Below are 459,341 nucleotides of genomic sequence, written 5' to 3'. Positions count from 1 at the left end.
AGTGCAACCGGGCGCCTCCTCAGGAGACCACGTCCTTGCGGGCGAAGCCCCGGAAGGCCAGGGCCGTCAGAATCACCGCATAGCTGAAGGACAGCGTCACGCCCTGCAGCATCCCGCCCCACTCCAGCGAGGGCTGCAGGGCGTCCGCCCAGGCGTACTGCCAGTGTGCGGGCAGCCACTCCCGCAGACCGCCGAGCGCCGTCACCGCGTCCAGCACACCGGTGATGATGGACAGGAAGACCGCCCCACCGACCGCTCCCAGCGGTGCGTCGGTGACCGTGGAGAGCCAGAACGCCAGGGCGGCGATGACCAGTTCGGCCAGGAAGACGTACGCCACCGCGATCCCCAGCCGGGGCAGCGCTTCGGCTGCCGGGAGGGTCACCCCGGTCGGCAGCCGCAGGTCGCCCCACCCGTACGCGGCCGTGCCGACCGCCAGGCCGACCAGCGGCAGCAGCAGGACCGCGCCCGCCGAGAAGGCCAGCCCGACCGTCAACTTCCGGGCCAGCAGCCGGGACCGGGGCACCGGCGCGGCCAGCAGGTAGCGCAGTGAGGACCAGCCCGCCTCCGAGGCCACCGTGTCACCGCAGAACACCGCGACCGGGATCACCAGCAGGAAGCCGGTGCCCATGAACAGCAGGGTGACCGAGAAGTTGAGCCCCGAAGAGGTGGCCAGCTCGATGAAGCTGGTCCGGCCCTCCCGGCCCGGGGTGTTGCCGCCGAGCTGGAACGCCGCCAGCACGATGAACGGCAGCGCCGCCAGCACGCCGCCCATCACCAGCGTGCGGCGGCGCCGCAGTTGGCGCATCGCCTCGACCCACAACGGCAGCGTCCGCCGGGCCCGGTACCCCGGAGCCTGTTCCACCACGGTGCTCATGCCGCACCCCCGATCAGCGACAGGAACGCGTCCTCCAGGCGGCGGTGCGGCCCGACACCCGCCACCGGTACGCCCAACTTCACGAGTTCCACCACCAGTTCACTTGCCGTCATCCCGTCCAGTCGTACCAGCAGACCCTGCTCGACCGCCTCCGCCGCGCCCACGCCCGGCAGTTCGGCCACCTTCTCCGCGATCCCGGTGGCCGGGGTGACCACCAGGAGCAGTTCGCCACCGCCGACGATCTCGGCCACCGGCCCGGCGCTGACCAGCCGGCCCCGGTCCATCACCACCAGGTGGGTGCAGCTCTGCTCGACCTCGGAGAGCAGGTGGCTGGAGACGATCACGGTGCGCCCGGCGGCGGCGTAGCGGATCATCACCTCACGCATCTCGCGGATCTGCGGCGGGTCGAGACCGTTGGTCGGCTCGTCCAGGATCAGCAGCTCCGGCATGCCCAGCATCGCCTGGGCGATCGCCAGCCGCTGCCGCATGCCCTGCGAGTAGGTGCGCACCGCCCGGTCCAGCGCCTCGCCCAGGTCGGCGATGGCCAGCGCCTCCTCGAAGTGCGCGTCCTCGACCGGGCGGCCGGTGGCCTGCCAGTACAGCCGCAGGTTGGCCCGGCCGGTCAGGTGCGGCAGGAAGCCCGCGCCCTCCACGAAGGCCCCGACCCTGGACAGCACCGGCGCCCCCGGGCGTACGGCGTGGCCGAACAGCCGGATCTCCCCCTCGTCCGGCTGGATCAGCCCCATCAGCATCCGCAGCGTGGTGGTCTTGCCCGCACCGTTCGGCCCGAGCAGACCGAGCACCTGCCCGCGCTCCACCCGGAAGCCCAGCTCGCGGACCGCGTACCGGTCGGCGGAACCGTGGTAACGCTTGCTCAACCCGCTGATCCGGAGCGGCACTTCGGCCAGCGCCGGATCGTACTTGGCCACCTTCGTGCGCCGGAACCTGACCAGCAGCAGAGCGGCCACCGCCAGCGCCAGCAGCGGCAGCACCCACACCCGGGCGGGCAGCGGCGCCGCCTCGGTGCGCAGCCCGTCCACCGTCGGCACGGTCAGCGGTCCGGCGAGCGCGACCCGGTACGTGGCCGGCTCGACCGGCGAGGCGTACCCGAGGTCGCTGCTGGCCAGCACCAGCCGCAGCCGGTGGCCGGCGGCGAACTCATGGTCCACAGCTGGCAGTTGGACGGTGACCGTCCTCCCCTCCGCCGCACCCGTCACCCGCAGCGGGGCGGCCAACTGCTGCGGCAGGGTCTGCTTGCCGTCCGGCCCGAGGTCGTACAGCTTGGCGAACAGCACCGCGTCCGGCCGGTCCGCCTGCACCCGAACGACGACGGTGGGCGCACCGGTGAGGTGCAGCGTCGAGTCGAGCGGCGCGGAGTCGAAGCTCGCGAACTGCCCGGGGAAGTCGACCGCCAGGCCCGCGCCCACCGAGGAGAGCTGGCTCAGCGCACCGATGCCGGGCACGGCGGAGATGTTCGGCGGGGCGCCGCCGGGCGGGTTGGCGATGCTCTGCTCACTGCTCCCGCCGCCGGTCTGCCCATGGCCCGGCCCGTGGCCCTGCCCCCGGCCCGTCAGCTCGACCGTCCGGGTCGCCGTGCCGCCCAGGCCCGGGTAGCGGTCGGCGCTCGCGCCGCGCAGCACCGCTTCGAAGCCGGTCGAGTCCAGGCCGCCGGTCCGGGTGACCCGGAAGGCCGGGCCGGTGTCGTTGCCCTGCTTCTTCAGATAGTGGTCGAACCAGGCGGAGACCCGGCCCTCCACCCGCTCGCTGCCCTCGGTGCCGCCGTCGTGCCCCCCGGCGAACCAGTCCACCGCGACCGGCGCCCCGTTGGCGGCCACCGCCTTGGCGATCCGGTCCCCCTGGTCGAGCGGGAAGAGCGAGTCCTGCTGACCCTGCACCACCAGCGTCGGCACCTTGATCCGGCCCGCCACCGAGGACGGGCTGGACCGGTCCAGCAACGCGACCGAATCGGCGTCCGCCCGGCCGGTGGTGGCCACCCGGTCGTACATCGCGCACAGCTCGTCCGAGAACCGGCCGCATCCGACCGGTCCGTCCTGCTGCTTGGGCTGACCGCCGGTCAGGTCGCCCGCCGAGCCGGTGGTGAAAAAGATCCCGGCCCACAGCTTCTTGAACACACCGTCGGTGCGCGCCGCCTGCGGGCTCTGTCCAATACTCCCCTGCGGGCCCTGCTCGACGCTTCCCTGCGGGCCCTGCTCGACGCTTCCCTGCGGGAACAGTGCCTCGTTCAGGTTCCACCACGTGATCTGGCTCGACACGGCATCGATCCGGGAGTCGTACGCGGCCCCCAGCAGCGCCGCCCCGCCGCCGTACGAGGCGCCGGTGATGCCCACGCGCGGGTCGCCGGGTGCGTCGAGTTGCACCTCGGGGCGCTGCGCCAGCCAGTCCACCAACCGCTGCACGTCGGCGATCTCACGGTCCGGCGCGTCCAGCCCGATCTTGCCGGTCGAGGCGCCGAACCCTCGGGCCGACCAGGTCAGCACCGCGTACCCCTGCCGGGCCAGCCGCTCCGCCTGGTCCCGTACGCCGTCCTTGCTCCCGCCGAAGCCGTGCGCGAGCAGGACCGCCGGACGCGGGGTGCCGCCCGTGGTGAAGAACGAGGTGTCGACGCTGACCTGCTCGGCCGAACCGGGCGTCTCCGGCATCGAAAGCCGCTGCTCCTGCTGCCGGACCGCCGCCTGTTCCTGGCCACCGGCTGCCACCGCAACCCCGCCGACCAGCAGCACCGCACCGGCCGCCGCCCCCGCCAGCGCGCGCCTGCGCCCGGGCCGCCAGCGACGCCACACCCCACCGAATCCCATGGTCACCGACCCTAGCCGCCCGCGCGGTAGGAAAGCTGTAAGCCTCCTCCGGGCCCACCCTGCCACCAGGGGTGGCCTATCTCCCTGGACGATCATCTGACCAACCGTCATAGTGGCCGCCATGGCTTCCCTGATCCACCACGTGACCATCGACTGCGCCGACACCTACCGGCTGGGCTCCTTCTGGGCCGAGGTCCTCGGCAGCAAGCTCGCCGACGACGACAAGCCCGGTGACCCCGAGGCCCTCATCGTGGGTGACCGCGTCGACCTGCTCTTCGTCGCCGTCCCCGAGGGCAAGGCGGCCAAGAACCGCCTTCACTTCGACATCCAGCCCACCGACCGCACCCGCGACGAGGAGGTCGAGCGCCTGCTCTCGATCGGCGCCACCCTGGTCGCCGACCGCCGCCGCCCCGACGGCTCCGGCTGGGTCACCCTCGCCGACATCGAGGGCAACGAGTTCTGCGTCGAGCGCAGCGCCGCCGAGCGGGCCGCCGCCACCGCTTCCTGACCTTCCGGGTCGGTCGGAGCGGCATCCCCGCTCCGACCGGCCCGCCGCCTACGCTCTCCCACATGCCCACCATGCACCTCGGCCGGGTCTACGACCCGCACCGCCCCGAGGACGGCGCCCGCATCCTGGTCGACCGCCTCTGGCCCCGTGGCCTGAGCAAGGAGCACGCCGCCCTGGACGGCTGGCCGAAGGAGCTCACCCCCTCCACCGAGCTGCGCCGCTGGTACCACGACGGCGGCGACTTCCCCACCTTCCGCTCGCGCTACCTCGCCGAGCTGGCAGCGCCCGATGCCCAGGCCGAACTGGCCTCCCTGCGCGAGCAGTCGGCCTCCGGCCCGGTCATCCTGCTGACCGCCTCCAAGGACCTCGACCACAGCCACGCGGCCGTCCTGCGCGAGCTGCTGACCGAGCCCCACCAGCCGTAGCCACCGGCCCCGCGCCCACTGGACGGGACCGGCGGCGGCGTACAGCTCAGCTCAGCGGATCGAGCGTCATGTACGCCTGCTGCGGGCTGCCGTCGTGGACGAGCGACTCGTGGTGGCCGACGTCGTCGAAGGCGAAGGCGTACGCGTTGCCGTCGGCCATCTGCGCGTGGATCTTCCGCGCGTAGTGGTTGGTGACGGTGTCCTGGTAGAAGCCGGCCGCGCTGGTGTCGGGCTGGTTCGGGTTGGTGAGCAGCGTGGAGCGGTTGTACCCGGCGCACAGGGTGCGCGAGATCGGGCCCCGGACCGCGTCGTTGGGAGCGTCCAGCAGCTTGTAGCAGCCGAAGATGCTGTCGGAGTCCGGCTTCTGGAAGCTGGTGACGACCGCTCCCGCGCTGTTGGTGAAGTTCATCGTGGTGCCGGAGACCCGCCCGTAGTACTTGGTCCCCGGCTGGTCGGCGAACGGTGTCACGGTCAGGGTGGAGGTGGCGTACTTGCTCCACACCCGGTTCACGTAGTCGCTCATCGCGGTGGCCGGCAGCGCCCCGGACTCGATGCCGTGCCCCGGCGCGAGCGCCCGCAGGACGGTCCCGTCGGAGCGGGTCTGGATCAGGTTGGCCCAGCCGCCGGGCTGGCCCTTGAGCGCGTTGTAGAAGCCCTGGTAGCCGCCGGGCTTGAGGTGGCCGGTGTTGGTCACCGTCCCGTTCGCGGCCTTGACCCCGACCGCGTACGGCACGGAGAACATGTCCACCTGGGTGCTGTTGATCCACAGCCCGGAGTCGTTGAGCGTGTACTCCGACCAGTTGAAGAGAGTGTTCCGGTTGGGATCGCTCGGGTTCTGCACTGCCGGCTGGACCAGACCGCCGGTGGTGAGCTTGAAGACCAGCTTCTGCCCGTACGAGAAGTAGATCCGCCCGGAGAACTTGGGCATCCGGATGGTCGTCGTCCCCCCGTTGGCGGGACCGGCGATCGACGCGTCCGGCGCGGGCACCGGCGGGTTGGCCCCGCCCGGCCAGGCGTGGAAGGTCCCGGAGGCGTCGGCCCAGCCCTGCTGACCGGTGGTCAGGAGGGTACCGAGGTTGTAGATGTAGACCGGCTCGGGCCGCCCCGAGTTGTTGGTGAACGTGAGCGGGATGGTGCTCGGGACCGCCGCGCCGGCCTGCTCGGCGGGCAGCACCAGGGTGATCCCGGCAGCGGCCGTCACGGCGGCGGCCACGGCGACCGCGCCGATCGTGCGGCGTGCGGGTGCTCGTCTCATGCCCATGGGAGTCGTTCCTCCAGGTCGTGGGGGTACCACCGGACTGCCGGGACGACCGGCGTGGGGACCGGAGGGAGGGGGCGACAGGCCGGCGGCGGGTGGTGACGCCGCATTCTGAGAGCGCTCTCAGAATGCTTCTGCCGTCCGGACATGTCAATGGTCCAGACATCGTCCACCCATCCGACACGCCGTCGGTCGGGCGGTGATCCACGCCGGCCCTGTTCGAACGCCCCTTCAGTCGATCACGAGAGCAGCGCGGAGATCTTGGGCGCTGCGGTAGTGGAGGGCCGTCATCCCCAGCGCGCGGGCTGCGGTGACGTTGGCCGGGGTGTCGTCGACCAAGAGGCACCGATGGGCCGGGACCCCGATCCGTTCGGCGGCGAGGAGATAGGCCCGGGGATCGGGCTTCGCGACCCCGATCCGGGCGGTGTTCACCACCGCGTCCGCGACGACGTCCAGCCCCTGCCGGGCGAGATCCCGCTCCAGCCGGGTGGTCGCATTCGAGAGGAGCGCAACCGTCACCACCCTGCGGGCCCTGGCCAGCAGGGCCACCACCTCCCGATCAACGCGCGGCACGACCTCCGACCAGGCGGTGACCACGGCGCGGGCACGCTCCGGCGATCCGCACACCTCGGCCAGGTCGGCGGCCACCGCCGAGCGCCACTGCTCATCGGTGATCTCACCCGTGATCGCCGGGTGCATGCGGGCCGGCGCGAAGGCCGCCGCCGCGAGCGTGCCCGCCGGCAAGCCGTGACGGATGTCGAGATCAGCGTGCCCGGGCACCGGCCAGTGCCGAAGCACACCGTCGATGTCACAGAGCACGGCGTCGTACGGGAGGGCGGTCATGGGACGCTCCAAGGGTGACGGTCCGACAGTCGCGGCGGTGTTTCAGGCACTCCGGTTCTGCCCGAGAGCCTCCCCCAGGGCTGCGTAGGCGTCGCGGTTGAGAGTCGCAGCGAGGTGGCGCAGTTCGGCACGTCGCTCCGGGTCGCCCCGCTCGACCAGGGCCGTGGCCCACCCGGTCTTCTGCTCGTCGGTGATACCGGCCGTCTCGTTGAACAGTGCGTACAAGGCGTACCAGCGCACGGCCTCGCTCTCGTCCTCGGCCAGCCGCAGCAGGGCCTCGACCACCCACTCCTGCGTCCGCTCCGGATCCGCGAGACCCGGCAGCGCGGCGGCGACCGAAAACCGTACGGGCTGCGCCGGGTCAGCCCGATGCCCGAGCACCAGGTCGAGCCTCTCCCGGGCGTGGTGGTAGCCGAAGACCGAGATCATCCACCCGCGCACCCAGGGGTCCGGCTCGCTGGGCAGCTCCGCCACGACGACCTCGATCGTCTCCGCACTGAACGGCCGCCGCCCCTCGGCGTCATAGGGGCCGAGCTCTCGCAGAACCATTGCCCCCAGTTCCCGCTCCGCCGGCTCGTCGTGCGCCAGCAGGGAGGCCGCCCGCTCGAACACGTCCCGCGTCGGCCGCCCGTGCAGCGCCAGCAGACATGGGGTGGGGCCATCCTCCACACCGATCTCGGCCAGAGCACCGATGAACAACTCGTCCGTGCCTGCACCGACCTCATCGATCTTCACGCTGCTCCTGCTCCGGCTTCAAGACGGCTGCACCACGGTTGACGACGCAGCAGGAATTCCAGTAGTACTCCGGCTGTAGACCGTGATCACGCGGCGAGGTCACATCGTAGGGAGGCCGCCACGTGGTCGGCTGGGTCACCGGACCACGTCCGAAAGGTCCAGTTGCTCCATGCGGTCCAGGCATCGGCCGATCTCGATGACCAGGTGGTCGGTGCTTCGGGGGAACTCCTCGGGTCCTGTGGACAGCAGTTCCGCGACGCTCCCCACATCGTCCTCGACAGAGACTCCGGCCAGCATGTCCGTGCCGCTGGTCCTGAAGCTGACGGACAGCTCGAAGACCACTGTGCGGTTGCCCGCCAGCCCGAGCAGGTGGCCATCGGTGTAGGTGGCCCCGTCCGGGTCGTCCGAGTACTGCCAGAGCGGCCCCAACGACTCCCGGCCGCGTGCGGTGCCGACCGGTGTACGTTCCTCCCAGGCCCGGGCCAGTTGTTTCAGCCTGAAATGGGCATCGCGAAGGGCCACAGCCAGCACAACGGCACCCTGCCCCGTGTCATCCATCATGTTCCGCTCCCCGCCCGGCGCCGTTGGCCGCGTCCTCAACCGCCCGCCTCGCGCCCGCGCCGTCCTACCCGCTTGGCGCTTCCGCAGGCGGAGACGACCACCGTTGGCCATCGTCAGCTGTGAGGCTCCCGAGAATGTTGTCGTCGCCTGGACCAACTGGATCATCATGACGATTCATCATCAAATTGCCTTTGCCCACCTGGACGACAGCTGGTCCCACGTCCAGGGAGGCTGCACCTCTTCGACGTCATCCGTAAGAAATCGAAACTTCTCGTAGATCTTCCGCGCCTTCTCCGGCGCTTCTTCCGCATATGGGAGTCCGTCTTCCCCGATAAAGGGCTGCGGCCGATCCGTCTCCTTCCCACCCTCGGAGTTTTGGTTCGATTATCCCGCTCCTGCCCGGCCACCTCTTCGGGTATGCGGCGGTCGTTGTCGGAGTCGACGTGGCGGGTTGCGGTCGGAGTCGAGCGGGATTCGGAAGTGACGGCGGCAGCCAGTCCCATCCCGTCGGCCGACGAGGGTAGCCACTCCGGCCCGGTCTCCCCGCAGGCATCCGCAAACCCGTCGAACGCTCCTGTCGGAGGCAACGGTCCGTCGGCGGGGTCCATCAGGTCGCCGGCCTCCTGGTCGGCGTCGAACGCCGCCCAGGCGAGCAGCAGCTCTTGCCTGAACCGGGGCTGCCGGTGACCGGACGAGTCACGCCACCGATGTCCCGCCGCCGCTGCCACGCGGTCAGTTCGTGGACAGTGGCCTGTCATGCTGCCAGTCGAAAACGCGTGGGTCGGTCCGCTCCTCGTTCCTGTCGGCCCGAGGCGGCATTCGCGGTCGACGATGGCCCGCTGCGACCCTACATATCTGCGACAGCAGTAGACGTGGTCGAGGCCGTACGGTCCGCCACGCCTGTTCCGACACGGGGGCGAGCCGCTGCTCAGCTCCCGGCGGTCCAGTTGCGGGTCTGCCGGCCGTGCTCGTCCCAGGCGTAGCCAGCCACCTCCCGGCTCTCCTCGGTAAACAGCCTCCGGGACTCCAGTCGCCCGTTGAGGTGCCAGGTCAGCGCCTCACCGACGAGACCACCCTGAACGAACTCGCCCTGGGCCTTGGGGCTTCCGTCCAGATACCACAGCCGCCAGGGGCCGTTGAGCCACCCGTCCCGGTAGGTCTCCAGCGAGGTCGGGGCGTCCAGCGCTCCCTCCACCACCTCACCCGTGAACGGCTGACCGTTGTAGGTCAGACGCTGGCCCTCGTCCATGCTGACTGCCGGGTCATTGATGTCAACTCGCTGCATCGCTCTGTTCCTCACTTCTCGCCACGAACCCCGTCGGCTTGTTGTTCTCGTAGTCGTAGCCCTCGAACCGGCCGGCCGTGCTCGGTACACCCTTAAGAATATGGTTGCAGTTGCCGCAGAACGGGGCCGGGTGGCCCATTTCGGAGTCGTCCGGCTGACCGTTCTCGGGCTTGGGCGCCTCCAGGTCCTTCGGCAGGAACGGCGACTCGACGGCCATGTCCATCTCGTCGAAGGCGCTTTCGTCGTCGGGCAGGCCGTCCCGCGTGCGGGCCCAGAGCAACTGGTTCGTGATCTTGATCTCGGCGTGGGCCATCGGGAAGCGGTTCGGGTGCGGAGCCGGGTCCTTGGGCAGGCTGTCGAGCCGCCGCTGCAGCGTCGGGTGGATGTCCTCCGGCAGGATCGACTCGTCCTTGCGGCCGTTGATCCCTTCGACGACCATGCCAGTCCGCCGGTCGATACCGACACCGGTGCAGGCACCGATGTCGGCCTTGGCCATACCCGGAAGGGCGTCCTTCTTCTTCTGGTTGTTCCGCTGGTTGGGCTTGAGCTTGTCGTAGCCCTCCTGGTAGTCCGCCTGCGCCTGGCGATACGCCGCGCCGCGCCGCTCCCTCATCTCGTCGATGTACTCCATGACCGGCTTGCCGTCGACCGCGACGATGACCTCGTGCCCGTCGAGCGTCGTCTCGGTCTCCACCCGGTCCGCGTCCAGGTCGAGCTGCTCCAGGAGCTTCTCACCCTTGGCGGGTGGCGTGTCCTCGCCCTGGAGTTCCAGCCGCTTCGGCCCCGGTTCGTCCTCCGGCTCGGGTTTGCCGTCCGAGGAGTCCTGGTCCGTCCCGGCGACCTCCTCCGGCGCGCGCCGGCCGTCGGCGGGGTTGTGGTCGGGGTCGGCGTGGTGGGTGGGAGTGGCGGGATTGCGGTCGGGGTCGAGGGGGATCGCGAAGACGCCGTTGTCGCCGTTGTGGAGAGGTTGGTGGCTTCGCTGGCCGGTCTGCGAGTCGATGTAGGTGATCTTGCCGTTGTGGTTGACGGCGTTCCAGGCGTGGGAGCGGCCGTCGGCGTCGGTGGTGATGATGACGGCCTGGGAGCCGTGGCCGTTCTGCCGGAGGGTGTCCTCCAGGCGGCGGTACGCGGCCGGGCCGTCGCCCATGTCGTTGAACTTGGCGCCGAGGGCGTTCTCGATGCGGTCGCGGCCGTTGCGCTCGCCGCGGTCGGAGGGGTTGCCGTTGGCGTCGTGGTCGGGAGTGCGGGCGCCGGCCGGGGTGGGGTTGCCGTCGAAGGTGTCGACGGTGGCCAGGGCGGTGTCGACGCAGTTGTTGTTACGGCCGGGGGCGTTGGGGTCGTCGCCGTTGATGGCGCCGGGCCAGTTGCCCTCGTTGGGGTCGGGGTGGCGGACGGGTGTGCCGTCCGGGTTGTGCGGGATCGCGTCGTTGACCCGCTGGTGGTCATGCTCGGTGGGGTCGAGGATTCCGCCCGGGCTGCCCGCAGGGCGGTCGGCGGTGGCCGGGCGGTGCGGTTCCTTGGTGGTGGCGTCGTCGTGGTGCGCGGAGTCCTGGCCGGTGGGGTCCAGTCGCGAGCCGATGTCGGGACTGGTGCTGTCCGGACGGGCGGGGTCGGGGCGCGTGGAGTTCGAGTCGCTCGGATCCAGGCGTGACGGGATGTCAGGGCGGCTGGTGTCCGGCCGAGCTGGGTCGGGGCGCGTGGAGCTCCTGCCGGTCGGGTCCAGGCGCGAACCGAGGTCCGGGCGGGGGCCGTCCGGTCGAGAGGTCTCGGGGCGGGTGGCATTCGAACCCGTGGGGTCCAGACGCGAACCGAGGCCAGGACGAGTCGTGTCAGGTCGCGTCGTGTCGGGACGGGTGGCGTTCGCGCCGGTCGGGTCGAGGCGTGACCCGAGGTCGGGGCGGGTGCTGTCGGGACGAGACGGGGTGGGGCGGGTGGTGCTCGGACCCGTCGGGTCCAGACGCGAGCCGATGTCGGGCCGGGTGGTGGGGTTGTTGGCGTAGGCGGTGCGCGGGTCCGGGCGCGTTGTTGTGGGGCCTCGGTCGGCGGCGGGGCGGGGTGTGAGGGTGGGGCCGTCGTGGTCGGGGCGGCGTTGGGGCTGGACGGTGGGTGCGGGTGGTGGGGTGGAGGGGGCGGTCGGTCGGGTGGCGGTCGGGGTGGGGGTGGCGGTCGGGGTGGGGGTGGCGGTCGGGGTGGGGGTGGCGGTCGGGTTGCCCGTGTGGGGGACACCGCCGGGTACGCCGCCGGGTGTTGGGGCGGGGTTCGTGGTCGGGTTGGTGGTGTCGGGTGTGGGTTGTGGGGTGGGGCGGTGGTCCGAGCCCGTGGGTGCCGGGGCGGTGGCGGTGGCGCCCAGTCCGGCGGTGTTCAGGTGCGGTGGGGTCCCGGCGGGGTTGTCCGGCCTGGGGGTGGTGCCGGCCGGGTCCGCGAAGGCGGTGCGCGGGTCGACCCGGTGCGGGGTGGGCTCCGGCGAGCCGTGGCCAGGCGCGGGGGCCGTCGGCTGCGGCGCAGCGTCGGGGCGGCCGGGGGTGGGGGTGCTCTCGGGCCGGGGCGCGGGGATGTCGGCGTGCGCCGGGGCCGGCGTGTGGCTGGGCGCGGGGATGTCCGCGTGCGCCGGGGCCGGTGTGTGGCTGGGCGCGGGGATGTCCGCGTGCGCCGGGGCCGGTGTGTGGCTGGGCGCGGGGATGTCGGCGTGCGCCGGGGCCGGTGTGTGGCTGGGCGCGGGGATGTCGGCGTGCGCCGGGGCCGGTGTGTGGCTGGGCGCGGGGATGTCGGCGTGCGCCGGGGTCGGCGCGGGGTCGTTGGTGCGGACGGGGCCGTAGGTGGGCCGGCTGTCGTCACCACGTGGGGCCGGGGCGTGCTCGGCTGCTGTCTGCCGCGTGCCCGGGTCGTGGTCGGGAGTATGGGACGGGGCGGCCGTCTCCGACGGGCCGGAGTGCGGGCGCGTGTCACCGGAGTCCGGCGTGTGCGACGGACCGTCAGAACCAGCCGGGCGGCTACCGGAGTCGTGGTCCGGCGTCCGCGAAGGCCCGTCCGGGGAAGCCGAGTTGGGGCGCGTGCCCGTGTCGCCGTCCGGTGCGTGGGCCGGGCCGGTGTGGTCGGGGGCGATGTGGCTCGGGCGCGTGCCCGTGTCGCCGCCGGGTGTGCGGGAGGACTGCTGCGAATCCGGACCCGAACGGCCTTCCGGGGACGGGGTGTTGGTGTGGCCGGTGTTGTCGGGGCGGCTCGGCGCGCTGCTGCTGTCGCCTGCGGGGGTGTGCGTGGAACCCGTGTCCCCCGACGGAGCACCGCTGTCGGTACCCACCCGGGTCCCGAACGGGTCCAGCGGCGCGGAACCGCGCGGCTCACCGGACGCCGGCGTGTGCTGCGGCGCCGACCGCGCAGCCTCGTGCGAGGCGGACGTGTCACGACCCGGCGCACCATCCGGCGACGCACCCGACGACGGCGCGTTGGAGGAGGGACTGTGCCCCCAAGGACCGCCGCCGGACGGGCTGTTGCCCGAAGGCGTGTGCGACGACGGGCTGCTGCCGCTCGACGGTGAACTGCCGTGACCGTCACCGCTGCTACCGCTGCCCGAAGCATCACTGCCGTTGCCGCCGAGGCCCGAGGAGTCCGCGTCGCCCCCGTGCCCCGCCGCGCTGTCCAACCCACCCCGCACGTGATGACCCGCCCGCGACCCCACCCCGTCCCGCAACGCCTCCGTGAACGTCTGACCCGAGTTCTTCACCGCGTCCTTGCCCGCGTCGAACCCCGCCTTCCCCGTCCGCCCCAGATCGAAGCCGTCCTGCGCACCGAAACCCTGGTTCACCGTCTGCGCGATCAAATCACTGATCATCGCCTGAACCGCCGAAACCACCGGCTCCTTCAACGTCTCCAGAATCGCCTCGACCAGCGCCTCCCGAAGCTCCTTCAACAACCGCCGCACGATCATCTTCGTCGCCTGCACCACACCCGCGGCACCCAGCTCCGACAACCCCAACGTGAACGGCGCAGCCGCCTGCGCGGCGATGATCTCCACCGCCAGCACCACCAACTGCGCGATCACCGCGATCTTGCACGCGATCACGATCATCGCCGCCGCGTCGAACGCCGCAGCGATCAACCGCGACGCCGTCGCCGCATCCGCCAGATAACCCCCGCTGCCGCCGGCGGAGAACTTCTCCCACGCCTTCCCGAACGCCTCGATCGAATCACCCGAGTTCGCCGACCGCACATTGTTCGCCGCACCCGCAGCCCGGTAATGCAACTCATCGACCGTGTCCGCGAAGTCCCGCCACACCTGCGCCGACTCCATGAGCTTGTCCTCGTCAGCCTTCGGCCAATCGAAGCCGAGCATCTCCAGGACCCACTCAACACTGTCCGGCAACATCAGCGACACTTCGCCAAACCCCCGATAACGACCAGCACTTCACGACAACACGACACAACCCACCGAACACACCACAACCACCGGCCCAACCCCCCGGGCCCAGACCACACCGGTCAGACCACCTGCGGCCGCTGCAACGCCCCGATCCGGCCCCCCACCGCCCCCTGCGAACCCTCCAGCGTCCGGAACGACCCATCCGTCGCCGACTCGTTCGCCTCATGGCCCGCCGCCATACCCTGCAACTTCTGCCCGATCTCCCCGATCCGCGTCCCCAAAGAAGCCATCGACTCCTTCATCCCGTCCCGCAGACCCTCATACACCACACCGAACTTCTCACCCAGATCGTCATCACCCCACGGCGGAGTACCACCCTGCTCCAACGCCCCCAACCGCGCCGACAAATCCCTCACCGCAGCAGAGAAATCCTCACCCACCGCACCCAAAACCCGACCCTCAGCCCGAAGACTGACCGGATCCACCACAATCTGCCGCGACATCAACGCCCCCGTTTTCCCAACACGCGAACTCCGCTCGAAACCAGCCCCGGAAGGACCGTCAGAAGCGGCGCCGGTCCAGTTCCCAGTCCTCCGGCTCGTCCGGTCCGTACTCGGCCTCGGTCTCCTCGCGCAGCTTCTCGGCGCGGGACTCGGAGGCCTTCTGCTCGGCGGGCGACAGGTTCTCGGCGGCCGTACGGATCTGGCCCAGCCGGTCACCGATCGCGCTGAGGTAAGTGTCGGACTGGACCACCTCGCGCATCCCGACCCGGCCGGCCAGCACGTCGCGTGCCATCCGCTGGAGGGTGGCACCGACGGCGTCCGAGTCGGCCAGGGTCCGCAGCGCGCGCCGCAACTCCCGGGCCTGGGCCGGGTTGTCGGCCACGTCGAGCAGTTCGTCGTCCGAGATTTCCGGAATCTCGCGGTCTGCAGCCATCTCTCCCCCTGGATCCCCGGCTCCCCAACGCCCGTCGGGCCAACTGAGCCCCCGGCGAACAGCATTGCTCATGAGATCATAATGTTTAACCTTGGGGCTGTCCTCGTTCGGTCTCGGCCTTGCAACAGGTAACCTCACCAGGTCCGGCCGCTGCGCGCCAGAAGGCAGCATGACAGCGGCCCAGCACCCGAACGGCAGAACCGTACGGGCGGAACAGTACCCACACAGCACAGCGAGGAGTCTTCGTGATCACCCAGGAGCACGCGCTCAGCACGGCCGACGCCTGGCTGAACGGCAGCAGCGACACGCAGCGCGAGGTCCGCTTCCGGGAGTTCGACCTGGGCTGGGTGGTGTGGGCGGCCCCGGCGCCGCTGGAGCGTGACCCGGTCACCGGGCAGCGGCGCCCCCCGGCCGACCTCGGTGACGCGTGCGGCGTGATCGACCGTCAGAGCGGCAAGCTCAGCGTGTGGTCCTCCATCCCCGTGGACGAGGTGATCGAGGAGTACCGCGAGCGCGCCCGCCCCGCCACCGGCCCGGGCAACACGCTGACCGCGACCTACCCGCACCCCACCACCGGCGAGACCACGACCGTCGAGCTCACCTCCGCCCCCGGCCGCCCCCCGGTCGAGACCCAGCTGCTCGCCGAGCTGACCCGCCGCGGCGTACCCGCCGACACCGTCCGCACCATCCACACCGCGCTGCGGCCGGCCACCCTCCCCGGCGGCTACGGCGCCGCCCTCCTCGACACCCACTTCCCCATCGCCGCCGTCACCTTCGACCACCCGTACGGCATCACCGCCGCCGAACGCGCCGAGGGAGCCGCCGCACTCGCCGGCCGCACCCCCGTCAACCGCGTGCCCGCGCCCCAGCCGTCCGAGGTCACCCCCGCCGAACCGGTCCGCGACGTCGCCCTGGGCCGCCAACTCCCCGCCGCCTTCGGCGAGGTGCTCCGCTACGACGCCGACGACCTCGCCGCCAGCGCCCTGCCCGAAGCCGCCCGCTCCACCCTCACCTGGGCCGGACTGCCCGCCGAACTGCCGCTCTTCTTCACCGCCGACCGCCCCGCCGCCCCGCCCGCCGGCGGCCTCTTCCCCGACCTGCACACCCACCTCACCGCAGCCGGATCCCCCGCCGAGGCGCAGACCCTGGACGTCCTCGCGGGCTGGACCCGGATCGGCACCGACGGCCTCTGCGCCATCGCCGTCCAGACCACCGGCGACGAGACCGGCTCCGTCTGGGCCGTCCACCCCCGCACCGGCAGCGGACGCTACGTCAACAGCTCCGTCTCCACCTTCGTCCGCAGCCTCGCCCTCCTCACCACCACCCGCCCCACCCTCACCGGCCTCGACCCCACCGCAGCCGGCACCGCCCTGGCCACCCTGCAGAGCGGCCTCGCCGAGATCGACCCCCAGGCCTTCCGCAAGGACACCACCTGGTGGACCGTCATCACCGAGCAGATGTGGCACGGCCTCCTCTGAACCCAGCTGTGAGCCGGACGTCACCCCACGGCGTCCGGCCCAGCCGAGAAGGTCATCCCAGCACGAAGGCAAGCAGAGCAGGCACAACTGCGGTCGCGTACCCCTGTCCTCGGCTCCCGCAGCAAACCTGGATTTGCGCGCCGCCGCCGGGCCTCCACGCCGCGATCCACTCGCCGACATACCGTCACAGCAGGGTGCAAATCGCCCCCATCCTGGTGGAGGTGCGCCGTACTCTGGCCGCTCGTCTCGCTGTTCGCCGTCGTGCTGGCCACCCTGGCGGTCGGCTGGGTGGCGGACCAGGTGCTCCAGCGGGTGGCCGTCCGGCACCCGGAGGCGCCGGTCTGGGCGCTGCTGCGCCGCTGCCGCGTGCCGCTCCAACTGGTGGTCTGCACATGCCTGCTGATTGGTATCCGCCCGATCGAGCGGCTCTTCGAACTGGAAGGCGACGACGCCCACCGCGTGTTCCTGCTGGCGCTGCTCGCGAGCAGCGGCTGGCTGGCCATCCGGATCGTGGCCGCCCTGTTGGAGGCCTTCTTCGCCCGGTACGAGGCGGCTTCCGGCGACCCGTCCCGGATGCAGCGGGTCCGGACCCAACTCGGATTGACCCGACGGGTCGTCAGCGCTCTGATCGCCGTCGTCACGATCGCCGTGATGCTGCTGACCTTCCAGGCCATGCGTAGCCTCGGCGCCAGCCTGCTCGCCTCGGCCGGCATCATCGGCATCGTGGCGGGCATCGCCGCCCAGAGCGCGCTGGGCAACTTCTTCGCCGGTCTCCAGATCGCCTTCGGCGACACCGTCATCGTCGAGGGCCATCAGGGCACGGTGGAGGAGATCACCCTCCCCTACCTGGTGATCAGGCTCTGGGACTACCGCCGCCTGATCGTCCCGACCTCCTACTTCGTCAGCAAGCCCTTCGAGAACTGGACCCGCACGGACCCCGGCCTGCTCGGCGTCGTCCTGCTCCACCTCGACCACACCACCCAGGTAGGCCAACTCCGCACCGCCCTGGGCGACTTCCTCACCAACGCCTCGCTCTGGGACGGCCTCGAATGGTCTCTCCAGGTCACCGACACCGCTCCCAGTACCATCGTGGTCCGGGCCACCATGACCGCCCGCACCCCGGACGACGTCGCCGCCCTCCGCTTCGAGGTACGCGAGCACCTGCTCGCGTACCTCCGCGACGAACACCCGACGGCGCTGCCCCGGCTCCGCCCGGGCGAGGCCCACTGAACCGACCAGTTCACGGAAGTACCCGGCCCTGCAAGCCGACACCTCGAGCCATCGGATGGTGAGGGATCAGGGAAGCCGGATCAGATCGTCAATTTCTGCACGATAGACCCTGATGATCTCTCCTCGCATGTCATGCAGGTTTCCGCCGGTGAGCTTCGCCGGGTCAGCATTCCGCGCCCTCAGGTCCCGCAGGCTGTCTGCTGAGAGTTCGATCGTGTTGGTCCGGTAATCAGGACGCCTCACCAACTCGGTCAATGCTGACGGTAGGGGCAGGTCAGGTCGGGCAAGGATGGTCAACTGCACGGCCATGGCCGCGACCTCCTGATCGTCACTCTTCACGCGGAGCTGCTCTGCGGCAGGAGTGTTGCCGGCGGGGAGATCACAGTGCCCCGCCAGGTTCTGAGCGGGCCTGGTGAGGATGTAGTCACAGGTCTCCTGGTCCAGCCCGAGTCGCTGAAACGAGTTGCTGGTGAACGCCGTGAACTCACTCAGGGAGATGGTGTCCGGGTCATTGCTCACAAAGAAATGAAGATTGTCAATCTCTCCGAACCCGAACTGCTGCAGATTGTTGTCATTGAATTCGGGCTTGGTCCACTCCCCCTCCGTGCGCTTGGCCAAGAAGTCCTCGACCTTCCCTGTGGGAGTCTCACCGTCATGGAGCACGCACGCCAGTGGCGCAAGCGCATTGTCGATCGTGACGTGGTGGTTCGGGACGTCGCCCGGATTCCTGGTGTGATGGGCGAAGGCATAGCTGTTGACCGCATCGAAGGTCATCCGGAAAGTAGTGGCCGGATTGACCCCCGGGTCGTACTGCTGTACCTGAACGTTCGACGTCTTGGGCACCAGCACGGTCGCCGCACGGTCGGGCCGGGCTGCGGCAGCGAATGCATCCTGGGCAAGCTTCCCCTGCAATTTGGCCGCCTGGAGGCGGCTTTCTGCCCGCTCGACGTCCACCGGGCGGGCGTTGGACGGAAGGGCCTTTTTCTGCGCCAGCGCCTCGGTGTACTCCTGGGTGGCCTCCGTCAGCTTGGTGTCCACCTCGCGCTCGACGCCGTGTTCATCCTTTATTTCGATGGAATGGATACTGCCGGACTGCACCAGGGCACTCAGACCCTGCGGCGAGTAGCTCTTTTTGTAGAAATTCCAGGGCTTGCCGTCAGGCTGAACTCCGCCGTTTTCTCCGGTGAGCTTGTACTTACTCGATTCCGCGTCGTACCGGATGGCCGCGTCGTGCGTCACGCCACCATGGACGAACTTCACCTGGGCCACCAGCTTCTCGGGTATCGACGGCCCTCCCGCGACTGCACCGGGGGACTGCCCCGGCGACTGGAGCCGCTCGAAGATCCGAGCCTCCCGACGCTGATCAGCAGTCAACACACCGAAGCGAGGCGCGTCGGGGCTGAACATGCTGGAGTCGTGGGTCCCGCCGGGAACGGGCTGCTCGTCGGCATCGCTCGTGGCGGCCCAGACGTGGTCGCTGTTGCCGAAGCGTGGGGGGATCGGCTGTTCGGTCACGGTCTTGATCGAGCCGGTGGAGGGGTCGGCCCAGCGCAGGACGCCGTCCTGACCGTGGATCAGCGCGAGAGCGTGGCCCTCCTTGCCCTGCTTGCCGAGCAGGACGGTGGAGAAGGTACCGGGGCCCCCGTCCTGGACCTGCTTGATCACGGCATCGATGCCCTGCTTGCCGTCGCCGAAGGAACGCGGCGGCTCCGACCGCTTCAGCAGTGTCCAGGCGGCATCGGCCTCCGGACGTCCCGTCAGGGGAACGTCGGACGGACGCGGATTCCCGTAGTGGGTGTCGCGCAGGGCCTCCGTGGCCTCCAGGCAGCTGTGCAGACTGCTTCCGTCGGCGGCCCGCTCGTGCGGGTTGACGGCCTTGAGCAGGTTCTCGGTCAGCTCCGGGTAGGGCTTCCTGCCGGTGAGCTGCTCGATCGCCTGCTTCTGCCTGTCCGTGGGCGGCTCGAGGCCCCGGCCCTCACGGACCGTCACCGTGTCCTCATACGCCCTGATGCGCGGGATTTTGGCGTCCGACCGACTGTCCGGGATGCCCCAGCGGCCGCCTGCCTCCTCGGGCGTCCTTCGGTTGTCCGTCGGCCTGTCGTCGCCTGCCTTGCGCTTGAGGCCCTGCTGCTCGGAGGCGGAACGCGGCGGCCCGGCCTCGGTGGTGCCGGGGCGCACCGGACCGAACTGCACTGCCCCACCCGGCGGTGGAGGCGAGGGCTGGTCCTCCGCCCGGGGGTGGTTCTGCACCGGGCCGCGCGGCGGCACGGGCAGGGACGGGGCGTCTCCGCCCCGGGGCGTGGAGTCGAGGCGGATCTCCTCGGGAGAGGCCGGCGGCGCGGGCGAAGGATCGTTCTCCGCATCAGCCCTGGCGAGAGCCTCGTCGAGAACCGTCTTGATGGCAGCCGGGTCGGGGCGCTCGTTGCCACCGTCCCGGAACCAGTCGGCCAGTCGCTCCGAGACCGGGCCGGTGTGCCGGTCACCGGGCTCCCGGTAGGCGAGCGCGTACTCGGCGACCGACGTCACGATGTCCTCATGGAAGTCGGCCACGCTCATTCCCTCGACGACCTGATGTCCCCTCAGGACGGAATCCGCGATCTCGAAGGTCGTCAGGACGCTCTCGTCCGGCCCCTGCTCCTGCTGCGGCCCGGTCTCGTCCTGCCGCTGCCGGACGTGCAGCTGCTCCTGGCCGCCCCAGGGGGTGTTCGCGTGGGTGGTGAGCTCGCCCGTCCGGTCGCGGAAGAGCTGGTCCGTACCCGCGCTCACCCCGGGCTCGAAGCCGCCGATCCAGTGACCGCCGTCGTTCAGCGAGTCGCCGATCCGGTGGACGATGTCGGCGTGGCCCAGCGAGTTGCCCGCCTGGTCCGTCCAGTCACCGAACCAGGAGTCCTTCTCCATCACGAAGTCGAACTTCTCGCCGACGCCCGGCCCTTCACCCTTCAGGAACTCGTCGTACGTCATGGCGTGGTAGCGCACGTCCATGACGCTCTTGCCCTCGGTGTCCGTGACGGAGAAGTGCGTCCCGCTCGCCCCGATGGCAACAGCGGTCACCTTGTGGCCGGGCCCGAACTTCGTCAGCTTCTCCGCGATGACACCGCCCGTGCTCTCCAGGAACTGCGTGCGGTCCGCCACGCTGGGGTCGGTCGAGACGATGGTCAGGTCCTTGGTACCCGTGGTGAAGAGCGCGTGCTCGATGTCGGCGTCGCCACCGAGGTAGAGCAGGGAACCGCCGCTGTGGCCGCTCGCCGCGAAGCCCTCGTTCAGCCCGACCAGCGGCTCGTTGCGGCCCTGCATGCTGCTGCCCATGAGCCAGCGGCCCATCTGGTGCGGATCCACCCACGTCGGGTGCGTGCCGAGCTGGCTGTCCACGTCGGGCGTGCGCTCACCGCTGCCGAACAGGTACTTGACCGTGTCGGCCGAGGCGCCGTTCTGCATCGCGTACACCAGGTCGCCGGAGCCGCCCGAGTCCAGCGCGTGCCCGAGGTGCGCACCGAGCACCTCGTCGAAGCTGCCACCGTTCTCGAGCACCTCGCGCACCCGGTCGGCGGCACCGGCGTCGGGCGTGCCGAACTTCGCCTCCAACCGGTCGAGCACCTCCTTGGGGTCACGGTGCAGGTCGAGGCCGGCCTCCTGCAGCGCGCCTTGCTCGCCTCTCCGCGAGGTGCCACCCTCGTTCGCGGCGCGCGGGGACGGAAGATCCGCATCGCCGGGCGGAGCCGGGGACGGCAGATCCGCATCGCCGGGCGGAGCCGGGGACGGCAGATCCGCATCGCCGGGCGGAGCCGGGGACGGCAGATCCGCATCGCCGGGCGGAGCCGGGGAGGACGAGGAGCTCTGCTCGGGCGTCACGTTCAGCGGCTCGCGGACCCACTCCTTGATGGTGTTCCAGTAGTGGTCGGCGATGGCCTCGTGAATGGCGCCCGCGCCACCGTTGCCTGCCGACGACCGGTACTCGTTGGCGTCGGCCTGGGCCCGGGCCAGCTTCTCCTTCGCCGGCCCCAGCTCCGCGACGGCCTGCTTGAGGTCGGCCTTGTTCTTCGTCTCCTGAGCCTTCTTGCCCCGCTCCTTGACGTCGTCGAGCTCCGCCTGAGCGGTCCTCAGTCGCTCGTCGGCCGCCGGGAAGTGCGCGTCGATTCTGTTCACGAGCTCCGCGGACAGCTTGTCCGAGTTCCTGAGCTGGTCGATTTCCGCGCGGGTGAGGCCGATGGTGTCGTTGTGGTCCCGCATCAGCTTGTCCAGCAGCGGCGGCACCTCCCGCACGCCGTTCCGGTCGGTCACCAGGGTGACGAACCTCGCGAAGTCGGGCTTCGCGCCCTCGTCCATGACCATCGAGGTCAGCTCGCGCTTCACGTGGGACGGCCGGTGCGGGTTCATGCCATCAGGTCCGGAGACCGATTTGCCCTCGGCCAGCCGCTCGGTCGACCCGGTGATGACCTCCCGCAGGTCCTTGCTCGCGCCCAGGTGCTCCAGGGAACTGTCGACGAAGTCGGTGAACTCCTTGAGATTCACGGGCGGGTTGGGGTCGACCTTCTTGCCCTTGGGGTCGGCCAGGTTGAAGTGCAGGTTGTCGACTTCCGCCAGCTGGTGCTCGTTCGTCAGTATCTGGTTGTACTGCAGCTTCGTCATCGGATTGGTCGTGTTCTGCGAAGTGGCCCGCGCGTCGAGGAACTGCGACGCGTTGTCGTGGGAGCGCCCCGGCGCCCCGTCCGGCGGCGCCATCTTCGCGAACAAGGTGGCCATGGCGTTGTCCACCGTCAGGTGGGGGTCGATCTCCTCACCCGGCTTCGTCCCCTTGGTGAAGGAGTAGTGGGCGAAGGAGTGCTCGTTTCGGTCGAAGTGCATGTCGAGCTTCTTAACCGGCACACCGTTCTGGCCACCGTGCTCGATCTGACTGACCAACTTGTTGTCGGGGCGCTGCAGCTTCACATCGGTCGGATTCGCGGTCTCCGGCCGCTGCTTGCCTTCGAACAGCTCGTTGAGGGTCTTGGCCTCCAACGTTCGCTCCACGAACACCGGTTTGCCGTTCTCGAAGACCGGTTCGGGATCCCCGAACTTCTGCTTCTTCTGCCTGTCGAGCAGCGGCGTACCGTCGCTCTTGGTCAGCGGCTTCGGTTCGAGCTTGGGCGTGTGCTCCGTCACCGGGTAGCGCCCGTCACTGTCACGTGGCCCGACGGTCAGGTGGCCGCCGCCCTCCAGCGGAATCTTCACCGTGGGCGAATCCAGCTCCTCGGTGTTCCCCCAAGCGTCCTTCCTGGCCTGCTCCTTGAAGGCCCACTCGAGCATCTGGGCGCGCTTGTCGGCCGGGACCTCACTGAGCGGCGGCCGGGAGTTACGCACCGGCGGCGCAGGCGAAGGCTCCTCGACGGTGTCCGTGTCCTCGTGCGGCCGGTTCTCGTGCGACTCGTTCTCGCGCTGCGGGGGCGTGACGTCCTCGTCGCGGGAAGGCGTCTCGTGCTGCGAGACCTCCGGCGTGTCGGGCCGGCCCTCGGCCATCCGGAAGAAGTCCCCGACGCCGGACATCGCCTCGGTGTGGGCCACCGGGTTGGCGCGGCCGCCCGAATGGGTGGCCAGCGGGGACTTGCCGTACAGCTGCTCCAGCAGCGGGTGCAGTGTCTGCTCGTGCTTCCCGGACCAATGCGAGCCGTTGTTGCGGTCCTGCCCGGTCAGCGGGTCCTTGCCGTGATTGGTCGACAGGAAGGCGTTGGTGGCCTGGGCGAAGTACTCCCGCTCGTCGACGGAGCTGTAGTTCTCCTTGTCGTCCTGCGTCCGGGCGTCCTTGCGCGGGCCGTCGGGCCACTGGGCGGTGCGGTCGGAGTCGGCGGCCAGCTTCTCCTGGAACGCCTTGCTGATCAGCTTCTTGTCGGCGGGCGAGAGCCCGTTCCTGTGGACGGCGTGGGCCAGTTCGTGCGTCGTGCTCGAGTACCCGTCGGTGTAGTTGCCGGTCCTGCCGACGGTGGTCTTCTCCCCGAGCAGATTCTCCTCGGTGATGGCCACCTTCTTCCGGTCGCTCACCCCGCGGATATCGTCCCAGCCACGGCCCTGGCCGGAGTCGCCCTGCGGGCTCTGACCACCGAGGTGCCCGAAGGCAGGCACGTCGGTCAGCCGGACGTCCTTCGGGACGACCACCACCTCGACACCGTTGGTGAGCACCCGCTCGGCGACCTCTGGGTCGCGCAGCAGGCGGGCCAGTTGCTGCTGGGCCTCGTGCCGCGCCGCACCGCCCTGCACCGTACGGGGGTCGACCTCGACCAACAGGTGTGCGGCCGACTCGGCGAACTCGTCCGGCGTCGAATTCTTGCGCAGCTCGGCGACGAACTCCTTGTCCTGCGCCAACTTCCTTCGTTCCTCGGGCTTGAGGTTGCCGAGAGTGTGCAGCCGCTCCTGCTGACCCTGCGTCGGCACATCACGCTTCGGGTCGAGCGGGGCGTCGGAAGTGGTCTGCTCCCGGGTGTTGAACTCGTGCTGGCGCTGCACGCGCTCCTGCTCGCGCCGACGCTGCTCCTGGGTGCGGAGGCGGCCGCCGTCGCCAGGCTCGGTCCGGGTCTCGGTCCGGGTCTCGGCCCGTGGCTTCGGCGCCGCAGCACTCGCCGTCGGCGCCGTCGATCCGGAGCCGGGCGTCACCGGGCCACGGGACACCGGGCCGAACGCCGCCGGAGCGGCCGGCGGCGGCGTCACCGGATCCGCGGTGGCCGGCGACGGCATCGGGCCGGAGTCCGGGCCGGCGGAGGTCTGGGTCGCCGTCGGCGTACGGAAGTTGCTCGGACCGGAGGCGAGCCGGGTGCCCTCGTGCGGGACCTGCTGGGCCTCCGGGGTCGGGCCCGAGTTGTGCGGGGTGGGAGCCGGGGCGTCGGTACGCGGAGCGGACGCCTCGACGTGTGACGTGGTGTCACGTCCGTGCTCGGGCGCCGGAGTCGGCTCAGGGGTACGGGTGTTGGAGTTGTCGCCCCAGATCGGGGAGGCGACGGCGTCCGGCGTCCGAGCGGTGGGCGCCTCGTACGGGGCGATGGTGCTGCGGGGAGTGGAGGTGTCGGAGTGGTTGGCGGTCGGGCCCTGGTACGGGGCGGAGTCGACGGTCGGCGTGACGTCGTGACCGGCGCTGCGACTGGTGGAGAAGGTCCGCGGGGAGTCTTCGGGGTTGGCGCCCTCGGAGTAGTTCTGACGGATGTGGTGCCCGTCGCTCCCGACGTCGGACAGATTGCTCTGCTTGCCCGAGGTGCTGTCCCCGTCCGGGTTGGCGCCCTCGGAGTAGTTCTGACGGATGTGGTGCCCGTCGCTCCCGACGTCGGACAGATTGTCCTGCTTGCCCGAGGTGCTGTCCCCGTCCGGGTTGGCGCCCTCGGAGTAGTTCTGACGGATGTGGTGCCCGTCGCTCCCGACGTCGGACAGATTGTCCTGCTTGCCCGAGGTGCTGTCCCCGTCCGGGTTGGCGCCCTCGGAGTAGTTCTGACGGATGTGGTGCCCGTCGCTCCCGACGTCGGACAGATTGTCCTGCTTGCCCGAGGTGCTGTCCCCGCCGGAGTCGGGTTTGGTCGAGCCGCCCGCGCTTTCCGAGCCAGAACTGTTGTTCCCCGTGGACGGGTTGGAACCGTTTGAGCCGGAGGAACCGGAGCCGCTGGAGCCGCCGGAGCTAGACGAGCCCGAGCCGCCCGAAGCCGGGGCGTCGGAACCGTGTGAACCCGGGGTGTCCGAACCGCCCGTGTAGTCGGAGGCGTGCGGGATGTTCCCGGCGTTGAACTTGCCCTTGAAGGCGGAGGCGCCGTGCATGATGGCGGGGTTGGCGCCACCGCTGAGGGCGGAGCCGCCGAGGCTGCCGGCGTCGACCCCGCCGGTGGTGGCGAGCTGACCGGCCACGTCACCGGCCACGCCGACGATCGAACCGTGCACCATCTGGGCCGGGAGGCTCTGCATGCGCTCGCCAATGAGCTTGGTACCGGCCTTGCCGAGGCCCTTGCCGACCAGGTGGCCGCCGACACCGCCGGCCGCACCGCCGGCGGCGCTCATTCCGAGCTCCTTGCCGTCCAGCGTCTTGCGGTTGCCGGCGGCGACCTGGATGGTCTGCGCCAGCAGGTTGATGGCGACCTCCTGGAAGGCCTCCTTCAACGCGACCATGACGATTTCCTTCGCCAGGCGCTTGAGGATCTGCTTGACGGTCTCCTTGCTCACCTCGATCGCGACCGGGATCGCCGCCAGCGAGCCCCCGGCCGTCGCCGGGGCGGCTGCCTCGGCGGTGGCGATCTCGTAGGCCAGGATGCCGAGTTGGGCGACGATGGAGATCTTCGCGGTCTCGGTGGAGTTGGCCATCGCCTCCAGCGCGTCGGCCATCGCGTTGCAGGACTTGGTCATGCCGGGGAAGAAGCCGGGCTTCTCGCCGTCGACCGGCAGCACCAGCTTTCCCCAGTCCTTCTCCAACGCCTCAGCCGCCGAGCCCTGTTGGCCGTCCAGCGCGCGCTTGACCGCAGCGTCGGCCGCTCGGCCCGCCTCGTCGATGGTCTCCGCACTGGAACGCCAGTGGCGGGCCATGTCGCGCATCAGGTCCTCGTCGCCCTCCGGCCAACGGGAACCGGCCAGCAGCATCAGGACCCACTGGAGGGGCTCGGGCAGCTCAACAGCCATGGTGGATCAGTGCCTTCCGGGGCGAACGGTGCTGGGGGCGGTGACGGTGCTGCGCTCGGGCGGGGGAAGCGCCGGGTCGTACTGCCCGATGCCCGAGTGGCTGACTTCTTCGGCGTTGTCGTAGCCGTCGCCCATGCCCTTGAGGACCTTGCCGATCCTCTCGACGACCTCGGGCAGTGACTTGAGGGCCTCGAGCACGTCCTTCGCGTTGCCGAGGTAACCCGGTTCGCCGTCCTCGCCGTTGGCGAAGGATTTGCCGTCGTCGTCGTTGCCCCAGGGCGAGTTGCCGTGCATGCCGACCATGTAGCCGCTCAGGCTGGTGTACATCTCCTTGAGCTGGTCGGCCACGCCGAGCACCGGCCCGGCGGCGGCCCGGTACTGCTCCGGGATGGCGACGAACCCGGCACCCGTACCGCCGCTCGGCGAGCTCCCCGCCTGCTTGGCCATGACCTTGTCGCCGCCGACCTTCAGCGCAGCCGTCAGCCCGTCACCCGCAGGGGCACCGGCCTGCATCGCGGGGGATGTCCCGTCAGGCGAGTGGCCACCCATCTTCAACGCAGGGGACGTTCCGTCGGGCGACTCGCCACCCACCTTCAACGCGGGAGACGTCCCGTCAGGCGACTCGCCACCCACCTTCAACGCAGGGGTCACCCCCTCGCCCGCAAGGGGCTCCGCCCGCATCGCCGGAACGGTCCCGTCAGGTGACTGCCCGCCGACCTTCAGCGCAGCGGTCGCCCCCTCCCCCGCAGGCACCCCGGCCTGCATCACCGGAAACGTCCCCGCAGGTGCCCCGGCCGCAGCCGACCGGGCCTCTGTGACGGTCCCGAACGGGTCCTCCCCCGCCATCGTGTGCATCTGCCGGGGCATGAGGCGCTCGGAGGACTGCTCGGCCGGCATCAGCAACGGCTCACCCGCCTGCTTCGGCATCACCCGCTCCCCAACGCGCTCCACCGGCGTCACGAACGGCTCACCCATCTGCGAGGGCATCACCCGCTCCCCAACGCGCTCCACCGGCGTCACGAACGGCTCACCCATCTGCGAGGGCATCACCCGCTCCCCAACGCGCTCCACCGGGATCACGTCCTCGTCACCGCCCCAGAGCGGTGCAGCCTGGGGCTCCATGACGGCTCGTCGAAGCGGTGTCCCCACCTGTTCGGCCGGGCGGAACATCGGCTGTTCGTCCATGACGGTCCCTCATCGAGTCTGCAGCGAGCGGGTACGGGAAAAGAGAGAAGGGCGGCGGAGGGCTGGGGGGCCTCCGCCGCCCGGTCTGAAGGGGCCGGTCACGGCCTCGGCGTGCCGCCACCCTCGCCGGCACCGGCGCCGGCGGCGATCCGGGTGAGGGCAGCGCGCAGGAACGGACTGGGCACGTCGTACCCGCCCTCCTGCCGGATCGGGGTGGGCTCGACGACGGCCGGAGGGGCCTCGGTCACCGCGCCCTCCTCGTCGGGACGGCCCCGCCGTTCGGCCACCGAGCGCGCCCGGTCGAGGTACTCCTCCTCGGGTGCGGGGGCCGCCGGTGCGACGGCGGTCCCGTCCTGGGCCACCACCGAACCGGTCGGCGCCTCCGGCGAGTCGGCCGAGGTCGCAGCCTCGACCGCAGCCGGCTCGGTGCCCAGCAGCGCACCCGCCAGCTGCGCCATCAGGTCACCGCCCCCGCCCACCGCAGGCTGCGCCGCGGCCGCCGCCGCAGCCGCATCGGCGGCCTCACTGGTCGAGCCCCCACGGGCCTCGTCCAGCCACTGACGCCGCATCCGTTCGAAGTGCGGGTCACCCGCCTCGTGGTCGATCTGCTCGCCGCCGACGATGCCCCGGTCGCGCCGTCGCTTCTTCTCCTCGGCGCCCAGCCGGGTCGGCCGCAGGAAGCGGTTGCCGCCGCCCGCGCCGCCGCCCTTGCCGCCACCGGCACCGCCCATCGCACCGGCGCCCGGTGCACCGGCCGTGCCCCGGCCCGCCCCGGCTCCGGCCGCACCGCCCGCCATGCCGCCACGGCCGCCACCGGCCGCCCCGGCCCGGGCCCCGGCACCGCCCGCACCGGCCAGTCCGCCGGTGCGCCCGTACGCCCCGGCACCGGGCACGCCGCCACCGAAGGCGCTGCCGCCGCCCATGCCACCACCGGCGCCGCCGCCCGCACCGCCACCCCCGGCGCCCGAGTACGGCGTCAACGCCGCCCCGTCACCCAGACCCAGATAGCCGGAGTGACCCGCCAGGTTCAGACCGGGCGGCTGCACCGCCGACTTGAACAGCGGCTTCCCGTCCGGACCGAGACCGGCACCGCCACCACCGAGGTACGGATTCTTTGTGGCCGGCGGCTTGTACGGCTGCACCTTGGGCGGCGTGTACGGCTTGGGACCACCATGACCACCAGCGCCGCCCCCGCCCCCACCGGAGCCGGAACCCGCACCGCCGCCACCCTCGCCACCACCACCGGCCCCGCCCCCGCCCGCACCGGGCGGCGGCGCCGAGTCGATCTTCGTCCCCGGAGGCGTGGGACCGGCCGGCGGCGGCACCTTCCCACCCGCCAGGTTGGCGATCTGCGTCGCCGCGTCCGTCGCCGCACCGTGGTCGGCACCCGCCTTCAGCATCGTGTCGACGCTGCCGGTGACGTCCTTCACGTACGTGTGGTAAGCCTCCACCGCTGACTTGACGCCCTCGGACTTGGCGATGTCGTCCTTCTTGCCCGCCGGGTTCTGCTCGATGTACTTCTTCGCGTACTCGAGCTGGTTGATCATCGTGGTCTTGGTGTCGGTGATCGCCGCGGCCGCCCCCCGCAGGTGCGCCTCCACCATCTTCCCGGCCGTCAGGATCGTCCCCGCGTGCGAACCCTCACCGACCCCGTACTTCTCCAGGTAACGCTCGTAACTGTCCGCCGCCTCACCGGACATGTGCTCACACGCCCGCTTGGCATGCGCCCAGATGGTCCGGATCCGCACGTCCGCGACGTCGTTGAACGTCTTCCAGGCCGCCGCGAGGTCGTTGATCCGCTCCTCGTTGCCGTCGGGGAACTGGACGTCCCCGCCCTCCTCGCTGCTGTGCAAGGTCTTGAGCACGTCCTCGAGCTCAGGAGGCAGCTCTTGCTTCACCGTTGGTCACTCGTTTCCTGGTCGACGCTGATTCTGGGCGGGGTCGCGGAGGGCCGCGTGGGCCTCATGTCAGCAGCGGGCCACGAGGCCCACGCGGCGGCGGAGTGGCCGACGGATCAGGTGTCTTGTGGTGGTTGTAGTCGAGGTCCGGCCCCTTGGTCGGCGAGACGTACCCCGGACCCGTGCCGGCCGAAGGCGGCGGCGGCAGCGGGATGTCCATCCCGTCACCGATCTTGTTCAGCTTGTCGGCGTGCTCCGAGTCGGTGTCCCGGTGACCGCCGATCATCGTCTTCAGATTCGTCGCGACCTGCGCCGTGTTCTTCAGGAAGGCGTCGAACCCCGCCAACGTCTTCTCCTGCTGCTCGGCCAGCCCGATCACGGCAGCGGTCTTCCCACCCAGCGACTGACCGACCAGGTCGGTACCGTAGATCTCCTTGTTGACGGTCTTCACGAACGTGGAGAGCTTGATGTACGCCTCCTCCAGATCGTCGTGCATCCGCTGGATCATCGTCGCGGCAGCCTCGACCTCTTCCAGGTCGATGCTGAACGAATCCGCTGCCATATATCCCAACCCCCAAGCGATTTCAGAGAGAAAGTGCAGAAACGAACGGCGACGCTCAGAGCGTCAGCGCACCACCCGGGCCAACCACGTACAGGCCCGCCGCACCGAAGGCGAGCGCCAGTGGCGTACGGTCCAGCGGCGCCTCGTTGACCAGTTGGCCGCTGGCCAGGTGCCACAGGCGCAGCGTCGAGCCGGCGTCACCGGCAGCCACCAGCACCTCGCCGTCCAGTTCCTGGCAGATCAGCGAGCGGACCTCGGCCGTGCCGCCCGGCAGGTCGGCGATGGTGCGGCCGGCCATCACGTCCCAGCCCAGCACGGAGCCGTCGGCGCAGCCGGCCAGCACCACCGCCCGGCCGTCCAGCGTGCCGATGGCCAACTGCCCGGCGGCCTCCCGGAGTCCGGTCAGTACCGGGCCCGCCTGCCCGCCGTCGACGTCCCAGAGCCGGACGGTGCGGTCCGGGCCCGCCGTGGCGAGCACCCGGCGGCCGCTCACCTCGCCGAGGGCCAGCGCGCTCACGCCGTCCTGATGGGCCGTCAACTGCCGAACCGGCGTGCCGTCCTGGGCGCTCCGGATCCGGACGGTGCCGTCGGTGCCGCCCGAAACCAGGACAGCGGTGGTACCGGGCACCGGCTCGCCGAAGACCAGCGCGGTGACCGGTCCGGTGTGCGGTGTCGGCACCGAGAGCGGGACGCCGTCGCTCAGCCGGTGGCAGCGCACCGCGCCGGTCACCGTCCCGCAGACCAGGACCGGTTCGCTCTCGGCGGCCAGCACGGCCACCGAGCCGATCGGGCCGCCGTCGGGCTCCAGGACGTACAGCTCGGCGCCGGCCGCCGCGTCCCAGAGCCGGACCCGGCCGTCGCCGTACCCGGCCAGCAGCACCGAGCGCCCGTACAGGTCGCCGACCGCCAGCGCGTTGACCGGCACCGGCCCGGTGCCCTCGGCCCGCTCGGGCTCGTAACTTCCGACCGGCTTACCACCCTTGGTCTCCCAGAGGCGGATCCGGCCGTGCTCGTCCCCGCTGGCCAGCAGCTGCCGGCCTCCGACCGTGACGGTGACCAGCGCGGTCAGCCAGCTGCCGCCGGCCGGTCGGCCGCCGAGCGCGGTGTCCGCGTACACGTCCCAGGTGCGCAGCGTGTTGTCCAGCGCGCAGGAGGCCAGCACCGGGCGGCCGTCCAGCTCGGTGAAGGTGAGGCCGGTGACGGTGGCCGAGTGGCCGGTGAAGAACGCGACCTCACGGCCGGTTGCCAGGTCCCAGAGCCGGATGTCCTGGTCCTGGCCGCCGGTGGCGAGCAGGGCCTGCTCGCCGAGCGGGAGCACCGCGAGGGCGGTGACCGGCGCGGAGTGGCCGACCAGCAGGTGGAGTTGGGCGCCGACCGCGGCATCCCAGACCCGGACGGTGCCGTCGGGCGCGGCCGCCACCACCAGGTCGACCCCGGCGCAGCGGGCGTACAGCAGAGCGCGGGCGCCCTCGCCGCCGATCTCCAGCAGGCCCAGGCCCTTACCGTCCTCGGCCCGCCAGGCCCGGATCTCGCCCTGGCGGCCGCCGGAGAAGACCAGCGGGACGCCCTGGACCAGTCCGGCCGCCACCACCTGGGAGCCCTCGCCACCCGAAGTGCCGTGCACCAGAACGCCGTCGGCCGCGTCCCAGACCTGGACCGCGCCGTCGGCGGCGCCGACCGCGAACAGCTCCCGGCCGTCCACGGTGCCGAGCGCCACGGCGCTGGGGAGCAGTCCGGCCTCACCGTCGGAACCGCCCAGCGAGCCGCCTTCGGGCAGTCGACCGAGGTCGAAGCCCTGGGCACCCTCGGCCAGCGCGTAGGCGGGCAGGCCGTCCACCGTGCCGATCGCGGCTGCGGGCAGCACCGCCTCGGCGGCCGTCTCGACGGCCGCCGACTCCACGACGGCCAGCGGGAGTTGGCCGCCCGCCAGGGGCTGGAGCAGCTGGACGGCGAGTGCCTCCAGCAGTCGGGCCACCGGGGGCACCGGGGTCCCGGTGCCGTCGGTCCAGGCGGTGTCACCGACGCTCAGCCGCCGGGCGGACTCGTCCGCGACCGGCTCCCCGGCGGGCGCCCCGGGGGTGGCCCGGAGTCCGGTCAGCAGCCGCTGCCGGACGGCCGGGTCCAGTCGGCCGTACCTGACCGTCTCGCCCTCGGGCAGCTGCCGCTCGACCAGCAGTGAGCCGTCCTCGTCGATCGTCAACTCCATTCGACCGACGGTCAGTTGACGCGATCCAGCGGTGAAACGAACCTTGCCCGACACAATGCCCCCAAGAACGTCCGGGTCGGAAAATCAGCAGTCAGCAGCAGAGCCCGCCAGCCGGGCCCCTGGGTGGTCAGCAGAGCTCGCCGGGCACCACAGTGGCGTACACGGCGTCGTGCAGCGTCTGGGTGCTGGAGCTGCGGAAGAGCTGCGGGCGAAAGCCGGCCCGGCGGAAGCCGATGAAGGCCCCGACCACCTGGACGGGCATGTTGTCCGCCGCCGCGTAGGCGTCGATCCGCTCCAACCCCAGCTGCTCGAAGCCGAATCGGCAGATCAGCCGGAGCGCCGAGGCGGCCACCCGCAGGCTGCGGGCGGCGGGCAGCAGCCAGACCGCGACCTCGGCCGCACCCTCGTCCGGCCGCAGGTCAACGAGTTCGGCCCAGCCGACCGCAGGGCCCTCGCCGTCCAGTACGGCGAAGTGCGCGGCCCGGTCGGCGTCCCAGAGTCCGGGCGCGACCTCGGTGATCCAGCGCACCGCCGACGCCCGGTCCCGGTGCGCGAGGACGCCCTGCATGAACTCCCGGACCAGCGGGTCACGCGACCCGGCCAGCAGCGTGTCAGCGTCCTCCTCGATCGGGCGGCGCAGCCGCACCCGACCGTCCTGAAGTGCCGGAACGGTGCCCGACGAACTCAACCGGCGCACCGAAACCCCCAGCCTGTCGCGCGAGTGAGCCGTCATCGAAGCACTTCAAACCTGCGACTCTCAAGCCACGACGGGCGTCCGTGGGGGTTCTGCGGAAACACTGCCCCTGCGTACACCGGGCAGGGAGCAGGAAGGGCAGAAAAAGGGATCCGGGCAGCCGGCAGGCCGCCCGGATCCCGGGTGTCACAGCTTTCGGTACGTCAGGAGGTCGGGGCCTCCGGCGGCCAGATCGTCCGCGTCATCGTCCGGTGCGGGATGCCGGCGTCGTCGTAGACCGGGCCCTCGGCGACGTAGCCGAGGCGCTCGTAGAAGCCCAGCGCCTGGACCTGCGCGTGCAGCTCCAGCTCGGTGCCGCCGTGGTCGCGTCCGGCCTGTTCCAGGGCCCGGACCAGCTCGGCACCGAGGCCGGTGCCCCGGGCGGCCTTCCGGACCGCGAGCCGGCCGAGCAGTACCCGGCCGGCGATGCCGGTCTTGGCCATCGCCTGCGCGCCGTGGATCAGCCGGCCGGTGCCCAGCGCCATGCCGTCGGCGAGGGCCAGCACGTGCACCGAGGTGGCGTCGTACTCGTCGTACTCCAGCTCCGCCGGGACGCCCTGCTCGACCACGAAGACCTCGTGCCGGATCAACCGGACCAGGGCCAGGTCGATCTCCCCGGCGGCCACCCGCAGCTCGGCCGCCATCAGCTCTCCGAGGAGATGATGTCGAGCGCCCGGCGCAGGTCCTCGGGGTACTCGCTGTCGAACTGCACCCACTCGCCGTCGCCGGGGTGCTCGAAGCCGAGCGAGACCGCGTGCAGCCACTGCCGGGTCAGGCCGAGCCGCTTGGCCAGCGTCGGGTCGGCGCCGTAGGTGATGTCGCCGACGCAGGGGTGCCGCAGCGCCGACATGTGCACCCGGATCTGGTGGGTGCGGCCGGTCTCCAGCTTGATGTCGAGCAGCGAGGCGGCCCGGTAGGCCTCGATCAGGTCGTAGTGGGTGATCGAGTGCTTGCCGTCCTTGGTGACGGCCCACTTCCAGTCCGAGCTGGGGTGGCGGCCGATCGGCGCGTCCACGGTGCCGCTCATCGGGTCCGGGTGGCCCTGCACCAGGGTGTTGTACTTCTTCTCCACGATCCGGTCGTGGAACTGGCGCTTGAGGTCGGTGTACGCACGCTCGGACTTGGCGACCACCATCAGGCCGGAGGTGCCGACGTCCAGGCGGTGCACGACGCCCTGGCGCTCGGCCGCGCCGGAGGTGGAGATCCGGTAGCCGGCCGCCGCGAGGCCGCCGATCACGGTGGGTCCGGTCCAGCCGGGGCTGGGGTGGGCGGCGACGCCGACGGGCTTGTCGACCAGCACGATGTGCTCGTCGTCGTGGACGATCCGCATGCCCTCGACGTGCTCGGCGACGATCTGGACGGGGGCGGCGGGGGCCGGGATCTCGACCTCCAGCCAGGCACCGGCCATCACCCGGTCCGACTTGCCGGCCGTCACGCCGTCGATGGTGACCTTCCCGTCGGCGGCCAGTTCGGCGGCCTTGGTCCGGGAGAAGCCGAACATCCGGGCCAGGGCGGCGTCGAGGCGCTCACCCTCCAGGCCGTCGGGAACGGGGAGGCTGCGGGTCTGCGCTGCGGTACTCACCCGTACGAGTATGCCGGACCCGGCGCCACCGCCGGACCGCCCGGCCCGTGCGCCGGGCCCGGGTGCACCGCTACGCGCTCCTGCTCTCCTTGGTCACCTGGTGCAGGGTGCCGTCCGGGTTGCTGCCCCGGAAGGAGAGCAGCACGACCAGGATGCCGCCGCACACGATGGCCGAGTCGGCCAGGTTGAAGACCGCGAAGTGCTGCACCGAGATGAAGTCGACCACGTGCCCGCGGAACACCTCGGGCGAGCGGAACAGCCGGTCGGTCAGGTTCCCCAGCGCGCCGCCGAGCAGCAGGCCGAGCGCGATCGCCCACGGGAGGCTGTAGAGCTTCCGGGCGATCCGCCAGATCACCACGATCACCGAGGCGGCGATCGCGGTGAAGACCACCGTCATCGCCTGGCCCATCCCGAAGGCGGCCCCCGCGTTCCTGATCACCTGGAAGGTCATGACGTCGCCGACCACCTGGATCGGCTGGTGCCCCTCCAGCCGCGCCACCACCAGCAGCTTGCTGCCCAGGTCGATCAGGTAGGCGAGCAGGGCGACGCTCAGCAGCAGCACGATCCGGCGGCGGCGAAGCACCTCCCTGGCGGCCAGCTCCTCGGGCGTGCGGCCCGGCTCGGCCGCGCTCTCCGCCGACTCCTCGGGAGTGCTCACCGCGTCCTCCGCGAGCTCGACGGTTGCGGGCTGGACGGAGTCGTCCTGGGTCTGGGGAGAGCCTGGAGTGCTGATGATCCGCTCCGCTGCCGAGAGTGAACGAGTACTGGGGTCGAGCGTACGGTACCGCCCGACCCCTGTGGCCGACTCGTTACCTGCGCTCCTGCTTGGCCTTGCAGGTGACGCACAGGGTCGCCCGGGGGAAGGCCTGCAGCCTGGCCTTGCCGACCGCCTGCCCGCAGGACTCGCAGACCCCGAAGCCCACGCCCTCGAGCCGGGCCAGCGCCCGCTCGGTCTGGGCCAGGCTGTCCCGGGCGTTGTTGGCGAGCGAGAGCTCGCTCTCCCGGTTGATGTTCTTGGTGCCGGCGTCGACCTGGTCGTCGCCCGCACCGTCGTTCGAGTCCCGCATCAGGCCGTTGAGGGCCAGCTCGGCGGCGGCGATCTCGCTGCGCAGCCGGTCGGCGTCGTCGTTCAGCTCCTGGTGCAGCTCGGCCACCTCGGCCGTGGTCCACGCGTCCTCACCGGGGCGGACCGGCAGCTCCGCCGGGTCCACCGACTCGGCCCCGCGTGCCCCGCTCCCCGCCGAAGCGTGCTTGCGGCTGGTCGCGGCCACCCGCCCGGTGCTGGTGCTGCTCTTCCGCCGTGTAGTGCTCACGGTCCCCTCCCCTGAGTCGCCTGCCACGGCCTTGCGCGTCCGCGTGGTGGCGGTAGCGCCACTTGCCTTCTCAGCCATGGCTTCGACCTCATCTACGAACGAAACGAACCGCCGGTTCCCGGCGGCTTCCGGTGCCGGAACGATAATCCCCATCGAATCCACCCACAACGGGACATACCGATAAGACCCGACTTGCCACCCGGGCAGCCGCCTGCCCGAGTGCTGACCCTGTTGTGCCCAGATCGTCATCCGCTAACCACGCGCGTGGGCGCGCATAACGGGTTGCCGGGGCCGATACACTGAGCCTGCAAGGCGCTGATGGGACGAGTACCGACGTACGCAGCCAGGAGCGACCCGGGGATGGTGCGAGCCCGGGGGTGTGCGCGGCGGGAAGATCACCCCGGAGCCGCCGGAAGAACGGCCTGACGGCCCATTAGACCCGGCAGCAAGCCCAAACAAGAGGGCCGCAGTCACCATCGCGGTCAAGGAGGGTGGTACCGCGGGACGGCCTGCCGTCTCGTCCCTCCGTCGGAAGGCTGTCCACGCATCCGTCGGAGGTAGACCCCGCGATGACCACGTACAACTCCGTACCCGCCCAGGTGGACCTGCCGGTCCTGGAGCACCAGATCCTGTCGTTCTGGCAGGACAACAAGATCTTCCAGCGCAGCCTGGAGCAGTCCGAGGGCCGCCCCGAGTGGGTGTTCTACGAGGGCCCGCCGACCGCCAACGGCATGCCGGGCGCCCACCACATCGAGGCCCGGGTCTTCAAGGACGTCTTCCCGCGCTATCGGACCATGAAGGGCTACCACGTCGCCCGCAAGGCCGGCTGGGACTGCCACGGCCTCCCGGTCGAGCTGGCCGTCGAGAAGGAGCTCGGCTTCTCCGGCAAGCAGGACATCGAGCGGTACGGCATCGCCGAGTTCAACGCGAAATGCCGCGACTCGGTGACCCGGCACACCGACGAGTTCGCCAAGCTGACCGAGCGGATGGGCTACTGGGTCGACCTCGACCAGGCCTACCGCACGATGGACCCGTCCTACATCGAGTCGGTCTGGTGGTCGCTCCAGCAGATCTTCGACAAGGGCCTGCTGGTCCAGGACCACCGGGTCGCCCCCTGGTGCCCGCGCTGCGGCACCGGCCTCTCCGACCACGAGCTGGCCCAGGGCTACGAGACCGTGGTCGACCCCTCGGTCTTCGTCCGCTTCCCGCTCACCTCGGGACCGCTCGCCGGCCGGGCCGCGCTGCTGGTGTGGACCACCACCCCGTGGACGCTGGTCTCCAACACCGCCGCGGCCGTGCACCCGGACGTCACCTACGTGGTGGCCACCGACGGCACCGAGCAGCTGGTGGTCGCCGAGCCCCTGCTGGCCAAGGCGCTCGGCGAGGGCTGGGAGGCCACCGGCGAGTCCTTCACCGGCGCCGAGATGGAGCGCTGGGCGTACCGGCGTCCCTTCGACCTGGTCGAGATCGAGGACGCGCACTACGTCCTGAACGCCGACTACGTCACCACCGAGGACGGCACCGGCATCGTCCACCAGTCCCCCGCCTTCGGCGCGGACGACCTCGCCACCTGCCGCAAGTACGGCCTGCCGGTGGTCAACCCGGTCGAGGCGGACGGCACCTTCGCGACGGACGTCCCGCTGGTCGGCGGTGTCTTCTTCAAGAAGGCCGACGAGGCGCTGGTCGCCGACCTCCAGGCCCGTGGCCTGCTGTTCCGCCACCTCCCGTACGAGCACAGCTACCCGCACTGCTGGCGCTGCCACACCGCGCTGCTCTACTACGCGCAGCCGTCCTGGTACATCCGCACCACCGCCGTCAAGGACGCGCTGATCCGGGAGAACGAGGCCACCAACTGGTTCCCCGAGAACGTCAAGCACGGCCGCTTCGGCGACTGGCTGAACAACAACATCGACTGGGCGCTCAGCCGCAACCGCTACTGGGGCACCCCGCTGCCGATCTGGCGCTGCGAGGACGACCACCTCACCTGCGTCGGCTCGCTGGCCCAGCTCTCCGAGCTGACCGGCACCGACCAGAGCGCCCTCGACCCGCACCGCCCGTTCATCGACGACGTCACCTTCGCCTGCCCGACCTGCTCGGCCACCGCGACCCGGGTGCCCGAGGTGATCGACGCCTGGTACGACTCGGGCTCGATGCCGTTCGCCCAGTACGGCTACCCGTACCAGAACAAGGAGCTGTTCGAGAGCCGGTACCCGGCCCAGTTCATTTCCGAGGCGATCGACCAGACCCGCGGGTGGTTCTACACGCTGATGGCGGTCGGCACCTTGGTGTTCGACAAGAACTCGTACGAGAACGTGGTCTGCCTGGGCCACATCCTGGCCGAGGACGGCCGGAAGATGTCCAAGCACCTGGGCAACATCCTCCAGCCCATCCCGCTGATGGACCAGCACGGCGCCGACGCGGTGCGCTGGTTCATGGCGGCCGGCGGTTCGCCGTGGTCGGCCCGCCGGGTCGGGCACGGGACGATCCAGGAGGTCGTCCGCAAGACCCTGCTGACGTACTGGAACACCGTCGCCTTCCAGGCCCTGTACGCCCGCACCGCCGACTGGGCCCCGTCCGCCTCGGACCCGGCCCCGGCCGACCGGCCGCAGCTCGACAAGTGGGTGCTCTCCGAGCTGAACACCCTGGTCCGCGAGGTGGACGCGGCGCTGGAGTCCTACGACACCCAGCGGGCCGGCAAGCTGCTCTCCGGCTTCGTCGACGACCTCTCCAACTGGTACGTCCGGCGCGGGCGTCGGCGGTTCTGGCAGGGTGACGCGGCCGCGCTGGCCACCCTGCACGAGGCACTGGAGACCGTGACCCGGCTGATGGCACCGCTGACCCCGTTCATCAGCGAGCGGGTCTGGCAGGACCTGGTGGTGCCGGTGGTCGCGGACGCCCCCGTCTCGGTGCACCTGGCCACCTGGCCGGTCGCCGACGAGGCGCTGATCGACCCCGAGCTGTCCCGGAACATGGCGCTGGTACGACGGCTGGTCGAGCTCGGCCGGGCCACCCGCGCCGAGTCGGGCGTGAAGACCCGTCAGCCGCTGTCCCGGGCGCTGATCGCGGCCCAGGGCTGGGACGAGCTGCCCGGTGACCTGCGGGCGCAGATCGCCGAGGAGCTGAACGTCTCGGTGCTCGAGTCGCTGGCGGAGGTCGGCGGTTCGTTGGTCGACACCTCGGCCAAGGCGAACTTCCGGGCGCTGGGCAAGCGGTTCGGCAAGGGCGTGCAGGACGTCGCCAAGGTGGTGGCCGCGGCCGACGCGGCGGCGCTCGCCGCTTCGCTCCGCGCCACCGGCACGGCTTCGGTCGAGCTGAACGGCGAGACCGTGGAGCTGACCCCGGACGAGGTGATCATCACCGAGACCCCGCGCGAGGGCTGGGCGGTCGCCAACGAAGCCGGCGCCACGGTGGCGCTGGACCTCCACATCACTCCGGAGCTCAAGCGGCTCGGCATTGCCCGGGACGCCATCCGGCAGATCCAGGAGGCCCGGAAGAACTCCGGCCTCGACGTCGCCGACCGGATCGTGCTGCGCTGGCGGGCCGCCTCCGAGGAGACCGCCGAGGCGATCGCCGAACACGGCCAGCTGGTCGCCGACGAGGTGCTCGCCACCGACTTCCTCGCGGGCGCGGCGGAGTGGACCTCGGAGACCTTCACCGACGAGGGCCTGGGCCTGAGCTTCCAGCTCCGCAAGGCGTAGAGCCCCGTCAGGGGCTCGGGGCTCTGCTCATGGGCGGCTCCGCCGCCGGGGGCGACCCCAGCCTCAGTCGGGGTTGTACACAGGAAAATGGGTCATGTTCGCGCGTGTCTGAAGCTGAGGACACGCGCGAACGTGACCCGTCTCTTCACAGGTAGCCGTAGCCGGCTGGCCGAGCACCTGCACAGACGAGGGCGCCCCCGCCGTGACGGTTCGTCACAGTGGGGGCGCCCTCGTGGTGGTGCTTAGTTGTCGCCGTCCTCGTCGATCAGGAAGCCACGCATCGGAGCGGGCGCCTGCTGCATCGGCTGCGGAGGCTGCGGCCGGACGGCCGCCATCGGCTGGGTCATCCCGGCGGGGGCCATCTGTGCGGCGCCGCTCGGGGCACCGTTCTGCTGACCACCGAAGGAGGGCTGACCGTTGCCGCCACCGAAGGAGGACTGGCCGCCGAAGGACGGCTGGCTCCCACCGGTGAAGGAGGACTGGCCACCGAACGACGGCTGACCGCTCATCGCAGAGGCACCGGCCGGCGGCAGCGAGGCGGTGGCCGGGATCCGCGGCGGGGCGAGCGAGTCGTCCGCCTGCGACTCCAGCTGGCGCAGCTGGGTCTCCAGGTAGGACTTCAGGCGGGTGCGGTACTCGCGCTCGAAGGCGCGCAGGTCCTCGACCTTGCGCTCCAGCGTGGCGCGGGCGGACTCCAGGGAGCCCATCGCGACCCGGTGCTTCTCCTGCGCGTCCCGCTCCAGCGCGTCGGCCTTGGCGCGGGCGTCCCGCTCCAGGCCCTCGGCCCGGCTGCGCGCCTCGCCGACGATCTTGTTGGCCTCGGAACGGGCCTCGGAGATCGCCTGGTCGGCGGTCTGCTGGGCGAGCGCGAGCACGCGGGCCGCGCTGTCGCCACCGGGGTTCTGCTGCTGCATCGGGGCGCCCATCGGGCCGCCGAGCTGCTGGCCCATCGGGCCGCCCATCGGCTGCAGCTGCTGGCCGCCCATGGTCTGGCCCATCTGCTGCTGGCCCATCGGCTGCAGCATCTGACCACCCATCGGCTGCACCAGCTGCTGCTGGCCGCCCATGGTGTGACCCATCTGCTGCTGGCCCATCGGCTGCTGCATCTGCTGCTGCTGGCCCATCGGCTGCAGCTGCTGCTGCTGGTTGGGCTGGCCCATCGGGCCGCCCTGACCGGACGGGAGCTGCGGCGCACCGGAGGGCAGGCCGAGGGGCTGGTTGCCCATCTGCTGCTGCATCTGCTGCTGGCCCGGGACACCGGGGCCCTGCTGCATCTGACCCTGGCCGGGCACCGGCGGGCCGGATATGGCGGCGGGGACGGGAGCGCCCTGGCGGCCGTCCTGCGGCTGCTGCTCCTTGCGCATGTTGGCCTGGTTCTGCGCGGCGGCACGAGTGGCCGCGGCGAGCTTGGCCCGCAGGTCCTCGTTCTCGCGCAGGAGTCGGGTCAACTCTGCTTCGACCTCGTCGAGGAAGGCATCGACCTCGTCCTCGTCATAGCCTTCACGCAGCCGGACGGTCGTGAACTGCTTGTTCCGAACGTCCTCTGGGGACAGTGACATCTCTTCACCTCAACGTGATCGTCGGCACACCGGCATCCTGTCGCAGCGCTCAAGACGGCAGAGTCAGCACGAGCGATCTCAGGACAAACACAATGATCATCAGTACGAAGAAGGACAGGTCGAGCGCCACGCCCCCGAAACGCAACGGCGGGATGAATCGCCGAAGAAGCTTGAGTGGCGGATCGGTGACAGTGTACGTGGCCTCCAGCACCACGACCATGGCCTTCCCGGGACGCCACGAGCGGGCGAACTGGAAGACCCAGTCCATGACCAGACGGAAGAGCAGGACCAACAGGAAAGCGCTCAGCGCGTAGAAGAGCACTCCCCGCACGATCCCCATCGTGTCTCCCTGTTCAAATCCGACATTCCGGACGATCCGTCAGTCACGTACCACTGCCACGAGATCCACCGAGAAGTCGTGGTCGGGTCAGCTCTGGTTGAAGAACCCACCCTCGGCGATCCGAGCCTTGTCCTCCGCCGTTACATCGACGTTAGCAGGCGACAGCAGGAACACCTTCTGTGTCACTCGCTCGATACTGCCGTGCAGACCGAAGACGAGTCCAGCGGCGAAGTCTACGAGCCGCTTCGCGTCCGTGTCGTCCATCTCGGTCAAATTCATGATCACCGGGGTGCCGCCACGGAACTGTTCCCCGATGGTACGGGCCTCGTTGTAGGTCCTCGGGTGCAGCGTGGTGATGCGGTACGGCTCTCGTTCGTTGACGACCTTGGGCATGATCACCGGGGCGCTCTTCTCCAGGTTTTGGCGGCGGTCGGGTGTGATGGACGACACTGGGGCCATCCGCGGCTGCTCCTGCCGGATCGGCACGGCAGCCGGGACGGGCTGGGGCGCGATGTGGGCGACGGGCGCCGGCGCGGCAGGTGCCGCGGCGGGGCGGTCCAGACCCTCGGTCCGTCCGGTGCGGATCGGCTCGGGGTCCGTGTCGTAGTCGTCGTCGGGGTCGTAACCCTGGCCGTCGTACGTCTCGTCCTCCACGAGGCCGAGGTAGACCGCCATCTTGCGCATTGCGCCGGCCATGCTCCTGTCTCCTCCGCTCTGTGGTGGATCGTCCCCGGCGGCCTTCGCCTGCGGATTCCGCACGCCACCCGACGCCTCGTCATAGAGTGGGAGTGGCTGCGGATTTGCGATCGATCCACGGTTCGCTAGCGCTGTAGCCAGCTGCTAGGTTCTGTCCTGTTTTGTCCTGCAGTGTGATCTACTACCCGGTGACGTTACCGGAGCGTCGACCGCACTCCGAGCACCGCCGTACCGACGCGCACATGTGTCGCTCCGGCGGCCACCGCCTGCTCCAGGTCGCCGCTCATGCCTGCCGAGACCATCGTGGCAGCCGGATGGCTCGATCGTAGGGCAGTTGAGATTTCCGCCAGCCGCTCGAACGCCTTCGCCGGGTCCCCCGCCAGGGGGCCGGCCAACGGAGCGACGGTCATCACACCGGACAGTCGCAGCCCGGGCGTGTCGGCGATCGCGTCGGCCAACGCGGCGACCTCCTCGGGGGCCACTCCGGCCCGACCCTCGCCCTCGCCGGCCTCCTTGTCCAGGGCGACCTGGACCAGGCAACCCAGCGGCGCGCGCCCGGCGTTGGCCACCGCCGCACCCAGCGAGCGCACCAGCCGGAGCCGGTCCACCGAGTGCACGTAGTTCGCGTAGCGGACCACCGAGCGGACCTTGTTGGTCTGCAGCTGACCCACGAAGTGCCAGTCCAGCGGCAGTTCGCGGCAGAGCTCGGCCTTGGGGGCGGCGTCCTGGTCGCGGTTCTCCGCGACGTCGGTGACACCCAGGGCCGCCAGCAGGGCGGTGTCCTCGGCCGGGTAGGTCTTGGTGACCACCACGAGCCTGACCTCGTCCCTGGACCGTCCGGCCGCCGCACAGGCGTCCGCGATCCGGCGCTCCACCACGTCGAGGTTGGTTCCCAGCTCCTCGTACCTGGCGCGCTGACCCTCGGTCAGTCCGGCCAGGAACTCCGGGCCACCCGGCTCCGGTCCGTACAAGTCAGTCACAGTCGCCCCCATTCACAGCTCGCCACGAGAAACACAGCAGATGATCGCACCCCCGGACCGCACGATGCCCACCGTGTTCCCCGTCCGGGACGGGGGCACGGTGGGCATCGGTGCCGTGGGTTACTTCAGGAAGTCCGGTACGTCGAGCTCCTCGGCCGGGCTCTCCGCCAGCGGCTGGCGGACCGGCTGCACCTGCGGGGGGACCGGCGGGGCCGTCGTGGTGGTGCCCTGCTCGGCGTCCTTCGGGCGGTCCGTCACCGAACCGATGCTGCCGTAGGACGGGCGGCCGGCCGGACGCTCCGGGGTCGAACCGGTGGCGGCCGGGGTGGACTTGACCACCGGGTCGCGCACGATGGCGGGCGGCTGGCCGCCGTCGAACCCGGCGGCGATCACGGTGACCCTGACCTCGTCGCCGAGGGCGTCGTCGATAACCGCACCGAAGATGATGTTGGCCTCGGGGTGCGCCGCCTCGCTGACCAGCTGGGCCGACTCGTTGATCTCGAACAGGCCGAGGTCCGAGCCGCCGGAGATGGAGAGCAGCACGCCGCGGGCACCGTCGATGGACGCCTCGAGCAGCGGGGAGGAGATCGCCATGATGGCCGCCGCCTTGGCGCGGTCCTCACCACGGGCCGAGCCGATCCCCATCAGGGCCGAACCGGCGTCCGACATGACCGACTTGACGTCGGCGAAGTCGAGGTTGATCAGACCGGGGGTGGTGATCAGGTCGGTGATGCCCTGCACACCGGAGAGCAGCACCTGGTCGGCGGAGCGGAACGCGTCCAGCACGCTGACCTGGCGGTCGGAGATGGAGAGCAGCCGGTCGTTCGGGATCACGATGAGGGTGTCGACCTCCTCGCGCAGGCCGGCGATGCCGTCCTCGGCCTGGTTCGCCCGGCGGCGGCCCTCGAAGGTGAAGGGGCGGGTGACCACGCCGATGGTGAGCGCGCCGAGCGAGCGGGCGATGTTCGCCACCACGGGGGCGCCGCCGGTGCCGGTGCCGCCGCCCTCGCCGGCCGTCACGAAGACCATGTCGGCCCCCTTGAGGACCTCCTCGATCTCCTCGCGGTGGTCCTCGGCGGCCTTCCGGCCGACCTCGGGGTTCGCCCCGGCGCCGAGGCCCCGGGTGAGTTCACGGCCCACGTCGAGCTTGACGTCGGCGTCGCTCATCAGGAGGGCCTGCGCATCGGTGTTGATCGCGATGAACTCGACGCCCTTGAGACCGACCTCGATCATCCGGTTGATGGCGTTGACACCACCGCCGCCGATACCGACGACCTTGATGACTGCGAGGTAGTTCTGCGGTGCTGCCACGTCGAAGGCCTCTCGCCTCGAGATTCCGGGTCGGCTTCCCCCCGTTTGTGAGGGCCGACGGATGTCGATGGGTGGGGAGCCCGGGTATTTCCTGACTGTATGTCCGAAATTCCGACCACCGACCCGAACCCTAAACTTGACCTTTAGGGTTGTGGCTGTGCCTGCGTCACATCACCGTGGGACACAGCCTGGTGACACAGGACACTAGGTGGCAACTCATCTGTGTTCAACGAACACGCCGAGCTTCCCGTTTTTCTTTTGAGCCTATGTGATCATCCATCACCCGGCGAAACCGGGGTGACCACCAAGGATTGGGGCGGAGCCGATACTCCGTCAACACCGCCCTTGGAAGAAGAACTTACCGGATCTTCCCGACACACCGGGCCATCATCCGCCGATACCGGGGGCGTCGGGCGCACTGACGTCGTAGATCTTCGCCTTCCGGGGCAGCAGCGCGGCCAGCACCTGGGCCTTGCGCGCGGTCCGCTCCGCACTCCCCCACCGCACCACCGCACCGTCGGCGAGCTGCAGTTGGATGTCGTCGTAGCTGTGCACCCGGACCGCCCCGGCCAGCTTGGTCACCTCCGGCGGGAGCCCCGCCGCCACCGTCACGGCGGCCCGCACCAGCTCCGGCTTACCGAACACCGCCAGGGCGTCGTTCGCCTGCTGACTGAGTGCCAGCTCCACCACCGGGACCCCGGCCGGCGGGACGTCCTCGGTGGCGAAACCGAATCCGGTCGAGTCCACCTGGGTGAACTTGCCGTCCTCGGTCCGCACCGTCGCCACCGGACGCCGCTCGACCACCTTGATCCGCAGCGTGTGCGGCCAGCCCCGCCAGACCTCGGCCTTGGCCACCCGGGGCAGCGCGGCCACCCGTCGTTCGGCCTCGGCCAGGTCGACCCGGGCCAGCGGGCCGTGCTGCCCGCCGCCCAGCGCCTCGCGCACCTGGTGCGCCGTCAACTTGTCGCCGGCCAGTCCCTGGACGGCGACCACCCGGACGTCCAGTACCGAGGAGAAGAACACCAGCCAGCCGAGTGCGCCCAGGAGCAGAGCCCCGAGCGCACTCAGCACCACGATCCCGCGCCGGGAGAGCCGGAGCCGGGGAGCGTACTCCTCCTCGGCCTCGTCCTCGCTCTCCAGGGGATCGTCGAGGACCGGCGTCTCAGCCACGGCGTCGACCACCTCTGGCCGCCTCGATCGCCTCGTACACCATCCCGACCAGCAGGTCGTCGGCGTCCCGGCGGCCGAACTCGGCGGCGGCCCGGCTCATGTCCCACAGCTTCTGCGGGTTGGTGAGCACCGGCAGCACGTTCTGCAGCACCCAGTCCGCGGTCAGCTCGGCGTCGTCCACCAGCAGACCGCCGCCCGCCTTGACCATCGGCTGGGCGTTCAGCCGCTGCTCGCCGTTGCCGATCGGCAGCGGTACGAAGGCGGCGGGCAGACCTACCGCGGCCAGCTCGGCCACCGTCATCGCACCGGCCCGGCAGAGCATCAGGTCGGCCGCCGCGTACGCGAGGTCCATCCGGTCCACGTAGGGCACCGCGCGGTACGGCGGCATCCCGGGGATGTCGTCGATCAGCGGCAGCTCGTTCTTCGGCCCGACCGCGTGCAGGATCTGCACGCCGTACTGCTGGAGCCGGGGCGCGATGGCCTGCACGACCTCGTTCAGCCGCCGCGCGCCCTGCGAGCCGCCGGAGACCAGCAGGGTGGGCAGCCGCTGGTCGAGCCCGAAGTAGTGGCGGGCCTCCGGGCGGACGGCGTTCCGGTCCAGGGTGGCGATGGTCCGGCGCAGCGGGATGCCGATGTACCGGGAGTCGCGCAGCTTGGAGTCGGGCGTGGAGACCGCGACGAAGTCGCTGTACCGGGCACCGATCTTGTTGGCCAACCCGGGGCGGGCGTTCGCCTCGTGCACCACGATCGGCACCCCGGCGCGCTTGGCGGCCAGGTAGGCGGGCATCGCGACGTAGCCGCCGAAGCCGACCACGGCGTCCGCCTTGACCCGCTCGATGATCTCCTGGGCGGCCCGGACGGTGCCGCGCAGCCGGCCGGGCACCGTGATCAGTTCCGGGGTGGGCTTACGCGGCAGCGGCACCGCCGGGATCAGCTCCAGCTGGTAGCCGCGCTCGGGCACCAGCCGGGTCTCCAGACCCCGCTCGGTGCCGAGGGCGGTGATCCCGATGGACGGGTCGTGCCTGCGGAGGGCGTCCGCGAGCGCCATGGCCGGCTCGATGTGCCCGGCGGTTCCGCCGCCTGCGAGTACGACATGCACCGAAATTCACCGCTCCCTGCGCTTCGGCTTCGCAGCCTGGCGCGCTGTGGTTCGTCGTGGCCGCACCCGGGTCAGGACTGACCTGAACCGGCTGTTGGCCAACCTTCTTAGTCGTAGGGGCCGGGCGGCAAGTGCCGCCTTCGCCCCCGGCGAGCTGCGTGCGAAGCACAGCAGCACCCCGACGGCGGACATGGCCGAGAGCATCGCCGACCCCCCGTAGGAGAACAGCGGGAGCGGGACTCCCGCGATAGGCAGAAGTCCCAGCGCCGACCCCAGGTTGACCATGGCCTGCGCCATGATCCAGGTGGTGGCTGCTCCCGCGGCGTACCTGACGAAGGGGTCCTTCGTACTGCCGGCCACACGGATACCCGCGTAGCCTAGTGCCGCGAAGAGCCCGAGCACCGACAGCGTCCCCACCAGACCCAGTTCCTCGCCCAGTGCGGCGAAGATGAAGTCGGTGTGGGCCTCCGGAAGTTGGCCCCACTTCTCGACGCCCGCGCCGAAGCCGGAGCCGAACGGACCGCCGGCCGCGAAGGCGTAGAGGCCGTGCAGGGCCTGGAAGCAGTTGACGTTCGGGTCCGGTCTGGTGACGCCGATGCAGGCCAGCCGGTCCAGCCGGTGCGGCACCGTGATGATCAGCGCGGTGCAGGCCACCACCGCGATGCCCAGCGTCGCGGCGAACAGCCGGAGCGGGGCGCCGACCAGCCAGAGCAGGCCGAACAGCATCGCGATCAGGATCATCGTGGTGCCCATGTCGCCACCGACCATGATCAGCAGCATCAGGAGCAGGGTGCCGGGCACCAACGGCACCAGCAGGTGCTTCCACTGGTCCAGCGTCCGGGTCTTCTGCTTCCTGGCCAGCAGGTCGGCCGCCCAGAGCACCAGCGCCAGCTTGGCGAACTCGGAGGGCTGGACCTGGAAGAAGCCGAGGTCCAGCCAGTTCTGGTTGCCGCCGACGGTCTTGCCGATGCCGGGTACGGCGACCAGCACCAGCGCGCCCAGCACGCCGAACAGCACCGGGTAGACCATCGCCCGCATCAGCTTGAGCGGCGTCCGGGCGAACACCACCAGCAGGCCGAGCCCGAGCAGCACGGCGATCAGCTGCTTGCGGAAGAAGAAGGTCATCGGCAGGTCCCAGCGCTTGGCCAGGATCTGCGAGGAGGAGAAGACCATCCCGAGGCCGAGCACCAGCAGCAGCAGCGCGGAGCCGAGGATCAGGTAGTAGGGCGTCAGCGGACGGTCCAGCAGGTACCGGACCCGGCCCCGGAACGCCCGCAGCCTGGTGACCGGGTCGGCCGCCTTGAAGGTGGCGGTACTCGCCGAGATCACCTGGAACCTGGGGGAGCCGCGCTCCGGTCCAGCCGTTCCCTGACCGGCCATCAGACAGCTCCCCCGTGAATCGACTTCAGCCCTGCAGCGCCCGGACGGCCTCGGCGAAGAGGTCGCCGCGCTGGCCGTAGTTGGTGAACATGTCCATCGAGGCACAGGCCGGCGCCAGCAGGACCGTGTCACCAGGTCGGGCGAGTCCGGCGGCCGCGCGGACCACCTCGGTCATCGCCACCGCGCCAGTCTCACCCTGGGCGGCCTCGATCACCGGAACATCCGGTGCGTGTCGCGCCAGCGCCTCCCGGATCAGCGCCCGGTCGGCACCGATCAGCACGGCGGCCCGCAGCCGCTCCGCCGCACCCTGGACGAGCTCGTCGAAGGTCGCGCCCTTGGCCAGGCCGCCGGCGATCCAGACCACCGGCTCGTACGCGGCCAACGAGGCCGCCGCGGCATGGGTGTTGGTGGCCTTGGAGTCGTCGATGTACGTGACCCCGTCGACCACCGCGACCTCGGCGATCCGGTGCGCGTCCGGCCGGAACGCCCTCAGGCCCTCCCGGACGGCCTTGGTGTCCACCCCGTACGCCCGCGCCAGCGCCGCCGCCGCGAGGGCGTTGGCGATGTTGTGCGGGGCGGGCGGGGTGACGTCCTCGACCGCGCCGATCTCGGCGGCGTTCTTCTGCCGGTCCGGGACGAACGCGCGGTCCACCAACAGGCCGTCCACCACGCCGAGCTGGGAGAGACCGGGGGCGCCGAGGCCGAAGCCGATCGCCCGGCAGCCCTCCTCGACGTCGGCCTCCTCGACCAGCTCCCGGGTCACCGGGTCGGCCAGGTTGTACACGCAGGCCACCTGGTTGCCCTGGTAGATCCGGCCCTTGTCGGCGGCGTACGCCTCCATCGAGCCGTGCCAGTCCAGGTGGTCCGGCGCCAGGTTCAGCACGGCGGCCGAGTGCGGGCGCAGCGAGGGCGCCCAGTGCAGCTGGTAGCTCGAGAGCTCGACCGCGAGCACGTCGTACGGCTGCTCGGCGAGCACCGCGTCCAGCACCGAGACGCCGACGTTGCCGACGGCGGCGGTGCGCCGGCCCGCGGCGGTCAGGATCGAGGCGAGCATCTGGACCGTGGTGGTCTTGCCGTTGGTGCCGGTGACGGCCAGCCAGGGGGCAGGCTCGCCGGTCTCCGGCAGCGGCCTGCGGAGCCGCCAGGCGAGTTCGACGTCGCCCCAGACCGGTACTCCGGCCTGCTCGGCGGCCAGGAACAGCGGGCTGTTCGGCGGCCAGCCGGGCGAGGTGACGATGAGTCGGGTGCCCTCGGGCAGCATGTCGCCGTCGCCGAGGCGGACGGTGATGCCCTCGCCGAGCGAGGCGGCCCTGGCCCGCAGGCCCTCGCCGTCGCCGCCGTCAACCACGGTCACCAGGGCGCCCAGGTCACGGAGCGCCCGGGCGGCGGAGATGCCCGAGACGCCCAGGCCCGCGACGGCGACCGGCAGGCCCTTGAAGTCGAGGTTGGCGGTCACCCCGTCACCCAGCCCGCGTAGAACAGGCCGAGGCCGACCGCGACACACAGGCCCTGGATGATCCAGAACCGGACCACGATCAGTACTTCGCTCCAGCCCTTGAGTTCGAAGTGGTGCTGCAGTGGCGCCATCTTGAAGACCCGCTTGCCGGTCATCCGGAACGAGCCGACCTGGATGACCACCGACAGGGTGATGATCACGAACAGGCCGCCGAGCAGCGCGAGCAGCAGCTCGGTGCGCGAGCAGATCGCCAGACCGGCGAGCGCTCCGCCGAGGGCGAGCGATCCGGTGTCACCCATGAAGATCTTGGCGGGCGAGGTGTTCCACCACAGGAAGCCGAAGCAGGAGCCCATCAGCGCCGAGGCGATCACCGCCAGGTCCAGCGGATCGCGCACGTCGTAGCAGCTGGCGGTGGCGGTTGCCATCGAGGCGCAGGTCTGGCCGTACTGCCAGACGCCGATGAAGACGTAGGCGCCGAAGACCATCACCGAGGCGCCGGTGGCCAGGCCGTCCAGACCGTCGGTGAGGTTCACGCCGTTCGACATCGCGGCGATCATGAAGTACGCCCAGATCACGAACAGCACCGGCCCGACCGACCAGCTGAAGTCCTGGACGAAGGAGAGGCTGGTGGAGGCCGGGGTCAGTCCCCGGTCGTCCTTGAACTGGAGCGACAGGATCGCGAAGGTCAGGCCGACCAGCGACTGGCCGAGCAGCTTCGCCTTGGCCCGCAGGCCCAGCGACCGCTGCTTGACCACCTTGATGTAGTCGTCCAGGAAGCCGACCAGGCCCAGACCGGTGGTCAGGAAGAGCACCAACAGTCCTGAGACGGTGGGCTTCTCGCCCGTTATCACCTTGGTCGCGGCGTAGGCGATCAGCGTGGCCAGGATGAAGGCGATGCCACCCATGGTGGGCGTACCGCGCTTGCTGGCGTGCGCCTTCGGGCCGTCGTCGCGGATCATCTGGCCGTAGCCGTGCTTGGCCAGCAGCCGGATCAGCGCCGGGGTGCCGAGCAGCGAGAGCACCAGCCCGATCATCCCGGAGAAGAGAATCTGCTTCACTTCGCGGCTCCATCAGCCAGCAGGGCCTCGGCCACCCGCTCCAGGCCCACCGAACGGGACGCCTTCACCAACACCACGTCCCCTGGCCGCAGCTGACCCCGCAGCAGCTCGATCGCCGCGTCCGCGTCGGACACCAGCACCGACTCCTCACCCCACGAACCTTCGTTCCTCGCGCCCAGTTCCATGCAGGCCGCGTCGCGTCCACCGACCGCCACCAGCCTGGTGACGTCCAGTCGGACCGCGAGCCGCCCGATGGCGTCGTGCTCGGTGAGGCTGTCCTCGCCGAGCTCCCGCATCTCACCGAGCACCGCGAACGTGCGGCGGCGCTCCGGGCCGCGGCCACCCATCGACACCAGCGCCCGCAGCGCGGCCCGCATGGACTCCGGGTTCGCGTTGTAGGCGTCGTTGACCACGGTGACGCCGTCGGCCCGTTCGACGACCTCCATGCGCCAGCGGGACAGCGCTTCCGCCTCGCCGAGCGCGGCGGCGGTGTCATCGACGGACATACCGAGCGCCACCGCCACCGCAGCGGCGGCGAGGGCGTTCGAAACGTGGTGCTCACCGTACAGGCGCAGCCGGACGGGTGCGGAACCGGCCGGGGTGGTGAGCGTGAACTGTGGCCGTCCGGCGTCGTCCAGGCGAACTCCGGTGGCCCGGACATCGGCGTTCGGGCTCTCGCCGAAGTAGAGCACCCGGGCCTTGGTGCGCGAGGCCATCGCCTTCACCAACGGGTCGTCGGCGTTCAGGATCGCGATCCCGTCGCTGGTCAGCGCCTCGACCAACTCGCCCTTGGCCTCGGCGATGGCGGCCTTGGAGCCGAACTCGCCGACGTGCGCGGTGCCGATGTTGAGCACCAGGCCGACGGTGGGCGGGGTGATCGTGGTCAGGTAGGCGATGTCGCCCTTGTGCCGGGCGCCCATCTCCATCACCAGGTGCTTCGTGGTCGGTTCGACCCGCAGCGCGGTCATCGGGTGGCCGATCTCGTTGTTCATCGAGCCGGGCGGGAAGACCGTCTCGCCGCGCCGGGACAGCAGTTGGGCGATCAGGTCCTTGGTGCTGGTCTTGCCGGCCGATCCGGTGAGCGCCACGACATCGGCGTCCGCGCGCCGGACCACGGCGGCGGCCAGCCGGCCGAGCGCCTGCTGCACGTCGTCCACCAGCACGGTGGGCCCGTCCAGCTGACGGGTCGCCAGGACCGCGACCGCCCCGGCGGCGAGGGCCTGCCCGGCGAAGTCGTGGCCGTCCACCCGCTCGCCGACGATGGCCACGTACAGGCCGCCCGCCGCGACCTTCCGCGAGTCGTGCTCGACCGGTCCGGTGACGCGGGTCGCCGGGTCGGCGTGGTGCAGGGTGCCGCCGACGGCCGCGGCCACCTCGGCAAGGGTCAGTGCGATCACGGCTGCTCCACTCCTCGACTGCCGTCAGTTGCCCGCTCGCTCCGGGGCGCTCCCGTGCCGGTGCCGGCACTCCTCGCTCCAGCGCTCGCCGACGCCCGCTTGTCACTCGTGACGTTCGGCACCGGCACGCCCTTCAGCTCGGGGCGGTGGTGCTCGATGGCCTCGCGCAGTACCTGCCGGTCGTCGAAGGGGCGGACCTCGCCCCGGACGTACTGGCCCAATTCGTGGCCCTTGCCCGCGACCAGCACGGTGTCCCCGGCGTGCGCGTGCCGCACGGCGTCGGCGATCGCCTCGGCCCGGTCCGGCACCACCAGCACCTCGCCGCGCTCGTCCTCCGGCACCTCGGCGGCGCCGGTCAGCATGGTGGCGAGGATCGCCAGGGCGTCCTCGGAGCGCGGGTTGTCGCTGGTCAGCACGGCGGTGTCGGCCAGCCGGGCGGCGATCGCGCCCATCGGCCCGCGCTTGTACGGGTCGCGGTCGCCGCCGCAGCCGACCACCACGTGCAGCCGGCCCTTGGTGACCTCGCGCAGCGACTCCAGCACGGCCTGCAGCGCGTCCGGCTTGTGGGCGTAGTCCACCACGGCCACGTACGGCTGCCCGGCGTCCACCCGCTCCAGCCGGCCCGGGACACCGGGGACGACGGCCAGCCCGGCCACCGCCTCCTCCAGCGGCACCCCGGCGGTGACCAGGGCGGTCAGCGCACCGAGCGCGTTGGCCACGTTGAACGGGCCGGGCAGCGGCACGCTCGCCTCCGCCGACTGCCCGTCGGGTCCGACCACCGTGAAGGTGGAGCCGAGCGGGCCGAGCTGGACGTCCAGCGCCCGCCACTGCGCGGCCGGGTCGCCCTTCGCGGAGAAGCCGGTCATCGGGATCGGCGCCTCGGCGGCCAGTCGGCGGCCGTACGCGTCGTCCAGGTTGACCACCCCGAGCCGGGCCTTGTCGGGCTGGAACAGCTTGGCCTTGGCCCGGAAGTAGTCCTCCATGTCCGGATGGAAGTCCAGGTGCTCCGGCGTCAGGTTGTTGAACAGCGCGACGTCGTAGACCACGCCGTCCACCCGGCCGTAGCTGAGCGCGTGGCTGGAGACCTCCATCACCACCGCCTCGGCGCCGCGCTCGCGCATCACCGCGAGGATCGCGTGCAGGTCGGTGGACTCCGGCGTGGTCCGCTCGCTCTTGATCCGGTCGGTGCCGACCCGCATCTCCACGGTGCCGATCACGCCGGGCGTCAGACCCGCGCCCTTGAGGCCGCCCTCGACCAGGTACGCGGTGGTGGTCTTCCCGTTGGTGCCGGTCAGACCGATCATCCGCAGGCCCGCGCTCGGGCGGCCGTAGACCTCGGCGGCCAGCTCGCCCATCCGGGCCCGCGGGCTGGCCACCACCAGCAGCGGCGCACCACAGTCGGCGGCCTGGGCAGCGCCCTCCGGGTCGGTCAGCACCGCGACCGCGCCCTGCCGCACCGCCTGCGCGGCGAACTGGGCGCCGTGGTGGTTGGCCCCCGGGAAGGCGACGTACACATCGCCGGGCCGGACCGCCCTGGAGTCGTGGGTGACGCCGCTGACCGGCGCCCCCTCGACCGGCGGCAGGCCGAGCAGACGGGCCACCTCGGCCAGCGGGGTGGGCCGCACGCCGGTGGGGCGGGGCGGGCTCGCGGAGATTTGATCGGGTTTCGGCACGGCCGGAAGGCTATCCGCCGCACCCCCCGATGAGCCAAACGCGGGCCCCGAAGAGCCAGACGCGGCCCCCGACCCGGCATCTGCACCGGACCCGTCCGGAATCTCCCCCGGTCCGCCACGTGAGCTGGCACCGGGCACGGGCTGGGAGGGCGTCTGGCTGTTCATCAGGGCTTCCAGTCGACGGGGAGGTTGGGCGCCTCGCTGCCGCTGGGGGCGACGCGCAGGGTCTTCAGGGTGAACTCCATCACCTGCTTGAACACCGGACCGCAGAGCTGGCCGCCGAAGTGACCGTTCTTCGGGTCCTGGATCACGCAGGAGACGGTGACCCGGGGCTGCTCGGCGGGGGCGAAGCCGATGAAGGAGGCGGTGTAGCCGTTGTACTTGCCGGTCTTCGGGTCCACCCGGTTGGCCGTGCCGGTCTTCCCGGCCACCCGGTAGCCCTCGATCTGGGCCTTGGCGCCGGTGCCCTGTTCGTCCGAGACCACCGACTCCAGCATCTCGGTCAGGGTCTTCGCCGTCTCGGGCTTCACCACCCGGGTCTGCTCCCCCGGCGCGGCCGGCACGTACCGGCCGTCCGGTCCGGTGGTCCCCGCCAGCAGGCTCGGTGTCACCCGGACCCCGCCGTTGGCGATGGTGGAGAAGACCGAGGCGGCCTGCAGCGCGTTCACCGACAGGCCCTGGCCGAACGGGATGGTGTACTGCTGCGAGCCGTTCCAGTCCTCCGGCTTGGCCAGGATGCCCTTGGTCTCGCCGGGGAAGCCGAGACCGGTGGGCTTCCCGATGCCGAACCGGCCCAGGTAGTCGGCCAGCACCTTGTTGGCCTCCGGCTGGCTCTTGGCGAGCTGCTCGGCGGCCAGGATGGTGCCGATGTTGGAGGACTTGGCCAGCACGCCCGCCAGGGTCAGGTACCAGGTCGGGTGGTCGATGTCGTCGTGGAACACCCGGTCCGACCGCTGCAGCGTGTTGGGCACCGTGACATGGGTGTCCCAGGCGGCCGTACCGGTGTCCAGCACCGCCGCCATGGTCATCAGCTTCGCGGTCGAGCCGGGCTCGAAGGCGTCCCCGACCGCCGCGTTGCCGAGCTGCTCCGGCCTGGCCTTGCTCAGGTCGTTCGGGTTGAAGCCCGGGGAGGAGGCCATCGCCAGGATCTGACCGGTCTTCACGTCCTGGACGATCACGTATCCCTTCTCCGCCCCGGCGTTGGCGACCTGGTCGGTGATCGCCCGCTGAGCCGCCCACTGGATGTCCCGGTCGATGGTCAGCCGCAGGTCGGTGCCCTCCACCGGCGACTGCTGGCTGCCGCCCGCGGTGGGCACCATCCGGCCGTTCACCTGGGCGTACGTGCTCTTGCCCGGCTTGCCCGCGAGCTCCTGCTGGAACTGCTTCTCCAGCCCGCCGGTGCCGATCCCGTCCACGTTCACGTAGCCGAGCAGGTTGGACGCCAGACCGCCCGCCGGGTAGACCCGGCGCTTGCTCTCCTGGTTGATCACCCCGACCAGCGGGTTGGCGCAGACGTTGTCCACCGAGGTACGGCCGCCCTGGTCGGCGGGCTTGCCGACCAGCTTGCGCTGGGCCCGGCAGGCGGCGGTGTCGGCCTGCTTGGCCAGCGTCGCCTTCAGGTCGGTGATCTGCTTCTTGGTCTCCGGGCTCTGCCGGGGTGCCAGCATCACCCACTTGGTCTTCGGGGTGCGCAGTGCGGCGGTGAGCTGCTCCTTGGTCCGGTTCAGGATCGGGGCCAGCAGCGCGGCCGCCTGCTCCGGCGCGTCCGGCACGAGGGACTTCTCGGCCGGGTACAGCGAGGGGTCGGCGGTGATGTCGTACGCGTCCACGGTGGTGGCCAGCGCGACGCCGTCGGAGGACGTTATGGAGCCGCGGTCCGCGGAGAGGGTGGCCTCCACGTAGTTGTTGGCCCCGGCGGAGGCGGCCAGCGCGTCCGAGTCGAGCAGCTGGAGCTGGATCAGCCGGCCCGCGAAGACCGAGAACACCAGCGCCAGCGTGACGGTGACCAGCCGCAGCCTGCGGCGTTGGTCACCGAGCTTGATGGTGCGCACCGGCGGCGGGCCGGGGCGGGGGCGGCGCTGGACGGGTCGGCGGGGCGGCTCGCCGGTGCGCGGGCGCGGGGCGCGGGGCCGCTCGGCCGGGCGGGCGGGCCGCCCCGACCGGGCGCGTCCCGGCTGCGGACGGGCGGGCCGACGCGGCCCTGCACCACCGCGCGGGGGCTGACGGGGCGTACTCATCGCGGCGTACCTCCGGCGGGCGGAGCGGGAGTTGACGGAGCGGCGGGCGGCGCCGGGTCGATCTGCACGGGGTCACCGCTCGGCGCGACGGGGGGCACGGCGGGCGGCGCGGGCTGGGCGCTCGGACTGGGCTGCGGCCAGAGCTCCTCGACCGAGCGCTTGACCGGCGGACTGTCCTTCGCCTCCGAGGGCGTGCCCTTGACCGAGCCGTCCGCAGTCTCCAGGAAGGCCAGGTCGCCGCCGGGTACCATGCCCAGCTCGCGGACCCTGCGCTCCAGCGCGTCGGGCCCGGACTGCTGGTCGATCTGGGCCTGCAGGGTCTGCCGGAGGTCGGTCAGCTCGGTGGACTGCCGCTCCAGCCGGTCGAGCTCGAAGGACCCCTCGTTGAGCGCGGTGTTCAGCATCAGCAGTCCGAACAGCCCGCCCGAGAGCAGCGCCACCACCAGGACCGCGAACGGCGTCCGGCCCCGGGAGGACCCCCGGCCCGGCCGTACCGTGATCCTCGCTCTCCCGCCCTGGCCGGGGAGCGCCGCGCGCCCCCGCTGTGTCCGACCCGTCAGGCCACCACCGGCCACCGGCACCGCGTCTCTCCCTCTGGTCTTCCCCACCGGTGCGAACTACCCGCGGGTCTCCCTGATCCTCTCCGCCACGCGCAGCCGTACGGGCGCGGCGCGCCGGTTCTCCTCGATCTCCTGCTCCGTGGCCAGCTCGGCACCCCGGGTGAGCAGCTTCAGCCAGGGCTGGTGCTCCTCGGGGATGATCGGCAGACCGGGCGGTGCGGTGTTGGTGGCCGCCGCGGCGAAGTACTGCTTCACCAGGCGGTCCTCCAGCGACTGGTACGACATCACCGCGATCCGGCCGCCCAGGGCGAGCGAGTCGAGCGCGCCAGGGATGGCCCGGTCCAGCACCTCCAGCTCGCCGTTGACCTCGATCCGCAGCGCCTGGAAGGTCCGCTTGGCCGGGTTGCCGCCGGTGCGCCGGGTGGCGGCCGGAATGGCGTTGCGCACCAACTCGACCAGACGCGCGCTGTTGCTGAACGGTTCCTTCTCGCGCTCCCGCAGGATCACCGAGGCGATCTTCCCGGCGAACCGCTCCTCGCCGTAGACCTTGAGGATCCGGGCCAGCTGGCCGTGCGTGTACGTGTTCAGCACCTCGGCCGCGCTCAGGCCCCGGGTCTGGTCCATCCGCATGTCCAGCGGCGCGTCCTGCGCGTACGCGAAGCCCCGCTCCGCCTCGTCCAGCTGCATCGAGGAGACCCCGAGGTCGAACAGGATGCCCTGCACCTCCGGGATCCCCAGGTCCTCCAGCACCTGCGGGATCTCGTCGTACACCGCGTGCACCAGGGTGGCCCGCTCCCCGAACCTCGCCAGCCGCTCAGCCGAAAGCTTCAACGCGGCCGGGTCGCGGTCCACCGCGACCAGCCTGACCTCGGGGAACTGGGTGAGCAGCGCCTCGCTGTGCCCCCCGAGCCCCAGGGTGGCGTCCACCACCACGGAACCGGGTGCGGTGATCGCCGGGGCCAGCGCGTCCACACAGCGCTGGAGCATCACCGGGACGTGCTTGGGGGCGGGACTGTCGGTGCTCATGCCGACCATTCTCGTCCATGCCCGGCCGTCTCCGACCCAGGGGCTCGGGGCGCCGCGGAAAGCCGTGCCGCCGCGGAGAAGGACACAGCCCGTGGTCCCCGCCCGCTCGCCTGGGGAAGGAGTGACCGCCCGGCACCGGGGAAGGTGCGCCAGGTGGCACGGAGCGGGAGGAGGCCACGGGCTGCGTACGACCGTGCCGGGCAGGGGAGTTGACGGACCATACGGTGCGTGCTCCACTGCGCCGAACTCTACCGCCCGGACCTGCGCAGTCAATCGTCCGCGACGGCGCACCACCCACCTGGAGGCACGAATCACCGCAGGTCGGGACGGTTCGGGCGCTCCGGTCGCCCAGTCGGCGGTACCGCGCACGGGACCCCCCGTGCGCCGGGACAGACCGGGACGAACCAGGCGGCCCGACCGATCGGCGGCTATGCACTCCGTCACACCGGCCACAACCATCGGCCCGCACCCCACCACGACGGCCGAAATCCCATTAACGTCTTCCGCATGACAGTGACTCCCGACCGGCCCACGCCGACCGCCGCTGCCGAACCCGCCATCATCGACCGTTTCCTCGAGGCCAACCGCGCCTACGCCGTCACCTTCCGTGACGGTGGGATGGACGCCCGTCCGGTCCAGAAGGTCACCGTGGTGGCCTGCATGGACGCCCGGCTCGACCTCTTCGCCGCGCTCGGCCTGGAGCTCGGCGACGCCCACCTGATCCGGAACGCCGGCGGCGTCGTCACCGACGACACCATCCGCTCGCTCACCATCAGCCAGCGCGCCCTGGGCACCCGCTCGATCGCGCTGATCCACCACACCGGCTGCGGTCTGCTCGGCCTGACCGAGGACTTCCGCCGGGAGCTGGAGCTGGAGGTCGGCCAGCGGCCGACCTGGTCGGTGGAGTCCTTCGTGGACCTGGACGGCGACGTCCGGCAGTCGATGCAGCGGGTCCGCACCTCCCCGTTCATCCCGTACCGCGACGACGTGCGCGGATTCGTCTTCGACGTGCACACCGGTCTGCTCCGCGAGATCCACTGACAGCACCGCTCCGCCCCAGGGCCCGGCCAGCGCCGTCCGGGCCCGTTCTGCCGTCCGGACGGCGAGCCGGAACCGGAAGCGCCCGGCACGACGTCCCCCGGACGAACCGGGACAGTGTGCCGCGTGTCGCCCGGGCGGGTGACGACAGGACGCCTGGCAGGGAAGAATGCGCCTGCGGGCCGACCCGGCAGTGTGGCGGCCAGGTGTTTTTCGGGGCATGGGAGCAAATCGGGTGACGACCTACAACGGACAGACCGGCGCGGGCAGTACGAGCCTGCATGAGCTCGGCGCGGTGGCCGAGCGGATCCGGGCCTCGGTGGAGAGCGTCATCGAGGGCAAGCCCGAGGCCGTCCGGATCGCGCTGACCGTGCTGCTGGCCGAGGGCCACCTGCTGCTGGAGGACGTCCCCGGCGTCGGCAAGACCATGCTGGCCAAGACCCTCGCCAGGTCGGTGGACTGCACGGTCCGCCGGATCCAGTTCACCCCCGACCTGCTGCCCTCCGACGTGACCGGCACCAACGTCTTCGACCAGAACCGCCGGGACTTCGAGTTCCGGCCGGGCGCGATCTTCGCCCAGATCGTGGTCGGCGACGAGATCAACCGGGCCTCGCCGAAGACCCAGTCGGCGCTGCTGGAGTCGATGGAGGAGCGCCAGGTCACCATCGACGGCACCAGCTACGAGCTGCCCTCGCCGTTCATGGTGATCGCGACCCAGAACCCGGTCGAGATGGAGGGCACCTACCCGCTCCCCGAGGCCCAGCGCGACCGCTTCATGGCCCGGATCTCGATCGGCTACCCGAGCGCCGAGGCCGAGCTCGCGATGCTGGACGTGCACGGCGGGGCCAACCCGCTGGACGACATCACGCCGGTCGCGCACGCCCACGACATCCTCAAGCTGGTCGACGTGGTCCGTACCGTGCACGTCGCGGACACCGTCCGCCGCTACGCGGTCGAGCTGGTCGGCGCCACCCGCCACCATCAGGAGCTGCGCCTCGGCGCCTCGCCGCGCGCCACCCTGCACCTGGTCCGGGCCGCCCGCGCCGCCGCCGCGCTGGACGGCCGCGAGTACGTGCTCCCGGACGACATCCAGGCGCTCGCCGTCCCGGTGCTGGCCCACCGTCTGATCCCGACCGCCGAGACCCAGTTGAGCCGCCGCTCCACCGAGCAGATCGTCGCCGACCTGGTGGCCCGGCTGCCGATCCCGCGTCCGCAGGGACGGGTCTGAGGTGCCCCAGCCCGACGGTCCGTCCGGGCTGCGCGCCGGCCTGCGCGGGCTGACCACCCGGGGCCGCTCGTTCCTCGCCGCCGGCTTCACCGCCGTGCTCTGCGCCTACGTCTTCGGGCAGGACGCCCTGCTCCAGATCGGCGTCCTGCTGGCCGCCCTCCCGCTGGCCGCCGCCGTCCTGCTGGTCCGCACCCGCTACCGGGTCGCCGGCGGCCGCCGGCTCAGCCCGTACCGGGTGGCGGCCGGCCAGGAGGCCCGGGTCCACCTGCGGCTCGACAACGTCTCCCGGGTTCCCACCGGCCTGCTGCTGCTGGAGGACAAGGTCCCGTACGTGCTCGGCCCGCGGCCGCGCTTCGTGCTGGACCGGGTCGAGCCGCGCGGCTTCCGCGAGGTCTCCTACCGGGTCCGCTCCGACCTGCGCGGGCGCTACCCGCTCGGCCCGCTCCGGCTCCGGGTCGCCGACCCGTTCGGGATGTGCGAGCTGACCAGGTCGTTCGCCGCCTCCGACGTGCTGACCGTGGTGCCGCAGGTGCAGAGCCTGCCCTCGGTCCGGTTGGCCGGCGAGTCGGCCGGGCACGGCGACTCCAACACCCGCACCCTGGCGCTGGCCGGGGACGACGACGTGATCCCGCGCGAGTACCGGCACGGGGACGACCTGCGCCGGGTGCACTGGAAGTCCACGGCCAGGTACGGCGAGCTGATGGTCCGCCGGGAGGAGCAGCCGCTCAAGGCCCGCGCCACCGTCCTGCTGGACACCCGGGAGATCGGGCACCGGGGCAGCGGCCCCGCCTCCTCCTTCGAATGGGCCGTCAGCTGTGCGGCCTCGGTCGGCGTGCACCTGATGGAGCGCGGCTACCGGACCAGGCTGCTGACCGACACCGGCCTGGCCGTGCCCGGCCCGGAGGGCGGCGTGATCGCCTCGGTCGGCGAGGCCGCCGGGCTGCTGCTGGACGCGCTGGCCGTGGTCGAGCAGTCCGACGGCGGCGGCCTGGCCCGCGCCGAGGAGGTGCTCCGGCTCGGCGGCGAGGGCGTCATCGTGGCGGTCCTGGGCTCGCTGGACGACGAGCAGGTGGCCCGGCTCGGCCGGCTGCGCCGCCGCGCGGGCGGCGCCGTCGCCATCCTGCTGGACACCGCCACCTGGGCCGGCCTGCGGCACGTCCTGCCGGACACGCCCGACCAGGTCGCGACCGACCAGGTCCACCGGCTGCGCGAGGCCGGCTGGACCGTCCTGCCCGCCAAGGCCGGCGACTCCGTCCCCACCCTCTGGCGGCTGGCCGAACGTGCCGCGGGCCCCGCCCCGTACCAGAGCGGGGCCGGCTCATGACCGGCCTCCGCACCATCCGCCCCGAGGAGCCCCGTACGTGACCACCCGGGCGAAGTTGACGCTCTACTCGGCGCTGGCCACCACGCTGGTGACGCTCTGTCTGATCCCGCTGGTGCGGCCGAGCGGCTGGATCGGCGAGGCCTTCGTCATGATCGCCGCGGTCGGTGCGGCCGGAGCCGGCCTGCGCAGGCTCTCGGTCGCCCGCGCCCTCCAGGCCTCGCTCCAGCTGCTGGTCAGCCTCTACGTGCTGCTCATGCTGACCGTGCAGTCCGCGATGGACTACGCGGTGCTGCCCGGGCCGCACGCACTGGACGCCCTCGGCTCCCTGCTCAGGGCCGGGACCGACGACATCCAGCAGTACACGATCCCGGCGCCCGACTCGGACGGCATCACGCTGATCCTGGTCGGCGCGGTCACCCTGATCGCCGTCCTGGTGGACACCCTGGCGGTGACCTTCCGCAGGGCCGCGCTGGCCGGCCTGCCACTGCTCACGCTGTACTCGGTCGGCACCGGCATCGGCGCCCCGGACGCCGCGTGGCTCTGGTTCCTGCTGGCCGCCCTGGGCTACCTGCTGCTGCTCAACGCCGACGGCCAGGACCGCCTGTCCCGCTGGGGGCGGGTCTTCCACGGCACCTCGCAGGACGGCTCCGGCGGTCTCTCCCAGAGCGGCCACCGGATCGGCCTGCTGGCCCTGGCCGTGGCGGTGGCGGTGCCCCTGCTGGTGCCCTACGCCGACCTCGGCCTGATCGACCGGGGCGACGGCGACGGGCTCGGCACCGGCCCGGGCCGCCAGCTCACCTCGCTCAACCCGGTGGTCGCCCTGACGGCCAACCTGAACCGCCAGGACAACGTGGAGATGCTGCGCTACTCCACCGACTCCCCGAACGGCAGTCAGCTGTACCTGCGGATCGGCGCCCTGGACAGCTTCGACGGCGTCCAGTGGAAGTTCTCCCAGCAGCACCTACAGCCGATCCCGAACCCGATGCCGGCCCTCCCGGACCTCAACCGGGACGTCCCGGTCTCCAGCTTCCAGACCACGATCAAGATCTCCGACAAACTCAGCACCGAGTGGCTGCCGATGCCCTACCCGGCCGAGTCGGTCAGCCTGAAGGGCGACTGGCGGTACGAGCCGACCACCCGCTCGGTGGTCGGCGACCGGGGCCAGAAGAGCGACGGCCTCGCCTACGACGTGACCAGCCTGGAGATCGAGCCCGGCGCGGCCCAGCTACGGGCCGCCGGGCCCGTCCAGCCCGAGCTGGCGAAGCTCTACACCGCCCTGCCCGACACCCTGCCCCCGGTGGTCGCCGAGACCGCCCGCAAGGTGGTCGCGGGCAAGAACAACCCGTACGACCAGGCGGTGGCCCTGCAGAACTGGTTCACCTCCAAGGAGTTCACCTACAGCCTCAAGGTGGACGCGGGCACCGGGAGCGAGGCGATCACCAAGTTCCTCCAGAACAAGACCGGCTTCTGCGTGCACTTCGCCGCCACCATGGCCGCGATGGCCCGCAGCCTCGGCATCCCCGCCCGGGTGGCGATCGGCTTCGCACCCGGCTCCGACCAGGGCCGCGGCAACTTCATCGTGCGCAGCCAGGACTACCACGCCTGGCCCGAGCTGTACTTCCCCGGCTCCGGCTGGCTGCGCTTCGAACCGACACCGAACCGGGGCAGCACCCCCGGCTACACCTCGGAGAAGATCACCGAGCCGAGCACCGCCCCGAGCGCCCAGCCCAGCACCCAGGCCACCCCCGGCGCCTCCGCCGCCCCCAGCGCCGGCAGCAGCTGCGCCGGGCAGCAGGGCCAGCAGCGCCCGGACGCCTGCGCGGACGAGACCGCGGTCGCCTACCAGCCGGCCGAGCCGCTGCCCTGGTGGCTCTCCTGGCCCGCGCTGACCGGGCTGCTCGTCGTGCTGCTGGTACTGGCCCTGCTCGCCACCCCGATGCTCTGGCGGATCCGCCAACGCGGCCGCCGGCTGGGGACCGGACGCCGGCCGGCCGGCTCCCCCGAGCTGACGGAGCACCAGGTGCTGGCGGCCTGGGAGGAGCTGGTCGACACCGCCTGGGACCTCGGCATCCCCCCGGACGACTCCCGCACCCCGCGCGGCACCGCCCACCGGATCGCCGAGGCCGGCCGGCTGGACGCCCCGGCCACCGCGGCGGCTGGCCGGGTGGCACTGGCGACCGAACGGGTGCTGTACGCCCGGACGGCTGCCCCGGAGCTGCCGCTCGGTCCGGACGTCAGGACCGCCATCGACGGCCTGCGGGCCACCGCCGGGCGGCGCGGCCGGGCCAGGGCGGTCCTGCTGCCCGCCTCCGCCGCACGGCTGCGGCGGCGGATCGCCGACCGGCTGCTCTCCGTCCAGGGCACCGTCCGGGACCGGACCGGCCGGGCCCTCGCACCCGTCCGCCGGCTGGCCGGACGGCTACGGCGCCGCAACGGGTCCTGACACGGCTGAGGGCGGGCAGTCGGTTCGACTGCCCGCCCTCATCAGCTCCGTACTTCCGGCCGGCTCACATTCCGTCGTGTTCGTCCCGACGGCGTTGCCAGCGCTGCTCCATCCGGTCCATCACACCGGCCTTCCGGCGCGGAGCAGGGGACGCCTTCGGTCCCGCTCCCTGCCCGGCCGGACCACGCTTCCAGCCGGTTACGGCGAGGACCGCGCAGCCCAGCATCACCAGGAACCCGACGACGCTCACCCAGATTTGCTGGGCGACCATGCCGCCCATCAGGAGAGCGATACCCACCACGAACCCTGCGGCGGCCTGGTAGACCCTCCGACGGGTGTAGGTGCGCAGCCCGGTTCCCTCAAGCGCTGACGCGAACTTGGGATCTTCGGCGTACAGCGCTCGCTCCATCTGCTCGAGCAGTCGCTGCTCGTGCTCCGAGAGCGGCACGGAGTCCTCCTACTACTCGTCGGTCGCGCGGGGCGACCGGTCCGCCACCCCTGGCTGGGCCTGTGTCGTCCATATGCCCCATGCGCCTGGCTGTCATGCTTTCCGGCTTTACCCAGATCATACGGTCCGAGCGGCCGGTTCGGGATGGTCACGCGTGCGTGGCTCCGCCCACGTTGGTTCACCCCACTCGCAGCTGACCAACGCGGGAGCGCTCCGACAAGTGCCCGGAACGTCGGAACGAACTGGACCGGGCGGGTGAGGGGCTCCGTCCGGTCAGGCCAGCGCGGCGAGAACGTGCAGCTGGGTGGCTACGGCGTGGAACGCGGGCTGCTCGGCGGCGGCCTGCTCCAGCCGGAGCAGCGCCTCCATCGCGCCCGGCTCGGTGTCCACCAGGACGCCGGGGACGAGGTCCGCGAAGACCCGGACGCCGTGCACCGAGGTGACGGTGAGACCGGCCGCGGCGGCCAGCTCGCCGAGCTCCTCGACGCTGAACCGACGGGGCATCGGGTCCTGGGTGCCCCAGCGGCCGTCGGGGGCGTCGAGCACCGCCCTGGCGTCGTTGAAGTGGCCCGCCAGCGCGCGGGCCAGGACGGCGCCGTTCCGGTTCGCCGCCAGCAGGCTGACCAGGCCGCCCTTGGCCAGCGTCCCGGTCAGGCTGCCCAGCGCCTCGGCCGGGTCGTCCACCATCTCCAGCACGCCGTGGCAGAGCACCGCGTCCACCGTGCCGGGCTCGACCAGCTCCGGCAGGGTCTGGGTGTCGCCCTGGACGGCCCTGACCAGGTCGGTGACCCCGGCCTCGGCGGCCCGGCGCTCCAGCGCGAAGAGCGCGTCCGGGCTGGGGTCGACCACCGTCACCCGGTGGCCGAGACGGGCGACCGGCACGGCGAAGTTGCCCGTGCCGCCGCCGGTGTCGAGCACCTCGAGCACGGGCCTGCCGAGATCTCCCGCCCGCTGCTCCAGAGCGGCTCGTACCACCTCCCACACCACGGCGGTACGCAGGGCACTGCGAGGACGGGTCGGGTACACGGTGGAGGCTCCTCACCACAGCGATGTCACTGAACGCCACCACCTTAGACCGCCCGGCACATGGTGGGAGGCCCGCCCGGCGGGCGGCGCGGCTCAGGTCGCGTCGAGTGGTAAGGGCTGCTCCGGGTGGAGGTCGAGCAGGCGCTGCACCAGGCGGAGGTAGAGGGCCGTGTTCCGGATCAGGTCGTCCGCGTCGCGGGCGGAGGCGGCGTGCCTGATGCCCGCCTCCGCGGCGGCCCGGCGGCGGGCGCCGGCCGCGAAGTAGGCGGCCCATTCGGCCAGCTCGGGCGCCACCTCGGGCAGCACCTCCCAGGCGCTGCGGATGGCCTGCCGCCGCCGGGTGCGCTTCTCCGGGCGCCCCCGGACGGCCAGCACGGCCGCGGTGGTGCGCAGCGCGGCGAGGTGCGCGGTGGCGTAGCGCTGGAGCGGGTCCTCGTACTGGCGGGACTGGATCAGGGTGAGCTCGGCGTGCCGGAGCAGGTCCAGCGCGGCGGGCGGTGCGGCGGCCCGGCGCGGGACGGGGTGGATGTCGGCGCCCCGCACCGGCCGGGCGGGCGCGGGCACCAGGGGGGCGGGCAGGGATGGGACGGGCAGCAGTGGGGCGGTCTCGGGCTGACTGATGGTCATGCGATCCCCCGGTCCACGGCGGGTGACCCGGGCCGGCTGACCCGAGCCCCTCCATCGTGTACGACGGCACTGACAATCCGGTCGGAAGGGACGCGAAGGCGCCCCCGCCCGACCGGGCGGAAGCGCCCCGCTGTTCCCCCGTTGATCCCCCCCAGGTCCCCCGGGTCCCCCGTCGCCGGACGTTCCCCCCGTGCCCCCCGGTCCGCCGCCCCGTGTCGGCGGTCCGTGGGCCGGTGTCCGGCTTCGGTGTCGCGGCCCGAGGTGCCCGTCGGTCCCCCACAGTCCGTGGGCGGGTCGGGCCGCTGCCGGGAGCGGAGCTGACGGCCCGTCGTCCCGGTGGCCCCAACTCTGCCGTTCCCGCAGGTCGGAGGCCATCCGCTGAAGTACTCAAGTGATGATCTGAGTATCCGTACTCAACTTCCCGCACCCCGGAACCGCACCCGCCCCGGCGGCGTCCTGACCCGCCGGGGGAGGCACCGGATACGGTGAGCCCCGAACGTCGACAGGCTTCACTGAGGGGGAACGGATGAGCGTCGTCCCGTTGGTCTTCACCAGCGGCTGGGCGAGTGGGATCAACGCCTACGCGGTGGTGCTGCTGCTCGGGCTGCTGGGCCGGTTCGGCGGCGCCGACTCGGTGCCGCCGACGCTGGAGCGCACCGACGTGCTGGTCGCCGCCGCCGTGCTCTTCCTCTGCGAGGCGGTGGCCGACAAGATCCCGTACGTGGACTCGGTCTGGGACGTGATCCACACCGTGATCCGCCCGATCGCCGGTGCCACCATCGGCGCCCTGCTGGCCAGTCAAGACCCGGGCTCGCTCGGCGAGGTGGCGGCCGGGGCGATGGGCGGCACCACCGCCCTGATCAGCCACGGCATCAAGGCCTCGCTCCGGATGGCGATCAACACCTCACCCGAACCCGCCAGCAACATCGTGGCCAGCATCGCCGAGGACCTGTCGGTGGCGGGCCTGGTCACCCTGGCGATCTTCCACCCGTGGCTGGCCGCCTCGGCTGCCGCCGTCCTGATACTGGCCGGCGCCCTGCTGGTCTGGTTCGCGGTCTCCCGGATCCGCCGCTTCGTCGTCCGCCGCCGCGAGCGGAAGGCCAACCGCTCCGCCCCCCGCCAACCGGTTCCGGCGGCGGGTGACGGAGCGAGCCGGGTCCCGTACTGACGCGGCGTCAGCCGGCCAGGAAGGACACGTCGATCCCGGCCAGCCGGTCGGGATCGGCCAGCAGGTTGATCTCGGTGATCCGCCCGTCCCTGATGGTCATCCCCATCACCGAGTGCGCCCTGCCGTCGGGCACGCCGACCAGGCCGACCCCGCCGTTGACCAGCGCGGGCCGGGAGTACGGGGCCATCGCGGAGAACATCAGCGCCTGGCTCGCCACCGCGTGGGCCCCGCGGATCAGCCTGGACGCGCCCGCCAGGCCGCCCGGGCCAGTGTCGGCGCGGAGCAGCACGTCCGGGTCCAGCACCGAGAGCAGCGCCTCGAAGTCTCCGGCCCTGGCGGCGGCCATGAACGCCTCGACCACCACCCGCTGCCGCCCGATGTCCCGCTCCGGCACGGTCGCGCCCTGGACCTTGCGCCGGGCCCGGCTGGCCAGCTGCCGGGTGGCGGCGGGCTCCCGGTCGACGATCGGGGCTATCGACTCGAACGGCACGGCGAACATGTCGTGCAGCACGAAGGCCACCCGCTCGGCGGGCGGCAGGGTGTCGAGCACTACCAGCATCGCCAGGCCGACCGAGTCGGCGAGCAGCGCCTGCTGCTCCGGGTCCACCACGTCCAACTCGCCGACCACCGGGTCGGGTACGTGGTGATCGAGGGTGTCCTCGCGGCGCGACTTACGGCTCCGCAGCTGGTCCAGACAGACCCGGCCCACCACGGTGGTCAGCCAGGCCGGGAGGTTCCTGACCTCCGTCACGTCGGCCCGCTCCAGCCGGAACCAGGCTTCCTGGACGGCGTCCTCGGCCTCGTTCACCGAGCCCAGCATCCGGTAGGCCACGGCTCGGAGTCGGGTCCGCTCCGCCTCGAACCGCTCGGCCAGTCGGTCCAGCTCGCTCATCTGTCACATCCGCTCGTCGGGATCCGTCGATACTCGGGAGGAATCAGCCTGACGATATGACAACAAAAGCCGCACCAGGGTGGTTTTCGCCGGTCCCGCCCACCCCTCGACCGGCCTCCGTCACGAACGCATAGGATCGGGCCCCATGGCACGGATCGTCATCATCGGCGCTGGAATGAGCGGTCTGGCCGCCGCCGCACGACTGGCCACCCTGGGCCACCGGGTGACGGTCTGTGAGGCGGGGCCGACGTACGGCGGGGAGATCGGCCGGTACGAGCGCGACGGGTTCGCCTTCGACACCGGTCCCACCCTGCTGGCGCTGCCCGCCGTCTACCGCGACCTCGCGCTGAAGACCGGCAAGGAGCCGCTGGAACAGCTGGTCGAGCTCTCCCCGGTCGAGCCGGAGAGCCGCCACCTGTTCCCGGACGGCACCGACCTGTTGCTGCCGAACGCCTCCCGGGGCGGCGTCGTCCAGGCCCTGGACACCGCCTTCGGCCCCGGCTCGGGCGAGCGCTGGAGCGAAGTGATGAACCGGGCCCGCACGGTCTGGGAGGCCACCCGCCGCCCGTTGCTGGAGGAACCCCTCCCGGCGGATCCGGCCCCGCTGCACACCGACCCCTACCCCACCGCCCCCCGTCGCGGCCTGGCCCGGCTGCGCCGGACACCCTCCCCCACCGTGGCCGGGGTGGCGGCCGCCGAGCTCGGCGGCGCGGGCCCTACCGCGCTGCTGTACGAGTACGCGCTGCGCTACGGGCTCGATCCCCGCACCGCCCCGGCCGGGGCGACCTTGCTGGCGTACATGGAGCAGTCCTTCGGCGTCTGGTCCGTCGGCGGCGGGATGCGCGCGCTGGCCGACGCGGTGTTCCGCCGCTGCGAGCAGCGCGGGGTGGAGTTCCACTTCGACACCGCCGTCACCGAGGTGCTGGAGGCCGATGGCCGGGTCACCGGGGTGGCCGCTGGGGAGCGCCGGTTCGAGGCCGACACCGTGCTGTCCGCCCGCGCCGAGGACACGCCCGCGACCCGGCCGGGCCAGGCCAGGCTGACCGTCCTGCTGGCGCTCCGCGGCGAGCGGCCGCCGGGCGCCGCCGTCCGCACCGTGGTGCACGCCCGGGACACCGCCGCCGAGCTCACCGAGCTCTTCGACGCCGCCGAGTTCCCCCGCCACCCGACCGTCCAGGTGCACCGGCCGGCCGACCCGACGCTCGCCCCCGCCGGCCACGAGGCGGTCACCCTGACTGTCACCGTCCCTCCGGTGGCGGTGCCCGAGGACTACCCCGCCCACCTGCTCGACCACCTCGCGGCGGCCGGTCTCGACCTCCGCGACCGGATCCGCTGGATCGAGCCGCTCGCCCCCGGCCGGACCCAGCCGCTGCCCTCGCTTGCCGGGGCGGGCGGCAGCTTCCTCAGCCCGCCGAACGAGACCGGCCTCGCCGGCCTGTACCGGATCGGCGCGGCCGCCCACCCCGGCGGCGGACTGGCCCGCGCCGGGATGTCGGCCTCGATCGTGGCGGGCCTGGTCGGCCCCGCCTGACGGCCCCTCAGTCGACCAGGTTGGCCGCCTGTACCGCGTACACCGCGCCCTCCGCCGAGGGCTCGCCCATCGCCCGGGCGAGCTTGCGGTAGCGGGCGGCCTCGTCGGCCTGCCCCCGGCGCTCCAGGGTGCGCCCGAGCACCTCGTAGGCCCAGCCGTTGCCCGGGTCCAGCTCGATCAGCCGCCGGAACGCCTGCTCCGCCCGGCTCAGCTGGGCGCTGTGGAAGTAGGACCGCGCGAGCAGCTCGACGGCGGCCCGGTTCTCCGGCTCGGCCTCGACGATCGGGGCGAGGATCCCGGCCGCTCCGCTGTAGTCCTTCGACTCGAAGAACAGGCCGGCCCGCTGGTACTCCTGGTAGCTCATGGTGGTGGTTCTCCTTCCGCTTCCGGCGGCGTCAACCGAAGCGGCCGTCCGGGTGTTCCCGGCATGCGCGGGGCCGGGCGCGGGCCGAGGATGAGCGGTGTCCGCAGAGCCCACGCCCAGCGGGCCGCACCGCAGCGGTCCGCCCCCCAGGAGGCCCCTCATGACCGGCCAGGAGAACGCCGACATCCTCGGCTCGATCGGCAAGCTGGTGGACGCCGAGAAGCAGCTGCGCGCCCGCCTCGCGGACGGCACCGCCGACGAGGGGCCCGCCCGGGAGGAGCTGGCCGCGCTGGAGGTCCAGCTCGACCAGTGCTGGGACCTGCTGCGGCAGCGCCGCGCCCGCACCGAGTTCGGCGAGGACCCGGACACCGCACGGGTCCGCCCGGCCGCCGAGGTCGAGGGCTACGAGTCCTGACGGTGCGTCAGATCTGCTGCTGGTAGTTCCAGTTCTGCTGCTCGGGCTGCTCGGGCTGGTACTGCTGCGGGACGACGGGCTGCTGCCACTCGACCTGCTGGTGGTAACCCTGGTCGTAGTACTGCTGCTGTTGCTGCTGCGGCTGGGCGTACGGGTCCTGGTACTGGTACTGCTGCTGCTCGTAGCCGTACTGCGGCTGCTGGTAGCCCTGGTCGTAGTAGGGCTGCTGGTAGTAGTCGGCAGCGTAGACGCCCTCCTCCACCACCGCGACCGGCTCGGCGGCCAGCTCCTGCATCTGCTCGAACTCGTACGCCACCGGCGCCTGTTCGGGCTCGATCGGGCCGACCTCGCCGACCTGCTGGACCACCTCGGCGGCCTCCTCCGGCTCGCCACCGGTGGCGGCGCTGAGCAGCGGCACCTTGGCCAGCGGCCCCGGCAGCGCACCGTCCGGACGGCGCAGCGACCAGCCGTCGACGTAGCCGCGCTTGACCGAGAGGGTGACCAGCACCTGGCCGGCCGCGAACAGGGCGGCCCCGGCGCCGATCACCAGCACCGAGGAGAGCGTCATCCCGGCGACCACGGCGAGGAATCCGCCGAGGGCCACCGCACGCCAGTGCAGCGGGGCCCGGTTCTGCAGCAGCAGCTCGGCGGCCAACCAGAGCGCCACCACCGCGAGCGCGGCGTACAGCAACAGGAACCCGATGCCCATACCGCGACCTCCGACGTCACCGATCCCCGCGCGTTGCGGTGACTGTACAGGCTCGGCGCTCCCGGGCCCACATCCCGGGACCGACCTCAGCGCTGGTGCAGACCGAGGTTCTGGTAGATCTCCAGGGTCGCCGTCGAGTGGTTGAGCGTGATGAAGTGCAGTCCGGGCGCGCCCTCGGCGAGCAGCCGCTCGGCCATCGCGGTGGCGTGCTCGATACCGATCGCGCGGACCGCCGCCGGGTCCTCGGCGACCGCCTCGAACCGGCTCTGCAGCTCAGGGGGGAACGCCGATCCCGAGAGCTGCGGGAAGCGGGTGAGCTGGCGGATGTTGGTGACCGGCATGATCTCCGGGATGATCGGCGTCGAGCAGCCCGCCGCGGCGACCCGGTCGCGCAGCCGCAGGTAGTCCTCCACCTCGAAGAACATCTGGGTGATCGCGTAGTCGGCACCGGCCCGGCACTTGGCGACGAAGTTCCGGATGTCGTCGTCCCAGTTCTCCGAACGGGGGTGCATCGACGGGAAGGCCGCCACCCCGACGCAGAAGTCGCCGATGCCCTTGATCAGCTCGACCAGCTCGTACGCGTACTCCACACCCTGCGGGTGCCTGACCCACTCGCCCTCGGGGTCGCCGGGCGGGTCACCGCGGACCGCCAGCACGTTGCGGACGCCCTGGTCCGCGTACTGGCCGATGATGTTGCGCAGCTCGGCCACCGAGTGGTCGACGGCGGTCAGGTGCGCGACCGGGGTCAGGGTGGTCTCGGTGGCGATCCGGCCGACCAGGTCGACGGTCCGTCCGCGCGAGGAGCCACCGGCGCCGTACGTCATGCAGACGAAGTTGGGGTCCAGCGACTCGACCCGGCGGATCGCGTCCCAGAGCTTGGACTCGCCGGCCTCGGTCCGCGGCGGCATGAACTCGAAGGAGAAGGAGCGGTCGCCTGCCGCCAGCAGGTCGCGGACGGTCTCCGCCCGGTCTGTTCTGGTGGAGGGGATACCGAGTGCCATGTTGGCAGACTAGCCGGGCTCGCGAAGGGCCTGACAAACCTGGTCCACGTGCTGAGACACCACTGCCCCGTTCGGCGGACGGGCACGCGTCGGGGGTTGACCAGGCCCGGTTACGCTGATCTCCTCCCCCTCCTCGACTCCGGAGTCCATCGTGCCCTCGCCCACCGCCCGGCCGGTCAGCCCCATCGACGTGGAGGACGTCCGCGAGCGCGTCAACGCGGCGCTGGCGGTCTTCATGGCCGAGCAGACCGAGCTGCTCGCCACGGTCTCCGACCAGCTGACGCCCGCCGCCGACGCACTGCGCGAGTTCCTGCTGGACGGCGGCAAGCGGCTGCGGCCCGCGTTCTGCTACTGGGGCTGGCGCGGGGCGGGCGGCGCCGCCGACTCGGCGGGCATCCCCCGGGCCGCCGCCGCCCTGGAACTCCTCCAGGCCAGCGCCCTGGTCCACGACGACCTGATGGACCGCAGCGACACCCGGCGCGGCCTGCCCTCGATCCACCGCAGGTTCGAGGCCCTGCACCGGGACCGCGGCTGGCGCGGCGACCGCGAGCAGTACGGCGCCTCGGCGGCGGTGCTGCTCGGTGACCTGCTGCTGATCTGGTGCGACGAGCTCTTCCTGCGGTCCGGCCTGCCCGCCGAGCGGGTGCTCGCCGCCAAGCCCGCCTTCGACCTGATGCGCACCGAGGTGATGGTCGGTCAGTACCTGGACGTCCTGGAGCCGGTCGCCGGGGACTCCGCCGACGACGGCGCGCTGGAGCGGGCGCAGACCGTGCTGCACTACAAGTCGGCGAAGTACACCATCGAGCGCCCGCTCCAGGTCGGCGCCCTGCTGGCCGGGGCGAGCCCGGAACTGGTCGCCGCCTACTCGGCCTTCGGCCTCCCGCTGGGCGAGGCGTTCCAGCTGCGGGACGATCTGCTCGGCGTCTTCGGCGACCCGGCCGTCACCGGAAAGCCGGCCGGCGACGACCTCCGCGAGGGCAAGCGCACCCTGCTGATCGCCCACGCCATGCGGGGCCTCTCCAAGGCGGACGCCACCCAGCTGGACGAGCGGCTCGGCGCACCGGACCTGACGGCGGAGGAGGTGCCGGAGCTGCGGCGGCTGGTGGAACGCAGCGGCGCCGCCGAAACCGTCGAACGCCGGATCGACGAACTGATGACCCAGTCCCTCGCCGCCCTCGACGCAGCCCCCCTGGCGGCGGGCCCCACCCGGGCCACCCTGCTGGCCCTCGCCGAGGCCGCAACGGTCCGGAAGTACTGAGGCAAGCCTTTTGCAGGGCGCCCAGTTGCACTGTCCAGAGGCCCGGAGCTCTGCTGATGTGCGGCTCCGCCGCCGGGGCGAGGCGACGTGGCACTCGGGCCAAAATGCAAAGTGCCCGACCAGGTACGTACGTGGAACGCTCCTGAGGTCGGCTCCGCAGTTCCCCGGGCCCCTGGACAGTGCAACCTTGGGCTGTAGAGAAAGCTCAGGCGCCGCGTACCCTGCGCGCCAGCTCCGCCGCCGCCGCACCCGGGTCCTCCGCCGCCGTGATGGCGCGGACCACGACCACGCGGGTGGCACCCGCGGCGAGCACCTCGTCCAGGTTGCCCAGGTCGATGCCGCCGATCGCGAACCAGGGGCGATCCGTGACGGCCTTCGCCGCGTACGAGACCAGGCCAAGGCCGGGGGCGTGGCGGCCGGGCTTGGTGGGGGTGGGCCAGACCGGGCCGGTGCAGAAGTAGTCGATGCCCGGTTCGGCGATCGCCCCGTCCACCTCCGCCTCGGCGTGGCAGGACCGGCCGAAGATCACGTCGTCGCCGAGGATCGCCCGGGCGGCGGGCACCGGCAGGTCGTCCTGGCCGAGGTGCAGGACGTCGGGGCGGGCCGCGTGCGCGACGTCGGCCCGGTCGTTGACCGAGAAGAGCCTGCCGTGCCTGCGGGCGGCGTCGGCGAAGACCTCCAGGTACTCCAGCTCCTGCTTCGCCTCCAGGCCCTTGTCCCGGAGCTGGACGATGTCCACCCCGTTGGCCAGCACGGCGTCGAGGAACTCCGGCAGGTCGCCCTGCACGCGGCGGGCGTCGGTGCACAGGTACAGCCGGGCGTCGGCCAGCCGCGTGCGGGCGTCCGTCATCAGATCAGCTCCGCCTGGGCCCGGCGCTTGACCTCGGTGCCGCGGTTCTCGACCAGGGCCTCGATCGGGCTGCCGGGCAGCGAGGGCTGCTCGGTGAACAGCCACTCCAGGATCTCCTCGTCGGTGAACTTGGCGTCCCGCAGCAGCGTCAGCGTGCCGGAGAGGTGCTTCACCAGGCCGGGGCCGTCGATGAAGGCCGCGGGCACCTGGAGGGACTTGTTCGGACCGCGGCGGACCGCGATCAGCTTTCCGGACTTCACCAGGTCGCGGACCTCGGTGACGGGGACACCCCACTGCTCACTGATGTCGGGCAGGTACATCCATGCGGGGACCAGGGATTCGATCTTCGACGTCGTCATCTCGCTCACGGCACCAGAATCTCACAGCGCGTCCGGGCCGACCGCCGCCTTCAGCTGCACCGACGGGTCGGCGGCCGCCACCGGGTCCAGGCCGAGGCCGCGCTCGATCAGCTTCTTCGCCTGGTTGACGTCGCGCGGCCGGTCCACCGAGAGCAGCCCGGTCAGCCGCCCGTCGCGGAGCCAGAGCACCGTCCAGGCCGGGTCCTCGGCCGAGCCGCGCCAGAGCATCAGGTCGGTCTCGGCATGCCGTCCGGCGTACTGGACCATCCGTCCGAACTGCTCCGACCAGAAGTACGGCACCGGGTCGTACGGCGTGCCCGCCCCGAGCACCGAGGCGGCTACCGCCCGGCCGGACTGCAGCGCGTGGTCCCAGTGTTGGACGTTCAGCCGGGCGCCCAGCCGGGCCGACGGGTACGAGACGCAGTCCCCGGCCGCCCAGACGCCGGGTAGCGAGGTGCGCAGCTGATCGTCCGTCAGGACCGCCCCGGCCCGGTCCAGCTCCACCGGCGAACCCGCCAGCCAGCCGGTCGCCGGGCGGGCGCCGATGCCGACCACCACCTCGTCGGCGGCCAGCTCGGTGCCGTCCGCGAGCAGCACCGCACCCGGCTCGACCGCCGCCACCCCGACCCCGCAGCGCAGCTCGACCCCGGCGTCGGCGTACCACCGCGTCATCAGGCCACCGAGCTCGGCGGGCAGCGCCCCGGCCAGCGGCGTCGCGCCGGCCTCCACCACCGTCACCCGGCAGCCGAGCTGCCGAGCCACCGTGGCGGTCTCGGCACCGATCCAGCCGGCCCCGACCAGCACCAGGTGCCGACCGGGCCGCAGGCTCGCGCGCAGCGCCAGCGCGTCGTCGAGGGTGCGCAGCGTCCGGGCGCCGGGCAGGGTGACCGGCTTGGCGCCGGTGGCGATCACCAGGGCGTCGTACGGCAGCGCACCCTGGTCGGTGTGCAGCAGGCCCGGTTCCAGGCCGATGGCCCGCCGTCCCGACAGCAGCTCGACACCGGTCCAGTCGACGTCCAGCGTGGTGCTGTCGCGCTGCCCGAGCAGCACGTCCTTGGAGAGCGGCGGCCGGTCGTACGGCAGCTCGCGTTCTGCCCCGACCAGGGTGACCGGACCGGCCCAGCCCCCCTGCCGCAGGGCCAGCGCGGCCTGCGCACCCGCCATGCCGCTGCCGACCACGATCATCTGTTCCCCCGTCAGCTCCGCCACACCGGCCACCCTACCCACCCGACCCACCCGGGTCGTCCGGCCCTCGAACAGTGCCTTCGGGCTGCCCGGGGGCCGGGGATATGGTGGGTTCCGTTACACGGGAGCCCGGTGCACCGGGCTGAGAGGCGGGCTGAGGCGGCCTGCGACCGTCCGAACCTGATCCGGGTCATACCGGCGAAGGGAGAGCGAAATATTTTGACACGCACCGAGAGCGATGTCCTGGTCATCGGCGGCGGAATCATCGGCCTCGCGGTCGCCTGGCGGACCGCCCAGCGCGGCCTCCGGGTCACCGTGGTCGATCCGGCGCCCGGGCGGGGCGCGGCCCAGGTCGCGGCCGGCATGCTGGCCCCGGTCACCGAGCTGCAGTACGGCGAGGAGCCGCTGCTCCGGCTGGGCATGGCCTCCAACGACCGCTACCGCGACTTCGTCGCCGAGCTCGCCGACCTGACCGAGCTGGACACCGGCTACCGCGAGACCGGCACTCTGGCCGTCGCCCTGGACTCCGACGACCGGGCCGAGCTGCGCGAGCTGCACGGGTTCCAGCAGCGGCTGGGCCTGGAGTCGCACTGGCTGACCGGCCGCGAGTGCCGCAGGCTCGAACCGATGCTGGCCCCGGGCGTCCGGGGCGGCCTGCACGTGACGGGCGACCACCAGGTGGACGGCCGACGGCTGGCCGCCGCCCTGGTGCTGGCCTGTGAACGCTCCGGCGTCACCCTGCACCGGTCATCGGTCGCCGAACTGCTGCTGACCGGCGACCGGGCCACCGGCGTCCTGCTGAGCAGCGGCGAACGGCTGACGGCCGCTCAGCTGGTACTGGCGGCGGGCCCGCACAGCCACCTGCTGCCCGGCCTGCCCGCCGGGGTGCTGCCGCCGGTCCGCCCGGTGAAGGGGCAGGTGCTGCGGCTGCGGGTGCCGGAGCCGTACCGGCCGTTCCTGTCCCGCAACGTCCGGGCCGTGGTGCGCGGGCAGCACATCTACCTGGTGCCCAGGGCCGACGGGGAGCTGGTGATCGGCGCGACCAGCGAGGAGCAGGGCTACGACACCACCGTCACGGCGGGCGGCGTCTACGAACTGCTCAGGGACGCGCACGAGCTGGTCCCCGGCCTGACCGAACTGCCGCTGGTGGAGACCGGCGCGGGCCTGCGGCCGGGATCGCCGGACAACGCCCCGCTGCTCGGCCCGACCGCCCTGCCCGGCCTGGTGGCGGCCACCGGCCACTACCGCAACGGCGTGCTGCTCACCCCGGTGACCGCCGACCTGATCGCCGAGCACCTGGCCACCGGCACCGTACCGGCGCTGGCCGCCCCCTTCTCCCCCAGCCGCTTCACCCCGAAGGCCGCCGCATGAACGCCATGAACGAGCTGTCGCTGACCGTCAACGGCACTCCCCGCCAGGTACCGCCGCGCACCACGCTGGCCGAGCTGGTCGCCACCCTCAGCACCGCCCCGACCGGCGTGGCGGCCGCGCTGAACGAGGCCGTCGTGCCGCGCTCCGCCTGGGGAACCACCGCACTCGACGCGGGCGACCGGGTCGAGATCCTCACCGCAGTCCAGGGAGGCTGACCGCCATGGCCGACGACACCCTCACCATCGCCGGGGTCACCTTCGACTCCCGGCTGATCATGGGCACCGGCGGTGCCCCGAGCCTGGAGGTCCTGGAGCAGGCGCTCCGGGTCTCCGGCACCGAGCTGACCACCGTCGCGATGCGCCGGGTCGACCCCGGCACCCAGGGCTCGGTACTGGACGTGCTGACCCGCAACAACATCCGGGTGCTGCCGAACACGGCCGGCTGCTACACCGCCGGCGAGGCCGTGCTGACCGCCCGGCTGGCCCGCGAGGCGCTCGGCACCGACTGGGTGAAGCTGGAGGTGATCGCCGACGAACGGACCCTGCTGCCCGACCCGATCGAGCTGCTGGACGCCGCCGAAACGCTGGTCGACGACGGCTTCACGGTGCTCCCGTACACCAACGACGACCCGGTGCTGGCCCGCAAGCTGGAGGACGTGGGCTGCGCGGCGATCATGCCGCTCGGCTCGCCGATCGGCTCCGGGCTCGGCATCCGCAACCCGCACAACTTCCAGCTGATCGTGGCGAGCGCGGGCGTCCCGGTGATCCTGGACGCGGGCGCGGGCACCGCCTCCGACGTGGCACTGGCGATGGAGCTGGGCTGCTCGGCGGTGATGCTCGCCTCCGCCGTGACCCGGGCCCAGGATCCGGTCCTGATGGCCGACGCGATGCGCCGCGCCACCGAGGCGGGCCGACTGGCGTACCGAGCCGGCCGCATCCCCCGCCGCTTCCACGCCGAAGCCTCCTCCGCCATGGCCGGACTCGCCGACCTGGACACCCGCGAACGGCCCGCCTTCTGACGGTGGGTCACCTAGCATCTAGCTCGTGGTCCTGAGGAGGTAACCCATGCCGAGCACCGGCGACCGACGTGAAGCGGGCGGGGCAGGTACCCGGACGCCGCTCCCACCCCAGCCGATCGTCGGAGGGGCCCGACTTCCCGAGTCCGGTACCGAGCCCGACGGGGCGCAGGTGGTCCGGCTGCTCAGTTACAACGTCCGTTCGCTGCGCGACGACCGCGAGGCGCTGGTGCGGGTGGTCCGGGCCTGCCGGCCGGATCTGGTCTGTGTCCAGGAGTCGCCCCGGTACTGGCGGCCCGAGGGGCAGGCGGCCTGGCTGGCCAGGAGCACCGGCACGGTGATCCTCTCCGGTGGCGGCCGGATCGCCGCCGGGCCGCTGCTGCTCGGGCGGCTGGCGGTCGACGTGCTGGAGGTCAGGGACCGGCTGCTGCCGAAGACCCGGGGCCTGCACGCCCGCGGCTTCGCCACCGCGAAGCTACGGATCGGCCGGTCCGCGCCGTTCGTGCTGACCAGCTGCCATTTGAGCCTGGACCCGGACGAGCGGCTGAAGCAGTTCGCACTGCTCCCCGCCCAGGCCGAGGAGGGCGAACCCGCCGTGATCGCGGGCGACTTCAACGAGCACCCGGACGGCCCCGGCTGGCAGCGCCTCGCAGCGACGTACCAGGACGGCCACGTGGTGGCCCCCTGGGGCGGCACCAACACGTCGGTGCCCGCCAACCCCTACCAGCGGATCGACGCCGTCTTCGCCTCCCCCGGCGTCACCGTGCTCGCCTGCGGCGTCCCGCACGGACTCCCGGACGTCGACCCCGCCGACCTGCTCGCGGCCACCGACCACCTGCCCCTGCTGGCCGTCCTGCGGCTGCCACCGGGCTAGGCCCTGTCCGGGCGATCTTGCCGGGCGTGCGACGTCGGACCCGCCGCGCCGGCGGCTGATGTCACAGCCCGGCTGGGCGCACGGCCGGAGCGCCCAAGTACGAACCAGTACGAGGCCGTTCCGGCCGCACGCCCAGCCGGGCGCCCGACGCCGCACGCTGACCCGACAAGATCGCCCGGACAGGGCCTGGGACCGGAGCGGGGCCCAGACGGGTCAATCCCGCCGACCCCGCCCGTGCGCCTGCGGCGGTGGCCGGAAGGGCGGTCCGCAGAGTGGGCGGATGAGCGAAGCGGAGGAGGACGACCACCGGGCCGGCTGGTTCGAGCTCTTCTTCGACCTGGTCTTCGTGGTGACGGTCAGCCTGCTGGCGCAGGGTCTGCACGGCGACCCAGCGGCCAAGGACTTCCTGACCTTCCTGGTGCTGTTCTTCCCGGCCTGGTGGGCCTGGGCGAACCTGACGGTGACCGTGAACGTCTTCGGCTCGGGCAGCAGCCGGATCAGGACCGTCCTGCTGGCCGCGATGCCCGGCCTCGGCCTGATGGCGGCGGCCGCACCCGAGGGCCTGGGCGACCGGGCCTGGGCGTACGCGCTCGGCGCCGCCTGGATCCGGCTGCTGTTCTTCGCGCTCTGGTTCGGCCGGTCGAGGGAGCCGGGCAGCCCGCTGCCGCTCTGGCGGCCGATGCTCTACTGCCTGGTGCCCGCGCTGCTCTGGGCGGTGTCGGCGGCGGTCCCCGACCCAGGACGGTTCGTGCTCTGGGGCGTGGCGACGGCGCTGGAGGTGGTGCTGCTGGTGGTGCAGGCCGGGATGACCCAGGGCTTCTACGACCGGCTGACGGTCGAGCACCTGGTGGAGCGGATCGGCCTGTTCGTGGTCATCGTGCTCGGGGAGAGCGTCTTCACCACGGTCTCCGCGCTGGCCGACCACTTCACCGGGCCGTCCGCGACGGCCGCCCTGTTCGGCTTCCTGGTAGCCGCCGAGCTCGCCCTGATCTTCTTCACCTGGGGCACCGGCAGCGCCGCCCGGGGCCTCACCCGGGCGCAGAGCGGTCACGCCGTCCGGGCGATCCGGGACACCGTGATGTACCTGCCGTTCGTCCTGGTCTCCGGCATCACGGTGATCGCCGCCGCGCTCGGCACCGCCGTCGCCGAACCGGACCACCCGCTGCCGGCCGGCGCCCGCTGGGCGCTCTGCGGCGGGGTACTGGCCTTCTACACCGCCAACGCGGCGATCTCGCTGCGCTACGGCGACGCGCCCGGCACCGTGGTGCGCTGGTACGTGCCCTGCCTGGTGCTGACGCCCGGAGTGCTGCTGCCCGCCGCCCTGCACCTGCCGGCCTGGGGCGCGGTGGGCTGTGCGGCGGGCCTGGTCCTGCTGCTGGCGAAGCTCTCCGCGCTCAGCCGCGGCCGGACGGTCTCCTGACCGCCCGTCAGACCACCGCTCCGCCGTTCGGGTCCTCGGGCTCGTCCTCGTCGCGGTCCTTCATCCGGGCCATCAGCGTGACGAAGCCGCCGAGGAAGGCGCTGACGCCGACCCAGGCCGGCCAGCCGGCCACCTCGCGCCAGACCAGTGCGTCGAACAGCAGCAGCGCCGGGCCGCCGAGCACCGCGAGCCAGGCGAACCTGGCCGTGGTGTCCATCGGCGGCAGCGGCGGCGGCTCGGGCGGGATGTAGTGGCCCTCGTCCGGGTCCTCGGCCGCCACGTAGTTCCGCGGGTCGCCGGTGTCCGGGCGGGACCGGGGCTGCGGGGCGAAGTCGTCCAGCTCGCCCTTGGGCGCGCGCCGGACCTCCTTGGCCCGGAGGTTCTCGACCTCCGGCCACTCCGGGTTGTTGAGGTCGACCGGGTCGTCGAACTGCGCCACCAACGCGGCGAAGATCGCGTCCTGCTCGGCCTGGCTGCCCCCCACCGGGCGGCGTGCGGGCGGGTCGGACTCCCCCGTCGGCTCGGGCTTCGCCCGGCCGTCCAGGGGTAGTTCCTCGTCGTCGCCCGCGGTGTTGTTCATCTGCACTGCCGGCCCTTCAGCCCAGGTGGTCCTCGGCGCTCGCGTCCGCGGCGCTCGCGTCCACGTGGACCGCCGGGGTCAGCCGCCGGACGAAGTCGAGGCTTGCCTCGACGATCAGTCCGGCGTCGTGGTCCAGCGTGGCCACGTGGTAGCTGCGCTCGCAGAGCAGCTCGGTCACATCGGTCGAGGATATCCGGGCCAGCACCAACTCGGAGTTGGCCGGGGAGACCACGTGGTCCTGCGGGCTGTGCAGCAGCAGCACCGGCTGCCGTACGTCGGGCAGCTCCGCCTGCACCGTCCGCCACAGTCGGGCCAGTGACCAGGCGGCGTGCAGCGGCGTCCGGTCGTAGCCGATCTCGTACGAGCCGGGCTTGGCGATGTCGTTCGCCACCCCGGCCAGGCTCGGGACCACGTGCCGGAGCACCGGCAACAGCACACTTGCGGGGTTGTCGGAACGCACGGACGGGTTGACGAGCACCAGTCCGGCCACCGCCGCGCCCTGCCGGGCGGTCAGCCGCAGGGCGAGCGCGCCGCCCATCGAGAGGGCGCAGACGAAGACCTGGTCGCACTCGGCGGCCAGCTCCTTGAAGGCCCGCTCGACCTCGGCGTACCAGTCCTCCCAGCGGGTCAGCTGCATGTCCTGCCAGCGGGTGCCGTGGCCGGGGAGCAGCGGCAGCGAGACCGTGTACCCGGCGGCGGCGAACTCCTCCGCCCACGGGCGCAGCGACTGCGGCGAGCCGGTGAAGCCGTGCACGAACAGCACGCCCGTCCGGCCCCCCTGGTGGCGGAACGGCTCGGCTCCGGGCAGCAACGGCATCGGCGGGCTCCTTCGCGGGTGCGCGGCCGTCCGGGCCTTGACGGAACGTCGGTGGCGGGCCCTGGCGGCGACTTCTGGCACTGGCAGGCGAATCGTCCCACGGTCGGCTGCGACTCGTACAGACCCACCGGTGCGTACGGGACCGGAAGGAAGCATTAGGATCGACCGGTCCGCACAACAGGAGGCCCCGGTTGTTCTACCGACTGATGAAGATGATCGTCGCACCGCTGCTGCGGATCTTCTTCCGGCCTTGGATCGAGGGTGCCGACAACATCCCCGATGACGGCCCCGCGATCATCGCGAGCAACCACCTGTCGTTCTCGGACTCGTTCTTCCTGCCTGCCCTGATGAAGCGCCGGGTGACCTTCATCGCCAAGGCGGAGTACTTCAACACCCCTGGCATCAAGGGCAAGTTGACGGCCGCCTTCTTCAAGGGCGTCGGTCAGCTCCCGGTGGACCGCTCGGGCGTCCGGGGCGCCGGTGAGGCCGCGATCCGCAGCGCCGTCGCGGTGATCGAGCGCGGCGAGCTGTTCGGGGTCTACCCGGAGGGCACCCGCTCTCCCGACGGCAAGCTCTACCGGGGCAAGGTCGGCGGCCTGGCCCGGGTCGCGCTGGCCACCGGTGCGCCGGTGATCCCGGTCGCGATGATCGACACCGAGAAGGTCCAGCCACCCGGCCAGGTGATGCCGAACTTCGGCGTCCGCCCCGGCATCCGGATCGGCCGCCCGCTCGACTTCTCCCGCTACCACGGCATGGAGAACGACCGCTTCATCCTCCGTTCCGTGACGGACGAGGTGATGTACGAGATCATGCGGCTGTCCGGCCAGGAGTACGTCGACATCTACGCGACCGCCGCCAAGCGGCAGATGGCCGAGGACAAGAAGCGCTCCGACGCCGAGCGCAGGGCCGAGCAGAAGGCGGTCAAGGCGCAGCAGGAGGCCGAGAAGAAGGCCGCCGAGGCCGAGGCCGCCGCCGAAGCCGCCGCGCAGGCCGAGAAGACCGAGAAGGACGCCTCGGCCGAGTAGACCGTCCGACCGAGGGGGAACGATGGCCGACCACCGGCCGGGGTACGGCGGCACGCTGGCCGTCGGCGGCATGTCGGTCGAGATGCCGCTCTGGCGGGCCATCTCGTTCTTCCGGGTGATGGCCCTGACGTACGCGGTGCTCCGCTACTTCAGCTCCTACCGGGACTTCCTGCACCCGGTCTCCGGCTGGATCTTCCTCGGTGCGCTGACCCTCTGGACGCTGGCCAGCACCCGGTCCTTCGCCGGTCCGCAGCGCTGCACCTGGTACGTCCTGGCCACCGACCTGGCCTTCGCGGTGACCGGCATCGTGATGAGTGGCGTGATCGACACCGCCGCCCGGATCCATGCCGGCGCCCCCACCCTGCCGACCATCTGGGCGGCGGGCAGCGTCCTGGGCTTCGCCGGCAAGGGCGGCTGGCGCTGGGCCGCCTTCGCCGGGGCGGTGGTCGGGGTCGCCAACATCGCCGGGCACGGCGGGATCACCCCGGACAACCTGCACAACATCGTGCTGCTGATGGTCGCGGGCTGCGCCATCGGCTACGTGATCGAACTGGCCCGGGCCGGCGAGACCGCCCTCACCCGCGCGCTCCAGGTCGAGGCCGCCACCCGGGAACGCGAGCGCCTCTCCCGGGACATCCACGACGGAGTGCTCCAGGTGCTCGCGCTGGTCCAGCGCCGGGAGGGCGACCTCGGCGAGCTCGGTCGGCTGGCGGGCGAACAGGAGCGGGCGTTGCGCGCCCTGATGACGGGCGGTCAGTCCGCTCCGGACGCGGCCGAGCAGGATCTCCGGGCTCTGCTCGGCCGGTACGCCGACGATCGGATCACCCTCTCCGCCCCCGCCACCCCGGTCCCGCTGCCCGGCCGGGTCGCCGCCGAGCTGTCCGCCGCCGTCGGCGCCGCCGTGGACAACGTCCGCCGGCACGCGGGCGCGTCGGCCCGGGCCTGGATCCTGGTCGAGGACGAACCGGACACGGTCACCGTGAGCATCCGCGACGACGGCCCCGGCTACCCGGCCGGGCGGCTGGCCGAGGCGGAGCAGGCCGGCCGGCTCGGCGTCTCCCAGTCCATCCGGGGCCGCCTGCTGGACCTCGGCGGCACCGCCGAGCTGTACTCCGCCCCGGGCGAGGGCGTCGAGATCGAACTCCGGGTCCCGCGTCAGGGGCGTTCCTGACCCTCCCACGGCTTCCGCTAGCCTCACCGCAGCTGCCCGTACCGTCCCACCCACTGCCGAGGAGGTCCTGATGGACGCTCAGGTCCGGATCATGGTGGTCGACGACCACCCGATGTGGCGCGAGGCGGTCTCCCGGGACCTGGCCGACGCCGGGTTCGACGTAGTGGCCACCGCCGGGGACGGTGAGGAGGCGGTCCGCCGGGCTCGGGCCAGCAGCCCCCAGGTGATCGTGCTCGACCTCAACCTGCCCACCCTCCCGGGTGTCGAGGTCTGCCGCCAGGCCGTCGCCCAGGACCCGGGCGTCCGGGTGCTGGTGCTCTCCGCCAGCGGCGAGCACGCCGACGTCCTGGAGGCGGTGAAGTCCGGCGCCACCGGCTACCTGGTGAAGTCCGCCCACCGGGACGAGCTGATCGACGCCGTCCGCCGCACCGCCCTCGGCGACCCGGTCTTCACCCCCGGCCTGGCCGGCCTGGTCCTCGGCGAGTTCCGCCGCCTGGCCACCGGGCCGTCCGCCCCCTCCGCGCCCCAGCTGACCACCCGGGAGACCGAGGTGCTCCGGCTGGTCGCCAAGGGCCTGTCGTACCGTCAGATCGCCGACCGCCTGGTGCTCTCCCACCGCACCGTGCAGAACCACGTGCAGAACACCCTCGGCAAACTCCAGCTCCACAACCGCGTCGAACTGGTCCGCTACGCGATCGAACAGGGCCTGGACGACGCGCTCTAGGGCCGGACAGGCCCAGGCGAGCGCGCCGCCGACCCACCGTCAGACCATCACAGCGCCCATGCCCGCGAGCAGTTCGGCGACCAGGACGACCCCCTCCCGGGTGAGCACCGATTCGGGGTGGAACTGCAGGGTGACGAAGCCGGGGCCGCGCAGGGCGTGCACGTCGGTGGAGTCGTCGGCCCGGGCCACCTCGATGCCCTCCAGAGCCAGCCGGGCCGCGTCGGCGTCGGTGCAGCGGGAGGTGAAGGTGTTGTAGAAGCCGACCGTCCTGCGGGTGCCGAACAGGTCGATGCTCTCCTGGGCACCCTGGTAGGGGACGGCCTTGCGGGCCAGCGGCAGTCCGAGTTCGGCGGAGACCAGCTGGTGGCTGAGGCAGACCGCGAGCAGCGGAGCGGTCCGGGTACCGCTGCGGGCGGCGGACAGCGCCTCCGCGACGATCGGCCGCAGGATCGCCATCTTGGCGTCCGCCCGGTCGGCCGGGTCGCCGGGGCCGGGGCCGAGCACCAGTGGTCCGTCGTGCGCCGCCACCAGTGCGCGCAGGCCAGGGGTGTCGAAGCGCAGCACCCGGACCCGGTGGCCGAGCGAGGTGAGCAGGTGGGACAGCATCGAGGTGAAGGTGTCCTCGCCGTCCACCACCAGGGTCTCCCGTTCGGCGGTGGCGGTGGCGGGCTGCTGCATCCGCAGCCAGAACGGCGCGAGCCTGGTGCGGCGGGAGTCCAGCGCGGCCTGCACCCGGTGGTCGTCGGCCAGCACCGGACCACCGCGCCGGACGCTGCGGTGGGCGGGCGCCGGGCGGGCGCCGATCGCGGTGAGCACCCCGGCGGCCTTGGCGTGCGTCTCGGCCACCTCGGAGTCGGGGTCGGAGTGCCGCACCAGGGTCGCCCCGGCCCGGACCACCAGGCCGCCGGTGGGGTCGATGTCGACGGTGCGGATGCAGATCGGCGAGTCGAGCTGCTGGGCGCCGCTGGCGGTGCGGCCGATCAGGGCCAGCGCGCCGGAGTAGTAGCCGCGTCCGGTGCGCTCGTAGCGCTTGATCACCCGGGTGGCGTTCTGCACCGGGCTGCCGGTCACGGTGGCGGCGAACATGGTCTCCTTGAGCACCTCCCTGACGTCCAGTGAGGTCCGGCCGCGCAGCTCGTACTCGGTGTGCGCGAGGTGGGCCATCTCCTTGAGCCGGGGGCCGAGCACCTGGCCGCCGAGGTCGCCGACGGTGCACATCATCTTGAGCTCCTCGTCGACCACCATGGTGAGCTCCTCCAGCTCCTTGGGGTCGTTCAGGAAGTCCAGCAGCGAGTCGATGCCCGGGCCCTCGGCCGGATAGCGGTACGTCCCGGAGATCGGGTTCATCACCACGGTGCCGCCGCTCTGCCGGACGTGGACCTCCGGCGAGGCGCCGACCAGGTACCTCTCCCCGGTGTGCACCAGGAAGGTCCAGTACGCCCCGCGCTCCTGGTCCAGCAGACGGCGGAACAGACCGAGCGGGGTGGCCGGGCCGAAGTCGTCCAGCCGCGCGGTGAAGTCACGCCGGATCACGAAGTTGGCGCCCTCGCCCCGGCCGATCTCGTCCGCGATCACGGTCCGGACGGTCTCGGCGTACGCGCTGTCGTCGATGTCGAACGAGCCGCCGGTGAGCGAGATCGACGGCTGCGGCAGCGCGGCCAGCACCTCGGCCAGTGGGAAGACGTACTGCTCCTCGACCCGGATCGCCTGCAGCGGGGTGCCGTCGTCGTGCGCCTCGAAGCCGCGCTCGCGGATCTGCCGGTACGGGACCAGGGCGAGCAGGTCGTGCCGCCCGCCGTCGGCCGGCGCCCCGAGCGGCACCGGCAGGTCGGCCAGCTCCTCGTGGACGCCGACGGTGCCGATCAGGACCTCGATGGTGTCGGGCGTGTGCCGGGGGGCGCGGCGGTGCAGCAGCGCGTACGCGGGGGCGTCGGCGGCGGAGAGGCGGTGCAGCAGCGAGGTGAGGCTGGTCACGGTTCGACTGGTCCTTCCGGGAGGCGTGCGGGATGGGGTTCCGCTTCCGGGGAGGGCCGACCGACTCTGGATACGCCGACGGCCGCCCCGAGGGGCGGCCGTCGTGTGCGTCTAGGAACGCTCGACTTGTGGACCACCCACGGGGTTGGTCCACCACCAGGAGAAGGTGTGCGGCGCGTTCACGGGGCTGAGCCTAACCCAGATCGGGGACAGCTGAGGGTGTTCGGCTGATTGTCCATCAGGTGTCTCACCCATCGGGCGGTGTGCCGGAGTTTCCGGCGCAAACCCGTAGCCTTGTGCCTGTGACCGTGACAAATCAGCACTCCTGGCAGTCTTTGCCCGCGGCGCAGCAGCCTGAATGGCCGGATCAAGAGGCGCTGCGCAAGGCTCTTGCGGACCTCGCCTCGTATCCGCCACTCGTCTTCGCCGGCGAGTGCGACCAGCTGCGTGCCCGGCTCGGTGCCGTGGCACGTGGTGAGGCGTTCCTGCTGCAGGGCGGCGACTGCGCCGAGGCTTTCGACGGCGTCTCCGCCGACCACATCCGCAACAAGCTGAAGACCCTGCTCCAGATGGCCGCCGTACTCACGTACGCGGCGTCGGTGCCGGTCGTGAAGGTCGGCCGGATCGCGGGCCAGTACTCCAAGCCGCGTTCCAAGTCGACCGAGACCCGGGACGGCGTGACGCTGCCGGTCTACCGGGGCGACTCGGTCAACGGCTTCGACTTCACCCCCGAGTCCCGGATCCCGGACCCGGAGCGCCTCAAGCGGATGTACAACGCCTCCGCGGCGACGCTCAACCTGGTCCGGGCCTTCACCACCGGTGGTTACGCCGACCTGCGCCAGGTGCACGCCTGGAACCAGGACTTCGTGCGCAACTCCCCGGCCGGGCAGCGCTACGAGCAGCTGGCGCGCGAGATCGACAACGCGCTCGCCTTCATGAACGCCTGCGGGGTGGCCCCGGAGGAGTTCAGGACGGTCGAGTTCTACTCCTCGCACGAGGCCCTGGTGCTGGACTACGAGACGGCGCTGACCCGCGTCGACTCGCGCACCGGTGACCTGTACGACGTCTCCGGCCACATGGTCTGGATCGGTGAGCGCACCCGTCAGCTCGACCACGCGCACATCGAGTTCGCCTCGAAGATCCGCAACCCGATCGGCGTGAAGCTCGGCCCGACCACCTCGGTCGACGAGGCGCTCACCCTGATCGAGAAACTGGACCCGGACCGCGAGCCCGGCCGCCTCACCTTCATCACCCGGATGGGCGCGGGCAAGATCCGCGAGCACCTGCCCACCCTGGTGGAGAAGGTCACCGCCTCCGGCGCCCAGCCGGTGTGGATCTGCGACCCGATGCACGGCAACACCTTCGAGGCCTCCAGCGGTCACAAGACCCGCAGCTTCGACGACGTGCTCGACGAGGTCCAGGGCTTCTTCGAGGTGCACCGCGGCCTCGGCACCCACCCGGGCGGCATCCACGTCGAGCTCACCGGTGACGACGTCACCGAGTGCGTCGGCGGCGGCGACGAGGTGCTGGTCGACGACCTGCACCAGCGCTACGAGACGGCCTGCGACCCGCGCCTGAACCGCAGCCAGTCGCTGGACCTGGCCTTCCAGGTGTCCGAGCTGTACCGGGGTCACTGACCCCCGATGTGACGAAGGCCCCTCCGCTTTCCGGAAGACGGACCGCGGAGGGGCTTTTTCACACCCGCATTCATGGGTAAGGTAAGGCTTAGCTGAATGCGCCGCCTAGCCCCCCGGGAGTCACCGCGATGTACGTGTGCATGTGCCATGCGGTCACCGAGGCCCAGGTCAAGCAGCAGATCGACGAGGGCGCCCAGACCCCGCGCGAGATAGCCAAGGGCTGCAAGGCCGGTACGGACTGCGGCTCCTGCGTCCGCCGGATCCAGGCCCTGCTCGGGGAGCACGGGGCCCGCCCCTGCCCGACAGCCAGGCTGGCCGCCAAGCTCGGTCTGGCCGAGCCCGAGCAGCCGGCCGCCCGGGCCGCCTGACCGACGCCGGGGTCAGCTCTCGGGCTGCTCGATGAGCTGTGCCAGGTAGAGCGCCTCGCCGAGCCGCTCCAGCAGTTCGAGCTGGGTGTCCAGGTAGTCGATGTGGTGTTCCTCGTCCGCCAGGATCGACTCGAAGATGTTGGCCGAGGTGACGTCGTTCTTGGCCCGCATCACCACGATGCCGCGCTTGAGCCGGTCGATCGCCTCGACCTCGACCTGGCGGTCCGCCTCGAACATCTCCTTGACGGTCTGGCCGACCCGGACGTGGAACAGCCGCTGGTAGTTGGGCAGCCCGTCCAGGAAGAGGATGCGGTCGGTCAGCGTCTCCGCGTGCTTCATCTCGTCGAACGACTCGTGCCGGGTGTACTTGGCGAGCTTGGTCCAGCCGAAGTTCTCCTGCATCTTGGCGTGCAGGAAGTACTGGTTGATGGCGGTCAGCTCGGCGGTGAGCTGCTCGTTGAGGAATTCGATGACCTCGGCGTCGCCCTTCATGGCGGTGCCCTCCTGCTCTTCGTCTACAACACACGCGGAACCACGGCTGACCGCATCGTGGCACTGTCCCGGGCGTAATTTCCAGTAAGTTCACACTTACCGGCAGATGTATCAGAACATCCGATTTATACCGTTCGAGTGAGAGTGCGCCGAGGGGCGCGCGCGGCGGGGCGCCCGCCGTCTGTCACCATGGAGCCATGGGTCAGTCAGAACGCGAAGAGCTCCAGCCGCCTGACCCGAGACTCCCTCCCGGCCAGCGGCTGCAGCGCGGCTGGCCGGTGCTGCACTACGGTCCGGTGCCCCGGTTCAAGCCGCTGACCTGGGACTTCCAGGTGTTCGGGGCCACCGCCTCGGCGGAGAAGCACAGGTGGGACTTCGAGGGCTTCCACGCCCTGCCCCGGGTCACCGTGCGCGGCGACTTCCACTGCGTGACCCGGTTCTCGATGCTCGACAACGAGTGGAGCGGGATCGCCGCCGCCACCGTGCTCGAACGGGTGCCGCCCGCCGACCACGTCACCCATGTGATGGTCTGGGCCGAGTACGGCTACAGCGCCAACCTCACCCTCGCCGAGTTCGCCGCCCCCTCGACCGTCTTCGCCACCCACCACGACGGCCGGCCGCTCACCGTGGAGCACGGCTTCCCGGTCCGGCTGGTGGTCCCCGACCGGTACGCCTGGAAGGGCCCCAAGTGGGTCCGCGCGGTCGAGTACATGCGGGCCGACCGCCGGGGCTTCTGGGAGGAGCGCGGCTACCACAACCTGGCCGACCCCTGGGCCGAGCAGCGCTACTCCTACCAGGAGGAGCCGGGCGACGGCCCGCTGCGCTGAGAGCCGGGCGTACCGGGCCGGACCTACCCGATCAGATGAACGGGAAGGTGACGGTCACCGTCGAGCCCTGCTTGGCCGGCTGACCGGCTGCCGGGTTCTGACCGGTCACCTTGCCGGTGCCGAACAGGTTGAGACCGGACGTCTGCGACTTGAACCCGGCGTCCTTGAGCGCCTTCTCGGCGTCGTCCTTGGTCATCCCGACCACGTTCGGCACCGGCCGCATCCCCTTGCTGACGGTCAGCGCCACCGGCGCGTCGACGGCCAGCCGGGTGTCGGCCACCGGGTCGCTGCCGACCACCGCACCCTGCGCCACCGTGTCGCTGTACTCCTCGGCCACCGTGCCGGGCGTCAGCCGGGCGGAGGTCAGTGCCTTCCGGGCGTCCTCCAGTGACTTGCCGGCCAGCGTGGGGACCGCCACCCGCTCGGGCCCCTTGGAGAGCGTCACCCGCACCGGGTCACTCTTCCGGGTCCGCCGGCCCACCCCCGGGTCGGTGGCCATCACCTGCCCGGCCGGGACGGTCTCGCTGAACTGCTGCGTGAAGCTGCCCTGCAGCCCGGCCCCGTCCAGGGTCCGCACCGCCTCGGCCTGGGTCTGCGCGACGATCGCGGGCACCTCCGCGTACAGCGCGCCGGACAGCGTGTACGTCGTCCCGCCGACCAGCAGCAGCACGGCGGCGACCACCCCGGCCCAGATCAGCGGCTTGCGCGAACGGCGCGCCCGGACCCGCCTGGCCGGAGCCGGTTCGTCGTACGGGCGCGGCCGGGCGAGCAGCATGGTGGGCACGTCCAGCACGCTGGTGCGCTCCACCGGAGCGAGCACCGAGGTGGCCTCGGTGGTCGGGTGCAGCGGGCTGCGCCGGGCGGAGGCGGGCGGTTCGGCGTCCAGCCGCTCCGGCGTCAGGTGGCGCCTGGCCCGCTGCAACGCGGCCAGCAGCTCCACCGCGTCGTACGGCCTGGCGCCGGGGTCGCGGGAGGTCGCGGCGGCGACTATCGCGTCCAGCTCGGCGCCGGCGCCGGGGGCGACCAGCGAGGGCGGCGGGACGTCCTCGTGCAGGTGACGGTAGATCACCTGCATCGGGTTCTCGCCCTGGTAGGGCTTGGCGCCGGTGAGCATCTCGTACAGCAGGATGCCGGCCGCGTAGACGTCCACCCGCTGGTCGGTGGGCAGGCCCGGCTGGATCTGCTCCGGGGCGAGGTAGGAGACGGTGCCGAGCACGGTGCCGGCCGAGGTGGTCTCGGTGACCCCGTCCGCGCCGCTGAGCAGCCGGACCAGGCCGAAGTCGGCGACCTTGACCAGGCCGCCGTCGGTGATCAGGACGTTCTCCGGCTTCACGTCCCGGTGCACCAGGCCCGCGCGGTGCGCGGCGCCGAGCGCGGCGAGCACCGGTTCGAGCACGTCGAGCGCGCCCCTGACGCTCAGCGCGCCCCGGTCCCTGAGCAGGTCCCGCAGGGTCCGCCCGGGCACGTACTCCATCGCCAGGAAGACCGAGCGCCCGTCCGCGCCCTGGTCGAACACGTTCACCACGTTGGGATGGGCGAGCCGGGCCACCGCCTTGGCCTCCCGGATGAACCGGCCGGTGAACTCGGCGTCCTGGGCGAGCGAAGGGTGCATCACCTTCACCGCCACCACCCGGTCCAGCCGGGTGTCGGTGGCCCGGTAGACGGTGGCCATCCCACCGACCGCGATCCGCTGCTCCACCCGGTACCGGGCGTCCAGCAGGGTACCGATCAGCGGGTCGGGCGTGGTGTCCATCCGAGGAGTCTATGGGCCGCCCGGAGCGGAACGGCCGGACGGGCGCCCACTCGGATTCCGAGTGGCCGCCCGTCCGGGTGATGCGACGTCAGGTGCGGGCCAGGTCGGCCGCGCCCGCGATGCCGGCGGCGGAGCCCATGGTGGCGAGCACCACCTCGGCGCGCGGGCGGTGCACACCACCGGTGACGTACTTGCGGAAGGCGGCCGCGACCGGGTCGAGCAGCAGGTCGCCGGAGTCGGAGACGCCACCGCCGAGCACGAAGACGGCCGGGTCGAAGAGCGCGGCCAGGTCGGCCATCCCGCGGCCGAGCCAGTCGGCCAGCTCCAGGTAGCACTCCAGCGCCAGCGGGTCGCCCTCGGCGGCGGCCTCGGTGATGTGGATGCCGCGGATGGTGTCGGCCAGGCCGTCGTTCAGCTCCAGCATCCGCTTGCCTGCGATCGGGTCGGCGGCGGCCTTCTCCCGGCCGTAGCGGCGCAGCGCGCGGCCGGAGCCGTACTGCTCCCAGCAGCCCTTGCCGCCGCAGCCGCAGAGCAGGCCGTCCGGCACCATGTTGAGGTGGCCGATCTCGCCCGCGACGCCGAACCGGCCGCGGTGCAGCCGCCCGTCCAGCACGATGCCGCCGCCGATGCCGGTGCCGACGGTGATCAGCACGGCGTCCTCGTGCGCGGCCGCCGCGCCGAACCTGAACTCGGCCCAGGCCGCGCAGTTGGCGTCGTTCTCGACCACCGTGGTGAGGCCTGTGAGCTCCTCGACCCGGCTCTTGAGCGGCTCGTTCTCCCACGCGATGTTCGGCGCGAAGATCACCGTGGAACGGTCCCGGTCAACGAAGCCGGGGGCCCCGACACCGACGGCCGTGACCTCCGGGTGCTGCTCCTTGAGCTCGCGTACGGCCTGCGCGATGGCATCGACCGCCCACTGGGGGTCGGCCGGGGTGGGTACCCGGGTCCGGGCGAGGATCTCGCCGTTCTCGTCGACCACGCCGGCCGCGATCTTCGTACCGCCGACATCGACGCCGATGGTCAGAGCCATGTGTCCCTCAGCTATTCATCTCGTTCCCGCTGAGCCGAAACGGTACCCGCACCTGGGTGGTTCCGTACACACCGCTGCATACATTATTCGAAGACAATTACCCGGAAGCTTGGGAGCAAGCATTCAGAAGTCGTACGATTTGCCTCCTGCGATGACTCCGTGCATGCACCCGGTCACCAGCCCTGACCTGCGACTTCACTACTTGTCGGACGCTCCGTCGAGGTCGATGTGCTCCGCCTCGGCGTGTCCGGGTGCGGACCAACTGCGTTCGTGGCCACTCACGGCCGCGCGGTAGGCGGCCAGCAGTTCGCCCCCGGCAGCGGCCAGATGGCCGTACACCTCCGGGTTCTGCTCGCGCAGGCGGCCGCCGATCTCCTGGGCCTTCTCCCCCACCGCCGCGGCGAACCGGCGCACCTCCTCCACCAGGTCGGCTCCGGCTGCGCGGTCTGACTGCTCGTCGGCCATCGGGCCCTCCTTCAGTGGACGGCTGCCGACGCTACCCGATACCCCTCGGCCAGAGGTCCTGGTCGGGGGTGAACCGGACGGTCAGCACGCCGTCCGTGAGCGCGGCGCCACTGACCGTGCAGCGGCGCAGCGCGGCGGGCAGCGCGAGCAACCGGCGGTACCCGCCCAGGCCGACCACCAGTTCGTCGCCGCGCCGGACCAGCTCCAGCTCGGTGCGGTCGGCGCCCGGCAGGGCCAGGTGCCAGAGGAGCAGTCCGTCCTCGGCCAGGCGGTCCTCCACCCACCAGGGGTGCTCGGTTGCCTGCGGGGCGGCGGTGCCGCCGTACAGCTGCTCGGCCACCGCCTCCAGGGCCGGCCCGGGCTGACGGCTGGTCAGCAGCGGGACGTCGAGCTCGGCGGCCAGCCCGGCCAGGGTGTCCCGCTCGCGGGCGGCGTGCGCGGCCAGCCAGGGGTCGGCGGAGTCGGCCGCGGCGGCGGGCAGCGCCCGGTGGGCGACCACCGCGTCCAGCCGGAGCCGGTGCAGGGCCAGTCCGGCCCGGATCCGGCGCAGTTCGGCCGGGCGGGGGGCGGCCGCCTCCACCACCAGGCGGACGGTGGTGCCGGGTGCCTCGATCACCGCCCTGGCCTCGGCCAGTGCGGCGGCGGCCCTGGTCCTGGCCTCGAACAGCCACTCGGCGGGCATCGGCACCCCGGCGACGGCGGCCAGCAGCGGGCGCAGCGCCCGGGCCGCCTGCCGCTGCTCGGGGAGCAGCCGGGCCAGGTAGCGGTCGAGCTGCTCGGGCAGCGCGAGCGCGGCGATCAGCTCGGCGGGACGCGGGGCGGCCACCACCAGGACCTGGGCCCGGACGGTCCGCAGCGAGCGGAGCAGGGCGAGCTGGCCGGTACCGGGCAGCGGGGTCAGCTCCTCCGGGTCCAGCGGCGTCGCGCCGAGCAGGTCGAAGGCGGGTCTCAGCACGCCGGAGAGTCCGTCCACCGCGGCCCGGAAGGCCGACGGTCCGTCGGTCCTGGCCACCGTCAGGGCGTCGGCGTACCGGACCGCCTGCTCGGTCAGCCGGGTACCGAGCACCTCGTCCAGGATCCGGTGCGGGTCGTCGGCGGCGAGCAGGTGGGTGGTCAGCCCCTGCCGCGCGTGGTGCAGCGCGGTGGCGGCGGCGACCTCCTCGGCCCCGTCGCCGCTGACCAGGATCGTCCGCATCCCGGCGTCAGCTCTCGACGCGCTTCTTCAGCCCGGCCAGCGCACGGTCGATGATGACCTTCTCCGCCTTGCGCTTGATCATGCCGAGCATCGGGATCTTGACGTCCACGGCGAGCTGGTAGGTGACCTCGGTGCCGGTCTTGGCCGGGGCCAGCACGTACGAACCGTCCAGCGAGCGCAGCATCTGACTCCGCACCAGGGTCCAGCTGACCTCGCGGTCGCCGTCCCAGGTGTAGGCGAGCACGTGCTCGTCGCGGATCGCCCCGGCGTCCAGCAGCAGGCGCACCTGCGCGGCCCGGCCGTCCTCGGCCGTCTCCAGGACCTCGATCTCCTTGACCTCGCCGGTCCAGGCCGGGTACGCGGCGAAGTCCGCGATCACCGCCATGACCTCGGCCGGGGTCGCGTCGATGGTGATGCTCGACCTGGTGTGTTCCGGCATGACACGGCCTCCGCTGTCCTGTTACAGGTGTTGCGCCCAGGGAAGGCTATCGCGCTGCCGCCGCTCCCCCGGCCGGTGCGGCACCGGAGGAGCCATCGGTCCAGGTCACGGCCGTCCGGGCTACCTGCGGGTCACCGGGGCGCTGTCGTAGGGTGCCAGTCGGGAGCACCGGGCCAGGTCGCCGGTGTGACTCTTCGAACACCGGGCCGGACAACTCTGGTCAATCCACCTACCGGGCAGTAACGTCCTGCCGTCCCGCAGCGTCGCAGACGAGGAGCAGTCTTGCTCGAGTTCAGCCTTCCGGCCCGCTACCAGGTACCGAGCGGCGGTAACCTCTCCGACCTGGTCCACCAGAACGCCGAGCAGCACTCGGACGTGGCGGTTCTCAGCCGCAAGCTGGACGGACAGTGGGTGGATCTGACGGCGTCCCAGTTCCTCGCCGAGGTGCGCACCACCGCCAAGGGCCTGATCGCGGCGGGCGTGGCCCCCGGCGACCGGGTCGGCGTGATGTCCCGCACCCGGTATGAGTGGACCGTGCTGGACTTCGCCATCTGGTGCGCGGGTGCGATCACCGTGCCGGTGTACGAGACCTCCTCCGCCGAACAGGTCGCCTGGATCCTCGGCGACTCAGGCGCCGTCGCGGTGGTCACCGAGACCGACGCCCACGCCGCCGCGGTGGCCGGCCTGCGCGACCGGCTGCCGGAGCTTGCCCACACCTGGCAGATCGAGCGCGGCGCCCTCGCCGAGCTGGCCGAGGCCGGCGCCAACGTCACCGACGGCACCGTCACCGAGCGCCGCTCGGTCCCGACCGCCGACTCGATCGCCACCATCGTCTACACCTCGGGTACCACCGGTCGCCCGAAGGGCTGTCAGCTCACCCACGGCAACTTCCTGGCCGAGCTGGGCAACGTGACGGCCCGTCTGGAGCCGCTGTTCCGCACCGGGCACAGCTCCGTGCTGCTCTTCCTGCCACTGGCCCACGTGCTCGGCCGGATCGCCGAGATCGCCGCCGTGATCGCCCCGATCAAGCTCGGCCACGTCTCCGAGATCAAGGACGTCACCGCCGAGCTGGCCGCGTTCCGGCCCACCCTGATCCTCGGCGTGCCCCGGGTCTTCGAGAAGGTCTACAACACCGCCCGGGCCAAGGCGCAGGCCGACGGCAAGGGCAAGATCTTCGACCGGGCGGCCGACACCGCCATCGCGTACAGCCGCGCCCTCGACCAGGGCGGCGCCGGGCTCGGCCTGCGGATCAGGCACGCGGTCTTCGACAAGCTGGTCTACAGCAAGCTGCGCGCCGCCCTCGGCGGCCGGGCCACCCACGCGATCTCCGGCGGCGCCCCGCTCGGCGAGCGGCTGGGCCACTTCTACCGGGGCATCGGCTTCACCGTGCTGGAGGGCTACGGTCTGACCGAGACCTGCGCGGCCACCGCCTTCAACCCGCACGACCGGCCCAAGATCGGCACCGTCGGCCAGCCGCTGCCCGGCTCCGCCGTCCGGATCGCCGAGGACGGCGAGGTGCTGCTTCAGGGCCCGCAGGTCTTCACCGGTTACTGGAACAACCCGGCCGCCACGGCGGAGGCCCTGCGCGACGGCTGGTTCGCCACCGGCGACCTGGGCAGCCTGGACGCCGACGGCTACCTGACCATCACCGGCCGGAAGAAGGAGATCCTGGTCACCGCGGGCGGCAAGAACGTCGCCCCCGCCGTGATCGAGGACCGGATCCGGGCCCACGCCCTGATCGGTGAGGTGATGGTGGTCGGCGACCGCAAGCCGTTCATCGCCTGCCTGATCACCATCGACGAGGAGTTCTTCCCCAGGTGGAAGGAGCTCACCGGCAAGCCCGCCGACGCCACGCTCGCCGACCTCCGCGAGGACCCCGACCTCCTGACGGCCGTTCAGGCCGCCGTGGACGAGGGCAACCAGGCGGTCTCGCACGCCGAGGCGGTGAAGAAGTTCCGCATCCTCGACACCGTCTTCTCCGAGGAGAGCGGCCACCTCACGCCGTCGCTCAAGCTCAAGCGCAACGTCGTCATGAAGGACTTCGCCGCCGAGATCGAGGGGCTCTACCGCCGCTAGCCACGGCGCAGCCGGGGGCTCGGGGCTCTGCTGATGGGCGACTCCGCCGCCGGGGCGAGGCTACGTGGCGTGCGGGTCACATGCGAAAGCGCCTGACCGTGCACGCACGTTGACGCTCCTGAGGTCGGCGTCGCCCACGCGGCGGAGCCGCACAGCAGCAGAGCCCCGGGCCACCACCTTCCGAGCCACCGGCCTAATCTGCGGCGAGCAGTGCCGTCAGCCGCCCCGCCAGGAGGTCCCAGCGCCAGGAGCGTTCGACCCACCGGCGGCCGGCCTCGCCCATGGTGCGGCGGAGCTCGGGGTCCTGCAGCAGCGTGACGGTCCGTTCGGCGACAGCTGCGGGGGAGCCGCCGGGGACGACGTAGCCGGTCTCGCCCTCCAGGACGGCGTCAGGCGCACCCCCGGAGTCCCCGGCGATCACCGGGAGTCCGGTGGCGCTGGCCTCCAGGTAGACGATGCCGAGACCCTCGACGTCCAGGCCGCCCCGGCGGGTGCGGCAGGGCATCGCGAAGACGTCGCCCGCGCCGTAGTGGGCCGGCAGCTCCGACCAGGGCACCGCCCCGGTGAAGCGGACCGAGGCGCTGACGCCCTTGGCCTCGGCGAGCTTCTCCAGCTCGCCCTGGTACGGGCCGCCGCCGACGATCAGCAGCACCGCGTCCGGCACCTGCCGAAGGATCTGCGGCAGCGCGGCGATCAGGGTGTCCTGGCCCTTGCGCGGCACCAGCCGTGAGACGCAGACCACCACCGGACGGTCCGTCAGGCCGAGCCGGGCCCGGATCACGGCACCGCCGGAGTCCGGCCTGAAGGTCTGCTCGTCCACGCCGGGCGGCAGCTGGACCATCCGGGCGGCCGCCTCGGGGCCGACCGCGGCGGCGATCCGCGAGCGGGTGTACTCGCCGAGGTAGGTCAGGGTGTCGGTGCCCGCGCCGATCCGGCGGAGCAGCTGCCGGGAGCCCGGGAGCTGAGCCCAGGCGGCCTCGTGACCGTGCGTCATGCCGAGCAGCCGGCCCGCGCCGGCCCGGCGCAGGGCGGGGGCCATCAGGCCGAGCGGTGCGGCGGCGCCGAACCAGACCGAGTCGCAGCCCTCGGCGCGGAGGATCTCGGCGGCCCGCCGGGTGACCCGGGGGGTCGGCACCATCATCCTGGTCCGGTCCCGGATCACCGGGAACGGCTGCTCGGCGTCGAACTTCGCCACCTCGCTGCCGTCCCGCCAGGTCGAGGCGTACACCACGATGCTGCCGGTTGGCTGGCGCACCGCCATGTTGTGGACGAAGGCCTGGATACCCCCGGGCCGGGGCGGGAAGTCGTTGGTGACGATCAGGGTCTTGTGCATGCCACGGCTCGCTCGGTCGGGGGGTGCTCGGTGTACCGGTCGCTGATCCGTACCATAGGTCAACGCCCCGGTGTGCCGGGAACGCGGTCGGCGGGTGCGACCACGCCTTTGGCTAGAGTGGGCTGCCCGTGCCGGTCGATGCGTGCGGAGACGGCACGGTGAGAACGGACGGGGGCTCGGGGGTGGATCTGCGCGGCGCGCACGTCGAACGAGGGAGTGCGGTGGAGTTGGCCCCGGCCGGGAGTCCCGGCATGAGTGCGGGCGGTGCCGACCGTACCCCGGCGTCCTCGCCGGCCGGCGGAGCGCTCTGGGGCCTGGCGGGAGGCTGGCTGGCCACCCGGGTGCTGATCATGCTGATGGTGCTCGGCCTGGTCAGCGTCTCCGGTGCCGACGTGACCGCCGACGTCTCGGTGATCTACCACGGCTGGTACCAGGTGCTGCAGACCGGCACCTTCCCGCTGGACGACGTGACCTGGCAGTACCCGCCCGGCGCCGCCCTGGTGATCCTGCTGCCCGGGCTGCTGCCCTGGTCGTACCTGGTCTCGTTCTGGGTGATCTGCGGCCTGGTGGACGCGTTCACCATGGGCCTGCTGATGCGGGCGGGTACGCGGCGCGGCCGGAGCTTCACCGGTGCCTGGGTCTGGGTGGCGGGCGTGCCGCTGCTCGGGCCGACGGTCTACTGCCGGTACGACATCGTGGTGACCGCGGTGGCGGTCGGCGGGCTGCTGGTGGTGCTGCGGCGGCCCGCACTCGGTGGTGCGCTGCTCGGTCTCGGCGGGCTGGTCAAGGTCTGGCCGGTGCTGGCCCTGATCGGCACCCCGAAGGGCCGGCGGACCAAGCGCTCCTGGACGGCGGCGGTGGCCTCGCTCAGCGCGCTGGGCTTCCTGCTCGCGGCCGGGATGAACGGCGCCTTCGAGTTCCTCAAGTTCCAGCGGGACCGGGGCATCGAGGTGGAGTCGCTCGGCGCGCTGCCACTGCACTTCGCCCGGCTGGCCGGCGGCTGGCACGGCGAGGTGAAGATGAACTACGGCTCGGTGGAGATGCTCGGGCCGTGGGTCACGGTGATCTCCAAGGTCTCGGTCGGCGCCAGCGTGGCCGGCTTCGCCTGGCTGCTGTTCTGGCGGCTGCGGGCCAAACGCTGGCAGACCGCGACCACCTTCGACGCGGCGCTGGCCGCACTGCTGATCTTCACCGTGACCAGCCGGGTGATCAGCCCGCAATACCTGGTCTGGGTGGTCGGCCTGACGGCGGTCTGCCTGACGGTGCGCGGCACCAGCCAGCGGCCGGTGGCGCTGCTGGTGCTGGCCGCGACGCTGTTCACCACGCTGGAGTTCCCGGTGCTGTTCAGCCAGGTGGTGAACAGCCAGGTCTGGGGCGTGGTGGTGCTGACGGTCCGCAACCTGCTGCTGCTGGCCGCCGCGATCCTCTCCTGCGTCCGGCTCTGGCGCTCCACCCGGGTGGTGGAGCCGGTCCGGACGCTGGTGCTGTCCCCCGCGCTGGAGGCGCCGGTGCCTGCCGGGTACCCGGTCCGGCCGGGGATCGCCTACGAGCACGACCTGCTGGACGGCATCGACAGCGCGGGCGTCCGCCAGTGACCAGGCCCCCGGTCAGTGCGCGTAGCGCTGGTGCAGGTCCTCGCCCCACTGCCGGATGAAGTCGGCCAGCCCGAGGCCCAGCCGGGCCCGGCAGAGCCCGTCCAGCCACTCCTCCCGGCCGCCGGTGGGCTCGGTGGCCCCGGCGGCCCGGTAGAAGCCGACCAGCCGCTGCTCGCCGTACCGGCGGGCGATCAGGTCGCAGGCCGACCAGGCCAGCTCGTACGCCAGGCCGATGCCCGCCGAACCGGCCGCGAAGTCGGTGTCGGCGGGCAGCACCGCCGTGAAGCCCTTGGCGGCGGCCGCCCTGGCGAGTTCCGGAGCGATCTGCCCGGGGCTGCGGCCGGTGCCCCGGTAGCCGGTGTAGTCGGCGACGCCCTCGGAGAGCCAGAGCGGGGTCCACGGCCGGGTGTCGGCCCGGGTCGCCACATGGGTCGCCTCGTGCACGGTGACCACCCGCCGGCCCAGCTCGCTCAGCCCGGCGTACGCCTGCGGGTTGACCAGCACCCGGTCGGCCGGGCTGTTCAGCGGTGCCCCGGCGGCGGCGGTGGTGACGGCGGCTATGCCCTGGTACCCGGCGGCGGAGACCCCGAGCAGCTGGGCGAACTCCTCGCCGGTGGCCGGCAGGACGAGCAGCAGCCGACCCGGCCAGTCCCCGCCCCAGACCTCGGTCACCAGCGGTACGGCCCGGTCGGCGGTGGCCACCGCCGCGGCCAGCGCGGCCGGTTCGGCCCGGCCCAGCGCGATGCTGTGCCCGCCCCGGGCCGCCCGGACCTCGCCGAGGTCCCAGAGCGCCGCGCCGCCGACCGGCTGTTCGGTGCTCAGCAGCCACTCGCCGTCCACCAGCTCACAGCCGATCCGCCGGGTCAGCACGGCCGGGTGGTCGTCGAAGCCGGCCACCCGCCAGCCCAGTTCGACGGCCAGGGTCAGGGTGGCGCCGACCGGCTCGGTGAAGTCGGTGATCCGGTACGAGAGTTCGGCCAACGGAAGCTGGGCCAGCCGGGTCAGACCGGCCTGCTCCGCGGGCCGCCGGGCCGGGGCGACCCCGGCCGCCAGCGCGGTGCGGTCCAGCCGGAGCAGCGCCCTGGCCCGATCGGCGAGCAGCGCCTCGATCCGGGGGCGGACCAGGGCGGCATCGGCTCCGGCCGGGGCGGCGGGCGTCGGCACCGGCCCACCGGCGGGCCGAGCCGCCGGGGGCGAGAGCTGCACCAGCCCGGCCGCCGCGAGCAGCAGCGCGGCCCGACGGGACAGCACGGCGCCGCCGACCCGCGCCCCGGCGTCCGGGGCGGGGTCGGCGGACGGCCGGGCGCCGCTCAGACCCGCACCACCCCGGAGACGGGCATCGCGCTGACGCTCTCGTAGCGGACCCGGGCGCCGGGGTAGGGCGCGTGCACGACCACACCGCCGCCGGCGTACATCCCGACGTGGTGCATGTCCCTGTAGAAGATCACCAGGTCTCCCGGCCGGGCCTCGGCGAGGCTGATCCGCTGCCCCGCGCCGGCCTGCTGCTGCGAGGTGCGCGGCAGGGTCACTCCAGCCTGCCGCCAGGCCCAGTACATCAGACCGGAGCAGTCGAACGTCGTGGGGCCGGTCGACCCGTACACGTACGGGGAGCCGATCTTGCTGCTGGCGGCGGCCAGCGCGGCGGCGGCCCGGCCGGAGGCGGCGGGCAGGTTGCCGAGGTCGAGCCGCTCGGCGCCCCGGGCGGCCCGGCGGGCGGCGTCCCTGGCGTCGTCGTCGGCCATCCTGGCCCGCTCCCCCGCACCCAGCGTGTTCAGCAGCCGCTGGGCCTTGGTGAGCCGCTGCCGGATCTCCTGCTTGCTCTCCTCCAGGGTGCGCCGGACGGACTCCAGCTCGGCCAGCTTGGCGGTGGTCTCGGCCCGTCGCTGGTCGAGCCGGCGCTGACTGTCGATCACCTCGCGGAGGGTGTCGTTCTGCCGCTCCGCCGACTGGTCCAGGGCGCGGGCGCGGTAGAGGTAGGCGGCCGGGTCGGAGTCCAGCATCAGCTGGACCGCCGGGTCGATGCCGCCCGCCCGGTACTGGGCGGCGGCCACCGAGCCGAGGCCGGAGCGCAGCCGGTTCAGCTCATCCTGGCCGACCGCCACCTGGGCCTGCAGCGACCCCGTGTCGGACTGGAGCCGCCGCTGCTGCTCCAGCGCCGCGTTGAACTTCTCCGAGGCCTGCTCGGCCTCCTCGTAGAGCTGGTCCACCTGCGCCTTGACGTCCTTGCGGGTGGGCGGCTCGGCCGGGGCGCCGGGCGCGGCCCCGGCGGCGCCGGTGGCGGCCGCGCCGAGCACCGTGGTGGCCGCTGCGGTGAACACCAGCGCCCGGGTGAACCGGCGGGCGCCTGGCAGGGGAGAACGACTGTGCGACGACATACCGGCGGCGGCTCCGTTCCTGCGCCGGGCCACCGCCGCCGCCCGGGTCGGGCGGCTCCTCGCGAAGGTCCGGGGGCAGACGTTAGCGAGTCGCGGCGATCTAGTCCAAACCCCTACAGTGCCGAATATTTGACCACTAATCGGACATCAGCTCGGGTCCCCGGGAACGCCGCAGGCCCGGCACGGGGCCGGGCCTGCGGGTGGAGATCCTGACCGGTGGTCAGACCCGGACGATGCGGGTGATCGGCATCACCGTGGCGGACTCGTGCCGGACCAGGGTGCCGGTGCGCGGCGCGTGCACGATCTGACCGTTCCCCACGTAGAGGCCGACGTGGCCGCCCCCGCGGTAGATGATCAGGTCGCCGGGCTTGGCGTCGGCGATGTTGGTGCCGATGTTCTGACCGGCGCCCATCTGTGCCTCCGAGGTGCGCGGCAGCGAGATCCCGGCCTTGTTGAACGACCAGACCATCAGGCCGGAGCAGTCGAAGCTGCCCGGGCCGACCGAGCCGTAGCCGTACGGCGTGCCGATCTGCGCCTCGGCGGCGGCGATCACGGTGGCGGCGTAGGAGCCGGCCGGCAGGGCGCTCAGGTCGGTCCGGGCCTCCGAGCGGGAGGCCCGGTCGTCGGTCTTCGACGCCGTGGCGGCCTTCGCGGCCGACTCGGCGGCGGCCCGGGCGTCGGCGGCCCGCAGCTCGTCCTGCTCCTTCTTGCTGAGCGTGTCGAGCAGGGTCTGCGCGGCGGCCAGCTTCGCCTGGATCTGGTCCTTGCCCGCGCGGAGCTCCTGGGTGGTGCGCTCCAGGTCGGCGAGCTTGTTCTGCGCCTCGGACTTCTGCTGGTCGAGCTTGGCCTGCTCGCCCTTCAGCGTCTTCAGGGTGTCCGCCTGGGAGGCGCCGAGTTGGCTCAGCGAGTCGGCCTGACCCAGGAAGGCGTCCGGGCTGCTGGAGAGCATCAACTGGACCGTGGGCGAAATCCCGCCGGTCCGGTACTGCTCGGCGGCGATCTCCCCGAGGGTGCCCTGAAGGGTGGTCACCTGGGCCTGCTGCCGTGCCACCTCGTCCTGGAGACTGCTGACCTGCTTCTGCAGGGTCTGCTGCTTCTCCGTGGCCGCGTTGAACTTCTCGGTCGCGTCCTCGGCCTGCTCGTTGAGCTGGTCGACCTGGGACTTGACCTCGTCCTTGGTGGGAGTCGGGTCGGCGTGTGCACCGGTCTGGGTGGACAGCGCCACCGCAGCGGCGGCGGCAGCCGTGATGATCGAGACCCGGGTGCGACCGGCAGGCTTGGGACGACGATGGGACGCCACGAAGGCGGACTCCTTCTTCCTACGGCCGCCTACCGGGTGAGCTGACGGGTTCGGGCTGGAAGAGACGCCCTACGACGCCTCACCGCCGAGCCGTCTCACGACGGTCCGCCGACCTGGCGCCGATTCACCCCGAGGAACATGGTTCCCCGGCTCCGATCGGCAGTGCCCTCACAAGGGCTTCCCCGTGGGGCAGTTGGACTGCCCCGCTGCGTCTCGGACTCGGCGGTAACCCCCGCCGCCACCCAGGTTGGGTGATCGACAGTGCGGTGGTTCGAGAAGGACCCTAGTAACCCAACCGTGATCGGTTCAAATCCTTGTAAGAAAAAAGTCGGAATGAAGTCGTGATTCTTTGGTGATTACGACCGAGCGTGATCGAAAACGCACGCTCCGCCGATGAAATCCCGGGATGCGGACGCGGCGGGGCCCGCCGGAGGTGTCCCAGATCACAGGGAGGTTCCGGCGGGCCCGCGCGTGTCACGAGGCGTCAGTTGTACGCCTTAGGAAGGAGATGTCCGTTATGCCGCATCAGGCTGACGGGCGATCAGAACGGAGGATCAGACCCGGCGAATGGTCTTGATCGGCATCGCGTCGGCCTTCATCACCTTCACCACGTCACCGGTGTGCGGCGCGTGCACCACCAGACCGTTGCCGATGTAGATCCCGACGTGGTGCGCGTCGTTGTGGTAGATCACCAGGTCGCCCGGCAGCGCGTTGGCGTAGTTGTTGCCGACGCCCGTGCCGGCCGTCGCCTGCTCCTGCGAGGTGCGCGGCAGCGAGACACCGGCCTGCGCGTAGGCCCAGACCACCAGGCCGGAGCAGTCGAAGGAGTTCGGCCCGGTGGCGCCCCAGACGTACGGCTTGCCCTGCTTGCCCATCGCGGCGGCGACCGCGGCACCGGCGTAACCGGAGGCCGGCGGCAGGTTCTTGACGTCGTACCGCTCGGAGCCACGGGAGGAGCGCTCGTTCTCCAGGGCGCTGCGGTCGGCCGCGCTCAGCTGGTTGAGCAGCTTCTGGGCCTCGGCCAGCTTCTGCTGGACCTCGGCCTTGGCGTCGTTCAGCACCTTGGTGTTGCGGTCCAGTTCGGCCAGCGTCTCCGCGGCCTCGACCTTCTGCTGGTCCAGTCGGCGCTGCTGGTCCTGCAGCGTCTTCAGGCTCTGCACCTGGGTCTCGTTCACCTGGTCGACGCTGGAGGCCTTGGTCAGGTAGTTCTCCGGGTCGGAGGAGAGCATCAGCGCGACCGAGGGGTCCACCCCACCGTCGCGGTACTCCTGCGCCGCCACGGCCGCCAGGCCGCCCTGAAGGGCCGTCATCTGCTCCTGGCCACGGGCCACCTGGTCCTGGAGCTGCTCGGCCTGCTTGCGCAGCTGGTCGGTCCGCTCCTTGGCGCCGTTGAATCGCTCGGCGGCCTGCTCCTGCTCGTTGAAGAGCTGGTCGACCTGGACCTTGACCTCGTCCTTGCTCGGCTTGGCCGGCGCCGCGTGGGCACCCGTCTGGGCCGAGAGGGCGACCGCGGTCGCTGCGGCAGCGGTCAGCACGGAGACCCGCGCACGGCTCGGCTGCTTGGGGCGGCGGTGGGAAGCCAAAGGACTAGCTCCTTCATCACTCCTGGACGCGGCCTCACCCATTCGGGTGCATGTCCAGAATATAGGTTTGACGCCCGACCCTAGTGAAGTTGTCACGGGTACGCCACTCCCCTACCGCTACGAACTTCCGCCCCGGGAGCGGAATTCACCGGACCGACACAATCGGGCCACCGGCTCTGACCAGCGGTCAGACGGATTCACGGCCTGGCCAGCCGCTTGAGCAGGAGCAGCGACGCGACCGGGCGCGCACCGGCCTTCTTCACGCCGTCGGCGACCTCCTTGTCGGTGGAGACCACCACCACCGGACGCCCCTGCGGCTCGGCCCTGACGAGCCGCCGAATCAACTCGTCCGCGGTCTCGCCGGTCCGACTGAACCGGACCCTGACCCCGCGCGGTGGCGCCAGGATCACCGGCACGTCCAGGTCCTGCCCGTCGAAGACGCAGGTCACCTCGGCTTGGGTGCGCTGGGCCAGCATCGCGAGCCCGCCCAGCAGCCGGATCCGCTGCTGCTCCAGCGGCAGCGTCGGGTACCCGGTCTTGGTGACGTTGTAGCCGTCCACCACCAGGTGGACCTGAGGGATCGCCAGCAGCTGGTCCAGCAGCGCCGGGTCGTCCTCGGCCAGCGCCCGCCGGGCCACGTCGTGTGGGGAGGCGGAGGCCGGTGCCACCGCGTCCACCAGGTCGGCCGGGTGGAGCTGCGCCACCGGCAGTGCCAGCTCCCGCTGGAGGCCCTGGGCGGACTGCAGCACGGTGTCCAGAAGCAGCCGCAGCCGCATGTCCTCGACGCTGCGGCCCTCCCTGGCGGAGCGACGGCCCGTCTCCAGGGCGGTCTCCAGCTCGGCGATCCGGTGCCGCAGCCGCCGGGCCTCGGCCTCGGCCGCGCTCTGCTCGGTGGCCGCCGCGGCCCGCGCCTCGGCCAGCTCCGCCTGCACCTTGCGGGCCTCGGCCTGGGCCCGCCGGGTGTCGCTCTCCAGCGTGCGGACCTTCTTCCGGAGCGACTCGGCCTCGCGCCGGACGCCCTCGGAGTCGGCCCGGTGCCGGTCCAGGTCGGCCCTGGACTGGACCCGCAGCTCGGCCAGCTCCTCCTGAAGCTTCTCCACCAGCCGGGTCGCCTCGGCCGCGGCCCCCTCGGCGCCGGCCCGCTCGACCTGCTCGCCCGCCTCGGTGACCAGCCGGGCCCAGCCGGCCGGCCTGAGCAGGTAGGCGGCCGCCGCCACGTCCATCGGGTCGGCGGCGCCCGGCACACTGCCCGCCTCCAGCGCCCGCACCAGATCCGGCTGCCCGAGCCGGAGCCGATCGGCTATCCGCAGCCGGAAGGCCGGGTCCGCCTCCAGTGCCGCGGCCAGCGCGGTGGCCGCGTACTTGGCCCGCCTGGCCGGGGTGAACTTCGCGTACTGGCGCAGCGAGACCGGCAGTTCGGCCGCCGGCAGGCCGCCGAGCGCGTCGGCGGCGATCCCCACGACCCGGTGGCGTACGCCCTCGGGGAGCGGCCTGGTGAGCTGTTCCTGGCCGTCGGCCGGGGTGTCCACGGCGTCGGGAGCGGGTGGCGGGGCATCGGCCGGCTCCGGGGCGGCCGGGGTCGTGGCCGCGGGAGGCTGCTCCTGCGACTCGGCCGCCCCCCTTGCTGCGTCCACCACGTCCTCGGCTCCGATCCTGCTGCGCGGGGTCCTTACGGCCGGTTGCCGCTGACCTCAAACACACCGCTCTCTGCAATTGTCGCGGTAACCGTGCCCCGAGCCGACCCGCGCCACACTCCGCGCGGGGCCGGGCCGGTGCACAGGGCCGTGCCCGGCAGGGTCTGCCGGGCACGGCACCGGTCAGGACTCCTGCTGCTCCGCAGCCGCCTGCTCGGCGTCCGGGCGGGCCACCAGTTCGACCTGGTCGACCGCGTTGCACCAGCGGCAGCGGACCGACTCCAGCGTCTCGGTCAGCACCTCGGTCTCCTCCACCTTGGAGTCACCGGCGAGGTCGAAGTGCAGGAACTCCACCACCCGGGAGGACCGCGTCACGTCGAAGCGGGTCAGGTTGCCACAGAGCGTGCAGCGCCAGCGGGTCTCAGCGGTCGGGGCGGCGATCGTCATTCTGCCAAGTCCTCTCGTTGGTGCTGCCTCGCGGCGGTCACCCAGGGTCCGGAGGGCCAAGCCTATTGCCTGCCGGTTCACCCGGGTCCACCTGGTCCGTGATGCGGGCAGTAGGCCACCCGCAGTACCCGACGGTGTCGGAGGGGCCTCCCGGAGGAATGCTCTCCGCCATGGCCATCCCCGTCCTGGACCACCTCGACGCACCGGGCGGCAGGACACCGGAGCGCCCGCCCGTCGTCACGTACGCGCTGATCGCGCTGAGCGTGCTCACCCTGCTGATCGGCCCCAGCTTCGGCCTCAACCCCCGCTACGGCACCGGTCAGGACCGGGTCTGCGCCGAGCAGCGGTACGAGCAGCACTGGGGCGCGGTGCCCGCCGAACTGCTCTCGAACCGACCGCTGACGGCGGATCAGCTGGCCCGGCTGCCCCCGGCCACCGCCGACTGCCCGCCGCCGGTGACGCCCCGGAAGATCCCGGTGCTCTCGGTGCTCACCTCACTGTTCGTGCACGCGGGGTGGCTGCACCTGCTCGGGAACATGCTCTTCCTGTTCGTCTTCGGCCCCGGGGTGGAGCAGCGGTTCGGCCGGCTGCGGTTCCTGCTCGGCTACCTGACCACCGGTTACCTCGCCACGTACGGCTGGGCGGTGACGGAGGCGCACGGGGTGGACTCGGTCCGGGCGCTGGTCGGGGCCTCCGGTGCGATCGCCGGAGTGCTCGGCTGCTACCTGCGGCTGTACCCGCGCGCGCGGGTGACCACCTTGGTGCCGCTGCTGCTCTTCCTCCCGCTGCGGTTCCCGGCCTGGCTGGTGCTCGGGCTCTGGTTCCTGCTGCAGTGGCTCTCGGTCCGGCAGGACGGCCCCGGGGTGGCGTACCCGGTGCACGTCATCGGCTTCGCCGCCGGGTACCTGGCCACCTCCCTCGCGGTTACGCTGACCCGGAACCCACGGACAGGAGCGACAGAGTGATCACCGCGATCGTGCTCATCAGGACCAGCGTCGACCGGATTCCCGAGATCGCCGAGGCGATCGCCTCGATCGAGGGCGTCAGCGAGGTCTACTCGGTGACGGGTGGCTACGACCTGGTCGCGATGGTCCGGGTCCGGCACCACGACGACCTCGCCACCGTGATCCCCGGCCGCCTCAACAAGATCCCGGGCGTCGAGCACACCGAGACCCAGATCGCCTTCCGCACCTACTCCAAGCACGACCTCGAAGCCGCCTTCGCCCTCGGCCTCGACGAGTAGCCTTTCGGCAAGGCGTCCGGTTGCACTATCCAGGGGCTCGGGGAACTGCGAGGAGATCTGGCGTGTGGGTCACTGCGAAAGTTCCTGACCACACAACGTACGTTGAACGCTCCTGAGGTCGGCTCCGCAGTTCCCCGGACCCCTGACCATAGATGCCTGGGCGGCCTGCGAAAGGTTCAGCGCCGAGTGTCCGCCACGCACCGCCCGCCCTCGTTCCGGTACGTCCACGCCGCCCCGTCGGAGACGAGCTCGCGGACGGCCGCCAGGAACCGCTCCAGGTGCTCGTCCGGCGTCCCCGCTCCGAAGCTGACCCGGATCGCGTTCAGGCTGCGCTCCCCCGGCAGCGACGGCTCCGGTGCGCCGCACTCGGACGGTGCGGCCTCCTCGCCGCCGAGAAGCGTCCGCACCAGCGGGTGCGCGCAGAACAGCCCGTCCCGCACGCCGATCCCGTACTCGGCCGAGAGCGCCGCCGAGAAGTGCGAGCTGTTCCACCCCTGCACCACGAACGAGAGCACGCCCACCCGCGCCGCGTCCTCGCCGAACAGGCTGAGCACCCGGACCTCGGGCACCTCGGCCAGGCCGGCCTTCAGACGCTCGATCAGGTGCTGCTCGCGCGCCTCCAGGACGTCGAACCCGGCCTCGGTCAACGCCCGGCAGGCGGAGGCCACCGCGTAGGCGCCGATCACGTTCGGCGAGCCGGCCTCGTGCCGGGCCGGGCCGGTCTGCCACTCGACGGCGACCGAGCCGTCCAGCTCACGGGCGACGGTCCGGCTGGCGCCGCCGCCGGCCAGGTAGGGCTCGGCCGCGTCCAGCCAGTCGCTGCGCCCGGCCAGCACCCCGGCGCCGAACGGGGCGTACAGCTTGTGGCCGGAGAAGGCGATCCAGTCCACGTCCAACTCCCTGACCGAGACGCGGTGGTGCGGCGCCAGCTGGGCGGCGTCCAGCACCACCCGGGCCCCGTGCCGGTGCGCGACCTCGGTGAGTTCGGCGACCGGCCAGAGCTCGCCGGTGACGTTGGAGGCGCCGGTAACGCAGAACAGCCGGTGCTCGGCGGGCTGCTCGGCCAGCGCGGCGTCCAGGGCCGCGACCGCCTCGGCGTGCGAGCGCGGGGCGCGCAGGTAACTGACGGTCAGGCCGTCCCGACGCCAGGGCAGCAACGAGGCGTGGTGCTCGGTCTCGAAGGCGAACACCCGGGTGCCGGCGGGCAGCGCACCGGCCAGCAGGTTGAGCGAGTCGGTGGTGGCCCGGGTGAAGACCACCTGGTCGCCCTCGCGCAGGTCGAGGAACTCCTCGACGGTGCGGCGGCTCTGCTCGAACAGGTCGGTGGAGAGCTGCGAGAGGTACCCGGCGCCGCGGTGCACGCTGCCGTAGTAGGGGGCGTACGCGGCGACGTCGTCCCAGACCCGCTGGAGCGCCGGGGAGCTGGCGGCGTAGTCCAGAGCGGCGTAGGTGACCTTCTCGCCGGAGACCAGCGGGACCTGGACGTCGTGGCCGAGAACGGCGAGCGGGGCGCAGGTCGGGAGGTGCCGCGCGGAGCGCGACGAAACAAGGGCGGCGGCGGGCGACGGGTGGGCAGACATGGGGGTGCACTCCTCGGAAGGTCCGGGACCTCGGGGTGCAGCTGTGCCGCCGACGTCCGCGCTTGCCACGCGGACGATTCGCCGCGGGCCCGGTCCTCACCCAGGGCACCCCGCCACGGAAGGAGGGTTGCCGGACAGCAAGCTGGGGCTTGTCGCTGTCACTCATGACCTGCCGAGGACTCTAGGCGAGCCGCCGAGAAGTGGTCAAACAGCAGTCCGCCATCCGGACACAGCGAAGGCCCGGCAGGCAGCCGCCGGGCCTCAACGCGTCGATCAGGAACGGGTGGTGGCCGCCGCCCAGTCCTTGAGCAGGCCCTCCGCCGCGCCCGAGTCGATGGCCGCGGCGGCCCGGACCATCCCGGCCGCGAGCTGCTCGGCCAGCGGGGCGTCGGTCAGCTCCAGCGCGGTCAGTGCGGCGGCGCTGTTCAGCAGGACGGCGTCCCGGACCGGGCCGCGCTCCCCCGCCAGCAGCCGGCGGGCCACCGCGGCGTTGAACTGCGGGTCGCCGCCGCGCAGCGCCTCGATGCCGACCGGTTCGATGCCGACCTCGCGCGGGTCGAAGGTGGTCTCGGTGACCTGACCGTCCTTCACCAGCCAGACGTGCGAAGTGGTGGAGATGGTGAGCTCGTCCAGTCCGTCGTCGCCCCGGAAGACCAGTGCGGTGGCGCCGCGCCGGGCCAGCACGCCCGCGATCAGACCGGCGAGGCGGGTGTCGAAGCAGCCGATCGCGTGCGCGGTGACCCGGGCCGGGTTGGTGAGCGGGCCGAGGATGTTGAACGCGGTCGGCACCCCGAGGTCACGGCGGGCCGGGGCGGCGTGCCGCATCGCCGGGTGGAACATCGGCGCCGGGCAGAAGGTCAGCCCGACCTCCCCGGCGATCTCGGCCACCCGGGCGGGCGTCACGTCCGGGCTGATGCCGAGCTTCTCCAGCACGTCGGTGGCGCCGCTGGCGGAGGAGGCGGCGCGGTTTCCGTGCTTGACCACCTTGGCTCCGGCGGCGGCCGCGACGATCGCCGACATGGTGGAGATGTTCACCGTCTTCGCCCGGTCCCCACCGGTGCCCACGATGTCCACCGCAGGTCCGGGGATGTGCAGGGGGTGGGCGTGCGCGTACATCGACTCGACCAGACCGGCGATCTCATCCACCGTCTCGCCCTTGGCCCGGAGCGCGACCACGAAGCCGGCCACCTGGACCGGGGTGGCCTCGCCGCCCATGATCCGGTCCATCGCCCAGGCGGTGTCGGCCTGGCCGAGGTCCTGCCCGGCCAGCAGCGTGCTCAGCAGGTCCGGCCAGGTACGGACCACCTGCGCGGGGTCGCTACCGCCGTTCGCAGGTTGTGCGTTCACCATGGCTGACTCCAGCTCTCGATCAGGGATGCTGGAGTCAGCCTAGCGATCCGGGGTGCCCGGATGCGGGGTGCTTCTCTACAGGTGAGACGCGGGGCTGACGGCCCCTCAGCGGTGCGCGGGCGTCCGCTTGGCCACCCGGGCCCGGAGCAGGGTGGCGGCGGCCTCCGCCAGGGCCACCGGGTCCACCGGGTGGGAGATGGCGGCCTCGGCCCGGCTCCAGGCGGCGAGCCAGGAGTCCTGCGGCCGGCCGATCAGCACCAGCACCGGCGGGCAGCCGTAGATCTCGTCCTTGATCTGCCGGGCCACCCCGAGCCCGCCGGCCGGGACGGCCTCGCCGTCCAGGACGCAGAGGTCGATCCCGCCCTTCTCCAGGGCGCGGAGCACGGCGGGCACCGTGGCGCACTCCAGTACGTCGACCTCCGGGAGGTCGGCGGCGGGGCGGCGGCCCAGCGCGAGGGTGACCTGCTCACGGGTGTTCCGGTCGTCGCTGTAGACGAGAACGGTGAGCGTCTCGTCGGTCGTGTGCGCCATGGGCCCTGCTCCCGGGTACTCGTCCTCTTATACGGCTGTGTCTTCGTCGTACCGTGCGTCGGCTCAACCCGGCCCGGTGTGACCCGGACCACGTTCACCTCCGGATGCTACTCCCGCACACCCGCCACGGTGACCCCCTGGCGCGATCTCCCTCGGACGAGCCGCCACGCCCGTCGCGCACACGGGCGACGGATCGTCACCCCGGAAGCTCGGTTCCACTCGTACGGCGGACCCGCTAGCCGACCCGCGGCGTGGCGGCCACCCGGACGCGCGGGGCGAACGGGTACACCTGCCGTCAATGAACCGTCAGAAATGGGACACCGCCTCCTCGAAGCCCCCGTCCGACGCCCCGTCGGCTGCCAACGGGGCATACCGCACGCACCGGACACTCCGAGGTACACCCCCCGGCGTGAAGACGGAATAAGGGACCGACATAATGTCCGTCGTGGCGACAGCAACAGCAACAGAAACCGGACACGCGCACGGAGCGGTCAACAGGCCGAACCTGGTCAGCGTCGGAACCATCGTCTGGCTGAGCTCGGAGCTGATGTTCTTCGCGGCCCTGTTCGCGATGTACTTCACGCTCCGCTCGGTCAAGGGCGCGGAGTTCTGGACCGAGAAGGCGCACGCACTCAACGTGCCCTTCTCCTCGGTGAACACCACGATCCTGGTGCTCTCCTCCCTCACCTGCCAGCTCGGCGTCTTCGCCGCCGAGCGCGGTGACGTGAAGAAGCTCCGCTCGTGGTTCATGATCACCTTCGTGATGGGGTCGATCTTCATCGGCGGCCAGATCTTCGAGTACACCGAGCTGGTGAAGAAGGACGGCCTCTCGCTGTCCTCGGACCCGTACGGCACGGTGTTCTACCTGACCACCGGCTTCCACGGCCTGCACGTGACGGGTGGTCTGATCGCGTTCCTGCTGGTCCTGGCACGGACGTACGCAGCCAAGCGGTTCACGCACGAGCAGGCCACCGCCGCGATCGTGGTGTCGTACTACTGGCACTTCGTCGACGTCGTGTGGATCGGCCTGTTCGCGACCATCTACCTGATCAAGTAACCAGCTGATCAGGTCGCTGGCCGACGGCCGGAGCCGTACCCGCACCGACCGACCGCGCGCGTCCCCGCAGCCGACCCGGGCAGACCGGGCCGCGACGGACGCCCACCAGCCGACCAGATCCTGACCCCGGGGTTAATCCGTGAAAAAGCTCTCCGCACGACGGCGCCATCCACTGGCGGCGCTGGTCGTCCTACTCTTCGCCCTGGCGGCCACCGGGGGGCTGTACGCCGCGTTCGCGCCCGCCGAGAACGCGCAGGCCGACAGCTCGGTGCAGTCGCTCGCGATCGACGAGGGCAAGAAGCTCTTCGCCGTGGGCTGCTCCTCCTGCCACGGTCTGAACGGCGAGGGCAGCTCGGACGGTCCGAGTCTGGTCGGCGTCGGCTCCGCGGCGGTGGACTTCCAGGTTGCCACCGGCCGGATGCCGGCCCAGCAGCCCGGCGCCCAGGTGCCGAAGAAGAAGAACATCTACTCCCAGGCCGAGATCGACCAGCTGGCCGCCTTCGTGGCCTCGCTCGGCCCCGGCCCGGTCGCTCCGACCAAGGAGCAGTACACCTCCACCAACCCGGACGACGTCGCCAAGGGCGGCGAGCTGTTCCGCACCAACTGCTCGCAGTGCCACAACTTCGCCGGCGCGGGTGGTGCCCTGACCCAGGGCAAGTACGCCCCGTCGCTCGAGGGCGTGGACGCCAAGCACATCTACGAGGCCATGCAGACCGGCCCGCAGAACATGCCCTCCTTCCCCGAGGGCGTGATGCCCGAGGAGCAGAAGCGGCAGATCGTGGCCTTCGTCCGCCACACCACCAACGATGAGCCGAGCCCCGGCGGTCTGACCCTGGGCAGCCTCGGCCCGGTGACCGAGGGCCTGTTCGGCTGGATCTTCGGTCTCGGCAGCCTCATCGCGGTCGCGATCTGGGTCGCCGCCCACACCACCAAGGCCAAGAAGTCATGAGCCACGACATGTCCAAGGACACCCTGCCGGAGTCGCACGACTCCCACGGCACCGATGTCGCCGTCCACGGTGACCCGTTCGCCGACCCGGGCCTGCCGGCCCACGAGCCGCGTCGCACCGACATCGACGAGCGGGCCGCCAAGCGGGCCGAGCGTCAGGTCTCGCTGCTCTTCATCCTGTCGATGCTGTCGACCGTCGGGTTCATCGCGTCCTTCGTGATCTTCCCGATCGACAAGATCGTCTACATCTTCCCGATCGGTCACGTCAGCGCGCTGAACTTCTCGCTCGGCCTGACCCTCGGGGTGGCGCTCTTCTGCATCGGCGCGGGCGCGGTCCACTGGGCCCGCACCCTGATGTCGGACCACGAGCTGCCGGCCGAGCGCCACGCGATCGAGGCCGACGACGAGGTCCGCGCGGACGTCATCGAGCAGTTCAAGACCGGTGCCGCCGAGTCCGGCTTCGGCCGCCGCAAGATGATCCGCAACACCCTCATCGGGTCGATGGCCCTGGTGCCGCTCTCAGGTGTGGTGCTGCTCCGCGACCTCGGGCCGCTGCCCGAGGACAAGCTGGAGCACACCGGCTGGAAGGAGGCCAGCAAGGCCAAGCCGCTCCAGCTGATCAACATGAACACCAACGAGCCGATGAAGCCCGAGGACATCGTGGTCGGCTCGCTGAGCTTCGCGAAGCCCGAGGGCCTCGAAGAGGACGCGCACGACTTCCAGGTCCAGATCGCCAAGGACGCCCTGATGCTCATCCGGATCGCTCCGGAGGACATCAAGGACAAGGAGTCCCGGGACAAGGGCTTCGAGGGCATCCTCGCCTACTCGAAGATCTGCACCCACGTCGGCTGCCCGATCAGCCTCTACGAGCAGCAGACCCACCACGCGCTCTGCCCCTGCCACCAGTCGACCTTCGACCTGGCGGACGGCGCCCGCGTCATCTTCGGCCCGGCCGGCCACCCGCTGCCGCAGCTGAAGATCACTGTTGACGAGAAGGGCTACCTGGTCGCCACCGGCGACTTCGACGAGCCCGTCGGTCCGAGTTACTGGGAGCGCAGCCGATGACCGCGAGCAGCACCAGCGGTGCCGCCAAGCCGGCCAGCACCCGTGCCAAGCCCGCCAACAAGGCGGAGTCGGCCGCGGACTGGGTGGACGGCCGCCTCGGCCTCTACACCCTGGCCAAGTCCAACCTGCGGAAGATCTTCCCGGACCACTGGTCCTTCATGCTCGGCGAGATCTGCCTCTACACCTTCATCATCATCATCCTGACCGGCGTCTACCTGACGCTGTTCTTCACCCCGAGCATGGGCGAGACCGTCTACCACGGCTCCTACGCCCCGCTCCAGGGCATCCGGATGTCCGAGGCGTACGCCAGTACTCTCCACATCTCGTTCGAGGTCCGCGGTGGTCTGCTGATCCGTCAGATCCACCACTGGGCCGCGATCGTGTTCGTCGCCGCGATGCTCGTGCACATGATGCGCGTCTTCTTCACCGGCGCGTTCCGCAAGCCCCGCGAGATCAACTGGCTGTTCGGCTTCCTGCTGCTGTTCCTGGGCATGTTCGACGGCTTCATGGGCTACTCGCTCCCCGACGACCTGCTGTCGGGCACCGGCATCCGGTTCATGGAGGGCGCGGTCCTGGCCGTGCCGCTGGTCGGCACGTACATCCAGATGTTCCTGTTCGGCGGCGAGTTCCCCGGCACCGACATCGTGCCGCGGTTCTTCACCATCCACGTGCTGCTGATCCCGGGCGTCATGCTCGGCCTGCTGGTGGCGCACCTGATCCTGGTCTTCTACCACAAGCACACCCAGTGGGCGGGCCCGGGCAAGACCGAGAAGAACGTCGTCGGCATGCCGCTGATGCCGGTCTACATGGCCAAGGCCGGTGGCTTCTTCTTCCTGGTCTTCGGCATCATCGCGGCCGTCTCGGCGATCGCCACCGTCAACCCGATCTGGGCGTACGGTCCGTACCGCCCAGACCAGGTCTCCACCGACGCGCAGCCCGACTGGTACATGGGCTTCTCCGAGGGTCTGATCCGCATCATGCCGGGCTGGGAGATCGGCCTCTGGGGCCACACCCTCAACCTGGGCGTGTTCGTCCCGCTGATGGTCTTCCCGCTGGTGCTGGCCGCCATCGCGGTCTACCCGTTCATCGAGAGCTGGGTCACCGGCGACAAGCGCGAGCACCACATCCTGGACCGCCCGCGCAACGCCCCGGTCCGTACCGCCCTCGGTGCGGCCTGGATCAGCCTGTACCTGATCCTGCTGATCGGTGGTGGCAACGACCTGATCGCCACCCACCTGCACCTCTCGATCAACGACATCACGTACTTCGTGCGGGTCGGCTTCTTCGTGGTGCCGGTGATCACCTTCTTCGTCACCAAGCGCTGGTGCCTCGGCCTCCAGCGCCGTGACAAGGACAAGGTGCTGCACGGTCGCGAGACCGGCGTCATCAAGCGCCTGCCGCACGGCGAGTTCGTCGAGGTGCACGCGCAGCTGCCCGCGGGCAAGCTGCACACCTACACCGCGCACGACCAGCCCAAGCCGATCGAGCTGCCCGCCGAGGTCGACGAGAACGGCGTCAAGCGCAAGGTCGGCATCCTCGCCAAGACCCGCGCCAAGCTCTCCCAGGGCCTCTACGGCGAGGGGACCCAGATCCCCAAGCCCACCGCCGAGGAGCACCACGAGATCACCAGCGGCCACGGCCACCACTGATCCTCGTACCGCCACAGCCGATGGCCCCCCACCGTTCACGGTGGGGGGCCATCGGCCTTCCTGCGGCAGAATGTCGGGTAACGAACCGTCAGGAGATCCCGTGCAGCTGTCCGTCGACCACGATTCCGCCACTCCCCCGTACGAGCAGGTACGGGCCCAGATCGCCGACCAGGCGCGCAGCGGGTCACTGCCGGCCGGGCTCAGACTCCCCACCGTCCGGGCCCTGGCCGAGGAGCTCGGTCTGGCAGCCAACACCGTGGCCCGTGCCTACCGGGAACTCGAGGCCGACGGCGTGGTGGAGACCCACGGCCGCCGCGGCACCCTGATCGCCACCACCGGCGACACCGCCCACCGCCTCGCCGCCGAGGCCGCCACCGAGTACGCCGGCCGCGCCGCCCGCCTCGGTCTCACCGAGGCCGAAGCCCTGGCGACGGTCACCACCGCCCTGACCGTCGCCTACCGCTGACCGCAGCGGGCCGCACCGGCCCGTCAGCCGAGGAGCGGAGCGCTGCCCGCGACCTGCGTCCCCGAGCTCCCCGCCGTGGAGACGGCCCGGCCCAGGGCGGAGTGCTTGAGCCACTCGTCCCACGGGATGTTCCAGTCGCCGAAGCCGTTGCCGAACGGCTCCATCGCCGCGCCCTTGCTGTTGACCACCTGCACCAGGTCGCCGATCCGGGTCTGGTCGTAGAACCACTGGGCGTTCTCGGTGCTCATCCCGGTGCAGCCGTGGCTGACGTTGTCGACGCCCTGGGAGCCGACCGACCACGGTGCGGCGTGCACGTACTCGCCGCTCCAGGTCACCCGGGTGGCCCACTTGACCTCCAGGTCGTACGCCTCGGTGCTGCCCTGCTTGATCCCGATCGTCTCGCCGTTCATCCGGACGGACGCCTCCTTGCCCAGCACCACCTTGATGCCGTTGCGGGTGGAGAAGCCGGGCTTGCCGGTGGTCACCGGGATGGACCTGACCTCCGCGCCGTTGCGACGGAACGTCAGGTAGTGCGAGGCGGCGTCCACCGTCACCTCGACCCGGTCGCCGGTCCGCAGCGAGAGGCCGACCGGCTCGCCGCCGTTCAGACCGGCGGTGACCGGGACGCCCTGCAGGTCGTAGCCCAGCCGGATCTTCGCGTTGGCCGGCCAGTACTCCTTCGGCCGGAAGTGCAGGTTCTTGTCGTCCACCCAGTACCAGGCGCCGGTCACGGCGGGCTCGGAGACCACCGTCAGGCCCCGTTCGACCTCCTGACGCCCGGCAGGGTCCTTGACCGCCTCGGAGAGCTGCACGGTGAGCGGCTGGCCCACGCCGTACAGGCCGGTACCCGAAGAGTCGGGGCCGAGCACCGCGGTGAGCAGGTGCTGGGCGGCCGCCGTGCCGAACTCGCTGGTGGTCTCCCCCCGCCGGCCATGGTCGTCCTCCGCGGCGACCCGCACCGCGTACCTGGTGCCCGCCTTGAGCCGGGCCGTGCTCTGCCAGCTGGTCCGGTCCGCCGCCAGCTGCCCGGCCACCACCCGGCCGTCGGCACCCGTCACGGTGACGTCGGTGAGGTGGCCGCCCTGGTCGGCCGTGACGGTGAGGGGTTTGGCCGGGTCCGCGTCGCCACCGGCCGAGGTGTGCACCAGTCCGCTCACATCCACGGCTTCCACCGGCCGTACCGCGGTCGGGGCAGCACCGGAGGAGCAGCCGACCACCGGGGTCAGCAGCAGCAGTGCGGCCGTCAGTGCGACTCCGTGCATGCTCTTCACGGCTGCCTCCTGAGTCCGACGACCTATCAGATCGTAAGAACAGTCAGCCCCAGGCGGCCCGCCCCCGCAGTTCCGGTTGGCCCGACCGGGTGAGCGGACCAACCGGCGGCCCCCAACGCCGGACGGCCGGACACCCCGTCAGGGATGCCCGGCCGTCCGGTGCGGAGGAGGGGGAACCTACTGGTTCTGGTCCTCGCCGCGGTAGAACTCGAAGACCCAGCCGAACAGGCCGATCAGGATGATCGGGATCGACCAGAACAGCAGCCACCAGCCGAAGATCACGCCCAGGAAGGCGAGCGCTCCGCCGATGCCCAGGGAGAGCGGCTGCCAGCTGTGCGGGGCGAAGAAGCCCAGCTCACCGGCGTCGTCCGCGACCTCGGCGTCGGGGTTGTCGCCCGGACCGGTGTCGACCCGCTTGGCGGTGTAGGCGAGGTAGTAGCCGACCATCGCGCAGAGCGCGAAGGCGAGGAAGAGCGCCGTGGTACCAGCGGCCTCCACACCGTGGTCGGACTGGTTCGTCCACACGCCGTACGTGATGGCCATCGCCAGGATGAAGACGGCGAAGCCGATGAAGATCTTGCCCTGTTCCTTCATCAGGCGTCCCCGTCCTTCTTCAGGCCCTTGCCCAGCTGCGGGGCGTCGTACTTCGCCGGGGTGACGCCCTCGAAGTGCTTGCCCGGCTCACCGTGGTACTCGAGGTAGTCGAGCGCGGCGATGTCCGGGTGGTGCAGGTCGAACGCCGGGGATTCCGAACGGATCCGGGGCAGCGTGAGGAAGTTGTGCCGCGGCGGCGGGCAGGCGGTGGCCCACTCCAGCGAACGGCCGTAACCCCACGGGTCGTCGACCTCGATCTTCTCGCCGTACTTCGCGGTCTTCCAGACGTTGTAGAGGAACGGCAGGATCGACAGACCGAGCAGGAACGACGCGATGGTCGAGATGGTGTTCAGCGTGGTGAAGCCGTCCGAGGCCAGGTAGTCGGCGTAGCGGCGGGGCATGCCCTCCGCGCCGAGCCAGTGCTGGACCAGGAAGGTGCCGTGGAAGCCGATGAACAGCGTCCAGAAGGTGATCTTGCCAAGGCGCTCGTCGAGCATCTTGCCGGTCATCTTCGGCCACCAGAAGTGGAAGCCGGCGAACATCGCGAACACCACGGTGCCGAACACCACGTAGTGGAAGTGCGCCACCACGAAGTAGGAGTCCGAGACGTGGAAGTCGATCGGCGGGGAGGCGAGCAGAACACCCGTCAGACCACCGAACAGGAAGGTCACCAGGAAGCCGACCGTCCAGAGCATCGGGGTCTCGAAGCTCAGCGAGCCCTTCCACATGGTGCCGACCCAGTTGAAGAACTTCACGCCGGTCGGGACCGCGATCAGGAAGGTCATGAACGAGAAGAACGGCAGCAGGACCTGGCCCGTGACGTACATGTGGTGCGCCCACACCGTGACCGACAGACCGGCGATCGCGATGGTGGCCGCGATCAGGCCGGAGTAGCCGAACATCGGCTTGCGGCTGAAGACCGGGATGATCTCCGAGACGATGCCGAAGAACGGCAGCGCGATGATGTACACCTCGGGGTGACCGAAGAACCAGAACAGGTGCTGCCAGAGCAGCGCCCCGCCGTTGGCCGGGTCGAAGACGTGCGCCCCGAACTTCCGGTCCGCCTCCAGGGCGAACAGCGCGGCCGCGAGGACCGGGAAGGCCAGCAGCACCAGCACGGCGGTCAGCAGGACGTTCCAGACGAAGATCGACATCCGGAACATCGTCATGCCGGGCGCGCGCATGCAGATGATGGTGGTGATGAAGTTGACCGAACCGAGGATCGTGCCGAAGCCGGAGAAGGCCAGACCCATGATCCACATGTCGGCGCCGATGCCCGGCGAACGGACCGCGTCCGACAGCGGGGAGTAGGCGAACCAGCCGAAGTCGGCCGCACCCTGCGGGGTGAGGAAGCCGGCCACCGCGATGATCGAGCCGAACAGGTAGAGCCAGTAGGCGAACATGTTCAGTCGCGGGAAGGCGACGTCAGGGGCGCCGATCTGGAGCGGCATGATCCAGTTCGCGAAACCGGCGAAGAGCGGCGTCGCGAACATCAGCAGCATGATCGTGCCGTGCATGGTGAACGCCTGGTTGAACTGCTCGTTCGAGAGGATCTGCGTCCCCGGACGAGCCAGCTCGGCGCGCATCACCAGCGCGAGCACACCACCGATCAGGAAGAACGCGAACGACGTCCCCAGGTACAGGGTGCCGATCGTCTTGTGGTCGGTGGTGGTCAGCCACTTGATGATGGTGGACCCGGGCTTCCGGGTCCGCTCGGTGCCGGCCGTGACCGTAGCCCCGGCAGCCCCGCCGGCGGCGGCGGGCTCGTTGAGGATCGTCACTTCTCACTTCCCATGGTGGTGATGCCCGAGGGCACCGCGCCCTTCTGGCCCTTGGCCCGAAGCTCCGCCAGGTGCTTGTCGTACTCCGCCCGGTCCACGACCTTGACGTTGAACAGCATCCGCGAGTGGTCCACACCACAGAGCTCCGCGCACTTGCCGCGGAAGGTGCCCAGCGCGTTCGGGGTGACCTCGAACTTGTTCACCACGCCCGGGACGACGTCCTGCTTCATCAGGAAGTTGACCGGCCAGAAGTCGTGGATGACGTCCCGCGAGGTGAGGCGGAACTGCACCGTCTCGTTGATCGGCAGGTAGAGCGTCGGCGGCTCGGCCGGGGTGCCGACCTCGTACGCGGCCTGGGTGTTGGCCGGGTCCGGGTTCTCGGTGTTCTCGTAGTTGAACGCCCAGCTCCACTGGAAGCCGACCACGTTGATCATGTGGTCCGGCTTGGCGGAGGTCTGGGTCAACCGGGCCTCGTCGCGCGCGACGAAGTAGAAGAGCACCGAGACGATGACGAGGGGGACCGCGGTGTACAACGCCTCGATCGGCAGGTTGTACCGGGTCTGCGGGGGGACCTCCACCTTGGTGCGGCTGCGGCGGTGGAAGATCACACTCCAGATGATCAGACCCCACATCAGTGCGCCGACCACCAGAGCCGCAATCCAGGAGCCCTGCCACATGCGGAGGACCAGCGGGCCCTCGACGGTGACGGGGCTCGGGAGGCCAAGCCTGGGGAGGTCGTTGGCCGAGCAGCCGGTGGCGGTCGCGATGACGAGGCCCAGTGCCAGCGCCTGAGGCAGCTTCCGCCGCATCGTGCGCCGCGGCGAGCGGTCGGAGCCGTTGGGACTCACGTAGCGCCTTCCCGAAGTCTCGCCCGAGATCGCGTCGCTGCCGGGAGTCGCTGTACGCGCCTCCCCGGCGACCCGGCCACGGGCACGGTTTGAATGCTTATGCGGGCCAAACGCTACTCCATCCTTATGCGGCACTCACTAGCAGCCCCCGGTAACGCGCCGCCCGGCTACCCGATCAGCCCCCAAAGGAGTGGAGTCCCAGGTCAATACGGCCGTTCGAGGGTCGCACGGACACCGGGAAGGTGGCCCCGGGACACGCGGTGACGGACCGTCGACACCCGGTCGGGCGCCCACGAACCCGAACAAAAAGGGTGCCGTCTGACGGTGAGTAGGGTGTACACCGTGTCCTACTTCGACGTGGCCTCCACCGCACCACTGCACCCCGTCGCCCGGCAGGCACTGACCGCCGCACTGGACGAGGGCTGGGCCGACCCGGCGCGTCTCTACCGCTCGGGACGACAGGCCAGGATGCTGCTGGATGCCGCCCGGGAGACCGTCGCCGAGGTGCTGGGCTGCCGCGCCGACGAGGTCTCCTTCACCTCCAGCGGCACCCAGGCCGTCCAGTTGGGGATGCTCGGTGCACTGACCGGACGCCGCCGGACGGGCCGTCACCTGGTCCACTCGGCCGTCGAACACTCCAGCGTGCTGCACACCGCCGAACGGGTGGCGGCGGACGGCGGCAGCGTCTCGGTGGCCCCGGTGGACCGCCAGGGGCGGGTCTCCGCCCCCGAATTCGTGGCCCTGCTGCGGGAGGACACCGCACTCGCCGTCCTCCAGTCCGCCAACCACGAGGTCGGCACCCTCCAGCCGGTCGAGGAGACCGCCGCCCTGCTCGGCGACGTCCCGCTGCTGGTGGACGCCGCACAGTCGGTGGGCCGGCTCCCCGTCCCCGGCGGCTGGTCGCTGCTCACCGCGAGCGCCCACAAGTGGGGCGGCCCGGCCGGGGTCGGCGTCCTCGCCGTCCGCAAGGGCGTCCGGTACGTCTCCCCGCTGCCCGCCGACGAACGCGAGAGCGGCCGGGTCCCGGGCTACGTCAACGTCCCCGCGATCGTCGCGGCCGCCGCCTCGCTGCGCGCCGTCCGGGCCGAGGCCGAGGCTGAGAACGCCCGGCTGCACGCCCTGGTGGAGCGGATCCGGCGTCAGGTGCCCCAGCTGGTCCCCGAGGTCGAGGTGGTCGGCGACCCCGTCCACCGGCTCCCCCACCTGGTTACCTTCTCCTGCCTCTACGTCGACGGCGAGGTCCTGCTCACCGGGCTCGACCGGGCCGGTTTCGCGGTCTCCTCGGGCTCCTCCTGCACGTCCAGCACCCTGACCCCCAGCCACGTCCTGGCGGCGATGGGCGTGCTGACCGAGGGAAACATCCGGATCTCGCTGCCGCACAGCACCCACGAGGCGGACGTCACCCGCTTCCTCGACCTGCTCCCCCGCCTGGTCGCCGACATCCGGGCCCCCCTCGGCCTCGACCTGCCCGCCCCGGCCGGCGCCTCGGACACCCTCGTCCTCGACATGCTCGGCAAGCGCTGCCCCCTGCCGGTCATCGAACTCGCCAAGCGGATCTCCGAGGTCCCCCCCGGCGGCACCGTCGTCGTCCTCGCCGACGACGAGGCCGCCCGCCTCGACATCCCCGCCTGGTGCCAGATGCGCTCCCAGACCTACGCCGGCGAGGCCCCCTCGACCGACTACGGCTTCGACCGCGGCACGGCGTACCTGGTCACTCGCACTGCCTAGAAGGCTCAGGCAGCGAGCTTCGCCCGGACCTCGGCCGCGGCCACGTCGCCGTACGCCGCCGCGAACCGCTGCAGGAACGCGCCGTGCCGCAGCTCGTACTCCTGGGTGCCGACCGTCTCGATCACCAACGTGGCCAGCATGCAGCCGATCTGCGCCGACCGCTCCAGCCCGAGCTCCCAGGAGAGGCCCGCCAGGAAGCCGGCCCGGAAGCCGTCGCCCACGCCCGTCGGGTCGGCCTTGCGCTCCTCGGCCGCGCAGCCGACCGTGATGTCCGGCTCGCCCGCGCGCTGGATCCGGACGCCCTTGGGGCCGAGCGTGGTGATCCGGGTGCCGACCCGGCCGAGGATCTCCTCGGAGCTCCAGCCGGTCTTGCTCTCGATCAGCGCGGCCTCGTACTCGTTGGTGAACAGGTACGCGGCGCCGTCGACGATCTCCCGGATGTCCTCGCCCTCCAGGCGGGCCAGCTGCTGCGAGGGGTCGGCGGCGAAGGCGTAGCCGCGGGTGCGGCACTCCTGGGTGTGCCGGACCATCGCCTGCGGGTCGTCCGCACCGATCAGCACCAGGTCGAGGCCGCCGACCCGGTCGTGGATCGGCTTGAGCTCGATGTTGCGGGCCTCGGCCATCGCGCCGGTGTAGAAGGAGGCGATCTGGTTGTGGTCCTGGTCCGTGGTGCACATGAACCGGGCGGTGTGCCGGGTCTCCGAGATGTGCACGGAGCCGGTGTCCACGCCGTTGCGCTCCAGCCAGCTGCGGTACTCCTCGAAGTCCGCACCGGCCGCGCCGACCAGGATCGGGCGCAGGCCGAGCACGCCCATGCCGAAGGCGATGTTCGGGGCGACGCCGCCACGGCGGATGTCGAGGGTGTCCACCAGGAACGAGAGCGAGACCGTGTGCAGCTGCTCGGCGACCAGCTGGTCGGCGAAACGGCCCGGGAAGGTCGTCAGGTGGTCGGTGGCGATCGAGCCGGCGACGGCGATGCGCACTGGGTCTCCTCAGGTGGCCGGGCGAATGGCCGGAACTACGGTGAAATTGACCTCCCCACGGTACCGGGCCGTCCGTGCCCCGCCCAGCACGCCTCCCGCTTCACCCCACCGAGTACTACCGCGCAGTAGTACTGGCCCGGGGCGCGGGCCGGACCTAGGGTCGGGGTACCGGGGCCGGACCAGCCGCCCCGCCATGGTCCGTGGCGTTCCGGCCGCGGCCCGCCGATCGGAGCGAAGACCGATGATGCCGAACCGTCCGACCCTGCGCGTCCCCGTAGCCCTCAAGGGGGAAGCGGACGCCGACTCCCTTGACGCCCTGGTGAGTTCGTCCCGGCGGATGGAGCTCTTCTGGCCCACCCACGCCGCCCCCGCCGAACCGGTCCGCAGCGCCTCCCTCGGCGTCTCGGTGCCCTCCAGGACGCGCCGGCTGGTGGCCGGGATGCCCGAGTACGGCGCCTGACGGAACCGGATTCCTCCGGGGCACGTCAGAGTCGCACAGCGCCCGCTGCGGTGGCGGAGCGCTGAGCCCTCGGGAGGAACGCGCACCATGGACCAGAAGACCGCAGTCACCCCACCCCGGCTCCGACGGGCCGTCGGCGCAGCCGCACTGCTGCTCGCCCTCGGCACCGCCACCGCCTGCGGGTCGGGCGTCACCAGCACGGCCTCCACCTCGTCCCCCGCGCCGAGCGCCTCGGCGTCGGGGCCGTCCGCGAGCCCGTCCACCCCGGACCCCCGGCCGTCCAGCCCGCCGAAGCAGTCCGCCGAGCCGACGCCGGCCGAGACCCCGCCCGGCATCGCGGCGGGCGAACCCGACCCGTCCGGCAAGCTGCCCGCCAACTCGTACCGGGTGGACGGCTTGCGGCTCTCGGTGACGTTCTACGGCGGGATCTGCGAGAAGTACGGCCTCAAGCTGGACGAGTCCAAGCCCGGCACGGTGCTGGCCAAGGTAGTGGTGACCGAGCCGCGCAAGGCGGGCACCGAGTGCGCCGCACTGGCGAAGCAGCAGGAGGTGTCGGCCGACCTGAAGGCCCCGCTGGGCGGCCGGACGGTCTTCGACCAGTCCACCAACCAGGAGCTGCCCCGGTCCCAGGGCCCCGACCCGGTGGGCGGACCGCAGCACTGACCCCCGGGCATGCGGAAGGCCCCCGCCGCGGCGGGGGCCTTCCGCGTTCCGCTTAGCTGAACGAGTCGCCGCAGGCGCAGGAGCCGGTGGCGTTCGGGTTGTCGATCGTGAAGCCCTGCTTCTCGATGGTGTCGACGAAGTCGACGGTCGCGCCGCCGAGGTAGGGGGCGCTCATCCGGTCGGTGACGACCTTGACGCCGTTGAAGTCCTTCACGACGTCACCGTCGAGCGAACGCTCGTCGAAGAACAGCTGGTAACGCAGGCCCGAGCAGCCACCGGGCTGCACGGCGACGCGCAGCGCGAGGTCGTCGCGGCCTTCCTGGTCCAGCAGCCCCTTGACCTTGGCCGCGGCGGCATCGGAGAGGAGCAGACCACTCTCGACGGTGGTCTCGTCCTGGACGCTCATCTGTGTACTCCCGGTCTGTGACGACGATCTGCCGCCAGTACCAACCAGCGGCCACCCGGATTCATTTCCCGGGCGGTGTCTTCTGAGGTTCCCTGCGGGGCGGGTTACCCAATGCCCCATGCACCCATGCTCGCACACCGGCCGACCGTGGTCATCGTCCGATCCTGCCGAACCGGCCATCCGGGACCCGCCGCGGCGGCAGGATGAAGGGGTGATCATTCGTCAGCTCCAGGACACCCACGCCGACGCCGCGGCCGTCGAGACGGTGAGCCGGGCGGCCTTCCGCGATCTGGCCGGCCGGGACGACGGCTCGCCGCCCGACCCGGCCCAGCTAGTCCGCGAACTCGCCCGGGCGGTGCACGCGATCCGGCACGATCAGGGCGGCTGCTGGGTCGCCGAGCAGGACGGCGAGGCGCTCGGGGTGGCGCTGTCGATGCGGCGGGAGGGGCTGTGGCTGCTGTCACTGTTCGCCGTGCTGCCGAGCGCCCAGGGCCGGGGTGTCGGCCGGCTGCTGCTGGAGCAGGCCACCACCTACGGCCGGGGCTGCCTGCGCGGGATGCTCTGCGCCTCCCCCTCCCCCGCCGCCGCCCGCCGCTACCGGCGGGCCGGGTTCACCCTGTACCCGACCATGAGGCTGACCGGGACGGTGGACCGGGCGGGGCTGATCGACCCGGGCGACATCCCGGTGCACCCGGGCAATCCGACCCACCGTCACCTGCTGGACTCGATCGACCGCCGGGTCCGCGGCGCGGCCCACGGGGTGGACCATGACTTCATGCTGGCCCACTACGACGAACTGCTGATCGCCGACACCCTGGCGGGCAGCGGCTACTGCTACCGGACCGGCGGTGCGGTGAAGCTGCTGGCCGCCACCTCCAAGCGGATCGCCACCCGGCTGCTGCGCGAGGCGCTGGCCCGTACCCCCGACGGCGCGGAGGTGGTGGTCGATCACCTGACCGCCGAGCAGGAGTGGGCGGTTGACGTCGGCCTGGAGGTCGGCCTCTCGCTCTCCACCGAGGGGTACCTCTCGGTGCGCGGGATGCGGCCGCCCGCCCCGTACATCCCGAATCCGGGGTTCCTGTGACCGGCGTTCCTGGGAGCGGCGGCGAGGGGGCGCTGCGCCGGGCCGCCGCCGTCGGTCCGTTCTTCGCCACCGTCGAGGGCCCGCTGCCGGACGGCTTCCTGCCACTGGCCGAGCTGTCAGGGCGGGAGTTCTGGCAGCGCCGGATCGCCGAGGTCGGCGAGCGGCTCGGTACGGCCGAACCCCGGGTGGCCGCATCGGTGGCGCAGCTCGGGGTGGCGGCCAGGCTCTGGTCGGTGGCGCTGGGCACGGCCGTTCTGGGCGGGGCGGTGCCGGACTTCGACCGGTCGTACTGGCGGCTGCCGCCCGGCGGTTCGCTGGAGCTCTGGGTGCCGGGGGCGGCGGTTCCCGACGGTCCGTTGGCGGCGGCGCTGCACCGGACCGTGGTGGAAGGGCAGCTGACGCCGCTCGCGGCCGGAATCCGCACCGTGACGCCGGTCGCCGAGGGCCTGCTCCGGGGCAACGCGGCCTCGGCGCTGGCCGGCGCCGTCCGGGTGCTGCGTTCCGGCGGCGGCCTGGCGGCCGAGCTGCTGGACCGGCCCCCGCTGCGGGGCGGGCTCACGGCGGCGGGGCGCCGGACCAGCTGCTGCCTGTACTACCGGGTGCCGGGGGCGGGCCTGTGCGGTGACTGCGTCTTCGACCGCCCGCCCCGGCACCGTTAGACCATCGTGGCGAGGATCTCCTGGACCATCTCCATCGTGGTGCCGGGGTGCAGGAAGGCGAACCGGGCCACCGTCTCGCCGTCCCATCCGGTCGGGGTGACGAAGCCGATCTGGTCGGCCAGCAGCTGCTGGGACCAGCGGTAGTAGTCCTCCCGGGTCCAGCCGGTGCGGCGGAAGCAGACCGAGGAGAGCTGGGGCTCCATCAGGAGTTCCAGGTGCTCGGTGCGCTCGATCAGCGCGGCGGTCTCCCTGGCCAGCGTCAGCCCGGCCTCGATCGCGTCGGTGTACGCCTCGGTGCCGTGCACGGCCAGCGAGAACCAGAGCGGCAGGCCCCGGGCCCGGCGGGTCAGGTGGTAGGCGTAGTCGGTGGGGTTCCACTCGTCGCCCTCGGTGTGCAGCACGTCCAGGTACGAGGCGTCCTGGGTGTGCACGGCCCGGGCCAGCTGCGGGTTGCGGTAGATCAGCGCGGCGCAGTCGAACGGCGCGAACAGCCACTTGTGCGGGTCCACCACGAACGAGTCGGCGTGCTCGATGCCGTTGTAGCGCTCCCGGACGGACGGGGCGAACAGCCCGGCCCCACCGTATGCGCCGTCCACGTGGAACCACATGCCGCGCTCGCGGGTGACCTCGGCGATGCCCGCCAGGTCGTCCACGATGCCCTCGTTGGTGGTGCCCGCCGTGCCGACGGCGGCGATCACCGTCTCCGGGTCCGGGTCGGCGGCCAGCGCCGCGCGCAGGGCCTCACCGGTGAAGCGGCGGTCGACGGGCGGGACCTTGAAGGCCTCCACGCCGATGATGTTGAAGGTGTTCTTCACCGAGGAGTGCACCTGCTCGCAGACCGCGATCCGCAGCTTGGCGTCCGGGCCGAGCCGCCGCCGGGCGGTGTCCCTGGCGACCACCAGCGCGGAGAGGTTGCCCGCCGAACCACCGGAGACGAAGGTGCCGCCCGCCGTCCCGGGCAGACCGGCACGGTCCGCTATCAGGCGCAGCACCTGGTTCTCGGCGGCGATCGCGCCGGCCGCCTCCAGCCAGGAGATGCCCTGCAGCGAGGCGCAGGAGACCACCATGTCGAAGAGCAGCGCGGCCTTGGTGGGCGCGCACGGGATGAAGGACAGGTAACGCGGGCTGTCGGCGGAGATCACCGCGCGGGACAGCTCGTGGTCGTACAGCTTGAGCACGTCGGCCGCGTCGTTGCCGTGCTGGTTCAGCAGACCGGCCAGCTGGGCCTTCAGGTGCTCGCCGTCACCGGGGTGGTCCAGCGGTACGGGGTCGTACTGCAGCCGCTCCCGCATGTAGTTGAACACCAGGTCGACCAGCTCGTTGTCGGGCCGGTGCATGCGGTCGGGGGCTGCGGACATGGCTGTCCCTCTCACTGAGTGGGTGTCATGGGAGGCCCGGGGCGGACGGGGCCTGCCGGACGTGATCAGCCTAGGCAGCGGGAGTGCGCCCGCGCGCGTCGGAACCCGGCCGGTCGGGCAGGTTTCCGGCGCGTTCGACGGGGGCGGCGCAGCTTTCCTGCGCGGTGCGGGCGGATTCGTCCGTCCGGGTCAGCCGATCAGCCGGGACAGCACCACCGAGCTGCGGCTGCGCTGGACACCGGGCTCCTTGCGGATCCGCTCGATGACCGCCTCCAGATGGCGGGTGTCGACGGCGCGCAGGTGCACCAGGGCGTCCGGGTCACCGGTCACCGTCCAGGCGGCCACCACCTCGGGGAACTGCCGCAGGCTGGCCAGGATCTCCTCGGGCGCGGTCCGCTCCCGGCAGTACACCTCGACGAACGCCTCGGTCTGCCAGCCCAGCACGTCCGGGTCCAGCACGACGGTGAAGCCGCGGACCACGCCCCGGGCCCTGAGCCGGTCGATCCGACGCCGGACGGCGGTGGCGGAGAGGTTGGCGAGCAGCCCGATCTCGGCGTACGAGGCCCGGCCGTCCCGGCTCAGGTGCGCCAGCAGCAGCCGGTCGGTCTCGTCCAGGGATGCCCCGCCCGGTTCTGACGGTCTGTTGGTGCTCATCGGGAGGCTCTCCACTGGAAGAAACGAAACGCCGCACCATTCTGCACCTTCCTGAGCGTGCACTCTCAGGGGCGCGGGGAACGGCGAGGCGCCCGGGTCACCGCGACGCCTGGGTCCGGCGTCGCGGTGACCCCGTTGGCACGCGGGCCGGTCAGTCGACCATTAGGACGATCTTGCCTCGGGTCCGGCCCTCGGCGTTCAGGGCCTGGGCGCTGGCCGCCTGGGAGAGCGGGAAGGTGGAGGCGACCGGGACGTGGAGCAGGCCGGCGTCGGCGAGCCGGGCGAGTTCGGTGAGGTCCGCCGCGTCGGGGCGGACCCAGACGTAGTGGCCGCCCTTGGCGACGACGCCGTAGTCGGCGACGGAGGCGATCCGGTCGGGGTGCCGGACCAGACCGGCCGAGACCTCGACCGCGTCGCCGCCGACCAGGTCAAGTGCGGCGTCCACTCCGTCGGGGGCGAGCGCCCTGACCCGGTCGGCCAGCCCGTCCCCGTACGTCACCGGTTCGGCGCCGAGGGACCGCAGGAACGCGTGGTTGCGCTCGCTCGCGGTGCCGATCACCCGGGCGCCGAGGGCGCGGGCGACCTGGACCGCGAGCACCCCCACGCCCCCGGCGGCGGCGTGCACCAGCACGGTCTCGCCGTCCTTCACCGCGAGCGCCTTGACCAGCGACTGGTACGCCGTCAGTCCGGCCAGCGGCAGTCCGCCGGCCTGGGCCCAGTCGAGGGCGGCGGGCTTCCGGGCCAGGGTGCGGACCGGGGCGGAGACCAGTTCGGCGTACGTGCCGTGCTCGACGGCGTCCTTGCGGACGTAGCCGATCACCTCGTCGCCGGGGCGGAACTCGGTCACCCCGCCACCGACGGCCTGCACCACGCCGGCCAGGTCCCAGCCCATGATCAGCGGGAAGTGCACGTCCAGGATGCCGTCCAGTCCGCCTTCGCGGACCTTCCAGTCGACCGGGTTGACCCCGGCTGCCTTCACCCGGACCAGGACGGAGTCGGGTCCGACCTTGGGGTCGGGGAGTTCGGTGTACTCGACGACTTCGGGGCCGCCGTACTGCCTGATCGCGATTGCCTTCATGGCCGGTAGCCAACCCGACGACGCCGGGAACACACCGTAGCGGCGCGCGGTTCTCGTCACATCGACACGTTGGCCATCGTCAGAGTGACGCGAACGGGTTATCATAGATAGCGTCAGATAGACGAAAAGGCATGGCCCAGCTCAGAGCTCCGCCGCACAGGAGGGCACCCGCCCGTGACCACCACCACCGAGACCTACGGCGTCGACCCCACCCCGACGCCGCTCGCTCTGCTGCTGCTCGGCCGTGAGGCCGACCCCAACAGCGAGCGCGGCGTCGAGTGCCCCGGCGACCTGCCGCCCGCCTCCGACCCCGACCTGGTCGAGCGCGCCCGCACCGCCAAGGCCGCCCTGGGGGACCGGGTCTTCATCCTCGGCCACCACTACCAGCGGGACGAGGTCATCGAGTTCGCCGACGTGACCGGCGACTCCTTCAAGCTGGCCCGCGACGCCGCCAACAAGCCCGAGGCCGAGTACATCGTCTTCTGCGGCGTGCACTTCATGGCCGAGTCGGCCGACATCCTCACCAGCAGCACCCAGCAGGTCATCCTGCCGGACCTGGCGGCCGGCTGTTCGATGGCCGACATGGCCACCGCCGAGCAGGTCGCCGAGTGCTGGGACGTGCTCACCGAGGCGGGCGTGGCCGACGTGACCGTCCCGGTCTCGTACATGAACTCCTCCGCTGACATCAAGGCCTTCACCGGCCGGCACGGCGGCACCATCTGCACCTCCTCCAACGCCGAGCGCGCGCTCACCTGGGCGTACGAGCAGGGCGAGAAGGTGCTCTTCCTGCCGGACCAGCACCTCGGCCGGAACACCGCCGTCCGTGACCTGGGCCTGTCGCTGGACGACTGCGTGCTCTACAACCCGCACAAGCCGAACGGCGGCCTGACCGTCGAGCAGCTGCGGAACGCCAAGATGATCCTCTGGCGCGGCCACTGCTCGGTGCACGGCCGGTTCACCCTGGACTCGGTGAACGACGTCCGGGCCCGGATCCCCGGCGTGAACGTGCTGGTGCACCCCGAGTGCAAGTACGAGGTGGTCGACGCGGCCGACCTGGTCGGTTCGACCGAGTACATCATCAAGGCGCTGGACGCGGCCGAGCCCGGCTCCAAGTGGGCCATCGGCACCGAGCTCAACCTGGTCCGCCGGCTGGCCAAGGCACACCCGGACAAGGAGATCGTCTTCCTGGACCGGGCGGTCTGCTTCTGCTCGACCATGAACCGGATCGACCTGCCGCACCTGGTCTGGGCACTGGAGTCGCTGGTCGAGGGCCGGGTGCCGAACGTGATCACCGTGGACCCGGAGGTCGCCAAGTACTCCAAGGCCGCGCTGGACCGGATGCTCGCGCTGCCGTAACCCACGCACGACGAAGGGCGGGCCCCCTGGGGCCCGCCCTTCGTCGTCACTCCCGGAGACCGGGGATCAGCCCGTCGCCCTCGTCCCGCAGCAGTGCCCGGACCTCGTCCAGCGTCGCCTCCGGATCCGGCAGGATCAGGTCGGACGGCTCCAGCGAGTCGTCCGGCAGCGGTGTGCCGTACTCCTTGACCGCGCTGAGCAGATCGCCGAGCGCCGCCCGGAACTGCTGCTCGTCCCCCGACTCGAGTGCGGCGAGGAGTTCGTCGTCCAGCTGGTTGAGCCGGTTGAGGTGGCTCTCGGCCACCTGGAACTGGCCCTCGCCCATGACCCGCATGATCATGCCGGTGGTCTCCCTGCGTCGGGGTTACTTGTTGTAGTTGATCGTGGGAGGAGTGTCCTGCTTGCCCTGCTCGATCGCCTGCTGGGGCGCGGCCGGCGAACCGCCGGTCAGCTCGGCCTTCATCCGGGCGAGCTCCAGCTCGACGTCGCTGCCGCCGGCCACCCGCTCCAGCTCGGCCTCGATGTCGTCCTTGCGGCCGAGACCGCTGGCGTCGTCGAGCGCGCCGGAGGCCAGCAGCTCGTCGATCGCCCCGGCCCTGGCCTGCATCTGGGCGGTCTTGTCCTCGGCCCGCTGGATCGCCAGGCCGACATCGCCCATCTCCTCGGAGATGCCGGAGAAGGACTCAGCGATCCGGGTCTGCGCCTGGGCCGCGGTGTAGGTGGCCTTGATGGTCTCCTTCTTGGTGCGGAAGGCGTCCACCTTGGCCTGCAGCCGCTGGGAGGCGAGCGTGAGCTTCTCCTCCTCGGCCTGGAGCTGCTGGTACTGCGTCTCCAGGTCGGTGATCTGCGACTGCATGTTGGCCTTGCGGGTGAGAGCCTCGCGCGCGAGGTCCTCCCGGCCGAGCGAGAGCGCCTTGCGGCCCTGGTCCTCGTACTTGGCGGACTGCTGCTGCAGCTGCGTGAGCTGGAGCTCCAGCCGCTTGCGCGAGGTGGCCACGTCGGCGACGCCCCTGCGCACCTTCTGCAGCAGTTCGAGCTGCTTCTGGTAGGAGTAGTCGAGCGTCTCGCGGGGGTCCTCCGCGCGGTCCAGGGCCTTGTTCGCCTTGGAGCGGAAAATCAGCCCCATACGCTTCATGATTCCGTCGCTCATGGGCCTCGGGTGCCCCCTTCTCGGGCCTGCGGTTCCGACTCGTACTGGACAGGATCGAGTCTATGCGCGGCGGCGTCCTCGCCGCAGTGCTCCTGCCTGCAACAAGCCTGCTACAGCCGGAACGCTCCGGCCTCATCCCCTGGGTGGAGACGACCCCTGACCATGATCCACCGAACACCCCGCCGGACCTAGGGGACACTCCAGGGCCATCGATATCTGTTTGGGTCCTACGGCACTCCGATTTGCCGGGAGCGACCACGTACGCTGGTGGTGTGTTCCGACGCCGCTCAGACGATGCCTCCTCCTCCGCCACCGCGCTGGCCGAGCAGGACGACAACCTGCCCCGTGACCCGCAGGCCCCCAAGGGCCGGCCCACCCCCAAGCGCAGTGAGGCCGAGGCCCACCGCCGCACCCGGGTGACGGTCCCCAAGGACCGCAAGGAGGCCGCCAAGCAGTCCCGCGAGCGCATGCGCTCCGAGCGGGAGAAGCAGCGCACCGCGCTTCTGGAGGGCGACGAGCGCTACCTGCCGGCCCGTGACAAGGGCCCGGTGCGCCGCTTCGCCCGTGACTACGTGGACTCGCGCTGGTCGCTGGCCGAGTTCTTCCTGCCGTACGCGGTGGTCGTGCTGATCCTCAGCGTGCTCAAGGTGCCGATGCTGCAGCTGCTCTCGACGCTGCTGTTCATGCTGTTCTTCGTGCTGGTGATCGCCGACTTCGCGCGCCTCGGCTTCGGCCTGCGCAAGGCGCTGGCCGCCAACTTCCCCAACCAGAACGCCAAGGGCGCGGTGCCGTACGGCCTGATGCGCACGCTCCAGATGCGACGGCTGCGGCTGCCGAAGCCGCAGGTCAAGCGGGGCGAGAAGCCCTGACCGCCGAGCCCGTGCAGCAGCCGTCCTGGGCTCAGCCCTGGACGGCTGAGGGCTGGTCCGGGGGCCACGGCCTGCCCGGGCAGGGCGGCGGGCTGCACGACCGGCTGCCCACCCGGGGCTCACTGCCCACCGCGGCCACCTGGTTGGAGCGGCAGGGCGGGCTCCGCGCGCTGGTCCGGCAGGAGCTGGTGGCCCGTCAGCTGGCCGGGCAGCTGGCCGGTCTCACCGGGCTGCGGGTGCTCGACGTCGGCTGCGGCCAGGGCACCCAGGCGCTCCGGCTGGCCCGGGCCGGTCACCTGGTCACGGGGCTCGACCCGGACCCGGTGACGCTCGGCGCGGCGCAGGCCGCGCTGGCCGCCGAACCGCAGGCGGTCCGCGAGCGGGTCCAGCTGCTGGGCGGGGACTGCCACCAGGTCGGGCGCTGGTTCGGCCCGCGCAGCTTCGACGTGGTGCTCTGCCACGGCATCCTGATGTACCTCTCCGACCCGGACCCGATGCTCGCCTCGCTGGCCCGGCTGCTGGCCCCCGGCGGAATACTGTCGCTGGTGGTCCGCAACGCCGACGCCCTGGCCCTGCGCCCCGGGCTGACCGGCGACTGGCGCACCGCCCTGGACGCCTTCGAGACCACCCGCTACACCAACCGGCTCGGCCTGACCGCCCGCGCCGACCGGCTGGCCGACCTGAGCACCACGCTGACCGAGATCGCCGTCCCGCTCCGGTGCTGGTACGGCGTCCGGGTCTTCACGGACACCACCCCGGACCACCAGGCCCCGGTGGACGGCCGCCAGCTGGCCCAGCTGCTGGACGCCGAGGAGCGTGCCGGGCAGCAGGATCCGTACCGTCAGGTCGCGGCCCTGCTGCACCTCGTCGGCGCGAAGTGACGGCCCCTCAGGCTTCCTGAAGGCTCATGGTGTAGATCACCTTGCCGTCGTCCAGCAGGACGACCTGCTCGATGCCCTTCGAGAGCAGGTCCTTCCACTCCTCGCCGATCCAGGACTCGGCGTCCCCCTGCCCGGGGAACTCCTCCTGCTCGCCGGGCTGCTGGACGAGGGTGCCGTCCGCCTTCTCGTACCGCCACGTCCAGACCATGCCCGGCTCCTCGCTTCTCGATTCTGCTGCGCAGGTTAGCGTGCCCGCCCGGGACCTCCCCATACCTCGTCCGGCAGGATGGACGGCATGGCACTCCCCCGCACCCTGATCCTCGGCGGCGCCCGCTCGGGCAAGTCCACCCGGGCCGAGCAGCTGCTCGCCCCCTACCCGGACGTCCTGTACGTGGCCACCAGCGGCAGCCGGGACGACGACCAGGACTGGGCCCGCCGGGTCGAACTGCACCGGGAGCGGCGGCCGGGGACCTGGCGGACCACCGAGACCTGCGAGCTGGAGGCCGTACTGGCCGACGTCACGGACCCGGCACCGGTGCTGATCGACTGCCTCGCGCTCTGGCTCACCGCCGTCATGGACGAGTGCGGAGCCTGGGATGACGACGCCTGGTACTACGGGGCCGAGCTGGCCGTCCAGCAGCGCTGCGACGCCCTCGCGGAGGCCTGGCGGGTGACCGGCCGTCAGGTGGTCGCGGTGAGCAACGAGGTGGGGATGGGCGTGGTCCCGGCCACCGCTGCCGGGCGGCGGTTCCGGGACACCCTGGGGCGGCTGAACATGGCGGTCGCCGACGCCTCCGAGCAGGTCCTGCTGGTCGTCGCGGGGCAGGTACTGACTGTCAAACCCACCGCCGTGTAGCCTTCCGGTCGATGGACACCACCGTGGATCTCGACACTTTCTCCTCGCTCGTGGAGCGCCCCGACGAGAGCGCTCGCCGGGCCGGCGAGGAGCGCTGGCAGCAACTCGACAAGCCGCGCGGCGGCCTCGGGCAGCTGGAGGAACTGGGCAGCTGGCTCGCCTCCGTACAGGGCGGCGCGCCGGTCCGGCCGCTGACCGCCGCCAAGGTGGTGCTGTTCGCCGCGGACCACGGGATCGCCTCGGCCGGCGTCTCCCGGCTGCCCGCGCTCGGCGGGACCGCCCGCCGGGTGCACGCCGTGCTGGACGGCACCGCCCCGGTGGCCGTGCTGGCCCGCCGGTACGGCGCCGGGCTGCGGGTGGTGGACGTCGGCCTGGACGCCGATCCCTCCGAGTTCCCGGCCGAGGTCAGCCGCTTCCGGGTCCGCCGGGGCTCCGGCCGGATCGACCTGGAGGACGCGCTCACCGAGGCCGAGGCCGTCGAGGCGTTCCGGGCCGGAATGGCCGTCGCCGACGAGGAGGCCGACGCCGGGACCGACCTGGTGGTGCTCGGCGACCTCGGGGTCGGCTCGACCACCGTGGCGGCCGTCCTGGTCGGCGCGCTCTGCGGGACCGACGCGGCGGCCGTCACCGGCCGGGGGTCGGGGATCGACGACCGTACCTGGATGGTGAAGTGCGCCGCCGTCCGCGACGCGCTGCGCCGGGCCCGCCCGGTGCTCGGCGACCAGCTCGCGCTGCTCGCCGCCGTCGGCGGTGCGGACTTCGCCGCCGTCACCGGCTTCCTGCTCCAGGCCGCCGCCCGCAAGCTGCCCGTGGTGCTGGACGGCGTGGTCTCGGCCGCCTGCGCGCTGGTCGCCCAGCGGATCGCGTTCCGGGCCCCCGAGTGGTGGCGGGCCGGACAGTCCACCGGCGAGCCCGCCCAGGCGAAGGCTTACGACCGGCTGACCCTGACGCCCCTTCAGGGCCTCGGGATCTCGATGGGCGAGGGCGTCGGCGCCCTGCTCGCGCTGCCGCTGCTGCAGGCCGCTGCCGACACCCTGGCCGAGCCCTCGGACGTACCGGCCATGACCGTGGCCGAGCGCGGCCCGGTCGAGCCGCCCCGGCTGCCGACCGCCGCCGAACTGCTCAACCGGGGCTGAGTTGCCCGACGGCCTGCGGTTCGCCTTCGGCACCCTGTCGGTGCTGCGGGTCCGGGTGGACCGCTGGGACCGGGAGACCGGGGGGCGGGCGATGGTGGCCGCGCCGGTGGTCGGGCTGGTGCTCGGGGCCCTCGCAGCCGGGGCGGGTGCCCTGCTCGCCTGGCGCGGCGGACCGCTGCTCGGCGCGGTGGCGGCGGTGGCCGTCCTGGCCGGGCTGACCCGCGGACTGCACCTGGACGGCCTGGCGGACGTGGCGGACGGGCTAGGCAGCGGGAAGTCCGCCGAGGACGCGCTGCGGATCATGAAGCAGTCGGACATCGGCCCGTTCGGCGTGCTGACGCTGCTGCTGGTGCTGTTGGCTCAGATCGCCGCGCTGGCCGGTCAGTTCGAGGTCTCGCTCTGGCGCGGCGCCGCCGCCGTGCTGACCGCCGCGCTGGCCGCCCGGTCGGCGCTGACCTGGGGCTGCCTGCGCTCCGTACCGGCGGCCCGGCCGGGCGGCCTCGGCGCGATGGTCGCAGGTACCGTGCCCTGGCCCGCCGCGCTGGGGGTGTCGGCAGCGGTGGCGTTCGCGCTCGGCTGGATCTCGCCGTGGCACCCGCTGGCGCTGGCCGTGGGTCTGGGCTGCGGTCAGCTCCTGCTGCGCCGCTGCGTCCGGCGGTTCGGCGGCATCACCGGAGACGTCCTCGGCGCGACGGCGGAGACGGCTGCCACCGGGGCCCTGGTCGCCCTCGCACTCTGTTGACGCGATCCGGACAAACTGTCAACTCCCCTGCCAGGAAAGGCTGTTGTCTCCCGCTCACGCACCGTTACCGGATCAAAGGGGCGGTCGGGGCCGCAGCATCCCAGCATGCGGACTACCATGCGGTGAGCACCGTGACCCCTGCGCCCTGTTCCAGCGGAGCACACCCGGGGTCGTTGCCGGTGCGGCACCGGCGCCGCACCAGGCTTGGACCGCTAAAGAACAGGATCGTTTTGTGACTGCACTGTCTGTGAGCACCTCCTCCGCCGCCTCGCTGCGCGCGGACGCCCTGGTGATCGGCGTGGCCAAGGGCCCGAAGGGCCTGCTGCTCGCGTCCGGCGCGGAGGCCGTGGCCGAGGCGTTCGACGGCAAGCTGGCCGAGCTGCTCGCCACCCTGGGCGCGACGGGTGCCGAGGGCGAGGCGGTCAAGCTTCCCGCTCCCGCAGGCGTCAAGGCTCCCCTCGTGCTGGCGGTCGGCCTCGGCGAGGCCGAGCAGGGCCACTCGCTGGAGACCCTCCGCAAGGCGGCCGGCGTCGCCGCCCGCACCCTCGCGGGTGCCAAGAAGGCCGCACTGGCGCTGCCGGCCGCCTCCGCCGAGGAGATCGAGGCCGTCGCGCTCGGCGCGCTGCTCGGCTCGTACTCCTACAGCACCTACCGCAACGGCGACGGCAAGGCCCCGGTCGGCGAGCTGATCGTGCTCGCCGACCGCAAGGGCAGCAAGAACGCCAAGGCCGCGGTCGAGCGCGCCACCGCCGTCGGCGAGGAGATCAACCGCGCCCGCGACCTGGTCAACGCGGCGCCGAACGACCTCAACCCGAAGTCCTTCGCCGCGATCGCGCAGGAGGCCGCCAAGGAACACGGCCTCAAGTTCGAGGTGCTGGACGAGAAGGCGCTGACCAAGGGCGGCTTCGGTGGCCTGCTCGGCGTCGGCACCGGCTCGGCCAACCCGCCCCGACTGGTGAAGGTGGCGTACACCCACCCGAAGGCCAAGGCCACCCTTGCCTTCGTCGGCAAGGGCATCACCTACGACTCGGGCGGCATCTCGCTGAAGCCGGCCGGGCACAACGAGACCATGAAGTGCGACATGGCCGGCGCCGCCGCCGTGTTCGCCACCGTGGTCGCGGCCAAGCGCCTCGGCCTCCAGGTCAACGTCACCGCCTGGCTCGCGCTCGCCGAGAACATGCCGTCCGGCACCGCCACCCGCCCCGGCGACGTGCTGCGGATGTACGGCGGCAAGACCGTCGAGGTGCTGAACACCGACGCCGAGGGCCGCCTGGTGCTGGCCGACGCGATCGTCCGGGCCGGCGAGGAGCAGCCCGACGTGATCGTGGACGTCGCCACCCTGACCGGTGCGATGGTGCTGGCCCTGGGCAACCGGATCTTCGGCGTGATGGCCAACTCCGACGAGCTGCGCGACCGCCTGCACGCCACCGCCGAGGCGGCCGGCGAGCAGTCCTGGCCGATGCCGCTGCCGGTCGAGCTCCGCAAGGGCATGACCGAGACCACCATCGCCGACCTCGCCAACATGGGTGAGCGGATGGGTGGCGGCCTGGTGGCCGGTCTTTTCCTGAAGGAGTTCGTCGCCGAGGGCATCGACTGGGCGCACCTGGACATCGCGGGCCCGGCCTTCCACGAGGGCGCTCCGCACGGCTACACCCCCCGCGGCGGCACCGGCAGTGCGATCCGCACGCTGGTCCGGTTCGCCGAGGAGACCGCCGCCAACGGCGCGGTCTGAGCCTCCTGAGCTCAGGCGGGGCCCGGCACCACTCGGTGCCGGGCCCCGCTTTTTTGCGGTTACCCGCCGGTAGTGGATCCGACCGTTTCTGACAACGCGTGTTCGCCGCGGGCGAAACTTTGTTCCGTACGGTGGAACAGCTCGCTCGGCGGAGCCGCCGGAGCCGCCCTCTCCCAACTGGTCACACGGCTGTGAGCTGCGGATATACCCTGACGTACGGGACATCCGACCGCCCTCCCGGCAATCGGCCGAGTTGTCCGGGGCGGCCCCGGACACCAGCCGCCGCGAACAAGTGCGAGGATGTACTCCCGGACGACTGGGCGCCTTACGAGGGTGCCCTGCCCCACCGGACCGCGACCGGCCCGGCGAACCGCACCCCTTTGCATGGAGGACGTGACGTGGCGAACGACGCCAGCACCGTTTTCGACGTAGTCATTCTCGGAGGCGGAAGCGGCGGTTACGCCGCGGCGCTCCGTGCAGCGCAGCTGGGTCTGAGCGTTGCGCTGATCGAGAAGGGTGAGCTGGGCGGCACCTGCCTTCACCGCGGCTGCATCCCGACCAAGGCCCTGCTGCACGCGGCCGAGATCGCCGACGAGACCAAGGAAGCCGCCGAGTTCGGCGTCCTGGCCACGTTCCAGGGCATCGACATCAACGGCGTCCACAAGTACAAGGACGACGTGATCGCCGGCCTGTACAAGGGCCTGCAGGGCCTGGTGGCCTCCCGCAAGGTCACCTTCATCCAGGGCGAGGGTCGGCTCTCCTCGCAGACCTCGGTGGACGTCAACGGCCAGCGGGTCGAGGGCCGTCACATCGTCCTCGCCACCGGCTCGGTGCCAAAGTCGATCCCCGGCCTGAACATCGACGGCGACCGCGTGATCTCCTCGGACCACGCGCTCAAGCTCGACCGCATCCCGAAGTCGGCCGTCATCCTCGGCGGCGGCGTGATCGGTGTCGAGTTCGCCTCGGTCTGGAAGTCCTTCGGCGTCGACGTCACCATCGTCGAGGCCCTGCCGCACCTGGCTCCGCTGGAGGACGAGAACTCCTCCAAGCTGCTGGAGCGCGCCTTCCGCAAGCGTGGCATCAAGTTCGAGCTGAAGGCCCGCTTCTCCGGTGTCGAGTACACCCAGGACGGCGTGCGGGTCTCCACCGAGAACGGCAAGCAGATCGACGCCGACCTGCTGCTGGTCGCCATCGGCCGCGGGCCGGTCTCGGCCGGTCTCGGCTACGAGGAGGCCGGGGTCGCGATGGACCGCGGCTACGTCCTGGTCGACGAGTACATGCGCACCAACGTGCCGACCATCTCGGCCGTCGGCGACCTGGTCCCGACCCTGCAGCTGGCCCACGTCGGCTTCGCCGAGGGCATCCTGGTGGCGGAGCGGCTGGCCGGCCTCAAGGCCGTGCCGATCGACTACGACGGTGTGCCGCGGGTGACCTACTGCAACCCGGAGGTTGCCTCCGTCGGCATCACCGAGGCCAAGGCCGTCGAGCTGTACGGCAAGGACAAGGTCGTCACGCTCAAGTACAGCCTGGCCGGCAACGGCAAGAGCAAGATCCTCAAGACCGCCGGCGAGATCAAGCTCGTCCAGGTCAAGGACGGCGCCGTGGTGGGTGTCCACATGGTCGGCGCCCGCATGGGTGAGCAGGTCGGCGAAGCCCAGCTGATCTACAACTGGGAGGCGCTGCCCTCCGAGGTCGCGCAGCTCATCCACGCGCACCCGTCGCAGTCCGAGGCGCTCGGCGAGGCGCACCTGGCGCTGGCCGGCAAGGCGCTGCACGCGCACGACTGATCCGCGCTCAACCCCGGCAGTTCACCCATTCCTGTACGCAAGACTTGATAGGAGTCGCTGAAACCATGGCGGTCTCAGTAACACTGCCCGCGCTGGGCGAGAGCGTTTCCGAAGGCACCGTCACCCGCTGGCTGAAGGCCGAGGGTGACCGGGTCGAGGTCGACGAGCCGCTGCTCGAGGTCTCGACCGACAAGGTAGACACCGAGATCCCGGCTCCCGCCTCGGGCATCCTGGCCTCCATCAAGGTCGGCGAGGACGAGACGGTCGCGGTCGGCGCCGAGCTGGCCATCATCGACGACGGCTCCGGTGCGCCGGCCGCCGCCGCGGCCCCGGTCGCGGAGGCCGCTCCGGCCGCCCCGGCCCCGGTCGCCGAGGCGCCCGCCGCCGCTCCCGCCGCGGAGGCCCCGGCCGCCGCTCCGGCCGCTGCCGCCCCCGCCGCCGACGCCACCCCGGTGCTGCTCCCCGCCCTGGGCGAGTCGGTCGCCGAGGGCACCATCACCCGCTGGCTCAAGGCCGAGGGCGAGACCGTCGAGGTCGACGAGCCGCTGCTCGAGGTCTCCACGGACAAGGTCGACACCGAGATCCCGTCGCCGGTCGCCGGTGTGCTGGTGAAGATCCTGGTCGGCGAGGACGAGACCGCCATGGTCGGCGCCCAGCTCGCGCTGATCGGCGCGGCGGGTGCGGCTCCGGCCGCCGCCGCTGCTCCGGCCGCCCCGGCCCCCGCGCCGGTCGCCGAGGCTCCGGTCCCCGCTCCGGCCCCGGTCGCCGCTCCGGCCCCGACCCCGGCGCCCGCTCCGGTGGCTGCTCCGGCCCCCGTGGCCGCTGCCCCGGCGCCCGCTCCGGCGCCCGTGGCCGCGCCGGCCCCGGTCGCCGCTGCCCCGGTCGCCCCGGCTGCCGACGGTTCGGATGCCTACGTCACCCCGCTGGTCCGCAAGCTCGCGGCCGAGCAGGGTGTCGCGCTCTCCTCCGTCACCGGCTCCGGTGTCGGCGGGCGCATCCGCAAGCAGGACGTGATCGCCGCCGCCGAGGCCGCGAAGGCCGTCCCGGCTCCGGTGGCCGCTCCGGCCGCCGCGCCGAAGGCCGCTGCCGCCGCGCCGTCCCCGCTGCGCGGTCAGACGGTCAAGATGACCCGCATGCGCAAGGTCATCGGCGACAACATGATGAAGGCCCTGCACGAGCAGGCCCAGCTCACCACCGTGGTCGAGGTGGACGTCACCAAGGTGATGTCCATGCGCGGCAAGGCCAAGGACGCCTTCCTGGCCCGCGAGGGCGTGAAGCTGTCCCCGATGCCGTTCTTCGTCAAGGCCGCCGCCCAGGCGCTCAAGACGAACCCGGTCATCAACGCCCGGATCAACGAGGGCGAAGGCACCATCACCTACTTCGACTCCGAGAACATCGGTATCGCGGTGGACTCGGAGAAGGGTCTGATGACCCCGGTCATCAAGGGTGCGGGCGACCTCAACCTCGCCGGTATCTCGAAGAAGACCGCCGAGCTGGCCGGCAAGGTCCGCGGCAACAAGATCAGCCCGGACGAGCTGTCCGGCGCCACCTTCACCATCAGCAACACCGGCTCGCGCGGTGCGCTGTTCGACACAGTGGTCGTGCCGCCGAACCAGGCCGCCATCCTGGGCATCGGCGCCACCGTCAAGCGTCCGGTCGTCATCGAGTCCGACGGCGGCACCGCCATCGGCATCCGGGACATGACGTACCTGTCGCTCTCCTACGACCACCGCCTGGTGGACGGCGCGGACGCCGCCCGCTACCTGGTCGCCGTCAAGGAGATCCTGGAAGCCGCCGAGTTCGAGGTCGAGCTCGGTCTGTAAGGCCGTCAGTTCCCGTCGGAACCCCGCGTCGTCCACCCGGACGGCGCGGGGTTTCCGCGTTTCGCGGGCCGCCTCGCGTGCGGGAGACCGGCCGAGCGGCGATGCTGGAGCGGTGATGTACGAGACGGACTTCTGGCAACTGATCGACGAGAGCCGGGACGCGGCCGAGGGCGATCCGGACGACCAGGCCGAGGCACTGGTCGAACGGCTGGCCCAGCTGACGCCGGATGACGTGGTGGACTTCGCCCGGCTGTTCGAGGCGCGGTTCCAGCGGGCCTACCGGTACGACCTCTGGGGCGCGGCCCACCTGATGCTGGACGGCGCCTCGGAGGACACCTTCGACTTCTTCCGGTGCTGGCTGATCAGCCAGGGCCGGGAGGTCTTCGAGGGCGCGCTGCACGACCCGGACGCCCTGGCGGAGCTGGTGCCGGACTTCGACGAGGAGGAGGACGGCGATGCCGAGGACCTCGGCTACGCCGCCGACGAGGCGCACGAGCAGCTGACCGGCCTGCCGCTGCCGGACCTCGGCACCGCGCAGCCCCGGCGTCCGGAGGGCGACAGCTTCGACTTCGAGGACGCCGAGGAGATGGCGAAACGGTTCCCCCGGCTCTGGGAGCTGTACGAGCGCTGACGGCGGCTCAGGCGGGGGTGGTGCCGGAGGTGGGGTCGGGCGCGTACCGTACTCGGGTCGGGGCCCGGACGCGGCCCCGGCCGGTTGCCGCCTGAGCAGGAGACATCGGGACAGTGTTCGTGAAGATCTGCGGTCTGAGCACCGCGCAGGACGTCGCGGCCGCCGTCGCGGCCGGTGCCGACGCGATCGGCTTCGTGCTCACCGAGAGCCCCCGCCGGATCGACCCTGCGGCCGCCCGTCGGCTGGCCGAGCAGGTGCCGACCGGGGTGCTGACGGTGGCGGTGTTCGGCCGGGAGCCGTCGGACGAGGTCCGGCGGGCCGCGACGGCGGCCGGGGTGGGCGCCGTCCAGCTGCACGGTGACCATCCGCCCGCGGCCTTCGCCGAGCTGCGGGACCTGGGGCTGCGGCTGGTCCGGGCCACCTCGGCGGCCGTCGGGGCGGGTGCGGTCTGCGGTGACTTCGGCGAGGACCTGCTGATCCTGGACTCGCCGGTGCCCGGTTCGGGCGAGCCGTGGGACTGGTCCGAGCTGGGCGCCAATCCGCCGGGCGGCTCGTGGCTGCTGGCGGGCGGGCTCGGCCCGGCCAACGTGGCCGAGGCGATCGCGGCCGCCCGGCCGTGGGGCGTGGACGTCTCCAGCGGGGTCGAGGTGCAGCGCGGGGTCAAGGACCCGGCGCTGATCACGGAGTTCGTCCACCGGGCCAAGGCGGCGGGCTGACGGTACGTCCCAGGGCTGTCCGGCGATCCTGCCGGGCGCCCTAGACGGACGTGCCGGTGGTTCCCCCGGTGCTGCCGGGCAGGGGGCGGATGGCGGCGACCAGTTGGTCGAGCAGTTCGGGCTTGGGGGCGTCCGGGTGTTCGTCCGTCGAACCGACCAGCACGGTGAAGCCGCCGCCGGCCGCCCGGACCGCCACCACCAGGACGTAGCCGGGGACGCCCTTCACCGGCTCCACCCGCCACCGCTCGGCGTAGCCGGTCACACCCGCCACCGTCACCGGGGCCGAGACCACGGTGCGGGTCGAGGTGAGGTCCCCGTACAGGGTCGGCGCGTGGGTGGCCATCTCCGCCCGGGCCACCGCCTGGGCGGAGGCGCCGTCGGCGCGCTCGGCCACCACCGCGAAGTTGGCCCGGACGCAGCTGCCGCTGCCGATGTCGCAGGAGTACGGCGTGGTGGAGAACTGCAGGGTCACCTTGTCGCCGTGGTCGTCGATCCGCCAGCCGGACGGGACGGGCACCTCCCAGCCGCGCGACAGCTCCTGCACCGAGCGGGTCGACGGCAGCGAGGGAAGGCTGGGCGGCGCTGGGCTGGGCGTGGGGGTCGGAGCCTGGGTCGGGCTGGGCGTCGGCGTAGGGCTGGCGCTCGGCGACGGGCTCGGGCCGGCAGTGAGACTGCTCTTCGCGAGCGTCGGCGGAGAAGCCTGATCGTCGCCCCGCGTTGCCCAGACCGTCACGCCCGCTCCTGCGGCCAGCACGACCAGCACCAGGGCGATCACCAGCCCGACCCTGGCCCCGCGCTTCGAGGTGACGCCCGGCCCGGCCGGGACCGGGCGGACGTCGGCGGTCCAGGCCGCACCGTCCCACCAACGCTCCTGGGCAGCTCCGTCCGGCCCCGGGTCGAGCACGGGGTACCAGCCGGGCGGCGTCGAGTAGGTCACGGCGGTACCGTACCGGTCACGCGTTCTTCCCGTCAGCTGCTTGGTACTTGACGATCCGTCAGCTCGCGGCCTCGATCGCGGGCCGACGCACTTTGGTGCAGGCCACCGAGGGTGCCCGGTGGGGGCCGGACGGGTTCCGTCAGAGCGGGCGACCCATCCAGACGTCGTCCACGTAGGCGCCGTCCAGCCAGAACTCCTCCGGCAGGATGCCGGTCACCTCGAAGCCGCAGCGTTCGTAGAGGCGGCGGGCGGGGGCGTTGTGGGCTAGCACCCGGAGGGTCATCCGGCGGATGCCGTCGGCGCGGGAGTGGTCGCAGGCGGCTTCGATCAGGGCGCGGCCGATGCCTTGACCGCGGGCCTCGGGGTCGACCACGAAGCCCTGGATCTGGCGGATGTGCCGGTTGCTGTCCAGCGGTGTGGCGGGGCCCTGGTGGACGTACCCGAGGATCCGGCCCGAGGACTCCGCCACCAGGAAGTGCTCGGGCGGGCGTCGTTCGTCGAAGAGTTCGGCGTCCGGGGCGGGCTGGGGGACAACGTCGCTGAGCCAGGACCAGGAGGCCCGGTCGAGGCGGGCGAGCTCGGGCTCGTCCTCCTGCCGGGCCGTACGTATCGTCAGGTCAGCTGTGCCGTTAGCTCCCATGGTGGTCATCGTAGGCGGCCGGCCGAAGATCGGACCCGCCCTTTTCGGCAGGCCGTTTCGGCGGGCCCGAGCGGGGAACGGGCGGGTCGGCTGCCAGGATGGGGTCATGCGTATCGCGGTGACTGGGTCCACGGGTCTGATCGGTTCGGCGCTCGTCCGCTCGCTGTTGGCGGACGGGCACGAGGTGGTGCGGTTGGTGCGGCAACGGTCCAGGACCGGGGTGCAGCCGGACGGCACCGTCGGGGTGGGGTGGAACCCGCAGCGGCTGCAGATCGACCGGGCGGGCCTCAAGGGCGTCGAGGCGGTGGTGCACCTGGCGGGTGCCGGGGTCGGCGACCGGCGCTGGACCGAGGCGTACCGGCAGGAGATCCGGGACAGCCGGGTGCTCGGCACCGAGACGCTGGTCGGCGCGCTGGCCGAGCTGAAGGAACCGCCCAGGGTGCTGGTCAGCGGTTCGGCGGTGGGCTTCTACGGCCAGACCGGGGACCAGGTGATCGACGAGGATGCGCCGCCCGGTCACGACTTCCTGGCCCGGGTCTGCGTGGAGTGGGAGGCGGCCACCCGCCCGGCGGAGCAGGCTGGCGTCCGGGTGGCGCACGCCCGGACCGGACTGGTGCTCTCGGCGAAGGGCGGCGCGGGCGGGCGGCTGTTCCCGCTGTTCCGGCTGGGCCTCGGCGGGCGGCTGGGCGACGGCACGCAGTACTGGAGCGTGATCTCGCTGGCCGACGAGGTGGCCGCGCTGCGCTATCTGATCGACACCCCCGACCTGTCCGGACCGTTCAACCTGACGGGCCCCGCGCCGGTGACCAACGGGGAGCTGACCGAGCTGCTCGGGCGCGCCCTCGGCCGGCCGACGCCCTTCGCGGTGCCGGAGTTCGCGCTCAAGGCGGCGCTCGGCGAGATGGCGGTGGAGGTGGTGGGCAGTCACCGGGTGGTTCCGGCGCGGCTGTTGGCGGCCGGCTTCCGGTTCGAGCACCCGACCGCCGAAGCGGCGGTACGGGCGGCGGTCTGACCGGGCGCGGGGCCCGGTGCCCGAGGTGGCGGGTTGCCCGGGTGCAGGCGCGGCGCCTGGGGCGGCTCAGGGGGGCGCACGGCAGCAGGTTCACGGCGCACCGCACGCATGCGGTGACCGTACGCGCCCGAAGAGCCGTCGAACGCGCTCATCCGGCGCACAGTCCGTGACCGTGCCCCGCCCCCTGTCCCCACTCCTCCCGATTCGAACCCGACTCCCGGCCTGATCCGCGGATTGACGGGGCATCACATGCTCGGACCGTGTCCCGGCACCCTGCGGCCTGCCCGGCCGCAGCCCCGGGACCAGGGAGGGGAGCACACTCGTGCCCGCACATGACTTCACCCGTCGTACCCGCCACCAGTCCGACCCGGATGTCGTGGTGGTCGGCGCCGGACTCGCCGGGCTGGCCACCGCCCGCGCACTGACCGGCCGTGGCCTCACCGTCCAGGTCCTGGAGGCCACGGACCGGATCGGCGGCCGGGCGGCCGGGCGGGAGCTGGACGGCTTCCGGCTGGACCACGGCGGCCAGTTGCTGAACACCGACTTCCCCGAGCTCGGCCGAGCGCTCGACCTGGAGCGGCTGGAGCTCAGCCCGCTCGCCCCCGGCGTCCTGGTGCACAGCGCCGGGCGCCGCTACCGGTTCGGAGGGCCGCAACAGACCCCGGCCCGGCAGGTCACCGGCCGGGGCCCGCTGGGCAGTCCGCTGGACCGGGCCCGGCTGGCCTCGGCCTTCGGCAGGCTCGCCGCCACCCCGGCGCCCCGGCTGCTGGCCCGGCCCGAGACCACCACCGCCCGGGCGCTGACCGACCGCGGACTGCCCTCGCGCACCGTGGACGGCCTGCTCCGCCCGCTGCTCGGCGCCCTGCTCAGCGACCCGGCGCTCGGCACCAGCAGCCGGGTCTCCGATCTGGTGCTGCGCTCGTACGCCCGTGGCCGGCTCTGTCTCCCGGCGGCCGGACTGGCCGCCGTACCCGAGCAGTTGGCCGAGGTCCTACCCGCCGGAACGCTCCGGCTCGGGGTCCGCGTCACCTCGGTGGCCGCCGACGGCGTGCAGACCGCCGCACACGGCCGGATCGCCGCCCGCGCCGTCGTCCTGGCCACCGACGCGCAGGCGGCCGCGCTGCTGCTCCCCGGGCTGCGGGTGCCGGACTTCCACCCCGTCACCACGTACTTTCACGCCGCCGACCGCTCACCGCTGGACGAGCCGCTGCTGCTGCTCGACGCCGACCGGCCGCAGGGTCGCCCGGCGCTCTCGCACTCGCTGGTGCTCAGCGACCTGCACCCCTCGTACGCCCCACCGGGACGGGCGCTGGTCGCCACCACCGTGCTGGGCCGCCGCCGCTTCGACCAGGGCGGCCCGGCGGGGTACGAGCCGCTGCTGCGCCGCCGCCTGGTGCACCTGTACGGCTCCGCCGCGGCCCACTGGGAGTTCCTGACGGTCCGGCACGTGCCGGACGCGGTGCCGGCGATGCCGCCGCCGCACAACTTCCGCCGCCCGGTCCGGCTGCTGGCCGGCCTGTACGTCTGCGGCGACCACCGGGACACCAGCACCGTCCAGGGCGCACTGGTGTCGGGGCGGCGGGCTGCCCAGGCGGTGCTGCGGGACCTGCGCGTTCCGGGAGTGGGGGTGGCTGCCGAAGCGGCGTAGCGCCTCCGGCGGGGGCTCGGGTTGTGTGGTGGCGAGGCAGAAGGCGAACGTGCCTGGCCATGTGCGCATGGATCGCCTCGCAGAGGTGGGCATCGCCCACGCGGCGGAGCCGCACGTCAGCAGAGCCCCGAGCCCCTGGGCCGTAGGCGGCGAAGCGTCTGCCCCGACGCGGCGGAGCCGTGCAGCGGCGGCGGCCGTGTCAGGATGTCGAGATGACGCATAGTCGGACATTTCACCGATGAAGGCCGACGAGGCGGACGCGCTCGCGCTCGTGCTGATCCCCGCCTGTGCAGTGGCCGCGCCGCTGCTCTCGGACCGGGTGTACCGGTGGCTGGCCGTGCCGACCGTGGTGTTCGAGATCGTGGTCGGGGTGCTGATCGGACCGGACGTGCTGGACCTGGCTCAGGTCGGTGACCTGGTGGAGTCGCTGTCGCAGTTCGGCCTGGCGTTGCTGATGTTCCTCGCGGGCTACGAGATCGACTTCGCCCGGCTCCGTGGCGGCCCGCTCGGACGGGCCGTCACCGCCTGGTCGATCACGCTGGTGATCGCCCTCGGGGTCGGTGCCCTGTTCAACCGCGATCCGCTGAACGGTGCCTTCGTGGGCCTGGCCCTGACCACCACCGCGCTCGGCACGATCCTGCCGATCCTGCGGGACTCCGGCGATCTGCCCACGCCTTTCGGCTCGATGGCGATGGCCACCGGTGCGGTCGGCGAGTTCGGCCCGATCATCGCGATCGCCCTGCTGCTGAGCGGCAACCGTCCGCTCAAGTCCGCCGTCATCCTCGGTGCCTTTGCCCTGATCACCGCCGTCGCCGTCGGTTACGCCCGCCGCCCGCGCCCGGCGTGGGTGACCCGGGTGATCCGGCGGACGCTGCGCACCTCGGGCCAGTTCGCCGTCCGCACCGTCGTCCTGGTGCTCGCGGTGATGGTCGGAGCCGCCATCTCGCTCAGTCTGGACATGCTGCTCGGCGCCTTCACGGCCGGCATCGTCTCCCGCCTGCTGCTCAACGAGGTGCCCGAGGCGGAGGAGGAGGTGATCGAGGCCAAGTTGGAGGCCATCGGGTTCGGGTTCCTGGTGCCGATCTTCTTCGTGGTCAGCGGGATGAACTTCGACCTCGACGCGCTCCTCTCCGACCCGGGCACCCTGCTGCTGGTCCCGCTCTTCCTGCTGTCGTTCGTCCTCCTGCGGGGCGTCCCGGCCACCCTGCTGGCGCCGCCCGAGCTCCCCGGCCGGGACCGGATCGCACTCGGCCTGTACGGCTCCACCGCGCTCCCGCTGGTGGTGGTCATCACCACGATCGAGGTGGAGGCCGGGCGACTGCCCTCCTCCACCGCTGCCGCCCTGGTCGGCGCGGGCATGCTCTCCGTCCTGATCCTGCCGCTGCTCGGCCAGCGCGTGCGCGGTGGCACGGCGAAGCCACCGCCGCCGCCCCCGCCCACGCCGGACGGCAGCCGCCGGGAGCGGGCGGAGAGCTGGTGACGGACCGTCGGGTGACGTCGGCTCAGATCACCCCCGACTGCCGGGCCGCCTCGTCGAAGGCGCGGGCCGACTGGTTGGCCCGGTAGGGGGTCAGGCGGCGGTGGAAGTCCCGCAGGTACTCGACCGTACGGGCCGAGCGCATCTCTCCGGCCGCCCGCAGGGCCTCGGTGGCCAGGGTGCAGGCGTCGTCGATCTCGCCGAGGCCGAGGCGGGAGCCGGCCAGCACCAGCCGGCAGAGGATGCGGCTGCGGGCGTAGGCCGGGGCCCGTAGTCGCAGCGACTTCTCGGCGTGCTGGGCGGCCGGACGCCACTGCTGGAGGTCGCGGTAGCAGTGCGCGAACTCGTCGGCGAGCTGCGCCTCGTCGAAGTACCGGGCCCAGGAGGGCAGTTCGTCGTTGGGGCGGGCGATGCCGAGGGCCCGCTCGCAGCGGACCAGGGCGGTGGTGCAGGAGCGTACGTCGCCGAGCAGCGCGTGGCCACGGGCCTCGGCGGCGTGCATCAGGGCCTGCACGGTCGGCGCGGCGGCCGTACCGACGCCCTGCTGGGCGACCCTGGCCAGCTGGATCGCCTCCCGGCCGTGGCCGAGGTGGACGGCCTGCTGGCTCATCGTGGTGAGCACGTAGCCGCCGAGCACCCGGTCCCCCGCCGCCTGGGAGAGCCGCAGCGCCTGGACGAAGTACCGCTGGGCCAGGCCGTGTGCGGCGATGTCGAAGGAGGTCCAGCCCGCCAGCCGGGTCAGATCCGCCACCGCGCCGAACAGGGCGCGGCCGATCTGCTCGCCGTACCGGCCGCGCAGCATCGGCTCGGCCTCGCTCTCCAGGTACCTGACCAGCGCCTGGCGGGCATGGCCGCCGCCGTACGCGTGGTCCAGCGCGCGGAACAGGTCACCGACGGCCCGGATGGCGGCGATGTCGCCCCGGCCGACCCTGAGCGGGGGCCGCTGCTCACGGGCCTCGGCGGCCTCCAGGGCGGACTGTGGCGCCGCACCCCGGCTCTGGGTCGGCACCCGGCCCAGCCCCGCCGCCTGAGGGGCCCGTACGGCGCTCCGCGCGGCGGGCAGGCCGGAGCGTACCCCCGGTGGCTGCGGACGGCCTGACGAGGCGTCAGGCATCCCCGGCAGACCCGGCAGACCGGGGACGGACCCGTCCCTGGCCACCCGCTCGTCGGTGCGGCCGATCAGCCAGTCCCGGCTGGGCACCACCAGGCCGGCCGGGGTGAAGGCGATCCGGCGCAGCTCGGACTGCTGGCCGGTGTCCTTGTGCCACATGCTGGCGACGATGTCCACGGCCTCCTGCGGGCTCTCGGCGAACTCCAGGCCCGCGTAGACCGGGGCGCACGCCTCCAGACCGATGTCGAGCGCGGTCAGCCGCCGCCCGAGCCGACGGGTGAAGACCTCGGCGATCAGCGCGGGGGTGGCGCCCCGGGGCTGCTGGCCGCGCAGCCAGCGGGTCACCGAGGTCTTGTCGTAGCGGAGGTCGAGGCCGTGCTCCAGGCCGAGTTGGTCGACCCGACGGGCCAGCCCGGCGTGCGAGAAGCCGGCCTCCTCGATCAGCGCGGCGAGCCGGGGGTTCTGCGTCTTGTCCAGGGACGGACCTGCCGCGCCGGGGCCTGTCGGTTCGGACGGACCGGCTGCGGCCGCCGGCTCGGACGCCTGCCGGAGCCCGCCGGGTGTCGCCCCGGCCGGCCCCTCGATCGGATCGAGGCGCGGATCGAGGTGCGGGTCGAGCGGGTCGAGCGGTCCGTACGCCGGGCTGTCGGTTGCAGGCCGTTGGGGCATATCAGTCACACCTCTCGAGCGCCTCACCAGTCCCCCCGGTGCATGGAGCGGCGCCCCCTGTCGGGAATCGGCGTGAATGTAGCGAGCATTTCGCCGCTATGGGTGGATCTGGGCGGGCAATCCTCCGAACGGGTGACGCAATGGCGCCCGTTGTAGGGAAGGTGCTGCGGCGGGTGTTTGGCCGTGCGTGCCTCCTCGACCCGACTACCCGCATGGCGGCGGTCACCATGACACGGCACTGACCTGTGGCTACCCGACACATGGGAGCGAGCGCCGCCGGTTCCTACCGTTCTCGGCCATGGACACCACTTCACCCCGCTCGCTGGCCGGCCGTACGGCCCTGGTCACCGGCGCCGCCTCCGGGATCGGCCGGGCCTGCGCCGAGACCTTCGCCGCCGCCGGCGCCCGGGTCTACGTCGTCGACCTCGCGGCCGGGGCGGCCGACGAACTCGCCGCCCGGATCGGCGGCGAGGCGATCGTCGCGGACCTCTCCGACCCGGCTGCGGTGGACGCACTGCCCGACGACGCCGACATCGTCGTCAACAACGCGGGCCTCCAGCACGTCGCGCCGGTGCACGAGTTCCCGCCGGACCGCTTCGCGCTGATCCAGCGGGTGATGGTGGAGGCCCCGTTCCGCATCCTGCGCCGCACCCTGCCGCACATGTACGGGCAGGACTGGGGACGGGTCGTCAACATCTCGTCCGTGCACGGGCTGCGGGCCAGCGCCTTCAAGTCGGCGTACGTCACCGCCAAACACGGCCTGGAGGGGCTGAGCAAGACCGTCGCCCTGGAGGGTGCCCCGTACGGCGTCACCAGCAACTGCATCAACCCCGCCTACGTGCGCACCGCCCTGGTGGAGAAGCAGATCGCCGCCCAGGCCCTGGCGCACGGCATCCGGGAGGACGAGGTGGTGGAGCAGATCATGCTCGACCGCACCGCGGTCAAGCGGCTCATCGAGCCCGACGAGGTGGCCCAACTCGCCCTCTGGCTCTGCTCCCCGCACGCCTCCTACATCACGGGCGCCAGCCTGCCGGTCGACGGCGGCTGGACCGCACACTGATCCCCGGTTCTCTCCCCCCCCTGCACCGCCCGCCCGCAACCAGACAGGTGACCCCATGCCCAGTTCTCCCGACGCAGCGAGAACCCAAGGCGCCCGGCTCCGCAAGGTCGTCGCCGCCAGCCTGATCGGCACCACGATCGAGTGGTACGACTACTTCCTGTACGGCACCGCCGCCGCGCTGGTCTTCAACAAGGTGTTCTTCCCCAACACCGACCCGCTGACCGGCACCCTGCTCTCCTTCCTCACCTACGCGATCGGCTTCGCCGCCCGGCCGCTCGGTGCGCTGGTCTTCGGGCACTTCGGTGACCGGATAGGCCGCAAGCGGCTGCTGGTGCTGAGCCTGCTGCTGATGGGCGGTTCGACCACCCTGATCGGCTGTCTGCCGACGTACCACCAGGTCGGCGTGCTGGCACCGGTGTTGCTCACCCTGCTGCGGCTGGTGCAGGGCTTCGCGCTCGGCGGGGAGTGGGGCGGCGCAGTGCTGCTGGTCTCCGAGCACGGGGACGCCAAGCGGCGCGGCTTCTGGGCCTCCTGGCCGCAGGGCGGCGCGCCGGCCGGGAACCTGCTGGCGGCCGGTGTGCTCTCGCTGATGACGGCCGTCCAGTCCGACGCGGACTTCGTCGCCTGGGGCTGGCGGGTGCCGTTCCTGCTGTCCGCGCTGCTGGTGATGGTCGGCCTGTGGATCCGGCTCGCGGTGGACGAGTCGCCGCTCTTCAAGCAGGCGCTGGCCGCCTCGGAGGCCCGCAGGGCGCAGGCGCCCGAGCAGCCGCCGCTGGTCGCGGTGCTGCGCCACCACTGGCGCGAGGTGCTGACCGCGATGGGCGCGCGGATGGCGGAGAACATCTCGTACTACGTGGTGACCACCTTCGTGCTGGCCTACGCGGTCGGCCACGTGCACCTGCCGAAGCAGACCGCGCTGAACGCGGTGCTGATCGCCTCGGCGGTCCAGTTCGCGCTGATCCCGCTGTTCGGGGCGCTCTCGGACCGGATCGGGCGCAAGCCGGTCTACCTGTTCGGCGCGGTCGGGGTCGGGATCTGGGCGTTCGTCTTCTTCGGCCTGGTGGACACCAAGACCTTCGGCTCGATGGTGCTCGCGGTGACCGTCGGACTGTTCTTCCACAGCGCGATGTACGCCCCTCAGGCGGCCTTCTTCTCCGAGCTGTTCGCGACCCGGATGCGGTACTCGGGTGCCTCGATCGGTTCGCAGTTCGCCTCGGTGGCGGCCGGCGCCCCGGCCCCGCTGATCGCCACCGCGCTGCTCAAGGACTACGGCAGCTCGACCCCGATCGCGGTCTACGTGGCGATCGCCTCGGTGATCACCGTGGTCGCGGTGCTCTGCGCCAGGGAGACCAGGGGCCGCGACCTGGCCGAGGTCGGCGAGGACGCCGAGGCTCCCGCCGGGCAGCCCGTCAGCGTCTGAACCACGCCCGGAACGATCACTCCCGGAACGTCCGGTACCGCTTCGGTACCGGACGTTCCTCCACCCCCGTAGAACTGGCACGATGGCCCGCACCATGGACGACCAGCACCCCCACTCCAGTGCCGCCCCCGCCCTGCGGCGACTGCTCGACCTGCTCGCCTCCGGCGCCGCCACCGAGGACTTCGCCGAGGTGCTCGCCGACGCCCGGCGCCAGGGTGCGCCCACGGCCGTACTGGCCGAGATCGACGACGCGACCTGGCTGGCCCTACGGGTGCACCGGACGATGCGTCAGCACCGGCGCAGGGAGGCCGAACTGACGGCGCTCTTCGACACCGCAGGCGACCTGGCCGCCTCCCGCGACCTGGACGCGGTGCTGCAGGCGATCGTCCGCCGGGCCCGGATGCTGCTCGGCACCGACACGGCGTACCTGACCCTGCCCGACCAGGCGGCCGGGGACACTTACATGCGGGTCACCGACGGCTCGGTCTCGGTGCTGTTCCAGACCCTGCGGCTCAGCCTCGGCGACGGATTGGGCGGCCTGGTCGCGCAGACCGCCAGGCCGTACGCGACACCGGACTACCGGACCGACGAGCGGTTCCACCACACCGGTGAGATCGACGCCGGGGTGCTGGACGAGGGCCTGGTCGCGATCATCGGCGTCCCGCTGCTGCTCGGCGGCCAGGTGATCGGCGTGCTGTTCGCGGCCGACCGCTCGCCCCGGGCCTTCTCCCCGGACGAGGTCGCACTGCTCTGCACGCTGGCCGCGCACGCCGCGATCGCGCTGGACACCGCGAAGGCGCTGGCCGACACCCGGGCCGCGCTGGCCGAGCTGAACACCGCCAACGCGGTGATCCAGGCCCACTCCGCCGCCGTCCAGCGCGCCGAGCGGGCCCACGACCGGCTCACCGACCTGGTGCTGCGCGGCGCCGAAGTCCCCGACGTGGCCGCCGCGGTGGCCGCGCTGCTCGGCGGCGAGGTGGGCGTACGCGACGCCGAGGGGCTCGTACTGGCGGGGCGCACGCCGGGAGCCGACGGACTGGCGGACGCGGTCGCCGCCTCGCGCGCAGAGGGCCGCGCCGTCCGGGTCGGCGACACCTGGGTCTGCGCGGTGCTGGCGGGCCAGGAACCGCTGGGCAGCATGGTGCTGCACGACCGGCCCGACCTGGACGACGCCGACCGCCGCCTGTTCGAGCGGGCCGGTGTGGTCACCGCGCTCCTGCTGCTGCTCCGCCGCTCCGTCGCCGAGACCGAGAACCGGGTCCGCGGCGAACTGCTGGCCGACCTGCTCAGCGCTCCCGACCGCGACCCGGCCGGACTGACCGCCCGGGGCCGCCGGCTCGGCGTCGACCTGGGCCGACCCCACCTGGTGCTGGTCGCCATGGTCCCGGCCGCAGACCGGGCCCGGCTCGCGGGCGCGGCCTCCCGCTACCTGTTCGGCTCACGCGGGATCAGCGCCGAGCACGGCGAGACCGTCGTCCTGCTGCTCCCCGAGGACGGGGCCACCACCCCCGGCGACGCGGCCGGGCTGGCCGCCGAGCGGCTGGCAAGGCTGGCCGGGGTCCCGGTCACGGTCGGCGCCGGCCGGGTCGCCGCCGGTCCGGTGGCGCTCGCGGCGGCGTACGCGGAGGGCCTGCGCTGCGTACGGGCGTTGGGGGTACTCGGGCGGTCGGGTGACGGGGCGTCGGCCGCCGACCTGGGCTTCCTCGGCGTCCTGCTCGGCGACGGCCACGACGTCGCGGCGTTCGTCGGCGCCACCCTCGGGCCGCTGCTCGACTACGACGCCCGCCGGGGCACCGAGCTGGTCCGTACCCTGCGCGCCTACTTCGAGTGCGGCGGCAGCCTGACCCGGGCCAAGGACGAACTGCACGTCCACGTGAACACCGTGGTCCAACGCCTCGACCGGGTCGAGATCCTGCTCGGCCACGACTGGAACCACCCGGAACGCTCCCTGGAGCTCCAGCTGGCGCTACGCCTGCAACTCCTCGCCGAGAAGTAGCTCCGCAGGAGGCGGCGACGTTCGGCAGCCGGCGGAGCCGCACCTCGGCAGAGCCCCCTGCGGGCGCTCGGTCCGCCCGCGCTCCCGGTGCTTCGAACGGGAGGCGTACAGTTTCGGGGTTGGTCTCGAACGCCATGGCAAGGAGCAGCGGTGAGCGAGCAGGTGCGGTTCGTGCGAATGGGCACAGGCGAGCGGTCGGTGCCGTACGAGGAGGCCTGGGCGGAGCAGCAGCGGCTGCACGCGCTGCGGGTCGCGGACGAGATCCCGGACACCGTGCTGCTGCTGGAGCACCCGCCGGTGTACACGGCGGGGAAGCGGACCAACCCCGAGGACTTCCCGCTCGACGGCACGCCCGTGGTGCAGGTGAACCGGGGCGGCGAGATCACCTGGCACGGCCCCGGCCAGCTGGTCGGGTACCCGATCGTGAAGCTGCCGGACCCGATCGACGTGGTCGCATACGTCCGTCGGCTGGAGGAGGCGCTGATCCGTGCCTGTGGCGAGTTCGGGGTGAAGACCACCCGGATCGAGGGGCGCAGCGGGGTCTGGGTGCTCGGTGCGGACATCCCGGGGGCGGTGCCGGATCCGTCCCAGGCGATCGAGATCGGCAAACTCACCCTTCGGATGGGACTGCCGCTGGGGATCGACCCCCGGCTGGCCGGGCCGGAGTACGCGGCGTCCAACGCGGGCCAGCGCGGCGACGACCGCAAACTCGCGGCGATCGGCGTGCGGGTGGCGCGCGGGGTGACGATGCACGGGTTCGCGCTGAACTGCGATCCCGACATGACGTGGTTCGACCGGATCGTGCCCTGTGGCATCCGGGACGCCGGCGTCGGCTCGGTCAGTTCCGAGCTGGGCCGTGGTTTCGGGGTCGGCGAGGCCCTGCCGGTGGTGGAACGGCACCTCCGCGAGGTGCTGGCCGAACTGCCGGAGCCCGCGCTGACCCGCTGAGCGGGAATGCCCGGTGCCACCCGGGCGCTGCCCCCTGCGAATGCAGGGCGCAGGCCCGGCACAAGCCCTACAAGCACAGGCGTACCCTGGGGGTACCCCGTCTAGTTCTAGGAGTCGCACGTGTCCGCTGTCGCGCCCGACGGCAGGAAGCTCCTCCGCCTGGAGGTCCGCAACAGCGAGACCCCCATCGAGCGGAAGCCCGAGTGGATCAAGACCCGGGCCAAGATGGGCCCCGAGTACAACGCCCTCCAGTCGCTGGTGAAGAAGGAGGGGCTGCACACGGTCTGCCAGGAGGCCGGCTGCCCCAACATCTTCGAGTGCTGGGAGGACCGCGAGGCGACCTTCCTGATCGGCGGTGACCAGTGCACCCGGCGCTGTGACTTCTGCCAGATCGACACCGGCAAGCCCGCCGACTTCGACCGGGACGAGCCGCGCCGGGTGGCCGAGTCCATCGTCACGATGGACCTGAACTACGCCACCATCACCGGTGTCGCCCGGGACGACCTGCCGGACGGCGGGGCCTGGCTGTACGCCGAGACGGTCCGCCAGGTGCACGCGCTGACCGCCGACCGGGCCACCGGGCGGACGGGCGTCGAGCTGCTGATCCCCGACTTCAACGCGGTGCCCGAGCAGCTGGCCGAGGTCTTCTCGTCCCGCCCCGAGGTACTGGCGCACAACGTCGAGACGGTGCCGCGGATCTTCAAGCGGATCCGCCCGGCGTTCCGCTACGAGCGTTCGCTGGACGTCATCACCCAGGCCCGCGCGGCCGGTCTGGTGACCAAGTCCAACCTGATCCTGGGCATGGGCGAGACCCGCGAGGAGGTCAGCCAGGCGCTGGCCGACCTGGTGGGCGCGGGCTGCGAACTGATCACCATCACCCAGTACCTGCGGCCTTCGGTCCGGCACCACCCCGTCGAGCGCTGGGTGAAGCCGCACGAGTTCGTCGAGCTCCAGCAGGAGGCCGAGGAGCTGGGCTTCGCCGGCGTCATGTCGGGCCCGCTGGTCCGGTCCTCGTACCGGGCCGGGCGGCTGTACCGCCAGGCGCTGGAGCACCGCGAGCGCGCGGGCGTCTGACGTACCGAGCGGGGGCGGGGCGTTCTCGGGACGCCCCGCCCCCGCTTGCATTCCGGCTTTCTTTCATCCGGCTTTGACCGGCAGGTCACCGTCCGGTAACACCCGAGGGGGAGGCTGGAAGCATGCCGAAGAAGACCGGAATCGTCGTCCACGTCCTGCGGCGCACCGAGCGGATGCTCCTGACGGGTGGTCAGCAGCGGGCCCGCAGGAACGCCTGGTCGGCCGTCTGCGAGAACAGCCGGCACGCCGCCGACCGCTCCCAGGCCGCCGCGCTCTTCCCGGCCGAGCAGGCCGGTGCGCTGCGGCGCGCCTGATCTCCGACCCGCGTCGGCGATCCCCGGTCACAGCTGGGGGCGCCCCTTGGATATCCCGTGCCCCCGCCACGTACCATGAGCGTTATGGCGAGGCAAAAATCGGATACCCCTGGGCGGCTCAGTCAGATCCGCCAGGCGTACACAATGACCAAGAAGGTCGACACCAAGATCGGCCTGATCATCGCGGCCGTCGGCCTCATCACCTTCGGCGTGTTCCTCGCCATCGGCTTTGTGCTCGACCACCCGGTTTACCTGGGGATTCTCGGCTTCATCGTGGCCTTCCTGGCCATGGCGATCGTCTTCGGACGACGCGCCGAGAAGGCGGCCTTCGGTCAGATGGAGGGTCAGCCCGGCGCCGTCGCGGCCGTGCTGAACAACATCCGGCGTGGCTGGAACGCCAACCCGACCCCGGTCGCGGTCACCCGTAACCAGGACGCGGTCTACCGGGCGATCGGCCGTCCTGGCATCGCGCTGATCGGCGAGGGCAACCCGAACCGGGTCCGCGGCCTGCTGGCGGCCGAGAAGAAGAAGATGGCCCGCGTGGTCGGCGACGTCCCGGTGCACGACATCGTGGTGGGCAACGGCGAGGGCGAGGTGCCCCTGAAGAAGCTCCAGGTGCACCTGATGCGCCTGCCGCGGGCGATCACCCCGGGCCAGGTCACCGAGACCAACGACCGGCTGCGCGCCCTGGGAGACCTGCTCTCCAAGGCACCGATCCCCAAGGGCCCGATGCCCAAGGGCGCCCGGATGCCCAAGGGCGGCCAGGCCCGCTGACCACTCCCCCACCGACACACCACGGCCCCGCCGCGAGCATCTCGCGGTGGGGCCGTTCGACTTGCGAGGCGCCTGGCGTGCGGTCAGATCCGGACCTCGACGGTGCCGACCGCCTTGTCGTGCAGGCCCCGGGTGTCCCGGTCCCAGACGACGGCCGGGACCACCAGGCAGAGCAGCAGGGTGCGCAGCAGCACCTGCGGGATGGACGCCCGGCCGCCGTCCAGCCGGACCACCCGCAGGCCGAACAGCCGCTTGCCGACCGTGGTGCCGGTGGTGGCCAGCAGCACCGCCGTGACCACGTAGAACAGCGGCGTGGACCACAGGTTGGCGTGCGCCGCGACCCCCTGGCTCACCAGCCCGTACGCCACCAGGCTGCACAGCCAGCCGTCGACGAACAGCGCTCCGATCCGCCGCCCGGGGCCGGCCAGCGCGCCGGGGCCATCCTTGGGTAGGCCGAGGCGCTCGCCGCGGTAGCCGAAGTCGGCACCCATCCGCTCGGCGGCGGTCTTAGGGCCGTCGATCCACGATCCCAACGCATCTCTGGTGTCCACGAATCCACACTATCCGGGCACCACGGGCGATCTTCGGGCCCCTCCCCCCGTACGGGTGATTCGGCTTCGGCCGACTCCCTCGAGTGGTCCAGACCACTTGCCGGACAGCCCCTCGACGGGGGCGGCGTTTTGCCCGGAACCGTACGCGTTTGCCGCCCGTCCGACCGGCGCGGTTAACATTCAGGAAACGGTGGAGTCACCAGCCGGAAACAGCAGATTCCTAGGGTGAGCCACCACACGGCCCGCTGAGGAGGATGGATGTTCAACAACGCCGCCGAGGTCAAGCAGTACATCGCGGAGAACGACGTGAAGTTCGTCGACGTGAGGTTCTGCGACCTGCCGGGCGTCATGCAGCACTTCTCAGTGCCTGCGGCGACCTTCGACCCGTCCGAGACCCTGATGTTCGACGGCTCGTCGATCCGCGGTTTCCAGGCCATCCACGAGTCCGACATGGCGCTCGTCCCGGACCTGACCACCGCCAGGCTCGACCCGTTCCGGAAGGAGAAGCACCTCAACATCAACTTCTTCATCCAGGACCCGATCACCGGCGAGGCCTACAGCCGCGACCCGCGCAACGTCGCCAAGAAGGCCGAGGCCTACCTGGCCTCCTCCGGCATCGCCGACACCGCGTACTTCGGGCCCGAGGCGGAGTTCTACGTCTTCGACTCGGTCCGCTTCGAGACCAGCGCGAACGCCTCGTACTACCACATCGACTCCGAGGCCGGCGCATGGAACTCCGGCGCCGAGACCGGTGACGTGCGCGGCTACAAGGTCAAGTACAAGGGCGGCTACTTCCCGATCCCGCCGGTCGACCACTTCGCCGACCTGCGCGCCGAGATGTCCCTCGAACTCGCCGCCGCCGGCCTGGAGGTCGAGCGCCAGCACCACGAGGTGGGCACCGCCGGGCAGGCCGAGATCAACTACAAGTTCAACACCCTGCTGCACGCCGCCGACGACCTGATGCTGTTCAAGTACATCATCAAGAACGTGGCCTGGCGGAACGGCAAGACCGCCACCTTCATGCCGAAGCCGATCTTCGGCGACAACGGCTCGGGCATGCACGTCCACCAGTCGCTGTGGACCGAGGGCTCCCCCCTGTTCTACGACGAGCAGGGCTACGCGGGCCTCTCCGACACCGCCCGCTACTACATCGGCGGCCTGCTCAAGCACGCTCCCTCGCTGCTCGCCTTCACCAACCCCTCGGTGAACTCGTACCACCGCCTGGTCCCCGGCTTCGAGGCCCCGGTCAACCTGGTCTACTCCCAGCGCAACCGCTCCGCCGCGATCCGGATCCCGATCACCGGCTCCAACGCCAAGGCCAAGCGTATCGAGTTCCGCGCCCCCGACCCGTCCTCCAACCCCTACCTCGCCTTCGCCGCCATGCTGATGGCCGGCCTCGACGGCATCAAGAACAAGATCGAACCCCTCGAGCCGGTCGACAAGGACCTGTACGAGCTGGCGCCCGACGAGCACGCCTCCGTCCCCCAGGTCCCCGCCTCCCTCGGCGCCGTCCTGGAGGCCCTGGAGGCCGACCACGAGTACCTCCTCGCGGGCGGCGTCTTCACCCCGGACCTGATCGAGACCTGGATCGACTTCAAGCGTACGAACGAGATCGCCCCGATCGCGCTGCGGCCGCACCCGCACGAGTTCGAGCTGTACTACGACCTGTAGAGGGCCCTCTGACCTGCGGAAACGCAAATCTCCATCTTGGCATTTCCGCAGGTCGGCAAGTCGCTGACCTGCGGAAACGGAATCTGGCGATACGCGCCGGGCTCGCGACATCCCCGCGATGTGCACCGGGTGTGCACCCAGATCGAACTCGCGGCCGGTCCTCCCGCTACCGCTCCCGCAGCGGGTAGGCCCTGCACCGCGCATCGACCGTTGGTCACACTGGGTAGCCGCACTGGCTGGAGCCGATCTCGCTGAGGCCGGCTTCAGATCGCAGCACATTGATTTACCGAAATGCGTTGACCTTGAAGGCTGCCACCCCATTGATGAGGTGGCAGCCTTCAAGGTCCAGCAATTCTTTATTCAGGTGTCGTCCCGGGGGACATATCTATGTTCTCTTACCCTCCGGGCCTCACGGAGACCCGGCTGCGGATCTGGTCCCTAACTTGGGAGTAAACGTCGACCTGTACCGTTGGGCCGACCCACATGGAAAGAGCTACGGCATAGTCAACCGAATCTCCCTCAAGGTCACCAGCCTGCTCCAGGCATTTGACGCGCACCGTCATACTGGAGCCCTGACCAGCTGCGAAGGTCCTTTCAGTCTGCCAGTATTGGCGCAGAATTGTTTGTTGCACCACGGTTTGCTGTGTCCTTAGACAGGCCGACAGGGGTCCCGAGATCTAGGATAGGACCGCTCGGCTTGACGAATTGAAGTGCGGCACGCCTATATTGTCGATGGCGCCAGTTGATAGGACTTAGCCAGGCCAGAGTCGCTTCAACTCGCTTAGCCTCGCGAATATTCAGCCCATCGGGCAGAGGGAACTCGAGATCTTGCTCTTGGTTCGCTCCGATTGTGCCAGCGAACAGGACGACTGCCTCATTAGCACCGCATCCATCTGTGAGATCCCGCGCTAGAGGGCCGTAGCCTAGACATTGTTCGACTGGAAAATCCGCGTCTTCAAGCCCACCGAGCGGCTGAGTGCCGTGGATCAGGAGAGCTTTAATAGAGGCGACGCGTTGGTGGCGGCTGAGAGCCTGGCCGACCGCAATCTGGTCGATCAAGTCATTGAGCCGAGCAGCCCTTCTCGTTACAAGAGCAGCAGCCGGGCTGGTTCCCGAGATGAAAGTCTCTCGCGCGCTTGCCGGGGCGGCCACGCGAATCCCAGGGCCTACTGGCGACGTCCCCCTGAAGACCACAACATCCTGTGCAGTGATCGGAGGGTTGAACGTGACACGCCCACCGTTCGCCCCGATTTCAGGCTTCAGGCTTCGCCTATATCCCAACGATCCACGACCGACCCGAGCCCCGGACCTACCGGGAGCTGTTCGCCCCTGAGGTCGAGGTCGGCGACTCCGCAGGGCACTGGCACCGGATCGCGGCATGGTCGAACGAAGAGCGGGCGGCAATCGCCCTCGGCGTGCGCGCCGCAGTCGTAGACGTCCTGGCCAGCACCGGGCCACGTTCGTCCACTAGCTCGGCGGCGACCGGTCGGAGCACGTGCGCATCCACTACCCGTCGGTCCGCCCTGCAACGGCCACCGACCGGAGTCTTCAGGGGTGAGTCTGCCACCTGGTCGGCCGGGCGGGTTGGTCGGCGTAACAGTTTCCGGTCCGGATGGAGTCGTGGAGGTCCCAGAGTCTCTGTCAGCTCGTGAGGGAGTCTGCTCAGGTCTAACCGCCCTCGCGGCCCGCCGGATCTACCTCCGCTCACGAACCCTCGGCGATGCAACTTGTGTGCCATCACGTGGCACCATATGACGATGCATCAGAAGCTAACCAATAGCAGGATGCGCACCCCGCCGAGAGAGGATGGGTACGTCCCGCCTTGCCGCTTCTGACATCGCCTCCTCTCCCCACTCGGGACTGTACGAAAGTTGGCTGACACTCCCGGCCTCAACCGTGGCGAACCGGACAGAACCTGTGGGATTGTCAGCTCCTCCCGTGCTGTGCGTCGGGAGTGTCAGCTGGACAGACCCGCTTGCACAACAAGGCCTCCGAAGAGGACAAGGTGCTGACCTTCGTCGGCGCGTCCTGGTCCGCCGGCGGCCTGAAGTCGGACCTGAAGGGCCAGGCCGGCAAGTGGGCGGTCGCCCCGATGCCGACCTGGGAGGCCGGCGACGGCAAGAGCTCCTTCAACGGCGGCTCGGCCACCTCGGTGATGACCGGGTGCAGGACGCCCCACCAAGCCGCACAGTTCGCCGCGTTCCTGTCCGGTGACCCGCAGGCCGTGAAGACGGGCATCGACGCCGGGCTGTACCCCGCGTCGAAGGCCGGACAGGACGACCCGTCCCTCACGGAGGGTGACCCGTTCTTCGGCGGCCAGAAGGTCGGCGATCTGTACAAGGCGTCCGCCGCGCAGGTCCCCACCACCTGGACCAACGGGCCGACCTATCAGCAGGTCGAGACGGACTTCACCGGTGCGATCGGCTCCGGCAGCTATCCGGACGCGGTCACCAAGGTCCAGGCCTCGACGGTCGCCGCGATCAAGCAGCTCGGACTGTCGGTGACCAACGGCTGAGGCGGCGGGACCCGAGCTGCCCGAAGGGGTTCCCGCGGCCGCCCGTACCCGGCGCCGCGGGAACCCGCTCCCTGACGACGAACCGCCCAGCGAGGTTTCCATGAGCAGTCCCAGCAGCACCCGGACCGCGTCGCCGCCGCGGTCGGCGCCCGCGGTCACCCCCCGCGTCTCCCCCGCCGGACGGCCACGGCGCGGCGGCCGCCGTGCCGCGTCGACCGCGTCGGGTTTCCTGGCGCCGTTCGCGGTGCTCTTCCTGACCATGATGATCGTGCCGATCGGCTACGCGATCTACCAGAGCTTCTTCACCGTCCACCGTGCCGGGCTGTTCGGTGGTACGCAGTCCACGGAATTCGCGGGACTGTCGAACTACGCCGCCGCCTTCGGCGACCACGACTTCACCGCGTCGATCGTCCGGGTCGTGCTGCTGGGCTGCGTCCAGGTTCCGGTCATGCTCGGCCTGGCCCTGCTGCTCGCGCTCCTGCTGGACTCCCGCTCGGCCCGGCTGCGCAGGACCTTCCGGCTCGCGTTCTTCCTGCCTTACGCGCTGCCGGGTGCGATCGCCGCGGTGATGTGGTCCTTCCTCCTGGCGAAGAGCCTGTCACCGTTCACCGGACCGCTGTCCCACCTCGGGATCGACGTCGACTTCCTGTCGCCGTCGTGGGTCCCGGTCTCGATCGGGAACATGATCACGTGGGGCTGGACCGGCTACAACATGCTGATCATCTACTCCGCGCTGCAGACAATCCCCGCCGAGGTGATGGAGGCCGCCGCGCTCGACGGCTGCACCGGATGGCGCCTGGCGTGGGCGGTGAAGATCCCGATGGTGCGTCCCGCACTGGTGCTGACCACGGTCTTCTCCGTCATCGGGACGGCCCAGATGTACACCGAGCCGGCGGTGCTGGTCGGTGCGCGCGTCCCGGGCGTCTCGCCGAAGTTCTCCCCCATCATGAACACGACCTTGGGCATGGACCTGGGTAACCAGAACCTGGCCGCCGCCCAGTCCGTCGTGCTCGCGCTGCTCACCCTCGTGCTCTCGTTCGGATTCCTCAAGTACACCCAGCGCAAGGGAGCGATGGCATGAGCGTGGTCAGCGCTGGCCGACCGACCCGACCGGCCCCCCGCGGCACCGAGCTCGCGAGCAGGGTCGCCGTCAACGGGGTGCTGGGCCTGATGGCCCTCTACACGCTGCTCCCGCTGTGGTGGCTGTTCGTCTCCGCGACCAAGGAGTCGGGTTACCTCTACACCGGTACGCCGCTGTGGTTCTCCCACTTCGACCTGATCACCAACGTCAGGACCGTGCTGGGCTTCGAGGGCGGAGTCTTCTCCACCTGGCTCGCCAACAGCGCGCTGTACAGCCTCGTCGGCGCGACCGTCAGCACCCTGCTGTCCGCGATGGCCGGCTACGCGCTGACCAAGTTCCACTTCCGTGGCCGGGAGAGCGTCTTCAACGTCATCCTCGCCTCGGTACTCATTCCGGCGCCGATGTTCGCCCTGCCGCTGTTCCTGCTCATGGCGAAGCTCAACCTGACCGACTCGTACTGGTCGGTGCTGCTGCCCAGCTGCGTCAGCCCGTTCGGCGTCTACCTGTGCCGGATCTTCGCCGCGGCGTCCGTCCCGGACGAACTGCTGGAAGCGGCGCGGCTTGACGGGGCGGGCGAGAGGCGCACCTTCTTCGGGATCGCCCTGCCGCTGATGGCCCCGGCCCTGGTGACCGTCTTCCTGTTCCAGTTCGTCGGCATCTGGAACAACTACCTGCTGCCCTCGCTCATGCTCAACTCTTCCTCGCTTCAGCCCGTCACGGTGGGACTGGTGCAGTGGCGCTCGGAGTTCGCCAACGGCGTGCCGCCGCTGGTGCCGATCACCGGGGCGTTCCTGTCGCTGATCCCCCTGCTCGTCGCCTTCGTCAGTCTCCAGCGGTTCTGGCGCAAGGGCCTGACCGCCGGCGCCGTCAAGTAGGACATCCGTCACCCGACTCCGCACCTCACAGCAGAGGACCACCGCATTGCACCGCGCTCACATCGTCCTGGACCGGCAGGCCGTCGTCGCTCCCGTCCGGCGCCGTACCTTCGGCTCCTTCGTCGAGCACCTCGGCCGCTGCGTCTACACCGGAATCTACGAACCGGAGCACCCCAGCGCGAACAAGGACGGCTTCCGCATGGACGTCGTCGACCTCGTCCGTGAGCTCGGCAGCACGACGATCCGCTACCCGGGCGGCAACTTCGTCTCCGGCTTCCGCTGGGAGGACTCGATCGGCCCGCGCGACAAGCGCCCGGTGCGCCGCGATCTGGCCTGGCACTCGCTGGAGTCGAACCAGGTCGGCCTGGACGAGTTCACGGCCTGGCTCAAGCTCACCGGCTCGGAGCTGATGCTGGCGGTCAACCTCGGCACCCGTGGCATCCTGTCCGCCCTCGACCTGCTGGAGTACGCCAACCATCCGTCCGGCACCGCGCTCTCGGACCTGCGCATCGCCAACGGCACGCCGGAGCCGCATGACATCCGCATGTGGTGCCTCGGCAACGAGATGGACGGGCCCTGGCAGACCGGTTTCCTGAACGCCGAGGACTACGGCAAGCTCGCCGCCCGCACCGCCTCGGCCATGAAGATGGCCGACAAGGACCTCGAACTCGTGGTCTGCGGCTCCTCCGGCTCCTGGATGTCGACCTTCGGCGACTGGGAGCGCACGGTGCTCGAGCACACCTACGACCACGTCGACTACGTCTCCTGCCACGCCTACTACCAGGAGCTCGACGGCGACCTCGGCTCCTTTCTCGCCTCGGCGACCGACATGGACTACTTCATCGACACCGTCGTCGCGACCGCCGACCACGTGGGCTACAAGAAACGTTCCAACAAGAAGATCAACATCTCGTTCGACGAGTGGAACGTCTGGTACCAGAAGGAGTTCCACGAGTCCGACGAGGTCAACGAGGAGTGGCGGCACGCCCCCCGGCAACTGGAGGACGTCTACTCGGCAGCGGACGCCGTCGTCGTCGGCAACCTGCTGATGACCCTCCTCAAGCGCAGCGACCGCGTCACCTCGGCGTCGCTCGCGCAACTCGTCAACGTGATCGCACCGATCATGACCGAGCCCGGCGGCCCGGCCTGGCGGCAGACCTCCTTCTACCCGTTCTCGATCACCAGCCGGCTCGCCGCCGGCGAGGTGATCCTCCCCGCGATCGAGTCGCCGACGTACACCACGGCACGCCACGGCGAGGCCCCCGTCATCGACGCCGTCGCCACCGTCGAGAAGGACCGGTCCGCGCTCTTCCTCGTCAACCGCAGCCTCTCGCAGCCCGCCCAGGTCACCGTCGACGTCCGCAGCCTGGGCTCCTCGCGGATCCTTGAGGCACTCACGCTCGCCGACCAGGACGTGTACGCGAAGAACACCCTCGCCGAACCCGACCGCGTGGTCCCCCACACCAACCCGAACGCCACCCTGACCGACGGCGTCCTCACCATCGAACTGCCGCCCGTGTCCTGGACCGCAGTCGCACTCCACTGACCCTGACGTCCACGGGAGAGCGCCCGCGTGCCGTAGGGCTCCCCGCTTCGCCGAGGATGCGGGGAGCCCTGCGGTCGGCCCGGGTCAGCCGGCTGCCCAGGGTGTAGATGGGAGCGGAGTCGCCGAGCACCTGCATCGTGTAGAGGATCTGGTTTGTCCTTGACGGTGTTGTTCTTCGCCGTGGTGGTCGGGTACCCACGGTTGATGGAGTTCGTCGAACCGTCGAGGTTCCACCATCTCCGGCCGAGCGTGATTCCCGCCCACGGGGACTTCTCGATTCAGCAGGTCGGGGTACTGGCGACCGTTGGCGACCATCTGCACGTCGGGCCGCTACCCGAACAACCCTCTGATTCGACGGAAGGATCCGGGGCAGAGGAAGGGGTATGAGCGATGACGAATGCCGACAACCGGACGCGGGTGAGACGTCGGCCGAGAAGACGATGGAAGCCGCCGCCGCGCGGTTGAGGGCGGATACCGCCGCAGCGGTCGCATCGCTGAGAGAACAAGCCGTCAAATTCGGGCATACACCGCAGACGGGCCGGAGGCGGCAGTCCGTCCGCTGAAGCCCGCACCCCTGGCCGAGCGGTCACTACTGGAGTCGAGCAGATCCGAACCCACGAGGTAACAGTGCGTCAGCCAGCTGTGGTGGTCGGCTGGCAACGGTCTGCTGCGCCGCCTTCACGGGCGCCGACACGGCCTCGTCCGCGACCCGGTGCAGCCTGCCTCGATGGCCTGTGAACATTACCGGTGGTGGCGGACCGCCTCCCGCGCCACGTCGGCCTCGGCGCGCAGCTGCCACAGCCGCTCGGTCTGCTCCTCGGTCGAGGGCGCACCCTCCCGCCAGTGCTGAAGGTAGGCGTGCGTCGGCTGGACCCGTCCGGATGTCGTGCCGACAGAAATCCCCAGCGAGCGGCGACCCTTCCGCGCCGGGTGTCCACCGAGGGGTGAAGCGCACCTGCGGCTGCGCACTGGCCCTCCGCGGACGCCGGCGGAAGGGCACACACAGCAAGTAACACCGTGTCAGACCGGCAACCCGGCATTGCCCCTTGCGGGTGGGGCGATGCCGGACCGCCGGCCTTGGGGCTGCCGCCGCTTCGTCCGCGCTCGGCCGCGTCGTGGAACTGCAGAGTCGGGCTCGGCTTCCCGAACACCGGTGAATCCAGCGCAATCGCACGCGGAAGCTCAGACCCACACACCACACTGGCTGATTCTGTTCGATTCTGTCGGTATCTGAGTGCGGTCTGCCGTAATATCCAGCCGCACCGTCCTCGCACCTCCCTGCTCTGCCAAGGCACTTACGCCACCGTCTTACTGATCGGACGCAGATGAGACCCATCCGGACGTACCGCCCATGGCTCAAGCACCGACCCCGTCTTCTCCAGCGACGGCACGACGATCGCGTTCCTGTCCGGCGCCAACGGGCTGACCGCTGACGGCCCGGCGAATCCCACCGGCGACATCTTCGTCCACAACCTGCGCACCAACACGACGGTCAAGGCATCGATCGGCCTGGACGGGGTGTCGGGCAACGGCTGGAGCGGCAGCCACTTCGCCTCCCTGTCCGGCGACGGGCGCTACGTCGCCTTCCAGTCGCTGCCCACCAACCTCGTGCCTCAACCGCTCAACCGCGCCTACCATGTCTTCGTCCGCGACCTGCTCCTCGGTACCACGCGCGTGGTCACGACCGCTGCCGCCGGGACGGACGGCGGCGGATACGCGGGCGCACTGTCCCCCTCCGGCACGTACATCACGTTCTACTCCTGGGCGACGGACCTGGTCCCCGGGTGGACCGACGGAAGCAATCCTCAGATCTACCTCCGCAGGATCTGATCCCGACTCCCTCGACTGGGGTGCGTCCCGACTCCCTCGACTGGGGTGCGTCCCGGGGCCTTCGACTGGGTCGGGTCCCGGGGCCTTCGACCGCGAAATCCAACACGTCCGGAAACAGGCCGAGGAGGACACCGCGTCCGCCGCTGTCCTCTCTTGGAGCCGCTGTGTCCGCTGTCGGCAGACCCCCTGGAAAGAACACAACGGCGCGCCAGAATGACCGGATGGAGCAGCACACAGCGGTGCATCGCCTCGACCTGGGGTACTTCGTCCGACCTGCGTCCGAGACCGGCGGCCCTCAGCCGCGGGTTGAACCGGTGCTCGACTATCTGGTGCGGCGCGACGAGGGACTGATCCTCTTCGACACCGGTGTCGAAGCCGCCGATCCCGAGACCGAGGCCCACTACGGTCCCCAACGACGGCCGCTGGAGGGCGCCCTCGCGGCGGTCGGCGTCACCCTCGCCGATGTCTCCCGGGTCGTGAACTGCCACCTTCACTTCGACCACTGCGGCGGGAACCCCTTGCCGGCCGGCAAGCCGATCCTGGTACAGGCCGTGGAGCTGGCCGCTGCTCGCCAACGCGATTAGTCGCGTGCTCTTCGCACCCGACTGCTCGGGCTGGGTGCCTGCCTGTCGGAGCGGCCGAGCCCTGCCGCGCCGCGAGAGCCCGGTCGCTGAACCGATCGCGGCCGGAGCCGGCAACCCCGACATCGCCCCGCGCTGGCCCTGTCGACAGACGCGGGCCCCCGGGGCGCACTGAGTAACGAGGCAGAGATCAGCGCAGGAACCGCACGCTCGTCGCAGAGGAGGACTCAGCGACGGTGGCGGGCGTCACCCTGGCGCTCGGTGTCGACCGGCGCCAGCCGACGCGGGCCCCGATGGCGCCCGCTCGGGCCGACGGCCACCTCGACGGCAGCCGCCCCGATCAGCATCACCAACAGAAGGAGCATCATGTCCACGGCCTCCAGCTCCACGAAGCGATCCGGTGCCGACCCGCCTGCCCCCGATCGGGGCGTCAACACCCCAGCCGCCCCGTGCTCTTGCCGAGCCGGGGCATCGGGACGTCCCCGGTCCGGGTCTCTCGGAAGTCGCAGGCGTGCCGGCCACGGGGTGGTAGCCGACCCAGCGTCAGAGCGACACCGAACAGCGAGGAGGCAGTTGTGAGCAGCGGACTGTGGGGCTACGAGGGCACCGAGGGTTACGCGGCGGCCACCGATCTGACCGGGTACCGGGTGGAGGCCACCGACGGGCACATCGGCAAGGTCGACAAGCACACCGAGGACGTGGACACGGCCCACATCGTGGTCGACACCGGCCCGTGGATCTTCGGCCGCGAGGTCCTCCGGCTGGCCGGCACCACCAGCCGGGTGGACACGGCGGAGAAGACCGCGTGGGTGAACCGCACCAAGGACGAGATCAAGAACTCCCCCGAGTTCGACAGGGACCAGCACACCGACCACCGCGACTACCACGACCGGCTCGACGGCTAACACGGAAGCAGCGGCACGGGTCTCTGACGGGGCAACAGGCGCCGGGGCCCCACCGGAACGACGGACGCCGTTGGTCAATTCAGGCCCTATGGCTTCGCCGCGTCGAGTTGGTTCTCCGCGGGGCGAAGTGCTGCGAAGTGGCTGATGCGGGTGAGGGCCCGGGGTGTCCCGGTTCGGAGCCGGTAGGCGCGGGTGGTGTCGGGCGAGTTGGTCACGGTGCGCAGGACGATGCGTCGCACGTCGGTGACGCCCACGTACGGAAGGGCGCAGGCGGCCCAAATTCGTTGCAGGGGTCGCCGAACTCGTCCTGCTCCCGCTCGGCGGGAGTGTCCGAGGTGTTCAGTACCAGGGCTCGGCCTGCTTTGAGCAAGTCGGCGGGTTCTCCGTCGGCGGTGCCGAGTTTGTAGGCCACCCCGGGGACGACGACCCGCTGCACCCAGTCGGCCAGGACGGCGGTGGCATTCCCCACCAGTTGAGGTGGATGAGGACCAGGGCGTCGAGCGTGGCGACCTCGGCACGGTGCAGCGCGAGGTGGGGATCGCTGGTGTCGGCTGCGTCGGCAACGGTGCCGGTCTCCTCAGCCAAGCGGGCGAAAGCGAAGTCCTCGGCGTACAGGTCGCGCGCCAGAACCTCGCAGCCGCGGCCGCGCAGCTCGTCCACGACTGCGTGGTAGAGCGCCTGGTTGAAGCTGCCGATTCGCGGGTGCGCCAGGTAGACGCCGATCCGAATGGGCATGGCCGTGGTCATGTGCAGTTCCACCTGGACGAGTTGTCGGTACGTCAGTTGCCGCGCAGGCCGATCGTGTCGGTGACGATGCTGCGCTTGCGGCCGATGATCCTCTTGCCGACGTCGGCGCCCTGGCCGGCAGCTAGCGCCAGGGGATGCGGCACCACTTCCCGTTCGACAACCATTTAGATATGTCAAATCCCTATCGCCAAGCGGCTGTTGACATATCCAGTGCCGCACGCGAAGCGTTCGAAGCGCTTGAACGCTGCCCCTGACCGAGGGATCGACGTGAGCTACCCGCCCCTGCCCGCCGCCGTACCGCGATCTCGCGCTCCCGACGGACGCGCTGACCAGCTCGTCCACTGGACATCGACTCCCAGGTGAAGCAGGTCCACGGCGCCGCCAAGCAAGATCTGGCGGTTCCATGTGGTGTTCACCGACAGCGCCTTCCCTGTGGTCGAGGCCGAGCGGTGCCGCCGTCCGCACGCGATCGTGGAGCAGGTCTTCCAGGATCTGGAGGACTCCGCACCCGGTCACCTTCCGTCGGGGAAGTTCGCCGCGAACGCCGCCTCGCTCACCCTGGCCAAGCTCGCGCACAGCCTCACCCACGCCGTCGGCACCCTCGCGTCCGCGTTCCACTCCAGAGCCCGCACCGGAGATGTCCACCGCCGACTGATCGCGGTCCCGGCCTGGTTGGCCGCCGGTGCTGAGGTCCTGGCCTTCCACCTACCCGAACGCCGGCCCGGGCAGGCTGCGTTCGAAGCATTGCGGACGACCATCGGGTACCGCCCGCCAACCGGACCGACTGCCCCCGACGAAGGACCTCGGAGATCCCGCCACCGGGGCGGCCACCACCCGGCAGTTACCCACACCTGCCACGCTCACCGGATTCCGCTCGGTGGGTCCAGGATGAACCAAGAACCGCCTGCAACTGACCTGACCTGAAACTGCGCTCGTCCAGTGGCGTATACCGGCTACCCGGCCGGCAAACGGCTCTGGACAGGATCGGGCGCCGAGTTTCCGGCCCGGGCCCGACCCTGTGGTGGTTCAGCTCTTGCCGGTCAGGCGCCAGACCTGGTTCTTCTTGGTGGTCAGGGCACCGGCGGAGTCACACGTCCATTGGTGGACCAGTGCTCCGACGGCGGTGGAGATCCCGCTGACGTCCACGCACTTGCCGCTGTGCACCGCGACGAGCTGGTAGTCGTTGGCGGTGGCGGCGACCTGCCGCAGCGTGAACTGCTGGTTCGTGCCGCCGTGGCAGGTCCACTGGTTGACCGCCGCGCCGTCGGCGGTGGAAGCGCCGCCGACGTCGAGGCACTTGCCGCTGTAGCGGTTCACCAAGGAGTAGGTGTCCGCCACCCCTTGCACCGGGCGGAAGTCGAACCGCTGTTCCTCACCGGTGCCGCAGGTGTACTGCCGGTACTGAGTGCCGTCGGTGGTGCTCAAGTCGGTGTCGTCCAGGCAGTACCCGCTGTGCTGGGCGACGGCCGTTGACGAGAAGCCGGGCTGGCCGGAGGTGAACTGCCACCAGTTCATGTTGAACAGGGACCCGCTGCCACCAGCGAAGCGCAGGTACAGGTCGTGGGTCCCGGTGGCACCGGTGACAGGGCACGAGACCGTGCTCCAGGTCTGCCAGCCTCCGGTGCCCGACACCGTGCACGTCCCGACTGTCGGCCCGGTAGTACTGTCCAGGTGCAGCTCGACTCGGCCGCCGCTGGTGCCTGAGGCCACCCTGGCGGTGAACGAGCCGGCACCGGTGCCGAATGCTATGCCCTTGACCTTGGTGTAATCGCCGTTTTCAATCCAGCTGATGTTCATTCCGCCCTCGCTGGAGGGTTCGGTTTCGATGCCGCTGCCCCACGCGATGGTCTCGGCTTCCTGACGGACATAGGGATTGAGCGTGCCGGCCTGCGGCGCTCCGGCCGTGGTCATGTTGATCGTTGGAATGGTGCCGTCGGCGTTGTAGCTGAACTTCTCCACCGCGACCGACCGGGTGTAGCCACCGCCGCCCGGCAGGGCACCGTTGTGGTAGAAGAAGTACGAGCTGCCGTTGAAGTCGACGACGCCGACGTGGTTGGTGAAGCTGCTGCCCTGCGTGGGCATGATGGTGCCGCGGTACGTCCACGGTCCGGTCGGGCCGGGCGAGGTGGAGTAGGCGATGAACTCAGAACAGCATTTCGCCGCGAACACCATGTAGTACAGGCCGTTTCGCTTGTAGAACCACGGGCCTTCCTCGTACAGGGTGGGCCGGTTCGCATCTCCCGTGCGGGTGCCGAACCCCGCGGTGGTCAGCGGTATCTGCGTCGGGCTGCCTGAGTACGAGATCATGTCGGCGTTGAGCCGCACGTACCACAGCTTCGGGTTTCCGTAATACAGGTAGGCTTGCCCGTCGTCGTCGATGAAGACGGTGGGATCGATTTCGGAATTCTGGATCAGCGGACCACCGATCGCGTCGCGGAACGGCCCGGTTGGGCTGTCCGAGACCCCGACTCCGATGGCTTGCGATCCGTTTGTCATTCGCACCGGCACGTACCAGTAGAACTTGCCGTTGCGGTAGACGGCCTGTCCCGCCCAGGCGTCCGCGCCGGCCCAGCTGAAGGTCGCAAGGCTCATCGGCGAGCCGTGATCGGTCCAGTTCACCATGTCCGACGAGGACCAAACCCGCCAATCGCGCATCCTGAAAGTCGTCGAGTTGTCCTCATCGTGTCCGGTGTACAGGTAGACCCGGCCGTTGTAGACCAGCGGCGCCGGGTCGGCGGTGTAAATGTGTTGCACGATCGGGTTGTCCGCCCGGGCCGCGGCCGGAAGAAATGCCATCATGCAGAGAAGGCTTATCGCCAAGGCGAGGAAGCGTTGCGGCCACCGCCGAAGTGTGAATGTCATTGCTCGAATCCCTTGTTCGGTGGGGATTTGAAGGGATGGGCGTCGGCCGGGGACCGCCAGAAGACGGGCCTCTAGGCCCTGTCCGGGCGATCTTGCCGGGCGTGCGACGTCGGACCCGCCGCGCCGGCGGCCGATGTCACAGCCCGACGCCGCACGCTGATCCGACAAGATCGCCAGGACAGGGCCTAGCGCTGCAGTGTCAGCACGCCCGACCGGTACGGCAGGAGGCCGTAGTCCATGCCGTCGGTGCTGGAGTCGTGTCCCTGGTAGAAATCGCCATGGCTGCCAAGCGACCACCCCCGACCCGCCACCTCGCGGCGCGCGCTGACCAGACCGACATGGCGTCCTCCTTCCATCATTGGGATCGCCGGTACGGGACAGGAGGCGTCGTCATGGACGGCAATTGCCTCAGAGCGCTGTGTTAGCGCTCACATTTCTGGACGAGCCGCACGGAGAGCCAACTGGTGGTACGGCTGAACGTGCCACATGCGACCTGAGTATCCCTCAGCATGTGCAGCAGCAACCAGAGTTCTTTCTGAAGTGGAAGTATATGCTCCGCATCGTGGTCAGTGGCGGCGGCTGAATTTGGATTCACCGATCGGTAACGGGCTCCGGCCTCGCCAACCTCCAAGCCGCACAGAAGCGCGCACCCCCTGGCGGTACGACATCACCGCCACCGTCATCAGCGCCACGACCGCCGCGGCGGTCCACGGCGTCAGGTACAGGAAGGTTGTGCCCCCCACCGTCAGGGCGAGCAGGATCTCGCCGGTCGCACAGGCCACCGAGGAGAGCGGGTCGGAAGCGAAAATCGGAGTAGGGGTCACGGACGGGAGGGCAGTCGGCCCGTGGAGCCCGTCCACCGCCGCACATTTTCGGGCATTTGCCCAGGCTCAGACGGGTTAATGGTGATCGTTCGACGGCCCCGGGGAGGGCGTTGGGGCGGCCCGCTAAGGAATCGTCAATATCAGGCTGCGCCCGGGGTGGGCGTTCGGGGGTACGACCAGTGGGGAACCGGCGGTGGTCCGTTGACGCGAGGTTCGGGGAACGCAGGGCGCGGTGCCGGTCAGCTGCTCGGCGAGCCTGGCGAGAAAGGGATCCCCTGGGCGGCTGACCGGCTCTCGTCGCGTGATCGAGCGAGCCACGAACCCTGTGAGGTCACGGGCGCGAGGCGAGGACGAGTTCATGCTCGAGGGACGACTCGTCGCCCGGGACCGGGATGGAGTGGCCACTGCGGGTGAAGCCGATCTTGCGATAGAAGGCCTCGGCCCGCTGGTTGTCCTGGTGAACGTAGAGGCGCACGCGGGAGACCTTGGGCTCGTCGAGCTCGTGGGCGAAGGCGATCGCCGCGTCGAAGAGGGCGCGGGCCAGGCCGGTGCCGCGCCGCTCCGGGCGGACGAACACACCGACCAGGTGGGCCTGGTGGTCGTCGACCGGCCTGCCGAGAACGTCCGCGCGGCCGGCCCGCTCGATCAGCACCGTCACCGATCCGTCCCAACTGCCGTCCGCCCGCTCGGCGATGAACTGCTGGGCGATCATGTCGCCGCGGGAGCCGGCTGCGCGCTGCTGCCAGAACTCGTCCGACTGCACGGCCGCGTTGTCGTAGCTGTCCAGGAAGGCGATACCCGCCACCGGATCCTGCAGCGCGTCGAGGCGCAGCTTCTTGACCTGCCGCCAGTCCGCGGCGGTCACGGCTCGTATCACGTGGTTCATCTGCCGATCTTCGGCGCGCGCGGAGGCCGACGGCAAGTGGATTTGGACAGGTCGCACGCACTGCCCGCTCCCACCGACGGGACGTGGTGACCAGAGGGACGGGCCTCCGGGCGTCCCGGCCGGCCCGTACGGTCACAGCTCCGGGAGCTGCCCCGGCCGGTCGCGGTCGCCCGAACTCCTCGGTCGCAGCGGCCAGTTCCGGCCAACAGGAACACTCGGCCGCGCTCTGCGAGAAGGGTTGACACGGTGTTCGGGGTGCTGGAACCTTTCAACCGCCAGAGCCGAGGGAATCCGCCGAAGGATTTTTTTACGACGGATTGTTAGCGCTAACAGATACGGCCAGGAAATCCCACCCAGGGCGCGAGGCCACTCTCCTGCGCGGACATCTGTCATGCCCGCGACGAGACGCCTCCTCACCCCGCAGCCAGGAGGCGATGACATGTTTCACCCGAACCCGCGCGTCAGACGACCGTCAGGGCGGACCGGACTGCTGAGGGCGCTCGCCGGACTGCTCTCGGCGTTCCTCCTGTCCCTGGCGCTCCCCCTGCTCTCCCTGAGCGCGGCGACGCCCGCCACCGCGGCGGCCGTCACCGCGGGTGTCACCGCGGGCAACGGCCTGGCGACCACGCCGCCGATGGGCTTCAACGACTGGAACGCCTACGGCTGCAACGTCTCCGAGTCGCTGATCAGGACCACGGCGCTCGCCATGCACAACAACGGCATGCAGGCCGCCGGGTACAACTACGTCAACATCGACGACTGTTGGATGACCCACGCCCGGGATTCCAACGGGCGCCTGGTCCCGGATCCGGTCAAGTTCCCGAACGGGATCAAGGGCACCGCCGACTACGTCCACTCGCTGGGCCTGAAGTTGGGCATCTACGAGGACGCCGGCCTGCAGACCTGCGCCGGATTCCCCGGCAGCCTCGGGCACGAGACCACCGACGCCCAGTCCTTCGCCTCCTGGGGAGTGGACTACCTGAAGTACGACAACTGCTATGCGGGTCCGGGCTGTTGGCTGAACTCCTGCCCCAACGGCAGCAAGGCACCCGCGCAGACCCGCTACACCACGATGCGCGACGCCCTGGCCGCGACCGGGCGGCCCATCCTGTTCAGCCTGTGCAACTGGGGCGAGGACAACGTGTGGACCTGGGGCGCCGGCATCGGCAACAGCTGGCGCACCACCGGTGACATCAACGCGAGTTGGTCCAGCATCCTGTCGATCTTCCACAGCAACGTGCGGCTGGCCTCCTACGCCGGGCCCGGCCACTGGAACGACCCGGACATGCTGGAGATCGGCAACGGCCCGCTCACCGACGTCGAGAACCGCTCGCACTTCAGCCTCTGGTCGCAGATGGCGGCCCCGTTGATCGCCGGCACCAACATCGCCTCGGCCAGTCCGGCCACCCTGGCCACGCTCACCAACGCCCGGGTGATCGCGGTGGACCAGGACCCGCTCGGCAAGCAGGGCACCCTGGTGTCCTCCAACGGCGGTCTCGACGTGCTGGCCAAGCCGCTGGCGAACGGCGACGTCTCGGTGGTCCTGTTCAACGAGACCGGATCGACCGCCACCATCAGCACCTCCGCCGCGGCGATCGGGAAGACCGGGGCGGCCGGCTACACCCTCACCGACCTGTGGTCCGGCGCGACCTCGACCACCGCAGGGACCATCAGCGCCTCGGTCCCGCCGCACGGCACCACCATGTTCCGGGTCGCCGGCGGCACCAGCAGCGGGACGGGCGGCGCGGTCCGCGCGGTGGGCGCGGCCAAGTGCCTGGACGTGCCGAACGGGACCACCACCGCGGGCACCCAGCTGGTGATCTGGGACTGCAACGCCCAGACGAACCAGCAGTGGACGTACACCGCGTCCAAGCAGCTGACCGTCTACTCCGGCGGCACCCAGATGTGCCTCGACGCGGACAACAGCCAGACCGCACCGGGCACCAAGGCCCAGATCTGGACCTGCAACGGCCAGGCGAACCAGCAGTGGAACGTGAACAGCAACGGCACCATCACGAGCGCCCAGTCCGGGCTCTGCCTCGACGTCACCGCCAAGTCCAACGCCAACGGCGCCCTGGTCGACCTGTGGACGTGCAACGGCCAGACCAACCAGCAGTGGGCCCTCTGAGGTTTCCGCACCGCCACGGTGGGGGCGGTGCGCCATCGGTGACGGCGCACCGCCCCCACCCCTCCATGTGCAGTCGACGAGATACAGGGAGCTCACATGCACGACAGCCAAGGCCCGGAACAGCCGGTGCCCGCACCTCCGCCCCAGCGCCGGCCGAGGACACTGGCCCGCGTGTTCGCCACGATCCTGCTGGTCGTCGGCGCTCTGACCGGAACGGGGCAACTCGCCCGTCCTGCGCAGGCCGCCACCACCGGCCCCTGCGACATCTACGCGGCGGGCGGGACGCCTTGCGTGGCCGCGCACTCCACGATCCGTGCGCTCTACGCGACGTACAACGGAGCGCTCTACCAGGTCCGGCGGGCCTCGGACGGCAGGACGCAGAACGTCGGCGTCGTCAGTGCCGGGGGCGTCGCCAACGCGGCCTCCCAGGACGGCTTCTGCACGGGCACCTCGTGCGTGGTCACGATGGTCTTCGACCAGTCCGGACACGGCAACGACCTCGCCTACCAGGGCCCCGGGGGCTCCGGCGGCAGTGACACCCCGGCCAGTGCGACCAGCGAGGCCCTCGCGGTCGGCGGCGCCAAGGCGTACTCGCTGTACGTCAACCCCGGGAACAGCTACTGGCACGACGGGTCCTCCTCCGGGATGCCGCTCGGCAGCGCTCCGCAGGGTGCGTACATGGTGACCAGCGGCGTGCACGTGAACAGTGGTTGCTGCTTCGACTACGGGAACAGCGAGACGGACCGGAAGGCGGACGGCGCGGGCGCCATGAACGCCATCTACTTCGGGACCAGTTGCTGGTTCGGCGGCTGCTCGGGGACCGGTCCGTGGGTGCAGGCCGATCTCGAGTACGGCCTGTACTCCGGCGGCAGCCAGTCGTGGAACCAGAACCAGCGGCCCTTCTCCAGCCGCTACGTCACCGCGATGCTGAAGAACAACGGGACGACCCGCTTCGCGCTCAAGGGAGGTGACGCCCAGTCAGGCGCCCTCACGACGCTCTGGAACGGCGCGCTCCCGCCCGGCTACAACCCGATGAAGCAGCAGGGCGCCATCATCCTGGGCAGCGGCGGCGACTGCTGCCTGGGCAACACCAACCAGAGCCTCGGGACCTTCTACGAGGGCGCGGTGGTCAGTGGCTACCCGTCCGACGCCACCGACAACGCCGTCCAGGCCAACATCACCGCAGCCGGCTACAGCCCCAGCACGGGCGGCGACACCGGTACCGGCCCGCTGCACGCCGTCGGCGCCGGAAAGTGCCTGGACATCCCCAACTCCAGCACCTCCGGTGGCACCCAGGCCCAGATCTACTCCTGCTCCGGAGGTGCGAACCAGACGTGGACCGCCACCTCCTCGGGCCAGCTGACGGTGTACTCCGGCAGCAGCCAGATGTGTCTGGACGCCAACGCCAAGGGCACCAGCAACGGCACCAAGGTGATCATCTGGCCCTGCAGCGGACAGCCCAACCAGCAGTGGACCCGACATGCCAACGGCACCGTCACCGGCAACCAGTCAGGGCTCTGCCTGGACGTCAGCGGAGCCTCGACGGCGAACGGTGCCCTGGTCCAGCTCTGGGCCTGCAACGGTCAGAGCAACCAGCAGTGGAAGCTCGGCTGAGTCCTGGCGGAGCGCTCCCCTCCTCAGACCCCTGGCGGGTGAATCGGCGCCCGCTCGATCGGAGAGGCATATTCGATCAGAGTTCTGGAGGCCGTTGACGGAGGATGATCCGCCGTCCGTCGACGGCAGTTCCGTGCACGATGGAGTGTACTGATCCAGCCGCGCGGGCAGGCCCGCAGGAGGGACTCCTCGAAGAACGGCCGCCATTCGGCCGACCACTAGTTCGCCGACGGAGCGTGAATCGCTCCGCGTATCCGCTGGCCAGGGACGCCGGACAGCAAGAACACCGTTGACAAGACACAGACATGACAAACAGTATGGGTATCGCGTTGCGCATTCCATTCCCATGCAAGGACGACCGAAATGATCCACGGGCCGAACCTGCCCGAAGGCGCACGCCGCGTCCCGTACGAGTTCCCGGGCGTGCCGGATCACCGGAGTCCGCTGCGGTTCCTGTGGTGGCTGACAACCAGTCAGCGCCGCCGGGTGGTGCTCGGCACCCTGCTCGGCACCGGGTGGATGTGCGCGCTCATGCTGCCGCCGTACCTGCTGTCGCGGGCCATCGACGAGGGGCTTCGGGCTCGCGACGCCGGGATGCTGTTCCGCTGGACCGGGGCGCTGGTCCTCGCCGGGGCCGCGATCGCGGTCCTCGGCATCCTGCGGCACCGCACCATGACACGGGTGCGGATCGACGCGGCCTACCGAACCGTCCAGGTCGTCACCCGACACGTCACCGAGCTTGGCGCGAAGCTGCCCCGGCGGGTCTCCGCGGGCGAGCTGACCCACCTCCAGGCCGGTGACATCGGCAGGATCGCCCAGACATTGACCATCACCGGGCCCGGCGTGGGCGCGGTGGTCGCGTACGCGGCCACCGCCGCCCTGCTGGTCCGGATCTCCGGCGTCATCGCCGTGGTGGTGCTGCTGGGCGTCCCGGCGCTGGCGCTGGCCGTGGGCCCGCTGCTGGGGAGGCTCCACGGTGCCGAGAGCCGTTACCGGGAAGACCAGGGCGCGCTGACCGCCCTCGCCGGGGACATGGCGGCCGGGCTGAGCGTGCTCAACGGGATCGGGGGCAAGCCGCTGTTCGCCCGGCGCTACCGGGACCGCTCACAGGCCCTGGTCCCGCTCGGGTACCGGATCGCCGCCATCACCAGCTGGGTCCAGGCGCTGACCGCCTGCCTGCCCATGGTGTTCCTGGCAACGGTGACGTGGATCAGCGCGCGGATGGCGGCCGACGGCGCCATCACCTTGGGCGAACTGGTGGCGGTCTACGGATACGTCGCCACCCTCCTGGTGCCCGTCTCCGCGTTCATCGAAGGCGCCGACGACCTGCCGCGTGGTCTGGTCTCGGCCCGCCGGGTGGTCGACGTCCTGGCGCTCGCCCCGGACTCAGCGGAGCAGCGCACCCGGCTCGATCCCCCACCCGCCCCCGCCCTGCTGCACGACCCCGCGTCGGGTCTGGCGGTCACCCCGGGGAGGCTGACGGCGCTGGTGGCCGCCCGTCCCGAGGAGCCGCGCAACGTACTGGAGCGGCTGGCCGGCTACACCGACTCCGAGGCCTCCTGGGGCGGCCTCCGGCTCTCCGAGTGGGACCGCACGGCCCTGCGGCGCCACATCCTGCTCACGGACAACGACGCCTACCTGTTTCCCGGCCGCCTGGGCTCGGCCGTCTCCGGCAGTACCGGCCGCGGCGACCAGGACGTCCGGGAGGCGCTCAAGTCCTCCGCCGCGGAGGAGGTCGTCGAGGCGCTGCCCGAGGGACTGGACACCCGCTTGGAGGACCGGGCCCGCAACGTCTCGGGCGGCCAGCGGCAGCGGCTCCAGCTCTCCCGGGCCCTGCTCGCCGATCCCGAGGTGCTGCTGCTCGTGGAGCCGACCTCCGCGCTGGACGCACACACCGAGGCCACCGTCGCGGCCCGGGTGTCGGCCCACCGGCACGGACGGACCACCCTCGTCGTCACCACCTCGCCGCTGGTGCTCGGCCGAGCCGAGGAGGTGGTCTGGCTGGTGGGCGGCGAGGTCCGTGCCACCGGCACGCATGCCGAACTGCTCGACGGCCACCCGGACTACGCGGCCCTGGTGTTCCGCGGCGACACCGAGCCCCCGGCCGGGCCTACCGCAGCACCGCACCCCGAAGGAGAGCCCCGATGAGCCGCCCCGAGGAGGCACCCCGTCTGCCGGTCGCCGATGCCCGGACGGTCCGCCGGGCCTGCCGTCAGCTGCTCACGAACGACCCGGGCGCCTTCTCCGGGATGCTGCTGCTGACCTGTCTCGCCGCGCTGGCCGGAGCGACCGGCCCCTGGCTGCTCGGCCGCATCGTGACCGGGGTCGAGGAGCAGGGCCTCTCCGTCTCCGGGGTCGACGGCCTGGCCACCGCGGTCCTGGGCTTCTCGCTGTCCCAGCTGCTGCTGACCCGCTGGGCGCGGCAGCTCTCCCACCGCTTCGGCGAGCGCGCGCTCGCCCGGCTCCGCGAGGAGGTCGTCGACAACACCCTCGCACTGCCGGGGCGGATCGCGGACGCGGTGCGTGTAGGCGACCTGGTCACCCGCGCCACCCTGGACGTCTCCACCGTCGCGGCAACCATGCGGAACGCGGCCCCGGACATGTTCATCGCCGGGGTGCAGGTCGTCTTCGTGTTCGCCGCGATCTTCCTGCTCGACCCCCTGCTGGGGCTCTGCTCGCTGCTCGGCCTGCCGCTGGTCCTGGCAGTGAGCCGGTGGTACCTGGCCCGCTCCCGCGACGCCTACCTCGCGGAGGGCGCGGCCGCCGGCGAGGTCGCCGAGATCCTCGGCTCCACCGCGCAGGGCGCCCGCACCATCGAGGCGTACGGGCTGCGTGCGCTGCGCAACGACGCCCTCGACCGGGCCGTCGACACCACCTACCGCGCCGGCATGCGCACCCTCTCACTGCGGACCGTGCTCTTCCCGGTCACCGAGTTCGCCCACACCCTGCCCATGGCGCTGGTCCTGACCGTGGGCGGGCTCGGCTACTTCGACGGAACGCTCCCGCTGGGCGTCGTGGTGGCGGCCGGCCTGTACGTGTGGCAGCTTGTCGACCCGCTCAACCAGATGCTCGTCTGGGTCGAGCAGCTCCAGCGCAGCGGCGCCTCCTTCGCCCGGGTCAAGGGCGTCGGCCTGGTGTCGGGGACGGCCGGGGCCCCGGTGCCGGAGCCCGTGGACGACCTCATCGAGGTCAAGGGCGCGGCGTACTCCTACCTCCCCGGGCACGAGGTCCTGCGTGACCTGGAGCTGCGGGTCCGTCCCGGCGAACGGCTGGCCGTGGTCGGCCGCTCGGGAGCTGGCAAGTCCACGCTCGGCAAGCTGCTCGCCGGTGTGGACGCACCGGACCGGGGCCACGTCCTGGTCGGCGGCGTCCCCGTCGCCGACCTCGCCGCGGCGGGCACGCTGCGCAGCCGCATCGTCCTGATCACCCAGCAGCACCACGTCTTCATGGGCACGCTGCGCGACAACCTGACGATGGCCGCGCCCGAGGTCGGCGACGAGGCCGTGCTCGCGGCCCTGCGGGCGGTGGAGGCGGACTGGTTCGCCGCCCTGCCGGAGGGCCTGGACACCCTGCTGGGCGCGGGCGGACTCGAACCGGACGCCGCCCAGGCCCAGCAGCTCACCCTGGCCAGGGTCCAGCTGGCCGATCCGCACACCCTGATCCTGGACGAGGCCACCTCCCTGCTCGACCCGGCGACGGCCCGGCAGGCGGAGCGGGCGGTCGCCTCGGTCCGCTCGAACCGCACGGTCATCTCCATCGCCCACCGGCTCCAGACCGCGCACGACGCCGATCGCGTCGCCGTCATGGAGGCCGGCCGGATCGTCGAGCTCGGCACCCACGACGAGCTGCTCGCCGCAGGCGGTCCGTACGCGGAGCTGTGGCGGTCCTGGAAGGGGCACGACTAAGCCCTCGTCAAGTCGTGCGCCCGCTGTCCGGGCGCCGGATCCACCCCGGTCCCGTCGGTGCCCGTCCCCGACGGCCGGTTCGACAACGTTGGGAAGTGACGTCATGAGCGACACCTCGGCTCACGGCATGACGGCAGAGACCCTGCCCGGCCTCTTCGCGGCACAAGCCGCCCGTACCCCGGACGCCGTGGCGCTGGTCTGCGCCGGTACCGCCGTCACCTACGCCGAGCTGGACGCCAGAGCCGGCCGGCTGGCGCGCGCGCTGGTGGCCAAGGGGGTCGGCCCCGAGACGATCGTGGCGGTTTCGATGCCGCGCTCCGTCGAGCTGTTGGTCGCCCTGTACGCCGTGCACCGGGCCGGGGCCGCGTACCTGCCGGTCGACCCGCTGCTGCCGGCCGAGCGGGTGCGGGAGATGGCCGAGGACGCGCAGCCACTGCTGACCCTCGGCTCCGAGGACGTCCGGCGGATGTCGGAGGCGGACGGCCCCGTGGCCGATGGGGTCGCGGTTCCCGCACCGCCGCCCGCACCACTGCCCTCGAACACCGCCTACGTCATCTACACCTCGGGCTCCACCGGCCGCCCCAAGGGGGTGGCCGTCTCCCACCGGGCCATCGTCAACCGGCTGCGCTGGATGCAGGCGGAGTACCGGCTCGGCCCCGACGACCACGTGCTGCAGAAGACGCCCGCCGGGTTCGACGTCTCGGTGTGGGAGTTCTTCTGGCCGCTGTGCGTCGGCGCGCGCCTCGTCCTGGCCGGCCCGGACGAGCACCGTGACCCGACCCGGATCGCCGAGCTGATCCGGGCCGAACAGATCACCACCGTCCACTTCGTCCCGTCCATGCTGCGGCTCTTCCTGGAGGAGCCGGCCGCAGCCCGGTGCCGTTCGCTCCGCCGGGTGTTCGCGAGCGGCGAGGCGCTCTCGGGCGCCCTGCGGTCGCGCTTCTTCGAGGTGCTGGACGCCGGACTGCACAACCTCTACGGGCCCACCGAAGCCGCCGTGGACGTGACCTACCAGCCCTGCGGCCCCGACGATCCGGCCGGCCCGGTGCCGATCGGCACGCCGGTCTGGAACACCCGCATGCACGTCCTGGACCCGCAGCTGCGCCGGGTCGCGCCCGGGGAGACGGGTGAGCTCTACATCGCCGGCGTCCAGCTGGCCCGGGGGTACGTCAACCGGCCCGGGCTGACGGCGGAGCGCTTCGTCCCCGATCCGTACGGCCCGGCCGGCAGCCGGATGTACCGGACCGGGGACCTCGCCCGGCAGGACCCGGACGGGGTCCTGCACTACCTTGGCCGCAACGACCACCAGGTCAAGGTGGGCGGCGTGCGCATGGAGCTCGGCGAGATCGAGTCGGTCCTGACCCGACACGCCGCCGTCGCCGACGCGGTGGTGACGGCGGGTCAGGACGCGAGCGGAGAGACCAGGCTGACCGCCTATCTCGTCCCCGATCCCGTCCGGGGCGCCGCGCTGCGGAACCTGTGCCGGCTGGAGGCGGCCGGGCTGCTCCGGCCGGAGGAGCTGCACGTCCTGCCGAACGGCATGGCCGTGGTGGCCCCCAATCGGGCTGAGGCGGACTTCCTGTACCGGGAGGTCTTCGAGGAGGACGAGTACCTGAGCCACGGCATCGAGCTGCCCGAGTCCGGGGCCTGCGTCTTCGACGTGGGCGCCCACGTCGGCTTCTTCTCGCTCGCGGTGGCCCGCTCCCGCCCGGGCAGCGTGGTCCACTCGTTCGAGCCGATACCGGAGCTGTTCCGGATGCTCGACCTCAACACCCGGCTGCACGGCGTCGACGCCAGGCTGCACCCCTGCGGGCTCGCCGAAGCGGCGGGCACCGCCTCCTTCACCTACTACCCGCAGCTCTCGATCATGTCGGGGCGGTTCGGCGACGCCGAGGAGGAGCGCGGCGTGCTGGAAGCCTTCGTCCGCACCGAGCGGCAGGTGCGGGAGGGCCTCCCCCAGGACGGTGCGGCGGACCTCGACAGCCTGCTCACCGAACGGCTGCGGCACACCGAGGTGACCTGTGAGCTGCGCACGCTGTCGGACGTCATCGACGAGACCGGTGTGAAGCGGATCGACCTGCTCAAGATCGACGCGGAGAAGAGCGAACGCGAGGTGCTGCTGGGGCTCCGACCGGAGCACTGGGGTCTCGTCCGCCAGCTGGTGATCGAGGCGCACGACGCCCCGGGCCGGATCGACTGGATCCGGGGCCATCTGGAGGAGCGGGGTTACGGGGTCACCGTCGAGGGGCTGGAGATGCTCTCGGAGACCGGCCTGGTCACCATCTACGCCGTCCGTGACAGCCGCCCGGCGGGCACCGCGCGGCAGCCTGCGGAGCCCGGCTGGTCGGCACCGGAGCTATTCGTCGAGGACGTCCGACGGGAGGCCGGGCTGCGTCTCGCGCCGCAGATGGTGCCACACCACTTCGTGGTCCTCGACGCTCTTCCGCTGACGGCCAACGGCAAGCTCGACCGGGCCGCCCTCCCGGCCCCGCGGCGCCGGCCCACCGGGGCGACCACCGCTCCGCGCGACGCGACCGAGGAGCTGCTCCGCGCCCTCTTCGCCGAGGTGCTCACCGCCCCCGGCATGGGGATCCACGACGACTTCTTCCGGTTGGGCGGCAACTCCTTCGACGCGATCCGCCTGGTGGGCCGCATCCGCGAGGCAGTGGGCGGCACCGTGACGGTCGGGATGCTGCTCAAGGCCCCGACCGTGGCCGCCTTCGCCGGGCTGCTGGCCCGGGATTGAGGCATGGGGAGGCCCCGGGACCGACACGACGGTCCCGGGGCCTTCCCATGCCTCAACCCCGGGGCGCGAACTCCCCCGACCGGACCGGCAGGTCGTAGCTGCGCCTGATGCTCGAACCGTTGCGGCTCAGGTCCGCCCCGTACACGTGGACGGACACGCTGGTGCGGTCGGACGAGTTACGGACCTCGTGGATGTCGCCCGGCGGGGCGAGGAAGTCGACCGCTCCGGCGGGGTTCACCGTCACGCCTACGGGGACCAGGTGGGACTGCTCCCCGTCCGCCACCAACCGGTAGCGGATCTCCTCCTCGGCTCCGAGATGCACCCCGGTCACGCACCAGGCGAGGTGGTCGTGGACCGGGGTGCGCTGCCCCGGCAACCACACCAGTGCGACCACCGAGAAGGTGCCGTCAGGCTCCACGTGCAGCAGGTGCTGGCGGTACGACCGCCAGTCCGGCTCCAGTTGAGGCGGCGTCAGCAGGTCCTCGGCTCCCAAGTGGGCCGCGAGGGCCCGCGCGACGAGGCGGCCGGTCTGCTCCGGGCCCTCGTCGCCGCCCGCCCTCACGGCCGCGCGGAGGTCGGCGACGAGCCGGGTCAGTGGCGACGGGCAGGTCCTGTGCTCGGGGAGTCCACTCACGCGGATCGTCCTTTCTCGCGGTCGGCTGCTAGGTGGGCTTTCGGGGGCTGCCGGGAGTCGGCTACGGAAGGGTCGCCACGGCCGGACCGGACTCCGCCCGGAGCAGCGCGTCGAGGTGCGCGGCCAGCGTCTCGACGGTCGGTACGTCGACCAGGGCACGGATCGGGAGGTCCAGCCCGAACTCGGTCCTCAGCCTGCTGACGACCGCCAGCAGCGAGAAGGAGTCCCCGCCGACCTCGAAGAAGTTGGCCCGTACGTCCACCACGTCCAGCCCGAGCGCGGCGGACCAGGCCGCCGCGACGCTGCGCTCCGTCGCGGTGGCGGGCGGCGTCACGGCCGCCGGTACGGCGAGCACCGGCTCGGGGCGGGGCAGCCGCCCGCGGTCCACCTTCCCGGTCGGTGACAGCGGGATGGCGTCGAGCCAGCTGAACACGGCCGGCTGCATGACGATGGGCAGCTTCGGCGCGAGGTGGGACCGGAGCGAGGCGTCGTCGAGCCCGCTGCCGGGCGTCCTGACCAGGTGTGCGACCAGCCGCTGGCCGGGCTCCAGGACGACCACGGCGTTGGCCACCTCCGGGTGGCCGCGCAGCACCGACTCGATCTCCTCCAGCTCGACCCGCACGCCGCGGATCTTGACCTGACTGTCGACCCGGCCGAGGAACTCCAGCTGCCCGTTGGCCAGCCGGCGCACCAGGTCGCCGGTGCGGTAGAGGCGCCTGCCGGGTCGGGCCGGGTCCGGGGCGAACCGGTCGGCGGTCAGGGCTGGCTGGTTGCGGTAGCCACGGGCGACGCCGTCACCACCGATCCAGAGCTCGCCGGGCACGCCGATCGGCTGCGGGTTCCCCCAGCGGTCGACCACCGCACAGGTGGCATTGGCGATCAGCTCGCCGAGCGGCATGGAGCTGCGCTCCAACGGCTCGTCACCCATCCGGCCGACCAGCGCCGCGCCGGCGGTCTCGGTCGGCCCGTACTCGTTCCAGATCTCGCACTCCGCGGAGACCACCCCACGGGTACGCGCCACCAGGTCGGCGTCCAGGTTCTCGCCCCCCATGGACACGTGACGCAGCGTCGGCATCGCGGTGCCCGCGTCGGTGATGCCCCGCATCTGGGTGGGCGTCAGGTACAGCATGTGGATCGACCGCTCGTTGACGAACCGGGCGGTGGCGGCGCCGTCGGCCTTCACCTCGCGGGGCAGCATGACCAGGCAGGCGCCCGCCGTGAGCGCGTGGAACATCTGCTCGACGGACCAGTCGAAGTGGTACGAGAGGTTGTGCACCACCCGGGTGCCGGGTCCGATCGGACGGATGTCCTGGGCCCACTGGATCCAGGGTGTGATCGCGGTGTGCGGCAGCCCGACGCCCTTGGGCCGGCCGGTGGTCCCCGAGGTGTACATCAGGTACACCAGCTGGGAGGGATGCAGCGCAGCCCCGGGGACCGGGTCCCGCACGCCGTCCTGGACGGTGCTGACCGTACCGGCCAGCTCCAGGACGGCCGTCGGCAGCTGGGCACGCAGTTCCGGGGTGGCGACCAGGAGCTTCATACCGCTGTCCGCGACGGCGTACGCCATCCGGTCGGAGGGGGCCAGCGGGTCGATCGGCACGTAGGCGGCCCCGGCCTTGAGGATGCCGAGGATGCCGACGAGGAGGTCCACCGACGGCTCCGCGCACAGGCCGACCAGATCGTCGGTACCGGTGCCGAGTGCTGTCAGCTCTGCGGCCAACCGGCTCGCCCTGGCATCGAGTTCGCGGTAGCTGATCCGCTCGTCGCCGCTCTCGACCGCGTCCGCGTCCGGGGTCCGGAGAGCCTGCTCCTCGAACAGTCGGTGCAGGAAGAGGTCGGTGGAGTATGGCCCACTGGCGGAGGTGGACCACTTCTCGATCCGGCGGCGCTCCTCCTCCGGGAGGAGGGTGAGCTCGGAGACGCGCTTGGCGGGGGACGCCACCGCATCGGCGGCCAGCACGCTCAGGTGGTCCAGGATCCGCCAGGCCCGGTCCTCGACGAACAGGTCGGTGTTGTAGTCGACCGCGAGGCGGTAGGTGAACTCGGTCTCCACCACCCGGAAGACCAGGTCGAACTTGACCGCCTTCAGGTTCAGGCCCAGTTCGACGTCGTTGACGGTGATCCCGGCCAACTCCGGCGCGGGCACCTCGTGCTGGTACGCCAGCATCACCCGGAACGGGCCCTGCCGGGCGGAACGGTCGGTCGAGACCGCGTTCACCACCCGCTCGAACGGGACGTCCTGGTGCGCGAAATCCTCCAGCATCCGGCCCCGCACCCGGCCGAGCAGCTCGGCGAGCGTCGGATCGCCGGACAGGTCGGTGCGCACGGCGAGGGTGTTGAGGAAGCAGCCGAGCATGGACTCGAGCTCCGGAAGGTCGCGGTTCGCGCTGGGGATGCCGACCACGATGTCCGTCTGGCCGCTGTACCGACTGAGCAGCACGGTGAGCAGGGTGAACACGGTCATGAACGGGGTGGCGTTGTGCTCCTTGGACAGCTCGCGGATCCGACGGGACACCGCACGGGGCAGCTCGATGTCCACCGAGGCTCCCCGGCCCGTGCCGCCCTCCCTCGGCGGCAGGTCCGTCGGGAGGTCCAGTACCGGCAGCGGGCCGCGCAGCCGGTCCTTCCAGTAGTCCAGCTGGCGTTCCAGCGCGGCACCGGTGACCGTGCGCCGCTGCCAGGCGGCGTAGTCGGCGTACTGCACCGCGGGCGGCTCGGCCGCCGGGATCGCGCCGTCGGCGGCGGCCGCGTAGAGCTCCAGCAGCTCGGACATGGCGAGTTCGAAGGAGAACACGTCAGTGATGATGTGGTGCAGGTTGATGAGCAGGACGTGCCACTGCTCGTCCAGCCGGTAGAGCTCGACCCGCAGCAGCGGGCCGCGCTCCACGTCGAACGGCCGCTGGGCGGAGTCCAGCAGCAGTTTTGCCAGGACCTGCTCCTGCTGCTCGGCCGGTTCCTCGCGGAGGTCGACCACGGTCAGCGGTAGCTCGGCCCTGGCCCGGACCACCTGCTCGGGGACGCCGTCGACGGCCTCGACGGTGGTGCGGAAGACCTCGTGCCGGTCGACCAGGGTCTGGACCGCCCGTCTCAGCGCGGCGACGTCGAGCGGGCCGACCAGCTCGTTGGCCACCGGGATGTTGTAGCGGGGGCCGGGCCCCTGGATGCGCTCGTCCACCCAGAGCCGCTGCTGGGTGAACGAGGCGGGGGCGTGGAAGAGTTCGGCCGATCGCCCTTCGAAGGGCTCGATGGTCCGGGCCGCCTCCGATCCCGTCTCCCGCATGCCCTCGATGGTCGCGGCGAGCTCGCCGAGGGTCTGGGCCTCGAAGAGCGCACTGAGCGGGATCCGCAGGTCCAGCCGCTCGCGCAGCCGGCTGATCACTCGTGCGCCCTGCAGCGAATTGCCGCCCAGCGCGAAGAAGTTGGCCTCGGGGCCCGGGACGTCGGTGCGCAGGACGGCTGTCCACACATCCGACACGACGTCCATCACGGACGGCTGTGACATGTCGTTCCACCTCATACGGATCGAGGGCTCAGTTGGTCAGAGACGCCGGGATATCTCGGCGAGCACGTCCGGACGGGCGGAGTGCAGGAAGAAGTGGCCGCCGGGGAACATCCGCAGGTCGAACTCGCCGGACGTGAGCTCCCCCCAGCGCGGCAGTGCCGCGCCGCCGGCCGACTCCTCCCCGGTCCCGGCGAAGGCAGTGACCGGGCAGTCCAGCAACGGACCTTCGGTGAACCGGTAGGTCTCGACGACCTCGATGTCGGCCCGCACCACCGGGAGCAGCAGCTGCATCAGCTCGGGGTCGGCCAGCACCGCCTCGGGGGTCGCGGACCAGGAGCGCAGCTTGGCCAGCAACTCCTGGTCCGTGCCCGTGTGGTGGGTGGTCGCCTCGCGAACCTGCGGCGGTACGCAACCCGAGACGAACAGCCGGACCGGCGAGCCGGCCTCCATCCGCCGCAGGGACCGGGCGAGGTTCCAGGCCACCAGAGCACCCATGCTGTGTCCGAAGAGGGCGAACGGGCGGTCCAGGTGCGGGATCAGCTCGGGCACCAGGACGTTCAGCACCTCGCCCATCCGGCGCAGCGGCGGTGTGCCCAATCGGTCCTCGCGGCCCGGCAGCTGGACCGCCCACGGCTCGATGTCGGCGGGCAGGGCGGCGGCCCAGTCGCGGAACACCGAGGCGCCGCCGCCGGCGTAAGGGAGGCAGAACAGCCGGGTGGTCGCGTGCGGCCGCTCGGCCAGCGGCCTGACCATCGCCCTCACCGGCCGGTCCTGTCCGCCATCTCCCGACGCAGGGTCAGCGGGCGCATGTCCGTCCAGACCTGGTCGATGTGCGCGAGACAGGCTTCCTTCGAGCCCTGCTCCCCGGTCTCCCGCCAGCCGGCCGGCAGTTCGCGACCCTGTGGCCAGATGGAGTACTGCTCCTCGGAGTTGGTCACGACGACATAGCCGTCGTCGGCGCGCTGTCCGTCCATGGTTCTTCCTTCGGTGAGTGGGGCGGGAACCGGCACGGTGGGTCCGCCGGGCGGCGGCGGTCGGCCGGTCCCGGCTCAGGTGTTCGGTGTGCCGGGCCGGGCGGAACTCAGGGCTCCCAGTCGACGGCGGCCGACGGACGTGGTGCGCGCGGACCGCCGGGCCAGCGCCAGCGGTTCGGCCAGCGCGTCGAGCACGACCGCCGGGTCCGCGGCGACCTGCCCCAACACGGCCAGGAAGGTCGAACGGACCTCCTCGGCCTCGGACTTCGACAGGCGTCGGGAGTTGTAGTTGAGCCGCAGCCGCATCCCGTCACCGTCCGGCTTGCCGAACAGGCAGAGGTCGAGCTGCGAGGTCTGCCGGGCGGGCGGCAGGAAGTCTGCGAACTGGAAGGAGGTCGAGAAGACCGGGTTCCGGCCGGGCCGGGCCTCGGTGTCGAGCTTCTCCAGGAGCAGAGTGAAGGGATAGCGGCTGTGCGCGTATGCGCCGATGCTCACGGCCTTCGTCCGGCGGACCACATCGGCGAAGGCGTCGGTGCCCGCCGCCCGGATCCGGACCGAGAGCGGGTTGACGAAGGTGCCGAGCATGCCCTCCACCTCCGCGCTGTCCCGGCCCGAGAAGGGCACGCAGACCACCAGGTCGTCGTCGCCGCCGATGTCTCGCAGCGCCACCGCGTACGCGCTCAGCAGCAGGATGTGCGGGGTGACGCGCAGCTCGGTCGCCAGTGCGGCCAGGGCGGCGGCAGTGGCCGCCTCGACGCCGAACTCCAGGGTCTCGTTGACCACGTCGTCGGTCGGCGCGTCATGGTCCCCGATCCGCAGCCGGGGCAGCGGGCCGGCCAGCTGCTCCAGCCAGTACGCCTCCATGGCCTTGCTCCGCTCGCTCGACAGCCACCGCGAGCGGCTGCGGACGAAGGCCGCGTAGTCGCTCGTCAGCGGGGCCGTGGCCGGTTCCTCGCCGGCTGCGAACGCTCGGTAGCTGAGCAGCAGTTCGCGCAGATAGATGCCCATGCTGGTGCCGTCCATGACGATGTGGTGGACGTTCAGGTAGAGGCAGTGGTGGTCCTGGGAGAGCCGGAAGACCTTGAACCGCACCGGCGGCGTGGCGAGTTCCTCGAAGGCGGTCGCGTTCTCGACCCGGATCCGCCGCTCCAGCTCGGCATCCGGGTCGGCCGCGGCGCTCAGGTCGACCAGCGGGACATCGAGCTCGTGGTACGGCAGGACCCGCTGGCGCGGACCGTCCGGGGTGTCCCGGAAGGAGAGCCGCAGCGCCTGGTGGCGGTCCGTCAGGAAGCCGACCGCGCGGCGCAGGGCGTCGAGGTCCACCGCCTCGTGCAGGTGGTACCAGTTGGGCAGATTGGCGTCCGCCCGGCTCTCGTCCATCTGGTGCTGCAGCCACAGGCCCCGTTGGCCGTTCCACAGTTCGAAATCATCGGGGTCTTCCACTGGGCCAGCCAATCCTCGGGTCGGTGAAGGGCGCGGGCATCACTCGCTTGACGAGGAATCAATTCACACACCGTTGCCCACATGCTGGTATGCAAGCCATGTCCCTGTCAATATCTCCCGGGCATTGCGGACTTCACCGGAGGCATTCGAACTACTGGGACAGGAAAGGCACCACGGTCGCCACACGAACCATTCCGTCCACCACCCGCCAGCGCCCCTCGAAGGCCATCGGCGCGTGGTCCGGCAGCACCGCGCGAAAGGCACCCGCTCCGGGGTCGAAGGCCACCTCCGCGTCGGCGAAGCCGAGCACGGTGCCGCCCAGCGGGTACCAGGCCTTGTAGACGCTCTCCTTGACCGCGAAGAGCAGCGCGTCCCAGTGCACCCCCGGGTCCCGGCCGCCGAGCTCAGCCAGGTGACGCCGCTCGGCCGCCGAGGCGATCAGGCGCAGGCTCCCCTCCGGCAGCGGCCGGTGCAGCTCCGCGTCGATGCCCAGGGACAGGTACGTCCCCGCCCGAGCCGCCACGGCGGCGCGGTAGCCGGGGCAGTGGGTCATGCTGCCCACCACGCCGGTCGGCCACTGCGGCGCCCCGGCCGCCCCCCGGGGGATCGGCACCGGCGGGACGCCGAGCCGGCCGAGGGCGGTCCGGGCGCAGTGCCTGACGGTGGCGAACTCCAGGCGTCTGGCGGCCGGGGACCGCATGACCGCCTCGGCCTCCGCCCCGAGCAACCGGGCCCCAGGCAGGTCCCCGTGGGCCTCCGCCACCTCCACACCGGGCGGCATCAGGGTGATCACGGCCCGGGCCGGTCGAGCTCCGCCAGCACGTTCTCGACCGCCTCCAGGGTGGGTGCGTGGTTGATCATCTCGAAGTGATCCACGGACACCGGGTACTGGCGGTAGTCCGGCAGGCCGAGATCCGGCCAGTCGGTCACCGGACCGGGGGTGGCGGCGATGTCGGCGGGGTCGTCCCGATCCTCGGTGGAGAACAGCCGGACCGGGAAATCGGCCGGTGCCGGGGCGAAGCCCGAGATCGCCGCGGCAACCGAGCCGAACACCCGGACCCGGGCATCGAATTCGGCCCGCTCCTCACCGGTGCCGAGCGCGCGGAGCACCGCCTCGGCGCCCTGCTCGGCCACCTCGGCAGGCAGGTCGGCGTCGGCGGCGATCTGCCGCAGCTTCTCCCGCATGCCCTCTTCGACGGTGAGCGGCGGGCAGTAAAGGGAGGTGTTGAGCAGCACCAGCGAGGCGATCTCCCAGCCCCGGTCCGCCAGGGTCCGCGCCAGCTCGTAGGCGAGGATGCCGCCGACGCAGTAGCCGGCCAGGTGCAGCCGGCGCGGCAGCTCCGAGGCTTCCAGGGCCTCGGCGAACTCTGCCACCTGCTCGGCCAGTTCACTGCTGGGCGGGCCGTCCTGAGGATCCAGGCCGCGGGCCTGGAGTCCGTGCACCGGCCGGTCGACCGGGCTGCCGCCGAACCGGTGCAGCCCGACCACCCCACCGCTGGCTGCGGGCACCAACAGCAGCGGTGCCCCGGCACCGACCGCATTGAGGGTGACCAGCCGTCCGTCGCCGGCGGCGCCGTCCTCCCGCAGCGCGGAGCCGATCCCCTCAAAGGTGCGCAGCCGGTACACCTGCTGGAGGGTGACCTTGACGCCGGAGGCGCCGCGCAGCGCACCGGCCAGCCGGGCCGCCTTGAGTGAGGTGCCTCCGGAAGCGAAGAAGTCGGCGTCCAGCGCGGCGGGGGGCTCCCCCAGGATCCGCGACCACTGGGCCGCGACCAGGGCGTCCACCGCGTCGCGCTCTACGAAGGCAGGGAGCACGGCTCTTCCCTCTCCGCGACGGCCAGCACCTCGGTGAGCAGGGCCTTGACCTCGGGCGCGCGGAACAGCTCCTCGGCCGTCACCTCGAACCGGTGCACCCGGCCGGAGCCGGTCCAGTCCAGCGCCTCGCTCAGCAGGACGTGCCGGGGGGCCGGCGGGACCGGCGGTGGGACGGCCGCGGTCAGGGTGAAGCTCAGCCAGGCCCGCTGACCCTCGGTCAGCTCGGCCAGGATCTCCTCGTCCAGCTCGGGCGAGCAGCCGAGCACCACCGAGAGCAGGAAGGAGCTGGCCAGGGCGAGCGCCTCGGCGGCCGGTCGGCCGCCGAGGTCCGGCACCTCGGCCGACTCGTCCATGGCCAGGGCGAGTTCCTCCAGCAACTCCTGCGGGGCCGCCGGGTCGGCCGGTGCCGGGTCGAACAGGACCAGCGGGACCTCCCCGGGCAGCGCCCGGACCAGCTCGGCGGCCAGCCCGGCGGCCGAGCAGTAGGCCAGCACCGCGACCGGCAACGGCCCGGCGGCGGTGATCCGCTCGGCCCAGTGGGCGGCCTGCTCGGCGGTGCCGGCCACGCCGTCGGCCAGGCCGGGATAGTGCAGCGGGTCGATCCTGACGGTCCGCTCCTGCCGGCCGTCGGGAAGGACGGCGCCGAACGTCCTCGGCGGCATCTCGTTGCCGAACTCCAGCACCACGAGCGGGCGTTGGTCCGGCATCAGTCCGTCCTGGTTCACTGCGCGCTCCTGACGGCCTCGTCGACCCTGGCGGAGAAGTCCGCGAGGACGGGGTGGTTGAAGATGGTCTGCAGCCCGATCTTGATGCCGAACTGCTCCCGCGTCCGGGAGACCGCCCGGGCGGCGATCAGCGAGTGCCCGCCGATCTCGAAGAAGCTGTCCCGGGGGCCGGGCAGGCTCCCGGTGAGCTCGCCCCAGATCGCGGCGATCCGCCCCTCGGTACTGTCGGGCGAGGCGTGCCCGGCCGGAGCGCTCTGCGCTTCCTCGGCCGGGGCCGCCAGCAGCGCCGTGCGGTCGATCTTTCCGTTCGGGGTCAGCGGCAGCGCGTCCAGCCTGACCAGCCCGGCGGGGAGCATGTAGGCGGGCAGCCTGCGGGTCAGTTCGGCCCGGACCTCGGACGGTTCGGCCCGCCCGCTGAAGAACGCGCGCAGCGAACCGCCGTCCTGGTCCGCCAGGTGCACGACGGCCGCCTGCTCCACGCCCGCGACGGCGAGCATCCCCTGCTCGATCTCGGCCGGCTCCACCCGGTGGCCACGAATGCTGACCTGGGCGTCCCTGCGCTCGACGAACTCCAGCTCGCCGCCGGCCGTCCAGCGGCAGGTGTCGCCGGAGGCGTACCAGCGGTTCCCGTCGCCGTCGACGGCGAACTTGCGGGCGGTCAGCCCGGGGTCGTGGCGGTAGCCGAGGGCCAGCACCTCGCCGCCGATCAGCAGCTCCCCCGGTAGGCCAGGCTCGGTGACCTCGGCACCGTCCTCGTCCACCAGCCTGACCTTAGCGCCGGTGATGGCGCGTCCGATCACCGGCGTGCCCTCGGCGGTGCGGCGGCGCAGGTCCCCGCTCGCCGTGGTGACCACGGTGGCCTCGGTCGGCCCGTAGTGGTTGTGCACCGCGGCCGGGAAGTCGGCGGGGGGAGTCAGCCGCAGGCGGTCCCCGCCGGTCAGCAGGACGGCCAGGCCGGCCGGCGGGGTCGGCAGGGCGAACAGCTGCTCGGCGAGTGGGGTGCTCAGGAAGCAGTGCGTGATGGCGCTGTCCTCGATGAACCCCGCGATCACCGCGCTGTCGACCAGCATCAGCTCGGTGGGCAGGACCAGCGTGGCCCCTCCGGCCAGCGCCGCCCAGACCTCCCATACCGTCGCGTCGAAGCCCAGCCCGGCGAACGCCCCGACCCGCGCCCCGGGCCCGGCGCCGTAGGCCGCCAGGTGCCAGGCCACCAGGTTCGCCAGGCCCGGGTGCCCGACCTCGACGCCCTTGGGCGTGCCGGTCGAGCCGGAGGTGTAGATGACGTAGGCCAGTTCGGCCGGCTCGAACTCCGCCGTGGGCTCCTCCGCCGGGACGTCCCCGGCGCCGTCGAGCACCGGCACCCCGGCGGGCACCCGTGTGGCCGGTCCGTCCTGAGCCAGCACGGCGAGCGGCCGGGCATCCCGCAGGATCGACCCGATCCTGCCGTCCGGCAGTGCCGGGTCGAGCGGCAGGTACGCCGCCCCAGCGAGCCAGCAGCCCAGCTGCGCGACGATGCCCTCGGTACCGCGATCGAAGAGCAGGCCGACCAGGGCACCGTTCCGGTAGCCCTCGGCCCGCCGGATGCGCCCGGCCACCACTGCTGCGGCGCTCCACAGCTGACCGTACGTCAGCCGTCGGTCACCACACTCGATGGCAGTCGCGTCCGGCTGTGCCTCGACGACCGCGCGGAGCAGCCGGAGCACCGTCCGCTCATTCAAGCTGTCCTGCATGAAAGATCACTCCTATCCCCGGCAAGCAGTTCCTGGTACGCCCGGGCGACGCGCTCCACCACGTCCCTGCCGACCCGGTGGTCCTGGTGGGTGAGGTCCACCCGCAGACCCCCGGAGGGCAACGGCCAAACCTCACAAACCAGTTCGTTCATGGCCGGCACGGCGGCCGGTGTGTGCGGCTGGACGGTGCAGCCCGGTAGCGCGAGCGGCACGTCCTCGTTGCCCTGGTAGGCGAACAGGGTCTGGTAGAGCGGATTGCGGCCGGTCCTCGGCGGCCGCGTCTCCCGGACCACGTCGGCGAACCGCACGTCCTGGCGGGCCAGCGCCGCCGTCACCACAGGGAGGGCGGCGAGCAGCGCGTCCTGCGGGGTACGGCCCCCGGCCGGCACCGGCAGCCGTAGGCAGAGGGTGTCCACCAGGCAGGAGACCGCCCGGACCGCGTGCCGGCCGAACCTACGGGCCACCGGCACCCCGATGCCGAAGTCGCGCTGCCCCAGCACCTCGGCCAGCGCGGCGGCGTAGCAGGCCACCAGCGGAGCGAACAGCGTGGCCCCGGCCTCCCGGGCCAGCCCGGAGAGCGCGGCGACGGTGGCCGGGTCGACGGTGAAGGTGACCGGCTCCACGGTTTCGTCCGCCGTCCGTGCACCGGTCGGCAGCGGGAAGTTCAGCTCCGGTAGCCCCGCCAACGTCGATCTCCAGTAGCGGAGTTGCCCGTCATGGACGGCAGGGCTGCGCAACGCGGCCTCCTCCTCGGCCAGCTGCCGAAGTCCGGGGGAGGTCTCGGCGAACACCGGCGCTGCGCCCAGGGCCCGCGCCGCGTAGGCGTGCGCCAGATCGGCGGTGAGCAGCGCCTGGGACCAGCCGTCGAAGGACACGTGGTGCACGGCCAGGCCGAGCAGTCCGGAGTCGGTGCGGACGCAGCGCCAGACCTCGCCGACCTCGATCCGCAGCGGCCGGGCCAGCGCCCGGTCGAAGCCGTCCTCGGTGACCGTCTCGACCTGAATCGACCGGCCCGGCCCCGACAGCACCGCCACCGGGTCGTCCTCGACCCGATAGGCCGCCCTGAGACCCTCGTGGCGCTGGTGGAGGTCGTTCAACGCGGCTTCCAGCGCCGGGACGTGCACTTCTCCCGAGACCCGCCAGGCCACCTGACAGACGGCTGACGGGTCGTCCGGGAACAGCTCGTGCCGCAGGCAGAAGTCCGCCTGGACGCCGCTCAGCACCAACTCACCGTCATCCTCGACCGGCGTGGTCCCCTCAGCCGGGCGGCCCCGCGCCGTCTCGGCGGCCGAACCGACCAGCGCCAGCAAGCCGTTGAGGGTCGGCTCGGCCAGGAAGGCGGAGGCCGAGATCGCCAGGCCGGTCCGTGCTGCCGTCCGCGCGCACAGCCTCAGCGCGTCCAAGGAGGTTCCGCCCAGGCTCGCGAACCTGGCCTCCGGCTCCGCCTGCGGGCCGACGACCCGGGCGTACTCCGCACGGGCGACGCCCAGCGGGTCGAGGCCCTGAGGGGCGGGGCCATCGCGGTCGGGACCGGTCGGCTCCGTCCCGGGGTCCTCCGGGACGGCCGCCCTGTCGAGGCCGGCCAGCAGGGCGCGGGTGTCGACCTTGCCGTTGGGGGTGAGCGGCAGGTCCGCCAACTCCCGTAGTTCGGCCGGCATGCAGTGGGCCGGCAAGGTGACGGCCAGTTCGCTGCGGAGCGCCGCCTCGGTGAACGGGGCGGCGTGGGGCCCCCGGACGTAGAAGAGCGCCATCCGGGACAGCGCGCCGTCCTCGCCCGGCACCGGGACCGCCGCCGCGCGCTCCACCGAGGGCAGCGCGAGGCAGGCGTTCTCGATCTCCTGGGGTTCGATCCGGTAGCCGCGGATCTTCACCTGGCGGTCGGCCCGCCCCCGGTAATGCAGCACCCCGTCGGGCGTCGTCAGGCCCAGGTCCCCGGTCCGGTAGACCCGGGTCGGCGTACCGTCCAGCCCGACCGTGACGAAGCGGGCGGCGGTCTCCTCCGGGCGGCCCAGGTACCCCTCCGCGAGGCCGGCCCCGGCCACGCAGATCTCGCCGGTCTCCCCCGGGCCGCAGGGCCGGTCGCCGTCCAGCAGGTGTACGGCCGTCTCGGGGACCACCCGGCCGATCGGGATGCCACCCGGCAGGTCGGTGTCGGCCAGGACGACCGGGTGGGTGGTCGCGAAGACGCAGGCCTCGGCCGGACCGTAGCCGTTGACCAGCCGGACCGAAGGATGGCGGGTGAGGAACTTGCGGATGTGGTGCTGCGACACCCGCTCGCCACCGATGAGCAGTTGGCGCATGCCGTCGAAGCAGGAGAGGTCCTCGTCCACGAACATGTTGAACAGCGAGGAGGTCAGCCATGCGGTGTCCACGCCCTGCTCCCTCACCAGCCGCGCCAGGCCGTCGGGCAGCAGGTACTCCCCCTCCATCAGCGCGACCGTCCCGCCGCTCACCAGCGGGCCCACCACCTCGAGGGTCAGGGCGTCCCAGTACAGCGAGCTGACCCCGGCCGTGGTGTGACCAGGGCCGAAGTCCGCGAACGAGCCGGGTCCGAACAGCCGGACGGCCGCCCGGTGCGGGGAGACCACGCCCTTGGGCGTGCCGGTGCTGCCGGAGGTGAAGAAGACGGCGGCCGCCGCCTCCGGGCCCAGCTCCACCACGGGAGCGGGCCGGCCGCGCCGGGCCGCCTCCCCGGGCGAGGAGGGCAGGCCGTCCCAGCACGGGACACCCAGGTCCACCGGGTGCTCCGCCACCAGCACCGGCGGCGCCAGCTGCCCGATGACCGAGCGCAGCCGCTCCTCGGGCCAGGACGGGTCCAGCACGGCGTACGCGGCCCCGCACTTGAGGACCGCCAGCACGACCGCCACGAAGCGGGGGGAACGCGACATCAGCAACGGCACCCGCGTTCCCGGGCCGACCCCGGCCGCGTGCAGGCCGGCGGCCAGGTCCCCGGCGGCCAGGTCCAGTTCCCGGTAGGTCACCCCGAGGGCGCCCTGGCGCACCGCGATCCGGTCGGGGTGGCGTAGGGCGTGCCCGGCCACCGCCTCGTGGATCAGCCGGGGGCCGGACGGCTCCGGGGCTCGGCTGCTGCTTGGTGTCATGCCAACTCTCTTTTCAGGGTTCGGCGTTCGGCTGTCAGGAGACGGCGCCGCGCACCGCGAGGCGCTCCAGCACGGTGATACCGAAGTGCTGCCTGGTCACCGGTGGACCGTCCGGGAGCAGCTGCGTCCAGCGGGCGGTGAGGCGCTCCAGCACGATCTCGGACTCCAGTCGGGCCAGCCCCGCCCCGAGGCAGTAGTGCGCGCCGTAGCCGAAGGTGAGGTGCCGTCGGATCTCCCGGCCGTGGTCCAGCACGTCCGGCTCGGGGAAGACGGCCGGGTCGCGGTTGGCCACCCCGAGCATCAGCAGCACAAGGTCGCCTTCCGCGATCAGGTGGCCGGCCACCTCCACCTGGCCGGTGGCGATCCGGGCCACCTGCTGGACGGAAGTGTCGAAGCGAAGCAACTCGTCGACCACGGAGGCCGGTTCGCCGCTCCGCAGGCCCGCCCAGCCGCCGGTGTGCAGCGCGGCCCGGACGGCCTTGCCGATGAAGGTCGAGGTGGTCTCGAAGCCGGCGTAGATCAGCAGGCTCGCGGTGGCCCAGATGTCGGCCTGCTCGATCAGGCCCGCGCGGTGGGCATCGCTCAGCAGGGCAAGCCCGGTGCCGTCCGGGACGTCTGAGCGCAGCGTCCCGTCCACCACGTCCGCGATCTCCTGGAGGGCGCGGTGACCCCTGGTCCTGACATCGGGCAGGTAGTCCGCGATCAGCAGCGCCGCGATGTCGGGTGCCCAGGCGTGCAGCCGGGGGGCGACCTCCGCGGGCAGGCCGAGGATCCGGCAGATGACCCGGCTGGAGAGCGGGACGGCGAGGTCCGCCATCACCTCGAGGCCGTTCGGCCGCCCCGCCAGGAGCTCGTCGACCAGCGCCTCCACGGCCGGCCGCATCGCGGCGATCCGGTCGGCCGCGAAGAGCGGGGCGACGATCCGGCGGGCCGCCGCGTGCTCGGGATCGTCGTTGAACATGAACCACCGGCGGACCACCTCCGCGGCCCGGCCGCCGCCCTCGCCGTCGCGGTGCAGCGTGGTGGTGCCGTCGCGGCGTGGCCAGGCGGCCGACAGGGCGGGGTGGCGCAGCAGGGCGGTCGTCTCCCGGAAGCCGGAGACGATCCAGACCTCCAGGTCCTCGTCCCAGCGGACCGGCTCCTCCTCCCGCAGCGGGAGGTAGTCGGCGCAGGGGTCGGCCACCGCACGGTCGTCGCCGGAGTAGGGGCAGCGCAGTGCCTGACCTGTCGTCACTTCTCACTCCCCGGATACTGGTCGACCCGGCGCAGCGGGGCGTGGTCGATCTGGTCCAAGGTGTCCGGCGCTCCGTCCGCGGTGCGGACCAGGACGGCTTCGACCGCCGCCAGGTACGCTCCGGTGAGTTCGGGCGCGAGGTAGTCCCGGCTGGTGGTCAGCGACAGCTGCAGCCCCGCACCGGTCGCCACCCGGAGGTTGAAGCCCGGGCTCGCCTGCCAGGCGGTGGGTGCCCATTCGATGCCGTCCAGGAGCGGCGATCCGGGCTCCGGGGTCTCGGCGATCTCGCCGAGGAAGTTGAAGTAGCAACCGAACAGCACCGGGTCGGGGTTCGGGTGGCCGACCGCGGTCAGCCGCTCGCGCAGCTCGTCCATGCTGTAGCTGCCGTGCAGCAGCCGTTCGAGACCGGCCCGGTAGACCGAGCGCAGCACCTCGTCCGGGTGGGCCCCCGGCTCGGCCGCGACGGTCATCGGGGCGAGCTGGTTCAGGCTGGAGACCAGGGTGTCCCAGCGGGGGTCGTTCCGGTTGCCGGCCACCAGGCCGAAGGTGACCCGCTGACGGCCCTTCAGCCGGAACAGGGCGATGGCCGAGGCCCCCAGCACGACGGACTGGACGGAGATCCGCAGCCGCTCGGAGAGCCGCAGGGCGGCGGTCATGGCGGCCTCGGAGTAGAGGCCCGCCCTGACCCGGGGGCTGGTGTCCCCGGCCGTCCTGTCCTCTTCCACGAACCCTTCCCATGCCTTCAACCAGTACTCGACGGTCCGCCTCCGCTGCCGCTCCTGCGCGCGCTGGGCCAGTGCGAGTTGGACCGGCTGCGGCACCGGCTGCGTGCCGAGCGAGCCACCCGCCAGCAGAGTGCGCAGCTCCGCCTCCAGCAGTGCGCAGGCGGCGGCGTCGACCGCCAGGTGGTGCAGGACGCAGACCAGGTGGCTGGGTGTCCCGGCGTGCGTGGCGACGACGGCGCGCCAGGAGTGCTCGGTCTCCACCCGGATCTCGCGCGCGGCCATCTCCTCGGCCAGGACCTCGGCGCTCGCCCGGCTGCCGTCCGGGAGCTCCACCCGGTCGAGCCGGAACGGCCGGAAGGGCTGGACGGTCTGCAACGGCTCGGCCGGGGCCCGGTCGTAGACCGTGCGCAGCGCCTCGTGCCGCTCGACCAGGGCCGACCAGGCAGTGGTGGCCGCCTCGGCGGTGGTGCCGTCCGGCAGCGGGTACACGGCGGTCAGGTTGCCGTCGCTCTGCTCGTCCGGGGCCGACAGCTCCAGGTCACGGATGACCGACAGCTGACCGAAGGTCACCGGTGCGGTGGTCAGGCTCATCTCGTCTCACCCTTCGTGCAGACCGCCGCGACGGCGGCCACCAGCTCGCGTTCGGCGGAGTGCAGGAAGAAGTGGTCCCCCTGGATCTCCGCGGTCCGGAACGGACCTTCGGTGTACTCGGCCCAGACCTCGGCCGCGGCCCGGTCCGCCTCCTCGTCGGCGGACCCGTGGAGGGCCACCACCGGGCAGCCGACCGTGCCCGGGGTGCCCGTGCCGTACTCGCCGAGGATCCGGTAGTCGGCGCGGATGACGGGGAGGTAGATCTCCATCAGCTCCTCGTTCTCCAGCAGCTCGGCCGGAGTGCCGCCCAACGCGGCCAGCCGCGCAGTGAGTTCGGCGTCGGTGAGCAGGTGGGTGTCCGCGTCGGCCCCCAGCAGCCGGGGAGCGCGGCTGGCCGAGACCAGCAGCGCGACGGGCTCCGGGGCGCCGTCGGCGCGCAGCCGCTTCGCCAGCTCGAAGGCGATCAAGGCGCCGTAGCTGTGGCCGAACAGCACGTAGGGCGTGTCCGGGTCGACCTGCCGACGCAGGTCCGCGAGCAGCGGTGCCAGCTCGTCGACCGGCTCGTCCACGCAGCGCGAGCCCCGGCCCGGGAGCTCCAGCGGCACCAGCGTGACGCCGTCCGGGAGGTACTGCCGCCACGCGTCGTAGACGCGGGCCGAACACCCGGCGTAGGGAATGCAGTAAAGGTTCAACGCGGCACCTTCGAACGGATGATGTGGTCGGCCAGCCCGGCGACGGTCGGGTTGCGGAAGATGTCCCGGATCGCCACCCGGACACCGAGGCCGTCGGAGAGCTGCTTCTGGAGGACGGCCAGCAGGGCCGAATTGCCGCCCGCATCGAAGAAGTTGACGTCCCCGTCGGCCGGGTCCGCAGCCAGTGTGCGCCGCCAGGCCTCGGCCACCAGGGCGCGGACGTCCCCGGCGGCGGGCACCGCGGCGGGCCCGGAGTCCTGGCCGCCGGCGGCCAGCGTGGCGGCCAGCCCGACCCGGTCGACCTTGCCGGCCGTGGTGCGGGGCAACTCGGGGAGCTCCGTGATCCTGGCCGGCCGGTGGCTCGGCGGCAGCCGCTCCGCCAGCCAACCCTGGAGGGCTGCCCCGTCCCGCCGCACCACGAAGGCCACCAGGGCAGCGAGTTCGGGCCGGTCGGCGTCCTGGACCAGCACGACGGCCTGGGAGACGTCCGGGTGCTCCTCGAGGACGGCCTCCACCTCGCCGAGCTCGATCCGGTGCCCGCGCAGCTTGACCTGGCTGTCCAACCGGCCGAGGAACTCCAGCGCGCCGTCCGCCCCCCGCCGGACCCGGTCCCCGGTGCGGTAGACCCGGCCCTCGGAGCTGCCGCCGACCGGGAAGCGCTCCGCCGTCAGCTCCTCCCGGTCGAGGTAGCCGTGCGCCAGTCCTGTTCCGTACAGCAGGAGTTCACCGCTGTCGTCGATGCGCAGGCCCACTCCGGCCAACGGCTCCCCGAGCGTGATCCGCTCGGCGGAGGTGATCCTCGCCGCGGTGACCCAGATGGTGGCCTCGGTCGGGCCGTAGAGGTTCCAGAGCTCGGAACCGGCCGGCAGGAGCCCGCGGGCCAGGCCAGGGGTGAGCGGCTCCCCGCCGGTCCACAGCCGGGTGCCGGGGGCACCTGACCAGCCCGAAGCGGTGAGCATCCGCCAGAAGCTGGGGGTGGCCTGGATGACGTCCGGCGCGGCCGCCGCCACCAGCTCCGCGAAGGCGAACGGGTCCGCCCTGGTCTCCTCCGGGACGGCGGTGAAGGAGGCCCCCACGGTCAGCGGCAGCAGCAGCTCCGCCAGCGAGATGTCGAAGGAGAGCGCGGTCATCGCCAGCACGCTCTCACCGGCCGCGAGACCCGGCAGTTCGGCCAGGCCGGCCAGCCGGTCGGCCAGCGCCCGGTGGCCCACCATGACGCCCTTGGGCTGCCCGGTGGACCCGGAGGTGTACAGGACGTAGGCGATCTCGCCCAGGTCCTGCCGCCTCGGCGGCCCCGGCAGGCCGTCCTGCTCGAAGGCGAACTCGCCCTCGGCCAGCTCGCGCAGCAGCAGGGCCGGGCGGGCGTCCGCCAACACCCGGGCAGTCCTGGCCGGCGGGCTCTGCCGGTCGAGCGGCAGCACGGCGCAGCCCGCCGCGTTCGCGGCGAGGATGCCGACGGCCCCGCTCAGCCGCCCGGCGGCGTCCAGCGCCACCAGCGAGCCCGGCCGGACACGTCGCGCGATCCGCTCACCGAGGCCGGCGACCAGCGCGGCGATGTCCCGGTAGCTGTAGATCCGTTCGGCCCGCGCGGCCACGGCCCCGGGCGTCCGCTCCGCCTGGGCCTGGACGGCGCTCCACACTGTCTGCACGCGAGCCCCCTCGTTTCGAAATGACGTACTGGTCAGTGGCCGACGGCCGGAAGTGCCCGGGAGATGCTCCGGAGCACGGCCTCCCGCTCGGAGTTGAGGAAGAGGTGACCGCCGGGGAAGACCTCCACCTCGGTACGGCCGGTGGTCAGCCCGGCCCACCCGTCCAGGTGCTCCACCGAGACCCGGGGGTCCGCGTCGCCGCCGAAGGCGGAGATCGGGCAGCCGAGCGGATCGCCCGACCGGTAGACGTAGCCGGCGAACAGCGAGAGGTCGGCCCGGAAGGTCGGCAGGATGAAGGTGACGAAGTCCGGGTTCTGCAGCAGCTCCTCGGGGGTGCCGTTGAGGCGGCGCAGTTCGTTGACCAACTCCTGGTCGGAGAGGTCGAGTTCGCTGAGCTTGCGGGACTCGTGGGCGGGCAGCGCCCGACAGCCGGAGACGACCACCCGGACCGGCTCCAGGCCCTGCTCGCGCTGCAGCCGGCGGGCCAGCTCCCAGCTGACGATGGCACCCATGCTGTGCCCGAAGAAGGCGAACGGCCGGTCCAGGTACGGAAGCAGGGCCGGGACGAGGGCGTCCAGCAGCTCGTCCAGGTCCGCGATCGGCTGGTCGAAGAAGCGGTCCTCGCGGCCCGGCAGCTGTACCGCGAAGGCCTCCACCCCCTCCGGTAGCCCGGCGCCCCACTCACGGAACACCGAGGCACCGGCCCCGGCGTACGGGAAGCAGAAGAGCCGGAGGGCTCCGGGCTGGGTCCGGCCGGGGATCGGCCGGACCCAGCTCTGGGCGGTCTGCGGGGGTGCCGGGTGCATGGGGTGGTTCTCCTACTGGTGGGGAGGGATTCGGGGTGCGGCGGAGTGCGGCGGGATCAGGCGCCGTGCCAGGACCTCCACAGCGCCGCGTAGCCGCCGTCGGCCGCCAACAGCTCGGTGTGGCTACCCAGTTCGGTTACCCGACCGCCGTCCATGACCGCGACCCGGTCCGCGTCGTGCGCGGTGTGCAGGCGGTGGGCGATGGCAATCACCGTGCGGCCCTCCAGCACGGCCGCCAACGAACGCTCGGTGTGCCGGGCGGTGGCCGGATCGAGCAGCGAGGTCGCCTCGTCCAGGATCAGCGTGTGCGGGTCCGCCAGGACGACGCGGGCCAGTGCCAGCTGTTGCGCCTGCTGGGCGTCCAGGCGGTGGCCGCCGGCACCGAGTTCGGTGTCCAGGCCGTCCGGCAGCTCGTCCGCCCAGTCGATGTGTACGGCCGCCAGCACGGCGTGCAGCTCCTGGTCGGTCGCGGTGGGCGCGGCCATCAGCAGGTTGTCCCGGAGCGTGCCGAGGAAGACGTGGTGCTCCTGGGTGACCAGCACCACGTGCCGGCGCAGTTGCGCCGGGTCGAGCTCGGCCACCGGCACCTGACCGACCGTCACCCGGCCGGTCCGGGGCGTCTCGGCCCCGGCCAGCAGGCGGCCCAGGGTGGACTTCCCGGCACCGGAGGGGCCCACCACGGCAAGCCGCTCGCCCGGCCGTACGGTGAGGTCGACGCCGTGCAGCACGTCCCGCTCGCCCTGGTAGGCGTACCGGACGCCGACCACGTCGATCCGGTCGTCGACCGGCTGCCCGGCAGCCGCCACGACCGGAACGTCCACCCGGCCGACGCCCTCGACGCGGGCGAAGGAGGCGTTGCTGCGCTGGAGTTGGTCGAGCCAGAGCAGGACCTTGTCCAGCGGCTCGGAGAGCTTCCAGAAGTAGAGGGCACACGCCACCACCGCGCCGGTGCTGACGGTGCCGGTGCCGCGTAGGGCACCGCCGAGCAGCAGGATGCCGGCCACCGGGGCGACGTACGAGAACTCGACCACCGGAAAGAGCACGGTGCGCAGATTGAGGGTGTGGGTACGGGTGGCCCGGCAGCGCTCGACCGCCTCGGCGGCGGCGGTGATCCGGCGCTGCTGCAGGCTGAGCGCCTCGACGGTGCGGGCACCGGCCGCGGTGGAGGTGAGGATCTCGGCCAACGCGGAGTTGGCGGCGCCCTCCGCGAGGTAGCCGCTGTGGGCGCGGCGCAGGTACCAGCGGGCGGCGAACCAGATCCCGGAGAGGCAGAGGAGCCCGCAGAGGCCGAGCAGGGGGTTGACCACCAGCATGGCGACCAGGATCAGCAGGACCTGGACCAGCGCGACCGAGACCTCGGGGCCGGCGTCGCGCAGGGTGGTTCCGACCGTGGCGACGTCGGCGGTGCCGCGGGTCAACAGGTCGCCGGTGCCCGCGCGTTCGACCACCGATGCGGGCAGTGCGAGGGAACGCTCGACGAAGCGCTCGCGGATCCGGGCCAGGGTCCGCTCGCCGAACCGGTGCGCGGCGTACCGGGCGAACCGGCCGAGCAGCAGCTGGGCGACGGCGAAACAGAGGATGCCCAGGGCCAGCCGGTCGACGTGTCCGGCCCCGGCCCCGCCCCGGACGTCGTCGATGATCCGGCCGAGCAGCCAGGGGCCGCCCAGTCCGGCCGCCGCGGCCAGCCCGTTGAGGGTCAGCATCGCGGCGACCGCCCGGCCGTCCTGGCGCACCAGGTGCACGGCGGCCCGGCGGACCTCGGCGGCCCCGGCGATCGGGAGCCGCCCGGCGGCGGTCTCGGTCTGGGCGGTCATCGGACGGCCTCCTCGGCGGGAGTGGACTCGGTGGCGGACTCGTGGTCGCCGCGCGCCACCAGCGCGCGGTAGCCGGGCTCCGAGGCGAGCAGCGCCCGGTGCGGACCCGCCGCGGCCAGTCGGCCGTCAACCAGGTAGCAGACGGTGTCGGCCTGCTCCAGCAGGACCGGTGAGGTGGAGGTCAGGCCGGTGGTGCGGCCGGCCCGGGCGCGGCGCAGCCCGGCGGCCATGGCCGCCTCGGTGTGGGCGTCCACCGCGGAGGTGGGTTCGACCAGCAGCAGCACCTCGGGGTCCGCCAGCAGGGCGCGGACCATCCGCAGCCGTTGGCGCTGACCGCCGGAGAGGTTGCTGCCCTGGGCCTGGACGGGGGTGTCCAGACCCTCGGGCAGTGCCTGCACGATGTCCTCGGCGGCGGCGTCCCGAAGCGCCTGGGCGACGGCGGAGCCGGTGTGCTCGGAGCGGCCTCCGACCACGGCCCGCAGCGGTCCGGAGAACAGGTCGGCCTCGTTGTCGGCCACCACGATCCGCTCGCGGACCTCGGTCAGCGGGATCTCGGCCAGTGGCACGCCGCCCCAGGTGGCGGCCGAGGCGTGGTAGCGGCCGAGCCGGTCGACCACGGCCGCGGACTCGGCCGGGCGGGCGCTCGCGATGGCGGTCAGCCGGCCGGGGGCGAGCTCCACCCCGGTCTCGGCGTCGTGCAGGACCGACGGTGCGTCAGGAGCGGGCCGGACGCTGACGGTGTCCTCGACGGCCGGCCGCAGCCCGAGCATCCTGACCACCCGGCCGGCCGCCACCAGGCCACGGGTGAGGTCGTACCCGCCCTCGATGAAGTTGGAGACGGGAACCACCAGGACGGCCACGTACCCGTAGACCGCGACCAGGGTGCCGATGGTGATGGTGCCGTCGGCGGCCATCCGGGCGGCCAGCCAGGTCACCAGGGCGAGGAAGAGGGCGGGCAGGCCGACCGAGAGGGCCTGGATCCAGCTGGTTACGGCGCCGACCCGGTAGCCCTCGGCCCGCAGGGCCTGGGAGCCGTCCAGGTAGCGCCCGGCCAGCAGCCCCTTGCCGCCGATGCCGTTGAGCACCCGCAGGCCGCCGACGATGTCGCCGAGCCGGCCGGTCAGCGCGCCCTGCCGCTCGCGGTACCTGGACTCCGCGCCCTGCAGGCGCTCCAGCAGCGGCCCGACCACCACGGCGAGCAGCGGCACGCCGACCAGGACGACCACCGCGAGCGGCACCGATACGGAAAGCAGCAGCGCGGCCGCCACCAGGTACGCGATGACCGCGCCGACGCCGGGTCCGGTGATCGTCAGGGTCTGGCTGATCTGGGCGACGTCACCGGTCCCGATGCTGACCACCTCGCCGACCGAGACCTTGCGGGGCAGCTCGGCGCCCAGCCGGGTGGAGTGCGCGACCACGGCCTTGATGGTCCGGAAGGTGGCGTCCATCCGGACCCGGGTCATGGTGCGGTGTCGCATGATGCCGAGCCAGGCGTTGAGCAGCGCGGCGCCGACCAGCGCGGCCACCCAGCCGGCCAGCGCGCCGGTGTGCCCCGGCTGGAGCCCGTCGTCGATCGCCCGCTGCATGAGGTACGGCGGCAGCAGCAGGCAGACCATCCAGAGGGTGCCGAGCACCGCCCCGCCCGCCACCCGGCGGCGCTGGCTCATCGTCAGCCACCACAGGTACCGCGCGGCGCTCCGGTGATCCGGAGTCCCCGGATCGGCGTACGAATCCATCATGAGCGAAACCCTAACCGTATTTCCTCGGCGATATCCAGAATTTTCTTCCACCACCCTGCGCCCTGTGGCTATAGTCACCACGAAAGAAGGAGGTGGTCATCATGAAGAAGCGGCTTCGCGGTATCTGCGCAGGCTTCTGAGCAGGCAGGTTGTGGGGGGAAGGTGGCTTCCCCCCGCATTCTGCCGCCGTCAGACGATCCTCTTCGGATTGTCCAGGGAAATATCGGCGAGAGAGCTTGCCGAGTCCTTCGCGACAGCAATGAGACCGGCCTCGATCGACGCCGCGAGAACGGCGGGGAGATTACCCTCCAAATATTCGGTACTGGCGCCCACGCCGATCAGGAGGCCCTTTCCCGTGGCCACCGCCAGGTGGAAGTTCGGACCGGACCGCTGGGTGGACGAGCGCCACTCGATCCCGGTGCGCAGCGCCGAGCCGGCGGCCGGCTCGGCGTCCACCTCGCCGAGGAAGTTGTAGTGCCTGGCGAAGGCGGTCGGGTCGTCCTCCGGCCGGCCCGCCTGCCCGAGGCTCTCCCGCAGCGCGTCGACGTCGTAACTGCCGTGGACGTACGCCGTCATGCACTGGACGTAGCAGGCCCGCAGGTACTCCAGCGGATCCGCCTGCTCGTCGACGGTGACGGTCACCGGGGCGAACTGGTTGAGCGAGCTGACCAGCGGCACCCACCGCGCGGTGAGCCGGTTGGCCGCCATCAGCGCGAAGGTGACCCGCTCGGTCCGCTTCAGCCGGGACAGCGCCAGCGCGCCGACGCCGAGCACCACCGACTGCACCGAGACCTTCAGCCGGTCGGAGAGCTCCTGTGCCGCGGCCAGCGCCTCGACGCTGTAGAGCGAGGCCCGGCGGCGCTCGCTGGCGTCCGCCGGGTCCCGGTCCTGCGGGGTGAGCCCGGCCCAGGCCTCGGTCCAGTGCCGCACGCTCCGGGTGGCCGGCTCCTCCTGCTGGGCCAGCGCCAGCTCCAGCGGCTGCACCACCGGCCCGAGCGTCCCGCCTTCGAGGAGCAGCCCGAGCTGCTCCTCGAGCACGCGCAGCGCGCCGTTGTCGGCCGCCACGTGGTGGATCACGGTGACCAGGTGGAGCGCGTCCCCCTGGTAGGTGGTGACGAAGGCCCGCCAGGGCGGTTCGGTCTCGATGTCGATCGGCTCGGCAGCCGACCCGGCACCCAGCGCCAGGGCCGCCGCGAAGCTGTCCTCGGCCAGTTCCACCGCCGGCACCCGGGACGGGCGGTACGGGTGGACCACCTGGACCGGCGCCGGGCCGCTGAGGTCGTAGCTGGTCCGCAGCGAGTCGTGCGCCTCCACCAACTGGAGCCAGGCGTCCATGACTTGGGCCGCCCCGACGCCGAAAGGGACCTCCCAGACACTGACCAGGTTGGCGACCGATCGGTGGTCGGGCCCGTGGGTCTCCAGCGAGCGCAGGACCGACAGCTGACCGTACGTCACCGGCCCGGTCCGGAGCTCGCTCACAGCCGGGCCGCCCGGACCGCGAACTGGCCGAGCATGGTCTGCTGGATCTGGGTGGTGCCCTCGATGATCTCCATCACCTTGGCGTCGCGGTGGTGCCGCTGGACGGGAGACTGCGCCCCGATGCCCTCGGCCCCGTGGATCTGCACCGCGTCGGCGGCCGCCTTCACGGCGACGGTCGAGGCCCGGTACTTCGCGATCAGGGTGTGGTTGACGGACTCCATCTCACCGCGCTCCTTGCTCACCCCGGCGTGGTGGCAGAGCAGCCGGGCGGTGATGGTGTCGGTGAGCATGTCGGCCAGCAACCGCTGGACCAGCTGGTGGTTGCGGATCTCGGTGCCGTACTGGGCGCGCCGACCGGCGTACTCGGTGGAGGCCTCCAGACAGGCCTGCGCCAGGCCGACCGAACCCCAGGCAGTGCTGTAGCGGCCGAGGTCGAGCGCGCTGGAGGCGACGAAGGTGAGACCGAGGCCGGGGCGCCCGACCAGGTTGGCGGCCGGGATGCGGACGTTGTCCAGGGTGATCCGGCCGAGCATCGAGCCACGCAGGCCGAGCAAGCCCTCGATCGGCTCCACCGAGAAGCCGGGGGTCTCCCGCTCCACCAGGAAGGCGGTGTGCTGGCCTTCGAACTTGGCGAACACCAGGAAAAGGTCAGCGAGTTGGGCGAAGCTGATCCACTTCTTGGTGCCGTTCAGGACGATCTCGTCACCCTCGGCGGTCGCCGTGGTGCCGACCGCAGCGGCGTCGCTACCGACCTCCGGCTCGGTCAACGCGAAGGCGGCCAGCGTCCGGCCCGAGGTGATCCGGGGCAGCCACTGCTGCTTCTGCTCCTCGGTGCCCCACTTGAGGACGGAGTGGGCGACCATGTCGTCCACCGCCACGAAGTTCCGGATCGACTGGCAGCCACGGCCCAACTCCTCGGTGAGCAACCCGTATTCGATCCAGTCCATGCCGAGTCCGCCGAACTCCTTCGGCATCAGCGCGCCGAGGAAGCCCTGCCCGGCCAGGTCGGCGACCACCTCACGGGTGATCGCCTGCTCGCGGTCGAAACGGTCTGCCTGCGGCACCAGGGCACGGTCGGCGAAGGCGCGGAACTCGGCGTGACGCCCGGCCTGCTGCGGGGAGAGGTGACTGAGTATCAACGGAATCCTTGCGAAGGTGAGGGCGGGCGCGACGCTCCGGTGGGAGCGGCGGCATCCGGGCCCGGGAGGGGCTCAGCCGGCGGTGGCGGTGGCGAGCAGCGGACCGGCGGCGGTGGCGGTGTACCGCTCACGGCCGGTCAGGTTGACCAGGACGACCTGGTCCGGGGTGATCCGGCCGGCCGCGGCCTCGTTGCGCAGCGCGGCGATCGTCGCGGCGGAGGAGTGACAGACATCCAGCCCCTCGAGCTCGCGCAGCATCGCGCGGGCCGTGACGAGTTCCTCCTGGCTCACCGAGACGATGGCGCCGCCGCTCTCGGCGGCGATCTGCCGCATGTACGGGTAGGTGGCCCGGCCGTCGCCCAGCAGGATGGCCCGGGCCAGCCCGGTGGGCCGCTCGATGACGTCCGCCTCGGTCAGCTCGGCCCGGCCCTCGCTCCAGGCCTCGGCCATCGGTGCGCAGGTGTCCTGCTGGACCATCAGGAGGCGGGGCGAGGAGGTGAGCCGGCCGCAGGCCAGGTACTCCGCCACGCCCTTGCGCACGGCCATCATCCCCATGCCGCTGCTGATCGCCTGGACCACCACGTCGGGTTCCTGGTCCATCGCGTCGAAGGCTTCCAGATAGGTGAGCTTCAAACCCTCGCGGCGGGCCCAGTTGAAGAACCCGCCCTCCCAGACCAGCCCGTTGCGGGCCGCGAACTCCTGGGCCGCCCGGGTGGCCTGGGCGTAGTTGCCGTCGACGACGGTGAGGGTCACGCGGTCGTCGGTCTCGATGTCGTGGTCGCCGGTGAAGTCACGGCCGCAGAAGAAGTGCGCCCGCATCGAGGGGTCGCGCCGGACCGCGCGGGCCAGGGCGGTGGAACTGTTGCCGGTGCTGGAGGCGACGAACTCTTTGATCCCGAAGTCCCGGAACACCGCCAGGACCACGGAGGCAAGCCGGTCCTTGGTGGTTCCGGTCGGCTGCTGGGACTCGTCCTTCACCCAGAGATGCGGAAGGCCGATGGCCGCTCCGAGGTCCGGCGCCTTGCGGCAGGGAGTCCGTACGCTGACGTCGGCGTCGAGGTGGTTTCCGGACTCGACCGGGAGGAAGTCGAGGTAACTCAGCTCGGGCTGGTCGCTCTCGCCCCTGGTGACGTTCTCGAGGTTCAGCCTGGGGTCGAGCGCCCCGGCACACCTCGGACATCGGAGCCGGAACTCCGGATCGGACTGCCAGCCGCAACTCACGCACGACAGACGGTACTTGGGTGGCGCTTGGGATGTTTCGCGGTGACTGACGAGCGGCATTTCTGAGCTTCCCCTGACAAAGTTCCGGAGACGAGTTGACTGTACATGGATCACCCGGCGACTCGTCAACGCCGTTCATCGGAGTGATCCGCGCGAGGCCGCCCGGACGTCCGGTCGGGACTTGGTCCCGCACCATCGCCGCGACGACGCGGCGGCGGCCCTCAGGCCAGGGCCTCGAAGCGGCCCCCCATGAGGGCACGCGAGGTGAAGCCGCCGGGACCGGTGAGGGCCTCGCCGACGACGGTGGTGCGATGGACGATCCGCTCCTCCTGGAACATCAGGCCGTCCACCGGACCGGCGTGGGCCACCGAGCGGTTGTCCCACATCACCAACGTGTCCTGGTCCCAGCGGACCCGAGCGTGGATCTCGTCGCGCCCGGCGAGCTCGTCGAGTAGGAAGTCCAACAGGGCAGCGCTCTCACGGGCCTTGAGGCCGCGGATGGTCTGTAGGAATACGGTGCTGACCAGCAGGCTGCGCGCACCGGTCTCGGGGTGCACCGTCACCAGCGGATGGAGAGCCGCGAACGGACCGGACGGCTTGCCGTCCAGACGCGGCGGCGCCGACGGCGCGTGCCGGGAGTGGATTGCCTGCAGGGTGTCCAGGTATCCCCGGAACGAGGGCGACAGACCGTCGTAGAGCGCTTCCAGATTGGCGAAGAGGGTGTCTCCGCCGGCCTGTGGGATCTCGACGCCCCGCAGGATGGTGATGGCGTTCGGATTGACCACGAAAGTGCTGTCGACGTGCCACTCGGTGCGGATCCGCCTGGGCGTCGCCCCCTTCAGGGGATGACTCAGGCCGGCCTCCGCCTCCACCAGAGCCTTTCGCTCCTCGGAGAGCGCAGTCCGTAGCACGGCGGGCTCCTCGGGGAGGCCGTTCACGATCGGGTGAGCCGCAGTGGCGCCGCCGAAGGCGTTGGTGAGTGCGACATGCTCCGCGTCACTCATCGGCTGATTGCGGAAAACCAGGACCTTGTGCTTCAGCAGGGCCTCACGCAGGCGGGCCACGACGGTCGGCGACAGATCCGCAACCAGATCCACGCCCTCCACCTCCGCGCCAGTGATTGGCGTGAGAGGCCGAAAGCTTATTTCTGACACCAGTACCCCCAGTACTGAGACTGTGCGGTGAAACTCGGGGCAGCGTACCCCAGGGCAGGTGCGAGTTGTCGACCCCCCAACCTGGGGGAATTGCAGCGACACGGTAGTTCGTGACCAGATGTCCGTTTCGCACCCGATCCTCTGCCCGTTTTGCCCAGTTCGATGCTCGAAAATCCGGACATTCCAACTCATAGCACACTGATCCACTTGAGGGCCTTGACGCTGCCCGGTCATCACCTTAGGGTCAATTACCAGATAGAGCTTGAATAGATAGAGACCTGGGAACACGAAATGTCGAACGACCAGTCCGTTGAGCTGATGTCGGTGATTTCCGAAGTATTCGCCCCCCTCGAGGTCTCGGAGGAAAGCACTTTCGACGCCCTCGGAGCCACCTCCGTATCACTGCTCCGCCTGATGGTCTCGATTCAGAGCGCGTTCGACGTCGATCTGGACGTCGTCGACATGTTCACCGTGGAGAACGTCGGGGACCTGGTGCGGCTCGTGGACGAGCGGATCGCCGTTTCCAAGTAGTCCGCCGGTCCCGGCGCGGACGGCTCCGCCGTCGCATCCGGATGAGGGGGCCGCAGTCCGTCCCCGCCGATCCCACCCCGCCGCCCCGCGCGGGACAGTCTGCCGCACCTGACGTCTCCGGTGCGTATCAGGGACCGTTCTTGACTGCTCATCACCAGCCTCGGGTCCCGAAGAACCAGCAAGCCACAGCACAACCGCCGAATGGGGACACCGTGACCGCGCACCCAGATGCGAAGTACTTCCTGTCGAGCTACATTTCTCCGCCCGGCAACCTGTCCGTCATCGCCCCGCGCCACGACCAGAACATCGCGCTCTGGCGCAGTCTCGACTCCCAGGTCGAGCTGCTCAGGGTCTGGGAGGTCGAGCGCTTCAGCGGCCAGAAGCACCACTACTGGCCGATGTTCACCGTGGACCGGTTCACCAAGGTGCTGAGCGAGCTGCTCGCGGCTGAGGGGCTGTCCCCCGAGGACATCAGCCTGTCCTGGGGCACGCCCGGCCTGCCGCGGCACGCGGACCTCCAACTTCCTTCCGGTGCTGGGGACTTCCCGGTGCACAGCCTGGCCCACCTCTACAGCGGGCTACTGCTCGACTCCGAGGTCTTCCGCAGCGAGACCATCGTCGGACTGGCCCTGGACGGCCGGCCCGACTTCGGCCTCGACAAGACAGGCAAGAAGTACTGGTACACCGGCTGCGTCTCCACCCGGGGAGAGGTCGAGTTCTCCGCCGTCGAGTCGCCCGCTCCCATCTACGACGCCGCGTCGACCGAGTTCGGCAAGGAGCCCGGCACGCTGATGGCGCTGGCCTCGGCCTGCTCCACCGAGATCGCCTTCGACACCGAGGCCGCGGTACGCGAGCTGGAGCTGTTCGGCGGCCGGCGAATCCCGCTGGTCGACACGCTGCCGTTCGTCCGCTCCGTCGTGCGAGCCGCCGAGGCGCAGCTCCCGGCCATGGAGTTGGACCGCCGCTTCACCGAGCAGGAGCACCTGCAATCTGCGGTGATGAAGATCGTCCAGACCGCCTGCGAGCTGGTCATGGTGCGCAACGTCGACCGCCTCCTCGAGTCGGCGGGAGTGGACCCGACCCAGGCGTACCTCTCGTTGAGCGGCGGCTTCGCCCTCAACTGCCCGACCAACTCCTTCCTGCTGCGCCGCTACGGCTTCAAGGGTCTGCTCACGCCGCCGAGCGCCAACGACTCCGGCCAGTCCCTGGGGATCGGCCTGCTCGGCCTACTCGGCGAAGGACTGCTGCCGGCCGGCGGCTTCCGGCTGGAGTCCGCCTACTACGGCGCCGAACTGACTGACGTCGCGCAGGCGTTGGAGCACTTCGCGGACTTCGTCGAGGACGTCCGGGAGTTCAGCGAGGAGCAGTTCGTCGAGGACCTCACGGCCGGGCCGCTGGTCTGGGCCGACGGCGCGGCCGAGATCGGCCCGCGCGCACTCGGCCACCGCAGCATCCTGGCCGACCCCCGCTCGCCCCGCTCCAAGGACCTGCTGAACGTCTGGAAGAGCCGGCAGTGGTGGCGCCCGGTCGCCCCGATCGTCCTGGAGGAGCACAGCGGCGAGTGGTTCGAGGACTCCTGGGCCTCGCCCTACATGCTGGAGACCTCGTACGTCAGCGAGTCCAGGCGCGAGACGGTCCCGGCCATCCTGCACCTCGACGACTCGGCGCGCCGCCAGACCCTGAACGCCGCGACCAATCCGCTGCTGTACCGCGCGATCGAGGCCTTCCGGGTGGCCACCGGGGTGCCGATGGTCTGCAACACCTCGCTGAACGACAAGGGCGAGCCGGTGGTCGACACCGCGGCCCAGGCCCTCAACTTCGCGATCCGCAAGGGTGCTTCGGTCGCCTACCTGGGCGGCCGCCGGGTCCAGCTGCGCGCGGAGCCCCGTAACGGCACCCCGGTGCCCACGCAGCGGCATCCCCGCCGCGAGGAGCTGTTCGCCGGCCAGGAGCAGGACCGCGACGCGATCTGGGAGTCGCTGGCGGAGGAGGGCTACACCACCGCGGCCCTGGTCCTGATGTCCCGCTCCCCCGAGCTGCGCGACCGATCGCTGGCCACGCCGGCCATGGTCAACCAGCTGGCCGAGGTCGGCGCCGCCCGCGACACCAGCGGCACCCTGGCCCTCGCAGCGGCCAAGCACGCCCGGATGTTCGGGCCCGAGGCCTCGTACGACACCGAGTCCCAGGAGGGCGCGGCTTTCTGAGCCGCCCACGGCTCCGGTCGGTTGGGGACGGTCCGCCTGTCGGTGGGCCGTCCCGGCCCACGAGACGTTCGCCACTTCGCACACCGCCGAATTCCGCGGTTTCCCCTGGTCAGCAGAGTCGGAAGGCCATAGGATCACAACTGCGGGGCCCTGGAAGAGACTTCCGAACCGCCCTCCGACCGCCGAAGTACCGGGCGCCGTCACACGGCCCCGGTCCGGCGCCGTCCGGCACACGCCCCCGCCCTCCCGCCATCAGCCACAGGCCGCACCCGGTGCCGCCGTGGCCGGCTCCGCTCCAACAGTGCACAGCAGTACGGGGGATCGACACAGTGAACACCCAATCGCTCTGGGCCGGGACTTCCGACCTGGCCCACATGGGCGAGTCCCACCGGGCCGAGCATCCCTCGCACCGGACGGTGACCGAGCGGATCGCGGAGCTGCATCGGGACGCGCCGTTCGAACTGCTCGACTGCGGGATCATCTCCGGCGTCACCTACCGGCACCTGCTGGACGCGGGCCTGGCGGCCGACTACACCGGCATCGACATCAACGCGGCCGCCGTGGCCGACTGCCGCGAGCTCCACCCGGGCGCCCGGTGGGAGCAGATGAGCGTCACCGACCTCGCCTTCCCCGACCGCTCCTTCGACCTGGTGAACTGCCGCCACGTACTGGAGCACCTGCCGTACTACGAGACGGCCGTCCGCGAGCTGTTCCGGGTGGCCCGCCGCACCGTGGTGATCTGCATGTTCCAGGTGCCCCAGGAGCCCGAGGTGCTGCTGCGCCATCAGACGGCCGACGGCTACATCTGGCTCAACCGCTACGCACCCGGCCCGTTCGAGGCGCTGCTGCACTCGCTCTCGGAGTCGGTCGAGGTCATCGACGTGCCCGCCGACCGTCGCCGCAACCGGGTCTACCTCTGCACCAAGCGATCCGCGTAGCCGTGGCCCGCACCGGCAGGACGGGTGACGCGCGTCCTCGCCCCGAACTCCCCAAGGCAACCTCATGACACTACCCGAGACACCCCCCACCGAGGCGGCCGCCACCGCGCCCACCACCGAGCCGACGGCCGCCGCCGAGCTGCCGCTGGACCGGCCGCACCCCGCCCACCGCGACCTCCGGGCCGGCTCGGTCCCGTTCGCCGCCCCTGGCGGGTCAACGGCTTTGCTGCGCAAAATCGGTGAGGAGCGCGGAGCCGGGATCCCGGCCGCGGCGCTGGCCCTCTACCTGACCCTGCTGCACCGGTACGGCGGCCAGTCCGGGCTCACCGTGGGGGTGACCAACAGCGCCGGGGTGACCAGCGCGGTCCACGTCGAGGCCGTCGGCAGTTTCCGCGACCTGGTCGGGCAGGCGGGGGCCGCGTTGGCGCGGGCCGAGCAGGCTACCACCACCACGGCCGTGCACCCGTGGCCGGGCTTCTCCTGCCTTCCGGCCGCGCGGCCCGCGCCGGTGACGACCGTGCACGACCTTGACCTCCAACTCCACTACTCCGATGGCGAGCTGACCGGCAACCTGGTCTTCGCTGCGGACGTCCTCGACCCCGCCACCGCCCGCCGCGCGGTGGAGCACCTGCTCCGGCTGCTCGACAGCGCGGTCACCGCGCCGGACGCGCCGGTGGCCGGTCTGCCGCTGCTCACCGCCGCGGAGGAGGCCACCGTCGGGGCACTGAACGGCGACCCGGGCGAGCCCACCGAGCTGGGCTTCCACCAACTCTTCGAGGAGCAGGCCGCCCGCACCCCCGAGGCGGTCGCGGTCCGGTCTGCGGACGCCGTCCTCAGCTACCGCGAACTCAACGAGCGCGCGAACCAGTTGGCGCACCTGCTGGGCGAGCTCGGGGTTGGCCCCGAAGTGACGGTCGGGCTGTGCGCCGATCGCGACATCCGCCTGCTGGTGGCCGTACTCGGTGTTCTCAAGGCCGGCGGAGCGTACGTCCCGGTGGATCCGAACGACCCGGCCGCGCGGCGGGACGCCATCCTGGACGACGCCGCCGTGCGGGTCGTGGTGACGACGGCTCCGCTGGGCACCGGGCACCAGGTGGTCGAACTCGACACCCGCTTCCAGGTGCTGGCGAGCCGTCCGACCGAGAATCCGGTCCCCGGGCGCCCGGTGGCCGACGACGCCGCGTATCTGCTCTACACCTCCGGCTCCACCGGCACGCCCAAGGGCGTGGTCATCGAGCACCGCCAGCTGGTCAGCTACACCCGGGCCGTGATCCGGCGGCTCGGCATCGACGGGCCGCTGAGCTTCGCCATGGTGCAGCCGCTGACCGTGGACTCCAGCGTCACGTCCTTCGCCCCGCCGCTCTGCACCGGCGGCCAGGTCCACCTGATGTCCCGTGAAGCGGGCCTGGATGCTGACAAGTTGGCCGACTGGGCGCAGACCTGGGGTGTCGACGTCCTGAAGATCGCCCCCTCCCACCTGCGGGCCCTGCAGTCCTCGCCCCGGTTCGCCGAGTTGCTGCCGCGCCGGCTGCTGGTGATCGGCGGCGAGGCCTCGGACTGGCGCTGGCTGCGCGCCCTCCAGCGCCTGGTGCCGCACTGCCGGGTGTTCAACCACTACGGTCCGACCGAGACCACCGTCGGCGTGCTCACCCTCGCCGTGGCCGACCACCCGGAGGCCGGGTGGGAGACCGCACCGATCGGTGTCCCGCTGCCGGGCACCCGGGCCCACGTGGTGGACCCCGCAGGCCGCACCACGCCGGTCGGCGTCGCCGGTGAACTGCTGATCGGCGGCGACAACCTCGCCCGCGGCTACCACCGCCGGGACGACCTCACCGCCGCCGCCTTCGTGCCCGACACCCTCGGCGGCGGACCGGGCACCCGCCTCTACCGCACCGGCGACATCGTCCGCCGGCTGGCCGACGGGACGATCGCCTTCCTCGGGCGGCGCGACGACCAGATCAAGGTGCGCGGGTTCCGGGTCACCCTGGGCGAGATCGAGGCCGCGCTGAAGAACCACCCCGAGGTCCGTCACGCCGTCGCCATCGTCCGTGAGGACGCCCCTGGCGACCGTCGGGTGGTGGCCTACGTCGAGCCGCACGGTACCGCCAGCGCCACCGGCACCGGCACCGGCACCGGCACCGGCACCGCGGACGGTACCGAGACCGGAACCGCCGACGGGTTCGACACGGCCGGCCTGGAGCGGCACCTGCGGGAGCGGCTCTCCCCTCACATGGTCCCGCAGGTGATCGTGCCACTGGACCGGCTGCCGCTCTCCGTACACGGCAAGGTCGACCGGAGCAGGCTGCCCCGGCCGACCGAGCCCACCACCGTCACCGTGCCGCTGCCTCCCAGGGGCGAGCTGGAGCGGCTGGTGGCCCGGGTCTGGCAGGAGGTCTTCCGCACCGAGGCGGTCGGCACCGACCAGAACTTCTTCGACCTCGGCGGACACTCCCTGCTCATGGTCGAGCTGCACCACCGGCTCCGGGCGGCGACCGGCCGCGAGATCGAGCTGCTCGACCTGTTCCAACACACCACCGTCCGGGCCCAGGCCGAGCTGCTCTCGGGGCAGGGGCAGGGAACTGCTCCCGCCAGCGCCCGCGGCAGGGGAGTTCAGCAGAACGCCCTTCTGAAGCGCCGCCGTCAGCAGCTGCAAGCGAAGCGAGGTCACCATGAGTGAGTACGAGTTCGAGGACAGCCTGGACATCGCCGTGGTCGGCATGGCAGGCCGCTTCCCGGGTGCCCGGTCGGTCGCGGAGTACTGGAGCAACCTCAAGGCGGGCGTCTGCTCGGTGACCCGCTTCGGGGAGGAGGAGCTCGCCGCCCGGGGCGTGGACGCCGCCACTCTGGCCGACCCCGACTTCGTCGGCGCGGGCTACGTGCTGGAGGACAGCGAGAAGTTCGACGCCGCCTTCTTCGGCTACTCCCCGCGCGAGGCCGAGCTGATGGACCCTCAGCACCGGGTGCTCCTGGAGTGCGCCTGGGCCGCGCTGGAGAGTTCCGGGTACGACGCCGAACGCAACGACGGCCTGGTCGGCGTCTACGCGGGTGCGGGGAACAACACCTACCTGCTCTTCAACATCGCATCCCAGCCGGGCGCCGCGCAGCTCCTCGGCGACAAGCAGACGGTCATCGGCAACCGCCCCGACTTCCTCGCCAGCCGGGTCTCCTACAAGCTCGGCCTGGAGGGCCCCGCCCTCAACATCCAGTCAGCCTGCTCCACTTCACTGGTCGCCGTGGTCGAGGCCTGCCAGGCACTGCTGGCCTACCAGTGCGACACCGCACTGGCCGGTGGCGTGGCCGTCGACGGCACCAGGAGCAAGGGCTACATCTACCGGCCGGACGGCATCTTCTCACCGGACGGCTACTGCCGCACCTTCGACGCCGCCGCGCAGGGCACGGTCGGCGGCGACGGCGTCGGCATGGTGGTGCTCAAGCGCCTCAAGGACGCGATCACCGACCACGACCACATCCACGCGGTGATCAAGGGCTCGGCGCTGAACAACGACGGCTCCCGCCGGGCCGGCTTCAGTGCACCCAGTGCCGCCACCCAGTCCGCCGCCATCTCCACCGCGCTGGCCAACGCCGACGTACCGGCCGACACCATCGGCTACGTCGAGCTGCACGGGACCGCCACCATCCTGGGCGACCCGATCGAGTTCTCCGCCCTGGCCACGGCCTACTCCGGTGTGGCGCCAGGCAGTTGCGCTCTCGGATCGGCCAAGACCAACATCGGTCACCTCGACTCGGCGGCCGGTGTCGCCGGGCTGATCAAGACCGTGCTGGCCGTGGAGCACGGCCAGCTGCCGCCCACCCTGCACTTCGAGAAGCCGAACCCGCGGATCGAGCTGGACGGCAGCCCGTTCTACCTCAATACCGAGCTGCTGCCCTGGCCCGAGCACGAGGGCCCGCGCCGGGCCGGGGTGAGCTCCTTCGGCCTCGGCGGCACCAACGCCCACGTCATCGTGGAGCAGGCCCCCGAGCCGGCCCGCGGGCCGCGCCCCGCCGAGGGCACCGAGCAGCTGCTGGTGCTCTCCGCCAAGAGCCCCGAGGCGCTGGAGGTGGCCACCGACCAGCTGCACGACCACCTTCGCGCACATTCCCAACTCCCGCTGGCGGACGTTGCGTTCACCCTCCAGCAGGGCCGCCGGGCGTTCCCGTTCCGGCGGATGCTGGTCGCCGGGAGCACCACCGAGGCACTGTCGGCGCTCGACGCCCGCGACGACGGCCGGCTGCTCAGCTCCACCGCGTCCGAGGCCGCGCACCGGCCGGTGGCCTTCATGTTCACCGGTTTCGGCACCCAGTACCCCGGCATGGCACGTCAACTGCACGCTCAGGAGCCGGTGTTCCGGGCCGCGCTGGACGAGTGCGCCGAGCTGCTGGAGCCGCTGCTCGGCACCGACATCCGCAAACTCCTGCTCACCGCTGAGGAGTCCGCGGCCGAATCCCCCGGGCAGCCCTTCGACTTCCGCAAGCTGCTGCTCCAGCCGGAGCGCAGCGCGCACCCGCTGGACCAGCCGCGTCTCGGCTACCCGGCGGTCTTCGCCCTTGAGTACGCCCTGGTGAAGCTCTGGGCCGCCTGGGGCGTCGAACCCGAGGTGATGATCGGTCACAGCCTCGGCGAGTACGTCGCGGCCTGCGTGGCCGGTGTCTTCTCGCTGCCCGACGCGCTGCGCCTGGTCGCCGAGCGCGCCCGGCTGATCGAGGAGCAGGGCGAGGGCGCGATGCTCGCCGTGCCGCTCTCCGAGGAGGCGGTGGACCGGTACACGGACGCGGAGGTCTGCCTCGCCGCGGTCAACGGCCCGCAGACCTGCGTGCTCTCCGGCACCGTCGAGGGCGTCGACCGGGTGGCCCGCGAACTGCTGGCGGCCGGGATCGCCGCCCGGCAGCTGACCAGCCGCTTCGCCTTCCACTCCCCGATGATGGACCCGGTCGTCGCGCCCTACGCCGACCTGGTCCGTTCGGTGCGGCTGAACGCCCCGAAGGTGCCCTTCGTCTCCAACCTCAGCGGCACCTGGATCACCGACGAGGAGGCCACCAGCCCTGCGTACTGGGCCCGGCACGTCCGGGAGAGCGTACGCTTCGCCGACGGTCTGACCACCCTCTGGTCCGTCCCGGACGTCGTGATCGTGGAGATCGGCCCCGCACCGACCCTCACCCCGGGCGCCCTCCAGCACCCGGCCGCGTCCGGCACCGACCGGGTCGTGGTCCCCTCGCTGCCGGGCGCCTTCCTCGGCCAGAGCGACCGCGCCGCGCTGCTCCGGGCGGCCGGCCGCCTCTGGCTGGCCGGGCTCGGGCGCCCGTTCCCGACCCCGCAGGACGCCCGGCGGGTCCCACTCCCCACCTACCCGTTCGAACGACGTACCTACTGGCTGGAGCCGGGCACCGCCCAGCCGGTCAGCGGCTCGGCCCAGCAGCGGCGCGGCAACCTGCCCGAGTGGTTCTACACGCCGTCCTGGCAGCGACTGCCCGCCGCTCCGCAGCCCGACCCGGCGGTCCTCGCCGCCGAGCAGTGGCTGGTCTTCGCGGACGAGTACGGGGTCGGCCATCACCTGGCGGACCGCCTCAAGGGCCTCGGCGCCACCGTGCACACGGTCCGGCCGGGCGCCGACTGGGGCCGCCCGGCCGAGCGCGAGTACATCGTCGACCCGGGCCGGCCCGAACACTTCGTCCGGCTCGCCGAGGCGCTGCGCGCCGACGGCCCGTTGCCCGGCCGGACGGTGCACTGCTGGAGCGTCGGCGACGACGCGGAGCGGGCCGTCGCGCCTGCGGACGTGCAGGCCCTGCTGCACCGGTCGTTCGGCAGCCTGGTGCACTGGGTCCAGGCCACCCAGGCCGAGCTGATGGCGCGTCAGCAGCGGTGGGACGTGCTGTCCACAGAGGTCTGCTCGGTCCTCGGTGACGAGCCGCTCTGCCCGCCCAAGGCCACCGTGCAGGGTCTGTGCAAGGTGCTGCCGCAGGAGTACCCCTCGCTGGGCTGCGTCCGGTTCGACCTGCGCCTCGAGAGCCCGGACTCCGTGGCCGGGATGGTCGACCAACTGCTGGCCGATCTCGCCGCCCCGCCCGGCGAGCGCACCCTCGCGCTGCGCGGACGCCACCGCTGGGCACCCACGTACGTGACCGGTGCGCCGTCGGGCCGCGTCGGCGCGGCGGTCCGGCCCGACGGGGTGTACCTGATCACCGGCGGCCTCGGGAAGATCGGTCTGCTGATGGCCCGGGCCCTCGCCGACCGGGCCCCGGTGAAGCTGGTGCTGCTCGGCCGCACGGGCCTACCGCCCAGGGAGAGCTGGGACGAGCCGCAGCACCCGGAACCCGTCCGCTCAGCCATCCGGGCCGTCCGGGATATCGAGGCGCTCGGCTCCACCGTCCTGGTGACCGCCACCGACGTCTCCGACCTCGCGGCCATGACCGCGTTGAAGGAACGCGTGCTGCGGGAGTTCGGCCCGGTCAGCGGTCTGCTGCACTGCGCCGGCACCACCGGCACGGCAGCCCACCGGGAGCTCGCGGTGCTGGGCGCCGAGGAGGCCTCCTGGCACTTCGGCCCCAAGCTCTACGGCACCCAGGTGCTCCAGGAGGTCCTGGCCGACCAGCAGTTGGACTTCGCGATCATCAGCTCCTCGATCGCCGCGCTGCTCGGCGGCCTCGGCTTCGGTGCCTACGCCGCGGCCAACGCCGCCCTGGACGTCTTCGCCCAGTGCAACCACAGCGCGGCCCTGCCCTGGACCAGCGTGGACTGGGAGGCCTGGTACTTTTCGAACGAGGACCGAGCAGACTCGGAACTCGGCGTCGCGGTACGCGAGTTGGCGCTCACGCCGGCCGAGGGACGGCAAGTCTTCGACGCTCTCCTGGACGCGGCGCCGCAGCCGCAGATCGTCACCTCCACCGGTGACCTGACCCTGCGCCAGGAGCTCTGGACCGACCCGGTGGCCGACACCCCGGCCCCGGCCGCGCGGCATGAACGCCCCAACCTGCGCAACCCCTACGTCGCCCCGAACGGCGAGACCGAGCACCGGGTCGCGGAGATCTGGCAGGAACTGCTCGGCGTGGAGAGCGTCGGCGTGCAGGACAACTTCTTCGAACTGGGCGGCAGTTCGCTCCTGGGCCTCCAGGTCGTCCACCGACTGCGTCAGGAGTTGGCGGTGGCCGTACCGCTGACCATCGTGTACGAGGGCCCCACCGTGCGCACCCTCGGCGCCCTCGTCGACGACCTGCGGGCGGCGCTGTGATGACGGCCGGCGACGGAATCGCCATCATCGGGATGGCGGGGCGCTTCCCCGGTGCCGGGGACCTGACCGAGTTCTGGGCGAACCTGCGCGACGGCGTCGAGTCGATCCTGCCGCTCAGCGACGAGCAGCTGACAGCGGCCGGGGTGGCACCCGAGGTCTTCGGCCGGCCGGACTACGTCAAGGCCGCGCCCGCCTTCCACGGAAGCGAGCTGTTCGACGCGGAGTTCTTCGGGTACACCGCCCGCGAGGCGGAGGTGATGGACCCGCAGCACCGGCTCTTCCTGGAGACGGCCTGGGCCGCCCTGGAGGACTCCGGCTACGACGCCGCCCGCTACGACGGCTCGATCGGCGTCTTCGGCGGCGCGGGTGCCAACCGCTACGTCCAGCACGTCTACTCGCATCAGCAGATCGTGGACACCGTGGGCCAGACCCAGATCCTGGTGGCCAACGAAATCGGCTTCCTGGCCTCCCGGGTGTCGTACAAGCTGGACCTCAAGGGCCCGGCGATCTCGCTGCGCGCCGCGTGTTCGACCGCCCTGGTCGCCACGCACACGGCCTGCCGCAGTCTGCTGGCCGGCGAGTGCGACCTCGCCCTGGCGGGGGGCGTGCACGTCGACCCGAACCCGGGCACCGGCTACCTGCACCAGGACGGCTCGTTCGTCTCCCCGGACGGGCACGTCCGCCCGTTCGACGCGGAGGCCCGGGGCACGGTCTTCGGATCGGGCGTCGGCCTGGTGGTGCTCAAGCGGCTGGAGGACGCGCTGGCCGACGGCGACACGATCCACGCCGTGATCAAGGGTTCGGCCGTCAACAACGACGGCGGGGTCAAGGTCGGCTTCACCGCCCCGAGCGTGACCGGCCAGGCCGCGGTCATCTCGGCCGCCCTCCGCAGCGCGGGCCTCACCCCGGCGGACATCGACTACGTCGAGGCGCACGGCACGGGCACCTCACTGGGCGACCCGATCGAGGTGCAGGCGTTGTCCCGGGCCTTCGGCGACAGCGGATCCTGCTCCATCGGCTCGATCAAGGGCAACGTCGGCCACCTGGACGCCGCAGCAGGCATCGCCGGCCTACTCAAAACCACCCTCGCACTCAAGCACGAACTCATCCCCGCCTCCCTCAACCACACCCGCAGCAACCCCGACATCGACTTCACCAACGGACCCTTCCGAGTCCAGGCCCACCCCAGCGCCTGGCCACGCACCGAAGAACGCGTGCGACGCGCCGGCATCAGCGCCTTCGGCTTCGGCGGCACCAACGCCCACCTCATCCTCGAAGAAGCACCACCCACCCCGCCCACCGAACCCGGAACCCGCCCCACCGAGACACTGCTGCTCTCAGCCCGCACCCCCGAAGCCCTCGAACAAGCCACCGACCGCCTCGCCACCCACCTGCGCCGCGAACGACCCAACCTCGCCGACGCCGCCCACACCCTCGCCACCGGCCGCCGCTACTTCCCCCACCGCCGCACCGTCACCGCAGCCGACCTCGACACCGCCGCCACCGCACTCGAGACCCGCGACCCCGCACACGTCACAACCAGCCACACCACCCGCGAAACCACACCGATGGTCTTCCTGTTCAGCGGCCAAGGATCACAGCACAACGGCATGGCCCACGACCTCTACGAACACGAAGACATCTTCCGCACCAGCGTGGACGAGTGCGCCGAACTCCTCAAAGCCGAACTCGACGGCGAAGACATCCGCCACATCATCTTCGGCCAGGACCCCCGCCTCAACCAGACCCAATGGGCCCAACCCGCCCTCTTCACCATCGAACACGCCCTCGTCAAACTCTGGCACTCCTGGGGCATCACCCCCACCGCCATGCTCGGCCACAGCCTCGGCGAATGGACCGCCGCCTGCACCGCCGGAGTCTTCACCCTCCCCGACGCACTCCACCTCGTCGCCCTCCGAGGCAAGTTGATGCAGGCCCAAGCACCAGGCGCCATGCTCAACGTCATGGCCGACCGCACCACCATCGAAACCGCACTCACCCCCGGCCTCTCCCTCGCCGCCCACAACGGCCCCCGAGACTGCGTCATCTCCGGCCCCCACCACGCCATCCAGACCTTCACCACCCTCGCCGAACAACACGGCTGGCCCACCCAACCCGTCACCACCTCCCACGCCTTCCACTCCACCCTCATGACACCCATGACCGAGGAGTTCCGCACAGCCGTCGCCACCGTCCCCCGCCAGACACCCACCACCCCCTTCATCTCCAACCTCACCGGCACCTGGATCACCGACCAACAAGCCACCGACCCCCACTACTGGGCCCACCACATCCTCGCCACCGTCGAATACACCACCGGCATCCAGACCGCAGCCACCGAACCCGGCACCACCCTCCTCGAAATCGGCCCCGGCCAAACCCTCAGCAGCCTCGCCCGCCGCACCCTCACCACCACCCACACCACCACCCTCGCCTCCCTCCCCCACAAACGAGACCAGCGAACCCCCACCGAAACCATCCAACGCACCCTCGCCACCCTCTGGCTCACCGGCACCACCCCCAACTGGACCACCTACCACGCAAACCAACAACGCCGCCGCATCCCCCTCCCCACCTACCCCTTCCAACACAAGCACTACTGGCTCGACCGGCAGACCACACCCCAGGCCATCGCCGCCACCACGGCCCGCCGCGACGACCTCACCGAGTGGTTCTACGCCCCCTCCTGGCAACGCGCGGCTCTCCCCACCGGGGATCAGCCGGACGCCAGCCAACACTGGCTCGTGCTCGCCGACGGCCTGGGCGTGGGCGAGGCGGTCACCGAGCGGCTCCGCGCTGCCGGAGCCACCGTCACCGTGGTGACGGCGGAAAGTTCCTGGGCCGACCGCGGAGACGGCCACTACGCCGTCGATCCGGCGGATGGCGCCGACTACGACCGGCTGACCGGCATCCTGCGGGGCGGCCCGGCCGGCCTGCCGACCCGGATCGTGCACGGCTGGAACGTGACCGCACCGGGCCAGGAGACCGGGCTCCAGCACGGCTTCGAGAGCCTGATCCGCCTCGCCCAGGCCCTGATCCGGCACCCGGACGAGGAGCCGCGGCGGCTCTGGGTGCTCAGCAACGGGCTTCACAACGTCACCGGCGCCGAGCAGCTCTCGCCGCTCAAGGCCACCCTGCTGGGCCCGTGCCGGGTGCTGCCTCGCGAACTGCCGGGCACCACCTGCCGTAGCGTGGACCTGGACTGCACTACGGCGGGCCCGACGGTCAAGCAACTCAAGCTCTTGATGGCCGAGTTGGCTGCCGAACCGGAGCCCGGCCCGGAGACGGTGGCCCACCGTGGCGGCCACCGCTGGTCCCAGCACTACCTGCCGCAGCCGCTGCCCCGGCAGGACCGCGCACCGGTGGTGCGCAAGGGCGGGGTCTACCTGGTCACCGGCGGCACCGGCGGGCTCGGCCTGGCCCTTGCCGGGCACCTCGCGGCGGCGGGGGCACGGATCGCACTCACCTCACGGACCGAACTGCCGGAGGCGGCGAACTGGGACTCCTGGCTGGCGCGCAACCCGGGTAAGGGCCGACTCGCCGACACTGTGCGGGAGTTGGTCCGGCTGCGGGACGCGGGCGCGGAGCTCCTGGTGCTCCGGGCCGACGTGAGTGACCGGGCGGCGATGAGCGAGGCGGTCCGGCGGATCACCGAGCGCTGGGGCGCCGTCCACGGGGCCTTCCACGCCGCCGGAGTGGCGGGCGGCGGGCTGATCCAGCTCAAGGACCTCCAGGTGGCGGCCGAGGTGCTGCGGCCGAAGGTGACCGGCACCTTGGTGCTGGAAGAGGTGCTGGCGGAGCAGGAGTTGGACTTCCTGGTCCTGTTCGGCTCGAACGGCGCCAACATCGGCAGCGTCGGCCAGGTCGACTACTGCGCCGCCAACTCGTTCCTCGACGCCTTCGCCCAGGACCGGGGCCGTACCCGACGGGTGGTCTCCATCGACTGGGGTCCGTGGCGGGAGATCGGCATGGCGGCCGGCACCTCCGCCACGGCCGGCTTCGAGGAGGCGGACTCCCAGGAGCGCGCCATGTCGGCCGCCGAGGGACTGTGGGCCCTGGACACCGTGCTGGCCGGAGTCTCGGAGTCCCAGGTCATCGTGTCGCCCGCCGAGCTGTCGGCGCTGTTCGCCAACGCCTTCTCACTCGGACAGGAGGCCGTCGCGGAGCCCCGACCGGCTGCAGCCGCGCACCGACGCCCGGACATCCTCACCGAGTTCGTGGCGCCGCGGTCCGAGACCGAGCGCACGGTCTGCGCGGTCTGGCAGGACCTGCTCGGCATCCAGCAGGTGGGAATCCAGGACAGCTTCTTCGACCTGGGCGGCAACTCCCTGATCGCGATCCAGCTGGTGAGCACCGTCAACGCCCGGCTGGGCAGCAGGCTCACCCTCGGTGACCTGTACGAGGGGCTGACGGTCGCCCACCTGGCGGGACTGACCGAGAAGCCCGTTCAGCAGACAGCAGGCAGCGACCTCAAGGCACTTGAGGACCGTAGAGAGAAGATGCAGCGGCGGCGTCAGCACCAGCAGCAGCGGCGTCGCACGGCAAAGGGCGAATGATGACCACTGATGACTTCACCGACCTCCCAGCCCGGGACGGCATCGCCATCATCGGGATGGCGGGGCGCTTCCCCGGTGCCGGGGACCTGACCGAGTTCTGGGCGAACCTGCGCGACGGCGTCGAGTCGATCGTCCCGCTCAGCGACGAGGAGCTCACGGCGGCCGGGGTCGCCGCCGAGGTCTTCGGCCAGTCCCACTACGTCAGGGCCGCTCCGAAGTTCGAGGGCATCGGCCTCTTCGACGCGGAGTTCTTCGGGTACACCGCCCGCGAGGCCAAGATCATGGACCCGCAGCACCGGCTCTTCCTGGAGACGGCCTGGGCCGCCCTGGAGGACTCCGGCTACGACGCCGCCCGCTACGACGGCTCGATCGGCGTCTTCGGCGGCGCCAGCACCACGGCCTACCTCGGAAACATCCTGAGCAACCTGGAGCAGGGCGAGGCGATCAAGGGCGAGAACGTCGGTCTGGGCTTCGAACTCGCCTTCCTGACCAGCCGGGTGTCGTACAAGCTCGACCTGCGGGGGCCGAGCTTCCCGGTACAGACGGCCTGCTCCAGCTCGCTGGTCGCGCTGCATACGGCCTGCCAGAGCCTGCTCAACTACGAGTGCGACATGGCCCTCTCGGGTGCGGTCTCGTACAAGGTGCCGGAGAACACCGGCTACCTGCACCAGGAGGGTGCCTTTCTCTCCCCCGACGGGCACATCCGCCCGTTCGACGCGGAGGCCCGGGGCACGGTCTTCGGCAACGGCGTCGGCGTGGTGACCCTCAAGCGGCTGGAGGACGCGCTGGCCGACGGCGACACGATCCACGCCGTGATCAAGGGTTCGGCCGTCAACAACGACGGCGGGGTCAAGGCGAGTTTCACGGCCCCGACCGTCAGCGGCCAGGCGGAGGTGATCACCGAGGCGATGTCCGTTGCGGAGGTCGAGTCCGAGGACATCGACTACGTCGAGGCGCACGGCAGCGGCACGGTGATCGGGGACTCGATCGAGGTGCAGGCGTTGTCCCGGGCCTTCGGCGACAGCGGATCCTGCTCCATCGGCTCGATCAAGGGCAACGTCGGCCACCTGGACGCCGCAGCAGGCATCGCCGGCCTACTCAAAACCACCCTCGCACTCAAGCACGAACTCATCCCCGCCTCCCTCAACCACACCCGCAGCAACCCCGACATCGACTTCACCAACGGACCCTTCCGAGTCCAGGCCCACCCCAGCGCCTGGCCACGCACCGAAGAACGCGTGCGACGCGCCGGCATCAGCGCCTTCGGCTTCGGCGGCACCAACGCCCACCTCATCCTCGAAGAAGCACCACCCACCCCGCCCACCGAACCCGGAACCCGCCCCACCGAGACACTGCTGCTCTCAGCCCGCACCCCCGAAGCCCTCGAACAAGCCACCGACCGCCTCGCCACCCACCTGCGCCGCGAACGACCCAACCTCGCCGACGCCGCCCACACCCTCGCCACCGGCCGCCGCTACTTCCCCCACCGCCGCACCGTCACCGCAGCCGACCTCGACACCGCCGCCACCGCACTCGAGACCCGCGACCCCGCACACGTCACAACCAGCCACACCACCCGCGAAACCACACCGATGGTCTTCCTGTTCAGCGGCCAAGGATCACAGCACAACGGCATGGCCCACGACCTCTACGAACACGAAGACATCTTCCGCACCAGCGTGGACGAGTGCGCCGAACTCCTCAAAGCCGAACTCGACGGCGAAGACATCCGCCACATCATCTTCGGCCAGGACCCCCGCCTCAACCAGACCCAATGGGCCCAACCCGCCCTCTTCACCATCGAACACGCCCTCGTCAAACTCTGGCACTCCTGGGGCATCACCCCCACCGCCATGCTCGGCCACAGCCTCGGCGAATGGACCGCCGCCTGCACCGCCGGAGTCTTCACCCTCCCCGACGCACTCCACCTCGTCGCCCTCCGAGGCAAGTTGATGCAGGCCCAAGCACCCGGCGCCATGCTCAACGTCATGGCCGACCGCACCACCATCGAAACCGCACTCACCCCCGGCCTCTCCCTCGCCGCCCACAACGGCCCCCGAGACTGCGTCATCTCCGGCCCCCACCACGCCATCCAGACCTTCACCACCCTCGCCGAACAACACGGCTGGCCCACCCAACCCGTCACCACCTCCCACGCCTTCCACTCCACCCTCATGACACCCATGACCGAGGAGTTCCGCACAGCCGTCGCCACCGTCCCCCGCCAGACACCCACCACCCCCTTCATCTCCAACCTCACCGGCACCTGGATCACCGACCAACAAGCCACCGACCCCCACTACTGGGCCCACCACATCCTCGCCACCGTCGAATACACCACCGGCATCCAGACCGCAGCCACCGAACCCGGCACCACCCTCCTCGAAATCGGCCCCGGCCAAACCCTCAGCAGCCTCGCCCGCCGCACCCTCACCACCACCCACACCACCACCCTCGCCTCCCTCCCCCACAAACGAGACCAGCGAACCCCCACCGAAACCATCCAACGCACCCTCGCCACCCTCTGGCTCACCGGCACCACCCCCAACTGGACCACCTACCACGCAAACCAACAACGCCGCCGCATCCCCCTCCCCACCTACCCCTTCCAACACAAGCACTACTGGCTCGAGCCCCAGGTCCCGCAGGCGGTGGTCCACGACTCCCCTGGCCCGAACCCGCTGCTGGACCGGGTCCTGCTCCGGACCATGGGCCAGTCGGTCTTCCTCACCGAGTTCTCGCTGGAGCGGCACTGGGTGCTCGCCGAGCACAAGCTGCTCGGCGAGGCGATCGTCCCCGGGACCACCTACCTGGAAATGGCCCGGGCCGCCGCCTCCGTGCACTTCGACCGCCCGGTGACCGAGCTCCGCGACGTCACCTTCCTCGTCCCGCTGCTGGTGCAGGAGGGCATACCGCGCACCGCGCACACAACCATCCGTGAACTCAACGACTCCGAAGCCGAGTTCACCGTGGCCAGCCACGACCCGGCGGCCGACCGCTGGACGGTGCACGTGCAGGGCACGGTCGGCGTCCGACCGCACGCCGCACCCGCCCCGCAGCAGGACGTGACCGCCCTGCGCGAGCTCTGCTCGCTGCAGAACGTGGACATCGCCCAGCGGCAGAGCGAGCACAAGGTGATGGACTTCGGCGACCGCTGGCGCCGCAGCCTGCCGACCGTGCACATCGGCGTCCGGGCCGCGCTCGGCATCCTCGACCTGCCCGAGCAGTACCGCGCCGAGTGCCAGGAGCACCCGCTGCACCCGGCCCTGCTCGACCAGGCAACCGGCTTCAGCGGCTTTGCCGTCCTGGAGACCGCCGAAGAGCGCGAACTCGCGCTCGGCGACCGGGACTTCTTCCTCCCGGTGGGCTACGACTCGCTCCGGCTGCACGGCCCGCTGCCGGCCCGGGGGCTGAGCTTCACCCAACCGCACCCGGGCTACGAGACCAACGCGGAGTTCCGCAAGGTCGACGTGGTGATCTTCGACGAGTCGGGAGCCACTGCCGCCGAGATCCGCGGCTTCACCGTCAAGCGGGTCACCGACGCCAAGCGCACCGTCGCCCAGCTGCGCCCGCACTCCCGCCACCACGGCCTCCGCTGGGTGCCGGGACCGGCGGCCGAGGCGCCCGCGACGACGCCCACCCGGGTCCTGGTCATCGCCGAACAGAACAGCATCGGCGACGAGTTGGGCCAGGCACTGCGCGCCCGCGGCATCACGGTCACCGAGGCGCAGTTCGCGGCCGACTGGCAGCACACGGCCACGGGCCGGTACGAGCTGCCGCCCACGTCCGAGGGTTTCGGCCTGCTGCTGGACGCCCTCGGCGCGGAGCTCCCGGAGGAGATCGTGCACGTCGCGGCCTCCGCCGACCTCGCCGTCCAGCAGGACCTGGCACTGCTGGAGGACCGGCTCACCCACGGTGTCCACAGTCTGTTCCACCTCGCCCGCAGCCTCTCCGAACGCGGCCTCTCCCCGAACCGGTTGAGCGTGATCGCTCCCTCGGTGGCCCGGGTGACCGGTGCGGAGCCCGAGACAGCCCCGGTCCACTCCACGCTCTTCGGCCTGGCCAAGGTGATCGGCCAGGAGTACGAGTCCACCGAGGTGTTCTGTCTCGACATCGCCGAGGACACCGGTGCCGACGCCGTCTGCGCCGAACTGCTCGGCACCCGGACGCCGACCACCGTCGCCCTGCGCGACGGGCTCCGGTACGTCGCGGAGCTGGCGCCGGTGGACCTGCGCGAGCAGCCACGCGCCCTGCCGATTCGTCAGGGCGGGGTGTACCTCGTCACCGGTGGTCTGGGCGGGCTGGGGCTGGCGGTCGCCCGCCACCTGAGCCGCTCGGTGCCGGGCGTGCGTCTGGCGCTGGTGAACCGCACCCCACTCCCGCCGCAGGAGCGGTGGGACGAGGTCACCGAAACCAAGCTGCGCGGGCAGATCGAGGCGCTGCGGGCCCTGGGCGCCGAGGGCGCCCAGGTGCGCAGTTACTCCGCCGACGTCACCGATCCGGTGGCCATGCGGGCCGTGGTCGCCGGGATCCGCGAGGAGCTGGGACCGATCGGCTGCGTCGTGCACGCGGCCGGGGTGGCCGGCGACGGCTTTCTGTTCCGCAAGGACCCGGAGACGTTCCGCCGTACCCTGAACCCCAAGGTGCTCGGCGCCACCGTGCTCGACCTGGTGACCCAGGACGACCCGCCGGAGTGCATGGTCACCTTCGGCTCCACGGTGGCCGTCTTCGGCGCGGCCGGGCAGGGCGACTACACGGCCGCCAACAGCTACCTGGACCACTTCGCCGAGCAGCGCTCCGCGCGCGGCCGGCGGACCGTGACGGTCGACTGGAGCGACTGGTTGGACACCGGCATGGCGTTCGACCACGGTGTCCAGCAGGACCAGGGCTTCTTCCGCTCGGTGTCGGTCGAGGACGGTCTGGCCAGCTTCGAGGAGATCCTCGCCGCGGACCGCACCACGGTCATCGTCGGCGAGATCAACTACCCGAAGCTGGGCGGCGCCGACGGCCTCACCGAACTGCTGCGCCGCGCGCCGCTCATGCTGGCCGCGCCTATCCGGCAGGCCCTCGCGGCCGCCCGGGACGACGCGGCCCGGGCCGCCGACGGGCCTGCCGGATCGGCGCCGGGCACGCCGTCCGACGGTCCGAAGCTCTTCGGGAACGAGGACGGGGAGTTCAGCGACACCGAGCGCGCACTGGCCCGGATCTGGGCCCGCGAGCTGGACCTCACCGAACTCAACGTGCGCGACAGCTCGTTCGCTCTCGGAGTGGACTCGCTCGCCGCGCTCCGGATCGCCCAGAGCATCCAGAAGACCATGAACCTCCGGGTCTCCATGGTCGACCTGTTCCGCTACACGACGATCGCGGACCTCGCAGCCCATCTGGACACCAGGGACGCGCAAGGCTGACCAGGCCGCCCCGGCCACCCCTCTCCTTTTCAACGCACAAAGGCGGTAACCCCCGTGAGCATCCGAACCGTAGGCGTGATCGGCGCAGGCACGATCGGCCGTGGCGTCGCCCAGTCCTTCGCCGAGTCCGGGTTCGAAGTGGTCCTCGTGGACATCTCGCAGGCCCAACTCGACAGCGCGGTGTCCCAGATCCGCCGCGACCTGCTGGTCCAGCCGATGCTGCTCGGCCGGCCGCTGAAGGAGGACGCCAGCACCATCGCGGCCCGGATCAGCACTGCCACCGAGCTCGATGCGCTGGCCGAGGCCGATTTCGTGGTCGAGAACGTCACCGAGAACTGGGACGTCAAGCGCGAGGTCTACCAGCGGATCGACGCCATCTGCCGGCCCGGCGTGATCTTCGGCGTGAACACTTCGGCCGTGCCGATCACCCGGGTGGGCTCGGTCACCGGCCGGCCGGCCGCGATCCTCGGGCTGCACTTCATGAACCCGGTCCCGATGATGGACGCCGTCGAGGTGGTCAACGGCCACTTCACCAGCGAGGAGACCATGAGCACCACGCTCGCCCTGCTGGCGGAGATGGGCAAGGAGGGCATCGTCGTCCAGGACGCCCCCGGCTTCGTCACCAACCGGGTCCTGATGGTAACCATCAACGAGGCCGTCTTCTGCGTCCAGGAGGGCATCGCCTCGGCCGAGGACGTCGACAAGATGTTCCGCGGCTGCTTCGGCCACAAGATGGGCCCGCTGGAGACCGGTGACCTGATCGGCCTCGACACGATCCTGAACTCCATCACGGTCATGTACGAGAGCTTCAAGGACAGCAAGTACCGCCCGGCCCCGCTGCTCCAGAAGATGGTCGACGCCCGACTCCTCGGCCGCAAGACCGGCCAGGGCTTCTACACCTACTGATTCCCCTCAACCACACAAGGAGACACCAGAGATGACGAACGACGACGTACGTGCCCGGGTCCGTGAGTTCCTCGCCCCGCAGCTGAACGGCCAGCCGTTGGCCGACAGCGACGACTTCTTCGCCCTCGGCTACGTCAACTCCCTGTTCGCGATGCAGCTCGCGCTCTTCGTGGAGAAGGAGTTTGCGTTCGCCCTCGGCCCGGCCGACATGGACTTCGACAACTTCCGTACTGTCGACGGCCTGGTCCGCCTGGTCACCTCCCGCACGGCGGCCACCGCCTAGTCCCCCCACGGGCGCGCGGCGGAACCCGCCGCCGCGCGCCGGCCCGTCCGACCGCTCTCCCACCGGCGAGGAAAACCCACCATGACGCACACCGACGACGTCCTCACCCGGATCGACCTGCACAGCCCGATCCCCGAGGCGCTGGCCACCGAGATCGAGCGTCGGCTCTTCTTCGTGTCGCCCGAGATCACCGGCTTCGAGGTGACCGCGGACGGCGGCGAGGTGCGCTCCGTGACGCTCCGGTCCGAGCGGCCGCTCCCCCACGAGGCGCTGACCGAGAAGGTCAACTCCATGGTGGACAACGACGTCCGGAAGCAGTGGGTGACCCCGCCGAAGGCCGTCTGGACCTCCCCGCACACCCGTCCGCTGCACCAGGACGTCTTCGAACTCCTCGCCGCCACCGGCGCGGTGACCGAGGTCGGCGAGGGCCAGGTCGCCCTCGGCGAGCCGCTGATCTCCCTCTTCGACTACTTCGACCGGGCGGTCTGCGATCTGCTGGCCGAGGACCACGAGGTCCGGGAGTACCAGTACCCGACCCTGATCCCGACGAAGGCGCTGGAGACGGCGGGCTACTTCAAGTCCTTCCCGCAGCACCTGATGTTCGTCACCCGGCTCCGCAACGACCTGGACGTCTACCGCGGCTTCCAGCAGAAGCAGGCCGTCACCGGCATCGACCCCGCGGTGCTGGACTCCTGCGGCAACGTGGACTACTGCCTGCCGCCGACGATGTGCTACCACACCTTCAACCAGTACAGCCACCGCACGCTGGACGGCGACCGCCTGCACGTGGTCACCTCGCGCGGCAAGTCCTTCCGCTACGAGGCCGCGTACGCCACCAGCCTGGAGCGGCTCTGGGACTTCACCATCCGCGAGATGGTCTTCATGGGCGCCCGCGAGGATGTGCTGAGCTCCCGCGAGCGCTTCATGCACAAGGTCTTCGCCTTCGTCGAGGAGCTCGGCCTGAGCGGGCGGTGCGAGGTGGGCAACGACCCGTTCTTCTGCGGCACCGACACCTCCGAACGCATCTGGTCCCAGCGGCTGTTGGAGCTCAAGTACGAGCTCCGGCTGGACGTGGCCGCCGGGCGGACGATCGCCGTCGGCTCCTTCAACTTCCACGACGACCTGTTCGGCAAGGTCTTCGGCATCGACCACGGCACCGACGGTCCGACCCGCAGCGGCTGCGTGGGCTTCGGCCTGGAGCGACTGGTCTACGCCTTCCTCTGCCAGTACGGCCTGGACACCGCCGCCTGGCCGGCCCCGGTCCGCGCCGCGGTCAGCGGGGGTCGGCCGTGAGCGAGCGCACCGGTCGCGCGCCGCGGGGTCGGCGGGAGGAGATCCTCTGCGCGGTCTTCGCCCAGGTGCTGGGGGTGGACCAGGTCACCATCGACGACTCCTTCTTCGATCTCGGCGGCCACTCGCTGCTGGCCACCCGGCTGGCCGGCCGAATCCGGGCCGCCCTGGACGTGGAGGTCCCGGTCCGGACGGTCTTCGAGGCCCCGACCGTGGCGCAGCTCGCCGAGCACCTGGAGCAGGGGTCCGGCAACAGGCGCCCGGCGCTGCGCCGCCTGGAGCGCCCGGCCGAGATTCCGCTCTCGCAGACCCAGCGTCGGCTCTGGTTCCTGAACCGCCTGCACGGCGCGGCCGGGCACTACAACATGCCGATGGCGTACCGCCTGGGCGGCCCCCTCGACCTGACGGCCCTGCGGCTGGCCCTCGGTGACCTGGTCGCCCGGCACGAGAGCCTGCGCACCGCCTACCCCGACTGGGACGGCCGGCCCCAGCAGATCGTCCTGGAGCCGGAGGAGGCCCCGGTCGAGCTGCCGGTCGACGCCACCACCGAGGCCCAGCTGCCCGGGGCGCTCAGCGCCGCCGCCGGCTACCCCTTCGACCTCACCGTCGAGACGCCGCTTCGGGCCCGGCTGTTCCGGCTGGCCCCGCAGGAACACGTGCTGCTCCTGACCGTCCACCACATCGCCTGCGACGGCTGGTCACTGCTTCCGCTCCAGTCCGACCTGGCGTCCGCGTACGCCGCGCGCCACCTCGGTCTGGAGCCCTCCTGGGCCGGACTCCCGGTCCAGTACGTCGACTACACGCTCTGGCAGGACGAGCTGCTGGGCGCAGCGGACGACCCCAACAGCCTGGTGAACCGTCAGCTCGCCTTCTGGCACAGCGAGTTGGCCGGCATGCCGGACCGCCTACGGCTCGACGTGGCGGCCCCGCGTCCGCAGACGCCCTCGCACAGGGGTGCCCGGGTGCCCTTCCGGATCACTCGGGCGACCCACCAGGCGCTGCACCAGCTGGCGCGGGAGACCGGCACCAGCGTGTTCATGGTGGTGCAGGCCGCCCTCGCGGCCCTGCTCACCAGGCGCGGAGCCGGCACCGACATCGCCATCGGCATCCCCACCGCCGGGCGCGGTGACGAGGGCCTCGACGACCTGATCGGATTCTTCGTCAACACCCTGGTGCTGCGCACCCGGACCGACGGCGACCCGAGCTTCCGGGAGCTGCTGGTCCGGGTGCGCGGCACCGACCTGGCGGCCTTCGCCCACCAGGACGTGCCCTTCGACCACCTGGTCCAGGCCCTCAACCCGCCGCGCTCGCCCGCCTGGCACCCGCTCATCCAGGTGATGCTCGCGTTCCAGAACAACGCGAGCACCGAGCTCGGCCTCCCCGGGCTGGAGGTCGGGGTCGAGCCGGTGGCGGAGGGGATCACCCGCTTCGACCTCCGCTTCGAGCTCTTCGAGGGCTTCGCCGAGGAGCGTGCGCCGGACGGGATCGACGGCAGCCTCACCTACGCCCTCGACCTGTTCCTCCCCGAGGATGGCGAACGACTCGTGCGGGAGTTCACCGAGCTGCTCGACGCGGTGGCCGCCGGTCCGGGGCAGCGACTGAGCGAACTCGGCCGCACGCCTGCACCCTTGACGACCGAGGACACCTCCGGCGGCCCACCGCCGGCCGGGCCGGACGGCCCCCGGGTCGCCTACGTCTGCTCGCCCTACGGCCAGCAGTGGGTCGGCATGGGGCGGACGCTGTTCCGCACCGAACCCGCCTTCCGCGCGGCCCTGGAGGAGTGCGACGCCGAGCTGGTCCGACACACCGGCTGGTCGCTGGTCCACGAGCTCTTCCTCGACGAGCCCGAGGCCAGGACGGGCGACGTCGGCGTCATGCAGCCCATCATCTTCGCCCTCCAAGTGGGCATCGCCCGCTGGCTGGAGTCGGCGGGGGTCCGGCCGGGCGCCGTCGCGGGGCACAGCATCGGCGAGGTGGCCGCCTCCGTCATCGCGGGCATCCTCGACCTGCCGGACGCCGCCCGGTTGGTCCACCACTACAGCGACCAGCAGCGCCGGGTGGCCGGGCCGGCCAACGGCATGGCCGTGGTGGAGCTCTCGGCCGACGACCTCTCGGCACACCTGCGCGGACACGAGGGGAGCGTCTCCGTCGCCGGGCGCAACGGGCCGCGCACCACCGTGCTGGCCGGCGACCGGACCGCGCTGGAGTCGATCGTCGCCGCGCTCCAGGCCGCGGACGTGCTCTGCGCGATGGTCCGGGTCGACCTGCCGGCCCACAGCCCGGGAATCGACCCGATCCTGGCCGACCTGGAGGAGGCGATCGGCGAGCTGACCCCCCGGCCGGGTCGGGTCCCGATGATCTCCTCGGTCACCGGGAAGGAGCTCGACTGGCAGCAGGCCACCGCGGGGTACTTCGCCCAGAACCTGCGGCAGCCCGTGCTGCTCGCCGACGCGACCGCGCAGCTGCTGACGGACCATGACGTCCTGGTCGAGGTCAGCGCCCACCCGGTGCTCGCCCCGGCCCTGTGGCAGAGCGTCGAGGAGGCCGGCGGCGCCGCCACCGTCCTCACCAGCATGCGCCGTGGCCCGGACGACCGGGCTGGCCTCATCGAACTGCTCGACTCCCTGGAACGCCTCGGCCTGACCGTGGGCCGTCCCGACCCGGCCCGGCTCCCGGGGTTGGTCCCGTGATCCGTGACGACTTCGGACCGGGGAACACCGTGCCCGACACGATTGCGGCCGAGAGCCTGGTCCGCCACCTGTTCGACGTCGTGGACGGCCGCCGCTGGGAGGGCCTGGCCGAGGTCTTCGCCGAGCACGCCGTCTATGAACGCCCTGGCTACGAACCGCTGGTGGGCCTCGGACGGATCAGCCGCTTCTACACACACGAGCGGATCATCGCCTCCGGCAGCCACGAGGTGGACCACGTGACGGAGGGTCTCGAGACGGCCGCCTGCTGGGGTCGCTTCCGGGGCGAGTCCGTCAGCGGCGACCCGCTGGACGAACAGTTCGCCGACACCTACGTCCTGGTGGACGGCAAGATCACCCGTCGCAAGACCTTCTTCTACCGCCCCGCCATCTGACCGGCCGCCCATCGTTGAACCCGAAACGTAGCTTCGGAATGCCGCCGACGCCGCCAGCCGCCCCTCACCGAGGATCGAGTCATCTCCGAGGCGCGGCGATCGCCGCGCGGTTCGGTCGGCTGAACGTCCTCGTCGCCAACGCAGCCGGTCGCGAAGGCTCGTGAAGCGATCGGTCGACGCTACCGCCTCGTCGCATCGGCTCGGGCCCTCCGGGATCCGGACGCCATCGCCACAGCTTCACGGCAGGTGGCACCGCGTAGCGACCGGCTGCGACTGCCGGTCATCGCTCGGGGCTTCTCAACTCATCCCATCCGTTGAAGCTCCGTGCATCCGCTCGGCCGGGGCATCGCGGCCGTCCGAAGGGAGCTACCCGTATCCCGGTGGCGCTCGGCTGGTCCTGGGTCGTCGTCCCCTTCGACGCCTGACTGATCGCCGGCACGCGGCTCAGCCGGACCGGATCGAGCGAAACTTTCGAAACGTACTGCCACAAGTTGCGCAGTTCTCGGGAATGCATGCGGGAATCAGGGGCAAGTTGTTGCACTTTCTACAGGCCATAGAGCGCTGACCAGCGCATTGCCCGGAAGACCCGACTCGAAACCCCATCGAATCTATCGCTGTTCCTGTCGAAAGTGTTGACAGCTCCTCAGGTGCAGGCCAACACTATCGCCGTCGACAAGTCCGAACGGCCTTGGGATCCAGGCCGCGTTCGCCAACTGGCTTCGGACGCCGTGACGTTGATGGCATGTCGGCTTCGTGCCCCACCCGCACGACTCCGCAGGGCTGCCCCCACCCCTCCCCCACCCATCGGCAGGACGGATCACCTCCGTGAACTCCCCCCACCCCAAGAGCCGCAGCATCAACCGTATCTGGCACGCCGCCAGAATGGCCCGCGTGCTCGCGCCGGCCCTCGCGGTCGTCCTCCTGCTGCCCGGCACCGCCGAGGCCGCGACCGTCACCACGAACCAGACCGGCACCGACGGCGGATACTTCTACTCGTTCTGGACCGAGCGCGCCGGTCCCTCGATGTCCCTGAACGGCGGCGGCAACTACGGCACCTCGTGGTCCAACGCCGCGAACTTCGTCGCGGGCAAGGGCTGGAGCAAGGGGTCACGCAACCCGGTGACTTACTCAGGCAGTTGGAGCACCAACGGCAACGCGTACCTGTCGCTGTACGGCTGGAGCACCAACCCGCTCGTCGAGTACTACATCGTCGAGAACTACGGCTCCTACAAGCCCACCGGCGCGTACAAGGGCACCGTCACGAGCGACGGCGGCGTCTACGACATCTACGAGACGACGCGCTACAACGCCCCTTCCATCGAAGGCACCAAGACCTTCAACCAGTACTGGAGCGTCCGTCAGAACAGGCGGACCGGCGGGACCATCACCGTCGGGAACCACTTCGACGCGTGGGCCAAGTACGGCATGAACCTCGGCACCATGAACTACGAGATCCTGGCCACCGAGGGCTACCAGAGCAGCGGCAGCTCCAACATCACGCTGGGCACGACGGGTGGTGGCGGCACCGGCGGCGGCTGCACCGCCACGCTCTCCGCCGGTGACTCGTGGAGCGACCGCTACAACCTGAACGTTTCGGTCACCGGGTCCAGCACCTGGAAGGTGACCGCGAAGATCCCCTCCCCGGAGAAGGTCGCCACGACCTGGAACGTCAACACGTCCTACCCGGACACCCAGACGCTCGTCGCCACCCCCAACGGCGCGGGCAACAACTGGGGCATGACCATCATGAAGAACGGCAGCACCACCTGGCCGACGGTCTCCTGCAGCACCAGCTGACGGTACATCGCGGGGCGGGCCCGTGTTCGGCGTGAATTGTTAGCGCTAACGGACGGCGCGGACACCGCGCAGTGGCCCGCCCTGGCTCGACCACGCTCGGCGCTGCCCTGACAGCACGCGCGCGGAGCGACGGCAGAGCCGTGTGACAGTCCCACCCCTGTTCACGAAGGAGGTTCCCATGCACGCACGAAGTTCCAGTCGCAGGCAGCTGTCTGTGATGCTCACCGCCGTGGTCGCGGCTGTGGTCGCCCTGGCGGCGATGCTCGTCGCCAACCCGGCGCAGGCCGCCACCAGCGGCGCCCTGCGCAGTGTGAGTTCCAACCGGTGTCTCGACGTGGCGAACGCCAGCCAGACCGACGGCGCCCTCCTGCAGATCTACGACTGCTCGGGCGGCACCAACCAGTTGTGGACGTCGACGTCGAGCAACCAGCTCACCGTGTACGGCAGCAAGTGCCTGGACGTCCCGGGCCACGCCACCACGGCCGGTACCCGGGTGCAGATCTGGGCCTGTAGCGGCGGCGCGAACCAGCAGTGGCGGGTGAACTCCGACGGCACGATCGTCGGCGTCGAGTCCGGGCTGTGCCTCGATGTCGCAGCCAAGGGCACCACCAACGGCACGGCGGTGCAGCTCTGGACGTGCAACGGCGGAACCAACCAGCAGTGGACCGGCCTGTCCGGCGGGTCGACGCCCACTCCCACGCCGACGGGCGGCAGTTGCGCCCTTCCGTCCACCTACCGCTGGTCGTCCACGGGCGTCCTGGCACAGCCGGCCAACGGCTGGGCCGCGCTGAAGGACTTCACCGACGTCGTCTACAACGGCAAGCACCTGGTCTACGCGTCGAACGTGTCCGGGTCCTCGTACGGTTCGATGGCGTTCAGCCCGTTCACCAACTGGTCGGACATGGGCTCGGCCGCTCAGATCGGGATGAACCAGGCCACGGTGGCGCCGACGCTGTTCTACTTCGCGCCCAAGAACATCTGGGTGCTCGCCTACCAGTGGGGTGCCTGGCCGTTCATCTACCGCACCTCCAGCGACCCGACCAACCCCAACGGCTGGTCCGCCCCCCAGCCGCTCTTCACCGGCGGCATCCCCGGCGCCGCCCCCATCGACCAGACCCTGATCGCCGACGACCAGAACATGTACCTGTTCTTCGCCGGTGACAACGGCAGCATCTACCGCGCGAGCATGCCGATCGGGAACTTCCCCGGCAACTTCGGCTCCTCCTACACCACCGTCATGACCGACACCGTCAAGAACCTCTTCGAAGCCCCCCAGGTCTACAAGGTCAAGGGCCAGAACCAGTACCTCATGATCGTCGAGGCACGCGGCGCCAACGAGCAGCGCTACTTCCGCTCCTTCACCGCCACCAGCCTCAACGGCTCCTGGACCCCCCAGGCCGCCACCGAAGCCAACCCCTTCGCCGGCAAGGCCAACAGCGGCGCCACCTGGACCAACGACATCAGCCACGGCGACCTCGTCCGCAACAACCCCGACCAGACCATGACCATCGACCCCTGCAACCTCCAGCTCCTCTACCAGGGCAAGTCCCCCACCGCAGGCGGTCCCTACGACCAGCTGCCGTGGCGGCCGGGTGTCCTCACCCTGCAGCACTGACCGGCCTGACCCACGGTGACCGCGATTGGGCGCGGTCTGCCGACGCGGGGACGAGCGGTTCACAGCACGGGTGACTCCTCCTGCTGACCGACCGTCATCGCACACCGAGGAACCCCAGCCGTGCGTCGGCTGGGGTTCCTCTCTTCATGGCGCGGAGAGCGCACGGAACTCCGGAAGCAGCCAGCGGAGTTGACCCAACGCCTAGCATCGGACACCGGACGTGGTGCCAAGCACGGCGGAGGTGGTGGATGGGAACGGGCGCGGGACTCGGGGGCGCCCCGGACGGGCGGTCGGAGGTGCGGAACTCGATCTCCGACGTGGTGGTGCTGGGTTCGACGGTCCAGGCCGGTGAGGTGCACGGCGGGGTGCACTTCCACCTGGCCGCCGAGGCGGCGGCGCAGTCGACGGTCGACCTCGCCACCCGGCTGTACGGTGCGCTTGCCTCACCGGCGGAGGGGCACCGGCGGCGCCTGCTGGAGCAGTTGCTGGCCGACCTGGAGGCGGTGCACCGCGACTACCTGGTGATGTTCGAGTCCATCCTCGACCGGACGCCATCCTCCTGGGAGCGGGGTTCGGCGGACTTCGACGCTCAAGTACGGTCAGTGGCAGATGAGTTGCGCCAGCTCAGGCTGGCGTACGAGCCGGTGCGGGTGCGGGTCCACGCGACGGCGGAGGCGTTCCGGGGTGCGGCTCTCGCGGCGCCGGAGCGGGGGTTCGTCGATGCGGTGCTCGGGTACTTCCCGACCGGCGAGGTACAGGACGACGAATCGACCGGCCGCTGGCGCACGTCGGGGACGGCCGTACTCGACCAGCTCTACCGGGCGCTCGACGGCGAACTCAGCCAGGAGATCAGCATGTTGATCCTGGGGACGTTGGCCTTCCACCGCCGCCGGTGGTCCGAGGTGTGCCGGGCCTACGCGGTCTTCCAGCTCGACGGGGGTGCCGCCCGATGAGCCTCCCGTGGCGACGTCGCGGCGAACGGCTCGGCGACGCGTTCGCCGACCCGTTCGCCGACTCCTACTTCACGGACGCGCTGCGCGCCGCGGCCGACCTGCGCCGGGCTCGCGCCCACGACACCGTCGCCCACTACGAGATCGTCCGGCAGCTCGACGGGCCGCACGCGACAGTCCTGGTGGGACGCCGGCCGGACGGTCGGCTCCTGGCACTCAAGGGGTTCGCGGCGGACGGCCCGACGGGCCCGGGGTCGCGGGCGATCCGGGAGAGCGAGGCGCTGCGGATGATGCGCTTCGGCTTCGGCGGGGTGGTCCCCCTGGAGGAGACCCTCAGCCTCACCTCGGGCGGCCCCGTGACCTACCTCTGCATGCCCTACTGCCAGGGCGGGAGCCTGCGGGACCGAGTGACGGCCGGCCGACTCGGCGCGGCCGAACTGGCTTACCACGGGCTCGCGTTGGCCGCCGCGTTGCAGCGCCTTCACCAGGAGGGGCTGATCCACGGCGACGTCAAACCGGACAACCTGCTCTTCCACCACGGCGACGACGGGCTGCCGGACGGGCCCGCCCGGTGGCACACCTGGCTGTCGGACCTGGAGTCGCAGGCCCGGGTGGGCGAAATGGTGAGCCGGCGGATGACGCCGGAGTACGCCGCCCCCGAACAGCGGGCGGGCGCCCCGGCCGCCCCGGCGATGGACGTCTGGGCCTGGGGCGCCACCCTTCGGGACTGCCTCGCCGACTCCGGTCCGCTGCCCGTCTCTTGGCGCTGGCTGACCGAGCTGGTCGAACGGGCGGCGGCGGCCGAGCCGACGGACCGTCCGTCCGCCGCGCAGGTCCTCGACACGTACGCGGGGCAGGTCGGCTTCGGCGACCACCAGCGGCCCGTGTTCGGAGCGCCGTCCGGCACCGCCGTCGCGTGCTACCCGCTCGCCTCGATGCCGCCCTTCGCCGACCCGTGGACCAGCACCGACGACCGGGTCCACGTCGTCCGCGCCTCGTTCGGCTGGGCCGCGTACCTACCGGAGTGCGAGCGCCTGTACAGCCTGAACACCTTCCCGGCGCTCACCCGGCTCGCGGAGCTGAGCACCCGGATCCTGGGCGATCCGGCCGATCCGGCCTCCGTGTGGCGGGCGTTCCGCCAACGGCCTGCCGTCCCGGTGTTCCCGATCGACGGCGACGGCGCGATCACCCTGACCCTCGATGGCGCGGCGGGCGCCACCCGGACGGGAATCCCCCGGCAGGTCGCGTTGACCTTCGTGAGGCTCCTGGTCACCGCACGGGTCGAACTGGTCGAAGCGACCGGCGCCGAACGGGACGTCGAGCGGCTCCGAGCGGCGGCCGAAGCGTGGGAGGCGATCGGCGAGTTCGGGTCCGAGGCGGACACCGCCGTCCTGGCCCAGGCGTGGCTGACCCTCGACCGGACCGACCGGGCCCTGCCGTACGTGATCCGCGCCCAGGCGAAAGCGCCCGACGCCCCGTCAACTCTGGCCGCCCTCCGGCTGTATCACCTGGTGAGCGGTGACCACGCCATGGCGGCCAGGGTCTCGATGGAGGGCTGCCGGACGGCCGACGGCCCGCTCGCGCTGCGCTGGCTGCTGCTCGCGGTGGTGGATCTGCTGGAGGCCGCCGAGTACGAGGCGCTCGACGGTACGCTCGCCCAGATCGAGCCCGGAATCGACGTGGTCGAACTGGTCCGGCTGGTGGCCGCCGGTCGGCGTGCGCCCGTGGGCGCCGAGGCGCTGTGGCCCGACCTGCGCCGGCATTTCAAGACCTTGAGCAGTACGGCTTCGACGCTGAAACTCCGCTACCTGGCCGAAGCCGCCTACCAGCGTGGCGACCTCACCTACGCGCGGCGGTGCGCCACGGTGATCCTGGCCTGGCCGGAGACCAGGCTGCCGGTCAACCACCAGGCACGGGCCGCCATCGAAGCCATCGCCCTCGACCGGGACCCGGCCGACCGGAGCCTGACCGCTCGGCTGAACAACCGGGCCGAACTGTGGTCGGCCGACGGCCGGCCGGACGACCCGCTGCTCGGCCTCGGCCTGGTGGCCGCCACGCGCTGGGCGTCCGGCAGCGGTTCAGACGGCCTGTCACCTGCCGCGCTTGCTCTGATCGAACACAGCCGCTCACGGTCGGCGGACCGTTCCGAGGCGCTGCTCGGGAGCGCCCGCCCCTGTGCCCGGTGCCGTGAGCCGGGCCGGGTCGCACAGCTCGCCGTCTGCGGGCGATGTCACCAACTCCTCTGCGCTCGCTGCGCCCTGACCGCGGACCAGGGACACACCCGACGCTGCGGCGGCGATCTGGCGCACCCACCGTCGGGGCTCGGTCAGGAGTCCACGGCGAGCCTGAGATGAGGAGATCCCGTCGTGAGCCCTGACGGCGGGATGCTCCCACCCCTCGGGGCTCTGTGCACCAACCGCACAGCCGCCCGGGTGACAGGACGTTTCTCCTGGTGGGAGCAGGCGTTGGGCATGGCATGACGAAGACTTGGAAGTTCCTCATCGCCACCGCGCTCACCGTCGGCGTGGCCGCCCTGGTCGCCGCCGCCTACAGCCGGGAGTGACCGTCAGAACAGCGGCTCCTGCTCCCCGGGCACCACGTGCGTGCTGTCCTCGGGACCCCGGCAGCCCGGGCCGAGCCGGAGGATCCGGGACTCCGGGTCGTGCAGTGGACGGCCGCAGCGACGGCAACGCAGCAGGGCCGGCCGGTCCGGGGGGATCGGCGGGATCAGGGCGGGTTCTTCGGGCTGCACGGGGCCAGTCTGGCGGAGCGCCGGAGCGGGGATCAACCGGACCTCGCAAGCGAGGCTCAGCGACGTTCAGCGGAGGGTGACCGGGAGCGACCGGTAGCCCCGCAGCACAAGCCGGTTGCGGCGGGTCGGCGGACCGGCCGGGGCGAGGTGGGGAAACCGGTCGAGCAGCGCCGGCAGCGCCACCGTGGCTTCCAGCCGAGCGAGTTGGGCCCCGAGGCAGTAGTGCGGGCCGCCGCCGAAGCTGACCGGCTGACTGTCGGTGCGGCGCGGGTCGAAGCGCTCCGGGTCGGCGTAGCGGGCCGGGTCGCGGTTGGCGGCCCCGAGCAGCAGGTAGAGGCCGGTGCCGTACGGGGTCGGTACGCCGCCGACCGTGAGCTCGTCGCTGAGCGAGATCCGGGAGGTGAGCTGTACGGGCGAGTCGTACCGGAGCACCTCGTCCATCAGGCCGGCCGGAGCGACCTCACCGGTCCGCAGGGCGGCCAGCTCGGCGGGGTGGTCGAAGAGCAGCGCCAGCCCGTTGCCGAGCAGGTTGGCGGTGGTCTCGAACCCGGCGGCCAGCAGCAGCACCAAGTTGGCCAGCAGCTCCCGCCCGGACAGCCGCCCCTGGTCCGCCGCGGCGGCCTGCACCAGCGCGCTGACCAGGTCGTCGGCCGGTTCGGCCTGCCGTCGGGCGGCCAACTCCGTGAAGTAGTCTGAGAGTTCGTCGGCGGCCGCATCGGCCGCCGCCAGCTCCGGGTCGGACGGGAGCAGCTCCAGTGCGGCCGTCAGGTCGTCCGCCAGCGGCCGGAACCTGGCACGGTCGGCTTCGGGGACGCCGAGCAGCTCGCAGATCACCCCGACCGGCAGGCGGTAGGCGAAAGCGTCCATGAAGTCGACCGGGGAGCCGGCGGCAGCTGCCCCGGCAAGCTCGTCCAGCAGTCCGCCGACCGCCGCCACCACGGCGGGCTCCAGGGCGGCGACCCGGCGGGCGGTGAAGACCGAAGCGATCAGCGAGCGCATCCGCCCGTGGTCGGGCGCGTTGGTCTCCAGCATCGACGCGCCGAGCAGCACCTTGGAACTGTGCTCCAGATAGCCGTCCTCCCAGCGCTCGCGCAGCGCCGCGTCCGGGACCTGGAAGGCGGTCGAGCGGAGCACCTGGTTGACCTCTCGGTGGCCGGCCACCAGCACCATGTTGGGCCCCGCCTCGCTCACCGGCCCGAGCCGGTGCGCCCGGGCGTAGAGCGGGTACGGGTCGGCCCGGCCCTCCTCGCCGAGCAGCCGTCCGATGATCTCCTCGCCGTCCATCCCCACCCCTCCCGTAGCCCCTGCTCCGGTCAACCCCCCGGTGCGCCGCCGAGTTCCCGGGCGGCCCGGCCGTCGGGACCGAAGTAGGGTGGCCGGATGGAGATCTGGATCAACCCGCGCTGCGGGAAATGCCGTAGCGCGCTCGGCGAGCTGGAAGCGGCGAAGGCCGAGTACACCGTCCGCCGCTATCTGGAGGACCCGCCGAGCGTCGCCGAGCTGGAGCAGGTGCTCACCCGGCTCGGGCTCGAACCCTGGGACATCACCCGGCTGGACGAGCCGGTGGCCAAGGAGCTGGCCATGAAGCAGTGGAGCCGGACCGACGAGGACCGGGGCCGCTGGATCGGGGCGATGGCCGAGCACCCCATCCTGATCCAGCGGCCGATCATCACGGCCGACGACGGTCACGCGGTGGTCGCCCGGACGCCGGAGGCCGTGCGCGCCGTCCTGTCCGACTGACCCCGGGTCAGCCCGGCCCCGGCTTCAGCGAACCGCCGGGGCCGGGGCCGGGTCAGCTCCGACGCACCGTCCGGGCGTCCTGCCCCGGGCGCCAGGAGCGGATCACCAGCTCGTCCCCCTCGACCTCCGTCAACACCACCTCGGTCGGCTCCAACCGGAAGGCGTGGAGGGGACCGGGCGGCGGTGCCGCCGGGAGGTCCGCGACGTACGCGCTGAGCTCCACCTCGTCGGTGATCTCGCGAGCGATGCCGGAGACCTTGGCGTCGCCGCCGGCCATGGTCGGGTCGGACGGGTTGCTGTGCAGTGCGAACCGGCCGTCGCGGCGCAGGTCGAGGGCCTTGAGTGCGCCGTACATCGAGCCGATGGTCATGTCCGCTCCGATGAACTGCACCTCGGTGCCGCTCACCCGGGGCGCGCCATCCTTGCGCAGGGTGGCCAGCACGTGGTGCCGGTTCGCCTCGAACCGGGCGCGCACGGCGGGCGCCAGATCCGGAGCCTCTTGTTCGAAATCCTGCCAGGTCGTCATCCGACCAGTGTCCCAGCGGCCACTGACAGTGGGGGCTGCGACACTGACGCCATGACCGGGACCACCACGTACATCGCGTTCCTGCGGGCCGTCAACGTCGGCGGGCGGACGGTGAAGATGGAGCAACTGCGAGCGCTCTTCACCGAGCTCGGGCTCGACGACGTGCGCACCTACATCCAGAGCGGCAACGTCTTCTTCAGCACCGCCGAGGCCGACCGGGCCACCCTCGCCGCGCGGATCGAGCGCCACCTGGAGCAGGCCCTCGGGTACGCCGTCCCGGTGATGCTGCGCACCGTCGACGAGATCGCCGAGCTGGTCGGGTCCGACCCCTTCGCGGGCGTCGAGGTCACTCCCGAGATCCGGCTCTGCGTGGTTTTCCTCTCCGAACCGCTGCCCGGCGACCTGGAGTTCCCGGTCCGCTCCCCCAAAGGCGACTGGGAGATCCTCTCCGCCACCCCGGGCGCCGCCTTCACCGTGCTGCACCTGCGCGGCGGCCGGATGAACACCAACCCGGCCACCACCTTCCCCAAGTCCTACCGGGGCCAGGGCACTTCGCGGTTCTTCCACACCGTGGTCAAGATCCTGGCCGCTGCCCGGAAGTCCTGACAGCCGCCGGACAGGGCCTAGTGCGGGAAGACCCGGGGCGGCCGCTGCTGCGGGAGCTCTTCCCGGAACTCCTCGATGACGGTGCTGATCTGACGCATCAGGACGGTGCGCTCGATCCGGTCCAGATAGCGGTTGCGGGCGGCCAGCGCCTCGACGGTGACGGAGAAGTACAGCGTCATCAGCGGGTTGACGAAGAGCTCGGCGCCCTTGGTCCGGTCGGTGAACCTGACGTCACCGAACTCGCCGCGCAGCGCGGCCGCGACCGAGCCGTGCACGATGCTGGGGTGCTCGGGGCAGGCGGCCCTGGCGTGTTCGACCGCGTCCAGGTAGAGCCTCCCCTCACGGCTGTCCCGGGGCAGCGAGAAGGCGCCGAGGTAACCGCCGTCCCGGTCCAGGGCGGCCAGATTCTCCAGCACAAGCGAGTGGTTGACGCCGTGGTAGGCGTCGACGCCGAAGCCCAGGCAGCTGACCAGGCGGACCGGAACCTCGGGCATCCCGGCCACCGCCGCCAGGCTGGCCATGTCCTCCTCGGGGGTGCCGAGGCCGGCCTCGTCGCCGCACATCAGGATGTCGGTGCCGCCGTCCACCAGCACGATCGCGTCGATGCCGAGGTGTGCACAGAGCGCCCGGTACGCGGCGCGCAGCGGCCGCACCCCGACCGAGCCGAACGCCCAGACGGTGTCGGGCATGCCGTGCAGCCGCAGCCAGCGAGCCAACGTCCGCTCCGGGAAGTACGGTTCGGCCGAGTGGGTGTCGGGGCGGATCTCCGCCACCTCGGATGCCAGCCAGACGTCCGCGTCCAGGCCGTACAGGTGACTGAACGACAGGCTGGCCAGGTGGACTTCGCGTCCGGCCGCGCGCAGCGCGAGGGCCAGGGGCAGACCGGCGTACACGTCGAAGCCGCCGCCCGCCCCGGCGATCAGCACCCTGCGGGCCTGGCCGAGACGGGTCAGCAGCTGCGGTTCGAAGAGCGTGGGCATCCGTGGACGCTATCAGCCCCGCCGACTACGGCTGCGGGCCCCAGAGTTCGTCGGAGCAGCGGGCGTACGTGTCCCGCCAGTGCGGCCAGTGCCTGGCGGTGGAGTCGTCGCAGTCGGCCAGCAGCCGGTCGACCTGGACCGGGTCCACGCCCTCCAGCAGCCAGACCAGCGCGTCCGAGGTGCCCGGGCCCTCCGCCGCGCGGAGCAGGTCGAGCAGCTCCGGCAGGGTCCCGATCCGCGATCCGGCCGGGAAGATGCCGTCCAGCCGGGGCAGCAACTGCCGTTCCTCGATGCGCAGATGGGTCTCCAGCCGAGCGGCCAGCTCCTCCACCGCGTACGCCACCGACCAGGCGCTGGCCGGGTCCCTGGTGGCGATCCGGACCAACGTGGTGATCCGGGTGAAGGAGTGGTCGAGGTTGTGGTGGTCGGACTCCAGCCAGTTGAGCAGCAGCCGGAGTTCGGGCGCGAAGCGGCGCAACAGCGGCCACATCCGGGTGTCCTGCTGCTCATGGTGGCAGGTGAGCATCGCGGTGACGAAGTCCCAGTGACGCTGGATCGCCTCGGCGGTGGCGGTGTCCTCGGGCTGGAGCAGTCGCAGGGCGTTGGGCAACCGGGCGAGGTCGCGGCGGAGCGCGGCGTGCACCAGACGCAGCCCGGCGAACGGGATCGCCTCGACGGCGGGCCGCACCATGCGTCCCTCGCCCGGCTGGGCGGGGACCTCGGGGGATTCGACGGGCAGCAGGTGGCTGGGCATGGCACTCTCTTCACGACTGGCTGAGACAGGGCCGGTCCGGCACCGCGGAGGCGGTGCCCCGGCTCGGGTCTCCAGGGTGGTGACAGACCATCAGAGTCGAATCAATGTCTGATTGACGCGCAGGTCAGCGTCCTGCCGCCGCCCTCCCCGGGTCAGTCGGCCTCCGGCCCGGCCAGGTTCTTGGTCAGCCACTCCAGGGTCACCGGGATCATCTTCTTGAAGTCCGAGGTGAGGTGCTTGCCGCCGGGCTGCTCGTAGTACTCGACGGTGGTCGGCGCGACCGGCTTGGCCACCCACTTCTTGACTAGCTTGATCTCGTACGCGTTGGCGCCGCCCGCGGTGGCCAGCATCCGGACGTCGGCGCCCTTGCCGATCAGCTCGTCGGGGCTGTTGGCGAGGCGCTCCGCGTCATGGCCCTTCCAGAGCGGGGAGTCGGGGTTGAAGTAGCCGTCGATCGGTACCGCGGCCTTGAACACGTCCGGGTGCTGGAGCGCCAGCTTGGCGCTGCAGAACGCGCCGGTCGAGGCGCCCATCAGACCCCAGCCGTCCCGGCCCTTGACGGTACGGAAGTTGGCGCGGACGAAGTCGGGGATGTCCTGCGCCATCCAGGTGCCGATCTTCGGCTGGCCCGGGATGTCGCTGCACTCCAGCGCCTTGGCCTCGTTGGAGTCCAGGTTCTGCACCGGCATCACCATGATGAACGGGTGCGCCTTGCCCTGCTTGGACATGTCCGCCCCGATCTCCTCGATCGGCAGCTGGTTGTCGGTCCAGGTGTTGTAGCCCGCGCTCTGGCCGCCCGCGTACAGGGTGAGCACCGGGAAGCCCGTCTTGGCGTACTTCGGGTCGTTGTACTCCGGCGGCAGCCAGACCCAGACCTTTCCGCTGACCCCGGACTTCGGGCCGGTCACCGTGGTCATCATGATCGGCCCGGCGGCGGTGTCCCTGGCCTTCTTGAGGTCGGCCGCCGGACCGGTCGGCATGAGCACCTTGGTGGGCTTCGGCGGGGTGCTGCTCTGCGCTGCGGAGGGCGCCTTGGCACCGTCGGCCGCCTGCCGGTCCGAACCGGGGCTGGCGGCCTCGCTCCCGCAGGCCGCCAGGCCGAGGGCCAGCGCGAGCACGCTCACGGCGGACAGGGCGGTACGGCTGCGCTTGAGCGGCAAGGTCTCTCTCCGACCGGTCTCTCGTCCGGGCGGACCGGCCAGGACGTGGCCCCGAGGTGAGGCCGGGGCCGGTGCACCAGAGGTACCGGCCCAGGTCAGCGCCGTCGACCCGAGGGTTCGAACGCGCCGTCCGGAATCCTACGACGCCTGCTCGGGGAAGGGCGGTTGCGATCTTCCGCCCCCGACCGGCGAGATCCCGCCGTCCGACGGGGGTCGGCCCCCGCCGGTCGACGGGCCGGTCCACCCGGCGGGCACCCCGCACCCGGCATCGGGCACCGGCTCCGTGACCACTCTCACAGCGTGCCCAGGCCCTCCGGGCGATCCTGCCGGCTGTGCCACGTGCGGCTGACGCCGTGGGGCGTTCGGCGTCGGGAGCCCAGCTGGGCGTGCGCCCAGTCGGCCTCGTGCCGGGTCGTACTCGGCCGTGCGTTCAGCCGGGCGGTGGCACCAGCCGCCGGCGCGGCCGGCCCGGCATCGCCCGCCCCGCACGATCCGCCGGACAGACCCTAAAGCATCCCGAGCGCCGTGAACGGCTCGGTGATCACCCGCTCCAGTACCGGCACCGCCGAGGAGCGCACCAGCGTCCTGGCGCCGAACACCGCAGGGACGATGTCATCGGCGACGGCCAGGCCCCGGTGGCTGCGGCGGCCGACCTCGGTGCGCAGCTCGTCCAGGTACTCGTCAGCGACCAGGATGCCGCCCGCCAGCACCACCCGGCTGGGGTTGATCAGGTCCACGATGGTGGCGACCGCGCGCCCGACCCGGCGGGCCCGGGTGCGCAGCAGCTCCTGCGCCTGCTCGTCGCCGGTGCCCGAGCCGGCCGGGCGGGCCGCCGCGACCAGCCGTTCCAGGGCGAGCGCGGCACCGTCCGCCGGGTCGTCCGGGATCACTCCGAGTTCGCGGGCCCTGGCCACCAGGGCGGTGTCGGAGGCGGTGGCGTTCAGGCAGCCCGCGCCGCAGACCGGGCAGCGCTGCCCGGGGTCGTCGGTGGCGAGCAGGTGCTCGATCGCACCGGCCGCCGCGCCCGGGCCCCGGTGCACGGTGCGGTCGACCACGATCGCGGCGCCCAGCACGTTGCCGATCATGACCAGGACGAAGTCGTCGACCTCGCGGCCCGCGCCGAACCACAGTTCGGCCCGGGCGATGGCGCGGACGGTCTGTTCCAGCACCAGCGGTCCCGGCAGGCGGTCGGCCAGCAGGGAGGGCAGGTTGACGTCCCGCCAGCCGAGCGGGCCGTGCTCGACCACCCTGCCCCTGGCGCCGTCCACCCAGCCGCCGATGCTGACGCCGGTGCCGACCAGGCGGCGGCCGTCCAGCCTCTCGGCCAGGAAGGTCCGGACGGCGCGGACGGCCTGCTCGGTGATCGTGGCGGGCGAGAGGTCGGGCAGTCCGTGGTGCGGGAGTTCGCGCTCAGCGATCACGCTGCCGTCCAGACCCACCAGGCCGAAGGTGGTCCGCAGCAGGCCGATGTGCAGGCCGAGCGCCACGATCCGGTCGCCGTCCACCCGGAGCGGCACGCGGGGGCGGCCCTGGGTCGGCTCCATCGGCGCGAGCTCGTTGAGCAGCTCCACCTCGATCAGGGAGGCGGTGAGTTTGGTGACGCTGGGCGCGGACAGTCCGGTGTGCCGGGCGATCTCGGCCCGCGAGACCGGGCCGTGGGCGAGTACGGCGCGCAGCACCGCGGAAGCGTTGCCCTGCCGCATCAGCTGGGCCCGCTGTCCTGCCGTGACCAGGCCCTGCGGCCGGCCGTTCCGGTTCTCCACGATGACTGCCTCCTGCCGGACACCTTAGCGAGGCTGATCGCTCAGCTCCGTCGGCGGAGCCACCCCTCCCGGGCCCGCTCCCGGTCCTTCCCATCAGCCGGGGGCCTCCGTTCCGTCCGACTGCTGGACGCTCCGACAGATGACGGCCGGTCCGTCCGTGCGCGATCATCGAGGGGTCCGTCCCGGTCGAGGCGGGTCCCAGTCGAGGGGTGCAGCAGATGTCGCAGCAGGTCGCCGTCGTCACCGGAGCAGGCAGCGGTGTGGGCCGCGCGGTCGCCCTGGAACTGGCCGCCCACGGCTGGCGGCTGATGCTGGCCGGACGCCGGGCCGAACCGCTCGACGCGGTCGCCGCCGAGGCCGGCCCCGGCGCGCTCGCCGTCCCCACCGACGTGACCGATCCGGCCGCCGTGGACGCGATGTTCGCCACCGCCGCCGAGCACTTCGCGCGGATCGACCTGCTCTTCAACAACGCGGGCACCTTCGGCCCCTCGGTCCCGCTGGAGGACCTCACCGTCGCCGACTGGCGCGCGGTGGTGGACCTCAACCTGACGGGTGCCTTCCTCTGCGCGCAGGCCGCCTTCCGCCTGATGAAGCGTCAGTACCCGCAGGGCGGACGGATCATCAACAACGGCTCGATCTCCGCCCACGCCCCGCGCCCGGGCAGCATTGCCTACACCGCCACCAAGCACGCCGTCACCGGGCTGACCAAGTCCCTCTCCCTGGACGGCCGCCCGTACCGGATCGCCTGCGGCCAGATCGACATCGGCAACGCCGCCACCGACATGACCGCCGCGATGTCCACCGGCGTTCCCCAGGCCGACGGCCGGATCGCCGCCGAACCCACCATGGACGTCGCCGACGTGGCCCGCACCGTCCGCCACATGGCCGAACTCCCCCTGGAGGCCAACGTCCAGTTCGCCACCGTGCTGGCCACCACCATGCCGTACATCGGCCGCGGCTGAGCCGGTCGCTCCCCTCTCGGTCGGGGTACCGCTCGGACAGCAGTGACCGGCCGCTCCCTCCCCGTGCGCTGGGGTGGGAGCGGCCGGCCGGTCGGGGTCGGGCCGGGCTCAGCTCCGCCAGGTGTCGTTCAGGGTGACCTTGCCGCTCGCCGGGACGGTGGCGGTGCGGTTGGCGCCGCTCTCCCAGGTCACCGCACCGCCGGCGTCCTTGCGGACGTACTTGTACTCGAACGCGGTGCCGGCAGGCAGCGTGACGTCGAGCTTCCAGACCGGGTAGCTCGCCGAGGAGAGCAGCAGGGCGGCGGCCGGGTCCCAGGCGCCGAGGGCGGCGTTGTTGCCGACCACGTAGATGTTCTGGCCGGTCGTCGTGGTGGCGTTCACCGCGAAGGACGCGCCCGAGGTGGCGGCGGTCGGCGAGGCGGTGGCCGTGGCGCACGGGTCGCCGCTGCCGATCACGCCGTCCTTGACGGTGACGTTGCCGGTGCCCAGGGCGTAGTTGGCGCCGTTGTTGTTGTCCCAGGTGCCGGAGCCGTTGTTGAAGGTGGCGGCCAGGCCGGTGGCGCTGCCGAGGGCGACGGTCTTCTTCACCCACCCGGTACAGGCTGCGTCCATCGTGACGCCGGGCGCGGTGGTCCAGCTGCCGCCGGTGGGGGCGTAGTGCAGGTCGTACGCCGACCAGCCCTTGTTCGTGCTGTAGAAGACGGTGGCCGAGTTGGTGCCGGTCGGGGTGGGGCTCGGCGTCACGGTCGCGCCGCCCTTGGCGTCGACGTGCAGCGCGACCGAGTCGCCTGCGCCCACGGTGGCGGTGAACTTCCCGTCCGAGCCGACCGTGTACGTCACCCCGGAGCAGCTCCCGTTCACGAAGTCACCGTGCTCGACGTCGCAGTAGACACCGGCCGGCAGCGAGGTCTGGAAGGTCTGGGTGACCGCACCGCTCTCCCGGTTGATCGCCACATAGCCCTTGTCGCCTCGGCCGAAGCCGATCGCGTTGTTGCCGTTGGACCACCAGTTGGTGATGCCGGTACCGCTCACCGCGTTCCGGAAGCCGACCATGTTGGCCACCGGGCGCCAGGCGTGGGTGCAGTTCCAGCCGTCGCTGTAGCAGGCGTTGACGGTGCCGCCGTTCGGCGGTCCGGCGTCGTTGTTGTCGAAGGCGTAGCCGGAGTAGACGTTCGGCGAGCCGTACGGGTGGGCCAGCAGGAAGACGTTGGCCAGCGTGTAGGCGGAGCCGTACTTGTAGTTGAGGGTCGAGCCGTTGCGTTCGGTGTCCCAGTTGTCGACGAAGGTACGGGCCTGCGAGCCGCCCAGCAGGCCGCTGCCCCAGGTGCTGAGGTCTGAGATCTTCCCGCCGTTGAAGGCGCTCTTCAGCCAGGTCGCGGAGCGGAACTCGTCCACGTCCCCGAGGCCGGTGTACTCCGAGGGCTGGACCGCCTCGCCCGCGCCGTAGATGACCTCGGTCACCCAGTAGGCGTTCGGGTTGGTCATCTTCGCCTTGATGCCGGCCAGGTCGGTGGCGGCCATGTGCTTGGCTGCGTCGATCCGGAAGCCGTCGGCGCCCAGCGAGAGCAGGTCGCTCAGGTAGTTGGCGATGGTCTGCTGGACGTACGCGGAGCCGGTGTCGAGGTCGGAGAGGTTGACCAGCTCGCAGTTCTGCACGTTGGAGCGGTCGCCGTAGTTGCTGATCGCCGTTCGGCAGGAGTGGAAGTCCTGGTCCCCGTAGTAGCCGGGGTAGTTGTACTTGGTGTAGTTGGTGCCGCCGGTGCCGGTGCCGGCGCCGGCCGACATGTGGTTGATCACCGAGTCGGCGATCACCTTGACGCCTGCGGCGTGGCAGGTGTTGACCATCGACTGGAACGCCGTCCGGTCGCCGAGCCGTCCGGCGATCTTGTAGCTGACGGGCTGGTAGGAGGTCCACCACTGGCTGCCCTGGATGTGCTCCTGGGGCGGTGAGACCTCGACGTAGCCGTAACCCTTCGGGCCGAGGGTGTCGGTGCAGGCCTTGGCGACGGAGTCGAAGCGCCACTCGAACAGGGTGGCGGTGACGTCCTTGGTGCCCGGCGGGGTGGCCTGGGCGGTCGGCGCGATCGAGAGGCCGGTGCCGATCGAGAGCGCGAGGGCGGCCGAGGCGGCGGCCGCGCCGACCGCGCGGCGGCGGGGGGAAGTGGTGACCACGGTGTCTCCAGGGGGGCTGGGTGGGCAGCCTGGTTCACCCGCGCAGGCGCGGGTGGGCACGGCAGGGGTGGGGCGGAGCCGGGACGGCCGCGTGGGGTGCCGATCCCGCTCCGGGGACGCGCCGGTGATGCACCGTCAGCGTGAGCGATGACCTCTTGCTGCAAGACCACTGAAACTTGCTGGAAACTTGCAACGCGCTGAACTTATGGCGACCCCGACCCGCCGTCAAGACACCTCAAGGCAACAGATCGGTCACCCTGGTCGACTCTCGGCCGGATCCACGTGTCCCGGTTGACGCGGAAGCTCCCCCGCCGCTTCGATGATCACGTTCCGTGTCCGTCCGATCACCCTTGGAGCAAGCCCGCATGAGGATTCGTCAGGCCCTCGCCGCCATCGGCATGACCGCCACCCTGCTCACCGGCACCGTCCTGGTCGACACCGCCGCCGCCGTCACCACCTCGGAGTGCTCGACCGCCGACTTCCACGGCGACCGCCGCCTGGGCCCCGAACAGCTCCCCCGCACCGGCCCGGTCGGCCGCCAGCTCTGGGGCTACCAGCGCACCGGCGGCCTGACCGAGCAGGAGTTCCTGGACCGTTACTACGACGCCACCGCCAACTCCTGGCGCTACCCGCCCGCCGACGGCTACGTCACGACGCCCGACGGCACCCCGCTGGAGATCCAGCAGACCCTGGGCTCCGGCCAGCGGATCGACCGCTACGGCAGCGAGTACGGCTCCTTCCTCGCCCCCGAGGGCCTCCCGTACGCCACCCGGGCGATCCCGCCGCAGTCGCTGGACAGCGAGCCCGCCGCCACCTGCAACTACCACGTGTACAAGGTGGTCCGGCCGTTCACCGTGGACGCCGGCCCGATCGCGCCGTGGTTCGGCCAGCCCGGCCACGGCTGGCAGTTCCAGCTGGACGCCCGGCACGTGCCCGGCGCCCCGGCCCGGCTGAACGTCCTGTGGCTGATCGACAACGGGTACCTGGCCCGGGCCTGACCTCGGAGCCCGTGATACCTCTTCGGCTCTCGGAGCGTCGGTACTGGTGACGTCAGCAGGAACGACCGGTCGGGGCGGGGTATGGAGTTCGAGGAGTTCGCGAGTACCAGGGCCGGGCGGCTCTTCCAGATCGCGTATCTGATGTGCGGGGACTGGCACCAGGCACAGGACCTGGTGCAGACCACCCTCGCCAAGATGTTCACGGTCTGGGGACGGCTGCGGCGCGGCCGGGACGAACCGGGGCTGGACGCCTACGCACGGAAGGTACTGCTGCGCATGTACCTCTCGCAGCGTCGGCTCCGCCGCTCCGGCGAGATCGTCTCGGCCGAGCTGCCGGAGCGGACCGCCACGGGCGGCGCCGGCTCCGACCTGCGGCTGACGCTGGTCGCGGCACTGTCGCAACTGCCTCCCAGGAACAGGGCGGTGGTGGTGCTCCGGTACCTGGAGGACCACAGTGTCGAGGCGGTCGCCGAGCTGCTGGAGGTCTCGCCGAGCGCGGTGAAGAGCCTGACCACCCGGTCGCTAGCCAAGCTCAGGGACATCCTCGGCGACGACCGCGAACTCCTGCTCCGCCCGTGAACCGGCAACCGACAACCAGGAGGAGTGACATGGAGCGCGACCCGGTACTGGAGAGACTGTTCGACGATGCGGTGCCAGGCATCGACCCGCCGGTGGCCGAACTGGTGACCGGCAGCCAACACCTCGGCCGGAAGCTGAGGCTGCGCCGACGCCTGCGGATCGCCGGCGCGGCCCTGACCGTGACCGCCCTCGCCGCCACCGGTACGGCCGTCCGGTGGTGGCCCGGCGGCGACACCGCCCGGCAGGCCGTGGCGTCCGCTCCGGCCGACGTCACTGCGCCGTCGTCCACTCTCGAACCGGTGACCCCGGAGGCGATGCTGCAGATCCTGTCCGGCGTCCTGCCGCCCGACGGAAAGCTGACCGACTTCGTCGGCCGGTCCGGCCGACTCGCCGCGTCCGGTCTGCCCTCCCAGCTCGGCGTGGTGTACGACGACGGCAGCGGGGCCTCGGAGCTCGAGGTCGGCATCCAGCCGACCCAGGTCCCGGCCCCCGATCTGAGCTGCGACGGCTACCAGGGCCACCGGAGCCAGGTCGTGTCGGCACCGAGCTGCACGACCCGCGTGCTGCCCGACGGGACGAAGCTGCAGACCCTCGGCAGCGGTGACGGCCGCGGTCACGTGTACAGCATCAGCGTGCACGCGTTCCGCCCCGACGGGGTGCACGTCTGGATATCGGCCGCCAACGGCCTGTCCGCTACCGCGAGCGGGGCCACTCGTCCCGAACCCCCGCTCGGCACGGGACTCCTGGAGAAGGTGGCGTCGAGTCCCGCCTGGCAGCTGACGGTGGAGCACACCACCACCGAGCAGGGCCGGAGGCTCGCCGCCGGACTCGGGGCGCACGGCTGACCGGTCGTCAGACCGCGTCCGGGCCGCGCTCCCCGGTCCGGACGCGGACGATGGTCTCCACCGGCACCACCCAGACCTTGCCGTCGCCGATCCTGCCGGTGCGGGCGGCCTCGACGATGGCGTCCAGCACCACGTCGGCCTCCTCGTCCTCGACCACGACCTCTATCCGGACCTTGGGCACCAGGTCGACGGTGTACTCCGCGCCCCGGTACACCTCGGTGTGGCCGCGCTGCCGGCCGTACCCACTGGCCTCGGTGACGGTCAGACCGTGCACGCCGTGAGCCTGGAGCGCGTTCTTGACCTCGTCCAGCTTGAACGGCTTGACGACGGCGGTGATCAGCTTCATGCGACGGGGGCCTTCACAGCAGTGGGGGCGTGGGACGCGGCGCTGCCGTGGCCCAGGACGCCGTGATCGTACGCGGTCTCGGCGTGCACGGCGAGGTCCAGTCCGGTCAGTTCGTGCTCGGCCGGGGCGCGGAAGCCCATCACCCGGTCGATCACCTTGCCGATCCCGTACGTGACGCCGAACGCGTAGCCGCCCACCACCAGCACCGCGAGCAGCTGCCTGCCGATCTGGGCGAACCCGCCGTGCAGCAGACCGGTGGCACCGCCCGTCATCACGGCCGAGGCGAAGACGCCGATCAGCACCGTGCCGATCACCCCGGCGACCAGGTGCACGCCGACCACGTCCAACGAGTCGTCGTACCCGAAGCGGAACTTCCAGCTGACCGCGTAGCAGCAGACCACCCCGGCCGCCAGGCCGATCACCAGCGCGCCGAGCAGGTCCACGCTGCCGCAGGACGGAGTGATGGCGACCAGTCCGGCCACCGCACCGGAGGCGGCGCCGAGCGTGGTGGCGTGACCGTCGCGCTTCTTCTCCACCAGCAGCCAGCCGAGCAGGCCGGTGCAGCCGGCCGCCTGGGTGTTCAGCAGGACGGCGGCAGCGGTGCCGTTGGCGCCCAGTGCGGAGCCCGCGTTGAAGCCGAACCAGCCGAACCAGAGCAGGCCCGCGCCGAGCAGCACCAACGGCAGGTTGTGCGGCCGCATGGCCTCCTTCTTGAAGCCGAGCCGCGGGCCAAGCACCAGCGCCAGGGCCAGCCCGCTGGCGCCGCAGTTGATCTCGACCACCAGGCCGCCGGCGAAGTCCAGCGCGCCGAGCCGGGACAGGATCCAGCCGCCGGGGGCGAACACCCAGTGCGCGACCGGAACGTAGACCAGCAGCGTCCAGACCGCCGTGAAGAGCACCCAGGCGCCGAACTTGGCCCGGTCCGCCACGGCGCCGCTGATCAGCGCCGCCGTGATGATCGCGAAGGTCAGCTGGAAGGTGGCGAACAGTAGCGTGGGCACCCGGCCGGTCAGCGAGGCGGGGGTGATCCCGGCCATCCCGAGGTGGTCGAGGCCGCCGATCAGACCGAGGCCGCCGAGATCGGGCCCGAAGGCGAGCGAGTACCCGGCCAGCAGCCAGATCACGGTGACCACCGCGATCGAGACGAAGCTCATCATGATCATGTTGAGCGCGCTCTTGGTGCGGACCATGCCGCCGTAGAACAGCGCCAGCCCAGGAGTCATCAGCAGGACCAGCGCGGTGCTGGCCAGCAGCCAGGCGGTGTCACCGGTGTCGAGTCCGGCGGTGGTGTCAGCGAGGAGCATGTGGAGCCTTCCCGAACCGCGCACCGTGGGTGGGGTGTGTGCGCTGGTGGGAGGGAGTCTGGACGGGCCGGATTACCGGTTGCGGACGGCCGTGTTTCGGCCGCGTTTCGTGTTGCCGGGTGGTTTCGAACATCTCACCACGTGGACGACATGGCCGGGCCCCCGGCTGCACGTGGCAGGCGGGGGCCCGGAGTCACTTACCGACGCTGGGTCAGCTGGTGGTGATCGAGGTGTCGTCGATCAGGAAGCTGGTGGCGAGGGACGAGTCCTCGACACCGTTGAACTTCAGGGTGACGCTCTGGCCGGCGTAGGCCGAGAGGTCGAAGGTGCGCAGGGTGTAGCTGGAGCCCGCGTCCACGTTGGAGTAGGTCTTCAGCGCGGTGCCGTTCACCGTCACGGTGAGCTTGTCGTACGCGGTGGTGCCGGTCTCGGCGGTGTCGATCTTCAGGTAGAACCCGAGGGTCGCCTTGCAGCCGGTCGGGATGGTGACGGTCTGGCTGGCGCTGTCGGTGTGGGCGGAGCCGTAACCGTTCAGCCAGGCCTTGTACGAGCCGGTGCGGGCCGGCTTGCTGGTGCCGTTGTCGATCACGCCGGACGTGGTGGTCCAGACGGTGGCACCGGACTCGAAGCCCGCGTTGCCGAGCAGCTGCGCCGGGGTGCAGGTGCTGCTGGTGTCGGTGACGGTCCAGGTGAAGCTGGTCGTGCCCGTGGCGTTGGCGGCGTCCTTCGCGGTCACGGTCACGTTCGAGGTGCCGAGTGCGGTCGGCGTGCCGGTGATCAGGCCCGAGGACGAGATCGACAGGCCGGCCGGAAGGCCGGTGGCGGTGAAGGTGCGCGGGGCGGTACCGCCGGCCGCGCTGATCTGGAGGCTCACCGCGGTGTTGATCTTGGTGGACTGGTTGCCCGGGTTGGTGACGGTCACGGTGCCCGGGTTGGTCGGCACGCTGCCGACGCTGACCCCGGCCCACGCGGTGCCGACCGCGGTGACCTCGGCCGAGCCCGCGCCGTACAGGTCCTTGGCCGCGTTCTCGGTCGCGGTGCGGGCCGCGGCGTAGTTGGTGGTGGAGGTCATGTAGACGGTCAGCGCGCGGTACCAGATCGCGGCGGCCTTGTCCCGGCCGATGCCGGTGACGGTGATGTTGTTGGTCGTCGGGCTGTTGTAGCTGACGCCGTTGATCACCTTGGCGCCGCTGCCCTCGGCCAGCAGGTAGAAGAAGTGGTTGGCCGGGCCCGAGGAGTAGTGGACGTCCACGTTGCCGATGCCGGAGTACCAGGAGTCCTTGGACGAGCCGTCCTTCGAGGGCTTGTCCATGTAACGGAGCGGCGTGCCGTTTCCGTTGATGTCGATGAGCTCGCCGATGAGGTAGTCGGGGTTGTCCGAGGGGAGGTTCGCGTAGAACTCCACCATGCTGCCCATGATGTCGGAGGTGGCCTCGTTCAGGCCGCCCGACTCACCCGAGTAGTTCAGGTTGGCGGTGTTGGAGGTGACGCCGTGCGTCATCTCGTGGCCCGCCACGTCCAGCTCGGTCAGCGGGGCGGTGTTGCCCGAACCGTCACCGTACGTCATGCAGAAGCAGCCGTCGTCCCAGAAGGCGTTGACGTAGTTGCTGCCGTAGTGGACCCGGCTGAAGGCGCCGACACCGTCGTTGCGGATGCCGTTGCGGCCGAAGGTGTTCTTGTAGAAGTCCCACGTCACGGCCGCACCGAAGTGCGCGTCGACGGCGGCGGACTCCTTGTTGCTGGCCGTGCCGTTGCCCCAGGCGTCGCTGGTCTTGGTGAACAGGGTCCCGTTACCGCTGGTGCCGTTGTTCATGTTGGTGGTGTACATCCCACCGCGGGGCGCGTCCTTCATCGAGTACGTCGAACCCGACAGCGTGGTGCCGATGGTGACGTTGCCGACGAAGACACCCTGGCCGGTGCCCTTCTTGATGCCCTCGAACTTGTGCAGCACCGCGCCGGACTGAGCGTCCGTCACGACGTGCATGCGGCTCGGGGTGCCGTCCGCCTCGACGCCCGAGACCACGGTCTCCCAGGCCAGCGTCGGAGCGCCCTGGGCGGCCCAGATGACCAGGCGCGGCGCGGTGTCCAGGCTGGATCCCTGCTCGGCGGCGAGCGCGGCGGCCTGCGCCTTCGGCGCGGCCAGAGCCGGGGTGGTGGAGACGCCGGCCAGCGAGGCCGTGGAGGCCCGGTCCAGGCCCTTGGTGACGCCACCCGCGGTCTGGTGGACCACCATGTCGCCACCGAGCACCGGCAGTCCGCCGAAGGTGCGCTCGAAGCGCAGGTGGCGGGAGCCGTCGGTGTCGACCACGACGTCCTTGGCGACCAGCTTCTCCTGGCCGGACAGCCCGAGCGCCTGGGCCAGGCCCGCGCTCTGCTGGTTCGCGGCGGAGAGGAGCTGGGCGTGGTCAGCGGCGATCTGGCTGACCGGTGCGGGGGCCTGGGGGGCCGCCTGCGCCATGGTGGGCAGTGCGGTCACCACCAGCGCGGTGGTGGCCGCGAGGGCGGCCATCGTCACCCGGGCATGGGTGTAGCGGGACATGCGGACTCCTTTTCCGACCGGTCGCGGGGTTCACGAGCGGTGGAGAGAACCTGGCCGCGGGGTTGCGGCACAGCGGGGGCCCCGGGCCACTGGTGCGCGGCCCAGGTCGGTGCGTACAAAGGAGTGGTGCTTGGTAGCGCCTTGCCTGCGCTGGAACTGCTGCAGCGGGGGGATTGGGGCCCGGCTCGTCTGCAGCCGGGGGAATCGTGGCAGCAAACGGGTCATGAATGACAGATGCATGCCACGGTTTGGCCGATAACCGACCCCGGCGGCGAATCCCTGACGGATGGTCAGGTCAGCGGGGGCGCCCGACCCTCCTGATGATGGTTGTCATCTTCCCGGCCGCCCTTCGCATCCGCCCCATCGGCACTGAACAGTGCGCCAGTTGCCACCCGCCCGGACGGTCGGTCGGTCCGCCCCACCCCCCCTGGCGCCCGCCCGGAAACAGCGCCGCCCGGGGCTCCGGTGTCACCACCGGAAGCCGCCGGGCGACTGTTTTCAGCCACTGGGTCCTGTTCGGGCCGGACTAGCCCTGGACGAACACCGCCACCGAGCGGGCCGGAACGGTGAACGTGCCGGTGGAGCCGTCGAAGGACGAGCCCTTCACCACCGGATCGGTCCCCTGCGCCTGCACCTGGTGCAGCGACTGCCGGGTGCCCTTCAGGCCGGCCACGGTCTGCTGCTGGGCGGTCGGGGTGGCGTTGAACACCACGGTGACGCCCTGCTCGGCGCCCCGCAGTCCGGTGCCGTCCAGGTGCATGGTGATCACCCCGGCCGCCTCGGCCGCCGTGCCCGACAGCGGGAAGGACAGCCGCTTCTGCACCTCGGCCGCGCTGTTCAGCGCGAACAGCGGTGAGGACTGCTTGATCCGGAGGAACTGCCGGTACTGCGCGCCGGTGGCCTGAATCTCGTTGCAGCCCACGGTCAACCGGGGATCGGCCAACAGGGACTTGGCCGTCGGCCACATCTCCTTGTTGTCGGCCGCCATCGGCAGCCCCCGGCCCCAGCCGTTGCCCCGGGTGCAGTCCCACTGGATCGCGTTGAACCAGTCACCGGAGTCGAAGGAGTTGGCGTCCAGCGACTTCGACCGCAGCAGGTCGCTGCCGGCCTGCGCGAAGCCGGGCCCCTGGCCCAGCGCGGTGAGCGAGAGACCGAGCGCCTGCATCCGCGCCCGGTCGGCCGGGCTGGTCGCGGTCGGCAGCTTGTAGGCCAGCGCGTCGAACAGGTCGGTGTTGTCGTGCGCGTCCACGTACTCGACCGCCTCGCCCGGGTTGGCCGCGTAGCCCGTCGGAGAGCCGTTGTAGTCGACTCCCGCGCCGGTGACGGACTTCCCGCTGCTGTCGGTGAACGCGAAGCCCGCCAGGTTGCCGGTCAGCCCGACCTTGATCTGGTCCATCTGGTGCAGCAGCCGGGCCTTCTGATCGGCCGGTGTCCCGTTCGCCGCCGACCCGTTGGGGTCGGTGTACAGGCCGGAGGCGAAGCCCTGCTGCGGCGCCGAGTTCAGCATGAAGTTGCCGCCCCGGGCCGCGTCCCGCACCCGGTCGTTGAAGGTGGCGATTCCGGTGCCCGCCATGTTCAGCTGACTGGCCTGCTGGAAACGGGAGTTGTTGGCCACCACGCCGAAGTTCCAGCCCTCGCCGTAGAGGAAGACGTCCTTCCCCTCGACCCCGTCGCGCGCCTTGGTGAGCCCGCGCAGCGCCGACTGGACGTCCACCATGGTCTGCTTCGGGTCCAGGCCCATCAGGTCGAACCGGAAGCCGTCGACCCGGTACTCCTTCGCCCAGGTGACCACCGAGTCGACCACCAGCTTGTTCATCATGGCGTGCTCCGGCGCGGTGTCCGCGCAGCAGCTGTCGGTGGTCACCGCGCCCGCGTCGCCGAGCCGTTGGTAGTAGCCGGGCACCACCCTGTCCAGCACCGAGTGCTCGGCCTGGCCGGCCGCTGCGGTGTGGTTGTAGACCACGTCCAGCACCACTCGCAGACCGGCCTCGTGCATCGCCTGCACCATCTCGCGGAACTGCACGGTGCGCGCGGTGCCGGTCGCGTCGGTGGCGTACGAGCCCTCGGGGACGGTGTAGTGCAGCGGGTCGTAGCCCCAGTTGTACGCGTCCTCGGCCTGCACGGCGGCCACGCACTCCTGCTGCTTCTCGCTGTCCGCCGCGAGGGAGTTCAGGTCGCAGGCGGGCAGCTTCTGGTCGGCCCGGTTCTCCCTGATGGTGGCGATGTCGAAGGTCGGCAGCAGGTGGATGGTGGTGACACCCGCCTGGGCCAGCTCGCGCAGGTGCTGCATGCCGGCCGACTTCGACTCGGTGAACGCCTTGTAGGTGCCCCGCTCGGCGACGGGCACGGTGGCGTCCGCCGAGGAGAAGTCCCGGACGTGCAGCTCCTGGATCTGCTGCTGGGCGGCCGGAACGGCGTTCGGCGAGCGGTGCCCGTCCCAGCCGCGCGGCTTGGTGTCACGGGCCGTCAGGTCGGCCACCAGACTGCGCTTCGAGTCGGCCGAGAGTGCCACCGAGTACGGGTCGGTGACCAGGTTGGTGACGTTCTGCCGGACGCTCGGCGCCCAGACCTTGACCTGGTACAGGTAGTACTTGCCGTCCAGCTCGTCGGCGTCCCTGGTCAGCGACCAGACGCCGGTCGCCTCGTCCCGGCGCAGCGGCACGGTCCTCGGCGTACCGCCGGTGGCCTGGTCGAAGAGCTGGACCGACACCTCGGTGGCGGTCGGCGCCCAGAGCGACAGGGTGACCTCACGGTCCTCGCCCCACCAGCCCCAGCCGTCGGACTTCCGGTAGACCGGACCGAGTTGGGCCTTGGCGGCCTTGGCCGCGTAGAGGTCGTCCAGCACGCCGGGGATCTGCACGCCGGTGGCGGCCAGGGCGGCGCCGCTCGGCAGGTGCTCGGTGAAGATCAGCTGGCTGCGCAGCGCCTTGGTGACCCGCCCCGTGTCCCGGGCGTCCACGGTGAAGGCCCGGTAGCCCGCCAGGTGCGGGAACTTGGCCTTCTGGGCGTCCGTCAGGCTGCCCGGGTTGAGCCGGATCCACCGGCCCGGCTTGTTCAGCACGCCCTTGTCGACGGTGAGGCCGCCGTCCGCGTCGTAGATCAGCTGGGCACTGGTGCCGCCCGCCAGCGCGCTGTCCCCCGCACCGAAGTTGGCCGGAACCAGCACCGTCCTGGCGTCGATCCACTGGGCCCGGGCCGAGGAGAGGTCGAGCTGCGCGGAGCTGCCGGCCGCCTGCGGCAGCAGGTGGCCCTCCTGGCCGCCGATGATCCAGATCTCCCGCCCGCTGGTGGCGAAGTCCAGCGACTGGTCGTTGGGCAGGTCCTTGTCGTTGCCGTTGTGCAGGATGTAGCTGAGGCTGGTCGCCCCCGCCGCCAGCGGCACCTCGAAGACGGCGCCGTAGGAGTCCTTCCGGGCCGGCATCAGCGGGTTGCCCCAGTCGGTCGGCGTGGCCGCGCCGGTCCAGTCGTGCAGGCCCCAGCCGTCGTACTTGCCGTCGGCCCGGTAGTAGTGGATCACCGCCTTGTCCACGGGCACCGGGACGGCCGGGTCGGGGTTCTTGGTGTAGACGTTCGGGTCGCCCTCCTTGACCCAGACCTCCCCGGTGGTGCCGAGGTCGACGTGCCGGTCGGCCTCGCCGTCCTTCACGCCACCCTTCTCCACCACGAAGCCGACGTCGGCCGCGCCGCTCTTCAACTTCACGTAGGCGAACGCCCCGTAGGCGTCCCGCCCGGTGAACCCGTGCCCGTCCGGCCAGGGGGTGGACTCGCCGTCGGCCAGGTCGCCCCAGGCGTACATGTTCCAGCCGTCGTAGTCGGCGTTCTTCCGCTGGTAGTGCACGACCGCGTACGGGCGCGAGGTGGCGCTCGGCGCGGGCTTGGGAGCGGGGGTGCCGGTGGTGAAACTCCCGGTGGCGGACCGGAGGTTGCCACCGGAGTCCTTGACCACCGCCTTGTACCGGACCACGGTGCCGGGCGCGACTCCGGTCAGGTCCTGGGTGACTCGGTACGTCCCGTTGTCGGCCGAACCGAGCTGCTGCCAGGGGCCGTTGCCCACCTGCGCGGCGAACGAGACCCGGTTGAAGCCGCCGCCCGGCACCTCGGCGCCGACGGTGACCGTACCGGTCGAGCCGTTCTCCGGTGCCTTCAGGGTGAGTTGGGGCGCGGCGGCCGGCTTGGCGAGCTTCCCCGCCGCCTGGTGCACCACCGAGGAGTACGCGGGGACGGTCACGGTGACCTTGCGGTCCGCGCCGCTGACCGTCTTCGCCCCGGCGCTCGGGTAGAGCTGCCTGAACTCCATGCCCGCCGAGAAGGTGTCCAGCGTGACGGTCTTCGGCTCGGCCGAGTTGTTCACCGCGACCAGGTACTCGACCTGCTGCCCGGCGTCGATCCGGGAGAACGCGTACACGCCCGCGCCGTCCGCCGCGTACCGCTCGACCTGCGCGCCGTCGGCCAGCGCCGGGTGTGCCTTGCGCAGCGCGGCCAGGGTGCTGATGCCCTGGTACAGCGCGCCGTCCCGGCCGTACCGGTCGGCCGGTCCCTTGCTGCCGCCGATCACGGTGTCGCTGTTGTAGGAGCCGGTCTTCGAGGCGAACATGTCCTGCCGGGCGTCCTTGTCGCCGCCCGCGCCGGTGAAGCCCTGCTCGTCGCCGTAGTAGACCACCGGCTGCCCCCGGGTCAGGAACATCAGCTCGTTGGCGAACCGGTCCTTCTGCAGCAGCTGCTCGGCCGAGGCCCCCGGGTTGTCGCTCTGCAGGAAGCTGCCGAACCGGCCCATGTCGTGGTTGCCGAGGAAGGTCGGCAGCTCGTACGCGTTGGTGTCGGCGGTGGTGTAGCGGAAGTCCTGGGCGTACAGCTCGGCGAGCGCCTTGGCCGAGCCGCCCTGCGAGACGTACTTGCGGGCGCTCTCCTGGAACGCGAAGTCCAGGGTGGCCTGGAGCTTGCCCTTGGTCACGTACGGCGCGGTGATCGACGGGTCGCCGGAGTAGACCTCGCCGAACATGAAGAAGTCCTTGTTGCCGCGCTCAGCGGCGTACTGCTTGAGCGCGGGCGCCCACTGCGACCAGAAGGCCAGGTTGACGTGCTTGACGGTGTCGATCCGGAAGCCGTCGACCCCGCTCTCCTTCACCCAGGTCTGGTAGATCTGCTTCATGCCCTCGACCACCCGGGGGTTCTGGGTGTCCAGGTCGTCCAGGCCGGAGAAGTCACCCTCGGTGGCGGACTCGCCGACGAAGGTCGAGTTGCCCCGGTTGTGGTAGAGCGCGGGGTCGTTCAGCCAGGACGGGGTCTTGGCCTTCCTGTCCGCCTCGCTGCGGAAGGACGGCGTGTAGGGGAACGAGTCCGCGCCGATCTTGGGCCACTGGGCGGCCGCGTCGGCCACGGCGGACTCGTCCACCGGGTTCCCGTCCGCGTCCAGCGTCGGATAGGCGCCGGTCGAGCGGTAGTCGTACTTGCCCTCGGTGTCGTCGACGACGTCGGCGGTGTGGTTGGTGATGACGTCGAAGAAGACCTTGATGCCCTTCTGGTGCGCCTTCGCGATCAGCTCCTTGAGCTGGGCGTTGGTACCGAAGTGCGGGTCGACCTGGGTGAAGTCGGTGATCCAGTAGCCGTGGTACCCGGCCGAGGCGTCCGTCCCGGTGCCCTGGACCGGGCGGTTCTTGAACAGCGGGGCCATCCAGATCGCGGTGGTGCCCAGGCCCTGGACGTAGTCCAGCTTGTCTATCAGGCCCTGGAGATCGCCGCCGTGGTAGAAGCCCTTGTCCGCCGGGTCGAGGCCGGTCTCCAGGCGGGTGCCGGTCAGACCGCCGGTGTCGTTCTTCACATCGCCGTTGGCGAACCGGTCCGGCAGGACGAAGTAGAACTGCTCCCGGGTCAAGTCGTGCCGGTCCGTCTGCGCGGCCATCGCCCGGTCCGACGGCGGCCCGGCCGGGGCGGCCATCGCCAGCGGGGCCGCCCCCAGCCCGGTCGCCAGCAGGGAGGCCGCGATCAGTACGGCGGTCCGGCCGGGGCGTCGGTAGGGGGTGGTGCTCCGTGGGCGGCGGGGCTGGGCTTCGGCCACTGCGGGCTCCCTTGAGGCGGCTCGTCGTCATTGGGTGGCTGGACGCTAGCGGCTGCAAAATGTTTCAGCAAGATGCAGAAAAGGTTGCAGTCGTGGTCTTGACCGAACCGTTGCCTGCCGCCCGGAGGACCGGGGTCGCGTCGACCGGCCGCCCCCGAACGAGTCACAATGGACTTCATGTGTCAGACCCCGGTACTCAGCCACCTACCCCGGAAGGGGGACAGGCGGTGAAGAATCCACAACCGCAGGATGAGCAGAGGGCCACGGCCCGTCTGGCAGACTTCTCGCCCATGGGGGAATCGACCGAGCAGTTCGCAGCCGACGCCGCAGGCGCCCAGGCGGCGGCGCAGGCCGGTTCCGTCCCGGGCGCGGACCGCACGGTCCGCCGACCGGACGGAGCCACCCGCGCCGCCCAGTCCACCGGAGCAGCCGTCCGCGGCCGCATCCGCGACCAGCGCCGCACCCCGGCCAGGCCCCGGCTCTGGTTCGAACTCGCCCTGATCGGGGTCAGCTACTGGCTGTACTCCCTGGTACGCAACGCGGTACCCGAACAGGATGTCATCGCCCAGCGGCACGCCGGCTGGATCTGGGACTTCGAACAGCACCTCGGCATCGCGGTCGAACGCAGCGTCAACCACGCGGTCGACTCGGTGGCCTGGCTGATCGTCGGGATGAACTACTACTACGCCACACTGCACTTCATCGTGACCATAGGCGTGCTGGTCTGGCTCTACCGCTCCCACCCCGGCCGTTACGCGGCCGCCCGTACGGTGCTCTTCGTCACCACGGGCCTGGCCCTGATCGGCTTCTACTTCTACCCGCTGGCCCCACCCCGCCTGATGACCGGCGGTGCCTTCATCGACACCGTCAAGGTGCACGACACCTGGGGCTCGATGGCCTCCGGCGCGGCGGCCAGCGTCTCCAACCAGTACGCGGCGATGCCCTCGATGCACATCGGGTGGTCGCTCTGGTGCGGGCTGACCATCTTCTTCCTGGCCCGCCCGCTCTGGGGCCGGGTGCTCGGTCTGCTCTACCCGGCCCTCACGCTGCTGGTGATCGTCTCCACCGCCAACCACTTCTGGATGGACGCGGTCGGCGGCGCAGTCTGCCTGGCCCTCGGCTTCGCGGCCGCCCGCCTGGTCTACCACGTCTGGGTCTACCAACTCCCCCGGACCCGGACCGCCCCCGAGGACGACCTCACGGTCCCGGAACAGTGGGCCCTCACCAAGGTCGACCACTGACGTCTGCGGGTGCGACGCTCCCGAGGCCGTCCTGGGCCCCGTCCGGCCCTGGGCCCTGTCCGGGCGATCTTGCCGAGCGTGCGACGTCGGACCCGCCGCGCCAGCGGCTGATGTCACATCCCGGCGCCGCACGCTGATCCGACAAGATCGCCCGGACAGGGCCTAGCCGTAGAAGAGCTCCTCCACAACGGCCCGCGCCCGGCGCGTGGTGCGGCGGTAGTCGTCGACTAGCTCGCCCGTGTGGCCGGAGCCGTAGCCGAGGTAGCGGGCCACCCCGGCCAGTTCGCGGGCCTCGCCGGGGAAGCTGTCGCCCGGTCGGCCCCGTACCAGCATCACCGCGCTGCGCACCCGCGAGGCCAGCACCCACGCCGCGTCCAGCACCGCCGCGTCCTCCGCCTCGACCAGCTCCGCCTCGACCGCCGCCGCGAGTGCGGCCCGCGTCCGGGTGGTCCGCAACCCGGGCACCCGATGCCCGTGCTGGAGCTGGAGCAGCTGCACCGTCCACTCCACGTCGGCGAGACCGCCCCGGCCGATCTTGGTGTGGGTGGTCGGGTCGGCGCCGCGCGGCAGTCGCTCGGCCTCGATCCGGGCCTTGATCCGGCGGATCTCCAGCAGGTCCTGGGTGGGCACCCCCACGCCGGGGTAGCGCAGCGGGTCGATCAGTGCGCGGAACCGCGCCCCGAGCCCGGGGTCGCCCGCGACCGGTGCGGCCCGCAGCAGGGCCTGGGACTCCCAGACGTGCGACCAGCGCCGGTAGTACGCCTCGTACGAGCCGAGGGTCCGGACCAGCGGCCCCTGTCGGCCCTCCGGCCGGAGGTCGGCGTCGACCAGCAGCGGCGGTTCGGTGGACGGCGCGGCCAGCAGTGTCCGGAGCTGGTTGCAGACCGCGAACGCGGCCTGGGCGGCGTCCTGGTCCAGCGCGCCGAGCACCGGCTCGTGCACGAAGAGCACGTCCGCGTCGGAGCCGTAGCCCATCTCCTGCCCGCCGAACCGGCCCATCGCGATCACCGCGAGCCGGGTCGGGAACTCACCGTTGGCCGCCTCCCACTCGGCCACGCAGGCCTGTAGCGCCCCTTGCAGAGTGGCGGCGTTCAGTACGGTCAGCGCGTCGCCCACCGCGTCCACGGCGGCGCCCGGCTCCTCGCCGAACCGGCCGAGCACGTCGGCGGCAGCCGTCCGGAACAGCTCCCGGCGGCGGACCGCGCGGGCCGCCGCGACCCCGGCGGCGGCCGATCCGGCCCGGCCGACGGCGGCCTGGATCTCCTGGGTCAGGGCGGCCCGCCCGCGCGGTTCCAAGCCCTGCGGGTCGCCGAGCATGGCCACCGCCTCGGGGGCCCGGAGCAGCAGGTCGGGGGCCAGCCGCCCGGCCGAGAGCACCCGGGCCAGCTGTTCGGCGGCCGCGCTCTCGTCCCGCAGCAGCCGCAGGTACCAGGGGGTGCGGCCGAGCGCGTCGGAGACCTGCCGGAAGTTCAGCAGCCCGGCGTCGGGGTCGGCCGAGTCGGCGAACCAGCCCAGCAGCACCGGCAGCAGGGTGCGCTGGATCGCGGCCTTGCGGCTCACCCCGGAGGCCAGCGCGCTCAGGTGGCGCAGCGCCGCCGCCGGATCGGCGTAGCCGAGCGCCTCCAGCCTGGCCTTGGCCGCCTCGGTGGAGAGCCCGATCACGCCGGCCGGCAGTTCGGCCACGGCGTCCAGCAGCGGACGGTAGAACAGCTTCTCGTGCAGCCGCCTGACCTCGACCGCGTGCCGTCGCCACTCCCGCTGGAGCGCGGCCACCGGATCGGCGTTGGTGTCGTCGTTGATGTGCCCCGCCAGCGAGCGAGCCAGCCGTCGCAGGTCGGCCGGGTCGGTGGGCACCAGGTGGGTGCGGCGCAGCCGGTGCAGCTGGATCCGGTGCTCCATCGCCCGCAGGAAGCGGTACGCGGCATCCAGCGAGGCGGCGTCGGCCCGGCCCACGTAGCCGGCCGCGCTGAGTGCCTCCAGCGCCTGGAGGGTGGTGGGGCTGTGCAGCCGGGGGTCGGTCCGCCCGTGCACCAGTTGCAGCAGCTGCACCGCGAACTCGACGTCGCGCAGCCCGCCGGGGCCCAGCTTGAGCTGCCGGTCCACCTCGCGGGCGGGGATCGCGTCCACCACCCGGCGGCGCATCTGCTGGACGTCGGCGACGAAGTTGTCCCGCTCGGCGGCCTGCCAGACCAGCGCTCCGGTGGCCTGGGCGTACGCGGCGCCGAGCTCGGCGTCACCGGCCACCGGACGGGCCTTCAGCAGGGCCTGGAACTCCCAGGTCTTGGCCCAGCGCTGGTAGTACGCCAGGTGGCTGGCCAGGGTGCGGACCAGCGGGCCGTTGCGGCCCTCGGGGCGCAGGTTGGCGTCCACCGGCCAGATGGTGCCCTCGCCGGTGGTGTCCGAGCAGAGCCGGGTCATCCGGGCGGCCAGCCGGGTGGCGGCCTGCATCGCCTGGTGCTCCTCGACCCCCTCGCGCGGTTCGGCAACGAAGATCACGTCGACGTCGGAGACGTAGTTGAGCTCGCGGCCGCCGCACTTGCCCATGCCGATCACCGCGAGCCGGCAGCGCCCGGCCGCCTCCGGATCCTCGTCGGCGGCGATCTCCAGCGCGGTCTGCAGGGTGGCGCCGGCCAGGTCGGCCAGTTCGGCGGCGGTCTGCGGTAGGTCGGTGGTGCCGCTCAGGTCGCGGGCGGCGATGGTCAGCAGGCAGCGCCGGTAGGCGATCCGCAGCGCGTCCGCCCGGTCGGTGCCCGCGGTCCGCATCCGCTGGTGCAGCTCGCGCCGGAAGTCCTCGGTACCGGGGTGGATGTCGCGGAGCTCGAAGGTGACCAGGGCGTGCCAGTCGCGCGGGTGCCTGGCCAAGTGGTCGCCGAGGGCGGTGGAGGCGCCGAGCACCGAGAGCAGCCGGTCGCGGAGCGGCTTGGAGCTGGTCAGGGTGTCCCGCAGGGTGTGCCGTTCGGCCGGGTCGAGCGCCTCCAGCAGCCGGGCCAGGCCGAGCAGCGCGAGGTCCGGGTCGGCGGTCGCGCCGAGCGCGTCCAGCAGCAGGGGGTCGTCCGCCAGCCCGGACAGCCAGGGCTGGCCGAGCAGACCGACGGCGGCCTGCGGGTCGGAGAACCCCCGCCGCACCAGGCGGACCTCAAGCCGACTGCTCCGCTCCGCCACCAGGGCCGCCTCTCTGCCACCGACATCCGTTCGGTACGAGCGTACGTGTGCGAGGGCCGACAGCCGTGGCCGACGTCCCGTCACCCCCGCGTCCACTGCCCCGTTATCCCCGGTGTGCCCATCCGACTCCCCTCGCTCACCGGGCTGCGCTTCTGGGCCGCCCTGCTGGTGGTGCTCTACCATCTCTCCCGCCAGCTGAATGAGTTGCCACTGCTGTCCCCGCTGGTCTGGTACGGCCGCAGCGGGGTGACCTTCTTCTTCGTGCTCTCCGGCTTCGTGCTGGCCTGGACGTACGCCGACGCCCCCGTGCCCGCGCTGGTGTTCTACCGCCGCCGGCTGGCCAGGATCTGGCCGCTGCACGTGCTCACCACCGGCCTGTCGCTGGCCGTGTACGCCGCGATCGGCGCCGCCGTCCCGCTGACGGCCGCGCTCTGGTCACTGCCGATGCTGCACCCCTGGCTGCACGGGACGGTGATGGGCGGCAACCCGGCGGGCTGGTCGCTCGGCGACGAGGCCTGGTTCTACCTGCTCTTCCCGCTGCTGCTGCCGGTGCTGGCCCGACGCCGACCGGGGCCGGTCCTGGCGGGCTGCACCCTGCTCGGCCCGCTGCTCTGGCTCGCGGGCGCCCTGATGCCCGAACCCGCCCTGCGCAGTTGGCTGTTGGACTACCTCCCACTGAGTCGCACCCCGCAGTTCGTGCTCGGCGCGGCCGCCGCGCTGGCCGTCCGGCGCGGCCTGGTGCGCCCGCTGCCGCTGCGTTCCGCCGTCCTGGCGGCGGTCCTCTTCCACGCGGCACTCATCCCCTGGCACCGGGCCGTCCCGGACTCGCTCTGGTACGGGCCGTACTCCGCCGCGCAGTTGCTCTCCGCGCCGCTCTTCGCGCTGCTGATCACCGCGGCGGCGCAGGCCGACCTGCGGGGCGGCAGCGGATTCGGCCACCGGGTCCAAGTCCGCCTGGGCGACTGGTCGTTCGCCTGGTACCTGGTGCACGAGATCGGCTTCCGGACCTGGCTGGCGCTCTGCGGCCGACCGGCCCCCGGGCTCGCCACCCTGATGGTCTGGCTACTGCTGGCCGGCACCGCCCTCGCGGTGGCGGGAGCACTCTTCCGCTGGGTGGAACGGCCGTTGGAGCGCCGCCTGCGCGGCGGCTCGGGCCCGGGAACGCCACTGCCGCGCCCCCGGCGAGCGGAGGCGCGGCAGGTGACGACGGAGGATCAGTCCTCCACCGAGGAGTCCAGGTTCACGTAGGCGTAGAAGACGCCCAGGTTGTAGCCGTCCTTGTCGGTGGCGACCGTCGCGGTGATGTCGGTGTCACCGTGACGCAGGATGTTGGAGATGTCCCAACGGTTGGAGTCGTAGCCGAAGTTGTTCCGGTTGTACGGCACCCGCTTGAACTGGTCGGCCGGGGTCAGCTCCTCGATGGTGGAGTTGAACGCGTCCTTGGAGACGTGGTTTGCGTCGGTGAACTCCGTCAGCGGCCCGTTGGTGGACTTGGCGAAGAAGGTGTCGCCGGTCCACTTCAGGTCACCGTCGTAGACCACGTAGCCCAGCTTGGCGTGCATCTCACCCTCGGTGGGCGTGACCAGGCCCTCAAGCTTCAGGCTGATCTCCGGGCTGTTCGGCAGCTCGGGAACGAAGCCGTCCCAGAGGTTGATGTGGCGCAGCGGCTTGCACTCGTTCTCGTACGCGACCACGATCGTCCAACCGCCCCAGCTGTGCGGCTTCACCACCGAGTCCATGTTGGCGACGGTGTAGGTGCCGTTGCCCTTCGCCTTCACCAGCTCGGTGATGTCGGCCGAGGCCTGGTAGCTGCTCTCGGCCTGGGTGGTGATGTACCCGATCGAGGCCTGGTCGTTGGCGATGTTGGTGTACTGGCTGTCACCCGGCAGCTTGAGGTAGACCTCGTTGATCCGGCTCTCCGGCAGCACCGTGCCCTCGATGCCGCGCGTGCCGCCCCAGTACAGCCGGGCGTACTTCACGTTCGAGCCCTCGACCAGGCCCAGGTCGGCGGAGCTGGCGGAGTAGATCTCGTCACCGAGCGGGCCGACGGAGCCCGGGTCGATGTTGATGTACTTCATCTGGTAGTTGTTGTTGATCGGCCGCGAACCCTCACCGGCCCTGGCCTGCTCACAGGGCGGCTGCGCCGGGTCCACCGGCGGCTGGGTCTCGTCACAGGTCATCAGTGAGTTGCTGATCCGGGTGATCGAACCGTGGAACTCGCCGCTGAACCGAGTCTTCATCGGCAGCACGTTCTGCTGGAGAACGTCGTCTCCGGCCCGGTGCGTACCCGAGCCACGTGCGTCGGCGACCGGGCTGGCCATGAGCTGGGCCGCGACGGCGACCAGGGCCGCACCCGCGATTCCGACGCGGCGCGCCAGCCGACGGGCGCCGACGGCGCGACTAACGGTGTGGGGCATGTGTACCTCTCGGATCAGAGGGCCGCGCATTCCAGCACGGCCAACCAGTGAGGGTGGACTGAACCCATCGGAACACAACTCTGTGTAACTGGCTAAACACATACCGCCATCAGTGAGCGCGGTCCGGCACCCAGCCTGACCGCCCGTCAGCTGGCCCCGGGAGCCGTCACGCCTGCCGACTCCAGTCCGCCATCTGCTCCCGGAACTTCGGGCACATGACGATGTCCTCCTCCCCGCACCGCAGGGCGTGCGTCAGCAGCTGGTGGGCGTGGTCGAGGTCGACCATGCGCTGCTCGATCTCAATGATCTTGCTGCGGATCATCGTCTGTCTGAGCGACTGCTTCAGCTGGAACTCGCGGATCTCGGCCAGGGTCAGACCGGCCTGCTGGCACTTGCGCAGCACCACGATCCGTTCGACGGCCTCCGGCGGGTAGCGCCGCTGGCCGCCCTGGCGCTCGGGCTCGGGCAGCAGGCCGTGCCGCTCCCAGAACCGGATCGCCGAGGCGGGCACCCCGGTCGCCCCCGCGAGCTGACCGATCGTCAACCGCACCAGTCCCCACCCCCTCCACCTGCATGTTTGACTTAAACCTTAGTGCAAGTTGAAGAGTGGTCGGCACCGGGACAGCACCGCATCGGCGGACGCTGCCGGCCGACCACGGAGTTGCCGCGATGACCGTTTCACCGACCGCCCGCCAACTGGTCGAGGCCGCCGAGAGCCTCTTCACCGCGGGGGTGATGTCCCACTCCGGGCACGCCAACCTGAGCGCCAGGCTCGACAGCGACCGCTTCCTCCTCACCCCGGGCTTCGTCCGCGGCCTGCGACCCACGGACCTGGCGACCGTCACCCTGGACGGGCAGCTGCTCGAAGGCGAACTCCGGTCCGTCAGCACCGAGATCATCGCCATGCACAGCGCCGTCTACCGCGCCCGCCCCCGGGTCGGCGCCATCATCCACACACACTCCCCCGCCGCGACCGCCTTCGCCGTGGCCCACCGCCCGCTGCCCTGCCGCACCGAGCCGATGCTCCGCTTCGGCCAGCCCGAGGACGTCCCGGTGGTGCCCTGGGGCCCGCGCGGGTCGGACGTCTCCGTCCGCGGCATCGCCTCGGTCCTGTCGCAGCGCCCCACCACCTCCGCCGTCCTCCTCGCCAACCACGGCCTCCTGGTCTTCGGCCCCGACTCGGCGGCCACCGCCCACCTGGTGGTCGCCATCGAGGAGAGCGCCGAAGCCGAACTGGCCGCCGCGGCCCTCGGCGGAGCGGTCGACTTCCCGGCCGGCGCCCTGGCGGACGTCCAGGCCGCGATCGCCCGGGCCGCGTCATGACCGACGCCCTCTCCGACGCCCGGGCCGAAGCGGTACGCGCCCGCTACCGTGCCACTCTCGGCTCCGTCCCCACCGGCGTGGAAGACCGCCTCCAGCTGGCCGAACGCCTCGACCGCCTCCCGACCGAAGAGGCCCTCGCCGCCCTGCGCCACATCGTCCTGACCGACAATCCCCTCGGCCCCCGCATCCAACAACTCGTCCACTTCGGCCAACTCCTGGCCCTCAACCACCCCACCCCCGCCCGCATCCACGCCACCGGTGCCCTCCACGCCGGCGCCACCCTCCCCGACCTCCTCGGCGTCACCGAAACGGCCCTCATCACCGCCGGTGTCCCGGCGTACGCCCTCGGCACCGAGATCATCGCCGAACTCCTCGCAGCCGAACGGACCTGACGGGCCATCAGCTCGATCGTCATCGGTTGTCAGGCGGCCGGCGTTCCGTCAGGGTGGTGTCCATGCCTGGGCAGAGGAAACGGAAGCAGCGGGAGCAGGAAGCACGTCGGCGTCATGCCGCCGCGTACGCCAATGCACGCTGGGAGGTGATCTACGAGACGCAGGACTACAGCGAGTGGCAGGCATACGTGCGCCGCCTGCGTGCGGAGCGTCTGTACGACGAGTCGAGCCTGCGGATCGACACGCTCTGCGGTCGTCTCCAACACCCGACGACGTACCGCCTCAGCGCAGCTGTGCCTGCCGATTCGTCGGAGGTTCCGGGGCCCGTGCACCCATAGGCCTGACCGGCCGTCAGCCACCAGCCGGAAGGACGGCCCTGCGCCGTCCCGAGCGGTTCCGCGACGCTCCCGGCGAACAGTACGACCCGGTCCTCGGCGGCTGCGAAGCCTTCGAGAACCGGGCCGAGCGGCGGATTCCGCGAGCTACGTACGGATTTCCAGCACCTCGGCGGCCGGGGCCGGGCCGGGGACCGGTACCTGCGGTTGCATGACTGGCGCGGGGCCGGGTAGCGCCGCGCGGGCGGCCTCGGCATCGAGGACCCCCTCCCAGCGCGCAACGACGAAGGTGGCCACGCAGGCGTCAGCGGCGGGGCCGGTGGGGCGGGCGGTCGGGATCTTCGGGTGGGTCAGGCGGAGCTTCCCCAGCTGTGGGCGACGTCGATGACGAGGCGGTTGTCGAGCTGGAAGACCCGGAACGGAAGGCGTGCCCGGACCCCGAGGCCGAACTGGGTCTCGCCCTCGAAGCTGCCGGCGAAGCGGGTGTCGACGAAGGTGCGGTAGCCGGTCAGGTCGACGCCCGGCAGCGGGTTGCCCGCCCGGCCCGGGTAGACCACCTCCCAGGTGGAGGGGTCGTAGGTGGCCGCGCCGACGACGATCTCCAGCACGTCACCACCGCGCACCGGAATCGGCGTACCGGAGCCGGCCTGGTAGATGGCGTTGCCGCCCATGTAGTGCACCCGGTAGCTCAGCGGATTGGCCGCCGAGGTGCCCGGCACGTCCACCACCAGGCGGTCGAAGCACTCCTGGACGCCGGTACGGATGTTGGCCAGCGCCTGCGGCTGGTACGGGACGGTCTGATCCTGCCGGTTCAGGCTGCCCCAACCGGTCGCACAGGCAGTACCGGCGGTGACAGCCGAAGCCGCCGGGACCGTGGTTGCCCCAACTCCCGCAGCGAGTATCACTGCAGCCAGCGCGGTGGTCCACCGTCGCATGTCGTTTCCCCCTCCTGAGCCGACCCCGGTGGCCGGGCTCCACACCTATCCACGCCTCGGTGCTCGGAAAGGTTTCAGTGCGTTCGGGAACTGGCCGCCGACCGCAGGAGCAGCTTCGTCCTGACCGTCCATCAAGGTGCCCTTGCCATCGAAGTGGCACCACGCTCCACACAGGGGCCAGGCCGGACTGTCGGCGGATCATGCCACGATGCCCGCATGACGGAAGCAATCGATCGCCCGGACCTCGCCCCGCTGAGCCTGTTCGACACCTCACCCGGCAACTACAGCCTGATCCTCACCGACCACCACTTCGCCCAGGCGGCCGACCTCTTCGAAGCGGTCGGCCAGGAGGCCAGCGGCTACAGCTGGGACGCGGTCGCGCACACTGCGGTCCGCGTACACGCGCCGGAACTCGGCGATCGGATCGGCGGCTTCGACCCCGAGGCCGGGATGATGTGCGTCTACGGCAAGGACGAGGCGGCCCTGCGGGAGCTCGGGTCGATTCTCAGCAGCGCCTTCCACGACCGCGCCAAGCTGTCCGCACTGATCGAGGCCACCGACCCCGGAGACTGGGACTGAATCCCGGTTCCACCAGCTTGATCCGGGGCTGATCATTCGCTACGCGATCGAGCTCCCGCCCAGCCTGTACTGCCACAGATCACCGTGGTCTGGCCCTGGCCTCAGCCAGCCTCAACGCCACCACGTGAGCCGTGAAAATGCCCCTCAGGTCGACGGAGCTGATCCGTCGGCCCGAGGGGCCTCCTGCGTTGCAGGCCGCTCTGACCTGCGGCTACAGCACCTGGAGGTTCTTCCGCAGCTCGAACGGAGTCACCTCGGAGCGGTACTCCTCCCACTCCTGGCGCTTGTTGCGCAGGAAGAAGTCGAAGACGTGCTCGCCCAGCGTCTCCGCGACGAGTTCGCTGCGCTGCATCAGGTCGATGGCCTCGCCGAGGTTCTGCGGCATCGGCTGGATGCCCAGCGCGCGCCGCTCCGCGTCGGAGAGGGCCCAGACGTCGTCGTCGGCGCCCGGAGGGAGCTCGTAGCCCTCTTCGATGCCCTTGAGGCCGGCCGCCAGGGTGACCGCGTAGGCGAGGTAGGGGTTGCAGCCGGTGTCCAGGGAGCGGACCTCGACGCGGGTGGAGCCCTGCTTGCCGGGCTTGTACATGGGGACCCGGATCAGGGCGGAGCGGTTGTTGTGGCCCCAGCAGATGTACGAGGGGGCTTCGCCGCCCGCGCCCGCGGTGCGCTGCGAGCCGCCCCAGATCCGCTTGTAGGAGTTGACCCACTGGTTGGTGACGGCGGCGGTCTCGGCGGCGTGCCGGAGCAGGCCGGCGATGAAGGAGCGGCCCACCTTGGAGAGTTGGTACTCGGCGCCGGACTCGTGGAAGGCGTTGCGGTCGCCCTCGAAGAGCGAGAGGTGGGTGTGCATACCGGAGCCGGGGTGGTCGGAGAACGGCTTCGGCATGAAGGTGGCGTGCACGCCCTGCTCGAGCGCGACCTCCTTCATGACCAGACGGAACGTCATGATGTTGTCGGCGGTGGAGAGTGCGTCGGCGTAGCGGAGGTCGATCTCCTGCTGGCCGGGGGCGCCCTCGTGGTGCGAGAACTCCACCGAGATGCCCATCGACTCCAGCATGGTGATGGCCTGGCGCCGGAAGTCGTGGCCGACCCCGCGCGGGGTGTGGTCGAAGTAGCCGGACTGGTCCGCGGGGATCGGCGGGGTGCCGTCACCGGGGAGGTTCTTCAGCAGGAAGAACTCGATCTCCGGGTGGGTGTAGAAGGTGAAGCCGAGGCTGGACGCCTTCTCCAGGGTGCGCTTGAGCACGAACCGAGGGTCCGCGTACGAGGGCGAGCCGTCGGGCATCAGGATGTCGCAGAACATCCGCGCGGTGCCCGGGGTCTCCGAACGCCAGGGCAGGATCTGGAAGGTGGTCGGGTCCGGCTTGGCGATCATGTCGGACTCGTAGACCCGGGCGAAGCCCTCGATCGCGGAGCCGTCGAAGCCGATGCCCTCCTCGAACGCCTGCTCCAGTTCGGCCGGTGCCACGGCCACCGACTTGAGGAACCCGAGCACGTCGGTGAACCACAGCCGGACGAAACGGATGTCACGCTCCTCGAGCGTACGAAGCACGAACTCCTGCTGCTTGCCCATGGGGACAGTCTCACCTCTGCTCTTTACGTTCGTGTTACGCCCCGAAGCGCGCCGGAAGCGGCCTGGCGACAACTGCCCCCATCATGTCGGATCTTCGTCTGGAATCCACCCCCGGGCGCCGCTCAGCCGACCGGGTCGAACGGATTGAGCACCGGCACGCCGGTCCGAGCCACGTCCTTGACGTTGCGGGTCACCAACGTCAGCCCGTGCACCTTCGCGGTGACCGCGAGCAACCCGTCGATCGGCGGCAGCAGGTCCGGTACGTTCAGCTGCCCCCAGGTGTCCGCGACTTCGCGGGTCACGGGCAGGATGCGGTCGCCGTAGATCCGCTCCAGGCCGGTCAGCCATCCGTCGAGCAGAGCGGCCTGCCGGTCGTCCCCTCTCCACCGGAGTCGCGCGATGCCCTGCCTGAGTTCCCCGCCGACCAGCACACTGAGGTACAACTCGCCGAGCGGGGCATCGGACAGCCAGGCGAGCACGGAAGCATTGGGACGCGGTCGTCGGGCCTCGGACACGACGTCGGTGTCGAGCAGATAGGTCACCGGTCACCGCCGAAGTCCACCGCTCGGGTCGGCTCCGTGGAACGGTCGATCTCCAGTCCCTCGATGGTCGGACCTTGCAGCAGGTAGTCCCGGAGGTCCATCTCCTCTCCCTTGAGCCGCCGGTACTCCCTTATGTCGATGACCACCGCGACCTCGTCGCCGTGCCGGGTCACGACCTGGGGGCCTTCGGCCTCCGCCAGACGGAGCACTTCGCTGAACTTCTGCTTGGCTTCCTGCACCTGCCATCTCATGGCAGAACCTCCGTCTGGTCTGTCCAGGCCGTAACCAGGTTAACGCCGCAGGCGACATAGCGTCAGTTAGACGATTACACTCGGGACCATGCCGACTCTCCGCCTCGCCCTGAGCCAGACCGACCCCTGGGTCGGTGACATCGCGCGCAACTGCGACGAGGTGGTGCGCTGGACCCGGCGGGCCGCCGAGGCCGGCGCCCAGCTGGTCGCGTTCCCCGAGATGGCCGTGACCGGGTATCCGGTGGAGGACCTCTCGCTGCGGAGTTCGTTCGTGGAGGCGTCCCGAGCGGCGCTGGTCGAGCTGGCGGCGCGGCTGGCCGCCGAGGGGCTGGGTGAGCTGCCGGTGGTGGTCGGCTACCTGGGGCGCTCCGAGCGGGCGAGGCCGGGCCGGCCCGCCGGGTCGCCGCAGAACTGTGCCGCGGTGCTGCACCGGGGCGAGGTGGTGAACCGTTTCGCCAAGCACTACCTGCCCAACTACGGGGTCTTCGACGAGCACCGCTACTTCGTGCCGGGCGACCAGCTCTCGGTACTGCGGCTGCACGGCGTGGACGTGGCGCTGGCGATCTGCGAGGACATCTGGCAGGACGGCGGCCGGGTGAGCGCGGCCCGCGAGGCCGGGGCCGGGCTGCTGCTGGTGATCAACGGTTCGCCGTACGAGCGGAACAAGGACGACGCCCGGCTGGAGCTGGTGCAGCGGCGGGCTGCCGAAGCGGACTGCCCGCTGGCGTACCTGAACATGGTCGGGGCCCAGGACGAGCTGGTCTTCGACGGTGACTCGCTGGTGGTCGGCGCCGGGGGCGAGGTGATCGCGCGGGCGCCGCAGTTCGAGGAGACCCTGCTGGTGGTGGACCTGGACCTGCGGGCCGCGTCCGCGAACCACGTCGACGGGCTGCTGCTGGTGGACGGTCTCCAGCTGGTCCGCACCGAGCTCGGGGGCGAGCCGGAGCAGCGTGAGCAGCCGGTGTACGAGCCGGCCCCCCGGCTGAGCGACGAGGCCGAGATCTACGGCGCGCTGGTCGAGGGCACCAGGGCGTACGTGCGCAAGAACGGCTTCCGCTCGGTGCTGATCGGCCTGTCCGGCGGCATCGACTCCGCCCTGGTGGCGGCGATCGCTGTGGACGCGCTCGGGGCGGAGAACGTGCACTGCGTCTCGATGCCGAGCCGGTACTCCTCCCAGCACTCCAGGGACGACGCGGCCGAACTGGCCGAGCGGACCGGCCTCAACTTCCGTACGGTCTCGATCGCCCCGATGTTCGACGCCTACATGGACGCGCTCGGGCTGACCGGGCTGGCGGAGGAGAACCTGCAGTCCCGGCTGCGCGGCACGCTGCTGATGGCGATCTCCAACCAGGAGGGGCACATCGTGCTCGCGCCGGGCAACAAGAGCGAGCTGGCGGTGGGTTACTCCACCCTGTACGGCGATTCGGTGGGCGCGTACGGGCCGATCAAGGATGTCTACAAGTCGCTGGTCTTCCGGCTCGCGGCGTGGCGCAACGAGCTGGCCGAGGAGCGCGGCGAGGTGCCGCCGATCCCGGCGAACACCATCAGCAAGCCGCCGTCGGCCGAGCTGAGGCCGGATCAGGTGGACACCGACTCGTTGCCCGACTACGACCTGCTGGACACCGTCCTCGACCTCTACGTCGAGGGTGACCTGGGCAGGGACGCCATCGTGGCGCAGGGGTTCGACCCGGCCGTGGTGGACCGGATCGTCCGTCTGGTGGACACCGCCGAGTACAAGCGCCGGCAGTACCCGCCGGGCCCGAAGATCTCCCGCAAGGGCTTCGGCCGGGACCGCCGACTCCCCATCACCAACCGCTGGCGGCAGGGCTGACGCCCACTCAGTACGCCCACTCGGTACGTTCGGTCGGTACGTCCGCTCAGTACCGGAAGTCGGCGGCGACCGCGAGGTGGTCGCTGCCGTCGGAGGGCAGCACCCGGGAGTCGGTCGGCTTGAGACCGCCCTTGCTGAGGATCTGGTCGATCCGGGCCATCGGGAAGGCGGCCGGCCAGCTGAAGCCGAAGCCGTCCCCGGCGGCGCCTTGGGCGGAGCGCATCTGCGAGGTGACGGGGGCGAGCGAGCGGTCGTTCATGGTGCCGTTGAGGTCGCCGAGCAGCAGCACCTTCTTCAACGGCTCGGCCTCGATCGCGTCGCCGAGCGCCTGCGCACTGAGGTCGCGCTGCCCGGCCGTGAAGCCGCCGTCGAAGTTGACCCGCACCGAGGGCAGGTGCGCGACGTAGACGGCGAGCGGTCCCTGACCGGTCGTCACGGTGGCCCGGAACGCCCGGGTCCAGCCGATCCTGATGTCCACCACCCGGGTGTCGCTGATCGGGTACTTGGACCAGAGCCCGACCGTGCCCTCCACCACGTGGTACGGGTAGCCGGCCGCCAGACCCCTGCTGTAGGTGGTGACGGCGTTCGAGGCGAGCTCCTCCAGGGCGATGACCTGCGCGCCGGAGGCGTTCAGCATCCGCACCGTGCCGGCCGGGTCGGAGTTCGCCGCGGCGACGTTGTGGGTGAGCACCGTGAAGTCGCCCTTGCCGCTGCTCTTGTCGGTCAGCAGGCCGCCGAACAGGTTGAGCCAGAGCACGGCGGGCAGCAGGACGGCGACCAGCGCGAGGGCCGAGCGGCGCAGCAGTGCGAGCACCAGCAGCACCGGGACGGCCAGGCCGAGCCAGGGCAGGAAGGTCTCCAGCAGGCTGCCGAGGTTGCCGACGGCGTTGGGCACCGTGGAGTGGAAGGCCAGCAGACCGGCTGTCAGGGCGGACAGCACGGCCAGGATCCAGCCCCTGCGCCAGGTGCCGGACCGCCAGCCGTCGGTCCGCCAGAACCGACGGGCCGCGGGCTGCGCACCTTCGGCCGGTGCCGCTGCCTCGTCCGTCTGTGCCATGAACCGATCCTCCGTGCCGTTCCGCCTGGTCGGGGCTGCCCACCGATTTAGTCGGATCCTCGGCTCAGCCTATGACGGGACAGACGCCGGTGGAGTCGCGCCGGGTTGCGGGGCGCGCCGGTCAGTGAGATTCGCCACCGGACGGCGGCACGTCAGCGGCGCCCGCACCGGAGGGCCGTACCTCGGCACCACCCGTACCGGACGGCCGCACGCCCGCCCCCGCCAGGACGGCGTCGACCATCTGCTCAGCCAGCCCCTCGTCGTCCAGCGGGCCCTCTCCCCAGAGCACGGCGCGGACCAGGATCGGACCGATCACCATCTCGGTGAGCAGCTCGACGTCGATGTCGTCCCGGAGCACGCCCTCCGCGACCCCGCGCCGGATGATCTCCCGGGCCAGCTCGCGGCGCGGCTTGATGATCCGCTCCTTGTACAGCTGGCGCAGCTCGGGCCAGGTGTCGAGCTGGCCGATCGCGGCCTTGAGCGCCCAGCTCGAACGTTTGGCCAGGCCCCGGCGGCGGATGTCGTCCACCATCGCGATCAGGCTCTCCCGGACGCCGGCGCCGGTGAGCACCGGCTCCGGCTGCTCCTCCAGCCGGGCCACCACGTCGACCAGCAGGGCCTCCTTGTTGGGCCAGCGCCGGTAGATGGTGGCCTTGCCGACGCCCGCCGCGGCGGCGATCCGTTCGATGGAGAGCTCCGCCAGTCCGGTACCCGCCTCCATGAGTGCCTCGACGGAGGCCACGATCGCCTGCTCGGCCGCCTCGCTGCGCGGCCGCCCCCGGCGGGGAGCGCAGTGCTCCCCGCCGGGGACGGGCTTGGTGGTCTCGGTCTGCATGGGGCCATTCTGCCCGCCCCGGCCGCCACCTTGATCAACCATGACGACCGCTCAGACCCGCTCGGCCTGGTCAGCGGCCTGGCCGGGGACCTGGCCGGGGACCTGGCCGGGGATCCGCTCGGCCGGTTCCGCCGTCGGCGCGGCCGACTCGGCCGGTCCGGCCGACGGGTCCTGGGCCGCCTGCGGAGCGGCGACCAGGCCGGGGAGCAGGAACCAGGCCAGCAGCACACCCACCGCGGTCACCCCGGCGGAGAGCCCGGCGACCACGTGCATGGCGTGGATGAAGGAGTCCTCGGCCTGGCCCACCAGGGCGGTGTTGCCCGTCCGCCCGGCGATCGCCAGGGTGGCCTCCAGCGACTCGCCGGCCTTGTCCCGCAGGGCGGGCGGCAGCTGGCCGAGCGAGTCGGAGACGCCGTCCCGGTAGACGGTGGAGAGCACCGCGCCGAGCACGGCCACCCCGAGCGAGCCGCCGACCTGGCGGAAGGTGTTGTTGAGCGCGGAGCCCGCGCCCGCCTTCTCCCGCGGCAGCGAGCCCATGATGGCCACCGTGACCGGCGGCATCACGTGCGCCATGCCGGCGCCCATCAGGAAGCCGAGCACCACGAGCACCCAGATCGGGGTGGTCTGGCCGAGCAACAGGTAGCCGAGGAAGGCCACCGCGATCAGGGCCATGCCGGCCGCACAGGTGGCCCGGACGCCGAAGCGGTCCACCACCAGCCGGGCGCGCGGGGCGAACATCAGCTGGGCGACGGCCAGCGGCAGCATCAGCACGCCGGCCTGCAGGGCGCTGTAACCGCGCACGCTCTGGATGTAGAAGACGCCGAAGAAGGAGACGCCCATCAGCGCGAAGAAGACCAGGCCGATCACCGTGACGGAGGCGCTGAAGACCTTGTTGCGGAACCAGCCGACGTTCATCGCCGGGTGGTCGGTGTGCTTCTCCCACATCACGAAGCCGGCCAGCACCAACAGACCGCCGATGGTCGGCACCCAGGCCGCCGGAGCGGTGAAGTCGGCCAGCTCGCCGCCCTTGATGATGCCGTAGATCAGCGCGACCAGGCCGACGATCGAGAGCAGCACGCCGACCGGGTCGAGCCGGCCCGGGTTCGGGTCCTTGGAGTTGGGCACCAGCAGGGCCATCGCGACCAGGGCGAGCACCACGATCGGGACGTTCACCAGGAAGACCGAGCCCCACCAGAAGTGCTCGATCAGCAGACCGCCGGTGATCGGGCCGATCGCGATGGCCAGACCGACCGCGCCGGCCCAGATGCCGATCGCCTTGGGCTGCTCGTGCCGCTCGAAGACGTTCATGATGATGGCCAGCGTGGCGGGCATCACGAAGGCACCGCCGAGGCCCATCACCGCGCGGTAGCTGATGAGTTCACCGGGCGAGTTGGCCATGGCGGAGAGCAGCGAGCCGAGGCCGAAGACCACCATGCCGCCGAGCAGCGACCACTTCCGGCCGAGCCGGTCGCCGAGCAGGCCCGCCGTGAACAGCAGACCGGCGAAGACCAGGGTGTACGAGTTGATGGACCATTCCAGATCGCTCTGGCTGGCCCCGAGCCCGACGGGCGCGGGCGAGGCGATGGTCTTCATCGCGACGTTGAGGATCGAGTTGTCGAGGACGACGACGAGCAGTGCGAGCACCAGCGTGCCCAGGATCGCCCAGCGGCGGCGGTGGACGGCCTCGGGGATCCGGGGCGGTGCGGCGGTGGTCATGGTGTGGGTCTCCCCCAGAGAGCGGGTTTTACGAGTCGGAAGCGTCTCGGAATCAGCGTAGCGGCCTTTACGATACGAGACGGGACCGTATCGTAAATTCTCGGCAAAGAACCCGGGACGCGCCCGCCCTTTGCCAAGCGGGGTCGGCGTGCAAGCATGGGAGCAGATCCGGGGACGCCGTACGGCGCCACGAGACGACAACCTTCAGGAGCCTGTTCGATGAACGCTTCTCCGCTTCAGCCTGCCCAGGGCCAGCCCGGCACCAAGGAGGGCCAGACCCTCTACGGCGGGATCACCAACCGCCGGGTGACCGTCCGCGACATCGCCGCCGCCAAGCAGCGCGGTGAGAAGTGGGCGATGCTCACCGCCTACGACGCGCTCACCGCAAGCGTCTTCGACGAGGCCGGCATCCCCGTGCTGCTGGTCGGCGACTCGGCCGGCAACTGCCACCTGGGCTACGAGACCACCGTCCCGGTGACGATGGATCAGATGGTGATGCTCTCGGCCGCCGTGGTCCGCGGCACCAGGCGCGCGCTGGTGGTCGGCGACATGCCGTTCGGCTCGTACCAGGAGTCGTCCTCCCAGGCCATGCACAATGCGGCCCGCCTGATGAAGGAGGCGGGGGTCGGCGCGGTCAAGCTGGAGGGCGGCGAGCGCAGCGCCCGCTCGATCGAGCTGCTGGCCGAGGCCGGCATCCCGGTGATGGCCCACATCGGGCTGACCCCGCAGTCGGTGCACGCCTTCGGCGGGTACCCGGTGCAGGGGCGCGGTGACGAGGCGGCGCACCGGCTGCTCCGGGACGCCAAGGCGGTCCAGCAGGCGGGTGCCTTCGCGGTCGTGCTGGAGGCCGTACCGGCCGAGCTGGCCGCCCAGGTCACCGAGCAGCTGGCGATCCCGACCGTCGGCATCGGTGCCGGGGCGGGCACCGACGCCCAGGTGCTGGTGTGGACCGACATGGCCGGTATGACGGCGGGCCGGGTGCCGAAGTTCGTCAAGCAGTACGCCAACCTGCGGGCAGTGCTGGGCGACGCCGCCCGGGAGTTCGCGGCCGAGGTCGGCGCGGGCACCTTCCCGGCGCCGGAGCACACCTTCAAGTAGCCGCAGCAGCACGGAAGGGCGGTACCGGGGCCCCGGTACCGCCCTTGCGCGTCTAACGACGGCTCATCAGCAGGCGATCGGCAGGCTCAGCGTCACCGGCGTGTTGTACCAGGGGTAGGACGCGACCGAGAACGAGGCCTGCACGGTCGAACCGCACGGCACCGTGCCACCCACGCCGCGCACCTGGATGGTGGAGGCGGTGAAGGTGCGGTAGCCCTGGACGGTGCCGAGCGAGGCGCCGCCGAGGATCTGACCGGTCAGGTTGACGGTGAGCTCCTGCGGCTGGATCACCGTGCCCGGGCTCGGCGGGCCCGCCAGGGCGATCTGCCCGTACAGCGCCACCTGGTCGCCGGTGATCTCGGCACACACCTTGGTCTGCAGGCCGGACTGGAGGCCCGAGGCGCCACAGGTGACCGTGGTGGTCGTGGTGGCCGAGGCCGGGGTGGCGGCGAGCGCCAGACCGACCACACCGGCGGCGACGAGAAGCTTGCGGAACATTGGAGTCCCTCCCTCTGAGCAGTGCGAACGGCCCCACGCCGTGCGCTACTGCAATGTGATATTTCACTATACCCATGAATCTGAGGCGTCGTCAGGTTTAACAGCTGCCCGCACTCCCGAGAAGGATCCTGACAGCGGGCTGTGAGCGGCGACAGCGGACTGACAGCACCGTGACAGCGGGCCCCTGCACGCTGATCACATGAACCGAAACGACATCGCCCCGAACGACCGGGGGCTCAGCGGCACCAACGCCGTCGAGGTACGAGGCATCGTCAAGCACTACGGCGAGACCAAAGCCTTGGACGGGGTCGACCTGACCGTCCGTCAGGGCACCGTGCTCGGTGTGCTCGGCCCGAACGGCGCCGGCAAGACCACACTGGTCCGGGTCCTTTCCACACTGATCAAGCCGGACGCCGGCACCGCGTTCGTCGGCGGCTACGACGTGCTGCGCCAGCCCAAGCAACTGCGCCGCACCATCGGGCTGACCGGCCAGTACGCCTCGGTGGACGAGCTGCTCTCCGGCTACGAGAACCTCTACCTGATCGGCCGGCTGCTGGACCTGTCCGCCAAGCAGGCCAAGGCCAGGGCCACCGAACTGCTGGAGCGCTTCTCGCTCACCGAGGCGGCCGGACGTCCGGCCAGGACGTACTCCGGCGGCATGCGCCGCCGGCTCGACCTGGCCGCCTCGATGATCGGCAGCCCCAAGGTGCTCTACCTGGACGAGCCCACCACCGGGCTCGACCCCCGCACCCGCAACGAGGTCTGGGACGAGGTGCAGCGGATGGTGGCCGAGGGGGCCACCGTGCTGCTCACCACCCAGTACATGGAGGAGGCGGAGCAGCTCGCCGACGAGCTGACCGTGATCGACAAGGGCCGGGTGATCGCCAGCGGGGAGGTGGCCGATCTCAAGGCCCAGGTCGGCGGCCGCACCCTCCAGGTCCGCCCGGTGCACCCGGCCGAGCTGCCCGAGATGGCCCGCTGCCTCCAGGAGACCGGCCTGACCGGGGTCACCTTCTCCGCCGACACCTCGCTGCTCTCGGTCCAGCTCACCGACGACGAGCAGCTCACCACCGTGGTCGGCGTGCTCGGCTCGCGCGGCTTCGGCATCGCCGGGATCGACACCAAGCTGCCCAGCCTGGACGAGGTCTTCCTCACCATCACCGGCAAGTCCGGCCCCACCGACACCGTCCCGACCCTGCAGAAGGAGACCGTGGCATGAGCGCCGCCACCCTCAGCCCCGCGACCCTGCCCGCCGACGACGTCCGGATCGGCCCCCGGGCCACCCTGCGGCACATCGGCGCGCTGACCCGCCGCAACCTGATGCGGATCAAGGCCGACCCCGAGTCGATGCTCGACGCCCTGCTGATGCCGATCATCTTCATCGTGCTGTTCGTCTACGTCTTCGGCGGCGCGGTGGCCGGCGGTCAGCAGGAGTACATCCAGTACCTGGTCCCCGGCCTGCTCGGCACCACCGGGCTGAACCTGGCGATGGCCGTCGGCACCGGGCTGAACAGCGACTTCCAGACCGGTGTGATGGACCGGTTCCGCACGCTGCCGATCGGCCGGTCCGCGGTGCTGCTCTCCAAGATCGCCGCCGAGATGCTGCGCGGGCTGGTGTCCTTCACCATCCTGATCGGCTTCGCGATGCTGCTCGGCCTCGACATCAAGACCGACTTCCTGCAGCTGCTCGCCGCCGTCGGCCTGTCCCTGATGTTCGGCATGTCGATCGTCTGGATCTCGATGCTGCTGGGCATGGCGCTGCGCAGCGCGCAGGCCGTCCAGGGCGTCTCGATGCTGGTGATCATGCCGCTCCAGTTCGGCAGCTCGATCTTCGCCCCGACCCACACCATGCCGGGCTGGCTGCAGAGCTTCACCAAATACAACCCGCTCTCCGCACTGGCCGACGCCTGCCGCAGCCTGATCAACGGCGGGGCGCTCACGCACTCGGTGCTGGTCGTGGTGGTCTGGTCGGTGGGCATCACCGCCGTCACCGCCCCGCTCGCGGTGGCCCGCTTCCGCAAGCGGACCTGACGGCAGCTCAGAAGGTCACCACCTCGTCCAGCAGGGCGGCGGTCCTGGTCAGTCCCAGGCCGCCGCCCTCGGCGTACCCGGCCTGGTACTCGGCCTCGCCGAGCAGCTCGCGGACCGCCTCCTGAGCCTCCAGCCGTTCGTGCCGTTCGATCGAGGTGCCGCGCGGCCCGTGCAGACTGTCGTGCGCCCCGATCAGCACCGCGCAGTAGCGGCCGATCCGCAGGTCGTTCCGCTCCTTGGCGACGATCAGCAGGGTGCCGATGAACGAGGGCAGCAGCAGCACCGTCATGTGCTCGGCGAACACCCCGGCCGCGCCGCCGTCATCCCCGCGCATCCGCGCGCGCCCTTCCCTGAGCAGCTCGAGCCCCTGCTCGGCCCGGCCGGCCCGGGCCACCACCCAGCTGCGGATGCAGAGCAGCAGGCCGCTGAAGACCTCGGGCACCAGCGGGCCGAGGATCCGCCGCTGGGCCATCAGGTAGTCCAGCCGCTCCAGCGCCTGGTCGTGCTCGCCCCGGCGGCTGTGCACGGTGCAGAGCACCAGGTTGCCGAACAGCTCGGCACCGTCCGAGGACTGGCTGCCCGGCTCCACCTCGGCCAGCGCGGCCCGGATGAGTGCCTCGCCCCGCTCCGGCTCGGTCGGCAGCAGCGCCTCCCCCAGCCGGACCTTGAGCATCGGCACCTCATGGTGCGCGCCCAACTGCTCTGCCAGCTCGATCGACTGACGGTACGTCTCGGCCGCGCCGAGCGCGTCGCCCTCGTTGCTCATCGCCTCCGCCTGCGCGGCCAGCGCCTCGGACCGGCCCCAGTCGTCGCCGGTCCTGCTGTAGATCTCCAGGGCCTCGTTGCTGTCCAGTACGGCCTGCGGCAGCCCGCCGACCCAGTCGTTCAGCATCCTGGCCCGGATCTGCAGGACGAAGGCCAGATCGCTCTCCCGGCCGTACCGCCTGGCCCCCTCGACCGCGCCGTCCAGCAGCTCCTTCAGGCTGTCCATCTGCCCGGCCAGGAAGGCGGCGAACACCCTCAGCAGGCCGGGGTACCGGTACGCCTGCGGGAGTTCGGGGGTGTAGACGACCAGCACCCGCCGGGCCAGCTCCACCGCGCCGGAGTCGCCCAGCTGCTCCATGGTGCCGGCGAAGATGGCGACCATCCGGAACAGCTGGACCTGCCGGCGGGCCTCGTCGAGCATCGCCTCGGACATCGGCAGCGGCCGGTCCAACGGCCCCTCGGTGAGCGGGACGGGCGGCCGGGCGTCCTCGGCGAAGGCGTCCGGGGCGAGCGCGGAGATCTCCTCGTACCAGGCCCTGGCCTCGGTCCGGTAGTCCCTCAGCTGCCAGAACCAGCTCATACCGAGCGCCAGGACCAGGGCCTCCTGCTCCTCGCCCCGGTCGATCGCCCGGCGCAGCGCGGCCCTGATGTTGTCCTGCTCGCGCTCCAGGACGTCCAGCACCCGCAGCTGCTCGGGGCCGTGCACCCGCAGATCGGCGTCGCGCACCAGCTCGCGGTAGTGCCGGACGTGACGCATCGCCACCTCCGGCTCGTCCGCCTCGGCCAGCCGCTCCCCCGCGTACTCCAGGATGGTCTCCAGCATCCGGTAGCGGGGGTGCTCGCCGAGGCCGGCCACCAACAGCGACTTGTCCACCAACGAGAGCAGCAGGTCGGCGACCTCCTCCCGGGGTACCTCGGCGTCGTCGGCGCAGACCTGTTCGGCGTCCTCCAGGGTGCAGCCGCCCGCGAAGACCGAGAGCCGGCGCAGCACCGCGCGCTCGCGCTTGCCCAGCAGGTCCCAGCTCCAGTCCACCACCGCGCGGAGGGTCTGCTGCCGGGGCAGCAGCGTGCGGGAACCGGCCGTCAGCAGGGCGAACCGGCTGTCCAGCCGGTCGGCCAGCTGACGCGGGGTCAGGCCGCGCAGCCGGGCGGCGGCCAGCTCGATGGCCAGCGGCAGGCCGTCCAGGCGGCGGCAGATCTCGGCGCAGGCGGCCGGGTCCTCGGCCGGGTCGAAGCCCGGCCTGGCGGCGGCGCCGCGCTCCGCCAGCAGCCGCAGCGCCACCTCGCCGGGCAGCGGTTCGACCGGCAGCAGCGTCTCACCGGGCACGCCGAGCGGCTCCCGGCTCGTGGCCAGCACGGTCAGGCCGGGGCACTCGGCGAGCAGCCGGTCGGTCAGCTCGGCGGCGGCCTGGATCAGGTGCTCGCAGTTGTCCAGCACCAGCAGCATCCGGCGCTGGGCGCAGTGCTCGACCAGTCGGCGGACCGGGTCGTGCACCCGGGCCACCTCGCCGACGGCGCCGCCGGTGTGCAGCACGGTCTCGCGCAGGCCGAGGGCGGAGAGCACCGCGCCGGGGGTGGCAGCCGGGTCGTCCAGTGAGGCCAGCTCGACCTGCCAGACGCCGTCCGGCCAGCTGCCGTCCGCCTGCCCGGCCTGTTCGGCCAGCGCGGCCTCGACCGAGAGCCGGGTCTTGCCGGAGCCGCCGGGCCCGGTCAGCGTGGTCAGCCGCCCGCCGGCCAGCGCGGCCCGGACCGCCGCCAGGTCCTCGTCCCGGCCGACGAAGCTGGTCAGTCGGGGGCGCAGGTTGCCGTTCGTCCGGGGACGTACGGCGGCCGCCGGCGCCGGCTCGGCGCCGCTCAGCAGGTCCCGGTGCAGCGCGCGGAGCGGTTCGCCGGGGTCGGTGCCGAGCTGGTCGGCCAGCGCACGCCGGGTGCGCTCGTACTGCTGGAGGGCCTCGGCGGTGCGGCCGCCGTCGCGCAGCGCGCGGATCAGCAGCGCGGCCAGCGGCTCGTCCAGCGGGCGGGTCTCGCAGAGCTCGGCGAGTTCGGCGGTCACCTCGGCGGCCCGGCCGAGCGCGAGCTCGGCGGTGATCCGGTGCCTGCGGGCCTCGTCCCGCTCGGCCTCCAGCCGGGTGGCGGAGCCGCCCCGATCCGGCAGGTCGGCCAGTGCCGGGCCGCGCCAGAGGGCGAGCGCGGCGGTCAGCCGCTCGGCGGCCAGGCCGTGGTCGCCCTGCTCGGCGGCGCGGCGGCCCTCGGCCGCGAGGCGCTGGAACTCCCTCAGGTCGCTGGCCGAGGCGGTCAGCCAGTACCCGGCGGGCCCGGAGCCGACCTGCTCGCGGCCCACGGTGCGGCGCAGCCGGCCGACCAGGGTCTGCAGTGCGGCGGCCGAGTCCTGCGGCGGTTCCGCGCCCCAGACCTCGTCCACCAGCAGCTCGGCCGGGACGGGCCGGCCCTGGCGCAGCACCAGTGCGGTGAGGAGCGCGCGCAGCCGGGCACCCCCGAGCGGTACGGGGGTGCCGTCGTCGTGGTGGGCGCTGGTGGTTCCGAGGATGCCGTAGTGCACCCGCCCATTCTGGGTGACGCGCGGCCCGGCGATGCCCGGAACCCCGGCCCCCGGCGGTCCGTTCACCTGTCACGCCTTGTCCGGGCCGCTCCTGACCCGGCATGATCGACCGTCGGACCTTCCCCACGCATCGGAGCCACCCCGCCATGACCTTCGCCGAAACCCAGCGCTCGCGCAGCGAGGACCGCCGGATCAGTCCGGTGTTCTGGGTGCTGCTCGCGACCCTCGGCACGGCGGGCTGGGCGGTCGCCACGGGCTACGGCAGCGCGCGGTTCGGCGTCTTCCTGTTCGTGGTCTCCGGCTGGGTGGTCTCGCTCTGCCTGCACGAGTACGCGCACGCGCGCACCGCGCTGCACGGCGGGGACATCTCGGTCGGGGCGAAGGGGTACCTGACCCTCAACCCGTTCAAGTACACCCACGCCCTGCTGAGCTTCGTCCTCCCGGTGGTCTTCGTGATCCTGGGCGGCATCGGCCTGCCCGGCGGCGCGGTCTACATCGAGCGGAACCGGATCCACGGCCGGGTGAAGCACAGCCTGATCTCGGCGGCGGGCCCGCTGGTGAACCTGCTCTGCGCGGCCGCCCTGCTGATCCCGATCGGGGCCGGCTGGCTGGACTACCCGTCGGTCCACGCGGAGATCGACGGCCGGCAGCTCGCGGTCTCCCCGCTGGCTGCCGCCTTCGGTTTCCTCGGCCTGCTCCAGATCAGCGCGGCCCTGCTCAACCTGCTGCCCGTCCCCGGTCTGGACGGCTACGGCATCGTCGAACCGTGGCTCTCCCCCAAGACCCGCCGCGCGGTCGAGCCGTTCGCCCCGTACGGGCTGATGGCGGTCTTCATCCTGCTCTGGCAGTCCGAGGTGAACCGCTGGTTCTTCGACCTGGTCTACTCGGTGATGGACCTGTTCGGCGCCAACCCGGCCCTCAGCCAGCTCGGCAGCTACCTGTTCCGGTTCTGGCAGAGCTAGTCCCGCTGCTGCGCCACCGCGGCCTGCCGGGCGCGGCGCAGGTGGTACCAGGCGATGTTGCTGAAGACGCCGGCCATCAGCACCCAGATCAGGCCCAGCCAGCGGCCCTGGACCAGCGACACCACCGCGGCGGTCAGCGCGAGCACACAGATGATCAGGGCGAAGAGGGCGTTGCGGGGCATGGCGCGGGCTCCTAGGGCCGGGAACGGTCGGCTCCCATTCTCGCCGACCGTTCCCACCGCTCCCGACGGGGTCAGACGTCGGTGATCCGGATGCCCGCGTGGGCCTTGTAGCGGCGGTTCACCGAGATCAGGTTGGCGACCAAGGACTCGACCTGGTGGGCGTTGCGCAGCCGGCCCGCGAAGATGCCCCGCATGCCGGGGATCCGGGCGGCCAGGGCCTGGACCAGGTCGGTGGCCTCCCGGTCCTCGCCCAGTACCAGGACGTCGGTGTCGATCCGCTCGATCGACTCGTCCTGGAGCAGCACCGCCGAGAGGTGGTGGAAGGCGGCGGTCACCCGGGAGTCCGGCAGTAGGGCGGCGGCCTGCTGGGCGGCGCTGCCCTCCTCCGGCTTGAGCGCGTAGGCGCCCTGCTTGTCGAAGCCGAGCGGGTTGACGCAGTCGACCACGATCTTCCCGGCCAGCTCCTCGCGCAGTGCCGACAGGGTGGCGGCGTGGCCGTCCCAGGGCACGGCGACGATCACGATGTCGCTCTGCCGGGCGCACTCGGCGTTGTCCGCGCCCCGCACGCCGAGGCCGATCCCGGCGGCCGCCGCCTCCGCGCGCTCGGCGGTCCGGGAGCCGATCACCACCTGCTGACCGGCCTTGGCCAGCCGGAGGGCCAGCCCGCGCCCCTGGTCGCCGGTGCCGCCGAGGACACCGACCACGAGGGCGGAGACGTCGGGGAGCGCGGGCGCGGTCACTGAATCGTGGGTAGTCATGTCGAAGATCCTGCCAAAGCCGCCCGCCCTGCTCCATCCTCTTGGTCCATGGACGCGGTGAGAGTTTCAGCACTACGTGAACGGCTGGCCGGTACCGGCTGGCCCGAGTCCGCGCTGGCCTTCGCCGGAGCGCTGCGCCGCTCGGTGGGCCGCCGCACCGCCCGGGACCTGCTGCTGGTCGGCACCGAGGTGTACGAACCCTGGCACCTGGCCGCCCACCTGGACGAGGAGGCCGCCCGTTCGGGGGTCGCACGGCTGGCCCCCACCCTGCTGCGCCACCGGGTCGAGCCGGGCGCTCCGGCCCATCTCTCGTACGGACTAAGCGGTCTGACGGAGGCTCGGCGGGGCGCGACCGTGCTGCTGGTGGCGCCCGCCCCGTCGGAGGCCGGTCTGCTGGAGCGGGTGCAGGACGCCCGGCGCGGCGGGGCCACCGTGCTCACGCTGGACACCGGTGACCCCGAACTGGCCGGGCTGGCCCACCAGCGCTTGACCGTGCCCACCGCCGAGCCGGAACCGTTCGACCTGGTCCAACACCTCGTCAGTTCGGCCACCGGGGCTCCCGGCTCCCGGCTGGCCCGACTGGCCGCGCAGCTCACCGGGTCGCCGGTCGCGCACTGGTAATTCGGTTGCCGCGGTCCTGCGGGCCGCCGCAGGATGGCTCCCCGTGACTTCGCAACCCTCCCGCTGGCAGCGGCTCCGTCCCGATATGGCCCCCTGGCGGTCCTCCCGGGACTACCGGCTGCTCTGGAGCGCGGGCTGCGTCTCGTCCTTCGGCAGCTTCCTCACCTACGTCGCGGTGCCGCTGCAGATCAAGCACCTGACCAACTCCTCGTTCGCGGTCGGCCTGATCGGCGCGTTCGAACTCGTGCCGCTGATCGTCTTCGGCCTCTGGGGCGGCGCGCTCGCCGACGCGCTGGACCGGCGCAAGCTGGTGCTCTGCTCGGAAGCCGGACTGCTGCTGCTCTCCGGCCTGCTGCTGGTGAACGCGCTGCTGCCGACCCCGGTGCTCTGGCCGATCTACCTTGTGTCCGCGCTGGTCGCCGCCCTGGACGGGCTCCAGCGCCCGGCGCTGGACTCGCTCACCCCGCGGATCGTCCCGCACGACCAGCTGGCCGCCGCCTTCGCGCTCAGCTCGCTCTACCGCAACGCCGCCTCGGTGGCGGGCCCCGCGCTGGCCGGCGTGATCGTCGCGGTGGCGGGGGTGCAGACCGCGTACGCGCTGGACGTGCTCACCTTCGCCGTCTCGCTGCTGCTGCTCGGCCGGATGCGGGCCGTCCCGCCGTCCACCGGCGCCGAGAAGCCCTCGCTGGGCGCGATCGTCACCGGCATCAAGTACGCCTGGGGCCGCCGCGACCTGTTGAGCACGTACGTCATCGACACCTGCGCGATGCTGTTCGCCTTCCCGGTGGCGATCTACGCCTTCTGGGCCTCCGACCTGCGCGCCGACTGGGCGCTCGGCCTGATGTACGGCGCGACCGCCGCCGGTGCGCTGGTGGTCTCGGCGACCAGCGGGTGGACCTCGGGGCTCCACCGGCACGGCCGGATGCTGGTGCTGGCCGCGCTCGGCTGGGGCGTGGCGATCACGCTGGCCGGCCTGGTGGGCAACATCTGGATGGTGCTGCTCTGCCTGGCCGCCGCCGGGGGCGCCGACCAGATCAGCGGGGTGGCCAGGTCGACCATCTGGAACCAGTCGATCCCGGACCAGCTGCGCGGCCGCCTCGCCGGGGTGGAGCTGCTCAGCTACTCGATCGGCCCGCAGCTCGGCCAGGTCAGGGCGGGCGGCATGGCCGGTGTGGTCGGTGTCCGCGGCTCGGTCTGGATGGGCGGACTGGCCTGCGTGGTCGGCGTGCTCGGGCTGGCCGCCGCCGTGCCCCGGCTGCTCCGCTACGACGACCGGACGGACGAGAACGTCGCGCTGGTCCGGGCCCAGCACGAGGCCGAGGCCGCCGTCCGCGAGGCGACCCCGGCGGCCTGACGGCCGGTCAGCTCTCCAGCTCGTCCTCCGGCCCGGCCACGGTGGATCCGTCGTTCCAGCGCGGGTCGTCGCGCCACTCGCGGTTGCGCTCGGCGGCGGTCTCCAGCGCGCGGCCCGCCTCCTCCCGGGTGGTGTACGGGCCGAGCCGGTCCTTGGCCGGGCACTCCGGGCCCTCCTCGACCTTGGCGTGCTTGATGCAGTAGAACCACTCGCCGGGCTTGCCGGTCGGCTTGCTCCTGCCGAAAACCATCAGCTGCTCCCTCTGTCGTCCTGTGACCGATCATGCCCTGCACCCGGCCTCGCACGCACAGCCGGTTCCCTGTCACACCGGCCGATAGACTCGCGGCCATGGCTCTCGTACCCGGCATCCAGTCACCCACCCGCAAGGTCCCCGCGCACATCCCGCGCCCGGAGTACGTCGGCAAGCCCAAGCCGACCCCGTACACCGGCCCCGAGGTGCAGACCACGGAGACCATCGAGAAGATGCGGATCGCCGGGCGGATCGCGGCGCAGGCGATGGCGGAGGCGGCCAAGCTGATCGCCCCTGGCGTGACCACCGACGAACTGGACGCGGTCGCCCACGAGTACATGTGCGACCACGACGCCTACCCGTCCGACCTCGGTTACCGGGGCTTCCCCAAGTCGGTGTGCACCTCGATCAACGAGGTCATCTGCCACGGCATCCCGGACTCGACCGTCCTCCAGGACGGCGACATCGTCAACATCGACGCCACCGCCTACATCCACGGCGTGCACGGCGACCTGAACGCCACCTACCTGTGCGGCGACGTGGACGAGGAGTCGCGGCTGCTGGTCGAGCGCACCCGGGAGTCACTCGACCGGGCGATCAAGGCGGTCAAGCCCGGCCGCCAGATCAACGTGATCGGCCGGGTGATCGAGTCCTACGCCAAGCGGTTCGACTACGGCGTGGTCCGCGACTTCACCGGCCACGGGATCAACACCTCGTTCCACTCCGGCCTGGTCGTCCCGCACTACGACAGCGAGCGGGCCACCGAGGTGATCAAGCCCGGGATGACCTTCACCATCGAGCCGATGCTCACCCTGGGCACGTACGACTACGACATCTGGCCCGACGGCTGGACGGTCGTCACCAAGGACCGCAAGCGGACCGCCCAGTTCGAGCACACCCTGGTGGTGACCGCCGACGGCGCCGAGATCCTGACGCTGCCTTAGCAACGTCTCCGCGGACTCAGCCGATCAGCCACTGCTCCTCGGCGACCGCGCCCACCTCGGTGCAGGCGTCGGTCAGCACGTCGAGCACCCGGAGCGCGTCCGGCAGGGCGTGCTCCGGGCCGCGCAGCCAGCGCACCTCGGAGCCGTCCGGCAGCGAGGCCGGTGGCAGCAGGGTGTACGAGCCGCGGCAGTGCCAGCGCAGGCCGGGGTGCTCGGACATGGTGTCGGGCGTGCTGTCCAGCACGCTCGGCCACCACTCGTCCTCGTCCACCGGGGTGCCCCGGGTGGCGGTGAAGAAGAGGTAGCGGTCCTCACCGACGGCGGCCACCGGGCCGGTCACGCCGAGTGCGTCGAGGCGCTCCAGCGCCAGCCGCCCGGCCTCGGCCGGAACGTCCAGCACGTCGTGGGCGCGGCCGGTGGCGGTGATGAAGTTGGCCTGCGGATCGCGGGAGAGCCAGCGGGCCAGCTGCTCCGGATCGACGGTGGCCTGGGACTGCCAGGCGAACGAGACGGGGTGCTGGGCCGGCGCGGGACAGCCGACCCGGTCACACGAACACCGGTGACCCGCCGGGTGCGCGGCCGGCGCCAGCGGGAAGCCCGCGCGCACCGCACCGAGCAGCAGATCCAGTCGACCCGCCGCGTCCACCCCGGTCGCGGCGGTGGCACGCTCGCGCTCTCGTCGCTGCCACCAACTGGTCCACCTGCTGCTGCTGGCTTCCATCGGGCCCCTTCCGCACCTGCTGTAGCTGCCGTGCCTGGTGTGACACAGCGACCGACGCAACATCCGACGCAACGCCGGAGCCCGCCCCGTTGCTTCCCGGGGGCGCGGTTGATCCGGCAGCTTCGCCGAAGGCCGGAGCCGGGGTCCCCGGACGGCCGAACGCCCGGGGGGCACGGTACGGACACGAGGGTTGAGGCTCGGCGGGCAGGCGCACCGCACACACCCCACCCGGCCCGTACGAGGGCCCGCCGACCCGGGAAACCCCGGGGGCGTACAGAGCAGGATAAGGGTGCCGGGGGGGCCGTTCCGACCGGGGGCGGTGCTGCGCTGGTCACACCGGCTCCCGATCTTCTTCACGTCCCGGGCCCACCGCGTCCACCTGGCCCTCCCCCGTAGGGTGGGGCCGTGAGAAGTACGGACACCGAATTCCACGGCGGCCCCCTGGACGGGCGGGTGCTGCCCATCGTGCTGACCCCGTTCAACAACGTCCCGAAGACCTACCGCGTACCGGTCCCGGCCCACGGTGGGACCCCGGCCACCACGCTGGTCTACCGCCGGGCCAAGGAGTACGACCCCAAGGGCCGCTGGCGCTGGCGGTACGAGTACGACCCGGCACCCGGCGGCCCCGGCGCCTGACGCACCCTCAGCCGTGCCGCGTTTCCGTTCGCTGCCGCGACCACCCGCCTGACGCCCTGTCAGCAGCACGTGCCAGGCTGTCACCCGGGGGACCGTCGAGGAGGGGTGCGGATGGAGACGGCAGCGCTGGTACGGGAGGCCCGGCGGGCCGGGACGACGGTGGCCCGGCTGCGTGAACTCGCCGCCGAGGAGCCTGAGGTGGCCCGGGCGGTGGCCGGGCGGACGGGGCTGACGGCGGCGCTGGCCGAGGAGCTGGCGGTGCGCTGGGCCGGGGACCGGGCGGGGGTCGGGGTGCTGCGGGCGCTGGCCGCGCAGCCGGCCACCGGCGCCGAGTGGCTGGCGCTGCTGGCGGTGCACCCCGACGAGCTGGTGCGGCGGGCTGTCGCCGTCCACCGGGCGACACCCGAGCCGACCGTCCGGGCCCTCGCGGCGGACAGCGCGGACGGCGTCCGCCGGGCGGTGGCGGCCCGCGACCGGCTGCCGTGCCGAATGGCGCCCGTGCTGCTCCACGATCCGGCTGCCGGAGTTCGGCTGGTCCGGCGGCCCGGTGCCGACCCGGACCACTTACGGGCCCTCACCACCGGTCCGGACCCGGTGGTCCACGGGGCCGTGGTCTCCGGGGGCTCTCCCGACGACGCCGGCCTGGTCGACCCGTCCCCGTCGGTACGCCGCTCGGCGGTGGCGGAGCACCCGTTCGAAGAGCTCGCCCCGCACCTGCTCCGCCTGGTGGACGATCCGGACCCGGGCGTGCGGGAGCTGGCCGCCACGATGTGGCGCAACCACGACCCGGCCGCCCTGGCCCGTTCGGCGGCCGACCCCGAGCCGGACGTACGGATCGGAGCGGCCGGCAACTGGTACACCCCGGGCGAGGCGCTGGTGGCCCTGGCGGCCGACCCGGACCTGCTGGTGCCGGCCGCCCTCGCGGAGAACCGGTACGCACCCCCGGCGGCGCTCGCCGCCCTCGCCGAGGCGGCCCGCACGGGCTTCGGCGGCCGGGCCGACCGGACGGCGGACGGCGACGAGCGACTGGCCCGGCAGATCGTCCGGTCGCTGCTGGAGCACCCGGCCACCGCGCCCGAGTCGCTACGCGCCCTCTACACTACCGACCCGCCGTACTTCCACCGGGGCCACGCGACGCTCCAGGCCAACTGGCCCGCCGACCTGGCTGTCGGCTTCGCGCTCGACCACGCCGCCCGAACTCTGGAGGGCGAGGCCGAGCTGAGCTGCCTCGCAGCCGTACGGCAGCTGCACGCACGCGGCGAGCACGTGGCGGCGCTGGCCGCGATGGCGCTCGGCCCGGTCCACCACCTGAGGGCGGCGGTGGGCAACCGGCACACGCCGTCCGAAGCGCTGGCCGAGTTCGCCCGGACCGCCGACCCCGAGCTGGACAGCGTGCACCTGGAGGGGCTGGCGAGGAATCCGGCCGCCCCCGTGGAGCTGCTGACCACCTGGGCGGTCGCCGGGCGGTACCACTACGAGCTGCTGGAGAACCTGCAACTCCCCACCGCACTGCTCGCCCTGATCGCCGCCGCCGAGGACGAGCAGCTAGCCGACCAGGCCGCCGCTATGGCGGAGGTCCGGGCTCTCCGGGCCGGAACGCCGTACCCGTGCTGACACCTCCGCCCTGGCGGACCGTGTCACCCCCGGCCCGACCCGCCCGTAGCGGCTACCGTGGCCGTCATGGCCGGTGAGAGGGATCTGCGGAAACTGCTGAGCGGAATGCGTCCGGTGCTCAACCCCGGGCGGTACGTGTACTGCACGCTGTCGGCCCGGGTGCCCGTCGGGCTGCAGCCGATCGTCACGGTGGCCGAACCCGAGGGCCCCACCGTGGTGGTGACGCAGGAGGAGGCGGACGCACTCGGCCTGCCGTACGAGTACGTGGCCGCCTGGATCACGCTGCGGATCCACTCGGCGCTGGAGGCGGTCGGTCTCACGGCGGCGGTGGCCACCCGGCTGGCCGTGGAGAGCATCAGCTGCAACGTGGTGGCGGGCTTCCACCACGACCACCTGTTCGTCGCGGCCGCCGACGCGGAACGCGCGGTCGCCACGCTGGAGGAACTCGCCGCCGAGCGGCGCTGACGCCGGTCCTGACCGCCCGTCAGCACGGCTCCGGTGTGTCCCGAACCTGTCCGCGCCTCTTGACAGGTGTAGACCACTGCGGTTGAGTCCCCCCCACACAGTCCCGTACCGGCCCCGCTTCCCGGCGGGCCCCCCACCGGACGCATCTGTAGTCGATCGTGCGGCCCCCACCGCACGCGTAGGGGTGACGAAGTGTCGATAAAACGACTCCTGTCCCTGCTCTCCGCCCTGGCCGTGGCGGTCGGCCTGGCCGTCCTGCTGCCCGCCGCCGCCTCGGCCGCGGCCTGCGCCACCACCTGGAGCTCCTCCGCCGTCTACGTGGGCGGCAACACCGCCTCGTACGGCGGCCACAACTGGTCCGCCAAGTGGTGGACCCAGAACGAGACCCCGGGCGGCAGCTCCGGCGTCTGGGCCGACCAGGGCACCTGCGGCGGCAGCACGCCGTCCCCGACCCCGACCTCCGGCAGCTGCAACTACCCCGCCTGGGTGGCCGGCCAGACCTACACCACCGGCGCCGTCGTCAGGTACACCGACGGCAAGTACTACATCGCCGAGCACGACAACCCGGGCTACGACCCGGTGATCAGCACCTGGTACTGGGACCCGTACACCTGCGGCGGCTCGACCCCCACGCCCACCGCCACCGCCAACCCGGGCGGATTCCCGGTCAGCGAAACCCAGTTCAACCAGATGTTCCCGAGCCGGAACTCCTTCTACACCTACAGCGGGCTGACCGCCGCACTCAGCGCCTACCCGGCGTTCGCGGCCACCGGCAGTGACACCGTCCGCAGGCAGGAGGCAGCCGCCTTCCTCGCCAACGTCAGCCACGAGACCGGCGGCCTGGTCTACGTGGTCGAGCAGAACACTGCCAACTACCCTCACTACTGCGACACTTCGCAGTCCTACGGCTGCCCGGCCGGGCAGTCCGCCTACTACGGGCGCGGCCCGATCCAGCTCAGCTGGAACTTCAACTACAAGGCGGCCGGTGACGCACTCGGCATCAACCTGCTGAACGACCCCAACCTGGTGCAGACCGACGCGGCGATCGCCTGGAAGACCGCGCTCTGGTACTGGAACACCCAGAACGGCCCCGGCACCATGACCCCGCACAACGCGATGGTCAACGGCTACGGCTTCGGCGAGACGATCCGCAGCATCAACGGCTCGCTGGAGTGCAACGGCGGCAACCCGGCCCAGGTGCAGAGTCGGATCAACGCGTACCAGAACTTCGTCCAGATCCTCGGCACGGTGGCGGGCTCGAACCTGAGCTGCTGACGGCAACAGGGCGGGTGCGCACCCCCTTGGACGCACCCGCCCCGTGCCGGGCTCAGCCCAGCCTCGCGCCGGGAATGCTGGGAGCACCCAGGGCACTCGACGCACTCAGGGTGCTCGGGCCGCAGGCCATCGTCGCGGTCAGCACCTCGATGGTCCGGCCGGTCTCCGCCACGGAGTCCAGCGGGTTGACCGAGTAGGTGATCTGCCGACGGCCCGTCACATCGCCCATCAGCATCGTGGAGTAGCCGGGGATGCCACCGTCGTGGCCCCAGAACTCACCGCACGGCAGCGTGGTCCGCCACAGGCCGAGGCCGTACTCCACGCCGCGCCGGACCGCCTGCGGCGACGGCGTCTTCATCTCCGCCAGCTCGGCCGGGCGGAGCAGTCGGCCGCCGAGCAGCGCCGTGTTGAACCTGGCCAGGTCGGCGGTGGTCGAGACGCCCGCTCCCGCCGAACCGGCCATCGACGGGTTCAGCCGGGTCACGTCGAACCGGGTGTCGCCGAGCCTGGCGTAGCCCTTGGCGTGCGGCCCCGGGACGGCGGTCGAGGTGTCCGGCATCGAGGTGTCCCGCAGGCCCAGCGGTCGGATGATCCGATGCTCCACCTCCGTGCCCCAACTGCGGCCGGTGACCTTCTCGATCAGCAGCCCGGCCACGATGTAGTTGGTGTTGGAGTAGGACCAGTCGGTGCCGGGTGCGAACTCCGACTGGTGGTCGTCGGCGATCGCCAGCAGGTCCTGCGCCCGGTAGGTGGTCCAGCGGCCACTTGCGACCCACTGCGGCAGGCCCTCCTCGCTCAGGCCGAGCCTCGGGTCACCGGTGTAGCTGTACAGGCCGCTGGTGTGGTTGAGGATCTGACGCACCGTGATGTTCGCGCCGTTGGGCACCGCGCCCGGTAGGTACCGCTCGATCGGCGCGTCCAGCTCCACCTTCCGCTCGCCGACCAGTTGGAGCACCACGGTGGCGACGAAGGTCTTGGTGGTGCTGCCGATCCGGAACCGGCCGTCCGCCCTGGCCGCCGCGCCGGTGTCCAGATCGGCCTTCCCGGCCGCGCCCTGCCAGACCGTCCTGCCCTCCTGCACCACCCGGCCCAGCGCGGCGCTGGCCCCGCCGACGTCCACCACGTCGCCCAGCGCCCGGTCGAGCGCAGCCCGGTCGGCGGCCCTCGCCGCCTCCTGCCGGGCCCCGGCGGACGGGGGCGCGTCGGCCGCGCCCGCGACCGGCGCCACCACACCCCCCACCACCGTCGCGGCGGCGAGGGCCACCACCGCCGCCCGAAGGCCTGTCCGCGCCCGTCCGTTGACCATCACTCAGTTCTCCTCGGTAGTCCGGCCGGAGTCCCTTCCGGCTGTCTCAATCTCACATCCGGCGTCGGTCGGGCGCGTCCGCCCCAGGTCTCCCCTCTCTCGTCCCCGAGACCGAACCGCGTCTCCCCCTGCCGGGGGGCGGCGGCCCCTATGCGGCTAAGGGTGGTGGCCGAAAGCCGATCAGGGGCACCGGGTGGCCCGCACCCGGGGAGGGATGCGGGCCGTGGCCGGTTCACGGTGCTGAGCAGATGTCCGGGGCCGGGGCCTCTTCCACAGTGAAGGTGACCGTTCCGGCCAGCCCTGGGGTCGGCGCCCACGAGGCGCCCCGCCTCAGCGGCCCGCCGCGCCCCGTCGGCCGAAGGGGCGCGGATCTCCCGTCGGACTCACCAGCCGCCCAGCCGCGAAGCCCAGTCGGCCGACCTCGGACAGCTCCTGCCGTGCCACCGCAGCGTCGTCCGACCGGCCCAGGGCCTCCAGCAGCCGCTGCTGCTCGGCCAGCGCGTCGATCAGCAGCTGGTCCCGGTGCGGCTCCGACGCGGCCAGCCGACGGACCGCGCCGGCGGCGTCCAGTACGACGGTCAAATGTGCCTCGTGCTTGCCACTGAACTGTTCCTGACCGAGCGTCAGCAACGCGCGGGCCAGTCGGGCGAGGTAGGTCAGGGGACTGATCTCCGCAAGTATCCGGTACGCCGCGATCTCCTGGTGAATTCCGATGCCCGTTCCGAGCAGCAGTACCTGCGCTCGGAGAACCGCATCCCGGTCGACGTTCCCGTGCTGATTCATGACGGCGAGTCTGCGGGTCGGCGAGCAGGCCGGACAAGGGTGTTCGACTGTGCCCTTGGTCCTACGAAAAGGCCGTCTGACCTGTCATGATGGACATGTCGTCACCCCGGCTCGGGTAGGAAGTGACCGATCGCCAGGGCGAGCAGCGGCACCGCGCAGAGCACCACCAGCACCCCGTACGGCCCGTGCGCCTCGGCCAGCAGACCCAGCGGCGGGGCGAACAGGCCGCCGATGCTCAGGGCCAGACCGAGGGTGACACCGGCGGCGGTGCCGGGTCGGGCGGGCAGGTAGTCCTGACCGAGCTTCACCAGGACGGCGAACGGGATGTTGAGCGCCGCCCCGGTGAGCGCCGCGAACAGCAGCGGCACGTAAGGGCCGGGGGCCAGGACGAGCCCCGCCAGCGCCGGGACGGTCAGTGCGGTACCGAGCTGGATGGTGCGGGTCAGGCCGATCCGGTCGGCGATCCGGCCGCCGAGCAGGGTGCCGGTGAGACCACCGCCGAGGAAGCAGGCCAGCGCGGCTCCGGCCACCACCCGCGAGGCTCCCAGATCGCGCAGCCAGTACAGACCGGCGAAGGTGCTGACCCCGAAGAAGACCACCGAACGGACCGTGGCCACCGCCGTCAGCAGCCCGAAGGGCAGCCAGCGATCCTCACCAGTACGGGAGTTGGCGCTCCGGCCGTCCGTCCCGGCCCGTCGGCCGACGCGCAGCAGGACGTACCCCGTCAGCAGCGCGGGCGGAAGGAACAGCACGCTCGACCGGACACCCCACGCCACCAGGACGGGCGTGGCCAGCACCGGTGCGAGGAAGAAGCCCACACTGCCGCCCGCCGCGAAGACGCTCATCGCGGCGGTGCTCTCCCCCGCCACCTCGCGCGCGGCCTTGCCCGCCGCCGGGTGGAACATCGTCACCCCGAGCCCGGAGAGCAGCACCAGCAGCCAGACCGCCGGGTAGGAGCCGACCACCCCGGAGAGGCCGAAGTTCCGCCACGACCTGCTGGAGAGCGGCGAGCTCGGCCTGCGCGGGACCAGCCTGCCGCTGTTCGAGCAACTGGTCGGGTTGGTCGCGCAGCTCCGTCCGGAACCGGCCGTGGTCGCCGCCGCGCTCTGGGCCAACCTGCACGGCCTGGCCCAGCTCCGGCGCTGGGGAAGTCTCCAACTTGTATCCGGGAACTCGGACTTCGAGCCCGTCCTGCGATCCGTCCTGGACGCCCACCTCGGACCGGAGACCCGATGAACCCCCGCCACCGACAGCGACTGACCCTGGCCGGGAGCATCACGGGCGCGATGGTGGTCGCCCTGGACGGCACCGTGCTCACCGTCGCCCAACCCACCCTGCGGCGCGACATCGGTGCCTCCTTCGTCCAGGTCCAGTGGACCAGCACCGGCTACCTGATCGCGGTCGCCGCACTGCTGGTCTTCGCGGGCCGGCTCGGCGACCGGTACGGCCACCGCCGGACCTTCGCTCTCGGGGTGCTCGGCTTCGCCGCCACCTCGGCGGCCATCGGCCTGGCTCCGGGCATCGGCTGGGTGATCGGTCTGCGGGTGGTCCAGGGCGTGTTCGGCGCGCTGCTGCAACCCCGCCACCCTCGGCATGCTGCGCGCCGCGTACCCGGCCGACCGGCTCGGTATGCCGATCGCCCTGCGCACCAGCGCGATCGGCCTGGCGGCCGCCGCCGGACCTCTGGTCGGCGGCGCGCTGACGACCCACCTCGGCTGGCGGGCGGTCTTCTTCCTGGGCGTCGCGCCCGCCCTGCTGGTCGGCCTGCTCGCCCTCGCCGTCCGCCTGCCCGAACCCACCCGCCAGGTCGGTCTCGACCTGCCCGGAGCGGTCCTGCTCGCCCTGACCCTGGCCTGCCTGGTGCACACCCTAACCGGGCTGCCCAGCCCCAGCTGGCCGAGCATCGCCCTCGGTACGGCCGCCGCCGCCCTGTTCGTCCGCCACGAACGCCGGACCCCGGACCCGCTGTTGCCCGTCGGCGTCCTCGGCCCGGCAGCCGCCGGGCCGGCGCTCGGCGTCCTGGTCGGTGCCTCGGCCGCGATGTTCGGGACGCTCTTCCTCGCCACCTACTTCCTACAGGACGTGCTCGGCCTGGACCCGCTGAGCAGCGGCCTGCGCGGCCTGCCGCTGGCCGTCCTGATGGTGCTGGCGTCTCCTGCCGCCGCCGTCCTGATGCGCCGTCACGGCGCGCGTCGGGTCACCACCTCCGGCCTGCTGCTGATCGGCCTCGGGATCCTGCTGCTCGCCCGCCTCGACCGGTCCTCCGGGTGGTACGACACCACGCCCGGCTTCCTGCTGCTGGGGGCGGGCTTCGGCACCGTGATGGTCACGGCGACCGCCGTCATCGTGCGCCGCGCTGCCCTGGGCGCCTCGGGGGTGGCGGGCGGCCTCCAGCAGACCGCGATGAACCTCGGGCCCACCCTCGGCATCACCACCGCGACCACCATGACCACCCTCGGCCTGGCCACCGGCCCAGCCCTGCTGGCCTTCGCCGCGCTGGCCATCGTGACCGCCGTCGTACTCGCCTCCCGGCTGCCTGCGTCGACGGACTGCCAGGTGGTTCCGGTGGTCAGCCCGCGCGGCCGAGCAGTCCCGCCGGCAGGTACGGCGAGCTGACCGGCACCCGCCAGCCGATCCGGTGGGCGTGGCAGGCCAGCGCCAGGATGTCCAGGTCGAGCAGGGCGTCCGGTTCGACGGGCAGTTCGCCCACCGTGTAGTGCTCGCGGTGCGCCTCCAGCGCATCGATCAGTGCCAGCGCGAAGCCCTCCCGGTCGCCCTCCACCAGCTGCGACAGCAAGGTCACCGGCGGGGCGAGGTAGAGGCCGCGTTCGTGCTCGGCGCAGACCGTGAACGCCTTGGTCACCGCAGGCACCGGGTCCACCCCGCGCAGGTAGTCGTGCAGCGCCGCACCGTAGGCGTCGACCGGGCCGAAGTAGCAGCCCACGGTGAAGAATTCAGGGGTCACCAGCACGCAGTCGGCCAACTGCCGCCGGGCTCCCGTGATCAGCGCAAGGGCCACCGCCTGCTTCCAGTGCCCCACCCCCGGTCCGTACGAACCGGCACAGGCCGGCAGCAGCCGGGTGGTACCGGCCACGGTCACCTCGTGCTCGGTGCCGGGCGCACCGCGCGCGAGCAGGAACGCCGCCCCGCCCGCCTCGGCACCGGTCCGCAGCGTCTCCCACTGCCGCGGGTCCCGCCCGTCCGGGTCCAGAGCGGACCGCTCCAGGAAGGCCGTCACCTGCCCGCGCATCAGCTCCGTCAGCGCCCGCGTCACGTGCACCGGCTTCTGGTCCGGGTCCCGGAACCTCGCCAACTCCGACGCCGCGCCTTCCTGGTGGACCATCACCTGCCCGGCGTACGGATGCGCAGGCCGGTCCACCACCACGGGCCCGACCGCCAGAGCAGCCTCGGACCGCTTCAGCCGGCCGAACCCGAGCACACGCGGACCGGGCAACCGGAAGCCCTCCACCAGCGCCGCCGGCAGGTAGTCCGACTCGATCGCCACCGGCCACCCGTTCCATCGCTCGGCCATCGCCGCGAGGGCGATCGCGTCCAACGGGAGCAGCGTGCGCGGCGCCGGATCGCCGGCCACCGGGCCCACGTACCGCTGTCGGTACCGCTCCAACTGCTCGGCCAGTGCACGCTGGAAGCCCTCCCGGTCCCCGGCCGCCACCGCGCGCAGTGTGACCAGGGCGGCCCGGTGGCCCGGCGAGTCCGTACCGTCCCCGAGCCCCTCCAGCAGCGCGTCGATCAGCGCCACCCGGGCGTCCGCCGACAGGCCGCCCGCCTGCTCGGACTCGCCGTAGACGTACGCCAGCAGGGCGTGCGGCAGCACCACGTCGGGCCGTCGCTCAGCACCCTGGAGCGTCGGCGCTGCTTCGACGAACAACTGGCGGTGCTCATCGGAGAGTCTGGCGACGAAGGCCAGGAAGAACGGATCCAGCCAGGAGCGCGCGGCCACCCCGTCCGGCTTCTCCGCCGCCCTGCCGCCGCCGTACGGCACCCCCGTGCCGGTGTACTCGATGAACACGTGCGGGTGCCCGGCCCGGCCGACGCTCAACGCCAGCGCACCCACGGCGGCGGCGGCCGCCGACTCGCAGGCGATCCGGGCGTCCTTGCCGGCCAGCTGCGGGTTGTCGAGCGACCGCGCACCGAGGTAGTCCAGGAACGAATCCGCCACTCTTCGCCAACTCCGACCCGGGGCGACGTCCTGCATCCGGTGCACCTCACCCGCGACCTGCTCGGCGAAGTCCTCCGTCGCCCTCCTCACCGCAGCATCGCCAACCCGGTGACGCTCGATCCGCACCCGTCCCACCCCCATGCCGTGCACCCCGTCGATCGGGCAGTCCAGCATAGGCGCGTTACCTGACTGGCCGTCAGGCACTCGCCACGGCAGCCGTCGGCGGCGGCGCGGCACGGAGCTCTCATCGCGCGGTAGCGTTCCTCTGCGTGACGAACCGTGACTTCCTCGTGGTGACGACGACCCACGACGACGAGACCCGCGCCCGCGAGCTGGCCGCAGCCGTGGTGCGCGAGCGCCTCGCGGCCTGCGCCCAGGTGTACCCGATCACCTCGGTCTACTGGTGGGACGGCGAGGTGCGGACCGGATCGGAGTGGCGCACCGACTTCAAGACCCGCGCCGAACTGGCCGACCGGCTGGCCGCGTTCATCGCGGAGCACCACAGCTACGACACCCCGGAGATCATCGGCGTCCCGGTGACCACCGGCAGCACGGCGTATCTGAGCTGGGTGAGCGCCGAAACCGCCGACTGACCTAGACGGACAGCGCCCCGCCGGTGGCCTCGAAGAAAGTGCCGCGCCCGCGTGACACTCTTCTCTCCCACGTAGTCATGAGGGGTATGCACGGGGATCACGGCACAACGGAACAGGCGGGGACCGAGTGAAGTCAGCACAGGAGGACGAGTACCTGGAGTTCGTGGCCACCAGGGCGAAGGCGCTGTACCGCTCGGCGTACGTCCTCGCGGCGGGCGACGCGCACCTCGCCGAGGACCTGGTCCAGGAGACCCTCAGCCGGGTGTACGTGCACTGGAACCGGGTGGCCCGCGCGGACAGCCCGGCGGCCTACGCTCAGACGGTGCTGGTCCGCACCTTCCTCACCCTGCGGCGCCGGCGGAGCACCGGCGAACGTCCCACCGGGACCCTGCCCGACGGCGCGGCCACCGGCCCGGACACCGCGCTGCGGCTCACCCTGCTGGACGCCCTCGGCCAACTGCCGCCCCGCGACCGAGCGGTGCTGCTGCTCCGCTACTGGGAGGACCGCAGCATCGAGGAGACCGCACGGATGCTCAAGCTGAGCAACGGTGCGGTCCGCTCCCAGGGCACCCGGGCACTCGGCCGGGTGCGGGCCCTGCTCGGTGACAGCCTGTCCGACCTCGTTCCGCACTGAACTCCGGTGCCCGCACGTCAGAGCCGCCGCCAGGCTCCCATCAGCTACCCGAAAAAGGTGACGCCAGCATGCCCTTCGAAACGGACCTCGCACAGGCCATCGACCGCACGACCGATTCGCTCGAACCCGATCTCACCACGCTCCTGGGCAAGGCGGTCGAGCGCGGCCGCAGCCGTCGGCGTCGCCGCAGCGCCGGCGTCGTCGCCGGGGTCGGCGCCTGCACCCTGACCGCGGCCGCCGCCCTGGCGATCCCCGGCGCGCTCGCCGGAGGCAGCCACGCCGGATCCGACTTCGAGCCGGTGGCGCTGGCGATGCCCCGCTCCGCGATCACCGGCGCCCAGATGGGCGAGGCGTTGAAGAGTGTGCTGCCCGGCGGCGCGTACAGCCGGGTGACCGGCCAGAGCAACAACCCCTCCGATCCCTCCGGCGGCCTCGTCGCCAACGGCGGCCTGCTCTTCGACGACGGCCACGGCGCCGCCTACGTCGGCGCCTCGGCAGTCCGGCTCAAGCTGCCGCTCAGGGACGGCCCCGGGCTGACCTGCGACCAGACGCCCACCCGCGCCGACGGCGACACCTGCACGGTGCGCGAACTGCCGAGCAGTGACGCGATCCCCGGCGGAGCCCTGGTGATGACGGAGCAGAACGCGGCCACCCACCCGGCCACCGCCGACACCGCCCACCGATGGACCATGACGTTCACCCTCAAGTCGACCGGCGCCCAGGTCCAACTGGTGCAGTGGAACAGCACCGGCGGCGGCACCGGCGCCGACACCCCGAAGCCCACCCGCCCCGCTCCCCCCCTCTCCGAGCAGCAGGCGATCACCGCACTCACCGGCCCCGCCTGGGCCCCCATCCTCGGCGCCGTGGCCTGACCCGACGCGGTACCGGTGGTCCCCAGCCACCACGGCGGAGGGCCCCTGACCTGCGATCTAGCGGATTAGGGGCCCTTCGTCGGTCGGCCGACGGCATCGCCATGGCCCCGAACTAACCGATCGTCGCGCGCCGCCATCGCGGGTGCGGGCGTGCCCGACGGGCCACCTGCCTCAGCTGGTCAGATCGCGGGGCGACGCAGCACGTCAGTGGGTTCCCAGCCGCTCGTCCTGAAGGCTTCAGGCCCACGCTCGTCGATGAACTGCCGCTCCACCTCGTGGACGGGATAGATCCCCTGGATGTTGACCACGCCGCCCCGCCCGGTGAACGCCGAGCAGCTCTTCCCGAAGTTGAGTGCCTTCCGTGGCGTGACGACCCAATCTGCATGCCCGTCCGGGCCAGCCGGACCAGAAGAACGACCTCTACGACGATCTGATCACCTATCAGCACGACCTGTCAGTCCCGCAGGGTTGCCGCGTGGGAGGCTTCGCGTCGTGGCACACGACCGACCCCGCCCCCATGGACCGCGGCGCCTGCTCAACTCCGATGACCCTACTGCTGACCGTCGACAGCCGAGAATGGGACCGGGCGTACGGCAGCTGGATGCCCGTCGACGAACGCGACGTCCCCGGTCACCTGCGCGACCGGAGCCCCACGAAACTGACGCTCGGCCGCGACGGCCTGCTCAACATCTTCGCCTGTCCCGACGATCCCAGGCACCCACACCGATGGAACGTCCAATAGGCACGGCGTCTTTCGCGACGCCGCGACATCAGCCCAGCAGACGCCAGTCACGTTGGCAGCCCGTCCCTTGTGACCCGTCGGTAGCGAACGGCTCCAGTCCGGTGCTCCGCAAGGGCGAGGGCGTCAAGTGCTCCCGCCGCCGTGGCGATCTCCACGCCGAACTCGTCCCGGACGAAGTGGTCCCACGATCTGGTCCCCGTGAAGGGTGATCTACTGCGTCCATGGGGAGCTCCTACATGGACTACCGCGGATGCGGGTTCTGGTCGCGCGCCTTTCAGGCCGAGGTGTACCTCCACCTCCTGTCCACGGAGGCCGGCGACGTCGGCGATCGTCCGGCATGGCTCGACGATGCCCGGGACAACTGGGAAGTGCAGGCGACGGCAGGCTTCACGGGATGCGTCTCGCCATGCCTGGACCAGCATGTGGGAGTTGACCCCGACCGAGTCGCCCTGGTGCTCGGCTTGCCGAACCAGGTGCGGCAGCAACTCGTGCAATGGGCCCCAGCGATCCCCAAGGACGCCGCGAACGCGTTCGGAACCGGCGGCGAGGCAGAGGCATTCAACAGTGACCTCGACACGACCCTCCTGCTGAGATTCGCCGATACGTTCATCAGCCTGCTTCGCGGTGAGCTCCCTGCGGAGCCGGGCACGACCATGGCCTACTGACGGGCATCCGTGCGTCACCAGATCAGCTGAGAGGGGACAACGGGTGGACGTACCCGGCCGGGCACACCGACAGGGGTGACGGCCCGGCCCCGGCGGGAAGCCAAAACCGTCGTCATCGGGCATGAAGAAGCCCCCTCGACCCGGAGGCCGAAGGGGCGACGGACGAGCAGGCCTGTACGCCGGGTTCTGTCTCCCGGGTTGCTTGCGCGGCCCGGGGAGGCGGTCATCCATCTAGGGCTGCCGTTGCCGACAGCCTCGTGCGGTCTACCCGCGGACTCGGGCGAGCAGCCCTCAGGCATCCGCGCACGGCGCCCGGAGGCGCCGATCTTGACCTTGCTCCGGGTGGGGTTTACCGAGCCGGCCGAGTCACCTCGGTCGCTGGTGGTCTCTTACACCACCGTTTCACCCTTACCTCCGGCCGAGGCCGAAGGCGGTCTGTTCTCTGTGGCACTGTCCCGCGGGTCACCCCGGGTGGGCGTTACCCACCACCCTGCTCTGTGGAGCCCGGACGTTCCTCGGCGAGCCCCCGAAGGGACCCGACGCGACCGCCCGGCCGGCTCGTCCGCCGTACTGGTCATCGTAGCCGGTCGGCGACGGCGTTCGGGACACGCGAAGCCACACCCGCGGAGCTGAGCCGCCGTCAGGCCGGCGCGAAGCGGACCGCCCGGGCGACCGGGTCGGCGAGGGTGAGCCGTACCTTGATCCGCTCGCCGAGCGGCAGGTGCGCGGCCTGGTCCGCCTCGCACCTGGCGACCACGGCGGGCTCCCGGAGCTGGATGGTGCCGCTGGTGGGCCGCCGTTCGTCGATGTCGATCACCACCGCGTCGAACCGTTCGCCCTCCCGGCCGCGCAGCAGTTCGGCCTCGACCAGGTCGACGCAGGCCCGGTCCACCTCGTGGGCCCGCCGGTCACCGGCCGCCATCAGGGCCGGGACGCCGAGCAGTTGCTCCCGCACCCACTGCGGGACGTCGGTGCCGCCCGCGATCGCCGCGCAGATCTCCTGCGCGTACCTGTCGGCCAGCCGCCGCAGCGGGGCGGTGCAGTGCGCGTACGGGGCGGCCAGCGCGGCGTGCCCGGGGTCGGCGGGCGGGGCGACGCCCTGGGCGGAGTCGAAGGCGTGGTACCCGGCGCCGCGCAGCAGTCCGGCGCACTCCTTCAGGAAGGCGGCGTGGTTGGAGCGGCCCGGGTCGAGCGAGCGGATCAGCGCGGGGTACGGGGTGCCCTGCGGCCAGTCCACCTCCAGCGCCAGCGCGGTGCGCCGGAGGCGGTCGTACGCCGTGGCGGGCGCGGCGGGCAGGGTGCGCAGCAGGCCGACCCCCGCGTCCAGCATCAGGTCGGCGGCGGCCATGCCGGTGAGCAGCGAGATCTGGGCGTTCCAGCCGTCGGCGGGGTGCGGAGCCCGGTACGCCAGTCGGTAGCCGCCGTCCAGCGGCTCCACCTCCTGCTCGGGGATCGGCAGGCTGACGCCCCCTCGGTCCGCCTCCCTGGCCTCCCGCAGCCGGCCGATCTCGGCCAGCAGCCGGAGTTGCTGGTCCGCCGCACCGGAGTCGATCGCCCGCTGCACGCCCTCGTAGTCGAGCCTGCGGCGGGAGCGGACCATGGCTCGGCGGACGTCGGCCAGCAGCACCGTCCCGTCGGCGTCCAGGTCGAGCTGCCAGAGCAGCGCGGGCCGCAGCTCACCGGGCAGCAGGCTGGCGGCGGCCTCCGAGATCCGGGGCGGGTGCAGCGGGACGCGGGTGTCGGGGAAGTAGAGGGTCTCCACCCGGCGCCTGGCCTCGGCGTCGATCGTCCCGCCGGGCTGGACGAAGGCGGCCACGTCGGCGATCGCGTAGTGCACCCGGTAGCCGCTGCCCCGGCGGCTCAGGCTCATCGCCTGGTCCAGGTCCATCGAGCCCGGCGGGTCCAGGGTGAAGAGCGCGAGGTCGGTGGCGTCGAACTCCGGCAGCCTCGGCACCCCGGCCACCCGGTCCGCCTCGGCCAGCACCTCGGCGGGCCATGCGGTCGGCAGGCCGAGTCCCTCCCGCAGCTCCACCAGCTCGCGGTTGATCCGAGCGGTGTCGGCGGCCCTGATCCTCAGCTGTTGACGCGGCATGCTGGCAGCGTACGGCGGCCGGGACCTGACGGCCTGTCGGACCGGGCGACACGTACAGTAGGAGGGTTCGCTGCCACAGACTGTTGAAGCCGCGGCGCATCGAAGCCGCGGAGTGCGGCGTGTCGAAGCCGCGGAGTGTTGAAGGGGTGTCGTCGTGCTGGTGCTGTTGCCGCCGTCGGAGGGGAAGGCTGCCGCGGAGGCGGGGGCACCGCTGGTGCTGGAGGAGCTGTCGCTGCCCGGGCTGCTGGCGGGGCGCCGGGCGGTGCTCGAGGCGCTGGTCGGGCTCTGCGGCGGGGACGCCGAAACGGCGCGCGGGGTGCTCGGGCTGAGCGAGGGGCTGCGCGGCGAGGTGGCGAAGAACGCCGGGCTGCGGACCGCCGGGGCGCTCCCCGCAGGTGAGGTGTACACCGGGGTGCTGTTCGACGCGCTCGGGCTGGCGAAGCTGGACGAGGCGGCGTACGCGCTGGCCGAGCGCTCGCTGCTGGTGTTCTCCGGGCTCTGGGGAGCGGTGCGGATCGGTGACCGGATTCCGCCGTACCGGTGCTCGATGGGTGTGAAACTCCCTCCGCTGGGGGCGCTCGGCGCGTACTGGCGGCGCGAGATGGCTGAGGTGCTGCCGGCGGTCGCGGGCCGGGGGCTGGTGCTGGACCTGCGGAGCGCGGCGTACGCGGCGGCCTGGAAGCCGGGCGGCGAGACGGCGGCCCGGACGGCGACCGTGCGGGTGCTCCAGGAACGCGAGGTCGACGGCGAGTTGAAGCGCTCGGTGGTGAGCCACTTCAACAAGGCGACCAAGGGCCGGCTGGTCCGCGACCTGCTGAACGCCGGCCTCGAACCCGGCTCGCCCGGCGAGCTAATGGACGCGCTGACCGGGCTCGGCTACCGGGTCGAGGTCTCGGCGGAGGGCTCCGCGCGCAAGGCGTGGCAGCTGAACGTCGTGGTGACCGAGATCCACTGAGGTCCGTCGGCCGACGTGGCCACCACCGGGCCCGCAGGATCCTGCGATGATCATCGGATGGATGAGCAGATCAGGACCGAACCGTCCCGGGTGGCCGACGAGCGCGCCTCGCTGACCGAATTTCTGGACCACCAGCGCCAGACCCTGGCGATGAAGTGCGCCGGGCTGACCCCCGACCAGCTCCGGACCCGGGCCGTGCCACCGTCGGCGCTGTCGCTGCTCGGGCTGGTCAGGCACCTGGCCGACGTCGAGCGCGGCTGGTTCCTCAACGTGGTGGCCGAGCGGGACGTGCCGAGTTACTGGGGACGCACGCCGGACGGCTCGCGCGCCGACTTCGAGGTGGCCGGAGCCGACCCGGAGCGGGCGTTCGCGGTCTGGGAGGAGGTCTGCGGGGAGGCCCGCGCGGTGGTGGCCGGGGTCGACTCGCTGGACGCCGTGACCTACTTCGACGGGCAGCCGTACTCGCTGCGCTACGTGCTCACCCACATGATCGAGGAGTACGCCAGGCACAACGGCCATGCCGACCTGCTCCGCGAGCTGATCGACGGCAGCACCGGCGAGTGAGAACCTCCGGAGGGGCGGCGGTCCGCCCCTCCGGAGCCGTCAGCGCTGGTGGGACGTGTCGTTCAGCAGCCGGAGCGAGGCGTTGCCGTCCGGGTAGTACTGCACCGCGGAGAACGAGGCCGCCCCGAGTTCCATCCGGTAGAGCGAGTCCGGTGGGGCGCCGAGGGCGAGCCGGACCAGGGTCTTGATCGGGCTGACGTGGGAGACCACCAGGACCGTCTTGCCGGGGTGGCGGGCCAGGATCTTGTCCCGGGCGACGCCGGTCCGGTAGGTGAGGGTGGTGAAGCTCTCGGAGCTGCCGGTCGGCTTGGCCTTGGAGGAGGCCAGCCAGGCGGCCAGGTCCTCCGGGTGACGCTGCTGCACCTCGGCGAAGGTCAGCCCCTCCCAGTCGCCGAAGTCCAGCTCACGCAGGCCCTCCTCGAACCGGACCTCCAGGCCCAGTCGGATGGCGACCGCCTCGGCGGTCTGCCGGGCGCGCTGCATCGGCGAGCTGACGATGGCCTGGACGGTGCCCCGGGCGGCCAGCGACTCGGCGGCCCTGGCGGCCTGCCACAGGCCCCGCTCGGAGAGCGCCGGGTCGCTGCCACCGCTGCCGGAGAAGCGCTTCTCCGGGGTGAGGTGGGTCTCGCCGTGCCGGAGCAGCACGAAGGTGGTCGGCGTGCCGAGGTCGGCCGGGCCCGCCCAACCGGCCTTCGGCGCGGCGGGCTCGGGCAGCGGCTCGTCCGCCGGGACGCTCACGGCGGCGAGCGGCGCGGCCGGACGGACCTTCGGCTCCCACTGCCGGCCCGCCTTGCCCGCGTCCATCGCCTCGTTGGCCAGCCGGTCCGCGTCCTTGTTCTTCTCGCGCGGGATCCAGCTGTACTTCACCTGGGAGCGCGGCAGCACGGTGGCCGCCTCGGCGGCCAGCGGCTGCATGTCCGGGTGCTTGATCTTCCAGCGGCCGGACATCTGCTCGACCACCAGCTTGGAGTCCATCCGGACGTCCACCGTGGCTTCCGGGTCCAGCTCGTGGGCCGCCCGCAGGCCCGCGATCAGGCCCCGGTACTCGGCCACGTTGTTGGTCGCGCGCCCGATGTACTCGGCCGCCTCGGCGATGATCTGGCCGGTGTCCCCGTCCCGGACCACCGCGCCGTAACCGGCCGGGCCCGGGTTGCCCCGGGAACCGCCGTCCGCCTCGACGATGAACCTGCGCCCGGCCACCGGATCAGACGCCCGACTCAGCGGTGCGCACCAGGATCCGGCCGCAGTTCTCGCAGCGGACCACGGCGTCCTTGGGCTCGGCCTTGATGCTGTTCAGGTCGGCTGCGGCGAACTCGACCCGGCAGCCCTCGCAGCGGCGCTGGAACAGCCGGGCCGCACCGACGCCGCCCTGCTGCTCGCGCAGCCGGGTGTAGAGCTTGATCAGGTCGGCCGGCAGCACGACGGCGACGGCCTCGCGGTCCCGCTTGACCTTCTCCACCTCGGCGTCGATCTCGGCGAAGGCGGCGTCCCGGCGCTCCTCGGCCTCCTTGAGCACGACGGTGGAGTGGTCCAGGCGCGCCGACAGCTCGGTCACCCGGGTCTGCGCGGACTCCAGCCGCTCCATGACCTCCAGGACGACGTCCTCCAGGTCGGACTGGCGCTTCGCCAGCGAGCCGATCTCGTGCTGGAGGTTCTCCAGGTCACGCGGCGAACCGACCGCGCCGGAGTCCAGCCGCTGCTGGTTGCGGGCGGTCCTGGCCCGGACCTGCTCGACGTCGCCCTCGGCCTTGGTCAGCTCGCGCTCGGTGTCGCCGAGCTGGGCCTGGGCGGCGATCACCAGGTCCTTGAGGGCGGTGTGGTCGGCGGTGGCCTTGTCGATCTCGGCGTGCTCGGGCAGGCTGCGGCGCCGGTGGGCCAGCTGGTCGAGGCGGGAGTCGAGGGCCTGGAGGTCGAGCAGGCGGATCTGGTCAGCGGGCGCGGCGTTCAAGGCTGGAGGCTCCTGTTGTCATGTCTGTCGGCAAGTCGGTCGGGCGGGAGGCTTCGGGCGGCCGAAGCTAGGGGTTCATCGGGGCGTGCGCGGTCCACGGGTCGGTGACCAGGTGTGAGACCCTGGTCACCAGCTGCCAGCCGTGCCCGGCGGCCGCCTCGGTCAGGCCGCGCTCGGCCAGCCGCAGCCAGGGCCACTCAGTGGCCCAGTGCGCCGCGTCCACCAGGGCCAGCGGGGAGGCCTCGGTGGCCTCCGAGACCGGGTGGTGCCGCAGGTCGGCGGTGACGTAGGCGTCCACCCCGGCGGCCCTGGCCTCGCCGAGGAAGCTGTCGCCCGAGCCGCCGCAGACCGCGACCCGGGTGATCATCCGGTCGCCGTCCCCGGCGACCCTGACCCCGGCGGCCGTGGCGGGCAGGCCGGCCGCCACCCGGGCGGCGAAGGCGGAGAGGGTGAGCGGCGGTTCGAGCACGCCGATCCGGCCGGAGCCCCGGCGGCCCGCCGGGTCGGTCGGGTCGGCGACCAGCGGTCCGAGCACCCGTAGGCCGACGGCCTCGGCCAGCGCGTCGGAGACGCCCGGGTCGGCGTGGTCGGCGTTGGTGTGCGCGACGTGCAGCGCGATCCCGGCCCGGATCAGCCCGTGCACCACCCGGCCCTTGAAGCCGGTGGCCGCGACGCTGGTGACACCGCGCAGATAGAGGGGGTGGTGGGTGACCACCAGGTCCGCACCCCACTCGACGGCCTCGTCCACCACGGCCTGCACCGGGTCGACGGCGAACAGCACCCGGCCGACCTCTGCCTCGGGGTCGCCGCACACCAGGCCGACGGCATCCCAGGACTCGGCCCACCTCGGCGGGTACAGCTCTTCGAGCGCGTTGATGACGTCGGACAGTTTCGGCACCTGTCGAGACTACCGCGCGCGGGCGGCTCCCCCGGCCCGGGCGGTACGGGAGCCGGGCCGTACGGGAGGTGCCAAGGCCACCGCACTGCTGTCCGTCAATGCCCGTCAACCGGCGTGCGGGGGCGGTTCGGCGTGAGCGGGAGCGGAGCGGACCGCACGCGTCGGCCGGGCACTGGTCACATCGCCCCGCTCGCACGCATTCGAAAACGATTCGAGATCACCCTTACGAGTGAAGTAACCCGCTCCCCGTTGAGTCGGTCGGCCACCGAAAGTAACTTCGCTGTTGCGAACGGGAGTTACCCCGACCGGGGGGTCTTGTGGGCGCACCGTCGAATTGCCCGGCGGTGCGTCCGGGGTCAATTTTTCCGGACGTCCGTGAAAAGCCGATACCGCGAGAGAGAAGGGGTGTGGAGCAGATGGGGGCGGTCACACCACTGCGTACGGCCGGGGGGACGACGTCGGTCGACGTCGGGCCGGCTGTCGACGGCTCGCTGACGGAGGTGGCCCGGTCGGCCATGGCCGGCACCGGGCGCCGGGGAGGCGGCGGCGACTGGGAGTTCACCGCCGAGGCGCTCTGGTGCACGGCCCGGCCGGCCGGGGTCACCACACCGGAGCAGGGGTGGAAGCTGCACGTCAGTGCGGCGGCCGAGGCGGCGGCCCCGGTGCTCGCCGCGGTGGCCGGGGTGATCTCCCGGGACGCCTGCGTGTTCAAGTTCGCCGGCGACCTGGAAAAGCTCCACCAGGTCAATTCGCGGAACAGCGAGCGCGGTTCGGCCGGGAAATTCATCACGGTCTATCCGACGGACGAGGAGCAGTTCCGTCGACTGGCCGACGAATTACACCTGGCCACGGCCGAATTCCCTGGCCCGTCGGTGCTCTCGGACCGTCCGTACGCCCCCGGAAGCCGGGTGCACTACCGGTACGGGGTGTTCGCCCGCCCGGCCGAGCTGGGCAACGACGGCGCGTACCGCTCGATGCTGCACGCGCCGGACGGCTCCCGGGTCGAGGACGTCCGGGCCGCGAACTACCGATGTCCGTCCTGGCTGGTCGACCCCTTCGAGGGGAAGGGATCGGCGGCCGCTGCGGCGGACGGGCGGAAGGCGGGGGGCGTCCTGCTGGGGGGCAGGTACGCGCTGACGGCGGCGGTCCGGCACGGCACCAAGGGCGGGGTCTTCCTCGGGCGGGACACCGAGGGGGGCGGCGACGTGGTCGTGAAGCAGGCCAGGGCCCACATCGAGGTGGACCGGTCCGGTACGGACGCCAGGGCGGCGCTGCGGCACGAGGCCGAGTTGCTCGGCCTGCTGGCCGGGGCGGAGCTGGCGCCGGGGGTGGTCGACCTGATCGAGCAGGGGGACGCGGTCTACCTGGTGCAGGAGCGGGTGCCGGGGGTGGCGCTCGGGTCCTGGGTGGCGGGGCGGCTGCGGCGGGACGGGAGCCCGGACGTGCCCTGGGCGGAGGCGCGGGGGGTCGCGCGGGGGTTGGTCGATCTGGTTTCGCGGGTCCATGCGCAGGGGCTGGTGCTTCGGGACCTGTCGCCGGGGAACGTGATGGTGCGGCCTGACGGGTCGTTACGGCTGGTCGATCTGGAGCTGGCCGCTGCGGTGGGGGACGTCGTGGGGACGGCGGGGACGCCGGGGTACCGGGCGCCCGAGCAGGAGCCGGCGGTGTGCCGGGCCGGGTTCGCCGCTGATCTGTACGCGCTGGGCGGGTTGTTCTTCCTGTTGGCGACGGGGCACGATCCGCTGCTGCCGCCGGGGGAAGGGTCGTTGGAGCAGTGGCTCACGGCGGTGGGGCGGGAGGGGGAGACGGCCCGGCGGTTGGGGGCGGTGATCCTCGGGCTGCGTGATCGGGATCCGGATCGTAGGGAGCTTCCGTCCACGGAGACGTTCCTGGCCAGTTCGGTCGAGGCAACGCTCCTGGGGTCGGCGTCGCAGTTCCCCGAGACCCTGATCGTGGACGGCTTGGCCGAGTTGGCCGCCGCCGCGACGCCCGAGCGGGCGGACCGGTTGTGGCCGACCGTGCCCGGGGGGCAGTTGACCGATCCGTGCAATGTGCAGCACGGGGCCGCCGGGGTGCTGGCGTTGCTGGCGCGGGCCACGGCTGCCGGGTTGCCGGTGGGTGGGACGGCGGCGCTGGCCGCCCGGTGGATCGAGCGGCGGGCGGCGGCCGAGGCGACGGTGTTGCCGGGGTTGCACTTCGGGCGGTCCGGTACCGCCTGGGCGCTGCTCGACGCGGCCGAGGCGCTGGACGACGCAGAACTGGCCGAGCGGGCGGTCCGGTTGGCCCGGCAGGTGCCGGTCCGCTGGCCCAATCCCGACGTCTGCCACGGCGCGGCCGGGGCCGGCTTCCTCCAACTGCGGCTGCACCGCTCGACCGGCGACGACGGCTACCTGGACCGGGCGGCCGACTGCGCCGCCGGCCTGCTGGCCTCGGCCGAGCGGGAGCCGTACGGGCTGACCTGGCCGGTACCGAAGGGCTTCGACTCGGTCTTCGCCGGGTCGAGTCAGCTCGGCTACGCCCACGGTGCGGCCGGGGTGGGTGCGTTCCTGCTGGCCACCGCCGAGGTGACGGGTCATCAGCCGGCGCTGGAGGGAGCCGCCGAGGTGGTCCGGACGCTGGCCGCGACGGTCCGTCAGGACGGTGCCGGCGCCTGGTGGCCGCAGGGCGCGGCCGACCCGCCGCACGTACGGCTGGCGCACTGGTGCAGCGGGTCCTCCGGAGTGGGCAGCTTCCTGGTCCGGTACTGGCGGGCCACCGGGGACGAGACCGCGCACCGGTTGGCACTGGCCGCCGGGCAGGCGGTGCTGGACGCCCGCTGGCACAGCGGGGTGAGCGCCTGTCACGGCCTGGCGGGGAACGGCGAGTACCTGCTCGACCTGGCCGAGGCCACCGGCGAACAGCGGTTCCGCACCGGCGCGGAGGAGTTGGCCGGGCTGATCGCCGCCCGCGCGGTGCGCCGGGACGGGCGACTGGTGCTGCCCGACGAGACCGGGCTGAGCTCGACCCCCGCGTACGGCACCGGTACTTCGGGTCCGCTCGCCTTCCTGCTCCGCCTGCGGTACGGCGGCCCCCGGCTCTGGCTCGACCCGCAGCCACCCGCCGTCCGGCCCTGACCGGCCACGACCCGACCGACGACGACCTGACCGACCACGACCCGACCGATCACCCGAGGAGGTGAGCCAGGATGAACACCGTCACGCGCCCCACCGCCCAGGCGCTGCGCCGTCTGAGTTTCACCTTCGCCCTCGACGGCTCGCACGCGGCCTGCCTGGCCGCCGGAGCGGACGGCGGCTGGTACGCCGAGAGCTGGCGCCTGCCCGCCGAGGGTCCGGCCGAGCCGACCGCGCTCCCACTGCCGCGTAACCGCTCGGAGAACCTGCATTCGCAGCTGATCAGCCTGCCGGACGGCCGGGTGCTGGTCTGCCGCCACGTCGGGGACCGGCACACCTTGCTGCTGCTCTCCGCTCCAACTGCGGAACATGCCACCTTCGAGCAGGAGTTGGCCACCCTACGGCGCGCCGGCCTGCGCCTGCTGGGCATGCCGGGCGGGCAGCGGCCGGCCGGTGCGCCGGTCGCGGTGGCGCTCGGCACCGACACCCGGCCGGTGACGACGGTCTGGCTGGTCCCGGCGGACGGTACGGCGCCGATAGAGGTCGCCGAGCTGGAGGGGCTGCACGGCGGCGGGGTCTGGCTGGATCACGGCGGCCGGCTGCTGGCCCTCGACCGGGTCCGGCAGGGGAAGGTCCGCACGGTGGTGCTCGACCTCGAACTCGGCCAGGTCACACCGCTGCTGGAGATCAGCGAGCAGAGCAACGACCGGCTTGCGCTGTACGACCCGGACACCCGCTTCGCGATGGTCCGCAGCGACGCCACCGGCACCGACCGGCTCGGCTGGGGCATGCTCGGCGGACAGCAGCCGCTGCGGTTCCCCGACTGCCTGCACGTGCCCGGTGTATTCCTGCGGCCGATCGCCCTCGACCAGCACTCCGGGCCGGACGGCCGCCGGGTGGTCCTCCAGGTCGACCACGGCGCCTCCTCCGCCCTCACGCTCTGGCAGCCCGAACTCCACCGGCTCACCCCGCTCCCCGTACCGCCCGGGCGACTCGGCGCAGTCGGCCACTGGTCGGCGGCGGGACTGCGGATGCCGTACTCAGCCCCCGACCACCCCGCCGCGCTCGCCACCATGGACGTGGACGCACTGGTCGAGCGTGGACAGCCCGCCCAGGCCGCAGCCGTACCCCTGCCGTTGCAGCTGGCCCCGCTGGGAAGCGGCACCGACCGTCCGGTGCAAGCGAGTTGGGGCACGGGCGGGCCGGACGGCTGGCGGCTGGACGGCAGTACGGGCCCCGGCGACGGGAGCCGCTGGCGCTCCGCCCAGCTGCTCGGACTGGCCGGTCCCGCCGGGCCGGTCGAGGCGGTGGTCTACGGCGGCGACGCCTGGCTCAGCTCACCGCACCTGGTGCTGGCACTGCACGGCGGCCCGGCCGACGCCTGGCGGCTGGAGTTCGATCCGGCGTTGCAGCGGATGGCGGCCGAGGGCCTGGCGGTGCTGGCACCCAACCAGCGCGGCTCCACCGGCTACGGGTCCGAGCACGCGATGGCCGTCCGGGGCGCCTGGGGCGGTCCCGACCTGGCCGACGTGCTGCACCTGCTGGAGGGCGTGGCAGGGCAGCGGGCGGCGCTCGGGCTGGAACCGCCCGCGCTGTTCGGGGTCAGCTACGGCGCCTTCCTGGCCCTGCTGGCCGCCGCCCACGCGCCGTCCGGGCAGGTCGCCCGGTGCGCGGTGGTGTCCCCGTTCCTGTCCGGTGCCCGGCTGCTGGCCGAGGCGGCCGCGCCGGTCCGGGCGCTCACCACCCGGCTGGGCGGCGGCGATCCGATCGACGACGACCGCGGCCCCCGGGACGTGCTCCAGCTGGCGGACCGGATCCGCACCCCGCTGCTGATCGTGCACGGGGACCGGGACGAGGTGGTTCCGGTCGGCCAGTCCCGCACGCTGCGGCACGAGTTGCTGCGGCTCGGCCGGGTGGAGGGATCGGACTTCCGCTACGTCGAGGCCGCCGGGGCCGGGCACGAGGTGCTCGTCGAGGAGGGCGCGGCCGTACTGCACGAGCTGCTGGCCGCCTTCCTGCGCACCGGCCGGCCCACCTGACGCCGCACAGCCGCGCCGTGACATCGCCGCACAGCGGCACAGCGGCGCCCACAGACTTCCCTGGCCCGACCGGGTCAGGGGCGACGTCACCCGCGCGGTGCGGGTGACGGACCATCAAGGGGAGGACCCACCATGGAGAACTTCGAGACCGACCTGGCCGCTCTGCAGGACCTGCCGGAGACCGAGGCCGTCGAGCTGGGCGGACACGGCGGCGGCTGCCAGTTCACCTGCCTGATCCTGACCTGCCTGATCTTCACCATCAGCTAGTAGAGCGGCAGTTCGCACGGGGCCGTGACCGCTCCCTCCCGGGGGGAGCGGTCACGGCCCCAGCCCATGAAAAGGGAGGTGGTGCCATGCGCGGCTGGGTGATCGTGCTCTCGGTGGCCGTACCGGTCGAGGCGGCCGCCACCCTCGCGCTGCCCGGCGCGGTGGGCGGCGCCATCGACGGCGGCCCCGCGCTACTGCTCGCCGCCGTGCTGCTGGTCGGCGCGCTGGCGGGCGCCTTCGCCACCCTGGCCGGCCCGGCGGTGGCCACCGGCACCACGGTCGACCTGCGGCAGCGCCTGCTGCGCCGGGTCCTGGCCCTGGGCCCGGTCCCGGACGGACCGTCCACCGGCGACCTGACCGCCAGGCTGGTCGGCTCGGCCGCCGACGCGGGAGGTGCCCTGCCGTCCCGGATCACCGCCGCCACCGCGCTGCTGACCTCACTCGGAGCCGTGCTCGGCCTGGCGCTGCTCTCGCCATGGCTGGCCGCCGCCTTCTTCGCCGGGATGCTGCCGGGGGTGGTGCTGATCCGGCTGTTCCTGCGCGACGCGGGCCAGGCGTTCATCCGCTACCAGCAGGTCCAGTCCGAGCTGGCGGCCCGGCTGACCGGAGCGCTGGCCGGACTGCGCAGTATCCACGCCGCCGGGGCCCGGGAGACCGAGACCGTACGGGTGCTGGCGCCACTCCCCCGGCTGGCCGAGGCCGGGCACGCCCTCTGGCGGACCCAGCGCCGGACGGTCTGGCAGGCCACGCTGCTGGTCGCACTGGTCGAACTGAGCGTCCTCACCACGGCCGGCCTGCAACTCTCGAGCGGAACGCTGCGGCCCGGCGAACTGGCCGCCGCGGCCGGTTGGGCCGCGCTCGGCCTGGGCTTCTTCGAGCAGGTCGAGGCCCTGGCGGGAGTGGCGCACGCCCGGGCCGGGCGGGAGCGGGTGACCGAGCTGCTCGCCCTCGCTGCTCCGGCCCCCGGTGGCCGCGATCTGCCGGACGGTCCGGGCGAGTTGACCCTGATCGGCGTGAGCGTCGAGGGCCTGCTCGGCCCGCTGGACCTCACCGTCCCGGGTGGCCGGACGGTCGCGCTGGTCGGGCGGTCGGGCTCCGGCAAGTCGCTGCTCGCCGCCCTCGCGGGCGGGCTCCGTACGCCCGACACCGGCCTGGTGCTGATCGACGGCGTCCCGATCGCAGAACTCGCCCCCGAGCAGCGGCGGTCGGCCGTCGGGTACGCCTTCGAGCGCCCGGTCCTGGTCGGCGCCACCGTGGGCGAGGCCCTGGAGGGCGCGGGCGCCGCCGAGACCCGGGCCGCCAGGGCCGCCGGATTCCTGGCCAGAGTACCGCTCGGCGCTGCCACCCCGACCAGCGAACTTCGCCTGTCAGAAGGCGAGTTGCAGCGCCTCGGACTGGCCAGGCTGTTGGCCCAGCGGCCCCGGGTGATGATCCTGGACGACGCCACCTCCAGCCTTGACCTGGCCACCGAGCACCAGGTGACCGAGGCCCTTATGCTCGCCACGGCGGGCCGCACCCGGCTGGTGGTCGCCCACCGCCCCGGCGCCGCCGCCCGCGCCGACCTGGTCGCCTGGCTGGACGGCGGACGGCTGCGCGCACTGGCCCCGCACGCCGACCTGGTCAAGGAGCCGGACTACCGCGCCGCCCTGGCCGCCACCGTCCCCGCCCCGAGGAGCGCCCCGTGACCCGCTCACCCGCGCCGCGCTCGCCGGGTTCGACCCTGCTGCGCAGCCAACTGGCCACCACCAGAACGGCCTTGGTCCGGGTGCTGGCCTGGTCAGCAGTGGAGGCCCTGCCCTCGCTGCTCTCCGGCCTGCTGATCGCCGCCGCCACCGACCGGGGCTTCCTGGCCGGCCGGCCCGCCGTCGGCTTCGCCTGGCTGGCCGCCTTCGCGGCCGCCGTCGGAGTCCGCGCGTACGCCGCGCGGGCTGCCTTCCCGTACGTGGCAGCGGTGGTGGAGCCGCTGCGGGACGCCCTGGTCCGCCGGGTGGTGCACAGCGCCCTGGGCCGGACCGAACCGGCCGGAAACGGCCCGTCCGAGGTCGCCCGACTGACCGAACAGGTCGAGTCCGCGCGGCAGCTGACGGCCACGCTGCTCCGTACGCTGCGTAGCGTGGGCATCACCGTGCTGGCGGCCGTGCTCGGTCTCGCCGTCCTCGCCCCGGTCACCCTGCCGCTGGTGCTGCCGCCGCTGGTGGTGGGCGGCCTGCTGTTCGCCCGGCTGCTCGGGCCGCTGGTGGCGCGCCAGCGGGCCGTGGTGATGGCCGACGAGCGGGTGGCGGCGGAGGCGGGGCTGGCCTTCGCGGGGGTCCGGGACATCGCCGCCTGCGGTGCGCAGGGCCGGGTGGAGCGATCGGTGGGGGCGGCCGTACTGGCGCAGGGCGCGGCGGTCCGCGCGCTCGGCCGGGCGGCCGCACTGCGGACCCTCACGGTGGCGGTCGCTGGCCGGCTGCCGCTGCTGCTGGTGGTCGCGGCCGCCCCCTGGCTGCTCGGCCACGGATACCTGACCACCGGTCAACTGCTCGGCATCGCGGCCTATCTGGTGCAGCAGCTGGAACCGGCCGTCCGCAGCGTGGCGGGCATGGTCGGCAGCTGGCTACTGGAGCTCGCCGTGGTGCTCGACCGACTGGCCACGCTTCCCGACCCGCCGGGCCGGCCGGCCACGGGCGCGGTGCTCGGCGAGACCCCCGCCGCCCAGGCCCCCGTCGTCCGGCTGCAAGGGTTGCACCACGCCCACGGCGCGTCCGCCGAGCCGGTGTTCACCGCGCTCGACCTGACCCTGGCACCGGGCGAGCACCTTGCCGTGGTCGGCCCGAGCGGCGCGGGCAAGTCCACGCTGGCCGCTCTGCTGGCCGGGCTGGTCCCGCCCCAGCAGGGTGCCGTGAGCGTCGGCGGCGTCGTCCCGCACACCCTGCCGGACCGGACCAGGGCCGGACTGGTCGCCCTGCTGCCGCAGGAGGCGTACCTGTTCACCGGCACCGTAGGGGAGAACCTGCGCTGGCTGAGGCCGGACGCCACCGACCGCCAACTGGGCGATACGGCGGAGCTGTTGGGCGCGACGGAGCTGCTGGAGCGGCTCGGCGGTCCGACGGCCGAGCTGCCCGATCCGGCCACCCTGTCCGCCGGGGAGCGCCAACTGCTCGCCCTGGTCCGGACCTACCTCTCACCCGCGCCCGTGGTGGTGCTGGACGAGGCGACCTGCCACCTGGACGCCTCGGCCGAGGCGGTGGTCGAAGCCGCCTTCGCCGCCAGGCCCGGCACCCTGGTGGTGATCGCCCACCGGATCGGCTCCGCCCTGCGCGCCGACCGAGTACTGCTGCTGGAGGCGGGCCGGGGCCTGACCGCCCGTCACGGCGACCTCCAGGTGCTCTCGCCGCTCTACCGCGAACTGGTCGGCCACTGGCTCGGCTCGTCGCTGCCGCAGCCGGACGGGTTGGCAATCGTGCCCGGGCCGTGATCGTGTCAAGGCGTGAGCGGCGGATTCGCTGGATATGGTGACTCGCGTATCCCTGAGACCGCAGCTCGCACGGAGAAGTAACGACATGTCCGAGACCCGCAACGACACCACCCGGCACGACGGCACCAGGGCCGCCTCCGACCAGGACCGGTCCGAGAGCGCCGTGCACGGCCGCCACCGTGGCGGCACCGCCCCCGACGACCGGCCCGACGCGGACCCGCACGGCCGTCACCGCCGCTGACCGCCCGGCTGGGCTGACGGGTCGGCAGGCCGCTACCGGACCGTCAGCCCAGCGTGATCACCGTGCGCAGCGCCTCGCCGCTGCGCATCTGGGCGATCGCCTCGTTCACCCCGGCCAGCTCGACCCGGTGGGTGATCATGCCCGCCAGGTCCAACCGCCCGGCCCGCCAGAGCTCGATCGCCCGGGCGGTGGTCCGCCGGATGTCGCCGCCGCCGTACATCGAGGGCAACAGGCGCTTCTCGTTGAAGAACAGCTCGCCCATGCTGAACCGCACCTGGTCGTCCTGGGCACCCGCGCCGATCACCACCACCGCGCCGCCACGCCGGGCAGCGTCGTAGGCCGCCCGTACGGTGGCCGAGCGGCCGACCGCCTCGAAGACGTAGTCGTAGCCGCCACCCTCGACGCCCTTGGCCGCACCCTTCAGCTCCTCCGGGGCGACCGCGTCGGTGGCGCCGAAGGCGAGGGCGCGGGTCCGGCGGGATTCCACCGGGTCGACCACGGTGATCCGGGCCGCGCCGCAGATCCGGGCGCCCTGGACGGCTGCGATGCCGACGCCGCCCGCACCGATCACCGCGACCGAACTCCCGGGCTCCACCCGGGCGGTGTTCACCGCCGCACCGAGACCGGTGGTCACCCCGCAGCCGATCAGCGCGGCGAGCTCGTACGGCAGGTCGGCGGGCAGCACGATCACGCTGTCGGCCGGGACCACCAGTTCCTCGGCGAAGGTGCCGGTGCTGTAGAAGCCGAACACATCGGTGTCGCCCTGCCGGAAACCGGCTGAGCCGAGCCGCCGCAGGCTGGCGACGCAGAGCTGGCCCTGGCCCCTGCGGCAGTGCGGACACCTGCCGCAGGGCGGCATCCAGCAGAGCACCACCCGGTCGCCGACCGCGACGCCGGTGACGCCCTCGCCGGTCTCGACCACGTCGCCGGCCCCCTCGTGCCCGGGCACGAACGGCGCGGGCTGCGGCAGCACGCCGCTCATCGCGGACAGGTCAGAGTGGCACAGGCTGGCGGCCCGCAGCCGGACCCGGACCTTCCCCGGGCCGAACCCGACGGCCTCGACATCGTCGTGGATCTCCAGGGTGTCCTGGCCGATCCGGTGCAGGATCGCTGCGCGCATGGGGCTCTCTCCGTGGGTCGCCGGTGGGTCGGAGCAGCGTACAGAGGGCTGGGTCCGGAACGAGTTCCGGAAGCCCGCCCAGATATACCCCATCCCCCGGCCTGCGGGAACCCGTCCTACCGTCCAGTAGGGTCCAGGCACAGACCCTCCCCGCGAAACAGGAGCAGCACGATGACGGACGCCCGCCCGGCCCCCGGGGTGCTCACGGCCTTCGAGTCGGCGACCGGCTTCATGCCGGTGGACGAGGGTCTCGCCCTGTACGCCGCCGCGCACCGGGCCGCCACCGCCACCGGCCTGCCGCTGCTGGAGATCGGCAGCTACTGCGGGCGCTCGGCGATCCTGCTGGCCGACGCGGCGCGGGCCACCGGGACGGTCGCCCTGACAGTGGATCACCACCGCGGCTCCGAGGAGCAGCAGCCCGGCTGGGAGTACCACGACCCGGAGCTGGTCGACCCGGCGGTCGGGCTGATGGACACCCTGCCAACCTTCCGCCGCACCCTGTTCCAGGCCGGTCTGGAGGACCACGTGGTCGCCCTGGTGGGCCGTTCGCCGCAGATCGCCGCCGTCTGGGGCGGCCGTCTGGCGCTGGTCTTCATCGACGGCGGCCACACCGACGAGCACGCCACCGGCGACTACGAGGGCTGGGCGCCGCACCTGGCCGAGCAGGGCCTGCTGGTGATCCACGACGTCTTCCCCGACCCCGCCGACGGCGGCCAGGCCCCCTACCGGGTCTACCTGCGCGCGCTGGCCGAAGGCTTCGAGGAGGTCTCGGTCACCGGTTCGCTGCGGGTCCTGCGCCGCCGCTGACGCGCCCTGGCGGCCGACACCCGAAGATCGTCGTGGTGCTGCGGGCACGTTCCGGAATGCTCTAACGTCATCCCACATGCCGGGCGGACCGGGTGGCCACCGTTGGTGTGCCCGGAAACTGCCGGTACGGTGTCGCCGGACGACCGGATCGCCGGACGACGTGAACCCGGGACGCACCACACCACAGCGGGGGCGAGGCCAGGCATGACCGAGCAGGACAACACCGCGCCCGCGGTGTGGGACCCGACCGCACGCGGGGGCGCCGGTGGCTGGGTCCGCCCGGCGGCCAACCGGCCGGCCGCACCCGCGCAGCAACAACAGCAGCCGCAGCCGCCCCGCGAGGACCCCGGCACCGAGATCTTCCCGCTCGCTCCGCCGCAGCCGCCGCAGCAGGGCTACCAGCCGCCGCAGCCCGGCGCCGTCGGCGACCACGGCCCGCCGCTCGGCGCCCGCCCGTACCTGCCGCAGCCCGGCCAGGCCGCTCCGCCACCGCCCTTCAGCCCGCCACCGACGGGGTACGGCTTCCCGCCCACCGCGCCGCCCGGAGGCTTCCCCGGCGGATTCGCCGGTCCGCAACCGCCGCAGTTCCAGCAGCCGCAACCGCAGCAGCAGACCGGCTCCTTCCCCGGCTACCAGCAGCAGGCCCCGCAGCACCCGTACCCCGAGTACGAGGAGCTCCCCCAGCACGAGCCGCGCCGCCGGGTCCCGCTGCTGGTCGCGATCGGCGTGGTGCTGCTCGTGGTGGTCGGGGTCGGGGTGGCGTGGGCGGTCCGCAACGACGAGCCGTCGGGCCAGGCCGCGCCGGGCCCCGCCGTCTCCTCCGGCGCTCCGCAGGCCGCCCCGGCTCAGAGCACCCCGGCGGCCCCGCCCTCGGCCGGCACCTCGCCCTCGCCGTCCGCCGGTTCCTCGAACGGACCGCAGGCCGCCGCCCAGGCCAAGGCGCTGGACGAGCTGCTCACTCGGGGCGAGGGTGCCAAGGCGCCGATCGGCAACGCGGTGGCGAAGGTGAACAGCTGCCCCGGCAAGCCCGAGATCGCCGGTGCCGTCGAGGTCTTCGAGACCGGGGCCACCCAGCGGGACCAGCTGGTGGCCGAGCTGGCCAAGCTGGACTTCGCCGACCTCCCCGCCGGAGCCGAGGCGGTCGCCCTGCTCAAGACCGCCTGGCAGACCTCAGGCGACATCGACCGGGCGTACGCGGCCTGGGCCCGTACCGTCGGCAGCCAGGGCTGCAGCAACGGCAGCGCCCCCGGCGGCGCCGACCTGAAGCGGGCCAACGAGCTCAACCCGCAGGCCACCCAGGCGAAGAAGGACTTCGTGGCGAAGTGGAACTCACTGGCCAGCACCTTCGGCCTGACGGCCCGTACCTGGGACAGGATCTGAACCTCTCGTGACCGGCACCACCGACCGGCGCTCCGGCGCCCCGCGTCGCTCCCCCCATCCGCTCCGGCTCCGGCTCTCCGCCCTGACCTGCGCCGTCCTGCCGCTCTGCGCGGCGGCCTGCGCGGGTCCGGCGTCCTCGGTGGGGAACGCCGACCGGTCGGCGGCCGTCGCCTCCCCCACCGAGGAGCTGCCGGTCCTGCCGAGCTTCTGGCCCACCGCCGCGGCGCCGTCCACCCCGGCCCCCGCCGCCGGAAGCAGCGCCGCCAGCCGTCCCCTGACGGGCCGTACGGTGCTGCTCGACCCGGGGCACAACCTCGGCAACGGCAAGCACGGCACCGAGCTCAACCGTCAGGTGGACATCGGGAACAGCCGCAAGGAGTGCGACACCACCGGTACCTCGACCGACGCGGGCTACAGCGAGGCCGAGTACTCGCTCGACGTCTCCCGCCGGGCCCGCACCGTGCTGGAGGAGCGCGGTGCCAAGGTGCTGTTCACCCAGGACGGCGACCGCCCGTGGGGGCCGTGCATCGACGAGCGGGCCAGGATCGGCAACGAGGGCAAGGTGGACGCCGCCGTCTCCGTGCACGGGGACGGGGCACCGGCCGCCGGCCAGGGGTTCCACGTCATCATGCCCGCCAAGGTGAAGGCCGGGAAGGCCGACACCGAGGCGATCGTCGCGCCGTCCCGCCGCCTCGGCCTGCTGCTGCGCGAGCAGTTCAAGGCGGCCACCGGTGAGCCGTACGCCGACTACATCGGCGAGCAGGGCCTGGACACCCGGAGCGACCTCGGCGGACTCAACCTCTCCAAGGTGCCCAAGGTGTTCATCGAGTGCGGCAACATGCGAAACTCTGGCGATGCCAAGCGGATGACGGACCCTCAGTGGCGCCAGCAGGCGGCCCAGGGCATCGCCGACGCGCTGACCGCCTACCTCACCACATCCGCGAACTGACGGGGGCCGGTGGCGGGTGATTTTGCCACGACACCCGCCGTTTCAGGATCCCGCCGTGCACTTCCGAACGGCTTGGGCCTAGGCTTTTGCACCGTCCGATCCACACCGCCGTCCACGACATACACCGACGAGGGGAACGTTAGTGAATCTGCGCGCTCTCACCAGGGGAGACGCCGCCGTCGCAGGTGCGGCCGTCCTGCTGTTCATCTCTTCCTTCCTGCCGTACTTCTCCTTCGACTACTGCGGAGGTCTGAAGTCCTGCGCCTCCACCACGCAGAACGCCTGGTCCGCCACGCTCTTCCCGATCCTGCCCTCGGTCTTCCTGCTCGGCATCATCGCCGCGGCGCTGATCCTGGTGCAGCGCTTCCAGGGTGAGGCCGTCGCAGGGCGCCAGGTGCTCGGTCTGCGCCTCGACCAGTGGGGCATCGCGCTGGCCTTCGCCGGCCTCTGGTCCGCCCTCTGGGCGCTGGGCGGCGGCGGTGTCAGCCACGGTTTCGGTGCCTGGCTCGGTGTGCTCGCCATGCTGGTGCTGGCCGGTGCCGCCGCGGGCGGCCCGCTGGTGCCCGCGCTCCAGGCCCCGCTGCTGACCGACAAGCCCCCGGTCACCCAGGCCCCGTACGCCGGCGCCCCGGCCGGTGGCTTCCAGCCCGGCCAGTACGGCTACCCGGCCGACCAGGGTCTGGCGCAGGGTCAGCCCGGCCAGGGCGGTCTGCCCGGCTACGGCACCCCGCCGGAGCAGCAGCACGGTTACGGCTACCCGACGCCGGGTCAGGCCACCGGCCAGCCCGCCCCCGCGCACCAGGACCCGACCCAGGTGCAGGCCGCCGTCACGACGCCCGCCCCGGCCGCGGACTTCGCGCCGTTCTGGTTCGCCGTCCCGGCGCCGCGTCAGCTCGCGCCGAAGGACAACCCGGCCGGCCCGCCGGTCGGCGAACTGGTCCCCGGCACCTGGTACCTGGCGATCGAGCAGCGCGGCAACTCGCTGGTCGCCCAGCTCCAGGACGGCTCGCACGGCCTGCTGAACGACGCCTCGGGCATCCAGCGCGGCTGAGCCGACCGGACAACCTGAGAGAGGGGCCCGGGGGGACGTGACGTCCCCCGGGCCCCTCCTTCGTTCACGGGCTCAGCGGCAGCCGTCCCAGCAGCAGCCGTCTCAGCAGCAGTCGCCGACGACCAGTCCGGCCGGCAGCTGCTCCCCGCCGAAGACCGACACCGTCGCGTGGTCGCCGCCCAGCGCCGCCACCGCGAGCAGCAGTGCCCCGGCCGTCCAGGTGGTGCGCTCCTCCGGCCAGATCGCGTCGTCCTCGAAGACGTACCCGGTCCAGTACGAGCCGTCCTGGTGGCGCAGGTGCTGGATCCAGCGGAGGATCTCCACCGCGCGGTCGGACTGGCCCACCGCCCAGAGCGCCAGCGCCAGTTCTGCGCTCTCGCCGCCGGTCACCCAGGGCCGGTCGCTGACGCAGCGCACGCCGAGGCCCGGCACCACGAAGCGCTCCCAGTCCCGTTCGATCCTGGCCACCGCCTCGGGGCCGCGCAGCGCGGTGCCGAGGACGGGGTAGTACCAGTCCATCGAGTAGCGGTCCTTGTCGAGGAACCGCTCCGGGTGGTGGGTGATCGCGTGCCGGAGCCGGCCGGCCGCCAACTCCCAGTCGGGCTGCGGCTCTTCGAGGTACTCCGCGATGGCGAGCCCGCACCGCAGCGCGTGCAGGATGCTGGAGGAGCCGGTCAGCAGCGCCTCCTGCGGCGCACTGCCGTCCTCGTCCTGCCGCCAGGCGATCGGCCCGCCGGGCAGCCGCAGCCCGACCGTGAAGTCCAGCGCCCGGCGGACGGTCGGCCAGATCCAGTCCAGGAAGGCGTCGTCGCCCGCGGAGAGGTGGTGGTGCCAGACACCGACCGCCAGGTACGCGCAGAAGTTGGTCTCCTTGGCGCGGTTGGTGACCTCGCCGTCCACGTACGCGGCGTACCAGGAGCCGTCCGGGTTCTGACGGCCCGCCAGCCAGCGGTACGCCGCCTCGGCGGCCGCGTGCTCGCCCGCCGTGTCCAGGGCCATCGCGGCCTCGGTGTGGTCCCACGGGTCGAGGTGGCCGCCGCCGAACCACGGGATGGCGCCGTCGGGCTGCTGGTCGGCCAGGATCGAACGCACCGTGTCGGCCGCCTGCCGGGCGTCCAGCACCCCGTCCAGCAGCAGCGCCTCGGGGATCGCGGCCGTCACGCGCCGGCCCGCCGGGGCTTGCTGGCGTACACCACGAAGCTCTTGCCGAGCACCGGGTTGAGCGCCTTCTCGGCGGCCTTGGTGATCTTCGAGATCACGGGGGTGCCGACGATGTCCCAGACCAGCAGCTGGTGGTAGGCCCGGACCGGCAGCGCCTTGTCGTTGTTGACGCCGACGGCGCACTTGATCCACCAGAACGGCGAGTGCAGCGCGTGCGCGTGGTGCTCGCCGTACGGTTCGAGCCCTGCCTCGCGGACCCGCTCGACCAGTTCGTCGCCCTTGTAGATCCGGATGTGGCCGCCCTCGACCTCGTGGTACTCGTCGGAGAGCGCCCAGCAGATCTTCTCCGGCAGGTAGCGCGGCACGGTGACGGCCAGCAGGCCGCCCGGCTTGAGCACCCGGACCATCTCGGCCAGCACGCCCTTGTCGTCCGGGATGTGCTCCATCACCTCAGAGATGATGATCTTGTCGAAGGTGTCGTCGTCGAACGGCAGGTTGAGCGCGTCGCCCTCCATCGCCACCGCCGAGGCACCGGCCGGCGCCTCCCCGGCCTGCTCCATGGCCGCGAACCACCGGCGGACCTCGGCGATCTCCTCGCCGTTCCGGTCCAGGGCGACCACGTTCGCGCCGCGCCGGTAGGCCTCGAAGGCGTGCCGGCCCCCGCCACAGCCCAGGTCGAGCACCCGGTCGCCTGGGGCGAGCGGGAAGCGGGAGAAATCGACGGTCAGCACTGCGGGGCTCCCATTCGTTGGTACTCGGCAAAAAAGGTGATCGGCGGGACGACCCGTCAGGCGACGTAGCGCCAGCCCGCTCCGGCCCTGGCCCGCTGTCCGGCACCGGTGGCGATCGCCGCCCGGTAGCGGTCGGCGGTGAGTTCGGCGGCCCGCTGCCAGGTGAACCGGGCGAGCACCCGCTCCCGTCCGGCCGCGCCGAGCGCGGCCCGCTGCTCCGGGTCGTCCAGCAGCCGGCCGAGCGCGGCGGCCAGCGCACCGGCGTCGCCGGGCGGCACCGCCAGGCAGGTCTCGCCGTCGGGCCCGGCCACCTCGGGGATCGCGCCGCCGGTGGTGGCGACCAGCGGCGTGCCGGTGGCCATCGCCTCGGCGGCGGGCAGCGAGAAGCCCTCGTACAGCGAGGGGACGCAGGCCACCTCGGCCGAGCGGTACAGGTCGACCAGCTCCTGGTCGGTCAGCCCGGTACGGAACTCGATCTGCCGCTCCAGGCCGAACCGGCGGACCGCCTCGGCCACCGGGCCCTCGTCGCGCTGCGGCTTACCGACCACCACCAGGTGCGCGTCCCGCTCGGTGCGCAGCTTGGCCAGCGCCTCCACCAGGTGGACCAGCCCCTTGAGCGGGACATCCGCACTGGAGGTGGTGACGATCCGTCCGGGCACCCGGGTGATCTCGGGCGACGGGGACCAGAGCCGGGTGTCGGCGCCGATCGGGACCACCGCGATGTTGCCGGGCGGGGTGCCGAGCTGCTCGGCGATCTCGCCCTTCGAGCTCTCCGAGACGGTGATCACGTGCTCCAGGCGGGCGGCCACCCGGCGCTGCATCCGGGTGAAGCCGTACCAGCGGCGCAGCGAGAGCCGCCTCAGCCGGGTCGGCGCGGCGGCCAGCTCCAGCCGACGGTCCACGGTGATCGGGTGGTGCACGGTGGTGACCAGCGGGAAGCCGTGCCGCTCCAGGCCGAGCAGGCCGTAGCCGAGGGTCTGGTTGTCGTGCACCACGTCGTACCGGCCCTTGTGCGCGGCCAGGTACTGCCGGGCGCGGAGCGAGAAGGTGAGCGGCTCGGGGAAGCCGCCGGTCCACATCCCGGCCACCTCCAGCACGTCCACCAGGCTGCGGTACTCGGCCAGCGCCGGGGTGCGGAACGGGTCGTCGGCGCGGTACAGGTCCAGGCTGGGCAGCTCCACCAGCCGGACACTGCCGGGCCCCTCGACCGGGTCGAGCACCGGGAAGGGCTGGGCCCCGACCACGTCCACGTGGTGCCCGAGCCTGGCCAGCTCCCGGGACAGGTGCCGGACGTAGACGCCCTGGCCGCCGCAGTACGGGTCGCCCCGGTAGGACAGCAGGGCGATCCGCAGCGGTCGCGGCGGCAGCGCGGTCATCCGGGGCTCCTGTCCCCTACTCCCCGGCCTGCGCGGCGGCGGGGAAGTAGATCACGTTTCATGATGGTGGAGCTCGTCATTGGGCGGATCGAACAATGAGAGACCTTGAAGATACCGGCCCGCGCCCGCGGGCGGCAGTTCGCCCCCGGGGAATGCTACTGACGAGTACGGCAGTACCGGAGGCCTCCATTCTGACCCGTCCGGGAAGTCCGCTCACCCGGCGTTCACTGTGACATAACTCTCGGACCACCCGGCTGCTGACGTGTCCTCACCTCCCGGCCCGTGGTTGAATCACCCCGATCCGGTCACCCCCGCGCGCGCTCAGGGAGCCCCCTTGACCACCACCGCCGCCCTCGGAGCCGGGCTCACCCCGCGGCAGGCCGAACGACGCCGCCGGATCCTGCGGGCCGCCACCGTGCTGGCGGCCAGGGGCGGTTACGAGGCGGTCCAGATGCGCGAGGTGGCGGAGTCCGCGGAGGTCGCGCTCGGCACCCTGTACCGCTACTTCCCGTCCAAGGTGCACCTGCTGGTCGCGGTGATGCAGGAGCAGCTCCAGCACCTGCACGAGCAGGTCCGCCGCCACCCGCCGACCGGTGACGACCCGGCCGGACGGGTGGCCGAGACGCTGACCCAGGCGTTCCACGCGCTCCAGCGCGAACCCCGGCTGGCCGAGGCGATGGTCCGGGCGCTCTCCTTCGCCGACCGCTCGGTGGGCGCCGAGGTGGACGCCGTCGCGGCCGTCACCTCGGCGATCGTGCTGGACGCCGCTCAGCTCGGCCCGACCCCCTCGCCGAGCCAGCAGGCCGCACTTCGGGTGATCGCGCACACCTGGCACGCCACCCTGCTCGCCTGGCTCTCCGGCCGCGCCTCGCTCGGCGAGGTGCGCGGCGACCTGCACACCGCGGCCCGGCTGCTCGTCCTCTGACGACCGCGCAGCCGAACTGGTACGGGTTCCAGTGGCCCGCACCAAGGCCGGTTAGAGTCTTTGGCGCAGGTCCCCGGCGCGACTCGGCACTGCTCGGGCCGCTGCTCCGCTCATCGAAAGGCACGTCGACCCTCATGCTCACCACCGCCCGCACGGGCGCCGTCGCGCTGGCCGCCGCCGCCCTGCTGACCGGCGCCGCCGCTCCCGCCCTCGCGGACACCCCCTCCCCCGCCGCGGCCCCGGCCGCGCTCTACGGCAAAGGCGACCCGACGTACGACGGCGTCTGGCGGCAGTCGCTGGCCCTCACCGCGCTCGGCGCCGCGAAGGTCGTCCCGTCCGACGCGGCCGTCGCCTGGCTGACCGGCCAGCAGTGCGCGGACGGCGGCTGGAGCCCGTTCCGCGCCGACACCTCGGTGGCCTGCGACACCAAGGCCGAGGACAGCAACGCCACCGCGCTGGCGGTCCAGGCGCTCAAGCTGCTCGGCGGCCACCAGGACGCGGTGACCCGGGGCACCGACTGGCTGAAGACCGTTCAGAACGCGGACGGCAGCTGGTCCCTCAACCCCGGGACCCCGGGCGACGCCAACTCCACCGGACTGGCCGTCAACGCGCTGCTCGCCACCGGTCTCGACCCGGCCGCCGTCACGAAGGGCGGCAAGAACGGGTACGACGGCCTGGCCCTGTTCCAGCTCGGCTGCACGGTGCCCGCCGGACAGCGCGGCGCCTTCGCCTACCAGCCGGCTCCGGACGGCACGCTCAAGGCCAACGACCTGGCGAGCGCCCAGGCCCTGCTGGCCGCCGCCGGCGGCAGGCTGCCGGTCGGCAACACCAACCGGGTGGACGCCGCGCCCAAGCCGCTGGACTGCGCCACCGCCCCGGCCGCCGTGCCGCACGCCGACTCCGGCGAGGCGGCCGGTGCGTACCTGGTCGGCCAGCTGGGCGCCAACGGGCAGCACCTGATGCAGACCATGCCCGGTGCCACCGCCACCCCCGACTACGCGGCCACCGCCTGGACCGTGCTCGGCCTCGTTCAGTCCGGCCACCCCCAGCAGGCCACCCAGGCCGCCGACTGGCTGGCCGGCAACGGCTACGACTGGGCCGCCAAGGGCACCTCGGGCACCGACGCGTCGGCCGCCGCGTTGCTGCTGCTGACGGCTCAGGCCGCCCAGCTCGACCCGCACGACTTCGGTGGCACCAACGTGGTCCAGCTTCTGGTGGACGCGGGCCCCGCGCCGAAGTCCGTCCCGGCGGCCACCTCCGAGGCGCCCGGCTCCGGCCTCGCCGACGCCGACGACGACAGCGGCGTCTCCCCGGTCTGGCTGGTCGGCATCGGCCTGCTGATCGGCATCGGCGGCGGTCTGCTGCTCAGCCTCCAGCGGAAGCGCGGCACCCACACCACCGGCACCCCGACCGGCAACCCCGCCGTCGGCACCCCGGCCGGCGGCAGCCCCGCCAAGTCCGACGGCGACGACCGGAAGTGACCTCCCCTCACCCCCGCGCGGCGGTGGCGGCCCCGGCCGTCGCCGCCGTCCTGGCGCTGCTGCTGCCGTTCCTGGTCGCCGCGCCCGCGCACGCCACCGGCTACCGGTACTGGTCGTTCTGGAAGTGGTCCGGCAGCGCGTGGGCGTACCAGCAGCAGGGCCCGGCGGTGTACGTCCCGCCGGACGGCGCGGTGGACGGCTGGCGGTTCGCCGTCAGCCCCGACGGCGGCAAGGACGCCGCCCGGCCCACCGCCGCCGGTGACTTCGGGGCGGTCTGTGCCGCCACCCCGGCCCAGCCGGGCCGGAAGCGGATCGCCGTCGTCCTCGACTTCGGCACCGCCGCCGACGCCCCGGCCGGCGCGACCCCGCCGGACGGCCGGACGGTCTGCGCGGCGGTCCCCGCCGCCGCCAGCTCGGCCGAGGTGCTGGCCGCTGTCGCCCCGCCGCTGCGCTACGACACGGCGGGCATCCTGTGCGCCATCGTCGGCTACCCCCACAGCGGCTGCGGCGACACCGTCGGATCCCTGGCCGACTCCACCGGGAAGGCCGAGAGTTCGGGCCCGTCGGTCGGCCTGGTGGCGGGCGGTGCCCTGGTCGCCGTACTCGCGGCCGCCGCGGTCCGGCAGGCCCGGCGCCGCCGCGACTCCTGAGGTGTCACCCGTGCCCCTGCCCAACCGCACCCGGCAGCCCCGCCCCGTCCGCTCGACCCGCGCCGCGATCGGCCCGCGCCACCTGCACCCCGGCGCGTGGTGGCTCTGGGCGATCGGGCTCGGCGCGGCTGCCTCCCGCACCACCAACCCGCTGCTGCTCCTGCTGATCGTGGCGGTCTCCGGCTACGTGGTCGCGGCCCGCCGCAGCACCGAACCCTGGGCCCGCTCCTACGCCGCCTTCGTCCGGCTGGCGCTGGCGGTGCTCGGCGTCCGGCTGCTCTTCACGGTCTTCCTCGGCTCCGGCGTCGGCGGCACCCACGTCCTCCTCACGCTGCCCCAACTCCCGCTGCCGGACTGGGCGCAGGGCGTACGGATCGGCGGCGCCGTCACCCTGGAGGGGCTGCTGTACTCGCTCTACCAGAGCCTGCGGCTGGCCACCCTGCTGATCTGCGTCGGCGCCGCCAACGCGCTGGCCAACCCGGCCCGCCTGCTGCGCGCCCTGCCCGGCGCGCTGTACGAAGCCGGGGTGGCCGCCGTGGTGGCGCTCACCTTCACCCCCAACCTGGTGGGGGACGTGCAGCGGATCCGGTCCGCCCGCCGGCTCCGCGGCCGCTCCGACCGGGGCCTGCGCTCGCTGCTCGGCGTCGGCCTGCCGGTGCTCGAGTCGGCCCTCGAACGCTCCGTCAGCCTGGCCGCCACCATGGACAGCCGGGGCTTCGGCCGGACCGCCGCCGTCCCGCGCCGGATCGCCCGCTCGATCGGCGCACTGACCCTGACCGGCCTGCTCGCGGTCTGCGTGGCCTGCTACGGACTGCTCACCGCAGGCACCGTCCGCTGGGCGCTGCCCGTCCTGTTCGCCGGCCTGGCCGCGCTTGCGGCCGGGCTACTGCTCGGCGGCCGACGCTCCGTCAGGACGCGCTACCGGCCCGACCCCTGGACCTGGCGGGAGTGGCTGGTGGCGGGCTCGGGCCTGGCCGTCGCGGCCCTGCTGATCTGGCTCTCCGGCCGCGACCCGGGCGCCTTCGACCCACCGGTCGTACCGCCCACCGCGCCCGGCCTCCCGCTGCTGCCCGCACTCGCCGTACTGCTCGGCCTGCTGCCCGCCTTCGTCGCCCCCGCCCCGCCCCGTCCCGGAGAGCGTCCATGATCGTCTTCGAGCAGGTCTCGGTCCAGTACCACGATGCCGCCGCGCCCGTGCTCGGCGGCCTCGACCTGACCGTCCCCGAGGGTGAACTCTGCCTGGTGGTCGGCCCGTCCGGGGTCGGCAAGTCCACCCTGCTCGGCGCGGTCAACGGTCTGGTGCCGCACTTCACCGGCGGCGTCCTGCACGGCCGGGTGACCGTCGACGGCCGGGACACCCGGGAGCACCGCCCGCGCGAACTCGCCGACCTGGTCGGCATGGTGGGCCAGGACCCGGTCGCGCACTTCGTCACCGACACCGTCGAGGACGAACTCGCCTACGGCATGGAGTCGCTGGGCGTCGCCCCGGAGGTGATGCGCCGTCGGGTCGAGGACACCCTCGACCTGCTCGGGCTGGCCGAGCTGCGCGACCGGGCACTCTCCACCCTCTCCGGCGGCCAACAACAGCGGGTCGCCATCGGCTCGGTGCTCACCAGCCACCCCAAGGTGCTGGTCCTGGACGAGCCCACCTCCGCCCTCGACCCCGGCGCCGCCGAGGAGGTACTGGCGGTGTTGCAGCGACTGGTGCACGACCTCGGCACCACCGTCCTGATGACCGAGCACCGGCTGGAGCGGGTGGTCCAGTACGCCGACCAGGTCCTGCTGCTCACGCCCGACGGTCCGGCCCGGTTCGGCGACCCCGCCGAACTTATGGCGCTCTCCCCGGTCCACCCGCCGGTGGTCGGGCTCGGCCGGGCGGCCGGCTGGTCGCCGCTGCCGCTGTCGGTCCGGGACGCCCGCCGCCGGGCCGCCCCGCTGCGGGCCGCGCTGGACGGCCGGACCCCGCCCGTCGTCCCCCCGGTCACCACCGAACCTGTCGCGGTGGTCTCCCGCCTGACCCTGCGGCGCGGCCCGAACCCCGTGCTGCGCGGGGTCGAACTCGTTCTCCGCCCGGGCGAGATCACCGCCTTGATGGGCCGTAACGGCGCCGGCAAGTCCACCCTGCTCGGCGCCCTGGCCGGCCTGTACGGACCGGACTCCGGCACGCTCGCGGTCGCCGGACTGACCCCGCACCGGTCCAGGCCGAAGGAGCTGATCCGCCGGGCCGGCCTGGTCCCGCAGGAGCCGCGCGACCTGCTGTACGCCGAGACGGTGACCGCCGAGTGCGCGGGCGCGGACCGCGACTCCGGTGCACCGCCCGGCAGTTGCCGCGCCCTGGTGGCCCGCCTGCTGCCCGGCATCGACGACGCGCTGCACCCGCGCGACCTCTCCGAGGGCCAACGCCTCACCCTGGCCCTGGCCGTGGTGCTCACCGCCCGCCCTGACCTGATCCTGCTGGACGAACCGACCCGGGGCCTGGACTACGCCGCCAAGGCCCGACTTGTGGTCGTCCTGCGCGAGTTGGCCACCGAGGGCCATGCCGTCCTGCTCGCCACCCACGACGTCGAGCTGGCCGCCGAACTCACCCACCGGACCGTGATCCTGGCCGACGGTGAGATCGTCGCGGACGGGCCGAGTGCCGAAGTGGTGGTCTCCTCCCCGGTGTTCGCGCCGCAGGTGGCCAAGGTGCTCGCCCCGCTGCCGTGGCTGACGGTCTCCCAGGTCGAGGCCGCGCTCCGGGGCTCCGCATGAAGGGCGACGGCGGGAAGCCGCTGACCCGCCCCGTGCCGCTCGGCCGGCGGTCGATCGCCATGCTGCTGGTGATCACCGCGATCGGCGCGGTCGCCTTCGGCTGGCCGCTGCTCGCCGACCCGTCCTCAACGCTGGCCGGGCACTCCACCGACGCACCGTGGCTTTTCGCGCTGCTGATGCCGCTGCTGCTCGCCGTGGTCATCGCCCAGATCTCCGAGGGCCGTTCGGGCGGCGGCGCCGGTCTGGACGCCAAGTCGGTGGCGCTGCTCGGCGTCCTGGCCGCCGCCGGGGCGGCGCTGCGCCCGCTCGGTGCCGGGACGGCCGGTCTGGAGCCGATGTTCTTCCTGATGGTGCTCGCCGGGCGGGTGCTCGGCCCCGGCTTCGGCTTCGTGCTCGGCTCGGTCACCATGTTCGCCTCCGCCCTGCTGACCGGCGGGGTCGGGCCCTGGCTGCCGTTCCAGATGCTCGGCATGGGCTGGGTGTGCCTCGGCGCCGGTCTGCTGCCGGGCCCGGCCCGGGTGCGTGGCCGGGCCGAGCTCCTGCTGCTGGCCGGCTACGGCGCCCTCGCCGCGGTCGCGTACGGCACCGTGATGAACCTCCAGTTCTGGCCCTACCTGGGCGTCGGCCTGCCCCCGGCGCTCTCCTTCGACTCCGCCGCCGGTCTCGGCACCAACCTGGCCCACTTCCTGGCCTACTGCCTGGCCACCTCGCTCGGCTGGGACCTCCCCCGGGCCGTGCTGACCGCCGTCCTCTGCCTCACCGTCGGCGGCCCGATCCTGCGCGCCCTGCGCCGCTCGGTCCGCCGCGCGGCCTTCGACGCCCCGGTCGGCTTCGAGGACGCCCGGGAGCCGGCTCAGCCCTGCTTCGGGCCGGTGGACTGCACCACCTCGAAGGACCACAGCGTGGAGCCGGACGCAGCGGGCTTCGGCTGCCCACCCTCGGCGCTCGGCGGTCCCTGACGGTGGGCCGCCTGCATCGGCCCCTCCATCCACGCCTTGAAGTGCTCCTCGCTGGCCCACCGGGTGTAGACCAGGTACTGGTCCGTCCCCTCGACCGGCCGGAGCAGCTCGAACCACTCGAAGCCGTCCTGCCCCTCGACCGAGCCCGCCCGGGAGGCGAACCGCTGCTCCAGGGTCTCCCGCATCTCGGTGGGCACCGTCAACACGTTGATCTTCACCACGCTGGCCATCTGACACCTCTGACGTTCCACGGCCGCCCCGAGGGGCCGACCTGAGCTGATCACGTGTCAGCAGTCTCCTACATCCCGAGTACGGTTCCCGTTCCGCCTGGACGGGGAGAGATCCACGCGCACGTCGCGAACCCGGCGCGGCCGATGAGCATGCCGCAAAAACGCCGCGCGTCCAGCGGCTCGTCCCGCCTACGGTGACCGGATGAGCGAAATAGCAGTGGTGACCGACCGGAGCGACTGGCAGAGCGGCTTCGAGCAGCGCATCCTCACGGCGTACCGGGCCGCAGGATGCTCCGAGCCGCTGGCCCGGGCGCTGCTGGAGCGGGCCCTGAAGGGCGTCGAGGAGTGGACGGTGGCCACCGACGGCACCGGGTGGATCGCGGTCGGGGTGACCGCCGACAACGGGACCAGCGTGGGCCGGATCCACGACCTGACCGTGCCGGACGGCCGGGCGTGGGCCGAGCAGTGGTGTGCCGACCAGGGCGCCCGGCAGGTGGAGGTCCGGCTCGTCGGCGGCCCGGGGCAGTTCGCCGACTACCCCGTCCGCGGCCAGAACCGGATGCGGCTCGCTGCCGAGCAGCCCGGCCTGCCGCCCGGCCTGGCGGTCCGCCGACTGACCGAGCAGGAGTACCCGGCCTGGTACGCCGGCGAGACCGCCGCGTACGTCGCCGACATCGTCCGGGCCGGGGCGCTGACCCCGGAGCAGGCCCGACAGAAGTCCGACCGGGACTTCGAGCGCTACCTCCCGCAGGGCTACCTGACCCCGGGGCACGCCTTCTACGCGATGGAGGCCGGCGGCGAGGTGATCGGCACCGGCTGGGTGAACCACGGCTTCCTGCCCGGCGTCACCTTCGGCTTCTCCCTGGAGGTCCACCCGGAGCACCGCGGCAAGGGCTACGGCCGGGCCGCGATGGCGGTCGGCGAGTGGGCCACCCGGCAGGGCGGTGACGAGGCGATGATGTTCAACGTCTTCGGCGGCAACGAGGTCGCGATGAGGCTGTACGACGCCACCGGCTTCGCCGTGCTGGACGAGTACCGCTCGATCGATCTGCCCTGAACCGGCCGGTGGCGGTCAGTACGTCCGCCCCTCCCCGATCTGGCGGTCCTCCGGGCCGCTGCGGTCGGGGCGGGCACCGCCCAGCTGGGAGCTGAGGCGGGTGAGCAGGTCGGCCAGTTCGCCGTACTGCTGCTCGTCGTAGTCGCCGAGCAGTTGGGCGAGTTGGGCCCGGCGGGCGGCGACCAGCCGGACGGCCACCGCCCGGCCCGGTTCGGTGAGCCGCAGCCGCAGGCCGTCGCGGACGGCCAGCCCCCGGCCCTCGACCTCCCGGGTGGCCTCCTCGATCACGGCGATCGGGACCACCCGGTGCTCGGCCAGTTCGGCGGGGGCCGCCGAACCGTGCCGCTGCATCTGCAGGATCAGCCAGCTGGAGGCGGGCAGCAGGTCGAGCCCGGCCTCGGCGGTGATCCGGCGGAACAGGTCGCGGCGGGCGTCCCGGGTGCCGAGCACCGCGAGCGCGCGGGCGATCTCGTCCAGCGAGGAGCGCTGCACCGGGTTGAGGCCGATCGACTCACTGAGGTCGGGGGCGGTGACGGTCGAGCGCAGCGGCTGCTCGCGCAGGAAGAGCGAGAGCACGAAGGCGACCAGCACGATCGGCACCGCGTACAGGAACACCTGGGTGATCGACTCCGCGTACGCGTGGTAGATCCCGGCCTGCGCGGAGGCGGGCAGGGTGCCGATCGACCGGGGGTCCTGGGCGATGCTGTCGGGCCGGAAGCCGGGCGGGAGCTGAGTCCCCGCCAGGTCCTCGGCGAGCCGGCGGTTCAGGCCGCGGGCGAAGACGGTACCGAAGATCGAGACGCCGAAGGCGGCGCCGATCGAACGGAAGAAGGTGACCCCGGCGGTGGCCACCCCGAGGTCCTGGTACCCGACCGAGTTCTGCACGATCAGCACCAGCACCTGCATCACCAGGCCGAGCCCGAGCCCGAAGACCAGGAAGTACAGGCTCATCTCGGTGGTGGAGCTGTGCTCGGTCAACCGGGAGAGCAGCAGCAGGCCGACGGTGGTCACAGCGGTGCCCGCGATCGGGAAGACCCGGTAGTGGCCGGTCCTGGCGACGATCTGGCCGGAGCCGATGGAGGTCAACAGCATGCCGAGCACCATGGGCAGCATGTGGATGCCGGACATGGTCGGCGAGACCTGCATGACCACCTGGAGGAAGGTCGGCAGGTAGGTCAGCGCGCCGAACATCGCGAAGCCGACCACGAAGGAGATCACCGCGACCAGGCTGAAGGTGCGGGAGCGGAACAGCTTGAGCGGCAGCACCGGTTCGACCGCCCGGCGCTCCACCGCGACGAAGAACCCCAGCAGGACCAGGCCCAGCACCCCGAGCCCGATGATCTTCCAGGAGCCCCACGGCCAGGTCACCCCGCCGAGCGAGGTCATCAGCACCAGGCAGGTGGCGACCGAGGCGATCAGGAAGGTGCCGAGGTAGTCGATGGTGTGCTCGCGCCTGACCTCGCTGCCGTGCAGCACCGCCGCGATCACCAGCAGCGCGACGATCCCGATCGGCAGGTTGACGTAGAACACCCACCGCCAGCTCAGGTTGTCCACGAAGACGCCGCCGAGCAGCGGCCCGAGCACGCTGGTGACCCCGAAGACGGCGCCGAACAGACCCTGGTACTTGCCCCGTTCCCGGGGCGCCACCAGATCGCCGACGATCGCCTGCGACAGCACCATCAGGCCACCGCCGCCGAGGCCCTGGAGAGCCCGGAAGGCGATCAACTCCCCCATGTTCTGCGAGAGTCCGCAGAGCGCGGAGCCGATCAGGAAGATCACGATGGAGGTCTGGAACAGCCGCTTGCGGCCGTACATGTCGCCGAGCTTGCCCCAGAGGGGGGTGGCCGCCGTGGAGGCCAGCAGGTACGCCGTGACCACCCAGGAGAGGTGCTCCAGGCCGCCGAGGTCGCTCACGATGGTGGGCAGCGCGGTGGAGACGATGGTCTGATCGAGCGCGGCCAGCAGCATGGCCAGCAGCAGTGCGCCGATCGGTACCCAGAGCCTGTGGACCGTCACCTCGGGGCGCTGCTCGTCCTCGACACCCTCCGGCGCGGTGGCCTCCGCCATTCCTGCTCCTCGGTGGGACGACGGGGCCTGCGCGGCACCCGGACTGATGATCGTTCAGTCTCACCATAAGTCAGTTATGTCCGATATGCCGTCAGCTGCTTGCGCCATCCGTACGCCTGGGGATCATCGATCCTTCACATGTCCGGTATCACCACCAATCCGGACAAGCCCCACCGGGCGCCTGTTTCACCACCGGAACCTGCTGCATAATCAGGTCCCATTCGTCACCGTCACCGAGGAGGACCGGCCCATGTCGGGAGCACGCTGCCCCGTCTGCGGGACCGTCGGAGGTGACGGCTGTCCCTCCTGTGCCTCCCCGGAGGCCACCGCCGTCCTGCCGCCGATCGACTCTCCCGAGCTGGTCCGGCCGTACGTCGGAGGCCCGTCGACGGTGGACGACCCGTTCGCCACCCAGGTGGTGCCGCCGGACGCCTTCGCCACCCAGCTGATGCCACCCGTCCCGCCGACCGGTCTGCCCGCCGTGCCACCGCAGCCGCCGGCCGTACCCGACCTGCAACTGGTGCCGACCCCGCCCCAGTGGACCCCCGAGCCGGCCCCGACGCCGGACCTCGGCGTCTTCGGCTTCCGCCCCGCCCCGGGTGAACCGGCGCCCGGCGGCCGGGCCGAACGGCGGGTCCAGGAGCAGGTCTCGGCCGGCCGCCGACGGACCGTCATCGTCGCGGCCGGGGTCGGCGTCGCCGCCCTCGGCGCGGGTCTGGCCCTGGTGCTCTCACCCGCCGACGACAAGGTGGACCACGACCGGGCGCTGCCCGTCCCGGTCAGCAGCTACCAGCCCACCGTGTCGCCCCCGGCGGTGGCCGTCGTCCAGTCGCCGACCCCGTCGGACAGCCCCTCCCCGTCCGCGAGCCGCAGCAGCGCCAAGCCGAAGCCCAGCCCCTCGGCCACCTCCGCGCTGCCCACCCCCACGGCACCGTCGACCGCACCGCCCACACCGACACCCACGCCCACCCCCACCCCGACCTCCGCCTCCCCCACGCCGACCGGACCGCGGACCCTCGCCCTCAACTCCCAGGGCGAGGACGTCAAGGACATGCAGCGCCGCCTGGTGGCGGTCCTGTCCTGGCAGTACAAGAAGTCGCTGATCACCGGCACCTTCGACACGAAGACCGAGAGCGCCGTCAGCGACTTCCAGACCTACTACGGCATCTCCTCCCGCGAGGAACCGCGCGGCGTCTACGGACCGGTCACCCGGGAGGCCCTGGAGGCGGTGACCGACTGACCCCGGTCGGCCGGACCCTCGACCGACCGACGCCGGTCAGCCGGTGATCGCCTTGAACAGGCTGAAGGCCGCCATCAGCAGCATGATCCCGGCCGCCACCCGCACGATCACCTTCATCGGCACGTACTGCAGCAGCTTCTGGCCGCCCAGGATCGCGATCCCGCTCACCGCGCAGAGCGCCAGCCAGGCGCCGAGGCCGACCGAGACCGGGTCGGCGTACTTTGCCGCCAGGTTGGCCGTCATGATCTGGGTCAGGTCGCCGAACTCGGCCACCGCCACCACCAGGAAGCTGGCGCCCGCGACCTTCCAGAAGGTGTCCGAGGACGGCTGCTTGGCCTCGCCGCCCTCCTCCTCGTCACCCTTGGGCCAGAGCAGCATCACCGCGCCCGCCAGGAACAGCACGCCGGTGACCCCCTCCACCCAGCGCTGCGGCAGCAGCGCCAGCAGGCTGCCGGCCGCCAGCGCCAGACCGACCTGGAGGGCGAAGGCGGCCGCGATCCCGGCGAAGACGTAGCTCGCCCTGTAGCGGGTGCCGAGCACCAGGCTGGCGAGTGCGGTCTTGTCGGGGAGTTCGGCCAGGAAGACGATGCCGAAGGTGATCGCGGCAATGGTCAGACTCATCGGAGAGAGGGCCCTTCATCGGGACGGGCTGCCCGGCCGGTGACGACCCGTCAGGGGACACTCCGGCCCGACAGCACTGGTAAATGATCACAGCACTGCGGCCGAAGGTCTCGCCGACACCCGCAAGCCTGCGGATGTCCCGGGCACCGGGCCCGCGCGCAAGGCGCAGGCCAGTATGTCGACGCTCCGGTGGAGGGCTACTCCCCTTCAACAGCCACCGAGTCTACCCGTCGACCGCGCCGCGACCGACCAGCTCCAGCACCAGGACGACCGCCACCGCCTCCACCAGCAGCAGCGCGACCAGCACGAACAGCTGCACCGTCCCGGCCTCGACCGGACTCGCCCCGCCCAGCAGCATGCCGACGAACGCCCCGGGCAGGGTGACCAGGCCCACCGTCCTGGTCTGGTCGAGGGCCGGCAGCAGCGAGGTGGCGGCGGCCGTCCGGCAGATCTCCAGCCGGGCGTCGCGGTCCTCCAGACCGAGCGCGAGCGCCGCCTCCACCTCGCCCCGGCGCTGCCGCAGCTCGTCCAGCGCCCGCCGTCCGGCCAGCGAGGTGGCAGTCAGCGCACCGCCGATCAGGATGCCCGCGACCGGGATCACCGACAGGCCCTGCCAGGGCAGCAGCCGGGAGCCGAGCAGCAGGGCCAGCACCGGCAACACTCCGACGCCGATCGGCACCGCCGCCCACCACCAGCCGGGACCGGCCGTCATCCGCCGCCCGGCCGTCCGCACCGCGACCGTGAACATCACCAGCACGAACAGCGCCGAGGTCCACATCGACCCGACCACCCAGGCGATCACCAGCGCCACCACCGCCAGCTGGACGGCCGCCCGCACCCCGGCCCGCAGCACCGCCCGGCCGTGCCCGAGCAGGCCCCACCCGGCCACCGCCGCCCCGGCCGCCAGCAGCAGCGCGGTGGCCGCCCACAGGCCGGGGCCGACCGGCAGCAGCTGCCGGGCGGACATCAGATCCAGGTGGTGAACCACATCCGGTCCTGCCAGGACGACATCGGGATCACCTCCGCCGTGTACAGCGGTTGGAAGAACGCGAAGCAGCCGACGATCGCCAGCACGATCAGACCGGCGCCCGCCGCACCCCACCGCCGCCGCTCCGCCGAGCAGCCGGGCGGCCCGAGCATCGCCCCCAGCATCTGGGCCACCGCCAGACAGAGGAACGGCACCAGCACCACCATGTAGAACGAGAACGTGGTCCGGTCCAGGTAGCGGAACCACGGCAGGTAGATCCCGGCCACCGCGCAGAGCACCGCGCCCGAGCGCCAGTCCCGCCGGAAGAACCACCGCCAGAACGCGTACAGCAGCGCGAAGCAGGCCGTCCACCAGAGCAGCGGCGTACCGAGCGCGAGGATCTGGGAGGCGCAGCCGCCCGGCGCGGTGCAGCCCTGCTGCCCGGTCGGCACCTGCTGCCAGTACATGCTGACCGGGCGGGCCTGGACCAGCCAGCTCCAGGCGCCGGACTGGTAGGTGTGCGGGTCACTGAGGCCGGTGTTGAAGTCCCACATCTGCGACTGGTAATGCCACCAGCTGCTCACCGGCGCGGGCAGCCACCCTGACCGGCCGTCGGCCCACTGCCGGTCGTAGCCGCCGCGGGTGAGGAACCAGCCGGCCCAGGTGAGCGGGTAGACCACGGCCGCGACGCCGACCAGCGAGAGGAAGGCGCCCGGCGCGTCCCGGCGCAGCATGCTCCGCCACGGCCGGTACGCACCGGCCCAGCGGCGGCCCGCCCGGTCCCACAGGACGGTCAGCAGCCCGAAGGCCGCCAGCACCGGCACGCCGTTCCACTTGGTCCCGCAGGCCAGCCCGAGCAACAGTCCGGCCGCCAGGCGCCAGGGGCGCAGGCCGAGCCGGACCCGGTCACCGGCCCGGCCGCCCTCCGCCCGCGCCGCGGACAGCCGGCGCCGGGCGTGGTCCCGGTCCACCAGCAGGCAGCCGAAGGCGGCCAGCACGAAGAACATCAGCACGCCGTCGAGCAGCCCGACCCGGCTCATCACCAGGTGCAGTCCGTCCACCGCGAGCAGGAGCGCGGCCACGCAACCGAGCAGCGTCGAGCCGAACAGCCGCCGCCCGATCCTGGCCAGCATCAGCACGGTCACGGTGCCCAGCAGCGCGACCACCACCCGCCAGCCGAACGGGTGCAGCCCGTACGCCCACTCGCCCAGCGAGATCACCCACTTGCCGACCGGCGGGTGCGCCACGAACTCGGGCGCCGGGCCGAGCGGCACCAGCTGCGGCACGGCCAGGACCTGTTCGTTGGCGTTCGAGGGCCAGACGCCCTCGTAGCCCTGCCGGAGCAGCGACCAGGCGTCCTTCGGGTAGTACGTCTCGTCGAAGACGAAGGCGTTCGGGTGGGCGAGGTCCCAGAACCTCAGCAACCCCGCGAACAGCGCCACCGCCAACGGCCCCAGCCAGTCGGCCCGCCGGACCACCCAGGGCCGGGTCGGCACCTCTTCCTCGACGACGGTCCCGCCCATCACCGCTTGCGTCATGACCTCGCCGATTCATCGCCTGATTGCCCGACAGCTTTGTGGCCTTTGTCGGGAATCCTAACGGTGACGGGGGCTCAGGCCGGGACGATGTTGTGGTTCAGGTGGAAGAGGTTCTCCGGGTCGTACGCCGACTTGACCGCCGCCAGCCGCCGGGCGTTGCCGGTGCCCAGCCCGGCCGCGACCCGCTCCGCGCCCTCGTCGCCGATGAAGTTCAGGTACACGGCGCCGATCGACCAGGGCTTGAGGTCCGCGCAGACGTCGTGCGCCCACTGCCTGCCCCGGGCGTCGTCGGCCGGGTCGGCCCAGACGCCGAAGGGGTGCACCACCCAGGGCGCGGCCCGCCAGGGCACCGGGAAGTCCTCACCCCGGGCCGCCGCGCCGCCCATCGGGAAGAGCGCGTGCATCGAGGCGGAGGGGACGACCATGTCGGCGGCCCGGGCGCAGAACCGCTCGGCGGCCGGGGCGGGGAACTCCTCCAGGTACTCGGCCGACCAGTAGTTCCGCTCGCCGGGCGGGTCGTCCAGCATGCACTGGAGCTCCGCGTACGGGAGCTCGGCGATCATCCCGCCGGCGTGCCCGTACCCCAGCATCGGCCGGAACACCTCGCGGGCCTCCGCCTCCCCACCGGTGTAGGTGAGCAGCACGGCCGCCGCGAGCCGGCCGACCAGGCCGGGCGGGACGAAGTCCTCCGGGGGGCCGGTGAAGTAGACGAAACCACCGCCGACCTCCTCGGGCGCGGTCGCCATGAAGTCCGTGTAGTGCGGCAGCACGGTCGGCGCGGCCTCCGGGGGCCAGAGCAGCATGGCGATGCTGACGGACGGCACCTGGTGCAGCCGGAAGGTGAACTCGGTGGCCACTCCGAAGTTGCCGCCCCCGCCGTGCAGGGCCCAGAAGAGTTCGGGGTGCCGGTCCTCGTCCACCGTCAGCTGCTCGCCGTCGGCGGTCACCAGCTGCACCGAGAGCAGGTTGTCGCAGGTCAGTCCGTACTTCCGCTCCAGCCAGCCGGAGCCACCGCCGAGGGTGAGCCCGGCCACGCCGGTGCTGGAGTCACGGCCGCCGGTGGTGGCGAGGCCGTACGGCTGGGTGGCGCGGTCCAGGTCGGTCATGAGGGCGCCGCCGCCGACCCGGGCCACCCGGGCCTCCGGGTCGACCACGACGGAGTTCATCCGCCGGAGGTCGACCACCAGGCCGTCGTTGACCGAGGCTCCCGAGACCGCGTGGCCGCCGGCCCGGACCGCGAGCTCCAGCTCCTGTTCCCGGCCGAAGGCGATCGCCGCCGCCACGTCCGCCGGGCTCTCGCACTGGGCGATCAGCTGCGGGTGGCGGTCGATCATGGCGTTGAAGACCACCCGCGCCTGGTCGTACCCGCCGTCTCCCGGCGCGAGGACCTCTCCGGCGAATCCGGCCCGCAGGTCGGTCAGCAAGGTGGAGTGCAGTGCGGCAGCCATGGTGTCCGCCCTTCTCCAGGGCCGCTCCGGCGCGCTTCGCGCAGTTCCGAGCGTAGACCTCCTGCGCCCGACGCACTACGCGCCGGGCGCCTCAGGCCGCCGTCTCCAGCTCGCGGTGCGGTACCAGCACCGGGACGGCCGGGCCCGCGTTGTCCTGAGCCGGCGTCAGATGCCGCCGCAGGCGGACCGCGAGGACCGTGATGAGCAGCGTGCAGGCCGCCATCGCGGCGAGGTAGACCGGCCAGGTGCCGGAGCCGACCAGCAGCACGCCGACGGCCGGGCCGACCGCGATGGCGATCTGCTTGACCAGCGCGTAGCCGGAGTTGTAGGTGCCGAGCAGCCGGGCCGGGGCCAGGTCCGCGACGATCGGGCCGAGGGTCGGCGCGAGCAGCGACTCGCCGACACCGAACAGGGCGTAGACGGCCACGATCGCGACGGTGGCGACCAGCGCCTCGGAGCGGACCAGCCCGGCCACCAGGGCCATCGTCCAGGCGCCGAGCCAGACCAGTCCGGCGGCGGCCATCGCGGTGGTGCGGCGGCGGCGCTCGGTGAGCTTCACCATGAACATCTGCAGCACTACGATGGTCAGCGCGTTGGCGCCGATGGCCAGGCCCAGGGTGGACGGCGCGGTGCCGACGGTGTCGGTGGCGAAGGCCGCCACACCGGACTCGAACTGGCCGTAGCAGGTGAAGAAGATCAGCCCGGCGAGCAGGCAGAGCCGCAGCATCGCCTTGTCGGCGACCAGCGCGCGCAGCCCGGTCGGGCCGGTCGCGGACACCAGGACGGGGGCGGCGGCCGGGATCCGGGCGGTGCCGGTGACCAGGGCCAGGCCGAGGAAGGTGAGCGCCTCGATGGTGAACAGCCGGGTCAGGCTGGCCGGGTCGGCGACGTCCACGATCTGCCCGCCGACCAGCGCGCCGATGCCCATCCCCAGGTTGATCAGGGTGAACTGGAGCGCGAACGCCCGCGAGCGGGTGGCCCGGGTGGAGCAGCGCACGATCATCGTGGCCAGGGCAGGCTGACAGGTCGTCACCCCGGCGCCGAACAGGAACGAGGAGACCAGCAGCGCCGGCGTACCGGTGGCGTGACCGAACGCGAAGGCACCGGCGGCCGCCAGCGCGGCACCGACCAGCAGCACCGGGCGCGGCCCGTACCGGTCGATGCCCCGGCCGGTGAACGGGAGCACCGCGAGCGCGGCCAGCGCGAAGACGGTGAAGACCATCCCGGCGGCCAGCGAGCCCAGGCCACGCACCTGGTCCACGTAGACGAACATGTACGGCATCGTGAAGCCGCTGCCGAACGCGCTGAGCGCGTTCCCGATCTGGACGCGGCGCAGCGGACCTCCCGCCCCGAGACGCCTGCCCTGCTGCTTCACCGTGCCGGTCACCGTGCACACCCTTTCACTGGATACTTTTAAGCTCGGAAGATTTCAGAGCTAAACTCTAAGGACAGCAAGCCTTCGCTGTCAAAGCCTTAATCCCTGCATCAGTCCATGGGAGGATGAGGAGCATGAGCACCCCGAGACCCGCGTCATCCGACCCCGGCGAGCTGGCCATCGCCGAGCAGGTGGCCGCCTACCAGCGGGAATTCCCCCTGGTCGACCCCCAGGTGGAGACCATCGTGTCCACCCTCTCCCGGGTCGCCCGACGGATGAGCGTCGCCTACGGGCGGCAGCTCACCGTGCTGGGAATCACATCCGCCGAGTGGGAGGTGCTCAAGGCCCTGGTGGTCGCGGGCAGCCCGTACCAGCTCGGCCCCGGCGAGCTGGCCAAGCGCCTCGGGCTGACCCCGGCCGCGATGACCCACCGGATCGACCGGATGGTGGCCGAGGACCTGGTCACCCGCGAGCGGGACGAGGCCAACCGGGTCCGGGTGATCATCGAGCTGACCGCCAACGGCCGGGCCAAGTGGCTGGAGTCGATGCGGATGGCCGCGGTCTTCGAGGAAGAGCTGCTCCAGGACATCACCCCGACCGAGCGCCCGGCCCTCTCCGAGCAGCTCGGCCGGATGCTCCGCCGGATCGAGGAGAGCCAGCCGGACGCCCTCGGCCGCACCGACGACCTGGCCTGACGGGCCGGACACGACTTCGCCCCGCCGGTCGGAGCCCGGCGGGGCGAAGTGGATCGGTCGGTCAGGTCGTCAGCTCGTCAGGCGCAGGCGCCGTTGTCCGTCCAGACACCCCACTGACCGCTCAGCGAGGGGTCCTCGCCGGTGGTCCACCACTTGTTGGTGTAGTTGTGGCCCTTCCAGGAGACCTTGGTGCCGGCGGTCGCGTAGACCGCACCGGTGCTCCAGGAGACGGCACAGGCGTTGGACGGGACGGTGGGGCTGGCCGACGGGCTGGCCGAGGTGCTCGTCGACGGGCTCGGGGAGGCCGAGGCGGACGGGCTGGCCGACTGGCTCGGCGACGGCGAACTGGTCGGCGCAGCCGGGCAGTTGGCGGCGGAGCCGTTGGTGGCCTCGACCATCTTGTCGAACAGCGTGGTCTTGGTGCCCAGGTCGTACAGCGAGAAGGCGAACGAGCCGCCCAGACCGTTGCAGTGCGCGTAGTCGACCTTGGCCTGGATCGAGCGGGCGTCCTCACCGGTCCAGAAGGTGGAGCCGTCGTAGAAGTACGTGGTCTTCGCGGTGTCGTCCCAGAAGGTCTTGGCCGGGTTGTCGACGAAGCCCGCGAGCTCCTTGTACATCTGGATGCCGGGCACGTTGCCGGACATCGCGGCACCGGCGGCGGGACCGGTCGCGCTCTGGAACAGGCCGTTCACACCGTTGTTGGGGACACCGGTCCAGCCGCGGTAGTAGAACGGGACACCCATGTTGATCTTCTTGGCGGGGAAGCCACCGGCGATGCCGTACTCGGCGTCACCGACGGTCCAGGCCTTGATGGCCGCGTCGATCGAGTACTTGCCCGTACCCGGCCTGACCGGGGTCATCGGGTCCTTGGGGCCGGAGTACAGCGGGGCCTGGTGGTTGGTCGGGCCCTGGGCGTCCCACGCACCGTGCATGTCGTAGGTCATCACGTCGAGGAAGGTCAGGTACTGGCCGACCTTGTCCGTCTCGATGTTCTTGATCTTGTCCTGGCCCGCGCCGACCGCCGCCGAGAGGGCGTACGTCTTCTTGTCGGTGACGCCCTGGGCGTCGAGCTGGGTGCGGAACTCCTTCAGCAGCAGCGTGTAGTTCTGCTTGTCGCTCGCGCTCTCGTGGTTGCCGACGTGGCCGCCGCCGCCCGGGTACTCCCAGTCGATGTCGATACCGTCGAAGATCCCCGCACCCGTACCGGCGCCGCCGTAGCCCGCGTCCACCGGCAGGTTGCCCTTGATGAACATGTCGATGCAGGAGGAGACCAGCTTCTTCCGCGAGGCGTCCGTGGCCGCCGCGTCGGAGAAGTACTTGGAGTAGGTCCAACCACCGATCGAGAGCAGCACCTTGAGGTTGGGGTTCTTCGCCTTCAGCTTCTTCAGCTGGTTGAAGTTGCCCGCGATCGGCTGGCCCCAGGCGTCCGCCACACCGTCGACCGCGGTGTTCGCGTCGAAGGTCTTCTGGTAGTCGGCGAACGCGTCGCCCGCGCCGTCACCCGCGCTGCCGTTGCTCTCGTCCTGGGACGCGGCCTTGGTGGCCTCGAAACACGAGAGGTTGGTCGGGTGGATGTTGGCGAAGGAGTAGATCATGTAGTCCAGGCTCTTGGCGACGCCGGTGTCCTGGACGGTCTTCGGGTAGTACGCGTTGCCGTAGATCGACCACTGGTCGAAGTACGCGACCTTGATGCCACCACTGGTCGCCGGAGCGCCCGTGGTGTTGCCGGCCGCCGCCGAGGCCGTGGTGCCCGCACTCAGCGCGAGACCGGCACCCAGCAGCAGCGAGGCCGCGGTACCGACCGCGAGCGCGGCCAGGCCCTTCGGACGCCGACGGTGCGTCGGCGCCGGGGAAACTCGAGTCATGTCGTGACCCTCCAGGTCGTGGGGGAACTGCCGGGCCACGTCGGACCGGACGCACGGTGTGGGGCCGCACAACCGGAGAGGCACGTCAGTGGAGGTCGAGCAGCGGGGATGCCGAACCGGCACGGGAGGTCTGGACCACCACAGCCGGCCGGGGGCTCCCTGCACCTGGCCATAAAAATGGACTAGACCAACTCCCCCGTCAAGACCCGGCCTTGCGCCTTGAGCTCCCGTTAAGGTTCGACACAGCCCTGAACAGCGAAAGCCGGCCCCGCAGCGGCGGGGCCGGCTTGAGAGGTCCGACTACTTCCGGTCGATCTCCGTCACATCGAAGTCGCGACTGCGGGAGCCCGGCCTCGACGTACGGTCTCCCGCACGTGAGTGCCGGTCAGTACCGCAGCGCGCTGCCCACCTTGGCGGTGACCGTTCCGTCCAGCTTCCGGTTGCTCTTGGCGGTGGCCTCGGCCGTGCCGGCTGCCGCGACCTCGGGGACGGTGAGCACGGCGGCGTCCAGGAGCTTGCCGGAGCCGTCCTCGAAGCTGATCTGGATCGTGTACTTGTAGGGCTGCGAGGTCCTGTTGGTGACCGTGACCGGGACGCTGACCTTGCCGTCGGAGTCGGTCACCACACCGCCGACCGTGACGTCGCCCTTGGCATCCAGGCCGCCCTTGACGCTCGCCAGCGCCGAGGAGGCGGCGGCCTCCGCCGACGCGGCGGCCGAGGAGGCCACGGACGCCAGGCTGTTCGCCGCCGAGGCGAGCGCGGACGCGCCCGACTGGACCGACGAGGGGAGCGAGCCCCCGTCCGAGGAACAGCCGGTCAGCACCAGTCCACCCGCCACCACCGCAGCCACGACCAACCGACGCATCAGCGACCTCCGCTCGTCCGGATCCTGCCCCCACCCTTCGGGGGCGGTGCCCCCGGGGCCACCAGGGCGCGGCAAGCGGGTGACTACGATTGGCCGCATGGTGGTACGCAGTCTCGGCGAACTCGAAGCCGAAATCATGGACCGACTCTGGAGCTGGGGCCGCCCGGCCACCGTCCGGGAGGTCGTCGACGACCTCAACGCCAAACGGCCGGTCGCCTACACCACCGTGATGACGGTGGCCGGGATCCTGCACACCAAGGGCCTGCTGAACCGTCACAAGGCGGGCCGCGCCTGGGTGTACGAACCGGCGCGCAGCCGCGACTCGTACACCGCCACGCTGATGCAGGAGGCGCTCGGCTCCACCTCCGACACTCCGGCCGCGCTGGCCCACTTCGTCGAGCAGATCAGTACCGACGAGGTCGCCGCCCTGCGCCGGGCGCTGGCCGCCCTGGACGCCTCGGAGCGGACGGGCGAGCGGTGAGCGCCGCCGCGCTGCTCGGGCTCTGGGCCCTGCTGACCGCCGTCGCACTGCCGCCGCTGCTGGCGGGAGCGCGGTGGACCAGGCGGGCACCGCTGCTCGGCGTGTTCACCTGGCTCGCGCTCGGGCTCTCCGCGACCGGCTCGGTGGCACTGACCGTCCGTCAGCTGATCGATCCGGCACCCCATCACCACGCCGGGCTGCTGCACCTGTGCGGCCTCTCCCCCGAAGCGGTCTCCGGCACCGCCCCGGCGGCAGCCGCCCTGGTGCTGCTCTACCCGGCCGCCCGGCTGCTGCACAGCCTGGGCGGCGCCCGCCGGGGACGCCGTCGGCACCGCGCGCTGCTCGACCTGGCGGCCCATCGCGGCCGGGTGCCCGGCGCCCTGCTGCTGGACCACCCGACGCCCACCATCTACTGCCTACCGGGCCGCCGCTCCCGGATCGTGGTCAGCCGGGGCGCGCTGGCCGCGCTCACCCCGCCGCAGCTGGCCGCCGCCCTGGCGCACGAACGGGCCCACCTGACCGGCCGTCACCACCTGGCCGCCTGCGCCGCCGAGGCGCTGGCCGGCACCTTCGCGCCGCTGCCGCTCGGCCGGCTGGTGTCGGGCGAGGTCCGCACCCTGCTGGAGATGGCGGCCGACGACCGGGCCCTGCGCGGCCACAGCCGCCGGGCCCTGGCCACCGCGATGGGCGTGGTGGCCGGCGGCCTGGCTCCCACCACCGCGCTGACCGCAGGTCACCAGGCCCTGGCCAGGATCGAACGCCTCGCGGACCACCGCCCCGCCCCGCGCCCGCTGCTGGCCCTCACCGCGACCGTCCCGGCGGTGCTGGCCGGGCTGCCGCTGCTGCTGGTCTGCCTGCCGCACCTGGCCTGACCCGGCCTGGAGCCTCCAGGACTTGCCCTGTCGGCAACCGTAGTACTAATTTCCTTAGGAGATTAGTCGTCCAGCGCAGGAGCACCCCTTGGCCGCCCGCCGTCTGACCGCCCTGACCCTCACTGCGGGGGCCGCACTGCTGCTCACCTCGACCCCCGCCCCGGCGGAGCCGAAGCCCTCGCTCGAGCAGGTCCAGCGGCAGGTGGACGACCTCTACGAGGAGGCCGAGGCCGCCACCGAGCAGTACAACGGGCTGAACGAGAAGCAGGAGCAGCTGCAGGCCAGGGCCGGCACCCTCCAGCAGCAGGTGGCCACTCAGCAGGACCAGCTCAACCGGCTGCGCGAGACGCTCGGCGCGGTGGCCGCCGAGCAGTACCGCTCGGCCGGGCTGGATCCCACCCTGCGGCTGATGCTGACCGCCGACGCCACCGAGTACCTGGACGGCGCCAGCCTCCAGGACGCGGCCACGGCCACCCAGGCGGACACCCTCCGCCTACTGACGGCCCAGCAGACACGCTTCGACCAACTGCGGGCCGAGACCGCCGCCCAACTGGCCGGCCTCGACGAGGCCCGCCGGGCCGCCGCCGGGAAGAAGCAGGAGGTCCAGGCCAAGCTGGCGCAGGCGCAGGCCGTCCTGAACGGCCTCAAGGCCGAGGACCGCGCCAGGGTGGCGGCCGGGAACGCCGGGGGCGCCGCCGCCTCCCGCGGCGTCACCACCCGGATGCCGTACACCGGCCCGGCCACCGGCCGGGTCAAGGACATCCTCGCCTTCGCCCACGCCCAGCTCGGCAAGCCGTACGTCTACGGCGCGACCGGCCCGAACTCCTTCGACTGCTCCGGCCTCACCCTGCGGGCGTTCGGGGCAGGCGGCATCTCCCTCCCCCGCACCTCACAGGCCCAGTACGCGGCCGGCCAGAAGATCGCCCGGGACCAACTCCAGCCCGGTGACCTGGTCTTCTACTACGACGACCTGCACCACGTCGGCATCTACCTCGGCGGCGGCAAGCTGCTGCACGCCCCGCGCACCGGAAAGACGGTCGAGATCGTCCCGTACGACGTGATGCCCTACGCCGGGGCCGTGCGCTACTGAAAACAGTAGCCATGGACATAGTAGCCATGTAATCTATCTGGCATGAGCAAGGACTCCCCGAGCCCCACGCCCGGCTTCCTGGTGTGGCGGCTCGCCAACAAGTGGCGTGTAGCGGTCGATCGCGCGGTGGCCCCGCTCGGCCTCACCCACGCGCAGTACTCGCTGGTCGCGTCGCTGTACGGCATGCAGCGCACCGGCGAGCGGCCCAGCCAGCGGCGGCTCGCCGACCACACCGGCCTGGAGGCGCTGTACGTCTCGAAGCTGGCGCGCGCGCTGGAGACGGGCGGCCTGATCGAGCGCACCCGCGACCCCCGCGACCCGCGCGCCGTGCAGCTCGCCCTCACCGAGCAGGGCGAGGACGTCACCCGGCGGGCCCTCGCGGTGGTCCAGGAGCTGCTGCAGCAGCTGGTGGAGCCGCTCGGCGGCCTGGACGCCCCCCGGACGCGCGCGTTCAGCGCCGAGCTGACGACCCTGCTCGACGTACCTCTCGCACCCGCCGTACCCACCGCCGAGACCCGGGAGACCACACCATGACCACCACCGTCCCCCTGGCCGACGCCCGCACGCTCGGCCTGGCCCACTACGCCGCCCGCGGCCTGCTGGAACGCGTCCTGGCCGGGCACGGCACCACGTTCCAGCAGCAGGTCACCCTGCGCGCCGCCGTCACGGCGGAGACCCCGCTGACGCCGGACGACCTCGTCACCCGGGTCCGGAGCTCCCTCAAGGCCGATCCGGCCGACCTCAGGGCCACGCTCGACGAGCTGACGGCACGGCAGCTGCTCATCGCGGACGGCCCGTACCTCCGCCCCAGCGACGCGGGGCGCGAGCTGCTCTCCGCCATCGGCGCGGAGACCGGCCCGGTCACCGCCCGCGTCTGGGGCGGGATCCCCACCGAGGACCTGGCCGCCGCAGGCCGCGTCCTCACCCTGGTCACCGAGCGCGCCGACGCGGAGCTCGCCGCGCTGGAAGGCCAGGTCGCGTCGACAGGTCAGGACAGACCGCCGATGCCCGCCTCCTCGTCGGCGGCCCTCGCCTCGCGGCGGCGGACCACGTCCTGACGGCGGGTCACCACCGCGGCGGCGCCGAGGGCGCTGGCGACGAAGGCGAGCACGCCGAGGCCCGCACCGTCGAAGCGGTGGCCGACCAGGTGGTCGAGGGAGTAGCGGCCGGCGCCGGCCACACCGAGGGCCAGGCCGCAGGTCCCCAGGACGGCGGGGTACTCGAAGCCGCCGGCGGTGGCGAAGAAGCCGCCGGGGGCGTGGACGGAGATCGCCCCGGCCATGGTGCCCGCGACGATCGCGCCGGCCGCCGGGGTGGCCAGGCCGGCCAGCAGCAGAGCGCCGCCGCCGGTCTCCCCCAGGCCGGCGGCGATCGCGCTCTGCCGGCCCGGTTCGAAGCCCATGTGCTCCATCGCCTGGGCCGTTCCCTCCAGGCCGCCACCGCCGAACCAGCCGAACAGCTTCTGCGAGCCGTGCGCCACCAGCACACCGCCGACCGCCGCCCGCAGCGCGAGCAACCCTAGGTCCTTACGGTTCAGACAGGTCATGATGGGGCCTCAGCTCTCGGGAGGAACACCGGCCTCCCCATCCCACTCCAGACCGGGCCCGCCCTCTACCCGGGCGCGCCATCCGAGCGAAGGTAGCCCGATGCCGACCACCTACCACCTGCGCGGCGCCGAGATCACCGACGAGCCGTCCTTCTACGCCGCGCTGGCCGACGCGCTGGACGCCCCGGACGGCTACTACGGGCGCAACCTCGACGCGCTGACCGACTGCCTGCGCGGCGGGTTCGGCCCCGAGGCACCGTTCACCCTGGTGTGGCACGACGCCGAGCGGGCCAGGACCGCGCTCACCCGGCGCCTGCCCGGGTCCGAGCAGCGGTACTTCGACGCGGTGCTGGAGGTGCTCCGCTCGGGCGGCGTGACGGTCACCCTCCGATAGCCGCGACGAACTCCCTGGCCCGCAGCTCGACCCCGCTCCAGCCGCCGGCCGCGACCACCGCAGGGGCCACCACCTCACTCCCGGCGCAGACCGCCAGGGCTCCCGCCGTCAGGAACTCGGCGGCGTTGCCCGCGTTGACACCGCCGGAGGCGACCAGCGGAACACCGGGGTACGGGCCGCGCAGGTCACGGAAGTACGGTGCGCCGAAGGCCCGGGCCGGGAAGATCTTCACCGCCGCCGCCCCGAGGTCCACGGCGGTGGCCACCTCACTGGGCGTCAGCGCACCCATCACCACCGGCACTCCGCCCGCCGCGTCGGCCAGGCCGGCCCGCACGCCCGGTGTGACCAGGTACTGCGCGCCCGCCGCGACGCCCCGCCGGGCCTGCTCGGCGGTCAGTACGGTGCCGACGCCGACCCGGTAGCCGAGCGCGTCCGCCGCTCCGGCGGCCCGGCGCAGGTGCTCCTCCACGCCCGGGGTGGTGTACGTGAACTCGATCCACCTGATGCCGCCGGCCACCAGCGCGGCGCAGAGTTCCACCGCGTCGGGGATCACCGGGGCGCGGACCACCGCGATCACCCGGTCGCGTTCCAACCCGTCGAGTCCGTCACGCCCGTTGCTCATCGCACTCCTCCGTCCGCCCGCCGCCGCAGGGCCCGTCCGGGCCGTGCGCCGGTCACCTTGCCGTCCTCGACCACGCCGACCCCGCCGACCCAGACCCAGGGGATGCCCTCCGCCTGCTGCCGGGGCTGCTCGAAGGTCGCGGCGTCCCGCACCGTCCCGGGGTCGAACAGCACCAGGTCGGCCGCGTAGCCGTCCCGGATCAGTCCCCGGCCGGTCAGGCCGAGCCGCCGGGCCGGGCGGCCGGTCATCCGGGCCACCGCCTGCTCCAGTGTCAGCACGCCCAACTCCCTTGCGTACCGGCCGAGGTAGCGCGGGAAGGTGCCCCAGGCCCGGGGGTGCGGGCGAGCGCCGACCAGCAGGCCGTCGCTGCCGACGCAGTGCGCGGGGTGGCGCATGATCTCCCGGACGTTCTGCTCGTGTCCGACGTGCTGGAGGATGCCGGTGCCCAGCTCGTCGCGGACCAGCAGGTCCAGGAAGGCGGCGGTGCCGGTGCTGCCCCGGCGGTCGGCGATCTGCTGCACCGTCAGGCCGACGGTGTCGGCCAGTTCGGGGTTGCGCACGCCGGAGACCTGCACCGTCCGCCAGTCGGCAGCCACCCCGTGGCACCCGTCGCTGCCGGTCTCCTCCACCGCGACCCGGATCGCCTCCCGGGCGGCCGGCTCCAGCAGCCGGGCCAGCGTGGCGTCCGGACCGCCCTCGGTGGCCCAGGACGGCAGCAGGGCGGCCAGTGTGGTGGAGCCCGGCAGGTAGGGGTAGCTGTCCAGGGTGACGTCCACGCCCTCGGCCAGTGCCTGGTCGACCAGGGCCAGGAACTCGCCCGCCCGGCCCTCGTTCACCCCGAAGTTCATGGTGGCGTGGGTGAGATGGAGCGCGCAGCCGGTCCGCCGGGACAGCTCGATCATCTCCGCGTACGCCTCCAGCGCGCCGGCCCCGTAGGAGCGGGTGTGCGGGCAGTGGTAGCCGCCGTGGGCGGCCACCACCTCGCAGAGCGCGGCGAGTTCGGCGGAGTCGGCGTACATGCCGGGGGTGTAGGTCAGTCCGCTGGACATCCCGACCGCACCCTCGGCGAGGCCCTGACCGAGCAACTCCCGCATCCGGTCGAGCTGGTGGGGGGAGGCCGGACGGTCGTCCCAGCCGACCACCAGGGCGCGCAGGGTGCCGTGCGGGACCAGATAGCAGGCGTTGACGGCCGCTTGGGAGCGGTCCAGCCGGTCCAGGTACTCGCCGACGCTGCGCCAGTCCCAGTCGAAACCGGCCGGGTCGCCGTTCCAGCCCGCGAGTTGGCGGCGCAGCGCCGCCAGGACGGAGTCGTCCACCGGGGCGTAGGAGAGGCCGTCCTGGCCGAGCACCTCGCAGGTGACGCCCTGGCTGATCTTGGCCGGGTGGTCGGGCTCGGTGAGCACGGCGAGGTCGGAGTGGGCGTGCAGGTCGATGAACCCGGGGGCGAGCACCAGTCCTTCGGCGTCGATCACCCGCTCGGCGGTGGCGGAGCCGGGGACGATCACGCCGTCCCGCACCGCGACGTCGGCCCGGTGACGGGGTGCCCCGGTGCCGTCGATCACCGAGGCGCCCCGGATCAGCAGGTCGGCCTCCATCAGAAGTACGTCCGCACCAGATCGACCACGCGCGGGTGGTCGGTGTCGGCGGAGTCGAGCACCGGGAGCAGTGACCACTTGTCGAAGACCGTGCACGGGTGCGAGAGGCCGACCCGGACCACTTCGCCGACCTGCACCTCGGTGTCCCGGAGGAAGGCGTGCTGGTCGTTCAGGGCGGTGATCCGACCGCCCGACGGGCCACGTCCACGGACGAGTTGGGGCTCCGGCAGGCCCTCGTCGAAGGACAGGTCGCGCTTGCCGCCGTCCAGCAGGGCGAGCCCCGGCTCCGGCCGGGAGACCACCCGCAGCCAGCCGTGCAGGGCGGCCCTGAACCCCTCGACGCCGCGCCTGGCCAGCGGGGAGATGCCCCGGTAGAAGCCGTCGTCGTGCGCCAGGTAGGCGCCGGAGCGTAGCACCAGCCGTCCCCGGCCCCCGACCACGGCGCCCAGCTCCTCGAGCACGGTGTCGAAGTAGGCGCTGCCGCCGGCGGTGACCCAGAGCTGCTCGGCGGTCAGGTCGAAGAGATCCTCCAACTCCTGATACAGACGGCCGAGTTCGCGCAGGTAGTCGGCCACCGTGCCGAGTGATCCGGCGCTCGCGTCATGGGCCAGCGCGCCTTCGTAGCCGCTCACACCGACCAGCCGCAGTCCGCCGGCGGCGGCCACCGCGCGGGCCACCTCGACCGCCTCCTCGACCGTGCGGCAGCCCGTCCGGCCACCCGGGGCACCGAGTTCGACGCAGACGTCCACCGGGGCCGGGGCGCCGCGCAGGGCCTCGGCCATCAGCTCGACCGCGCGCACCGAGTCCACCCAGCAGGCGAACCGGAACTCCGGGTCGGCGGCCAGCTCACCGGCCAGCCAGCGCAGCCCGGCCGGGTCGAGCAGGGCGTTGGCCAGGTGGATCCGGCGCAGGCCGAAGGCCCGGCCGACCCGGACCTGCGGGAGGTTGGCCAGCGTGATGGCGTCCGCCCCGGCGTCCAGCTGACGCTGCCACAGCACCGGGGCCATGGTGGTCTTGCCGTGCGGGGCGAGGCCGACACCGCGTTCGGCGCAGTACGCCGCCATGGTGGTCAGGTTGTGGTCGAGCGCGCCCTCGTCCAGCGTGACCAGCGGGGTGCCGAGCTCGTCCAGGGTGGGTTCGCCCGCCAGGTACTCGGCGACGGTCAGGCCCCAGGCCCCGGCCGGAACTGCCTTGAACCGCCAGTCCAGCCGCTCGTCCGCCAGTGCCGCCAGCCGTTCACGGTCCATCAGCTCCACCACGGCCCACCGTCCCTCGTTGCGTTATATGCAACGGTCGTTGCGATATCCGCCGACCCTGATCTAACATCAGGTTCAGAGCACCGGTCAACGACCCCCGCCGATCGAGAGGCACCGAGTGACCCTCCCGCCCGCCGTCTGCCTCGGCGAATCGATGGCCGTGCTGCTCCCGGAGAGCCCGGGGCCGCTGGAGCACGCCGAGGGCTTCCGCCGCGGCTTCGGCGGCGCCGAGTCCAACGTCGCCTGCGGCCTGGCCGCGCTCGGCGTGCCCGCCGCCTGGGTCAGCCGGGTCGGCGCCGACGGCTTCGGGCGCCATCTGGTCGAGCGGATCGCCGCGCACGGCGTGGACACCTCCGCCGTCACCGCCGACCCGGCCAGGCCGACCGGTCTGTACGTCAAGGAGACCGGCGCGGGCCTGGACCACCCGCACGACCTGGGCACCGGGCGCACCCGGATGCACTACTACCGGCGTGGCTCGGCCGCCTCCGCGATGGGCCCCGAGCTGCTGGCCGACCCCAAGGCCGCGCCGCTGCTGGCCGCCGCGCCGCTGATCCACCTGACCGGCATCACCCCGGCACTCTCGGACAGCTGCCACCGGCTGGTGCGCACCCTGCTCGGTGCGCCAGGCCGCACCGTCAGCTTCGACCTGAACTGGCGCCCCGCGCTCTGGGCCGGGCGGGACCGGCAGGCGCTGCGGTTCCTGATGAACGCCGCGACCATCGTGCTGCTCGGCGCCGACGAGGCCCGCGAGGTGCTCGGCACCGACGACCCGGCCGGGCTGCGCAAGCTGCTCCCCCGCCCCGGCGTGATCGTGCTCAAGGACGACGCGCACCGCTCCACCTCGATCGCCCAGGACGGCTCCACCATCGTCGAACCCGCCCTGCGGGTCTCGGTGGTGGAGCCGACCGGCGCGGGCGACGCCTTCGCTGCGGGCTACCTCGCGGGCACCCTGCGGGACCTGCCGGAGGGGCAGCGGCTGCGGCTCGGCCACCTGTCCGCCGCCGCCGCGCTGACCGTCCGGGGCGACCTCGGCGTACTCCCTGTCCCCGCCGTGGTCGACGCCCTGCTGACCGCCGACGAGGCGGCCTGGGCCGCCACCGAGGTCAGCCCCGACGGGTTCCGGACGGCCACGGCATGAGCAGCTCCACCGTCGCCCGTGCGATGCGCCTGCTCGCCGAACTGGGCGAGGGCGAACGCAGCCTTGAGCAGCTGGCCACCGTGCTGGACGTGCACAAGAGCACCGCGCTGCGGCTGCTCCGCCCGATGGAGGACGAGCGGATCGTCCAGCGCGACGCCGCCCACCGCTACCGGCTCGGGCCGCAGCTGTTCGCGCTGGCCGGTCAGGCGCTGGAGCAGCGCGGCGTCCGTACCGTCGCCGCCCCGCACCTGCGCGAGCTGAACGCGTCCACCGGCCAGACCGTGCACCTGGCGGCGTACGAGGGCGGCGAGGTGGTCTACATCGACAAGTACGACTCCCGGCACCCGGTCAGGATGTACTCGCGGATCGGGCTGCGGGCCGCCCTGCACAGCGCGGCGGTGGCCAAGGTGCTGCTGGCCGACCTGCCGCCGTCCGAGCGCCGGCAGATCGCCGAGGGGCTGGAGTACACCCCGTACACGGCGCACACGCTGACCACCCCGGCCGCGCTGCTGGCCGAGCTGGAGACCGTGGCGGCGCAGGGGTGGGCGCAGGACCACGCCGAGCACGAGTCGTTCATCAACTGCGTGGCCGCCCCGGTGCGGGACGCCACCGGCCGGGTGGTCGCGGCCGCCTCGGTCTCGGTGCCGGACGTGCTGCTGCCGTACGACCAGGTGCTGGCGCTGCTGCCGCAGCTCCGCGCCACCACCGCCGCGATCTCCGCCGACTGCGGCTGGACCACTCCCCTGACAGGACGGGACGCATGAAGACCGAAGTCCGTACCACCGACGCCCCCGCGCCCGCCTGGGTGTTCTCCCAGGGGGTCCGCAAGGGCCCGATCCTCCAGGTCTCCGGCCAGGGGCCGCAGGACCCGGCCACCTCGGAGTACCTCCACCCGGGTGACGTGAAGGCGCAGACGCTGCGCACCCTGGAGAACGTCCGGGCGGTGCTGGAGGCGGGCGGTGCCACGGTCGAGGACGTGGTGATGTTCCGGGTCTACCTGACCAAGCGCGCCGACTTCGCCGCGATGAACGAGGTCTACGGCGAGTTCATCGACAAGCACGTGCCGGGCGGCGTGAAGCCGTGCCGGACCACGATCTTCGTGGAGCTGCCGCACGAGGCGATGCTGGTGGAGATCGACGCCCAGGCCGTGATCGGCTGATCCTCCGTCAGCGGGGGCGCGGCGCCACGGGCGTGCGCCCCCGCTGACGCATGCTGGGAGCCATGCACGACTTCGACCTGCCCAGCACCTTCGTCGCCCTGTTCGCCGTGGTCGGACCGCCCAAGATCCTGCTGGCCTTCGCCCGACTGGCCCGGACCCGCTCGCACGGGGAACTGGTCAGGCTGACCCTGGTGGCCACCGGGCTGGCGGCACTGGTCGGGGTCGTGGTCGAGTACTCGGCACCCTTCCTCACCACGTTCTTCCACATCGACGACTGGTCGCTGCAGCTGGCCGGCGGGGTGATCTTCTTCATCTACGCCGTCGCGCTGGTGCTCGGGATCCACCTCGGCGGCTCCTCCGACGACGGCGACCAGTTCACCAGCCCGCTGCTGGAGGGCGTCCGGGAGCTGCTGCTCCCCTACATCGCCAGCCCGCTCGCGATGACCGCGCTGATGGTCGGGGCGCTGGAGCGGGAGAACTGGGGCTGGCGGACCACGCTGGCCGGCGCCTACGTCGCGGTGGTGGCGATCAACTGCGTCTGCGTCCTGGTGCTCTCCCGGCCCCTGCGGCGCAGTCACCGGACCGTGCTGGAGGTGATGTCGCGACTGCTCGGCCTGCTGCTCGCCGCAGTGGGCGTGGAGCTGTTCATCACGGGCCTCGGCGAGCTCGCCAGGCAGGGTCTGTACTGACCCGCCGTCAGGGCAGTTGGACCGGCCGCCAGGGCACCGGGCTGGAGAGGATCATCGAGCTGGACGGCTGGCCGTACCCCGCCAGCCGGTCGATCAGCTGCTCGAACTCGGCCATCCCGGCGACCGCCACCAGCAGCGCGCAGCAGGCCCCGCCGGTGACCCGGTGCAGCTGCAGCACCTCGGGCCAGCCAGCCACCTCGGGATCGCGCAGCACGCAGCGCGGCCCGTAGCACTGGATCTGCACCAGGGCGGTGACCTTCAGCCCGGCCCGGTCCAGGTCGACGTGGGCGTGGTAGCCGCTGATCACCCCGTCCGACTCCAGCCTCCGGACCCGCTCGGCCACGGCCGGCGGGGAGAGCCTGACCCGGCGGGACAGCTCGTTGTAGGAGAGCCTGGCATCACCTTGGAGTTCGGCCAGCAGCTGTCGGTCCACGGCGTCCATGGCGGTCCTTTCCGTTCGGCAGGCGAAGCCGGAAAAGACCTTCCGTCCGAAAGGCCGACCGGCCGATCCCGCATCCGTCACCCATTCAATCCGGCGGCCCACCCGCCGCACAATGGGGGCCGCCCGAAGGCGGGTGGTGAGCACAGGAGGAACCATGCCGGGTCAGTCCGAGGTCAGTACGCCCAAACTCAGTTTCGGCCCCGCCGACGAGCCCGAGGTCGGCACGCCCTACGCCAAGTACGTCCGGCTGGACATACTGCACAGCCTCCAGCAGCCGCGCAGCAAGGTGGACGCCGAGCTGTCGTTCATCATCAGCACCCAGGTGATGGAGCTGCTGTTCGACCTGCTGCGGCACGACTGGACGACCGCCCAGCACGCCCTGCGCGAGGACGACCTGACCTCCGCCCTGGCCGCCCTGCGGCGCGGGCAGCACACCCAGGACGTGCTGGTCAGCTCCTGGGACCTGCTGGCCACCATGACCCCGCTGGAGTTCAATGCCTTCCGTCCGGTGCTCGGCGAGGCCAGCGGCTTCCAGTCCTCGGCCTTCCTGCGGCTGGAGTTCCTGCTCGGCAACAAGAGCGAGCGGCTGCTGACGATGTACCAGGGCGTGCCCGCCGTCCACGCCGAGCTGACCGCCGCGCTGGAGACCCCGAGCCTGTACGACGAGGTGCTGGCGCTGCTCTCCCGGCGCGGGCTGACCGTGGACGTGACCGGCGGTCCGGCCCGCTACCGGCCCACCGAGCAGGTCGAGGCGGCCTGGCGGCAGGTCTACACCGACCCGGCGCTGGCCGATCTGGCCCGGCTCGGCGAATCGCTGCTGGACACCGCCGAGCGGGTGACCCGGTGGCGCCAGCGGCACTACTCCGCCGTGAAGCGCTCGATGGGCGCCAAGCCGGGCACCGGCGGCTCCAGCGGGCTGAGCTGGCTCAAGGAGTCGGCCGACCAGGACGTCTTCCCCGAGCTCTGGACCGTGAGGAACTCCCTGTGACCCCCGTGACGCCCGCCGTGCCCCGCACCCGCGAGAAGTGCGCCGCACTCGACGCCGCCGACCCGCTGGCACCCTTCCGGGCCGAGTTCGTGCTGCCCGAGGGGCAGGTCTACCTGGACGGGAACTCGCTCGGCGTGCTGCCGGCCCGGACCCCCGAACGGGTCCGGCGGCTGGTCGAGGAGGAGTGGGGGCAGCAGCTGATCCGCAGCTGGAACGACGCGGGCTGGTTCGCCAAGCCGCACACCCTCGGCGCCCGGGTGGCGCCGCTGCTCGGTGCCGCCGCCGGGCAGGTGGTGGTCTGCGACACCACCTCGGTCAACCTGTTCAAGGTGCTGGCCGCCGCCCTCGGGCTGCGTCCGGGCCGGTCCACCGTGCTGGCCGAGCGGGCCGCCTTCCCGACCGACCTGTACATCGCCGAGGGCGTCACCTCGTTGGCTGCGGGCGGGGCGCGTACCGAACTGCTGGACTCCGCCGACCAGTTGGCCGACCGGCTCGGTCCTGACACCGCCGTCGTGCTGCTCTCGCTGGTGGACTACCGCACCGGCGAGCTGCTGGACCTGCCCGCCATCACCCGTCAGGTCCAGGCGGCCGGGGCGCTGATGGTCTGGGACGTCTGCCACGCGGTCGGCGCGCTGCCGATCGAGCTGGACGCGAACGGCGTCGACTTCGCGGTCGGCTGCACCTACAAGTACCTGAACGCCGGGCCCGGTTCACCCGCCTTCCTGTACGTGGCGGAGCGTCACCTCGCTGAGACCGAGCAGCCGCTCAGCGGGTGGTTCGGCCACGCCCGACCGTTCGACTTCGAGCCCGGCTACCGGCCGGTCGGGGGCATCGGCCGGTTCCTCACCAGTTCGCCGTCGCTGCTCGGGCAGGCCGCGCTGGAGTCCAGCCTGGAGATCTGGGAGCAGGCGGACCTGGCCGTGGTGCGGGCAAAGAGCCTGGCGCTGACCGAGCTGTTCATCCAACTGGTCGAGCCACTGGCCAAGTACGGCGTCGAGGTGGTCACGCCGCGCGAGCCGGGCCGGCGCGGCAGTCAGGTCGCGCTGCGGCACCCGGACGGCTACCCGGTGGTGCAGGCGCTGATCGCACGCGGGGTGGTCGGCGACTTCCGGGCCCCGGACCTGATGCGGTTCGGCTTCACCCCCCTCTACCTCTCGTACACGGAAGTCTGGGACGCCGCGCAGCAGTTGGCCGAGGTTCTGGAGTCCGAGGAGTGGCGCGAGGAGCGCTTCGGGCGGCGCGGCGAGGTCACCTGAACGCGTCCGGCAGCGTGTCGAGGTCGACCGGGTGGCCGGGCGGGACGTGGTGCCGCTCGGCCACCTCGACGATCCGGGCGGCGATCCGGTGCACGGCCAGTTCGTACTGCTGCTGCGGCAGGCCGAACAGGCCCAGTCGGGCGTAGTCGTCCCCATACTGCTGATCGCGGTAGTCCAACTGCTGAGCGCTGAGGGGCAGTTCCAGGTGGTCGACCGGCCGGCCGAAGACCGGGACGAAACCCCGGGGCAGCTCGGTACGGCGGGCGAAGACGGCCCACTCCCGGCCGCAGCGGGCGCTACGGAAGTACTCCCGTTCGTACAGCGGGACGAACACCTCGCAGCGGGCCACCGCGCCCGGCTGCCGGGTCGCCACCGCCAGGTCGGTCAACTGCCAGACCTCCTCGCCGAGATCGGCGACGAACCGGTCCACGGCGGGGTCCTCTCCCGGTGCCCGGCCCAGGTAGCAGTAGCGCTGGCCGGCCGGGTTCCGCGTGAACAGCATCGGCTCGGGCAGCTCGACCTCCAGCCGGACGCCCGGGTCGGCGCGCTCGGCCAGCTCTCGCGCGAAGTCCCGCAGGTCCAGCTCCGGCGGGCCGCCGAACCGGCCGGTCCTGAGCACCTCGTTGCAGAGCGAGGCCAGTGAACGGTCGGAGCGCCGACGGATCATCACCACCTTCGGATGAGGTAGTTCCGGCGGGATCCCGTCCACCTGATCGACCATCAGGACCAGACCGTGCCGACGTCCGAACGGCCCGGCCAGCACTCTCCCGATCTCCGGCGGGGCGATTCCCGACAGGTAGACCAGCAGGATGCTGTCCGTCTCCTGGGCCGCCCGGTGCAGCGCGATCCGGAAGTCCTCCACCGCGTCCAGCCCGAGCCAGATCCGCTCGGGGCGCATGCCCACCTGGTCCGGATTGCCCAGGGCCGTGACCAGCTCGCGGAGGTGCTCCGCCTCGACGGCGTCCGCGTTCGGCGCGAACAGCACCGCGCGGGCGCCGCGTGGCCCTATCCGGGCGGTCCCGGCTGCGGCCGGCTCCCGGAGTCCGACGATGCCCAGGGCCGCAGGGCTCACCAGGGCGAACGGGCGGGTCTCGGCGGTGAGCGGGGCGCCCTCGGTGTCGGTGGCCGCGATCGCGGCCAGCTCGTCAGGCACCAGCCCCGCCCGGGCGGCGATCTGCTCACCGACCCGGATCAGCAGGCCGACCGCCTGGTGGGTGACCGATCTGGGCAGCGTGTGGACCAGTAACTCCCGCACTCCCGGTCGAAAGTCGAACCGGTCCTGGTGCCCTGGACGTTCGGTCAGCAGCCCGCTCACCACCAGCTCGGCCAGCTGCTGCGGCCGGGGCCGGGCGAACGCGGCCCGTTGCAGCAGCCGCAGCACCGGCAGCGCAGGCGTGGTGAGCGCGGCCAGCCCGGCCAGCGTGTACGCCTCCCGGGAGGCGACCGCACGGAACCGGCGAACCAGCTCCTCGGCGTCCTGCCCGGCCGGACCGACCGCTGCGGTCCCCTCGACGCCGACGGGCGCCGGACCGATCCGCAGCGCCGCGCCAACCACCTCCGTACCGCCCCAGGTGCCCACCAGGGTGGCCCAGTTCGCCATCCAGGCCGGATCGGCCTCCAGCACCGGCAGCACCGGCCCGGGGCAGGCCGGGCGGTCCAGCGGCCGGAAGCCGTACCCGGAGTTGGCCACCCCGGCCTCCGGCGCGCCGAGCACCCCGGGCACGGCGGGCAGCGCGGTCAGCGGCCAGAGCCGCTCGGGCAGCGGCTGGACCACCGCCACCGGGCCGCGCCGCAGCAGCGCACCCAGCGTCCGGTACCACCGGTCGCCCGCCGGGCCAGGGCGCCACTGCGGGCCCATGCCGTCGCTGAGCACCAGGGTGACCACCCGAGGTCCCGGCTGCGCCCCGGTCAGGGTGCCGTCGGCGGTCAGCCGGGCCGAGCCGACCTGGCGGAACGCGGCGGTCTGCCGCAGCAGCAGGGCGAGTTCGCGGGCCAAGGGGCGCCAGATCGCCATGGTCGGGCCGCAGTCCAGCACCAGTCGCAGGCTCAGCCAGCGCTCGGCGCCGGGCCGCAGCACCGGGAGCCAGTGCACCGGGCCCGAGCCGCGCAGTGCCTCGGCCAGCCGGTGGGCGGTGGCGTCCTCGTCCAGCAACGTCCGGTGAGGGTCGGGGACCCGGCGCTTGAGCGGGCGCAGCGCCCGCTGGAGGTCCAGCGGGCGGGCCAGCATCGGCACGCTGGGGGTGGCCACCGTACCGGCGGCGGCTGTGCCGTCGGCCAGGTCGGCGGCCGGCAGGTGCAGCGGCAGCAGCGGGCCGGCCGGCTCGGCCGCGGCCGCCGGTGACGGGTCGTCGGGCCCGGGGGCACCGGGCTCGGCCCGGCCGACGGGGCCGTCGGCGGGCGCACCGTCCGGGGCGCTCCCGCTGCGGGCCGCCAGCCAGAGCAGCTCGGCGAGCTCCACCGGGTCCGGCTCGGGGCGGCCGAGGCCGGTGAGCAGGGCGGCGAGCCGGTCCATGGCTCCCCGCCGCTCAGAACTCATCGTCGTCCCGGCCTCTGCTCAGATAGGGCATCACCCGGGCTGCCAGCGCCGCCCGGTCGGCCTGGTCGGCGAGCTCGGGCCTGGCGGTCAGGTAGATCGCGTTCAGCAGCTGGTCGGTGGCCAACTCGCCCTCCGCACGCCGGTCCAGGAAGACCTGGAGGATCTCCGCCACCAGGGCGTGGTCCGCCGCCGGGAGGTGCGAGCGGACGATCTCCTCCAGCTCACCGCCCTCGGGTCGGCGCAACTCCAGCACCACACAGCGGCGCAGGAAGGCGGCCGGGAACTCCCGCTCGGCGTTGCTGGTCAGCACGGTGAACGGGAACGCCCGGCAGCGCACCCGCCCGCCGCGCACCGGCGCCCGGCTCAGCCCGTCCGCGGTGAGCACCTGGGCTTCCGGCAACTGCGGTGCGGCACGGACCAGTTCGTCGATCTCGTACCGGCCGTCCTCCAGTACGTGCAGCAGATCGTTGGGCAGGTCCAGGTCGCCCTTGTCGATCTCGTCGATCAGCAGCACCCGGGGCCGCCGGTACGGGAGCAGGGCGGTGCCCAGCGGGCCGAGCCGCAGGTGCTCCTCAAGCCCCGCACCCGCGCCGTCGGGGCCGGCCTGGTTGGCGGCGTAGAGCCGGGACAGCGGGTCGTACTGGTAGAGGCCGTCGCGCAGCGTGCTGCGGCTGGTGACGTTCCAGCGGAGCACCGGGCCGAGGCCCAACTCGCGCGCCACCGCGTACGGGAGGCTCGACTTCCCGCTGCCAGGGGGACCGGTCACCAGCAGCGGGCGGCGCAGGTGGAGGGCGGCGTTGACCAGCTCCACGGTCTCCGGGGTGGGCCGGAAGGTGGCGGCCCGGTGGCCGGCTGAGGCGGCGCCCGGATCGGCCTCGGCCTCGGGGGTGGGCAGTGCGGGGCCGCCGTCGAAGGCGCGCCAGGGCGGCGGCGCGGGGAGGTCGGCCAGGCCGTCGTGGGGCTGTTCGGCGCCCCGGTAGATCCGTTGCAGCGGCATCGTGTCGACTCTCCTGCTACTGATCCGCGCCGAGGCGGGGCTGACGGGTGGTCGGGACGACCGGGTACGGTCGGTGCGGGCTGGGCAGCAGCTGCGGGTCCTCCCAGAGCAAAACCAGGCCGGCCGCCCAGTGCCCGGCCGGGTCTCCGCTCTCCTCCGCCTGGTGGCGCAACTCCTGGATCCGCGAAGGCAGTTCTCCTGGTGGAGTGCCGGCCAGTTCCCCTGCCAGTCTGGCAGTGAACCGGCTGCCTCGGCAGCTCCGTCCGGGGTGGTGCCGTTCACCGCAGGTCCACTCCGGCCAGATCACCGCGTGCGCCCCGGCGCTCAGCGCCGCGTCCAACAGCGGGCCGTAGGCCCGGCCCTTCGGCAGACCGGGCAGAGCGGGCAGGTGCGGGCGTTCGACCGGCCCGAGCAGATGGTAGAGCGCCCGGGGCTCGCCGGGTTCGGCGCAGTCCACCGGGTGCACCAGGGTGTGCCACTCGGTCCGCCGCAGCGCCCAGTTCATCTCCAGCCTGCGGCGGTCCACCGCGCTGTCCCGACGCTGGCGGTCCACCACCACCACGGCGTGGTCGGCGCCGAGCGGGCCGAAGGAGCGCTTGCCGGTCCAGCCGTGCACCGGCACGGTGAGCAGGGTGCGCGGCAGCACGAAGACGATCAACTCGGTACCGTCCGCCGCCAGCAGGCCGAGCTGCCGGTCGATCTCGGCCAGCACCTCGGCCTGCAGCGCCGACCGGCCCAGCGTCCGCAGCCGGGGCGGCCCGTACTGCCTGCCGTGCACCGTGCGGACGCCGACGGTGAACCTGCCCCGGCCCGCGCCGCTGTGGCCGATCTCGACCAGGATCGGCCGCCACCGCTCCCCCGCCCGGCCGTCCCCGGCGGCACCGGCCGCCAGCCGGTCCAGCCGCTCGCGCTGCGCCGGATCGGTGGCCGAGGCGGCCAGCAGCCCGGCGAACTCGCGGACCGGGTGGTGCGGGGTGCCGGGCGCGTCGGTGACCTCGGAGAGCAGGTACCAGCAGGTCTCCCAGAGCGTGGCGGGCCGGGTCGGCGGGTCCAGCAGGCCCTGCGCCGCGGTGGCCGCCCGGTACAGCTCCAGCGGGTCGGCCACCGGCCCGGCGGCCGCCACCAGGGCGCGCAACTCCCGTACCTGGTCAGGCGGGAGGGCCGCACCGGGGATCAGGTCGGCCAGCTCGGGAACGTACCGGGCCAGCGCCCCGGCGGGCAGCATCTGGCCGAGCCGGACGGCGGGACGGAGCCTGCCGTCCGGGCCGGGCACCGGTGGACGGTCCAGGGTGTCCTGGGCCGCCGTCACGATGCCGACCAGTTCACCGCTGTCCGAGTCCACCACCGGGCCGCCGCTGAAACCGGGCGACAGAGGCATGCCGTGGCTGTCGTGCTCCAGCTGCACCAGCTCGCCGCCGATCAGCATGCCGCCCCGGGTCGGCCGGATCTCGCTGCTCCGGCCCGCGTCGTGGTCGAGCGGGAAGCCGTGCGCGGTCAGGCCGGGGTAGGGCGGCCGGTCCCAGTGGTGCAGCGGGGCGAACTCCGCCGGCCTGGCCACCCGCCGGGGCACCGGCTCGGCGAGTTCGAGCACGGCGACGTCCCCGGTGCCGTCCCGGCCGTGCCGCCCGCTCGGCCAGGGGCCCCGGCGCAGCACGGTGGCGGACAGGTCAGGGTGGTCCGGGCGGTTCACCAGCCGGACTTCGGCGGTGGCGCGGCCGTGCACCACGTGGGCGCAGGTCAGCACCAGCCGGTCGGTGACCAGCACCCCCGCGCCGACGGTCGGGTCGGGCCCGCCGCCGCTGATCCGGGCCAGCCAGTACGGGTTCGCCATCGGGCGGACTCAGGCCTGCCGTCCCGGTGCCCAGCTGAGTCTGACGGTGAGATGCGCCTCGGCGGCGGTCCGCGCGATCAGCGCGCCTGCCTCGGCGGTGAGTTTCACCCCGAACTCGATCTCCACCTGGTCCGGCTTCAGACTGCCGTCCCGGAAGACCGCGAGCGCCGAACCGGCGGCCGCCCGCACCCCGGCCAACGCCTGCTCGAAGGTCTCACCGGCCCGCTCGACCCCGGCGGCGGCCGCACCCCGGCCGACCGGCCGCATCCCGTACCCGTCCGGGTCCGCGGACGGCTGCTGCCGCTCGACCCGGACCACCGCACCGTCGGCGGTCACGAACTCCGTGTACTCCGACAAGACTTCCCCCACCGAGCGTTGGGCCTGGTCACTGTACGAACGTCCCGAGATCGTCGCACAGCACGGCCCCTCCGCGCACCGGTACCGACCGAACGGTTCCCGTCACTCGCCGGACGTGACGGCACGTCAGACCGTACAGTCCTGGTATGGATGTGGACATCGCTGCGGACCTCGGCCCGCTCCAGCCCGACCTGCCCTCGACCCTGGTCGGCCTCGCACTGCTCGCCGTGATCCTGGTGGTGCTCGGGCGGGTGCTGTTCCCGCGCCTGGAGCGCACGCTGGCCGAGCGGCACGAGGCCATCGAGGGTCGGCTCGAACACGCCGAGGAGCTCCGGGCTGAGGCGCGGGAGACCTACGCCGAGTACCGCCAGGTGCTCAACGAGGCGCACCACGAGGCCGCCCGGATCCGCCAGGAAGCGGCCGAGGAGGGCGCCGCCCTGGTCGCGGCGGCCCGGGCCGAGGGCCTGGCCGAGCGGGAGGGCCTGGTCGCGGCGGGCCGGAGCGCGCTGTCGGTCGACCGCGAGCTGGCCGAGCTCGAACTCCGCGCCGATGTCGGCATGCTGGCCGTCGAGCTGGCCGGCCGGGTGGTCGGCGAACCGCTCGGCGAGTTCGCCGACCGGCGGGACAGCGTGGGCCGGTTCTTCTCCGAGCACTGAGCCTCACGCACCTGCCTGCGCCTGGCGCCTGGTGTCAGCCGTGGCGGCCCCGGCGGCGGGCGACCCAGAACGCGACCCCGCCCGTGACGACCAGCCCGCCGGCCGCCAGCCCGAGCGGGGCGGCCGATCCGGCACCCGTGGCCGGGAGTTGAGAGTCGCCGCTGCTGCTCATCGAAGCGGAGCTGACCGGCCGAGCGCTGGAGCTCACCGGCGCGGGGGTGCTGCTGCTGGGCGCCGGGGTGCTCTCGGACGGACTGGCGCTCGGGGTGCTCTTCGAGGGACTGGGGCTCGGGCTGGGACTGGGGGTCGGCGTCGTGCTGTCCGAAGGGCTCGGGCTGGGTGTGGTGCACTCCGGCAGGTCCCCGTCGAACGGGTAGTTGTGTACCTCGGTCCCGGCGCTGCCGAGCTGGACCAGGTTGCCCGCCAGGTAGACCCGGCCGTTGAAGCCCGGCGTACTGATGGTGGTGGTCCCGGCCGGGTTGGCGGCCATCATCGAGCCCTGGAACTGGGCGCCGCCCATGATGGTCGCGGTGGTCGCGTTCGGGAAGTTCCACATCAGCCGGGAGCGCAGCTCGGTGAACGGGTCACCGGCCAGGCCCGTACCGGTGTTGGTGTTGATGACCGGTGCGGTGCCGAGCATGTTGATCACCACGGTCGCCCCGGCCGGGACGCCCGTGATGGTCAGGTCGGCCGCCCTGGTCGACGACCCGATGTTGCCGGGCACGTTGAAGATCTGCCGGGCGCTGGTGCCGTCGCCGGTGAAGGTCACCTGGTTGCCCGAGACAGTCACGGTGCCGTTGGCGGTCGCGGTGCCCGCACAGGTGGAGAGCTTACCGATCTGGGCCGGCAGGTTGGCGTACTGGTTCCTGGCGTTGGCGTCCTTGACCGCCTGCCCGGCCGGGGTGATGTTCACCGTCCCGGTCAGAGTGCCGCCGTACCGCAGGTTGCCGTAGGCCAGGGTGCCGAAGGTGTTGGCGGCGCCGCCGACCTCCACGGTGTTGGTCGGCTGCACGGTGACGTTGCCGCCGACGGTGACGAAGTCCGTGCCGTCCGGCGGCACGACGCGTGAACCGACGCCGGCCACGGCCATGTTGAACAGTCCGCCGCCGGTCTTGTCCACCGTCAGATCGCCGAGCGTGACCACCTTGCCCTCGACCTCGGCCGCCCGCCCCTGCACCGTGTAGTTACCGCCGACGAAGACGTTGATGGTGGCGTCCCGGCCGGAGACGTTCCCGTTGTGCGGCGGGAGCCAGGTGGCCGGGCAGTCCGGCCCGCTGCACGGTCCGAGCGGCGGCGAGAGCGGCGCAGCGGTCACCCACACGCTCAGCGTCGCCACCGGCAGCACTGCGGCTGCCGCCACCAGGGCCAGCCGTCGACCCACGGGCGAACGCTGCGAGGCCGGTCGGACCGGGAGGTGACGCACGTGACTGCTCCGATCGCCTGTGCTCCCGCCGGAACGGCGGCTCGACCGGGCCATTCAATGCCCCCGTTTCGTCCCGGCTTCTCCCGCCACGCTGATGGGCTCCGCCACGTCCACCGGACGGCCGCCCGGGACAGCCTCTGGGGTGCCCACCCGCCCGGTGGGACTGCGCCACCCGGGTGTTAGGTTCTGAACCGATCGGTCTCCGGAAGGAACTCCCCCATGGCCAAGCTGCTGCTGAGCCTGCACGTGCTGGCCTCGGTGCTGTTCGTCGGCCCGGTGGCCGTCGCGGTGAGCATGTTCCCGCGCCGGGCGCGGGCCGCGCTGGCCGAAGGCCCCGAGCAGCTCCAGGCCGCCGCCTCCGTCCGGCTGCTGCACCGGATCACCCAGGTGTACGCGCTGCTCGGCCTGGCCGTCCCGCTGCTGGGCGTCGGCACAGCCCAGGTGATGGACGTGATGGGCGACCCCTGGCTGATCACCTCGATCGTGCTGACCACCGTCGCGGCCGGCCTGATGCTGCTCTTCGTGGTCCCCGGCCAGCAGGCCACCATCGACTCCCTGGACGCTCCCGCCGACCCCGAGGAGCGGACACGTGCCGACAAGGGCCTGCGGCTGCTGCCGATGACCGCCGGGATGTTCAACCTGCTGTGGGCCGTGGTCGTCGTCCTGATGGTGGTCCGCCCAGGTTCGACGACGGGCGCCTGACCTCCTGACGGAGGATCACCCCGGCCCGCTTCACCGCCCGCGCCACGATCGCGGTCTCGGCCCGCTGCACCCCCAACGGCCCGAGCGTCCCGGTGGTGAACCGGTAGAGCCCGTCGTGGTCCGGGCAGAACACGGTGGCCATCAGGTTCGCCGGACCGCTGGTCGCCAGCACGCCGTGCACCTGCGGGTGCGCCGCCAGCGCCTCGCCCACCTGGGCCAGCCGCCCGGGCGGGACGTCCAGCCAGAGATTGGCGTCCACCGTCATCCCGAGCAGCCGGGGGTCCACCGTGGCGTGGGTGCGCAGCAGACCGCCCGCCGCCAGCCGGTGCAGCCGCCGCCGGACCGTCGACTCCGGTGTCCCGGCCGCGACGGCGAGCGCCGCGTGCGACTGCCGGGCGTCCTGGGCGAGCAGGTCCAGCAGGACGCGGTCCAGCGCGTCGACGGACGGCGGCGGCGTGCTCGGTGGTACGGGCCGCAGCGCGGCCGCCTCCTCCGCCGTGAGCCAACCCGCCTGCCAGTGCCCGGCGTCGGCGAACACGTGCAGCACCGCGTGCACCTCCGTCTCCAGCACCGCGCCGGTGGCGGGAAGTCGGCTGTGCAGCAGGTGGTCGCGAGAGCCGGGGTCCGCCAACATCACGGCGCTGATCTCCTGACCGCCCGTCATCACGTCCACGAACGGGATGTCGGGGCGGGCCGCCAGCGCATGCGCGATCGTCTCCGCCTTGCCGCGCAGCACCTTGATCCGCAGCAGCAGCGCGCCGACCGCCTCGTCCTCAGCCGTGGCCATCCGCACCACCCGGACCGCCGCACCCTCCTGCAGTCGGGTCAGCCGCCGGGTCACCGTGCGGGCGGAGACCCCGAGCACCTCGGCGATCCGGCCGGGCTCGGCCCGGCCGTCCACCTGGAGGGCGCAGACGATGCGGCGGTCAAGCGTGTCCAGATCCGCTGCTTCCATGCCTGTCCTGTCCGATCTCCGCCATTACGACGCCTCCGGGCATCCCGTTCCGGCGCACCACGGTACCTCTGTCTCCGTACCCATCGAGACGAAGGAGTCGGGTCATGTACGAGAAGACACTGTCCGCGGTGGTCGGGGCCGTCCACGCGACCGGGGAGTTCCTGACCGAGCGGCAGCCGACCGCTCCCTGGCAGGGCCGGACGGTCGCCGAGGCGCTGGCCGCCTTCGAGCGGGTGGACGGGCCGGCCTCGGCGCTGCTGCGGGAGCGGCTGACGGACGCCCGGCCGGGCGCCGGCTGGCTGACCGAGGAGTTCGCGACCTCGGTTCCCGGCAGCGGCGAGTGGTGGTCCTGCGACGCCACCGACGGGGCGGTCCAGTTCCTGAACGGTCTGCCGAACTGGGCGGTGACCGCCACCCTGGTCCAGGACGGCGAGCCGGTGCTCGCCGTGGTGCACTCGCCCTGGCAGCGAGTCACCTACACCGCCGTACGCGGCGCCGGAGCCTGGCTTGACGGTCACCGGATCGCCCCGCCGGCACGGGAGTTGGCGGCCACCGTGGTCGGCACCAGCCAGCCGCCGCAGACCGCCGCGATCCATCTCCGGCAAGCGGGCGCCTCACTCACCGCCGTAGTCGCCAAGGTGCTCGCCGTCCGCAACCTCGGCCCGACCGCCCTTCAACTGGCCCAGGTCGGCTCCGGTCACCTGAACGCCTTCTGGGAGTACGGCCCGGACGCCGGGAACCTGCTGTCCGGCGCCCTGATCGCCCGGGAGGCCGGGGCGCTGGTGACGGACGGCCGGGGGCGGCCGTGGACCGCCACCGCCGACAGCCTGCTGGCCGCCCCGGCCGGGATCCACGCCGAACTACTCGACGTGCTCCGGCAGGCCGAACAGCCGGGCGGCGTTGTGGTGGCAGACCGCCCGTAGCCAGTCCTCCCCCAGGCCGAGCCCGGCCAGGGCCTGCAACTGGTGCAGGTAGCGGTAGGGGAGGTTGGGGAAGTCGCTGCCGAGCAGCACCCGATCCCCGAGGGCGGCCAGTCGGGGCAGCAACTCCCTCGGGAACGGGGCGAGTTCCTCGGTGAAGTCGGTGAACACCATCGTGGTGTCCAACCGCACCTCGGAGAAGCGCTCCGCGAGGCCGAGGAACTCCCCGTACTCCGGCAGACCCAGGTGCGCGACCACCAACCGCAGCCGGGGGTGCCGTTCGAGCACCTCGCCGATCGGTCCGGGACCGGTGTGCTTGCCGGGGACCGGACCCGAGCCGCAGTGGGTGACCACCGGCACCCCGGCCTCCGCCAACCGACCCCAGACCGCGTCCAGCAAGGGGTCCGCCGGGTGGTAACCACCGACCTGCAGATGGGACTTGAAGACCCGGGCGCCCTGCTCCAGAGCGGTGGCCACGTACTGCTCGGCAGCCGGCTCGGGGAAGAAGGTCGCGGTGTGCAGGCAGTCCGGGGTACGGGCGGCGAAGTCGGCGGCCCAGGCGTTCAACCAGGCGGCCATCCCCGGCTTGTGCGGGTAGAGCATCGCGGTGAACGCCTTTACGCCGAACTCCCTGAGCTGCGCAAGCCGTTGGTGCTCCTCCTGCCGGTACGAGATCGGCCAGGGCCGGCCGGTCAGCGGTCCGGCCGCGTCGAAGTAGGCCCAGACCTTGGCCAGCACCCGCTCCGGCATGAAGTGGGTGTGCACGTCGACCAGCCCGGGCAGGCCCAACTCCTGCCAGAACGCCCGTACTTCGGCCGCCTCAGACACCGGGGACGGCCTCCGCCCTGGCCAGTACGGCTGCGGTGTCCACGCCCGTCGGCAGGGTGCCGAAGGCGCCGCCGTGGTCGCCGCCCAGCCGGGAGGCGCAGAATGCGTCGGCCACCGCCGGGTCGCCGTACCGGACCAGTAGCGCGCCCTGGAAGACCAGCGCGATCCGCTCAACCAGGTGCCGGGTGCGGTACTCGATCTCGGCGGTGTCGCCGAGGTGCTTGCGCAGCGCGGTCACGGCGGCGTCCAGCCGGTGGTCGGCCCCGGCGGCGGCGTCCAGTTCGGTGAACAGGGCCTGCACGGTCTCCGGTCGGCGGGCCATCGCGCGCAGGGCGTCCAGGGCGGCGACGTTGCCCGATCCCTCCCAGATCGAGACCAGCGGAGCTTCGCGGTAGAGCCGGGGCATGCCGGACTCCTCGACGTAGCCGTTGCCGCCGAAGCACTCCAGCGCCTCGGCCGCGTGCATCGGACCGCGCTTGCAGACCCAGTACTTGGCCGCCGCCAGCCCGAGCCGCCTGACCAGCACCTCCTGCTGGTCCCCGGCCAGCGCCCGGTCGGTGGCCTCGGCCAGCCGCAGGGCGACGGCGGTGGCCGCCTCCGACTCGACCACCAGGTCGGCCAGCACGTTGCGCATCAGCGGCTGGTCCACCAGCGCGGCGCCGAACGCCCGGCGGTGGGTGGTGTGGTGCAGCGCGCGGACCGCGCCGAGCCGCATCCCGGAGGCGGCGCCCAGGGTGCAGTCCAGCCGGGTCATGTTGACCATCTCGATGATGGTCGGCACGCCCCGGCCCTCCTCCCCGACCAGCCAACCGACCGCCCCGTCGTACTCCAGCTCGGCGGAGGCGTTCGAGCGGTTGCCGAGCTTGTCCTTGAGCCGCTGGATCAGCAACCGGTTCCGGCTGCCGTCCGGCAGCACCCGGGGCAGCAGGAAGCAGCTGAGCCCGCCCGGCGCCTGGGCCAGCGTCAGGAAGACGTCCGACATCGGCGCGGAGGTGAACCACTTGTGGCCGGTGATCCGGTAGGTGCCGTCGGCGTGCGGGGTCGCGGTGGTCGTGTTGGTCCTGACGTCCGAGCCGCCCTGCTTCTCGGTCATCGACATGCCCGCGATCAGACCGCGCTTGCCCTGGGGCTCGCGCAGACCGAAGTCGTACTCGGTGGCGGTGAGCAACGGCTCGTACCTGGCAGCCAGTTCGGGGGTCGCGCGGAGGGCGGGCACCGAGGCGTAGGTCATCGAGACCGGGCAGCTGTGGCCTGCCTCGACCTGGCCCCATACGTAGAACCCGGCGGCCCGGGCGGTGTGGGCGCCGGGCCGAGGATCCGCCCAGGGGGCGGCGTGCAGGCCGTGTCCGACCGCGACGGTCATCAGCTGGTGCCAGGCGGGGTGGAACTCCACCTCGTCGATCCGGTGCCCGTACCGGTCGTGGGTGTGCAGCACCGGCGGGTTGTCGTTGGCCAACCGACCCCAGTCGGAGGCCTGTTCGGTCCCGGCGAGGCGGCCGAGCTCGTGCAGGCGCGGCTCGGCCCAGTCGGCCCCGGCCCGGTGCAGGGCGGCCAGCAGGGTCGGGTCGGCGGCCACGTCGTGGCCGTACAGGTCGGGCACCTGGTTGGTGACCTCATGCGTCGGCATTCTGTCCTCCGAGAGCTCGCTGGGTGAAGGCGACCAGGGCGGGGATCAGGTCGTCCTGCGCCTCGCCCGCCGCGAGGGGGCCGACCAGGGCCTCGCCGATCGCGCCGACCAGCGCGGCGGCGGTCAACCGGGCGTCCTGGTCAGGGAGTCGGCCGTCGGCGACGGCCGGGGCGATCTGGGCGGCGATCAGGTCGCGGAACGCCTCGCGGAACACCAGCCGCTCGGCGTCCACCACCTGGTCGGCCGGTTCGGCCAGCAGGGCATAGGCCAGCCGGGGCGCCCTGAGCGCCCGGGCGGCGAACGTCCGCACCACGGCGGCGACCCGGCCGTGCGGGCCCGCGTCCTCGGCATCGGCCTTGGCGACGGCCGCCTCGACCGCGGCCACCTCGCGGAGCACGACGGTCCGGAACAGCTCGACCGAGAGCTCGGCCTTGCCCGAGAAGTACCGGTACATGCTGCCGGTGGCGATGCCGGCGCGGTCGGCGACGGCCGCCATCGAGCACCCGGCGTAGCCGCGTTCGGCCAGCAGGTCCACGGCGGCGGCCAGCACGATCACGCGCTGGGCGTCCAGTCTGGCCTGTACGGCGGGGGTGCGTCGGTATGCCACAGCAAGGATTGAAGCACTGATTCAGGGCTTCGGCCAGGACCGGCGCGCGACCAGTCCCTCGGCAGGATCAGCCCCTCGGCAGGCGCAGCTCGGCGACCGCTCCACCGGCCGGGTCGTTGCGCAGCCGCAGGGTGATGCCGAGGGCCTCGGCATGGCCCTGGGCGATGGTGAGTCCGAGGCCGTGGCCGTGCCCCCGCTCGCGCGCACCGGTCCGGAAGCGCTGCGGACCCTCGCGCAGCACCGCATCCGGAAAGCCGGGACCCTGGTCACGGACCGTCAGGACCGCGCCTTCGACCCGCACCAGGACCGGGGCGCCGCCGTGCCGATGGGCGTTGGCGACCAGGTTGGAGACGATCCGGTCGAGCCGACGGACGTCGGTGGTCACCTCGGTGTCGACGGCCACCAACAGCTCGGTCGGCGCCCCGGCGGCCGCCACCATCCGGGCCACCACCGGCCCGAGCCGCACCACCGACAGTTCGAGCCGGTCGGCCCCGGCGTCCAGCCGGGAGACCTCCAACAGGTCCTCGGTCAGGCTGCGCAGCACCCGGACCCGGCCCTGCACCAGCTCGGTCGGGCGGCCGGGCGGGAGCAGCTCGGCGGCGGTCAGCAGGCCGGTCAGCGGGGTGCGCAGCTCATGGGCGACATCCGCGGTGAAGCGCTGCTCGTTGGCCAGCTTGCTGCTCAGCACGGCCGACATCGAGTCGACCGCCGCCGCGAGGTCGGCCACCTCGTCCCGGGGGCGGCCGAGCGATCCGATCCGGGCCGTCAGATCGCCCTGCGCGATGCTGCGGGCGGTACGGGCCGCGGTCCGCAGCCGGCTGCTGATCCGGTCGGCGGCGAACACCCCGGCCAGCACGGTGACGGCCACGGACAGCGTGGCCGAGATCAGGATGGTCCGGTCGAGGTCGGCGATGGCCCGTTCGTCGTCGGCGTAGTCCACCCGGACGGAGACCACCTGGGCGGGCGGAAGGCCGGTGCCGACGCCCGCGGCGGCCCACATCACCGTGCCGTCCGGGCTGGGGCCGAGCAGCGAGCCGGTACGGCCCCGCTCGGCCAACTCCCTGAGCTCCGAAGGCAGTCCGGGGTCGTCGGCGGCGGCCCGCCAGCCGACCAGGTCGCCGGTACGGGCGTACCCGGCGAGCACCGAGTCGAGCGCGTTCTCGGCCGCCTTCCGGGACTGCTCGACGTGCTGGGCCACCGACGCGCGGTGCACCAGCAGGCCGACGGTGATGGCGACCAGGAAGGAGACCAGCGCGACGGTGGCGGCGATCTGGCGGCGCAGGTTCACCCGGACCGCCTCAGCTTGTAGCCGAAGCCCCGGATGGTCTCGATCCTGGCCGCCCCGATCTTGGCGCGCAGGCGCTGCACGTGGACGTCCACGACGCGGCTGTCGGCGCCCCAGGAGTAGTCCCAGACCCGTTCGAGCAGGGTCTGACGCTCCAGCACGATGCCGGGCGCGGCGGTGAACTCCAGCAGCAGCCGCAGCTCGGTCGGCGTGAGCGGCACCTGACGCCCCGCCACCCGGACCTCCATCGCCTCGGTGTCGACCTCCAGGCCGTCGATCACCCGTACGGCGCGGGGCGGCTCCGGTGCGGGAGCCTCGGCGGGCGGCTCGGGCGCGGTCCTGGTGCGCCGCAGGACGGTCCGGATCCGGGCCACCAGGACGGCGGTCTCGAAGGGTTTGGTGATGTAGTCGTCGGCCCCGGCCTCCAGGCCCGAGATCACGTCGATCGGCTCCGTGCGGGCCGACATCATCAGGATCGGCAGCTGGCTCTCCTCCCGGATCCGGCGGCAGAGCCCGACACCGTCGAGCAGCGGCAGCATCACGTCCAGCAGCAGGAGGTCGGGCCGCTGGGCGCGGAACCGTTCCAGGCCCTCCAGGCCGTCGGCGGCGGTGTCGACCGGGAAGCCGTAGCGCTCCAGCGCCATACGGGTGGCCTCACGGATCACCTCGTCGTCCTCGACCAGCAGGATGCGCGGGGTGGCGCTCACGGGGCTGCTCGCAGGGCTGGTCATGAGCTCGGCTTCACCGGGACGGGGGCGACGCCGCCCCTGCCCGGCGGGAGGGTCGGGACGACGGAGACCTTCGGCTCCGGGCTGCCGGCCTTGGGGTTGTCGGGCTTCGGGCTGCCGGCCTTCGGCTGGCTGGTCGGCGCGACCGTGGCCCCCGGTCCGACCGGCTCACAGAGGGTGGCCTCCGCCGCCGGCCCGGTGCCGATGATCCGCCGGTCGATCACGGCCAGCCGCAGGTTGGACCAGTGGTAGGTGGTGACGGTCCGGTCCTGCGGGCCGTTGGGCTCGCGGACCACGAGGTCCTGGCCCACGGTCTCGGCGGTGAATCCGGCCACCACCCGCTGGGCGAGCACGGGGTGGAGCCGTCCGTCCCGTGGGCTGTAGACGTGCAGGTAGCCGGTCTCGGAACCGACGAGCACGGCGGTGATCAGTTCCGGGTGACCGTCCCCGCTGAGGTCGCGGTACTGCGCGGACCGCACCGCGCAGCCCTGACACCCGGTCAACGCCTTCTGCTCCTCGCCCCGCAGGGCCGGGTCCCTCGCCAGCACGTTCAGGGTGTCGACGGCGCGGAGGTCGTCGCCCGGCACGGTGATGTCGGGCAGCGCGGCCGGCGGCGGCGCCGTATCGGCCGCCTCGGTTGCGGGTACGGACGGCGTCTCGGCGGCGGCCCAGAGCAGTTGGGGACTCGGTGGCGCGGCGATCGGGCGGGCCGGACCGGCGTCGTGCAGCTGCCCGGCAGCGCCGCAGCCGGAGACGGCAGCGACCACCGCCGCCACGACGACGGCCCAGGCCAGGGCGGTGCGGCTGAGCCATGTCGTCACGTCGGATACGCCTTTCGGAAGCGCCGGAGTCAGTGGCCCAGTCTGCCCGACGGCCGGACCCGCCAGGCCGTCAGGCCGTCAGGCGCTACAGCTACAGGAGCAGGTCGGCGAGGACGATGATGTTGTCGGTGTAGTGCCCGTTGCCGGCCAGCGTGCCGCCGCAGGTGATCAGCCGCAGTTGCGGGGTGTCGGTGTCGCCGTACACCAGGCCGGTCGGGAAGCCGCTCTTCGGGAACTGCCGCAGCTCGCGCACCCGGTACGCGACGCTGCTGCCGTCCTGGCGGTGGATCTCGATCCGGTCTCCCGGCCTGAGCTCCCGGACGCGGTTGAAGACCGCGGGACCCTTGCGGGTGTCCAGGTGGCCGAGCAGTACGGCGGGGCCGGTCTGACCGGGAGCCGGACCGTTGCGATACCAGCCGACCTGGCCCGGGCGGTCCATCGGCGGGACCTCCACCGTGCCGTCGGCGTTCAGCCCGCTCGGTTCGACGGGCGCGTCCACACCCATCCGCGGGATGGTCAGACGGACCGGTGGTGCGACCGGCAGAGCGGCGGCCCGGCCGGGACCGGGGGTCTGCGGGGCAGTGGGCGGTGGGCTGTCGACCGGCATCGACTGGGCCGCGCCGATCCGTACCGGCGGGGGGTCGGAGGAGCCGCCGAGCAGCACGATCCCGGTGGTGAGGGCGAGGGCGCCGGCCGTCGCCGCCGGCGCCCACAGCGGGCGCCGACGACGAGGGCGCCGGCTAGCCCCGGGCGCCGGCACGGCGACGCACGACGGCGAAGCCGATCCCGGCCGCGCCCACGGCGGCCAGGCCCGAGCCGAGGACCAGGGTGCCGGTGGAGTCGCCCTGCGAAGCCTCACCGGTCTGCGCCCCGCCCTTGGGCACCACCTTGACCTGCGAGTCCCCCGCCGACGAGGTCGGCGCCACCGAGGGCTTCACGCCGGTGCCGCCCGGAGCCGACACACCGGGGGTCGGCACCGCCGCGGACGGCGCTGCGACGGTGGGCGCCGCCGACGGCGTACCGTCGGCGAACGCGGCCGGACCGGAGAGGGCCAGCGCGCCGGCGACGCCTGTGGAGACCAGGGCGAGACGCACCGCGCGCCGGACGGTCGTGGTACCTGCCATGAGAGTTCCTCCCGAATGCTCACCACTCCCGGCCCGGTGGCCCGGAGTTGGTACGGCAGACGTTAGGAACCCGACCTCACGGTGCCCGGCCGGTCGTGTAACGGTCACCGGGCGGCTCTGTAACAGTCCTCCGGCCGGCCGCTCCTTTCGCCAAGCCACCGCCGACGGCTACTCTCCGGTAACAGTCACGGCGCCGTCCGGCGCCGGAAACCCGCCGGGAGGCCCCGTGTCCACGCGTTCCGCCAAACTGCTGAGCGGGCTGCTGCTCGGCGCCGGTGTCGCCCACTTCGTGATCCCGCGCCAGTTCGACGCGATCGTGCCGCGCGCCCTGCCCGGGCGCCCCCGGCAGTGGACGTACGCAAGTGGCGTGGCGGAGCTGGCGGTTGGCGCTGCAGTGGCTATGCCGAGGACCCGGCGGGTGGGCGCGCTGGCGGCGGCCGGCCTGTTCGCCGCCGTGCTGCCGGCCAACATCCAGATGGCGTACGACTGGCGGGGCCGCCCGGCCGCGCAGCGGAATGCCGCCCTGGCCCGGGTGCCCGGGCAGATCCCGCTGGTGCTGTGGGCGCTGCGGGTACGGCGAAACGCTTCCTGACGTTTGCCGGCGCCGCCCGGGCGCCCTCCAGGAGGACGGCCGGGCGGACGTCAGGGACCGAGGGTCAGGGCTTCGGGAGTGCGCAGCCCGCCTTGGTGAGGTCGAGCGTGTTACCGGTGCCGAAGCAGCCGGGAATCCAGTACGTCTGCTGGGCGTAGTTGATGCCCTGCCGGACCGTCACCGTGCCGTTCTGGTCGACCTCGCAGGGGTTGTTGTCGGTGCAGCGCTCGCCGTCCTCGTTACCGGTGTTGTTCACCGCGACCACCTGCCCGCTGGCGACGTCGACCACCGGGGAGCCCGAGGTGCCACCGATGGTGTTGCAGCTGGAGGTGTAGCGCATGGAGTCCTTCCAGGTCCACGCACCCTCCTTCAGCCGGTAGACGAAGGCGTCCGCGTTGCAGGAGTAGATCCGCTTCCAGTAGCCCGAGACCACCTTGATCGCGGTGCCAGCGACCGGGTGGGTGGCGGCCACCGTCAACGGGTTGATCCCGTACGAGCTCTTGATCGCCGCGTAGGTGGTGTTCAGCTGGTAGATCGACACGTCGGTGTCGGTCATCGTGCCGTAGACCATCTTGTTGGCGCGCAGCGTGGCGACCTTGCTGCCCGAGGAGTTGAGCAGCGAGAAGGTCCGGCTGGAGCTGCGGTTGGTCAACACCTGCCCGGCGGCCGGGAAACCGGTCTCCAGGCAGTGGCCGTTGGAGAGGATAAGCGCCGGGTCGGTGGCCAGCGAACTCGGCATCCTGATCAGCGAACCCGAGCAGTTGCTGAGCGCCACGGTGCCCGCGAAATCCACGGCCGCCACCGTGGCGGTGGGCGCCTGGGCGGCGAAGGCGGGGGTAACGCCGGTGAGCCCGGCGGCGCCGGCGAGCAGGAGCGAACAGGACGCTCCGATGAGCGGCTTCTTCATGAGAACTGCCTCTCGGTGTGGGGGTGGAACCAAGCTGGCGTGAACATGTCTTTTTGTCAATGCCACTTCACGCCAGGCCAGTTGACCGCAGGACCCCGTGCAGGTAGTAAGTAAACTTTCCTTCCATACCTCTTGACGGACCGTCGACAGCTCCAGTTGACTCCCTACCGCTCACCTCGGAGAGCGCTCCCCCACGCCCCCTGGAGATCCCCATGCTTCGTCGCGCCTTCGCCGCGGCGGCCGTGCTCGCCGTCCCCCTCGGCCTGCTCCCCGCCACCACCGCCCATGCCGCTGCCAACCCGGGCCCCGGCTTTCCGGCCCAGTACGCCGCGCCCTACATCGAGACCTGGAAGTCGCCGTCCGCGATGGCCGACGCCCGGGCCGCCACCGGACTGAAGTACTTCACCCTGGCGTTCGTGATCAGCGACGGCAGCTGCAACGCCACCTTCAACGGCAACACCCCCATCAGCGACGGAGCTTGGCAGTCGGCGATCAACAGCCTGCGGGCGGCCGGCGGTGACGTGATCGCCTCCTTCGGCGGTGCGGCCGGCACCGAACTCGGCCAGGCCTGCACCTCGGTCAGCAGCCTGAAGACCCAGTACAAGCGGGTGGTCGACACCCTCAACCTGACGAAGATCGACCTCGACATCGAGGGCGGCTCACTCGACGACGCCGCCGCCAACGACCGCCGAAACCAGGCCCTCGCCCAGCTCCAGCAGGAGTACGCGGCGGCCGGCCGCAGGCTCGCCGTGCACTACACCCTGCCGGTCAACCCGACCGGCCTGGAGGCGAATTCGCTCAGCCTGCTGAACAACGCCAAGAGCCGGGGACTGGACGTCGGCGTGGTCAACATCATGACCATGGACTACGGACCCGCGACGGACATGGGCCGGGCCGCCACCGACGCCGCCACCGCGCTGCGCGGCCAGCTCGGCGCCATCTGGACCGGCCGGACCGACCAGCAGCTCTGGGCGATGGAGGGCAACACCCCGATGATCGGGGTCAACGACACCCAGGCCGAGGTGTTCAGCACCGGGAACGCCACCACGCTCGCCAACTTCGCCGCCACCAAGGGCATCCAGCTGCTCGCCTTCTGGGCACTCGGCCGGGACCGGGCGTGCGCCACCAACGGCACGCTCTCGGACTCGTGCAGCGGCACCTCGCAGAGCCCGTACCAGTTCGCCCGGACCTTCAACTCCGTCACCGGGGGCAGCGGTACACCCCGTCCGACCGGCCGGATCACCGGCTACGGCGGCAAGTGCGTGGACGTCGCGGCGGCGAACAGCACCAACGGCACCGCCGTCCAGCTCTGGGACTGCAACGGCACCGCGGCCCAGAACTGGACGGTGGCGGCGGACGGCTCGCTCCAGGCGCTCGGCAAGTGCCTGGACGTCACCAGCGCCGGAACGGCCAATGGCACCGTCATCCAGCTCTGGGACTGCAACGGCACCGCCGCCCAGACCTGGCAGACCGGCGGTGGCGGCACCCTGGTCAACCCGGCCTCCGGCCGCTGCCTGGACGCCACCGGGCCCAGCTCCGCCAACGGCACCCGCCTGCAGATCTGGGACTGCTTCGGCGCCGCCAACCAGCAGTGGTTGCTGCCCTCCTGACTCCGGGAAAGGAACAGACGTGATTCGCAGACTTCTCGCCGGGACCGCCGTACTGGCCACCGCGCTCGGCCTGTTGCCCACCGCCGCACCGGCCGCCGTCGCCGCGCCCGCCCTCGCCGCACCCACCACCTTCACCCACCCCGGGGTGCTGGTCGGCGCCGGACAGCTGGACTTCGTCCGGGCCAAGGTGCAGGCCGGTGCGCAGCCCTGGAAGGCTGCCTACGACCAGATGCACGCCAGCAGGTACGCCTCGCTGACCCGGACCGCCAAACCGCGGGCGGTGGTCGAGTGCGGCTCGTACTCGAACCCCAACTACGGCTGTACCGACGAGCGTGAGGACGCCATCGCGGCGTACACGCTCGCGCTGGAGTGGTCCCTGACCCGGGACAGCCGGTACGCCGAGAAGGCGATCCAGATCATGGACGCCTGGTCGGGCACCATCACCGACCACACCAACAGCAACGCCCCGCTGCAGACCGCCTGGGCCGGCTCGGTCTGGCCCCGGGCCGCCGAGATCATCCGCTACGGCTACGGCCACTGGGACCCCACCCGGGTCACCCGGTTCGCCACCATGCTGCGCAACGTCTACCTGCCCGAAGTGGCCAACGGGTCCCGCTCCAACGGGAACTGGGAGCTCAGCATGGTGGAGGCGGGCATCGGCATCGGCGTCTTCCTGAACGACCGCGCCGTCTACGACAAGGCGGTCGCCCTCTTCCGCAACCGGGTCCCCGCCTACATCTACCTCGCCTCCGACGGCCCGCTCCCCCGCACGGTCCCGGGCAGCGGCCTCGACACCCGGGACGAGATCGTCAACTACTGGCAGGGCCAGGCCACTTTCGTCGACGGCCTGACCCAGGAGACCTGCCGCGACCTCACCCACACCGGCTACGGACTCTCCGCCATCTCGCACGTCGCCGAGACCAGCCGCCTCCAGGGACAGGACCTCTACCCCGAGATCGCCGACCGCCTCCGGCACGCCCTGGGCTTCCAGTCCAAGTACCAACTCGGCGCCTTCGTCCCGGCCTGGCTCTGCGGCGGCACCCTCGACCAGTCCCTCGGCCCGGTCACCGAGGTCGGCTTCAACGCCCTCGCCAACCGCCTGGGCTACGGCATGACCAACACCCAGCTCCTCACCGAGAAACAACGCCCGGCCGGCACCAACAACCTCTTCACCGCCTGGGAGACACTGACCCACGCAGCCAACCCGGCCTGAGCACGCCGAGGGGCCCGGCGCCGCCGAACGGCAGTACCGGGCCCGTCGGTTGTCGGTGGATCAGACCTTGAGGGTCTTGATCGCGGTGGGGGCGTGGCCGGGCTCGGTGGCCAGGTCCTCCCACTCGTTGACGGTGTCGATGCCGGCGCCGCCCATCGAGATGTTGGTGACGCGCTCGAGGATGGCCTCGACCACGACCGGGACGCGGAACTCGGCGGCCAGCTTCTTGGCCTGCTCGAAGGCGGGGAGCAGCTGGTCCGGCTCAGTGACCCGGATGGCCTTGCAGCCCAGGCCCTCGACCACCTTGACGTGGTCGACGCCGTAGACGCCCAGCTCGGGGGAGTTGATGTTCTCGAACTCCAGGTTGACCTGGAAGTTGATGTCCAGGTTGCGCTGGGCCTGGCGGATCAGGCCGAGGTAGGCGTTGTTGACCAGGACGTGGACGTACGGGATGCGGTGCTGGGCACCGACCGCCAGCTCCTCCAGCATGAACTGGAAGTCGTAGTCGCCGGAGAGGGCGACCACCGGGGTCTCCGGATCGGCGGTGGCGGCGCCGAGCGCGGCGGGGATGGTCCACCCGAGCGGGCCGGCCTGGCCGCAGTTGATCCAGTGCCGCGGCTTGTAGACGTGCAGCATCTGCGCACCGGCGATCTGGGACAGACCGATGGTGGTGACGTAGCGGGTCTCCGGGCCGAAGGCCTTGTTCATCTCCTCGTAGACGCGCTGCGGCTTGAGCGGCACGTTGTCGAAGTGGGTGCGGCGCAGCAGGGTCGCCTTGCGCTCCTGGGTCGACGCGGCCCACGCGCTGAAGTCGGGCAGCCGGCCCGCTGCCTTGAGCTCCTTGGCGACCTCGACGAAGAGCTCCAGTGCGGCCTTGGCGTCGGAGGCGATGCCGAAGTCCGGCGCGAAGATCCGGCCGAGCTGGGTCGGCTCGATGTCGACGTGGACGAACTTGCGGTCCTTGGTGTAGACGGCCAGGTCACCGGTGTGGCGGTTGGCCCACCGGTTGCCGATGCCGAGGACGAAGTCCGACTCCAGGAAGTTCGCGTTGCCGTAGCGGTGCGAGGTCTGCAGGCCGACCATGCCGGCGTTCAGCTCGTGGTCGTCCGCGATGATGCCCCAACCCATCAGGGTCGGGATGACCGGCGTACCGGTCAGCTCGGCGAACTCGACCAGCAGCTCGGCGGCGTCGGCGTTGATGATGCCGCCACCGGCGACGATCAGCGGCCGCTCGGACTCCAGCAGGAAGCCGATCGCCTTCTCGATCTGGGCCCGGGTCGCGGTCGGCTTGTAGACCGGCAGCGGGGCGTACGTCTCCGGGTCGAACTCGATCTCGGTCAGCTGGACGTCGATCGGGAGGTCGATCAGCACCGGGCCCGGACGGCCGGAGCGCATCAGGTGGAAGGCCTGCTGGAACACGCCGGGGACCTGGGCGGCCTCCAGGACGGTGGTCGCGGCCTTGGTGACGGGCTTGGCGATCGAGGCGATGTCGACGGCCTGGAAGTCCTCCTTGTGCAGCTTCGCGACCGGGGCCTGGCCGGTGATGCACAGGATCGGGATCGAGTCCGCGATCGCCGAGTACAGACCGGTGATCATGTCGGTGCCGGCCGGGCCGGAGGTACCGATGCAGACACCGATGTTGCCGGCCTTGGCCCGGGTGTACCCCTCGGCCATGTGCGAGGCGCCCTCGACGTGACGGGCGAGGGTGTGGCGGATGCCACCGCCCTCCTTGAGGGCCTTGTAGAAGGGGTTGATCGCGGCGCCCGGCACGCCGAAAGCGACGTCAACGCCCTCGCGCTTGAGGATCTCAACTGCCGCGCGGGCGGCTGTCATTCGAGGCATCGGCTTACTCCTGCGTCCGTCAGACTTCCACGATACGGAAGGATGATTCTGGTATGCGAAAAGAAAAGTAAGCCGCTTTCAACAAATCGTCAAGGCCGGTCCGCAGGGTGGGCCCGGCCGCGGCCGGGCACGACGAAGGCCCCCGGCAGCAGCCGGGGGCCTTCGAGGGGTGCTCTGGCGGAGCACGGGTGTGGTCTGGGCAGAGCGGGGGTCCGTCGCTATGGTGGGTCCCCCGGCGCCGACGACCACAGGATCAGGTGCCGGATGAAGGGGGACGGCATGCGCGCTCGGGGCAAGGCCGGGGCCGACGCGGTCGGCTGCCTGATCCTGCTGCTGATGGTCGCGCTCTTCCTCGGCGCACTGGCACTGGCCGCGTTCACCGAGGTCGGCGACGGCCCGGGCAGCTGGCGCTGATCCCGGCGCCGACCCCGGAAGCCGTCCGTCAGAGCTCGGCCGCGAGCCGGGTCCCCTGGTCGATCGCCCGCTTGGCGTCCAGCTCGGCGGCCACGTCCGCGCCGCCGATCAGGTGCACCGACGCGCCGCCGGCCAGCAGCTCCGCGTGCAGTTCGCGGCGCGGCTCCTGCCCGGCGCAGAGCACCACGGTGTCCACCGGGACGGTACGGTCCTCGCCGTCCACGGTCAGGTGCAGGCCCTCGTCGTCGATCCGCCGGTACGTCGCCCCGGAGACGGTACGGACGCCCCGGTGGGCCAGCTCGGCCCGGTGGATCCAGCCGGTGGTCTTGCCGAGGCCCGCACCGACCTTGCCGGGCTTGCGCTGGATCAGGTGCACGGTACGCGGCGGCTTCGGCCGCTCCGGGGTACGCAGGCCGCCGGGCTCGCGGTGCTCGGTGTCGATGCCCCAGCTCGCGTAGAAGTCGCCGTCCTGGTCGGTCAGGAACTCGGCCACGTCGAAGCCGATCCCGCCCGCGCCGATGACCGCCACCCGCTCGCCGGCCACCGCGTCGCCGCGCAGCAGGTCCAGGTAGCCGACCACGCTCGGGTGGTCCACGCCGGGGATCTCCGGCACGCGGGGCGTGACGCCGGTGGCGAGCACCACCTCGTCGTACCCCTCGGCCAGCAGGCCGACCGCGTCGACCGCGGTGCCGAGCCGCAACTCCACCTGACGCTCCGCCAGTTGGTGCCGGAAGTAGCGCAGGGTCTCGTCGAACTCCTGCTTGCCCGGCACCTGCCGGGCCACGTTCAGCTGCCCGCCGATCCGGTCAGCGGCGTCGTACAGGGTGACCGCGTGCCCGCGTTCGGCGGCGGCCACCGCGAAGCCGAGGCCGGCCGGGCCCGCGCCGACCACTCCGATCCGCTTGCGGCGCCGGGTCGGGGCGAGCACCAGCTCGGTCTCGTGACAGGCGCGCGGGTTGACCAGGCAGGAGGTGATCCGGCCGCTGAAGGTATGGTCCAGGCAGGCCTGGTTGCAGCCGATGCAGGTGTTGATCGCCTCGGGGGTGCCGCGCTGGGCCTTGGCCACGAACTCCGGGTCGGCGAGCAGCGGCCGGGCCAGCGAGACCAGGTCGGCGTGCCCGTCGGCGAGCAACTGCTCGGCGAGCTCAGGGGTGTTGATCCGGTTGCTGGTCACCAGCGGCACGGACACCTCGCCCATCAGCCGCTTGGTCACCCAGGCGTACGCGGCGCGCGGCACCGAGGTGGCGATGGTCGGGATGCGCGCCTCGTGCCAGCCGATCCCGGTGTTGATGATGGTGACCCCGGCCGCCTCGACCGCCTTGGCCAGCTGCACCACCTCCGCCAGCGTGGAGCCGCCGGGGATGAGGTCGAGCATGGAGAGCCGGTAGATCAGGATGAACTCGGCGCCGACCCGCTCCCGCACCCGCCGGACGATCTCGACCGGGAAGCGCATCCGGTTCTCGTACGAGCCGCCCCAGCGGTCCTCCCGCCGGTTGGTCGGCGCGGCGATGAACTCGTTGATCAGGTAGCCCTCGGAGCCCATGATCTCGACGCCGTCGTACCCCGCCGACTTGGCCAGTTCGGCGGCCCGGGCGAAGTCCTCGACGGTCTGCTCGACCTCGACCTCGGTCAGCGCGCGCGGCGGGAAGGGGCTGATCGGCGCCTGGATCGCGCTCGGCGCGACCAGCTCGGCGTGGTACGCGTACCGCCCGAAGTGCAGCAGCTGAAGCGCGATCTTGCCGCCCGCCGCGTGCACCGCCCCGGTGATCACCTGGTGCTCGGCCGCCTCCTGCTCGGTGGTCAGCTTGGCGCCGCCCTCCCACGGGCGGCCCGCCTCGTTCGGCGCGATGCCGCCGGTGACGATCAGGCCGACCCCGGCCCTGGTGCGGGTCGCGTAGAACTCGGCCATCCGCTCGAAGCCGTTCTCGGCCTCCTCCAGGCCGACGTGCATCGAGCCCATCAGCACCCGGTTGGGGAGCGTGGTGAAGCCCAGATCGAGCGGGCGCAGCAGGTTCGGGTACGCGGTCATGGCGCCAAGGTAGAGGGCCCGGCGCACCCTATGCAACAAGTTGCACATGGCCTGTGCCCACCGTCACAGAGTTGAACCTCCTCCGTCAGACAGCTCCTCACCGTCACCCCAACGGCCCGTTTGCCCGGACCCCAGAACTGGTGAGACTCCAGGAGATGGGAGCGAGGCAGGGTGAGGCAGGGTCATGGAGGGCCGTCCGGCGGACGGCCCTCCATGGGCTCACCGGGCCGGCGGCCTGCCGCCCGTCAGGGCAACCGACCGCGCCCCCGCCGCACAGCCGGCGGCCGTCGCCTCCGCGAGCTCGACACCCCGCAGCCGCGCCGCCAGGAATGCGCCGGTGAAGGCGTCACCGGCGCCCGTACTGTCCACCGGAACGCACGGCGCGGCCGGAATCCTCGCGACCACCTTCCCGGCCCGGGCGGCCAGCGCGCCCTGCGGGCCCAGCTTCACGACGGCCTCACCGTGCGCCGCGCTGAGCAGCTCGGCCGCCGCCGCAGGATCGTCCGTCCCGGCCAGCAACCGCGCCTCCGCCAGGTTCGGCAGCAGCAGGCCAGCACCCTCGATCGCGGCCCGGAAGGTGGCGACGCCGAGCCGTTCGATGAAGCCCGTGGACGCCGGGTCGACGCTCACCGGTACGCCTCGCGCATCCGCCGCCGCGACCGCCAACTCCGCCAACTTCCTTCCCTGGTCGGCGAAGTAGAGGTATCCGGAGAGGTGGAGCCGTGCGACGCCGTCGAGCAGCGCGGGATCCCAGTCGGCGGGACCGAGCCGGGCGGCGGCACCGCTGTCGGTGACGAAGGTCCGCTCGGCCTCGGCGTCCACCAGGCAGATCACCACGGCCGTCGACAGCTGCGGGTCGACCACCAGGTGCGGGCGGACTCCGGCGCCGAGCAGTTCGGCCCGGTGCCAGTCGGCGGAGTCGGTGCCGACCCGAGACAGCAGCCGCACCTCCGCACCCGAATGCGCCGCCCACGCGGCCGAGTTGGCGGCCGAGCCACCCGGCAGGACAGCGATCCGGGCAGCGGTGTCGGTGTGCGGTGCGAGCGGCCGGTCGTGCAGCGCGACGAGGTCGGTGACGACATCGCCGATCACCAGCAGCGCACCTGTCACTCCGCCGGCCCCGCCCACTGGGCGGCGATCTCGGCAGCGAGCCGTACGTTACCGCGTACGGCTGCGAGGTTGGCCTCCAGCGAGGCGCCCTCGGTGTGCTCGGTCAGGTAGGCCAGCAGGAAGGGTGTGGTCGCCTGTCCGGTGACGCCCGCACGGTCGGCGGCCGCGAGCGCCTCGGCGAGCACCCGGTCGTGCAGCCGGGGGTCGAGCTGTTCGGCCTCCGGCGCCGGATTGGCCACCACCAGCGCGGAGTCGAGCCCGCCCAGCGCGTCCTGGGCCCGCATCACCGCCGCCACCTCGGACGCCTCCCGTACCGTCCAGTCCACCGGCCGCCCCGAACTAGCCAGGTAGAACCCCGGGAACTCGGCCGTCCGGAAGCCGAGCACCGAGACCCCCAGGGTCTCCAACCGCTCCAGCGTGGCCGGTACGTCCAGGATCGACTTCACCCCCGCACACACCACCGTGATCCTGGTCCGCGCGAGCAGACCCAGGTCGGCCGACTCGTCCAGGGTGGTGGCCCACTCACGGTGCACCCCGCCGAGCCCGCCGGTGGCGAAGACCCGGATGCCGGCCCGTGCGGCCAGGAACGCCGTCCCCGACACCGTGGTCGCACCGCTCGCGCCGGCCGCCAGGGCGAGCGGCAGATCGCGGTACCCGAACTTGCGCAGCGTCGGGTCGTTGGCGACGCGCTCCAACTCGGCCTTGCCGAGCCCGACGTGCGGCACCCCGTCCAGCACGGCGATGGTCGCGGGGACGGCACCCGTCGCCCGGACGATCTCCTCCAACTCCCCTGCCACCTGCAGGTTCCGCGGCCTGGGCAGGCCGTGCGCGATGATCGTCGACTCCAGGGCGACCACGGGTGTCCCCGGGCTCGCGAGCGCGTCCCTGACCTCGTCGGAGAGGCGCAGTACAGGTTCCGTCATCCCCCATTCCTGGCGTAGTCGCACCGGCTTCAAACGTCCTGCTGGTCAGCCGGGTTCGCCGTCCACCCGCAGCCGAACCTGCTCGGCCAGGCGGTCCAGGCTCTCGCGGAGCGCGGAGTCCACGGCCTCCCGGGGCGGCTGCCCGGCGGCGTCGCGGAAGGACAGGTGGATCGTCACCTCACTGCCGCCCGGGTCCAGAGCGTCGACCTGCAGCCACCCTGTGTAGCCGCCGCCGTCGCGGGTCTTCCACTCGATCCGCAGCCGGTCCGGCTCCGCCCGGTAGAGCGCGGGTTCGTCGCGGCCGGTGGCGTCCTCGTGGACCGTGACGGCGGGCAGGTCGTCCGGCCGTACGTACAGGCCCTCGGGCAGCCAGGCGTCCAGGCGCCCCGGATCGCTGGCCTGGTCGAAGACGATCTCGGGCAGGCCCTGCATGGTGCGGATGTGCTCGTACTCGCTCATGGAGCGGGATCCCTCCTCGCAGTCGGGCAGCCGGTTCCCAGCCCGTCAGCAAGCCTCTGCCTCAGGACATCGTTGATCCGGCTGAAGCGCGTACCCAATCCGCCACCGTTCACCGGCCGATCCGGAATTCGGCACCAGGTCCTCGCCCCGTACGGCCCCGCACGAACCACCACCGGACCGGCGTCCCCGTATCCGGGCGGCGCCCGCCACCCACACCTGGATCGAGCAGGACACCACCACCAGGACCGCGACCATCAGCGTCCCGCCCAGAAAGTTCGGCTGGCTCGAGTACTCGCCCCTCGCCCGCGAGACGACCGGCCGGTGGAGGATCACGCTCAACGGGTTCACCTACACCGTCCCCGGCCACAACATCTCGTACGCCAAGGACAACACCGAGGGCAAGAGCGCACTCAGAGTCACCCACACCGCCACCGAACCGCCCACCAACGCCACCTGCCGGCAGTAGTGCCAGACCCCGATCCGGAGGAACGACAGCCCGCAGGGTCACCGACCCGCGGGTTCGTCGTGGGCGCAGACGGTCGCCCACGGATCGTCGGCGACGGGCGAAATCCGGTTGCGTCCGTCGGTCCGACGCTGCCACGATGACGACCTCCGGGCCCGGTTCGGGCCCTGAACCATTTGGCCTCTGGAGTGAGCCTGTGCCTGTCCGCGCCTTCACCGTTTAGGGCCGCCGACAGTTCCGGCGGCTGACGTCCACGCTGATCCCCAGCGGTCGACGCTCAGCCGAGCAGTAACGCCCGCCGAAGCGACCGCAGTCGCGCGCGCGGGGTCGGCGGCATGTCCGAGTACACACATGCCAACCCCAGAGGATCACCGAAGTGGACTTCGACGTCCAGCACCACACCCGTACCCTGGCCCTGCGCTCCCCCGGCAGCTTCCGCGTCGGCCCGTTCGTCGTGCGCTACGACGAGGGCTGGCCGAACCCGTACGCCAACTACGCCATCCCCGACGACGGGGCCGAGCCGACCGAGCAGGACGTACGTGCCCTGATCGCGGCCTTCCGGGACCGGGACCGCAAGCCCCGGCTCGAGTTCCAGCCGTCCCGCATGCCGAAGGTGGAGGCCATGCTCCTCGGATGCGGGTTCGAGATCGAGGGCCGTCCCCCGATCATGGCGTGCCCGCCGGAGAACCTCGCCGTCCCGAAGCCCGTACCGGGCCTCGAACTCTCCGAGCCGCGCACCGACGAGGAACTGCTCGCGCTCGCCTCGCTCCAGCACTACGCGTACGGCGAGCCGGGCGAGCCCACCATGGACTCGATCTCCGGCCTGCGCCGCACCATCCTCAACGGCGGCATCGCCGTGCTCGCGCGCCTCGACGGCGAGCCCGCCGGCGGCGGCTCCTGCTCCGCCCCGGTGGACGGCCTCACCGAGATCGGAGGCGTCGCCGTCGACGCACGCTTCCGCCGTCGCGGCATCGGCGCAGCCGTCTCCGCCCACCTGACCGCCCTCGCGTACCGGCGCGGCCTCCAGTTCGTGTGGCTCGAGCCGGCCGACGAGACGGTGGAACGCATCTACGCGAGCATCGGCTACCGCCGCGCCACCGAGAAGCTCGACATCTCCCTGCCGACGAACGCGTAAGGCGGCTGATTCCGGCCCGAGGACCGCTCCGGACGACCTGACGTGTCATCAAGGCAACCCGCCTTGTTGCGACTCGGGCCGAAGCGGTCCCCGGGCCCCGTCACCTCCCCTGCCACCGCCGGGGTGCCGGATCCGATCGCCGTGCGTGACCTTCGGCGGGGGCCGGAGGTTTGTCAGCGCATGGAGATCTCGAAGATGACGGCGCAGAAAGACGCGGCGGGCTGGAAGCGGAGCGCCGCCCCCTGGGGAGTGGGGCTGGCCCTGGTGACCCTCCTGGCATCCGCGGCGGCGCCGGCGGCGGCTCACAGCCCGGCACCCCACACGAAGGCCGGGCGCGTTGCCCTCACGAACGCGGACAACGGCAGGACAGTGGCCGTGCACGCCGGTGACGACGTCGAGGTGAGGCTCACCGGCTACCGCGAGAACGGGCTCACCTACTCCTGGAGTACTCCGGTCAGCGACTCCGCCGTACTCCACCGGACGGCGGGCGGCACGACCCCACGAGGTGACGCCACCGCACGCTTCCACGTCGAAAAGGACGGCACCGCCACCATCAGCGCGGCCAAGCAGTGCCACCCAGGAGGCGACCAACGCTGCCCACGGGTCGTCGCGCCTTGGAAGGTACGAGCGGAGGCCAACTGACGGCTCCACCGGGCCACCTCCGGCATGCGGGCACCGCAGGTCGTGCAGTCGATCTACCGTCGCTGCTGCATGACCCGTGCAAAATGCGTACTACAGGTCAGGGGCCCCTCCGTCGACTACCCGGAGGGGCCCCTGACCTGCATCTTCAGTGTGGGCGCAGACGGTTTCGAACCGCCGACATCCGCCTTGTAAGGGCGGCGCTCTACCGCTGAGCTATGCGCCCCCGTCACGGCGCGCCGGAGCTCCGGCGGCGTACGACGAGAGGTAAGAGTACCTGCTCCCGGGAGTGGTCCGCCGCAGGCTTTCGGGCGGTGGGGCCGGAAGGGTGCCGGGATCGTGCGGTGATCGGTGAGAATGGGGCGGAGGCGAGCGGACAGGACTGGGAGTGTGGGCGTGAGGGTGGCCGGTGGCGGCGGCGGGCGGGGTGGCTGGTGGCGGCGGGCCGATGCGCAGCGGGCGGAGGCCCAGGCCGCCAGGGACGCGGCGCAGCAGGCGTTCTACGAACTGGACTCCACCCAGCGGGAGGTAGAGCTCGCGGTCGAGACGGTCCGCGCCGCAGAGGACGACCGGACGGCCCGTCAGGCGCTCGGCGACTTCCAGCGGCTCTCCGGCCGGGTCAACGAGGTCAGTGTCGAGTACCTGGCCGCGCTGGACGCGCACGACTTGGAGGACCAGGAGCTCGACGCGGCGACCGCCGGCCAGGCCCGCAGGCAGCTGGACCAGGCCAAGGCGAAGCTGACCGGTACGCAGGCCGAGCTGACCGCCTTCCTGACCCGGCTGCAGCCGCTGATCCAGCACGCCGAGGCGCAGTTGGTCCGGGTCACCCCGGCGGTGGAGCGGGCCAAGCGGGCGTTGCTGGGGGCGACCACCGCACTGGAGGCGGTCCGTGCGGCGGGGTTGAAGGCGGACGACCTGGCGGCCCGACTGGCCGAGCTCGCGCCGGAGTTGACCAGGCTGAACGAGGGCGCGGGCCGGCACGGGGTGGCGCCGACGCTCCAGCGGGCGGAGGACGTGGCCTCGCGCGCCGAGGCGATCAGGGTCGCGGCCGAACAGCGACCGGAGAAGGCCCGGGAGGTCGACCGCAGGATCGGCAGCCTGCGCACCAGGATCGAGGCGCTGGAGACCAAGAGCGCCGGCGTCGAGCCCGCGCTGAGCGAGCTGCGCCGCCGGTTCAGCCTGGCCTGCTGGCAGGATCTGCAGCACGTCCCCGACCAGGCGGCCGAAGCGGTCGCCGCCGCCCGGGCCAAGCTGGCCGAGGCGGTCCGGGCCCGGGACGAGCAGCGGTGGCCGGACGCGACCGGGGCGATCGGGACGGTGCGGGCGCTGCTGGAGGGCGCGGACGAGGCGATCGGCGCGGTGCACGGGCGGCTGCGACAGCTGAACGAGGTCTCGCACGACCCGCACAAGGAGATCGAGCGGGCCAGGTTCGCGGTCCGGGACGCCCAGCGGCTGGCGATGGCCGGACGGCAGACGCCGGACCCTCGGCACGCGGCGCCACTGGACGCCGCGGTGGCACGGCTGGACCGTGCGGTGGCCACGCTGGAGGAGGCCGGGCGACACCCCGACTACTGGCACTTCCTGACCGAGCTGACCGCCGTCCGGGACACCGCCGCCGAGGTGGTCGCCCTGATCAGGGGCACCCACGCCTGAGCCGGACGAGCCGTGACGGCGATCACATTACTCGCCGGTAACTTCCTTGCTAGAGTCGCTCCATGGCACGCAAGCGCACCCTGAGCGCCACCACCTTCCGGCGCGGGATCAACCTCTGGCCGCCGTTCCTGTTCGCGGGCATCCGGGTCCTCGCGGTCTCGCCGGACTTCCGCTCCGCGAAGGTCCGGCTGCGGCTGCGCTGGTTCAACCGGAACTGGGTCGGCACCCACTTCGGCGGCTCGATCTTCGCGATGACCGACCCGTTCTGGATGCTGCTGGTGATGCAGAACCTGGGCCCGGGCTACGTGGTCTGGGACGCCGCCGCCGAGATCGAGTTCGTCTCCCCCGGCCGCGGGGACATCATCGCCGAGTTCGTGCTCACCGAGGACCGGCTGACCGAGATCCGCGAGCTCACGGCGGAGGGCAAGAAGGCGCTGGTCTGGTTCCACACCGAGGTGCTGGCGGCGGACGGCTCGGTGGTCGCCAAGCTCCGCAAGCAGGTGTATGTCCGGGAGAAGCGCAAGTCCGGCTGACACCAGGAATGACGGGCACGACGCCACGTTCAGCCGGGTATGACGCCGGTCCGGCCGGGTACGCTGCGGGCATGCCTCGTTACGACTTCCGCTGCCGCACCTGCGGCGCCACGTTCGAACTCCGCCGCGCCATGGCCCAGGCCAACGACCCGGCGCTCTGCCCACAGGGGCACACCGACACCGTCAAGCTGCTCTCCGCCGTCGCGGTGACGGGCGCCGGCGCCAGCGCCCCGCAGCAGCCTTCGAGCGGCGGCGGTGGCTGCTGCGGTGGAGGGTGCTGCGGCTAGCGAAAGCGGCCGGCAACAGGGGCGCGGAACCACAGCCCCCCGCCCCCCGACGCCACCGTCACGACCCCGCTTGGACAACCCCGGTCGGGCGAGCCGCACCCACCGTGGCCAGGAACTGCCGGACGATCTCCTCGCCCGCCGCCACCCCGATCTGGGTCAGCGCCGTCACCCCGGGCGCCGTCCAGCCCGCGTCGGCGAGCTCGCCGTGGCCGGGGCGCCAGCCCTGGTCGGCGGCCAGCAGCAGGTCGGCGTCCAGCAGCGAGTCACCTGCCGAGAGCACGGTGGCCGCGCCGACCCGGCGTTCGACCTCGGCCAGCGCCGAGCTCTTGCTGAGCGGGGTGGGCACCGCGTACACCTTGCGGCCCTGGAGCGAGACCGACCAGCCGCGTTCGGCGCACCAGCCGGTGAGCTCCTCGACCCAGCCGGCCGGCAGCATGGCCCGCTCGACCACCAGGTAGGCGAAGAGGTGGTCGGCGACCCGGCGCTTGTGGGTCCACTCCGGATCGGCCGACACCGCCAGGTGCTCGACCACCTCGGCCAGCGGCGAACTGCCGTTCGCGAGCCGGGACTTGACCTCGGCCTGCCAGTCCTTGTCCGGGACGCCGCCGACCAGCAGCTGCCCGCCGTTGGCACAGATCGCGTACGGGGGCACCCAACCCGCCGTCGGGCCCGGCAGGTTGACCCGCTCGTACTGGGCCCTGGTCCGGGTGGTGGCCGGCACGAAGACCGCCTGCTGGACCAGATCGACCAGCAGCTCGGCGGCCTGCTCGGTCATGAAGGAGAGCGCCTTGCCGTCGTGCACCTCGACCGAGAGCAGCCGGGGAGCCAGCCGGTCGGGCACGTCCAGGGCGAGGGCCCGGTTGGAGTAGATGAGGGTACGGTCCAGATCGCTGGCGACTATGAACTGACGGTCCATCAGTGCTCCACCTTGACTGCCGTGCCGTCGGCGCCGGTCGCGCCGCGGCTGAAACGGGGGTGAATCAGCCCGACGCAGGAGTACGGCAGGTTGTCCACCTCCTCGACGAACACGCCCCGCTGGGCGGCGAGCAGACGAACGTGGTCGAGGTCGGCGCCGGTGCCGCGCTTGGCCAGGATCCGCCATGGCACCCGGCGCAGCAGCACCCGGGTGGTCTCGCCGACGCCGGGCTTGACCAGGTTGACGCTGTCGATGCCGTACTCGGTGCTGATCCGCTCCATCGCGGCCCAGCCCGCCCAGTCCGGGGTGCGGTCGGTGCCGGACGGTTCGTCGGCGGCCTCGACCGCCTCGGCCCGCACCGCCGCGAAGCGTCCCGCCACCGCCTCGACGAAGTTCCGGGAGACGTCCGCCCCGGCCAGCTCCCGGTAGTACTTGGCGCCGTGATAGTCGTCCGGCCCGATCAGGTCGGACCGCAGCACGGTACGCGAAATCAGGCCGGAGACCGTGGAGTTGAGGCAGGCGGACGGGATCAGGAAGTCGTCCCGGGTGCCGTACGTGCGGACGCACCGGCCCGGGTCGGAGAGCACCGCGAGCTCGGGGTCGAACGGCATGCCCTCCAGCGCGGCGGCCAACTCCCGGGTGATGGCGCCCTTTCCGGTCCAGCCGTCCACGAACACCACCTGGCGGGAGTCGTGCCGCTCGGCCAGGTGGCGCAGCGCGACCGGGTCGATGCCCCGGCCCCGGATGATCGAGACGGCGTAGTGCGGGGTGTCCAGACCGTACGCGAAGGCGAACCAGCGGCGCAGCAGGATGCCGACCGGGGTACCCGCCCTGGCCAGCGAGGCGAACACCAACTCATCTGCGGCGCCCAGCCGTTCACGCCGCAGCATCTCGGCCACGGTGCCGACGGCGAGCGCGATCCGGTCCACCGAGGTGGTCAGCGCCTGCTGGAACAGCTCCTGGTACTCGGGGCTCGGCTGGTACTCGACCGGCAGCGACTCGGCGTAATGCGCGCCACCGGACTGGACCGCCTCCTCGCGCTCCTCGGTGGGCGCCTCCAGGGCGACGTCGGAGAGGTCGGTGAGCAGCCAGCTCACGTCCTCGGCCGGGTAGGAGGAGAAGGCGGGGCCGTGCAGCGGAGCGGGAGTCGTCATCGGTCTCACAGACGGTAGCGAAGGAGGTGCCAGGGAGGGCAGGACGGCGAGCACCACCAGGTCGGTGACCCGGCGGAGTTGACGCAACAGCGCCCGCTCGCCCTCGTGCAGGGCGGGGGTGTCGGCGGGCTGGTCGACCACCAGCACCACGGCGTCGAAGCGGCGGCCGGCGTCCTGGCCGGGCGCGACGTTGTAGGCGTACCGCTCCCCCGGGCCGTCGGCCGGATCGTCGTGCGCGGGGAAGGCCAGCCTGGTCCGGATCGCGTAGCCCGGGTGGTCGACCGCCAGCACCGGCGAGCGGGTGGTGGTGGAGAACCGGACCCGGTCCTCGCCGATCAGCCCACCGAGCGCCCCGGCGATCCGCAGCGGCGCGTACATCAGCTCCTCGAAGCCGAGCACCAGCACGTTGCGCCGGTCGGCCAGGACGGTGGCGAGCGGCGCTGCGAGCTGGGGCAGCGCGGCCTCCAGGCGGCCCGCTTCGGCCGTGGAGAAGCCGTGTCGGCCGCCCTCGGGCAGACCGGCGGGCCAGGGCAGCACGATCCGCTCGACGGGCGCCGACGGGCCGTCCGGCGGGGTCTGGGCCGGGGCGGCGGCGATCAGCTCGGCCGCCCGGTCCAGTACGTCGGCGGGCAGCTCGACACCGCCGGTGGCGGTGGCCAGCAGGTCGACCCGGGCGCCGAGCTCGGCGGCGGCCTCGATCAGCCTGGCCTGGTCGGCCGGGGTGCGCAGGTCGACCAGGGCGACCACCACGTAGTGCGGGCGCGGGTGCCTGGTGTGCAGCGCCCGGATGGTGTTGAGCACGGTGGTGCCGGTGGAGAACTCGTCGTCGACCAGCACCAGCGGCCCGTCCCCGGCCAGGAAGTCCGGGTCGGCGGGCAGCAGCAGGTGCGAGGTGGCGTGCGAGTGCTCCTCCTCGAAGCCGCCGACCGGGGCCACCCCGGGCACCGGCCGCCGGGTGGAGTGCAGATAGGGCGCGCCGAGGCCGTCGGCGACGCTGTGCCCGAGCGCGGTGGCGGTCTCGGCGTACCCGAGCACCACGGCCCGCGCGGCCGCCTCGGGGCCGAGCAGCTCGCGCACCCGGCGGCCCAGCTCCACCCCGGCGCCGTGCACGACGGCGGGCCGCTGCGGGACGTGCTTGCCGAGCACCTGGGAGACCAGCAGGTGGGCCCGCTTCCGGTTCTCCCGCAGGGCGAGCCCGATCAGCTCCGGCAGTTCGGGCGATCCGGTGAGCCTGAGACCGAGCCGTTCGGTGACCCAGTCGCCCGACCACGTCGACCTTGATACGTCCTGAACTGCCAAAACTCCTGCTTTCTCGGTACGAACAGCTACGAACGGCCCTACGGACTGCTACGACCGGCCTTACGGACGGCTACGAACCGCTACGGGCGGCGCCGGCTCGAACGGCCGCTACCGGCGCCGACTGTCGACGGTAGCTCAGGTGCACAGACAGCCCAGCAGCTCGGCGAAGCTGACGTCCTCGCGGGCCACCCCGAACACCTGGGCGCGCAGCATGACCCGCTCGGCCCAGGCCCGGTGCGGCTTCGCCTCGTTCATCTTGTTGGTGTACGCCGAGCGCAGCACCCCGCCGCCGCCCTGGTGCTGCTGCAGGATGTCCCGGGCGTCCGAGTACTCCTCGTGGGTGACCACCGAGAGCGCGTGCACCGCGGGGACGTGGCTGGGGTGGATGCAGGTCTTGCCCAACAGGCCGTTGGCGCGGTCGAGTTCGATCTCGCGGATCAGTCCGTCCAGGTCGTGCTCGATAATCCGCTGGCGCAGCCCCTCGGCCGGCGGGTGCGCCTCGGCGAACGGGGTCCGGCGCAGCTGGGGCTTGAACATCCGCTCCTGGACCGGGAAGTACTCCCAGACCGGCCCGGTCACCGTGTGCCCGGTCCCGTCGGCCCGGCCGAGCACGTTCACCACGTCGCCGATCACGCCCGCGACCAGTGCCACGTCGTACGCGGTCAGGTCCGGCGAGCGGCGCAGCCCGTATGCGGAGCAGAGGTCGGTCACCCCGAGCCGGACGGCGAGCACCCGCTCGCGGTACTTCTCCAGCAGCCGGGCGATGCCGAAGAGCTGCTCGCGCCGGGTCTCCAGGTGGGCCAGCTCGGGTGACTCCAGCACCGGCATGGCGAAGAGCCGGTGCCCGGCGGTGGCCTCGGCGGCGGTCAGCGCCTCCAGGAAGGGGCCGCCGCTCTCCTCGGTGAACTTGGGCAGCACGTAACCGGTGAGCAGGGTGACGGCAGGACCGAGCCGGTCGGTGAGCTCGGTGATCTGCTCGGGCGTCCTGACCCGGACGAAGAGCAGCGGGAGGTCGTCGCCGGGACCGGCCGCGTGCAGCTCGGTCAGCTGGGCGACCAGATTGGCCTCGGCGGCCGGGACCTCGTGGTCCGCTATCGCGTCCTCCAGGCAGAGCACCATCGACACCACGCCCCGGGCGGCCTGCTTGCGGACGTCCGCCAGCAGCGTGCTCCGGGTGGCGGGGCTGTAGAGGGTGGCGCCCAGCGCGGTGGAGAGCAGCTCGGCCGGGCTGTCCCGGTGGAACTCACCCGGCTGTTCCAGGAAGAGGCGGCTGCGGTCGGCTGCAGCGAGATGGCCGAAGTGGCGCATGGTGCTCTCCCGGGGGGTCGGAGTGGGCTGTCTCTGGGTAGACGGACAGGCCGTCCCGAAGGTTCGCGGGACGGCTGGACGGGGTAGGAAGGACGTTCGGGGCCGGGTGAGTTGGTGACCGACGCCGCAGGCGGCCATCGTACGGTCGATTTCGGCCACGCCGAACACCTGAAACGTCGAATTCTCGGAAGATTACCGTCCGCGTCACAAAGCGGCATCCGCTGGTCGGCACCGGTGGAGCGGATGTGGAGGACGGGTGCAGGGGGGCCGGCACGGCCGTCGCGTTGTCCGGAGCGGTCGGGAACCGGCAGGATGGTCCGCTATGACGCACGTGATGGCCAAGGGCGCCAATATCTCGCTGACGGCCGCCGCCGTCCGTGCCGTGCTGCGCTGGACGGCCACGGCGGGCGCACCGGACGTGGACGCCTCGGCCCTGCTGGTCGGCGCGGACGGCAAGGTCCGCACGGACGCCGACTTCGTCTTCTACAACCAGCCCCGCCATCCGTCCGGCCTGGTCCGCCACCTGCCGAAGCAGCGCAGCGGCGCCGAGGTCGCCGACACCGTCGAGGTCGAGCTCGACAAGCTCCCGCCGGACGTGGAGCGGGTGGTGCTGGCGGGCTCGGCCGAGGGCGGCGCCTTCCCCGCGCTGACCGACCTGCGGGTGGTCCTGCACGACGCCGCGGCGCCGAACGGTGCGGCTCCGATCGCCCAGTTCTCCTGCACCGACGCGGGCCAGGTCACCGCACTGGTGGTGGCCGAGCTCTACCGCCGGGGCGGTGGCTGGAAGTTCCGCGCGATCGGCCAGGGGTACGCGGACGGTCTGGGCGCGCTGGCCACCGACTACGGCATCACGGTCGAGGACGACGCCGCGCACGCGCCCTCGGCGCCGCCCCCGGTGGTCCCGGTCACGCCGATCACCCCGGCCGCGCCGGTCGCCCCCGAGCCGGAGAGCTACGCCCTGACGCCGGCCGCGCCGCGCCCGATCCCGCCGCCCCCGCCGTACCAGCCGCAGGCGCAGCCCGGGTACGGCTACCCGCCGCAACCGCCGGCCTACCAGCCCCCGGTGCCGCAGCCCGTGGCCGCGCAGCCGCCGTTCGCACTGCCGCCGCAGGGCCCGCAGTTCCAGCCGCGCTGAGCGCCGTGACCGGTCAGCCCTCGGGCGTGGTCGCCTTGTAGCCGCGCTGCCACTGCATCCCGAAGCCGTACAGCCGGTCCAGGTCGGACTGGAACCCGTGCACGTACCTGACCTCCCGACGGACCGTCAACTGCCCGTCCCCGGTGTTCTCGATCAGCACCACCGCACACGAACGGGCCGTCGCGGCCCGCTGGTCCAGCGCGATCTCCAACCGCGGGCCGGTCTGCGGCACGATGGTCACGGTGGCGTGCGTGCGGTCGAACGCCGGGGTGTCGTCGTAGATGTAGACGAAGATCAGCAGCCGCCGGAACTGGTCCTTCTTCTCCAGGTTGATGTACATCGTCTCGCCCGACGGCGCCCCGTAGACGTCGTCCCCGCTGAGCTTGATGTACGGCGGCCGCTGGAGGTCGCCGAAGTACTTGCCGAGCGGCTGCACCACCCCCCTGGTACCGTCGGCCAGTTCGTACATGCAGGCCAGGTCGAGGTCGACGTTGACCTGCGGGCGGGAGTAGCTGTCCGGCTCCATCGGCCGCAGGATGCGCGGGCTGAGCAGCCGCTTGAGCGAGGCGCCGGGGGCGGTGGACTCGGCGGTGCGGGTGGTCCAGTGCAGGTTGACGTACAGGTAGCCGGTGGTGGCCGCCGGGCCGGTCAGGGCGTGCTGCGGCTGGGACTTGGTCAGGGTGATCTTGTACTCGCTCCCGGTGTCGAAGCTGTCACGATCCCTGCGCAGGTAATCCCAGAACGAGACCATCGCTTCCCTCCCCAGATCAGCCAGCTCACCGTACCGGACCCATACCCAGCGAGGGGGCCCGAGCCACCGTCAGATACCGTGCGTGTCAGGCCGACAGATGGTTGGTCACCTCCGGTAGCATGCACGCCCCCTGGACGCGATATCGTCTAGCCGCACATGTGTACCTGCCGTCACGTACGGGTACGCTCGGGCCTTCTGCCGCGGCGCCGTCCCCGACGCGCCGCTCGGCCCGACGCACCCGCCGCTGCCCCGAACTGCGGAAAGCCGAGGCCCACGCCGCGATGAACTTCTCCTCCATACAGCTGGTCTGGGCCGTAGTAGGTGGCTCAGCCCTGTTGTTCACCGCCCTGCTGGTGGCCGCCCTGCGGTTCAAGAACGGCAAGGCCGAATCCACCGAAGACTCCTGGGAACGCGGCGAGGAGCGCCGCCGCCGCAAGGAGCTGGTCTACGGCATCTCCTCGTACGTGCTGCTGTTCTGCTGCGCGGGCGTGGCCGCCGCGCTCTCCTTCCACGGCCTGGTCGGCTTCGGTACGGAGAACCTCGGCCTGTCCGGCGGCTGGGAGTACCTGGTCCCGTTCGGTCTCGACGGCGCCGCGATGTTCTGCTCGGTGCTCGCCGTCCGCGAGGCCAGCCACGGTGACGCCGCGCTCGGCTCCCGTCTCCTGGTCTGGGTCTTCGCGATCGCCTCGGCCTGGTTCAACTGGGTGCACGCGCCGCGCGGCGGCGGCCACGACGGCGCCCCGCAGTTCTTCTCCGGGATGTCCATCTCGGCGGCGATCCTGTTCGACCGGGCGCTCAAGCAGACCCGCAAGGCCGCACTGCGCGAGCAGGGCCTGGTGCCCCGCCCGCTGCCGCAGATCCGGATCGTCCGCTGGATGCGCGCCCCGCGCGAGACCTACGCGGCCTGGTCGCTGATGCTGCTGGAGAACGTCCGCAGCCTGGACGAGGCGGTCGAGGAGGTCCGCGAGGAGCGGCAGGCCAAGATGGACGCCAAGACCAGGGCCCGCAGTGCGGACCGCCGCGAGCGGGCCGAGCTGAAGGCGATCTCCCGGGCCAGTGGCGGGGTGCTCGGCCGCGGCCGAGGCGGCCGCCAGGTCCCGGCGCTGACCGCGGGCTCCGGCGACGGACAGTCCGCTACGGAGCCTGCGCTAGCGGATGACCCGATGGCCAAGGTCGGCCCGTCCGCGCTGGAGCCGGCCGCGCTGAACGCCGGTCGCCGCCCCCGGGCCGCGGTCGGCGGTGGCTCCACGGTCGATCTGACGGTCGACGACGACACCCAGTCGATGCCCAGGCTGGACTCGCTGGACACCCTGGAGCGCAAGCTCAGGGCGATCGAGCAGCGCCTCGGCTGACCCGCTCAGCAGGAAGGGCCCCCGACCTCGAGGTCGGGGGCCCTTCCGCGTTCCGGCCCGGGGCCGGTGTTCCTGACTCCGGTCAGCCGACCGGCTCCAGGACCTGCTCACGCTTGTTGCGCAGCACCGAGGAGGCGAAGGCGGCGGCGATGAAGCCGACGCCCACCAGACCGGTGACCAGCTCCGGCACGTGGTACTCGATCCCGACCAGCAGGATGATCGCCAGCACGCCGATGGCGTAGTGCGCGCCGTGCTCCAGGTAGACGTAGTCGTCCAGGGTGCCCTTGCGGACCAGGTAGACCGTCAGCGAGCGGATGTACATCGCGCCGATGCCCAGGCCCAGCATGATCATGAAGATGTTCTGGGTGATCGCGAACGCGCCCACCACGCCGTCGAAGGAGAACGAGGCGTCCAGGACTTCGAGGTAGAGGAACAGGAAGAAGGCCGCCCGGCCGCCGACCTGGATCAGGGTCTTGCCCGACTTCTCGGCCTCCTCCTCGGCCTCGGCGTCCTCCTCCAGGCGGTGCTCGAAGACGCTGGAGAGGCCGTTCACCGCGAGGTAGGTGGCCAGGCCGAGCAGACCGGCCAGCAGCACCGTCTCGGCCTTGTCACCGGCGAACACGTTGGCCACCACGGCGATGGTCACCAGGGCGATCACCGAGGAGAAGGCGTCCAGCTTGCCGACCTTCTCCAGCGGACGCTCCAGCCAGGACAGCCAGTTGAAGTCCTTCTCCTCCAGGATGAAGTCCAGGAAGATCATCAGCAGGAAGATGCCGCCGAAGGCCGCGATCGCCGGGTTGGCGAGTTCCAGGTACTCGCCGTAGGTGTGCCCGGCGTACTCCTTGCCCTCGTTGAGCGCCAGGTCGATCACGGTCGCGGGGCTCAGGTGCGCCGTCAGGCCGACCACCATCAGCGGGAAGATCAGCCGCATGCCGAAGACGGCGATCAGCACGCCGACGGTGAGGAAGATCTTCTGCCAGTACGGGTTCATGCGCTTCAACACGGTGGCGTTGACCACCGCGTTGTCGAAGGAGAGCGAGATCTCCAGGATCGAGAGGATCAGCACGACGCCGAAGCCCTCCCACCCCCAGAGCAGGCCGGCGGCGACCAGGCCGGCGGCGGTGATGCCGAACGACCAGCCGAATGTACGGAGGACCACGGGAGTTGTTTACCTTTCGGGTGACAGCGGTTGCAGGGGCTACTGGACGTTGACGCCGAAGTCCAGGGCGATGCCGCGCAGGCCGGAGGCGTAGCCCTGGCCGACCGCGCGGAACTTCCACTCGCCCTGGTAGCGGTAGAGCTCGCCGAAGATCATCGCGGTCTCGGTCGAGGCGTCCTCGGAGAGGTCGTAGCGGGCGATCTCCTGACCGTCCGCCAGGTTCACCACCCGGATGTACGCGTTGGCGACCTGGCCGAAGTTCTGCAGCCGGGTCTCGGCGTCGTAGATCGAGACCGCGAAGACCACCTTGTCGATGGTGGCGGGCACCAGTTCGAGGTTGACCACCACGGTCTCGTCGTCGCCCTCGCCGTCACCGGTGAGGTTGTCGCCCTGGTGCTCGACCGAGCCCTCCGGGCTGCGCAGGTTGTTGTAGAAGACGAAGTGGTTGTCGTCCGGCACCCGGCCGCCGCTGCACAGCAGCGCGCTGGCGTCCAGGTCGAAGGCCGCCCCCGTGGTGGAACGGGCGTCCCAGCCCAGACCGATCTGCACCTGCGTCAGATTCGGCGCGGCCTTGGTCAGCGAGACGTTGCCGCCCTTGGCGAGCGTGACACTCATGTTGCTTCCTCCAGCTCCCCCCGTCGCCGGGGCTCCCGTCCGTACCGCACCCGGTCCACGCGTGCCGTACGGTGCCGCGGTTCGGCCCTCCCCGGGCGATCGACCTCCCAGGTGTACGCCCCCGCGACGCTCTCCGGGCCCTTACCGGCCCGCTGAACTTCCTGAACTACCGCCCCGCGCCGCTCGGCACGGCGAAGGCCGGGGTCGGCCGGAGCGCGCACGCTCCGGCCGACCCCGGCCTCAAGCCTATTCACCCGGTACCGGGCTCAGACATTGACCCCGAAGTCCTGGGCGATACCGCGCAGGCCGGAGGCGTAACCCTGGCCGACGGCCCGGAACTTCCACTCCTCGCCGTTGCGGTACAGCTCGCCGAAGACCATCGCGGTCTCGGTCGAGGCGTCCTCGGAGAGGTCGTAGCGGGCGATCTCGGCGCCGCCCGCCTGGTTCACCACGCGGATGAACGCGTTGCGGACCTGGCCGAAGTTCTGCTGGCGGTTCTCGGCGTCGTAGATCGACACCGGGAAGTTGATCCGCAGCACGTCGGCCGGCACGGCGGCCAGGTTGACCTTGATCTGCTCGTCGTCGCCCTCGCCCTCACCGGTGGTGTTGTCACCGGTGTGCTCGACCGAACCGTCCGCGCTCTTCAGGTTGTTGAAGAAGACGAAGTTGCCGTCCGAACCGACCTTGCCCTCGGCGTTCAGGAGCAGCGCGCTGGCGTCCAGGTCGAAGTCCGAGCCGGTGGTGGTCCGGACGTCCCAACCGAGGCCGACGATGACCGCGGTCAGGCCCGGGGCCTCCTTGGTGAGCGAGACGTTGCCGCCCTTGCTGAGGCTGACACCCACTTGGTCCTCCAAAAGCGCTGATGGTGTTTCACTCTGCCCAACGGCCCGATCGTAGTGCCGGGTTCCCCGCCATGGGCAGTGACCCGGCCCGGCCGGCCGTGCGAATGTCGACCAGCACGCGCCGAGGCCCTCCGGCGGGATCACCGGAGGGCCTCAGGGGTACCTCAGAGCGCGTCGACGGCGGCCAGGTAGGCCTGCTCGTCCCGGGCGTCCGGGAGGCCGTTGACGATCGACCAGCGGACCACGCCGGCCTTGTCGATCACGAAGGTGCCGCGCACCGCGCAGCCCTTCTCCTCCTCGAACACGCCGTACGCGCGGGAGACCTCGCCGTGCGGCCAGAAGTCGGAGAGCAGCGGGTAGTCCAGGCCCTCCTGCTCGGCGAAGACCCGGAGGGTGAACGGCGAGTCGTTGGAGACCGCGAGCACCTGGACCGAGTCGTTCTGCAGACGCGGCAGCTCCTTCTGGATCGCGCAGACCTCGCCGGTGCAGACACCGGTGAACGCGAACGGGTAGAAGACCAGGACGACGTTCTTCTCGCCCCGGAAGTCGGAGAGCCTGACCAGCTCGCCGTGCTGGTTCTTCAGCTCGAAGTCCGGAGCCTCGGTGCCTACCTCGATGGCCATGCTGGTCCCTCCTGCGTCAGCGCCCCGGGTCGGGCGACTCACGCATCCTTGCATCCGATCGGGGCCGTTCCGCCGTACGAGTGAGGGCAGTCGCCCGCTCCGCCGCCGATTTCGCCCTGGGCGAACAGGGTGACCGGCGGCACCTCCAGGTCGGCCGGGGAAACGAACGGGCCCCGCTGGAGCTTCCTCCAGCGGGGCCCGTTCCGAGATGTCTCTGGGTCAGCGCTTGCCGGACTTCGCCGACTTCGGGGTGGCCAGACGGGTGCCCGCCCAGTCCTTGGCGATGGCCACCGAGCTGGTCTGGGAGAGGCCGGCGGTCTTGGCGGCGTCGGCGATCTCGTGCGCCTCCACGTGCCCGTCCCGGCCGGTCTTCGGTGTCAGCAGCCAGACCAGGCCGCCCTCTGCGAGGTACTCCAAGGCGTCGACGAGGGCATCGGTCAGGTCCCCGTCCTCCTCGCGGTGCCACAGCAGGACGGCGTCGGCGACGTCGTCGTAGTCCTCGTCGACGAGTTCAGTACCGGTGATCTCCTCGATGCCCTCTCGGAGATCCTGGTCAGTGTCTTCGTCGTACCCGAGCTCCTGGACGATCTGGCCCGGCTCGAAGCCGAGGCGGTGCGCCGGGTTGGACTTGTCCGCGGGGTCCGCGGTCGCGCTCACGGGAATAACCTCCAGTATTCGGCTCGACATCCTTGCCGAGGCTTGGCCGTAGTCCACACGGGACCGGCGGTTCGCGCAAGTACCCGCACCCCGATCCCACCCAAAGGTTGACGTCTCGGGCGGGGACACGCCCGGTTGGCGTGTCAGGAATCACACCGATTTGCCCTTTTCTGTACGGACCCCTGATGCTGCGGGTTGCGACAGGGGTGACCCGAGAGAATGACCGAGATGCGAACGGCATTCGGGGTACACACCCGTGCGGGCGTAAAGTCTCCTGTTGGCCCTCGTCCCGGATGTCCGCCATCGGACCCCCGGGAAGCCTGGAAGAGATTTCAGGTCCAAAGGTCGGTCCACCTCTTCGTACCACCCGATGGCGCGTGACGGGCAACGACGCTCGGGCGCACCATCCGATCGGACCGCTCACCAGGCGGAACGGTTACCCATCGGTAGATATGACGGATCTCCGAGTTGCGGTACACGATGGAGGCGGCGCGACACACCTCAGTTTCGACCGACAGTGAAGGAACAGCGTGGCTTCCGGAGCAGATCGCAACCCGATCATCATTGGCGGCCTTCCGAGTCAGGTCCCGGACTTCGATCCCGAGGAGACCGCGGAATGGCTCGAGTCGCTTGACGCGGCCATCGACGAGCGGGGCCGCGAGCGCGCCCGCTACCTGATGCTCCGTCTGATCGAGCGCGCCCGCGAGAAGCGTGTCGCCGTGCCCGAGATGCGCAGCACGGACTACGTCAACACGATCGCGACCAAGGACGAGCCGTTCTTCCCCGGCAACGAGGAGATCGAGCGCAAGGTCCTCAACGCGACCCGATGGAACGCGGCCGTGATGGTCTCCCGGGCCCAGCGCCCGGGCATCGGAGTCGGTGGCCACATCGCCACCTTCGCCTCCTCCGCGTCGCTCTACGACGTGGGCTTCAACTACTTCTTCCGTGGCAAGGACGCCGAGGGCGAGTCCGGCGACCAGATCTTCTTCCAGGGCCACGCCTCCCCCGGCATCTACGCCCGGGCCTTCCTGCTGGACCGACTGAGCGAGACCCAGCTCGACGCGTTCCGCCAGGAGAAGTCCAAGGCGCCGTACGGCCTCTCCAGCTACCCGCACCCGCGGCTGATGCCGGACTTCTGGGAGTTCCCGACCGTCTCGATGGGCCTCGGCCCGCTCGGTGCGATCTACCAGGCCCGGATGAACCGCTACCTGGAGCACCGGGGCATCAAGGACACCTCCGACTCGCACGTCTACGCCTTCCTCGGCGACGGCGAGATGGACGAGCCCGAGTCGCTCGGCCAGCTCTCGCTGGCCGCCCGTGAGGGCCTGGACAACCTGACCTTCGTGGTGAACTGCAACCTGCAGCGCCTCGACGGCCCGGTCCGCGGCAACGGCAAGATCATCCAGGAGCTGGAGTCGCAGTTCCGCGGCGCCGGCTGGAACGTCATCAAGCTGGTCTGGGACCGCAGCTGGGACCCGCTGCTCGCCCAGGACCGCGACGGCGTGCTGGTCAACAAGCTGAACACCACGGTGGACGGCCAGTTCCAGACCTACGCGACCGAGACCGGCGCGTACATCCGCGAGAACTTCTTCGGCGGTGACCTGCGGCTGCGCAAGATGGTCGAGAACATGACCGACCAGCAGATCCAGCACCTGGGCCGCGGCGGTCACGACCACGCCAAGGTCTACGCGGCGTACAAGGCGGCCCGCGAGCACAAGGGCCAGCCGACCGTGATCCTGGCCCAGACCGTCAAGGGCTGGACGCTCGGCCCGAACTTCGAGGGCCGCAACGCGACCCACCAGATGAAGAAGCTCACCACCGAGGACCTCAAGCGCTTCCGCGACCGGCTGCACCTGCCGATCACGGACAAGCAGCTCGACGAGGGCTACCCGCCCTACTACCACCCGGGCAAGGACTCCGAAGAGATCCAGTACATGCACGACCGGCGCAGCGAGCTGGGCGGCTACATGCCGACCCGCAAGGTGCGCCCGCGCAAGCTGGAGCTCCCGGGCGACGACGCCTACAAGGCGGTCAAGAAGGGCTCGGGCAACCAGACCATCGCCACCACGATGGCCTTCGTCCGCGTCCTGAAGGACCTGATGCGGGACAAGGGCATCGGCAACCGCTTCGTGCCGATCGCCCCGGACGAGTACCGCACCTTCGGCATGGACTCGCTCTTCCCGTCCGCCAAGATCTACAACCCGCTCGGCCAGACCTACGAGTCGGTCGACCGCGAGCTGCTGCTGGCGTACAAGGAGTCCAAGTCCGGCCAGATGCTGCACGACGGCATCTCCGAGGCGGGCTGCACCGCCTCGCTGATCGCCGCCGGTTCGTCCTACGCGACGCACGGCGAGCCGCTGATCCCGGTGTACGTCTTCTACTCGATGTTCGGGTTCCAGCGCACGGGTGACCAGTTCTGGCAGATGGCCGACCAGCTGGCCCGCGGTTTCGTGATCGGCGCAACGGCTGGCCGCACCACGCTGACCGGTGAGGGTCTGCAGCACGCGGACGGCCACTCGCAGCTGCTCGCCTCGACCAACCCCGGCGTCGTCGCGTACGACCCGGCGTACGGCTTCGAGATCGCGCACATCATGCAGGACGGCATCCGGCGGATGTACGGCTCGTCGGCGGAGCACCCGCACGGCGAGGACGTCTTCTACTACATGACGGTCTACAACGAGCCGATCAAGATGCCGGCCGAGCCGGAGAACGTGGACGTCGAGGGCATCCTCAAGGGCATCCACAGGTATGCCCCTGGCACGGCGGGCTCGATCCCGGCGCAGATCCTCGCCTCCGGCGTGGCGGTGCCGTGGGCCCTGGAGGCCCAGCAGATCCTGGCCGAGCAGTGGAACGTCAAGGCCGACGTCTGGTCCGCGACCTCCTGGAACGAGCTGCGCCGCGACGCGGTGGAGGCCGAGGAGTTCAACCTGCTCCACCCGGAGGAGGCGCAGCGCGTCCCGTACGTGACGCAGAAGCTGTCCGGCGCGGAGGGTCCGTTCGTCGCGGTCTCCGACTGGATGCGTGCGGTGCCGGACCAGATCTCGCGCTGGGTGCCGGGCCAGTACCAGTCGCTCGGTGCCGACGGGTTCGGCTTTGCCGACACCCGTGGTGCGGCGCGCCGCTTCTTCCACATCGACGTGCAGTCGATCGTTCTGGCGGTGCTGACCGAGCTGGCCAAGCAGGGCAAGATCGACCGCTCCGCGCTCAAGGAGGCGATCGACCGCTACCAGCTGCTGGACGTGGCCGCCGCCGACCCGGGTGCGGCGGGCGGCGACGCCTGATCACCGCTTGACCGAAGGGCCGTCCCCACCGGGGCGGCCCTTCGGGCTTTCCGCCTACCGGGCCGTTCCAAGACGACTACCCCGTACTGGGACGGCCCGCCGCCGGCTGACGGCGCGTCGGCTCCCGTTGTGGCGGCGGGCGCGGGACCATGACGGGTGCCCGTCGCCATCGCGCTCTTCACCCAGGACCTCCGGCTGCACGACAACCCCGTGCTGCACACCGCGCTCACCTCCGGCGAGGAAGTGGTGCCGCTTTTCGTCCTGGACGACGGCCTCGCCGCCACCGGCTTCGCCGTCCCCAACCGGGGCGCCTTCCTCGCCGACTGCCTGCGGGACCTGGACGCCGCGCTGCGCTCGCGCGGGGGGTACCTGGTACTGCGGCGCGGTGACGTGGTCGCCGAGACCGCCCGGGTGGCGGCCGAGACCGGAGCAGGGGCGGTGCACCTGGCCGCCGGAGTGAGCGCCTTCGCGCAGCGGCGGGAGAGCCGCCTGCGGGAGGCGTTCGGCGACCGGCTGGTGGTGCACGAGGCGGTGCTGACGGCCGTCGCCCCGGGGGCCGTGACGCCCGCAGGGAAGGACCACTACGCCGTCTTCACCCCGTACCACCGGGCCTGGTCGGCCGCCGCACGACGAAAGCCGCTCCCCGCACCCCGGGCGGTCCCGGTGCCGGCCGGGATCGCGGGTGTACCGGTGCCCGAGGTCCGGCCCGACTCCCCCGACCTGCCGCCGGGCGGTGAAGGCGCCGGGCGGGCCCGGTGGCGGCGCTGGACGCCCGGCTCCCGGGACGTGCTTGCGGCGGACGGGACCTCCCGGCTCTCCCCCTACCTGCACTTCGGCTGCCTCTCGGCCACCGAGCTGGCCGCCGGGACCGAGGACGAGGACTTCGTCCGGCAGCTGGCCTGGCGGGACTTCCACCACCAGGTCCTGGCCGCCCGGCCCTCGGTCGCCCGGACCGACTACCGCCCGCGCGGCGACCGCTGGCACCGGGACGAGCGCGAACTCGCCGCCTGGCGGGCCGGGTTGACGGGCTACCCGATCGTGGATGCCGGGATGCGGCAGCTGGCGGCCCAGGGCTGGATGCACAACCGGGCCAGGCTGCTCACCGCGAGCTTCCTCGCCAAGACCCTCCACCACGACTGGCGCGAGGGCGCCGCACACTTCCTCGCCCTGCTGGTCGACGGCGACGTGGCCAACAACCAGCTCAACTGGCAGTGGGTCGCGGGCACCGGCACCGACACCCGCCCCAACCGGATCCTCAACCCGCTCACCCAGGCCAAGCGCTTCGACCCGGACGGCGCGTACGTCCGCCGCTGGGTGCCCGAACTCGCCCAACTCCAGGGCGGCGCGGTGCACCGGCCCTGGCTGCTGGCCGAACGGCCCGACTACCCGGCGCCGTTGGTGGAGCTGACGGGTGACCGGTTCGCCTCCGGACGTGCCGGTGGGGCGCCGCTCGGCTGAGCGACGCCCCCGCTCCGGTCAGATGTGGACGGCCGGGCCCGCCTCGGTGGTCCCGCGCTTGGTGAGCAGGCCGAGCAGGGCAGCGGCGAAGGCGACGGCGGCGGCGACCGCGAAGGCCAGGGACATGCCGCTGACGAACGACTCGTGGACGGCGGTGGCCATGCCGTGCACCACCTGCTCGGGAGTGCCGGCCGGGGCGGGCGGGGCGATGCCGAGCTGGGCGGCCTGGGCCAGGCCGGGCTGCTGGGCCGGGTCGACCGGGGGCAGGCCGGCGGCGGCCCAGTTGCCGGGGAGCACGTCGGTGACCCTGGCGGCCATCACCGCGCCGAGGACGGCGGTGCCGAGCGAGCCGCCGACCTGCATCGCGGCCTGCTGGAGGCCACCCGCCACACCGGAGAGCTCCAGCGGGGCGTTGCCGACGATGACTTCGGTGGCGCCGACCATGACCGGGCTGATGCCCAGGCCCATCAGGACGAACCAGAGCGACATCACGCCGGTGCCGGAGTCCGAGGTGAGCGTGGACATCCCGTACATCGCCACGGTGGTGAGCACCATGCCGACCACGATCGGGATCCGCGGGCCGACCTTGCCGATCGCGGCCCCGGCCGCCGGTGCTCCGACGATCATCATGCCGGTCATCGGCAGCAGGTGGACGCCCGCCTGGACGGGCGTCATCGCGTGGACGTTCTGGAGGTAGAAGGTCACGAAGAAGATCGCGCCGAAGAACGCGAACGCCATCAGCACCATCAGCAGGGCGCCCGCCGAGAGCGGGACCGAGCGGAACAGGCTGAGCGGGATCAGCGGTTCCTTGGCCTTGGTCTGCCAGAAGGCGAACAGCACCAGCGCGAGCACCGCGCCGCCGAGGAAGAGCAGCGTGCTGCCGTCGCCCCAGCCCCAGGTCGGGGCCTTGATGATGCCCCAGACCAGCGCGAACATCGCCACCGAGAGCAGAGCGATGCCGGGCACGTCGAAGGACTTGGCGGCGTTCTCGGCCCGGACGTCGCGCAGGATCCACAGCCCGAGGGCCACGGCGGCGATGCCGACCGGGATGTTGATGAAGAAGACCGACTGCCAGCTGACGTGCTCGACCAGCAGACCGCCGACGATCGGACCGGCCGCGGTGGAGGCGCCGATCACGCCGGCCCAGATGCCGATCGCCATGTTCAGCTTCTCGACCGGGAAGGCGCCGCGCAGCAGGCCCAGCGCGGCGGGCTGGAGCAGCGCGCCGAACAGGCCCTGGAGGACGCGGAAGGCGATCACCAACTGGATGTTGCCCGCGAAGCCGATCGCGGCGGAGGTGGCGGCGAAACCGGCCGCCCCGACCAGGAAGGTGGCCTTGTGGCCGAACCGGTCGCCGATCTTGCCGGCCGTGATCAGGAAGACCGCGAGCGCCAGCAGGTAGCCGCTGGTAACCCACTGGATGTCGGCGGGCGAGGCGCCCAGGTCGGTCTGGATCACCGGGTTGGCGATCGCCACCACGGTGCCGTCCAGCGCCACCATCATCACGCCCACCGCCACCGTGAGCAGGGTCAGCCAGGGGTGGCCCTGGAACCGCGCGAGACCGGTCGGCGGTGCGCTGCGCTGCGGCGGCACGGCCGCCTTGGCGGTCTTGGTTAGGGGCTGACTCATCTGACGGACCCTCCGGGGGCAGTGACAGGGCAAGGCGGTGGCGCCCCGGCCCACCCGTCCCCACGAGTCGTCCGGCCTGCGGGCGCCACTGCCGAACGAGATTATGTCAGCCTCTGACATTAGGCAAACGCTGTCTTGTGCTGCTGGCTGACTTCTGCCAAGGTCTGCCATTTGTCAGAGCGCTATCGTTATGTGCACCAGTCCCGCCCTGTCCCGGAAGGCCCAGCCATGGCCGCGCAGCCCCTCCCGTCCGCCGACCCGGCCGCCTGGCCGGTGCTCGGTCTGCGCGAGCGGAAGAAGCAGCGCACCAGGGACGCCCTGGTCTCCGCCGCCCACCGGCTCTTCCTCAGCCAGGGGTACGGGCGCACCACGGTCGACGAGATCGCCGGTGAGGTCGACGTCTCGCAGCGCACCTTCTTCCGCTACTTCTCCAGCAAGGAGGAGGTCGCGCTCGCCGTCCTGACTGACGCCGAGGACCACTTCGTCGCCCTGCTGCGGGAGCGGCCGGCCTCGGAGAACCCGCTGCAGGCGCTGCGGAGTTCGATCGTGCTGGCCTGGCGCGACCTCTCCGACACCGGGTCGGACACCGGCGTCACCGCCGCACTCGAACTCATCCAGCTGATCGAGGAGACCCCCGTTCTGCTCGCCGCCCACCTCCGGCGGATCACCGAACAGGAACGCCTGATCGCCGAACTGATCGCCCGCCGGGAAGGGCTCGACCCGACGGTCGACCTGCGGCCCCGGGTGCTCGCGGCGGTCTTCGGCGGAGTGCTCCGCTCCGCCCACCTGGCCTGGAGCAGCGACCACTCCGCCCCGGGCCCCGAGGGCATGATCGCCGTCATCGAGTCCCACTTCGACCAGCTCGGCCCGGCCCTGGCCGCCGACTGGCGCTGACCGCGAGCCCGCCGCCGGCGAACTGGACGCGCCGCGCCCGGCAGGCGTACGTCATACCTGGGTACTACGGCGAAGTCCGGTCTGCGGTACGACTCCCGGGGACCCGGCGCCGCCTAGGCTGGGCCGGGATGAAGCCTCTACTCCCCCCTCCTGTCCCCGCCCTGCTCCAGCGGTCGGGTGACCAGCTGGTCGATCTCGGTCGGGCGCTGCTCGTCCCCGTGGAGGACCGGTCCGCGCTGATGTCCGGGGCGCAGCGGGCGTGGGTGCGCTGGCTGCCGTACGTGCTGGCGGTCGCGGCGGTGGCGACGCTGGTGCCGGTGGGCACCGTGGTGCTGGCCGACAATTACGGGCTGGCGGGCGGGGTCGCGGGCGGGCTCGCGCTGGTGCAGTCGGCGCCGCTGCTGCTCGCGGTGACCCGGCCGTTGCAGGCGTGGTGGGTGATGGCCGGCGGGACGGTGCTGGGGGCGGTGCTGACGGCGGGCAGCCCGGTGGCCGCCGGGCCGTGGCCGTGGCCGGTGCCGACCCTGCTCGGGTACGTCTTCCTGATGGTGGCGCTGGCGCTGCGGGAGCGCGGGCGGACGCTGTTCGCGGTCTGGCTGGTCACGCTGGTGACCAGCATCGTGGTCTCCGATCTGCACCAGCCCCGGGCGGGCGAGACCGCCGCCGTGACGGTGGCGCTCTCGGGGGCGGTGCTGCTGCTGGGCTGGAGCGTACGCGGCCGGGGCGAGGCGCAGCGGCTGCTGGCCGAGCAGGAGCAGATCAGCGAGGCCGAGCGGGAGCGCAGCACCCTGCTGGAGGAACGGGCCAGGATCGCCCGGGAGTTGCACGACGTGGTGGCGCACCACATGTCGGTGATCACGGTGCAGGCGGACAGTGCGCCGTACCGGATCGGCGGTCTGCCGCCGGAGGCGGTGGAGGAGTTCGGCACCATCGCGACGGCTGCCCGGAGTTCGCTGACCGAGATGCGGCGGCTGCTGGGCGTGCTGCGCAGTGACGGGGCGGCGCCCGACCGGGCGCCGCAGCCGGGGCTGGCGCAGCTCGGCGGGCTGGTGGAGACGGTGGGTCAGGCCGGGGTGCGGGCCGAGCTGACGGTGGCTCCGGAGGTGACCGAACTGGGCGAACTGTCGCAGGCCGTCGGCCTGTCGGCGTACCGGATCGTGCAGGAGGCGCTGGCCAACGTGGTCCGGCACGCGCCCGGAGCCCGGGCCGAGGTCAGGCTGACCGCCGTCGGCCGGACGCTCCTGGTGGCGGTGGAGAACTCACCGGGCGGCCGCCCCGGGGTGGAGGGCGGCGAGGGCACCGGGCACGGTCTGGTGGGAATGCGCGAGCGCGTCCGCCTGCTGTCCGGCAGGCTGGAGACCGGTGCCACGCCTGCGGGCGGCTTCCTGGTGACCGCCGAACTGCCCGTCAACGTTCTTGGAGACACTCCCCGATGACCATCCGCGTAATCATCGTCGACGACCAGGCGATGGTCCGGGCCGGGTTCGCCGCGCTGCTCAACGCACAGACCGACATCGACGTGGTCGGCGAGGCCGCCGACGGCAGGCAGGCGCTGGAGGTCAGCGGGCGGACCCACCCGGACGTGGTGCTGATGGACGTCCGGATGCCCGAGATGGACGGTCTGGAGGCGGCCAGGCAGCTGCTCGACCCGCCCGTCGGCGGAGCGCACCGGCCCAAGGTGCTGATGCTGACCACCTTCGACGTGGACGACTACGTCTACGAGGCGCTCCGGGCCGGGGCCAGCGGCTTCCTGCTCAAGGACGCGCCGCCCGCCGACCTGATCGCCGCCGTCCGGGTGGTGGCCGCCGGCGACGCGCTGCTGGCACCTTCGGTGACCCGGCGGCTGATCGAGGACTTCGCCCGCACCCGCCCGGCCCCGCGCCGCGATCCCCGGCTCCGGCTGAACGGGCTGACGCCGCGCGAGACCGAGGTGCTGGAGCTGATCGCCCGTGGCCTGTCCAACCAGCAGATCGCCGAGCGGCTGGTGGTCGCCGAGCAGACCGTGAAGACCCACATCGGCCGGGTGCTGGCCAAGCTCGACCTGCGCGACCGGGCCCAGGCAGTAGTCCTGGCGTACGAGTCTGGCCTGGTGACGCCGGGTCAGTAGTACCCCGGTACGACGTGCTGTTTGGCCCCTCGGTGTGACGATCGCGGGGCCGTCCGCTTCCTACCTTTCTCTCCGTCAGCAGCGATACGACGGAAGGGCTGGAGCGGATGCGCGCACGCATGGGGAGGGCACTGGCCGGGGGCCTGCTGGCCGTACTGGCGGTCGGCGGCGCCGGCGGCTGGGCGGCGGCCGACGGCCAGCAGGCGGTCACCGGGCCGCCGCCCGGCAGCGCGGCCTGGGTCGCCGACACCACCCTGGGGCTCCCGCTGCCGGAGCCGGGACGGGCCGGTGCGGCCGAGGTGGCGGCGTTCTTCGCGGGGCTGCCGCAGGCTCAGCAGCGGGCGCTGGCGGTCCGTCACCCGCTGGTGGTGGGGAACCTGGACGGTGTCCCGTACGCGCTGCGGTACTTCGCCAACTCGCTGGCCCTGCGCGGGGAGCGCGACCGTGAGCTGTCCGTCGCCGCCGATGCCACCCTGCCGGAGCGGGACCGGGCCGCCGCCCGGGCGAAGGCCGAGCGGTACGCCGCGCTGAGCGGCCGTCAGCTGCTGGCCTTCGACCCGCGTGGCCGGGGCCAACTGGCCGAGGTGTTCGGCGATCTGGCCGACGCCGAGCGGACGGCGGTGATCGTGCCGGGCGCCGACAGCGACCTGATGACCGTCGACCGCGCCTCCTCCCCGTACGGCACGCCGACCGGGATGGCGAAGGCGCTCCGCGCCGAGGCGGGTGACCGGCTGGCCGTGGTCGCCTGGACCGGGTACACCACCCCCGTCAAGGTCGGCCTGGACGCCGCCACCGCCCGGCTGGCCCGGGCCGGTGCCCCACGGCTGAGCCGCTTCCTGGACGGCCTGGTGCCCACCACGGGACCGGTCACGGTGCTCTGCCACAGCTACGGCACCGCCGTCTGCTCGCTCGCCGGTCTCGGCCCCGCGCAGGCCACCGGCCTCGTCGCGCTCGGCTCGCCGGGCATGGACGTGGACCGCGCCGCCGACCTCCGGGTGCCGGTCTGGGTGGTCCGGCGCAACGACGAGGACTGGATCGACCGGGTCCCGAACGTCTCCTTCCTCGGCCTCGGCCACGGCGCCGACCCGGAGGCCCCCGCCTTCGGCGCCCGGACGGTCGCCTCCACCGGTTCGCACGGCCACAGCGGCTACTTCGCGCCCGGCACCGCCTCGCTCGCCAACCTCGCCGCGATCTCGCTCGGCGAGCTCGACCGGGTCGCCTACGCGCCCGTCCGCTGACCACCCATCAGGAGCCCCTGCCATGAAGCTCGTCGCGAACCTCCGCCGCAGCGCGGCCACCGTGGACGCCAGAACCCCCGCCACCCGTGACCGTGCGCTGGACGGACTGCGCGCCCTCGCCCTCCTCTCCGTACCGGTCGGGCACTGGCTGCTCGGCGGCTTCACCAGCTCACCGGACGGCGTGCTGCACAACGCCAGCCCACTCGCCTCGCTCGGCTTCTTCGCCCCGCTGAGCTGGGTGCTCCAGCTGCTCGGGGTGTTCTTCCTGGTCGGCGGGTACGCCTCGGCCAAGTCACTGGCCCGCTCCCGGGAACGCGGCGCGAGTACGGTCGCCTGGCTGCGGCAGCGCACCGTCCGCCTGCTCCGCCCGGTGCTCGGGGTGGCGGCGGTCTGGGCTCTGCTGATTCCGCTGCTGACCGCGCTCGGCGTCCCCGCCGGGACGGTCAGGACCGGCAGCGTGCTGGTGGTGCAGCCGCTCTGGTACATCGGCATCTACCTGGTGCTCACCGCGCTCACCCCCTGGTGCCTGCGGATCGGCCGCCGGCTCGGCGGCTGGGCGGCGGCCCCGCTGCTCGCGGTGGTCGCGGTGGTGGACGCGCTGCGGTACGGCCCGTGGGCCGACTCGGTGCCGTCCTGGCTGGCGCTGGTGAACCTGCTGCCCGGCTGGATGTTCGCCTACCAGCTCGGTGTCTCCTGGGCGCAGGGCACGCTGCGCAGGGCCGGCGCGAAGCTGCTGCTGTTCGGCGGGGCCGCGCTGTTCACAATGCTGCTGACGGTCTTCCACTACCCGGCCAGCATGGTCGGAGTGCCCGGGACGGCCAGGACCAATTCGCACCCGCCGTCGCTGCTGGTGCTGGCGTTGGCCTCGGTGCAGTGCGGCGCGGCGGTGCTGCTGCACGGCCGGATCGGGCGGGCGCTGCGGAGACCGCTGCTCTGGCTGCCGGTCGTGGTGGTCAACCTCTCGGCGATGACGATCTTCTGCTGGCACCAGACCGCGATGTTCTCGGTCGGCGCCCTCGGCGGCGCGCTGGGCACCGTCCCCGGTCTGACCACCGCGCCGGACTCGATCGGCTGGGTGCTCGCCCGGCTGGCCTGGCTGCCGGTGTTCGGCCTGACGCTGGCCCTGATCGGCCGCTACGCCCGGCGGTTCGACGCGCCGTGGCAGCTGGCCAGGGGCTGGAAGGCCACGCTGGGCGCGGGCGCGGGGCTGTTCGCGGCGTACGCGTTCGGGGTGGTCTGATCAAGTCACCCGACCACCTAGGCTGGCCCGCATGGTGACGTTCGATCAGTTCCTGAGCACCGCACTGGCGCTCCCCCGGGCCGCCGAGCGGCTGACCTGGGAGAGCACGGTCACGCTGCGGGTCGGCGAGAAGATCTTCGCGATGGGCACGCCGGGGACGGGAGCTGTCACCGTCAAGGCGAGCCGGGCGGACCAAGCCGAACTGCTGGCCGCCGAGCCGGAGGTCTACTCCTCGGCGCCGTACGTCGGGCGGCACGGCTGGGTGCTGGTCCAGCTGGCCGGGGTCGACCCGGACGAGCTGCGCGACCTGCTCACCGACGCCTGGCGGAGCGTCGTCCCGAAGAAGCTGGTCAGGGATTTCGAGGCATCCGGGCGCAGTTCCGAAACCCTGTGACCCATCCCACAGTTTAGCCGGGCACGTACCGCCTCCCCAGCCCATACGCTGGCTGGAAGTTGTCGGCGGTGGTACCACCCCACGCAGGCCAGAAGGATGGGTGACCAGTTGCCGCAGCAGAACGCGCGCTCCGTGCAGCGCCGCAGGCGGATCAAGCGGGTTTTGATAGGCGTCTTCGCCACCACCGTGGTCCTGGTCGACACCGGCGCCGCCGCCGCGCAGGCCGCCGTGGGGAGCGAGCAGCTCGCCATCACCACTCCCCCGGCCGGCAGCGAACGGTGGGGCACCGACCACTCGCTCGGCCGCGTCCTGCCGGACCCGGCCACCGCCGACGCCCGCAGCGTGGCCGCCTTCTTCGCCGGGCTCACCGCCGCTCAGACCGAGCGGCTGGTCACCGCCTACCCGCTGGTGGTCGGCAATCTGGACGGCGCCCCGCTCCAGCTCCGCTACCGGGCCAACCGGCTGGCGATCGCCGCCGAACGCGACCGGGCCCGCGCCCGCGCCGCCGACCGGCGACTGGACGCCGACACCCGCGCCCGGGCCGAGGCCCGGGCCAACGACAGCGAGCACCTGCTCGACCACGGCCGGCAGATCCTGGCCTTCGACCCGCGCGGCCGGGGCCTGGTCAGCGAGGTGTACGGCGACCTGACGTCCGCTCGGCGGGTAGCCGTCCTGGTGCCGGGGTCGGACGCCGACCTCGGCCACTTCGACCAGGCCGCCGACCCGCTCCGCTCCCCCGCCGGGATGGGGCGCGCGCTGTACGCCGAGGAGCAGCGCCTCGCGGCCGGCACCCGTACCGCCGTGATCGCCTGGACCGGATACGTCACCCCGGTCGGCCTCGGCCCCGACGCCGTCACCGACCGCCTCGCCCAGGCCGCCGCCCCACGCCTCACCCGCCTGCTGGCCGGCCTCGCCGTCACCAGCGACCCCGAGACGCCGCCCGCCCTGTTCTGCCACTCGTACGGGACCGTGGTCTGCGGCACCGCCGCTCCTGCCGTCCACGACTCAGCCCCCACCGACCTGGTGGTCTTCGGCAGCCCCGGGATGGGCGTGGCCGACGCCACCGAGCTCGGCACCGGCGTCCGGGTCTGGGCCACCCGCAACCGCACCGACTGGATCGGCAACGTCCCCTACCTGGAGGTCGGCGGTCTCGGTCACGGCACCGACCCCACCTCCACCGCCTTCGGCGCCATCAGGGTCTCCTCGACCGGCGCCGAGGGTCACACCGGTTACCTCGCCGAGGGCACCGCCAGCCTGCGCAACTTCGCCGACATCGCGCTCGGCGACTACGCCGACGTGACCCGGGCCGCCCGGAGCTGAGCTCCGTACCGGGAGACGCCCTTCGGCGGACCCCGCGAACGGGGCCCGCCGAAGGTGGGTTCCTACCTGGTGCCGCGATCGCCCTGCGGCGGCCGCGGCACCCGACGCCGGATCAGATGAACCGCCACAGGTGGTCGCTGGTGCCGTTGTCGTCCCAGAGCACGGCCTGCGCTCCCCGGGCGGTGGAGGCACCGGAGATGCCGAGGACGCGGCCGCTGTTGGCGCACTGGATCCTGAAGGTGTCGCCACCGCCGTGGCGCAGGCGCCAGCGGTGGTCCGTCGCGCCGTCGTCCGCCCACTGGACGATCCGGGCGCCGTTGGCGGTGCCGCCGTTCTCCACGGCGAGGACCTTGCCGCTGTTGGAGTTGCGCAGCCGCAGGTAGCCGCCGGTGTCGAGGACGGCCGTCCAGAGGTGGTCGGCGGTGTTGTTGTCGTCCCACTGGATGGCGAGCCCGCCGTCGGCGGTGGACATCGACTGCACGCCGAGGACCTTGCCGCTGTTGACGTTCTGGATCCGCCTGGCACCGACGGGGAGGAACTGCCACTGCCCGGCGGCGGCGGTGCTGTCCGGCAGCTGGACGGCGAAGGCGCCGCTGGTGGTGGAGCCGCCTTCGATGCCGAGCAGCTTGCCGCTGTTGACGTTCTGGAACTTGTGGTAACCGGTGCCCGCGTCCACCACGGTCCACCGGTGGTCGGCCGTGCCGGTGTCGCCCCACTGGAGCACCACGGCGTTGTCGGCGGTGGACATGGACTGCACGCCGAGGACCTTGCCGCTGTTGACGTTGCGCAGCCGCAGCGCGGTGCCGTCGACGACCAGGACCCAGTTGTGGTCGGCGGTGCCGGTGTCGCCCCACTGCAGGGCGCGGCCCCCGTCGGCGGTGGACATGTTCTGGATGCCGAGCACGAGTCCGCTGGCCGCGTTGACCAGACGGAAGCTCGGACTGTCGTCGGTCCGCCAGTAGGCGGTGTAGTTGAAGCCCTGGGCGTCGTAGAACGGGCCGAGGTTGACCGTCGCTCCGTTGGCGGTGGCCGTGAAGGCGAGGGCGGTGCTGCTGGTCCGGGTGACCGAGGCGGCGTCCAGGGTCGGGAGCGAGGACAGCGCGGTGCTGCCGTAGTTGCCGGCCAGGACGGCGGGGCCGTACGTGACCGCCACGACGCTCGGGCTGTCGTTGGCGGCCTGGAGGGCCACCTTCATCGGGAGCTTCACGGTGACGGTGTCACCGGTGGACCAGGACCGGGTGAGGGTGGCGTACGTGCCCGGGGTGACCGCGACGCTCTGGGCGACACCGTTGACGCTGATCGTGGCGCCCGAGGTCCAGCCGGGGATGCGGACGCGCAGGGACCACGTCCCGCCGACGCTGCCGGTGACCTTGAGCGTCGTGGTGTCCTCGGCCGGGAAGGCGGTGGTCTGGGTGACCGTGATGCCCCGCTGGGTCCAGTCCAGGACGGACGGGAGGAACAGGTTCACCGTCAGGGTGGTGCCGTCGTGGAAGTAGATCGAGTCCATCAGCTTGGTGTTGGACTCGACACCCGTTCCCTGGCAGCACCAGAACGTGCCGTAGTCGGTGCTCCAGGTGCCGCCGCCCCAGGCCGGGCCCTTGCCCCGGCGGCCGCCGGGGTTGAGGGAGCTGAAGTAGGTGATGTGGCCGTGCGGGTCGGCCGGGTTCTGGGCGCCGACGACGTGGTTGAGCAGCGCCTTCTCGTAGAAGTCGAAGTACGCGGCCCGGTCGGGGTTCAGCTGCCACAGCTCCCGGGTCAGCTTGAGCATGTTGTACGAGTTGCAGAGCTCGCAGGTGTCGTCGGTGAGGTAGCCGGAGATGGCGTTCGCGGCCCGGAAGTGCTCCGCCTGGCTGTTGCCGCCGATGGCGTAGGTGTGCGATCCGGTGGTGATCGTCCAGGCGTTGGTGGCGATGTCGCGGTAGCGGGTCGTGCCGGTGGCCTTGTACTCGCGGACGGCTCCGATCCACTTGGGCACCTGGGTGTTGGCATGGATGCCGTTGAGCTGGTCCAGGTTCGCGGCGAGCGGGTCGAAGACCGCGGCGTGGTCGAAGCGCTGGGCGGTGGTCAGCCAACGGGCGTCGCCGGTCTGCTGGTAGAGGTCGGCGAGCACCTCGTTCATACCACCGAACTCGGTGCCCAGCATTGACTGCATCGTGCTGTAACTGAGCGCTGCGGTGCGGCGGTCGACCCAGCCGGCGAGCGCGAGGAGCACGTCGCGGGCCTGGGTGTTGTCCAGCAGGCGCCACACGTCGAGCAGACCGGCCATGGTCTTGTGGACGCAGTAGTACGGGACGTTGCCGTTGCTCAGCCTGCCCGCTTCGAGGTTGGCGAAGTCGGCCTCGGGGAAGCCCGAGAGATAGCCGGCGGAGAAGCCCGCGGCGGCGTTGTTGGCCTGGCACTTGGCGAGTTCGGCCACCATCTGGTTGGCCTTGTCGCGGCAGGTGGCGTCCCCGAGTGCGGCGGCGGCCTGGGCCCACGCCGAGAGGAAGTGGCCCTGCACGTGGGTGCGGAACGGGAAGCCAGGATCGTCCCAACCCCCGTTCGCCGCAGCGGCGTTGGTGGAGAGCCGGTGGTTGGCGCGGAAGTTGTACAGCAGGCGGTCGACGTCCACGAAGCGGAGGTAGGCCAGGGTGCGGTTCTGGTTGTCGAGCCACCGGCTGCTGGTGAGCCGGACCTGACCCAGCGCGAACGGCACCGTCGACACTCCGAGGTCGGACCTGACCGGGGGCGTCTCCGCCACGGCGGAGCCCGCGCCGAGGACAGGACCGGCAGCAGCGGCCATGGCTGCGACGCCGGTCGCCTTGAACACGGTACGGCGGCTGAAGGGGTGAGCCGGCATGGCGAACTCCATGGTCCGTGTGAGGGGGGTGGGGGTGGGTGGGCAGCGCAGGTGGCGCACGGCGACTCCCGGCCGCCATCGGCGGTCGCGGCACGGTCGCGCGGGGTCCCCGGCCGTCCCGTCCGGTGGTGCGTTACCCGTGTGTTGCAAGAGTGTTAACGCTCACAATTGGCGTGTCAAGAGTTTCGACGGCAGTGCCGCCACGCCCTCCCCGGGCAGCTCTCCCCCTCGGAGACGGAGAGCCCCGGTGCCGCGATCACGGTGTGATCGCGGCACCGGGGCTCTCCGTCCGCCGTCGCCGGCAGGCTACTCGCGACCGGCCGAGGTGGAGCTCATGTCGGCGTAGCGGGTGCCGGTGACCTGGCCGGCGATCGGCTCCAGCGCGGCGAGCTCGGCGGCGGTGAGCCGCAGGGTCGCCGCAGCGGTGTTCTCGGCGAGCCGGGTGCGCTTGCGGGTGCCCGGGATCGGGACCACGGCGAGGCCGTGCACCTCGGCGCGCTGGTGGACCCAGGCCAGGGCGACCTGGGCGGCAGTGACGCCACGGTCCGCGGCGATCTTCTGGATCGGGGCGATCAGCGCCGCGTTGGCGGCGGCGTTCGGCCCGCTGAACTGCGGGTGGTTGCGCCGGTAGTCACCCTCCGTCAGCTGCTCGGCGGCGGCGAACGAGCCGGTCAGGAAGCCCCGGCCGAGCGGCGAGTACGGCACGAAGGTGACGCCCAGTTCCGCCGCGGCCGGAACGGCCGTGCGCTCGACGTCCCGGGAGAACAGCGACCACTCGGACTGCAGCGCCGCGATCGGGTGCACCGCGTACGCCTCGCGCAGCTCGTCCCCGGTCACCTCGGAGAGGCCCAGCTCCCGTACCTTGCCCGCCTGGACGAGCTCGGCCATGGCGCCGACCGACTCGGCCAGCGGGACCGCCGGGTCGCGCCGGTGCATGTAGTAGAGGTCGATCACGTCGACGCCGAGGCGGCGCAGCGAGGCGTCCACGGCGGTGCGGATGTACGCGGGCCGGTTGTTGACGGCCCGGTAGGTCGGGTCGTCCTCGCGGCGCTCGATGGCGAACTTGGTGGCCAGCACCACCCGGTCGCGGTTGGCCCGGACGAACGGGCCGATCAGCTCCTCGTTCGCACCGTTGCCGTAGACATCGGCGGTGTCGAACAGGGTGACGCCCGCTTCGAGCGCGGCGTCCAGGGTGGCCAGGGCCTCGGCGGTGTCGGTCGGGCCGTAGAACTCGGACATGCCCATGCAGCCGAGGCCCTGGGTGCCGATCAGCCGGCCGCTGCGGCCGAGGGGGGCGGTGGGGAGACGCATTCGGTGCTCCTGCCTTCGAGTGCTTCGCGCTCTTCGATGGATTCGAGGGTTTCGCCGTAGAGGTCGATCTTGTAGTCGAGGACCACCAGCGTCGCGTGCAGGTCCGCCAGCTTCAGCCGGACCTCCTCGCGGTGGGCCACCAGCAGGTCGCGGCGGTCCGCCAGGGTGTGTTCGCCCTCCCGGACCAGCTCGACGTAGCGCAGCATGTCCGCGACCGACATCCCGGTCAGCCGCAGCCGGCCGAGGAACTCCAGTCGCCGCACGTCGGCGTCGCTGTACCGACGCTGCCCGGAGTGCGAGCGGTCGACCGGATCGAGTAGCCCGATCCGCTCGTACCAGCGCAGCGTGTGCGCGCTCAGGCCGGTGCTTGCCACCATCTCACTGATGGTGTGCCGGCCCGAACGGTCGGCGGTCTCGACGGCGACGCCGGAGTAGGCGCCGCAGTTGAGCAGGTTCGGTGCTGCGGACGTGGCCACGGTGATACCCCCGGTGGAAGTGACGTTCACGAAGCTACTGACTTGGAGCGCACTCTAGGCAAGCCCGGCACTCCGGGGCGACGGTACGACTGACTAGAGTCGGGCCCATGCAGAGCTTGCGGATGATCGAGGACTGGCCGGTGCCCACCGCTGCGGCCGCGGTGGTGCGGGGCGGCGACGGGGTGGTGCTGGGTGCGGCGGGACCGCAGGACCAGCTGTTCCCGCTGGCGTCGGTGACCAAGCCGCTCACCGCGTACGCCGTGCTGGTCGCGGTCGAGGAGGGCGTCTTCGAGCTGGACGACCCGGCCGGGCCCGAGGGTTCGACCATCCGTCACCTGCTGGCGCACACCTCGGGTCTCGCCTTCGACGAGCACCGGGTGATGGCCCCGCCCGGTGAGCGACGGCTCTACTCCAACGCCGGGTTCGACGTGCTGGCGGACACCCTGACCAAGGCGTCCGGGATCAACTTCGCCCAGTACGCCGACGAGGCGGTCTTCGCCCCGCTCGGGATGACCTCCACCCTGATCAACACCGCCCACCGCACCCCCGCCGGGGCCGGCGGCCTCTCCACCGTCGCCGACCTGGCCAGGTTCGCCGCCGAGCTCCAGGCCCCCCGGCTGCTCGACCCCTCCACCGTGCACGCCGCCACCCGTGAGGTGGCCTGGCCCGGCCTGGGCGGCGTCCTCCCCGGCTTCGGCCACCGGCGGCCCAACGACTGGGGGCTCGGCTTCGAGATCCGCAGCGAGAAGTCCCCGCACTGGACCGGCACCCACAGCTCGCCCGCCACCTTCGGCCACTTCGGCCAGTCCGGCACCTTCCTCTGGGTCGACCCGGCCGCGGGCGTCGCCTGCATCGCCCTCACCGACCGCGACTTCGGCCCGTGGGCGGCAGAGGTCTGGCCGGCCTTCACGGACGCGGTGCTCGCCGACCTCGCCTGAGCTTTTGGCAGAACGCTCGGTTGCACTGTCCGGGGAGCTCGGGGAACTGCGAGGAGGTCTGGCGTGCGGGTCGAAATGCAAAGTACCTGACCACATACGCACGGGTGACCTTTTTCGAGGTCGGCGTCGTAGTTCCCCGGGCTCCTGACCGTAGCCACCTGAGGTCAGCCGTAGGTGACGGGAGAGTGCATCTCCCAGAGCAGCAGCTCCGCGCCGTCGGCCCCCGCCGTGGGGTCGGCGAAGGCGTCGCCGGTGGCGCGGACGCTGTCGCCGGGCTCCATCGTGCGGCCGCCGCCCTGCGGCCCCGGCACGGTGCGGTAGCCCAGCGAACCCGCCGTCAGGTGCCCGTACCGGAACGGTGCTTCGGGCAGCGGCGGTAGCGGCTCCCACGGCCCCGCCATGACCAGCCAGAGTGCCGCGTCGCCGCGCCGCAGCCGCAGCGCCTCCGAGGAGGCGTCCCCTTCCCGTCCCGAGGCGAGCAGCGTCAGCCCGTCCACCGAGCGTTCGACCCGCCGGAGGCCGTACGCCGGGGGTGCGTCGAAGGTGTCCGGCTGCAGCCACATCTGGACGAAGCGCACCGGTTCCGTCGCGCCGCCGACGTTGCGTTCGGTGTGGGTGATGCCCGAGCCCGCGCTCTGCCACTGGAGCATGCCGGGCCGGACCACGCCCGCGTGGCCGTGGCCGTCCCGGTGGGCGAGGGCGCCGGAGAGCACCCAGGTCAGGATCTCGGTGTCCCGGTGCCGGTGTTCGTCGTAGCCCGCGCCGGGGGCGAGGGTCTCCTCGTTGACGGCCAGCAGGGCGCCGAAGTGCACGTTCTTCGGGTCGTAGTGACCGGAGAACGAGAAGGCGTGCCGGGTCTCGACGCCGTCGGCCGGGGTCGATCGGTAGCGTTCGGAGGCCCGGCGCAGCTCGGCGCGGGCGCGGGTGGCGGCTTCGGTCACGGGGCCACCGTAGTACCGGAGCGGCGCGGCCCGGGGGAGGCCGGTGTGACGTGGGCCACCGGCCCGATCGGTGGGGGCGGGTACGAGGCGCCTCGTACGTGAGGCAGTCTTGTCCTGTGCCATCCGCTTCAGCGAGTTCCGACAAGAAGACCGCGGCCGAGCAGGCCACCGCGGCTGCCAAGCAGCCCGAGCAGCCGAAGGCCCGCCGGGGCAGCCGGCTGACCGCGCAGGAGCGCAGGCTGGCCACCGAACGGGCTGAGCTACGGGCCGCCACGCTCAAGCGCCTGGAGAAGTCCGCGGGCAAACTGGCCACCGCCGCGATCACCCGGATGGATGACCAACTGGGCTGGTACCGGCGGATGCCGCCGGAGCACCGGTCCTGGATCGGCCTGGTCGCCCAGGCCGGTATCGCCGCGTTCACCGAGTGGTACCGGCACCCGGACGCCCCGCAGGCGATCTCCACCGACGTGTTCGGCACCGCCCCGCGCGAGCTGACCAGGGCCATCACGCTCCGGCAGACCGTGGAGCTGATCCGCACCACGATCGAGGTGATGGAGGAGGCCATCGACGAGGTGGCCGCGCCCGGCGACGAGGCGGGCATGCGCGAGTCGGTACTGGTCTACGCCCGGGAGATCGCCTTCGCCACCGCGCAGGTGTACGCCCAGGCGGCCGAGGCGCGCGGCGCCTGGGACGCCCGGCTGGAGGCACTGGTCGTCAACTCGCTGCTCTCCGGTGACGCGGACGAGGGCGTGCTGTCCCGCGCGGCCGCGCTCGGCTGGGGTCAGCCGAGCCAGGTCCGGGTGGTGATGGGCAGCGCCCCGGACGGGGACAGCGAGCTGGTGGTGGAAGCGATCCGACGGGCCGCCAGGTACGCCAAGCTGCACGTGCTGACCGGGGTGCTCGGCAAGCGGCTGGTGGTGGTGGTCGGCGGCGACAAGGAGCCGGTGCACGCCGCCCGGGCGCTGATCGGGCAGTTCGCGCCGGGTCCGGTGGTGGTCGGCCCGACGGTCGGTGACCTGCTCTCGGCGACCAGGTCCGCGCATGCGGCGGCGGCCGGGCTGCGGGCCTGCGCGGCCTGGCCGGACGCCCCGCGCCCGGTGCTGGCGGACGATCTGCTGCCCGAGCGGGCGTTGGCCGGGGACCAGGCGGCCCGGCGGCAGTTGGTGGAGGAGATCTACACACCGCTCGACGAGGCCGGGTCGGCACTCCTGGAGACCCTGAGTGTCTATCTGGAGCAGGCCTCCTCGCTGGAGGGTGCCGCCCGGATGCTCTTCGTCCACCCGAACACCGTGCGCTACCGGCTCCGTCGTGTGACCGACGTCACCGGATATGCTCCGTCCGACGTGCGTTCGGCCTTCACGCTGCGGATCGCGCTGGCCCTGGGCCGACTCGGTTCGGCCGCCACCCATGAGTGACACGCTGTAGGGACTCCACAATCCGGCGTGCTTTTCTTCGTTACCGTCGCCTACCCGCCCCCGGGTGCCTGGCGAGAGAGGGTTGAACCGTGCTCGTAATCGTCGCCCCTGGACAGGGTGCCCAGACCCCCGGATTCCTCAACCCCTGGCTCGAGCTGGACGGCGCCGCCGACCGGCTGAGGGCCTGGTCCGACGTGGCCGGGCTCGATCTGGTCCGGTACGGCACCGAGGGCTCCGAGGAGGAGATCAAGGACACCGCCGTGGCCCAGCCGCTACTGGTCGCCGCGGGCCTGCTCACCGCCACCGAGCTGTTCGGCGCCCCGACCGGCGGTCCGTTCGCCGCGGTCGCGGGGCACAGCGTCGGTGAGATCACCGCCGCCGCGCTGGCCGGCGTGCTCAGCGTCGAGGAGGCGCTGGTGTTCGTCCGCGAGCGCAGCCTGGCGATGGCCGAGGCCGCCACCGTGACGGCCACCGGGATGACCGCCCTGCTTGGCGGCGACCCCGAGGTGGTCGCCGCGAAGCTGGCCGAGCACGGCCTCACCGCGGCCAACAACAACGGCGGCGGCCAGCTGGTCGCGGCCGGCACGCTGGACCAGCTGGCGGCCCTCAAGGCCGACCCGCCGGCCGGTGCCCGGGTGATCCCGCTGAAGGTGGCCGGTGCCTTCCACACCGAGCACATGGCGCCGGGCGTGGAGCGGCTCGCGAAGCTGGCGCCGACCCTGACGGTCCACGACCCGAAGGTGGGGTACCTGTCCAACAAGGACGGTGAGGTCGTACAGTCCGGTACCGAAGTACTGGACCGCCTGGTCTCCCAGGTCTCCAACCCGGTCCGCTGGGACCTCTGCATGGAGACCCTGCAGCAGCTCGGTGCCACCGCCGTCATCGAGCTCTCCCCGGCCGGAACCCTCACCAACCTGGTCAAGCGCAACGTCAAGGGTGTCGCGACGCTGGCCCTCAAGACCCCGGCCGACCTCGACAAGGCGCGTGCGCTGATCGAGGAGCACGGCGGGCAGGAGCAGGACGTATGACTTCGCCTCAGATCCAGCCGTCCACCGGTGCCGCGTACTCGCGCATCCACGGTGTCGGCGGCTACCGCCCCGTTCGGGTGATCCCCAACTCCGAGGTCCTGAACTGGATCGAGTCCTCGGACGAGTGGATCCGTTCCCGCAGCGGGATCACCGAGCGCCGCTGGGCCGGGCCGGAGGAGAGCGTCGCCGAGATGTCGGTGCAGGCCGCCGGCAAGGCGATCGCACAGGCCGGCATCGCCCCGGAGCAGATCGGCGGCGTGATCGTGGCCACCGTCTCGCACCTCAAGCAGACCCCGGCGATCGCCACCGAGATCGCCCAGCGGCTCGGCTGCGGCACCGCCCCGGCCTTCGACATCTCGGCCGCCTGCGCGGGCTTCGGCTACGGCCTGAGCCTGGCGGACGGCATGGTGCGCGGCGGCAGCGCCGAGTACGTGCTGGTCATCGGTGTCGAGCGGCTCAGCGACCTGACCGACACCTCGGACCGGTCGACCGCGTTCATCTTCGGCGACGGCGCGGGTGCCGCGATCGTCGGCCCGTCCGACACGCCCGGCATCGGCAAGGTGATCTGGGGTTCGGACGGTTCGCAGAAGGATGTCATCTCGCAGACCCAGGCCTGGGACACCGCGTTCGCCAAGGCGGACGCGGTCAACGGGACGGGCGAGGAGGTGAAGTGGCCGGCCCTGCGGATGGAGGGCCAGTCGGTCTTCCGCTGGGCGGTCTGGGAGATGGCCAAGGTGGCCCAGCAGGCGCTGGACGCCGCCGGGGTCACCGCCGACCAGCTCGGTGCGTTCATCCCGCACCAGGCCAACATGCGGATCACCGACGCCATGATCAAGGCGCTCAAGCTGCCCGCCACGGTGCCGGTCGCCCGCGACATCGCCGAGACCGGCAACACCTCCGCGGCCTCCATCCCGCTGGCCATGGAACGGATGCTGGAGAGCGGCGAGGCCCGCAGCGGTGACCTCGCGCTGATCATCGGCTTCGGGGCGGGTCTCGTGTACGCCGCAGCAGTCGTTACTCTCCCCTAGGCATCAACGCCCCACCACAAACCTGCGACGGCCCGCCGGGTGGTCGCTGTCAACACCGAAGAGGAGCAGCCAGTATGGCTACCAAGGACGAGGTTCTGACCGGTCTTGCCGAGATCGTCAACGAGATCGCGGGCATCCCGGCCGAGGACGTCGAGCTCGACAAGTCCTTCACGGACGACCTGGACGTCGACTCGCTCTCCATGGTCGAGGTCGTCGTGGCCGCCGAGGAGCGCTTCGACGTCAAGATCCCGGACGACGAGGTCAAGAACCTCAAGACCGTCGGCAACGCCGTGGACTACATCCTCGCGAACGCCGCCGCCTGATCCACGGTCAGTTCCACTGACCGCCCGGGCGGCCGGAGTGCACACCCCGGCCGCCCGGTCACCCCTCCCCCGGCATCGCCGCCACCTGCCACACGTGAGAGAAGAAGAAACCAGTGACCGCTGAAAACCGCACCGTGGTCGTCACGGGTATCGGCGCCTTCACGCCGCTGGGCGGCGACGCCGCCTCGTTCTGGGAGGGCCTGATGGAAGGCCGTTCCGGCGTGGCAGCGCTGACCGAGGAGTGGGCCGCCGACCTGCCCGTCCGGATCGCCGCGCGCGTCGCGGTGGAGCCGGGCGAGGTGCTGCCCCGCCCGCTGGCCCGCAAGCTGGACCGTTCGGCGCAGTTCGCGCTGATCGCGGCCCGTGAGGCCTGGGCCGACGCCGGCTTCGAGACGCCCGCCACCGACGAGTCCTCCAAGCTCGCCCCCGAGCGCCTGGGCGCCGTCATCGCCTCCGGCATCGGTGGCGTGACCACCCTGCTCGACCAGTACGACGTGCTGAAGGAGAAGGGCGTCCGCAAGGTCTCCCCGCACACCGTCCCGATGCTGATGCCCAACTCCCCGGCCGCCAACGTCGGCCTGGAGGTCGGCGCCCGTGCGGGTGTGCACACCCCCGTCTCCGCCTGCGCCTCCGGCGCCGAGGCGATCGGCTACGCGATCGAGATGATCCGTACCGGCCGCGCCGACGTGGTGGTGGCCGGCGGCACCGAGGCGGCGATCCACCCGCTGCCGATCGTCGCCTTCGCCAACATGATGGCGATGTCCAAGAACAACGAGAACCCGCAGCAGGCCTCCCGCCCGTACGACAAGGCCCGCGACGGCTTCGTGCTCGGCGAGGGTGCGGGCGTGGTCGTGCTGGAGTCGGCCGAGCACGCCGCCGCGCGCGGCGCCCGGGTCTACTGCGAGGCGGTCGGCCAGGGTCTCTCCTCGGACGCCCACCACATCGCGCAGCCCGAGCCGTCCGGCTCCGGGGTGGCCCGCGCGATCGCTCAGCTCTTCGAGCAGAACGACCTCGACAAGGCCGACATCGTGCACGTCAACGCGCACGCCACGTCCACCCCGCAGGGTGACGTCGCGGAGCTCAAGGCGCTCCGCAAGGAGCTCGGCGACCACCTCGACCACGTTGCCGTCTCGGCCACCAAGTCGATGACCGGTCACCTGCTCGGCGGCGCCGGCGGCATCGAGACGGTCGCCACCGTGCTGGCCCTGCACCACCGACTGGCCCCGCAGACCGTCAACCTGGACGACCCGGACCCGGAGGCCGAGGCGGACATCGTCCACGGCGAGCCGCGCAAGCTCCCCGAGGGCCGGATCGCCGCGCTGAACAACTCGTTCGGCTTCGGCGGCCACAACGTGGTGCTGGCCTTCCGCACCATCTGAGGCGCGGTCGGACGGCCCGTCTGACGGGCCGTCCGACCGACTGTCAGGACGGAAGCCCGGTACGCGAGTCGCGTACCGGGCTTCCTCCGTACCTGGGCCCTGTCCGGGCCGCTCAGACCACCTGGTGCAGCCAGCGGACCGGGGCGCCCTCACCCGCGTAGCGGAACGGCTCCAGCTCGTCGTCCCAGGGCTTGCCGAGCAGCCGGCACAGGTCGGCCTCCAGGTCGGTGCCCTCGTTCCTGGCCCGGAGCAGCACGGCCCGCAGCCGGTCCTCGGGGATCAGGATGTCGCCGTGGATGCCGGTGACGGCGTGGAAGATGCCGAGCGCGGGGGTGGAGCTGTAGCGCTCGCCCTCGGTGCTCGTGGTGGGCTCGCTGGTGACCTCGAAGCGGATCAACTGCCAGCCGCGCAGGGCGGATGCCAGCCGTGAGGCGATACCGGGCTCACCCTGCCAGGAGAGCTCGGCCCGCCAGTGACCGGGCGCGGCCGGCTGGCGGATCCAGTCAAGGCTGATCCGCACACCGAGCACGCCCGCCACCGCCCACTCTACGTGCGGGCACAGCGCGCGGGGCGCGGAGTGGATGTACAGGACTCCACGTGTCGTCACCGGGACCTCCAGGCTGTGGACGAGGGTCGCCTTCCCCAGCTGCCTCGTGCCCGTCGCCGGTTGCGCCGCTTCTGTCGTGTCGGTACTGCTCTGTCGGTACTGCCCCCGCGCCGCTCAACTTATTCGACATATAGGTAATTAAGTTGAGCAAAACGGACAAGCTTTCACTCCATGCTAGCCCGATCCACCCCGAGGTCCACCCCTCGTCGGGATCTCTCCCCCGAACGGCCCCATCCGGCACGGTTCCACCGTAGCGCCCACCCGGGAAAGCCGTATGACGGACCGTCGGATCGGGGCCGCACGCCGAACGGCACGCGCCCGTACCCGAACCGCCCCCGCCCGGAGAGGGCGGGGGCGGTGCACAACAGGCCGACGTCGCAAGGGCGTTCGTCAGTGGGTCAGCCGGACCACCATCTTGCCGGTGTTGGCCCCGCCGAGCATCCCGATGAAGGCGTCGACGGTGTTCTCCACGCCGTCCACCACGGTCTCGTCGTAGCGCAGCTTGTCCTCGGCCAGCCAGCCGGCCACCTCGGCGACGAACTGCCCCTGGAGCGCGGCGTGGTCACGGACCAGCAGGCCCTGGAGGCGCAGCCGCTTGCCGATCGCGAGCGCCAGGTTGCGCGGCCCGGCCGGGGCGGTGGTGTCGTTGTACTGCGCGATGGCGCCGCACAGCACGGCCCGGCCGTGCACGTTGAGCGCACCGATCGCGGCCTCCAGGTGGTCACCGCCGACGTTGTCGAAGTAGACGTCGATGCCGTCGGGGGCGGCGGCCGCGAGCTGCTCGCGGACCGGGCCCTCCTTGTAGTTGAAGGCAGCGTCGAAGCCGTAACCGTCCACCAGGGTGGCCACCTTCTGCGCCGAGCCCGCCGAGCCGATCACCCGCTTCGCGCCCTTGAGCTTGGCGATCTGGCCGACCAGCGAGCCAACCGCACCGGCCGCGCCGGAGACGAAGACGGTGTCGCCCTCCTGGAGGGAGCCGACCTCCAGCAGACCCGCATAGGCGGTCAGGCCGGGCATCCCGAGCACACCCAGGTAGTAGGAGAGCGGGGCGATCTCGGCGTCCACCTTCACCGCGTGCTTGACGTCCACGGTCGCGTACTCGCGCCAGCCGAAGCCGTGCAGCACCGCGTCGCCGACCTGGAAGCCCTCGGCCTCGGAGGCCACCACGTAGCCGACCGCGCCGCCGTCCATGGTCTGCCCGAGCTGGAACGGCGGAACGTACGACTTCACGTCGTTCATCCGGCCGCGCATGTACGGGTCGACCGAGAGGTACTCGTTGCGGACCAGGATCTGGCCCGGACCGGGCTGCCGGACCGGGGCCTCCACCAGCGCGAAGTCGGACGGCTGGGGCCAGCCGCTCGGTCGGGCGGCCAGCTGCCACTCGCGGCCGGTGGTGGGCGTCGCCTGCTCTGCCATGGCGGTACTCCTCGTCGTGCCTGACCTGAAAGGTTGACTTACTGAAGCAATCGTGGGCATGAAAGGTTCACCTTGTCAAATATTCAGCTAGACTGGCGTCATGGAGACGGTCATGGAGACGAAGTCCACCCAGGAAGCCACCACGCCCACCGACGCGATCACCCGCGAGGTCGTGGACCTGATGGCCGGCCTGGTCGCGCTCTTCCACCGCGAGTACGAGGAGGCCGCCGCCGCCCGCTCGCTCACCGGTGCCCAGGCCAAGGTGCTCGCGCTGCTCCGGCGCGGCCCGATGCCGATGCGGCACATCGCCCAGACCCTGAGCTGTGAGCCGTCCAACATCACCGGCATCGTGGACCGGCTGGAGGGCCGCGGCTTCGTCACCAGGGAGGCTGACCCGCAGGACCGCCGGGTCAAGCTGGTGGCCGCCACCGAGTCCGGCGGCGCCGCCTCGGAGGAGCTCCGCGAGTCGCTCAACTTCGCCCGTGAGCCGCTCGCCGCGCTCGACGACGAGGAGCGCACCCAGCTGCGCGACCTGCTCCGCCGGATCCTCCAGCACGCCGGCGAGGACGACGCCCGGGCCTGATCCGGTGGTGGGGGGCGATGGGGTTCGTACAGTTCTTCCGGGATAGATTGCGCATTCGTGTAACCGACCGCCGCGCCGAACCGTCTGTGTAGTGAGGGCCCTGACCGGGCCGCACCGAGACGTCTTCCGCCGAGCGGCCGCAGCAGAGAGTGCCTGAGACCCCATGAGCGACCCGAAGATCCGGCCTGCCACCCGCCGAAAGCGGATGGCGAAGTTCGCCGGCGCGACGGCCGCCGTCCTGGTGCTGACCACTGCCGGCACCGGAGCCTGGTACTACCACCGCCTCGACGGCCAGATCACCACCTTCGACGCCGGCGGCATCGCCACCAGCCGACCGCCGGCCCCCACCCCCACCAAGGTCGGCGGCGGGCTCCCGGTCAACGTCCTGCTGCTCGGCTCGGACACCCGCAACGACGGCAACGACAGCCTCGGCGGCGGCGACGAGGGCGTCGGGCACTCCGACACCGCGATCCTGCTGCACGTCTACAGCGACCGCAGGCACGCCGTCGCGGTGTCGATACCCCGGGACACCCTGGTCACCATCCCGCCCTGCAAGCTGGCCAACGGCACCTGGACCACCGCGCGGGCCAACCAGATGTTCAACTCCGCCTTCACCATCGGCGGTTCCGACCAGGGCAACCCCGCCTGCTCGCAGAACACCGTCGAGAACCTCACCGGCCTGCGGATCGACCACACCATCGTGGTCGACTTCAAGGGCTTCGCCGCGATGACCGAGGCGGTCAAGGGAGTCGACGTCTGCGTGCCGAACGCCGTCGACTCCTACGGCATACACCTGGAGAAGGGCCGGCAGACCCTCTCCGGTCAGCTCGCCCTGGACTACGTCCGAGCCAGGCACGGCTTCGGCGACGGCTCCGACATAGGCCGGATCAAGCGTCAGCAGGCCTTCCTCTCCTCGCTCATCAAGAAGGTGCAGGACCAGGGCTTCAACCTGACCACCCTGCTCCCGCTGGCCGACGCCGCGAGCAAGTCGCTCACGGTCGACCCGGGTCTCGGCACCCCGATGAAGCTGGTCGACTTCGCCCAGTCGCTCCAGGACATCAAGCTCGCCGACATCGGCTTCGTCACCGTCCCCTGGCGCTACCAGGGCGACCGGGTCGCCCTGGTCCACCCCGATGTCGACCAGCTCTGGGCCCTGCTCCGTCAGGACCGCACCCTCGACGGCCAGTCGACCGGCCTGGTCACCGCCGCCCCGTCCGAGACCCCCTCGATACCCGCCGTCACCACCCCCGTCCTCCTGCTCAACGCCACCAGGACCGCCGACCTGGCCACCACGACCGCCGCCACCCTCAAGGCCCAGGGCTACACCGACGTCACCGTCGGCCCCACCCCCACCGGCACCCGCAGGACCACCGTGATCGGCTACCCGCCCGCCCAGCTCGACGCGGCCGAGGCCCTCGCCCGCTTCTTCCCCACCGCCGACCTACAGCCCGACCGCACCGCCACCACCCTCACCGTCACCCTCGGCCGCGACGTGGCCCCCGCCGCCCCGGCCGTCACCCCCACCCCGACCCCCTCGGGCACCGGCGTCCCGACCGGCATCACCGACAACACCCGCACCGCGGACGCCGACCTCTGCTCCAACCTGACGTTCGGCTGAGCCCTTCGGGGGTGGCGTGAACAGATGCCGATCGCCCGTCCCGGCCGAGTTGTACTGTGTGGCCCATCAGGCTCAGAACGGAGGTGTGCGATGACGGCGATCGAGGATCGGCCGCAGATGCTGGCCGAGGAGTTCGAGCGCATTGCTGTCGCAGCCGAGCGCGAGGGCGTCCGCCTGGAGTTCCTCCACGGCAGGCTGGGGGTCAAGGCGGTGCCGGACGGCGACCATGACGAAATCATCCGCTGGGTCATGGAGCACTGCATGCAGCAGCGTCCAGACCTCTGGCTCTATCCCGAGCGCGGCCTGAAGGTCGACACCTACCGCCGTGGTTACGCCAGACCGGACGGGACACTCGCCCCCAAGGGAAGCTTCGCGGGCCAGGGTGAGTGGGCTGACGCCGACCTGGTTGCCATGGTGGTCGAGGTGACGTCCTACGACTCGGACACCGACCAGCGCGATCGCGTGGACAAGCCCCGCGCCTACGCCGAGACCGGCATTCCGGTCTACCTGATGGTCGACCGCACCACCTGCGAGACCCTCGTCTACAGCCAGCCGGAGGACGGTCGCTACACCGTGCTCGTCCGCCATCCGCTGGGCAAGACCGTCGAACTGCCCGCCCCGGTCTCGGTCGTACTGGACACCGAACCCGTCAAGCAGTGGGTCCGCTGACGCCCAATCAGGGATCCGTCAGGCCGGGTCCGGCAGACCCGTGACGACCGCGGTGACCCGGGTGCCCGGGGTCAACTGGTGGGTGACGGCTGCGTGGTGGACGGCGTGGAGGGTCTTGGCGACGTAGCGGCGTTCCAGGGCCAGGCCGTGGCGGTGCTCGAACTCTTCGGCGAAGGCCGTGAGTTCGGGGGTGAGGCGTCCGTAGCCGCCACCGTGGTGGGTGTGGGTGATCTGCCAGTTGGTGAACTGGCGGCCGTACGTGGCCTGGTGGAGGGCGGCGACCTCGCGTTCCAGGTAGCCCTCGCCGCGGAGGACGGCGACGCCCAGCGCGCGGGCTCCGGGCGGCAGGCCCGCGGCGATGCCCGCCAGGGTGCCCCCGGTGCCGACCGGGCAGGCCAGCAGGTCGCGAGGGCCAAGGTCGGGGAGCTCGGCGGGGACGGTGGCGGCTCCTCGGACGGCGAGCGGGTTGGAGCCGCCCTCGGGGAGGACCAGCCAACCGGGTGCCGGGGGCTGGTGGTCCGTCAGGAGGGCCCGGTAGTCGGCCCGGGAGACGAAGCGGAGCTCCATCCCGCGCTCCTCGGCCGCCCGGAGCGACCAGTTGCGCGGGGCCTCGGCGAGCTCGTCCCCCCGTACCACCCCGATGCTCGCCAGCCCGAGCGCCTGCGCAGCCGCCGCCACCGCCCGCAGGTGCGTGGAGTACGCCCCGCCAAAGGTGAGCAGCCCCCGGGCGCCGGTCTCGGTCGCGTACGCCAGGTTGGGCGCGAGCTTGCGCCACTTGTTGCCCGGGACGGTCGGGTGCGCCAGGTCGTCCCGCTTCAGCCGCAGCTCCACCCCGGCCCGCGCGAAGTCGGGATCGTCCAGCACCTGAAGGGGTGTCGGCAGATCGGCGGGCAGGAGCATCCGCTCAGCCTACCGAGCAGGATTTCTGCGACCGCACGACGCTCCCCGGCGGTTCCGTCACTCGGTACGGAGCGGTTGCGTGCACTGGGCGGCGGCCGTCCACCACCCCGACGGCCGGAGTGTGGAGGCCTACGAGTGGAACGGCGAGAACGGATACACCTTCCGTCCCGGCACCCCGGCGCTGAGCCTCGACCAGCTCAAGGCGATCGTCACGGCTGTACCGGCCACTGTCCCCTAACGGGGTGAACTTCCGATGCGGGGCCCTTGGATGTGCGAAGTGATGCTCTACAGTTCTCGCAGGTTAAGGGCGACGTAAAGGCTGGCTGCGGCACAGCTGAATGGGTGGGGCGGGTGGGACTCGAACCCACGACCAAGGGATTATGAGTCCCCTGCTCTAACCGGCTGAGCTACCGCCCCGGTTCGCCGTGTCTCCGGCCGGGAAAGGGCCGGAGCAGCAGCAGACGGCCCGTCAGGGCCGTCACCCGCAGCATAGCCGGTCGGTCCGTCATGCTGCTCGCCGGGGGCGCATCCGGGTGCGCGGGGCGTGCGCTCCCCGTCCGGATGCGCTGGGGTGGGCGTCGGAGGGGTCGACGCTGAAGACTGGAGGCTTCCGGGTCCGGTCTCATGGGGCGGTGGTGGCGGTGCGCAGGAGGTGGGCAGCCGGTGTGGTGGTGCTCGTCCTGGCGGCGGGCTGTGGCTCGGGGGCGGCCAGTACGCCGGGCGCCCCGAGCCACCCGGGCTCGGGCGGCTCGGGTGCGGCCTCCGCCGCGCACGGGTGGAGCAAGGACCGGATCAAGGCCGCCGTCGCCAAGCACGGGGGCACCACCCGCACCGCCAAGCCGACCCCCTTGAACGCCCTGGTCGGCGCGGTGTTCACGCACGGCTCGGACGGCGACCACTTCTGCACCGCCAGCGTGGTCGACAGCGCGGGGCAGAACCTGATCGTGACGGCGGCGCACTGCGTCTACGACCCGCTGGCGGGCCAGCGCAGCGATCTGGTCTTCGTACCCGGCTACCGGGACGGGGGCACGCCCAACGGGGTGTGGCCGCTGGACGCGGTCACGGTCGACCGGAGCTGGACGGACGACGGCAACGAGGACATGGACGTGGCCTTCGCGATCGTGAAGCCGCAGGACGGGCGGCAGGTGCAGCAGGTGCTGGGCGCCAACCGGCTGGGCGTCAACAAGGGGTACCAGCTGCCGGTGAAGGTGACCGGGTACCCGAGCAGCGGCGAGGTGCCGATCACCTGCGGCAACCTGACCGCCGAGCAGAGCCCGACCCAGCTGCGGATCGACTGTCCGGACTACACCGGTGGCACCAGCGGCAGCCCCTGGGTGACCGACTTCGACCCGGACACCAAGACGGGCACCGTGGTCGGCGTGATCGGCGGCTACCAGGAGGGCGGGGACACCCCCGACACCTCGTACAGCAGCTACTTCGGCGATCAGGTGCAGGCGCTGTACGACCGGGCGACCGGGTAGGGCTGGCGTCCCCGCTGCCCGGGCTGGTAGATCTTGCCGGGCAGGCACTCCCGGCAGCTGAGGACGGACGGCATGACACGCGCGCGGCGGTACGGCCCCACCCTCGGGCTGCTGCTCGTGCTGGCCGTGGCCGGCTGCGCGCAGGCGCCCGCCACCACCGGCGCACCGCCCGTGGACGGTACGCCGTCCGCCGGCACCGCCCCGTCGAGCCCGACCGGGGACCGGATCGGCACACTGTTCGTCGGCGGCGAGCACGGCTCCCGGGCCTGCACCGCGAGCGTCGTGGACAGCCCCCGGCGGAACCTGCTGGTGACCGCCGCGCACTGTGTGCAGCACCCGTTGTTCGGCCGGCTGGATGACCTGGTGTTCGCCCCTGGATACCGTAACGGGCAGCTTCCCTACGGGAGTTGGCGGGTGAGCCAGGTGGTGGTCGACCAGCGGTGGACCGAGCGGGCGGACCCGGAGTACGACGTGGCGTTCCTCACCGTGGAACCGGTCGGCGGTCGGGAGATCGCGGACGTGCTGGGCGGGTTCCGGCTCGGTACGGACCAGGGGTTCGGGCTGCCGGTGTCGGTCACCGGCTACCCGAACGAGGCCGAGGAGCCGATCACCTGCAGCAACCGGACCAGTGAGCAGAGCAGCACCCAGGAGCGGTTCGACTGCCACGGCTACACCGACGGCACCAGCGGCAGCCCCTGGCTGACCGCGGCCGGGGAGGTGGTCGGCGTGATCGGCGGCTACCAGGAGGGCGGGGACACCGAGCGGACCTCGTACAGCATCACCTTCGACCACCGGGTGAGCGAGCTGTACCGCCGCGCCACGGCCTGACCGGAAGCGCCACCGCCTGACCGGAAACGCTCCGGGGAAACACGAAGGCCCTTCGGCGATCCGAAGGGCCTTCGCTCTACGCAACTCACCTCAACTGCCGGTGAAGCTCCCCCAATTGGACTCGAACCAATAACCTGCCGATTAACAGTCGGCTGCTCTGCCAATTGAGCTATGGGGGAATGCACGTATCGGAGGGGCCTGGCCCTTCCGCGCTCCCGCAATTGGACTCGAACCAATAACCTGCCGATTAACAGTCGGCTGCTCTGCCAATTGAGCTATGCGGGACCGAGCTTGCGTCCTGGTCCGGATCGGTGATCCGGGCTTCGGCGCTCGCTGCGGGTCATACATTAGCGCACTCAGGGGGGTGCTCCGCCAATCGCTTTCGCCCGGGCCGTCCGGGGGCGACCGGTGTGACCGGGAGCACGGGGCCGGTCGGGGCTCCCCGGCGCGCCCGGCGGGCGACCGGGGCGCCGGACGGGGATGCTGGAGGGCGGCGGGCCCGGGTGCCTCCGGCCCGCCGTCCGCCGGGTGGTTCGCCACCGGGCCGGACGGGTAGGGCAACGCGGCAGAGTCCGCAAGGAAGGGTGGAGACCGAGCATGTGGAAGCTGACGTTCGTCGTGGGGGTCGGGGTCGGTTACGTCCTGGGCGCCAAGGCAGGCCGCAAGCGCTACGAGCAGATCGCCGGTGCGGCCCGGCAAGTGGCGCAGAACCCCAAGGTGCAGGACGTGGCGGGCAAGGCCAGGCACCAGGCGGGAGTGGTGGCGGGCAAGGCGGCCGGCGCGGTGGCCGAGAAGGTCGGCGACCGGCTGCCGAACGCGCTCACCGACCGGGTCCCGTACCTCAGCGCCCGGGGCGCGGGAGACGACAGCTGGGGCACATACCGCCCGTAGCGGCTCCCCGGAGGCGGGCATCCGGGCAGTGAGTGGGCAACACTTCGCCCGGTCGGCTCCGTCCGGGCGCCGAGCTGAGGCATGATCTCGACATGGCCATCGTCGCGGGCATCGACAGCTCCACCACTCGCACCCGGATCGTCGCGTGCGACGCCGAGACCGGCGCCGTGCTGCGCGACGGCCGGGCGCCGCACCCCACGCCCGAGGGCGGTGATCCCCGGGCCACCGAGACCGACCCCCAGCTCTGGCTGCACTCGCTCGGCGAGGCGGCCACCGGCGGCCTGCTGGAGGGCGTCCGGGCGATCGGGGTCTCCGCCCAGCAGCACGGGCTGATCGGGCTGGACGCGGGCGGGGTGCTGGTCCGCCCGGCGCTGCTGTGGAACGACCCGAGGTCGGCCGGGGCCGCCGCGCAGCTGATCGACGCGCTCGGCGGCCCCGAGCCGTGGGTGCAAGCGATCGGCGCGGTGCCCGCGCCCACGTACACGGTGGCCAAGCTGCGCTGGCTGGCCGAGTTCGAACCGGCCTCGGCCAAGCGGATCGCCGAGGTGCTGCTGCCGCACGACTGGCTGGTCTGGCAGCTGCTCGGCCACCCCAAGCGGCGGACCACCGACCGGGGTGACGCCTCCGGCACCGGGTACTGGTCGCCGCTCACCGGCGAGTACCGGCAGGACCTGATCGAGCTGGCCCTCGGGCACCAGCTCCAGGTGCCGGACGTGCTGGGCCCGGCCGAGCCCGCCGGGCACACCCCCGAGGGTCTGCTGATCTCGGCCGGCACCGGCGACAACATGGCCGCCGCGCTCGGCCTCGGGCTCGGCCCCGGCGACGCGGTGGTCTCGCTCGGCGGCAACGGCACCGTCTTCGCGGTGCACGACCAGGCCGTGGTGGACGTCACCGGCGCGGTCTCCTCGTTCGCCGACGCGACCGGCCGCCACCTGCCGATGGTCGGCACCCTGAACGCCGCCCAGGTGCTCCGCTCGATGGCCGGGCTGCTCGGCACCGACCTGGCCGGGCTGAGCGAGCTGGCCCTGCAGTCCTCCCCCGGCGCGTACGGGCTGGTGCTGCTGCCGTACCTGGACGGCGAGCGGACGCCCCGGCTCCCGCACGCCGCAGGCACCCTGACGGGCCTCCGGGCCGAGTCGATGACGCCGCAGCACCTGGCCAGGGCCGCCGTGGAGGGCATGCTCTGCAACGTCGCGGACGCGCTGGACGTGCTGCGCGACAACGGCGTGACGGTCCGCCGGATCTTCCTGCTCGGTGCGGTCGGGCGGCTGCCCGCCGTCCGTGACGCCGCGCCGCTGATCTTCGGCGTGCCCGTGGTGATACCGCCCGCCGGGGACCACGCGGCCCGGGGCGCCGCCCGGCAAGCCGCCTGGGCACTGGCTGGGACGGCGGAGCCGCCGGACTGGGAGCTGCCCGAGGCGGTCACCCTGGTCGCCGAACGCGACGGCGACCTGGCGGTCGGCAACTCGGTCCGGCAGCAGTACCGGACCGTCCGGGACCAGGTGCACCCCGAACTGGCCGCCGAGTGACGGTGGTTCAGTCGAGGTAGGCGCGGAGCTGGTCGGTGTGGGAGTGCGCGCGCAGGCGGCTCAGGGTCTTGGCCTCGATCTGCCGGATGCGTTCGCGGGTGACGCCGAACAGGTGGCCGATCTCCTCCAGCGTGCGCGGGTGCCCGTCGTCCAACCCGTAACGGAGCTGGACGACTTGGCGCTCGCGCTCGCCGAGGGTGGCCAGCACCGCGTCCAGGTGTTCGCGGAGCAGCAGGAAGGCGGCGGTCTCCACCGGAGAGGCGGCGTCGGCGTCCTCGATCAGGTCGCCGAGGGCCACCTCGTCCTCCTCGCCGACCGGGGTGTGCAGCGAGACCGGCTCCTGGGCCAGCCGGAGCACCTCCATCACCCTGGTCTCCGACAGCTCCAGCACCGCACCCACCTCGGCGGGGCTGGGCTCGGCGCCGCGCTCCTGCAGCAGGGCACGCTGCACCCGGACCACCCGGTTGATCAACTCGACCACGTGCACCGGCACCCGGATCGTCCTCGCCTGGTCGGCGAGCGCCCGGCTCATCGCCTGCCTGATCCACCAGGTGGCGTACGTGGAGAACTTGTAGCCGCGCGCGTAGTCGAACTTCTCCACCGCCCGGATCAGGCCGAGGTTGCCCTCCTGGACCAGGTCGAGCAGGGTCAGGCCGCGACCGACGTAGCGTTTGGCGACCGAGACCACCAGGCGGAGGTTGGCCTCGATCAGACGACGCTTGGCCCGTCGGCCGAGCAGCACCAGATGCTCCAACTCCCTTACCAGATCGGGATCCTGACCTCCGGCCCCGAGGGCCTGCTCCGCGAACAGGCCCGCCTCGATCTGCCGGGCCAGCTCCACCTCCTCGACGGCGGTGAGCAGACGGATCCGGCCGATCTCGCGCAGGTACTGCCGGAGCAGGTCGGCCGCCGGGCCGGACGGCTCGGTGAACCCCGGCCCCACGACGGCCGGTTGAGCAGCGGAAAGGTCCACGGGGGCATCCCTCTCTCGGCCGACGCGCGGCTCGTGGGGGAACCGCGCCACCAGAAGGGGATACCCGCGTAGGCGGCTGATCAGGCATCTACGGCCCGGAGGCTCGGAGCCTCCGGGCCGTAGATGCCTGATCAGTTGGGTCAGAGACCCGCTGCGCCCCGGGTGCGGAGGTTCTGGGAGTACTGCTGGAGCGCCCAGAGTTCGCCCTGCACGGCGGTGAGCTGCTCGGGGGTGCCGCGGTTGCCCAGGCGCTGGAGCTGGGCGCGGACTTCGGCGATCCGGCGGTCGACCGCCTGGAGCCGGAGCTTGACCAGGAACTCGCCCGCGTAGATGGTGTCGGCGGCCCGCCGGGTGCGGATCGGCTCGACGGTCAACTCGTTGACCAGGGAGCGGACTTGATCGTCGGGGCAGGCGTCCCGGACCGCCGAGGTGAAGTCCGGCAGGGTGGCCCCGTACGCGGCACCACCCGCCTGCCGGACGGCCCGGCGGACGGCGGTGTACGGCGGGGTGGGGAACTCCTCGTCGCCGTAGTTGTCGAAAGCAGGGCTGACCAGGTCGGGGTGCTGGAGAGCGAGCTTGAGGAGTTCCCGTTCGACGAACTGGGCCGGGTCCTTGGGGTCCAGGCGGAACAGCGGACGGACCGTCGGGGTCGGTTCGGGGGCGCCGGGGCGGCGCAGCTGCTGGCGCTGCTGCGGCGGATTGTCACGCTGCCAGCGGGCCAGCTGGGAGATCCGGCGGACCACGAACTGCTCGTCCAGGATGCCCAGCAGACCGGCCAGCTGGACGGCGTACTCGTGCTGGATCGAGCGGTCCTTGATCTTCGTGATGATCTTCGCCGCCTCCTCCAACGCCGCCGCCCGGCCCTCGGCCGTGTCCACCCGGTGCCGTTCGACGGCCGAGCGGAGGGCGAACTCGAAGAGCGGGACGGGGTTCTCGATCAGCTCACGGACCGCGTCGTCGCCCTTGGCGAGCCGCAGCTCGCACGGGTCCATGCCGCCCGGGGTGATCGCGATGGAGGTGCGAGCGGCGAACTTCTGGTCGTCCTCGAAGGCCCGCAGCGCGGCCTTCTGCCCGGCGGCGTCGCCGTCGAACGTGAAGACCGTCTCGCCACGGTACTGCGAGGTGTCCATCAGCAGCCGACGGATGATCTTGATGTGGTCCTCACCGAAGGAGGTACCGCAGGTGGCCACCGCGCTGGTGACACCCGCGAGGTGACAGGCCATCACGTCCGTGTAGCCCTCGACCACCACCGCCCGGCCGGACTTGGCGATCTCCTTCTTCGCCAGGTCGAGGCCGTAGAGCACGTGGGACTTCTTGTAGATCGGCGTCTCGGGGGTGTTCAGGTACTTCGGCCCGTTGTCGTCCTCGCGCAGCCGGCGGGCGCCGAAGCCGATCACCTCACCGGTGGTGTCCCGGATCGGCCAGACCAGCCGGCCACGGAAGCGGTCGATCAGGCCGCCGCGCTGGCCCTGCGAGGCCAGGCCGCCGAGCAGGATCTCCTTGTCGGAGAAGCCCTTGCCGCGCAGGTAGCGGACCAGGTGCTCCCAGCCCACCGGGGCGTAGCCGACCCCGAAGTGCTTGGCCGCCTCGGCGTCGAAGCCGCGCTCAGCCAGGAAGGTGCGGCCGATCTCGGCCTCGGGGGTCTCCAGCTGCTCCTGGTACCAGTCGGCGGCGGTCTTGTGCGCCTCGACCAGCCTGGTCCGCTCGCCCTTCTGGTGCCGGGGCGAGTAGCCGCCCTCCTCGTACCGCAGGGTGATGCCCGCCTGGGCGGCCATGCGCTCGACGGCCTCGGCGAAGGAGAAGTGCTCGATCTTCATCAGGAACGTGATCGTGTCGCCGCTCTCACCGCAGCCGAAGCAGTTGAAGACGGCCTTTCCCGGGTGCACGTAGAAGGAGGCGGACTTCTCGTCGTGGAACGGGCAGACACCCTTGAGCTGGACCCCGCCCCCGCTGGTCAGCTGGACGTAGTCGCTGACGACAGCGTCGATCGGCAGTGCGTTACGCACCGCTTGTACATCTTCGTCCCTGATCCGCCCGGCCACCCCGGAAGTCTACGGCCCCGGCGTCACGAGACGGCTGTGCAGGGCGAGCGCGGAGGCGTCGGTGAGGGTGGCGATCTGGTCGATCACCGCGCGCAGCGCGGCCCGGTCGTCCTCGGCCTCCTCGTACAGCGCGGCGAAGACCGGGTCGAGCCCGTACGGCGCGGTGCGGGCCAGCGTCTCGGCCAGCTCGGCGATCACGATCCGCTGCCGGGAGCGGAGCTGGGCCTGCTCGTCGCGCTGCATCACGTACCGGACGGCGACCGCCTTGAGCACCGCGCACTCGATCCGCACCCCGGCCGGGACGACCAGCTCGGCGGCGTACCGGGTGAGCGGCCCCGGGCCGTAGCGGGCCCGGGTGGCCTGCTCGGCAGCCAGGCAGAACCGGCCGATCAGCTGGCTGGTCAGGTCCTTCAGCCCGGCCCGGGCCCGGGCCGAACCGTCGTACGCCCGGGGCCACCACGCCTCGGCCTGCAGGCGGTCGAGTGCGGCGCCGAACTCCTCGGGCTCGGCCTCGGCGTACCGCTCGGCGATCTTGAACAGCTCGGCCCGCTCCTCGGTGGAGCGCAGCGCGGCCAGGCTGATGTGACCAGCCTGGATGCCGTCCTCGACGTCGTGGGTGGAGTACGCCACGTCGTCGGACCAGTCCATCACGGTGGCCTCGAAGCACTTCCGGTCGGCGGGCGCGCCGGTGCGCAGCCAGCGGAAGACCGGCAGGTCGTCGCCGTAGACCCCGTACTTGGTGGAACCCGGGTCGGTCGGGTGCGAGCCACGCGGCCACGGGTACTTGGTGGCCGCGTCCAGGGCGGCCCGGCTCAGGTTGAGGCCGACGCTGTGGCCCGGCCAGGGGGCCAGGCGGGCGGGCTCCTCGTCGAGCGGGGCGAAGCGCTTGGGCTCCAGGCGGGTCAGGATGCGGAGCGACTGGGCGTTGCCCTCGAAGCCGCCGCAGGACTCGGCAGCCTGGTCGAGCGCCTCCTCGCCGGTGTGACCGAACGGCGGGTGGCCGATGTCGTGAGCCAGGCAGCCGGTCTCCACCAAGTCCGGGTCGCAGCCCAGCGCGGCACCCAACTCCCGCCCCACCTGGGCGCATTCGAGCGAGTGGGTGAGCCGGGTACGGGGGAAGTCACTGCGCATCGGGGCGACCACCTGGGTGGTGCCGGCCAGTCGGCGGAGCGCGGCGGAGTGCAGCACGCGGGCGCGGTCACGCTGGAACGCCGTCCGGCCCGGCCGCTTGTCGGGCTCGGGCACCCAGCGGGCTTCGGCGACGGGGTCGTACGTGGTGTCGTTCATATACGAGCACCGTACGCCGGGGCGGGGACATTCCGGAGGAGGTGCGGCGTACCGGTCGGAGAACAGTGCCCGACCTCTCCGCTCAGCCGGACGTCACCAGGGTCGGCATCGCCCCGCGGCGGAGCCGCTCGTGAGCAGAGCCCCGAGCGCCAGGCCCGTAGGTGGCCGACGAGTAGCGGCGCAGGATCAGCTCGACCATCGTGGGGTGCGCGCCCAGC

The 459,341-nt window shown here is 71.9% G+C and carries 387 protein-coding genes, 4 tRNA genes, 1 other RNA gene, 5 pseudogenes and 3 riboswitches (1 of these 400 running past the window's edge); of the genes and pseudogenes, 189 read left to right on the top strand and 208 right to left on the bottom strand.

Translation table 11 applies throughout. The features are described from left to right. Window positions 1-19: 19 nt before the first annotated feature. Both ACKUU6_RS24695 and ACKUU6_RS24690 read right to left on the bottom strand, forming a co-directional pair. The gene (locus tag ACKUU6_RS24695; protein ID WP_407990751.1) at window positions 20-874 is read right to left on the bottom strand and encodes an ABC transporter permease; all 855 of its coding nucleotides are present in this window, start codon (window positions 872-874) and stop codon (window positions 20-22) included. Further along, complete coding sequence (locus ACKUU6_RS24690; RefSeq protein ID WP_407990750.1) at window positions 871-3,690, bottom strand: alpha/beta fold hydrolase; 2,820 nt, start codon at window positions 3,688-3,690, stop codon at window positions 871-873. Before ACKUU6_RS24690 ends, ACKUU6_RS24695 begins: the two co-directional genes overlap by 4 nt. A gap of 121 nt (window positions 3,691-3,811) precedes the next feature. Between ACKUU6_RS24690 and ACKUU6_RS24685 the strand changes: the two genes are divergently transcribed. Next, window positions 3,812-4,198: a VOC family protein gene (locus tag ACKUU6_RS24685; RefSeq protein WP_407990749.1), complete on the top strand. Its 387-nt coding sequence runs from the start codon at window positions 3,812-3,814 to the stop codon at window positions 4,196-4,198. Between the two features lie 62 nt (window positions 4,199-4,260). Further along, entirely contained in the window at window positions 4,261-4,623 is a 363-nt protein-coding gene (locus tag ACKUU6_RS24680) for a DUF488 domain-containing protein (RefSeq protein ID WP_407990748.1), read from the top strand. A 46-nt stretch (window positions 4,624-4,669) separates the two neighbouring features. On the opposite strand, the gene ACKUU6_RS24675 is transcribed toward ACKUU6_RS24680, so the two are convergent. The 8 genes from ACKUU6_RS24675 to ACKUU6_RS24640 all read right to left on the bottom strand — a co-directional run bounded on the left by ACKUU6_RS24675 (window position 4,670) and on the right by ACKUU6_RS24640 (window position 14,598). Then, window positions 4,670-5,878 (bottom strand): glycoside hydrolase family 64 protein, encoded by a 1,209-nt coding sequence (locus ACKUU6_RS24675; RefSeq protein ID WP_407990747.1) that lies wholly within the window; start codon window positions 5,876-5,878, stop codon window positions 4,670-4,672. A gap of 234 nt (window positions 5,879-6,112) precedes the next feature. Next, window positions 6,113-6,724 (bottom strand): HAD-IA family hydrolase, encoded by a 612-nt coding sequence (locus tag ACKUU6_RS24670; protein WP_407990746.1) that lies wholly within the window; start codon window positions 6,722-6,724, stop codon window positions 6,113-6,115. A 42-nt stretch (window positions 6,725-6,766) separates the two neighbouring features. Beyond that, window positions 6,767-7,459 (bottom strand): hypothetical protein, encoded by a 693-nt coding sequence (locus ACKUU6_RS24665; protein WP_407990745.1) that lies wholly within the window; start codon window positions 7,457-7,459, stop codon window positions 6,767-6,769. A 135-nt stretch (window positions 7,460-7,594) separates the two neighbouring features. Further along, the gene (locus tag ACKUU6_RS24660; protein WP_408649641.1) at window positions 7,595-8,020 is read right to left on the bottom strand and encodes a hypothetical protein; all 426 of its coding nucleotides are present in this window, start codon (window positions 8,018-8,020) and stop codon (window positions 7,595-7,597) included. Between the two features lie 928 nt (window positions 8,021-8,948). Further along, window positions 8,949-9,305 (bottom strand): toxin-antitoxin system YwqK family antitoxin, encoded by a 357-nt coding sequence (locus ACKUU6_RS24655; RefSeq protein ID WP_407990743.1) that lies wholly within the window; start codon window positions 9,303-9,305, stop codon window positions 8,949-8,951. Then, window positions 9,292-13,668 (bottom strand): toxin glutamine deamidase domain-containing protein, encoded by a 4,377-nt coding sequence (locus ACKUU6_RS24650; protein WP_407990742.1) that lies wholly within the window; start codon window positions 13,666-13,668, stop codon window positions 9,292-9,294. Before ACKUU6_RS24650 ends, ACKUU6_RS24655 begins: the two co-directional genes overlap by 14 nt. A gap of 113 nt (window positions 13,669-13,781) precedes the next feature. Further along, a complete protein-coding gene (locus ACKUU6_RS24645) occupies window positions 13,782-14,165 on the bottom strand; it encodes a WXG100 family type VII secretion target (protein ID WP_407990741.1) in 384 nt (127 codons plus the stop codon). Window positions 14,166-14,223: 58 nt separating this feature from the next. After that, entirely contained in the window at window positions 14,224-14,598 is a 375-nt protein-coding gene (locus ACKUU6_RS24640) for a hypothetical protein (protein ID WP_407990740.1), read from the bottom strand. A 245-nt stretch (window positions 14,599-14,843) separates the two neighbouring features. Between ACKUU6_RS24640 and ACKUU6_RS24635 the strand changes: the two genes are divergently transcribed. Continuing rightward, the gene (locus ACKUU6_RS24635; protein ID WP_407990739.1) at window positions 14,844-16,076 is read left to right on the top strand and encodes an SUKH-4 family immunity protein; all 1,233 of its coding nucleotides are present in this window, start codon (window positions 14,844-14,846) and stop codon (window positions 16,074-16,076) included. A 261-nt stretch (window positions 16,077-16,337) separates the two neighbouring features. Beyond that, window positions 16,338-17,306: a mechanosensitive ion channel family protein gene (locus ACKUU6_RS24630; protein WP_407990738.1), complete on the top strand. Its 969-nt coding sequence runs from the start codon at window positions 16,338-16,340 to the stop codon at window positions 17,304-17,306. 66 nt (window positions 17,307-17,372) lie between these two features. Here ACKUU6_RS24630 and ACKUU6_RS24625 read toward each other — a convergent pair whose 3' ends face one another. The 10 genes from ACKUU6_RS24625 to ACKUU6_RS24580 all read right to left on the bottom strand — a co-directional run bounded on the left by ACKUU6_RS24625 (window position 17,373) and on the right by ACKUU6_RS24580 (window position 35,398). After that, window positions 17,373-25,919, bottom strand: coding sequence for a toxin glutamine deamidase domain-containing protein (locus ACKUU6_RS24625; RefSeq protein WP_407990737.1), 8,547 nt, complete (start codon window positions 25,917-25,919; stop codon window positions 17,373-17,375). Between the two features lie 6 nt (window positions 25,920-25,925). Continuing rightward, the gene (locus ACKUU6_RS24620; RefSeq protein WP_407990736.1) at window positions 25,926-27,104 is read right to left on the bottom strand and encodes a hypothetical protein; all 1,179 of its coding nucleotides are present in this window, start codon (window positions 27,102-27,104) and stop codon (window positions 25,926-25,928) included. Between the two features lie 98 nt (window positions 27,105-27,202). After that, window positions 27,203-29,002, bottom strand: a complete 1,800-nt coding sequence (locus ACKUU6_RS24615; protein ID WP_407990735.1) for a hypothetical protein — start codon at window positions 29,000-29,002, stop codon at window positions 27,203-27,205. Window positions 29,003-29,066: 64 nt separating this feature from the next. Then, window positions 29,067-29,564 carry a hypothetical protein gene (locus ACKUU6_RS24610; protein WP_407990734.1) on the bottom strand — a complete coding sequence of 166 codons (498 nt, stop codon included), beginning with the start codon at window positions 29,562-29,564 and terminating at the stop codon, window positions 29,067-29,069. Window positions 29,565-29,619: 55 nt separating this feature from the next. Next, window positions 29,620-31,770: a WD40 repeat domain-containing protein gene (locus ACKUU6_RS24605; RefSeq protein WP_407990733.1), complete on the bottom strand. Its 2,151-nt coding sequence runs from the start codon at window positions 31,768-31,770 to the stop codon at window positions 29,620-29,622. 127 nt (window positions 31,771-31,897) lie between these two features. Then, entirely contained in the window at window positions 31,898-32,416 is a 519-nt protein-coding gene (locus ACKUU6_RS24600) for a GNAT family N-acetyltransferase (protein WP_407990732.1), read from the bottom strand. A gap of 251 nt (window positions 32,417-32,667) precedes the next feature. Next, window positions 32,668-33,147 (bottom strand): GNAT family N-acetyltransferase, encoded by a 480-nt coding sequence (locus ACKUU6_RS24595; protein ID WP_407990731.1) that lies wholly within the window; start codon window positions 33,145-33,147, stop codon window positions 32,668-32,670. Beyond that, the gene (locus ACKUU6_RS24590; RefSeq protein ID WP_407990730.1) at window positions 33,147-34,085 is read right to left on the bottom strand and encodes an RluA family pseudouridine synthase; all 939 of its coding nucleotides are present in this window, start codon (window positions 34,083-34,085) and stop codon (window positions 33,147-33,149) included. Before ACKUU6_RS24590 ends, ACKUU6_RS24595 begins: the two co-directional genes overlap by 1 nt. A gap of 70 nt (window positions 34,086-34,155) precedes the next feature. Then, a complete protein-coding gene (gene lspA, locus ACKUU6_RS24585) occupies window positions 34,156-34,683 on the bottom strand; it encodes a signal peptidase II (RefSeq protein WP_407992226.1) in 528 nt (175 codons plus the stop codon). Window positions 34,684-34,894: 211 nt separating this feature from the next. Next, the gene (locus tag ACKUU6_RS24580) at window positions 34,895-35,398 is read right to left on the bottom strand and encodes a TraR/DksA family transcriptional regulator (protein ID WP_407990729.1); all 504 of its coding nucleotides are present in this window, start codon (window positions 35,396-35,398) and stop codon (window positions 34,895-34,897) included. Window positions 35,399-35,967: 569 nt separating this feature from the next. Between ACKUU6_RS24580 and ileS the strand changes: the two genes are divergently transcribed. Continuing rightward, window positions 35,968-39,096 carry an isoleucine--tRNA ligase gene (ileS, locus tag ACKUU6_RS24575; RefSeq protein WP_407990728.1) on the top strand — a complete coding sequence of 1,043 codons (3,129 nt, stop codon included), beginning with the start codon at window positions 35,968-35,970 and terminating at the stop codon, window positions 39,094-39,096. A gap of 242 nt (window positions 39,097-39,338) precedes the next feature. On the opposite strand, the gene ACKUU6_RS24570 is transcribed toward ileS, so the two are convergent. The 15 genes from ACKUU6_RS24570 to rsmH form a co-directional block, all read right to left on the bottom strand. After that, window positions 39,339-40,655: a DivIVA domain-containing protein gene (locus ACKUU6_RS24570; RefSeq protein WP_407990727.1), complete on the bottom strand. Its 1,317-nt coding sequence runs from the start codon at window positions 40,653-40,655 to the stop codon at window positions 39,339-39,341. Between the two features lie 49 nt (window positions 40,656-40,704). Beyond that, window positions 40,705-40,995 (bottom strand): YggT family protein, encoded by a 291-nt coding sequence (locus ACKUU6_RS24565; protein WP_057233071.1) that lies wholly within the window; start codon window positions 40,993-40,995, stop codon window positions 40,705-40,707. Window positions 40,996-41,082: 87 nt separating this feature from the next. Then, window positions 41,083-41,691 carry a cell division protein SepF gene (locus ACKUU6_RS24560; RefSeq protein WP_407992225.1) on the bottom strand — a complete coding sequence of 203 codons (609 nt, stop codon included), beginning with the start codon at window positions 41,689-41,691 and terminating at the stop codon, window positions 41,083-41,085. Window positions 41,692-41,885: 194 nt separating this feature from the next. Continuing rightward, a complete protein-coding gene (locus tag ACKUU6_RS24555; RefSeq protein ID WP_407992224.1) occupies window positions 41,886-42,629 on the bottom strand; it encodes a YggS family pyridoxal phosphate-dependent enzyme in 744 nt (247 codons plus the stop codon). Between the two features lie 162 nt (window positions 42,630-42,791). Then, a complete protein-coding gene (gene ftsZ, locus ACKUU6_RS24550; protein ID WP_407990726.1) occupies window positions 42,792-43,982 on the bottom strand; it encodes a cell division protein FtsZ in 1,191 nt (396 codons plus the stop codon). A 387-nt stretch (window positions 43,983-44,369) separates the two neighbouring features. After that, window positions 44,370-45,152: a cell division protein FtsQ/DivIB gene (locus tag ACKUU6_RS24545; RefSeq protein WP_407990725.1), complete on the bottom strand. Its 783-nt coding sequence runs from the start codon at window positions 45,150-45,152 to the stop codon at window positions 44,370-44,372. Continuing rightward, window positions 45,145-46,251 carry an undecaprenyldiphospho-muramoylpentapeptide beta-N-acetylglucosaminyltransferase gene (murG, locus tag ACKUU6_RS24540; RefSeq protein ID WP_407990724.1) on the bottom strand — a complete coding sequence of 369 codons (1,107 nt, stop codon included), beginning with the start codon at window positions 46,249-46,251 and terminating at the stop codon, window positions 45,145-45,147. The genes ACKUU6_RS24545 and murG overlap by 8 nt, the downstream gene beginning before the upstream one ends. 6 nt (window positions 46,252-46,257) lie before the next feature. Continuing rightward, a complete protein-coding gene (gene ftsW, locus ACKUU6_RS24535; RefSeq protein WP_407990723.1) occupies window positions 46,258-47,631 on the bottom strand; it encodes a putative lipid II flippase FtsW in 1,374 nt (457 codons plus the stop codon). 25 nt (window positions 47,632-47,656) lie between these two features. Then, window positions 47,657-49,087, bottom strand: a complete 1,431-nt coding sequence (gene murD, locus ACKUU6_RS24530) for a UDP-N-acetylmuramoyl-L-alanine--D-glutamate ligase (protein WP_407990722.1) — start codon at window positions 49,085-49,087, stop codon at window positions 47,657-47,659. After that, complete coding sequence (gene mraY, locus ACKUU6_RS24525) at window positions 49,084-50,145, bottom strand: phospho-N-acetylmuramoyl-pentapeptide-transferase (protein ID WP_407990721.1); 1,062 nt, start codon at window positions 50,143-50,145, stop codon at window positions 49,084-49,086. The genes murD and mraY overlap by 4 nt, the downstream gene beginning before the upstream one ends. Beyond that, entirely contained in the window at window positions 50,142-51,542 is a 1,401-nt protein-coding gene (locus tag ACKUU6_RS24520) for a UDP-N-acetylmuramoyl-tripeptide--D-alanyl-D-alanine ligase (RefSeq protein WP_407990720.1), read from the bottom strand. Before ACKUU6_RS24520 ends, mraY begins: the two co-directional genes overlap by 4 nt. Further along, complete coding sequence (locus tag ACKUU6_RS24515; RefSeq protein WP_407990719.1) at window positions 51,539-53,215, bottom strand: UDP-N-acetylmuramoyl-L-alanyl-D-glutamate--2,6-diaminopimelate ligase; 1,677 nt, start codon at window positions 53,213-53,215, stop codon at window positions 51,539-51,541. The genes ACKUU6_RS24520 and ACKUU6_RS24515 overlap by 4 nt, the downstream gene beginning before the upstream one ends. A 164-nt stretch (window positions 53,216-53,379) precedes the next feature. After that, entirely contained in the window at window positions 53,380-55,452 is a 2,073-nt protein-coding gene (locus ACKUU6_RS24510) for a peptidoglycan D,D-transpeptidase FtsI family protein (protein ID WP_407990718.1), read from the bottom strand. Further along, window positions 55,449-56,033 carry an FtsB family cell division protein gene (locus ACKUU6_RS24505; protein ID WP_407990717.1) on the bottom strand — a complete coding sequence of 195 codons (585 nt, stop codon included), beginning with the start codon at window positions 56,031-56,033 and terminating at the stop codon, window positions 55,449-55,451. The genes ACKUU6_RS24510 and ACKUU6_RS24505 overlap by 4 nt, the downstream gene beginning before the upstream one ends. A gap of 36 nt (window positions 56,034-56,069) precedes the next feature. Continuing rightward, window positions 56,070-57,038, bottom strand: a complete 969-nt coding sequence (gene rsmH / locus ACKUU6_RS24500) for a 16S rRNA (cytosine(1402)-N(4))-methyltransferase RsmH (RefSeq protein ID WP_407990716.1) — start codon at window positions 57,036-57,038, stop codon at window positions 56,070-56,072. A gap of 507 nt (window positions 57,039-57,545) precedes the next feature. Between rsmH and ACKUU6_RS24495 the strand changes: the two genes are divergently transcribed. The 4 genes from ACKUU6_RS24495 to ACKUU6_RS24480 all read left to right on the top strand — a co-directional run bounded on the left by ACKUU6_RS24495 (window position 57,546) and on the right by ACKUU6_RS24480 (window position 63,071). Then, entirely contained in the window at window positions 57,546-58,079 is a 534-nt protein-coding gene (locus ACKUU6_RS24495) for a beta-class carbonic anhydrase (protein ID WP_407990715.1), read from the top strand. Window positions 58,080-58,311: 232 nt separating this feature from the next. Beyond that, window positions 58,312-59,304 (top strand): AAA family ATPase, encoded by a 993-nt coding sequence (locus ACKUU6_RS24490; protein ID WP_407990714.1) that lies wholly within the window; start codon window positions 58,312-58,314, stop codon window positions 59,302-59,304. Between the two features lies 1 nt (window position 59,305). Further along, the gene (locus ACKUU6_RS24485; RefSeq protein WP_407990713.1) at window positions 59,306-60,628 is read left to right on the top strand and encodes a DUF58 domain-containing protein; all 1,323 of its coding nucleotides are present in this window, start codon (window positions 59,306-59,308) and stop codon (window positions 60,626-60,628) included. Between the two features lie 37 nt (window positions 60,629-60,665). Next, window positions 60,666-63,071: a transglutaminase TgpA family protein gene (locus tag ACKUU6_RS24480; protein ID WP_407990712.1), complete on the top strand. Its 2,406-nt coding sequence runs from the start codon at window positions 60,666-60,668 to the stop codon at window positions 63,069-63,071. Between the two features lie 64 nt (window positions 63,072-63,135). Here the strand turns inward: ACKUU6_RS24480 and ACKUU6_RS24475 are convergent, their stop codons facing one another. From ACKUU6_RS24475 to ACKUU6_RS24465, 3 genes are all read right to left on the bottom strand, one after another. Continuing rightward, entirely contained in the window at window positions 63,136-63,519 is a 384-nt protein-coding gene (locus ACKUU6_RS24475; RefSeq protein WP_184920735.1) for a DUF3040 domain-containing protein, read from the bottom strand. Between the two features lie 273 nt (window positions 63,520-63,792). Continuing rightward, window positions 63,793-64,545 (bottom strand): methyltransferase domain-containing protein, encoded by a 753-nt coding sequence (locus ACKUU6_RS24470; RefSeq protein ID WP_407990711.1) that lies wholly within the window; start codon window positions 64,543-64,545, stop codon window positions 63,793-63,795. A gap of 93 nt (window positions 64,546-64,638) precedes the next feature. Next, entirely contained in the window at window positions 64,639-65,172 is a 534-nt protein-coding gene (locus ACKUU6_RS24465; RefSeq protein ID WP_407990710.1) for an SAV_6107 family HEPN domain-containing protein, read from the bottom strand. 526 nt (window positions 65,173-65,698) lie between these two features. On the opposite strand from ACKUU6_RS24465, the gene ACKUU6_RS24460 reads away from it, so the two are divergent. Continuing rightward, entirely contained in the window at window positions 65,699-66,340 is a 642-nt protein-coding gene (locus tag ACKUU6_RS24460) for a DUF4126 domain-containing protein (RefSeq protein ID WP_407990709.1), read from the top strand. Window positions 66,341-66,347: 7 nt separating this feature from the next. On the opposite strand, the gene sigJ is transcribed toward ACKUU6_RS24460, so the two are convergent. Beyond that, a complete protein-coding gene (gene sigJ / locus ACKUU6_RS24455; protein ID WP_407990708.1) occupies window positions 66,348-67,232 on the bottom strand; it encodes an RNA polymerase sigma factor SigJ in 885 nt (294 codons plus the stop codon). A 145-nt stretch (window positions 67,233-67,377) separates the two neighbouring features. Between sigJ and ACKUU6_RS24450 the strand changes: the two genes are divergently transcribed. Then, entirely contained in the window at window positions 67,378-68,763 is a 1,386-nt protein-coding gene (locus ACKUU6_RS24450) for a phytoene desaturase family protein (protein ID WP_407990707.1), read from the top strand. Window positions 68,764-68,770: 7 nt separating this feature from the next. Here ACKUU6_RS24450 and ACKUU6_RS24445 read toward each other — a convergent pair whose 3' ends face one another. Next, the gene (locus tag ACKUU6_RS24445) at window positions 68,771-69,127 is read right to left on the bottom strand and encodes a tetratricopeptide repeat protein (protein WP_407990706.1); all 357 of its coding nucleotides are present in this window, start codon (window positions 69,125-69,127) and stop codon (window positions 68,771-68,773) included. Window positions 69,128-69,287: 160 nt separating this feature from the next. Between ACKUU6_RS24445 and ACKUU6_RS24440 the strand changes: the two genes are divergently transcribed. Further along, a complete protein-coding gene (locus ACKUU6_RS24440) occupies window positions 69,288-69,542 on the top strand; it encodes a DUF2630 family protein (protein WP_407990705.1) in 255 nt (84 codons plus the stop codon). Between the two features lie 7 nt (window positions 69,543-69,549). On the opposite strand, the gene ACKUU6_RS24435 is transcribed toward ACKUU6_RS24440, so the two are convergent. Further along, window positions 69,550-70,251: a hypothetical protein gene (locus tag ACKUU6_RS24435; protein WP_407990704.1), complete on the bottom strand. Its 702-nt coding sequence runs from the start codon at window positions 70,249-70,251 to the stop codon at window positions 69,550-69,552. A gap of 86 nt (window positions 70,252-70,337) precedes the next feature. Then, on the bottom strand, window positions 70,338-71,252 hold the full coding sequence (metF, locus tag ACKUU6_RS24430; protein WP_407990703.1) for a methylenetetrahydrofolate reductase [NAD(P)H]: 915 nt from the start codon (window positions 71,250-71,252) through the stop codon (window positions 70,338-70,340). 151 nt (window positions 71,253-71,403) lie between these two features. Between metF and ACKUU6_RS24425 the strand changes: the two genes are divergently transcribed. Beyond that, entirely contained in the window at window positions 71,404-72,510 is a 1,107-nt protein-coding gene (locus tag ACKUU6_RS24425; RefSeq protein WP_407990702.1) for a polyprenyl synthetase family protein, read from the top strand. Between the two features lie 205 nt (window positions 72,511-72,715). Here ACKUU6_RS24425 and thiE read toward each other — a convergent pair whose 3' ends face one another. The 3 genes from thiE to ACKUU6_RS24410 are packed head-to-tail and all read right to left on the bottom strand — an operon-like array spanning window position 72,716 to window position 74,937. Next, a complete protein-coding gene (gene thiE / locus ACKUU6_RS24420) occupies window positions 72,716-73,360 on the bottom strand; it encodes a thiamine phosphate synthase (RefSeq protein WP_407990701.1) in 645 nt (214 codons plus the stop codon). Continuing rightward, window positions 73,360-73,719, bottom strand: coding sequence for an Rv2175c family DNA-binding protein (locus ACKUU6_RS24415; protein ID WP_407992223.1), 360 nt, complete (start codon window positions 73,717-73,719; stop codon window positions 73,360-73,362). Before ACKUU6_RS24415 ends, thiE begins: the two co-directional genes overlap by 1 nt. A 21-nt stretch (window positions 73,720-73,740) precedes the next feature. Continuing rightward, window positions 73,741-74,937, bottom strand: coding sequence for an NAD(P)/FAD-dependent oxidoreductase (locus ACKUU6_RS24410; RefSeq protein ID WP_407990700.1), 1,197 nt, complete (start codon window positions 74,935-74,937; stop codon window positions 73,741-73,743). A gap of 77 nt (window positions 74,938-75,014) precedes the next feature. Continuing rightward, window positions 75,015-75,128, top strand: a riboswitch (TPP riboswitch). On the opposite strand from ACKUU6_RS24410, the gene thiO reads away from it, so the two are divergent. The 5 genes from thiO to ACKUU6_RS24385 all read left to right on the top strand — a co-directional run bounded on the left by thiO (window position 75,121) and on the right by ACKUU6_RS24385 (window position 79,584). Then, window positions 75,121-76,275 carry a glycine oxidase ThiO gene (gene thiO / locus ACKUU6_RS24405; protein WP_407992222.1) on the top strand — a complete coding sequence of 385 codons (1,155 nt, stop codon included), beginning with the start codon at window positions 75,121-75,123 and terminating at the stop codon, window positions 76,273-76,275. It overlaps the preceding riboswitch by 8 nt. Next, entirely contained in the window at window positions 76,272-76,490 is a 219-nt protein-coding gene (thiS, locus tag ACKUU6_RS24400) for a sulfur carrier protein ThiS (RefSeq protein ID WP_407990699.1), read from the top strand. Before thiO ends, thiS begins: the two co-directional genes overlap by 4 nt. Window positions 76,491-76,495: 5 nt before the next feature. Then, window positions 76,496-77,293: a thiazole synthase gene (locus ACKUU6_RS24395; RefSeq protein ID WP_407990698.1), complete on the top strand. Its 798-nt coding sequence runs from the start codon at window positions 76,496-76,498 to the stop codon at window positions 77,291-77,293. Window positions 77,294-77,339: 46 nt separating this feature from the next. Further along, window positions 77,340-78,164, top strand: coding sequence for an endonuclease/exonuclease/phosphatase family protein (locus ACKUU6_RS24390; protein ID WP_407990697.1), 825 nt, complete (start codon window positions 77,340-77,342; stop codon window positions 78,162-78,164). A 280-nt stretch (window positions 78,165-78,444) separates the two neighbouring features. Further along, complete coding sequence (locus ACKUU6_RS24385; protein ID WP_407990696.1) at window positions 78,445-79,584, top strand: low temperature requirement protein A; 1,140 nt, start codon at window positions 78,445-78,447, stop codon at window positions 79,582-79,584. A gap of 7 nt (window positions 79,585-79,591) precedes the next feature. On the opposite strand, the gene ACKUU6_RS24380 is transcribed toward ACKUU6_RS24385, so the two are convergent. Continuing rightward, a complete protein-coding gene (locus tag ACKUU6_RS24380) occupies window positions 79,592-80,164 on the bottom strand; it encodes a hypothetical protein (protein ID WP_407990695.1) in 573 nt (190 codons plus the stop codon). A 16-nt stretch (window positions 80,165-80,180) separates the two neighbouring features. Next, on the bottom strand, window positions 80,181-80,981 hold the full coding sequence (locus ACKUU6_RS24375) for an alpha/beta hydrolase (protein WP_407990694.1): 801 nt from the start codon (window positions 80,979-80,981) through the stop codon (window positions 80,181-80,183). A 206-nt stretch (window positions 80,982-81,187) separates the two neighbouring features. Between ACKUU6_RS24375 and ACKUU6_RS24370 the strand changes: the two genes are divergently transcribed. From ACKUU6_RS24370 to ACKUU6_RS24360, 3 genes are all read left to right on the top strand, one after another. Continuing rightward, the gene (locus tag ACKUU6_RS24370) at window positions 81,188-82,006 is read left to right on the top strand and encodes a lysophospholipid acyltransferase family protein (RefSeq protein ID WP_407992221.1); all 819 of its coding nucleotides are present in this window, start codon (window positions 81,188-81,190) and stop codon (window positions 82,004-82,006) included. 22 nt (window positions 82,007-82,028) lie between these two features. Beyond that, window positions 82,029-83,177: a MacS family sensor histidine kinase gene (gene macS / locus ACKUU6_RS24365; protein WP_407990693.1), complete on the top strand. Its 1,149-nt coding sequence runs from the start codon at window positions 82,029-82,031 to the stop codon at window positions 83,175-83,177. Window positions 83,178-83,247: 70 nt separating this feature from the next. Further along, window positions 83,248-83,901 (top strand): response regulator, encoded by a 654-nt coding sequence (locus tag ACKUU6_RS24360; protein ID WP_407990692.1) that lies wholly within the window; start codon window positions 83,248-83,250, stop codon window positions 83,899-83,901. Between the two features lie 39 nt (window positions 83,902-83,940). Here the strand turns inward: ACKUU6_RS24360 and ACKUU6_RS24355 are convergent, their stop codons facing one another. Further along, window positions 83,941-85,875: an anthranilate synthase family protein gene (locus ACKUU6_RS24355; RefSeq protein WP_407990691.1), complete on the bottom strand. Its 1,935-nt coding sequence runs from the start codon at window positions 85,873-85,875 to the stop codon at window positions 83,941-83,943. A gap of 302 nt (window positions 85,876-86,177) precedes the next feature. Here ACKUU6_RS24355 and ACKUU6_RS24350 point away from each other — a divergent pair, with 302 nt between their 5' ends. Further along, window positions 86,178-87,512: a class II 3-deoxy-7-phosphoheptulonate synthase gene (locus tag ACKUU6_RS24350; protein WP_407990690.1), complete on the top strand. Its 1,335-nt coding sequence runs from the start codon at window positions 86,178-86,180 to the stop codon at window positions 87,510-87,512. Between the two features lie 128 nt (window positions 87,513-87,640). Beyond that, window positions 87,641-87,880, top strand: coding sequence for a (2Fe-2S)-binding protein (locus ACKUU6_RS24345; protein WP_407990689.1), 240 nt, complete (start codon window positions 87,641-87,643; stop codon window positions 87,878-87,880). Between the two features lie 12 nt (window positions 87,881-87,892). Here the strand turns inward: ACKUU6_RS24345 and bfr are convergent, their stop codons facing one another. Further along, the gene (gene bfr / locus ACKUU6_RS24340; RefSeq protein ID WP_407990688.1) at window positions 87,893-88,372 is read right to left on the bottom strand and encodes a bacterioferritin; all 480 of its coding nucleotides are present in this window, start codon (window positions 88,370-88,372) and stop codon (window positions 87,893-87,895) included. A 197-nt stretch (window positions 88,373-88,569) separates the two neighbouring features. On the opposite strand from bfr, the gene ACKUU6_RS24335 reads away from it, so the two are divergent. After that, on the top strand, window positions 88,570-89,199 hold the full coding sequence (locus ACKUU6_RS24335; RefSeq protein WP_407990687.1) for a molybdopterin-dependent oxidoreductase: 630 nt from the start codon (window positions 88,570-88,572) through the stop codon (window positions 89,197-89,199). Between the two features lie 31 nt (window positions 89,200-89,230). On the opposite strand, the gene pknB is transcribed toward ACKUU6_RS24335, so the two are convergent. From pknB to ACKUU6_RS24310, 5 genes are all read right to left on the bottom strand, one after another. After that, complete coding sequence (pknB, locus tag ACKUU6_RS24330) at window positions 89,231-90,952, bottom strand: Stk1 family PASTA domain-containing Ser/Thr kinase (protein WP_407990686.1); 1,722 nt, start codon at window positions 90,950-90,952, stop codon at window positions 89,231-89,233. 88 nt (window positions 90,953-91,040) lie between these two features. Continuing rightward, window positions 91,041-91,982, bottom strand: coding sequence for an ROK family glucokinase (locus ACKUU6_RS24325; protein WP_407990685.1), 942 nt, complete (start codon window positions 91,980-91,982; stop codon window positions 91,041-91,043). Window positions 91,983-92,180: 198 nt separating this feature from the next. After that, the gene (locus ACKUU6_RS24320; RefSeq protein ID WP_407990684.1) at window positions 92,181-92,447 is read right to left on the bottom strand and encodes a DUF5304 family protein; all 267 of its coding nucleotides are present in this window, start codon (window positions 92,445-92,447) and stop codon (window positions 92,181-92,183) included. Window positions 92,448-92,478: 31 nt separating this feature from the next. Then, entirely contained in the window at window positions 92,479-93,642 is a 1,164-nt protein-coding gene (locus ACKUU6_RS24315) for an ArsA-related P-loop ATPase (protein WP_407990683.1), read from the bottom strand. 7 nt (window positions 93,643-93,649) lie between these two features. Continuing rightward, on the bottom strand, window positions 93,650-94,081 hold the full coding sequence (locus tag ACKUU6_RS24310) for an SRPBCC family protein (protein ID WP_407990682.1): 432 nt from the start codon (window positions 94,079-94,081) through the stop codon (window positions 93,650-93,652). A 282-nt stretch (window positions 94,082-94,363) separates the two neighbouring features. On the opposite strand from ACKUU6_RS24310, the gene ACKUU6_RS24305 reads away from it, so the two are divergent. After that, entirely contained in the window at window positions 94,364-96,157 is a 1,794-nt protein-coding gene (locus tag ACKUU6_RS24305) for an AMP-dependent synthetase/ligase (RefSeq protein WP_407990681.1), read from the top strand. Between the two features lie 193 nt (window positions 96,158-96,350). Here ACKUU6_RS24305 and ACKUU6_RS24300 read toward each other — a convergent pair whose 3' ends face one another. Then, complete coding sequence (locus tag ACKUU6_RS24300; protein ID WP_407990680.1) at window positions 96,351-97,490, bottom strand: glycosyltransferase family 4 protein; 1,140 nt, start codon at window positions 97,488-97,490, stop codon at window positions 96,351-96,353. Between the two features lie 158 nt (window positions 97,491-97,648). Here ACKUU6_RS24300 and ACKUU6_RS24295 point away from each other — a divergent pair, with 158 nt between their 5' ends. Continuing rightward, window positions 97,649-99,085: a glycosyltransferase 87 family protein gene (locus tag ACKUU6_RS24295; protein ID WP_407990679.1), complete on the top strand. Its 1,437-nt coding sequence runs from the start codon at window positions 97,649-97,651 to the stop codon at window positions 99,083-99,085. 12 nt (window positions 99,086-99,097) lie between these two features. Here the strand turns inward: ACKUU6_RS24295 and ACKUU6_RS24290 are convergent, their stop codons facing one another. From ACKUU6_RS24290 to ACKUU6_RS24265, 6 genes are all read right to left on the bottom strand, one after another. Further along, entirely contained in the window at window positions 99,098-100,336 is a 1,239-nt protein-coding gene (locus tag ACKUU6_RS24290; protein ID WP_407990678.1) for a hypothetical protein, read from the bottom strand. Between the two features lie 59 nt (window positions 100,337-100,395). Beyond that, window positions 100,396-101,460, bottom strand: coding sequence for an NlpC/P60 family protein (locus ACKUU6_RS24285; RefSeq protein WP_407990677.1), 1,065 nt, complete (start codon window positions 101,458-101,460; stop codon window positions 100,396-100,398). A gap of 220 nt (window positions 101,461-101,680) precedes the next feature. Beyond that, window positions 101,681-102,760 carry an NlpC/P60 family protein gene (locus ACKUU6_RS24280; RefSeq protein ID WP_407990676.1) on the bottom strand — a complete coding sequence of 360 codons (1,080 nt, stop codon included), beginning with the start codon at window positions 102,758-102,760 and terminating at the stop codon, window positions 101,681-101,683. Between the two features lie 10 nt (window positions 102,761-102,770). After that, a riboswitch (cyclic di-AMP (ydaO/yuaA leader) is annotated at window positions 102,771-102,932 on the bottom strand. Between the two features lie 382 nt (window positions 102,933-103,314). Further along, complete coding sequence (locus tag ACKUU6_RS24275; protein WP_407990675.1) at window positions 103,315-104,343, bottom strand: NlpC/P60 family protein; 1,029 nt, start codon at window positions 104,341-104,343, stop codon at window positions 103,315-103,317. Between the two features lie 197 nt (window positions 104,344-104,540). Next, entirely contained in the window at window positions 104,541-105,872 is a 1,332-nt protein-coding gene (locus tag ACKUU6_RS24270; RefSeq protein ID WP_407992220.1) for an NYN domain-containing protein, read from the bottom strand. Window positions 105,873-106,160: 288 nt separating this feature from the next. After that, window positions 106,161-106,424, bottom strand: coding sequence for a hypothetical protein (locus ACKUU6_RS24265; RefSeq protein WP_407990674.1), 264 nt, complete (start codon window positions 106,422-106,424; stop codon window positions 106,161-106,163). A gap of 170 nt (window positions 106,425-106,594) precedes the next feature. Between ACKUU6_RS24265 and ACKUU6_RS24260 the strand changes: the two genes are divergently transcribed. Next, on the top strand, window positions 106,595-107,389 hold the full coding sequence (locus tag ACKUU6_RS24260; protein ID WP_407990673.1) for a rhomboid family intramembrane serine protease: 795 nt from the start codon (window positions 106,595-106,597) through the stop codon (window positions 107,387-107,389). After that, window positions 107,386-107,667, top strand: a complete 282-nt coding sequence (locus ACKUU6_RS24255; RefSeq protein ID WP_184920654.1) for an Lrp/AsnC family transcriptional regulator — start codon at window positions 107,386-107,388, stop codon at window positions 107,665-107,667. Before ACKUU6_RS24260 ends, ACKUU6_RS24255 begins: the two co-directional genes overlap by 4 nt. Before the next feature lie 176 nt (window positions 107,668-107,843). Here the strand turns inward: ACKUU6_RS24255 and ACKUU6_RS24250 are convergent, their stop codons facing one another. From ACKUU6_RS24250 to ACKUU6_RS24240, 3 genes are all read right to left on the bottom strand, one after another. Next, window positions 107,844-109,247 carry an aminotransferase class V-fold PLP-dependent enzyme gene (locus ACKUU6_RS24250; protein WP_407990672.1) on the bottom strand — a complete coding sequence of 468 codons (1,404 nt, stop codon included), beginning with the start codon at window positions 109,245-109,247 and terminating at the stop codon, window positions 107,844-107,846. A gap of 53 nt (window positions 109,248-109,300) precedes the next feature. Then, window positions 109,301-109,417: riboswitch (SAM riboswitch) on the bottom strand. Window positions 109,418-109,520: 103 nt separating this feature from the next. Then, the gene (gene trpD / locus ACKUU6_RS24245) at window positions 109,521-110,597 is read right to left on the bottom strand and encodes an anthranilate phosphoribosyltransferase (protein WP_407990671.1); all 1,077 of its coding nucleotides are present in this window, start codon (window positions 110,595-110,597) and stop codon (window positions 109,521-109,523) included. 105 nt (window positions 110,598-110,702) lie between these two features. Beyond that, window positions 110,703-111,128, bottom strand: a complete 426-nt coding sequence (locus ACKUU6_RS24240) for a hypothetical protein (RefSeq protein ID WP_407990670.1) — start codon at window positions 111,126-111,128, stop codon at window positions 110,703-110,705. A gap of 436 nt (window positions 111,129-111,564) precedes the next feature. Here ACKUU6_RS24240 and ACKUU6_RS24235 point away from each other — a divergent pair, with 436 nt between their 5' ends. From ACKUU6_RS24235 to ACKUU6_RS24215, 5 genes are all read left to right on the top strand, one after another. Then, window positions 111,565-112,185, top strand: a complete 621-nt coding sequence (locus tag ACKUU6_RS24235; RefSeq protein ID WP_407990669.1) for a cytochrome c oxidase subunit 3 — start codon at window positions 111,565-111,567, stop codon at window positions 112,183-112,185. 139 nt (window positions 112,186-112,324) lie between these two features. Further along, complete coding sequence (locus tag ACKUU6_RS24230) at window positions 112,325-113,134, top strand: c-type cytochrome (RefSeq protein ID WP_407990668.1); 810 nt, start codon at window positions 112,325-112,327, stop codon at window positions 113,132-113,134. Window positions 113,135-113,142: 8 nt separating this feature from the next. Next, window positions 113,143-114,198 carry a ubiquinol-cytochrome c reductase iron-sulfur subunit gene (locus ACKUU6_RS24225; protein ID WP_407992219.1) on the top strand — a complete coding sequence of 352 codons (1,056 nt, stop codon included), beginning with the start codon at window positions 113,143-113,145 and terminating at the stop codon, window positions 114,196-114,198. Next, on the top strand, window positions 114,195-115,847 hold the full coding sequence (locus ACKUU6_RS24220; protein ID WP_407990667.1) for a cytochrome b: 1,653 nt from the start codon (window positions 114,195-114,197) through the stop codon (window positions 115,845-115,847). The genes ACKUU6_RS24225 and ACKUU6_RS24220 overlap by 4 nt, the downstream gene beginning before the upstream one ends. Before the next feature lie 70 nt (window positions 115,848-115,917). Next, entirely contained in the window at window positions 115,918-116,313 is a 396-nt protein-coding gene (locus ACKUU6_RS24215; RefSeq protein WP_407990666.1) for a GntR family transcriptional regulator, read from the top strand. A 23-nt stretch (window positions 116,314-116,336) separates the two neighbouring features. On the opposite strand, the gene ACKUU6_RS24210 is transcribed toward ACKUU6_RS24215, so the two are convergent. From ACKUU6_RS24210 to coxB, 4 genes are all read right to left on the bottom strand, one after another. Next, complete coding sequence (locus ACKUU6_RS24210; RefSeq protein ID WP_407992218.1) at window positions 116,337-117,575, bottom strand: L,D-transpeptidase; 1,239 nt, start codon at window positions 117,573-117,575, stop codon at window positions 116,337-116,339. A 186-nt stretch (window positions 117,576-117,761) separates the two neighbouring features. Next, window positions 117,762-118,178: a cytochrome c oxidase subunit 4 gene (locus ACKUU6_RS24205; RefSeq protein WP_407990665.1), complete on the bottom strand. Its 417-nt coding sequence runs from the start codon at window positions 118,176-118,178 to the stop codon at window positions 117,762-117,764. Next, window positions 118,178-119,959 carry a cytochrome c oxidase subunit I gene (gene ctaD, locus ACKUU6_RS24200; RefSeq protein ID WP_407990664.1) on the bottom strand — a complete coding sequence of 594 codons (1,782 nt, stop codon included), beginning with the start codon at window positions 119,957-119,959 and terminating at the stop codon, window positions 118,178-118,180. The genes ACKUU6_RS24205 and ctaD overlap by 1 nt, the downstream gene beginning before the upstream one ends. Continuing rightward, complete coding sequence (coxB, locus tag ACKUU6_RS24195) at window positions 119,956-120,807, bottom strand: cytochrome c oxidase subunit II (protein WP_407990663.1); 852 nt, start codon at window positions 120,805-120,807, stop codon at window positions 119,956-119,958. The genes ctaD and coxB overlap by 4 nt, the downstream gene beginning before the upstream one ends. Window positions 120,808-121,149: 342 nt before the next feature. On the opposite strand from coxB, the gene ACKUU6_RS24190 reads away from it, so the two are divergent. Then, complete coding sequence (locus tag ACKUU6_RS24190) at window positions 121,150-122,535, top strand: cysteine desulfurase/sulfurtransferase TusA family protein (protein WP_407990662.1); 1,386 nt, start codon at window positions 121,150-121,152, stop codon at window positions 122,533-122,535. Between the two features lie 5 nt (window positions 122,536-122,540). Here ACKUU6_RS24190 and ACKUU6_RS24185 read toward each other — a convergent pair whose 3' ends face one another. After that, on the bottom strand, window positions 122,541-123,518 hold the full coding sequence (locus ACKUU6_RS24185) for a carbohydrate kinase family protein (protein ID WP_407990661.1): 978 nt from the start codon (window positions 123,516-123,518) through the stop codon (window positions 122,541-122,543). 244 nt (window positions 123,519-123,762) lie between these two features. Between ACKUU6_RS24185 and ACKUU6_RS24180 the strand changes: the two genes are divergently transcribed. Both ACKUU6_RS24180 and ACKUU6_RS24175 read left to right on the top strand, forming a co-directional pair. After that, window positions 123,763-123,978, top strand: coding sequence for a hypothetical protein (locus ACKUU6_RS24180; protein ID WP_407990660.1), 216 nt, complete (start codon window positions 123,763-123,765; stop codon window positions 123,976-123,978). Between the two features lie 87 nt (window positions 123,979-124,065). Then, on the top strand, window positions 124,066-124,641 hold the full coding sequence (locus tag ACKUU6_RS24175) for a hypothetical protein (protein WP_407990659.1): 576 nt from the start codon (window positions 124,066-124,068) through the stop codon (window positions 124,639-124,641). A 52-nt stretch (window positions 124,642-124,693) separates the two neighbouring features. Here the strand turns inward: ACKUU6_RS24175 and erpA are convergent, their stop codons facing one another. Next, window positions 124,694-125,047: an iron-sulfur cluster insertion protein ErpA gene (gene erpA / locus ACKUU6_RS24170; RefSeq protein WP_057232998.1), complete on the bottom strand. Its 354-nt coding sequence runs from the start codon at window positions 125,045-125,047 to the stop codon at window positions 124,694-124,696. Window positions 125,048-125,258: 211 nt separating this feature from the next. Between erpA and ACKUU6_RS24165 the strand changes: the two genes are divergently transcribed. Beyond that, window positions 125,259-126,131, top strand: a complete 873-nt coding sequence (locus ACKUU6_RS24165; protein WP_407990658.1) for a GNAT family N-acetyltransferase — start codon at window positions 125,259-125,261, stop codon at window positions 126,129-126,131. Continuing rightward, window positions 126,128-126,790 carry a (2Fe-2S)-binding protein gene (locus ACKUU6_RS24160; protein ID WP_407990657.1) on the top strand — a complete coding sequence of 221 codons (663 nt, stop codon included), beginning with the start codon at window positions 126,128-126,130 and terminating at the stop codon, window positions 126,788-126,790. Before ACKUU6_RS24165 ends, ACKUU6_RS24160 begins: the two co-directional genes overlap by 4 nt. Here the strand turns inward: ACKUU6_RS24160 and ACKUU6_RS24155 are convergent. From ACKUU6_RS24155 to ACKUU6_RS24145, 3 genes are all read right to left on the bottom strand, one after another. After that, complete coding sequence (locus ACKUU6_RS24155; protein WP_407990656.1) at window positions 126,787-128,148, bottom strand: pyridoxal phosphate-dependent decarboxylase family protein; 1,362 nt, start codon at window positions 128,146-128,148, stop codon at window positions 126,787-126,789. The two genes, ACKUU6_RS24160 and ACKUU6_RS24155, sit on opposite strands and share 4 nt — an antisense overlap. Window positions 128,149-128,337: 189 nt before the next feature. After that, a complete protein-coding gene (locus ACKUU6_RS24150; protein ID WP_184920606.1) occupies window positions 128,338-128,802 on the bottom strand; it encodes an Lrp/AsnC family transcriptional regulator in 465 nt (154 codons plus the stop codon). 151 nt (window positions 128,803-128,953) lie between these two features. Next, a complete protein-coding gene (locus ACKUU6_RS24145; protein ID WP_407990655.1) occupies window positions 128,954-129,880 on the bottom strand; it encodes an NADP-dependent oxidoreductase in 927 nt (308 codons plus the stop codon). Between the two features lie 174 nt (window positions 129,881-130,054). Here ACKUU6_RS24145 and nadA point away from each other — a divergent pair, with 174 nt between their 5' ends. Then, window positions 130,055-131,236, top strand: coding sequence for a quinolinate synthase NadA (gene nadA / locus ACKUU6_RS24140; RefSeq protein WP_407990654.1), 1,182 nt, complete (start codon window positions 130,055-130,057; stop codon window positions 131,234-131,236). 46 nt (window positions 131,237-131,282) lie between these two features. Here the strand turns inward: nadA and pspAA are convergent, their stop codons facing one another. Together pspAA and ACKUU6_RS24130 are read right to left on the bottom strand one after the other, a co-directional pair. Further along, entirely contained in the window at window positions 131,283-131,576 is a 294-nt protein-coding gene (pspAA, locus tag ACKUU6_RS24135) for a PspA-associated protein PspAA (RefSeq protein WP_407990653.1), read from the bottom strand. A gap of 24 nt (window positions 131,577-131,600) precedes the next feature. After that, window positions 131,601-132,386: a PspA/IM30 family protein gene (locus ACKUU6_RS24130; protein ID WP_407990652.1), complete on the bottom strand. Its 786-nt coding sequence runs from the start codon at window positions 132,384-132,386 to the stop codon at window positions 131,601-131,603. A gap of 272 nt (window positions 132,387-132,658) precedes the next feature. Here ACKUU6_RS24130 and ACKUU6_RS24125 point away from each other — a divergent pair, with 272 nt between their 5' ends. Both ACKUU6_RS24125 and ACKUU6_RS24120 read left to right on the top strand, forming a co-directional pair. Beyond that, window positions 132,659-133,255: a DUF3043 domain-containing protein gene (locus tag ACKUU6_RS24125; RefSeq protein ID WP_407990651.1), complete on the top strand. Its 597-nt coding sequence runs from the start codon at window positions 132,659-132,661 to the stop codon at window positions 133,253-133,255. A gap of 170 nt (window positions 133,256-133,425) precedes the next feature. After that, complete coding sequence (locus tag ACKUU6_RS24120) at window positions 133,426-134,136, top strand: class I SAM-dependent methyltransferase (protein ID WP_407992217.1); 711 nt, start codon at window positions 133,426-133,428, stop codon at window positions 134,134-134,136. Window positions 134,137-134,143: 7 nt separating this feature from the next. Here ACKUU6_RS24120 and ACKUU6_RS24115 read toward each other — a convergent pair whose 3' ends face one another. After that, window positions 134,144-134,344 carry a hypothetical protein gene (locus ACKUU6_RS24115; protein WP_407990650.1) on the bottom strand — a complete coding sequence of 67 codons (201 nt, stop codon included), beginning with the start codon at window positions 134,342-134,344 and terminating at the stop codon, window positions 134,144-134,146. An 87-nt stretch (window positions 134,345-134,431) separates the two neighbouring features. Between ACKUU6_RS24115 and cobU the strand changes: the two genes are divergently transcribed. The 8 genes from cobU (at window position 134,432) to ACKUU6_RS24075 (ending at window position 143,559) form a co-directional block, all read left to right on the top strand. Beyond that, entirely contained in the window at window positions 134,432-134,992 is a 561-nt protein-coding gene (gene cobU / locus ACKUU6_RS24110; RefSeq protein ID WP_407990649.1) for a bifunctional adenosylcobinamide kinase/adenosylcobinamide-phosphate guanylyltransferase, read from the top strand. 11 nt (window positions 134,993-135,003) lie between these two features. Further along, on the top strand, window positions 135,004-136,128 hold the full coding sequence (gene cobT, locus ACKUU6_RS24105; protein WP_407990648.1) for a nicotinate-nucleotide--dimethylbenzimidazole phosphoribosyltransferase: 1,125 nt from the start codon (window positions 135,004-135,006) through the stop codon (window positions 136,126-136,128). Window position 136,129: 1 nt separating this feature from the next. Next, window positions 136,130-136,870, top strand: a complete 741-nt coding sequence (locus tag ACKUU6_RS24100; protein WP_407990647.1) for an adenosylcobinamide-GDP ribazoletransferase — start codon at window positions 136,130-136,132, stop codon at window positions 136,868-136,870. Between the two features lie 232 nt (window positions 136,871-137,102). Then, a complete protein-coding gene (locus ACKUU6_RS24095) occupies window positions 137,103-138,602 on the top strand; it encodes a leucyl aminopeptidase (RefSeq protein ID WP_407990646.1) in 1,500 nt (499 codons plus the stop codon). 398 nt (window positions 138,603-139,000) lie between these two features. Continuing rightward, a complete protein-coding gene (gene lpdA, locus ACKUU6_RS24090; protein WP_407990645.1) occupies window positions 139,001-140,389 on the top strand; it encodes a dihydrolipoyl dehydrogenase in 1,389 nt (462 codons plus the stop codon). A 65-nt stretch (window positions 140,390-140,454) separates the two neighbouring features. Then, the gene (gene sucB, locus ACKUU6_RS24085; RefSeq protein ID WP_407990644.1) at window positions 140,455-142,212 is read left to right on the top strand and encodes a 2-oxoglutarate dehydrogenase, E2 component, dihydrolipoamide succinyltransferase; all 1,758 of its coding nucleotides are present in this window, start codon (window positions 140,455-140,457) and stop codon (window positions 142,210-142,212) included. A gap of 115 nt (window positions 142,213-142,327) precedes the next feature. Continuing rightward, the gene (locus ACKUU6_RS24080; protein WP_407990643.1) at window positions 142,328-142,843 is read left to right on the top strand and encodes a DUF4240 domain-containing protein; all 516 of its coding nucleotides are present in this window, start codon (window positions 142,328-142,330) and stop codon (window positions 142,841-142,843) included. A 104-nt stretch (window positions 142,844-142,947) separates the two neighbouring features. Continuing rightward, window positions 142,948-143,559 carry a phosphoribosylanthranilate isomerase gene (locus tag ACKUU6_RS24075; RefSeq protein ID WP_407992216.1) on the top strand — a complete coding sequence of 204 codons (612 nt, stop codon included), beginning with the start codon at window positions 142,948-142,950 and terminating at the stop codon, window positions 143,557-143,559. Window positions 143,560-143,599: 40 nt separating this feature from the next. Here the strand turns inward: ACKUU6_RS24075 and ACKUU6_RS24070 are convergent, their stop codons facing one another. Together ACKUU6_RS24070 and ACKUU6_RS24065 are read right to left on the bottom strand one after the other, a co-directional pair. After that, on the bottom strand, window positions 143,600-144,496 hold the full coding sequence (locus ACKUU6_RS24070) for a DUF2510 domain-containing protein (RefSeq protein WP_407990642.1): 897 nt from the start codon (window positions 144,494-144,496) through the stop codon (window positions 143,600-143,602). Between the two features lie 139 nt (window positions 144,497-144,635). Then, window positions 144,636-145,136, bottom strand: a complete 501-nt coding sequence (locus ACKUU6_RS24065; protein ID WP_407990641.1) for a GNAT family N-acetyltransferase — start codon at window positions 145,134-145,136, stop codon at window positions 144,636-144,638. A 106-nt stretch (window positions 145,137-145,242) separates the two neighbouring features. On the opposite strand from ACKUU6_RS24065, the gene ACKUU6_RS24060 reads away from it, so the two are divergent. From ACKUU6_RS24060 to ACKUU6_RS24050, 3 genes are all read left to right on the top strand, one after another. Next, window positions 145,243-146,148: a TIGR01777 family oxidoreductase gene (locus ACKUU6_RS24060; protein ID WP_407990640.1), complete on the top strand. Its 906-nt coding sequence runs from the start codon at window positions 145,243-145,245 to the stop codon at window positions 146,146-146,148. A gap of 280 nt (window positions 146,149-146,428) precedes the next feature. Beyond that, the gene (locus ACKUU6_RS24055; RefSeq protein WP_407992215.1) at window positions 146,429-147,796 is read left to right on the top strand and encodes an NAD(P)/FAD-dependent oxidoreductase; all 1,368 of its coding nucleotides are present in this window, start codon (window positions 146,429-146,431) and stop codon (window positions 147,794-147,796) included. A 238-nt stretch (window positions 147,797-148,034) separates the two neighbouring features. Beyond that, window positions 148,035-149,276 (top strand): cation:proton antiporter, encoded by a 1,242-nt coding sequence (locus ACKUU6_RS24050; protein ID WP_407990639.1) that lies wholly within the window; start codon window positions 148,035-148,037, stop codon window positions 149,274-149,276. Between the two features lie 22 nt (window positions 149,277-149,298). On the opposite strand, the gene ACKUU6_RS24045 is transcribed toward ACKUU6_RS24050, so the two are convergent. Continuing rightward, entirely contained in the window at window positions 149,299-151,053 is a 1,755-nt protein-coding gene (locus tag ACKUU6_RS24045; RefSeq protein ID WP_407990638.1) for a regulator, read from the bottom strand. Between the two features lie 298 nt (window positions 151,054-151,351). Between ACKUU6_RS24045 and ACKUU6_RS24040 the strand changes: the two genes are divergently transcribed. The 7 genes from ACKUU6_RS24040 to ACKUU6_RS24010 all read left to right on the top strand — a co-directional run bounded on the left by ACKUU6_RS24040 (window position 151,352) and on the right by ACKUU6_RS24010 (window position 158,639). Then, window positions 151,352-152,113, top strand: coding sequence for a 3-hydroxybutyrate dehydrogenase (locus ACKUU6_RS24040; RefSeq protein WP_407990637.1), 762 nt, complete (start codon window positions 151,352-151,354; stop codon window positions 152,111-152,113). Between the two features lie 55 nt (window positions 152,114-152,168). Further along, window positions 152,169-153,533: an MFS transporter gene (locus ACKUU6_RS24035; protein ID WP_407990636.1), complete on the top strand. Its 1,365-nt coding sequence runs from the start codon at window positions 152,169-152,171 to the stop codon at window positions 153,531-153,533. Window positions 153,534-153,615: 82 nt separating this feature from the next. Next, entirely contained in the window at window positions 153,616-155,529 is a 1,914-nt protein-coding gene (locus ACKUU6_RS24030) for a helix-turn-helix domain-containing protein (protein WP_407990635.1), read from the top strand. A 177-nt stretch (window positions 155,530-155,706) separates the two neighbouring features. Next, window positions 155,707-156,477 carry a lipoyl(octanoyl) transferase LipB gene (lipB, locus tag ACKUU6_RS24025; protein WP_407992214.1) on the top strand — a complete coding sequence of 257 codons (771 nt, stop codon included), beginning with the start codon at window positions 155,707-155,709 and terminating at the stop codon, window positions 156,475-156,477. Between the two features lie 120 nt (window positions 156,478-156,597). Beyond that, a complete protein-coding gene (locus ACKUU6_RS24020; RefSeq protein WP_057232964.1) occupies window positions 156,598-157,551 on the top strand; it encodes a lipoyl synthase in 954 nt (317 codons plus the stop codon). Window positions 157,552-157,673: 122 nt separating this feature from the next. Next, window positions 157,674-157,865 carry a hypothetical protein gene (locus tag ACKUU6_RS24015; RefSeq protein ID WP_407990634.1) on the top strand — a complete coding sequence of 64 codons (192 nt, stop codon included), beginning with the start codon at window positions 157,674-157,676 and terminating at the stop codon, window positions 157,863-157,865. 84 nt (window positions 157,866-157,949) lie between these two features. Continuing rightward, window positions 157,950-158,639: a DUF4191 domain-containing protein gene (locus tag ACKUU6_RS24010; protein ID WP_407990633.1), complete on the top strand. Its 690-nt coding sequence runs from the start codon at window positions 157,950-157,952 to the stop codon at window positions 158,637-158,639. Window positions 158,640-158,722: 83 nt separating this feature from the next. Here ACKUU6_RS24010 and ACKUU6_RS24005 read toward each other — a convergent pair whose 3' ends face one another. Continuing rightward, window positions 158,723-159,190 (bottom strand): RDD family protein, encoded by a 468-nt coding sequence (locus ACKUU6_RS24005; RefSeq protein WP_407990632.1) that lies wholly within the window; start codon window positions 159,188-159,190, stop codon window positions 158,723-158,725. 258 nt (window positions 159,191-159,448) lie between these two features. Here ACKUU6_RS24005 and glnA (ACKUU6_RS24000) point away from each other — a divergent pair, with 258 nt between their 5' ends. The 8 genes and pseudogenes from glnA (ACKUU6_RS24000) to ACKUU6_RS23965 all read left to right on the top strand — a co-directional run. Further along, window positions 159,449-160,861: a type I glutamate--ammonia ligase gene (gene glnA, locus ACKUU6_RS24000; protein ID WP_407990631.1), complete on the top strand. Its 1,413-nt coding sequence runs from the start codon at window positions 159,449-159,451 to the stop codon at window positions 160,859-160,861. A 1,975-nt stretch (window positions 160,862-162,836) separates the two neighbouring features. After that, window positions 162,837-163,376, top strand: a complete 540-nt coding sequence (locus ACKUU6_RS23995; RefSeq protein WP_407990630.1) for a hypothetical protein — start codon at window positions 162,837-162,839, stop codon at window positions 163,374-163,376. A gap of 100 nt (window positions 163,377-163,476) precedes the next feature. Further along, window positions 163,477-164,457 carry a carbohydrate ABC transporter permease gene (locus tag ACKUU6_RS23990; protein ID WP_407990629.1) on the top strand — a complete coding sequence of 327 codons (981 nt, stop codon included), beginning with the start codon at window positions 163,477-163,479 and terminating at the stop codon, window positions 164,455-164,457. Then, window positions 164,454-165,332: a carbohydrate ABC transporter permease gene (locus tag ACKUU6_RS23985; RefSeq protein WP_407990628.1), complete on the top strand. Its 879-nt coding sequence runs from the start codon at window positions 164,454-164,456 to the stop codon at window positions 165,330-165,332. Before ACKUU6_RS23990 ends, ACKUU6_RS23985 begins: the two co-directional genes overlap by 4 nt. A 46-nt stretch (window positions 165,333-165,378) precedes the next feature. Beyond that, entirely contained in the window at window positions 165,379-166,878 is a 1,500-nt protein-coding gene (locus tag ACKUU6_RS23980) for an alpha-N-arabinofuranosidase (RefSeq protein ID WP_407990627.1), read from the top strand. Between the two features lie 383 nt (window positions 166,879-167,261). Beyond that, entirely contained in the window at window positions 167,262-167,441 is a 180-nt protein-coding gene (locus tag ACKUU6_RS23975) for a hypothetical protein (RefSeq protein WP_407990626.1), read from the top strand. Window positions 167,442-168,396: 955 nt separating this feature from the next. Continuing rightward, window positions 168,397-168,708, top strand: coding sequence for a hypothetical protein (locus tag ACKUU6_RS23970; RefSeq protein WP_407990625.1), 312 nt, complete (start codon window positions 168,397-168,399; stop codon window positions 168,706-168,708). A gap of 221 nt (window positions 168,709-168,929) precedes the next feature. Continuing rightward, window positions 168,930-169,283, top strand: a pseudogene (locus ACKUU6_RS23965) (MBL fold metallo-hydrolase); the annotation flags it as partial. 233 nt (window positions 169,284-169,516) lie between these two features. Here ACKUU6_RS23965 and ACKUU6_RS23960 read toward each other — a convergent pair. Continuing rightward, complete coding sequence (locus ACKUU6_RS23960; RefSeq protein ID WP_407990624.1) at window positions 169,517-169,657, bottom strand: hypothetical protein; 141 nt, start codon at window positions 169,655-169,657, stop codon at window positions 169,517-169,519. A 207-nt stretch (window positions 169,658-169,864) separates the two neighbouring features. Between ACKUU6_RS23960 and ACKUU6_RS23955 the strand changes: the two genes are divergently transcribed. Continuing rightward, window positions 169,865-170,194 carry a PRC-barrel domain containing protein gene (locus tag ACKUU6_RS23955; protein WP_407990623.1) on the top strand — a complete coding sequence of 110 codons (330 nt, stop codon included), beginning with the start codon at window positions 169,865-169,867 and terminating at the stop codon, window positions 170,192-170,194. A 339-nt stretch (window positions 170,195-170,533) separates the two neighbouring features. Here ACKUU6_RS23955 and ACKUU6_RS23950 read toward each other — a convergent pair whose 3' ends face one another. The 5 genes from ACKUU6_RS23950 to ACKUU6_RS23930 all read right to left on the bottom strand — a co-directional run bounded on the left by ACKUU6_RS23950 (window position 170,534) and on the right by ACKUU6_RS23930 (window position 175,513). Next, the gene (locus ACKUU6_RS23950) at window positions 170,534-170,941 is read right to left on the bottom strand and encodes an NAD(P)H-dependent oxidoreductase (RefSeq protein WP_407990622.1); all 408 of its coding nucleotides are present in this window, start codon (window positions 170,939-170,941) and stop codon (window positions 170,534-170,536) included. A gap of 32 nt (window positions 170,942-170,973) precedes the next feature. Beyond that, window positions 170,974-171,105 carry a hypothetical protein gene (locus ACKUU6_RS23945; protein ID WP_407992303.1) on the bottom strand — a complete coding sequence of 44 codons (132 nt, stop codon included), beginning with the start codon at window positions 171,103-171,105 and terminating at the stop codon, window positions 170,974-170,976. Window positions 171,106-171,967: 862 nt separating this feature from the next. After that, complete coding sequence (locus ACKUU6_RS23940) at window positions 171,968-173,740, bottom strand: family 43 glycosylhydrolase (RefSeq protein ID WP_415927192.1); 1,773 nt, start codon at window positions 173,738-173,740, stop codon at window positions 171,968-171,970. Between the two features lie 629 nt (window positions 173,741-174,369). Then, window positions 174,370-174,627: a hypothetical protein gene (locus ACKUU6_RS23935; protein ID WP_407990619.1), complete on the bottom strand. Its 258-nt coding sequence runs from the start codon at window positions 174,625-174,627 to the stop codon at window positions 174,370-174,372. A gap of 331 nt (window positions 174,628-174,958) precedes the next feature. Beyond that, a complete protein-coding gene (locus ACKUU6_RS23930; RefSeq protein WP_407990618.1) occupies window positions 174,959-175,513 on the bottom strand; it encodes a GNAT family N-acetyltransferase in 555 nt (184 codons plus the stop codon). Window positions 175,514-175,952: 439 nt separating this feature from the next. Here ACKUU6_RS23930 and ACKUU6_RS23925 point away from each other — a divergent pair, with 439 nt between their 5' ends. The 5 genes and pseudogenes from ACKUU6_RS23925 to ACKUU6_RS23905 all read left to right on the top strand — a co-directional run. After that, window positions 175,953-177,641: a glycoside hydrolase family 27 protein gene (locus ACKUU6_RS23925; protein WP_407990617.1), complete on the top strand. Its 1,689-nt coding sequence runs from the start codon at window positions 175,953-175,955 to the stop codon at window positions 177,639-177,641. Between the two features lie 171 nt (window positions 177,642-177,812). Next, window positions 177,813-179,255: an arabinofuranosidase catalytic domain-containing protein gene (locus ACKUU6_RS23920; protein ID WP_407990616.1), complete on the top strand. Its 1,443-nt coding sequence runs from the start codon at window positions 177,813-177,815 to the stop codon at window positions 179,253-179,255. 363 nt (window positions 179,256-179,618) lie between these two features. Beyond that, entirely contained in the window at window positions 179,619-181,403 is a 1,785-nt protein-coding gene (locus ACKUU6_RS23915) for an ABC transporter transmembrane domain-containing protein (protein ID WP_407990615.1), read from the top strand. Then, on the top strand, window positions 181,400-183,160 hold the full coding sequence (locus ACKUU6_RS23910) for an ABC transporter ATP-binding protein (protein ID WP_407990614.1): 1,761 nt from the start codon (window positions 181,400-181,402) through the stop codon (window positions 183,158-183,160). Before ACKUU6_RS23915 ends, ACKUU6_RS23910 begins: the two co-directional genes overlap by 4 nt. Before the next feature lie 109 nt (window positions 183,161-183,269). Then, window positions 183,270-185,906, top strand: a pseudogene (locus ACKUU6_RS23905) (amino acid adenylation domain-containing protein); the annotation flags it as partial. A 52-nt stretch (window positions 185,907-185,958) separates the two neighbouring features. Here the strand turns inward: ACKUU6_RS23905 and ACKUU6_RS23900 are convergent. From ACKUU6_RS23900 to ACKUU6_RS23800, 21 genes are all read right to left on the bottom strand, one after another. Continuing rightward, the gene (locus tag ACKUU6_RS23900; protein ID WP_407990613.1) at window positions 185,959-186,540 is read right to left on the bottom strand and encodes a cysteine dioxygenase; all 582 of its coding nucleotides are present in this window, start codon (window positions 186,538-186,540) and stop codon (window positions 185,959-185,961) included. A 61-nt stretch (window positions 186,541-186,601) separates the two neighbouring features. Continuing rightward, window positions 186,602-190,042, bottom strand: coding sequence for an amino acid adenylation domain-containing protein (locus tag ACKUU6_RS23895; RefSeq protein WP_407990612.1), 3,441 nt, complete (start codon window positions 190,040-190,042; stop codon window positions 186,602-186,604). A gap of 36 nt (window positions 190,043-190,078) precedes the next feature. Beyond that, complete coding sequence (locus ACKUU6_RS23890) at window positions 190,079-190,795, bottom strand: thioesterase II family protein (protein WP_407992213.1); 717 nt, start codon at window positions 190,793-190,795, stop codon at window positions 190,079-190,081. 5 nt (window positions 190,796-190,800) lie between these two features. After that, entirely contained in the window at window positions 190,801-191,016 is a 216-nt protein-coding gene (locus ACKUU6_RS23885) for an MbtH family protein (protein ID WP_407990611.1), read from the bottom strand. A 75-nt stretch (window positions 191,017-191,091) separates the two neighbouring features. Beyond that, window positions 191,092-192,459: a condensation domain-containing protein gene (locus tag ACKUU6_RS23880; RefSeq protein ID WP_407990610.1), complete on the bottom strand. Its 1,368-nt coding sequence runs from the start codon at window positions 192,457-192,459 to the stop codon at window positions 191,092-191,094. A gap of 151 nt (window positions 192,460-192,610) precedes the next feature. Then, window positions 192,611-193,252 (bottom strand): 4'-phosphopantetheinyl transferase family protein, encoded by a 642-nt coding sequence (locus ACKUU6_RS23875; RefSeq protein ID WP_408649640.1) that lies wholly within the window; start codon window positions 193,250-193,252, stop codon window positions 192,611-192,613. After that, entirely contained in the window at window positions 193,249-194,274 is a 1,026-nt protein-coding gene (locus ACKUU6_RS23870; protein WP_407990608.1) for a thioesterase domain-containing protein, read from the bottom strand. Before ACKUU6_RS23870 ends, ACKUU6_RS23875 begins: the two co-directional genes overlap by 4 nt. Then, window positions 194,256-194,999, bottom strand: a complete 744-nt coding sequence (locus ACKUU6_RS23865; RefSeq protein WP_407990607.1) for a hypothetical protein — start codon at window positions 194,997-194,999, stop codon at window positions 194,256-194,258. The genes ACKUU6_RS23870 and ACKUU6_RS23865 overlap by 19 nt, the downstream gene beginning before the upstream one ends. Further along, window positions 194,996-196,729, bottom strand: a complete 1,734-nt coding sequence (locus ACKUU6_RS23860) for a non-ribosomal peptide synthetase (RefSeq protein ID WP_407990606.1) — start codon at window positions 196,727-196,729, stop codon at window positions 194,996-194,998. Before ACKUU6_RS23860 ends, ACKUU6_RS23865 begins: the two co-directional genes overlap by 4 nt. Next, entirely contained in the window at window positions 196,714-199,830 is a 3,117-nt protein-coding gene (locus ACKUU6_RS23855) for an amino acid adenylation domain-containing protein (RefSeq protein WP_407990605.1), read from the bottom strand. The genes ACKUU6_RS23860 and ACKUU6_RS23855 overlap by 16 nt, the downstream gene beginning before the upstream one ends. Before the next feature lie 34 nt (window positions 199,831-199,864). Beyond that, on the bottom strand, window positions 199,865-201,064 hold the full coding sequence (locus ACKUU6_RS23850) for a cytochrome P450 (RefSeq protein WP_407990604.1): 1,200 nt from the start codon (window positions 201,062-201,064) through the stop codon (window positions 199,865-199,867). Then, window positions 201,061-202,380, bottom strand: a complete 1,320-nt coding sequence (locus ACKUU6_RS23845; RefSeq protein ID WP_407990603.1) for a condensation domain-containing protein — start codon at window positions 202,378-202,380, stop codon at window positions 201,061-201,063. Before ACKUU6_RS23845 ends, ACKUU6_RS23850 begins: the two co-directional genes overlap by 4 nt. Further along, window positions 202,377-203,072 carry a thioesterase II family protein gene (locus tag ACKUU6_RS23840; protein ID WP_407990602.1) on the bottom strand — a complete coding sequence of 232 codons (696 nt, stop codon included), beginning with the start codon at window positions 203,070-203,072 and terminating at the stop codon, window positions 202,377-202,379. Before ACKUU6_RS23840 ends, ACKUU6_RS23845 begins: the two co-directional genes overlap by 4 nt. Further along, window positions 203,069-204,721, bottom strand: coding sequence for a non-ribosomal peptide synthetase (locus ACKUU6_RS23835; RefSeq protein WP_407990601.1), 1,653 nt, complete (start codon window positions 204,719-204,721; stop codon window positions 203,069-203,071). The genes ACKUU6_RS23840 and ACKUU6_RS23835 overlap by 4 nt, the downstream gene beginning before the upstream one ends. A 32-nt stretch (window positions 204,722-204,753) precedes the next feature. Next, window positions 204,754-205,527, bottom strand: coding sequence for a thioesterase II family protein (locus ACKUU6_RS23830; protein WP_407990600.1), 774 nt, complete (start codon window positions 205,525-205,527; stop codon window positions 204,754-204,756). 56 nt (window positions 205,528-205,583) lie between these two features. Beyond that, the gene (locus ACKUU6_RS23825) at window positions 205,584-207,341 is read right to left on the bottom strand and encodes an ABC transporter ATP-binding protein (RefSeq protein ID WP_407990599.1); all 1,758 of its coding nucleotides are present in this window, start codon (window positions 207,339-207,341) and stop codon (window positions 205,584-205,586) included. Further along, complete coding sequence (locus tag ACKUU6_RS23820) at window positions 207,338-209,080, bottom strand: ABC transporter transmembrane domain-containing protein (protein WP_407990598.1); 1,743 nt, start codon at window positions 209,078-209,080, stop codon at window positions 207,338-207,340. Before ACKUU6_RS23820 ends, ACKUU6_RS23825 begins: the two co-directional genes overlap by 4 nt. 189 nt (window positions 209,081-209,269) lie before the next feature. After that, window positions 209,270-210,559, bottom strand: a complete 1,290-nt coding sequence (locus tag ACKUU6_RS23815; protein ID WP_407990597.1) for a condensation domain-containing protein — start codon at window positions 210,557-210,559, stop codon at window positions 209,270-209,272. Next, complete coding sequence (locus tag ACKUU6_RS23810; protein WP_407990596.1) at window positions 210,556-211,698, bottom strand: acyl-CoA dehydrogenase family protein; 1,143 nt, start codon at window positions 211,696-211,698, stop codon at window positions 210,556-210,558. Before ACKUU6_RS23810 ends, ACKUU6_RS23815 begins: the two co-directional genes overlap by 4 nt. 72 nt (window positions 211,699-211,770) lie before the next feature. Next, window positions 211,771-212,919 (bottom strand): threonine synthase, encoded by a 1,149-nt coding sequence (locus ACKUU6_RS23805; protein WP_407990595.1) that lies wholly within the window; start codon window positions 212,917-212,919, stop codon window positions 211,771-211,773. Between the two features lie 221 nt (window positions 212,920-213,140). Next, window positions 213,141-214,265, bottom strand: a complete 1,125-nt coding sequence (locus ACKUU6_RS23800; RefSeq protein ID WP_407990594.1) for a TauD/TfdA dioxygenase family protein — start codon at window positions 214,263-214,265, stop codon at window positions 213,141-213,143. A 99-nt stretch (window positions 214,266-214,364) separates the two neighbouring features. On the opposite strand from ACKUU6_RS23800, the gene ACKUU6_RS23795 reads away from it, so the two are divergent. The 16 genes from ACKUU6_RS23795 to ACKUU6_RS23720 all read left to right on the top strand — a co-directional run bounded on the left by ACKUU6_RS23795 (window position 214,365) and on the right by ACKUU6_RS23720 (window position 247,210). Then, complete coding sequence (locus tag ACKUU6_RS23795) at window positions 214,365-214,604, top strand: acyl carrier protein (protein ID WP_407990593.1); 240 nt, start codon at window positions 214,365-214,367, stop codon at window positions 214,602-214,604. A gap of 212 nt (window positions 214,605-214,816) precedes the next feature. Next, window positions 214,817-216,808 (top strand): carbamoyltransferase C-terminal domain-containing protein, encoded by a 1,992-nt coding sequence (locus tag ACKUU6_RS23790; RefSeq protein ID WP_407990592.1) that lies wholly within the window; start codon window positions 214,817-214,819, stop codon window positions 216,806-216,808. Between the two features lie 329 nt (window positions 216,809-217,137). Continuing rightward, on the top strand, window positions 217,138-217,746 hold the full coding sequence (locus ACKUU6_RS23785; RefSeq protein ID WP_407990591.1) for a class I SAM-dependent methyltransferase: 609 nt from the start codon (window positions 217,138-217,140) through the stop codon (window positions 217,744-217,746). A 64-nt stretch (window positions 217,747-217,810) separates the two neighbouring features. Next, window positions 217,811-220,423: a non-ribosomal peptide synthetase gene (locus ACKUU6_RS23780; RefSeq protein WP_407990590.1), complete on the top strand. Its 2,613-nt coding sequence runs from the start codon at window positions 217,811-217,813 to the stop codon at window positions 220,421-220,423. Then, a complete protein-coding gene (locus ACKUU6_RS23775) occupies window positions 220,416-224,969 on the top strand; it encodes a type I polyketide synthase (RefSeq protein WP_407990589.1) in 4,554 nt (1,517 codons plus the stop codon). The genes ACKUU6_RS23780 and ACKUU6_RS23775 overlap by 8 nt, the downstream gene beginning before the upstream one ends. Next, the gene (locus ACKUU6_RS23770; protein ID WP_407990588.1) at window positions 224,969-229,525 is read left to right on the top strand and encodes a type I polyketide synthase; all 4,557 of its coding nucleotides are present in this window, start codon (window positions 224,969-224,971) and stop codon (window positions 229,523-229,525) included. The genes ACKUU6_RS23775 and ACKUU6_RS23770 overlap by 1 nt, the downstream gene beginning before the upstream one ends. After that, the gene (locus ACKUU6_RS23765) at window positions 229,525-234,933 is read left to right on the top strand and encodes an SDR family NAD(P)-dependent oxidoreductase (RefSeq protein ID WP_407990587.1); all 5,409 of its coding nucleotides are present in this window, start codon (window positions 229,525-229,527) and stop codon (window positions 234,931-234,933) included. The genes ACKUU6_RS23770 and ACKUU6_RS23765 overlap by 1 nt, the downstream gene beginning before the upstream one ends. A 54-nt stretch (window positions 234,934-234,987) precedes the next feature. Beyond that, on the top strand, window positions 234,988-235,839 hold the full coding sequence (locus ACKUU6_RS23760) for a 3-hydroxyacyl-CoA dehydrogenase family protein (RefSeq protein ID WP_407990586.1): 852 nt from the start codon (window positions 234,988-234,990) through the stop codon (window positions 235,837-235,839). A 31-nt stretch (window positions 235,840-235,870) separates the two neighbouring features. Further along, entirely contained in the window at window positions 235,871-236,122 is a 252-nt protein-coding gene (locus tag ACKUU6_RS23755; RefSeq protein WP_407990585.1) for an acyl carrier protein, read from the top strand. 81 nt (window positions 236,123-236,203) lie between these two features. Then, entirely contained in the window at window positions 236,204-237,415 is a 1,212-nt protein-coding gene (locus tag ACKUU6_RS23750) for a hypothetical protein (protein WP_407990584.1), read from the top strand. Next, window positions 237,412-240,102 (top strand): condensation domain-containing protein, encoded by a 2,691-nt coding sequence (locus ACKUU6_RS23745; RefSeq protein WP_407990583.1) that lies wholly within the window; start codon window positions 237,412-237,414, stop codon window positions 240,100-240,102. The genes ACKUU6_RS23750 and ACKUU6_RS23745 overlap by 4 nt, the downstream gene beginning before the upstream one ends. 29 nt (window positions 240,103-240,131) lie before the next feature. Then, entirely contained in the window at window positions 240,132-240,494 is a 363-nt protein-coding gene (locus ACKUU6_RS23740) for a nuclear transport factor 2 family protein (protein ID WP_407990582.1), read from the top strand. Between the two features lie 882 nt (window positions 240,495-241,376). Continuing rightward, window positions 241,377-242,291 (top strand): glycoside hydrolase family 11 protein, encoded by a 915-nt coding sequence (locus tag ACKUU6_RS23735; protein WP_407992212.1) that lies wholly within the window; start codon window positions 241,377-241,379, stop codon window positions 242,289-242,291. Between the two features lie 178 nt (window positions 242,292-242,469). Continuing rightward, a complete protein-coding gene (locus ACKUU6_RS23730; protein WP_407990581.1) occupies window positions 242,470-243,906 on the top strand; it encodes a non-reducing end alpha-L-arabinofuranosidase family hydrolase in 1,437 nt (478 codons plus the stop codon). Window positions 243,907-244,154: 248 nt separating this feature from the next. Next, window positions 244,155-244,859: a hypothetical protein gene (locus ACKUU6_RS23725; RefSeq protein ID WP_407990580.1), complete on the top strand. Its 705-nt coding sequence runs from the start codon at window positions 244,155-244,157 to the stop codon at window positions 244,857-244,859. Further along, window positions 244,856-247,210, top strand: a complete 2,355-nt coding sequence (locus ACKUU6_RS23720; RefSeq protein ID WP_407990579.1) for a protein kinase domain-containing protein — start codon at window positions 244,856-244,858, stop codon at window positions 247,208-247,210. The genes ACKUU6_RS23725 and ACKUU6_RS23720 overlap by 4 nt, the downstream gene beginning before the upstream one ends. Before the next feature lie 212 nt (window positions 247,211-247,422). Here the strand turns inward: ACKUU6_RS23720 and ACKUU6_RS23715 are convergent, their stop codons facing one another. Both ACKUU6_RS23715 and ACKUU6_RS23710 read right to left on the bottom strand, forming a co-directional pair. After that, a complete protein-coding gene (locus tag ACKUU6_RS23715) occupies window positions 247,423-247,608 on the bottom strand; it encodes a DUF6011 domain-containing protein (RefSeq protein ID WP_407990578.1) in 186 nt (61 codons plus the stop codon). Window positions 247,609-247,674: 66 nt separating this feature from the next. Then, the gene (locus ACKUU6_RS23710) at window positions 247,675-248,892 is read right to left on the bottom strand and encodes a cytochrome P450 (protein ID WP_407990577.1); all 1,218 of its coding nucleotides are present in this window, start codon (window positions 248,890-248,892) and stop codon (window positions 247,675-247,677) included. A 96-nt stretch (window positions 248,893-248,988) separates the two neighbouring features. Between ACKUU6_RS23710 and ACKUU6_RS23705 the strand changes: the two genes are divergently transcribed. Beyond that, on the top strand, window positions 248,989-249,348 hold the full coding sequence (locus ACKUU6_RS23705) for an arsenate reductase family protein (protein WP_407990576.1): 360 nt from the start codon (window positions 248,989-248,991) through the stop codon (window positions 249,346-249,348). A 52-nt stretch (window positions 249,349-249,400) separates the two neighbouring features. On the opposite strand, the gene ACKUU6_RS23700 is transcribed toward ACKUU6_RS23705, so the two are convergent. Next, window positions 249,401-249,874 (bottom strand): pyridoxamine 5'-phosphate oxidase family protein, encoded by a 474-nt coding sequence (locus ACKUU6_RS23700; RefSeq protein WP_407990575.1) that lies wholly within the window; start codon window positions 249,872-249,874, stop codon window positions 249,401-249,403. Window positions 249,875-249,925: 51 nt separating this feature from the next. On the opposite strand from ACKUU6_RS23700, the gene ACKUU6_RS23695 reads away from it, so the two are divergent. Beyond that, window positions 249,926-250,480, top strand: coding sequence for a DUF1697 domain-containing protein (locus tag ACKUU6_RS23695; RefSeq protein ID WP_407990574.1), 555 nt, complete (start codon window positions 249,926-249,928; stop codon window positions 250,478-250,480). Between the two features lie 17 nt (window positions 250,481-250,497). On the opposite strand, the gene ACKUU6_RS23690 is transcribed toward ACKUU6_RS23695, so the two are convergent. From ACKUU6_RS23690 to ACKUU6_RS23675, 4 genes are all read right to left on the bottom strand, one after another. Beyond that, on the bottom strand, window positions 250,498-251,460 hold the full coding sequence (locus ACKUU6_RS23690) for a DUF1152 domain-containing protein (RefSeq protein ID WP_407990573.1): 963 nt from the start codon (window positions 251,458-251,460) through the stop codon (window positions 250,498-250,500). A 25-nt stretch (window positions 251,461-251,485) separates the two neighbouring features. Beyond that, window positions 251,486-252,214 carry a hemerythrin domain-containing protein gene (locus ACKUU6_RS23685; RefSeq protein WP_407990572.1) on the bottom strand — a complete coding sequence of 243 codons (729 nt, stop codon included), beginning with the start codon at window positions 252,212-252,214 and terminating at the stop codon, window positions 251,486-251,488. Between the two features lie 152 nt (window positions 252,215-252,366). Further along, window positions 252,367-253,374, bottom strand: coding sequence for an alpha/beta hydrolase (locus ACKUU6_RS23680; RefSeq protein ID WP_407990571.1), 1,008 nt, complete (start codon window positions 253,372-253,374; stop codon window positions 252,367-252,369). Between the two features lie 506 nt (window positions 253,375-253,880). Continuing rightward, window positions 253,881-255,137, bottom strand: a complete 1,257-nt coding sequence (locus ACKUU6_RS23675; protein WP_407990570.1) for an ROK family transcriptional regulator — start codon at window positions 255,135-255,137, stop codon at window positions 253,881-253,883. Between the two features lie 218 nt (window positions 255,138-255,355). On the opposite strand from ACKUU6_RS23675, the gene ACKUU6_RS23670 reads away from it, so the two are divergent. Next, a complete protein-coding gene (locus ACKUU6_RS23670) occupies window positions 255,356-256,099 on the top strand; it encodes an SDR family oxidoreductase (RefSeq protein ID WP_407990569.1) in 744 nt (247 codons plus the stop codon). 108 nt (window positions 256,100-256,207) lie between these two features. Here ACKUU6_RS23670 and ACKUU6_RS23665 read toward each other — a convergent pair whose 3' ends face one another. Then, entirely contained in the window at window positions 256,208-258,271 is a 2,064-nt protein-coding gene (locus ACKUU6_RS23665; RefSeq protein ID WP_407990568.1) for a carbohydrate binding domain-containing protein, read from the bottom strand. Between the two features lie 365 nt (window positions 258,272-258,636). Here ACKUU6_RS23665 and ACKUU6_RS23660 point away from each other — a divergent pair, with 365 nt between their 5' ends. From ACKUU6_RS23660 to ACKUU6_RS23650, 3 genes are all read left to right on the top strand, one after another. Beyond that, complete coding sequence (locus ACKUU6_RS23660) at window positions 258,637-259,269, top strand: TNT domain-containing protein (protein WP_407990567.1); 633 nt, start codon at window positions 258,637-258,639, stop codon at window positions 259,267-259,269. 81 nt (window positions 259,270-259,350) lie between these two features. Further along, window positions 259,351-259,848, top strand: coding sequence for a SigE family RNA polymerase sigma factor (locus tag ACKUU6_RS23655; RefSeq protein ID WP_407990566.1), 498 nt, complete (start codon window positions 259,351-259,353; stop codon window positions 259,846-259,848). 29 nt (window positions 259,849-259,877) lie between these two features. Then, window positions 259,878-260,693: a hypothetical protein gene (locus ACKUU6_RS23650; RefSeq protein ID WP_407990565.1), complete on the top strand. Its 816-nt coding sequence runs from the start codon at window positions 259,878-259,880 to the stop codon at window positions 260,691-260,693. A gap of 7 nt (window positions 260,694-260,700) precedes the next feature. Here ACKUU6_RS23650 and ACKUU6_RS23645 read toward each other — a convergent pair whose 3' ends face one another. The 4 genes from ACKUU6_RS23645 to pulA all read right to left on the bottom strand — a co-directional run bounded on the left by ACKUU6_RS23645 (window position 260,701) and on the right by pulA (window position 270,937). Next, window positions 260,701-261,039 (bottom strand): P-II family nitrogen regulator, encoded by a 339-nt coding sequence (locus tag ACKUU6_RS23645; protein WP_407990564.1) that lies wholly within the window; start codon window positions 261,037-261,039, stop codon window positions 260,701-260,703. Then, window positions 261,036-262,343 carry an ammonium transporter gene (locus tag ACKUU6_RS23640; RefSeq protein ID WP_407990563.1) on the bottom strand — a complete coding sequence of 436 codons (1,308 nt, stop codon included), beginning with the start codon at window positions 262,341-262,343 and terminating at the stop codon, window positions 261,036-261,038. Before ACKUU6_RS23640 ends, ACKUU6_RS23645 begins: the two co-directional genes overlap by 4 nt. Window positions 262,344-262,554: 211 nt before the next feature. Beyond that, complete coding sequence (locus ACKUU6_RS23635) at window positions 262,555-264,882, bottom strand: M4 family metallopeptidase (RefSeq protein WP_407990562.1); 2,328 nt, start codon at window positions 264,880-264,882, stop codon at window positions 262,555-262,557. 526 nt (window positions 264,883-265,408) lie between these two features. After that, window positions 265,409-270,937 carry a pullulanase-type alpha-1,6-glucosidase gene (gene pulA / locus ACKUU6_RS23630; protein WP_407990561.1) on the bottom strand — a complete coding sequence of 1,843 codons (5,529 nt, stop codon included), beginning with the start codon at window positions 270,935-270,937 and terminating at the stop codon, window positions 265,409-265,411. 290 nt (window positions 270,938-271,227) lie between these two features. On the opposite strand from pulA, the gene ACKUU6_RS23625 reads away from it, so the two are divergent. After that, on the top strand, window positions 271,228-272,178 hold the full coding sequence (locus ACKUU6_RS23625) for a phosphatase PAP2 family protein (RefSeq protein WP_407990560.1): 951 nt from the start codon (window positions 271,228-271,230) through the stop codon (window positions 272,176-272,178). A gap of 162 nt (window positions 272,179-272,340) precedes the next feature. On the opposite strand, the gene ACKUU6_RS23620 is transcribed toward ACKUU6_RS23625, so the two are convergent. After that, the gene (locus ACKUU6_RS23620; RefSeq protein ID WP_407992211.1) at window positions 272,341-275,343 is read right to left on the bottom strand and encodes a bifunctional [glutamine synthetase] adenylyltransferase/[glutamine synthetase]-adenylyl-L-tyrosine phosphorylase; all 3,003 of its coding nucleotides are present in this window, start codon (window positions 275,341-275,343) and stop codon (window positions 272,341-272,343) included. A gap of 111 nt (window positions 275,344-275,454) precedes the next feature. Here ACKUU6_RS23620 and ACKUU6_RS23615 point away from each other — a divergent pair, with 111 nt between their 5' ends. Continuing rightward, complete coding sequence (locus ACKUU6_RS23615) at window positions 275,455-276,588, top strand: acyltransferase family protein (RefSeq protein WP_407990559.1); 1,134 nt, start codon at window positions 275,455-275,457, stop codon at window positions 276,586-276,588. On the opposite strand, the gene ACKUU6_RS23610 is transcribed toward ACKUU6_RS23615, so the two are convergent. Together ACKUU6_RS23610 and ACKUU6_RS23605 are read right to left on the bottom strand one after the other, a co-directional pair. Further along, window positions 276,555-277,757 (bottom strand): hypothetical protein, encoded by a 1,203-nt coding sequence (locus ACKUU6_RS23610; RefSeq protein WP_407990558.1) that lies wholly within the window; start codon window positions 277,755-277,757, stop codon window positions 276,555-276,557. The genes ACKUU6_RS23615 and ACKUU6_RS23610 overlap by 34 nt on opposite strands. 166 nt (window positions 277,758-277,923) lie before the next feature. After that, complete coding sequence (locus tag ACKUU6_RS23605; RefSeq protein WP_407990557.1) at window positions 277,924-278,307, bottom strand: MerR family transcriptional regulator; 384 nt, start codon at window positions 278,305-278,307, stop codon at window positions 277,924-277,926. 119 nt (window positions 278,308-278,426) lie between these two features. Between ACKUU6_RS23605 and ACKUU6_RS23600 the strand changes: the two genes are divergently transcribed. Both ACKUU6_RS23600 and ACKUU6_RS23595 read left to right on the top strand, forming a co-directional pair. Further along, window positions 278,427-279,080 (top strand): class II aldolase/adducin family protein, encoded by a 654-nt coding sequence (locus tag ACKUU6_RS23600; RefSeq protein ID WP_407990556.1) that lies wholly within the window; start codon window positions 278,427-278,429, stop codon window positions 279,078-279,080. Then, window positions 279,077-279,472 carry a carboxymuconolactone decarboxylase family protein gene (locus ACKUU6_RS23595; RefSeq protein WP_407990555.1) on the top strand — a complete coding sequence of 132 codons (396 nt, stop codon included), beginning with the start codon at window positions 279,077-279,079 and terminating at the stop codon, window positions 279,470-279,472. Before ACKUU6_RS23600 ends, ACKUU6_RS23595 begins: the two co-directional genes overlap by 4 nt. A gap of 685 nt (window positions 279,473-280,157) precedes the next feature. On the opposite strand, the gene ACKUU6_RS23590 is transcribed toward ACKUU6_RS23595, so the two are convergent. Beyond that, the gene (locus tag ACKUU6_RS23590) at window positions 280,158-280,742 is read right to left on the bottom strand and encodes a hypothetical protein (RefSeq protein ID WP_407990554.1); all 585 of its coding nucleotides are present in this window, start codon (window positions 280,740-280,742) and stop codon (window positions 280,158-280,160) included. 216 nt (window positions 280,743-280,958) lie between these two features. Between ACKUU6_RS23590 and ACKUU6_RS23585 the strand changes: the two genes are divergently transcribed. Further along, window positions 280,959-281,321, top strand: coding sequence for an Imm51 family immunity protein (locus ACKUU6_RS23585; protein WP_407990553.1), 363 nt, complete (start codon window positions 280,959-280,961; stop codon window positions 281,319-281,321). 211 nt (window positions 281,322-281,532) lie between these two features. Here the strand turns inward: ACKUU6_RS23585 and glnA (ACKUU6_RS23580) are convergent, their stop codons facing one another. From glnA (ACKUU6_RS23580) to ACKUU6_RS23570, 3 genes are all read right to left on the bottom strand, one after another. Next, complete coding sequence (glnA, locus tag ACKUU6_RS23580) at window positions 281,533-282,894, bottom strand: type I glutamate--ammonia ligase (RefSeq protein ID WP_407990552.1); 1,362 nt, start codon at window positions 282,892-282,894, stop codon at window positions 281,533-281,535. Between the two features lie 122 nt (window positions 282,895-283,016). Next, a complete protein-coding gene (locus tag ACKUU6_RS23575; RefSeq protein WP_407990551.1) occupies window positions 283,017-283,436 on the bottom strand; it encodes a type II toxin-antitoxin system VapC family toxin in 420 nt (139 codons plus the stop codon). Continuing rightward, window positions 283,433-283,687, bottom strand: coding sequence for a type II toxin-antitoxin system Phd/YefM family antitoxin (locus ACKUU6_RS23570; RefSeq protein ID WP_407990550.1), 255 nt, complete (start codon window positions 283,685-283,687; stop codon window positions 283,433-283,435). Before ACKUU6_RS23570 ends, ACKUU6_RS23575 begins: the two co-directional genes overlap by 4 nt. 88 nt (window positions 283,688-283,775) lie before the next feature. Here ACKUU6_RS23570 and ACKUU6_RS23565 point away from each other — a divergent pair, with 88 nt between their 5' ends. Next, window positions 283,776-285,518 carry an NAD+ synthase gene (locus ACKUU6_RS23565; RefSeq protein ID WP_407990549.1) on the top strand — a complete coding sequence of 581 codons (1,743 nt, stop codon included), beginning with the start codon at window positions 283,776-283,778 and terminating at the stop codon, window positions 285,516-285,518. Between the two features lie 46 nt (window positions 285,519-285,564). Here the strand turns inward: ACKUU6_RS23565 and ACKUU6_RS23560 are convergent, their stop codons facing one another. The 3 genes from ACKUU6_RS23560 to ACKUU6_RS23550 form a co-directional block, all read right to left on the bottom strand. Then, window positions 285,565-286,575, bottom strand: coding sequence for an endonuclease/exonuclease/phosphatase family protein (locus tag ACKUU6_RS23560; protein ID WP_407990548.1), 1,011 nt, complete (start codon window positions 286,573-286,575; stop codon window positions 285,565-285,567). Window positions 286,576-286,696: 121 nt separating this feature from the next. Further along, a complete protein-coding gene (locus ACKUU6_RS23555; protein ID WP_407990547.1) occupies window positions 286,697-287,410 on the bottom strand; it encodes a TetR/AcrR family transcriptional regulator in 714 nt (237 codons plus the stop codon). Between the two features lie 51 nt (window positions 287,411-287,461). Further along, complete coding sequence (locus tag ACKUU6_RS23550) at window positions 287,462-289,126, bottom strand: MFS transporter (protein ID WP_407990546.1); 1,665 nt, start codon at window positions 289,124-289,126, stop codon at window positions 287,462-287,464. A gap of 219 nt (window positions 289,127-289,345) precedes the next feature. Between ACKUU6_RS23550 and panB the strand changes: the two genes are divergently transcribed. Further along, window positions 289,346-290,224: a 3-methyl-2-oxobutanoate hydroxymethyltransferase gene (gene panB / locus ACKUU6_RS23545; protein ID WP_407990545.1), complete on the top strand. Its 879-nt coding sequence runs from the start codon at window positions 289,346-289,348 to the stop codon at window positions 290,222-290,224. 66 nt (window positions 290,225-290,290) lie between these two features. On the opposite strand, the gene ACKUU6_RS23540 is transcribed toward panB, so the two are convergent. After that, window positions 290,291-290,722, bottom strand: coding sequence for a hypothetical protein (locus ACKUU6_RS23540; protein ID WP_407990544.1), 432 nt, complete (start codon window positions 290,720-290,722; stop codon window positions 290,291-290,293). Window positions 290,723-290,921: 199 nt separating this feature from the next. Between ACKUU6_RS23540 and ACKUU6_RS23535 the strand changes: the two genes are divergently transcribed. Continuing rightward, window positions 290,922-291,941: an ATP-binding cassette domain-containing protein gene (locus ACKUU6_RS23535; protein WP_407990543.1), complete on the top strand. Its 1,020-nt coding sequence runs from the start codon at window positions 290,922-290,924 to the stop codon at window positions 291,939-291,941. Beyond that, window positions 291,938-292,753 carry an ABC transporter permease gene (locus tag ACKUU6_RS23530; protein ID WP_407990542.1) on the top strand — a complete coding sequence of 272 codons (816 nt, stop codon included), beginning with the start codon at window positions 291,938-291,940 and terminating at the stop codon, window positions 292,751-292,753. Before ACKUU6_RS23535 ends, ACKUU6_RS23530 begins: the two co-directional genes overlap by 4 nt. A 7-nt stretch (window positions 292,754-292,760) precedes the next feature. On the opposite strand, the gene ACKUU6_RS23525 is transcribed toward ACKUU6_RS23530, so the two are convergent. Further along, entirely contained in the window at window positions 292,761-296,078 is a 3,318-nt protein-coding gene (locus ACKUU6_RS23525) for a BTAD domain-containing putative transcriptional regulator (RefSeq protein ID WP_407990541.1), read from the bottom strand. Between the two features lie 146 nt (window positions 296,079-296,224). Between ACKUU6_RS23525 and ACKUU6_RS23520 the strand changes: the two genes are divergently transcribed. Continuing rightward, a complete protein-coding gene (locus ACKUU6_RS23520; RefSeq protein ID WP_407990540.1) occupies window positions 296,225-297,040 on the top strand; it encodes a site-2 protease family protein in 816 nt (271 codons plus the stop codon). Here the strand turns inward: ACKUU6_RS23520 and ACKUU6_RS23515 are convergent. Together ACKUU6_RS23515 and npdG are read right to left on the bottom strand one after the other, a co-directional pair. Then, the gene (locus ACKUU6_RS23515) at window positions 297,037-297,222 is read right to left on the bottom strand and encodes a hypothetical protein (protein ID WP_407990539.1); all 186 of its coding nucleotides are present in this window, start codon (window positions 297,220-297,222) and stop codon (window positions 297,037-297,039) included. The two genes, ACKUU6_RS23520 and ACKUU6_RS23515, sit on opposite strands and share 4 nt — an antisense overlap. Window positions 297,223-297,293: 71 nt before the next feature. Then, entirely contained in the window at window positions 297,294-297,980 is a 687-nt protein-coding gene (npdG, locus tag ACKUU6_RS23510) for an NADPH-dependent F420 reductase (RefSeq protein WP_407990538.1), read from the bottom strand. Window positions 297,981-298,028: 48 nt separating this feature from the next. Between npdG and ACKUU6_RS23505 the strand changes: the two genes are divergently transcribed. Beyond that, entirely contained in the window at window positions 298,029-298,601 is a 573-nt protein-coding gene (locus ACKUU6_RS23505) for a hypothetical protein (protein ID WP_407990537.1), read from the top strand. A gap of 85 nt (window positions 298,602-298,686) precedes the next feature. Next, complete coding sequence (locus tag ACKUU6_RS23500) at window positions 298,687-299,955, top strand: MFS transporter (protein ID WP_407992210.1); 1,269 nt, start codon at window positions 298,687-298,689, stop codon at window positions 299,953-299,955. Window positions 299,956-299,962: 7 nt separating this feature from the next. On the opposite strand, the gene ACKUU6_RS23495 is transcribed toward ACKUU6_RS23500, so the two are convergent. After that, window positions 299,963-300,205 (bottom strand): hypothetical protein, encoded by a 243-nt coding sequence (locus ACKUU6_RS23495; protein WP_407990536.1) that lies wholly within the window; start codon window positions 300,203-300,205, stop codon window positions 299,963-299,965. Window positions 300,206-300,303: 98 nt separating this feature from the next. On the opposite strand from ACKUU6_RS23495, the gene map reads away from it, so the two are divergent. Further along, window positions 300,304-301,149 carry a type I methionyl aminopeptidase gene (gene map / locus ACKUU6_RS23490; RefSeq protein ID WP_407990535.1) on the top strand — a complete coding sequence of 282 codons (846 nt, stop codon included), beginning with the start codon at window positions 300,304-300,306 and terminating at the stop codon, window positions 301,147-301,149. A gap of 16 nt (window positions 301,150-301,165) precedes the next feature. Here the strand turns inward: map and ACKUU6_RS23485 are convergent, their stop codons facing one another. Further along, window positions 301,166-301,870: a bifunctional DNA primase/polymerase gene (locus ACKUU6_RS23485; RefSeq protein ID WP_407990534.1), complete on the bottom strand. Its 705-nt coding sequence runs from the start codon at window positions 301,868-301,870 to the stop codon at window positions 301,166-301,168. Between the two features lie 405 nt (window positions 301,871-302,275). Between ACKUU6_RS23485 and ACKUU6_RS23480 the strand changes: the two genes are divergently transcribed. The 4 genes from ACKUU6_RS23480 to ACKUU6_RS23465 all read left to right on the top strand — a co-directional run bounded on the left by ACKUU6_RS23480 (window position 302,276) and on the right by ACKUU6_RS23465 (window position 305,860). Beyond that, entirely contained in the window at window positions 302,276-302,506 is a 231-nt protein-coding gene (locus tag ACKUU6_RS23480) for a hypothetical protein (protein ID WP_407990533.1), read from the top strand. A gap of 111 nt (window positions 302,507-302,617) precedes the next feature. Then, window positions 302,618-304,120: a hypothetical protein gene (locus tag ACKUU6_RS23475; RefSeq protein ID WP_407990532.1), complete on the top strand. Its 1,503-nt coding sequence runs from the start codon at window positions 302,618-302,620 to the stop codon at window positions 304,118-304,120. Between the two features lie 66 nt (window positions 304,121-304,186). Next, window positions 304,187-304,585 carry an ACT domain-containing protein gene (locus ACKUU6_RS23470; protein ID WP_407990531.1) on the top strand — a complete coding sequence of 133 codons (399 nt, stop codon included), beginning with the start codon at window positions 304,187-304,189 and terminating at the stop codon, window positions 304,583-304,585. 192 nt (window positions 304,586-304,777) lie between these two features. Next, window positions 304,778-305,860, top strand: a complete 1,083-nt coding sequence (locus ACKUU6_RS23465) for a glycoside hydrolase family 19 protein (protein ID WP_407990530.1) — start codon at window positions 304,778-304,780, stop codon at window positions 305,858-305,860. A 52-nt stretch (window positions 305,861-305,912) separates the two neighbouring features. Here the strand turns inward: ACKUU6_RS23465 and ACKUU6_RS23460 are convergent, their stop codons facing one another. From ACKUU6_RS23460 to ACKUU6_RS23450, 3 genes are all read right to left on the bottom strand, one after another. Then, complete coding sequence (locus ACKUU6_RS23460) at window positions 305,913-307,166, bottom strand: serine hydrolase domain-containing protein (protein ID WP_407990529.1); 1,254 nt, start codon at window positions 307,164-307,166, stop codon at window positions 305,913-305,915. 330 nt (window positions 307,167-307,496) lie between these two features. Continuing rightward, window positions 307,497-307,949, bottom strand: a complete 453-nt coding sequence (locus ACKUU6_RS23455) for a hypothetical protein (RefSeq protein ID WP_407990528.1) — start codon at window positions 307,947-307,949, stop codon at window positions 307,497-307,499. A gap of 101 nt (window positions 307,950-308,050) precedes the next feature. Continuing rightward, entirely contained in the window at window positions 308,051-308,914 is an 864-nt protein-coding gene (locus ACKUU6_RS23450; protein ID WP_407992209.1) for an MFS transporter, read from the bottom strand. A 16-nt stretch (window positions 308,915-308,930) separates the two neighbouring features. Here ACKUU6_RS23450 and ACKUU6_RS23445 point away from each other — a divergent pair. Both ACKUU6_RS23445 and ACKUU6_RS23440 read left to right on the top strand, forming a co-directional pair. Then, window positions 308,931-309,185 (top strand): annotated as a pseudogene (locus ACKUU6_RS23445) (TetR/AcrR family transcriptional regulator); the annotation flags it as partial. After that, a pseudogene (locus ACKUU6_RS23440) lies at window positions 309,182-310,565 on the top strand (MFS transporter). The pseudogenes ACKUU6_RS23445 and ACKUU6_RS23440, both read left to right, overlap by 4 nt. Here the strand turns inward: ACKUU6_RS23440 and ACKUU6_RS23435 are convergent. Continuing rightward, on the bottom strand, window positions 310,519-312,219 hold the full coding sequence (locus ACKUU6_RS23435) for an immunity 49 family protein (RefSeq protein ID WP_407990527.1): 1,701 nt from the start codon (window positions 312,217-312,219) through the stop codon (window positions 310,519-310,521). The pseudogene ACKUU6_RS23440 and the gene ACKUU6_RS23435 sit on opposite strands and share 47 nt — an antisense overlap. Window positions 312,220-312,398: 179 nt before the next feature. Between ACKUU6_RS23435 and cutA the strand changes: the two genes are divergently transcribed. The 3 genes from cutA to ACKUU6_RS23420 all read left to right on the top strand — a co-directional run bounded on the left by cutA (window position 312,399) and on the right by ACKUU6_RS23420 (window position 314,228). Beyond that, window positions 312,399-312,722 (top strand): divalent-cation tolerance protein CutA, encoded by a 324-nt coding sequence (gene cutA, locus ACKUU6_RS23430; protein WP_407990526.1) that lies wholly within the window; start codon window positions 312,399-312,401, stop codon window positions 312,720-312,722. A 127-nt stretch (window positions 312,723-312,849) separates the two neighbouring features. Beyond that, window positions 312,850-313,356 (top strand): SigE family RNA polymerase sigma factor, encoded by a 507-nt coding sequence (locus ACKUU6_RS23425; RefSeq protein WP_407990525.1) that lies wholly within the window; start codon window positions 312,850-312,852, stop codon window positions 313,354-313,356. A gap of 68 nt (window positions 313,357-313,424) precedes the next feature. Then, window positions 313,425-314,228, top strand: coding sequence for a hypothetical protein (locus ACKUU6_RS23420; RefSeq protein ID WP_407990524.1), 804 nt, complete (start codon window positions 313,425-313,427; stop codon window positions 314,226-314,228). A gap of 179 nt (window positions 314,229-314,407) precedes the next feature. On the opposite strand, the gene ACKUU6_RS23415 is transcribed toward ACKUU6_RS23420, so the two are convergent. Then, window positions 314,408-314,536, bottom strand: a complete 129-nt coding sequence (locus tag ACKUU6_RS23415; RefSeq protein ID WP_407990523.1) for a hypothetical protein — start codon at window positions 314,534-314,536, stop codon at window positions 314,408-314,410. Window positions 314,537-314,772: 236 nt separating this feature from the next. On the opposite strand from ACKUU6_RS23415, the gene ACKUU6_RS23410 reads away from it, so the two are divergent. Together ACKUU6_RS23410 and ACKUU6_RS23405 are read left to right on the top strand one after the other, a co-directional pair. Beyond that, window positions 314,773-314,970 carry a hypothetical protein gene (locus tag ACKUU6_RS23410; RefSeq protein ID WP_407990522.1) on the top strand — a complete coding sequence of 66 codons (198 nt, stop codon included), beginning with the start codon at window positions 314,773-314,775 and terminating at the stop codon, window positions 314,968-314,970. A gap of 236 nt (window positions 314,971-315,206) precedes the next feature. Further along, the gene (locus ACKUU6_RS23405; RefSeq protein WP_407990521.1) at window positions 315,207-315,635 is read left to right on the top strand and encodes a hypothetical protein; all 429 of its coding nucleotides are present in this window, start codon (window positions 315,207-315,209) and stop codon (window positions 315,633-315,635) included. A gap of 159 nt (window positions 315,636-315,794) precedes the next feature. On the opposite strand, the gene rnpB is transcribed toward ACKUU6_RS23405, so the two are convergent. Further along, window positions 315,795-316,196: RNase P RNA component class A (gene rnpB, locus ACKUU6_RS23400), an RNA gene on the bottom strand. Window positions 316,197-316,275: 79 nt separating this feature from the next. Next, window positions 316,276-317,727 carry an RNB domain-containing ribonuclease gene (locus ACKUU6_RS23395; protein WP_407990520.1) on the bottom strand — a complete coding sequence of 484 codons (1,452 nt, stop codon included), beginning with the start codon at window positions 317,725-317,727 and terminating at the stop codon, window positions 316,276-316,278. Between the two features lie 154 nt (window positions 317,728-317,881). Between ACKUU6_RS23395 and yaaA the strand changes: the two genes are divergently transcribed. Both yaaA and ACKUU6_RS23385 read left to right on the top strand, forming a co-directional pair. Further along, window positions 317,882-318,682 carry a peroxide stress protein YaaA gene (gene yaaA, locus ACKUU6_RS23390; RefSeq protein ID WP_407990519.1) on the top strand — a complete coding sequence of 267 codons (801 nt, stop codon included), beginning with the start codon at window positions 317,882-317,884 and terminating at the stop codon, window positions 318,680-318,682. 57 nt (window positions 318,683-318,739) lie between these two features. Beyond that, window positions 318,740-319,246: a DinB family protein gene (locus ACKUU6_RS23385; RefSeq protein ID WP_407990518.1), complete on the top strand. Its 507-nt coding sequence runs from the start codon at window positions 318,740-318,742 to the stop codon at window positions 319,244-319,246. Between the two features lie 39 nt (window positions 319,247-319,285). Here ACKUU6_RS23385 and ACKUU6_RS23380 read toward each other — a convergent pair whose 3' ends face one another. The 3 genes from ACKUU6_RS23380 to ACKUU6_RS23370 form a co-directional block, all read right to left on the bottom strand. After that, window positions 319,286-320,446 (bottom strand): bifunctional RNase H/acid phosphatase, encoded by a 1,161-nt coding sequence (locus ACKUU6_RS23380; RefSeq protein WP_407990517.1) that lies wholly within the window; start codon window positions 320,444-320,446, stop codon window positions 319,286-319,288. 4 nt (window positions 320,447-320,450) lie between these two features. Then, complete coding sequence (locus ACKUU6_RS23375; RefSeq protein WP_407990516.1) at window positions 320,451-321,194, bottom strand: zinc ribbon domain-containing protein; 744 nt, start codon at window positions 321,192-321,194, stop codon at window positions 320,451-320,453. A gap of 67 nt (window positions 321,195-321,261) precedes the next feature. Beyond that, window positions 321,262-322,092, bottom strand: coding sequence for a Nif3-like dinuclear metal center hexameric protein (locus ACKUU6_RS23370; protein ID WP_407990515.1), 831 nt, complete (start codon window positions 322,090-322,092; stop codon window positions 321,262-321,264). Window positions 322,093-322,607: 515 nt separating this feature from the next. Between ACKUU6_RS23370 and lanL the strand changes: the two genes are divergently transcribed. The 6 genes from lanL to ACKUU6_RS23340 all read left to right on the top strand — a co-directional run bounded on the left by lanL (window position 322,608) and on the right by ACKUU6_RS23340 (window position 331,206). Then, window positions 322,608-325,205, top strand: coding sequence for a class IV lanthionine synthetase LanL (gene lanL, locus ACKUU6_RS23365; protein WP_407990514.1), 2,598 nt, complete (start codon window positions 322,608-322,610; stop codon window positions 325,203-325,205). A 71-nt stretch (window positions 325,206-325,276) separates the two neighbouring features. Next, window positions 325,277-327,241, top strand: coding sequence for an alpha/beta fold hydrolase (locus ACKUU6_RS23360; RefSeq protein ID WP_407990513.1), 1,965 nt, complete (start codon window positions 325,277-325,279; stop codon window positions 327,239-327,241). A 132-nt stretch (window positions 327,242-327,373) separates the two neighbouring features. Next, window positions 327,374-327,508 carry a VenA family class IV lanthipeptide gene (locus ACKUU6_RS23355; RefSeq protein WP_200948492.1) on the top strand — a complete coding sequence of 45 codons (135 nt, stop codon included), beginning with the start codon at window positions 327,374-327,376 and terminating at the stop codon, window positions 327,506-327,508. 86 nt (window positions 327,509-327,594) lie between these two features. Next, a complete protein-coding gene (locus ACKUU6_RS23350; protein WP_407990512.1) occupies window positions 327,595-329,193 on the top strand; it encodes an ATP-binding cassette domain-containing protein in 1,599 nt (532 codons plus the stop codon). After that, on the top strand, window positions 329,190-330,965 hold the full coding sequence (locus tag ACKUU6_RS23345) for an ATP-binding cassette domain-containing protein (protein ID WP_407990511.1): 1,776 nt from the start codon (window positions 329,190-329,192) through the stop codon (window positions 330,963-330,965). The genes ACKUU6_RS23350 and ACKUU6_RS23345 overlap by 4 nt, the downstream gene beginning before the upstream one ends. 85 nt (window positions 330,966-331,050) lie before the next feature. Further along, window positions 331,051-331,206 (top strand): hypothetical protein, encoded by a 156-nt coding sequence (locus tag ACKUU6_RS23340; RefSeq protein ID WP_407990510.1) that lies wholly within the window; start codon window positions 331,051-331,053, stop codon window positions 331,204-331,206. Window positions 331,207-331,249: 43 nt separating this feature from the next. Here ACKUU6_RS23340 and ACKUU6_RS23335 read toward each other — a convergent pair whose 3' ends face one another. Then, window positions 331,250-332,326 (bottom strand): Zn-dependent alcohol dehydrogenase, encoded by a 1,077-nt coding sequence (locus ACKUU6_RS23335; protein ID WP_407990509.1) that lies wholly within the window; start codon window positions 332,324-332,326, stop codon window positions 331,250-331,252. 171 nt (window positions 332,327-332,497) lie between these two features. Here ACKUU6_RS23335 and ACKUU6_RS23330 point away from each other — a divergent pair, with 171 nt between their 5' ends. From ACKUU6_RS23330 to ACKUU6_RS23315, 4 genes are all read left to right on the top strand, one after another. After that, window positions 332,498-333,133: a class I SAM-dependent methyltransferase gene (locus tag ACKUU6_RS23330; protein WP_407990508.1), complete on the top strand. Its 636-nt coding sequence runs from the start codon at window positions 332,498-332,500 to the stop codon at window positions 333,131-333,133. Window positions 333,134-333,337: 204 nt separating this feature from the next. Next, window positions 333,338-334,513 (top strand): hypothetical protein, encoded by a 1,176-nt coding sequence (locus tag ACKUU6_RS23325; protein WP_407990507.1) that lies wholly within the window; start codon window positions 333,338-333,340, stop codon window positions 334,511-334,513. Between the two features lie 7 nt (window positions 334,514-334,520). Further along, entirely contained in the window at window positions 334,521-335,462 is a 942-nt protein-coding gene (locus ACKUU6_RS23320) for an N-acetylmuramoyl-L-alanine amidase (RefSeq protein WP_407990506.1), read from the top strand. Window positions 335,463-335,604: 142 nt separating this feature from the next. Further along, complete coding sequence (locus ACKUU6_RS23315) at window positions 335,605-336,513, top strand: hypothetical protein (RefSeq protein WP_407990505.1); 909 nt, start codon at window positions 335,605-335,607, stop codon at window positions 336,511-336,513. Window positions 336,514-336,615: 102 nt separating this feature from the next. Here ACKUU6_RS23315 and ACKUU6_RS23310 read toward each other — a convergent pair whose 3' ends face one another. The 3 genes from ACKUU6_RS23310 to ACKUU6_RS23300 are packed head-to-tail and all read right to left on the bottom strand — an operon-like array spanning window position 336,616 to window position 339,781. Beyond that, complete coding sequence (locus ACKUU6_RS23310; protein ID WP_407990504.1) at window positions 336,616-337,674, bottom strand: prenyltransferase; 1,059 nt, start codon at window positions 337,672-337,674, stop codon at window positions 336,616-336,618. Continuing rightward, entirely contained in the window at window positions 337,671-338,405 is a 735-nt protein-coding gene (locus tag ACKUU6_RS23305) for a class I SAM-dependent methyltransferase (protein WP_407990503.1), read from the bottom strand. The genes ACKUU6_RS23310 and ACKUU6_RS23305 overlap by 4 nt, the downstream gene beginning before the upstream one ends. A gap of 56 nt (window positions 338,406-338,461) precedes the next feature. Then, entirely contained in the window at window positions 338,462-339,781 is a 1,320-nt protein-coding gene (locus ACKUU6_RS23300; protein ID WP_407990502.1) for a glycosyltransferase family 4 protein, read from the bottom strand. 334 nt (window positions 339,782-340,115) lie between these two features. On the opposite strand from ACKUU6_RS23300, the gene ACKUU6_RS23295 reads away from it, so the two are divergent. The 6 genes from ACKUU6_RS23295 to ACKUU6_RS23270 all read left to right on the top strand — a co-directional run bounded on the left by ACKUU6_RS23295 (window position 340,116) and on the right by ACKUU6_RS23270 (window position 346,547). Then, window positions 340,116-340,706 (top strand): TetR family transcriptional regulator, encoded by a 591-nt coding sequence (locus ACKUU6_RS23295; protein WP_407990501.1) that lies wholly within the window; start codon window positions 340,116-340,118, stop codon window positions 340,704-340,706. Window positions 340,707-340,840: 134 nt separating this feature from the next. Continuing rightward, window positions 340,841-342,187, top strand: a complete 1,347-nt coding sequence (locus ACKUU6_RS23290) for a prenyltransferase/squalene oxidase repeat-containing protein (protein WP_407990500.1) — start codon at window positions 340,841-340,843, stop codon at window positions 342,185-342,187. Beyond that, window positions 342,184-342,837 carry an SCO2322 family protein gene (locus ACKUU6_RS23285; RefSeq protein WP_407990499.1) on the top strand — a complete coding sequence of 218 codons (654 nt, stop codon included), beginning with the start codon at window positions 342,184-342,186 and terminating at the stop codon, window positions 342,835-342,837. Before ACKUU6_RS23290 ends, ACKUU6_RS23285 begins: the two co-directional genes overlap by 4 nt. Before the next feature lie 16 nt (window positions 342,838-342,853). Next, window positions 342,854-343,984, top strand: coding sequence for an energy-coupling factor transporter transmembrane component T (locus tag ACKUU6_RS23280; RefSeq protein WP_407992208.1), 1,131 nt, complete (start codon window positions 342,854-342,856; stop codon window positions 343,982-343,984). Next, window positions 343,981-345,588 carry an ABC transporter ATP-binding protein gene (locus tag ACKUU6_RS23275; RefSeq protein WP_407990498.1) on the top strand — a complete coding sequence of 536 codons (1,608 nt, stop codon included), beginning with the start codon at window positions 343,981-343,983 and terminating at the stop codon, window positions 345,586-345,588. The genes ACKUU6_RS23280 and ACKUU6_RS23275 overlap by 4 nt, the downstream gene beginning before the upstream one ends. Continuing rightward, window positions 345,585-346,547 (top strand): ECF transporter S component, encoded by a 963-nt coding sequence (locus ACKUU6_RS23270; RefSeq protein ID WP_407990497.1) that lies wholly within the window; start codon window positions 345,585-345,587, stop codon window positions 346,545-346,547. Before ACKUU6_RS23275 ends, ACKUU6_RS23270 begins: the two co-directional genes overlap by 4 nt. Here ACKUU6_RS23270 and ACKUU6_RS23265 read toward each other — a convergent pair. Further along, the gene (locus ACKUU6_RS23265; protein WP_407990496.1) at window positions 346,442-346,777 is read right to left on the bottom strand and encodes an antibiotic biosynthesis monooxygenase family protein; all 336 of its coding nucleotides are present in this window, start codon (window positions 346,775-346,777) and stop codon (window positions 346,442-346,444) included. The genes ACKUU6_RS23270 and ACKUU6_RS23265 overlap by 106 nt on opposite strands. 202 nt (window positions 346,778-346,979) lie before the next feature. Here ACKUU6_RS23265 and ACKUU6_RS23260 point away from each other — a divergent pair, with 202 nt between their 5' ends. Next, window positions 346,980-347,834 (top strand): GNAT family N-acetyltransferase, encoded by an 855-nt coding sequence (locus tag ACKUU6_RS23260; protein ID WP_407990495.1) that lies wholly within the window; start codon window positions 346,980-346,982, stop codon window positions 347,832-347,834. A gap of 15 nt (window positions 347,835-347,849) precedes the next feature. On the opposite strand, the gene ACKUU6_RS23255 is transcribed toward ACKUU6_RS23260, so the two are convergent. Beyond that, window positions 347,850-349,901 (bottom strand): MFS transporter, encoded by a 2,052-nt coding sequence (locus ACKUU6_RS23255; RefSeq protein WP_407990494.1) that lies wholly within the window; start codon window positions 349,899-349,901, stop codon window positions 347,850-347,852. 250 nt (window positions 349,902-350,151) lie between these two features. Here ACKUU6_RS23255 and ACKUU6_RS23250 point away from each other — a divergent pair, with 250 nt between their 5' ends. After that, window positions 350,152-351,141 carry a peptidoglycan-binding domain-containing protein gene (locus tag ACKUU6_RS23250; RefSeq protein WP_407990493.1) on the top strand — a complete coding sequence of 330 codons (990 nt, stop codon included), beginning with the start codon at window positions 350,152-350,154 and terminating at the stop codon, window positions 351,139-351,141. Window positions 351,142-351,177: 36 nt separating this feature from the next. On the opposite strand, the gene ACKUU6_RS23245 is transcribed toward ACKUU6_RS23250, so the two are convergent. The 5 genes from ACKUU6_RS23245 to ACKUU6_RS23225 all read right to left on the bottom strand — a co-directional run bounded on the left by ACKUU6_RS23245 (window position 351,178) and on the right by ACKUU6_RS23225 (window position 357,102). Further along, window positions 351,178-351,762: a TMEM165/GDT1 family protein gene (locus ACKUU6_RS23245; RefSeq protein WP_407990492.1), complete on the bottom strand. Its 585-nt coding sequence runs from the start codon at window positions 351,760-351,762 to the stop codon at window positions 351,178-351,180. A 223-nt stretch (window positions 351,763-351,985) separates the two neighbouring features. Further along, on the bottom strand, window positions 351,986-352,729 hold the full coding sequence (locus ACKUU6_RS23240; RefSeq protein ID WP_407992207.1) for an ABC transporter permease: 744 nt from the start codon (window positions 352,727-352,729) through the stop codon (window positions 351,986-351,988). Next, a complete protein-coding gene (locus ACKUU6_RS23235) occupies window positions 352,729-354,267 on the bottom strand; it encodes a dolichyl-phosphate-mannose--protein mannosyltransferase (RefSeq protein WP_407990491.1) in 1,539 nt (512 codons plus the stop codon). Before ACKUU6_RS23235 ends, ACKUU6_RS23240 begins: the two co-directional genes overlap by 1 nt. A 74-nt stretch (window positions 354,268-354,341) precedes the next feature. Then, a complete protein-coding gene (locus tag ACKUU6_RS23230) occupies window positions 354,342-355,715 on the bottom strand; it encodes an FAD-binding oxidoreductase (protein ID WP_407990490.1) in 1,374 nt (457 codons plus the stop codon). A 91-nt stretch (window positions 355,716-355,806) separates the two neighbouring features. Further along, window positions 355,807-357,102 carry an MFS transporter gene (locus ACKUU6_RS23225; RefSeq protein WP_407990489.1) on the bottom strand — a complete coding sequence of 432 codons (1,296 nt, stop codon included), beginning with the start codon at window positions 357,100-357,102 and terminating at the stop codon, window positions 355,807-355,809. A 122-nt stretch (window positions 357,103-357,224) separates the two neighbouring features. On the opposite strand from ACKUU6_RS23225, the gene ACKUU6_RS23220 reads away from it, so the two are divergent. Then, on the top strand, window positions 357,225-357,785 hold the full coding sequence (locus tag ACKUU6_RS23220; protein ID WP_407990488.1) for a MarR family winged helix-turn-helix transcriptional regulator: 561 nt from the start codon (window positions 357,225-357,227) through the stop codon (window positions 357,783-357,785). A 77-nt stretch (window positions 357,786-357,862) separates the two neighbouring features. Here ACKUU6_RS23220 and ACKUU6_RS23215 read toward each other — a convergent pair whose 3' ends face one another. Continuing rightward, the gene (locus ACKUU6_RS23215; protein WP_407990487.1) at window positions 357,863-359,650 is read right to left on the bottom strand and encodes a glycosyl hydrolase family 18 protein; all 1,788 of its coding nucleotides are present in this window, start codon (window positions 359,648-359,650) and stop codon (window positions 357,863-357,865) included. A gap of 385 nt (window positions 359,651-360,035) precedes the next feature. Continuing rightward, window positions 360,036-360,515 carry a hypothetical protein gene (locus ACKUU6_RS23210; protein WP_407990486.1) on the bottom strand — a complete coding sequence of 160 codons (480 nt, stop codon included), beginning with the start codon at window positions 360,513-360,515 and terminating at the stop codon, window positions 360,036-360,038. 97 nt (window positions 360,516-360,612) lie between these two features. Between ACKUU6_RS23210 and ACKUU6_RS23205 the strand changes: the two genes are divergently transcribed. From ACKUU6_RS23205 to ACKUU6_RS23185, 5 genes are all read left to right on the top strand, one after another. Next, window positions 360,613-360,996: a BlaI/MecI/CopY family transcriptional regulator gene (locus ACKUU6_RS23205; protein ID WP_407990485.1), complete on the top strand. Its 384-nt coding sequence runs from the start codon at window positions 360,613-360,615 to the stop codon at window positions 360,994-360,996. After that, window positions 360,993-361,868, top strand: coding sequence for a M56 family metallopeptidase (locus ACKUU6_RS23200; protein ID WP_407990484.1), 876 nt, complete (start codon window positions 360,993-360,995; stop codon window positions 361,866-361,868). Before ACKUU6_RS23205 ends, ACKUU6_RS23200 begins: the two co-directional genes overlap by 4 nt. Before the next feature lie 88 nt (window positions 361,869-361,956). Next, the gene (locus ACKUU6_RS23195; RefSeq protein WP_407990483.1) at window positions 361,957-362,958 is read left to right on the top strand and encodes a C40 family peptidase; all 1,002 of its coding nucleotides are present in this window, start codon (window positions 361,957-361,959) and stop codon (window positions 362,956-362,958) included. A 42-nt stretch (window positions 362,959-363,000) separates the two neighbouring features. Further along, complete coding sequence (locus ACKUU6_RS23190; RefSeq protein WP_407990482.1) at window positions 363,001-363,492, top strand: MarR family winged helix-turn-helix transcriptional regulator; 492 nt, start codon at window positions 363,001-363,003, stop codon at window positions 363,490-363,492. Continuing rightward, window positions 363,489-364,016: a MarR family transcriptional regulator gene (locus ACKUU6_RS23185; protein WP_407990481.1), complete on the top strand. Its 528-nt coding sequence runs from the start codon at window positions 363,489-363,491 to the stop codon at window positions 364,014-364,016. Before ACKUU6_RS23190 ends, ACKUU6_RS23185 begins: the two co-directional genes overlap by 4 nt. Here the strand turns inward: ACKUU6_RS23185 and ACKUU6_RS23180 are convergent. Beyond that, window positions 363,947-364,504 carry a DoxX family protein gene (locus ACKUU6_RS23180; protein ID WP_407990480.1) on the bottom strand — a complete coding sequence of 186 codons (558 nt, stop codon included), beginning with the start codon at window positions 364,502-364,504 and terminating at the stop codon, window positions 363,947-363,949. The two genes, ACKUU6_RS23185 and ACKUU6_RS23180, sit on opposite strands and share 70 nt — an antisense overlap. A gap of 100 nt (window positions 364,505-364,604) precedes the next feature. Here ACKUU6_RS23180 and ACKUU6_RS23175 point away from each other — a divergent pair, with 100 nt between their 5' ends. Then, window positions 364,605-364,898 (top strand): barstar family protein, encoded by a 294-nt coding sequence (locus ACKUU6_RS23175; RefSeq protein ID WP_407990479.1) that lies wholly within the window; start codon window positions 364,605-364,607, stop codon window positions 364,896-364,898. Here ACKUU6_RS23175 and ACKUU6_RS23170 read toward each other — a convergent pair. The 3 genes from ACKUU6_RS23170 to ACKUU6_RS23160 are packed head-to-tail and all read right to left on the bottom strand — an operon-like array spanning window position 364,885 to window position 368,362. Continuing rightward, window positions 364,885-365,520 (bottom strand): bifunctional 4-hydroxy-2-oxoglutarate aldolase/2-dehydro-3-deoxy-phosphogluconate aldolase, encoded by a 636-nt coding sequence (locus ACKUU6_RS23170; protein WP_407990478.1) that lies wholly within the window; start codon window positions 365,518-365,520, stop codon window positions 364,885-364,887. The two genes, ACKUU6_RS23175 and ACKUU6_RS23170, sit on opposite strands and share 14 nt — an antisense overlap. After that, window positions 365,517-367,115 (bottom strand): N-acyl-D-amino-acid deacylase family protein, encoded by a 1,599-nt coding sequence (locus ACKUU6_RS23165; protein ID WP_407990477.1) that lies wholly within the window; start codon window positions 367,113-367,115, stop codon window positions 365,517-365,519. The genes ACKUU6_RS23170 and ACKUU6_RS23165 overlap by 4 nt, the downstream gene beginning before the upstream one ends. Further along, window positions 367,115-368,362, bottom strand: a complete 1,248-nt coding sequence (locus ACKUU6_RS23160; RefSeq protein ID WP_407990476.1) for an alanine racemase — start codon at window positions 368,360-368,362, stop codon at window positions 367,115-367,117. Before ACKUU6_RS23160 ends, ACKUU6_RS23165 begins: the two co-directional genes overlap by 1 nt. Window positions 368,363-368,489: 127 nt before the next feature. Between ACKUU6_RS23160 and ACKUU6_RS23155 the strand changes: the two genes are divergently transcribed. The 4 genes from ACKUU6_RS23155 to ACKUU6_RS23140 all read left to right on the top strand — a co-directional run bounded on the left by ACKUU6_RS23155 (window position 368,490) and on the right by ACKUU6_RS23140 (window position 371,357). Further along, a complete protein-coding gene (locus ACKUU6_RS23155) occupies window positions 368,490-369,509 on the top strand; it encodes a sugar kinase (protein WP_407990475.1) in 1,020 nt (339 codons plus the stop codon). After that, on the top strand, window positions 369,506-370,273 hold the full coding sequence (locus ACKUU6_RS23150) for an IclR family transcriptional regulator (protein ID WP_407990474.1): 768 nt from the start codon (window positions 369,506-369,508) through the stop codon (window positions 370,271-370,273). The genes ACKUU6_RS23155 and ACKUU6_RS23150 overlap by 4 nt, the downstream gene beginning before the upstream one ends. Further along, window positions 370,270-370,668, top strand: a complete 399-nt coding sequence (locus ACKUU6_RS23145; protein ID WP_407990473.1) for a RidA family protein — start codon at window positions 370,270-370,272, stop codon at window positions 370,666-370,668. Before ACKUU6_RS23150 ends, ACKUU6_RS23145 begins: the two co-directional genes overlap by 4 nt. A gap of 62 nt (window positions 370,669-370,730) precedes the next feature. Beyond that, complete coding sequence (locus ACKUU6_RS23140; RefSeq protein ID WP_407990472.1) at window positions 370,731-371,357, top strand: MarC family protein; 627 nt, start codon at window positions 370,731-370,733, stop codon at window positions 371,355-371,357. A 7-nt stretch (window positions 371,358-371,364) separates the two neighbouring features. Here the strand turns inward: ACKUU6_RS23140 and ACKUU6_RS23135 are convergent, their stop codons facing one another. Then, a complete protein-coding gene (locus ACKUU6_RS23135; protein WP_407990471.1) occupies window positions 371,365-371,799 on the bottom strand; it encodes an Lrp/AsnC family transcriptional regulator in 435 nt (144 codons plus the stop codon). A 154-nt stretch (window positions 371,800-371,953) separates the two neighbouring features. On the opposite strand from ACKUU6_RS23135, the gene ACKUU6_RS23130 reads away from it, so the two are divergent. Together ACKUU6_RS23130 and kynU are read left to right on the top strand one after the other, a co-directional pair. Then, window positions 371,954-372,787, top strand: a complete 834-nt coding sequence (locus tag ACKUU6_RS23130) for a tryptophan 2,3-dioxygenase (RefSeq protein ID WP_407990470.1) — start codon at window positions 371,954-371,956, stop codon at window positions 372,785-372,787. Then, the gene (gene kynU / locus ACKUU6_RS23125; protein WP_407990469.1) at window positions 372,784-374,043 is read left to right on the top strand and encodes a kynureninase; all 1,260 of its coding nucleotides are present in this window, start codon (window positions 372,784-372,786) and stop codon (window positions 374,041-374,043) included. Before ACKUU6_RS23130 ends, kynU begins: the two co-directional genes overlap by 4 nt. On the opposite strand, the gene ACKUU6_RS23120 is transcribed toward kynU, so the two are convergent. The 4 genes from ACKUU6_RS23120 to ACKUU6_RS23105 are packed head-to-tail and all read right to left on the bottom strand — an operon-like array spanning window position 374,036 to window position 379,764. Next, window positions 374,036-376,555 carry an SAV_2336 N-terminal domain-related protein gene (locus ACKUU6_RS23120; protein WP_407990468.1) on the bottom strand — a complete coding sequence of 840 codons (2,520 nt, stop codon included), beginning with the start codon at window positions 376,553-376,555 and terminating at the stop codon, window positions 374,036-374,038. The two genes, kynU and ACKUU6_RS23120, sit on opposite strands and share 8 nt — an antisense overlap. A gap of 13 nt (window positions 376,556-376,568) precedes the next feature. Beyond that, a complete protein-coding gene (locus ACKUU6_RS23115) occupies window positions 376,569-377,576 on the bottom strand; it encodes an AAA family ATPase (protein ID WP_407990467.1) in 1,008 nt (335 codons plus the stop codon). Between the two features lie 16 nt (window positions 377,577-377,592). Continuing rightward, window positions 377,593-379,407 carry a trypsin-like peptidase domain-containing protein gene (locus tag ACKUU6_RS23110; RefSeq protein WP_407990466.1) on the bottom strand — a complete coding sequence of 605 codons (1,815 nt, stop codon included), beginning with the start codon at window positions 379,405-379,407 and terminating at the stop codon, window positions 377,593-377,595. A gap of 9 nt (window positions 379,408-379,416) precedes the next feature. Further along, window positions 379,417-379,764, bottom strand: coding sequence for a CU044_2847 family protein (locus ACKUU6_RS23105; protein WP_407990465.1), 348 nt, complete (start codon window positions 379,762-379,764; stop codon window positions 379,417-379,419). Window positions 379,765-379,910: 146 nt separating this feature from the next. On the opposite strand from ACKUU6_RS23105, the gene ACKUU6_RS23100 reads away from it, so the two are divergent. Next, the gene (locus ACKUU6_RS23100) at window positions 379,911-380,420 is read left to right on the top strand and encodes an ATP synthase F0 subunit B (RefSeq protein WP_407990464.1); all 510 of its coding nucleotides are present in this window, start codon (window positions 379,911-379,913) and stop codon (window positions 380,418-380,420) included. A 34-nt stretch (window positions 380,421-380,454) separates the two neighbouring features. Here ACKUU6_RS23100 and ACKUU6_RS23095 read toward each other — a convergent pair whose 3' ends face one another. Next, complete coding sequence (locus tag ACKUU6_RS23095; RefSeq protein ID WP_407990463.1) at window positions 380,455-381,801, bottom strand: choice-of-anchor A family protein; 1,347 nt, start codon at window positions 381,799-381,801, stop codon at window positions 380,455-380,457. A gap of 261 nt (window positions 381,802-382,062) precedes the next feature. On the opposite strand from ACKUU6_RS23095, the gene ACKUU6_RS23090 reads away from it, so the two are divergent. Continuing rightward, a complete protein-coding gene (locus ACKUU6_RS23090) occupies window positions 382,063-382,545 on the top strand; it encodes a DUF2269 family protein (protein ID WP_407990462.1) in 483 nt (160 codons plus the stop codon). On the opposite strand, the gene ACKUU6_RS23085 is transcribed toward ACKUU6_RS23090, so the two are convergent. Next, a complete protein-coding gene (locus ACKUU6_RS23085) occupies window positions 382,478-383,500 on the bottom strand; it encodes an Lrp/AsnC family transcriptional regulator (RefSeq protein WP_407990461.1) in 1,023 nt (340 codons plus the stop codon). The two genes, ACKUU6_RS23090 and ACKUU6_RS23085, sit on opposite strands and share 68 nt — an antisense overlap. Window positions 383,501-383,604: 104 nt before the next feature. Between ACKUU6_RS23085 and ACKUU6_RS23080 the strand changes: the two genes are divergently transcribed. Beyond that, a complete protein-coding gene (locus ACKUU6_RS23080; RefSeq protein WP_407990460.1) occupies window positions 383,605-384,423 on the top strand; it encodes an inositol monophosphatase family protein in 819 nt (272 codons plus the stop codon). Here the strand turns inward: ACKUU6_RS23080 and ACKUU6_RS23075 are convergent. The 8 genes from ACKUU6_RS23075 to ACKUU6_RS23040 form a co-directional block, all read right to left on the bottom strand. Then, window positions 384,361-385,248 carry an amidohydrolase family protein gene (locus tag ACKUU6_RS23075; protein ID WP_407990459.1) on the bottom strand — a complete coding sequence of 296 codons (888 nt, stop codon included), beginning with the start codon at window positions 385,246-385,248 and terminating at the stop codon, window positions 384,361-384,363. The genes ACKUU6_RS23080 and ACKUU6_RS23075 overlap by 63 nt on opposite strands. Next, window positions 385,241-386,875, bottom strand: a complete 1,635-nt coding sequence (locus tag ACKUU6_RS23070; RefSeq protein ID WP_407990458.1) for an acyl-CoA dehydrogenase family protein — start codon at window positions 386,873-386,875, stop codon at window positions 385,241-385,243. The genes ACKUU6_RS23075 and ACKUU6_RS23070 overlap by 8 nt, the downstream gene beginning before the upstream one ends. Further along, window positions 386,862-387,482, bottom strand: a complete 621-nt coding sequence (locus ACKUU6_RS23065; protein WP_407990457.1) for a TetR/AcrR family transcriptional regulator — start codon at window positions 387,480-387,482, stop codon at window positions 386,862-386,864. Before ACKUU6_RS23065 ends, ACKUU6_RS23070 begins: the two co-directional genes overlap by 14 nt. Window positions 387,483-387,549: 67 nt before the next feature. Further along, window positions 387,550-388,770 carry a sensor histidine kinase gene (locus ACKUU6_RS23060; RefSeq protein WP_407990456.1) on the bottom strand — a complete coding sequence of 407 codons (1,221 nt, stop codon included), beginning with the start codon at window positions 388,768-388,770 and terminating at the stop codon, window positions 387,550-387,552. Continuing rightward, complete coding sequence (cseB, locus tag ACKUU6_RS23055; protein ID WP_407990455.1) at window positions 388,767-389,498, bottom strand: two-component system response regulator CseB; 732 nt, start codon at window positions 389,496-389,498, stop codon at window positions 388,767-388,769. Before cseB ends, ACKUU6_RS23060 begins: the two co-directional genes overlap by 4 nt. Continuing rightward, on the bottom strand, window positions 389,495-390,316 hold the full coding sequence (locus tag ACKUU6_RS23050; RefSeq protein ID WP_407990454.1) for a hypothetical protein: 822 nt from the start codon (window positions 390,314-390,316) through the stop codon (window positions 389,495-389,497). Before ACKUU6_RS23050 ends, cseB begins: the two co-directional genes overlap by 4 nt. 91 nt (window positions 390,317-390,407) lie before the next feature. Continuing rightward, window positions 390,408-390,980: a class F sortase gene (locus ACKUU6_RS23045; protein ID WP_407990453.1), complete on the bottom strand. Its 573-nt coding sequence runs from the start codon at window positions 390,978-390,980 to the stop codon at window positions 390,408-390,410. A 76-nt stretch (window positions 390,981-391,056) separates the two neighbouring features. Next, window positions 391,057-391,440 (bottom strand): sortase-dependent protein, encoded by a 384-nt coding sequence (locus tag ACKUU6_RS23040; RefSeq protein WP_407990452.1) that lies wholly within the window; start codon window positions 391,438-391,440, stop codon window positions 391,057-391,059. A gap of 226 nt (window positions 391,441-391,666) precedes the next feature. Here ACKUU6_RS23040 and ACKUU6_RS23035 point away from each other — a divergent pair, with 226 nt between their 5' ends. Further along, window positions 391,667-392,032, top strand: coding sequence for a hypothetical protein (locus ACKUU6_RS23035; RefSeq protein WP_407990451.1), 366 nt, complete (start codon window positions 391,667-391,669; stop codon window positions 392,030-392,032). Window positions 392,033-392,096: 64 nt separating this feature from the next. Here the strand turns inward: ACKUU6_RS23035 and ACKUU6_RS23030 are convergent, their stop codons facing one another. Further along, entirely contained in the window at window positions 392,097-392,939 is an 843-nt protein-coding gene (locus ACKUU6_RS23030; protein ID WP_407990450.1) for a trypsin-like serine peptidase, read from the bottom strand. Window positions 392,940-393,151: 212 nt separating this feature from the next. Here ACKUU6_RS23030 and ACKUU6_RS23025 point away from each other — a divergent pair, with 212 nt between their 5' ends. Beyond that, window positions 393,152-394,549, top strand: coding sequence for an RICIN domain-containing protein (locus tag ACKUU6_RS23025; RefSeq protein WP_407990449.1), 1,398 nt, complete (start codon window positions 393,152-393,154; stop codon window positions 394,547-394,549). 19 nt (window positions 394,550-394,568) lie between these two features. After that, a complete protein-coding gene (locus ACKUU6_RS23020) occupies window positions 394,569-395,762 on the top strand; it encodes an alginate lyase family protein (RefSeq protein ID WP_407990448.1) in 1,194 nt (397 codons plus the stop codon). 60 nt (window positions 395,763-395,822) lie between these two features. Here the strand turns inward: ACKUU6_RS23020 and gcl are convergent, their stop codons facing one another. Continuing rightward, entirely contained in the window at window positions 395,823-397,604 is a 1,782-nt protein-coding gene (gene gcl / locus ACKUU6_RS23015) for a glyoxylate carboligase (protein WP_407990447.1), read from the bottom strand. Between the two features lie 279 nt (window positions 397,605-397,883). On the opposite strand from gcl, the gene ACKUU6_RS23010 reads away from it, so the two are divergent. After that, the gene (locus ACKUU6_RS23010; protein WP_407990446.1) at window positions 397,884-398,018 is read left to right on the top strand and encodes a hypothetical protein; all 135 of its coding nucleotides are present in this window, start codon (window positions 397,884-397,886) and stop codon (window positions 398,016-398,018) included. A 28-nt stretch (window positions 398,019-398,046) separates the two neighbouring features. On the opposite strand, the gene ACKUU6_RS23005 is transcribed toward ACKUU6_RS23010, so the two are convergent. From ACKUU6_RS23005 to ACKUU6_RS22990, 4 genes are all read right to left on the bottom strand, one after another. Continuing rightward, complete coding sequence (locus ACKUU6_RS23005; protein ID WP_407990445.1) at window positions 398,047-400,047, bottom strand: FAD-dependent oxidoreductase; 2,001 nt, start codon at window positions 400,045-400,047, stop codon at window positions 398,047-398,049. A gap of 219 nt (window positions 400,048-400,266) precedes the next feature. Further along, entirely contained in the window at window positions 400,267-401,157 is an 891-nt protein-coding gene (locus ACKUU6_RS23000; RefSeq protein ID WP_407990444.1) for a carbohydrate kinase family protein, read from the bottom strand. Further along, window positions 401,154-402,080 (bottom strand): pseudouridine-5'-phosphate glycosidase, encoded by a 927-nt coding sequence (locus ACKUU6_RS22995; RefSeq protein ID WP_407990443.1) that lies wholly within the window; start codon window positions 402,078-402,080, stop codon window positions 401,154-401,156. The genes ACKUU6_RS23000 and ACKUU6_RS22995 overlap by 4 nt, the downstream gene beginning before the upstream one ends. A gap of 45 nt (window positions 402,081-402,125) precedes the next feature. Beyond that, window positions 402,126-402,539, bottom strand: a complete 414-nt coding sequence (locus ACKUU6_RS22990) for an SRPBCC family protein (RefSeq protein ID WP_407990442.1) — start codon at window positions 402,537-402,539, stop codon at window positions 402,126-402,128. Between the two features lie 839 nt (window positions 402,540-403,378). Between ACKUU6_RS22990 and ACKUU6_RS22985 the strand changes: the two genes are divergently transcribed. Next, the gene (locus tag ACKUU6_RS22985) at window positions 403,379-404,137 is read left to right on the top strand and encodes a GNAT family N-acetyltransferase (RefSeq protein ID WP_407990441.1); all 759 of its coding nucleotides are present in this window, start codon (window positions 403,379-403,381) and stop codon (window positions 404,135-404,137) included. Between the two features lie 195 nt (window positions 404,138-404,332). After that, window positions 404,333-404,779, top strand: a complete 447-nt coding sequence (locus ACKUU6_RS22980; RefSeq protein WP_407990440.1) for a hypothetical protein — start codon at window positions 404,333-404,335, stop codon at window positions 404,777-404,779. Between the two features lie 151 nt (window positions 404,780-404,930). On the opposite strand, the gene ACKUU6_RS22975 is transcribed toward ACKUU6_RS22980, so the two are convergent. Further along, window positions 404,931-405,002: transfer RNA gene (locus ACKUU6_RS22975), tRNA-Val, on the bottom strand. Window positions 405,003-405,172: 170 nt separating this feature from the next. Here ACKUU6_RS22975 and ACKUU6_RS22970 point away from each other — a divergent pair. The 3 genes from ACKUU6_RS22970 (at window position 405,173) to ACKUU6_RS22960 (ending at window position 407,249) form a co-directional block, all read left to right on the top strand. Then, entirely contained in the window at window positions 405,173-406,429 is a 1,257-nt protein-coding gene (locus tag ACKUU6_RS22970; protein WP_407990439.1) for a hypothetical protein, read from the top strand. Window positions 406,430-406,491: 62 nt separating this feature from the next. Then, window positions 406,492-406,962 carry a DUF4442 domain-containing protein gene (locus ACKUU6_RS22965; RefSeq protein WP_407990438.1) on the top strand — a complete coding sequence of 157 codons (471 nt, stop codon included), beginning with the start codon at window positions 406,492-406,494 and terminating at the stop codon, window positions 406,960-406,962. Window positions 406,963-407,033: 71 nt separating this feature from the next. Continuing rightward, a complete protein-coding gene (locus ACKUU6_RS22960) occupies window positions 407,034-407,249 on the top strand; it encodes an FmdB family zinc ribbon protein (RefSeq protein ID WP_407990437.1) in 216 nt (71 codons plus the stop codon). Between the two features lie 58 nt (window positions 407,250-407,307). Here the strand turns inward: ACKUU6_RS22960 and ACKUU6_RS22955 are convergent, their stop codons facing one another. The 3 genes from ACKUU6_RS22955 to ACKUU6_RS22945 all read right to left on the bottom strand — a co-directional run bounded on the left by ACKUU6_RS22955 (window position 407,308) and on the right by ACKUU6_RS22945 (window position 411,926). Further along, the gene (locus ACKUU6_RS22955) at window positions 407,308-408,165 is read right to left on the bottom strand and encodes an HAD family hydrolase (RefSeq protein WP_407990436.1); all 858 of its coding nucleotides are present in this window, start codon (window positions 408,163-408,165) and stop codon (window positions 407,308-407,310) included. Continuing rightward, window positions 408,165-410,618 (bottom strand): phosphoribosyltransferase, encoded by a 2,454-nt coding sequence (locus ACKUU6_RS22950; protein ID WP_407990435.1) that lies wholly within the window; start codon window positions 410,616-410,618, stop codon window positions 408,165-408,167. The genes ACKUU6_RS22955 and ACKUU6_RS22950 overlap by 1 nt, the downstream gene beginning before the upstream one ends. Before the next feature lie 135 nt (window positions 410,619-410,753). Next, the gene (locus ACKUU6_RS22945; protein WP_407990434.1) at window positions 410,754-411,926 is read right to left on the bottom strand and encodes an HpcH/HpaI aldolase/citrate lyase family protein; all 1,173 of its coding nucleotides are present in this window, start codon (window positions 411,924-411,926) and stop codon (window positions 410,754-410,756) included. A 322-nt stretch (window positions 411,927-412,248) separates the two neighbouring features. Between ACKUU6_RS22945 and ACKUU6_RS22940 the strand changes: the two genes are divergently transcribed. Next, window positions 412,249-413,061: a TerD family protein gene (locus ACKUU6_RS22940; protein WP_407990433.1), complete on the top strand. Its 813-nt coding sequence runs from the start codon at window positions 412,249-412,251 to the stop codon at window positions 413,059-413,061. Window positions 413,062-413,074: 13 nt separating this feature from the next. Here ACKUU6_RS22940 and ACKUU6_RS22935 read toward each other — a convergent pair whose 3' ends face one another. Then, window positions 413,075-413,812, bottom strand: a complete 738-nt coding sequence (locus ACKUU6_RS22935) for a TerD family protein (protein ID WP_407990432.1) — start codon at window positions 413,810-413,812, stop codon at window positions 413,075-413,077. A 281-nt stretch (window positions 413,813-414,093) separates the two neighbouring features. On the opposite strand from ACKUU6_RS22935, the gene ACKUU6_RS22930 reads away from it, so the two are divergent. Next, entirely contained in the window at window positions 414,094-415,164 is a 1,071-nt protein-coding gene (locus tag ACKUU6_RS22930) for a DUF2637 domain-containing protein (RefSeq protein ID WP_407990431.1), read from the top strand. An 82-nt stretch (window positions 415,165-415,246) separates the two neighbouring features. Here the strand turns inward: ACKUU6_RS22930 and ACKUU6_RS22925 are convergent, their stop codons facing one another. The 5 genes from ACKUU6_RS22925 to ACKUU6_RS22905 all read right to left on the bottom strand — a co-directional run bounded on the left by ACKUU6_RS22925 (window position 415,247) and on the right by ACKUU6_RS22905 (window position 419,060). Then, entirely contained in the window at window positions 415,247-416,323 is a 1,077-nt protein-coding gene (locus tag ACKUU6_RS22925; RefSeq protein WP_407990430.1) for a DUF475 domain-containing protein, read from the bottom strand. 39 nt (window positions 416,324-416,362) lie between these two features. Then, the gene (locus ACKUU6_RS22920) at window positions 416,363-416,938 is read right to left on the bottom strand and encodes a TerD family protein (protein WP_407990429.1); all 576 of its coding nucleotides are present in this window, start codon (window positions 416,936-416,938) and stop codon (window positions 416,363-416,365) included. 266 nt (window positions 416,939-417,204) lie between these two features. After that, on the bottom strand, window positions 417,205-417,780 hold the full coding sequence (locus ACKUU6_RS22915) for a TerD family protein (protein ID WP_407990428.1): 576 nt from the start codon (window positions 417,778-417,780) through the stop codon (window positions 417,205-417,207). A gap of 164 nt (window positions 417,781-417,944) precedes the next feature. Then, window positions 417,945-418,403 (bottom strand): peroxiredoxin, encoded by a 459-nt coding sequence (locus ACKUU6_RS22910; protein ID WP_407990427.1) that lies wholly within the window; start codon window positions 418,401-418,403, stop codon window positions 417,945-417,947. A gap of 219 nt (window positions 418,404-418,622) precedes the next feature. After that, complete coding sequence (locus tag ACKUU6_RS22905) at window positions 418,623-419,060, bottom strand: DUF3052 domain-containing protein (RefSeq protein ID WP_407990426.1); 438 nt, start codon at window positions 419,058-419,060, stop codon at window positions 418,623-418,625. 530 nt (window positions 419,061-419,590) lie between these two features. On the opposite strand from ACKUU6_RS22905, the gene aceE reads away from it, so the two are divergent. Further along, on the top strand, window positions 419,591-422,341 hold the full coding sequence (gene aceE / locus ACKUU6_RS22900; protein ID WP_407990425.1) for a pyruvate dehydrogenase (acetyl-transferring), homodimeric type: 2,751 nt from the start codon (window positions 419,591-419,593) through the stop codon (window positions 422,339-422,341). Between the two features lie 156 nt (window positions 422,342-422,497). Further along, window positions 422,498-423,799 carry a cryptochrome/photolyase family protein gene (locus ACKUU6_RS22895; RefSeq protein WP_407990424.1) on the top strand — a complete coding sequence of 434 codons (1,302 nt, stop codon included), beginning with the start codon at window positions 422,498-422,500 and terminating at the stop codon, window positions 423,797-423,799. Window positions 423,800-423,817: 18 nt separating this feature from the next. Here the strand turns inward: ACKUU6_RS22895 and ACKUU6_RS22890 are convergent, their stop codons facing one another. Further along, window positions 423,818-425,428: an MFS transporter gene (locus tag ACKUU6_RS22890; RefSeq protein ID WP_407990423.1), complete on the bottom strand. Its 1,611-nt coding sequence runs from the start codon at window positions 425,426-425,428 to the stop codon at window positions 423,818-423,820. A gap of 228 nt (window positions 425,429-425,656) precedes the next feature. Here ACKUU6_RS22890 and ACKUU6_RS22885 point away from each other — a divergent pair, with 228 nt between their 5' ends. The 7 genes from ACKUU6_RS22885 to ACKUU6_RS22855 all read left to right on the top strand — a co-directional run bounded on the left by ACKUU6_RS22885 (window position 425,657) and on the right by ACKUU6_RS22855 (window position 432,621). Beyond that, complete coding sequence (locus tag ACKUU6_RS22885; protein ID WP_407990422.1) at window positions 425,657-426,322, top strand: TetR family transcriptional regulator; 666 nt, start codon at window positions 425,657-425,659, stop codon at window positions 426,320-426,322. 128 nt (window positions 426,323-426,450) lie between these two features. Then, on the top strand, window positions 426,451-427,758 hold the full coding sequence (locus ACKUU6_RS22880) for a sensor histidine kinase (RefSeq protein ID WP_407990421.1): 1,308 nt from the start codon (window positions 426,451-426,453) through the stop codon (window positions 427,756-427,758). Further along, on the top strand, window positions 427,755-428,429 hold the full coding sequence (locus ACKUU6_RS22875; RefSeq protein ID WP_407990420.1) for a response regulator: 675 nt from the start codon (window positions 427,755-427,757) through the stop codon (window positions 428,427-428,429). The genes ACKUU6_RS22880 and ACKUU6_RS22875 overlap by 4 nt, the downstream gene beginning before the upstream one ends. Window positions 428,430-428,536: 107 nt before the next feature. Further along, the gene (locus ACKUU6_RS22870) at window positions 428,537-429,667 is read left to right on the top strand and encodes an alpha/beta hydrolase (RefSeq protein ID WP_407990419.1); all 1,131 of its coding nucleotides are present in this window, start codon (window positions 428,537-428,539) and stop codon (window positions 429,665-429,667) included. Window positions 429,668-429,689: 22 nt separating this feature from the next. Then, window positions 429,690-430,907, top strand: coding sequence for an acyltransferase family protein (locus ACKUU6_RS22865; RefSeq protein ID WP_407990418.1), 1,218 nt, complete (start codon window positions 429,690-429,692; stop codon window positions 430,905-430,907). Window positions 430,908-430,938: 31 nt separating this feature from the next. Further along, window positions 430,939-431,301, top strand: coding sequence for an MmcQ/YjbR family DNA-binding protein (locus ACKUU6_RS22860; protein ID WP_407990417.1), 363 nt, complete (start codon window positions 430,939-430,941; stop codon window positions 431,299-431,301). A gap of 96 nt (window positions 431,302-431,397) precedes the next feature. After that, window positions 431,398-432,621, top strand: coding sequence for an alpha/beta hydrolase (locus ACKUU6_RS22855; protein ID WP_407990416.1), 1,224 nt, complete (start codon window positions 431,398-431,400; stop codon window positions 432,619-432,621). 112 nt (window positions 432,622-432,733) lie between these two features. Here the strand turns inward: ACKUU6_RS22855 and ACKUU6_RS22850 are convergent, their stop codons facing one another. The 3 genes from ACKUU6_RS22850 to ACKUU6_RS22840 all read right to left on the bottom strand — a co-directional run bounded on the left by ACKUU6_RS22850 (window position 432,734) and on the right by ACKUU6_RS22840 (window position 437,253). Next, on the bottom strand, window positions 432,734-435,460 hold the full coding sequence (locus ACKUU6_RS22850; RefSeq protein WP_407990415.1) for a beta-L-arabinofuranosidase domain-containing protein: 2,727 nt from the start codon (window positions 435,458-435,460) through the stop codon (window positions 432,734-432,736). Window positions 435,461-435,766: 306 nt separating this feature from the next. Next, entirely contained in the window at window positions 435,767-436,771 is a 1,005-nt protein-coding gene (locus ACKUU6_RS22845; RefSeq protein WP_407990414.1) for an aldo/keto reductase, read from the bottom strand. Then, window positions 436,729-437,253: a MerR family transcriptional regulator gene (locus ACKUU6_RS22840; RefSeq protein WP_415927191.1), complete on the bottom strand. Its 525-nt coding sequence runs from the start codon at window positions 437,251-437,253 to the stop codon at window positions 436,729-436,731. The genes ACKUU6_RS22845 and ACKUU6_RS22840 overlap by 43 nt, the downstream gene beginning before the upstream one ends. 101 nt (window positions 437,254-437,354) lie before the next feature. Here ACKUU6_RS22840 and ACKUU6_RS22835 point away from each other — a divergent pair, with 101 nt between their 5' ends. After that, window positions 437,355-438,185: a serine hydrolase domain-containing protein gene (locus ACKUU6_RS22835; RefSeq protein ID WP_407990412.1), complete on the top strand. Its 831-nt coding sequence runs from the start codon at window positions 437,355-437,357 to the stop codon at window positions 438,183-438,185. Window positions 438,186-438,349: 164 nt separating this feature from the next. Here ACKUU6_RS22835 and ACKUU6_RS22830 read toward each other — a convergent pair whose 3' ends face one another. Then, a complete protein-coding gene (locus tag ACKUU6_RS22830; protein WP_407990411.1) occupies window positions 438,350-439,126 on the bottom strand; it encodes a pirin family protein in 777 nt (258 codons plus the stop codon). A gap of 239 nt (window positions 439,127-439,365) precedes the next feature. On the opposite strand from ACKUU6_RS22830, the gene ACKUU6_RS22825 reads away from it, so the two are divergent. The 5 genes from ACKUU6_RS22825 to fabF all read left to right on the top strand — a co-directional run bounded on the left by ACKUU6_RS22825 (window position 439,366) and on the right by fabF (window position 444,299). Continuing rightward, entirely contained in the window at window positions 439,366-440,541 is a 1,176-nt protein-coding gene (locus ACKUU6_RS22825; RefSeq protein WP_407992206.1) for a PucR family transcriptional regulator, read from the top strand. A gap of 89 nt (window positions 440,542-440,630) precedes the next feature. Next, on the top strand, window positions 440,631-441,569 hold the full coding sequence (locus ACKUU6_RS22820) for an ACP S-malonyltransferase (RefSeq protein WP_407990410.1): 939 nt from the start codon (window positions 440,631-440,633) through the stop codon (window positions 441,567-441,569). Continuing rightward, on the top strand, window positions 441,566-442,597 hold the full coding sequence (locus ACKUU6_RS22815; protein WP_407990409.1) for a beta-ketoacyl-ACP synthase III: 1,032 nt from the start codon (window positions 441,566-441,568) through the stop codon (window positions 442,595-442,597). The genes ACKUU6_RS22820 and ACKUU6_RS22815 overlap by 4 nt, the downstream gene beginning before the upstream one ends. A gap of 74 nt (window positions 442,598-442,671) precedes the next feature. Beyond that, window positions 442,672-442,920: an acyl carrier protein gene (locus tag ACKUU6_RS22810; RefSeq protein WP_407990408.1), complete on the top strand. Its 249-nt coding sequence runs from the start codon at window positions 442,672-442,674 to the stop codon at window positions 442,918-442,920. Between the two features lie 113 nt (window positions 442,921-443,033). Continuing rightward, on the top strand, window positions 443,034-444,299 hold the full coding sequence (gene fabF / locus ACKUU6_RS22805) for a beta-ketoacyl-ACP synthase II (protein WP_407990407.1): 1,266 nt from the start codon (window positions 443,034-443,036) through the stop codon (window positions 444,297-444,299). A gap of 112 nt (window positions 444,300-444,411) precedes the next feature. Here the strand turns inward: fabF and ACKUU6_RS22800 are convergent, their stop codons facing one another. Both ACKUU6_RS22800 and ACKUU6_RS22795 read right to left on the bottom strand, forming a co-directional pair. Further along, window positions 444,412-444,906: a DUF3145 domain-containing protein gene (locus tag ACKUU6_RS22800; protein ID WP_407990406.1), complete on the bottom strand. Its 495-nt coding sequence runs from the start codon at window positions 444,904-444,906 to the stop codon at window positions 444,412-444,414. A gap of 390 nt (window positions 444,907-445,296) precedes the next feature. Then, window positions 445,297-446,322, bottom strand: coding sequence for an NADP-dependent oxidoreductase (locus ACKUU6_RS22795; RefSeq protein ID WP_407990405.1), 1,026 nt, complete (start codon window positions 446,320-446,322; stop codon window positions 445,297-445,299). Window positions 446,323-446,422: 100 nt separating this feature from the next. Between ACKUU6_RS22795 and ACKUU6_RS22790 the strand changes: the two genes are divergently transcribed. From ACKUU6_RS22790 to ACKUU6_RS22780, 3 genes are all read left to right on the top strand, one after another. Next, window positions 446,423-446,905, top strand: coding sequence for a MarR family winged helix-turn-helix transcriptional regulator (locus ACKUU6_RS22790; protein ID WP_407990404.1), 483 nt, complete (start codon window positions 446,423-446,425; stop codon window positions 446,903-446,905). Window positions 446,906-447,068: 163 nt separating this feature from the next. Then, window positions 447,069-448,523, top strand: a complete 1,455-nt coding sequence (locus tag ACKUU6_RS22785) for an LCP family protein (protein ID WP_407990403.1) — start codon at window positions 447,069-447,071, stop codon at window positions 448,521-448,523. A gap of 90 nt (window positions 448,524-448,613) precedes the next feature. Next, the gene (locus ACKUU6_RS22780; protein WP_407990402.1) at window positions 448,614-449,192 is read left to right on the top strand and encodes a Uma2 family endonuclease; all 579 of its coding nucleotides are present in this window, start codon (window positions 448,614-448,616) and stop codon (window positions 449,190-449,192) included. 18 nt (window positions 449,193-449,210) lie between these two features. Here the strand turns inward: ACKUU6_RS22780 and ACKUU6_RS22775 are convergent, their stop codons facing one another. Next, window positions 449,211-450,092 carry a 1-aminocyclopropane-1-carboxylate deaminase/D-cysteine desulfhydrase gene (locus ACKUU6_RS22775; protein ID WP_407990401.1) on the bottom strand — a complete coding sequence of 294 codons (882 nt, stop codon included), beginning with the start codon at window positions 450,090-450,092 and terminating at the stop codon, window positions 449,211-449,213. A gap of 79 nt (window positions 450,093-450,171) precedes the next feature. Here ACKUU6_RS22775 and ACKUU6_RS22770 point away from each other — a divergent pair, with 79 nt between their 5' ends. Then, a complete protein-coding gene (locus ACKUU6_RS22770) occupies window positions 450,172-450,330 on the top strand; it encodes a hypothetical protein (protein ID WP_407990400.1) in 159 nt (52 codons plus the stop codon). Window positions 450,331-450,435: 105 nt separating this feature from the next. On the opposite strand, the gene ACKUU6_RS22765 is transcribed toward ACKUU6_RS22770, so the two are convergent. Further along, a tRNA-Ile gene (locus tag ACKUU6_RS22765) sits at window positions 450,436-450,509 on the bottom strand. Between the two features lie 248 nt (window positions 450,510-450,757). Here ACKUU6_RS22765 and ACKUU6_RS22760 point away from each other — a divergent pair. Both ACKUU6_RS22760 and ACKUU6_RS22755 read left to right on the top strand, forming a co-directional pair. After that, window positions 450,758-451,573, top strand: a complete 816-nt coding sequence (locus tag ACKUU6_RS22760; protein WP_407990399.1) for a trypsin-like serine peptidase — start codon at window positions 450,758-450,760, stop codon at window positions 451,571-451,573. Between the two features lie 72 nt (window positions 451,574-451,645). Continuing rightward, window positions 451,646-452,401 (top strand): trypsin-like serine peptidase, encoded by a 756-nt coding sequence (locus tag ACKUU6_RS22755; RefSeq protein WP_407990398.1) that lies wholly within the window; start codon window positions 451,646-451,648, stop codon window positions 452,399-452,401. A gap of 106 nt (window positions 452,402-452,507) precedes the next feature. On the opposite strand, the gene ACKUU6_RS22750 is transcribed toward ACKUU6_RS22755, so the two are convergent. Together ACKUU6_RS22750 and ACKUU6_RS22745 are read right to left on the bottom strand one after the other, a co-directional pair. After that, window positions 452,508-452,580 (bottom strand) — tRNA-Asn (locus ACKUU6_RS22750). A 33-nt stretch (window positions 452,581-452,613) separates the two neighbouring features. Further along, window positions 452,614-452,686: transfer RNA gene (locus ACKUU6_RS22745), tRNA-Asn, on the bottom strand. Window positions 452,687-452,998: 312 nt separating this feature from the next. On the opposite strand from ACKUU6_RS22745, the gene ACKUU6_RS22740 reads away from it, so the two are divergent. Together ACKUU6_RS22740 and ACKUU6_RS22735 are read left to right on the top strand one after the other, a co-directional pair. Continuing rightward, window positions 452,999-453,292: a hypothetical protein gene (locus ACKUU6_RS22740; protein ID WP_407990397.1), complete on the top strand. Its 294-nt coding sequence runs from the start codon at window positions 452,999-453,001 to the stop codon at window positions 453,290-453,292. A gap of 92 nt (window positions 453,293-453,384) precedes the next feature. Then, window positions 453,385-454,821: an FGGY family carbohydrate kinase gene (locus tag ACKUU6_RS22735; protein WP_407990396.1), complete on the top strand. Its 1,437-nt coding sequence runs from the start codon at window positions 453,385-453,387 to the stop codon at window positions 454,819-454,821. Window positions 454,822-454,828: 7 nt separating this feature from the next. Here the strand turns inward: ACKUU6_RS22735 and ACKUU6_RS22730 are convergent. The 4 genes and pseudogenes from ACKUU6_RS22730 to ACKUU6_RS22715 all read right to left on the bottom strand — a co-directional run. After that, window positions 454,829-455,758 (bottom strand): annotated as a pseudogene (locus tag ACKUU6_RS22730) (RNA polymerase sigma factor); the annotation flags it as partial. A 176-nt stretch (window positions 455,759-455,934) separates the two neighbouring features. Continuing rightward, window positions 455,935-457,836 (bottom strand): DNA primase, encoded by a 1,902-nt coding sequence (gene dnaG, locus ACKUU6_RS22725; RefSeq protein WP_407990395.1) that lies wholly within the window; start codon window positions 457,834-457,836, stop codon window positions 455,935-455,937. Between the two features lie 9 nt (window positions 457,837-457,845). Next, window positions 457,846-459,123 carry a deoxyguanosinetriphosphate triphosphohydrolase gene (locus ACKUU6_RS22720; protein ID WP_407990394.1) on the bottom strand — a complete coding sequence of 426 codons (1,278 nt, stop codon included), beginning with the start codon at window positions 459,121-459,123 and terminating at the stop codon, window positions 457,846-457,848. A gap of 82 nt (window positions 459,124-459,205) precedes the next feature. Beyond that, on the bottom strand, window positions 459,206-459,341 hold the final stretch of the coding sequence (locus tag ACKUU6_RS22715) for a sirohydrochlorin chelatase (protein ID WP_407990393.1). The gene runs 668 nt beyond the window's last position; the window shows 136 of its 804 coding nt (coding positions 669-804); the start codon falls outside the window, past its right edge; its stop codon occupies window positions 459,206-459,208.

The sequence above is a fragment of the Kitasatospora sp. CMC57 genome, assembly GCF_045866025.2.
GTDB lineage: Bacteria > Actinomycetota > Actinomycetes > Streptomycetales > Streptomycetaceae > Kitasatospora.
This window is presented reverse-complemented; position numbering and strand designations above follow the sequence as displayed.

Excerpts from the sequence above, each read along its gene's own strand:
- ACKUU6_RS24265 (WP_407990674.1), bottom strand. The coding sequence starts at position 106,424 with ATGACGATCGCCGCCCCGACCGCTGAGACCCGCTGGCGCTGCACGCTC.
- ACKUU6_RS23090 (WP_407990462.1), top strand. The coding sequence starts at position 382,063 with ATGGCCAAGCTGCTGCTGAGCCTGCACGTGCTGGCCTCGGTGCTGTTC.
- ACKUU6_RS23755 (WP_407990585.1), top strand. The coding sequence starts at position 235,871 with ATGACGAACGACGACGTACGTGCCCGGGTCCGTGAGTTCCTCGCCCCG.
- ACKUU6_RS23560 (WP_407990548.1), bottom strand. The coding sequence starts at position 286,575 with ATGGCACAGACGGACGAGGCAGCGGCACCGGCCGAAGGTGCGCAGCCC.
- ACKUU6_RS23040 (WP_407990452.1), bottom strand. The coding sequence starts at position 391,440 with ATGGCAGGTACCACGACCGTCCGGCGCGCGGTGCGTCTCGCCCTGGTC.
- ACKUU6_RS22755 (WP_407990398.1), top strand. The coding sequence starts at position 451,646 with ATGACACGCGCGCGGCGGTACGGCCCCACCCTCGGGCTGCTGCTCGTG.
- ACKUU6_RS23495 (WP_407990536.1), bottom strand. The coding sequence starts at position 300,205 with ATGGTTTTCGGCAGGAGCAAGCCGACCGGCAAGCCCGGCGAGTGGTTC.
- ACKUU6_RS22785 (WP_407990403.1), top strand. The coding sequence starts at position 447,069 with ATGAGCGACCCGAAGATCCGGCCTGCCACCCGCCGAAAGCGGATGGCG.
- ACKUU6_RS22980 (WP_407990440.1), top strand. The coding sequence starts at position 404,333 with ATGACGGCGCAGAAAGACGCGGCGGGCTGGAAGCGGAGCGCCGCCCCC.
- ACKUU6_RS24660 (WP_408649641.1), bottom strand. The coding sequence starts at position 8,020 with ATGATGGATGACACGGGGCAGGGTGCCGTTGTGCTGGCTGTGGCCCTT.
- ACKUU6_RS23160 (WP_407990476.1), bottom strand. The coding sequence starts at position 368,362 with ATGGACCGTGAACGGCTGGCGGCACTGGCGGACGAGCGGCTGGACTGG.
- ACKUU6_RS24015 (WP_407990634.1), top strand. The coding sequence starts at position 157,674 with ATGCCGAAGAAGACCGGAATCGTCGTCCACGTCCTGCGGCGCACCGAG.
- ACKUU6_RS23230 (WP_407990490.1), bottom strand. The coding sequence starts at position 355,715 with ATGGCTGCCGCACTGCACTCCACCTTGCTGACCGACCTGCGGGCCGGA.
- ACKUU6_RS23265 (WP_407990496.1), bottom strand. The coding sequence starts at position 346,777 with ATGGCCAGCGTGGTGAAGATCAACGTGTTGACGGTGCCCACCGAGATG.
- ACKUU6_RS24215 (WP_407990666.1), top strand. The coding sequence starts at position 115,918 with ATGTCGGGTAACGAACCGTCAGGAGATCCCGTGCAGCTGTCCGTCGAC.
- ACKUU6_RS23505 (WP_407990537.1), top strand. The coding sequence starts at position 298,029 with ATGGACGCGGTGAGAGTTTCAGCACTACGTGAACGGCTGGCCGGTACC.
- ACKUU6_RS24435 (WP_407990704.1), bottom strand. The coding sequence starts at position 70,251 with ATGGGCATCGGGTTCCTGTTGCTGTACGCCGCGCTCGCGGTGGTGGCG.
- ACKUU6_RS23135 (WP_407990471.1), bottom strand. The coding sequence starts at position 371,799 with ATGGACGCCGTGGACCGACAGCTGCTGGCCGAACTCCAAGGTGATGCC.
- ACKUU6_RS23150 (WP_407990474.1), top strand. The coding sequence starts at position 369,506 with ATGAGCAGCTCCACCGTCGCCCGTGCGATGCGCCTGCTCGCCGAACTG.
- ACKUU6_RS24440 (WP_407990705.1), top strand. The coding sequence starts at position 69,288 with ATGACCGGCCAGGAGAACGCCGACATCCTCGGCTCGATCGGCAAGCTG.
- ACKUU6_RS23185 (WP_407990481.1), top strand. The coding sequence starts at position 363,489 with ATGACCACCACCGTCCCCCTGGCCGACGCCCGCACGCTCGGCCTGGCC.
- ACKUU6_RS23085 (WP_407990461.1), bottom strand. The coding sequence starts at position 383,500 with ATGGAAGCAGCGGATCTGGACACGCTTGACCGCCGCATCGTCTGCGCC.
- ACKUU6_RS24335 (WP_407990687.1), top strand. The coding sequence starts at position 88,570 with ATGGGTCAGTCAGAACGCGAAGAGCTCCAGCCGCCTGACCCGAGACTC.
- ACKUU6_RS23610 (WP_407990558.1), bottom strand. The coding sequence starts at position 277,757 with ATGCCCCACACCGTTAGTCGCGCCGTCGGCGCCCGTCGGCTGGCGCGC.
- ACKUU6_RS24060 (WP_407990640.1), top strand. The coding sequence starts at position 145,243 with ATGCGTATCGCGGTGACTGGGTCCACGGGTCTGATCGGTTCGGCGCTC.
- lanL (WP_407990514.1), top strand. The coding sequence starts at position 322,608 with ATGGCCGGCACCGGGCGCCGGGGAGGCGGCGGCGACTGGGAGTTCACC.
- ACKUU6_RS23145 (WP_407990473.1), top strand. The coding sequence starts at position 370,270 with ATGAAGACCGAAGTCCGTACCACCGACGCCCCCGCGCCCGCCTGGGTG.
- ACKUU6_RS23735 (WP_407992212.1), top strand. The coding sequence starts at position 241,377 with ATGGCCCGCGTGCTCGCGCCGGCCCTCGCGGTCGTCCTCCTGCTGCCC.
- ACKUU6_RS23640 (WP_407990563.1), bottom strand. The coding sequence starts at position 262,343 with ATGCTCCTCGCTGACACCACCGCCGGACTCGACACCGGTGACACCGCC.
- ACKUU6_RS23485 (WP_407990534.1), bottom strand. The coding sequence starts at position 301,870 with ATGGAAGCCAGCAGCAGCAGGTGGACCAGTTGGTGGCAGCGACGAGAG.
- ACKUU6_RS24445 (WP_407990706.1), bottom strand. The coding sequence starts at position 69,127 with ATGAGCTACCAGGAGTACCAGCGGGCCGGCCTGTTCTTCGAGTCGAAG.
- ACKUU6_RS23930 (WP_407990618.1), bottom strand. The coding sequence starts at position 175,513 with ATGAACCACGTGATACGAGCCGTGACCGCCGCGGACTGGCGGCAGGTC.
- ACKUU6_RS22945 (WP_407990434.1), bottom strand. The coding sequence starts at position 411,926 with ATGCGCCACTTCGGCCATCTCGCTGCAGCCGACCGCAGCCGCCTCTTC.
- sucB (WP_407990644.1), top strand. The coding sequence starts at position 140,455 with ATGGCGGTCTCAGTAACACTGCCCGCGCTGGGCGAGAGCGTTTCCGAA.
- ACKUU6_RS23140 (WP_407990472.1), top strand. The coding sequence starts at position 370,731 with ATGCACGACTTCGACCTGCCCAGCACCTTCGTCGCCCTGTTCGCCGTG.
- ACKUU6_RS22775 (WP_407990401.1), bottom strand. The coding sequence starts at position 450,092 with ATGCTCCTGCCCGCCGATCTGCCGACACCCCTTCAGGTGCTGGACGAT.
- ACKUU6_RS24320 (WP_407990684.1), bottom strand. The coding sequence starts at position 92,447 with ATGGCCGACGAGCAGTCAGACCGCGCAGCCGGAGCCGACCTGGTGGAG.
- ACKUU6_RS22795 (WP_407990405.1), bottom strand. The coding sequence starts at position 446,322 with ATGGCAGAGCAGGCGACGCCCACCACCGGCCGCGAGTGGCAGCTGGCC.
- ACKUU6_RS22935 (WP_407990432.1), bottom strand. The coding sequence starts at position 413,812 with ATGGTCTCGTTCTGGGATTACCTGCGCAGGGATCGTGACAGCTTCGAC.
- cobT (WP_407990648.1), top strand. The coding sequence starts at position 135,004 with ATGGACACCACCGTGGATCTCGACACTTTCTCCTCGCTCGTGGAGCGC.
- ACKUU6_RS23210 (WP_407990486.1), bottom strand. The coding sequence starts at position 360,515 with ATGCGTCGGTTGGTCGTGGCTGCGGTGGTGGCGGGTGGACTGGTGCTG.
- ACKUU6_RS23520 (WP_407990540.1), top strand. The coding sequence starts at position 296,225 with ATGACCTTCGCCGAAACCCAGCGCTCGCGCAGCGAGGACCGCCGGATC.
- ACKUU6_RS23515 (WP_407990539.1), bottom strand. The coding sequence starts at position 297,222 with ATGCCCCGCAACGCCCTCTTCGCCCTGATCATCTGTGTGCTCGCGCTG.
- ACKUU6_RS22995 (WP_407990443.1), bottom strand. The coding sequence starts at position 402,080 with ATGACGGAACCTGTACTGCGCCTCTCCGACGAGGTCAGGGACGCGCTC.
- ACKUU6_RS23165 (WP_407990477.1), bottom strand. The coding sequence starts at position 367,115 with ATGGAGGCCGACCTGCTGATCCGGGGCGCCTCGGTGATCGACGGCACC.
- ACKUU6_RS22850 (WP_407990415.1), bottom strand. The coding sequence starts at position 435,460 with ATGCCGGCTCACCCCTTCAGCCGCCGTACCGTGTTCAAGGCGACCGGC.
- ACKUU6_RS24240 (WP_407990670.1), bottom strand. The coding sequence starts at position 111,128 with ATGGCGCACACGACCGACGAGACGCTCACCGTTCTCGTCTACAGCGAC.
- ACKUU6_RS22780 (WP_407990402.1), top strand. The coding sequence starts at position 448,614 with ATGACGGCGATCGAGGATCGGCCGCAGATGCTGGCCGAGGAGTTCGAG.
- ACKUU6_RS24115 (WP_407990650.1), bottom strand. The coding sequence starts at position 134,344 with ATGGTCTGGACGTGGCGGTACGAGAAGGCGGACGGCACCCTCGTCCAG.
- ACKUU6_RS23700 (WP_407990575.1), bottom strand. The coding sequence starts at position 249,874 with ATGACGACCTGGCAGGATTTCGAACAAGAGGCTCCGGATCTGGCGCCC.
- gcl (WP_407990447.1), bottom strand. The coding sequence starts at position 397,604 with ATGCCTCGAATGACAGCCGCCCGCGCGGCAGTTGAGATCCTCAAGCGC.
- ACKUU6_RS24175 (WP_407990659.1), top strand. The coding sequence starts at position 124,066 with ATGGACCAGAAGACCGCAGTCACCCCACCCCGGCTCCGACGGGCCGTC.
- ACKUU6_RS24415 (WP_407992223.1), bottom strand. The coding sequence starts at position 73,719 with ATGACGACGTCGAAGATCGAATCCCTGGTCCCCGCATGGATGTACCTG.
- ACKUU6_RS24035 (WP_407990636.1), top strand. The coding sequence starts at position 152,169 with ATGCCCAGTTCTCCCGACGCAGCGAGAACCCAAGGCGCCCGGCTCCGC.
- pknB (WP_407990686.1), bottom strand. The coding sequence starts at position 90,952 with ATGGACACCACGCCCGACCCGCTGATCGGTACCCTGCTGGACGCCCGG.
- ACKUU6_RS23685 (WP_407990572.1), bottom strand. The coding sequence starts at position 252,214 with ATGCCCAGCCACCTGCTGCCCGTCGAATCCCCCGAGGTCCCCGCCCAG.
- ACKUU6_RS22735 (WP_407990396.1), top strand. The coding sequence starts at position 453,385 with ATGGCCATCGTCGCGGGCATCGACAGCTCCACCACTCGCACCCGGATC.
- erpA (WP_057232998.1), bottom strand. The coding sequence starts at position 125,047 with ATGAGCGTCCAGGACGAGACCACCGTCGAGAGTGGTCTGCTCCTCTCC.
- ACKUU6_RS23725 (WP_407990580.1), top strand. The coding sequence starts at position 244,155 with ATGGGAACGGGCGCGGGACTCGGGGGCGCCCCGGACGGGCGGTCGGAG.
- ACKUU6_RS22875 (WP_407990420.1), top strand. The coding sequence starts at position 427,755 with ATGACCATCCGCGTAATCATCGTCGACGACCAGGCGATGGTCCGGGCC.
- ACKUU6_RS23215 (WP_407990487.1), bottom strand. The coding sequence starts at position 359,650 with ATGACTCGAGTTTCCCCGGCGCCGACGCACCGTCGGCGTCCGAAGGGC.
- ACKUU6_RS23975 (WP_407990626.1), top strand. The coding sequence starts at position 167,262 with ATGAGCGATGACGAATGCCGACAACCGGACGCGGGTGAGACGTCGGCC.
- npdG (WP_407990538.1), bottom strand. The coding sequence starts at position 297,980 with ATGACTACCCACGATTCAGTGACCGCGCCCGCGCTCCCCGACGTCTCC.
- ACKUU6_RS22810 (WP_407990408.1), top strand. The coding sequence starts at position 442,672 with ATGGCTACCAAGGACGAGGTTCTGACCGGTCTTGCCGAGATCGTCAAC.
- ACKUU6_RS23030 (WP_407990450.1), bottom strand. The coding sequence starts at position 392,939 with ATGAAGAAGCCGCTCATCGGAGCGTCCTGTTCGCTCCTGCTCGCCGGC.
- metF (WP_407990703.1), bottom strand. The coding sequence starts at position 71,252 with ATGGCACTCGGTATCCCCTCCACCAGAACAGACCGGGCGGAGACCGTC.
- ACKUU6_RS23170 (WP_407990478.1), bottom strand. The coding sequence starts at position 365,520 with ATGAGCAACGGGCGTGACGGACTCGACGGGTTGGAACGCGACCGGGTG.
- ACKUU6_RS23220 (WP_407990488.1), top strand. The coding sequence starts at position 357,225 with ATGAGCACCCCGAGACCCGCGTCATCCGACCCCGGCGAGCTGGCCATC.
- ACKUU6_RS23360 (WP_407990513.1), top strand. The coding sequence starts at position 325,277 with ATGAACACCGTCACGCGCCCCACCGCCCAGGCGCTGCGCCGTCTGAGT.
- ACKUU6_RS23670 (WP_407990569.1), top strand. The coding sequence starts at position 255,356 with ATGTCGCAGCAGGTCGCCGTCGTCACCGGAGCAGGCAGCGGTGTGGGC.
- ACKUU6_RS22880 (WP_407990421.1), top strand. The coding sequence starts at position 426,451 with ATGAAGCCTCTACTCCCCCCTCCTGTCCCCGCCCTGCTCCAGCGGTCG.
- ACKUU6_RS23180 (WP_407990480.1), bottom strand. The coding sequence starts at position 364,504 with ATGACCTGTCTGAACCGTAAGGACCTAGGGTTGCTCGCGCTGCGGGCG.
- ACKUU6_RS23110 (WP_407990466.1), bottom strand. The coding sequence starts at position 379,407 with ATGGCGAACCCGTACTGGCTGGCCCGGATCAGCGGCGGCGGGCCCGAC.
- ACKUU6_RS24620 (WP_407990736.1), bottom strand. The coding sequence starts at position 27,104 with ATGGACGAACAGCCGATGTTCCGCCCGGCCGAACAGGTGGGGACACCG.
- ACKUU6_RS23385 (WP_407990518.1), top strand. The coding sequence starts at position 318,740 with ATGGATGAGCAGATCAGGACCGAACCGTCCCGGGTGGCCGACGAGCGC.
- ACKUU6_RS24650 (WP_407990742.1), bottom strand. The coding sequence starts at position 13,668 with ATGTTGCCGGACAGTGTTGAGTGGGTCCTGGAGATGCTCGGCTTCGAT.
- ACKUU6_RS23410 (WP_407990522.1), top strand. The coding sequence starts at position 314,773 with ATGACCCTACTGCTGACCGTCGACAGCCGAGAATGGGACCGGGCGTAC.
- glnA (WP_407990631.1), top strand. The coding sequence starts at position 159,449 with ATGTTCAACAACGCCGCCGAGGTCAAGCAGTACATCGCGGAGAACGAC.
- thiE (WP_407990701.1), bottom strand. The coding sequence starts at position 73,360 with ATGACGGACGCCCGCACGCGGCTGGCCGACGCCCGGCTGTACCTGTGC.
- ACKUU6_RS23130 (WP_407990470.1), top strand. The coding sequence starts at position 371,954 with ATGCCGGGTCAGTCCGAGGTCAGTACGCCCAAACTCAGTTTCGGCCCC.
- ACKUU6_RS23005 (WP_407990445.1), bottom strand. The coding sequence starts at position 400,047 with ATGACCGCGTACCCGAACCTGCTGCGCCCGCTCGATCTGGGCTTCACC.
- ACKUU6_RS22870 (WP_407990419.1), top strand. The coding sequence starts at position 428,537 with ATGCGCGCACGCATGGGGAGGGCACTGGCCGGGGGCCTGCTGGCCGTA.
- ACKUU6_RS23500 (WP_407992210.1), top strand. The coding sequence starts at position 298,687 with ATGGCCCCCTGGCGGTCCTCCCGGGACTACCGGCTGCTCTGGAGCGCG.
- ACKUU6_RS23175 (WP_407990479.1), top strand. The coding sequence starts at position 364,605 with ATGCCGACCACCTACCACCTGCGCGGCGCCGAGATCACCGACGAGCCG.
- ACKUU6_RS23940 (WP_415927192.1), bottom strand. The coding sequence starts at position 173,740 with ATGATGGCATTTCTTCCGGCCGCGGCCCGGGCGGACAACCCGATCGTG.
- ACKUU6_RS24375 (WP_407990694.1), bottom strand. The coding sequence starts at position 80,981 with ATGCCGTTGCTGCCCGGAGCCGAGCCGTTCCGCCACCAGGGGGGCCGG.
- ACKUU6_RS24220 (WP_407990667.1), top strand. The coding sequence starts at position 114,195 with ATGACCGCGAGCAGCACCAGCGGTGCCGCCAAGCCGGCCAGCACCCGT.
- ACKUU6_RS22815 (WP_407990409.1), top strand. The coding sequence starts at position 441,566 with ATGACTTCGCCTCAGATCCAGCCGTCCACCGGTGCCGCGTACTCGCGC.
- ACKUU6_RS23275 (WP_407990498.1), top strand. The coding sequence starts at position 343,981 with ATGATCGTCTTCGAGCAGGTCTCGGTCCAGTACCACGATGCCGCCGCG.
- ftsW (WP_407990723.1), bottom strand. The coding sequence starts at position 47,631 with ATGGCCGGTCAGGGAACGGCTGGACCGGAGCGCGGCTCCCCCAGGTTC.
- ACKUU6_RS24570 (WP_407990727.1), bottom strand. The coding sequence starts at position 40,655 with ATGTCACTGTCCCCAGAGGACGTTCGGAACAAGCAGTTCACGACCGTC.
- ACKUU6_RS24030 (WP_407990635.1), top strand. The coding sequence starts at position 153,616 with ATGGCCCGCACCATGGACGACCAGCACCCCCACTCCAGTGCCGCCCCC.
- lipB (WP_407992214.1), top strand. The coding sequence starts at position 155,707 with ATGGGCACAGGCGAGCGGTCGGTGCCGTACGAGGAGGCCTGGGCGGAG.
- ACKUU6_RS23025 (WP_407990449.1), top strand. The coding sequence starts at position 393,152 with ATGCTTCGTCGCGCCTTCGCCGCGGCGGCCGTGCTCGCCGTCCCCCTC.
- ACKUU6_RS23115 (WP_407990467.1), bottom strand. The coding sequence starts at position 377,576 with ATGCCGCTGCAACGGATCTACCGGGGCGCCGAACAGCCCCACGACGGC.
- ACKUU6_RS22790 (WP_407990404.1), top strand. The coding sequence starts at position 446,423 with ATGGAGACGGTCATGGAGACGAAGTCCACCCAGGAAGCCACCACGCCC.
- ACKUU6_RS23335 (WP_407990509.1), bottom strand. The coding sequence starts at position 332,326 with ATGCGCGCAGCGATCCTGCACCGGATCGGCCAGGACACCCTGGAGATC.
- ACKUU6_RS23830 (WP_407990600.1), bottom strand. The coding sequence starts at position 205,527 with ATGCACCCGGCACCCCCGCAGACCGCCCAGAGCTGGGTCCGGCCGATC.
- ACKUU6_RS24040 (WP_407990637.1), top strand. The coding sequence starts at position 151,352 with ATGGACACCACTTCACCCCGCTCGCTGGCCGGCCGTACGGCCCTGGTC.
- ACKUU6_RS23770 (WP_407990588.1), top strand. The coding sequence starts at position 224,969 with ATGACGGCCGGCGACGGAATCGCCATCATCGGGATGGCGGGGCGCTTC.
- panB (WP_407990545.1), top strand. The coding sequence starts at position 289,346 with ATGAACGCTTCTCCGCTTCAGCCTGCCCAGGGCCAGCCCGGCACCAAG.
- ACKUU6_RS24325 (WP_407990685.1), bottom strand. The coding sequence starts at position 91,982 with ATGGCTCTGACCATCGGCGTCGATGTCGGCGGTACGAAGATCGCGGCC.
- ACKUU6_RS23650 (WP_407990565.1), top strand. The coding sequence starts at position 259,878 with ATGGAGCGCGACCCGGTACTGGAGAGACTGTTCGACGATGCGGTGCCA.
- ACKUU6_RS24370 (WP_407992221.1), top strand. The coding sequence starts at position 81,188 with ATGAAGATGATCGTCGCACCGCTGCTGCGGATCTTCTTCCGGCCTTGG.
- ACKUU6_RS23915 (WP_407990615.1), top strand. The coding sequence starts at position 179,619 with ATGATCCACGGGCCGAACCTGCCCGAAGGCGCACGCCGCGTCCCGTAC.
- ACKUU6_RS24080 (WP_407990643.1), top strand. The coding sequence starts at position 142,328 with ATGTACGAGACGGACTTCTGGCAACTGATCGACGAGAGCCGGGACGCG.
- ACKUU6_RS23540 (WP_407990544.1), bottom strand. The coding sequence starts at position 290,722 with ATGTTCCGCAAGCTTCTCGTCGCCGCCGGTGTGGTCGGTCTGGCGCTC.
- ACKUU6_RS23395 (WP_407990520.1), bottom strand. The coding sequence starts at position 317,727 with ATGCCGCGTCAACAGCTGAGGATCAGGGCCGCCGACACCGCTCGGATC.
- ACKUU6_RS23925 (WP_407990617.1), top strand. The coding sequence starts at position 175,953 with ATGTTTCACCCGAACCCGCGCGTCAGACGACCGTCAGGGCGGACCGGA.
- ACKUU6_RS23330 (WP_407990508.1), top strand. The coding sequence starts at position 332,498 with ATGACGGACGCCCGCCCGGCCCCCGGGGTGCTCACGGCCTTCGAGTCG.
- ACKUU6_RS24685 (WP_407990749.1), top strand. The coding sequence starts at position 3,812 with ATGGCTTCCCTGATCCACCACGTGACCATCGACTGCGCCGACACCTAC.
- sigJ (WP_407990708.1), bottom strand. The coding sequence starts at position 67,232 with ATGAGCGAGCTGGACCGACTGGCCGAGCGGTTCGAGGCGGAGCGGACC.
- ACKUU6_RS23855 (WP_407990605.1), bottom strand. The coding sequence starts at position 199,830 with ATGACACCAAGCAGCAGCCGAGCCCCGGAGCCGTCCGGCCCCCGGCTG.
- ACKUU6_RS23780 (WP_407990590.1), top strand. The coding sequence starts at position 217,811 with ATGACACTACCCGAGACACCCCCCACCGAGGCGGCCGCCACCGCGCCC.
- ACKUU6_RS23100 (WP_407990464.1), top strand. The coding sequence starts at position 379,911 with ATGGATGTGGACATCGCTGCGGACCTCGGCCCGCTCCAGCCCGACCTG.
- ACKUU6_RS24260 (WP_407990673.1), top strand. The coding sequence starts at position 106,595 with ATGGCCATCCCCGTCCTGGACCACCTCGACGCACCGGGCGGCAGGACA.
- ACKUU6_RS23910 (WP_407990614.1), top strand. The coding sequence starts at position 181,400 with ATGAGCCGCCCCGAGGAGGCACCCCGTCTGCCGGTCGCCGATGCCCGG.
- ACKUU6_RS23460 (WP_407990529.1), bottom strand. The coding sequence starts at position 307,166 with ATGGTCAACGGACGGGCGCGGACAGGCCTTCGGGCGGCGGTGGTGGCC.
- ACKUU6_RS23255 (WP_407990494.1), bottom strand. The coding sequence starts at position 349,901 with ATGGCGGAGGCCACCGCGCCGGAGGGTGTCGAGGACGAGCAGCGCCCC.
- ACKUU6_RS23550 (WP_407990546.1), bottom strand. The coding sequence starts at position 289,126 with ATGACCACCGCCGCACCGCCCCGGATCCCCGAGGCCGTCCACCGCCGC.
- ACKUU6_RS24695 (WP_407990751.1), bottom strand. The coding sequence starts at position 874 with ATGAGCACCGTGGTGGAACAGGCTCCGGGGTACCGGGCCCGGCGGACG.
- ACKUU6_RS24560 (WP_407992225.1), bottom strand. The coding sequence starts at position 41,691 with ATGGCCGGCGCAATGCGCAAGATGGCGGTCTACCTCGGCCTCGTGGAG.
- ACKUU6_RS23290 (WP_407990500.1), top strand. The coding sequence starts at position 340,841 with ATGCTCACCACCGCCCGCACGGGCGCCGTCGCGCTGGCCGCCGCCGCC.
- ACKUU6_RS24385 (WP_407990696.1), top strand. The coding sequence starts at position 78,445 with ATGAGCGAAGCGGAGGAGGACGACCACCGGGCCGGCTGGTTCGAGCTC.
- ACKUU6_RS24065 (WP_407990641.1), bottom strand. The coding sequence starts at position 145,136 with ATGGGAGCTAACGGCACAGCTGACCTGACGATACGTACGGCCCGGCAG.
- ACKUU6_RS24690 (WP_407990750.1), bottom strand. The coding sequence starts at position 3,690 with ATGGGATTCGGTGGGGTGTGGCGTCGCTGGCGGCCCGGGCGCAGGCGC.
- ACKUU6_RS23240 (WP_407992207.1), bottom strand. The coding sequence starts at position 352,729 with ATGTCCGCCCGGCAGCTGCTGCCGGTCGGCCCCGGCCTGTGGGCGGCC.
- ACKUU6_RS23775 (WP_407990589.1), top strand. The coding sequence starts at position 220,416 with ATGAGTGAGTACGAGTTCGAGGACAGCCTGGACATCGCCGTGGTCGGC.
- ACKUU6_RS24460 (WP_407990709.1), top strand. The coding sequence starts at position 65,699 with ATGAGCGTCGTCCCGTTGGTCTTCACCAGCGGCTGGGCGAGTGGGATC.
- ACKUU6_RS23455 (WP_407990528.1), bottom strand. The coding sequence starts at position 307,949 with ATGAATCAGCACGGGAACGTCGACCGGGATGCGGTTCTCCGAGCGCAG.
- ACKUU6_RS23635 (WP_407990562.1), bottom strand. The coding sequence starts at position 264,882 with ATGTCCCGCTACACCCATGCCCGGGTGACGATGGCCGCCCTCGCGGCC.
- ACKUU6_RS24010 (WP_407990633.1), top strand. The coding sequence starts at position 157,950 with ATGGCGAGGCAAAAATCGGATACCCCTGGGCGGCTCAGTCAGATCCGC.
- ACKUU6_RS23405 (WP_407990521.1), top strand. The coding sequence starts at position 315,207 with ATGGACTACCGCGGATGCGGGTTCTGGTCGCGCGCCTTTCAGGCCGAG.
- ACKUU6_RS24645 (WP_407990741.1), bottom strand. The coding sequence starts at position 14,165 with ATGTCGCGGCAGATTGTGGTGGATCCGGTCAGTCTTCGGGCTGAGGGT.
- ACKUU6_RS23750 (WP_407990584.1), top strand. The coding sequence starts at position 236,204 with ATGACGCACACCGACGACGTCCTCACCCGGATCGACCTGCACAGCCCG.
- ileS (WP_407990728.1), top strand. The coding sequence starts at position 35,968 with ATGACCACGTACAACTCCGTACCCGCCCAGGTGGACCTGCCGGTCCTG.
- ACKUU6_RS23120 (WP_407990468.1), bottom strand. The coding sequence starts at position 376,555 with ATGGACCGGCTCGCCGCCCTGCTCACCGGCCTCGGCCGCCCCGAGCCG.
- ACKUU6_RS23250 (WP_407990493.1), top strand. The coding sequence starts at position 350,152 with ATGTCGGGAGCACGCTGCCCCGTCTGCGGGACCGTCGGAGGTGACGGC.
- ACKUU6_RS23010 (WP_407990446.1), top strand. The coding sequence starts at position 397,884 with ATGCGCGCTCGGGGCAAGGCCGGGGCCGACGCGGTCGGCTGCCTGATC.
- thiS (WP_407990699.1), top strand. The coding sequence starts at position 76,272 with ATGAACGCCATGAACGAGCTGTCGCTGACCGTCAACGGCACTCCCCGC.
- ACKUU6_RS24670 (WP_407990746.1), bottom strand. The coding sequence starts at position 6,724 with ATGACCGCCCTCCCGTACGACGCCGTGCTCTGTGACATCGACGGTGTG.
- ACKUU6_RS24655 (WP_407990743.1), bottom strand. The coding sequence starts at position 9,305 with ATGCAGCGAGTTGACATCAATGACCCGGCAGTCAGCATGGACGAGGGC.
- ACKUU6_RS24315 (WP_407990683.1), bottom strand. The coding sequence starts at position 93,642 with ATGCGGACGATCCTGGTCAGCGGCGACGGGGCCGAGGAGGTCGCCGCC.
- ACKUU6_RS23820 (WP_407990598.1), bottom strand. The coding sequence starts at position 209,080 with ATGATGGATTCGTACGCCGATCCGGGGACTCCGGATCACCGGAGCGCC.
- ACKUU6_RS22860 (WP_407990417.1), top strand. The coding sequence starts at position 430,939 with ATGGTGACGTTCGATCAGTTCCTGAGCACCGCACTGGCGCTCCCCCGG.
- ACKUU6_RS22845 (WP_407990414.1), bottom strand. The coding sequence starts at position 436,771 with ATGCGTCTCCCCACCGCCCCCCTCGGCCGCAGCGGCCGGCTGATCGGC.
- pspAA (WP_407990653.1), bottom strand. The coding sequence starts at position 131,576 with ATGATCATGCGGGTCATGGGCGAGGGCCAGTTCCAGGTGGCCGAGAGC.
- ACKUU6_RS24605 (WP_407990733.1), bottom strand. The coding sequence starts at position 31,770 with ATGGAGTTGACGATCGACGAGGACGGCTCACTGCTGGTCGAGCGGCAG.
- ACKUU6_RS24380 (WP_407990695.1), bottom strand. The coding sequence starts at position 80,164 with ATGAACAACACCGCGGGCGACGACGAGGAACTACCCCTGGACGGCCGG.
- ACKUU6_RS23960 (WP_407990624.1), bottom strand. The coding sequence starts at position 169,657 with ATGATGCTCCTTCTGTTGGTGATGCTGATCGGGGCGGCTGCCGTCGAG.
- ACKUU6_RS24180 (WP_407990660.1), top strand. The coding sequence starts at position 123,763 with ATGCCGAACCGTCCGACCCTGCGCGTCCCCGTAGCCCTCAAGGGGGAA.
- ACKUU6_RS24395 (WP_407990698.1), top strand. The coding sequence starts at position 76,496 with ATGGCCGACGACACCCTCACCATCGCCGGGGTCACCTTCGACTCCCGG.
- ACKUU6_RS23535 (WP_407990543.1), top strand. The coding sequence starts at position 290,922 with ATGAACCGAAACGACATCGCCCCGAACGACCGGGGGCTCAGCGGCACC.
- ACKUU6_RS24045 (WP_407990638.1), bottom strand. The coding sequence starts at position 151,053 with ATGCCCCAACGGCCTGCAACCGACAGCCCGGCGTACGGACCGCTCGAC.
- ACKUU6_RS24300 (WP_407990680.1), bottom strand. The coding sequence starts at position 97,490 with ATGCACAAGACCCTGATCGTCACCAACGACTTCCCGCCCCGGCCCGGG.
- ACKUU6_RS23475 (WP_407990532.1), top strand. The coding sequence starts at position 302,618 with ATGGAGACGGCAGCGCTGGTACGGGAGGCCCGGCGGGCCGGGACGACG.
- ACKUU6_RS23705 (WP_407990576.1), top strand. The coding sequence starts at position 248,989 with ATGGAGATCTGGATCAACCCGCGCTGCGGGAAATGCCGTAGCGCGCTC.
- ACKUU6_RS23270 (WP_407990497.1), top strand. The coding sequence starts at position 345,585 with ATGAAGGGCGACGGCGGGAAGCCGCTGACCCGCCCCGTGCCGCTCGGC.
- ACKUU6_RS23300 (WP_407990502.1), bottom strand. The coding sequence starts at position 339,781 with ATGACCGCGCTGCCGCCGCGACCGCTGCGGATCGCCCTGCTGTCCTAC.
- ACKUU6_RS22740 (WP_407990397.1), top strand. The coding sequence starts at position 452,999 with ATGTGGAAGCTGACGTTCGTCGTGGGGGTCGGGGTCGGTTACGTCCTG.
- ACKUU6_RS24210 (WP_407992218.1), bottom strand. The coding sequence starts at position 117,575 with ATGCACGGAGTCGCACTGACGGCCGCACTGCTGCTGCTGACCCCGGTG.
- ACKUU6_RS23625 (WP_407990560.1), top strand. The coding sequence starts at position 271,228 with ATGGGGGAATCGACCGAGCAGTTCGCAGCCGACGCCGCAGGCGCCCAG.
- ACKUU6_RS24680 (WP_407990748.1), top strand. The coding sequence starts at position 4,261 with ATGCCCACCATGCACCTCGGCCGGGTCTACGACCCGCACCGCCCCGAG.
- ACKUU6_RS23950 (WP_407990622.1), bottom strand. The coding sequence starts at position 170,941 with ATGACCACGGCCATGCCCATTCGGATCGGCGTCTACCTGGCGCACCCG.
- cseB (WP_407990455.1), bottom strand. The coding sequence starts at position 389,498 with ATGACCAGCCCTGCGAGCAGCCCCGTGAGCGCCACCCCGCGCATCCTG.
- ACKUU6_RS22920 (WP_407990429.1), bottom strand. The coding sequence starts at position 416,938 with ATGAGTGTCACGCTCGCCAAGGGCGGCAACGTCTCGCTGACCAAGGCC.
- ACKUU6_RS24675 (WP_407990747.1), bottom strand. The coding sequence starts at position 5,878 with ATGAGACGAGCACCCGCACGCCGCACGATCGGCGCGGTCGCCGTGGCC.
- ACKUU6_RS22890 (WP_407990423.1), bottom strand. The coding sequence starts at position 425,428 with ATGAGTCAGCCCCTAACCAAGACCGCCAAGGCGGCCGTGCCGCCGCAG.
- ACKUU6_RS24450 (WP_407990707.1), top strand. The coding sequence starts at position 67,378 with ATGGCACGGATCGTCATCATCGGCGCTGGAATGAGCGGTCTGGCCGCC.
- ACKUU6_RS24235 (WP_407990669.1), top strand. The coding sequence starts at position 111,565 with ATGTCCGTCGTGGCGACAGCAACAGCAACAGAAACCGGACACGCGCAC.
- ACKUU6_RS24565 (WP_057233071.1), bottom strand. The coding sequence starts at position 40,995 with ATGGGGATCGTGCGGGGAGTGCTCTTCTACGCGCTGAGCGCTTTCCTG.
- rsmH (WP_407990716.1), bottom strand. The coding sequence starts at position 57,038 with ATGAGCACCGACAGTCCCGCCCCCAAGCACGTCCCGGTGATGCTCCAG.
- ACKUU6_RS22855 (WP_407990416.1), top strand. The coding sequence starts at position 431,398 with ATGGGTGACCAGTTGCCGCAGCAGAACGCGCGCTCCGTGCAGCGCCGC.
- ACKUU6_RS23645 (WP_407990564.1), bottom strand. The coding sequence starts at position 261,039 with ATGAAGCTGATCACCGCCGTCGTCAAGCCGTTCAAGCTGGACGAGGTC.
- ACKUU6_RS23945 (WP_407992303.1), bottom strand. The coding sequence starts at position 171,105 with ATGGTTGTCGAACGGGAAGTGGTGCCGCATCCCCTGGCGCTAGCTGCC.
- ACKUU6_RS24360 (WP_407990692.1), top strand. The coding sequence starts at position 83,248 with ATGGACGCTCAGGTCCGGATCATGGTGGTCGACGACCACCCGATGTGG.
- ACKUU6_RS23985 (WP_407990628.1), top strand. The coding sequence starts at position 164,454 with ATGAGCGTGGTCAGCGCTGGCCGACCGACCCGACCGGCCCCCCGCGGC.
- ACKUU6_RS23825 (WP_407990599.1), bottom strand. The coding sequence starts at position 207,341 with ATGACCGCCCAGACCGAGACCGCCGCCGGGCGGCTCCCGATCGCCGGG.
- ACKUU6_RS24640 (WP_407990740.1), bottom strand. The coding sequence starts at position 14,598 with ATGGCTGCAGACCGCGAGATTCCGGAAATCTCGGACGACGAACTGCTC.
- ACKUU6_RS24510 (WP_407990718.1), bottom strand. The coding sequence starts at position 55,452 with ATGAGTACGCCCCGTCAGCCCCCGCGCGGTGGTGCAGGGCCGCGTCGG.
- ACKUU6_RS24050 (WP_407990639.1), top strand. The coding sequence starts at position 148,035 with ATGAAGGCCGACGAGGCGGACGCGCTCGCGCTCGTGCTGATCCCCGCC.
- ACKUU6_RS24465 (WP_407990710.1), bottom strand. The coding sequence starts at position 65,172 with ATGACCATCAGTCAGCCCGAGACCGCCCCACTGCTGCCCGTCCCATCC.
- ACKUU6_RS23600 (WP_407990556.1), top strand. The coding sequence starts at position 278,427 with ATGACCGTTTCACCGACCGCCCGCCAACTGGTCGAGGCCGCCGAGAGC.
- ACKUU6_RS23325 (WP_407990507.1), top strand. The coding sequence starts at position 333,338 with ATGACCGAGCAGGACAACACCGCGCCCGCGGTGTGGGACCCGACCGCA.
- ACKUU6_RS23470 (WP_407990531.1), top strand. The coding sequence starts at position 304,187 with ATGGCCGGTGAGAGGGATCTGCGGAAACTGCTGAGCGGAATGCGTCCG.
- ACKUU6_RS23585 (WP_407990553.1), top strand. The coding sequence starts at position 280,959 with ATGACGGAAGCAATCGATCGCCCGGACCTCGCCCCGCTGAGCCTGTTC.
- cobU (WP_407990649.1), top strand. The coding sequence starts at position 134,432 with ATGGCACTCCCCCGCACCCTGATCCTCGGCGGCGCCCGCTCGGGCAAG.
- ACKUU6_RS23885 (WP_407990611.1), bottom strand. The coding sequence starts at position 191,016 with ATGGACGGACAGCGCGCCGACGACGGCTATGTCGTCGTGACCAACTCC.
- ACKUU6_RS22990 (WP_407990442.1), bottom strand. The coding sequence starts at position 402,539 with ATGAGCGAGTACGAGCACATCCGCACCATGCAGGGCCTGCCCGAGATC.
- ACKUU6_RS23205 (WP_407990485.1), top strand. The coding sequence starts at position 360,613 with ATGGTGGTACGCAGTCTCGGCGAACTCGAAGCCGAAATCATGGACCGA.
- ACKUU6_RS23890 (WP_407992213.1), bottom strand. The coding sequence starts at position 190,795 with ATGGTCAGGCCGCTGGCCGAGCGGCCGCACGCGACCACCCGGCTGTTC.
- ACKUU6_RS24285 (WP_407990677.1), bottom strand. The coding sequence starts at position 101,460 with ATGTCGTCGCACAGTCGTTCTCCCCTGCCAGGCGCCCGCCGGTTCACC.
- ACKUU6_RS22910 (WP_407990427.1), bottom strand. The coding sequence starts at position 418,403 with ATGGCCATCGAGGTAGGCACCGAGGCTCCGGACTTCGAGCTGAAGAAC.
- ACKUU6_RS22960 (WP_407990437.1), top strand. The coding sequence starts at position 407,034 with ATGCCTCGTTACGACTTCCGCTGCCGCACCTGCGGCGCCACGTTCGAA.
- map (WP_407990535.1), top strand. The coding sequence starts at position 300,304 with ATGGCTCTCGTACCCGGCATCCAGTCACCCACCCGCAAGGTCCCCGCG.
- macS (WP_407990693.1), top strand. The coding sequence starts at position 82,029 with ATGGCCGACCACCGGCCGGGGTACGGCGGCACGCTGGCCGTCGGCGGC.
- ACKUU6_RS23690 (WP_407990573.1), bottom strand. The coding sequence starts at position 251,460 with ATGCCCACGCTCTTCGAACCGCAGCTGCTGACCCGTCTCGGCCAGGCC.
- ACKUU6_RS22885 (WP_407990422.1), top strand. The coding sequence starts at position 425,657 with ATGGCCGCGCAGCCCCTCCCGTCCGCCGACCCGGCCGCCTGGCCGGTG.
- ACKUU6_RS23730 (WP_407990581.1), top strand. The coding sequence starts at position 242,470 with ATGCACGCACGAAGTTCCAGTCGCAGGCAGCTGTCTGTGATGCTCACC.
- ACKUU6_RS23800 (WP_407990594.1), bottom strand. The coding sequence starts at position 214,265 with ATGAGTTGGAATGTCCGGATTTTCGAGCATCGAACTGGGCAAAACGGG.
- ACKUU6_RS22835 (WP_407990412.1), top strand. The coding sequence starts at position 437,355 with ATGCAGAGCTTGCGGATGATCGAGGACTGGCCGGTGCCCACCGCTGCG.
- ACKUU6_RS23720 (WP_407990579.1), top strand. The coding sequence starts at position 244,856 with ATGAGCCTCCCGTGGCGACGTCGCGGCGAACGGCTCGGCGACGCGTTC.
- ACKUU6_RS24150 (WP_184920606.1), bottom strand. The coding sequence starts at position 128,802 with ATGAGCACCAACAGACCGTCAGAACCGGGCGGGGCATCCCTGGACGAG.
- trpD (WP_407990671.1), bottom strand. The coding sequence starts at position 110,597 with ATGGTGAACGCACAACCTGCGAACGGCGGTAGCGACCCCGCGCAGGTG.
- ACKUU6_RS23420 (WP_407990524.1), top strand. The coding sequence starts at position 313,425 with ATGCCCTTCGAAACGGACCTCGCACAGGCCATCGACCGCACGACCGAT.
- ACKUU6_RS24225 (WP_407992219.1), top strand. The coding sequence starts at position 113,143 with ATGTCCAAGGACACCCTGCCGGAGTCGCACGACTCCCACGGCACCGAT.
- ACKUU6_RS23695 (WP_407990574.1), top strand. The coding sequence starts at position 249,926 with ATGACCGGGACCACCACGTACATCGCGTTCCTGCGGGCCGTCAACGTC.
- ACKUU6_RS23860 (WP_407990606.1), bottom strand. The coding sequence starts at position 196,729 with ATGCAGGACAGCTTGAATGAGCGGACGGTGCTCCGGCTGCTCCGCGCG.
- ACKUU6_RS24345 (WP_407990689.1), top strand. The coding sequence starts at position 87,641 with ATGTACGTGTGCATGTGCCATGCGGTCACCGAGGCCCAGGTCAAGCAG.
- ACKUU6_RS23845 (WP_407990603.1), bottom strand. The coding sequence starts at position 202,380 with ATGAGCCTGACCACCGCACCGGTGACCTTCGGTCAGCTGTCGGTCATC.
- glnA (WP_407990552.1), bottom strand. The coding sequence starts at position 282,894 with ATGGGCAAGCAGCAGGAGTTCGTGCTTCGTACGCTCGAGGAGCGTGAC.
- ACKUU6_RS22965 (WP_407990438.1), top strand. The coding sequence starts at position 406,492 with ATGGCACGCAAGCGCACCCTGAGCGCCACCACCTTCCGGCGCGGGATC.
- ACKUU6_RS23355 (WP_200948492.1), top strand. The coding sequence starts at position 327,374 with ATGGAGAACTTCGAGACCGACCTGGCCGCTCTGCAGGACCTGCCGGAG.
- ACKUU6_RS23990 (WP_407990629.1), top strand. The coding sequence starts at position 163,477 with ATGAGCAGTCCCAGCAGCACCCGGACCGCGTCGCCGCCGCGGTCGGCG.
- ACKUU6_RS23190 (WP_407990482.1), top strand. The coding sequence starts at position 363,001 with ATGAGCAAGGACTCCCCGAGCCCCACGCCCGGCTTCCTGGTGTGGCGG.
- ACKUU6_RS24205 (WP_407990665.1), bottom strand. The coding sequence starts at position 118,178 with ATGAAGGAACAGGGCAAGATCTTCATCGGCTTCGCCGTCTTCATCCTG.
- ACKUU6_RS22955 (WP_407990436.1), bottom strand. The coding sequence starts at position 408,165 with ATGGACCGTCAGTTCATAGTCGCCAGCGATCTGGACCGTACCCTCATC.
- ACKUU6_RS22930 (WP_407990431.1), top strand. The coding sequence starts at position 414,094 with ATGAACTTCTCCTCCATACAGCTGGTCTGGGCCGTAGTAGGTGGCTCA.
- ACKUU6_RS23765 (WP_407990587.1), top strand. The coding sequence starts at position 229,525 with ATGACCACTGATGACTTCACCGACCTCCCAGCCCGGGACGGCATCGCC.
- ACKUU6_RS23080 (WP_407990460.1), top strand. The coding sequence starts at position 383,605 with ATGTACGAGAAGACACTGTCCGCGGTGGTCGGGGCCGTCCACGCGACC.
- ACKUU6_RS24390 (WP_407990697.1), top strand. The coding sequence starts at position 77,340 with ATGCCGAGCACCGGCGACCGACGTGAAGCGGGCGGGGCAGGTACCCGG.
- ACKUU6_RS23595 (WP_407990555.1), top strand. The coding sequence starts at position 279,077 with ATGACCGACGCCCTCTCCGACGCCCGGGCCGAAGCGGTACGCGCCCGC.
- ACKUU6_RS23070 (WP_407990458.1), bottom strand. The coding sequence starts at position 386,875 with ATGCCGACGCATGAGGTCACCAACCAGGTGCCCGACCTGTACGGCCAC.
- ACKUU6_RS23245 (WP_407990492.1), bottom strand. The coding sequence starts at position 351,762 with ATGAGTCTGACCATTGCCGCGATCACCTTCGGCATCGTCTTCCTGGCC.
- bfr (WP_407990688.1), bottom strand. The coding sequence starts at position 88,372 with ATGAAGGGCGACGCCGAGGTCATCGAATTCCTCAACGAGCAGCTCACC.
- ACKUU6_RS23565 (WP_407990549.1), top strand. The coding sequence starts at position 283,776 with ATGCCGACTCTCCGCCTCGCCCTGAGCCAGACCGACCCCTGGGTCGGT.
- ACKUU6_RS24495 (WP_407990715.1), top strand. The coding sequence starts at position 57,546 with ATGACAGTGACTCCCGACCGGCCCACGCCGACCGCCGCTGCCGAACCC.
- ACKUU6_RS24595 (WP_407990731.1), bottom strand. The coding sequence starts at position 33,147 with ATGGCGGCCGAGCTGCGGGTGGCCGCCGGGGAGATCGACCTGGCCCTG.
- ACKUU6_RS24610 (WP_407990734.1), bottom strand. The coding sequence starts at position 29,564 with ATGGCAGCGGATTCGTTCAGCATCGACCTGGAAGAGGTCGAGGCTGCC.
- ACKUU6_RS24145 (WP_407990655.1), bottom strand. The coding sequence starts at position 129,880 with ATGAAGGCAATCGCGATCAGGCAGTACGGCGGCCCCGAAGTCGTCGAG.
- ACKUU6_RS24625 (WP_407990737.1), bottom strand. The coding sequence starts at position 25,919 with ATGGCTGTTGAGCTGCCCGAGCCCCTCCAGTGGGTCCTGATGCTGCTG.
- ACKUU6_RS22720 (WP_407990394.1), bottom strand. The coding sequence starts at position 459,123 with ATGAACGACACCACGTACGACCCCGTCGCCGAAGCCCGCTGGGTGCCC.
- ACKUU6_RS24130 (WP_407990652.1), bottom strand. The coding sequence starts at position 132,386 with ATGAGCGACGGAATCATGAAGCGTATGGGGCTGATTTTCCGCTCCAAG.
- ACKUU6_RS23340 (WP_407990510.1), top strand. The coding sequence starts at position 331,051 with ATGTCCGAGACCCGCAACGACACCACCCGGCACGACGGCACCAGGGCC.
- ACKUU6_RS23555 (WP_407990547.1), bottom strand. The coding sequence starts at position 287,410 with ATGCAGACCGAGACCACCAAGCCCGTCCCCGGCGGGGAGCACTGCGCT.
- ACKUU6_RS23795 (WP_407990593.1), top strand. The coding sequence starts at position 214,365 with ATGTCGAACGACCAGTCCGTTGAGCTGATGTCGGTGATTTCCGAAGTA.
- ACKUU6_RS22940 (WP_407990433.1), top strand. The coding sequence starts at position 412,249 with ATGACGCACGTGATGGCCAAGGGCGCCAATATCTCGCTGACGGCCGCC.
- ACKUU6_RS23660 (WP_407990567.1), top strand. The coding sequence starts at position 258,637 with ATGAGGATTCGTCAGGCCCTCGCCGCCATCGGCATGACCGCCACCCTG.
- ACKUU6_RS23655 (WP_407990566.1), top strand. The coding sequence starts at position 259,351 with ATGGAGTTCGAGGAGTTCGCGAGTACCAGGGCCGGGCGGCTCTTCCAG.
- ACKUU6_RS22865 (WP_407990418.1), top strand. The coding sequence starts at position 429,690 with ATGAAGCTCGTCGCGAACCTCCGCCGCAGCGCGGCCACCGTGGACGCC.
- ACKUU6_RS23590 (WP_407990554.1), bottom strand. The coding sequence starts at position 280,742 with ATGCGACGGTGGACCACCGCGCTGGCTGCAGTGATACTCGCTGCGGGA.
- ACKUU6_RS23350 (WP_407990512.1), top strand. The coding sequence starts at position 327,595 with ATGCGCGGCTGGGTGATCGTGCTCTCGGTGGCCGTACCGGTCGAGGCG.
- ACKUU6_RS23895 (WP_407990612.1), bottom strand. The coding sequence starts at position 190,042 with ATGTCACAGCCGTCCGTGATGGACGTCGTGTCGGATGTGTGGACAGCC.
- ACKUU6_RS23235 (WP_407990491.1), bottom strand. The coding sequence starts at position 354,267 with ATGACGCAAGCGGTGATGGGCGGGACCGTCGTCGAGGAAGAGGTGCCG.
- ACKUU6_RS23570 (WP_407990550.1), bottom strand. The coding sequence starts at position 283,687 with ATGAGATGGCAGGTGCAGGAAGCCAAGCAGAAGTTCAGCGAAGTGCTC.
- ACKUU6_RS23530 (WP_407990542.1), top strand. The coding sequence starts at position 291,938 with ATGAGCGCCGCCACCCTCAGCCCCGCGACCCTGCCCGCCGACGACGTC.
- ACKUU6_RS23710 (WP_407990577.1), bottom strand. The coding sequence starts at position 248,892 with ATGGACGGCGAGGAGATCATCGGACGGCTGCTCGGCGAGGAGGGCCGG.
- ACKUU6_RS23260 (WP_407990495.1), top strand. The coding sequence starts at position 346,980 with ATGAGCGAAATAGCAGTGGTGACCGACCGGAGCGACTGGCAGAGCGGC.
- ACKUU6_RS24250 (WP_407990672.1), bottom strand. The coding sequence starts at position 109,247 with ATGTCTGCCCACCCGTCGCCCGCCGCCGCCCTTGTTTCGTCGCGCTCC.
- ACKUU6_RS24310 (WP_407990682.1), bottom strand. The coding sequence starts at position 94,081 with ATGCCGGAACACACCAGGTCGAGCATCACCATCGACGCGACCCCGGCC.
- ACKUU6_RS24155 (WP_407990656.1), bottom strand. The coding sequence starts at position 128,148 with ATGTCCGCAGCCCCCGACCGCATGCACCGGCCCGACAACGAGCTGGTC.